This is a genomic window from Cellulomonas denverensis (genome assembly GCF_012396125.1).
In the GTDB taxonomy this organism is placed as follows: Bacteria; Actinomycetota; Actinomycetes; order Actinomycetales; family Cellulomonadaceae; genus Cellulomonas; species Cellulomonas denverensis.
In genome coordinates, this window is record NZ_JAAXOX010000004.1 from 1 (window position 1) to 408,749 (window position 408,749).

Annotated in this window: 363 protein-coding genes, 8 tRNA genes, 1 other RNA gene and 2 riboswitches; of the genes, 159 read left to right on the forward strand and 213 right to left on the reverse strand. The window is 73.6% G+C overall.

Features of this window, described 5'->3' with window-relative positions; all coding sequences use genetic code 11:
• From HGA03_RS09280 to HGA03_RS09325, 10 genes are all read right to left on the reverse strand, one after another.
• A partial coding sequence (locus tag HGA03_RS09280; protein ID WP_168629994.1) for a hypothetical protein occupies positions 1-240 on the reverse strand: 240 nt, incomplete at its 3' end.
• A complete protein-coding gene (locus HGA03_RS09285; RefSeq protein ID WP_168629995.1) occupies positions 237-977 on the reverse strand; it encodes a C40 family peptidase in 741 nt (246 codons plus the stop codon). The genes HGA03_RS09280 and HGA03_RS09285, both read right to left, overlap by 4 nt.
• Positions 974-1,414: a flagellar export protein FliJ gene (locus HGA03_RS09290; RefSeq protein WP_168629996.1), complete on the reverse strand. Its 441-nt coding sequence runs from the start codon at positions 1,412-1,414 to the stop codon at positions 974-976. The genes HGA03_RS09285 and HGA03_RS09290 overlap by 4 nt, the downstream gene beginning before the upstream one ends.
• A complete protein-coding gene (locus HGA03_RS09295) occupies positions 1,411-2,823 on the reverse strand; it encodes a FliI/YscN family ATPase (protein ID WP_168629997.1) in 1,413 nt (470 codons plus the stop codon). The genes HGA03_RS09290 and HGA03_RS09295 overlap by 4 nt, the downstream gene beginning before the upstream one ends.
• Positions 2,820-3,431, reverse strand: a complete 612-nt coding sequence (locus HGA03_RS09300; protein ID WP_168629998.1) for a FliH/SctL family protein — start codon at positions 3,429-3,431, stop codon at positions 2,820-2,822. The genes HGA03_RS09295 and HGA03_RS09300 overlap by 4 nt, the downstream gene beginning before the upstream one ends.
• Positions 3,424-4,443 (reverse strand): flagellar motor switch protein FliG, encoded by a 1,020-nt coding sequence (gene fliG / locus HGA03_RS09305; protein ID WP_239073431.1) that lies wholly within the window; start codon positions 4,441-4,443, stop codon positions 3,424-3,426. The genes HGA03_RS09300 and fliG overlap by 8 nt, the downstream gene beginning before the upstream one ends.
• Positions 4,440-6,044 (reverse strand): flagellar basal-body MS-ring/collar protein FliF, encoded by a 1,605-nt coding sequence (gene fliF, locus HGA03_RS09310; protein WP_168629999.1) that lies wholly within the window; start codon positions 6,042-6,044, stop codon positions 4,440-4,442. The genes fliG and fliF overlap by 4 nt, the downstream gene beginning before the upstream one ends.
• Positions 6,044-6,298, reverse strand: a complete 255-nt coding sequence (gene fliE / locus HGA03_RS09315) for a flagellar hook-basal body complex protein FliE (RefSeq protein ID WP_210732395.1) — start codon at positions 6,296-6,298, stop codon at positions 6,044-6,046. Before fliE ends, fliF begins: the two co-directional genes overlap by 1 nt.
• A 47-nt stretch (positions 6,299-6,345) precedes the next feature.
• Positions 6,346-6,750, reverse strand: a complete 405-nt coding sequence (locus HGA03_RS09320) for a flagellar basal body rod protein FlgC (protein WP_168630001.1) — start codon at positions 6,748-6,750, stop codon at positions 6,346-6,348.
• On the reverse strand, positions 6,750-7,091 hold the full coding sequence (locus tag HGA03_RS09325) for a flagellar basal body rod protein FlgB (RefSeq protein ID WP_168630317.1): 342 nt from the start codon (positions 7,089-7,091) through the stop codon (positions 6,750-6,752). Before HGA03_RS09325 ends, HGA03_RS09320 begins: the two co-directional genes overlap by 1 nt.
• Before the next feature lie 465 nt (positions 7,092-7,556).
• On the opposite strand from HGA03_RS09325, the gene HGA03_RS09330 reads away from it, so the two are divergent.
• A complete protein-coding gene (locus HGA03_RS09330) occupies positions 7,557-8,441 on the forward strand; it encodes a hypothetical protein (RefSeq protein ID WP_168630002.1) in 885 nt (294 codons plus the stop codon).
• 13 nt (positions 8,442-8,454) lie between these two features.
• Here the strand turns inward: HGA03_RS09330 and HGA03_RS09335 are convergent, their stop codons facing one another.
• From HGA03_RS09335 to HGA03_RS09355, 5 genes are all read right to left on the reverse strand, one after another.
• Positions 8,455-8,787 (reverse strand): hypothetical protein, encoded by a 333-nt coding sequence (locus HGA03_RS09335; protein WP_168630003.1) that lies wholly within the window; start codon positions 8,785-8,787, stop codon positions 8,455-8,457.
• Complete coding sequence (gene fliS, locus HGA03_RS09340) at positions 8,777-9,217, reverse strand: flagellar export chaperone FliS (protein ID WP_168630004.1); 441 nt, start codon at positions 9,215-9,217, stop codon at positions 8,777-8,779. The genes HGA03_RS09335 and fliS overlap by 11 nt, the downstream gene beginning before the upstream one ends.
• 14 nt (positions 9,218-9,231) lie before the next feature.
• Positions 9,232-10,587: a flagellar filament capping protein FliD gene (gene fliD, locus HGA03_RS09345; protein ID WP_168630005.1), complete on the reverse strand. Its 1,356-nt coding sequence runs from the start codon at positions 10,585-10,587 to the stop codon at positions 9,232-9,234.
• Between the two features lie 85 nt (positions 10,588-10,672).
• Complete coding sequence (locus tag HGA03_RS09350) at positions 10,673-11,878, reverse strand: flagellin N-terminal helical domain-containing protein (RefSeq protein ID WP_168630006.1); 1,206 nt, start codon at positions 11,876-11,878, stop codon at positions 10,673-10,675.
• 103 nt (positions 11,879-11,981) lie between these two features.
• The gene (locus HGA03_RS09355) at positions 11,982-12,848 is read right to left on the reverse strand and encodes a sigma-70 family RNA polymerase sigma factor (protein WP_239073430.1); all 867 of its coding nucleotides are present in this window, start codon (positions 12,846-12,848) and stop codon (positions 11,982-11,984) included.
• 297 nt (positions 12,849-13,145) lie between these two features.
• Between HGA03_RS09355 and flgN the strand changes: the two genes are divergently transcribed.
• From flgN to HGA03_RS09385, 6 genes are all read left to right on the forward strand, one after another.
• Positions 13,146-13,628, forward strand: coding sequence for a flagellar export chaperone FlgN (flgN, locus tag HGA03_RS09360; RefSeq protein ID WP_168630007.1), 483 nt, complete (start codon positions 13,146-13,148; stop codon positions 13,626-13,628).
• A 24-nt stretch (positions 13,629-13,652) separates the two neighbouring features.
• Positions 13,653-15,089 (forward strand): flagellar hook-associated protein FlgK, encoded by a 1,437-nt coding sequence (flgK, locus tag HGA03_RS09365; protein WP_168630008.1) that lies wholly within the window; start codon positions 13,653-13,655, stop codon positions 15,087-15,089.
• Positions 15,086-15,970, forward strand: a complete 885-nt coding sequence (flgL, locus tag HGA03_RS09370; protein WP_168630009.1) for a flagellar hook-associated protein FlgL — start codon at positions 15,086-15,088, stop codon at positions 15,968-15,970. Before flgK ends, flgL begins: the two co-directional genes overlap by 4 nt.
• Positions 15,967-16,377 (forward strand): flagellar assembly protein FliW, encoded by a 411-nt coding sequence (locus HGA03_RS09375; RefSeq protein ID WP_168630010.1) that lies wholly within the window; start codon positions 15,967-15,969, stop codon positions 16,375-16,377. The genes flgL and HGA03_RS09375 overlap by 4 nt, the downstream gene beginning before the upstream one ends.
• 26 nt (positions 16,378-16,403) lie before the next feature.
• A complete protein-coding gene (locus HGA03_RS09380) occupies positions 16,404-17,603 on the forward strand; it encodes an EAL and HDOD domain-containing protein (protein WP_168630011.1) in 1,200 nt (399 codons plus the stop codon).
• 104 nt (positions 17,604-17,707) lie between these two features.
• Positions 17,708-17,947 carry a DUF2530 domain-containing protein gene (locus HGA03_RS09385; RefSeq protein ID WP_168630012.1) on the forward strand — a complete coding sequence of 80 codons (240 nt, stop codon included), beginning with the start codon at positions 17,708-17,710 and terminating at the stop codon, positions 17,945-17,947.
• 2 nt (positions 17,948-17,949) lie between these two features.
• Here the strand turns inward: HGA03_RS09385 and HGA03_RS09390 are convergent, their stop codons facing one another.
• Together HGA03_RS09390 and HGA03_RS09395 are read right to left on the reverse strand one after the other, a co-directional pair.
• The gene (locus HGA03_RS09390) at positions 17,950-19,197 is read right to left on the reverse strand and encodes a glycosyltransferase family 2 protein (RefSeq protein WP_168630013.1); all 1,248 of its coding nucleotides are present in this window, start codon (positions 19,195-19,197) and stop codon (positions 17,950-17,952) included.
• A complete protein-coding gene (locus tag HGA03_RS09395) occupies positions 19,194-20,216 on the reverse strand; it encodes a glycosyltransferase family 4 protein (RefSeq protein ID WP_168630014.1) in 1,023 nt (340 codons plus the stop codon). Before HGA03_RS09395 ends, HGA03_RS09390 begins: the two co-directional genes overlap by 4 nt.
• Before the next feature lie 122 nt (positions 20,217-20,338).
• Here HGA03_RS09395 and HGA03_RS09400 point away from each other — a divergent pair, with 122 nt between their 5' ends.
• From HGA03_RS09400 to HGA03_RS09415, 4 genes are read left to right on the forward strand one after another with little or no spacing between them, the layout of a single operon-like run.
• A complete protein-coding gene (locus HGA03_RS09400; RefSeq protein WP_168630015.1) occupies positions 20,339-21,478 on the forward strand; it encodes a glycosyltransferase in 1,140 nt (379 codons plus the stop codon).
• Positions 21,475-22,587 (forward strand): glycosyltransferase, encoded by a 1,113-nt coding sequence (locus tag HGA03_RS09405; protein WP_168630016.1) that lies wholly within the window; start codon positions 21,475-21,477, stop codon positions 22,585-22,587. The genes HGA03_RS09400 and HGA03_RS09405 overlap by 4 nt, the downstream gene beginning before the upstream one ends.
• Positions 22,584-23,597 (forward strand): hypothetical protein, encoded by a 1,014-nt coding sequence (locus HGA03_RS09410; RefSeq protein WP_168630017.1) that lies wholly within the window; start codon positions 22,584-22,586, stop codon positions 23,595-23,597. Before HGA03_RS09405 ends, HGA03_RS09410 begins: the two co-directional genes overlap by 4 nt.
• Complete coding sequence (locus HGA03_RS09415) at positions 23,591-24,385, forward strand: glycosyltransferase family 2 protein (RefSeq protein WP_168630018.1); 795 nt, start codon at positions 23,591-23,593, stop codon at positions 24,383-24,385. The genes HGA03_RS09410 and HGA03_RS09415 overlap by 7 nt, the downstream gene beginning before the upstream one ends.
• 3 nt (positions 24,386-24,388) lie before the next feature.
• Here HGA03_RS09415 and HGA03_RS09420 read toward each other — a convergent pair whose 3' ends face one another.
• From HGA03_RS09420 to HGA03_RS09455, 8 genes are all read right to left on the reverse strand, one after another.
• Positions 24,389-25,567, reverse strand: coding sequence for a glycosyltransferase family 4 protein (locus HGA03_RS09420; protein ID WP_168630019.1), 1,179 nt, complete (start codon positions 25,565-25,567; stop codon positions 24,389-24,391).
• 35 nt (positions 25,568-25,602) lie between these two features.
• Complete coding sequence (locus HGA03_RS09425; RefSeq protein WP_168630020.1) at positions 25,603-26,850, reverse strand: MFS transporter; 1,248 nt, start codon at positions 26,848-26,850, stop codon at positions 25,603-25,605.
• Positions 26,847-29,891: a sacsin N-terminal ATP-binding-like domain-containing protein gene (locus HGA03_RS09430; RefSeq protein ID WP_168630021.1), complete on the reverse strand. Its 3,045-nt coding sequence runs from the start codon at positions 29,889-29,891 to the stop codon at positions 26,847-26,849. The genes HGA03_RS09425 and HGA03_RS09430 overlap by 4 nt, the downstream gene beginning before the upstream one ends.
• Positions 29,888-30,760 carry a DUF3027 domain-containing protein gene (locus HGA03_RS09435; protein ID WP_168630022.1) on the reverse strand — a complete coding sequence of 291 codons (873 nt, stop codon included), beginning with the start codon at positions 30,758-30,760 and terminating at the stop codon, positions 29,888-29,890. The genes HGA03_RS09430 and HGA03_RS09435 overlap by 4 nt, the downstream gene beginning before the upstream one ends.
• Positions 30,760-31,143, reverse strand: coding sequence for a cold-shock protein (locus HGA03_RS09440; protein WP_168630023.1), 384 nt, complete (start codon positions 31,141-31,143; stop codon positions 30,760-30,762). Before HGA03_RS09440 ends, HGA03_RS09435 begins: the two co-directional genes overlap by 1 nt.
• A gap of 65 nt (positions 31,144-31,208) precedes the next feature.
• The gene (locus HGA03_RS09445) at positions 31,209-32,510 is read right to left on the reverse strand and encodes an EAL and HDOD domain-containing protein (protein ID WP_168630024.1); all 1,302 of its coding nucleotides are present in this window, start codon (positions 32,508-32,510) and stop codon (positions 31,209-31,211) included.
• Between the two features lie 94 nt (positions 32,511-32,604).
• Positions 32,605-33,822: a M20 metallopeptidase family protein gene (locus HGA03_RS09450; protein WP_168630025.1), complete on the reverse strand. Its 1,218-nt coding sequence runs from the start codon at positions 33,820-33,822 to the stop codon at positions 32,605-32,607.
• 1 nt (position 33,823) lies between these two features.
• Entirely contained in the window at positions 33,824-35,110 is a 1,287-nt protein-coding gene (locus HGA03_RS09455; RefSeq protein WP_168630026.1) for an MFS transporter, read from the reverse strand.
• 108 nt (positions 35,111-35,218) lie between these two features.
• On the opposite strand from HGA03_RS09455, the gene HGA03_RS09460 reads away from it, so the two are divergent.
• The 4 genes from HGA03_RS09460 to HGA03_RS09475 all read left to right on the forward strand — a co-directional run bounded on the left by HGA03_RS09460 (position 35,219) and on the right by HGA03_RS09475 (position 42,149).
• Entirely contained in the window at positions 35,219-37,462 is a 2,244-nt protein-coding gene (locus HGA03_RS09460) for a helicase-associated domain-containing protein (protein ID WP_168630027.1), read from the forward strand.
• Positions 37,459-39,147, forward strand: a complete 1,689-nt coding sequence (locus tag HGA03_RS09465; protein ID WP_168630028.1) for a DNA repair helicase XPB — start codon at positions 37,459-37,461, stop codon at positions 39,145-39,147. Before HGA03_RS09460 ends, HGA03_RS09465 begins: the two co-directional genes overlap by 4 nt.
• 164 nt (positions 39,148-39,311) lie before the next feature.
• Positions 39,312-41,339, forward strand: a complete 2,028-nt coding sequence (locus HGA03_RS19335) for a TPM domain-containing protein (RefSeq protein ID WP_168630029.1) — start codon at positions 39,312-39,314, stop codon at positions 41,337-41,339.
• 72 nt (positions 41,340-41,411) lie between these two features.
• Complete coding sequence (locus tag HGA03_RS09475; protein WP_168630030.1) at positions 41,412-42,149, forward strand: PspA/IM30 family protein; 738 nt, start codon at positions 41,412-41,414, stop codon at positions 42,147-42,149.
• A 51-nt stretch (positions 42,150-42,200) separates the two neighbouring features.
• On the opposite strand, the gene HGA03_RS09480 is transcribed toward HGA03_RS09475, so the two are convergent.
• Positions 42,201-42,875, reverse strand: a complete 675-nt coding sequence (locus HGA03_RS09480; protein ID WP_239073429.1) for a type 1 glutamine amidotransferase — start codon at positions 42,873-42,875, stop codon at positions 42,201-42,203.
• A 132-nt stretch (positions 42,876-43,007) separates the two neighbouring features.
• On the opposite strand from HGA03_RS09480, the gene HGA03_RS09485 reads away from it, so the two are divergent.
• From HGA03_RS09485 to HGA03_RS09495, 3 genes are all read left to right on the forward strand, one after another.
• On the forward strand, positions 43,008-43,736 hold the full coding sequence (locus HGA03_RS09485; protein ID WP_168630032.1) for a response regulator transcription factor: 729 nt from the start codon (positions 43,008-43,010) through the stop codon (positions 43,734-43,736).
• The gene (locus HGA03_RS09490; RefSeq protein ID WP_239073428.1) at positions 43,733-45,349 is read left to right on the forward strand and encodes a sensor histidine kinase; all 1,617 of its coding nucleotides are present in this window, start codon (positions 43,733-43,735) and stop codon (positions 45,347-45,349) included. The genes HGA03_RS09485 and HGA03_RS09490 overlap by 4 nt, the downstream gene beginning before the upstream one ends.
• 78 nt (positions 45,350-45,427) lie before the next feature.
• Entirely contained in the window at positions 45,428-46,210 is a 783-nt protein-coding gene (locus tag HGA03_RS09495; RefSeq protein ID WP_239073427.1) for an HD domain-containing protein, read from the forward strand.
• A gap of 77 nt (positions 46,211-46,287) precedes the next feature.
• Here the strand turns inward: HGA03_RS09495 and groL are convergent, their stop codons facing one another.
• Positions 46,288-47,913 (reverse strand): chaperonin GroEL, encoded by a 1,626-nt coding sequence (groL, locus tag HGA03_RS09500; RefSeq protein WP_168630033.1) that lies wholly within the window; start codon positions 47,911-47,913, stop codon positions 46,288-46,290.
• Positions 47,914-48,160: 247 nt separating this feature from the next.
• On the opposite strand from groL, the gene HGA03_RS09505 reads away from it, so the two are divergent.
• Positions 48,161-49,456: a glycoside hydrolase family 15 protein gene (locus HGA03_RS09505; RefSeq protein WP_168630034.1), complete on the forward strand. Its 1,296-nt coding sequence runs from the start codon at positions 48,161-48,163 to the stop codon at positions 49,454-49,456.
• A 74-nt stretch (positions 49,457-49,530) separates the two neighbouring features.
• Here HGA03_RS09505 and HGA03_RS09510 read toward each other — a convergent pair whose 3' ends face one another.
• The 3 genes from HGA03_RS09510 to HGA03_RS09520 all read right to left on the reverse strand — a co-directional run bounded on the left by HGA03_RS09510 (position 49,531) and on the right by HGA03_RS09520 (position 50,863).
• On the reverse strand, positions 49,531-49,734 hold the full coding sequence (locus HGA03_RS09510) for a cold-shock protein (RefSeq protein ID WP_168630035.1): 204 nt from the start codon (positions 49,732-49,734) through the stop codon (positions 49,531-49,533).
• Positions 49,735-49,855: 121 nt separating this feature from the next.
• On the reverse strand, positions 49,856-50,494 hold the full coding sequence (locus HGA03_RS19590; RefSeq protein ID WP_168630036.1) for a LytR C-terminal domain-containing protein: 639 nt from the start codon (positions 50,492-50,494) through the stop codon (positions 49,856-49,858).
• 84 nt (positions 50,495-50,578) lie between these two features.
• Positions 50,579-50,863, reverse strand: a complete 285-nt coding sequence (locus HGA03_RS09520; protein WP_168630037.1) for a DUF3263 domain-containing protein — start codon at positions 50,861-50,863, stop codon at positions 50,579-50,581.
• A 121-nt stretch (positions 50,864-50,984) separates the two neighbouring features.
• Here HGA03_RS09520 and HGA03_RS09525 point away from each other — a divergent pair, with 121 nt between their 5' ends.
• Complete coding sequence (locus HGA03_RS09525; protein WP_168630038.1) at positions 50,985-51,686, forward strand: uracil-DNA glycosylase; 702 nt, start codon at positions 50,985-50,987, stop codon at positions 51,684-51,686.
• A 15-nt stretch (positions 51,687-51,701) separates the two neighbouring features.
• Positions 51,702-52,514: an SGNH/GDSL hydrolase family protein gene (locus HGA03_RS09530; protein ID WP_168630039.1), complete on the forward strand. Its 813-nt coding sequence runs from the start codon at positions 51,702-51,704 to the stop codon at positions 52,512-52,514.
• A 32-nt stretch (positions 52,515-52,546) separates the two neighbouring features.
• Here the strand turns inward: HGA03_RS09530 and HGA03_RS09535 are convergent, their stop codons facing one another.
• From HGA03_RS09535 to HGA03_RS09555, 5 genes are all read right to left on the reverse strand, one after another.
• The gene (locus HGA03_RS09535) at positions 52,547-52,942 is read right to left on the reverse strand and encodes a hypothetical protein (RefSeq protein ID WP_168630040.1); all 396 of its coding nucleotides are present in this window, start codon (positions 52,940-52,942) and stop codon (positions 52,547-52,549) included.
• Positions 52,943-53,045: 103 nt separating this feature from the next.
• Positions 53,046-54,146 carry a hypothetical protein gene (locus HGA03_RS09540; protein ID WP_168630041.1) on the reverse strand — a complete coding sequence of 367 codons (1,101 nt, stop codon included), beginning with the start codon at positions 54,144-54,146 and terminating at the stop codon, positions 53,046-53,048.
• Positions 54,143-54,691, reverse strand: a complete 549-nt coding sequence (locus tag HGA03_RS09545) for a signal peptidase I (RefSeq protein WP_168630042.1) — start codon at positions 54,689-54,691, stop codon at positions 54,143-54,145. Before HGA03_RS09545 ends, HGA03_RS09540 begins: the two co-directional genes overlap by 4 nt.
• A gap of 43 nt (positions 54,692-54,734) precedes the next feature.
• Positions 54,735-55,169, reverse strand: coding sequence for a hypothetical protein (locus tag HGA03_RS09550; RefSeq protein WP_168630043.1), 435 nt, complete (start codon positions 55,167-55,169; stop codon positions 54,735-54,737).
• A gap of 246 nt (positions 55,170-55,415) precedes the next feature.
• Positions 55,416-56,564, reverse strand: a complete 1,149-nt coding sequence (locus tag HGA03_RS09555) for a sensor histidine kinase (protein ID WP_168630044.1) — start codon at positions 56,562-56,564, stop codon at positions 55,416-55,418.
• A 76-nt stretch (positions 56,565-56,640) separates the two neighbouring features.
• On the opposite strand from HGA03_RS09555, the gene HGA03_RS09560 reads away from it, so the two are divergent.
• Positions 56,641-57,315, forward strand: a complete 675-nt coding sequence (locus HGA03_RS09560; protein WP_168630045.1) for a response regulator transcription factor — start codon at positions 56,641-56,643, stop codon at positions 57,313-57,315.
• Positions 57,316-57,453: 138 nt separating this feature from the next.
• Here the strand turns inward: HGA03_RS09560 and HGA03_RS09565 are convergent, their stop codons facing one another.
• From HGA03_RS09565 to HGA03_RS09600, 8 genes are all read right to left on the reverse strand, one after another.
• A complete protein-coding gene (locus HGA03_RS09565; RefSeq protein ID WP_168630046.1) occupies positions 57,454-57,993 on the reverse strand; it encodes an alpha/beta fold hydrolase in 540 nt (179 codons plus the stop codon).
• 127 nt (positions 57,994-58,120) lie between these two features.
• A complete protein-coding gene (locus HGA03_RS09570; RefSeq protein WP_210732391.1) occupies positions 58,121-58,861 on the reverse strand; it encodes an Ltp family lipoprotein in 741 nt (246 codons plus the stop codon).
• A 280-nt stretch (positions 58,862-59,141) separates the two neighbouring features.
• A tRNA-Thr gene (locus HGA03_RS09575) sits at positions 59,142-59,215 on the reverse strand.
• 28 nt (positions 59,216-59,243) lie between these two features.
• The gene (locus HGA03_RS09580; protein ID WP_308439726.1) at positions 59,244-60,020 is read right to left on the reverse strand and encodes a GTP pyrophosphokinase; all 777 of its coding nucleotides are present in this window, start codon (positions 60,018-60,020) and stop codon (positions 59,244-59,246) included.
• A gap of 53 nt (positions 60,021-60,073) precedes the next feature.
• Positions 60,074-61,363 (reverse strand): MFS transporter, encoded by a 1,290-nt coding sequence (locus HGA03_RS09585; protein ID WP_168630047.1) that lies wholly within the window; start codon positions 61,361-61,363, stop codon positions 60,074-60,076.
• A 68-nt stretch (positions 61,364-61,431) separates the two neighbouring features.
• The gene (locus HGA03_RS09590; protein ID WP_168630048.1) at positions 61,432-62,280 is read right to left on the reverse strand and encodes a DsbA family protein; all 849 of its coding nucleotides are present in this window, start codon (positions 62,278-62,280) and stop codon (positions 61,432-61,434) included.
• A gap of 47 nt (positions 62,281-62,327) precedes the next feature.
• Complete coding sequence (locus HGA03_RS09595; protein WP_168630049.1) at positions 62,328-62,858, reverse strand: hypothetical protein; 531 nt, start codon at positions 62,856-62,858, stop codon at positions 62,328-62,330.
• A 44-nt stretch (positions 62,859-62,902) separates the two neighbouring features.
• Positions 62,903-64,801, reverse strand: a complete 1,899-nt coding sequence (locus HGA03_RS09600; RefSeq protein WP_168630050.1) for a serine/threonine-protein kinase — start codon at positions 64,799-64,801, stop codon at positions 62,903-62,905.
• A gap of 169 nt (positions 64,802-64,970) precedes the next feature.
• On the opposite strand from HGA03_RS09600, the gene HGA03_RS09605 reads away from it, so the two are divergent.
• From HGA03_RS09605 to HGA03_RS09625, 5 genes are all read left to right on the forward strand, one after another.
• Complete coding sequence (locus HGA03_RS09605) at positions 64,971-66,374, forward strand: alpha,alpha-trehalose-phosphate synthase (UDP-forming) (protein WP_373307633.1); 1,404 nt, start codon at positions 64,971-64,973, stop codon at positions 66,372-66,374.
• Positions 66,367-67,146 (forward strand): trehalose-phosphatase, encoded by a 780-nt coding sequence (gene otsB, locus HGA03_RS09610; RefSeq protein ID WP_168630052.1) that lies wholly within the window; start codon positions 66,367-66,369, stop codon positions 67,144-67,146. Before HGA03_RS09605 ends, otsB begins: the two co-directional genes overlap by 8 nt.
• 4 nt (positions 67,147-67,150) lie before the next feature.
• Positions 67,151-68,560, forward strand: coding sequence for an outer membrane protein assembly factor BamB family protein (locus HGA03_RS09615; RefSeq protein ID WP_168630053.1), 1,410 nt, complete (start codon positions 67,151-67,153; stop codon positions 68,558-68,560).
• 166 nt (positions 68,561-68,726) lie between these two features.
• The gene (locus tag HGA03_RS09620) at positions 68,727-69,851 is read left to right on the forward strand and encodes an ABC transporter ATP-binding protein (protein WP_168630054.1); all 1,125 of its coding nucleotides are present in this window, start codon (positions 68,727-68,729) and stop codon (positions 69,849-69,851) included.
• An 85-nt stretch (positions 69,852-69,936) separates the two neighbouring features.
• A complete protein-coding gene (locus tag HGA03_RS09625) occupies positions 69,937-71,196 on the forward strand; it encodes a DUF4032 domain-containing protein (protein ID WP_168630055.1) in 1,260 nt (419 codons plus the stop codon).
• A 130-nt stretch (positions 71,197-71,326) separates the two neighbouring features.
• Here HGA03_RS09625 and HGA03_RS09630 read toward each other — a convergent pair whose 3' ends face one another.
• The 4 genes from HGA03_RS09630 to HGA03_RS09645 are packed head-to-tail and all read right to left on the reverse strand — an operon-like array spanning position 71,327 to position 75,452.
• Positions 71,327-72,124, reverse strand: coding sequence for an SDR family NAD(P)-dependent oxidoreductase (locus HGA03_RS09630; protein WP_168630056.1), 798 nt, complete (start codon positions 72,122-72,124; stop codon positions 71,327-71,329).
• A gap of 12 nt (positions 72,125-72,136) precedes the next feature.
• A complete protein-coding gene (rlmB, locus tag HGA03_RS09635) occupies positions 72,137-73,096 on the reverse strand; it encodes a 23S rRNA (guanosine(2251)-2'-O)-methyltransferase RlmB (protein ID WP_168630057.1) in 960 nt (319 codons plus the stop codon).
• Positions 73,096-74,523, reverse strand: a complete 1,428-nt coding sequence (gene cysS, locus HGA03_RS09640; protein WP_168630058.1) for a cysteine--tRNA ligase — start codon at positions 74,521-74,523, stop codon at positions 73,096-73,098. The genes rlmB and cysS overlap by 1 nt, the downstream gene beginning before the upstream one ends.
• 32 nt (positions 74,524-74,555) lie before the next feature.
• On the reverse strand, positions 74,556-75,452 hold the full coding sequence (locus HGA03_RS09645; protein WP_168630059.1) for a LysR family transcriptional regulator: 897 nt from the start codon (positions 75,450-75,452) through the stop codon (positions 74,556-74,558).
• A gap of 72 nt (positions 75,453-75,524) precedes the next feature.
• On the opposite strand from HGA03_RS09645, the gene HGA03_RS09650 reads away from it, so the two are divergent.
• The gene (locus tag HGA03_RS09650) at positions 75,525-76,421 is read left to right on the forward strand and encodes an EamA family transporter (protein ID WP_168630060.1); all 897 of its coding nucleotides are present in this window, start codon (positions 75,525-75,527) and stop codon (positions 76,419-76,421) included.
• Here the strand turns inward: HGA03_RS09650 and ispF are convergent.
• From ispF to HGA03_RS09665, 3 genes are read right to left on the reverse strand one after another with little or no spacing between them, the layout of a single operon-like run.
• The gene (ispF, locus tag HGA03_RS09655) at positions 76,418-76,906 is read right to left on the reverse strand and encodes a 2-C-methyl-D-erythritol 2,4-cyclodiphosphate synthase (RefSeq protein WP_168630061.1); all 489 of its coding nucleotides are present in this window, start codon (positions 76,904-76,906) and stop codon (positions 76,418-76,420) included. The genes HGA03_RS09650 and ispF overlap by 4 nt on opposite strands.
• Positions 76,903-77,586, reverse strand: a complete 684-nt coding sequence (ispD, locus tag HGA03_RS09660) for a 2-C-methyl-D-erythritol 4-phosphate cytidylyltransferase (RefSeq protein WP_168630062.1) — start codon at positions 77,584-77,586, stop codon at positions 76,903-76,905. The genes ispF and ispD overlap by 4 nt, the downstream gene beginning before the upstream one ends.
• 10 nt (positions 77,587-77,596) lie before the next feature.
• Positions 77,597-78,079: a CarD family transcriptional regulator gene (locus tag HGA03_RS09665; RefSeq protein ID WP_013769765.1), complete on the reverse strand. Its 483-nt coding sequence runs from the start codon at positions 78,077-78,079 to the stop codon at positions 77,597-77,599.
• Between the two features lie 329 nt (positions 78,080-78,408).
• Between HGA03_RS09665 and HGA03_RS09670 the strand changes: the two genes are divergently transcribed.
• A complete protein-coding gene (locus tag HGA03_RS09670) occupies positions 78,409-78,903 on the forward strand; it encodes a copper chaperone PCu(A)C (protein ID WP_168630063.1) in 495 nt (164 codons plus the stop codon).
• An 84-nt stretch (positions 78,904-78,987) separates the two neighbouring features.
• Here HGA03_RS09670 and HGA03_RS09675 read toward each other — a convergent pair whose 3' ends face one another.
• From HGA03_RS09675 to HGA03_RS09705, 7 genes are all read right to left on the reverse strand, one after another.
• Complete coding sequence (locus HGA03_RS09675) at positions 78,988-79,929, reverse strand: hypothetical protein (RefSeq protein ID WP_168630064.1); 942 nt, start codon at positions 79,927-79,929, stop codon at positions 78,988-78,990.
• A gap of 115 nt (positions 79,930-80,044) precedes the next feature.
• A complete protein-coding gene (gene pstB, locus HGA03_RS09680) occupies positions 80,045-80,824 on the reverse strand; it encodes a phosphate ABC transporter ATP-binding protein PstB (RefSeq protein ID WP_168630065.1) in 780 nt (259 codons plus the stop codon).
• Positions 80,825-80,861: 37 nt separating this feature from the next.
• Positions 80,862-81,809 (reverse strand): phosphate ABC transporter permease PstA, encoded by a 948-nt coding sequence (pstA, locus tag HGA03_RS09685; protein ID WP_168630066.1) that lies wholly within the window; start codon positions 81,807-81,809, stop codon positions 80,862-80,864.
• 1 nt (position 81,810) lies between these two features.
• Positions 81,811-82,818, reverse strand: a complete 1,008-nt coding sequence (gene pstC, locus HGA03_RS09690; protein WP_168630067.1) for a phosphate ABC transporter permease subunit PstC — start codon at positions 82,816-82,818, stop codon at positions 81,811-81,813.
• Positions 82,819-82,935: 117 nt separating this feature from the next.
• A complete protein-coding gene (pstS, locus tag HGA03_RS09695; RefSeq protein WP_168630068.1) occupies positions 82,936-84,048 on the reverse strand; it encodes a phosphate ABC transporter substrate-binding protein PstS in 1,113 nt (370 codons plus the stop codon).
• Between the two features lie 130 nt (positions 84,049-84,178).
• A complete protein-coding gene (locus tag HGA03_RS09700) occupies positions 84,179-84,898 on the reverse strand; it encodes a response regulator transcription factor (RefSeq protein WP_168630069.1) in 720 nt (239 codons plus the stop codon).
• The gene (locus HGA03_RS09705) at positions 84,895-86,085 is read right to left on the reverse strand and encodes a sensor histidine kinase (protein ID WP_239073426.1); all 1,191 of its coding nucleotides are present in this window, start codon (positions 86,083-86,085) and stop codon (positions 84,895-84,897) included. The genes HGA03_RS09700 and HGA03_RS09705 overlap by 4 nt, the downstream gene beginning before the upstream one ends.
• 190 nt (positions 86,086-86,275) lie before the next feature.
• On the opposite strand from HGA03_RS09705, the gene phoU reads away from it, so the two are divergent.
• A complete protein-coding gene (gene phoU, locus HGA03_RS09710) occupies positions 86,276-86,938 on the forward strand; it encodes a phosphate signaling complex protein PhoU (RefSeq protein ID WP_168630071.1) in 663 nt (220 codons plus the stop codon).
• A 54-nt stretch (positions 86,939-86,992) separates the two neighbouring features.
• Here the strand turns inward: phoU and HGA03_RS09715 are convergent, their stop codons facing one another.
• Positions 86,993-87,733 carry a phosphoglyceromutase gene (locus HGA03_RS09715; protein ID WP_168630072.1) on the reverse strand — a complete coding sequence of 247 codons (741 nt, stop codon included), beginning with the start codon at positions 87,731-87,733 and terminating at the stop codon, positions 86,993-86,995.
• 88 nt (positions 87,734-87,821) lie between these two features.
• Between HGA03_RS09715 and HGA03_RS09720 the strand changes: the two genes are divergently transcribed.
• Positions 87,822-88,262: a nitroreductase family deazaflavin-dependent oxidoreductase gene (locus HGA03_RS09720; protein WP_168630073.1), complete on the forward strand. Its 441-nt coding sequence runs from the start codon at positions 87,822-87,824 to the stop codon at positions 88,260-88,262.
• 7 nt (positions 88,263-88,269) lie between these two features.
• Here HGA03_RS09720 and mshA read toward each other — a convergent pair whose 3' ends face one another.
• From mshA to HGA03_RS09740, 4 genes are all read right to left on the reverse strand, one after another.
• Positions 88,270-89,505 (reverse strand): D-inositol-3-phosphate glycosyltransferase, encoded by a 1,236-nt coding sequence (mshA, locus tag HGA03_RS09725; protein WP_168630322.1) that lies wholly within the window; start codon positions 89,503-89,505, stop codon positions 88,270-88,272.
• A gap of 76 nt (positions 89,506-89,581) precedes the next feature.
• Positions 89,582-90,970 carry a sugar porter family MFS transporter gene (locus HGA03_RS09730; protein WP_168630074.1) on the reverse strand — a complete coding sequence of 463 codons (1,389 nt, stop codon included), beginning with the start codon at positions 90,968-90,970 and terminating at the stop codon, positions 89,582-89,584.
• Positions 90,967-92,007, reverse strand: a complete 1,041-nt coding sequence (locus HGA03_RS09735) for a lactonase family protein (protein ID WP_168630075.1) — start codon at positions 92,005-92,007, stop codon at positions 90,967-90,969. Before HGA03_RS09735 ends, HGA03_RS09730 begins: the two co-directional genes overlap by 4 nt.
• A 30-nt stretch (positions 92,008-92,037) precedes the next feature.
• Positions 92,038-93,255 carry an ROK family protein gene (locus HGA03_RS09740; protein WP_168630076.1) on the reverse strand — a complete coding sequence of 406 codons (1,218 nt, stop codon included), beginning with the start codon at positions 93,253-93,255 and terminating at the stop codon, positions 92,038-92,040.
• 76 nt (positions 93,256-93,331) lie between these two features.
• On the opposite strand from HGA03_RS09740, the gene xylA reads away from it, so the two are divergent.
• Together xylA and xylB are read left to right on the forward strand one after the other, a co-directional pair.
• Positions 93,332-94,519 carry a xylose isomerase gene (gene xylA / locus HGA03_RS09745; protein ID WP_168630077.1) on the forward strand — a complete coding sequence of 396 codons (1,188 nt, stop codon included), beginning with the start codon at positions 93,332-93,334 and terminating at the stop codon, positions 94,517-94,519.
• A 74-nt stretch (positions 94,520-94,593) separates the two neighbouring features.
• A complete protein-coding gene (gene xylB / locus HGA03_RS09750) occupies positions 94,594-95,994 on the forward strand; it encodes a xylulokinase (protein ID WP_168630078.1) in 1,401 nt (466 codons plus the stop codon).
• A gap of 64 nt (positions 95,995-96,058) precedes the next feature.
• On the opposite strand, the gene HGA03_RS09755 is transcribed toward xylB, so the two are convergent.
• The 5 genes from HGA03_RS09755 to HGA03_RS09775 form a co-directional block, all read right to left on the reverse strand.
• Positions 96,059-96,394, reverse strand: a complete 336-nt coding sequence (locus tag HGA03_RS09755; protein WP_168630079.1) for a histone-like nucleoid-structuring protein Lsr2 — start codon at positions 96,392-96,394, stop codon at positions 96,059-96,061.
• A gap of 138 nt (positions 96,395-96,532) precedes the next feature.
• Positions 96,533-96,718: a hypothetical protein gene (locus HGA03_RS09760; protein WP_168630080.1), complete on the reverse strand. Its 186-nt coding sequence runs from the start codon at positions 96,716-96,718 to the stop codon at positions 96,533-96,535.
• A 20-nt stretch (positions 96,719-96,738) separates the two neighbouring features.
• Positions 96,739-98,220: a lysine--tRNA ligase gene (gene lysS, locus HGA03_RS09765; RefSeq protein ID WP_168630323.1), complete on the reverse strand. Its 1,482-nt coding sequence runs from the start codon at positions 98,218-98,220 to the stop codon at positions 96,739-96,741.
• A gap of 136 nt (positions 98,221-98,356) precedes the next feature.
• A complete protein-coding gene (locus HGA03_RS09770) occupies positions 98,357-98,644 on the reverse strand; it encodes a hypothetical protein (protein WP_168630081.1) in 288 nt (95 codons plus the stop codon).
• Between the two features lie 169 nt (positions 98,645-98,813).
• The gene (locus HGA03_RS09775; RefSeq protein ID WP_308439725.1) at positions 98,814-100,565 is read right to left on the reverse strand and encodes a mechanosensitive ion channel family protein; all 1,752 of its coding nucleotides are present in this window, start codon (positions 100,563-100,565) and stop codon (positions 98,814-98,816) included.
• A gap of 123 nt (positions 100,566-100,688) precedes the next feature.
• On the opposite strand from HGA03_RS09775, the gene HGA03_RS09780 reads away from it, so the two are divergent.
• Complete coding sequence (locus tag HGA03_RS09780) at positions 100,689-101,681, forward strand: 1-phosphofructokinase family hexose kinase (protein WP_168630082.1); 993 nt, start codon at positions 100,689-100,691, stop codon at positions 101,679-101,681.
• A complete protein-coding gene (gene surE / locus HGA03_RS09785) occupies positions 101,671-102,429 on the forward strand; it encodes a 5'/3'-nucleotidase SurE (RefSeq protein ID WP_239073425.1) in 759 nt (252 codons plus the stop codon). Before HGA03_RS09780 ends, surE begins: the two co-directional genes overlap by 11 nt.
• Before the next feature lie 253 nt (positions 102,430-102,682).
• On the opposite strand, the gene HGA03_RS09790 is transcribed toward surE, so the two are convergent.
• The 6 genes from HGA03_RS09790 to HGA03_RS09810 are packed head-to-tail and all read right to left on the reverse strand — an operon-like array spanning position 102,683 to position 107,756.
• Complete coding sequence (locus HGA03_RS09790) at positions 102,683-103,540, reverse strand: prenyltransferase (RefSeq protein ID WP_168630084.1); 858 nt, start codon at positions 103,538-103,540, stop codon at positions 102,683-102,685.
• Complete coding sequence (locus HGA03_RS09795; RefSeq protein ID WP_168630085.1) at positions 103,537-103,851, reverse strand: lycopene cyclase domain-containing protein; 315 nt, start codon at positions 103,849-103,851, stop codon at positions 103,537-103,539. Before HGA03_RS09795 ends, HGA03_RS09790 begins: the two co-directional genes overlap by 4 nt.
• Positions 103,848-104,198 (reverse strand): lycopene cyclase domain-containing protein, encoded by a 351-nt coding sequence (locus HGA03_RS09800; protein WP_308439724.1) that lies wholly within the window; start codon positions 104,196-104,198, stop codon positions 103,848-103,850. Before HGA03_RS09800 ends, HGA03_RS09795 begins: the two co-directional genes overlap by 4 nt.
• A complete protein-coding gene (gene crtI, locus HGA03_RS09805; protein WP_239073424.1) occupies positions 104,189-105,793 on the reverse strand; it encodes a phytoene desaturase family protein in 1,605 nt (534 codons plus the stop codon). Before crtI ends, HGA03_RS09800 begins: the two co-directional genes overlap by 10 nt.
• Positions 105,790-106,680 (reverse strand): phytoene/squalene synthase family protein, encoded by an 891-nt coding sequence (locus tag HGA03_RS18880; protein WP_239073423.1) that lies wholly within the window; start codon positions 106,678-106,680, stop codon positions 105,790-105,792. The genes crtI and HGA03_RS18880 overlap by 4 nt, the downstream gene beginning before the upstream one ends.
• Positions 106,677-107,756 carry a polyprenyl synthetase family protein gene (locus HGA03_RS09810; RefSeq protein WP_168630087.1) on the reverse strand — a complete coding sequence of 360 codons (1,080 nt, stop codon included), beginning with the start codon at positions 107,754-107,756 and terminating at the stop codon, positions 106,677-106,679. The genes HGA03_RS18880 and HGA03_RS09810 overlap by 4 nt, the downstream gene beginning before the upstream one ends.
• 202 nt (positions 107,757-107,958) lie before the next feature.
• Between HGA03_RS09810 and galE the strand changes: the two genes are divergently transcribed.
• Positions 107,959-108,924: a UDP-glucose 4-epimerase GalE gene (galE, locus tag HGA03_RS09815; RefSeq protein ID WP_168630088.1), complete on the forward strand. Its 966-nt coding sequence runs from the start codon at positions 107,959-107,961 to the stop codon at positions 108,922-108,924.
• Here galE and HGA03_RS09820 read toward each other — a convergent pair.
• Together HGA03_RS09820 and HGA03_RS09825 are read right to left on the reverse strand one after the other, a co-directional pair.
• Positions 108,921-109,799 carry an LLM class flavin-dependent oxidoreductase gene (locus HGA03_RS09820; protein WP_168630089.1) on the reverse strand — a complete coding sequence of 293 codons (879 nt, stop codon included), beginning with the start codon at positions 109,797-109,799 and terminating at the stop codon, positions 108,921-108,923. The two genes, galE and HGA03_RS09820, sit on opposite strands and share 4 nt — an antisense overlap.
• Before the next feature lie 10 nt (positions 109,800-109,809).
• On the reverse strand, positions 109,810-110,154 hold the full coding sequence (locus HGA03_RS09825) for a metallopeptidase family protein (RefSeq protein ID WP_168630325.1): 345 nt from the start codon (positions 110,152-110,154) through the stop codon (positions 109,810-109,812).
• 100 nt (positions 110,155-110,254) lie between these two features.
• Here HGA03_RS09825 and HGA03_RS09830 point away from each other — a divergent pair.
• From HGA03_RS09830 to HGA03_RS09845, 4 genes are all read left to right on the forward strand, one after another.
• A tRNA-Glu gene (locus HGA03_RS09830) sits at positions 110,255-110,327 on the forward strand.
• 45 nt (positions 110,328-110,372) lie between these two features.
• Positions 110,373-110,446, forward strand: a tRNA-Asp gene (locus HGA03_RS09835).
• Positions 110,447-110,493: 47 nt separating this feature from the next.
• Positions 110,494-110,566: transfer RNA gene (locus HGA03_RS09840), tRNA-Phe, on the forward strand.
• A gap of 187 nt (positions 110,567-110,753) precedes the next feature.
• Complete coding sequence (locus HGA03_RS09845) at positions 110,754-111,092, forward strand: hypothetical protein (protein WP_168630090.1); 339 nt, start codon at positions 110,754-110,756, stop codon at positions 111,090-111,092.
• A 32-nt stretch (positions 111,093-111,124) separates the two neighbouring features.
• Here HGA03_RS09845 and HGA03_RS09850 read toward each other — a convergent pair whose 3' ends face one another.
• Complete coding sequence (locus HGA03_RS09850) at positions 111,125-111,619, reverse strand: MarR family winged helix-turn-helix transcriptional regulator (RefSeq protein WP_168630091.1); 495 nt, start codon at positions 111,617-111,619, stop codon at positions 111,125-111,127.
• Positions 111,620-111,702: 83 nt separating this feature from the next.
• On the opposite strand from HGA03_RS09850, the gene HGA03_RS09855 reads away from it, so the two are divergent.
• From HGA03_RS09855 to HGA03_RS09870, 4 genes are all read left to right on the forward strand, one after another.
• Positions 111,703-112,596 (forward strand): LLM class flavin-dependent oxidoreductase, encoded by an 894-nt coding sequence (locus tag HGA03_RS09855; protein WP_168630092.1) that lies wholly within the window; start codon positions 111,703-111,705, stop codon positions 112,594-112,596.
• Positions 112,593-114,698 (forward strand): LLM class flavin-dependent oxidoreductase, encoded by a 2,106-nt coding sequence (locus HGA03_RS09860; RefSeq protein WP_168630093.1) that lies wholly within the window; start codon positions 112,593-112,595, stop codon positions 114,696-114,698. The genes HGA03_RS09855 and HGA03_RS09860 overlap by 4 nt, the downstream gene beginning before the upstream one ends.
• A gap of 30 nt (positions 114,699-114,728) precedes the next feature.
• Positions 114,729-115,118 carry an ATP-binding protein gene (locus HGA03_RS09865; protein ID WP_168630094.1) on the forward strand — a complete coding sequence of 130 codons (390 nt, stop codon included), beginning with the start codon at positions 114,729-114,731 and terminating at the stop codon, positions 115,116-115,118.
• 85 nt (positions 115,119-115,203) lie between these two features.
• Complete coding sequence (locus HGA03_RS09870; protein WP_168630095.1) at positions 115,204-116,397, forward strand: Fic family protein; 1,194 nt, start codon at positions 115,204-115,206, stop codon at positions 116,395-116,397.
• Between the two features lie 20 nt (positions 116,398-116,417).
• Here HGA03_RS09870 and HGA03_RS09875 read toward each other — a convergent pair whose 3' ends face one another.
• On the reverse strand, positions 116,418-116,693 hold the full coding sequence (locus tag HGA03_RS09875) for a DUF2087 domain-containing protein (protein ID WP_168630096.1): 276 nt from the start codon (positions 116,691-116,693) through the stop codon (positions 116,418-116,420).
• Positions 116,694-116,831: 138 nt separating this feature from the next.
• Here HGA03_RS09875 and HGA03_RS09880 point away from each other — a divergent pair, with 138 nt between their 5' ends.
• On the forward strand, positions 116,832-119,159 hold the full coding sequence (locus tag HGA03_RS09880; protein ID WP_239073422.1) for a penicillin-binding protein: 2,328 nt from the start codon (positions 116,832-116,834) through the stop codon (positions 119,157-119,159).
• 9 nt (positions 119,160-119,168) lie between these two features.
• Here HGA03_RS09880 and HGA03_RS09885 read toward each other — a convergent pair whose 3' ends face one another.
• Positions 119,169-119,324 carry a hypothetical protein gene (locus HGA03_RS09885; protein ID WP_168630098.1) on the reverse strand — a complete coding sequence of 52 codons (156 nt, stop codon included), beginning with the start codon at positions 119,322-119,324 and terminating at the stop codon, positions 119,169-119,171.
• A gap of 123 nt (positions 119,325-119,447) precedes the next feature.
• On the opposite strand from HGA03_RS09885, the gene HGA03_RS09890 reads away from it, so the two are divergent.
• Complete coding sequence (locus HGA03_RS09890; RefSeq protein ID WP_203767041.1) at positions 119,448-119,870, forward strand: ArsR/SmtB family transcription factor; 423 nt, start codon at positions 119,448-119,450, stop codon at positions 119,868-119,870.
• Positions 119,871-119,902: 32 nt separating this feature from the next.
• Here HGA03_RS09890 and HGA03_RS09895 read toward each other — a convergent pair whose 3' ends face one another.
• Positions 119,903-120,508: a M15 family metallopeptidase gene (locus HGA03_RS09895; RefSeq protein WP_168630099.1), complete on the reverse strand. Its 606-nt coding sequence runs from the start codon at positions 120,506-120,508 to the stop codon at positions 119,903-119,905.
• Between the two features lie 175 nt (positions 120,509-120,683).
• Positions 120,684-128,234, reverse strand: a complete 7,551-nt coding sequence (locus HGA03_RS09900) for a beta strand repeat-containing protein (protein WP_168630100.1) — start codon at positions 128,232-128,234, stop codon at positions 120,684-120,686.
• A 378-nt stretch (positions 128,235-128,612) separates the two neighbouring features.
• On the opposite strand from HGA03_RS09900, the gene HGA03_RS09905 reads away from it, so the two are divergent.
• From HGA03_RS09905 to HGA03_RS09915, 3 genes are all read left to right on the forward strand, one after another.
• Positions 128,613-129,920 (forward strand): APC family permease, encoded by a 1,308-nt coding sequence (locus HGA03_RS09905; RefSeq protein ID WP_168630101.1) that lies wholly within the window; start codon positions 128,613-128,615, stop codon positions 129,918-129,920.
• Positions 129,921-129,988: 68 nt separating this feature from the next.
• Positions 129,989-131,164 (forward strand): LLM class flavin-dependent oxidoreductase, encoded by a 1,176-nt coding sequence (locus tag HGA03_RS09910; protein ID WP_168630102.1) that lies wholly within the window; start codon positions 129,989-129,991, stop codon positions 131,162-131,164.
• 14 nt (positions 131,165-131,178) lie between these two features.
• The gene (locus HGA03_RS09915; RefSeq protein WP_168630103.1) at positions 131,179-131,805 is read left to right on the forward strand and encodes an FMN reductase; all 627 of its coding nucleotides are present in this window, start codon (positions 131,179-131,181) and stop codon (positions 131,803-131,805) included.
• 692 nt (positions 131,806-132,497) lie between these two features.
• Here the strand turns inward: HGA03_RS09915 and HGA03_RS09920 are convergent.
• From HGA03_RS09920 to HGA03_RS09930, 3 genes are all read right to left on the reverse strand, one after another.
• Positions 132,498-134,789: a SpoIIE family protein phosphatase gene (locus tag HGA03_RS09920; protein WP_168630104.1), complete on the reverse strand. Its 2,292-nt coding sequence runs from the start codon at positions 134,787-134,789 to the stop codon at positions 132,498-132,500.
• A 176-nt stretch (positions 134,790-134,965) separates the two neighbouring features.
• Positions 134,966-135,349 carry a fluoride efflux transporter CrcB gene (gene crcB / locus HGA03_RS09925; protein ID WP_168630105.1) on the reverse strand — a complete coding sequence of 128 codons (384 nt, stop codon included), beginning with the start codon at positions 135,347-135,349 and terminating at the stop codon, positions 134,966-134,968.
• On the reverse strand, positions 135,346-135,780 hold the full coding sequence (locus HGA03_RS09930) for a fluoride efflux transporter FluC (RefSeq protein ID WP_168630106.1): 435 nt from the start codon (positions 135,778-135,780) through the stop codon (positions 135,346-135,348). Before HGA03_RS09930 ends, crcB begins: the two co-directional genes overlap by 4 nt.
• Positions 135,781-135,882: 102 nt before the next feature.
• Between HGA03_RS09930 and HGA03_RS09935 the strand changes: the two genes are divergently transcribed.
• Both HGA03_RS09935 and HGA03_RS09940 read left to right on the forward strand, forming a co-directional pair.
• Positions 135,883-136,329: a phage holin family protein gene (locus tag HGA03_RS09935; RefSeq protein WP_168630107.1), complete on the forward strand. Its 447-nt coding sequence runs from the start codon at positions 135,883-135,885 to the stop codon at positions 136,327-136,329.
• Positions 136,326-136,604 (forward strand): DUF3618 domain-containing protein, encoded by a 279-nt coding sequence (locus tag HGA03_RS09940; protein ID WP_168630108.1) that lies wholly within the window; start codon positions 136,326-136,328, stop codon positions 136,602-136,604. Before HGA03_RS09935 ends, HGA03_RS09940 begins: the two co-directional genes overlap by 4 nt.
• On the opposite strand, the gene HGA03_RS09945 is transcribed toward HGA03_RS09940, so the two are convergent.
• A complete protein-coding gene (locus HGA03_RS09945) occupies positions 136,591-137,118 on the reverse strand; it encodes a methylated-DNA--[protein]-cysteine S-methyltransferase (RefSeq protein ID WP_168630109.1) in 528 nt (175 codons plus the stop codon). The two genes, HGA03_RS09940 and HGA03_RS09945, sit on opposite strands and share 14 nt — an antisense overlap.
• Before the next feature lie 65 nt (positions 137,119-137,183).
• Positions 137,184-137,390, reverse strand: coding sequence for a BldC family transcriptional regulator (locus tag HGA03_RS09950; protein ID WP_168630110.1), 207 nt, complete (start codon positions 137,388-137,390; stop codon positions 137,184-137,186).
• Between the two features lie 496 nt (positions 137,391-137,886).
• Here HGA03_RS09950 and HGA03_RS09955 point away from each other — a divergent pair, with 496 nt between their 5' ends.
• Complete coding sequence (locus HGA03_RS09955; RefSeq protein WP_168630111.1) at positions 137,887-138,072, forward strand: DUF3073 domain-containing protein; 186 nt, start codon at positions 137,887-137,889, stop codon at positions 138,070-138,072.
• Between the two features lie 98 nt (positions 138,073-138,170).
• Here HGA03_RS09955 and purM read toward each other — a convergent pair whose 3' ends face one another.
• Genes purM through HGA03_RS18885 form a run of 3 tightly spaced genes read right to left on the reverse strand, consistent with a single transcriptional unit; the run spans position 138,171 to position 141,200 of the window.
• Entirely contained in the window at positions 138,171-139,280 is a 1,110-nt protein-coding gene (gene purM, locus HGA03_RS09960; protein ID WP_168630112.1) for a phosphoribosylformylglycinamidine cyclo-ligase, read from the reverse strand.
• Positions 139,277-140,821 (reverse strand): amidophosphoribosyltransferase, encoded by a 1,545-nt coding sequence (purF, locus tag HGA03_RS09965; RefSeq protein WP_168630113.1) that lies wholly within the window; start codon positions 140,819-140,821, stop codon positions 139,277-139,279. The genes purM and purF overlap by 4 nt, the downstream gene beginning before the upstream one ends.
• Before the next feature lie 31 nt (positions 140,822-140,852).
• Entirely contained in the window at positions 140,853-141,200 is a 348-nt protein-coding gene (locus tag HGA03_RS18885) for a histidine kinase (protein WP_203767039.1), read from the reverse strand.
• Between the two features lie 57 nt (positions 141,201-141,257).
• On the opposite strand from HGA03_RS18885, the gene HGA03_RS18890 reads away from it, so the two are divergent.
• Positions 141,258-141,905 (forward strand): IMPACT family protein, encoded by a 648-nt coding sequence (locus HGA03_RS18890; protein WP_203767037.1) that lies wholly within the window; start codon positions 141,258-141,260, stop codon positions 141,903-141,905.
• A gap of 1 nt (position 141,906) precedes the next feature.
• Here HGA03_RS18890 and HGA03_RS09975 read toward each other — a convergent pair whose 3' ends face one another.
• The 3 genes from HGA03_RS09975 to purL form a co-directional block, all read right to left on the reverse strand.
• Positions 141,907-142,278 (reverse strand): sterol carrier family protein, encoded by a 372-nt coding sequence (locus HGA03_RS09975; RefSeq protein ID WP_168630115.1) that lies wholly within the window; start codon positions 142,276-142,278, stop codon positions 141,907-141,909.
• A gap of 31 nt (positions 142,279-142,309) precedes the next feature.
• Positions 142,310-143,647 (reverse strand): NADP-specific glutamate dehydrogenase, encoded by a 1,338-nt coding sequence (gdhA, locus tag HGA03_RS09980; RefSeq protein WP_203767058.1) that lies wholly within the window; start codon positions 143,645-143,647, stop codon positions 142,310-142,312.
• Positions 143,648-143,821: 174 nt separating this feature from the next.
• Positions 143,822-146,185, reverse strand: coding sequence for a phosphoribosylformylglycinamidine synthase subunit PurL (gene purL / locus HGA03_RS09985; RefSeq protein WP_168630117.1), 2,364 nt, complete (start codon positions 146,183-146,185; stop codon positions 143,822-143,824).
• A gap of 117 nt (positions 146,186-146,302) precedes the next feature.
• On the opposite strand from purL, the gene HGA03_RS18455 reads away from it, so the two are divergent.
• On the forward strand, positions 146,303-147,058 hold the full coding sequence (locus tag HGA03_RS18455) for a DUF2599 domain-containing protein (RefSeq protein WP_203767035.1): 756 nt from the start codon (positions 146,303-146,305) through the stop codon (positions 147,056-147,058).
• 110 nt (positions 147,059-147,168) lie between these two features.
• Here the strand turns inward: HGA03_RS18455 and HGA03_RS09995 are convergent, their stop codons facing one another.
• On the reverse strand, positions 147,169-148,110 hold the full coding sequence (locus HGA03_RS09995; protein ID WP_168630118.1) for a glycosyltransferase family A protein: 942 nt from the start codon (positions 148,108-148,110) through the stop codon (positions 147,169-147,171).
• Positions 148,111-148,489: 379 nt separating this feature from the next.
• On the opposite strand from HGA03_RS09995, the gene HGA03_RS10000 reads away from it, so the two are divergent.
• The 5 genes from HGA03_RS10000 to HGA03_RS10020 are packed head-to-tail and all read left to right on the forward strand — an operon-like array spanning position 148,490 to position 153,363.
• Complete coding sequence (locus HGA03_RS10000) at positions 148,490-149,995, forward strand: ABC transporter substrate-binding protein (RefSeq protein WP_168630119.1); 1,506 nt, start codon at positions 148,490-148,492, stop codon at positions 149,993-149,995.
• Positions 149,992-150,945, forward strand: coding sequence for an ABC transporter permease (locus HGA03_RS10005; RefSeq protein WP_168630120.1), 954 nt, complete (start codon positions 149,992-149,994; stop codon positions 150,943-150,945). Before HGA03_RS10000 ends, HGA03_RS10005 begins: the two co-directional genes overlap by 4 nt.
• On the forward strand, positions 150,945-151,823 hold the full coding sequence (locus tag HGA03_RS10010) for an ABC transporter permease (RefSeq protein ID WP_168630121.1): 879 nt from the start codon (positions 150,945-150,947) through the stop codon (positions 151,821-151,823). Before HGA03_RS10005 ends, HGA03_RS10010 begins: the two co-directional genes overlap by 1 nt.
• On the forward strand, positions 151,820-152,614 hold the full coding sequence (locus HGA03_RS10015; protein ID WP_168630122.1) for an ATP-binding cassette domain-containing protein: 795 nt from the start codon (positions 151,820-151,822) through the stop codon (positions 152,612-152,614). The genes HGA03_RS10010 and HGA03_RS10015 overlap by 4 nt, the downstream gene beginning before the upstream one ends.
• A complete protein-coding gene (locus HGA03_RS10020; RefSeq protein WP_168630123.1) occupies positions 152,611-153,363 on the forward strand; it encodes an ABC transporter ATP-binding protein in 753 nt (250 codons plus the stop codon). The genes HGA03_RS10015 and HGA03_RS10020 overlap by 4 nt, the downstream gene beginning before the upstream one ends.
• 57 nt (positions 153,364-153,420) lie before the next feature.
• On the opposite strand, the gene HGA03_RS10025 is transcribed toward HGA03_RS10020, so the two are convergent.
• The 7 genes from HGA03_RS10025 to HGA03_RS10055 form a co-directional block, all read right to left on the reverse strand.
• Complete coding sequence (locus HGA03_RS10025) at positions 153,421-154,398, reverse strand: hypothetical protein (RefSeq protein ID WP_168630124.1); 978 nt, start codon at positions 154,396-154,398, stop codon at positions 153,421-153,423.
• Between the two features lie 95 nt (positions 154,399-154,493).
• On the reverse strand, positions 154,494-156,071 hold the full coding sequence (locus tag HGA03_RS10030; protein ID WP_168630125.1) for an AMP-binding protein: 1,578 nt from the start codon (positions 156,069-156,071) through the stop codon (positions 154,494-154,496).
• A gap of 31 nt (positions 156,072-156,102) precedes the next feature.
• On the reverse strand, positions 156,103-159,528 hold the full coding sequence (locus HGA03_RS10035; protein WP_168630126.1) for a hypothetical protein: 3,426 nt from the start codon (positions 159,526-159,528) through the stop codon (positions 156,103-156,105).
• A gap of 32 nt (positions 159,529-159,560) precedes the next feature.
• Entirely contained in the window at positions 159,561-160,979 is a 1,419-nt protein-coding gene (locus HGA03_RS10040) for a hypothetical protein (protein WP_168630127.1), read from the reverse strand.
• A 263-nt stretch (positions 160,980-161,242) separates the two neighbouring features.
• The gene (locus HGA03_RS10045; protein ID WP_168630128.1) at positions 161,243-163,816 is read right to left on the reverse strand and encodes a helix-turn-helix transcriptional regulator; all 2,574 of its coding nucleotides are present in this window, start codon (positions 163,814-163,816) and stop codon (positions 161,243-161,245) included.
• Between the two features lie 232 nt (positions 163,817-164,048).
• Complete coding sequence (locus HGA03_RS10050; RefSeq protein WP_168630129.1) at positions 164,049-166,151, reverse strand: acyl-CoA dehydrogenase family protein; 2,103 nt, start codon at positions 166,149-166,151, stop codon at positions 164,049-164,051.
• The gene (locus HGA03_RS10055; RefSeq protein WP_308439721.1) at positions 166,148-166,849 is read right to left on the reverse strand and encodes a TetR/AcrR family transcriptional regulator; all 702 of its coding nucleotides are present in this window, start codon (positions 166,847-166,849) and stop codon (positions 166,148-166,150) included. The genes HGA03_RS10050 and HGA03_RS10055 overlap by 4 nt, the downstream gene beginning before the upstream one ends.
• A gap of 112 nt (positions 166,850-166,961) precedes the next feature.
• Here HGA03_RS10055 and HGA03_RS10060 point away from each other — a divergent pair, with 112 nt between their 5' ends.
• The 4 genes from HGA03_RS10060 (at position 166,962) to HGA03_RS10075 (ending at position 171,234) form a co-directional block, all read left to right on the forward strand.
• The gene (locus tag HGA03_RS10060) at positions 166,962-168,272 is read left to right on the forward strand and encodes an acetyl-CoA C-acetyltransferase (protein ID WP_203767030.1); all 1,311 of its coding nucleotides are present in this window, start codon (positions 166,962-166,964) and stop codon (positions 168,270-168,272) included.
• Positions 168,269-169,633 carry a 3-oxoacyl-ACP reductase gene (locus HGA03_RS10065; RefSeq protein WP_168630131.1) on the forward strand — a complete coding sequence of 455 codons (1,365 nt, stop codon included), beginning with the start codon at positions 168,269-168,271 and terminating at the stop codon, positions 169,631-169,633. Before HGA03_RS10060 ends, HGA03_RS10065 begins: the two co-directional genes overlap by 4 nt.
• Positions 169,630-170,520, forward strand: coding sequence for a MaoC/PaaZ C-terminal domain-containing protein (locus tag HGA03_RS10070; protein WP_168630132.1), 891 nt, complete (start codon positions 169,630-169,632; stop codon positions 170,518-170,520). Before HGA03_RS10065 ends, HGA03_RS10070 begins: the two co-directional genes overlap by 4 nt.
• Positions 170,521-170,613: 93 nt before the next feature.
• Complete coding sequence (locus tag HGA03_RS10075) at positions 170,614-171,234, forward strand: pentapeptide repeat-containing protein (RefSeq protein WP_168630133.1); 621 nt, start codon at positions 170,614-170,616, stop codon at positions 171,232-171,234.
• 4 nt (positions 171,235-171,238) lie between these two features.
• Here HGA03_RS10075 and HGA03_RS10080 read toward each other — a convergent pair whose 3' ends face one another.
• Positions 171,239-172,600 carry an aminotransferase class V-fold PLP-dependent enzyme gene (locus tag HGA03_RS10080; RefSeq protein WP_168630134.1) on the reverse strand — a complete coding sequence of 454 codons (1,362 nt, stop codon included), beginning with the start codon at positions 172,598-172,600 and terminating at the stop codon, positions 171,239-171,241.
• Positions 172,601-172,642: 42 nt separating this feature from the next.
• A riboswitch (SAM riboswitch) is annotated at positions 172,643-172,758 on the reverse strand.
• A 97-nt stretch (positions 172,759-172,855) separates the two neighbouring features.
• A riboswitch (SAM riboswitch) is annotated at positions 172,856-172,955 on the forward strand.
• Between the two features lie 4 nt (positions 172,956-172,959).
• Here HGA03_RS10080 and HGA03_RS10085 point away from each other — a divergent pair.
• Genes HGA03_RS10085 through HGA03_RS10095 form a run of 3 tightly spaced genes read left to right on the forward strand, consistent with a single transcriptional unit; the run spans position 172,960 to position 174,793 of the window.
• The gene (locus tag HGA03_RS10085; protein ID WP_168630135.1) at positions 172,960-173,157 is read left to right on the forward strand and encodes a DUF1737 domain-containing protein; all 198 of its coding nucleotides are present in this window, start codon (positions 172,960-172,962) and stop codon (positions 173,155-173,157) included.
• Positions 173,154-173,558 (forward strand): rhodanese-like domain-containing protein, encoded by a 405-nt coding sequence (locus HGA03_RS10090; RefSeq protein WP_168630136.1) that lies wholly within the window; start codon positions 173,154-173,156, stop codon positions 173,556-173,558. Before HGA03_RS10085 ends, HGA03_RS10090 begins: the two co-directional genes overlap by 4 nt.
• Positions 173,555-174,793 (forward strand): O-succinylhomoserine sulfhydrylase, encoded by a 1,239-nt coding sequence (locus HGA03_RS10095; RefSeq protein ID WP_239073421.1) that lies wholly within the window; start codon positions 173,555-173,557, stop codon positions 174,791-174,793. The genes HGA03_RS10090 and HGA03_RS10095 overlap by 4 nt, the downstream gene beginning before the upstream one ends.
• Positions 174,794-174,835: 42 nt before the next feature.
• Here the strand turns inward: HGA03_RS10095 and HGA03_RS10100 are convergent, their stop codons facing one another.
• The 7 genes from HGA03_RS10100 to HGA03_RS10130 form a co-directional block, all read right to left on the reverse strand.
• Positions 174,836-175,363 carry an LLM class flavin-dependent oxidoreductase gene (locus HGA03_RS10100; protein WP_168630137.1) on the reverse strand — a complete coding sequence of 176 codons (528 nt, stop codon included), beginning with the start codon at positions 175,361-175,363 and terminating at the stop codon, positions 174,836-174,838.
• A 178-nt stretch (positions 175,364-175,541) separates the two neighbouring features.
• Complete coding sequence (gene purQ, locus HGA03_RS10105; protein ID WP_168630138.1) at positions 175,542-176,237, reverse strand: phosphoribosylformylglycinamidine synthase subunit PurQ; 696 nt, start codon at positions 176,235-176,237, stop codon at positions 175,542-175,544.
• On the reverse strand, positions 176,237-176,524 hold the full coding sequence (gene purS / locus HGA03_RS10110; RefSeq protein WP_168630139.1) for a phosphoribosylformylglycinamidine synthase subunit PurS: 288 nt from the start codon (positions 176,522-176,524) through the stop codon (positions 176,237-176,239). The genes purQ and purS overlap by 1 nt, the downstream gene beginning before the upstream one ends.
• Before the next feature lie 72 nt (positions 176,525-176,596).
• Positions 176,597-177,040, reverse strand: a complete 444-nt coding sequence (locus HGA03_RS10115) for a hypothetical protein (RefSeq protein ID WP_168630140.1) — start codon at positions 177,038-177,040, stop codon at positions 176,597-176,599.
• A 97-nt stretch (positions 177,041-177,137) separates the two neighbouring features.
• Positions 177,138-178,358, reverse strand: a complete 1,221-nt coding sequence (locus HGA03_RS10120) for a hypothetical protein (RefSeq protein WP_168630141.1) — start codon at positions 178,356-178,358, stop codon at positions 177,138-177,140.
• Positions 178,359-178,450: 92 nt separating this feature from the next.
• Positions 178,451-180,982: a LuxR C-terminal-related transcriptional regulator gene (locus HGA03_RS19595; RefSeq protein WP_168630142.1), complete on the reverse strand. Its 2,532-nt coding sequence runs from the start codon at positions 180,980-180,982 to the stop codon at positions 178,451-178,453.
• A 522-nt stretch (positions 180,983-181,504) separates the two neighbouring features.
• Positions 181,505-182,437 (reverse strand): phosphoribosylaminoimidazolesuccinocarboxamide synthase, encoded by a 933-nt coding sequence (locus HGA03_RS10130; protein ID WP_168630143.1) that lies wholly within the window; start codon positions 182,435-182,437, stop codon positions 181,505-181,507.
• 38 nt (positions 182,438-182,475) lie between these two features.
• Between HGA03_RS10130 and HGA03_RS10135 the strand changes: the two genes are divergently transcribed.
• The gene (locus HGA03_RS10135) at positions 182,476-182,694 is read left to right on the forward strand and encodes an SCO4848 family membrane protein (RefSeq protein ID WP_168630144.1); all 219 of its coding nucleotides are present in this window, start codon (positions 182,476-182,478) and stop codon (positions 182,692-182,694) included.
• Positions 182,695-182,865: 171 nt separating this feature from the next.
• Here the strand turns inward: HGA03_RS10135 and purD are convergent, their stop codons facing one another.
• The 3 genes from purD to HGA03_RS10150 all read right to left on the reverse strand — a co-directional run bounded on the left by purD (position 182,866) and on the right by HGA03_RS10150 (position 186,319).
• Positions 182,866-184,116, reverse strand: a complete 1,251-nt coding sequence (gene purD, locus HGA03_RS10140) for a phosphoribosylamine--glycine ligase (RefSeq protein WP_168630145.1) — start codon at positions 184,114-184,116, stop codon at positions 182,866-182,868.
• Positions 184,117-184,457: 341 nt separating this feature from the next.
• Entirely contained in the window at positions 184,458-185,744 is a 1,287-nt protein-coding gene (locus HGA03_RS10145; RefSeq protein ID WP_168630146.1) for an adenylosuccinate synthase, read from the reverse strand.
• A gap of 152 nt (positions 185,745-185,896) precedes the next feature.
• A complete protein-coding gene (locus HGA03_RS10150) occupies positions 185,897-186,319 on the reverse strand; it encodes a DUF3151 domain-containing protein (RefSeq protein ID WP_168630147.1) in 423 nt (140 codons plus the stop codon).
• Positions 186,320-186,438: 119 nt separating this feature from the next.
• Between HGA03_RS10150 and HGA03_RS10155 the strand changes: the two genes are divergently transcribed.
• Positions 186,439-186,804, forward strand: a complete 366-nt coding sequence (locus HGA03_RS10155) for an STAS domain-containing protein (protein WP_168630148.1) — start codon at positions 186,439-186,441, stop codon at positions 186,802-186,804.
• Between the two features lie 6 nt (positions 186,805-186,810).
• On the opposite strand, the gene HGA03_RS10160 is transcribed toward HGA03_RS10155, so the two are convergent.
• Complete coding sequence (locus tag HGA03_RS10160) at positions 186,811-188,934, reverse strand: ATP-binding SpoIIE family protein phosphatase (RefSeq protein ID WP_168630149.1); 2,124 nt, start codon at positions 188,932-188,934, stop codon at positions 186,811-186,813.
• A 96-nt stretch (positions 188,935-189,030) separates the two neighbouring features.
• Here HGA03_RS10160 and HGA03_RS10165 point away from each other — a divergent pair, with 96 nt between their 5' ends.
• Positions 189,031-189,441 carry an STAS domain-containing protein gene (locus tag HGA03_RS10165; RefSeq protein WP_308439720.1) on the forward strand — a complete coding sequence of 137 codons (411 nt, stop codon included), beginning with the start codon at positions 189,031-189,033 and terminating at the stop codon, positions 189,439-189,441.
• A gap of 69 nt (positions 189,442-189,510) precedes the next feature.
• Here HGA03_RS10165 and fbaA read toward each other — a convergent pair whose 3' ends face one another.
• Together fbaA and HGA03_RS10175 are read right to left on the reverse strand one after the other, a co-directional pair.
• Positions 189,511-190,533, reverse strand: a complete 1,023-nt coding sequence (gene fbaA, locus HGA03_RS10170; protein WP_168630150.1) for a class II fructose-bisphosphate aldolase — start codon at positions 190,531-190,533, stop codon at positions 189,511-189,513.
• Positions 190,534-190,644: 111 nt separating this feature from the next.
• Positions 190,645-191,256: a TrmH family RNA methyltransferase gene (locus HGA03_RS10175; protein ID WP_308439719.1), complete on the reverse strand. Its 612-nt coding sequence runs from the start codon at positions 191,254-191,256 to the stop codon at positions 190,645-190,647.
• Positions 191,257-191,344: 88 nt separating this feature from the next.
• Between HGA03_RS10175 and HGA03_RS10180 the strand changes: the two genes are divergently transcribed.
• From HGA03_RS10180 to HGA03_RS10195, 4 genes are all read left to right on the forward strand, one after another.
• Positions 191,345-192,109 (forward strand): VTT domain-containing protein, encoded by a 765-nt coding sequence (locus HGA03_RS10180; RefSeq protein WP_168630152.1) that lies wholly within the window; start codon positions 191,345-191,347, stop codon positions 192,107-192,109.
• Positions 192,110-192,141: 32 nt separating this feature from the next.
• Positions 192,142-192,903 carry an HAD-IIA family hydrolase gene (locus tag HGA03_RS10185; RefSeq protein WP_168630331.1) on the forward strand — a complete coding sequence of 254 codons (762 nt, stop codon included), beginning with the start codon at positions 192,142-192,144 and terminating at the stop codon, positions 192,901-192,903.
• 7 nt (positions 192,904-192,910) lie between these two features.
• A complete protein-coding gene (locus tag HGA03_RS10190) occupies positions 192,911-193,675 on the forward strand; it encodes a YwiC-like family protein (RefSeq protein ID WP_168630153.1) in 765 nt (254 codons plus the stop codon).
• A 94-nt stretch (positions 193,676-193,769) separates the two neighbouring features.
• Positions 193,770-194,900 (forward strand): TIGR04053 family radical SAM/SPASM domain-containing protein, encoded by a 1,131-nt coding sequence (locus HGA03_RS10195; RefSeq protein ID WP_239073419.1) that lies wholly within the window; start codon positions 193,770-193,772, stop codon positions 194,898-194,900.
• Positions 194,901-195,144: 244 nt separating this feature from the next.
• On the opposite strand, the gene pyrE is transcribed toward HGA03_RS10195, so the two are convergent.
• Both pyrE and HGA03_RS10205 read right to left on the reverse strand, forming a co-directional pair.
• The gene (gene pyrE, locus HGA03_RS10200; protein ID WP_168630333.1) at positions 195,145-195,708 is read right to left on the reverse strand and encodes an orotate phosphoribosyltransferase; all 564 of its coding nucleotides are present in this window, start codon (positions 195,706-195,708) and stop codon (positions 195,145-195,147) included.
• 29 nt (positions 195,709-195,737) lie between these two features.
• Positions 195,738-196,508 (reverse strand): SDR family NAD(P)-dependent oxidoreductase, encoded by a 771-nt coding sequence (locus HGA03_RS10205; RefSeq protein WP_168630154.1) that lies wholly within the window; start codon positions 196,506-196,508, stop codon positions 195,738-195,740.
• Positions 196,509-196,589: 81 nt separating this feature from the next.
• On the opposite strand from HGA03_RS10205, the gene HGA03_RS10210 reads away from it, so the two are divergent.
• Complete coding sequence (locus tag HGA03_RS10210; protein WP_168630155.1) at positions 196,590-197,387, forward strand: exodeoxyribonuclease III; 798 nt, start codon at positions 196,590-196,592, stop codon at positions 197,385-197,387.
• 72 nt (positions 197,388-197,459) lie between these two features.
• A complete protein-coding gene (locus HGA03_RS10215; RefSeq protein ID WP_168630156.1) occupies positions 197,460-198,563 on the forward strand; it encodes a DUF4190 domain-containing protein in 1,104 nt (367 codons plus the stop codon).
• 3 nt (positions 198,564-198,566) lie between these two features.
• Here HGA03_RS10215 and HGA03_RS10220 read toward each other — a convergent pair whose 3' ends face one another.
• Positions 198,567-199,166 carry a TetR/AcrR family transcriptional regulator gene (locus tag HGA03_RS10220; protein WP_203767027.1) on the reverse strand — a complete coding sequence of 200 codons (600 nt, stop codon included), beginning with the start codon at positions 199,164-199,166 and terminating at the stop codon, positions 198,567-198,569.
• A 141-nt stretch (positions 199,167-199,307) separates the two neighbouring features.
• Between HGA03_RS10220 and HGA03_RS10225 the strand changes: the two genes are divergently transcribed.
• The 7 genes from HGA03_RS10225 to HGA03_RS10255 all read left to right on the forward strand — a co-directional run bounded on the left by HGA03_RS10225 (position 199,308) and on the right by HGA03_RS10255 (position 208,819).
• On the forward strand, positions 199,308-201,551 hold the full coding sequence (locus HGA03_RS10225; RefSeq protein ID WP_168630158.1) for an aryl-beta-d-glycosidase: 2,244 nt from the start codon (positions 199,308-199,310) through the stop codon (positions 201,549-201,551).
• Between the two features lie 329 nt (positions 201,552-201,880).
• Positions 201,881-202,504, forward strand: a complete 624-nt coding sequence (locus tag HGA03_RS10230; RefSeq protein WP_239073418.1) for a DMSO/selenate family reductase complex B subunit — start codon at positions 201,881-201,883, stop codon at positions 202,502-202,504.
• 3 nt (positions 202,505-202,507) lie between these two features.
• Entirely contained in the window at positions 202,508-203,428 is a 921-nt protein-coding gene (locus HGA03_RS10235; RefSeq protein ID WP_168630160.1) for a dimethyl sulfoxide reductase anchor subunit family protein, read from the forward strand.
• Between the two features lie 37 nt (positions 203,429-203,465).
• Positions 203,466-205,901, forward strand: coding sequence for a DMSO/selenate family reductase complex A subunit (locus tag HGA03_RS10240; RefSeq protein ID WP_168630161.1), 2,436 nt, complete (start codon positions 203,466-203,468; stop codon positions 205,899-205,901).
• Positions 205,898-206,563 (forward strand): TorD/DmsD family molecular chaperone, encoded by a 666-nt coding sequence (locus HGA03_RS18900; protein WP_168630162.1) that lies wholly within the window; start codon positions 205,898-205,900, stop codon positions 206,561-206,563. Before HGA03_RS10240 ends, HGA03_RS18900 begins: the two co-directional genes overlap by 4 nt.
• The gene (locus tag HGA03_RS19345) at positions 206,560-207,612 is read left to right on the forward strand and encodes a 4Fe-4S dicluster domain-containing protein (protein ID WP_168630163.1); all 1,053 of its coding nucleotides are present in this window, start codon (positions 206,560-206,562) and stop codon (positions 207,610-207,612) included. The genes HGA03_RS18900 and HGA03_RS19345 overlap by 4 nt, the downstream gene beginning before the upstream one ends.
• Before the next feature lie 118 nt (positions 207,613-207,730).
• Complete coding sequence (locus HGA03_RS10255; protein ID WP_168630164.1) at positions 207,731-208,819, forward strand: FAD-dependent oxidoreductase; 1,089 nt, start codon at positions 207,731-207,733, stop codon at positions 208,817-208,819.
• On the opposite strand, the gene HGA03_RS10260 is transcribed toward HGA03_RS10255, so the two are convergent.
• Together HGA03_RS10260 and clpB are read right to left on the reverse strand one after the other, a co-directional pair.
• On the reverse strand, positions 208,810-209,493 hold the full coding sequence (locus HGA03_RS10260; RefSeq protein ID WP_168630165.1) for a DedA family protein: 684 nt from the start codon (positions 209,491-209,493) through the stop codon (positions 208,810-208,812). The two genes, HGA03_RS10255 and HGA03_RS10260, sit on opposite strands and share 10 nt — an antisense overlap.
• A 34-nt stretch (positions 209,494-209,527) precedes the next feature.
• On the reverse strand, positions 209,528-212,134 hold the full coding sequence (gene clpB, locus HGA03_RS10265; RefSeq protein ID WP_168630166.1) for an ATP-dependent chaperone ClpB: 2,607 nt from the start codon (positions 212,132-212,134) through the stop codon (positions 209,528-209,530).
• A gap of 515 nt (positions 212,135-212,649) precedes the next feature.
• Between clpB and HGA03_RS10270 the strand changes: the two genes are divergently transcribed.
• The 6 genes from HGA03_RS10270 to trmB all read left to right on the forward strand — a co-directional run bounded on the left by HGA03_RS10270 (position 212,650) and on the right by trmB (position 219,600).
• Positions 212,650-214,242: a glycosyltransferase family 2 protein gene (locus HGA03_RS10270; protein WP_168630167.1), complete on the forward strand. Its 1,593-nt coding sequence runs from the start codon at positions 212,650-212,652 to the stop codon at positions 214,240-214,242.
• Positions 214,235-215,968 (forward strand): glycoside hydrolase family 26 protein, encoded by a 1,734-nt coding sequence (locus tag HGA03_RS10275; RefSeq protein WP_168630168.1) that lies wholly within the window; start codon positions 214,235-214,237, stop codon positions 215,966-215,968. Before HGA03_RS10270 ends, HGA03_RS10275 begins: the two co-directional genes overlap by 8 nt.
• A 44-nt stretch (positions 215,969-216,012) precedes the next feature.
• Positions 216,013-217,425 (forward strand): UDP-glucose dehydrogenase family protein, encoded by a 1,413-nt coding sequence (locus HGA03_RS10280; RefSeq protein WP_168630169.1) that lies wholly within the window; start codon positions 216,013-216,015, stop codon positions 217,423-217,425.
• A gap of 112 nt (positions 217,426-217,537) precedes the next feature.
• A complete protein-coding gene (locus HGA03_RS10285) occupies positions 217,538-218,308 on the forward strand; it encodes a VOC family protein (protein WP_168630170.1) in 771 nt (256 codons plus the stop codon).
• Position 218,309: 1 nt separating this feature from the next.
• Positions 218,310-218,825 (forward strand): hypothetical protein, encoded by a 516-nt coding sequence (locus HGA03_RS10290; protein WP_168630171.1) that lies wholly within the window; start codon positions 218,310-218,312, stop codon positions 218,823-218,825.
• 22 nt (positions 218,826-218,847) lie between these two features.
• Entirely contained in the window at positions 218,848-219,600 is a 753-nt protein-coding gene (gene trmB, locus HGA03_RS10295; RefSeq protein ID WP_308439718.1) for a tRNA (guanosine(46)-N7)-methyltransferase TrmB, read from the forward strand.
• A 192-nt stretch (positions 219,601-219,792) separates the two neighbouring features.
• Here trmB and cydC read toward each other — a convergent pair whose 3' ends face one another.
• The 13 genes from cydC to HGA03_RS10360 form a co-directional block, all read right to left on the reverse strand.
• The gene (gene cydC, locus HGA03_RS10300) at positions 219,793-221,529 is read right to left on the reverse strand and encodes a thiol reductant ABC exporter subunit CydC (RefSeq protein WP_168630172.1); all 1,737 of its coding nucleotides are present in this window, start codon (positions 221,527-221,529) and stop codon (positions 219,793-219,795) included.
• Positions 221,526-223,379 (reverse strand): ABC transporter ATP-binding protein/permease, encoded by a 1,854-nt coding sequence (locus HGA03_RS10305; protein WP_168630173.1) that lies wholly within the window; start codon positions 223,377-223,379, stop codon positions 221,526-221,528. The genes cydC and HGA03_RS10305 overlap by 4 nt, the downstream gene beginning before the upstream one ends.
• A 9-nt stretch (positions 223,380-223,388) precedes the next feature.
• Complete coding sequence (locus HGA03_RS10310) at positions 223,389-224,453, reverse strand: WxL protein peptidoglycan domain-containing protein (RefSeq protein ID WP_168630174.1); 1,065 nt, start codon at positions 224,451-224,453, stop codon at positions 223,389-223,391.
• Between the two features lie 4 nt (positions 224,454-224,457).
• Positions 224,458-225,846 carry an HtaA domain-containing protein gene (locus HGA03_RS10315; protein ID WP_168630175.1) on the reverse strand — a complete coding sequence of 463 codons (1,389 nt, stop codon included), beginning with the start codon at positions 225,844-225,846 and terminating at the stop codon, positions 224,458-224,460.
• Between the two features lie 100 nt (positions 225,847-225,946).
• A complete protein-coding gene (locus HGA03_RS10320; protein WP_168630176.1) occupies positions 225,947-227,182 on the reverse strand; it encodes a hypothetical protein in 1,236 nt (411 codons plus the stop codon).
• Positions 227,179-228,270, reverse strand: a complete 1,092-nt coding sequence (locus HGA03_RS10325) for a hypothetical protein (RefSeq protein ID WP_168630177.1) — start codon at positions 228,268-228,270, stop codon at positions 227,179-227,181. Before HGA03_RS10325 ends, HGA03_RS10320 begins: the two co-directional genes overlap by 4 nt.
• The gene (locus tag HGA03_RS10330; protein WP_168630178.1) at positions 228,267-229,070 is read right to left on the reverse strand and encodes a heme ABC transporter ATP-binding protein; all 804 of its coding nucleotides are present in this window, start codon (positions 229,068-229,070) and stop codon (positions 228,267-228,269) included. The genes HGA03_RS10325 and HGA03_RS10330 overlap by 4 nt, the downstream gene beginning before the upstream one ends.
• Positions 229,067-230,155, reverse strand: a complete 1,089-nt coding sequence (locus tag HGA03_RS10335; protein ID WP_168630179.1) for a FecCD family ABC transporter permease — start codon at positions 230,153-230,155, stop codon at positions 229,067-229,069. The genes HGA03_RS10330 and HGA03_RS10335 overlap by 4 nt, the downstream gene beginning before the upstream one ends.
• Positions 230,152-231,258: a heme/hemin ABC transporter substrate-binding protein gene (locus tag HGA03_RS10340; protein WP_168630180.1), complete on the reverse strand. Its 1,107-nt coding sequence runs from the start codon at positions 231,256-231,258 to the stop codon at positions 230,152-230,154. Before HGA03_RS10340 ends, HGA03_RS10335 begins: the two co-directional genes overlap by 4 nt.
• 133 nt (positions 231,259-231,391) lie before the next feature.
• Positions 231,392-231,742 (reverse strand): DUF5997 family protein, encoded by a 351-nt coding sequence (locus HGA03_RS10345; RefSeq protein WP_168630335.1) that lies wholly within the window; start codon positions 231,740-231,742, stop codon positions 231,392-231,394.
• A 59-nt stretch (positions 231,743-231,801) separates the two neighbouring features.
• Entirely contained in the window at positions 231,802-233,088 is a 1,287-nt protein-coding gene (locus HGA03_RS10350) for an NAD(P)-binding domain-containing protein (protein ID WP_168630181.1), read from the reverse strand.
• Between the two features lie 36 nt (positions 233,089-233,124).
• A complete protein-coding gene (locus HGA03_RS10355) occupies positions 233,125-235,443 on the reverse strand; it encodes a hypothetical protein (RefSeq protein ID WP_168630182.1) in 2,319 nt (772 codons plus the stop codon).
• A gap of 176 nt (positions 235,444-235,619) precedes the next feature.
• Positions 235,620-237,608: an ATP-binding protein gene (locus HGA03_RS10360; RefSeq protein ID WP_168630183.1), complete on the reverse strand. Its 1,989-nt coding sequence runs from the start codon at positions 237,606-237,608 to the stop codon at positions 235,620-235,622.
• 220 nt (positions 237,609-237,828) lie between these two features.
• On the opposite strand from HGA03_RS10360, the gene mshD reads away from it, so the two are divergent.
• From mshD to HGA03_RS10375, 3 genes are all read left to right on the forward strand, one after another.
• Positions 237,829-238,710 (forward strand): mycothiol synthase, encoded by an 882-nt coding sequence (mshD, locus tag HGA03_RS10365; RefSeq protein ID WP_168630184.1) that lies wholly within the window; start codon positions 237,829-237,831, stop codon positions 238,708-238,710.
• A 61-nt stretch (positions 238,711-238,771) separates the two neighbouring features.
• Entirely contained in the window at positions 238,772-241,237 is a 2,466-nt protein-coding gene (locus HGA03_RS10370) for an RNA degradosome polyphosphate kinase (protein WP_239073417.1), read from the forward strand.
• Positions 241,234-242,268 (forward strand): NUDIX hydrolase, encoded by a 1,035-nt coding sequence (locus HGA03_RS10375; protein WP_168630185.1) that lies wholly within the window; start codon positions 241,234-241,236, stop codon positions 242,266-242,268. The genes HGA03_RS10370 and HGA03_RS10375 overlap by 4 nt, the downstream gene beginning before the upstream one ends.
• 25 nt (positions 242,269-242,293) lie before the next feature.
• Here the strand turns inward: HGA03_RS10375 and HGA03_RS10380 are convergent, their stop codons facing one another.
• The 5 genes from HGA03_RS10380 to HGA03_RS10400 all read right to left on the reverse strand — a co-directional run bounded on the left by HGA03_RS10380 (position 242,294) and on the right by HGA03_RS10400 (position 246,143).
• Entirely contained in the window at positions 242,294-242,791 is a 498-nt protein-coding gene (locus HGA03_RS10380) for a septum formation family protein (protein WP_168630186.1), read from the reverse strand.
• Positions 242,792-242,973: 182 nt separating this feature from the next.
• Positions 242,974-243,468 carry a septum formation family protein gene (locus tag HGA03_RS10385; protein WP_168630187.1) on the reverse strand — a complete coding sequence of 165 codons (495 nt, stop codon included), beginning with the start codon at positions 243,466-243,468 and terminating at the stop codon, positions 242,974-242,976.
• Between the two features lie 76 nt (positions 243,469-243,544).
• Positions 243,545-244,546, reverse strand: a complete 1,002-nt coding sequence (locus HGA03_RS10390; RefSeq protein ID WP_168630188.1) for an inorganic phosphate transporter — start codon at positions 244,544-244,546, stop codon at positions 243,545-243,547.
• 6 nt (positions 244,547-244,552) lie between these two features.
• Positions 244,553-245,173 carry a DUF47 domain-containing protein gene (locus HGA03_RS10395; protein ID WP_168630189.1) on the reverse strand — a complete coding sequence of 207 codons (621 nt, stop codon included), beginning with the start codon at positions 245,171-245,173 and terminating at the stop codon, positions 244,553-244,555.
• Between the two features lie 364 nt (positions 245,174-245,537).
• Positions 245,538-246,143, reverse strand: coding sequence for a hypothetical protein (locus HGA03_RS10400; protein WP_168630337.1), 606 nt, complete (start codon positions 246,141-246,143; stop codon positions 245,538-245,540).
• Between the two features lie 256 nt (positions 246,144-246,399).
• Between HGA03_RS10400 and HGA03_RS10405 the strand changes: the two genes are divergently transcribed.
• The 4 genes from HGA03_RS10405 to HGA03_RS10420 all read left to right on the forward strand — a co-directional run bounded on the left by HGA03_RS10405 (position 246,400) and on the right by HGA03_RS10420 (position 249,395).
• On the forward strand, positions 246,400-247,839 hold the full coding sequence (locus tag HGA03_RS10405; protein WP_168630190.1) for a sugar porter family MFS transporter: 1,440 nt from the start codon (positions 246,400-246,402) through the stop codon (positions 247,837-247,839).
• 142 nt (positions 247,840-247,981) lie between these two features.
• Complete coding sequence (locus HGA03_RS10410; protein ID WP_168630191.1) at positions 247,982-248,746, forward strand: ABC transporter ATP-binding protein; 765 nt, start codon at positions 247,982-247,984, stop codon at positions 248,744-248,746.
• A 59-nt stretch (positions 248,747-248,805) separates the two neighbouring features.
• Positions 248,806-249,084, forward strand: a complete 279-nt coding sequence (locus HGA03_RS10415) for a type II toxin-antitoxin system RelE/ParE family toxin (protein WP_168630192.1) — start codon at positions 248,806-248,808, stop codon at positions 249,082-249,084.
• Complete coding sequence (locus HGA03_RS10420) at positions 249,084-249,395, forward strand: HigA family addiction module antitoxin (RefSeq protein ID WP_203767024.1); 312 nt, start codon at positions 249,084-249,086, stop codon at positions 249,393-249,395. The genes HGA03_RS10415 and HGA03_RS10420 overlap by 1 nt, the downstream gene beginning before the upstream one ends.
• A 10-nt stretch (positions 249,396-249,405) precedes the next feature.
• Here HGA03_RS10420 and HGA03_RS10425 read toward each other — a convergent pair whose 3' ends face one another.
• Positions 249,406-251,067: an ATP-binding cassette domain-containing protein gene (locus HGA03_RS10425; protein ID WP_168630193.1), complete on the reverse strand. Its 1,662-nt coding sequence runs from the start codon at positions 251,065-251,067 to the stop codon at positions 249,406-249,408.
• Positions 251,064-252,092 (reverse strand): ABC transporter permease, encoded by a 1,029-nt coding sequence (locus tag HGA03_RS10430; protein WP_203767021.1) that lies wholly within the window; start codon positions 252,090-252,092, stop codon positions 251,064-251,066. Before HGA03_RS10430 ends, HGA03_RS10425 begins: the two co-directional genes overlap by 4 nt.
• Before the next feature lie 63 nt (positions 252,093-252,155).
• On the opposite strand from HGA03_RS10430, the gene HGA03_RS10435 reads away from it, so the two are divergent.
• Positions 252,156-252,782, forward strand: coding sequence for a TetR/AcrR family transcriptional regulator (locus HGA03_RS10435; RefSeq protein WP_168630194.1), 627 nt, complete (start codon positions 252,156-252,158; stop codon positions 252,780-252,782).
• A 13-nt stretch (positions 252,783-252,795) separates the two neighbouring features.
• On the opposite strand, the gene HGA03_RS10440 is transcribed toward HGA03_RS10435, so the two are convergent.
• The 5 genes from HGA03_RS10440 to HGA03_RS10460 form a co-directional block, all read right to left on the reverse strand.
• Positions 252,796-253,830 (reverse strand): LacI family DNA-binding transcriptional regulator, encoded by a 1,035-nt coding sequence (locus HGA03_RS10440; RefSeq protein ID WP_168630195.1) that lies wholly within the window; start codon positions 253,828-253,830, stop codon positions 252,796-252,798.
• 171 nt (positions 253,831-254,001) lie between these two features.
• Positions 254,002-256,584, reverse strand: a complete 2,583-nt coding sequence (locus tag HGA03_RS19350) for an ATP-dependent Clp protease ATP-binding subunit (RefSeq protein ID WP_168630196.1) — start codon at positions 256,582-256,584, stop codon at positions 254,002-254,004.
• 147 nt (positions 256,585-256,731) lie between these two features.
• Positions 256,732-257,226 carry a hypothetical protein gene (locus HGA03_RS10450; protein ID WP_168630197.1) on the reverse strand — a complete coding sequence of 165 codons (495 nt, stop codon included), beginning with the start codon at positions 257,224-257,226 and terminating at the stop codon, positions 256,732-256,734.
• 109 nt (positions 257,227-257,335) lie between these two features.
• Positions 257,336-257,605 carry an HPr family phosphocarrier protein gene (locus HGA03_RS10455; protein WP_168630198.1) on the reverse strand — a complete coding sequence of 90 codons (270 nt, stop codon included), beginning with the start codon at positions 257,603-257,605 and terminating at the stop codon, positions 257,336-257,338.
• A gap of 60 nt (positions 257,606-257,665) precedes the next feature.
• The gene (locus HGA03_RS10460; RefSeq protein ID WP_168630199.1) at positions 257,666-259,141 is read right to left on the reverse strand and encodes a hypothetical protein; all 1,476 of its coding nucleotides are present in this window, start codon (positions 259,139-259,141) and stop codon (positions 257,666-257,668) included.
• Between the two features lie 248 nt (positions 259,142-259,389).
• Between HGA03_RS10460 and nrdD the strand changes: the two genes are divergently transcribed.
• The 3 genes from nrdD to HGA03_RS10475 are packed head-to-tail and all read left to right on the forward strand — an operon-like array spanning position 259,390 to position 262,547.
• Entirely contained in the window at positions 259,390-261,591 is a 2,202-nt protein-coding gene (gene nrdD, locus HGA03_RS10465; RefSeq protein WP_203767019.1) for an anaerobic ribonucleoside-triphosphate reductase, read from the forward strand.
• Complete coding sequence (gene nrdG, locus HGA03_RS10470) at positions 261,588-262,190, forward strand: anaerobic ribonucleoside-triphosphate reductase activating protein (protein WP_168630201.1); 603 nt, start codon at positions 261,588-261,590, stop codon at positions 262,188-262,190. The genes nrdD and nrdG overlap by 4 nt, the downstream gene beginning before the upstream one ends.
• A 36-nt stretch (positions 262,191-262,226) precedes the next feature.
• Complete coding sequence (locus HGA03_RS10475; RefSeq protein ID WP_168630202.1) at positions 262,227-262,547, forward strand: PGPGW domain-containing protein; 321 nt, start codon at positions 262,227-262,229, stop codon at positions 262,545-262,547.
• A gap of 3 nt (positions 262,548-262,550) precedes the next feature.
• Here HGA03_RS10475 and HGA03_RS10480 read toward each other — a convergent pair whose 3' ends face one another.
• The 12 genes from HGA03_RS10480 to HGA03_RS10535 all read right to left on the reverse strand — a co-directional run bounded on the left by HGA03_RS10480 (position 262,551) and on the right by HGA03_RS10535 (position 275,143).
• Entirely contained in the window at positions 262,551-263,579 is a 1,029-nt protein-coding gene (locus HGA03_RS10480) for a hypothetical protein (protein ID WP_168630203.1), read from the reverse strand.
• A 110-nt stretch (positions 263,580-263,689) separates the two neighbouring features.
• On the reverse strand, positions 263,690-264,076 hold the full coding sequence (locus HGA03_RS19355; protein ID WP_168630204.1) for a hypothetical protein: 387 nt from the start codon (positions 264,074-264,076) through the stop codon (positions 263,690-263,692).
• Between the two features lie 132 nt (positions 264,077-264,208).
• A complete protein-coding gene (locus HGA03_RS10490; protein WP_168630205.1) occupies positions 264,209-265,705 on the reverse strand; it encodes a PTS fructose transporter subunit IIC in 1,497 nt (498 codons plus the stop codon).
• Positions 265,702-266,157 (reverse strand): PTS sugar transporter subunit IIA, encoded by a 456-nt coding sequence (locus HGA03_RS10495; protein WP_168630206.1) that lies wholly within the window; start codon positions 266,155-266,157, stop codon positions 265,702-265,704. The genes HGA03_RS10490 and HGA03_RS10495 overlap by 4 nt, the downstream gene beginning before the upstream one ends.
• Positions 266,154-267,110 carry a 1-phosphofructokinase family hexose kinase gene (locus HGA03_RS10500; protein ID WP_168630207.1) on the reverse strand — a complete coding sequence of 319 codons (957 nt, stop codon included), beginning with the start codon at positions 267,108-267,110 and terminating at the stop codon, positions 266,154-266,156. The genes HGA03_RS10495 and HGA03_RS10500 overlap by 4 nt, the downstream gene beginning before the upstream one ends.
• A complete protein-coding gene (locus HGA03_RS10505; protein WP_168630208.1) occupies positions 267,107-267,868 on the reverse strand; it encodes a DeoR/GlpR family DNA-binding transcription regulator in 762 nt (253 codons plus the stop codon). Before HGA03_RS10505 ends, HGA03_RS10500 begins: the two co-directional genes overlap by 4 nt.
• A 129-nt stretch (positions 267,869-267,997) precedes the next feature.
• Positions 267,998-268,981 (reverse strand): hypothetical protein, encoded by a 984-nt coding sequence (locus HGA03_RS10510; RefSeq protein WP_168630209.1) that lies wholly within the window; start codon positions 268,979-268,981, stop codon positions 267,998-268,000.
• Positions 268,981-269,742, reverse strand: a complete 762-nt coding sequence (locus HGA03_RS10515; RefSeq protein ID WP_168630210.1) for a signal peptidase I — start codon at positions 269,740-269,742, stop codon at positions 268,981-268,983. The genes HGA03_RS10510 and HGA03_RS10515 overlap by 1 nt, the downstream gene beginning before the upstream one ends.
• A gap of 79 nt (positions 269,743-269,821) precedes the next feature.
• The gene (locus tag HGA03_RS10520) at positions 269,822-270,550 is read right to left on the reverse strand and encodes an alternate-type signal peptide domain-containing protein (RefSeq protein WP_168630211.1); all 729 of its coding nucleotides are present in this window, start codon (positions 270,548-270,550) and stop codon (positions 269,822-269,824) included.
• A gap of 77 nt (positions 270,551-270,627) precedes the next feature.
• On the reverse strand, positions 270,628-271,551 hold the full coding sequence (locus HGA03_RS10525; protein ID WP_168630212.1) for a hypothetical protein: 924 nt from the start codon (positions 271,549-271,551) through the stop codon (positions 270,628-270,630).
• Positions 271,548-272,195 carry a SipW-dependent-type signal peptide-containing protein gene (locus HGA03_RS10530; protein ID WP_168630213.1) on the reverse strand — a complete coding sequence of 216 codons (648 nt, stop codon included), beginning with the start codon at positions 272,193-272,195 and terminating at the stop codon, positions 271,548-271,550. Before HGA03_RS10530 ends, HGA03_RS10525 begins: the two co-directional genes overlap by 4 nt.
• Positions 272,192-275,143: an autotransporter outer membrane beta-barrel domain-containing protein gene (locus tag HGA03_RS10535; RefSeq protein WP_168630214.1), complete on the reverse strand. Its 2,952-nt coding sequence runs from the start codon at positions 275,141-275,143 to the stop codon at positions 272,192-272,194. Before HGA03_RS10535 ends, HGA03_RS10530 begins: the two co-directional genes overlap by 4 nt.
• Positions 275,144-275,424: 281 nt before the next feature.
• On the opposite strand from HGA03_RS10535, the gene HGA03_RS10540 reads away from it, so the two are divergent.
• The 5 genes from HGA03_RS10540 (at position 275,425) to HGA03_RS10560 (ending at position 281,654) form a co-directional block, all read left to right on the forward strand.
• Positions 275,425-276,600 carry an ROK family transcriptional regulator gene (locus tag HGA03_RS10540; RefSeq protein WP_168630215.1) on the forward strand — a complete coding sequence of 392 codons (1,176 nt, stop codon included), beginning with the start codon at positions 275,425-275,427 and terminating at the stop codon, positions 276,598-276,600.
• 29 nt (positions 276,601-276,629) lie between these two features.
• Positions 276,630-277,421 carry an ATP-binding cassette domain-containing protein gene (locus HGA03_RS10545; RefSeq protein ID WP_168630340.1) on the forward strand — a complete coding sequence of 264 codons (792 nt, stop codon included), beginning with the start codon at positions 276,630-276,632 and terminating at the stop codon, positions 277,419-277,421.
• Positions 277,422-277,617: 196 nt separating this feature from the next.
• Positions 277,618-279,165 (forward strand): multiple monosaccharide ABC transporter ATP-binding protein, encoded by a 1,548-nt coding sequence (mmsA, locus tag HGA03_RS10550; protein WP_168630216.1) that lies wholly within the window; start codon positions 277,618-277,620, stop codon positions 279,163-279,165.
• A gap of 10 nt (positions 279,166-279,175) precedes the next feature.
• Entirely contained in the window at positions 279,176-280,468 is a 1,293-nt protein-coding gene (gene mmsB, locus HGA03_RS10555; RefSeq protein ID WP_168630217.1) for a multiple monosaccharide ABC transporter permease, read from the forward strand.
• A gap of 79 nt (positions 280,469-280,547) precedes the next feature.
• Positions 280,548-281,654: a substrate-binding domain-containing protein gene (locus tag HGA03_RS10560; RefSeq protein ID WP_168630218.1), complete on the forward strand. Its 1,107-nt coding sequence runs from the start codon at positions 280,548-280,550 to the stop codon at positions 281,652-281,654.
• 52 nt (positions 281,655-281,706) lie between these two features.
• Here the strand turns inward: HGA03_RS10560 and HGA03_RS10565 are convergent, their stop codons facing one another.
• The 3 genes from HGA03_RS10565 to HGA03_RS10575 all read right to left on the reverse strand — a co-directional run bounded on the left by HGA03_RS10565 (position 281,707) and on the right by HGA03_RS10575 (position 285,802).
• Positions 281,707-282,798, reverse strand: a complete 1,092-nt coding sequence (locus HGA03_RS10565) for a YihY/virulence factor BrkB family protein (RefSeq protein ID WP_168630219.1) — start codon at positions 282,796-282,798, stop codon at positions 281,707-281,709.
• Positions 282,799-282,882: 84 nt separating this feature from the next.
• Positions 282,883-283,752 (reverse strand): PRD domain-containing protein, encoded by an 870-nt coding sequence (locus HGA03_RS10570; protein ID WP_168630220.1) that lies wholly within the window; start codon positions 283,750-283,752, stop codon positions 282,883-282,885.
• A gap of 19 nt (positions 283,753-283,771) precedes the next feature.
• Positions 283,772-285,802, reverse strand: coding sequence for a glucose PTS transporter subunit IIA (locus HGA03_RS10575; protein ID WP_168630221.1), 2,031 nt, complete (start codon positions 285,800-285,802; stop codon positions 283,772-283,774).
• A gap of 281 nt (positions 285,803-286,083) precedes the next feature.
• On the opposite strand from HGA03_RS10575, the gene HGA03_RS19600 reads away from it, so the two are divergent.
• Positions 286,084-288,201 carry an Ig-like domain repeat protein gene (locus HGA03_RS19600; protein ID WP_168630222.1) on the forward strand — a complete coding sequence of 706 codons (2,118 nt, stop codon included), beginning with the start codon at positions 286,084-286,086 and terminating at the stop codon, positions 288,199-288,201.
• Positions 288,202-288,227: 26 nt separating this feature from the next.
• Here HGA03_RS19600 and HGA03_RS10585 read toward each other — a convergent pair whose 3' ends face one another.
• Positions 288,228-288,878, reverse strand: coding sequence for an isochorismatase family protein (locus HGA03_RS10585; protein ID WP_168630223.1), 651 nt, complete (start codon positions 288,876-288,878; stop codon positions 288,228-288,230).
• A gap of 89 nt (positions 288,879-288,967) precedes the next feature.
• Here HGA03_RS10585 and HGA03_RS10590 point away from each other — a divergent pair, with 89 nt between their 5' ends.
• Positions 288,968-289,942, forward strand: a complete 975-nt coding sequence (locus HGA03_RS10590) for a GlxA family transcriptional regulator (RefSeq protein WP_239073416.1) — start codon at positions 288,968-288,970, stop codon at positions 289,940-289,942.
• Positions 289,943-289,962: 20 nt separating this feature from the next.
• Here the strand turns inward: HGA03_RS10590 and HGA03_RS10595 are convergent, their stop codons facing one another.
• Entirely contained in the window at positions 289,963-290,961 is a 999-nt protein-coding gene (locus tag HGA03_RS10595) for an SDR family oxidoreductase (RefSeq protein ID WP_168630225.1), read from the reverse strand.
• A gap of 98 nt (positions 290,962-291,059) precedes the next feature.
• Between HGA03_RS10595 and HGA03_RS10600 the strand changes: the two genes are divergently transcribed.
• Both HGA03_RS10600 and HGA03_RS10605 read left to right on the forward strand, forming a co-directional pair.
• On the forward strand, positions 291,060-291,512 hold the full coding sequence (locus tag HGA03_RS10600; RefSeq protein WP_168630226.1) for a hypothetical protein: 453 nt from the start codon (positions 291,060-291,062) through the stop codon (positions 291,510-291,512).
• A gap of 49 nt (positions 291,513-291,561) precedes the next feature.
• Positions 291,562-292,242 carry a GOLPH3/VPS74 family protein gene (locus tag HGA03_RS10605; RefSeq protein ID WP_168630227.1) on the forward strand — a complete coding sequence of 227 codons (681 nt, stop codon included), beginning with the start codon at positions 291,562-291,564 and terminating at the stop codon, positions 292,240-292,242.
• 26 nt (positions 292,243-292,268) lie between these two features.
• Here HGA03_RS10605 and HGA03_RS10610 read toward each other — a convergent pair whose 3' ends face one another.
• The gene (locus HGA03_RS10610) at positions 292,269-293,009 is read right to left on the reverse strand and encodes an alpha/beta fold hydrolase (RefSeq protein ID WP_168630228.1); all 741 of its coding nucleotides are present in this window, start codon (positions 293,007-293,009) and stop codon (positions 292,269-292,271) included.
• A 68-nt stretch (positions 293,010-293,077) separates the two neighbouring features.
• Here HGA03_RS10610 and HGA03_RS19360 point away from each other — a divergent pair, with 68 nt between their 5' ends.
• Complete coding sequence (locus tag HGA03_RS19360; RefSeq protein ID WP_168630229.1) at positions 293,078-294,043, forward strand: helix-turn-helix transcriptional regulator; 966 nt, start codon at positions 293,078-293,080, stop codon at positions 294,041-294,043.
• A 24-nt stretch (positions 294,044-294,067) separates the two neighbouring features.
• On the opposite strand, the gene HGA03_RS18460 is transcribed toward HGA03_RS19360, so the two are convergent.
• Entirely contained in the window at positions 294,068-294,487 is a 420-nt protein-coding gene (locus tag HGA03_RS18460; RefSeq protein WP_239073415.1) for an Ig domain-containing protein, read from the reverse strand.
• Between the two features lie 462 nt (positions 294,488-294,949).
• Here HGA03_RS18460 and HGA03_RS10625 point away from each other — a divergent pair, with 462 nt between their 5' ends.
• Positions 294,950-296,953, forward strand: a complete 2,004-nt coding sequence (locus HGA03_RS10625) for a hypothetical protein (protein ID WP_168630231.1) — start codon at positions 294,950-294,952, stop codon at positions 296,951-296,953.
• Positions 296,954-297,295: 342 nt separating this feature from the next.
• Here HGA03_RS10625 and HGA03_RS10630 read toward each other — a convergent pair whose 3' ends face one another.
• The 4 genes from HGA03_RS10630 to HGA03_RS10645 form a co-directional block, all read right to left on the reverse strand.
• Positions 297,296-297,496, reverse strand: a complete 201-nt coding sequence (locus tag HGA03_RS10630; RefSeq protein WP_168630232.1) for a hypothetical protein — start codon at positions 297,494-297,496, stop codon at positions 297,296-297,298.
• A 662-nt stretch (positions 297,497-298,158) separates the two neighbouring features.
• A tRNA-Arg gene (locus HGA03_RS10635) sits at positions 298,159-298,231 on the reverse strand.
• Between the two features lie 79 nt (positions 298,232-298,310).
• Entirely contained in the window at positions 298,311-298,541 is a 231-nt protein-coding gene (locus HGA03_RS10640) for a hypothetical protein (protein ID WP_168630233.1), read from the reverse strand.
• A 443-nt stretch (positions 298,542-298,984) separates the two neighbouring features.
• Entirely contained in the window at positions 298,985-299,914 is a 930-nt protein-coding gene (locus HGA03_RS10645; protein WP_168630234.1) for a hypothetical protein, read from the reverse strand.
• Between the two features lie 46 nt (positions 299,915-299,960).
• Here HGA03_RS10645 and HGA03_RS10650 point away from each other — a divergent pair, with 46 nt between their 5' ends.
• Entirely contained in the window at positions 299,961-300,869 is a 909-nt protein-coding gene (locus HGA03_RS10650; protein ID WP_168630235.1) for a DUF368 domain-containing protein, read from the forward strand.
• A 219-nt stretch (positions 300,870-301,088) separates the two neighbouring features.
• On the opposite strand, the gene HGA03_RS10655 is transcribed toward HGA03_RS10650, so the two are convergent.
• From HGA03_RS10655 to HGA03_RS10680, 6 genes are all read right to left on the reverse strand, one after another.
• Positions 301,089-301,358: a hypothetical protein gene (locus tag HGA03_RS10655; RefSeq protein ID WP_168630236.1), complete on the reverse strand. Its 270-nt coding sequence runs from the start codon at positions 301,356-301,358 to the stop codon at positions 301,089-301,091.
• A 115-nt stretch (positions 301,359-301,473) separates the two neighbouring features.
• Entirely contained in the window at positions 301,474-301,998 is a 525-nt protein-coding gene (locus HGA03_RS10660) for a hypothetical protein (protein WP_168630237.1), read from the reverse strand.
• Between the two features lie 295 nt (positions 301,999-302,293).
• Complete coding sequence (locus HGA03_RS10665) at positions 302,294-302,791, reverse strand: hypothetical protein (protein ID WP_168630238.1); 498 nt, start codon at positions 302,789-302,791, stop codon at positions 302,294-302,296.
• Positions 302,792-302,901: 110 nt separating this feature from the next.
• A complete protein-coding gene (locus HGA03_RS10670; protein WP_168630239.1) occupies positions 302,902-303,468 on the reverse strand; it encodes a hypothetical protein in 567 nt (188 codons plus the stop codon).
• Between the two features lie 69 nt (positions 303,469-303,537).
• Complete coding sequence (locus HGA03_RS10675) at positions 303,538-310,263, reverse strand: DUF6531 domain-containing protein (protein WP_168630240.1); 6,726 nt, start codon at positions 310,261-310,263, stop codon at positions 303,538-303,540.
• Positions 310,264-310,373: 110 nt separating this feature from the next.
• The gene (locus tag HGA03_RS10680; RefSeq protein ID WP_168630241.1) at positions 310,374-311,000 is read right to left on the reverse strand and encodes a hypothetical protein; all 627 of its coding nucleotides are present in this window, start codon (positions 310,998-311,000) and stop codon (positions 310,374-310,376) included.
• Positions 311,001-311,711: 711 nt separating this feature from the next.
• Here HGA03_RS10680 and HGA03_RS10685 point away from each other — a divergent pair.
• Together HGA03_RS10685 and HGA03_RS10690 are read left to right on the forward strand one after the other, a co-directional pair.
• Positions 311,712-312,872 carry a TRAFAC clade GTPase domain-containing protein gene (locus HGA03_RS10685; protein WP_168630242.1) on the forward strand — a complete coding sequence of 387 codons (1,161 nt, stop codon included), beginning with the start codon at positions 311,712-311,714 and terminating at the stop codon, positions 312,870-312,872.
• Positions 312,869-313,294 carry a hypothetical protein gene (locus HGA03_RS10690; protein WP_203767013.1) on the forward strand — a complete coding sequence of 142 codons (426 nt, stop codon included), beginning with the start codon at positions 312,869-312,871 and terminating at the stop codon, positions 313,292-313,294. Before HGA03_RS10685 ends, HGA03_RS10690 begins: the two co-directional genes overlap by 4 nt.
• A 142-nt stretch (positions 313,295-313,436) precedes the next feature.
• Here the strand turns inward: HGA03_RS10690 and HGA03_RS10695 are convergent.
• A tRNA-Ser gene (locus tag HGA03_RS10695) sits at positions 313,437-313,525 on the reverse strand.
• 53 nt (positions 313,526-313,578) lie between these two features.
• Positions 313,579-314,847 (reverse strand): threonine/serine exporter family protein, encoded by a 1,269-nt coding sequence (locus HGA03_RS10700; RefSeq protein ID WP_168630243.1) that lies wholly within the window; start codon positions 314,845-314,847, stop codon positions 313,579-313,581.
• An 81-nt stretch (positions 314,848-314,928) separates the two neighbouring features.
• Between HGA03_RS10700 and HGA03_RS10705 the strand changes: the two genes are divergently transcribed.
• Complete coding sequence (locus HGA03_RS10705) at positions 314,929-315,312, forward strand: YchJ family protein (protein ID WP_203767068.1); 384 nt, start codon at positions 314,929-314,931, stop codon at positions 315,310-315,312.
• On the opposite strand, the gene dtd is transcribed toward HGA03_RS10705, so the two are convergent.
• The 7 genes from dtd to HGA03_RS10740 form a co-directional block, all read right to left on the reverse strand.
• Positions 315,300-315,743 carry a D-aminoacyl-tRNA deacylase gene (gene dtd / locus HGA03_RS10710; protein ID WP_168630244.1) on the reverse strand — a complete coding sequence of 148 codons (444 nt, stop codon included), beginning with the start codon at positions 315,741-315,743 and terminating at the stop codon, positions 315,300-315,302. The two genes, HGA03_RS10705 and dtd, sit on opposite strands and share 13 nt — an antisense overlap.
• The gene (locus HGA03_RS10715) at positions 315,743-316,831 is read right to left on the reverse strand and encodes an asparaginase (RefSeq protein ID WP_168630245.1); all 1,089 of its coding nucleotides are present in this window, start codon (positions 316,829-316,831) and stop codon (positions 315,743-315,745) included. Before HGA03_RS10715 ends, dtd begins: the two co-directional genes overlap by 1 nt.
• A 2-nt stretch (positions 316,832-316,833) precedes the next feature.
• Complete coding sequence (locus HGA03_RS10720) at positions 316,834-317,157, reverse strand: DUF2516 family protein (protein WP_308439717.1); 324 nt, start codon at positions 317,155-317,157, stop codon at positions 316,834-316,836.
• Positions 317,158-317,173: 16 nt separating this feature from the next.
• A complete protein-coding gene (locus tag HGA03_RS10725) occupies positions 317,174-318,289 on the reverse strand; it encodes an FUSC family protein (RefSeq protein WP_239073414.1) in 1,116 nt (371 codons plus the stop codon).
• Entirely contained in the window at positions 318,286-319,419 is a 1,134-nt protein-coding gene (ygfZ, locus tag HGA03_RS10730; protein WP_168630246.1) for a CAF17-like 4Fe-4S cluster assembly/insertion protein YgfZ, read from the reverse strand. The genes HGA03_RS10725 and ygfZ overlap by 4 nt, the downstream gene beginning before the upstream one ends.
• Positions 319,416-319,976, reverse strand: coding sequence for a heme-binding beta-barrel domain-containing protein (locus tag HGA03_RS10735; RefSeq protein WP_168630247.1), 561 nt, complete (start codon positions 319,974-319,976; stop codon positions 319,416-319,418). Before HGA03_RS10735 ends, ygfZ begins: the two co-directional genes overlap by 4 nt.
• Before the next feature lie 136 nt (positions 319,977-320,112).
• Positions 320,113-320,859: a hypothetical protein gene (locus HGA03_RS10740; protein ID WP_345719364.1), complete on the reverse strand. Its 747-nt coding sequence runs from the start codon at positions 320,857-320,859 to the stop codon at positions 320,113-320,115.
• A gap of 155 nt (positions 320,860-321,014) precedes the next feature.
• Between HGA03_RS10740 and HGA03_RS10745 the strand changes: the two genes are divergently transcribed.
• The 3 genes from HGA03_RS10745 to HGA03_RS10755 all read left to right on the forward strand — a co-directional run bounded on the left by HGA03_RS10745 (position 321,015) and on the right by HGA03_RS10755 (position 324,054).
• Complete coding sequence (locus tag HGA03_RS10745) at positions 321,015-321,743, forward strand: winged helix-turn-helix transcriptional regulator (RefSeq protein WP_168630249.1); 729 nt, start codon at positions 321,015-321,017, stop codon at positions 321,741-321,743.
• A 70-nt stretch (positions 321,744-321,813) separates the two neighbouring features.
• Positions 321,814-323,106, forward strand: coding sequence for a Na+/H+ antiporter NhaA (gene nhaA, locus HGA03_RS10750; RefSeq protein WP_168630250.1), 1,293 nt, complete (start codon positions 321,814-321,816; stop codon positions 323,104-323,106).
• Positions 323,107-323,130: 24 nt separating this feature from the next.
• Positions 323,131-324,054 carry an alpha/beta fold hydrolase gene (locus HGA03_RS10755; RefSeq protein WP_168630251.1) on the forward strand — a complete coding sequence of 308 codons (924 nt, stop codon included), beginning with the start codon at positions 323,131-323,133 and terminating at the stop codon, positions 324,052-324,054.
• 9 nt (positions 324,055-324,063) lie between these two features.
• Here HGA03_RS10755 and nth read toward each other — a convergent pair whose 3' ends face one another.
• Entirely contained in the window at positions 324,064-324,723 is a 660-nt protein-coding gene (nth, locus tag HGA03_RS10760; RefSeq protein WP_168630252.1) for an endonuclease III, read from the reverse strand.
• Between the two features lie 124 nt (positions 324,724-324,847).
• Here nth and HGA03_RS10765 point away from each other — a divergent pair, with 124 nt between their 5' ends.
• From HGA03_RS10765 to HGA03_RS10785, 5 genes are all read left to right on the forward strand, one after another.
• Positions 324,848-325,255, forward strand: a complete 408-nt coding sequence (locus HGA03_RS10765) for a hypothetical protein (RefSeq protein ID WP_168630253.1) — start codon at positions 324,848-324,850, stop codon at positions 325,253-325,255.
• Between the two features lie 61 nt (positions 325,256-325,316).
• A complete protein-coding gene (locus tag HGA03_RS10770) occupies positions 325,317-325,682 on the forward strand; it encodes a GntR family transcriptional regulator (protein ID WP_239073413.1) in 366 nt (121 codons plus the stop codon).
• On the forward strand, positions 325,679-326,560 hold the full coding sequence (locus tag HGA03_RS10775; protein WP_168630254.1) for an ABC transporter ATP-binding protein: 882 nt from the start codon (positions 325,679-325,681) through the stop codon (positions 326,558-326,560). Before HGA03_RS10770 ends, HGA03_RS10775 begins: the two co-directional genes overlap by 4 nt.
• On the forward strand, positions 326,557-327,267 hold the full coding sequence (locus HGA03_RS10780) for a hypothetical protein (protein WP_168630255.1): 711 nt from the start codon (positions 326,557-326,559) through the stop codon (positions 327,265-327,267). The genes HGA03_RS10775 and HGA03_RS10780 overlap by 4 nt, the downstream gene beginning before the upstream one ends.
• Positions 327,268-327,354: 87 nt before the next feature.
• Positions 327,355-328,032 (forward strand): Crp/Fnr family transcriptional regulator, encoded by a 678-nt coding sequence (locus HGA03_RS10785; RefSeq protein ID WP_168630256.1) that lies wholly within the window; start codon positions 327,355-327,357, stop codon positions 328,030-328,032.
• A 49-nt stretch (positions 328,033-328,081) separates the two neighbouring features.
• On the opposite strand, the gene HGA03_RS10790 is transcribed toward HGA03_RS10785, so the two are convergent.
• Genes HGA03_RS10790 through HGA03_RS10800 form a run of 3 tightly spaced genes read right to left on the reverse strand, consistent with a single transcriptional unit; the run spans position 328,082 to position 329,041 of the window.
• Complete coding sequence (locus HGA03_RS10790; RefSeq protein WP_168630257.1) at positions 328,082-328,552, reverse strand: RidA family protein; 471 nt, start codon at positions 328,550-328,552, stop codon at positions 328,082-328,084.
• Positions 328,549-328,710, reverse strand: coding sequence for a Sp36 family protein (gene sp36 / locus HGA03_RS10795; RefSeq protein ID WP_168630258.1), 162 nt, complete (start codon positions 328,708-328,710; stop codon positions 328,549-328,551). Before sp36 ends, HGA03_RS10790 begins: the two co-directional genes overlap by 4 nt.
• 31 nt (positions 328,711-328,741) lie before the next feature.
• Entirely contained in the window at positions 328,742-329,041 is a 300-nt protein-coding gene (locus tag HGA03_RS10800; RefSeq protein ID WP_168630259.1) for a WhiB family transcriptional regulator, read from the reverse strand.
• A 226-nt stretch (positions 329,042-329,267) separates the two neighbouring features.
• Between HGA03_RS10800 and HGA03_RS10805 the strand changes: the two genes are divergently transcribed.
• The 4 genes from HGA03_RS10805 to HGA03_RS10820 all read left to right on the forward strand — a co-directional run bounded on the left by HGA03_RS10805 (position 329,268) and on the right by HGA03_RS10820 (position 332,789).
• Complete coding sequence (locus HGA03_RS10805; protein ID WP_168630260.1) at positions 329,268-331,505, forward strand: transglycosylase domain-containing protein; 2,238 nt, start codon at positions 329,268-329,270, stop codon at positions 331,503-331,505.
• Complete coding sequence (locus HGA03_RS19605; protein ID WP_168630261.1) at positions 331,409-331,681, forward strand: PASTA domain-containing protein; 273 nt, start codon at positions 331,409-331,411, stop codon at positions 331,679-331,681. Before HGA03_RS10805 ends, HGA03_RS19605 begins: the two co-directional genes overlap by 97 nt.
• Positions 331,681-332,655, forward strand: coding sequence for a metallophosphoesterase (locus HGA03_RS10815; protein ID WP_168630262.1), 975 nt, complete (start codon positions 331,681-331,683; stop codon positions 332,653-332,655). The genes HGA03_RS19605 and HGA03_RS10815 overlap by 1 nt, the downstream gene beginning before the upstream one ends.
• Positions 332,656-332,715: 60 nt before the next feature.
• Positions 332,716-332,789, forward strand: a tRNA-Pro gene (locus HGA03_RS10820).
• Positions 332,790-333,036: 247 nt separating this feature from the next.
• Here the strand turns inward: HGA03_RS10820 and HGA03_RS10825 are convergent.
• From HGA03_RS10825 to HGA03_RS10845, 5 genes are all read right to left on the reverse strand, one after another.
• Positions 333,037-334,104: a GGDEF domain-containing protein gene (locus tag HGA03_RS10825; protein ID WP_168630263.1), complete on the reverse strand. Its 1,068-nt coding sequence runs from the start codon at positions 334,102-334,104 to the stop codon at positions 333,037-333,039.
• Between the two features lie 81 nt (positions 334,105-334,185).
• Positions 334,186-335,226, reverse strand: a complete 1,041-nt coding sequence (locus HGA03_RS10830) for an aspartate-semialdehyde dehydrogenase (RefSeq protein WP_168630264.1) — start codon at positions 335,224-335,226, stop codon at positions 334,186-334,188.
• A complete protein-coding gene (locus HGA03_RS10835) occupies positions 335,223-336,491 on the reverse strand; it encodes an aspartate kinase (protein WP_168630265.1) in 1,269 nt (422 codons plus the stop codon). Before HGA03_RS10835 ends, HGA03_RS10830 begins: the two co-directional genes overlap by 4 nt.
• 81 nt (positions 336,492-336,572) lie before the next feature.
• Positions 336,573-337,352, reverse strand: a complete 780-nt coding sequence (locus HGA03_RS10840; protein WP_168630266.1) for a TSUP family transporter — start codon at positions 337,350-337,352, stop codon at positions 336,573-336,575.
• Positions 337,349-337,978 carry a TetR/AcrR family transcriptional regulator gene (locus HGA03_RS10845; protein ID WP_168630267.1) on the reverse strand — a complete coding sequence of 210 codons (630 nt, stop codon included), beginning with the start codon at positions 337,976-337,978 and terminating at the stop codon, positions 337,349-337,351. Before HGA03_RS10845 ends, HGA03_RS10840 begins: the two co-directional genes overlap by 4 nt.
• Positions 337,979-338,076: 98 nt before the next feature.
• Here HGA03_RS10845 and HGA03_RS10850 point away from each other — a divergent pair, with 98 nt between their 5' ends.
• On the forward strand, positions 338,077-338,502 hold the full coding sequence (locus tag HGA03_RS10850; RefSeq protein WP_168630268.1) for an organic hydroperoxide resistance protein: 426 nt from the start codon (positions 338,077-338,079) through the stop codon (positions 338,500-338,502).
• A 39-nt stretch (positions 338,503-338,541) separates the two neighbouring features.
• On the opposite strand, the gene HGA03_RS10855 is transcribed toward HGA03_RS10850, so the two are convergent.
• Complete coding sequence (locus tag HGA03_RS10855; protein WP_168630269.1) at positions 338,542-339,156, reverse strand: DUF5063 domain-containing protein; 615 nt, start codon at positions 339,154-339,156, stop codon at positions 338,542-338,544.
• 45 nt (positions 339,157-339,201) lie between these two features.
• Complete coding sequence (gene recR, locus HGA03_RS10860) at positions 339,202-339,801, reverse strand: recombination mediator RecR (protein ID WP_168630270.1); 600 nt, start codon at positions 339,799-339,801, stop codon at positions 339,202-339,204.
• A gap of 108 nt (positions 339,802-339,909) precedes the next feature.
• On the opposite strand from recR, the gene HGA03_RS10865 reads away from it, so the two are divergent.
• Positions 339,910-340,383 carry a VanZ family protein gene (locus HGA03_RS10865; protein WP_168630271.1) on the forward strand — a complete coding sequence of 158 codons (474 nt, stop codon included), beginning with the start codon at positions 339,910-339,912 and terminating at the stop codon, positions 340,381-340,383.
• On the opposite strand, the gene HGA03_RS10870 is transcribed toward HGA03_RS10865, so the two are convergent.
• The gene (locus HGA03_RS10870; RefSeq protein ID WP_345719365.1) at positions 340,352-344,125 is read right to left on the reverse strand and encodes a DNA polymerase III subunit gamma and tau; all 3,774 of its coding nucleotides are present in this window, start codon (positions 344,123-344,125) and stop codon (positions 340,352-340,354) included. The genes HGA03_RS10865 and HGA03_RS10870 overlap by 32 nt on opposite strands.
• A gap of 497 nt (positions 344,126-344,622) precedes the next feature.
• On the opposite strand from HGA03_RS10870, the gene HGA03_RS10875 reads away from it, so the two are divergent.
• Genes HGA03_RS10875 through HGA03_RS10885 form a run of 3 tightly spaced genes read left to right on the forward strand, consistent with a single transcriptional unit; the run spans position 344,623 to position 347,224 of the window.
• On the forward strand, positions 344,623-345,522 hold the full coding sequence (locus HGA03_RS10875) for a MetQ/NlpA family ABC transporter substrate-binding protein (protein ID WP_168630273.1): 900 nt from the start codon (positions 344,623-344,625) through the stop codon (positions 345,520-345,522).
• Between the two features lie 5 nt (positions 345,523-345,527).
• Positions 345,528-346,574 carry a methionine ABC transporter ATP-binding protein gene (locus HGA03_RS10880; RefSeq protein WP_203767654.1) on the forward strand — a complete coding sequence of 349 codons (1,047 nt, stop codon included), beginning with the start codon at positions 345,528-345,530 and terminating at the stop codon, positions 346,572-346,574.
• Positions 346,571-347,224, forward strand: a complete 654-nt coding sequence (locus tag HGA03_RS10885) for a methionine ABC transporter permease (protein WP_168630274.1) — start codon at positions 346,571-346,573, stop codon at positions 347,222-347,224. The genes HGA03_RS10880 and HGA03_RS10885 overlap by 4 nt, the downstream gene beginning before the upstream one ends.
• Before the next feature lie 12 nt (positions 347,225-347,236).
• Here the strand turns inward: HGA03_RS10885 and HGA03_RS10890 are convergent, their stop codons facing one another.
• The 5 genes from HGA03_RS10890 to HGA03_RS10910 form a co-directional block, all read right to left on the reverse strand.
• On the reverse strand, positions 347,237-348,613 hold the full coding sequence (locus tag HGA03_RS10890) for an FAD-binding oxidoreductase (RefSeq protein ID WP_168630275.1): 1,377 nt from the start codon (positions 348,611-348,613) through the stop codon (positions 347,237-347,239).
• Positions 348,613-349,821, reverse strand: a complete 1,209-nt coding sequence (locus HGA03_RS10895; RefSeq protein WP_275407613.1) for an alpha-hydroxy acid oxidase — start codon at positions 349,819-349,821, stop codon at positions 348,613-348,615. Before HGA03_RS10895 ends, HGA03_RS10890 begins: the two co-directional genes overlap by 1 nt.
• Before the next feature lie 77 nt (positions 349,822-349,898).
• Entirely contained in the window at positions 349,899-350,837 is a 939-nt protein-coding gene (locus HGA03_RS10900) for a serine/threonine-protein kinase (RefSeq protein ID WP_168630276.1), read from the reverse strand.
• Positions 350,838-350,902: 65 nt separating this feature from the next.
• On the reverse strand, positions 350,903-352,279 hold the full coding sequence (locus HGA03_RS10905; RefSeq protein WP_168630277.1) for an FtsX-like permease family protein: 1,377 nt from the start codon (positions 352,277-352,279) through the stop codon (positions 350,903-350,905).
• Positions 352,276-353,013 (reverse strand): ABC transporter ATP-binding protein, encoded by a 738-nt coding sequence (locus HGA03_RS10910; RefSeq protein WP_168630278.1) that lies wholly within the window; start codon positions 353,011-353,013, stop codon positions 352,276-352,278. Before HGA03_RS10910 ends, HGA03_RS10905 begins: the two co-directional genes overlap by 4 nt.
• Positions 353,014-353,290: 277 nt before the next feature.
• On the opposite strand from HGA03_RS10910, the gene HGA03_RS10915 reads away from it, so the two are divergent.
• The 11 genes from HGA03_RS10915 to HGA03_RS10960 all read left to right on the forward strand — a co-directional run bounded on the left by HGA03_RS10915 (position 353,291) and on the right by HGA03_RS10960 (position 370,402).
• Entirely contained in the window at positions 353,291-354,265 is a 975-nt protein-coding gene (locus HGA03_RS10915; protein ID WP_168630279.1) for a carbohydrate ABC transporter permease, read from the forward strand.
• Complete coding sequence (locus HGA03_RS10920; RefSeq protein ID WP_168630280.1) at positions 354,265-355,224, forward strand: carbohydrate ABC transporter permease; 960 nt, start codon at positions 354,265-354,267, stop codon at positions 355,222-355,224. The genes HGA03_RS10915 and HGA03_RS10920 overlap by 1 nt, the downstream gene beginning before the upstream one ends.
• Positions 355,225-355,291: 67 nt before the next feature.
• The gene (locus HGA03_RS18465) at positions 355,292-357,946 is read left to right on the forward strand and encodes a glycoside hydrolase family 2 protein (RefSeq protein WP_203767657.1); all 2,655 of its coding nucleotides are present in this window, start codon (positions 355,292-355,294) and stop codon (positions 357,944-357,946) included.
• A complete protein-coding gene (locus HGA03_RS18470; RefSeq protein ID WP_203767660.1) occupies positions 357,943-359,334 on the forward strand; it encodes a GH1 family beta-glucosidase in 1,392 nt (463 codons plus the stop codon). Before HGA03_RS18465 ends, HGA03_RS18470 begins: the two co-directional genes overlap by 4 nt.
• 24 nt (positions 359,335-359,358) lie before the next feature.
• On the forward strand, positions 359,359-361,218 hold the full coding sequence (locus tag HGA03_RS10930; RefSeq protein ID WP_168630281.1) for a hypothetical protein: 1,860 nt from the start codon (positions 359,359-359,361) through the stop codon (positions 361,216-361,218).
• Complete coding sequence (locus HGA03_RS10935; protein ID WP_168630282.1) at positions 361,215-362,750, forward strand: FAD-dependent oxidoreductase; 1,536 nt, start codon at positions 361,215-361,217, stop codon at positions 362,748-362,750. The genes HGA03_RS10930 and HGA03_RS10935 overlap by 4 nt, the downstream gene beginning before the upstream one ends.
• A gap of 49 nt (positions 362,751-362,799) precedes the next feature.
• On the forward strand, positions 362,800-364,650 hold the full coding sequence (locus tag HGA03_RS10940) for an MBL fold metallo-hydrolase (protein ID WP_168630283.1): 1,851 nt from the start codon (positions 362,800-362,802) through the stop codon (positions 364,648-364,650).
• A 57-nt stretch (positions 364,651-364,707) separates the two neighbouring features.
• Positions 364,708-365,739 (forward strand): LacI family DNA-binding transcriptional regulator, encoded by a 1,032-nt coding sequence (locus HGA03_RS10945; protein WP_168630284.1) that lies wholly within the window; start codon positions 364,708-364,710, stop codon positions 365,737-365,739.
• A 985-nt stretch (positions 365,740-366,724) separates the two neighbouring features.
• Positions 366,725-367,780: an ROK family protein gene (locus tag HGA03_RS10950; protein ID WP_168630285.1), complete on the forward strand. Its 1,056-nt coding sequence runs from the start codon at positions 366,725-366,727 to the stop codon at positions 367,778-367,780.
• Complete coding sequence (locus HGA03_RS10955) at positions 367,773-368,357, forward strand: D-sedoheptulose-7-phosphate isomerase (RefSeq protein WP_168630286.1); 585 nt, start codon at positions 367,773-367,775, stop codon at positions 368,355-368,357. The genes HGA03_RS10950 and HGA03_RS10955 overlap by 8 nt, the downstream gene beginning before the upstream one ends.
• Positions 368,358-368,392: 35 nt before the next feature.
• Positions 368,393-370,402, forward strand: coding sequence for a YyaL domain-containing protein (locus tag HGA03_RS10960; protein ID WP_168630287.1), 2,010 nt, complete (start codon positions 368,393-368,395; stop codon positions 370,400-370,402).
• Between the two features lie 104 nt (positions 370,403-370,506).
• Here the strand turns inward: HGA03_RS10960 and HGA03_RS10965 are convergent, their stop codons facing one another.
• The 5 genes from HGA03_RS10965 to HGA03_RS10985 all read right to left on the reverse strand — a co-directional run bounded on the left by HGA03_RS10965 (position 370,507) and on the right by HGA03_RS10985 (position 375,268).
• The gene (locus HGA03_RS10965) at positions 370,507-371,217 is read right to left on the reverse strand and encodes a nucleotidyl transferase AbiEii/AbiGii toxin family protein (protein ID WP_168630288.1); all 711 of its coding nucleotides are present in this window, start codon (positions 371,215-371,217) and stop codon (positions 370,507-370,509) included.
• Positions 371,207-372,055 carry a type IV toxin-antitoxin system AbiEi family antitoxin domain-containing protein gene (locus HGA03_RS10970; RefSeq protein WP_168630289.1) on the reverse strand — a complete coding sequence of 283 codons (849 nt, stop codon included), beginning with the start codon at positions 372,053-372,055 and terminating at the stop codon, positions 371,207-371,209. Before HGA03_RS10970 ends, HGA03_RS10965 begins: the two co-directional genes overlap by 11 nt.
• 158 nt (positions 372,056-372,213) lie before the next feature.
• A complete protein-coding gene (gtfA, locus tag HGA03_RS10975; protein WP_168630290.1) occupies positions 372,214-373,698 on the reverse strand; it encodes a sucrose phosphorylase in 1,485 nt (494 codons plus the stop codon).
• An 11-nt stretch (positions 373,699-373,709) separates the two neighbouring features.
• On the reverse strand, positions 373,710-374,378 hold the full coding sequence (locus HGA03_RS10980) for an aspartate/glutamate racemase family protein (protein WP_168630291.1): 669 nt from the start codon (positions 374,376-374,378) through the stop codon (positions 373,710-373,712).
• Complete coding sequence (locus HGA03_RS10985; protein WP_239073709.1) at positions 374,375-375,268, reverse strand: hypothetical protein; 894 nt, start codon at positions 375,266-375,268, stop codon at positions 374,375-374,377. The genes HGA03_RS10980 and HGA03_RS10985 overlap by 4 nt, the downstream gene beginning before the upstream one ends.
• 110 nt (positions 375,269-375,378) lie before the next feature.
• Between HGA03_RS10985 and HGA03_RS10990 the strand changes: the two genes are divergently transcribed.
• The 5 genes from HGA03_RS10990 (at position 375,379) to HGA03_RS11010 (ending at position 381,913) form a co-directional block, all read left to right on the forward strand.
• Entirely contained in the window at positions 375,379-376,197 is an 819-nt protein-coding gene (locus HGA03_RS10990; protein ID WP_168630292.1) for a DeoR/GlpR family DNA-binding transcription regulator, read from the forward strand.
• A complete protein-coding gene (otnK, locus tag HGA03_RS10995; RefSeq protein ID WP_168630293.1) occupies positions 376,194-377,471 on the forward strand; it encodes a 3-oxo-tetronate kinase in 1,278 nt (425 codons plus the stop codon). The genes HGA03_RS10990 and otnK overlap by 4 nt, the downstream gene beginning before the upstream one ends.
• The gene (locus HGA03_RS11000) at positions 377,468-378,136 is read left to right on the forward strand and encodes a class II aldolase/adducin family protein (protein WP_168630294.1); all 669 of its coding nucleotides are present in this window, start codon (positions 377,468-377,470) and stop codon (positions 378,134-378,136) included. The genes otnK and HGA03_RS11000 overlap by 4 nt, the downstream gene beginning before the upstream one ends.
• 127 nt (positions 378,137-378,263) lie before the next feature.
• Complete coding sequence (locus tag HGA03_RS11005) at positions 378,264-381,305, forward strand: alpha-mannosidase (protein WP_168630295.1); 3,042 nt, start codon at positions 378,264-378,266, stop codon at positions 381,303-381,305.
• A gap of 125 nt (positions 381,306-381,430) precedes the next feature.
• Positions 381,431-381,913 (forward strand): helix-turn-helix domain-containing protein, encoded by a 483-nt coding sequence (locus HGA03_RS11010; protein WP_168630296.1) that lies wholly within the window; start codon positions 381,431-381,433, stop codon positions 381,911-381,913.
• Here the strand turns inward: HGA03_RS11010 and HGA03_RS11015 are convergent.
• Complete coding sequence (locus HGA03_RS11015; protein ID WP_168630297.1) at positions 381,891-383,840, reverse strand: beta-N-acetylglucosaminidase domain-containing protein; 1,950 nt, start codon at positions 383,838-383,840, stop codon at positions 381,891-381,893. The two genes, HGA03_RS11010 and HGA03_RS11015, sit on opposite strands and share 23 nt — an antisense overlap.
• Before the next feature lie 90 nt (positions 383,841-383,930).
• Between HGA03_RS11015 and HGA03_RS11020 the strand changes: the two genes are divergently transcribed.
• Complete coding sequence (locus HGA03_RS11020) at positions 383,931-386,702, forward strand: alpha-mannosidase (RefSeq protein WP_168630298.1); 2,772 nt, start codon at positions 383,931-383,933, stop codon at positions 386,700-386,702.
• Between the two features lie 48 nt (positions 386,703-386,750).
• Here HGA03_RS11020 and HGA03_RS11025 read toward each other — a convergent pair whose 3' ends face one another.
• Both HGA03_RS11025 and HGA03_RS11030 read right to left on the reverse strand, forming a co-directional pair.
• The gene (locus tag HGA03_RS11025) at positions 386,751-388,493 is read right to left on the reverse strand and encodes an ABC transporter ATP-binding protein (RefSeq protein WP_168630299.1); all 1,743 of its coding nucleotides are present in this window, start codon (positions 388,491-388,493) and stop codon (positions 386,751-386,753) included.
• A complete protein-coding gene (locus HGA03_RS11030; RefSeq protein ID WP_239073710.1) occupies positions 388,474-390,285 on the reverse strand; it encodes an ABC transporter transmembrane domain-containing protein in 1,812 nt (603 codons plus the stop codon). The genes HGA03_RS11025 and HGA03_RS11030 overlap by 20 nt, the downstream gene beginning before the upstream one ends.
• A gap of 335 nt (positions 390,286-390,620) precedes the next feature.
• On the opposite strand from HGA03_RS11030, the gene HGA03_RS11035 reads away from it, so the two are divergent.
• Both HGA03_RS11035 and HGA03_RS11040 read left to right on the forward strand, forming a co-directional pair.
• The gene (locus tag HGA03_RS11035; protein WP_168630301.1) at positions 390,621-391,991 is read left to right on the forward strand and encodes an ABC transporter substrate-binding protein; all 1,371 of its coding nucleotides are present in this window, start codon (positions 390,621-390,623) and stop codon (positions 391,989-391,991) included.
• An 85-nt stretch (positions 391,992-392,076) separates the two neighbouring features.
• Positions 392,077-393,537 (forward strand): CehA/McbA family metallohydrolase, encoded by a 1,461-nt coding sequence (locus tag HGA03_RS11040; RefSeq protein WP_168630302.1) that lies wholly within the window; start codon positions 392,077-392,079, stop codon positions 393,535-393,537.
• A 21-nt stretch (positions 393,538-393,558) separates the two neighbouring features.
• On the opposite strand, the gene ffs is transcribed toward HGA03_RS11040, so the two are convergent.
• The 3 genes from ffs to HGA03_RS11055 all read right to left on the reverse strand — a co-directional run bounded on the left by ffs (position 393,559) and on the right by HGA03_RS11055 (position 397,777).
• Positions 393,559-393,655: signal recognition particle sRNA small type (gene ffs / locus HGA03_RS11045), an RNA gene on the reverse strand.
• A gap of 40 nt (positions 393,656-393,695) precedes the next feature.
• Positions 393,696-396,302 carry a LuxR C-terminal-related transcriptional regulator gene (locus tag HGA03_RS19610; RefSeq protein WP_168630303.1) on the reverse strand — a complete coding sequence of 869 codons (2,607 nt, stop codon included), beginning with the start codon at positions 396,300-396,302 and terminating at the stop codon, positions 393,696-393,698.
• A 761-nt stretch (positions 396,303-397,063) separates the two neighbouring features.
• Positions 397,064-397,777: an AAA family ATPase gene (locus HGA03_RS11055; protein WP_168630304.1), complete on the reverse strand. Its 714-nt coding sequence runs from the start codon at positions 397,775-397,777 to the stop codon at positions 397,064-397,066.
• A gap of 69 nt (positions 397,778-397,846) precedes the next feature.
• Between HGA03_RS11055 and HGA03_RS11060 the strand changes: the two genes are divergently transcribed.
• The 3 genes from HGA03_RS11060 (at position 397,847) to HGA03_RS11070 (ending at position 399,048) form a co-directional block, all read left to right on the forward strand.
• Positions 397,847-397,931, forward strand: a tRNA-Ser gene (locus HGA03_RS11060).
• Between the two features lie 137 nt (positions 397,932-398,068).
• Positions 398,069-398,368, forward strand: coding sequence for a type II toxin-antitoxin system VapB family antitoxin (locus HGA03_RS11065; protein WP_168630305.1), 300 nt, complete (start codon positions 398,069-398,071; stop codon positions 398,366-398,368).
• On the forward strand, positions 398,368-399,048 hold the full coding sequence (locus HGA03_RS11070) for a LytR C-terminal domain-containing protein (protein WP_168630306.1): 681 nt from the start codon (positions 398,368-398,370) through the stop codon (positions 399,046-399,048). The genes HGA03_RS11065 and HGA03_RS11070 overlap by 1 nt, the downstream gene beginning before the upstream one ends.
• An 80-nt stretch (positions 399,049-399,128) precedes the next feature.
• Here the strand turns inward: HGA03_RS11070 and HGA03_RS11075 are convergent, their stop codons facing one another.
• Entirely contained in the window at positions 399,129-400,439 is a 1,311-nt protein-coding gene (locus tag HGA03_RS11075) for a uracil-xanthine permease family protein (RefSeq protein WP_168630307.1), read from the reverse strand.
• A gap of 149 nt (positions 400,440-400,588) precedes the next feature.
• Between HGA03_RS11075 and HGA03_RS11080 the strand changes: the two genes are divergently transcribed.
• Complete coding sequence (locus HGA03_RS11080) at positions 400,589-401,950, forward strand: glycosyltransferase 87 family protein (RefSeq protein WP_239073711.1); 1,362 nt, start codon at positions 400,589-400,591, stop codon at positions 401,948-401,950.
• On the opposite strand, the gene HGA03_RS11085 is transcribed toward HGA03_RS11080, so the two are convergent.
• On the reverse strand, positions 401,883-402,710 hold the full coding sequence (locus HGA03_RS11085; protein WP_168630308.1) for a DUF4870 domain-containing protein: 828 nt from the start codon (positions 402,708-402,710) through the stop codon (positions 401,883-401,885). The genes HGA03_RS11080 and HGA03_RS11085 overlap by 68 nt on opposite strands.
• A 55-nt stretch (positions 402,711-402,765) precedes the next feature.
• The gene (locus tag HGA03_RS11090; RefSeq protein ID WP_168630309.1) at positions 402,766-403,710 is read right to left on the reverse strand and encodes an LLM class F420-dependent oxidoreductase; all 945 of its coding nucleotides are present in this window, start codon (positions 403,708-403,710) and stop codon (positions 402,766-402,768) included.
• A gap of 56 nt (positions 403,711-403,766) precedes the next feature.
• Between HGA03_RS11090 and HGA03_RS11095 the strand changes: the two genes are divergently transcribed.
• The 3 genes from HGA03_RS11095 to HGA03_RS11105 are packed head-to-tail and all read left to right on the forward strand — an operon-like array spanning position 403,767 to position 405,107.
• Positions 403,767-403,958, forward strand: coding sequence for a hypothetical protein (locus HGA03_RS11095; RefSeq protein WP_168630310.1), 192 nt, complete (start codon positions 403,767-403,769; stop codon positions 403,956-403,958).
• A 31-nt stretch (positions 403,959-403,989) separates the two neighbouring features.
• Positions 403,990-404,646: a DUF1684 domain-containing protein gene (locus HGA03_RS11100; protein WP_168630311.1), complete on the forward strand. Its 657-nt coding sequence runs from the start codon at positions 403,990-403,992 to the stop codon at positions 404,644-404,646.
• Between the two features lie 20 nt (positions 404,647-404,666).
• Complete coding sequence (locus HGA03_RS11105; RefSeq protein ID WP_168630312.1) at positions 404,667-405,107, forward strand: GNAT family N-acetyltransferase; 441 nt, start codon at positions 404,667-404,669, stop codon at positions 405,105-405,107.
• 4 nt (positions 405,108-405,111) lie between these two features.
• On the opposite strand, the gene HGA03_RS11110 is transcribed toward HGA03_RS11105, so the two are convergent.
• Positions 405,112-406,065, reverse strand: a complete 954-nt coding sequence (locus HGA03_RS11110) for an Fpg/Nei family DNA glycosylase (RefSeq protein WP_168630313.1) — start codon at positions 406,063-406,065, stop codon at positions 405,112-405,114.
• Positions 406,066-406,175: 110 nt separating this feature from the next.
• Here HGA03_RS11110 and HGA03_RS11115 point away from each other — a divergent pair, with 110 nt between their 5' ends.
• Together HGA03_RS11115 and HGA03_RS11120 are read left to right on the forward strand one after the other, a co-directional pair.
• The gene (locus HGA03_RS11115; RefSeq protein WP_168630314.1) at positions 406,176-406,736 is read left to right on the forward strand and encodes a hypothetical protein; all 561 of its coding nucleotides are present in this window, start codon (positions 406,176-406,178) and stop codon (positions 406,734-406,736) included.
• A 314-nt stretch (positions 406,737-407,050) separates the two neighbouring features.
• Positions 407,051-408,749, forward strand: a 1,699-nt coding sequence (locus HGA03_RS11120; protein WP_168630315.1) for a 13E12 repeat family protein, incomplete at its 3' end; no start/stop codon positions are given.

Sequence of the window (408,749 nt, forward strand, 5' to 3'; positions counted from 1 at the left end):
CGACCACACGCTGAGCGGGTGGAACCTGACCCAGGACGGCACCGGTGAGGCGGCGGACCGCTCGGCCACCCCGGAGCCGCGGTCGGCGCTCCGCCGGGCGGCCAGTGGGTCGGCGCCGCGGTCGTCGCGCAGCGCCCCGGCAAGCACGGCGTCGAAGCCGGAGCCGGTGCCGCGCGTGGCGGTGCGGGCCTCGGCGACGATGCCGGTCCGGGTGGCCGCGGTGGTCTGGACGGTGGTCATGCGGTCACTCCCAGCAGGGCGGTCAGGTCGGTCAGGTCGCTCGACCCGGTGGCCGAGGTCCCGGTGAGCGCGGACAGCAGGCTCGCGGTGGCGGCGGAGGAGCCGGTGGCGGAGCCCGCGCCGCTGCCGGCCAGCACCGCGAGCGCGGTCTGCCCGGCCGATGCGGTGCTCGCGGCGGTGGCCGCACCCACCTCGGCTGCCGACGGCAGGATCCGGCGGATGGTGGTCGGCTCGGTGTAGACGTCCCGGATCCGCACCTGGTCGCCGGGCTTGGGGGCGTCGATCATCTGCCCGTCGCCGACGTAGATGCCGATGTGGCTGCCGCCGCCGAACACGAGCAGGTCGCCGGGCCGCGCCTGGTCCAGCGACGGCACCTCCTCGCCGAGGGTCATCTGCTCCCGGGCGGTGCGCGGGATGCCGGTGACGCCCAGGTCGGCGAGGGCGCGCTGCACCAGGCCGGAGCAGTCCAGCCCGCCCTCGTCCAGCGACTCACCGCCCCAGACGTAGGGCGTGCCCTGGTAGGCCTTGGCGGCCTCGACCAGCGACTCCCCGGTCACCGAGCCGGAGACGGTGGTGGTCGCGGTGGTGCCGGTGTCCGCGCTCGCGGTGGCGAGCGCCTGGGCGAAGGCGGTGGTGGCCTCGGTGCTGGTCGCGGTCGTGGTCGTGGTGGTCGTCGTGGGTGCCACCAGGGCGCGGATCTCGGCCATCCGGGCCTGCACCGCGGCGATGCCGGTCATGCGTCCTCCCCGGGCAGGGCCGGGCGGGTGCCACCGCGGCGGCCGGCGATCTCGTCCAGCACCAGCTGTTCGGCCCGCTGGTCCGCCTCGGCCTCGGCGGTGGCGTGCTTGTCCTCGAGCTTCTCCAGCGTGCGGGTCCGGGTCCGGGCGGCCGACCAGTCCTCGGCCCGGTCGTCCATCACCTGCTGGGCCGCGGCGGTCAACGCCCGCTGCTCCACCAGCAGGCCGCCGAGCGCGAGCCGGCTGGCGATCACGGCGCGCAGGGCGGTGGCATCGGTGCCGGCCGGCAGACCCGCGGCGCCCAACGCGTCCTCGGTGGCGGCCCGGCGGGCGGCGGCGGTGTCCCGGGCCCGGGTGGCACCGGCCAGCTCGACCGCGGCCTGCTCCTCGGCCAGGGCGCGCAGCCGCAGCAGGCCGGCCAGCCGGAAGGCGCTCATCGGATCTCCCCCATCGCGTCCACCAGGGCGGCCAGCCGGGACCAGGACTGTGCGGCGGGGGCGGCCTCGTCCATGCCCTGGCGCAGGAAGTCGTCGATCGCCCCGGCATGGGCGACCGCGGCGTCCACCAGCGGGTTGGAGCCGGCGACATAGGCGCCGACGTCCAGCAGGTCCTGGGCCTGGCGCCGGGCGGCCATCACCCGGCGGAGCTGGGTGGCGAGCTGCTTCTGCCCGCCGTCCAGCACCCGGGAGGCCACTCGGCTGATCGAGCCCAGCGCGTCCACCGACGGGAAGTGCCCGGCGACCGCCAGCTTGCGGTCCAGCACCACGTGCCCGTCCAGGATCGACCGGGCGGCGTCGGCGATCGGCTCGTTGTGGTCGTCGCCGTCCACCAGCACGGTGTACAGCCCGGTGACCGAACCGACCGGCCCGGTCCCCGCGCGCTCCAGCAACTGGGCCAGCAGGGCGAAGGTGCTCGGCGGGTAACCGCGGGTGGCCGGGGGCTCACCGACCGACAGGCCGACCTCGCGCTGGGCCATCGCCACCCGGGTCAGCGAGTCCATCATCAGCACCACGTCGTCGCCGCGGTCGCGGAACCACTCCGCGATCCGGGTCGCCACGAACGCGCTGCGCAGCCGGACCGCGGGCGGCTCGTCGGAGGTGGCGACCACCACCACCGAGCGGGCCAGGCCCTCCGGTCCCAGGTCGTCCTCCAGGAACTCGCGGACCTCACGGCCACGCTCCCCCACCAGCGCGATCACCGACACCTGGGCCTCGGTACCCCGGGCGATCATCGACAGCAGGGACGACTTGCCGACCCCGGACCCGGCGAACAGGCCCAGGCGCTGACCCCGGCCGGCGGCGACCAGCGTGTCCAGCACCCGCACCCCGAGTTCCAGCGGCTGGTCCACCCGGGCGCGCGCCAGCGGGTGCGGGGCATGGCCGGTGACCTCGACCTGGTCGATGCCGGTCAGCGGGCCCTTGCCGTCGATCGGGCGGCCCAGGCCGTCCAGCACCCGGCCGAGCAGACCCGGTCCGACCGGGGCACTCAGGGCGCGGCGGTGCGGGCGGACCCGCATCCCGGCCCGCAGACCGTGGGTGGGGCCCAGCGGCATGCAGTGTGCGGATCCGGCGCCGGTGGCGACCACCTCGGCCAGGGTCTCGGTGGCACCGGAGTCGATGCCGACCAGCTCGCCGACCGCGGCGCCGGTGCCGGCCACCTCCACGGTGAGGCCGACCACGCCGCGCACGGTGCCGGTCCGCTCGGGGGCGGCGGCGGTCAGCGCACGGTGCCAGCGCGGGGCGAGCTCGGCGGTCGGGTGGAAGGCGGGCGCGGGGCGGACCGCGGCGGCACGCGGCGATCCGGTGGTCGCGGCGTCGCGCTGGGCGGGGAGCACGGGCCCGGTCATCGCGGGTCCACCCCCAGCTCGGCCCGGGCCCGGGCGAGTGCGGTGCCGATCCGGGCGTCCAGCACGCCGTCGGGGAACTCCCCGACCGCGTCGCCGGGCGCCAGCGCCGGGTCGGCGACCAGCTCGACCCCGGCCGGCGCCGGGGCACCGGCACCCGCGGCGACCAGGGTGTCCAGATCGGCGGGGTGCAGCCGGATGGTGTGCAGCCCGGCACCGGGCATCGCGGCCAGCACCCGGGCGAGTGCGGCGCGGGCGGAGGTCTCCCGGTCCGACAGCTCCCGGCCGAGCACGGCGGCGGCCAGCTCGGTGGCGGCGGCCACCAGCGTCTGCTCGGCCTCGGCCAGCACCGGCAGCGCACGGTCGGCGGCGGCCCGGGCGGCGGCGGCCAGCGTGTCCAGCGCCGCCCGGTGCTCCGCGGCGCGGCGCGACTCGGCGGCGGCCGACTCGGCCCGCACCCGCTCGGACTCCAGCTCCGCGGCACGGGCGGCCTCCCGGGCACCAGCGGCGTAGCCCGCGGCGTACCCGGCGGCATAGCCCGCGGCGCGGGAGTCCGCAGTGTGCTGCGCCGGGACGTTCCCGGCGAAGGCGGGCGTGAAGGTCTCAGGCAACGTACTCGTCCTCGCCCTCGCGCCGGATCACGATCTGGCCGGACTCCTCCAGCCGCCGGATCACCTGCACGATGCCGGCGCGGGCCTCCTCGACCTGGGACAGCCGGACCGGGCCGAGCAGCTCGACCTCCTCCTCCAGGTTCTCCCGGGCACGCTCGGACAGGTTGCGCAGGATCTTCTCCCGCACCTCCGGCGCCGCACCCTTCAGGGCGACCGACAGCTCGTTGGTCTCCACCCCGCGCAGCACCAGCTGCATCGCCCGGTCCTCCAGCAGCACGATGTCGCCGAAGACGAACATCCGGCTGCGCACCTCGTCCGCCAGGGACTCGTCCCGGTTGGTCAGGCCCTCCAGGATCAGCTTCTCCGTGGTCGGGTCGGCCCGGTTGATGATCTCCACCAGCGGCTGCACGCCACCGATCGCGGCCATCTCGTTCGGGGTCAGCACGGTGGACGCCTTGCGCTGCAGGCTCTCCGCGATCACCTGGACCACATTCGGGGAGGCCCGCTCCATCAGCGCGATCCGGTGCGCCACCTCGGCCTGCCGCTCGGCGGGCAGCCCGGCCAGGATCGCCGAGGCGTGCTCCGGGCGCAGGTGGGCCAGCACCAGGGCGACCGCCTGCGGGTGCTCGCCGTTCAGCAGGGACAGCACCTGCCGGGCGTCGGCGTGCTGCAGGAACTCGAACGGCTGCCCGGCCATCGAGGTCTGCAGCCGCTCGATCATCCCGGCGGCCTCGTCCCGGCCCAGCGCGCCCTCCAGCAGCTGGGTGGCCGCGCCGATGCCGCCGCCCACCGCCGGACCGATCGCGGAGACCTGGTAGAACTCCTCGATCACCTCGTCGGCGACGCTCTGGTCCAGGCGCTCCAGCCGCATGATCTCCGCGGTGAGCTCCTCGATCTCGGCGGTGTCCAGCTGGGACATCACCCGCGCGGCCCGCTCCCGGCCGAGCTGCAACAGCAGCATCGCGGCCTTCTGGGTGCCGGTCAGGCCCTGAGTCATGGTCGGCGTACTCATCGCCGCCCCGCCGGGTTGCTCATCCAGCCGCGCAGCAGGTCGGCGACCTCACCCGGCTGCTCGTCGGCCAGCGCGGAGATCTCGGCCCGCTTGACCGCCAGCGACTCGGCGACCGGGTCCACCTCGGCGGGGCCGGGCAGGGCCGGCGGGATGTCCGCGGGCTCCTCCAGCTCCGGCAGGTCGGCCGGCGGCTCCATCACGGTGGTCAGCTCGCCGATGTCCAGCGCCTCGCGCTTGGCCCGGCGGGACCGGCGGGCCAACACCACCGCGACGATGATCACCAGCAGCAGCAGGCCACCGGCGATCGCGGCCTGCCGGATCAGCGACCCCCGGGCGGCGGCAGCGGCCTCGGCATCGGCGGCGGCCAGGGCGTCGGCGGCCGCGTCGGCCCCGGTGGTGTCGAAGGTCATCCGCTGCACCGAGATGGTGTCGCCGCGCTCGGCGTCGATCCCGGCGGCGGCGGACAGCATCTCGGTCAACTGGGCCATGTCGATCCCGGCGGCGGCGGTGGTGTCCACCGCGACCGCCAGCGACTGGCGGCGGACCGAGCCCGGCGCCTGCTGGGTCACCTCGGTCACCTTGTTCACCGCGTTGTTCACGTCCTCCGAGGTGCTGGTGTAGCTGCCGTCGCCGGTGCCGTCACCGCTGGGCACCGCGATGTTGTCCGGCCCGAGCACCCCGGTCGCCGTGCCGGAGCCGGTGCCGGTGTACTCCTCGGTGGTGGTCGAGGAGGCCAGCGGCGGCACGTCCTGCGCGGCGGAGAACTCCTCGGTGGTGCGCTGGGTCTGGTCGTAGTCCAGGTCGGCGGCCATCGTCACCGCGGACTTCCCGGCGCCGAGCACCTGGTCCAGCAGCGCCTGCACCGCCGAGGTGACCCGGCTCTCGTAGTCGGTGGTGGTCTGGTTGCCGGACGCCCCCGCCACACCGGTGCCGACGGCGGACAGCACCTGGCCGCTGGCGTCGATCACCGCGACGTCGGTGGCCTTCATCCCCTCGATGCCGGCCGACACCAGGTGCACGATCGCCTCGACCTGATCGGTGGACAGCGAACTGCCCGCCGTGGTCCGGATGAACACCGAGGCGGTCGGGTCCTGCTGCTCGGAGACGAACACCGAGTCGGTGGGCAGCGCGAGCTTGACGCTGGCCGAGTCGACGCCCTGCATCGCACCGATCGTCTTGGCCAGCTCGCCCTCGATCGCGCGCTGGTAGGTGGTCTGCTGCTGGAACTCGCTCGACGTCATCGACATGCCGTCCAGCAGCGAGTAGCCGTCGCCGTCCTCGTTCGCGGGCAACCCGGCCGCAGCCAGCTTCAGCCGCATCGAGTACAGCTGGTCCGCGGGCACCAGCACCGTGCTGCCACCGTCGGTCAGCTCGTACTGCACCCCCTCGGAGCTGAGCTGGTCGACCACCGCGGACGCATCCGCCGCGGACAGGCCGGAGAACAGCGGGCTCATGGTCGGCTTCGTGGCCCAGCTGGCCAGCGCGATCCCGCCGAGCACCAGGGCGGCGACCGCGATCAGCGCGAAGGTGCGCTGCGGCAGGCTGAACTGCTTCACCGCCGCGGACAGCCGCCCGAACAGGGACTTCACCTGCGCGGGCATCAGGCCTGCATCCTCATGATCTCGGTGAAGGCGTCGACCGCCTTGTTCCGGACCGCGGCGGTCAGCTCCAGCTGGAGCTTCGCCTCGGCGGCGGCGACCGTGTAGTCGTGCACGTCGTCCAGGTCACCGGTGACGGCCTTGATCGCCAGCTCGTTGCTGGTCGACTGCGCCTGGGTCAGGGAGTTCACCGCGCCGCTGAGCACGTCGGAGAAGCCGCCGTCCCCGACCGAGGTCACGGCCGAGCTCGGGTTCAGGGCGGCGAGGTAGCCGGTGCTGGTCACACCGGACACGGGCTGGATGCTCACTGGTTCCGTCCGATCTGCAGCGCGGCCTCGTAGGAGGCCTTGGCCCGGTCGACCACCGCGGCATTCGCCTGGTAGCCGCGCTGGGCCATGATCAGCTGGCCCATCTGGCTGGCCATGTCGATGTCGGGGTACTTCACGTAGCCGTCCTCGTCCGCGAGCGGGTTGTCCGGTTCGTAGACCATCCGGCCCTCCGCCGACCCGAGTGCGATCCCGGCCACCTGTGCCCCGCCACCGTTCTGGCTGGAGATCTCCGAGGCGATCACGTACTTGGCCTGGTAGGCGTCCTCGTTGGTCGCCCGGACGGTGTTCAGGTTGGACAGGTTGTCCGAGACCGCGTCGATCCACTTGCGGTACACGGTCATTCCGGTGCTGGCGATGCCGATCGCCCCGAAGGTGGTCATCAGGAAGTCCTCATGGCGGTGCGGATGGCGGAGAAGGTGCCGTCGATCGCCTGCGTGGCCAGCTGGTAGCGCAGGTTCGTGTCGACGTTGAGCAGGGTCTCGGTGTCGAGGTTGACGTTGTTGCCGTCCTCGCGGGTGGGCTCCAGGGAGCGCGCCACCGTCGCCTCGGCCGCGCCGCTGCCGTTGCCCACCGCCCGGGACAGCGCATCCTCGAAGGACACCCGCTTGGCCTGGTAGCCCGGGGTCTGGATGTTCGCGACGTTCTCGGCGATGGATCGCTGGCGCAGCGCCAGGCCGTCGAGCGCGCTGGACAGCGCGACGAAGCTCACGGAATCGAACATGCCCATCGGCCAGTGGTCCTCTTCGAGGGTGGTGCCTGGTCGGCCGATCCGTGGCCTGCTGCGCGAGCGATCCGTGCTCGACCTGCCCATCGGCCGAGGGGTCACCGGTGTGAGGCAGAACGGCGAAAATCGTGGCGCTCGTCCCGGCATTCACAGCAAGGGGTCCGAATTGCCCCGGGATGCCGGATCGCGGGGTGGTTCCGCTAGGTGGTGAAGCCGCGCCACCACCCTGTCCGCTTCGACCTTTCCACGCAGCTTCGGCAGTGTGCCACCTAGCCACAGCACGATGGTGCATGTCGGGCGGCCGGTGGCGATCCGACCGTGCGATGACGTGCGGCTAGGTAGTTCCTGTGCGACCTACGCTGCCTGAGTTCGACCCGGGATAGCCCGTGTTCCGCGAGACCTGCCGACGTCCCGCCCACCCGATGAGATTGCTCGGCCGTATCCGAACGAAAGCACCTCCAGATGACCATCGACTGCCTTCCCGCCACCGGCAACAGCACGCTCCCGCTCGTCCTTGTCTCGCTCGCGCTGATCACCCTCGGCGTGGTGGCGGTCACAGCGGCCCGCCGCTCACGGCGCGGCCCACGGACGCCGATCGCGATGACGGCGCTGGTCGCCCTGGCCCTCGGCGCCGGTTCTTGCCTCGCGATCGCCGACAGCGCGCCCGCCCGGGCGGCAACGTCGACCGAGGACGACTGCGCGGGTGGGACACCGACATCGACACCTGCCCCGAGTGACACAGCACCGGCTCCCAGCCCCAGCCCCGCGAGCCCGGACCCCACCCCCACGCCTTCCGAGCCCAGCCCGCTCGTCGACTACGCGATCGCCTTCCCCGAGCAGACCATCCCCGAACCGCCGACCGGCATCCCGAACCGCGCCGTGATCAACCTCGAGGTGCGCCCCTACGCCCAGAGCCACACGGTGGAGCTGTCGAACACGGGTGAGGTCGACGGCACCGAGCCGATCACCTTGTTCATCCCGGCCCAACCGGACGGCTACTGGACCGTGCTGGGGGTGTTCGGTCCCGGATCCCAGCCGCTGACGGACGTGACCACCATCGCGGTGGACGGCGGCACGCAGGTGGTCGTCCAGACGCCGCTCGCGATCGGCGAGTCGCGCACGTTCGAGATCAGCGTGGTCTACGACCCCGACAACTGGGACCACGTCTTCACCAGCATCGGTTCTGGCCAGCTGGGCGCGCCCAAGCGGCCCGCGTCCACGCTGGAGATCAGCATCTCGGACGCCACCACCGACGACGTGACCTCGAACGACGTGGCGGTGCTGACCATCCCGGAGTTCCTGATCACGATCCCGGATACCGTCGACCCCAATCAGCCCGAGGGCTAGCGCAGGCGCCGGATCAGCCCTCCGCGTCCAGGTACACCGGCAGCGCCGGCGCCCGGGCGGTGATCTGCTGCACCACCGAGGCCTCCCGGCGGCTCATCGCGGCGGCCGCGGCAGTGCGGCGGGCGAGGTCGAGGTGCCGGGCGAGCAGGGCCTCGGCGCGGGTCTTGAGTGCCAGCGGCAGCAGGCCCAACCCGGTGGGCGGGGTCCAGCGCGCGGCGGCGGCGACCTCGGCGGTGGACGGCAGGTGGGTGCTGGCCAGCAGGCGTTCGGCCTCGTCGGCGGCGAGTTCGAGGTCGTCCAGGGCAGTGAGCCAGGCGGCGTCCCAGTCCAGGACCTCAGCCGACACCGAGCACCCCGGTGGGAGCGCCGAGCGCGGCCTCGCGCTGGGTGGGCAGCTCGGCGGACATGCTGGCGGCGGCCTCGTGCCAGGTGTCGCGCAGCGGGGCGAGCACCCCGCGGACCCCGGCGACCCGATCGGCGTCGCCGGTCAGGCCGGCCTCGATCAGTTCGGACAGCGCGAAGGTGTACAGGGCGAGCAGCCCTTCGCCGCCGTCCCAGGCGTCGACGTCCAGGTCGGCGATCAGCTCGGCGACGATCTGCTGGGCGTGCGCGAGCTGCTGGGTGCCGTCCGGTCGCCGGCCCTCGCGGAGCGCCGACTCGGCCCGGTCCAGGTCGAGGACCAGCCGGTCGTAGAGCATGGTCAGCAGCTTCGCCGGGCCGGCGGTGGCGACCGCGTCGGCCAGGAAGCGAGAACGATAGGCGTCGATGCCGGCCATCCTGGGATCCCCCGTCAGTTCGAGTTGTTCGCGTTGAGCTGGGAGATCTGGCTGGTCAGCCAGTCGGACTGCGACTGGAGCTTCTGCAGCGAGACCTCGAGGGCCGCGTAGGTCTTCACCAGGGCGGCGCGGCGGTCGGTCAGCCGGGTGTCCCAGCTGGCGATCCGGTCGGCCAGGTCGTCGACCTCGCCCTGCCACGTGGTGATCTGGCTGGTCAGCGTGCCCTTGGTCTCGTCCGAGGCGGCGGTGGCGACCTTCTCCAGCCCGGCGGCGATCGAGGTGATCACCTGCTGGACCTTCGCCGGGTCGGCGTTCATCGCGGCGGTGAACGTCTCCTGGTCGAAGGTGAAGGTGCCGTCCTTGTTCAGCACGATGCCGACCTGGGCCGCGGAGCTGTCGCCGACCGAGGCGGAGCCCGCCCTGGCCAGTTCCTGCTGCAGCAGCCGGATGGTGGTGTTGCCGGAGAACAGGCCGCCGGTGACCACGGTGCCGCCGTCGTCGGCGGTGGAGGTGCTGGTGGCGGTGCGCGAGCTGATCTCGGACAGCACGGTGTTGAGGTTGTTCACCAGGCCGGAGGCGAGCGAGCTGAGCGCGGTGTCGTTCCGGGTGACGGTGATCGTGGTCGGTTCGGTGCCGGCCTTGACCGCGGTCACCGAGACCCCGGTGGCCAGCTTGTCGAAGGTGTTGGTCGAGGAGGTCACCACCGACTCGGCGTCGGTGCCGGGCCAGAGTGTGATCTTCGCGTCCGCGGCGGAGCGGATGGACTGGGTGGTCAGGCTCGACCCGTCCAGCGGGTTGTCCGCGGTCAGCGTGAAGGCATGGGCGGCGCCGGTCTCGGTGCCGGTGAGCTGGAGCCGGTACTGCGGCTCGGCGGCGGTGCCGACGTTCAGCGCGGAGGCCTTGACCCCGGTGCCGTCCGCGTTAAAGGCGGCCAGCACGTCGGTGATGTTGCTGCTGGCCGCGGCGATCGTCCGGGTGGTGCCGTCCGGGGCGGTCAGCGTGAAGCTGGGGGTGCCGTCGTAGTACTCGGGCAGGGTGTACATCGTGGACTGGGCGGCGGCCGTCGCGTCCACCCGGAAGGTCAGGGTGGAGGGGGTGGCGCCCTCGCCGACGGTGGCGGTGGCGGCCGCGGTGTCCGAGCTGGTGGCCTTGACCGCCTGCCAGCTGCTCGCGGCGGCGGCGCTGGTCGCGGCGGTGGCCAGCGAGGCGACCTTGGTGTTCAGCGTCTGCAGCGCGGTCACCAGGGAGGACGTCGAGGTCTTCTTGGACTTCAGCAGCGTCTGCTGGTTGGCCTCCACGGCCATCAGCTGGTCGATCAGCTCAGTGGTGTTCAGCCCACTGACGAGTCCGTCGATGCCGAGACCGGCCATGGCGGTGCGTTTCCTCTCAGACGATGCGGCGCGGGCGGTGGACCGGATGTGGGTCCGGTCCACCGCCCGTCACGAGCAGGTCAGCTCACTGCAGGAGCTGCAGCACGCTCTGCGGGATCGACTTGGCCTGCGCGAGCATGGCCGTGCCGGCCTGGGACAGGATCTGGGCCCGGGTGAACGAGACCATCTCCGACGCCATGTCGGTGTCGCGGATCCGGCTCTCCGAGGCGGTCAGGTTCTCGACCGCGACGTTGAGGTTGTTGATGGTGTGGTCGAAGCGGTTCTGGACCGCACCCAGCTGGGAACGGGTCTTCGACACGTCGGTGATCGCGGCGTCGATCAGGTCGATCGCCTCGGACGCCCCGGACTTCTGGGTGAAGGTCGGGGAGGCGGCGGCCACGGCGGAGGCGGAGGCGTCCGCCGCCGGCGCGGTGCCGGTGATGACCAGGTCGGTGCCGTCGAAGGCGGCGGTCACGTTGGCGGTGGTGCCGTCGGCCTGGGTGCCGAAGGCGGCCTTCAGCGCGTCGTTCAGCTTGCCCAGGTCGGAGGTGCCGGCCCCGGTGGCGTCAGCCTTGCTGAACTCGACCGAGGCCAGGTCCAGGGACTTCGAGCCCACCGAGACGGTGCCGTTGAGCACGCCCAGTGACACGTCGGCGCCGTAGGTGGCGTCGGCGAAGGTGACGGTGCCGGCGGTGCCCGCAACCGCGTTCACCACGTCGCCCTTGGAGGCGTCGGAGGCGACGGCGGTCACGTTGATGCCGGAGACGCCCAGGCCCTCCGAGGACAGGCCCGCGGTCCGGGTCAGGTCCACGGAGATCTTGTCCTGCGCCGAGGTGTTGGCGCCGACCTGGAAGGTGCCGGAGTACTTGCCGTCCAGCAGCTTGGTGCCGTTGAACTGCGTGGTGTCGGAGATCCGGGTCAGCTCGGTCTTGAGCTGGTCCAGCTCGTCCTGGATGTTGCCCTTGGCGGTGTCGGACAGACCACCGTCGTTGGCGGCCTGGACCGACAGGGTCCGCATCCGCTGCAGGATGGAGTGCGTCTCGGTGAGCGCGCCTTCGGCGGTCTGCACGACCGAGATGCCGTCCTGGGCGTTGCGCACGGCCTGCTGGGTGCCACCGATCTGGGCGCGCAGGCCCTCGGAGATCGCCAGACCGGCAGCGTCGTCCGCCGCGCGGTTGATGCGCAGGCCGGAGGACAGCTTCTCCAGCGAGCGGCTCAGGTCGTTCTGCGTGTTGGACAGGTTGCGGTACGAGTTGAGTGCCGCGAGGTTCTGGTTGATCGACAGACCCATGATCGTGTCCTCCGTGAGTGGGGTCGTAGGTGGCCCATCCGTGGGCTCACCCGGTCACATCGGCCGGGCGTGGACCCGGCTGAGGGATTGGGTGCGGGGAGTTTCAGACCGCGTAGGTCTGCTGCTCCGCCGGGGTGGTGGTGTGCTGGGTGGGCAGCACCGGGGCGGCGGCCGCGGACATCGCCGCGCGGCTGGCCACCGCGGCGAAGTAGGACCGGCGCCGGCGCTCGGCCACCCCGTCCGGGCGGGCGGCCACCGGCACCAGCTCCGGGTCGAGGCTGGCGTTCAGGCCGTCGCGCATCAGGCCCAGCCCCTCGGTGCGCAGCTGGCTGATCCGGGACTGGGTGACGCCCAGCTCCTCGGCGAGTTCGGCCACCGAGCGGTCCTGCAGGAACAGGCCCTCGATCACCAGCCGCAGCCGGTCGGGCAGGGTCTCGACCGCGGCACGCAGGTAGCGCAGCCGCTCGCCCATCAGGACGTTGTCCTCCGGGCCGGGCGCCTCGTCCCGGACCAGGTCGGCCACCGGGTGCACCGCGGCGTCCATCGACAGCACCCGGCGCTCGGCGTCCTGGCGGGCCTGGTCGACGGCGGCCACGTCGGTGCCCAGCTCGCCGGCCAGCTCGTCCCGGGACGGGGTGCGGCCGAGGGTGGCGGTCAGCCGGTCGTGGGCGGCACCGAGCTCGCGGGCCCGGTGCCGGGCGCCGCGGCTCGCCCAGTCCATCGATCGCAGCTCGTCGATCAGGGCGCCCCGGATCCGCAGCGCCGCGTACCGGGCGAAGGGCACGCCGGTCTCGGCGTCGTAGGCCCGGGCGGCCAGCACCAGGGCGAGGTGCCCGGCGGAGACCAGATCCTCCCGGGCGACCGTGGCGGGCACCCGGGCGAGCACCTCGCTGACGTGGTAGCCCACCAGGGGCATGTGCGCCACGACCAGGTCGTCGTGGGCGGCGTTTCCGGCGGCTGCGTTGTTCACCCCCCGGTTCTCGGCCCCGGCATCAATGCGCTTGAGCAATTCACATGAACTTCATGGCGTGTCCGATTCCTCCGTCGCCGACCGGAATTTCGGACCTTTCCGGTCGGCGAATCGGACAAGCTCCCCCATTCCACCGGGTGACACTCGACCGAGTGTGATGCAGCTCACAATCCGTCATGACCGAAGCGCCCGATCCGCCCGATTCGGACAGTCGGCCGGGAACCGTTCACATCCCGGCCCGGGTGACCGATGGACAGGGGGTACCCGCCCCACACCCCAGTGAAGGAGAACCGCGCGATGGCGCTCAGCGAGCTGTCCGACGTCCTGTGGACCGAGCGACACCTGCTCGAACTCCTGCTGTTCAAACTGGAGGAGGAGCAGCTGCTGCTGACCAGTGGGCGCACCCGCTGGCTGGCGCACGCCACCCGCGAGGTGGAGACGGTGCTGGAGCAGATCCGCGACGCCGAACTCGGGCGCTCCGCGGAGTCCGACGCGGTCGCGATCGAGCTCGGCCTGCCCGCCGGGTCGAGCCTGGCCGCGCTGGCCGAGCACGCCCCGGCGCCGTGGGACGAACTGCTGCGCGCTCACCGCGACGCCTTCGTCACCCTCACCACCGAGATCGCGCAGCTGGCCGACGGCAACCGTGAGTTGCTGGCCATGAGCCACCGCGCCACCCAGGAGACCCTGCTGTCGCTGCAGGACTCCGTGCAGACCTACGACGGCCAGGGCAACTCCGCCGCCTCGGACCGCACCGCCCAGCTGATCGACCGGTCGTTCTGACCGCCGGAGAGGACCGACACGACGATGAGCACCTTCTCCGGACTCGGCACCGCCCTCTCCTCGCTGATCGCCCAGCGGCAGGGGCTGGAGGTCTCCGGCCAGAACGTGGCCAATGCCAACACCGTGGGCTACACCCGCCAGCGCGCGACCCTGTCCTCGCTGCCGGCCAGCTCGGTGCCGTCCATGTTCGCCACCTCCAGCGGGGTCGGCCAGGGCGTGTTCACCAGCGGCTTCGAGCGGATGGGCGACATCTTCATCGACGCCCGGCTGCGGACCGAGACCTCCGGCGCGGCCTACCTCCAGCAGATCGCGACCTCCTACACCCAGCTGGAGGACGCGGTCGGCGAACCGGGTGACACCGGCCTGGCGGCGCAGCTGTCGAACATGTGGACCGCGTGGTCCGAGGCGTCCAAGTCCACCGAGGGCACCGCGTCCCGGTCGGTGCTGCTGGAGCGGTCGACCGCCGTGGTCCAGCAGATCGCCACCCTGTACAACGGCGCGCAGACCCAGTGGAACCAGACCCTGACCACCACCAACTCCCTGGTGACGCAGGTGAACACCACCGCGGCGAACCTGGCCGACCTGAACACCCGGATCCTGGCGATCACCAACGCCGGCGGCTCCGCGAACGAGCTGATGGACGCCCGCGACCAGCTGATCACCCAGCTGTCCGGCCTGGTCGGCGCCTCGGCCCGGATCCAGGAGAACGGCACCGTCGACGTGATGGTCGGCGGCAACGCGCTGGTGAACGGCTCCAAGGTGAACACCCTGGAGGTCACGGGCGCCAAGACCTTCGACCAGGCGATGGCCGGGGGCACGGTCAACATCGTCTGGTCCAAGAACGGCGCCGGTGCCGGGCTGGACGGCGGCCGGGTCGCCGGGCTGCTGACCGTGCTGGCGCCGCCGAATGCCGAGGGCTCCGGCGGGATGCTGACCGAGGCCGCCGCCGGCTACAACGCCCTGGCCACCCAGATCCACGACCAGGTGAACGCGCTGCACGGGGACGCCTACACCGAGGCGGGCTACGCCACTGGTACCCCCGCCGGTGACTTCTTCGCCCTGGACACGAGCAAGCCCGCCGCCCTCGGCCTGAGCGTGGCGATCACCGACCCGAAGGACATCGGCCTGGCCGCCGCCGGCGCCGGTGCGCTGGACGGGTCGGTCGGCGACCGGCTCGCCGCCCTGGCCACCGACCCCACCGGTCCGGACGCGAGCTGGTCCGCCAGCGTGGTCCAGCTCGGCGTGCGGGCCGCGAGCGCCGGGTCCCGGGCCTCGGTCGCCGAGGCCGCCCGGGCCACCTCCGAGGCGCAGCAGCTGGCCCAGACCTCGGTGGACACCGACGAGGAGAGCATCAACATGCTGGCCTACCAGCGCGCCTACGAGGGTGCGGCCCGGGTGCTCACCGCCATCGACGAGATGCTCGACACGCTGATCAACCGCACGGGGGTGGTGGGCCGATGACCGCGATCGGACGGGTGACGCATCTGACGGTGCGCAACTCGACGCTGGCCAACCTGCAGACCAACCTGCAGAAGATGGCCGACCTGCAGGCGCAGGCGTCCTCGGGCAAGACGATCAACCGTCCCTCGGACGACCCGGCCGGCGCCTCGGACATGCTCCGGCTGCGCGGCGAGCAGCGGATGCTGGACCAGTACTCCCGCAATGCCGCCGACGGGAACTCCTGGCTGTCCACCGTGGACAACGCCCTGACCACCTCGCTGGCCGACATGCGCCGGGTGCGGGTGCTGACCCTGCAGGGCGGTGACGCCGCCCTCGGCGAGACCTCCCGGATCGCGCTCGCCGAGGAGATCGACGGTCTCAAGGCGGACCTGCTGCGGCAGGCGAACACCACGTACCTGGGCCGCAGCGTCTTCGCCGGGACCACCGCCGCCCCGGCCTTCGAGGACGACGGCACCTTCCGCGGGGTGACCGGCGGCCAGGTGACCCGCACGGTCGGCGACGGCACCACCGTCCGGGTGGACTCCACCGGCAGTGCGGTCTTCGGCGACGGGCCGGACTCGGTCTTCGCCCGGCTCGACGCCATCTCCGCCACGCTGCGCGCCGGGGGCGACCCGACCGATCAGGTCGACGCCCTGGACGAGCACATCACCGCGATGCTCACCGAGGTCGCCTCGGTGGGTGCGCGCACCAACCAGATCGAGACGGCGCAGAGCCGGATCACCGACCAGACGCTGACCAGCAAGACGCGGCTGTCGGAGATCGAGGACATCGACCTGGCGCAGATCATCCTGGACCTGCAGACCCAGGAGGTCGCCTACAAGGGCGCCCTCGGGGCCGCCGCCAAGGTCCTCCAGCCGACTCTCCTGGACTACCTGCGATGACCACGACGCTGATCACCACTCCCCTCGTCCTGCCGACCGCCGTGCACCTGCGCACCGCGATGCCCGGGCTGGACGGCCACACCGACTTCGAGGTGTCCGCGCTGGACGACGGCGGGTCGCTGTACGCGCTGCGCTCGGCGCCGGAGGGCCTGCGGCCGGTGCGGCTGTTCGTCGTCGACCCCGAGCCCTACTTCCCGGACTACCACCCGCGGATCGGCGCCGACCTGCACGCACTGCTCGGCACCGACCGGCTGCGGGTGCTGGTGGTGGTGCGCCCGGCCCAGGGCACCCAGCCGCCGACCGCCAACCTGCTCGCCCCGCTGCTGGTGGACCCCGCCACCGGCGCCGCCGCGCAGACCGTGCTGTCCGAGGACTGGCCGCTGCGCGCGCCCCTCGGCCGCCCCTGACCCGCGTCCCAGGTCCTGGAGGACAGATGACCCTCGCCGGCACCGGCAACGTGACCGTGCTGCGCCAGCCGGTGGTGCAGCACGACCGGAGCGTCTACGGCTATGCGGTCCAGGTGCGGGTGACCGGCCCGGACGGGCAGCCGCTGCCCGACCAGGCCGCCGAGTCGCACGCGGACGCCGAGTACGCCGCCCTGGACCTGTCCGGGTTGGCTTCCGACCGGCCGGTGCTGTTGCGCGCCACCGCCGGGGTGCTGGCCGGCACCACCTCGATCTGGGGTGACCCCGAGCGCCTGGTGCTGGAGATCACCCCCACCCTGGCCCGGCACCCGGAGATCGACGCGCTCGCCGACCTGGCCCGGTCCCGTGGCTCCCGGCTGGCCCTGGCCGACTACGACGGCTCCGCGCCCCAGGACCGGCTGCTGGACCGGGTCGCCCTGGTCAAGATCGACCTGGCCCGGACCGACGACCAGCTCGCCCTGCTGGTCGACCGCGCGCACCACGCCGGCGCCACCGTGATCGCCGAGCGGGCCGACTCCACCGAGCGGGTCACCCGGGCCGGCGACCTGGGCGCGGACCTGGTGCAGGGACCGCTGTTCCAGCGCGACCAGACGCCGGTGCGGCGCAGCTTCAGCGCCGGCGAGCTGCAGTGCCTGGAGCTGCTGCGGATCCTGTCCGCGGACCAGGTCGACCAGACCGCGGTGGTCACCACGGTGGCCGCCGATCCGGAGCTGTCGATGCGGGTGCTGCACCTGGTGAACTCCTCCGCCTTCGGGCTGCGCACCGAGGTGGACTCGGTCCGGCAGGCGGTGGTCCTGGTCGGTCCCCGGCAGCTGCACGCGCTGGCGATCGCCTCGCTGATCGACGCCCGGCCGAACACCGTCGCCGCGCTGTGGACCGTGCTGACCCGGGCGCTGACCTGCCGGGCGCTGGCCGGGGACGATGCCGGGTACACCGTCGGGCTGCTGTCCGCGGTGGCCGCCCAGCAGGCGATCGCGCTCACCGATCTGGTCGAGCGCACCGGCGTCTCCGACCAGCTGTCCGCCGCGCTGCTGCGACACGAGGGGCACCACGGCCGGGCGCTGGCCGCGGTGCTCGCCCACGAGGAGAACGACCCCGAGGCGGTCGCCGCCACCGGGCTGGAGCCCTGGGACGTGGCGCACGCCTACCTGGCCGCGGTGCCGCAGGCGCTGGCCACGGCGACGTCGCTGGCGTTCGGCGGGAGCTGAGCGCGGGAGCTGAGCGCGGGAACTGAGCGCGGGAACTGGGTGGACCTCCCCGCACCGCGCCACCTACGCACAGCCGGCACCGGAACTGGCCCTAGGCTGACCCCGTGCCGTCCTTCCTGCAGCTCGCGCTGCGCCCCGAACGCCGCCGCCCCAGCCCCGAACCGGTGCCGGTGAGCCTGCGTCCGGTGTTCCGGGTCGGCATCGCGGTCTGGCTGGTCGCGCTGGTGGTCGCCCTGGTGCTCTGGCTGACCGGCACCACCGGGCCGCACGGCGCCTGGACCTGCGGCGTCGGCGCGCTGCTCGGCGTGGCCGGACTGCTCTGGGCCCGCAAGCCCGGGCGCTGAGCTCAGCCCCAACCGCCCAGATACGCCTCCAGGTCGGGTTCGCCGTCCAGCGCCTCGACCTGATCGGTGACCCGATCCGCCCGGCCGAACAGGTCGTCGCGACCCCAGCGCCGAGCACGGGCGAGGGCCCGGCGGGCGCGGATCCGCAGCAGTCGCCGGCCCTGCGGGTCGTGCAGGGCGACCTGGCCGAGCTGTTCGGCGTCCAGCTGGGCCACGGCGTCCGCGACCGCGGTGCCGCGGGCACGCAGCGGGCGGTCGAGCCGGATCTCCACCCGCACCCGGTCGAAGGCGGGCCCGTCCAGGGCGTCGGTGGCGACCGCACCGGGCAGACCGGCGCACACCGAGTCCAGGGCGAGGAAGCGCTGCGCCGGACTCGCCCCCTCCGGTGGCAGCACCGCGAGGTCGGCATGGGCGGTGGGCAGTCCGTGGCCGCGGGAGCCCGGCACCGGGATCAGGTCGGCCAGCCGCAGCGCCTCGGCGTTCTTGGCGGCCAGGGTGGAGCCGTCGCCGCGGTCGGACCACTCCGGCCCGTCGTGCCAGGCGACCGCGGCGGGCACATGTGCCAGCACCGCCCCGGCCAGCCAGGCGCGGTAGGCCCACTCCCAGTCCTCGCCGCCGTAGGACGTGAAGGACTCGGCGAAGCCGCCGGTGGCGTCGAACAGCTCGCGACTGCAGGCGGTGACCGCGCCGATCACGTGCCGGTAGGACCGGTCGTCGGCGTCCAGCAGGTCACGGCTGCGCCGGTAGGCCGCCACCAGCCACTCCGGTTCGGGCAGCTCCCGGGCCGGACCGAGTCGCTCCACCGGTGCGCCGGGCGGCGTGCCGGTGAGGTCGGCGTGCCGGCGGCGGCCGACGGTCAGCACGTCCGGGGCCAGCGCCGGCAGCCGGGTGAGCGCGCGCAGGTAGCCCGGCTCGGGTGCGGTGTCGGCGTCCAGGAACACCAGCACATCACCGGTGGCGGCCCGGGCGCCGAGGTTCCGCGCGGCGGCCAACCGGAACCCGCGGTCCTCCTGGCGGAACAGTCGGACGCCGGCAGGCACCACCGGCGGGCGCGGGGAACCGTCGTCCACCACCAGGACCTCGGTCCGCTCGGCGGGATGGTCCTGGCGGGCCAGCGCCCGCAGGGTCCGGTCGAGCTGGGCGGGCTGGTCGTAGTGCGCCACGATCACCGACACCCGGGGCGGGCGGTCGGGCCATCGCCCGTCCAGCAGGTCCCAGCGGTTGCCGGGCAACGCGGTGCCCCGGCTCATCCCCGCCACCAGTCCAGGTACGCGGCGGCCACGTCGTCCAGGGTGGGGCCCAGCCCGGTGCCCGGCGGCAGTACGGTCAGCGCCGGATCCTGGTGTGCGGTGGCCAGGGCGCCGGCCAGCCCATTCTCCGGGCACAGCTGCAGGGTGCCGGGACGCAGGGCGGCCATCTCCCGGGCGTAGCGCGAATCGGCGACCAGCGGCCGCCGGCCCTGCTCCCCCCAGTCCAGCAGCGTGCGGGAGGCGGACAGGTGCCGGTGGGCGGCCACCGGGATGCCGGGGGCGCGCAGGGCGTCGGCGTACTCCCGGTCGGGGAGCCCGCCGGTGATCCGGAACCGGACCCCGAGCTCGTCGGCCAGGGCGGTCAGCCGGCCGACCTCGTCCTGGTGCCCGGGTGAGGGCGCCCCGGCGGCGACCACGGTGCCGGCCGGCGTCCCCAGCTGCTCGGTGGCGGCGGCCACCGCCCGGATCACCTCCTCGTGCCCCTTGCCCGGGTAGACCCAGCCCGCGACCAGCGCCGTCACCCCGGGAGTCGGGGCGGCCACCACCCGCGGCACCGGACCGGGGGTCGCGCCCAGGGGGATCACGCGGACCCGCGCGGCATCGGCCACCACCCGGTGCTCGGCCAGCAGCGCCGCCTCGTGCCCGCTGTTTACCGCGACCCCGGCCACCGCCTGGCACACCCGGGTGTAGGCGGCGCCGCGGCGGAGCAGATTGCGCGGGCCGTCGGACTCCTGCGGGACGTCGTGTAGGGTGACGGTCAGCCGGGTCACCCCGGCGATCCGCGCCACCAGCTCCGCCGCCTCGGCCGGGGAGGCGGCCAGCATCCGGTCCGTGACGTGCAGGTGGCAGCGCCGGTGGCCGGCCGCCGCCCGGACCAGGTCCGCCGGGTCGGGCTCGGTGACCAGCGGGATGCCGGGCTCCCGGCGGCGGAGCGCACCGGCCAGGTCGCGGGCGTAGCGGGCGACCCCGTGCCGTGGCTCACCGGTCAGCAGCAGGGCGGGAAGATCGGGGCTGGTCATCGCGGTCATGGTCGTGGAGTCGCGGGGGGTCGGCAACCGCGCGACACTGCGAACACCGCTTGACGTGGCACGGCTCGTGACCAGGGCCGTCGATCACGCGCGGGCTCGAGTGAAGGACCTGGATGACCCCCCTGTCCCCGGTCGCGACCGGCCCCGGCCGCGCCGTGACCCCCTCGGCGACCCGCCCGGTGCGGGTGGTGTCGGTTCCCGCGGGGCACCCCTACGTCGCCCGGGTGACCGATCACCCGGAGGTCGTGGTGCTGTCCGACCCGCCGCCGCCGGGCGCCGCGCCCGGACAGTGGTGGCCGCCGGTGGTGCTCGACCCGCGCTGGATCACCGAGCACGCCGCCGAGGCGGACCTGCTGCACGTGCACTTCGGCACCGAGTCGTTCAGCCCCGAGCACCTGGCCGCCACCCTGGATGCCGCGCACGCGGTCGGCTGGCCGGTGGTGCTGACCGTGCACGACCTGCAGCACCCGCAGCTGACCGACCAGCGGGGGTACGCCGCGCAGCTCGACGTGCTGGTGCCGCGGGCGGATGCCGTGCTCACCCTGACCCCGGGCGCGGCGGCGGAGATCGCCCGGCGCTGGGACCGGGACGCCGTGGTCCTCCCCCACCCGCGACTGCTCGCCGGTGCCCCGCCGCAGGTGCCGCCGGCCACCGGTGCCCGAGTGGTGGGCCTGTACCTGAAGGACCTGCGGCCGAATGTCGACGGCCCCGCCGCCACCGCCGCCCTGCTCGCCGCGCTGAGCGACCCGGCCCTGCAGGGGTTGCCGGTCCGGGCGGAGGTCCGGCTGCACCACCAGGTGCGCGACCGCCGGGCCCGGGACGCGGTCCGGGCGCTGTGCGCGTGCTCCCCGCAGCTGGACCTGATCGAGCACGACCGGCTGGACGACGACCAGCTGGCCCGCAGCCTGGCCGCCCTGGACGCCTGCATGCTGCCCTACCGCCACGGCACCCACTCCGGCTGGCTGGAACTGTGCTGGGACCTGGGCGTCCCGGTGGCCGCACCCGAGGTCGGCCACTACCGCGACCAGCACCGGGACGGATCGGTCGCCTCCTTCGCCCGGGACCGGTCCGGTGCCGGATTGGCCGGGGCGTTGCACGCCCTGCTCACCGGCCCCGGCGCCACCCGGCCCGGCAGCCCGGAACGCGCCGCCCTGGTCGAGCGCCGGCACGCCCAGCGGCTGGCCGGGGACCGGGACACCGCGCAGCGGCACCGCGACCTGTACCGCACCCTGCTCGCCGGGCGGATCCGATGACCGCCCCGCTGCGCATCTGCGTGATCGCCCCGCTCCGGTTCCCGATCCGCCGCCCGCACGCCGGTGGGCTGGAGTCCGCGGTGTGGAACGAGGTCCGCGAGCTGCGCGCCCGCGGCCACCGGGTCTCGCTGATCGCGGTGGCCGGGTCGGACTTCCTGGACGACGGGCCGCCGGAGTTCGTGCTGCCCGCCCTGGCCTGGCCGGAGGGGATGCGGCCGACCGACTCGACCTACCCGCCGGACTACCTGACCCGCTCGGTGCCCGCCCTGGACCGGGCGCTCGACCTGGTGCGCGAGCACGCCGACCGGTTCGACGTGATCGCCAACCACTGCCTGCACGGACTGCCGCTGCGCCGGTCCGCGGAGCTCGGGGTGCCGATGGTCTGCACCCTGCACACCCCGCTGGAGCCGGAACTGGTGGACGCGGTGGCCCGGGCCGGTGCGGTGCGCTTCCTGGCGGTGAGCGAGCACACCCGCGACCAGTGGCGGGCCGCCGGGGTGGACGCCACCGTGCTGCCCAACGGGATCGCCGCGCAGGCCTGGCCGCTCGGCCCCGGCGGTGACGGCCTGGTGTGGTCCGGGCGGATCGTGCCGGAGAAGGCGCCGCACCTGGCGATCGCGGTGGCCCGGTCGCTCGGGATGCCGCTGACCCTGGCCGGCCGGATCGGTGACCGGGAGTACGCCGAGCAGGTGGTGCTGCCGCGGGTCGGCGGGCAGGTGCGCTACGCCGGGTTGCTGGATCAGCCCGCGCTGGCCGAACTGATCGGCGCCAGTGCCTGTTCCCTGAGCACCCCGGCGTGGGCGGAACCCTTCGGCCTGGTCGGCCCGGAGGCGCTGATGTGCGGCACCCCGGTCGCGGCCTTCGGCACCGGTGGGATCACCGAGATCGCCCGGCGCTCGGCCGGGATGATCGCGGTGCCCCCCGGGGACGTGGCCGCCCTGGCCGAGGCCGCCGGGCACCTGGTCGCGCACACCCGCCCGGCCGACCGGGCCCGGATCCGGTCCGCCGCGCTCGCCACCTGGTCGCTGGACGCCCGGACCGACGCCCTGGAACGGATCTTCACCGAGTTGATCACCGGCCCCCGCCCCACCGTGGAGCTGAGTGCATGACCCGGCCCGTGATCGGCTGGTACGTGCACCACCACGGTTCCGGCCACCTCGGCCGCTGGCGGGCCGCCGCCCGGCACCTGGACGCCGACCTGGTCTGCTTCAGCTCGCTGCCCGCCCCGGCACACCTGCCCGCACACTGCACCTGGATCCGGCTCGACCGGGACGACGACCGGCTGCCGGGCGGCGGCGACCCCGCCGGGGCCGATCCGACCGCGGGCGGCCTGCTGCACTGGGCGCCGCTGGGCCACCCCGGGCACGCCGGACGGCTGGCCCGGATCGCCGCCGCGGTCACCGAGTACGGCATCCGCACCCTGGTGGTGGACGTCTCGGTCGAGGTCACCCTGTTCGCCCGGCTGCTCGGGGTGGCGCCGGTGCTGATCGCCCAGCCCGGCCGCCGGGACGACGCTCCGCACGACCTCGGCCTACGGGCCGCCGCCCGGGTGATCGCGCCCTGGCCGGCCGGCCTGGTCCCCGCCCCGCACCTGGACCCGGTCCGGGAGAAGGTGGTGCACGTCGGCGGGATCAGCCGCTTCGAGGGCCGTCCGGTGCCGGAGACCGACCGGGACGGGGTGCTGCTGCTCGGCGGCCTGGGCGGCACCGAGGTCACCGGCGAGCAGATCGCGGCCGCCGGCGCCGCCACCCCGGACCGGGAGTGGACGGTGCTCGGCTCGCCGGCCTGGGTGGAGGATCCCTGGCCGGAGCTGGTCCGGGCCGAGACGGTGGTCGCCTTCGCCGGGCAGAACTCGGTGGCCGACCTGGCCGTCGCCGGTGCCCGGGCGGTGGTGGTCCCGCAGGACCGCCCGTTCGAGGAGCAGGTCACCACGGCCCGGGCGCTCGCGGTGGCCGGGCTGGCGGTGGTGACCCCGCACTGGCCGGAGCCGTCCCGGTGGCCCGCGCTACTGGACCGCGCCGCCGAGCTGGACCCGGACTGGTCCCAGTGGCGGACCGCGGGTGCGGCCGCCCGGGCCGCCGAGGTGATCGCCGACACCGCCCGGAGGCCGGGATGCTGACCGCGGTGCTCTCGCTGTGCTCGGCACCGCGGCTGGACCATCTGCGGCACCAGCTCCGGGCGCTGCGGCCGGGTCCGTTGCGGGTGGTGGCGTGGGTCGGTGCGGAGGATCCGCCGGAGCTGCCGGTGGACGCCGTGCTGCACCTGCCGCCCGGACCGGACGGCCTCCGGCTGGCCGCGGCCCGGAACGCGGCGGCCGACCGGGCGGTCGAGCTCGGCGCGGAGCTGCTGGTGTTCCTGGACGCCGACTGCGTGCCCGGGCCCGAGCTGCCGGCCCGCTACCGGGCGGCCGCCGAGCAGCACCCGGATGCCGTGCTCTGCGGCCCGGTGACCTACCTGCCGCCGGACGCGACGGTGGACGACCCCGCCGCGCTCGCCGCCGCCACCGCCCCCCATCCGGCCCGCCCGGCGCCGGAGCCCGGCCGGGTCCAGCTCGCCGGTCCGGCGGAGTACCCGCTGTTCTGGTCGCTGTCCTTCGCGCTGACCGCCGGGCGGTGGGCCGCCGGACCGCGGTTCGAGGAGTCCTACCAGGGCTACGGCGGGGAGGACACCGACTTCGCCTGTGCGCTGCGGGCCGCCGGGGTGCCGCTGGCCTGGGTCGGCGGGGCGCACGCCTACCACCAGTACCACCCAGCCAGCAGCCCGCCGTGGCAGCACCTGGACGACATCCTGCGCAACGGCGCGCGGTTCGCCGCGCGCTGGGGCTGGTGGCCGATGACCGGCTGGCTGGACGAGTTCGCCGCCGCGGGCGCGGTGCGCTGGGACGGGACGACCTGGCGCCGGGCCTGAGGCTCAGCCGCCGGCCGGCCCGAGCAGCTGGTCCGCGGCCGCCAGCAGGTCCACCGCCACCGGGTCCGGCATGAACCGGTCGGCACCGGCCCGGGCCCGGCGGCCCAGCTCCGCCGCCAGCACCGGGTCCGCCAGCAGCCGGAGCACCGCCGCGGCCAGCGCGTCCGGCCGGGCCGGTGGCACCAGCAGGCTGTCCACCCCGTCGGTGCAGAAGTCGTCGTAGCCGGAGCCGCTGGTCAACACCACCGGGCTGCCGACCGCCTTGGCCTCCAGCGCGGCATTGCCGAACCCCTCCCACCGGGACGGGCACAGGGTGACGGCCGCCGCCCGTACCCCACGGTGCAGCTCCGGCCCCGGCACGTGACCCAGCCAGGTCACCCGGTCGCGCGCCGCCACCGGCAGCATCCCCAGCAGCGCGGGGCGATCCGGCTCGAACCGGCGGTCGCCGCTCGCCCCGGCCAGCACCAGCCGGGCATCCGGCCGCCGGGCCGCCACCTCGGCGAAGGCCGCGAAGGCGTCGACCACCCCCTTGCGCCGTTCCAGCCGGCCCAGGAACAGCAGCACCGGCCCGTCGCCGCCCGGCCACCCGGCGGGCAGCTCCGCGGTCTGCGCCGCTGCCCGGACCCCGGCCACGTCCACGCAGTTGCGCACGATCCGGGCCGGCGGCAACCCACCCAGGGTCCGCTGGTTCCAATCCAGCATGGCCCGGGAGATCGCGATCAGCCCGGCCGAGCGGCGCACCTGCCGGTCCTCCCGGCGCTGCTGCAGCAGCACCCGGGCCCCGCCGCGCAGCCCGAAAGACCGCGGGGTGAAGCCGGCCACCTCGTGCGCCAGCCGGGTGCTGGTCGCCAGGTTGGTCAGCAACGGCGCGGACCGCGGCAACCGCGAGCCCAGCGCACTCCACTCCGGCAGGAACACCCGGTCGTACTCCCCCGCCCGGAACACGTCCCGTACCGCCCGGGCCCGGCGCACGCCCCCGGTCACCGCCGGCGCGGGCAACACCCGCACCCCGTCCCGCCGGTGACCGGTCACCGGCTCACCGGACAGCACCAGCAGGTCGACCTCGGCACCCGACCGGACCAGCGCCGGGAGCAGCGCGGCGTAGTGGGTGCCGATCCCGCCGGTGTAGGCGGTCAGCCCGGCGTACTCGGTGGTGGCGACCAGCCAGCGGGAGAGGGACACGGTTCATCGTCGCCCAGATCGGGCCGAACCGCAGGTCAGCAGGGGTCCGGCCCGGCCAGCCGCCGTCGCGCCGCCTCGGCCCGGGTCCGGGCGTTCGCGTGCTCGGACCACCGCGGCACCCAGCGCGCCAGGGCCGCCGCCCCGACCACACCGGCCACCCCCATCGTGGTGATGCCCGCGGCCAGCCCGGCCAGCGCGCCCACCGCGGAGACCACCAGCGGCCCGGCGGCGGTACCGGAGTCCTGGAACACCCGCCACACCCCGAGGAAGGTCGCCCGGGCCTCCGGTGGGGCGACGTCGGCGCCCAGGGTCATCAGCACCCCGGAGCTGATCCCGTTGCCGAAGCCCATCACCATCGCGGCGATCGCCAGGGTGCCGACCGATCCGGTCAGCGGCAGCAGCGCGATCGACCCGCCGAGGATCAGCATCGACGGCACCGCCACCCACAGCCGCCCGCGCCGGTCCATCAACCGGCCGCCGGGGTAGAACAGCAGCACGTCCACCGCACCGGAGAGCCCGAAGACCAGGCTGGTGGTGGCCGGGGCCAGCCCCAGGTGCTCGGACCAGAGCGGGAGCACCACCTGGCGGGTGGCCCGGACCGCACCGACCAGCACCACCGCCAGACCCAGGGTGGCGAACATCCGGCCGTGCCGGCGCAGCAGCGTCCAGGCGCCCGGCCCGGAGCCCGCCGGACGGCCGCGGGCACCCTCCCGGTCCACCTCCGGGGCGACCGCGACCACCAGCCCGGCCAGCAGCGAGAGCCCGGCGGCCAGCCAGAACACCGACCGCAGCGGCGCCAGGTGCAGCAGCCCGGCACCCAGGAACGGCCCGAGGAACGCGCCGATCCGGCTGACCCCGCCCAGGGTGGACAGCGCCCGCGCCCGCTGCCGCACCGGGATCACCTCGGTCAGGAAGGACTGCCGGGCCAGGTGGAACACCGCGGAGACCGCCCCGACCACCAGCACCCCGAGCGCGAGCAGCGGCAGCGACGGGGCCAGCGCGCACCCGGTGAGCGCCACCGCGGCCACCAGCGCGGCGATCAGCATCGCCCGGCGGTCGCCGACCCGGGCGGCCAGCGCACCGGCGGGCACGTCGCCGAGGATCAGGCCGATCCCGAGCAGCGCCACCACCAGCGCCCCCTGGCCGAGTCCGCCGCCGAGCTGCACCGCCAGCAATGGGATCACCGGGGTGATCGCGCCCAGTCCGGTCTCGAACAGCGCCGCCGGAGCATAGGCGGAGGCGATCAGCAGCCGGATCGGCGGGGTGGCGGGGACGGTGCTCACTCGGCGACCCGCTCCACCGCCAGTTCGTCCGCCCGGCCCGGCTCGGTGAGCAGCAGTTCGGCGGTGGTGCGCAGCTCCCACCGTCCGGCGGCCTGGGCCAGTCCGCGGGCCAGCCCGGCCAGGTGGGTGGCGTGCACCGTGGCGGTGGGGCCGGTGCCCTCGACCCACCAGTCCACCGGCACGCCGTCCACCCGGAGGTCCTCGTGCTCGATCCAGCTGATCGGCGCGCCGGGCAGCAGGTCGCGGACCGCCTCCGGGGTGACGGACAGGGCGCCGTCGTCCGGGTCGTCCACCAGGCCGTCGGCCAGCTCGGAGCTCAGCGGCAGGTCCAGCACGGTGGCGATCCGCTCCGGGTCGCCACCGCCGGTCACCGGGAGCTGGGCGGCCAGGTCGGTGCGCTGCCACCACATCGGCGCCGGGGCGACCGCCGCGTCCTCGGCGTGCACCAGCACCACCCGGTCGGCGGCCACCAGGGCGGGCAGCAGTTCCACCGGCACCGGGTCGTCGGCCGCCGCCAGCGCGGACCAGACCGCGGCGGACCAGCTGACCGGCAGGGTCTCCCCCACCCGGGCCACGCCGCGCAGCACCCGCTCCCAGTCCGCGGCGGGCACCTGGTCGGCCCGGTCGACGGCGCCGAGCCCGCGGAGCACCGCCGGGTCGAGTCCGGCCAGCAGGCCGGGGGCGGCGGGCAGCAACCGGCGCAACGCGGGGTCGGCCTCGGGTCCGGCGAACGGCCGGTCCAGCCCGAGCCCGGCCCGTTCGCGCAGCCACCACAGGGTGTAGCTCGGTGCGCTCCCCGGACCGTCGGCGGCCCGCACCGGGTCCAGCAGGGCGTCCCGGGTGGCACCGGGGCGGGCGAGGGCGGCGAGGGCCTCGGCCCAGCGGTCCGGGTGCACGGCATCCAGGTCGGCCACCGCCAGCAGCGGTTCCAACACCGCGCCGGTGCCCAGCGACCCGGCCAGCGCCTCCCGGTACTCCGCCCAGCCGTCCAGCTGCTCGGCCAGCAGGTCGTCCACCTCGTCCTCGGGGCCGTCCCCGGTCACCCGGTCCTCGGCCCGCAGCACGACCAGCCCGGCCCGCACCCCGGCGGCGGTCAGCACCCCGGCGCCCCAGCGGTCGAGCTGATCGCCGTCGACCTCGCCCAGCACCCGCGGGTCCAGCAGCTCGGCGGCCGGCGACCCGGGCAGCAGCAGGCCGTGCGCCGGTGCCGGTTCGCCGTCGGCGTCGCGCAGGGTCAGCACCCCGAACACCGCGCGGTCCACCGGCACCGGGCGACCGTCCCGGCCGTCCGCCCCGGCGGCCCGCAGCAGGTCGAGCACCGCCTCCGACACCCGCTCGGCGGTGTCCGCGTCCTCCTCGGCGCTGTCCAGCACCGCCTGGCGGACCGCGGGGTGGTCCAGCAGCACCTCCGGGCCGGCGGGCAGCGCGCCGAGCCGTTCCAGCACCGGGTGCGCCGCCCGCGGGTGGACCAGGCGCAGCCCCAGGCCGTCCAGCCGGTCGGTGTCCACCCCGGGCCCGGGCAGCAGCAGGCCGCGCGCGCCCCGGACCACCCGGCCGTCGGCCAGCGGCACCGGCAGGGCGGCCAGCAGCTCGCGGGTGCGCGGGTCGGTGACCGCCTCGGCCAGGGCGGCATACAGGTCGTGCCACCGGGCGGGGTCGTCGGCGGTGGCGGGCAGTTCCTCGATCAGATCGGCGGCGTCCCGCAGCTCGACGCCGAGCAGCCGGGCGGCGGCGGTACGGCCGGGTGGCACCGCGACCAGCGCGTGGAACCAGGGCGACAGGGCCGCGGCCAGGGCGGGGGCGCCGTCGCCGGTCAGCCCGACCGCCCGGACCGGGGCGATCGGCTCGGGATCCGGTCCGGCGGGCAGCAGCAGCGGGGTGTGCGCCAGCCGGTCGATCAGCAGCTCGCGCAGCTGCCGGTCCAGCTCGCTGCCGGCCAGGCCGGTGGGCGCCAGCAGCAACGGGTCCTCACCGGCGGCGGCCAGGTCGGCGGCCCACCGGGCGTACAGCTCCGCGGCCAGGGCGAGCAGGGCGTCGGTGGCCGCCCCCGGGGCGACATGTCGCCTGGTCGGGTCCAGGGGCAGGGTGGCCACCAGCAGCGCAGGCAGGTCCAACACGTCATCGGTCGGGGTCGGCGCGTGCACCACCCGGGGCCAGGACGGACCGGGCTCCGCCTCGCCGAACAGCGCGGCGACCGGGTCGTCCACCAGGGCCCGGCGGGGCACCGCCCAGGTGATCCGCCAGCCGCGGCGGCCGCGTTCCTCCACCGGTCGCCCGGCCATCGCCGCCGGGGGCAGCTCCCCGGTGGCGGTGGCCCGGTACCAGCGTTCGTCCAGCCCGGCGATCCGGCGCAGCCGCCCGGCCCGCTCGTCCTCCACCACGATCTCGGTCAGCGCGGGCAGCGCGAGCAGCAGCGGATCGCCGACCTCGGCCAGCATCGCCGACACCGCCTCGGCCGCCTGGTCGTCGCGCAGCTCCAGCACCACGGTGGTGTCGTAGCCGGGTTCCGGGCGGTCCTCGGCGGGGAACGGCAACCGCAGTGCGGGCACCGCACCCTCCCGGCGGTCCAGCTCGGCGGCCTGCTCCGGGCCCAGCGCCGCCACCGCCGCGCGGGTCCGGTCGGCGGAGAACTCCACCGCCCCGTCCGCGGAGGCGACCGTCACCCGGTCGGCCACCGCACGCACCGCCGCGAAGCCCACCCCGAACCGGCCGACCAGCGCGGCGCCGCTCGCGTCGTCCCGGGAGGTGGACACCCGCATCGCGGCCATCGAGGCCACCCCGGCGGCGTCCAGCGGCGCACCGGTGTTCGCGGCCACCAGCCGGTCACCGGTCAGCCGGAGCAGCAACCGCCCGGGCCGGCCGGAGCGGGCGGCGGCGTCCGCGGCGTTCTGGGCGAGTTCGACCACCACCCGGTCGCGGTAGTACCCGCGGGCGTGGTCCTCCTCGGTGTTGGCGTCCTCGCGCAGCCGGGCGGGGTCGGTCCGCCACGTCCCCAGCACGCGCTCCCGGACGGCGCGCGTGTCGAAGACGTCGGTGCTCACCGCGACGACTCGGTGGACCCCTCGGCGGGATCGGTCGCCGCGGCGGGCTCCCCCGCGTCGTCGGCGGCCGGGCCCTCGGCGGGCGGGTCCACGTCCACCGCAGCGGCACCGGTCCCGGCGGCGGTGACCTCCACCAGCAGCTCGTCCACCAGCGGCGCCGGGTCGGGCCACTCGGACGGCCGGTCCGGCACGTCGGTCTCGGAGTGCGCCCCGCAGCCGTGCTGCAGCGCCACCACCTTGCCGTCGTCCGGCGACCACTCGTTGGCGCACACCCCGAAGACCGCCCCGAGCGGGCCCTGCAACGGGATCAGGAAGCCGCAGGTCAGGCACGGTTCGGCGGAGGCGACCGACGCGGCGGTGGCCGGGCCCTGGCGGCCGCGGTACCAGCGGTCGGCGGCCTGGTTCAGCCCGACCGGGGACAGCACCCGCTGCCGGGCGAGCGCCAGCTCGTCGATCGCGACCTCGTCCAGTTCCGGGTCGCCGGTGGGCGTCCAGCCGGGCTCCAGCCGCGGGTCGTCCGGCTTGAACGGCAGCACGTCGCCCGGGCCGATGTCGCCGGGGCGCAGCCGCTCGTCCCAGGGCAGCCAGGCCGGGGCCAGCACCGCGTCGTCGCCGGGCAGCAGCACCGCCTCGCAGACGGTGGCCACCCGGCCGCGCGGCACCCGGGACAGCGTGACGGTCCACACCCAGCCCCGGTAGCCCTTCGCGGTGCAGGCGAAGCGGTGCGAGACCAGCCGGTCCTCGTCGATGGTGTACCCGAGGTGCTCGCCGACGTGCTCGGGCTGCTCGGCGATCTCCACCGCCGCGGCACGGGCCAGCTCCACCGCACCGGTCAGCACCGGCTCCTTGCTGCGCGCCGCGGCGGCCATCACGCCTCCAGGTCGTCGGCGACGGCCCGCAGCAGGGCGGCGACCTGGGTGGCGCGGCCCTTCTCCGGGTACCGGCCGCGGCGCAGCTCGTTGCCGACCCGGTCCAGCACCTTGATCAGGTCCTCGACGATGACGGCCATGTCATCGGCGGGCTTGCGGGTGGCCCGGACCACGGACGGCACCGGGTCCAGGATCTTGACGGAGAGCGCCTGCGGACCGCGGCGGCCGTCGGCCACGCCGAAGTCGACCCGGGTGCCGGGCTTGGGCGTGCCGATCCCCGCGGGCAGCGCGGAGGCGTGCAGGAAGACCTCGCTACCGTCCTCGGCGGCGATGAAGCCGAATCCGCGGTCGGCGTCGAACCACTTGACCTTGCCGGTGGGCACTGAGTTCCCCTGGGTGTTCGTCGGGGCCGCGACCGGCATCGCCGGGCGGCACGTACCGTCCCAGGTTACCGGTCGGGGACCTCCGGAGGGACCCGAGTGTCCGGGCTGACCGGCGGCGCGGCACGACGGGCCGCCACCACGGGCTGATAGACGGTCGCCAGGAGGGCCCGGGCCTCGCGCAGGGCGGTCAGGTAGACCATCGAGATCTGCAGTCCGGTGTACGGCGCCGGGATCACCGGCGACCGCTGCGAGCCCATCGCGTCCAGGTAGTCGTCCAGCACGTCGCAGGCCTCCACCACCGCCACACTGGGTGCCCGGCGGCGCAGCTGCGGGTCGAGTTCGGCCACCGGCACCGACAGCAGATCGCTCATCAGCCGGACCAGGGCCTCGGTGGACGCCTCCAGCGCGTCGTGCGGGGCCAGGATCTCCGCCGCCCGGGTGCGCGCCAGCGCGGTGAGCGGGATCTCGTCGTCGTGGTGCCCGGCGGTGGCCAGCACCTCCAGCACCAGCATCGCCCGCAACCGTTCCCGGCCGAGCAGCACCAGCGCCTGGTGCAGGTGCCGGACGGTGCGCCCCGCCCCGGAGACCGAGTTGACGATCCGGAACACCTGCAGCGCGATCGCCGGATCGGCCGCGGTCAGCCGGGCCAGCCGCCGGTAGGACACCTGGGGGTCGCCGAGCTGGACCAGCAGCCGCCCGGCGACCACCGCGTGGTGGGCCAGCGCGGGCCGGGTGAACACCACCGGGCGGCGGAAGTAGTAGCCCTGGAACAGCGGGAAGCCGGCGTCCTGGGCGGTGCGCAGGTCCTCCTCGGTCTCCACCCGCTCCGCCACCAGCGCCGCCAGTGGTGCCGCCGCCCGCAGCTGTGCGGCGAAGTCGGCCAGCCCGTCGCCGAGCTGCGACATGTCGACCTTCACGTAGTCCGCCAGCGGCAGCAGCGGCCAGCGCGGATCGTCCGGCGCCATGTCGTCCAGCGCGATCCCGAAGCCCCGCGCGCGCAGCGCGACGATCCCGGCCCGCACCTCGTCGTCCGGCGGGACGTGCTCCAGCACCTCCAGCACCACCCGGTGCGGGTCGAGGGCCACCGGCAGCTCGTCCACCAGGAACGACCGCGGCACGTTGACGAACAGGTCACCGTGGCCGGCCAGGTCGTCCACCCCGAACGACGTCAGGGTGGCCACGATCACCGAGGCGGTGGCCCGGTTGTCGTCGATGGTCTCCACCCCGCCCAGGCCGGAGGTCTCCGCGGTGGCCGACGGCCGGAACAACAGTTCGTGCCCGATGGTCCGGCCGAGCACGTCGTAGATGCCCTGGCGCGCGACACACACCTGGTGCGCCGGCCCGGGCAGCTGACGGGGATGCGGCATCGGTGTGGCGATCCCTCCGGACGACAGTGGTACGTCCGGTTCCATCGGCAGCCGACCGGCGTGACCTGAGGTGTCGCCCGGACCGGCCTTCAGTTCACCCCTGGGCCAGCCGGTCCAGGGCGAGCGCGGCCAGCACCGCCGGTCCGACCGCGAGCGCCTCGTCGGCGAACCGGGCCTGCGGGGAGTGGTTGTACGCCGCGGTCATCGGATCCGCCCCGGCGATCGTCGCGCCCAGCCCGAGGTAGACGCCCGGCACCTGCTCCAGCACGTAGGAGAAGTCCTCCGCCCCGGCGATCGGCTGCGGCGCCTCGTACCAGGACCGTTCGCCGAACAGCCCGGTGGTCAGCTCCCGGGCCCGGTCGGTCTCCTCCGGCCGGTTCACGGTCACCGGGTAGCCAGGCCGGTAGTCGACGGTCACGGTCAGCCCGTGCGCCGCGGCCACCCCCTCGCACACCCGGCGCAGCCGCTCCGGCACCCGGTGGTGCACCTCCTCGGAGAAGGTCCGCACCGTGGCCTCCAGCACCGCGCTGGACCCGATCACGTTGTCGGCGGTGCCCGCGGCGATCCGGCCGACCGTGACCACCACCGGGTCGAAGACGTCGAACTGCCGGGTCACCATCGCCTGCAACGCCAGCACGATCTCCGCGGCGACCGGCACCGGGTCCTGCGCCAGCTGCGGCATCGAGCCGTGACCGCCCTTGCCGTGCACCGTCACCCGCACCGAGTCGGCGGCGGCCAGCATCGTCCCGGACCGGCCGGCGACCAGCCCGGTGGGCAGCACCGCGGACATCACGTGCAGCCCGTAGGCCCCGACCACCCGATCGCCGGCGGCGTCCAGCACCCCGTCCTCGATCATCGGCTCCGCCCCGCCCGGACCCTCTTCGCCGGGCTGGAACATGAACACCACCGACCCGGCGATCCGGTCCCGGCGCGCGGCCAACAGCCTGGCGGCACCGACCAGCCCGGCGGTGTGCAGGTCGTGCCCGCAGGCGTGCATCACCCCGGCGTGCTCGCTGGCGAAGGGCTCGTCGGAGTCCTCGGTCACCGGCAGGGCGTCCATGTCCCCGCGCAGCAGCACCGCCGGGCCCGGCCGGTCGCCACGCAGCACCGCAGTCACCGAGCTCATCGACTCCCCGGTGGTCACCTCCAGGCCGAGCGGGGCCAGCGCGTCCAGCACCAGCTGCTGGGTCCGGGGCAGGTCGAGCCCGAGTTCGGGCACCCGGTGCAGCGCATGCCGCAGGGCCGCCACCTCGGGCAGCTGGGCCTGGGCGTCGGAGCGCAGGGCGGACAGGTCATCGGGGTGCAGGTACATCTCAGGGCTCCGATCCAGCAACGACGGCGGCACGGGTCCCGGCCACCGTATCGACGGGGTACAACAGCTTCTCGCCGACCAGCCACGAGCCGACGGCGGAGACGGTCAGGCCGAGCGCGGCGTACACCGGCACCAGGCCGAGCCGGTCGTGGGAGATCAGCCACTCGGCGACGAACAGGAAGGTGCCGCCGAACACCGCGATCGCCGCCCCGGCCGGCACGCCGAGCCCCACCGCCCGGACCGGCACCGGGAACAGCCGCGCCCCGGCCACCGGCGTGACGCCGAGCTGTAGGCCGACGCAGATCGTGAACAGCGGCGCGGCCACCAGGTACGGCACCACCCCGGCGGCCAGCCCGAGCATCAGCGGGATCACCAGCACCGCGGCGGCGGTGAAGCCGAGCCGGATCATCCGCAGCGGCCCGACCCGGTCGGACAGGAAGCCGGAGCCGATCATCGCCACCAGCAGGCAGATCAGCGCGACGGTGTGCTGCCCGGTGGCCTGCTCCTCGGTGTAGTACCCGGTGTGCCCGGCGAACTCCGGCAGGTACACCGAGCCGAAGTACACCCCCATCGTCGATCCGATCGTGAGCATGAACGCCAGCACCATCCGGCCCGCGTGCCGGCGCAGCAGCGCACCGGCGGGTTCGGCCCCGGCGGCCCGGGCCCGCTCGAAGATCTCCGACTCGGGCACCCCGCGCCGGATCCACAGCGCGAGCAGCCCGCACAGCCCGGCGATCAGGAACGCGATCCGCCAGCCACCGTCCCGGACCCCGTCCCCGCCCAGCACGGCCAGCAGCACCGCCAGCACCACCGTGCCGCCCAGGGTGCCGAGTGCGTCGCCGGAGTAGGCGAACGCCCCGTAGCGGTACCGGCGCCGCGGCGGGGCGACCTCCACCACATAGGTCGCGGCGGTGGCCACCTCGCCGCCCATCGCGATCCCCTGCAGCACCCGGGCGGCCACCACGATCACCGCCGCCCACGGCCCGGCCACCGCCACCGTCGGCGCGGCCGCGATCACCAGCGAGCCGATCGCGATCAGCGTCACCGAGACCAGCAGCCCGGTGCGGCGCCCCCGGGTGTCGGTGATCCGGCCCATCACGAAGGAGCCGACCGGCCGGGCGACGAACCCGGCGGCGAACACCGCGTAGGCGCCCAGCACCTTGGCCACCGGGTCGTCGCCCGGGAAGATCTGTCCGGCGAAGTACGGCGCCAGCAGCCCGTACATGGTCCAGTCCAGCGATTCGACGAAGATCCCCGCCGTGCTGGCCACCACCACCCGTCGGCGCATCGCGCGTCCCACCCCTCCGTCGGCTGACCGGTGCGCAGATGGTGCACCAGCACTCCGCCCACCGGCCCGCGGCACGCCGCAGCGGCCCGGCCACGTATCGTGGTGCGGATGTCCACGTACAGCGAGCACCTGCGCGCACGGTCGGACGAGCAGCTCGTGGACCTGCTGCTGCGCCGGCCCGATCTGGCGCACCCGTCCCCGGCCACCCTGTCCTCGCTGGCCGCCCGCGCCACCAGCCGCCCGAGCCTGGACCGCGCGCTGGCCGGCCTGGACGCCGGGGTGCTGCAGGCGATCGAGGCCGTGGTGGTGCTGGACCGGGACACCGGGTTGCGGGCCCGGGACGTGGTGGCCGCGATCGGGGGTGGCCGGGGCGACGGGGCGCTGGTCCGCGAGCGCCTGCGCACCGCCACCGAGCTGGCCCTGCTGTACCCGGTGTCCGGTGGTGCGGGCGATCCCGCGCTGCGGCCGGCGCCGGGCCTGGCGGAGGCGCTGGGCCCGGTGGTGGCGGGGCTGTCCCCCGTGCTGACCGGAGCGGTGCTGCCCGACCCGCTGCCGGAGGTCTCCCCCGCCGCCCGGGCCGTGCTGGACGCGCTGACCTGGGGACCGCCGGTGGGCCGGCGACCGACCGAGGGCCCGGGTGCGGCGGCGGCGGACGAGCTGATCGCGGCCGGACTGCTGCAGGCCGCCGACCGCGACCGGGTGGTGCTGCCCCGGGACGTCGCCCTGCGGCTGCGCGGTGGCCGGGTGCACGCCGAACCGAGCCGGCCGCCGGTGCCCGCCGCCGCACCGGTTCGCCGGGCGGACCTGGTGGCGGCCGAGTCGGTGGCCGCGGCCGAGCGGGCGGTGCGCCTGGTGGCCGGGCTGGTGGAGCTGTGGGCGACCACCCCGCCGCCGGTGCTGCGGGCCGGGGGCGCCGGGGTGCGCGACCTGCGCCGCACTGCGCAGCAGCTGGGCGTGCCGGAGCCCGAGGCGGCGCTGTGGATCGAGCTGGCCGCGATCGGTGGCCTGATCCGGGACGACGGCGAGGAGCGCCCGCACTACCGGCCGACCGCCACCGCCGACGAGTGGGCCGCCCGCGACCTGCCGGAGCGCTGGTCCGCCCTGGCCGGCTGGTGGGCGCAGACCACCCGGTGGCCGGCGTTGGTCGGCACCCGTGACGACCGGGCCCTGGTCCGGCCGCCGCTCGGCCCCGAACTGGCCCGCCCGTGGGCGCCCCGGCTGCGCCGCCAGGTGCTGGCCGCACTGGCCGACCTACCGCCGGGCAGCGCCCCGGCCGCCGACGACGTGCGCGACCTGCTCGCCTGGCAGGCGCCGCGGGCGGTGCCGCCGGCCGAGGCGATCGGTGCGGTGCTGACCGAGGCCGGGCTGCTCGGGCTGCTCGGCGCCGGGGCGCTGGCCGGCGCCGGGCGTGCGCTGCTGGCCGAGCAGGACCCGGCCGCCGCCCTGGCCACGGATCTGCCCCCGGCGGTGGACGACCTGCTGTTGCAGGGCGACCTGACCGGCGTGGTGCCCGGCCGTCCCTCCGCGGAGCTGGACCGGCTGATCGAGGCCACCGCCGTGGTGGAGTCCCGGGGCGGGGCGGTGACGATCCGGTTCACCCCGGAGTCGGTGCGCCGGGCCCTGGACGCCGGCCGCGGCGCCGACGAGCTGCTGGCCGAGCTGGCCGCGCACACCCGGGGCGGGGTGCCGCAGCCGCTGGAGTACCTGGTCCGGGATGCCGCGCGTCGGCACGGGCTGCTGCGCGGCGGGTCGGCCACCTCCTACCTGCGCACCGAGGACCCCACCCTGCTGGCCGGGCTGGCCGAGGACCCCAAGCTGGCCGGGCTGGGCCTGATCCGGCTGGCCCCGACCGTGCTGGCCGCCCAGGCGCCGCTGGCCGACCTGCTCGCCGCGCTGCGCGCCCGGGGCCTGGCGCCGGTGGCCGAGACCCCGGACGGCCGGGTGCTGCACGCCGCACCGGTGCAGCAGCGGATCCCGCCCGCCCGCCGCCGCCCGGCCGAGCGGGTGGACACCATCGACCCGGCCGAGCGCGCCGCCACCCTGGTGCAGGTGCTGCGGCGCGGGGAGTCCCCGGCGGGCGGACTGCGCACCGGTCCGCGCACCGGGGGAACAGACGACCCCGGCACGGCGTTGGCCACCCTGCGTGAGGCGGCCGCCGACCATGCCGAGGTCTGGCTGGAGCTGGTGGGCCCCCGCGGCGCCCTGGAACGGCGCCGGGTGCGGCCGCTGCGCGTCGACGGCGGGCGGGTCCGGGTCACCGACACCGCCCGGGATGCCGAGATCGTCGTCGCCGCCCACCGTGTCGCCGGGGTGACCCGGATCGAGAACCAGGCTGAAGGAGTCGCCCCGTGACCGACGGACCCCTGATCGTCCAGAGCGACAAGACCCTGCTGCTGGAGGTCGACCACGAGCGGGCGGAGGCCTGCCGCCGGGCCATCGCGCCGTTCGCCGAGCTGGAGCGCGCGCCCGAGCACGTGCACACCTACCGGCTGACCCCGCTCGGCCTGTGGAACGCCCGGGCCGCGGGCCACGACGCCGAGCAGGTGGTGGACGTGCTGCTCGAGTACTCCCGCTACCCGGTGCCGCACGCCCTCCTGGTCGACGTGGCCGAGACGATGTCCCGCTACGGGCGGCTGCAACTGGTGCAGGACCCGGCCCGCGGCCTGGTGCTGCACGCGCTGGACCCGGCGGTGCTGGCCGAGGTGCTGCGCTCCAAGCGGACCGCCGGCTTGGTCGGGCAGCGGATCGACGACACCGACGTGGTGGTGCACCCCTCCGAGCGCGGCACCCTGAAGCAGGCGCTGCTCAAGCTGGGCTGGCCCGCCGAGGATCTGGCCGGGTACGTCGACGGCGAGGCGCACGCGATCGACCTGGACGAGTCCGGCGAGTCCAACCCCGGCCCGGACGGCGCGCCCCGGCCCTGGCAGCTGCGGCCGTACCAGGCCGAGGCCGCCGACGGGTTCTGGCACGGCGGCTCCGGGGTGGTGGTGCTGCCCTGTGGCGCCGGCAAGACGCTGGTCGGCGCCGCGGCCATGGCCCGGTCCAAGACCACCACGCTGATCCTGGTGACCAACACCGTCTCCGCCCGGCAGTGGCGGGACGAGCTGATCCGCCGCACCACGCTGACCGAGGACGAGATCGGCGAGTACTCCGGTGCCCGCAAGGAGATCCGCCCGGTGACCATCGCGACCTACCAGGTGCTGACCATGCGCCGCAAGGGCGTCTACCCGCACCTGGAGCTGCTGGACGCCCGGGACTGGGGCCTGATCCTCTACGACGAGGTGCACCTGCTGCCGGCCCCGATCTTCCGGATGACCGCCGACCTGCAGGCCCGGCGCCGGCTCGGCCTGACCGCCACCCTGGTCCGGGAGGACGGCCGCGAGGACGAGGTGTTCAGCCTGATCGGGCCCAAGCGGTACGACGCGCCCTGGAAGGACATCGAGGCGCAGGGCTACATCGCCCCCGCCGACTGTGTCGAGGTGCGCCTGACCCTGCCCGACCGGGACCGGATGACCTACGCCACCGCCGAGCCGGAGGACAAGTACCGGCTGGCCGCCAGCGCCCCGGGCAAGATCCGGGTGGTCGAGCAGCTGGTCCGCCGGCACGCCGGGGAACCGACCCTGGTGATCGGGCAGTACCTGGACCAGCTGGAGGAGCTGGCCGAGGACATCGGCGCCCCGGTGATCACGGGCGCCACCACCGTCACCGAGCGGCAGCGGCTGTTCGACGCCTTCCGCGCCGGGGAGCTGACCACCCTGGTGGTGTCCAAGGTCGCCAACTTCTCGATCGACCTGCCCGAGGCGTCGGTGGCGATCCAGGTCTCCGGCTCCTTCGGCTCCCGGCAGGAGGAGGCGCAGCGGCTCGGCCGGTTGCTGCGACCGAAGGGCGACGGCCGCACCGCGCACTTCTACGCCGTGGTCGCCCGGGACACCGTGGACCAGGAGTTCGCCGCCCACCGGCAGCGCTTCCTGGCCGAGCAGGGGTACGCCTACCGGATCGTGGACGCGGAGGACCTGGATCAGGCCACTGCCGGGTGACGGCGACCCCTAGACCGGGGGTGCACGACCACCCATCACGGCGCGCCGCCCGCTAGGTTGCTGCCCGGCGGGTCCTCGGCAGCGGACGTCCCCTCGGCGCCGCGGGAACCCGCCCGGCGCCCGCCTCGTTGGGGTGGGCACCGCCGCACGAAGGGATTGCCCGCTTGCCGGTCCTGTCGCCCGTCCTCAGCCTGGCCGTCGCCGCCGGCGCCGCGCTCGGCCCCGCCGCCGCGCCCGCCGCCCTGCCGATGACCGACCCGGTCGCCCTCAGCTCGGAGATCACCGACACCTCGGGGGTGCTGAGCGGATCGCAGACCTCGCAGGTGCAGTCCGCCCTGGACCAGCTCGCCGAGGACACCGACTACCAGCTCTACGTGGTGTACGTGCCGGACTTCGGTGGGAGCACGCCCGCCGACTGGGCCGACCAGGCCGCGAGCCTGACCGGACTCGGCTCGCAGGACCTGGTGCTGGCGGTCGCCACCGACGCGCGGGTCTACACCCTGGCGCCGCTGAACGTGCCCGGCCTGTCCTCCGGGGACCTGGACTCGGTGGCCGTGGACGTCGAGGACCAACTGCGCGACAACAACTGGGCCGGTGCCGCGATCACCGCGGCGGACGGCATCCGGTCGGCGGCCACCGGTGGTGGCGGGTCCGCGCTGGGCTGGGTGTTCATCGGCGGACTGGTGCTGATCGTCGCGATCACGCTGATCGCCTGGGTCGCGTCCCGCCGGCGGGCCCGCAGCGGTGCACCGGCCGGGGTCGGTGGCCGCGGCGGGGCGGCGGCGCAGATCCCCACCGCGGAGCTGGACCGGCGTTCGGCCTCCGCGCTGGTCGGGATCGACGACGACCTGCGCACCGCCGAACAGGAGCTCGGCTTCGCCCAGGCCCAGTTCGGCCCGGAGGCGACCGGTGAGTTCGAGCGGGTGCTGGCCCAGGCCAAGGCGCAGGTGACCGAGGCGTTCCGGCTGCGCCAGACCCTGGACGACGACATCCCGGACACCGAGCCCCAGGTCCGGGAGACCGCCACCCGGATCCTGCAGATCGTCGAGCAGGTGTCGGCCGCGCTGGAGGCGCAGAACCAGGCGTTCAGCAAGCTGCGCGAGGTGGAGGAGCGTGCCGGGGCCGCCCTGCAGGAGCACGCGCGCTCCGCCGCGGACCAGCGCGCCCGGATCCCCGCCGCCCGCACCACCCTGGACACCCTGGCCGCCCGGTACCCCGCCGACGCGCTGGCCTCGGTGCGGCAGAACCCGGACCAGGCCACCGCCCTGCTGGACGAGGTGCAGACCGCGCTGGCCCAGGGCGAGCAGGCGGTGCAGGCCGGTGACCGGCGCACCGCCGCGCGCTACGCCCGGGCCGCCCAGGAGGCGCTGGGCCAGGTGCGCACCCTGCTGGACGCGGTGGACCAGGCCGGCGCCGAGCTGGCCACCATCGGCGCCCGGCTGGACGCCGGGATCGCCTCGATCTCCGCGGATCTGGACGACGCGGCCCGGATGGCCCCCCGGGACGCCACGGTGCAGACCCGGGCGGCCGAGGCGCGGGCCGCGATCGAGTCCGCCCGGACCGCCCGCACCGGCAGCGGCGACCCGCTGGCCGCGCTGCGCGGGCTCACCGCCGCGGAGGCCGCGATCGACAACGCGCTGGCCCCGATGCGGGAGGCCGCGGACCGGGCCCGGCGCGCCCAGGGCCTGCTGGACCAGGTGCTCGGCCGGGTCGCCGCCGGACTGCGCGGCACCGGCGACTTCATCGACACCCGTCGCGGCGTGGTCGGCCCGCAGGCCCGCACCCGGCTGGCGGAGGCCGACCGGCTGTACCGGACCGCGGCCGACCAGCGCGACAGCGACCCCGAGCGCGCCCTGGTGGCCGCCCAGCAGGCCGAACAGCGGGTCGCGGAGGCCCAGCGGCTGGCGCAGCAGGACGTGGAGGAGCACGACCGGCGCAACCGGCCGGGCAGTGGCGGCGGCGGCCTGGACGGGATCGGCGGCATGGTGCTCGGCGGGATCCTGATCGACTCGATCCTGCGCGGCAGCGGCGGCGGCTTCGGCGGCGGCGGGCACCGGGGCGGCGGGCACCGCGGGGGTGGCTTCGGCGGTGGCGGCTTCGGCGGCGGTGGCCGCGGGGGTGGCTTCGGCGGCGGCGGCCGTGGAGGTGGCTTCGGCGGCGGTGGCGGCGGTGGCCGCGGCGGCGGGTTCTGAGCCCGCCGATCTGGACAGTGACGACGACGGCCCGTCCCCGGGCCGGATGTTCCCCGAGAAGGAAGGCATGACATGACGGAGAAGCAGAGCATCTTCGGCCGGATCACCCAGCTGGCGCGGGCGAACATCAACGCGCTGCTGGACCAGGCCGAGGACCCGCAGAAGATGCTGGACCAGCTGGTGCGCGACTACACCGGCTCGATCCAGGACGCCGAGAAGGCCATCGCCCAGACCATCGGCAATCTCCGCCTGGCCGAGCAGGACTACGCCGAGGACGTCGCCGCGGCCCGGGAGTGGGGCAGCAAGGCGCTGGCCGCCTCCGCCCGCGCGGACCAGTACCGCAGCGCCGGCGACACCGTGAACGCGGACAAGTTCGACAACCTGGCCAAGGTCGCGATCAGCAAGCAGATCGCCGCCGAGCAGGAGGTCAAGACCGCCGAGCCGATGATCGCTTCCCAGCGGGACACCGCGGAGCGGCTGAAGTCGGGCCTGGCCCAGATGAAGGACAAGCTCACCGAGCTGAAGTCCCGCCGCGACAGCCTGGTCGCCCGGCAGAAGTCCGCCCAGGCCCAGCAGCAGGTGCAGCAGGCGATCGGCACGATCAACGTGCTGGACCCGACCAGCGAGATCTCCCGGTTCGAGGAGAAGGTCCGCCGCGAGGAGGCGCTGGCGATGGGCCAGGCCGAGATCGCCGCGTCCTCGCTGGACGCCCAGTTCGCCGAGCTGGAGTCCGCCGGCACCGAGATCGAGGTCGAGGCCCGGCTGGCCCAGCTCAAGGCCGGCCGCCCCACCCCGCAGATCGAGGGCTGAGTCCCCCGGCGCGCGGCCCGTCACCCCGGTGGGGTGGCGGGCCGTCGTGCGTCAGGCCGCCGCGCGCACCTGGGCGGCGAACGCCCGGGCCAGGGTCCGGCCGTCCCGGGCGACCCGGTCGTCCGCGGCGGTGGCCTGCTCGACCATCGCCTCCGCCTCGTCCGCGGGCAGCTGGTCCAGCTCGGCCCAGCGGCGCATCAGCTCCGGGGAGGCCTCCGGGTGGAACTGAACCCCCCAGGCGCTGCCGATCCGGAACGCCTGGTACGGGTACATCGGCGAGGCGGCCAGCCACACCCCGGCGCGCGGCAGGTCCACCACCGCGTCGGAGTGCATGGTCGGCATCAGCACGCCGCGGTCGCCGGCCAGCTCGCCGAGCACCGGGTCACCGGTCGCCTCGGGCCGCCAGTGCAGGGCCACGGCGCCGGCCTCGCGTCCGGGCGGGGCATCCACGTGCACCCGGCCACCGGTGGCCACCGCCAGCAGCTGGGCGCCCAGGCAGATGCCGAGGGTGGGCACCCCGGCGGCGACCGCGTCGGCCAGCAGGGCGCGGGCGGCGGGCACCTGGGGCAGCTGGTCGTCGTGGGCGGACATCCGGCCGCCGAGCACGATCAGCCCGTCCAGCTCGCTCGCCGGGCCGGGGTCCTCGCCCAGGTCGGCGCGCACCAGGCGCACGCGCACGCCGTCCAGCCAGTCGGCGAACCGGTCGAGGGGGACCTCGTCATCCATCCGGACGACGGTCACAACAGGGGTGGAGGGTGCCACGGTCACGAGGCAGCACGGTAGCGCCTGCCCCGCCGATCCCATGAATCCGCAGCACTCTCCCAGGAAACCCTCAGCGATCCGCGGCAGACTGGCAGCGTGAGCGCCACATCCGGACCCGAAGCCACCCTGCTGGTCGTCGACGACGAGCCGAACATCCGCGAGCTGCTCGCCACCTCGCTGCGGTTCGCCGGCTTCGACGTGCACTCCGCCGCCGACGGGGGCAGCGCCCTGCGCCTGGCCAAGCAGTTCCAGCCCGACCTGCTGGTGCTGGACGTGATGCTGCCCGACATGGACGGGTTCACCGTGACCCGGCGGCTGCGGGAGAAGGGCCAGCACGTGCCGGTGCTGTTCCTGACCGCCCGGGACGACACCCAGGACAAGATCACCGGCCTGACGGTCGGCGGCGACGACTACGTCACCAAGCCGTTCAGCCTGGAGGAGGTGGTCGCCCGGATCCGCGCGATCCTGCGCCGGACCACCGGTGCGGAGGCCGAGTCCAGCTCGGTGCTGCACTACGAGGACCTGGAGCTGGACGAGGATTCGCACGAGGTGCGCCGGGCCGGCCAGGTGGTCGACCTGTCGCCCACCGAGTTCAAGCTGCTGCGCTACCTGATGCTCAACCCCGGCCGGGTGCTGTCCAAGGCGCAGATCCTGGACCACGTCTGGCAGTACGACTGGGGCGGCGACGCGAACATCGTCGAGTCCTACATCTCCTACCTGCGCCGCAAGGTCGACCAGCTCAAGGGGCCGGACGGACCGGTGGTGCCGCTGATCCAGACCAAGCGCGGGGTCGGCTACATGCTCCGCAAGCCGAGCGGATCGTGACCGAGCCCTCCGCCACCGAGCCGGTCGATCTCAGCTCCGCGGAGGCACGGGCCCAGGGCGCCGAACCACTCCCCGAGCCGAGCCCGCCGCACCCGCTGCGCCGCGGGCTGGAGCGGGTGCGCGGGGTGTGGCGCCGGACCCCGCTCAGCGTCCGGCTGGTCGGGATCAGCACCGTGCTGCTCGCGGTCGGCCTGGCGATCGCCGGCACCGCCACCACCACCCTGTTGCAGCGCTACCTGATCGGGCAGGTGGACGAGGAGCTGGTGTCCTCCGCCAAGTCCTACGCCAGCCAGACCGCGGCGGCGTACACCCGGGACGGCAACCTGGACGGCGTCGCGGTCGGCGAGTGGGTCCAGGTGGACTTCGCCCTGGAGGCACACATCCTCACCTCCGAGGGCGCCATCGACCCGTCCCCCGCCACCACCGAGACCTTCGGCGACCCGGTGATGCCCGACCTCACCTTCGACAACGTCGAGCGCTACCTCGGCCAGCCGTTCACCATCCACTCCTCGCGCGCCGGGTCGGCCTGGCGGGCGGTGGTGGTGCCGGTCACCAGCAGCCACAGCGGCGAGCTGATCGGCTGGGTCACGGTGGCCCGGCCGATGGGCGAGGTGCAGGGCATCGTGCGCTCCGCGGCGGTGGCGCTGTGGACGTCGGCCGCCGCGATCATGATCATCGGCGCGGTGGCGGGCACCTGGGCGGTGCGCCGCTCGCTGCGCCCGCTGCGCGAGATCGAGGACACCGCGGCCACCATCGCCGCCGGCGACCTGTCCCGCCGGGTGCCCTCCGGCCCGGAGAGCACCGAGGTGGGCCGGCTGGCGGCCTCGCTGAACGGCATGCTCACCCAGATCGAGGCCGCCTTCGACGCCCGCACCGCCTCGGAGGAGCGGATGCGCCGGTTCGTCGCCGACGCCTCGCACGAGCTGCGCACGCCGCTGGCCGCGATCCGGGGCTACGGCGAGCTGTACCGGATGGGCGCGCTGACCGAGAAGGAGCAGGTCGACGACACCATGCGCCGGATCGAGCAGTCCGCCACCCGGATGGGCGGCCTGGTCGAGGACCTGCTGGCGCTGGCCCGGCTGGACGCGGACCGGCCCGGGCGGACCGATCCGGTCGACCTCGCGGTGCTGGCCACCGACGCCGCCCACGACCTGCGCGCGCTGGACCCGACCCGGGAGGTGCGGGTCGGCCCGCTGGTGCCCGGGGCGGACGACGCGCTGCCGGCCACCGTGGTGCGCGGCGACGAGTCCCGGCTGCGCCAGGTGCTGGCCAATCTGGTCGGCAACGTCGCCCGGCACACCCCCACCGGGTCCCCGGCCGAACTGCTGGTCGGCCGGGTCGGCGACCGGGTGGTGCTGGAGGTGCGCGACCACGGGCCGGGCATCCCGCCCGAGCACGCCGCCCGGGTGTTCGAGCGGTTCTACCGGATCGACGCCAGCCGGACCCGCGAGGCCACCGGCACCGGCGGCGGCGCCGGCCTGGGGATGGCGATCGTGGCGGCCATCGTCGACACCCACCTGGGCTCGGTCCGGATCGAGCCCACCCCCGGTGGCGGCACCACGGTGCGGGTGGAACTGCCGGCCCTGGACGACACCGAGCAGCAGGTGGACTGAGCCCGGGTCTCCGGTGTCGCCGCAGCGGGCTACGATGGCGCGTCCGTCAGGGTTTCCGTCTTGCGTGAGGCTTGTTCCATGGGCGTCTACGACGCACCGCAGTGGTTGTTGTCCGCATTCGTCCGCAGTGCCGTCGGCGCCGGGGCGACCGCACCGGAGGAGGAGATCCGCCGGGTCGGCAGCGACCTGGTGGACCGCTGGACCGGCACCGGCCGGACCTACCACAACCTCCGGCACCTGACCGACGTGCTGGCCCGGGTGGACGAGCTGGCCGAGGAGACCCACGAGCCCGACCTGGTCCGGCTGGCCGCCTGGTACCACGGTGCGATCTTCGACGCCGACCAGGTCGCCGCCTACGCCAACCGCGGCGGGGAGAACGAGGTCGCCTCCGCCGCCCTGGCCCGCGAGCAGCTCACCGCGCTGGGCCTGCCGGAGTCCGCGGTGGCCCGGGTGCACCAGATGGTGATCGCGCTGGTCCGGCACGCCGCCGACCCGAGCGACTTCGACTGTGCGGTGCTCTGCGACGCCGACCTGGCGATGCTGGCCGCCGAGCCGCAGCGGTACAAGGCCTACCTGCACGACGTCCGCGAGGAGTACGCCGGCATCCCGATGCCGGACTACCTGCGCGCCCGGCTGAAGATCGTGCGCAAGCTGCTGAACCGGCCGAGCCTGTTCGTCAGCCCGCTCGGCGCGGCGTGGGAGGAACCGGCCCGGCAGAACCTGGGCGCGGAGCTGCACAAGCTGGAGAAGGTGCTGGCCGAGATCGAGTCCCGGGAGGCCGGCGACGGCACCGACCGGCCGCTGGAGCAGATCCACCCCGGCGCCGAGCTCCCCGACCACCACACCCTGCCCCGCGCCTGAACCGGCGGGCACACGCCACGGGCCGGCCACCCCGCGAGGGGTGACCGGCCCGTGGTCGGGTCAGGCTGCGGCGGGACTCAGAAGTCCATGCCGCCCATGCCACCGGCGTCCGGGGCGGCCGGGGCGGCCTTCTCCGGCTTGTCGGCGACGACGGCCTCGGTGGTGAGGAACAGCGCGGCGATCGAGGACGCGTTCTGCAGCGCGGAACGGGTCACCTTCACCGGGTCGTTCACACCGGCGGCCAGCAGGTCCTCGTACTCGCCGGTGGCGGCGTTGAGGCCCTGGCCCGCGGGCAGGTTGCGGACGCGCTCGGCGACCACGCCACCCTCGAGACCGGCGTTGACGGCGATCTGCTTCAGCGGGGCGTCGATGGCGACCTTGACGATGTTCGCACCGGTCGCCTCGTCACCGGTCAGGGTCAGCGTCTCGAACGCGGTCTTGCCGGCCTGGATCAGGGCGACGCCACCACCGGCGACGATGCCCTCCTCCACGGCGGCCTTCGCGTTGCGGACGGCGTCCTCGATCCGGTGCTTGCGCTCCTTGAGCTCGACCTCGGTCGCGGCACCCGCCTTGATGACGGCGACGCCACCGGCCAGCTTGGCCAGGCGCTCCTGCAGCTTCTCGCGGTCGTAGTCCGAGTCGGAGTTGTCGATCTCGGCGCGGATCTGGTTGACCCGGCCGGCGATCTGCTCCGCGGCGCCGCCACCCTCGACGATGGTGGTCTCGTCCTTGGTCACGACGATCTTGCGGGCGGTGCCCAGCACCTCGAGGCCGACCTGGTCGAGCTTGAGACCGACGGTCTCGGAGACGACCTGGCCACCGGTGAGGATCGCCATGTCCTGCAGCATCGCCTTGCGGCGGTCGCCGAAGCCCGGGGCCTTGACGGCGACGGACTTGAAGATGCCGCGGATCCGGTTGACCACCAGGGTGGCCAGCGCCTCGGACTCGACGTCCTCGGCCACGATCAGCAGCGGCTTGCCGGTCTGGATGACCTTCTCCAGCAGCGGCAGCAGGTCCTTGACGTTGGAGACCTTGGACTCGACCAGCAGGACGTAGGCGTCCTCCAGGACGGCCTCCTGCCGCTCCGGGTCGGTGACGAAGTACGCCGACAGGAAGCCCTTGTCGAAGCGCATCCCCTCGGTCAGCTCGAGCTCCAGGCCGAGGGCGTTGGACTCCTCGACCGTGATGACGCCCTCCTTGCCGACCTTGTCCAGGGCCTCGGCGATCAGCTCGCCGATCGCCTGGTCGCCGGCGGAGATGGCGGCGGTGGCGGCGATCTCGTCCTTGGTCTCGATCTCCTTGGCCTGGGCCAGGAGCTGCTCGGTGACCGCCTCGACGGCCTTCTCGATGCCCTTCTTCAGGGCGATCGGGTTGGCGCCGGCGGCGACGTTGCGCAGACCCTCGCGCACCAGCGCCTGGGCCAGCACGGTGGCGGTGGTGGTGCCGTCACCCGCGACGTCGTCGGTCTTCTTGGCGACCTCCTTGACGAGCTCGGCCCCGATCTTCTCGTACGGGTCCTCGAGCTCGATCTCCTTGGCGATGGAGACACCGTCGTTGGTGATGGTGGGGGCGCCCCACTTCTTGTCCAGCACGACGTTGCGGCCCTTGGGGCCGAGGGTGACCTTGACGGTGTCGGCGAGGGTGTTCAGACCCCGCTCGATGCCGCGCCGGGCCTCCTCGTTGAAGGCAATGATCTTGGCCATGGGGCTATCGATCCTTCACTGATGGCTACTGGGTCGGCCGAGCGGTGCCCGCGACGGACGGCCTGCCACCCGCCGGTCATGTCCCGGCGTGCGGCGGACCTCACCGGGTCGGCCAGATGTTCTCGATTCTGTCACTCTCCACCGGAGAGTGCTAAGTCAATGGTTAGCACTCGACCCCTCTGAGTGCAAGACACCGCGGGACGTTCCGCGCCGATCCGGCGGTCTTGGTGGATTACGGTGTCTGCCCATGTCAGCCCCCTCGGTCCGGCACGGGCGCCGCGCCCTCCCGGTCGTCGTGCTCGCCGCGCTGGCCGCGGTCCTGGTCGCCTGGGGTGCGACCGGCCCGCGCAGCGCCCGGATCGCGCTGTACTCCGAGGCCGTGGTGATCGACGCCGACGGCGGGCGCAGCCTGGTCCCGGAGGGCGCCGAACCGCTGCTGCACCAGGGCACCCGGGTGGTGGACGACCCGGCGAGCACCGGCGACGACGAGCAGGCCGCCGCACAGCTGGCCTGGCTGGAGGCCGGTGAGATCCCGGGGGCGGACGGGCCCTACGCGGACCTGGTCACCGACGCCCTGCTCGACCTGCACACCCTGGTGCTGGACGACGGCGCCGCGGTCGCCGCCTGGTCGCCCTACTGGCGCTACGTGTGGCCCCGGGACGCATCCTTCGTCGCGGTGGCGCTGGCCCAGACCGGCCACCTGTCCGACGCGCTGGAGATCCTGGACTTCCTGGCCCGGGTCCAGGAGCCGGACGGCTCGTTCCAGGCCCGCTACCTGCCGGACGGTTCCGGCGACACCCCGGACGACCGCGGCGAGCAGACCGACGGTGTCGGCTGGGTGCTGTGGGCGAGCGCGCAGGTGGTCGCCGCTGCACCGGATCCGGTGGCCACCGCCACCGAGCTGCGTCCGCTGGTCGACCGGACCGCGGCGCACGCCGAACGGCTGGTCGCCGGGGACGGGCTGCCCGCAGCGTCGCCGGACTACTGGGAGGTGCCCGAGGACGAGTTGACCCTGGGCACGGTCGCACCGGTGCTGGCCGGGCTGGAGGGCGCGGTGGAGATCTACGCCGTGCTGGGCGACGAGGGGCGCGCCGACAGTGCCCGGGAGGCGGCGGCGCTCACCCGGGACGCGGTGCAGGAGGAGTTCGCGGACTACGGCCGCTACGCCGGCGGCGACCAGGCGGACGCGGCCAGCGCGTTCACCCTGCCGCCGTTCCAGCCGGTCGCCCTCGACGGCGCGCTGGAGGCGTGGCAGGACTCCGCCGGCCTGATGGCGCGACCGGCCGGCGGACTGGCCCCGGGCGCGGGCTGGCGGCAGGACGGCATCTCCTGGACGCCACAGACGTCGCTGTACGCCCTGACCGCCGCGAGCAACGGTCAGACGGACCAGGCGATCACCTGGCTGAACTGGCTCGACGACCACCGCACCGACCTCGGCGCACTGCCGGAGAAGGTGCTGGACGACGGGTCACCCGCCGCGGTCGCACCCCTGGCCTGGACCGCCGCCTGTGTCGTGCTGGCGGTGGCCGCCCTGGAGTCCTGAGCCCGCGAGAGCCCTGACCGGGACGACGACGCGGCGGGGCCGGACACCGGAGGGTGCCGGCCCCGCCGTCGACGTCAGAGCGGCCGGACCTGCTCGGCCTGCGGGCCCTTGGTGCCCTGCCCCACCTCGAACTCCACGTTCTGGCCCTCATCCAGGCTGCGGTAGCCATCGGTCTGGATCGCGCTGAAGTGCACGAACAGATCCTGAGTGCCGTCGGCCGGGGTGATGAACCCGTAGCCCTTCTCGGCGTTGAACCACTTGACGGTGCCCTGCGGCATGCGGTGCTCCTGCGACTGTGTGTTTCGGCTGACACCGCCACAGGTGCCCCGGGGGACCGACTGCGGCGTGGCGCCGAGCGTAGCCCCGCCCGGGGTGGGGCGAAAGGGGTGAATCGCCGAATCAGCCCACGAAGTCGGTCCGCAGCAACACGGCGATCCCGCTGCCCGCGTCCGCCGCGGACTCCTGCACCGTCGCGATGCCCAGGGCGTCCGCCACGGCCTGGGCGGTGGTCGCCAGCTCCGGCGAGGCGTAGAACACCGTGGTCACGTCGGCGGCGGTGGCATCGCCGTTGCCCGCGGTGACCGTGGTGAAGCCCGCCTCCTCCAGCTGGCCGGCCACGTCCGCGGCCAGCCCGTTGCGCCGGGCGGCGTTCAGCACGTCGATCGACTGGGCATAGTCCACCGCCGGGGGCTCCTCGGTGACCGGCGGGTCCTCGGCGGTCGCGTCCTCGCCGCCCTCCTGCGTCCCGTCACCGGTGTCCTCGGCCGCCGGGTCGGTCGCGGCGTCATCGCCCTCGGTGCTGGCTGGGTCGTCGGTCAGCTCCACCCCGGCCTGGTCGTCGTTGGTGCCGAGACCGTCCCAGGACGAGGTCCACAGCACGGCGCCGACGGTGAGCACCGGCACCACCACGATCACGACGACGAAGGGCCACCAGCGCGACCACCAGCTCCGGGGCGCGCGATGGACTCCGATCGGCGTGTCCGAGCCGGGTGCGGCGTCGAACTCGTCCTCGGGATAGGGGTAGTTGCCCTTCGTCACGCCGGACAGGCTAACGGCTCGGGTTGTGCGACCGCGACGAGCGGGCGGGCGACTGTGGTGGAGAAGGTGTGCAGGTGGGGCGCGTCAGTCGTCGGTGCCGAGCCGGCGGGCGGTGCGCTGGCGCTGGCGGGTGGAGCGCATCCGGCGCAGCCGCTTGACCAGCATCGGGTCGTGCGCGAGGGCCGCGGGGTTGTCGATCAGGGCGTTGAGCACCTGGTAGTACCGGGTCGCGGACATGTCGAACAGCTCGCGGATCGCCTGCTCCTTGGCCCCGGCGTACTTCCACCACTGCCGCTCGAAGGCCAGCACCTGCTCGTCCCGCTCGGACAGGCCGTCGCCGGCCCGGACCGCCTCGGTCATCGCGCTCATCGGTGCCCTCCTCGCCCGTTCGCCCAACCGCACCAGGATACGACCCGAATCACACCCATGTCATTCAGGCCGGCCACCGGTCCGGCCCCACGATCGCCACCCGCCTCGCTACCCTCGCCGGGTGACCGCGACACCGCCCGCACCGTTGTCCGACCTGATCGCCGCCGACTGGGCCGAGGCGCTCGCCCCGGTCGAGGGCCGCATCCATGAGATGGGCGCCTTCCTGCGGGCGGAGCTGGCCGCCGGCCGGCAGTACCTGCCCGCCGGGGACGCGATCCTGAACGCCTTCCGCCGCCCGCTGGCCGAGGTCCGGGTGCTGATCGTCGGCCAGGACCCCTACCCCACCCCCGGGCACCCGATGGGCCTGTCGTTCTCGGTGCAGCCCACCGTCCGGCCGCTGCCCCGGTCGCTGGCGAACATCTACCAGGAACTGGAGAACGACCTGGGCGTCCCGCGGCACGAGGACGGCGACCTATCGGTGTGGGCGGACCGGGGCGTGATGCTGCTCAACCGGGTGCTGACCGTCGAGCCCGGCGCACCGGCCTCGCACCGCGGCAAGGGCTGGGAGACCGTCACCGACCGGGCGATCGAGGCCCTGGTCGAGCGGGGCGGCCCGCTGGTGGCGATCCTGTGGGGCCGCGACGCCCAGTCGCTGCGGCCCCGGCTGGGCCAGGTGCCCGCCGTGATGAGCGCCCACCCCAGCCCGCTGTCCGCCAGCCGCGGGTTCTTCGGCTCCCGGCCGTTCTCCCGGGTGAACCAGCTGCTGGCCGAGCAGGGCGCCACACCGATCGACTGGGACCTGAGCACGGCCACCCGGGCCTGAGGCAGGATGGCTGGCATGACCACGGATCTGTCGGGCGGTGGGCAGGCGCCCCGCTGGGCCCGCTACGTCGCCGTCGGCGACTCCTTCACCGAGGGACTCTGGGACGCCCCGCACGGCCCGGACGCCCCGATGCGCGGCTGGGCCGACGTGCTGGCCGGGCACCTGTCCGACCGGCGCCGGGCCGCCGGGCTCCCCGGTCTGCAGTACGCCAACCTGGCGGTGCGCGGGAAGTTGCTGCGGCCGATCGTCACCGCACAGGTCCCCGCGGCACTGCGCCTGGAGCCCGATCTGGTCAGCCTGGTCGGCGGCGGGAACGACATCCTGCGCCCGGCCGCCGACGTGGACCGGCTGGCGCGCAACCTGGAGGCCGCGGTGGAGCGGATCCGGGCCACCGGCGCCGACGTGCTGCTGGCCACCGGGATGGACGTCAGCGGATCCGGGCTGCTGCAGGCCACCCGGCCGCGGGTGGCGATCTTCAACGCCCACCTGTGGTCGATCGCGCGGCGGCACGGCGCCTACGTGGTGGACCTGTGGGGGATGCGGCACCTGAAGGACCTGCGGATGTGGGCGCCCGACCGGATCCACCTCACCACCGAGTCGCACGCCCGGGTGGCGCAGGGTGCCCTGGCCGCCCTCGGCCTGACCCCGGACGACCCGGCGTGGGACGAGCCGCTGGCCCCGGCGCCGCCGATCTCCCGCGCCGCGCAGGCCCGGCTGGACGCCGAATGGCTGCGGCTGCATGTCTACCCCTGGGCCACCCACCGGCTGCACGGCACCAGCTCCGGCGACGGGCGCACCGCCAAACTGCCGCAGCTCACCGAGGTCTGACTCCTCAGCCCTGCCTGGCCCTGATCTGGCCCTCAGCCCTGGTCGGAGACCAGCGCCACCGACACCCCGGCCACGTCCTGGGCGGGCACCGGACCGGTCAGCGCCACCGTGGTGAGCGGCGAGCTGACCGCCGTGCGGGACTCGGCCAGCGCACGGTCCGCGGTGTCCCGCAGGGTCAGGGCGAGCTCCCGGCCGGTGCAGCCCTCCGGCACCCCGGACAGCTGGGCCGTGGTGACCGCGTAGCCGCCGAGCGCCGGGTCGTAGTCCACGTCGTAGCCGATCCGGATCGCGTCCACCACGCACTCCCCGGCGGAGACCGGGCCGAGCTGTTCCCAGCTCATCGCGCGCGCGGCGGAGACCGCCAGACCCGCGCCGCCGAGCAGCGCCAGCGTGACACCCGCGGTGCGGCGGGCACGTGTCAGCCCCATCGCCTGTCCCCTCCGTGGACTCCTCGGGGCCGATCCATCGGTCCCGATCGGCTGATCGTCCGCCCGGCGGGCCCGCTGAGCATCCGGAGCGCGGATTCACTCGTCAGGGTTGCACGCAGACCTGCACGCTCTGCGGGCTGTCGTCCCGGACGCCCCAGGTGTCCCAGGCGGTGGGGGTCACCCGGTAGACCGTGCCGCTGAGCTGCGCCAGCGTGTAGTTGCCGGGCGCGCTGAACCGCGCGCCGGCGGTGCTCATGCCCCGGTCGCGCAGGTAGTCCAGCAGCGGGCGCAGGTCGATGTCGGCCCGCCAGCCCGCGTAGAACTGCGTGGTGCCGGACACCCGGACCGTCGTGGTCATGCAGGCGTAGTTCGCGCTGCCGGTGACCGCCCCGGTGCTCTGGCTGTAGCTCAGCGCCGGGTCGTACTGCGGGGCCGGCAGGTTGTAGTGGCAGACCGTGACCGTGATCGACTGCCCGGCCGCCAGGGTGGTGTACCCGGCCCTGCCCCCGATCGACAGCACGCCGCCGGACGGCTCGCCCAGCACCTGGCCGAACCACGGGCTGTGCACCTGGAAGCCGTCGGCCGAGGTCACGCCGTTGAACGGGCGCTGGTCCAGGTGCAGATCGACCCGCCAGGTGGTGCCGGCCGCGCCGGAGACCTGCACGCTGAAGCAGGCCTGGGTGCCGGAGTTCGCCAGCTGGGACCAGGTCAGGCCGGTGAAGGTGGTGCCCGGGCCCGGGGTGACCGGCCCGGCCGGGGTGCCGGTCGGCGCGGCCCAGGTGACCGGCACCGCCCAGCCGTTCAGGGTGAGCGCGGTCCCGGCGATCCGGTCGGTGGCGTAGCTCGGCACGGTGAGGGTCAGGCTGCCGGCGACCGCGGTGCCCGTGCTGTCGGCGGTGCCGGTGGGGGTGCCGTCGGCCGCGTACATCCGCACGGCCACGGCGGCACCGGCGCAGGCGGCCGGGATGCCGCCGAGCACCAGGGTGGTCGCCTGTCCGGAGACGGTGCTGCCGGGTGCGGCGGTCAGGGTCGCGGTGGTGCACGGGGCCGCGGAGCTGAGCAGGTGACTGCCGCCGCGCAGGTCGAGCCGGGCGGCGCTGGCGGGGCGCAGGCCGCAGACCGCCAGGGCGGCGAGCAGCACGGCCAGCACGGCGAGGGCAGCTCGGCGGGTGGTGGGACGGGTGGCGGGGCGGGTCGCGGTCACCGGACCGGCTCCGGCTCCGGTGCGGACTCCGGCTCGGGCGCGGGGTCTGCCTCGGAGTCCGCCGCCGGCCGGCCGGGCCACAGCAGCACGCCGGCGGCGATCACCAGCAGCGACGCCCAGGCCCACGGGTCCAGCAGGATCGCCGCGACCCGGCCCAGCCCGGGCACGTGCAGCACCGCGATGCCGAGCACGTCCTCCTGGTGCGGCCGCCAGGGGTCGTAGAAGTCGTTGTTGTCGCCCCGGATCGCCCAGCCGTCCCGGGCGTCGCCGCCGACCACCCGGTGGATCACCCGGCCCTGGTCGACGCCGGGCGGCGTGTAGACCACCACGTCGCCGACCTCGGGCCGCCCACAGCGGGAGACCACCAGGTCGCCGGTGTAGTACGTCGGCTCCATCGAGTGACCGGAGACGATGGTCAGCGTGGTGCAGCCGCCCAGCGTGGTCGGCCAGCCGAACCAGACCAGCACGGCCACCACGGCGGCGGTGAGCAGCCACCCGGCGGCCGACCGCAGGCGCGCCGGACGGGGGTGACGCCGCTGCGCCACCCCCGTCCTGACGGCCGGCCGGCCGAACCGGGTCACCGCTGGGTCAGCCGGCGATGACGACCGCGACGCCCTTGACGTCGGAGGCCTTGACCGACGCGGTGACCGGGATGGTCACGGTGCCGCCCCCGGCCGGGACGGTGGCGGTGACGGTGCCGATCGAGGTGGCGGCGGCGGCCGGGTCGTTGTCCAGCAGGTCGACGGTGACGCCCTGGCCGGCGCAGGCGGTGGACACCCCGGACAGGGTGATCCCGGTGACCGCGTACCCCTTGGCGGTGGTGGAGAAGGTGTCGGCGAACTTCACCGCGACGCCGTCGGTGTCGCAGGAGGCCACCACCGTGGTGCCCGCGCCGAGCGCGCCGGAGGTCAGGTTGAGCTGGGCCGCGGAGGCCAGGCCCAGGCCGGTGATGCCCAGGGCGGCGATGGTGAGGGCGACCACCTTGCGGCGGGTGGTGCGACGGGGAGCGACGGCTGCGGACATGAGCGGTGACCTTCCGGGTCTACAGGGGGCGTCACCAGGGGAAATGACGCCGCCCCGGGTCTCGGCGGATCGCGCGGTCCGGGGCGCCGGAAATGTAGGGCGAGCGGTGACCTGCGCCGATGCGCCGCCTGGGTGCTGGCACCCACCCGCCGGTCCGGGTGAGCCGCTTTCACCCGCTCGGACCGGGACAATTCCGACATCCGACCCGGTACCACCAGGTTTCGGGTCACCCGTTTGCCGTGGGACCTACGACCCAGTGCGCAGCGACTCCACCGGCACCGTAGCCTCCAGCCGGGTCCCGTCGCCGGGCTCCGAGGTCAGCCGCAGTTCACCCCCGGCCAGCCGGAGCCGGTCGGACAGCCGGGCGGTGCCCGAGGCCGGCCCGGGGTTGTCCCCCAGGCCGGTGCCGTCGTCCCAGATCGACACCCGGACCGCGTCGTCCTCCCGGGACAGCCGCACGTCGATCACCCCCGCCCGGCCGTGCCGCAGCGCGTTGCTGACCGCCTCCTCGACCACCCGGACCGCCAGCAGCCGCTCGCCCTGGCTCAGCCGCGAGGCAGCCGGGTCGTCCAGCGCACGCACCTCGGCGGCCACCCCCAGCCGGGTGTTCACCGAGGTGGGGATCCGGCCCAGCAGCGCCCGGATCGCCGGCACCATGCCGACCTCGAGTTGATCGGGGTAGAGCATCCGGCTGGTGGCCCGGACATCGGCCTCGCGCACCGTCTCGACCTCGGTACGGGCCTCGGCCAGCAGCGCCAGGTCGGCGGGCTCCACCGTGCCGCGGCGCAGCCGGTCGGCGAGCCGGTCCAGCCGGGCGACCACCAGCACCAGCCGCTGCTGGACGGTGCCGTGCAGCCCCTCGGCCACCTCGCGCCGGACCCGGACCTCCTCGTGCTGCAGGGCCGCCAGCGCCAGCTCGATCTGCACCTGCCCCCGGGACGCGCTCGCCATCTCGGCGCGCAGCCGCTGCCGGGACCGCATCGTGGTGAACCCGAAGACGCTGGCGATCCAGGCCACCGCCACCGCGCTGATCAGGTCGGTGCCCAGCGCCCCCAGGTTCGACGGCCGGTACACCCCGAGCAGCACCTGCAGCCCGGAGCGGCACAGCCCGGCCAGCACACCGGTCGCGCCGGCGCCCAGGATCAGCCACCCGGTCCCCCGGGCCGACAGGGCGGCACCCCGCCAGCCGTACAGCAGCAGCACGGTCAGCACCGCGCCCAGGTTGGCCAGGATCCGGGCCCACACCGGCACCCCGGAGCCGTCCGCGACCTGGTTCTGGTAGACGTACGCGCTCTGCACCGCCGCGCCCACGGCGAACACCGCCATCACCGATCCGGTCGCGAGCAGCAGTGCGCCGCGGTCCGCCCGATCGGCGTCCTGGGGTCCGAGCCTCATCCTCACCGTCCGTGGTCGCAGTGCGTCCCGCGCGTCGTCGCACGTGAAGCGCCGGAGCCCGACGATACTGGGAGCAATGACCGAAACCGCCCCCCGTGCCATCCGCGTGGCCATCGTCGAGGACCAGCCGCTGTTCCGCTCCATGCTGGAACTCACCCTGGGTTCCGCCCCGGGCGTGCGGGTGGTCGCCTCCGTCGGCACCGTCCGCGAGGCGACCGCCGCGCTGCGACCCGGCGCCGTCGACGTGGCCGTGCTCGACATCGACCTGCCGGACGGCAACGGCATCGCGCTCGGCGTCACGGTCCGCCGTGGCCAACCGGGTCTGGGCATCCTGCTGCTGTCCGCGCACGACGCGATGGACCTGCTGCTCGACCTGCCGCCGGATGTGGCGAGCGGGTGGAGCTACCTGTCCAAGACCACCTCGACCAGCGCGGACACCCTGGTCCAGGCGATCCGGGCCGCCGCCGCCGGCCGCACCACCCTGGACCCGGTGCTGCTGGAACGGATGTCGCCGCGGGCAGGATCGGCGGTCGCCCGGCTCACCGACCGGCAGTACGCGGTGTTGCGGCTGCTCGCCCAGGGCCTGTCCAACGCCGGGATCGGCGAGGTGCTGCACATCACCGAGAAGTCGGTGCAGAACCACATCAACGGGATCTACGGCACCCTCGGCATCGACGCCGACCCGGCGCGCAACCCCCGGGTCACCGCCGCCCTGCGCCTGCTGGAGGAGACCGGCCGCAGCGGGAGCTGACCGGCCGGGGCCGTGGCCGGACTCACACCGGCTTCACCCATCTGCTCGTGACGCGGCGGCCCTCGATCGGGTAAAGTGGGCTTTGCCCTTGGTCGCCTGCCCCCTGCGCGGCCAAGGGCTTTTCCATGTCCGGAGCCCCTACCCGGCGCTGATCAGCCGGTCCAGCAGCTCGAAGCTGTCGAACGGCTGATCGACATCACCGAAGTGCCCCTCGTCCCGCACGACCAGGGTGCCGCCGGCCCGGTCCCGGATCGCCATCCCCTGCCGCCAGTCGCAGCCGTAGGGATCGGTCACCGAGTTCACCAGCACCAGATCGTCGACATGCGCCGCGATCCGCTCCCAGTCGTAGGACGCCCGCAGCACCGGCTCCGCACTGTCGTTCGGCTGCGTGCTGTACCCGGCGACCAGCACCGCCTGCGGCACGGTCACCTCGATCGCCTCCAGCACCGCCAGCAGCAGCGCCGCCCCGCCGGAGTGCCCGATCAGCACCGTGTCCTCGTCCACCGCCAACCGCTCCAGCGCGCCGGGCAGGAAGTCGTCCACGGTGGTCACGTTCAGGTCCGGGAAGTGCGGCCGGTCCACCGTCCAGCCGCGGGCGGCCAGCCGGTCGGCGAGCCAGGGGTACCAGATCACGTCCGGGTGGCCGCCGGTGCCGTGCACGATGACGGCCCGGGTCACCGGAGGTGCCTCGCTGCGCTACGGATGTCCATGGCGGACAGTGTGCGGTCGGCGGGCCGGACGCGCTCGACGGGAGCGGCAACGGAGTCCTCCGGCCCGCGTACGAAGCACTGGACCGGCGTGCTCGCTAGAGCCCTGTCGTGCTGACTCCGTACTCCGCCTGCTCCGGAGTGAACTGCTCGCCATACTCGCTCGTGAGCTGATCGAGCAGCCCCTGACGCGAGAACGCGGAGTACTCAAGGTAAGACGCGGCCGCCTCAGCCGCTTCGGCATTCCAGTCGACTCCACCCTCAGCTTCCAGCCGCGCTACTGCGAACTCGGCGTCTTCCGGCGGGTAACCCTCCCCGTACTCGCTCGTCAGCTGGCGGATAAGTCCGGCACGAGAGAACGCCGAGAAGTCGAGATAGGAGACGGCGGACCGGTAGGCGTTCTGTTGCGAGACGTTGCCGATCCGGGCGGCCTCGGCCGCGGCTGCCGCGTCCGCAGCGGCCTGCTCTTCAGCCTGGCGGGCTTCCTCGGCGGCCTGCTCTTCAGCCTGGCGGGCTTCCTCGGCGGCCTTCTCTGCCTCACGATCCACCACAGTGAGCAACACCTGGGTCCCGGGAAGCACGTCCGTTCCGCCGGACGGCGCCTGCGTCTCAACCTCGCCGGAGTCGCCAATGGTGTTGTAGGTGAGACCAGCCTTAGTGAGTGCAGCCACCGCGTCGTCGAGGCTCATTCCTACAACGTCGGGGACTTCGATGGCATCATCTCTCACCGCCAGCCCGGAGGCGGTCGAGGCAGCCTGCGGGTCATCCCCGCTATCGGAGTTTCCAGCCACGGCTCCGATCGCACCGATGAGGATCAGCACACCGACCGTCACCAGCACCCATACCCGACGGTAGAACGGTTCCTTCGGGACCGGAGTCGAGTGCGCAGGTTCAGGAGCGGAGGGAGCAGACATGGCCGCAAATTAGCGGAGCGAGGCGCACTCGCATGGGGACTTTCGTCATATCGGATATCTGGCGATGCCATTGAGGCCTCCGCCCGCGCTTTCCTGAACTCAGCCAGCTCGCGCGAGTGCGGCACACATTCCCACCTGCGCGCTCACAGCATGGCCAGTCGGCGTGCGGCGCGCGAAGATGCCGACGAGCAGCGCACGCGGTCGGAGCCCCCTGCCGGATTCGAACCGGCGACCTACTGTTTACAAGACAGTTGCTCTGGCCAGCTGAGCTAAGGAGGCGCGCACCCCGCGGGGTGCAGCGGACAGCTTACCGAGCCGCCGCCCCGGCGCCGTCGACCCCGTCCAGTCCGTTGATCTGGGCTCGCAGCTGCGCCATCCGGTCGTCCAGCTCGGCGGACAGCCGGGCGGTCTCGGTGAGCTCGGCCAGCAGGTGGGCGGGCACCTCGCGACCGTACTTGTAGTACAGCTTGTGCTCGGTGCTGGCCCAGAAGTCCATCGCGATGGTGCGCAGCTGGATCTCGACGTCGACGTGTTCGGTGCGGTCGGACAGGAACACCGGCACCCGGACGATCATGTGCAGCGACCGGTAGCCGTTCGGCTTGGGGTGGGCGATGTAGTCCTTGGTGTTCACCACCTCCAGGTCGGGCTGCTGGGCCACCATGTCGCGCACCCAGTAGGCGTCCGACACGAAGGAGCAGGTGATCCGGATGCCGGCGATGTCGTGGATCGACTCCCGGATCGCCGGGATGGACAGGTGGGTGCCGGTGCGGATCACCTTCTGCATCAGCGATTCCATCGACTTCAGCCGGTGCCGCACGTGCTCGATCGGGCTGTAGTCGTGCGCCTGCTCGAACTCCTCGCGCAGGATGGTGATCTTGGTCAGCACCTCGTCGATGCCGAATTTGTAGTACAGCCGGAACCGGACGAACTCCTGTTGCAGGGCCCGCAGCGCGCCGAGCATGTCGTCGGTCTCCAGCACGGTCCCGTCCGGGAGCATCTGGACCGCGCTCTGCCGGAGCAGGTCGACCAGGCCGCGCTCGTCGTCGGTGAGGTCGTCGGGGTGGGGCAGGTCGAGGCCGGTCATGCCGACCATTGTCCCCCGGGCCGACCGGGACCCGCGTCGGCCTCAGGTCGCACTCAGGGCTGCGGATCGCGGGCGTCGTAGTCCCAGAACGAGCGCTGGCACCACAGCGCCACCCCGAGCAGCAACACGCAGGCCAGCCCGCCGGCCAGCGCCGCCCCGCCCTCACCGAGCCGGGTGGAGACCGCGCCGAGCAGCAGTTCGCCCAGCCGGGGGCCGCCGGCCACCACCACGGTGAACACCCCCTGCAACCGGCCGCGCATCGCATCCGGGGTGGCGGTCTGCAGGATGGTCTGCCGGAACACCGCGCTGACCGCGTCCGAGGCGCCGGCCACCGCCAGGGTGACCACGGCCAGCACCAGCGCGATCCAGACCACGTGGTCCGGGCTGCCCCGGCCGACGACCACCAGCAGGGCGCCGAAGGCGGCGATCGACAACCCCCAGGAGGCGATCGCACCGATGATGATCCGGCCCTGCCAGCGCACCCGGGCCAGTCCGCCGGAGAACAGGCCGGCCACGATCCCGCCCAGGGCGATCGCCGCGGTGAGCACGCCGGTGGTGGTCTCCCCGCCACCCAGGTAGAGCAGGGCCACCGCGGGGAACAGCACCCGGGGCATCGAGGTGATCATCGCGATCAGGTCGACGATGAAGGTCATCCGCACATTGGGCCGGGTGCCCAGGTAGCGCAGCCCGTCCAGCACCGACCCGAGTCCGGCCCGGGCCCGGCGGGGCGCCGATGCGTCGGTCTCCGGGGGCATCGACGGCAGCCGGAACAGCGCGACGATGGCGAAGGTGAACAGCACCGCGTCGATCGTGTAGACCGGGCCGTAGTCGGCGACCGCGACCAGGGCGGCCCCGAGCAGCGGACCGCCGGTGAGCGCGACGTTCCAGCCGATGGTCTGCAACGCGTTGGCGGCGGGCATCAGCCGGGGTTCCAGCAGCCGCGGGATGATCGCGGATCGCGCGGGGCTGTTCACGGCGTTGGCGCCGGACTGGACCGCGGTGAGCAGGTAGAGCAGCCCGACGTGGTCGCTGCCGGCCCAGCCCTGGATCGCCAGCACCCCGGTGGCCGCCCAGCTCACCGCGGAGGCGACCAGGGCGACGGTGCGGCGGTCGGCGTGGTCGACGATCGCGCCGCCGTACAGCCCGAAGATCACCAGCGGGAACAGCGCGCACAGCCCGACCAGGCCGACCGAGAAGGTGGAGCGGGTCAGCTCGTACACCTGGAGCCCCACGGCGACCACGGTGAACTGGGTGCCGAGGTTGGCGATCGACAGTCCGAGCCAGAGCCGCCGGAATGCCGGACTCACCCGCAGCGGGGTCAGGTCGACGAGGACGGAGGGCACCGACGGAGTCTACGCAGCACGCAGGCCGCGACCCCGGGTCGTCCGGGGCCGCGGCCTGCGGGAACGGGTCAGCCCTTGGCGGCCTCGACCGCCTGGGTCAGCGCCCCGGCGGTGTACAGGTCGCCCTGGAACTGCTCGCCGTCGATCATCACGTACGGCGTGCCGACCTGGCCCATGTCCTCGCGCATCTGGTTGACGTTCGCCTGCAGCCACGGGGCGAAGGTCCGCCAGTCCTGGCCGTCGGCGGTGGCGGTGAACTGGTCGACCACGTCGTCCGGCACCCCGGCGTCCCGGGCCAGCTGGGCGATCTCCGCGTCGGACAGGCCCTTGGAACCCTCGTCCGGCTGGTCCGCGAACAGCGCGGCGAAGAAGTCGGCGAACTGCTCCGGCGCCTGGTCGGCGACCACCGCGGCCGCGTTCCCGGCCCGGGTGGAGTACTCGGCGCCGCGGGACTGCGAGTCCAGGAAGGACAGCAGGTGGTACTCGACGGTCACGCCGCCCTCCTCGCGGAGTGCCTCCAGCTCGGGGCCGTTGACCTGCTCGAACTGGCCGCAGTAGGGGCACATGAAGTCGGTGTAGACCGACACGACGACGTTGCCGTCCTCGGCCTCGCCGGCCACGCCGTCCTGGCCGACCGGGATGCCGCCGTTCTCCCCGGCGGAGGCGGGGGCGGTGGTGTCGGCCAGGGTGATGGTGTCGGCGTCGTCGGCGGTGTAGGCGATGCCGGGCTGGTTGGACTGCATCCACAGCCAGCCGCCGACACCGACCAGGGCCAGGACGGCGACCACGACGGCGCCGATGGCGATGAACTTGTTGCGCTGCTCGCGCTTGCGCTGCGCCTCGCGCATCTGGCGGGCCTGCTCACGGGCCTGATCGCGACGCTCGGCCTTGGACGGCCGGGGGGAGTTGCTGGACATGATCTGCTTCCTGCTCTGCTGACGGGACGGGTCGGGGGTGGCGGGCCTCAGGCCACGGCCACCGGCGGCCCCCGCAGCGGGTGGCGGTCCCCCGGCACACCGGAGGGCAGGGTGGGAGCACGGTGCTCGACCAGGATGCCGATCCGCTCGCGCACCTGCACCCGGAACCGGCTCAGCGCACCCAGGTCGGGCAGCACCGCCGCCAGCACGCCCAGGGCGGCGCCGGCCGCGCGGGTCAGCAGGGCGATCAGCCCGACGCCCAGCGCCCCGACCGCCGCGTGCGCCGCCAGCACCGGCAACGCCAGGGCGACCAGCAGCACCGCGGTCTGCGGCACGCCCGGCACCACCGCCAGGGTCCCCGCCGGGCAGTCCGGCACGTCGCGCAGCAGGGTCAGCCGCTGCCCGAGCTCGGCCAAGGGCCCCTCGATCGCGGCGCACTGGTGCACCAGCACCCGGGCCAGCCCGAGCCAGCCACCGGCGACGAGCGCGAGCGCCGACACCAGGCCCACCACCCCGGGCACGCCGAACCGCGCGCGCAGGACGCGCCACGGTCGCGTGGGGGCACGGTGGGCAGACATGGCCTTCAGGGTACGGGCCGAACCCGGGAAAACCCTGGGACGGCTCACGAACTCGGCACCGGCGGCGACCCGAACGGGCTGAAGTCGACCGGATCGCCGCCGAGCAGCGTCCACACCGCGAGACCGGCCACCGCGAGCGCCAGCAGGACCAGCACCGCGGCACCCCAGCGCCCCGGTGCGACCGCGCCCAGCGCCCAGCTCGCGCCCTCCCGGGTGGTGCGCGATCCCGGCCCCCACCACAGGGCGATCGACCCGATCACCGCGGTCACGGCCAGCAGCCCGGCCTCCAGCAGCGGATCGGGTTGCTCGCCACCCGCGTGCAGCAGCCACCACCCCACCCCACCGACGATCAGCACCAGCGCCACCGCCACCAGCAGCGAGGGCAGCACCCCGACCAGGGCGCGCAGCAGGTGCCAGGGCGAGGCGACCACCGCGCGCAGGCCGTCCGACCGGCGCGGCCCCACCCGGTCGCGGCGGCGCAGGGTCGCGTCGACCACCGAACCCACCGTCCGGGCGACCAGCAGCAGCGGCAGCAGCACCAGGAGCGTGACCCCGGGCCGGACCGCCGCCCCGGCCACGGTGAGCAGGCCGAGCGCCAGCAGCGAGCCCGCGCGGCGGGGCGGGGCCGGGCGGACCGGCGGTTCGGCGTAGCCGGGCCAGGCGGGGGCGGGCTCCTGGCTGGGCGGTGCCCACGGGCCGGGTCGGTCGCCGGGGCGGGCCGGGGGGTAGACCTCGGTGGACGGGCCTGCCGCGGGGTAGGTCGCGGGGTAGGCCTCGGTCGGCGGGCCCTGGGTGGCGTAGGCCTGGGTCGGCGCGCCGGTGGGATACGCCTGGGTCGCGGGTCCGCCGGTGGGATACGCCTGGGTCGGCGGGGCCCCGGCGGGATACGCCTGGGTCGGCGGGGCCCCGGCCGGGTACGCCTGGGTCGGTGGGCCGCCGGCGGGGTACGCCCGGGTCGCCGGGTCGGACGGCGCGGCGACCGTCCCGAGCCGCTCGGTGGCCGGGTAGGCCGGTGGCAGCGCCTCGGTCGCCGCCCCGGTGGCCACCTCCCGGGTGCGGGCGGGCGCGATCGCCCCGGGCAGCACGGTGGTGGCGCCGGTGGCAGGCGTGGTGACGTCCGGGTCGAAGCTCTCCCCCCGGCGTTCGGCCTCCGCCAGCGCGGCCACCACCTCCTGCGGGGTGGCCCGGTCGCCCGGCTCCGGGGCGAGCGCATCCCAGAGCGCACCGGAGGTGATCGGGCCGAGTCCGCGCAGGTCGGCGTCGCCCTCCCGGGTCCGGGCCAGCACCGCCTCCAGCGGCCGGACCCCGAACGGCGCCCGCCCGGTGGCGGCGAACACCAGCAGCCCGGCCCAGCCCCACCAGTCGGTCTCCGGGGTCGGCTCCGCCCCGCCGATCAACTCCGGCGCCAGGTAACCCGGGGTGCCGACGACGAACCCGGCCGAGGTCAGCCGGGTCTCGTCCACCGACTGCGCCACCCCGAAGTCGATCAGCACCGGACCCTGGGGGCCGAGCACGACGTTGGACGGTTTGAGGTCGCGGTGCACCACCCCTGCCTCGTGCACCGCGCGCAGCGCATCGGCCAGCCGGTCGGCCAACCGGTGCAGCGCGGCGGCGTCCAGCGGGCCGCGGCTGCGCACGTGGGCGGACAGGTCCTTGCCGGGCACCAACTCGGTGACCAGGAATGCCTCGGTGGAGTCGTCCTCGGCGTCCAGCACCGCCGCCACCCCGGGGTGCCGCAGCCGTTGCAGCGCGGCCACCTCCCGGCGCAGCCGCTCGCGGGCGGCCGGGTCGGCGCCGATGTGCGGGTGCAGCAGTTTGAGCGCGACCGTGGTCCCGCCGCCGTCGACCGCCCGGTACACGGTGCCCATGCCGCCGGAGCCGAGTGGGGCGAGAATGGTGTACCCGCCGATCTCGGCGCCCGGTTCCAGGCCCACGCGCTCCATGCAGGGCACGGTAACCGCCGTCGATCGGACCCCGGGCCAGGGCGCGCGGGATGCGCACAGGCTCCGCTCATCACCGGTTCCCCGGCGAAACATCCCAGGTCACGTTATCGTCAGGTCGAGCCCAAGGAGCTGAGAAATCGTGGCAACTGCAGGTTATGACCTCGTGATCGTGGCGAACCGCCTCCCGGTGGACGTCAGCCTGGACGACAATGGCGAACCGACCTGGACCCGCTCCCCCGGTGGCCTGGTGACCGCCCTCGAACCGGTGGTGCAGAAGTCCGACGGCGCCTGGGTCGGCTGGGGCGGATCGGCCGACCTGGAGCTGGAGCCCTTCGACGCCGACGACATGCGCCTGGTGCCGGTCGCCCTGTCCGAGGACGACCTGACCCAGTACTACGAGGGCTTCTCCAACGACACCCTGTGGCCGCTCTACCACGACGTGATCCAGCCGCCGACCTTCCACCGGCAGTGGTGGGACGCCTACCAGCGGGTCAACCGCCGGTTCGCCGATGCGGCGGCCGCCCAGGCCGCGCCGGGTGCCACGGTGTGGGTGCACGACTACCAGCTGCAACTGGTGCCCAAGTACCTGCGCGAGCAGCGCCCGGACATCCGGATCGGCTACTTCCACCACATCCCGTTCCCCCCGCTGGAGATCTTCGTCCAGCTGCCCTGGCGCAAGCAGGTGGTCGAGGGGCTGCTCGGCGCGGACCTGATCGGCTTCCAGCGCGGCGGCGACGCGGCGAACTTCGTCCGGGCGGTGCGCCGGCTGACCGAGCACACCACCCGCGGCCAGATGGTCACGCTCACCGACGCCAACGGCCGGGTGGAGCGGCACGTGCGGGCGGCGGCGTTCCCGATCTCGATCGACTCGCACGCCTTCGACACCATGGCCCGCACCCCGGAGGTGCAGCAGCGCGCCAAGGAGATCCGCACCGAACTCGGCGACCCGAAGGTGCTGCTGCTCGGCGTGGACCGGCTGGACTACACCAAGGGCATCCGGCACCGGATCAAGGCCTACGGCGAGCTGTTGGAGGACGGCCGGCTGTCGGTGGAGGACGCCACCCTGGTCCAGGTCGCCTCGCCCAGCCGGGAGAACGTCGGCGCCTACCAGCAGCTGCGGGACGACGTGGAGATCCTGGTCGGCCGGATCAACGGCGACTACTCCGAGTTCGGCCACCCGGCGATCCACTACATGCACCACTCCTATCCGATGGAGGAGATGGCCGCGCTCTACCTGGCCGCCGACGTCATGCTGGTCACCGCGCTGCGGGACGGGATGAACCTGGTCGCCAAGGAGTACATCGCCGCGCGCTCGGACGACCGTGGTGCCCTGGTGCTCAGCGAGTTCACCGGCGCCGCCGACGAGCTGGGCGGCGCCGCCATCCTGGTCAACCCGCACGACATCTCCGGGCTGAAGAACGCGATCATGCACGCGGTGAACATCGACCCGCGCGAGGCCCGCAAGCGGATGCGCCGGCTGCGCCGCCGGGTGCTGGAGAACGACGTGGCCAACTGGTCGAACACCTTCCTGTCCGTGCTCACCGCGGTGCCGGTGCGGTCCAGCCATGTCTGAGCTGGTCGCCGCCGCGCTGGACCGGATCGCCGCCCGGCCGCCGCTGCTGCTGGCGCTGGACTTCGACGGGACGCTGGCCCCGCTGCAGGACGACCCGGAGCGCTCCCGGATGTCCCCCGCCGCGGCCGGTGCCCTGGCGGAGTTGGCGGCCCGGCCCGACCTGGTGCGGGTGGCGCTGGTCTCCGGCCGGGCGCTGGCCGACCTGTACCGGCTGGCCTCGCCGCCGGAGGGCACGGTGCTGATCGGGTCGCACGGGGCCGAGCGGGCCCGGGTGTCCGGCCACGGCCTGGACCGCCAGGACATCCGGCTGGACGACGCGCAGGCCGCCCGGCTCACCGAGCTGGCCGCCCGGATGCAGGCGGTCGCCCGCGGCCGGGACGGGGTGTGGGTGGAGACCAAACCCGCCGCCGCGGTGCTGCACACCCGGCTGGCCGACTCGGCGATCCGGGCCGCGGCCGAGGCGGAGGCGCTGGAGATCGGCGCGGAGCTGGGCTCGGCGGTGCTGCACGGCAAGAACGTGGTCGAGGTGTCGGTGCTGACCGCGGACAAGGGATCGGCGATCACCGCGCTGCGTGCCGAGCTGGGTGCCGGTGCGGTGCTGTACGCCGGGGACGACGTCACCGACGAGCACGCACTGGCGGTGCTCGGCGCGGACGACCTGGGGGTGAAGGTCGGTGAGGGCGACACCGCCGCGCGGTACCGGGTGGCCGACCCCGACGCACTGACCGCCGTCCTGGTCGGCCTGGCCGAGCGGCTGCCCGGGAACGGATAGACCCGTGACCCGCGGGCGGATGGACGAGGTCGAGCTGGTCGAGGACGACTGGGTCACCGGCCGCGAGCCCGCCCCCGCCGTCCGCCCGCCGCGCGGCCCCTTGCCCTGGCGCCGGATCGCCCGCCGCTGGTGGCCCGCCCCGGTGGTGCTGGCCGCCGTCCTGGTGCTGGCCGACCTGGGCACCGGATCGGTGGAGCAGCGCGACTACCAACGACTGCAGGCCGTGCCCGGCGTGATCCGGCCGATCGGGCCGGACGTCCGGGTCGGCGGCCCCGGACCACGGCTGACCACCCTGGACCCGGGTCAGGAGGTGGGCGGGGTCCTGATCAGCCGGCTCTGGGACGCCAGCGGGATCGGGGTGTTCGTCACCGGGACGGACCCCGAGACCGGCGACCAGCTCTGGCGCACCGATCTGCCGCTGGGCACCCCGCACTCCGGCGAGTTCGCGCAGGCCGAGTGCTGGGGCGATCGCGGCGAGCTGGTCTGCTGGGGCAGCCTCGCGCACCAGGACCCGGACAACTGGTGGCTGCGCTGGGGGCGCACCACCCTGCTCCGGATCGACCCGGCCACCGGGGAGATCCGTGCCGCCACGCCACTGGCCCCGGGCAGCGCCGCCGCCGGGGCGGACGGTCTGCTGGTCACCGCCACCGACCAGGGCGACGGGCTCACCGTCGAGGCCACCGGGCCGGGCGGCACCGAGCTGTGGTCGGTGTCCGTCGAGCCGTGGGACCTGCCGGACATCACCGCCACCGACCGGTTGGCCGTCACCGTCGGGGCGGAGCTGATCGCGGTGTCCGCACCGGACGGCACCTGGCTGATCGACCGCACGGACGGCCGGGAGGTCGGTCAGGGCGCCCGGCCGCTGCCGACCCGGGCCGGCGGATTCTGGCTGCAACGCGCGGGCCGGTTGTGGCTGATCGACGACGCCGGCCGGCAGGTGGACCTCGGCACCGGCACCGTGCTGCCCCTCGGGGTGGACGACGGGTCGGCGCCGGACGTCGAGTTCATCACGCACGAGTTCGCCCAGGAGCTGCAGGCCGTCGACGCCGGCAGCGGCGACCTGCTCTGGGCCACCGAGCACAACGGCTGGCAGCCGTACTCCTCGATCCTGGTCGGCGGGGTGCTGTACGGCAGCACCTCGGACACCCTGCACGCGATCGACGCCCGGACCGGGGCCACCCTCTGGGACGCGGACGTGGTGGCCTACAACAGTTGGTCCGCCCAGCCGGTGACCGACGGGCGCCAACTCCTGCTGCTCGCCCGCGAGGACAGCGAACCGGTGCTGGTGGCGCTCGATCTGCGCACCGGCGAGCGGCTGTGGTCCGCGCCGATGCCGGCCGACGCCGAGCTGCTGGTCGCCCAGCGCCACCAGCTGTTCGTGCTGCGCGCCGACCGGTTGGCCCCGGTCACCTGACAGGTCCGGGACGTGGTCCGGGTCACACCCAACCTGTGGCAGGATGACCCTGGGAACGGGGGACCTCCACCGCCGGTGGTGGCCCCTCGGCCCGTGTCAGCGAAGACACACTGACACTCTTCACTACGGATCGTCCGGCACGTACCTGCCGGTGAAGGGAACGATGATGGCTACGGTCACTTTCGACAAGGCCACCCGGGTCTACCCGGGCACCGAGCGCCCCGCTGTGGACGCCCTGGACCTGCACATCGAGGACGGCGAGTTCCTCGTCCTCGTGGGCCCCTCCGGCTGCGGTAAGTCCACCTCGCTGCGCATGCTCGCCGGCCTGGAGGACGTCAACTCCGGCCGGATCCTGATCGGCGACCGCGACGTCACCGACGTCCAGCCGAAGGACCGGGACATCGCGATGGTGTTCCAGAACTACGCGCTGTACCCGCACATGACCGTGGCCGACAACATGGGGTTCGCGCTCAAGATCGCCGGCACCCCGAAGGCGGACATCCGCCAGCGGGTCGAGGAGGCCGCCAAGATCCTCGACCTGACCCAGTACCTGGACCGCAAGCCGAAGGCGCTCTCCGGTGGTCAGCGTCAGCGTGTGGCGATGGGCCGTGCGATCGTCCGCCAGCCGCAGGTGTTCCTGATGGACGAGCCGCTGTCGAACCTGGACGCGAAGCTGCGTGTGCAGACCCGTACCCAGATCGCCTCGCTGCAGCGCCGCCTGGGCGTCACCACGGTCTACGTCACCCACGACCAGACCGAGGCGCTCACCATGGGTGACCGGATCGCCGTGCTGAAGGACGGTCTGCTGCAGCAGGTCGGCACCCCACGCGACATGTACGACACCCCGGCCAACGTCTTCGTCGCCGGCTTCATCGGCTCCCCGGCCATGAACATCGGCACCTTCGACGTCGCGGACGGCATCGCCACCGTCGGCTCCGCGGGCATCGCGGTGCCGCGGGACGCGCTCACCCAGCTCGCCGCGGACGACAAGAACCAGATCACCATCGGGTTCCGTCCGGAGTCGCTGGACGTGGTGCCGCAGGGCACCCCGAACGCGATCCCGATCGTGGTGAACCTGGTCGAGGAGCTGGGCTCGGACGCCTACGTCTACGGCGCGCTGGCCGGCGACTCCGCCGCGGCGGAGGTCACCTCCGGCGCCGGTGACTCGCAGGTGATCGTCCGGGTCGGGCCGCGTGAGGTCCCGCTGAAGGGCGACACGATCTGGGTGACCATCCGCCCGGGCGAGGAGCACCTGTTCCACGCCGGCTCCGGTGCCCGCATCAACGCCTGACGCACACCACATCTCCACCCGGAGGGGCGGGGCTCGGCTCATGCCGGACCCCGCCCCTTCGGTCATGGATGGGAGGATGTGACCCATGGATCGACCCCGCCTGCAGATCACGGCCGCGGCCCCGGACCCGGCGCTGCTGGACCTGCCCTGGCACATCCCGCTCGCGGACTGGCCCGCCGAGCAGCTGGCCGCGCTCCCCCGCGGTATCTCCCGGCACACGGTCCGCTTCGCGCGGCTGTCCGGCCGGGTGATCGCGATCAAGGAGATCGGGGAGACGGTCGCCTACCGGGAGTACGAGCTGCTGCGCCAGCTCAGCCGGCTGGACGTGCCGAGCGTGGAGCCGGTGGCGGTGATCTCCGGCCGCACCGACGTGGACGGCGAGCCGCTGGAGCCGGTGCTGATCACCCAGCACCTGCGGTTCTCCCTGCCCTACCGCTCGCTGTTCAGCCAGGCGCTGCGCCCGGACACCGCGACCCGGCTGATCGACGCCCTGGCGGTGCTGATGGTGCGCCTGCACCTGGTCGGCTTCTACTGGGGCGACGTGTCGCTGTCCAACACCCTGTTCCGCCGGGACGCCGAGACCTTCGCCGCGTACCTGGTCGACGCGGAGACCGGCGACCTGCACGACAGCCTCACCGACGGGCAGCGCGGCTACGACCTGGAGGTCGCCCGGGTCAACATCATCGGCGAGCTGATGGACCTGCAGGCCGGTGAGTTCCTGGAGGACGAGGTCGACGCGGTGGCTATCGGCGACGCGCTGGCCGAGCGGTACCAGGAGCTGTGGGGCGCCCTGACCGAGGCCGAGTCCTTCGGCTCCGGCGACCGGTGGCGGGTGCAGGCCCGGATCGACCGGCTGAACGACCTGGGCTTCGACGTCGGCGAGCTGGACATCACCACCGACCTGGACGGCACCTCGGTCCGGATCCAGCCGAAGGTGGTCGACGCCGGGCACCACTCCCGCCGGCTGATGCGCCTGACCGGGCTGGACGTGCAGGAGAACCAGGCCCGCCGGCTGCTCAACGACCTGGACGGCTACGCCGCGGCCACCGACCGGCAGAACGACGACGAGAACTTCGTCGCGCACGACTGGCTGAACGGGGTGTTCGAGCCCGCGGTCCGGGCGGTGCCCCGCGAGCTGCGGCCCAAGCTCGAACCGGCCCAGATCTACCACGAGCTGCTCGACCACCGCTGGTTCCTGTCCGAGCAGCAGGGCCGGGACGTGCCGATGCCGGAGGCGGTGAAGTCCTACGTGAAGAACATCCTGCCGAACCGCCCGGACGAGGAGGCGATCCTCGGGGTCTCCGCCGCGGACCTGCGCGAGGAGGCCGACCCGCTGATCGGCTAGCGGATGTCTCCCCATCGGCTCAGTGAGTCAAGGCGAGCCACCCTCCTCCCCCGCCCCCGCGACATGCGGCAATCCGGGCGACATGCGCATGTGGGCGTCTGTCGCGCGAGGATCCGCATGTGTGGTGACATCACCGGGCGAGCAGTCGCTCGCTGCCGGCCCAGAGCTGCTCGACCAGGGCCGGGTCGCTCGCCCGGCGCGGCAGGCGGTCCACCCGGCCCGGGCGGCCGTAGTACTGCCCGGACCGCCAGGCGTCGCTCTCGGCGAAGAACGCCAGCCGCGCCCCGCCCTCCTCGGCCGGGATCAGGAACCGGTTCAGCGCCGTGCGGTAGAGCAGCTTCAACGGGCTGGTGGTCTTCCGGGCGAAGGCGGTGGCGACGTTGCCGGGGTGGAACGCCACCGCCCGGACCCCGCGGGCGTGCAGCCCCCGGGTGAACAGGATGTTCGCCAGCTTCGCGTTGCCGTAGGCCTTGGTCGCCCCGTAGTGCCGTGAGGTGTCCAGATCCGTCACGTCGAACCGGCTGAACAGCCGGGCGGCGATGCTGGCGGTGGTCACCACCGCGGTCTGGGGCGTGAACACCGGCCGCAGCAGCCCGGTGAGCAGGAACGGCGCCAGATGGTTCACCTGGAAGGTCAGCTCCACCCCGTCGCCGGTGATCGCCGGTCCGGCGAACGCGCCGCCGGCGTTGTTCGCCAGCACGTCGATCCGCGGGTAGCGCTCGGTGATCCGGGCGGCCAGTTCCCGCACCTGCGCCAGCTCCGCGAAGTCGGCCACGAACGCCGCGTCCGCCCCCACCCGCTCGGCCACCGCGTGGGTCTTGTCCGGGTTGCGGCCGACCAGCACCAGCCGCCGGTCCGGCCCGGCGAGCTGGGCCGCCGCGGCCGCGCCGATCCCGTCACTGGCTCCGGTGATCACGAGGGTGCGCACCCCCGCATCCGATCAGAGGCTGCGCTGGCGCGCCACCTCGTACAGCGCGATGCCGCCGGCCACCCCGGCGTTCAGGGACTCCACCTCGGAGGCGATCGGGATGGAGGCGATCACGTCACAGTGCTCGGCGACCAGGCGGGACAGGCCCTTGCCCTCGGAGCCGATCACCAGCACCAGCGGGTCGGTGGAGTAGGGCATGTCCGCGACGGTGGTGCTGCCGCCGCCGTCCAGGCCGACGATGAAGCATCCCGCCTCGTGCAGCCGCTCCAGCGCCCGGACCAGGTTGGTCGCCCGCGCGACCGGCACCCGGGCGGCCGCACCGGCGGAGACCTTCCAGGCCGAGGCGGTGACCCCGGCGGAGCGGCGCTCGGGCACCAGGACCCCGTGGGCGCCGAAGGCCCCGGCCGAGCGCAGGACCGCGCCGAGGTTGCGCGGGTCGGTCACGCCGTCCAGGGCGACGATCAGCGGCGGGCGGTCGCTGGCGGCGGCGATGTCGAGCAGGTCCTCGACGTCGGCGTAGTCGTAGGGCGGCACCTGGATCGCGACGCCCTGGTGCACGGCGCCGTCGGTCATCCGGTCCAGCTCGGGCTTGGTGACCTCCAGCAGCGGGTAGCCCTCGTCCGCGGCGGTGCGCAGGATCTCCCGGGTCCGGTCGTCCGACTCCAGCCGGGTGGCGATGTACACCGTGGAGACCGGGATGCCGGCCCGCATCGCCTCGACCACCGAGTTGCGTCCGGCGACCACCTCGGTGACCGCGCCGCGGCCCTTGCCGCTCGCCGGGCGCCGGGTGGTGGTGGACGCGCGCTTCTGGGCGGCGACCTTCTTCTTGTGCGCGGAGTGGTAGGTGCGGTCCTCGGCCTTGGGGGTCGGGCCCTTGCCCTCCAGGCCGCGACGGCGCTGACCGCCCGAACCGACGGTGGGCTTCTTGCCGCTCTTGCGGGTGGCGCCGCGGCGCTGGGAGTTGCCGGCCATCAGATGTCCTCGGAGTCGTTGCGGGCGGCGAGCGACCAGCGCGCGCCGGTGGGAGAGTCCTCGACCGCGATGCCGGCGGCGGTCAGCCGGTCCCGGATCGCATCGGCGGTGGCCCAGTCCTTGGCGGCCCGGGCGGCGGTACGGGCGTCTAGCTCGGCCCGCACCAGGGCGTCCAGGGCGGCGCCGGTCCGGTCGTCGCCGGTGCGGATGCCCCACTGCTCGCCGGCCGGGTCCAGGCCCAGCACGTCCAGCATCGCGCGCACGGCGCCCAGCTCGGCCAGCACGGCCGGGTCGTCACCGGCGGCCAGCGCGGTGTTCCCGGCCCGCAGGTGCTCGTGCACCACCGCGAGCGCGGCGGGCACGTTCAGGTCGTCGTCCAGGGCGGCGGCGAAGCCGGTGGGCAGCTCGACCGCGGCGATGTCGACCATGCCGACCCGCTCGGTCGCCCGGTCGACGAACCCGGCCAGCCGGTCCCAGGTCGCCTCGGACTCGGCCAGGGTGTCCTCGGTCCACTCCAGCATCGACCGGTACTGCACTGCGGTGAGCGCGTACCGGAGCACCGCCGGGCGGACGGTCTCCAGCAGGGCGCTGACCAGCAGCCCGTTGCCCAGCGACTTGCTCATCTTGGCGCCGGACTGGGTCACCCAGCCGTTGTGCAGCCAGTACTGCGCGAAGCCGTACCCGGCCGCCCGGGACTGGGCCTGCTCGTTCTCGTGGTGCGGGAACCGCAGGTCGAGGCCGCCGCCGTGGATGTCGAAGGTGTCGCCCAGGTACCGGCGAGCCATCGCCGAGCACTCCAGGTGCCAGCCCGGACGGCCGCGGCCGAACGGGGTGTCCCAGGAGGCGGTCTCCGGCTCACCCGGCTTGGCGGCCTTCCACAGCGCGAAGTCGTGCGGGTCGCGCTTGTCGCCCTCCGCGGCCGAGGGGTCGGGCGCCATGTCGTCCAGGCGCTGGCTGGTCAGCGAGCCGTACTCCGGCCAGGAGCGCACGTCGAAGTACACGTCACCGGGTCCGGCGGAGTAGGCGTGCCCGCGTTCGACCAGCCGCTGCATCAGCTCGACCATCGCCGGGACGTGGCCGGTGGCGCGCGGCTCGTAGGTCGGCGGCAGCACCCCCAGCGCGTCGTAGGCGGCGGTGAACGCGCGCTCGTTCTCCATTGCCCAGGCCCACCACGGCCGGCCGGCCTCGGCGGAGCGGTTCAGGATCTTGTCGTCGATGTCGGTGACGTTGCGGACCATGGTCACCCGGTGCCCGGTGCGGCGCAGCCAGCGGACCAGCACGTCGAAGGCGACCACCGACCGCACGTGCCCGATGTGCGGCGGCGCCTGCACGGTGGCACCACACAGGTAGATGCCGACCTGACCCGGGACGACGGGGACGAAGTCACGCACCTCGCGGGTGGCGGTGTCGAACAGGCGCAGGCTCACCGCACCAGGCTACCGGCCCGTCTCCCCCGGCTTCACGCGGTGATCGCGGCCGCCTCGGCCCGCAGCTCGTCCAGCACCACCCGGACCACCCGCCGGGCGGCGCGCTCCGGGGTGGTCAGCGCCTCGATCCGCCGGGCGGCGCCCACCCCGGCCAGCGGGACCAGCCGGACCCCGGGCCGCCCACCCGCGGTGTACCGGGGCAGCAGGCTGATCCCGTGCCCGGCCGCGACCAGCGCCTCCACCACCCCGAAGTCGTTGAATCGCTGCACCACCCGGGCCGGCGACCCGGCGACCGCGGCCACCCGGTCCAGCACCCCGGCGACCGGGAACCCCTCCTGTACCGCGATCCAGCGCTGCCCGGCCAGCTCCGCCGGGGTGAGCGACGCCCGGCCGGCGAGCGGGTGGTCCGCGGGCAGGGCGACGTCCAGTGGTTCGCGCAGCAGCGGGGCGACCCGCACGCCGGGCGGCCAGTCCTCGCCGGTGTCCGGGCGGTGGGCGACCACCAAGTCGAAGTCCGCGGTCAGTGCCGGGAAGTCCTGCTGGGCCACATCCCGGTCGCCCAGGTGCACCTCCACCCCGGGGTGGGCGGCGACCCGGTGCAGCAGCCCGGGGGCGAGCAGCACCGCGGCCGACTGGAAGAACGCCACCCGGACGCTCCCGGCCGGTGCGCCGCGGAACTCGTCCACCGCCGACCCGGCCCGCTCCAGCGCCACCGCCACGTCCACCGCCGCCTCCGCCAGCGCCCGGCCGGCGTCGGTCAGCCGGATGCCCCGGCCCACCCGCTCGACCAGCGGGGTGCCGACCCGCTCGGTCAGTGCGCGCAGGTGCTGGGAGACCGCGGACGGGGTCAGGTGCAGCCGGGCCGCGGCGGCGGTCACCCCGCCGGTGTCCCGGACCGCCCGCAGCGTGGCCAGGTGATGGACGTCCATGAAGCAACGCTACAGAGTCGGGTGCGAATCTTTCGATGGTGCTGGACGTTGTCCGGCGACGACGATGCCGGCATGTCCGGACGCGATCGCCTGCTGGCCCTGGTGGTGGTGGTCTGCTGGGGTCTGAACTTCCCGGCGATCCACCTGTCGCTGGAGCAGTTCCCGCCGTTCTTCCTGGTCGCGCTGCGGTTCGGGCTGCTGGCGGTGCCCACGCTGCTGTTCGTGCCGCGGCCACAGGTGCCGGTGCGCTGGCTGCTCGGCTACGGGATCGGCTTCGGCGTGCTGCAGTTCGCCTTCCTCTACCTGGCGATGGACAGCGGGATGCCGACCGGGCTGGCCTCACTGGTGCTGCAGTCCTCGGCGCCGTTCACCGTGCTGATCGCCGCGATCTGGCTGCGGGAGCGGGTCACCGGACGGCAGGCGCTGGGCATCGGCCTGGCGGTGGCCGGGCTGGCCGGGATCGCGGTGGTCCGGGCTTCCGGTGGGGCGCAGGCCGGGGTATTGCCGGTGCTGCTCACCCTGTGCGGCGGGCTCGGCTGGGCCGTCGGCAACGTGTGCAGCCGGCAGGCCCGGCCGGCGCAACCGCTGCGGTTCATGCTCTGGATGTCCGTGGTGCCGCCGCTGCCGATGTTCGCGCTGGCCTGGCTGGTCGACGGACCCGACGCGATCGGCCGGTCGCTGACCACCCTGGGCACCCCGACCGCCGCCTGGGCGCTGGCCGGACTGGCGTTCACCGTGCTGATCGCCACCGTGGTCGGCTCCGGGATCTGGACCGCGCTGCTGGCCCGGCACCCGTCGCACCTGGTGGCGCCGTTCTCCCTGCTGGTGCCGGTGGTCGGGTTCGCGGCGAGCTGGCTGGCATTCGGGGAACGACCGGTGCCGGTGGAGCTGGCGCTGGGCGTGGTGATCATCGCCGGGGTGCTGGTGGCGAGTGCGCCCCGCCGCCGGCCGGCCCCGGTGCTGGTTTAGCCGGATTCCTCGACCAGCAGCGCGGTCGCCACGGCCGCGATCCCCTCGCCCCGGCCGGTCAGGCCGAGACCGTCCGTGGTGGTCGCCGACACCGACACCGGGGCGCCGGCCGCTTCGGACAGCACCGCCTCGGCCTCCGCGCGCCGGGGTCCGATCCGGGGGCGGTTGCCGATCACCTGCACCACGACGTTGCCGATCGTGAACCCGGCCGCGCGCACCTGCCGGGCGGCCTCGGCCAGCAGGTCGACCCCCGCCGCCCCGGCCCACTCCGGCCGGTCGACGCCGAAGACCGCGCCCAGGTCGCCGAGCCCGGCGGCGGACAGCAGCGCCTCGGCGGCGGCATGGGCGGCCACGTCCGCGTCGGAGTGCCCGGCCAGCGGCGCCTCCCCCGGCCAGCTCAGCCCGGCCAGCCGCAGCTCGGCGCCCGGCTCCGGCGCGGGGTGGTAGGCGTGCACATCCACGCCCAGACCGATCCGGGGGATCATGCGCCCTCATCCAACAGCAGGCCGGCCAGCGCCAGATCACGCGCGGTGGTCACCTTCATCGCCGACTCCTCGCCCGGGACCAGCCACACCGGCTCGCCGAGCGCCTCGGCCAGCCCGGCGTCGTCGGTGGCCATGGTGCCCGAGTCCCGGCCGGCCAGGTGCGCGGCATCCAGCACCGCCCGGTCGAAGCCCTGCGGGGTCTGCACCGCACGCAGCCCGGCCCGGGGCACCGTGCCCAGCGCGGCGGTGGCGCCCTCGGCGGAGGGGTCCACCGCGGTGATGGTGTCGGTCACCGGCAGCCCCGGCACGACCGCGCGATGCCCGGCCCGGACCGCGGCGACCACCCGGGAGACCAACTCCGGGGAGGCCAGCGGCCGGGCGGCGTCGTGCACCAGCACCACGTCGGCCTCCGGGTGCAGCGCGGCCAGGGCGGCGGCCACCGACTCCTGCCGGGTCGCGCCGCCGGTGAGCACGATCGCCTCCGGCACCAGGGTGCGGAAGGCGCGCTCGTGCCCGGCGGGGGCGGTGACCACCAGGTCGTCCACCTGCCCGGACATGACGAGACGCCGTGCCGCGTGCTGCAGCAACGGCGTCCCGTGCAGTCGGACCAGGGCCTTCGGCTGCGGATGTCCGAGCCGCCGGCCACTCCCGGCTGCGGTGATGATCGCGGTGACGGTCACGGCGACCGTCTCAGGAGGCGAGGACCTCGTCCAGGATGGCCTCGGCCTTCTCCTCCTCGGTGTGCTCGGCGAGCGCGAGCTCCGAGACCAGGATCTGGCGGGCCTTGGCGAGCATCCGCTTCTCCCCGGCGGACAGGCCGCGGTCGGCGTCCCGGCGGGAGAGGTCACGGACGACCTCGGCAACCTTGATCACGTCGCCGGAGGCGAGCTTCTCCAGGTTGGCCTTGTACCGGCGCGACCAGTTGGTCGGCTCCTCGGTGTACGGCGCCCGGAGCACCTCGAACACGCGGTCCAGGCCCTCCTGGCCGACCACGTCACGCACGCCCACCAGGTCGACGTTCTCCGCCGGGACCTCGATGGTCAGATCGCCCTGGGCGACCTTCAGCTTGAGGTAGATCTTGTCCTCGCCGCGGATGGTCCTGGTCTTGATCTCCTCGATCAGCGCTGCCCCGTGGTGCGGGTAGACAACGGTCTCCCCAACAGTGAAAGTCATCTGGAGGTGTCCCCTTTCGCGGATACCCATCTTACCACGCGAAATCGGGCAGACTTCGTGAAGATTCCTGAAGGCCAGCAGCGTTTGCGCAGGTCAGGCGCCTGTGTATCGGCTGGACGTCGCGACACGCACCGGCGTACGGCCCGGAATGCCACTGTCGTGACTAGAGTCCGACCGGGGCCGTTTCGGCCACGCGGGATCGGGGCTGCGACGCTCTGACCTGCGACGACGCCGCCGCCCGCGCCAGGATTCTGACAACCGGTCACCTCGATGCCGCCGTGCGCCGTAGGCTCAGGGGGCAGACGTCGATCCACCCCCAGGGAGCCACCGTGGCCCGCAGCCGCACATCCGCCCTCCGCCGCGCCTCCGCCGTCGCGGCCGTCGCCCTCGCCGCCGCCCTGTCCGGCTGCTCGGTGACCAACCAGATCACCTCCCAGATGGAGTACGACGCCTCGGACGGCGTCGGCGCCGCGCTCGGCGACATCAGCGCGGAGAACCTGGTGCTGATCGCCGCCGCCGCCGATCAGCCCGGGGCGCTGCAGGGTGCGCTGAGCAACCGCGGCGACCAGGCCACCGTGGTCGAACTGACCGTCGGCGACGACTCGGCGACGCTGCGCATCCCGGCCGGCGAGACCGTGCTGCTCGGCGGCACCGAGGGCGAGGAGGTCATCCTGGTCACCCCGGACGCCCCCGGCGCCACCACCGAGCTCACCCTGTCCACCGCCACCGCCGGCACCGAGACCCTGCCGGTCCCGGTGCTGGACGGCACCCTGCCGGAGTACACCGACCTGGTCCCCGAGCCCGAGGACACCCTCGACTCCTGACCGCCACGCGCGACGGCCCGGCACCCGCCCTGGGTGCCGGGCCGTCGTCACGTCGCCTCGCGGGCGGCCACGGGAGCTCGGCGCTCAGGAGTCGGGACGCATGACGTCGCCGTTGGCCGCGATCAGTGCCCGTGCGTCGGCCACGGCCGCGTCGATCTGCTCCCGCCGATCCGCCAGCTCTCCGGCGAACTCGGTGATGACAGGGATGGTGGCGCGGGCCTCCAGCCGGGCCATCCGCTCGGTGAACCCCGTCTCCTCCTTGCACGCGACGACACTCGACGCGAGCTGCACCTGCTGCTCACTGATCTCGTCGACCACCGCACCGACGACCGTCCACGGCGCGTCCGGGCTCGGTTCCATCCCACGGGATGTGAAACACGCTCCGAGTTCATCGAACAGGTCCACGGCTTCGTCACTGGTGAGCAGCGCTGCCTCGGCGGCATCGAGTTGCTCGGTCCACGGCCCGTTCAGTTGGGTCGCTTCCCGGAACGTCGCACCCGCCTCGGAGGCCCCGCACTCGTCGATCGTGGCCCAGTCCTCGTCGGTCAGGTCGAGGTTGGGGTCCGGCCCCGGGTCACCCGCGGGGCTGGACGCGGCGGGTGTGCCGGTCACGCTGTTGGCCGCGAGGTCGGCGTCGGTCATCGGCGGCACGAAGGCGAAACGCTCGGCCTGAGCCACCGTCCAGGGCCCGTAGTAGGACTCGGACAGGTAGATGGCGTCGAAGGCGAGCCCGGCCGCGAGGAACGTCACTCCTCGGTCCCGCGCGCACAGCGCCAGGTCGACGCTGCTCGCGGTCGCCAGGACGTCGTTCTCCTCCCAGGTCGGTTGGAAGTGGTCCATCGGGAGAACGACGGCACCGGATGCCTCGTCCACCTGCGGCTCGAGGTCCATGCCGTCGACGGTCAACGGGGCAGACGGCGGCAGCATGCTCGGAGCGACCGCCGGCATCTGCTCCGCCCCGGTACAGCCCGTCATCAGGGCGATGGCCACGACCGTCGCCACACCGGCCGCGATCAGCTTGCGCACCAGCACCCCCTCCGACGCTCGCCCGGGCACCAGCATGCCCCTGCCGCCGGGCCCCCTCAGCGCACTAAACGGTGGCTGGGTATCGGGATGAGTGCCCGGTCGCGTCCGGGGCGGCTCAGCCGAAGCGGCCGGAGATGTAGTCCTCGGTGGCCCGCTCGCGCGGGGAGGAGAACATGGTCGCGGTGTCGTCGATCTCGATCAGCCGGCCCGGCTCCCCGGTGCCCGCGATGTTGAAGAACGCGGTCTTCTCCGACACCCGCGCCGCCTGCTGCATGTTGTGCGTGACGATCACGATCGTGTACTCGCTCTTCAGTTCGGCGATCAGGTCCTCGATCGCCAGGGTGGAGATCGGGTCCAGCGCGGAGCACGGCTCGTCCATCAGCAGCACCTGCGGCTTGACCGCGATCGCCCGGGCGATGCACAGCCGCTGCTGCTGACCGCCGGACAGGCCGGAGCCGGGGCGGTCCAGGCGGTCCTTGACCTCGTTCCACAGGTTGGCCCCGCGCAGCGACTGCTCCACCAAGTCGTTGGCGTCGGACTTGGAGATCCGGCGGTTGTTCAACCGGATGCCGGCCAGGACGTTCTCGGCGATGGACATGGTCGGGAACGGGTTCGGCCGCTGGAACACCATGCCGACCTGGCGACGCACCGCCACCGGGTCGATGTCCGAGCCGTACAGGTCCACGCCCTCCACCGCGACGGTGCCCTCGACCCGGGCGCCGGGGATCACCTCATGCATCCGGTTCAGGGTGCGCAGGTAGGTCGACTTGCCGCAGCCGGACGGGCCGATGAACGCGGTCACCGAGCGGGGCTCGATGGTCATGTTCACGTCGGCCACGGCGCGGAAGTTGCCGTAGTAGATGTTCAGGTCCTTGACGTCGATGCGCTGTGCCATCGCAGATGTCCTTCGGGAGTGTGTCGGGGCTGGCGGGTCAGCGGATCTTCGGGGCGAAGAACCGGGTCACCAGCCGGCCGATCAGGTTGAGCAGCATGACGATCAGGAACAGGGTCAGCGCGGCCGCCCAGGCCCGCTGCACCGTGATGTCGGCGACGCAGGAGGTGTCGTCCGGGCTACAGGCGACCAATCCTTGCGCGTACTGCCGGTAGACGTACACCGGCAGCGTCATCATCCGGCCGTCGAACAGGTTGAAGTTGATCGAGTCGACCACGCCGACCGTGATCAGCAGCGGCGCGGTCTCCCCGATCACGCGGGCGATGGCCAGCATGACGCCGGTGGTCAGCCCGGCGACCGAGGTGCGCAGCACCACCTTGATGATGGTCAGCCAACGGGGTACCCCGAGCGCCAGGGACGCCTCGCGCAGCTCGTTGGGCACCAGCCGGAGCATCTCCTCCGAGGAGCGGACCACCACCGGGATCATCAGCACCGACAGCGCCACCGAGCCGATCACGCCCATCTTGGCGCCCGGTCCGAGCAGCAGCGCGAACAGGGCGTAAGCGAACAGGCCGGCGACGATCGACGGGATGCCGGTCATCACGTCCACCAGGAAGGTGATCAGCTTGGACAGCGGCCGCCCGCCGCCGTACTCGACCAGGTAGATCGCGGTCAGCAGCCCGATCGGCACCGAGATCAGCGCCGCGAACAGCGTGATCTGCACCGTGCCGACGATCGCGTGGTAGATGCCGCCGGCGTCCATCCCGCCGAAGACGCCGCGCATCGAGTGCAGCAGGAAGTACCCGTCCAACCGGCCGATGCCGCGGGAGACCACGGTCCAGGTCAGCGACACCAGCGGGATCATCGTGATCACGAACGCGCTGGTGATCAGCGTCCGCATCAGGATGTCCTTGCGGCGGCGCGCCGGGTCGGTGGTGCGCAGCAGCTCCTCGAGCGTGGGCTTGGGGGTCTCGGTCACGGTCGCCATCTCAGTTCGCCCCCGAGAAGTCCTTGCGCCGCGCGACGATCGCGCGGGCGGCCATGTTCACGGCCAGGGTGATCACGAACAGCGCCAGGCCGGTGGCAATCAGCGTGGCCACCCCGGTCTGGTTCGCCTCCGGGAACTGGGCGGCGATGTTCGCGGCGATGGTCTGCTGCTTGCCGGCCACCAGGAGCTGGAACGAGTAGGTGAAGCCGGGCGACAGGATCATCAGCACCGCCATCGTCTCGCCCAGCGCCCGGCCGAGGCCGAGCATCGCGCCGGAGATGATCCCGGAGCGGGAGAACGGCAGCACCGCCATCCGGACCATCTCCCAGCGGGTGGCACCCAGGGCCAGCGCCGCCTCCTCGTGCAGCCGGGGCGTCTGCAGGAACACCTCCCGGCAGATCGCGGTGATGATCGGCAGGATCATCACCGCCAGCACCACCGCCACGGTCATCATCACCCGGCCGGTGGGCGAGACGGCGCCGCTGAACAGCGGGAACCAGCCCAGCCAGCGGCCGAGGAACTCCCACACCGGCTGGATCACCGGGCTGAGCACCAGGCCGCCCCACAGGCCGTAGACCACCGACGGGATCGCGGCCAGCAGGTCCACCACGTAGCCCAGGGCGGTCGCCAGCCGGCGGGGCGCGTAGTGCGAGATGAACAGGCCGATCCCGATCGCCAGCGGGGTCGCGATCACCAGCGCCAGGCCGGCGGCCAGCAGCGAGCCGAAGACCATCGGCCCGATGAAGCCCAGCAGGCTGGTGTCGTCCGGGAACCAGCTGATCTTGTCGGCCAGGTCGGACGGGTCGGCGGTGATCGCCGGCATCGCCCGCATCACCAGGAAGATGGTGACCGCGGCCAGGATGCCCAGGATCAGGATGCCGGCGCCGGTGGACACCCACCGGAACACGCGGCTGGCGCCCCGGTCCGATCGGGTCTGCCGCAGGCGGCGCGCGGTTCGGCCGGTGGGCGGGGCGTCGGGGGCGACGGTCCCGGACTGGGTGCTGGTCACTCGTTCTCCACTGGTGGCAGGGGCGTTCACACCGATGGCCGGTCCGCCTGCACGGGGCAGGAGGACCGGCCGGCGATGGCGGATCCGGCCCGTCGTGGCACCGGATCCGCCATGACGTCAGGAGGCCAGGGTGATCGCGTCGATCGAGGCCTGCACGTCGGTCCGCAGCGCGTCGGAGATCGGGGCCGAGCCGGCGGCGGACTCCGAGGCGGCCTGACCCTCGGCCGAGGCGACGTAGGTCAGGAAGCCCTGCACCAGGTCCACGTCGTCCTGGGAGTCGTAGGCCTGGCACGCGACCAGGTACGACACCAGGATCATCGGGTAGGCACCGGCCTCGGTGGTCTCGCGGTCGATGTCGATCACGATGTCACCGTCGGCGCGCGAGTCGTCCCGCGGGGAGGCGTCCAGCGCGGTGGCGGCACCCTCCTCGGACGGGGCCACCCAGTCGTCGCCGACCTGGATCGAGACCAGGCCCAGGTCGCCGGCCTTGGAGAAGTCCGCGTAGCCGATGGTGCCGTTGCCGCCCTGCACCGCCTGGATCAGGCCGGAGGTCTGCGCACCGGACTCGCCGCCGTCCAGCGGCCAGTCGCCGGAGGCCTCGTCGGCCCAGGCGCCACCGGACGCCTTGGCCAGGTAGTCGGTGAAGTTCTTGGTGGTGCCGGACTCGTCGGAGCGGTGCACCGGGGTGATCGCGGTGGCGGGCAGCTCGGCGTCCGGGTTCTCCGCGACGATCGCCGGGTCGTTCCAGGTGGTGATCGTGCCGTTGAAGATGTTCGCGATGGTGGCGGCGGACATGTTCAGGCTGTCCACGCCCTCCAGGTTGAACACGACCGCGATCGGGGAGACGTAGACCGGCAGGTCGACCGCGCCGGAGCCGAAGCAGCGGTCCTGCGCCTGGGTCAGCTCCTCCTCCTCCAGGGCGGAGTCGGTGCCGGCGAACTGGACCGAGCCGTCCAGGAACGCGGTGCGACCGCCGCCGGAGCCGACCGGGTCGTAGGAGACCGTCACATCCGGGTTCTGGCTCTGGAAGCCGGCACGCCAGGCCTCCATCGCCGACTCCTGGGACGAGGCACCCGAGCCGTTGAGCTCGCCGCTCAGGCTGCTGGTCTCACCCGAGCCGGAAGCGGCGGTGGTGTCCTCACCGGTGGGGTTGTCGGAGCCGCAGGCCGCCAGGGAGAGGGCCAGCACGCCGGCGAGGGCGAGCGCGCCCGTTCCGCGGTTCAGCTTCACAGTGTTCCGTCCTGTCGTGGTCCGCGCGCACCCTGATAGTGCGCGACCGAGGACGACGGTAGGAGCGTCAGGTGACCGGTCATCCGTCACCGGGTGAACCCCGGGTGAACGACGGTGCAACACTCGGGTCTCAGGCGGTGACCCGGCTGTCGTCGTTGAGCTTGTAGCCCAGCCCGCGCACGGTCAGCAGCAGCACCGGGTTGCCCGGGTCCGGCTCGATCTTGGCCCGGACCCGCTTGACGTGGACGTCCAGGGTCTTGGTGTCCCCCACGTAGTCGGTGCCCCAGACCCGGTCGATCAGCTGCGCCCGGGTCAGCACCCGGCCGGCGTTGCGCAGCAGCAGCTCCAGCAGCTCGAACTCCTTGAGCGGGAAGGCCACCGGCTGGCCGTTCACCGTGACCACGTGCCGCTCGACGTCCATCCGCACCGGCCCGGACACCAGGACGTGGTCGTCGTCGTCCTCCTCCTCACCGGCGGGGGCGGCACCGGTGACCCGGCGGCGCAGCACCGCCCGCACCCGGGCCAGCAGCTCCCGGGACGAGTACGGCTTGGTGACGTAGTCGTCGGCGCCCAGTTCCAGCCCGACCACCTTGTCGATCTCGGAGTCCTTGGCGGTCAGCATGATCACCGGCACATCCGAGCTCTGCCGGATGTGGCGGCAGACCTCGGTGCCGGAGATGCCGGGCAGCATCAGGTCGAGCAGCACCAGGTCCGCGCCCTCGGCGTCGAAGCGCTCGACCGCCTCGGTGCCGGTGGCGGCCGTGGAGACCTGGTAGCCCTCCCGGGTCAGCAGGTAGGCCAGCGGGTCGCGGTAGGACTCCTCGTCCTCGACGAGCAGGATGCGGGTCACAGGGTCAGGCCTTTCGGGTCGCTGTCGAGCGCCCGCTGGTGGGCCTCGACTTCCTCGGCGGAGGCCGCCTTGGGCAGGCGGAGGGTGAAGGTGGAACCGCGGCCGGGCTGGGACCAGACCTGGACGTCACCGCCGTGGTCGGCCGCGACGTGCTTGACGATGGACAGGCCGAGCCCGGTGCCGCCGGTCTCCCGGCTGCGGGCCGGGTCCACCCGGTAGAACCGTTCGAAGACCCGGTCCTGCTCCTCGGCCGGGATGCCGATGCCCTGGTCCACGACGGCGATCTCCACCAGCCCGTCCTGGGCGCGCACCCCGACCCCGACATGGGTGCCGGGCGGGGAGTAGGAGACCGCGTTGTCCAACAGGTTGCGCACCGCCTGGACCAGCATGGTCGGGTCGCCGAACACCTGGGCACCGCTCTGCCCGCCGACGTCCAGGTCGATCTGCTTGGCCAGTGCCCCGGTCCGGGCGCGGTCCACCGCCTCGGCGATCACCGCGTCCACGTCGATCACCTGGATCTCCTGCAGCGCACCGGCCACCTGCAACCGGGACAGTTCCAGGATCTCGTGCACCAGGGCGGACAGCCGCTGGGACTCGGCGATCATCCGGCCGGCGAACCGGCGGACCGCCTCCGGGTCGTCCGCGGCGTCCTGGACCGTCTCGGCCAGCAGCGAGATCGCGCCGACCGGGGTCTTCAGCTCGTGGGATACGTTCACCACGAAGTCGCGGCGGATCGCCTCCAGCCGGCGGGCCTGGGTGCGGTCCTCGGCCAGGACCAGCAGCTGCCCGGGGCCGAGCTGGGCGACCCGGACCTGCAACATGATCGTGCCGGGGCCGAGCGGGCCGCGGGGCAGCTCCAGTTCCTCGTCCCGGATCACCCCGGTGCGCCGGACGTCCTCGATCAGCTCCCGGATCGCGGCGTGCACGATCTGGCCGTCCCGCACCACCCCGTAGGCGTAGGCGGGCGGGCTGGCCCGGATCACCTGGTCGTCGTCGCCGAGCACCACGGCCGCCGAGCGCAGCACGGCCAGCACCCGGACCAGCCCGTCGTCCAGCACCAGCTCGGGTCGTTCGGGCACGGTGCGCTGGGCGCGCTCGCTCCACCGGAACGCCAGCGTCGCCCCCACACCGACCACGAGTCCCAGACCCCCGGCGGCGAGCATCATCAGCCCTGTCAGCCCCTCCACGCCGTCAGCGTACGGCCGCCCAGGACCGGGATCGCGCCCTCGACGCATGATCCCGGGGCGAGGACGATGAGTGTTCACCGGCGTTCACCGCGCGGCGACGTGGCGTTCACCCAGCAGTTCACCTCCGCATGGAAGCGTGGGGGCCGGTCTGCGCACGGACGTGCGCGCGCATGAAGGAGAGGACGCACGTATGCGGGAGATCTTCGACGCCGAGCTCAAGCAGCTCGGCGACGATCTGGTGGCGATGAGCCGCCGGGTGGAGCACGCCATCACCGCAGCCGGGGAGGCGCTGGCCCGCCAGGACCTGACCCTGGCCGAGTCCGTGATCGCCGACGACCTGGCGATCGACGCCCTGGAGCGCGACCTGGACGAGCGGTGCGTGCTGCTGCTGGCCCAGCAGCAGCCGGTGGCCACCGACCTGCGGGTGGTGGTCTCCGCGCTGCGGATGAGCGCCACCCTGGAGCGGATGGGCGATCTGGCCCGGCACGTGGCGCAGGTGGCCCGGCGCAGCTACCCGCACCCGGCGGTGGACCCGGCACTGGCCGCGGTGTTCGCCGAGATGAACGAGGCCGCGGTCCGGGTGGCCGCCAAGACCACCGAGGTGCTGCACAGCCACGACCTGGAGGTGGCCGCCGCGATCCTGGCGGAGGACGACCGGCTGGACCACCTGCACGAGGAGACGTTCCGGGTGCTGCTCGGCTCCGGCTGGACCGGGACCCCGCAGCAGACCGTCGACGTCACGCTGCTCGGCCGGTACTACGAGCGGTTCGGCGACCACGCGGTGTCGATCGCCAAGCGGATCACCTTCCTGGTGACCGGCGACTTCGCCGGGGACCCCAGCGCCGCGCACTGACCCCGGACATGACGAAGGCCCGGTCCGATGCGGACCGGGCCTTCGTCGTGGGTGTCAGCGACCCTGGTTGGCGACGGCCTTGATCGCCTCCGCCGCGGCCTCCGGGTCGAGGTAGGTGCCGCCCGGGTTGGTGGGCTTCAGCGTCTCCTCGTCCAGGTGGTACACCAGCGGGATGCCGGTCGGGATGTTGATCCCGGCGATGGTGTCGTCGTCCACGTCGTCCAGGTACTTCACGATGGCGCGGATCGAGTTGCCGTGCGCGGCGACCAGGACGGTCTTGCCGTCCTTGAGGTCCGGCACGATGTCGGAGTTCCAGTACGGCAGGGCACGGTCGAGCACCTGCTTGAGCGCCTCGGCGCGCGGGATCGGCTCACCGGCGTAGCGCGGGTCGGAGTCCTGGGAGAACTCGGAGCCCAGCTCGATGTCCGGCGGCGGCACGTCGTAGGACCGGCGCCAGAGCATGAACTGCTCCTCGCCGAACTCGGCCAGGGTCTGCTTCTTGTCCTTGCCCTGCAGCGCGCCGTAGTGACGCTCGTTCAGGCGCCAGGAGCGCTTGACCGGGATCCAGAGCCGGTCGGCGGTGTCCAGCGCGTAGTTCGCGGTGGTGATCGCGCGGCGCAGCAGCGAGGTGTGCACGACGTCCGGCAGCACGCCGGCATCAGTCAGCAGGGTGCCGCCGCGCTTGGCCTCGGCGACGCCCTTCTCCGACAGGGCCACGTCCACCCAGCCGGTGAACAGGTTCTTGGCGTTCCATTCGCTCTCGCCGTGGCGGAGCAGCACCAGGGTGTAGGTCATGGGTCCCATCCTGCCGCACACCGCGGCGAAGCGTCGGGGGACGTTCGACCCGCGGAACAGCCGCGGCCGGTGCGGTGTTCGCAGCGGTATGGCTATCACAGGCGAGTACGAGCCCAGCCCGCAGGCGTGGGTCCGCGACCAGGTCGAGACGATCGAGCGTTCCGGTGGCACCGAGGGCACCGAACTGCGTGGCATGCCGGTGGTCGTGGTGACCATGCTGGGCGCCAAGAGCGGCAAGGTGCGCAAGATCCCGGTGATGCGGGTGGAGCACGACGGGGTGTACGCGGTGGTCGCTTCCCTCGGCGGCGCGCCGAAGAACCCGGGCTGGTACGCCAACCTGGTCGCGCACCCGGAGATCGACCTCCAGGACGGTCCGCACAAGGCGTCCTACCGGGTCCGGGAGATCGAGGGCGACGAGCGGGCGCTGTGGTGGGAGCGGGCGGTCGCCGCCTACCCCGACTACGCGGACTACCAGACCAAGACCGACCGGGTGATCCCGGTGTTCCTGGCGGAGCCGATCCAGGACTGACGCCGGCTCAGGCCCGGCGGTGCTGGGCGGCCAGGGCGTACACCTTGAGCACCTGCTCGGCGGTGGCGTCCCAGCCGTAGCCCGCCGCCACCCGCCGGGCCGCCCGGCGCCAGTCGGTGCGCACCGCCGGGTCGGCCAGCAGCGCGGCGATCGCGTCCGCCCAGCGCGCCGGGTCGTGCCCGCGCACCTGCCGGCCGGAGATCCCGTCCGCGACCACCGAGCGCAGCCCGCCCACCGCGGTGGCCACCACCGGGGTGCCGGCCGCCTGCGCCTCCACCGCGACCAGCCCGAAGGACTCGCTGCGGGACGGCATCGCCACCAGATCGGCGGCGCCCAGCCAGCGGGCCAGCACCGGACGGGCCACCGGCGGCCGGAACCACACCTGGTCCGACACTCCGCAGGCCTCGGCCAGCGCGCGCAGGTCGCGCAGCGCGCCCGGCCGCCCGGAGGGGCCACCGAGCACCACCAGCAGCGGCACCGGCCGGCCCTGGGCCCGCAGCACGCCGAGCGCCCGGACCAGCACGTCCGGCGCCTTGAGCGGCTGCACCCGGCCGGCGAACAGCAACACGTCCCGGTCGGTGGGCAGCCCGAGCTCGCGCCGCCAGGCCATCCGCTCGGCCTCGTCCCGGGCTGGGGTGAAGGTGCGCAGGTCCACGCCGGGGGCGACCACGTGCACGGTGGCCGGGTCGGCGTCGTAGAGCTCGACCAGCTCGTGTGCCTCCTCCGCGGTGTTCGCGATCAGCGCGTCCGCGGCGGCGACCACCTGCTCCTCACCGATCTCCCGGCCGGGCGGCTCCGGGGTGTCGTCCGGGGCCAGGGTGGCGTTCTTGACCCGGGCCAGGGTGTGCATGGTCGCCACCATCGGCACGTCCCAGCGCTCGGCGGCCAGCCAGCCGACCTGGCCGGACAGCCAGTAGTGCGCGTGCACCACGTCGAACCAGCCCGCCGGGCGGTGCGCTCCGGACCGCAGCACCCCGGCGGTCATCGCGCACAGCTGACCGGGCAGGTCGTTCTTGTCCAGGCCCTCGTACGGGCCGGCCAGCACGTGGTGCACCAGCACCCGCTCGTCGTCGCCGTCCAGCGGCACGGTGTCCGGCTGGGTGGAGCTGGTGGCCCGGGTGTAGATCTCCACCGTGGCGCCCCGGCGGGCCAGTGCCCGGGACAGTTCGGCGATGTAGACGTTCATCCCGCCGGCGTCACCGGTGCCGGGCTGGTCCAGGGGCGAGGTGTGCACGCTCAGCATGGCGATGCGCTGGCGGTGCGTGGACACGGGCACTCCCTGGGACGACGACGGACGCGGGCCATTCTGCCCGGGAGGTTCAACCCGCCGTGCGGAAACTCTGTTCCAGTTCCTCCAGCGACCGGTTCCGGGTCTCCGGCAGCACGAACCGGACGAAGCACCAGGCCAGCACGTTCACCGCGGCGAATCCGGCGAAGGTGGCGGTGATCCCGGCGGCCGAGACGATCGACGGGAAGAAGCCGCTGATCAGCGCGTTCGACGTCCAGTTGAAGAACACGCACAGCCCGATCGCGAAGCCGCGCAGCCGCAGCGGGAACAGTTCGGCCAGCACCACCCAGCACAGCAGGCCGACCGACGCCTGGTTGAAGAAGACGAACAGCACCAGGAACACGGTCACCGCCACCGACCGGCCGGTGCCGTCCGGGATCAGCGCCGAGCACAGCGCCACCGCCAGGTGGCTGAACACCACCCCGGCCAGGCCGAGCATCATGATCGTGCGCCGGTCCAGCCGGTCGATGATCGCCAGCGCCACCAGCATCCCGATCACCGAGAACACGCCGTTCAGCACGTTGGTCATCAGGGCGACGTCGCCGCTGAACCCGGTGCGGCGCAGCAGCTGGGTGCCGTAGTACATCACCGCGTTGATGCCGCCGGTCTGGTTGATCACCGCGACGCCGATCCCGATCAGCACCAGGCGGCGCACCCAGCCCAGCCGCAGATCGGCCCAGCCGGCCCGCGCCTGGTGCCGCTCGGCGTCGACCAGCGCGCGGATCTCGGCCAGCTCGTTCCGGGCCCGGTCGCCCTCGCGGACCTGGCCCAGCACCGCGAGCGCCTCGTCGTCCCTGCCGCGGGCCACCAGCCAGCGCGGGGACTCGGGCATCCGCAGCATCCCGGCGAACAGCACGATCGCCGGCAGCGCCTGGATCGCCAGCATCGCCCGCCACACCCCGGCGTGTTCACCCCAGAGGGTGCCGATCACCGCATTGATCGTGAACGCGGCGAGCTGGCCGATCACGATCGCGATCTCGTTCCGCCCGGTCAGCGCGCCGCGCCGCTCGGTGGGGGCGAGCTCGGCCAGGTAGACCGGCACGGTGACCGAGGCGCCGCCGACCGCGAGGCCGAGCAGGAACCGCATCGCCAGCATGAACGCCAGGCCGGGCGCCAGCACCGACCCGACCGCCCCGGCGAAGAACAGCGTCGCCAGCACCAGCAGCGTGCGCCGGCGGCCCAGCGCGTCGGCCAGCCGCCCGGCCCCGACCGCCCCGAGCGCGGCGCCGACCAGCAGGCTGGCGGTGACCACACCCTCGGCCGAGGTGCTCAGCCCGAGGTCGGCGGACATCGGGTCCAGGGCGCCGTTGATCACGCCGGTGTCGTAGCCGAACAGCAGGCCGCCGGCGGTGGCGATCAGCGCGATCCGGCCCAGGCGCTGCTGGGCGGAGCGGGCGGTGGTGGAGCGGGCGGTGGTCATGCCGGCAGCACGCAGGCGGGGGCCGGTAGCGGGATCTGCGCGGTGGGCACGCCGTCCCGGAGCACGGTCAGGGTGCCGGAGGTCTGGTCGGCGACCACCACCAGGTCCTCGACGATCGCGAAGTGCCGGGGCCAGTCACCGGGCAGCGACACCTGGCCGGCCGGGGCGAGCAGACCGTCCGGCCCGGCGGCGAAGGTGGCCAGCCGGTCCGGGCCCCGGGTGGTGACCAGGACCCGGTGGCCGTCCCGGTCGATGTGGCTGGGGAAGGACTCGACGGTGGAGGAGCCGGACTCCTGGGCCGGCACGTGCTGGACCACGGTGCCGGTGGCCGAGGCCGGGTCCCAGGCCAGCACGGTCACCGTGTCGTCCAGCTCGCAGGCGACGTAGGCGATCCGGCCGTCGGCGGAGAACACCAGGTGCCGGGGGCCGGAGCCGGGGGCGAAGGTGGCGGCGATCCCGTCGTCGGCGAGCAGGCCGGTCTCCGGGTCCCGGCGGTAGCGGCGCAGCTGGTCGGTGCCGAGGTCACTGACCAGCAGGTGGGCGCCACCGGGGGCCAGGGCGGCGAAGTGCGCGTGCGGCCCGTCCTGCCGGTCGGCGACCGGGCCGGTGCCGCTGTGGCCGAAGATCTGGTCCGGGGCGGTGCCGGTCAGCCCGTCCGGGCCGATCCGGAACACCGCCAGGGTGCCGGAGCTGTAGTTGGTGACGTAGAGCGCGCGGCCCTGCGGGTCCACCAGCAGGTGGCAGGGGTCGGCGCCGCCGCTGGACGCGGTGCCCAGCGGCTCCAGGCCGGTGCCGGTCGGCCGGAAGGCACTGACCGTGCCCTGGCCGTCCTCCCCGACCGCGTAGAGCACCCCGGAGGCGCGGTCCAGCGCCAGGAAGGAGGGGGCGGGGGTGGCCCGGACCAGTTCGGGGGCGGTCAGGGTGCCGGTGGTGGTGTCCAGCCCCACCCGCCAGATGCCCTCGCCCCGACCCACGGGGGTCCCGGCTCCGGCGGCGGGATAGGTGCCGATCCACAGATCGCGTCGCTGCTCTGTCACGCGCAGAGCCTACGTGCGCCCGCGCGGGCCTCACGCCTCGGCGGGCAGCGGCACCCACGCGGACGGATCCTCGACCACGGTGCGCAGCACGGCCAGTGCCGCGCCGGTGAGCGCGGCGTGCGGACCCCCGGCGGCCACCTGCACCCGGGCGTCCTCCCAGGCGGCGGCCAGCACCCGGGTGCGCAGCTGGGCGATCACCGGGTCGGTCAGCCAGGGGGCCAGCGGTGCGTAGATCCCGCCGAGCACCACCCGCTCCACGTCCACCAGGTTCACGAAGTTGGCCAGCGCCACGCCGAGCGCGTCGCCACCCCGGCGCAGGGCGGTGGCGGCGGCCAGGTCGCCACCCGCGGCCGCGGCGACCAGGTCGTCCACGCTCTCGGACAGCGGCCGGCCCGCCGCGCGCAGCAGGGCGTCCTTGCCGGCGTACTGCTCCAGGCAGCCCCGGGCGCCACAGGTGCACGGCGGGCCCTCCGGCTCGACCGCGGTGTGCCCGATCTCCCCCGCCCAGCCGTGCCGTCCGGCGAAGACCTCGCCGCCGAGCACCACGGCGGCACCGATGCCGACCTCACCGGAGACGTAGACGAACGAGTCCCCGGCCTGCCCGGCCCAGGACTCGGCGCGGGCGGCCAGGTTCGCCTCGTTCGCCAACCGGACCGGCAGTCCGTCCAGCTCCGGGTGCCCGGTGAGCAGCGCGGCCACGTCCACGTCCCGCCAGCCGAGGTTCGGCGCCTGGCGCAGCGGTCCGGTCACCCGGTCCACCAGTCCGGGCAGGGCGAGGCAGACCCCGGCGGCGCGCAGGTCGGTGGGCAGGTCGGCGCGCAGCTCGCCGATCAGGACGGCCAGCCGGGCCAGCACCGCCGCGGGCTCGGAATCCCGGAAGTCGCCGTCGGCGGTCCGGTGCCCGAGCACCCGGCCGGACAGGTCGAGCGCCCGCACCCCGAGGTAGTCGACATTCACCTCGGCACCGATCCCGGCGACGGTCCCGGCGGCGGGCACCAGCGGGACGGCGGGGCGACCGGCCCGGGCGGTGGCGACCGGTGGCAGCTCGGCGATCAGCCGGGCGGAGATCAGCAGATCGACCAGCGCGGACACCGATCCGCGGGTCAGCCCGGTGGCGGTGGCCACGTCGGCACGGGACGGCGGAGCGGGGTCGGCACCGGCGGCCGCGTCCAGCACGTGCCCCAGCACCAGCCGGAGATTGTGCTCGCGCAGCGTCCCCTGGCGGGCGGGGGTGCCGGTGGCTCTCATGCGCTTGACCCTACCGTGTTCGGGCGGATAAGTTCGTTGGCACAACAAATCGTTGTCTCAACGAGGAGGAACTCCCATGGCGGCCACGCCGACCCCCGCAGACAAGTTCTCCTTCGGTCTCTGGACCGTCGGCTGGAACGCCCAGGACCAGTTCGGCAGCGCGAGCCGCCCGTGGCTCGACCCGGTGGAGTCCGTGCACAAGCTCGCCGAGCTCGGTGCCGCCCACGTGACCTTCCACGACGACGACGTGGTCCCCTTCGGCTCGGACGACGCCGAGCGCGACCGGATCCTCGCCCGGTTCAAGCAGGCGCTGGCCGACACCGGCATCACGGTGGAGATGGTCACCACCAACACCTTCAGCCACCCGATCTTCAAGGACGGCGCGTTCACCTCGAACGACCGCCGGGTGCGCCGCTACGGCTTGCGCAAGGTCATCCGCAACGTGGACCTGGCCGCCGAGCTCGGCGCCGACACCTTCGTGATGTGGGGCGGCCGCGAGGGCGCCGAGTACGACTCGGCCAAGGACCTCAACGCCGCGCACGACCGCTACGCCGAGGGCATCGACACCGTCGCGGCGTACATCAAGGAGAAGGGCTACGGCCTGCGGATCGCGATCGAGCCGAAGCCGAACGAGCCCCGCGGCGACATCCTGCTGCCGACCATCGGCCACGCGCTCGCCCTGATCGCCAAGCTGGAGCACGGCGACATCGTCGGCCTGAACCCGGAGACCGGTCACGAGCAGATGGCCGGCCTGAACTACACCCAGGGCATCGCCGAGGCGCTGTGGGCGGGCAAGCTGTTCCACATCGACCTCAACGGCCAGCGCTCGATCAAGTACGACCAGGACCTGGTGTTCGGCCACGGCGACCTGTTCAGCGCCTTCGCCACCGTCGACCTGATCGAGAACGGCTTCCCCGGCGGCGGCCCGCGCTACGACGGCCCGCGGCACTTCGACTACAAGCCGTCCCGCACCGAGGACTTCGAGGGTGTGTGGGAGTCGGCCAAGGCCAACATGGCGACCTACCTGCTGCTGAAGGAGCGGGCGCTGGCGTTCCGCGCCGACCCCGAGGTGCAGGAGGCGCTGGAGGCCTCCGGCGTGCTGGAGCTGTCGCAGCCGACCCTCGGCGAGGGTGAGACCCTGGCCGATCTGCTGGCCGACCGGTCCGCGTTCGAGGACTTCGACGTCGAGGGCGTCGCCGAGCGCGGCTTCGGCTTCGTCCGGCTGAACCAGCTCGCGCTGGAGCACGCGCTCGGCGCTCGCTGAGCCGACCGACCCGTCGGGACCCGGTGGCACCCGCCGCCGGGTCCCGACTCGCACCTGAGGAAGGGACCGAAGCGATGGCGCTGGTCGCCGGGGTGGACTCCTCCACCCAGTCCTGCAAGATCGTCGTCCGCGACGCGGAGACCGGCGCCCTGGTGCGCACCGGCCGCGCCTCGCACCCGGACGGCACCGAGGTCGCCCCGGAGCGCTGGTGGGAGGCCTTCCAGGCCGCCGCCGCGGATGCCGGTGGCCTGGACGACGTCGAGGCGCTGGCCGTCGGCGGTCAGCAGCACGGCATGGTCGCGCTGGACGCCGAGGGCCGGGTGATCCGGGACGCCCTGCTCTGGAACGACACCCGCTCCGCCCCCAGTGCCCTGGACCTGATCGACGAGCTCGGCGGTGGCCAGGCCTGGGCGGACGCGATCGGCTCGGTGCCGGTCGCCTCGCTCACCGTCACCAAGCTGCGCTGGTTGCGTGACCACGAGCCGCAGAACGCGGCCCGGGTCGCCGCGGTCGCCCTGCCGCACGACTGGCTGACCTGGCGACTGGCCGGCAGCACCGACCTGGCCGCGCTGACCACCGACCGGTCGGACGCCTCCGGCACCGGCTACTGGTCGCCGTTCACCGAGGACTACCGCCGCGACCTGCTGGAGCTGGCACTCGGACATGACGCGGTGCTGCCCACGGTGGTCGCCCCGCACGCCGTCGCCGGGCGCACCCCCGGCGGCGCCCTGCTCGGCCCCGGCGCGGGCGACAACGCCGCCGCGGCGCTCGGGCTCGGCCTGGGCACCGGTGACGTGGCGATCTCGATCGGCACCTCCGGCGTGGTCAGCGCGATCTCGGCGCGACCCACCGCGGACGGCAGCGGGATGGTCACCGGCTTCGCCGACGCCTCGGGCGCCTACCTGCCGCTGGCCTGCACGCTGAACGCCTCCCGGGTGCTCGACGCCGCGGCCCGGATGCTCGGGGTGGACCACGCCGGGCTGTCCGCGCTGGCACTGTCCGCACCCGCCGGCGCCGACGGGCTGGTGCACATCCCGTACCTGGAGGGCGAGCGCACCCCGAACCGGCCGGACGCCACCGGCGCCCTGCACGGGATGCGACTGGCGAACACCACCCCGGCCCACCTGGCCCGGGCGGCGGTGGAGGGCATGCTCTGCGCCCTCGCCGACGGGCTGGACGCGCTGCGCGTCCTGGGCGTGCCGGTGGAGCGGGTGTTCCTGATCGGCGGCGGCGCGCAGTCCGAGGCGGTGCGCCGGATCGCCCCGGCGGTGCTGGGACTCGATGTCACGGTGCCCACCCCGGGCGAGTACGTGGCCGACGGTGCCGCCCGCCAGGCCGCCTGGGTGCTCAGCGGTGCGGACACTCCCCCGGCCTGGTCGGCCGCCGGTGAGTCCGAGGTCTACACCGCCGAGCCCACCCCGCAGGTCCGGGAGCAGTACGCCGCGGTGCGGGAGCTGACCGCCAAGCGGCCCTGACCGGCCCCGGTACGACGAACGGCCCGGCCCCCACCGTGGGGAGCCGGGCCGTTCGCGTGTGGCGTCAGTGCGCGGCGGCGTAGGCCTCGCGGATCTCGGCGGAGATGCGACCCCGCTCGGAGACCTCGTAGCCGTTCTCCTTCGCCCAGGCCCGGACGTCGCCGGCGTCGCTGGACCGGCGCGGGCGCGCGGACCCGGAGGACGAACCACCCCGGCTGCCACGGCCGCTCACCTTGCGTGCGTGACCCACCCAGGTGCCGAAGGCGTTCCGCAGTTCGGCGGCGTGCTCCGCGGACAGGTCGATCTCGTACTGCACACCGTCGAGCGCGAACGTGACGGTCTCCTCCGCGGTGCCACCGTCGATGTCATCGACCAGCAGAACCTGAACCTTCTGTGCCATGTCGTCCTCCAGGATCATTCATGCGGCCGCCGACCCCCAGAAAAGCGGCAGACGATCTGTCCCGCGAAAGCATGCACGCTCCGGAGCCGCCCGTCAAAGCGTGGCGCCGAATTCTCATGACCCTTTGAGCGATTGCGATCATTCGCGGTGCGATGACGACCCGTCATCCTCTGACGTGACAGCGGCGCGCTCGGCGGCGTCCATCCGCGCCAAAGCGGCACGTTCGGTGCGGTCCGCGTTCATCAACGCGCGGATCGCCACCCAGAAGATGATCCCCACCCCGAGCGAGGGGATGATCGCGGCGAGGGCGGGCAGCAGATTCATGTCAGCAGAATATGCCTCGATCAGGACTGCGGCTTGACCAGGGGGAACAGGATGGTCTCCCGGATTCCGGCACCGGTCAGGGCCATCAGCAGGCGGTCGATGCCCATGCCCATCCCACCCGTGGGCGGCAGGGCGTACTCCATCGCGGTGAGGAAGTCCTCGTCCACCCGCATCGCCTCCTCGTCACCGGCCGCGGCCAGCAGCGCCTGCGCCTCGAACCGCCGGCGCTGGATCACCGGGTCCACCAGCTCCGAGTACGCGGTGGCCAGCTCGAAGCCGCGCACGTACAGGTCCCACTTCTCCACCACGCCGTGGATGCTGCGGTGGTCGCGGGTCAGCGGGCTGGTGTCGAGCGGGAAGTCCCGCACGAAGGTCGGCGCGTACAGGTGGTCGCCGATCAGGTGCTCGAACAGGCTCTCGACCAGCTTGCCGTGGGTGACATTCTTCGGATCCAGGGCGATCTCGAACCGGTCGGCGAATGCCTGCAACCGCTCCACGGTGGTCTCGGGCGTGATCTCCTCCCCGAGCGCCTCGGACAGCGCCGGATACATGCTGACCTGCGCCCATTCCCCGCCCAGGTCGTACTCCGTGCCGTCCGGCAGCGTGACCAGCGTGGAACCGAGGGCGTCCAGGGCGGCGGTCTGCACCAGGTCCTGGGTCAGCGCCGCCATCGTGTCGTAGCTGCCGTACGCCTCGTAGGCCTCCAGCATCGCGAACTCCGGCGAATGTGTGGAATCCGCGCCCTCATTGCGGAAGTTCCGGTTGATCTCGAACACCCGCTCCAGACCGCCGACCGCCGCCTCCTTGAGGAACAGCTCGGGGGCGATCCGCAGGTACAGATCGATGTCGAAGGCGTTCATGTGCGTGACGAACGGGCGCGCCGCCGCACCACCGGGCTGGGTCTGCAACATCGGGGTCTCCACCTCGATGAAGTCCCGGCGGTGGAAGTTCTCCCGCAGCGAGCGCACCACCTGGGCCCGGCGGCGGACCATGTCGCGGGCGGCCGGGCGGACGATCAGGTCGACGTAGCGCTGGCGGACCCGCAGTTCCTCGGACAGCTCCGGGCCGCCCTCCTCACCCTTGGCGTACAGGTTCGGCAGCGGGCGCAGCGACTTGGCGGCCAGCTGCCAGGAATCGGCCATCACCGACAGCTCGCCCCGCCGGGAGGACACCACCGTGCCGTGCACGAACAGGTGGTCGCCCAGGTCGACATCGGACTTGAACGCGGCCAGCCGCTCCTCGCCGACATTGGCCAGGCTCAGCATCGCCTGCAGCCGGTTGCCCTCGCCGTCCTGCAGGGTGGCGAAGCACAGCTTGCCGGTGTTGCGCAGGAAGACCACCCGGCCGGCCACGCCGACCACGTCCTCGGTCTCCTGGCCCGGCTCCAGGTCGGGGTGCGCGGCCCGGACCTGGGCGATGGTGTGGGTACGCGGGACGCCGACCGGATAGGCCTGCTGGCCCTCGGCGAGCAACCGGTCGCGCTTCTCGCGCCGGACCCGCATCTGCTCGGGGATGTCGGTGGCAGCGGGGGCGGCGGGCGTGTCAGTCACGCGGGCGATCCTATCGAGCGTTCGGCGCCGGACAGACGTCAGGCCCGGCACCCACGGATGGGCGCCGGGCCTGATCGGCCGGGCAGGGTCAGACCTGCTGCGGGGTGAGCGTGAAGCCCGGACCGCCGGAGACGGTCGGGTCCGCGTCCAGCTGCAGGTCGGACAGGGCGGGCGAGGTCGACTGCGACACGAACACGGTCGCGCCGCCGGCGTCGATCACGTCGTCACCCGGGGCGGCCTCGGGCACCAGGGCGAGCTCGAAGCTGCCCGCCTGCTGCTCGGACTCCGCGATGCGCAGCCCACCCGAGTCGGGCAGGCCCGCACGCTCGGTCAGGTCACGGACGGCAGTGCTGGCGTTCTCGGTCAAGGTGAGCACGGGGGCTCCTCTCGTTGCCGGGTCGGGCCGTCCCCCAGGGGGTGCGACCTTCGGACCACTCCACCGTCGCCAGGGGCCGGGGGGCGGTGCAAGCCGGTGTCCGCTGGGCAAGATCCCCGGTGTCCGCCCAGCGTCCCCCGGTCGACAGGTGGCGCGCGGTGCGGTTCGCTCAGCGTCCGCCGGTGCCGGGATCGACCGGGTTGGACCGGATCGAGCGACGGCGCGGCGGGTCCGGCGGGGTGTCCGGCTCCTGGTCAGCGGGCTGGGGCTCCGGGTCGGCGGGCACGGCGGGGAGCACCGCGGTGCCCTGGTCCGCGGCCGTGCTGGCCGGGGTCGGGGCGGAGGAGTCGTCCCAGGACTTCTTTTCCTGGCGGACCGGGGGCAGCTGCTCGGTCGGCGGCGCCGGCGGCGGGGTCGCGCCGGGGGTGGGGGCCGGTCCCGGTGCGGCGGTGTCATCGACGGCGGGGGCCTCGGCCGAGGGTTGGGACGCTCCGGGTGCGTTCGGCCCAGCGACGGTTCCGGTCTCCCCCGGGTCCGCGACGCCCAGTCGCGCGACCGGCTGCTCCGCGTCCGGCACCGGCAGCACCAGCCGGTCGGTGTCCGCGAACGACGGCACCTGGCCCGACCCGGCGGTCCGGCGCGGGGCGGTCGGCGCGGCAGCTTCCTCGACCGCCGGCTGCTCACCGGAGCGCTCCGCCACGTCCGCGGCGTGCTCCTCCCGCTCGTCGATCACGTCCTGGCCCGGCCCGGCGAAGGACCGCGAGCGCTCCATCGCCGCCACGCTGCCGGTGAACAGGCGGGCGTCCTGCGGCATCCCGGCGGTGGCCGGGTCGGGTGCGGTGACCGGGGCCGGGGTGGTGGACCGGGTGATCGTCTCCAGCCGGGTGCGCGGCAGGCCCTCCGGGGCGTGCGCCTGCAACCAGGCGACCAGCCCCTCCCGCAGGTAGCAGCGCAGGTCGAACAGGGTCGGGGCGTCCACCGCGGAGGCGAGCGCCCGCAGCCGGACCATGCCGTTCACCGCGTCGGTGACCTGCAGGATGCCGACCCGGCGGTCCCACAGGTCGGTGTCCGCCAGCAGCCGGTTCAGTTCGGCGCGCATCCCGTCCACCGGCACCTGCCAGTCCACGTCCAGCTCGACGGTGCCCAGCAGCTCGGCGGCGCGGCGGGTCCAGTTCTCGAACGGGGTCTGGGTGAAGTAGGTCGACGGCAGGATCAGCCGCCGGTCGTCCCAGACGTGCACCACCACATAGGTCAGGGTGATCTCCTCGATCCGGCCCCACTCCTCCTCGACGATCACCACGTCGTCCACCCGGATCGCGTCGGTGAAGGCCAGCTGCAACCCGGCGAAGACGTTCGCCAGCGAGCTCTGCGCGGCAAGACCGGCGACGATCGACAGCACACCGGCCGACGCCAGCAGGCTGGCCCCGAAGGCGCTCACACCGGGGAAGGTCAGCAGCACCGCGGCCACCGCGATCACCACCAGCGCCGCCACCGTGATCCGGCGCAGCAGCTGGATCTGGGTGCGCACCCGGCGGGCGTGCCGGTTGTCCCGGACATCGACCCGGTACCGGCTGAGCGCGGCGTCCTCGATCACGAAGGCGAGCGAGCCGACCAGCCAGGTCCCGGTGCCGATCAGGGCGATCAGCAGCACGTGCTGGACCGCGCCCAGCCAGTCCGAGTCCCGCCAGGTCGCGGCCGGGACCGACACCCGCAGGGCGATCCAGACCGCGATCACCACCAGCACCGCACGCAACGGGTGCCGGGCACGACGGGCCAGGTCGCCGGCGATCACCGACTTGGTGGCCAGGGTCCGCACCAGCAGTTTGACCAGCCAGGCGGCGAGCAGGGCCAGAACGACGGCGCCGGCCACCGCGAGCAGCGGGACCAGCACCTGTCCGGCGTCAGAAGTCTCTTCAGTCACCGCCCCATCCGAGCACGCGACCCGCCGGCCCTCCACCGCTGCGACAGACCTTCGCGGCATCCCCACATGCGGGTCACGGCCGCCCGGGTCACGATGAGCGCTCATCGACAGCGGAGGTCACGCATGCCGGTCAGTCGTTCCCCGCGGGTCTGCGTGATCGCGCCGACCCCGATCCTCACCCTCACGATCGAGTCCGGCTCCCAGGACCAGGACACCGAGCTGCACGTCCACCCCGGCGGCCAGGGGCTATGGGTGGCGCGGATGGCCTACTCCCTGGGCGCTGACGTGGTGCTGTGCGGCCCGTTCGGCGGCGAGACCGGCACCGTGCTGGCCCACCTGGCCGAGAAGGAGAACCTGCGGGTGCGGGCGATCGGCACCGCCGGGTCGAACGGCGCCTACCTGCACGACCGGCGCGGCGGCGAGCGGCAGGAGCTGGCGTTCATGCCACCGTCCCGGCTGGACCGGCACGAGATCGACGACCTGTACGGCACCGCGCTGGTGGAGGCGTTGGACGCCGACGTCTGCGTGATCACCGGGGCGTTCCCGGCGCGGGTGCTGCCCGGGTCGTTCTTCGGGCGGCTGGTCGGCGACCTGCGCGCCGCCGGGATCAAGACCGTGGCCGATCTGTCCGGTGATGCCGCCCGGGAGGCGGTGAACGCCGGGGTGGACGTGCTCAAGATGTCGCACTCCGAGCTGGTGGAGGCCAAGCTGGCCGAGGACGACTCGGTGCCGGCGCTGCGGGACGGTGCCCGGCGGCTGATCCACCCCCGCGGCGACGCCCAGGGGGTGCGTGCGGTGATGGTGTCCCGGGCGGCCGACCCGGCGCTGCTGGTGACCGCCGCGCACGTCCGGGAGGTGGTCGCCCCGGTGGTGACCACGGTGGACCACCGCGGGGCCGGGGACTCGATGACCGCCGGGATCGCGGTGGCGGTCGGCCGGGGCCTGGCGATGACCGAGGCCGCCCGGCTGGGTGCGGCGGCAGGGGCGCTGAACGTGACCCGGCGCGGGCTGGGCACCGGGCACCGGGAGCAGATCGAGCGGTTCGCCGAGCAGATCAGCGTCAACGACGTGGACGAGGACGGGAGGGACACCGGTGCGGATTCTGGTGACCAATGACGACGGGATCGAGGCCGAGGGGCTGGCCGTGCTGGCCCGGGTGGGACTGGCGGTGGGCGCCGAGGTGATGGTGGCCGCGCCCGCCCGGGACTCCTCGGGTGCCGCGGCCTCCCTGCTGGGCGCCGAACAGGACGGCCGGCTGGTGGTGGACCGGCACGACGCGCCCGGGCTGCCGGAGGGGGTGCCGTCCTTCGCGGTGCGGGCCGCCCCGGCGATGATCGCCTTCGTCGCCGCCCACGGTGGCTTCGGCCCGAAGCCGGACTTCGTGCTGTCCGGGGTGAACCGGGGCGCCAACACCGGGCATGCGGTGCTGCACTCCGGCACCGTCGGCGCCGCGCTGTCCGCCAACACCCACGGCATCCGCGGGCTCGCGGTCTCCCTGGCCGACGCCCGCCCGCAGCACTGGGCCACCGCCGAGCTCTACACCGAGCACGTGCTGCGCTGGCTGCTGGACCGCGAACGGCTGCCGAACCACGTGGTCAACCTCAACGTGCCGGACCTGCCGCCGGAGCGGGTCCGCGGGCTGCGCAAGGCCCCGCTGGCGTCCTTCGGTGCAGTGCAGGCCCGGATCCGGGAGGTCGAGCACGGCAATCTGATGCTGACCTACCAGGAGAACTCCGCCACCCAGGAGCCGGACACCGACGCCGGCCTGCTGGCCCGCGGCTGGGCGACCGTGACCCTGCTGCACGCCCCGGCGTTCGAGGCCGGGGCCGAACTCCCGGAACTGGCTGACCCGCTGCCGGGCTGACCGCCCGAGCTCAGCCCTTCGCGCCCCGCGCCGTCCGCCGCGCACACCGCTCGCGACCCGCACTCGTACTCGGACCCGCACGCCGAGAGTGCACGAATGCACGCTTCAGGCCATGTGAGGCGTGCATTCGTGCACTCTCGACGACGCAGGCGCAGGAAGGCGGGCGCGGGCGGGCGGGCGCGGTCGGGCGAGCCGGCGCAGACAGCGCGGGCGGGCGGGCGCAGACAGCGCGAGCCCGCGCAGCCTCCCGGCGTCAGGTCAGGGCGATGGCGATCAGCAGCATCGTGACCGCGAAGCCCACCACCAGGTTCAGCCAGAGGAAGGTCCGCCAGCCCGCGTTGGCCCGTTCGCAGTCGTCGTCATCGACCCGCCAGAACCGGGCGGTGCTGACCGCGTAGGGCAGCGGCAGCAGGGCGGCGAGCACCCCGGGCCAGGGCTGCACCAGCAGGACGGCGGCGGCGAGCAGGTAGCCGGTGGTGGCGGCCACCACGGTGCGGTGCGCGCCCAGGACGGTGGCAACCGAGCCGATCCCGCCCGCCCGGTCGGCGCGCACGTCCTGCACCGCTCCGAAGGCGTGCGAGCTCATCCCCCACAGCACGAAGGCGACCAGCACCGGCCAGGTGGTGCGGGCGGTCAGCGGGGCGCCGGCCAGCACCAGGGCGTACAGCAGCGGCCCGGCGAAGTGCAGCGCGGAGGTCGCCGAGTCCAGCACCGGGCGCTCCTTGAACCGCAGCACCGGGGCCGAGTACGCGACCACCAGGAAGACCACCAGCGCCAGCACCAGCCCGGCGGCGAGCGACCCCAGCGCCAGCAGCACCGCGATGAACGGCACCGTCCCGGCCACCGCGGCCCACAGGATCCGCGGGTGCGCACTCCGGTCGGCCAGCGCACCCTCGATGCCGCCCTTGCGCGGGTTCGCCAGGTCGGAGGCGTAGTCGAAGACGTCGTTCACGCCGTACATCAGCAGGTTGTACGGGATCAGGAAGAACAGCGTGCCGACGATCAGCGCCGCGTCGATCCGGCCGCCGGTGGCCATCAGGTACCCGGCGGCGAACGGGTAGGCGGTGTTGATCCAGGAGAACGGCCGGGAGGCGGCCAGGACGTCCTTCACGCGGCGGTCTCCGATCGGCGGCGGTCGTCGCGGGCGGCCAGCACGGTCCACAGCACCGGCATCGCCAGGGCGGCGGCGATCGCGTAGGCGAAGTCCTCCAGCGGTGCGCCCCACAGGTACACGCCGAGGATCTTGCCCGGGTCGAAGACGTACAGGTCGGCGGCGATCATCAGGGTGTCGAAGATCATCGTGAGCAGGCACAGGTGGAAGGCGGTCCACACCAGCGCCCCGGCCCGCCGCCGGCGCAGCACCCGCCAGGACACCGCGACCAGCACCGCCAGCACCAGCAGGTTCAGCACGATGTTGGTCATCGGTCCTCCTCCTGCCGGTACCGCTCCCGCAGGGCGGCCTGCCGGTCGAACCAGCGCCAGGCCAGCAGCGCCACGTAGCAGAGCAGGGTGAGGAACACCGCCTCCTCGACCGGCAGGTCCGGGGCGAGCAGCAGCCCGGTCATGTGCGGGCTCTCCCCACGGGCGAAGATGCCGAGCAATAGTCCGGCCACGTCCCAGAGCAGGAACCCGGCCACGCCGATGACCAGGCAGATCGCGGTGCGCCGCGGGTGCGCCCAGAACGCCAGCCGGAACCGGCGGTCGATCAGGGCCAGGCCGCCGAGTGAGACCAGCAGCGCGCCGAGGTAGGCCAGGCCGGTCAGGTCCACTGCCACACACCCCGCGGCCGGGCGGCATCCAGGTAACCGGGGCGCAGTGGGGTGGGCAGCGGGGTCGGCGAGGTCTCGCCCAGCAGTCGCTTGGCAACCAGCTCGGCGCTGATCAGGCACATCGGCAGACCGACGCCCGGCACGGTCCCGGCCCCGGTGTAGAGCAGGTTCGGCACGGTGGGCGACAGGTTGCCCGGCCGGAACATCGCGCTCTGCGCCAGGGTGTGCTCCATGCCGAGGGCGGTGCCGCGCCAGGCGGAGAAGTCCCGGGCGAAGTCCGCCGGCCCGACCACCCGCCGGGTCACCACCCGCGAGCGCAGTCCGTCGATGCCCGCCCAGTCGCCCACCTGGTCAAGGAACCGGTCCGCGTAGCCGTCCAGGTCGGTCAGCCCGGGGTCGGCGGGGAACGGCACCAGCACGAACACCGTCTCGTGCCCGGGCGGGGCGGCGTTCGGGTCGGTGGCGGTGGTCCGGGACACGTACAGCGAGGCCGGCTCCGGCACCCGCAGCTCCGGCCCGAGGATCGCGTCGAAGTTGCCCGGCCAGTCCCGGGTGAAGAACAGCGAGTGGTGCGCCAGCTCCGGCAGCGGACCGCGGACGCCGGCCATGATCAGCAGCGCCGAGATCCCCGGTCCCCGGTCGGTCCACCACGATTCCGGGCGGGCGCTGTGCTCGGCGGGCAGCAGCGCGGTCTCGGTGTGGAAGACATCGGCGGCGGAGACCACCAGGTCCGCTGGCAGCAGCTCGCCGGAGGCCAGCCGGACGCCGCGGGCGGTGCCGGTCCGCCGCGGGTGGCGCAGGTCGCGGGGGGCCGGATCGACCTCGATGCCGGTCACATCGGCGCCGGTGCGGATCTGCACGCCCTGGGCCCGGGCGATCCGTTCGATCGCCTCGATCAGGGTGTACATCCCACGGCGCGGGTAGAGCACGCCGTCGACCAGGTCCAGATGGCTCATCAGCGAATACAGCGCCGGTACCCGGTAGGGCGAACTGCCCAGGAAGACCGCGTGGTACCCGAGCATCTGCCGGATCACCGGGTGGTCGGTGGTGCGGGCGATCCGGTCGGCCAGCGTCCGGCTGAGCAGGCCGGCCAGGGTGCCGGAGCGGCGCAGCACGTCGGCCGACAACGCGCGGTCCGGCCGGGCGAAGGTGGTGTACAGGAAGTGGTCCAGCGCGGTGCGGTACGCCGCCGAGGACTGCGCCGCATACTCGCGCACCGCTGCCCCAGCACCCGGTTCCATCGACTCGAACAGCGCCCAGGCCTGCTCCGGGTCGGCGGGCAGCTCCACCGGTCGTGCCGGCCCGGGGCCGTCGGGCTCGGAGAACAGCCGGTAGGCCGGGTCGAGCCGCACCAGGTCCAGATGGTCGGCGGTGCGCTCGCCGAACAGCGCGAAGAAGTGGTCGAAGACCTCGGGCATGAAGTAGAACGACGGCCCGGTGTCGAAGCGGAAGCCGTCCTGTTCCCAGGTCCCGGCCCGGCCGCCCACCCGGTCCTGGCGTTCCAGCAGCGTCACCTCGGCGCCGCCGCGGGCCAGCAGGGCGGCGGTCGCCAGGCCACCGATGCCGCCGCCGATCACGATCACCCGGCCGCTCACCGGCCACCTCCGCTCAGTTCGCCGGCCAGGGTCCGGCCGAGCACGATCAGTTTGCGTGGCGTACTCACCCGTACCCGCCGCTCCCGGACCTGTTCCGGCGGCAGCTCGGCCAGCTGGGTGAGCAGCCGGTCGTACAGCCCGAGGGTCACCGCCACCGCGGCGCGCGGCCGGGCGGGCAGTGCGGGCAGCGAGCGCCGGGCCCGGTCCACATCCGCGGTGATGTCGGCCAGGATCGCAGCGTACTGCTGCTGGTCGGGGCCCCGGTCGCCCACCCCGGGGAAGTACCGGCGGCCCAGCTCGTCGGTGTCGGCGGCCAGGTCGCGCAGGAAGTTCACCTTCTGGAACGCGGCGCCGAGGGCCCGGGCACCGGCCACCGTGTCCGGGTCGGCGGTGCGCAGCGGGTCGCCGGGGCGACGGTCGGCGTTGAGGAACACCGCCAGGCACATCAGCCCGACCACCTCCGCGGAGCCGTAGATGTACCGGCGGTAGGAGTCCTCGTCGTGCACCCGGATCGTCAGGTCGGCCCGCATCGAGGCGAAGAACGGGTCGATCAGCTCCGCGCCGATCCCGACCCGGCGGGCGGTCCGGGCGAAGGCGTGCACCACCAGGTTGGTCGACCAGCCGGTGACCAGGGCCCGGGCGACCTGCCCCGCCAGCTCGTCCAGCGCCTGCGCCGCGTCCGCACCGCCCCGGGTGTCCACCACCTCGTCCGCGATCCGGACCAGCGCGTACACCGCCTCGATGTCCCGGCGCTGGCGCACGGGCAGCACCCGGGAGCCCAGCCCGAAGGAGGTCGAGTACCCGGCGAGCACCTCGTGACAGGACCGCGCGGCCGTGCGGTGGTACAGCGCGAGGGCACGGGCCCGGGCGGAGTCGTCTGCGGTCACGCTGCCAGCATCCGGGTCAGACCGGTCAGATAGTCGGCCAACTCGCCGGGCAGCCCGGCACTCACCGCGGTCCGGGCCCGGTCGATCGCCGCCGCGCGCACCTGCTGGGCCTGGTGCAGCGCCCCGCAGTCCCGGATCACCGCGCGCAGCCGGGCGGCTCCCGCCTCGTCCAGGTCCGGGCGACCGAGGTGCCGGTCCAGCACCCGGCGTCCGGCCGGATCGGCGCGCAGGAAGGTCAGCCGCAGCAGCTCGGTGCGCTTGCCCTCGCGCAGGTCGCTCAGCGTCGACTTGCCGGTCAGCGCCGGGTCGCCGAACACCCCGAGCTCGTCGTCCAGCAGCTGGAAGGCCACCCCGAAGGCGGTGCCGAACCGGTCCAGCACCCCGATGGTCCCGTCGTCCGCCCCGGCCAGGATCGCGCCCACCGCCAGCGGCGTGCAGCAGGAGTAGACCGCGGTCTTGAGCTCGGCCACCCGCAGCGCATCCACCTCGGCCGGGCCGGACAGCGCCCCGGTGACGTCCAGCAGTTCTCCGGCGACCGTGGTGTCCACCGACTCGGTCATCGTGCGCAGCACCCGCAGGGCAACCTCGGGGGCGATCGGGGCGGTGGTGACCAGCCCGAGGGCGGCGACCAGCGCCACGTCCCCGCCGAGCACGCCGACCGCGAGCACCTGGTCGTCGGCGGCCCGGCCGGTGATCCCGGCGCCCGCCAGCCGGTGCCGGGCGGTGCCGGTGACATTCGGGCGGCCGCGACGGGTCTCGTCGTGGTCGAGCAGGTCGTCGTGCACCAGCATCGCGGTGTGCAGCAGCTCCTGGGCGGCGGCCACGGGTGCGGCGGCGGCCGGGTCCGCTCCGCCGAGACCGAGGTAGGCGGCCAGGGTGAACCGGGGGCGCATCAGCCGCCCGCCGATCTGCTCGCCGAGTGCCCGCCAGAGTGCGGCGTGCACCGGCGCGAGGTCACGGGCCCGGCTGCGGCGGAGGTCGACCTGCTCGGCGAGGCCGGCGCGGACCAGCTCCATCCCCTGCTCGACCCGGCGCCCGAACGGGACCACCAGGTCGCTGGGGAGCCGCGTGCCCACGGGGGGTGTCTCGGTGCGGTGCATCGGGGCCCTCCTGCGGTCGCGGCAGATCCTCAGCATACTGAGCACCTGCCGACCCGCCACTGCACGACGGGTGCACGCACTCTCCCTCACCGTCGGCGATCCCACGACCGGAATCCGGAAACTCACACAAACCACCGTGTTCGAACACGAACCACCATCTGTGCGCTAGGCTGGCGACATGACGTGGATGGTGACGGGTGGTGCCGGGTACATCGGGTCGCACGTGGTGCGGGCATTCCGCGAGGTGGGCATCCCCGCCGTCGTGCTGGACGACCTGTCCTCCGGTCACCCCGAGTTCGTCCCGGCGGACGTGCCCTTCGTCCGCGGCTCGATCCTGGACACCGCACTGGTCACCGAGGCCCTGACCCAGCACGGCGTCACCGGCGTGGTACACCTGGCCGGGTTCAAGTACGCCGGGGTCTCGGTCCAGCGCCCGCTGCACACCTACGAGCAGAACGTCACCGGCACCGTGCACCTGCTGGCCGCGATGGCCGAGGCCGGGGTCGACCGGATGGTCTTCTCCTCCTCCGCCGCGGTCTACGGCACCCCGGACGTCGACCTGGTCACCGAGGACACCCCGACCGCGCCGGAGTCGCCCTATGGCGAGTCCAAGCTGATCGGCGAATGGCTGCTGCGCGACCAGGCCCGCGCCACCACGCTGCACCACACCTCGCTGCGCTACTTCAACGTGGTCGGCTCCGGGTCCCCGGACCTGGCCGACACCAGCCCGCACAACCTGTTCCCGCTGGTGCTGGACGCGCTGGCCGAGGGCCGGACGCCGCGGATCAACGGCGACGACTACGCCACCCCGGACGGCACCTGCGTGCGCGACTACGTGCACGTGGCCGACCTGGCGACCTCGCACGTCGCGGCCGCCCGGGCGCTGACCGAGGGCCGCGAGCTGCGCCCGGTGTACAACCTGGGCTCCGGCGACGGCGTCTCGGTCCGGGAGATCATGTCCGCGATGGCGGCCGGCACCGGGATCGACTTCACCCCCGAGATCGCCCCGCGGCGCGCCGGTGACCCGGCCCGGATCGTGGCCTCCGGCGAGGCGGCGGCCCGCGACCTGGACTGGCAGATGCGGCACAGCCTGACCGAGATGGTCTCCAGCGCCTGGCAAGCCCGCCAGGCCCGCGGGAACTAGCGGCCCAGCCGGGACAGCGCCTCGGCCATCACGTCCTCGGAGCCGGCGTAGATCCCGTGCTCGCGCGGCCAGTGCACCACCACGTCGCTGAATCCGAGCTCGGCGGCCCGCTGCACGCCCTCGACCAGCAGCTCCGGCGACTCCAGGGAGTACCGCGGCGCACCGTCCAGGCTGAGGTACATCGGCGGCACCGGCCCGATCGGCTCGGCCACCTCGCGGAACTGCTCGACCAGCTCCGCCAGCCCGGCCCACCACGCCTCCTGGTCGCCCTCCCCCGCGGCGAACGCCGGGCCGAAGGTCGCCCAGCCCTGGCCGTACCGGGCGGCGACCGCCATCGCCCGCGGACCGTTGGCCGCCACCACGAACGGCGTGCGCGGCCGGGCCAGGGTGCCCGGGATCATCCGGGCCTGGTGCGCGGTGTAGAACTCACCCTGGTGCTCGGTCACCGGCTGGCTCAGCAGGGCGTCCAGCAGCGGCACGAACTCCTCGAACCGCCGGGTCCGCTCCCCCCGGGTCGGCGCCTCGCCCAGCACCGACGCGTCCACCCCGGTGCCGCCGGCGCCCAGGCCGAGCAGGAACCGGCCGCCGGAGATGTCGTCCAGCCCCATCACGTCCTTGGCGAACGGCACCGGATGCCGGAAGTTCGGCGACGCCACCCAGGTGCCCAGGCCGATCCGCTCGGTGACCGCGGCCGCGGCGGCCAGCAGCGGGACGGTGGCGAACCACGGCTCGTCGGCCAGCGAGCGCCAGGCCAGGTGGTCGTAGGTCCACGCATGGTCGAAGCCGTACTCCTCGGCTCGCTGCCAGAGCGCGCGGGACTGCGACCAGCGCTGCTGCGGGAGGATGACGACGCCGAGGCGGGTGCGGGTGCTCATGGGGTCGAGGCTACGACCAGCCCAGGTCGTGCAGGCGCTGGTCGTCGATGCCGAAGTGGTGGGCGATCTCGTGCACGACGGTGATCGCCACCTCCTCCACCACGTCCTCCCGGGTCTCGCAGATCGCCAGGGTCGGGTTGCGGAAGATGGTGATCCGGTCCGGCAGCGATCCGGCGGCCCAGAACCCGTCCCGCTCGGTCAGCGGGGTGCCCTCGTACAGCCCGAGCAGCTCCGGGTCCTCGGGCGGCGCGTCGTCCTCCACCAGCACCACGACGTTGTCCATCTGGGCGGTGAGCGACTCGGGCACCAGGTCCAGCCCATCGCTCACGGCCAGCTCGAACTCGGCCCGGGACATCTCCACCACCCGGCCATTGTGGCCGATTTTGGAGTTCGGCCCGACAGCACGTAAGCTTCATCTCGGTCTGAAGACGCCTCGACGTCAGGGGCGGCTCTGCGCCCCCATCGTCTAGCGGCCTAGGACCCCGCCCTTTCACGGCGGTAGCACGGGTTCGAATCCCGTTGGGGGTACGGCTCGTGTGTGTGGAAGTATGGAGTACGAAGGTCTCTTCACGAGGCCCCGTGGCGCAGTTGGTTAGCGCGCCGCCCTGTCACGGCGGAGGTCGCGGGTTCAAGTCCCGTCGGGGTCGCTCGGCATCGCCGGTCGTTACATGTGACGACCGGCGTCGTCGTTCGAGGCTCTGTAGCTCAGTTGGTAGAGCGTTCGACTGAAAATCGAAAGGTCACCGGATCGACGCCGGTCGGAGCCACCGCACGAAGCCCCGCACCCCAGGTGCGGGGCTTCGTCGTTGCCGGGGTGTACCACCCAATCGGCGCCCCCTCGACACTCACCCCACCTGCGATTCCCCGTGCACGTCGGCGGCCGGGCATAGCCTCTGATCACCTCCGTGCATCAGGCGGAACCGGACAGAACACCTTCACTCGACAGGGGCCGAGATGACGCAGCAGAGCCAGCACGGTCGTCGGCGTGCGGTCGGAGGCCTGCGCCCCGACGACGTGACCTCGACCGGCGCGATCCCCGCCGTGTTCGCGGTCACCGCCAAGCAGGCGGCCGCCGTGCGGGACTCGCTGGCCGAGCGCGCGATCGCCGCCCGGGCCGCGGTGGACGCCGGGCACACCGACGCCGCCCTGCTGGCCGGTCAGGCCGAGGAGGCACTGCGCGAGGTCGAGCGGTACGTGGACCACGGCGGCGGTCTGTCCGACGGGCTGGTCGAGCTGCTGGCCGAGCTGGACATCGTCCTGGTGCCGCTGCGGCCGGCGATGCGGACCGCCTGACCCCGAGGCACCTGCCCCCGGGACCGGCCGGCTCAGCCCAGCGCGGCCACCGCGTCCTCGACCACCCGGCACGGATCGCGGTCCGCGCCCAGGTCACGGGCACCCTGGGCCGCCCGCCGCAGCAGCGCACACAGCTCGGCCCGCTCCTGCTCGCCCAGCGCGGCCAGGGCGTGGTCCTCGGCCCCACCCACCACGGCCTCGCACTCGGCCAGTCGCCGCGCGCCGTCCTCGGTGAGCACCACCCGGCGCTGCCGCCGGTCCTGCGGGTTCGGGCGCCGCTCCACCAGTCCGGCCGCCGCCAGGTCGTCGATCAGGTAGGTCATCACCGTGCGGTCGATGCCCAGGTCGGCGGCGAGCGCGAGCTGGCTGTCGTGCCGGCCGGTGGACACCGCGTGCAGCACCTGGAAGCCCCGGAACCCGTGCGGGAGGCTGTCCAGCGCGGAGCCGAGCGCCACCTGGTACCCGCGCAGCAGCACCCCGAGCGACCAGCCGAGGTCCGTGCGGCGGTCGGATGTCTGCGGGTCCATCCTGGAATCGTAGGCAGCACCCGCCGGTTGAGCCAATCGTCTGCAATGCATACGATCGGCGACACCGCCTACCTGGAGACCTGATGACCGACTACGGACACGACCTGCTGTTCGGCACCTTCCTGACCCCGAGCGCCGCCGCCCCGGAGCGGGTGGTCGCCCTCGCACAGCAGACCGAGCGGGCCGGCCTCGACCTGGTCACCTTCCAGGACCACCCCTACCAGCCGGGCTTCCTGGACACCTGGACCCTGCTGAGCTGGGTCGGCGCGGTCACCTCCCGGGTCACACTGGCCCCGAATGTGGCCAACCTGCCGCTGCGACCGCCCGCCGTGCTGGCCCGCGCGGTGGCCAGCCTGGACCGGCTCACCGGCGGCCGGGTCGAGCTCGGTCTCGGCTCCGGCGCGTTCTGGGACGCGATCGCCGCGATGGGCGGGCCGCGCCGCACCGCCGGGCAGGGCGTCGACGCACTGACCGAGGCGATCACGGTGATCCGCGCACTCTGGGACACCGAGCAGACCGGCCGGCTCGACCTGCCCGGCGACTACTACCCGGTCGCCGGCGCCAAGCGCGGACCCGCCCCGGCCCACCCGGTCGGGATCTGGCTCGGCGCGTACAAGCCCCGGATGCTGCGCCTGACCGGCACCGCCGCGGACGGCTGGCTGCCCTCGCTCGGCTACCTGTCCAGCCTGGACGATCTGGCCGAGGGCAACCGCCGGATCGACGACGCCGCGCAGGCCGCCGGGCGACCGGTCACCGCGGTCCGCCGGCTGCTCAACCTCAACGGCCAGCTCACCGCGCGGGCCAGTGACCGGTTGCTGGTCGGTCCGCCGGAGCAGTGGGTGGAGCAGCTCGCCACGCTGGCGGTGCAGTACGGGATCAGCGGCTTCATCCTGGCCGCCGACGACCCGGCGCTGATCGACCCCTACGGCCAGGAGATCGCCCCCGCCGTGCGCGAGCTGGTGGCGGCGGCCCGATGACCGATCGCGGACTGCCGCTGCAGCTCGGCCTGCTGCTGGACGCCGACGCCGGCATCGACCCCGCCGCCCGCGCCGTGGCCGCCGAACGCGACGGACTGGACCTGGTCGCCGTGGCCGGCGGGCCGGACGACCCGTGGACGGTCGCCGCCTGGGTGGCCGCCCGGACCGGCACGCTGCGGCTGCTGGTGGAGGTCGACGCCGCCCGCCCGGCCACCGTCACCGCGCGGGCCCTGGCCGGCCTCGACCACCTGGCCGGTGGCCGGGTCGATCTGGTGCTCGCCGGGCAGGACCAGGACGAGCTCGCCGAGGCGATCGCCGTGATGCGCGGGATGTGGGCCACCGCCGACCCGACCCCGCTGCACCTGGACGGCCACCACCACCGGGCCGACGGTGCCCAGCGCGGACCGGCACCCGCCCACACCCCGGTGCTCGGCGTGCACTCCCCCGGCGCCCAGGTGCTAGCCGGACGGCAGGCGGATCTGTGGTGGGCCGACGACGACCAGACCCCGGAGGCGGCGGCCCGGGCGGCCGGACGCGACCCGGCGGAGCTGCGGATCGTCCGGACCGTCGACGCCGCCACCGGCTCCGAGGAGCTGGCCGAGCTGATCCTGGACGGGCGCGCCGACACCCTGCTGCTGCGCGGCGACCACCCGCAGTGGGCGAGCACCGTCGCACCCCGGGTCCGGGAGCTGGTCGCCGCGGCCCGCAAGCGCGCCGGCACCCGGGTCCGGCAGCCGCGCAGCTCCGCGATCCGCGCCGCCCGGCGACCCGGCATCGACTACGACGGCATCCCGGCCGCCCTGCTGGCCGACGCGGTCGAGCCCGGCGACGCCGGCTACGCCTCGGTCCGCTCGGGGTACATGCGCGGCGGGAACCCCGGGCTGGTGCTGCGGCCCGCCGACACCGCCGGGGTGGTCGCCGCGCTGCGCTGGGCCCGCACCCAGCCGGTGCCGCTGGCGGTCCGCTCCGGTGGGCACGGGATCAGCGGCCGCTCCACCAACGACGGCGGCATCGTGATCGACCTCGGCCGGCTGAACCGGATCGAGGTGCTGGACCCCGGCACCCGCTCGGTGCGGATCGGCCCCGGCGCCCGGTGGGGCGAGGTCGCCCAGGCGCTCGCACCCCACGGCTGGGCCCTGACCTCCGGCGACTCCGGTGGGGTCGGCGTCGGTGGACTGGCCACCGCCGGTGGGATCGGCTTCCTGGTCCGCGAGTACGGGCTGACCCTGGACCACCTGCGCGCGGTGGAGATCGTGCTGGCCGACGGCTCGGTGCTGCGCGCCTCCGGCACCGAGAACCCGGACCTGTTCTGGGGCGTGCGGGGCGCCGGGGCGAACCTCGGCATCGTCACCGCCTTCGAGTTCGTCGCCGACCCGGTGACCGACGTCGGCTTCGCCCAGCTGGTCTTCGACGCCACCGACCTGGAGGAGTTCCTGGTCGACTACGGAGCCCTGGTCGAGGACGCCCCGCGGGACGTCACCCCGTTCCTGCTGATGGGCCGCCCGCAGAACGGCCGGATCTACGCCCAGGTGATGGCGATGGTGGACAGCACCGACCCGGACACCGTGATCGACCGGCTGCAACCCTTCGCCCGGCTCGCACCCCTGGTCCAGCAGCAGGTGCAGCTGCTGCCGTACAGCGCCGTGGTGGTCGCCCCGGACGAGCAGCACCAGGGCGAGGGCGAGCCGGTCAGCCGCTCCGGGATGATCGAGCACCTGACCCCCGGCTTCGCCGCCGACGCCGCCGCGCTGATCCGCAGCGGGCACACCTACTTCTTCCAGATCCGGGCCGCCGGGGGCGCGGTCGCCGACGTCCCCGCCGCGAACACCGCCTACGCGCACCGGACCGCCAACTTCTCGGTGGTCGCCTTCGGCGCCAGCCGGCAACGGCTGGACCAGATCTGGGACGCGATGGCCGGCCACTTCAGCGGCATCTACTCCAGCTTCGAGACCGACCGGCGACCCGAGCGGCTGGCCGAGGTCTTCCCCGAACCCGCCCTGTCCCGCCTGCGCGAGCTCAAACGCCGCTACGACCCGCAGGACGTGTTCCGGCACAACTTCTCGGTCGCGGACCCCGCTGCGACCGCGGAGCTGCCCGGCTAACCTGTCCGGCGACCCGCCAGGGGAGGTCCGATGGAGCACGCCGCCACCGCGCGCTGGACCGTGCCCGCCGAACTCACCGCCGTCGCCACCGCCCGCGGCTGGGCCGCCCGGTTCCTGTCCGGCCACGACCTGCCCGACGACCTGGTGCACCTCGCCGAGCTGCTGGTCAGCGAGCTGGTCACCAACGCGGTCCGGCACGCCCACACCCGGGCGGTCAGCGTGACGATCACCGTCGAGCCCGAGCGGGTCCGGGTCGAGGTCCGCGACGACGACCCGCTGCCGCCCAGCCTGGTGACCGCCCGGCCCGGCGACCTCGGCGGGCGCGGCATCGGCATGCTCGCCCGGATCGGCGCGGACTGGGGCGTGACCGACCACGGGCCGGCGGGCAAGAGCGTGTGGGCGGTGCTGGCGCGGGGCTAGCCCGGACAACCGAGAACGACCGCGATCTTGTTCTCGGTTAGCCCGGTAACCGAGAATAGTGGCGTCCTCACGTCGGGAGTCGCCCATGTCTCAGCCCCACGACCCCACCGCCGGCCCGCCCGCGGTGCCGCCGCACGGCAGCGAGGTCCTCCCGTGGGCACCTAGGTCCGGCCGGCGTTCCGAGATCGTGGAGTACGCCGCCTCGATCCCGCCGCTGATCGCGGACCTGCCCCTGGTCGCCAGCGCCGACCTCCTCGCGGCCAGCCGCGCCGCGCAGATCGACATCGCCGTGCTGGAACGGACGTATGCCGGGCAGATCGCCACCCTGGAGCCGTTCCTGCTGCGCACCGAGGCGATCGCCTCGTCCCGCATCGAGGAGGAACTCACCACCGTCGACCAGCTGGCCCGCGCCCAGTACGGGATCAGCGCACCGAGGACCGCCCGCACGGTCAAGGGCGCGATCGACGGCCTCACCCTGCTGGTCGACCGCTCGACGGACGGCGTCGGCCTCGATGACATCCTCGCCGCGCACCGCCCGCTGATGGCCGACGACGCCGAGGACCGGTGGTACGCCGGACGGCTGCGGGAGATGCAGAACTGGATCGGCGGTTCGAACCGCTCGCCGGCAGGCGCAGTGCACGTCCCGCCCGAACCCGGGCGCGTTCCCGGACTGATGGCGGACCTGGTGGCCTTCATGCGGCGGACCGACATCGACCCGGTCCTGCACGCCGCGGTGGCGCACTCCCAGTTCGAGTCGATCCACCCGTTCACCGACGGCAACGGCCGCGTCGGGCGCTCGCTCATCAACGGTGTGTGGCGCTACCGCGGCGTCACGACCCGCATGGCCGTCCCGGTCGCCTCGGCGATCGTCGCCGACCGGGAGCACTACTTCGGCCTCGTCAACGACTACCGCAGCGGCGAGATCGAGCCCTTCGCCCTCTATCTCGCCCACGCCACGATCCGCGCCGCCGAGGAGGCAGCCGTATCGGCGGAACGGCTCGTGACACTGCCCGAGCGGTGGCGCGAGCAAGTCCGGCCGCGCGGGGGGTCGGCGGTCGCCGCGCTGCTGCCGATGTTGACCAGCACACCGATCGTGGACGCCCACGACGTGGCCCGGATGACCGGGGCGTCCCCGGCCCGTGCCTACGCGGCGATCGAGCGGCTGGTCGACGCGGAGGTGTTGCGCCCGATCACCCAGTCCCGGCGGGACATGGCCTGGGCGGCGGGGGACGTCCTGGACGAGGCCGACCTGATGGTGGAACGGCTCCGGCTGCGCTGACACCACGCAGCAGGTGGCGATCAGAACGGATCGAACTCCGTCACCCGGGTGCGCCAGTACTCCGCGCCGTCCCGGGTCCGGGTGAGCAGACCCGCCTCGATCAGGTCGCGGCGGATACCTACCGGGTCCTGCACGATCGCGGCGAGGCGCTCGGTCAGCTCCGGTTCGGTGAGCGGTTCCTCCAGCTCGCTCACCCGCGGGGCCAGCCAGCGCAGCACCAGGCCGCGATCCGCCTGGCGACGGGGCAACCGCTCCAGCCGGCCCTTGACCAGGAAGCGCTCCGGATCCTGCACCATCGCCGTCCTCCTCCGCCGGGTCCGGCCACGAGCCTGCCACTACTCGGTTCCGAATTGTGACCGGATGGCCGCGCTGGGTGTGCGCTCCTCCCCTAGCGTGGGCCCATGGTCAGGCCGCCGCGCAGCTCCCGACGCCGGATGTCCGTGTTCACCGCACTCGCTCTGGTGCTCGCGCTGGTGGGCACCTCGGCGCTCGGTGGCGTGCTCGCAGCCGGGCTGGTCGCCCCGGCGGTGGCGATGGCCGACGGCACCACCGACATGGCGGTCCAGGCGTTCCAGGACCTGCCCACCGAGCTGGAACGCCAGCCGCTGTCGGAGAAGTCGGTGATGCTCGCCTCGGACGGCACCACCGAGCTGGCCGAGTTCTGGGCCGAGAACCGGATCGTGGTGCCGCTGGCCGCGGTGAGCGAGCCGATGCAGAACGCGGTGATCGCCACCGAGGACAAGCGGTTCTACCAGCACGGCGGGATCGACCCGACCGGCATGCTCCGGGCCGCGGTGCGCAACCTCACCAACCCCGGCCGGACCGAGGGCGCCTCGACGCTGACCCAGCAGTACATCAAGAACGTGCTGATCGAGGCCGCGGTCCGCCAGGACGATCTGGCGGCGGTGGATGCCGCGCGGGAGGCCGACGGCGCGGAGGGGTACCTGCGCAAGCTGCGGGAGGCGAAGCTCGCGATCGCGCTGGAGAAGGAGATGACCAAGGACGAGATCCTGGAGTCGTACCTCAATATCGCGCAGTTCGGTGTGAACACCTACGGGGTGGAGGCCGCGGCGCAGCGGTTCTTCAGCACCTCCGCCGCCGAGCTGAACTACCTGCAGGCCGCCACCATCGCCGGGATCACCCAGAGCCCGACCGCCTTCGACCCGGTGCGCAACCCGGAGGGCTCCCAGGAGCGCCGCGACCGGGTGCTGCGCCTGATGCGCGAACAGGACTACATCACCGCCGAGGAGCTCACCGCCGGGCTGGCCACCCCGCTGGCCGACACCCTGGTGGTCAGCGAACCGCGGGTGGGCTGCATGGCCGCCGAACAGACCGTGCGCGGCGCCGGGTACTTCTGCGACTACGTCACCAAGGTGATCCGCAACGACCCGGCCTTCGGCGAGACCCCCGAGGAACGGGTGGACAAGCTCTACCGCGGCGGGCTGACCATCACCACCACCCTGGACGTGCGCGAGCAGACCATCGCCGACGAGGAGGTGAAGAACGGCATCCCGGTGGCGGACCCCTCGGGTGTCGCGTCCTCGATCGTCACGGTGGAGCCCGGCAGCGGGAAGATCACCTCGATGGCCCAGAACCGGGTCTACAACAACACCGAGCAGCACGGTGACCGCGAGACCGCGGTGAACTACAACACCGACTTCGACTACGGCGGCGGCAGCGGGTTCCCGCCCGGATCGACCTTCAAGCCGTTCACCCTCACCCAGTGGTTCAAGGAGGGGCACAACCTGAGCCAGGTGGTGAACGGCACCCGGTTCTCCTACCGGTTCAGCGAGTTCAACGCCCCGTGCACCGGCCTGAACGGCTCCACCGAGTACCGGTTCTCCAACGCCGAGGGCCCGCGCTCCGGCGGCATGATGACCGTGCAGCAGGCCACCTCCGGGTCGGTGAACTCCGGGTACCTGGCGATGGCCTCCCAGCTGAACCTGTGCGGGATCATCGACACCGCGACCTCGCTCGGCATCCACCGCGCGGGCGGGCCGTCCGGCGACGGGCCGTTCCAGGTGCTGCCGGCCAACGTGCTGGGCTCCGAGTCGGTCGCCCCGGTCACCATGGCCGCCGCCTTCGCCGCCTTCGCCGCGGGCGGCACGTTCTGCTCCCCGATCGCGATCCTCGCGGTCGCCGACGCGGACGGGAACCCGCTGCCGGTGCCGGACGCCGGCTGCCACCAGGCGCTGGACCCGCAGATCGCCAACGCGGTCGCCTACGCGCTCAGCGGGGTGTGGAACGGCACCGCCAGCACCAGCCCGCCGCCGTTCACCGCGGCCGGCAAGACCGGCACCACGTCCCGGAACGAGCACACCTGGTTCGTCGGGTTCACCCCGCTGCGCGCCACCGCGGTCTGGGTCGGCCACGCGGAGGCGATGGTGCCGATGCAGCGGATCACGATCAACGGCAGCTACTACCGGAACGTCTTCGGTTCCTCGGTGGCGGTGCCGACCTGGAAGCGGTTCATGGAACGGACGCTGGAGGGGGTCGGGGTGCCGCCGTTCGGGGCGCCCAACCCGGATCAGGTGGTGGGGAAGCAGGTCGGCGTGCCCTCGGTGGTCGGCCAGAACCAGACCGCGGCGATCAGCACGTTGGCCGAGGCCGGTTTCCCGGCCCGGGTGGTCGGGTCCACGCCGCACGAGTCGGCCGCCGGGACCGTGGTGCAGCAGTCGCCCTCCGGGTCAGCGCCGCCCGGGACCACGATCGGGCTGGTGCTGTCGACCGGGAGCCCCGCGGCGCCGCCACCGGCGGGCTGACCCGGCGGCTCAGGCGGTCTGGCGCAGTTCCTCGGGCTCCACGTCCAGCGCGACCAGCACGGCCTCGCCGTCGGCGTCCTCCCGGATCCAGACCGCCACGCTGCCGCACTCGCACAGCAGCTCGACGCCGTTCCCGTCATCGAAGTAGAGGCAGTGGTGTGTCATGTCTCCGACGGTAGAACCGACCACCGACATCCCCCGCCTCATCGGGCGGTGTGTCGCTTCTGCGCCGCAGGTTGTGCAACCGGCGGGTTGATCATCACCGCGCCGGGATGGTGCAATCGCCCGGTGGATGCGCTGACCGCCGTGCTCGCGGCCCTGGCCGACCCGACCCGGCGGGACATCGTCGGCCGCCTCGCCGGGGGTGACGCCACCGCCGGTGAGCTGGCGGCGCCCTATGCGATCACCCCGCAGGCGGTGTCCAAGCACCTGCGGGTGCTGGAGGAGGCCGGGCTGGTCAGCCGCCGCCGCGAGGCCCAGCGGCGGCCGGTGCACCTGGAGGTGGAGCGGCTCGACCTGCTGACGATGTGGATCGAGCGGCAGCGGCGGACGGCGGTGCTGCGCGCGGCGGAGGGGGCGGCCGAGGACGCTCCGGACATCACGCCGGCCGAGGCGGAGGCGGATCGCACCCGCTCCACCCTGCACGGCGGGGCGGACCGGGTGTTCCAGCCCTGGGACCTCGGCGCCAGGCGGGTGCCGCCGGACGCCTGATCTCGCTCACCGACCTGCGACCGGCGTGGCCGTCAGGCGGTGTACGCCCAGTGCCAGGGCTCGCGCGGGGTGTCCTCGACGAAGCCGTAGCGGCCGCCGTTGGCCCGCATCCAGGCCTGCGCGGTGGAGTCCAGGTCCAGGTCGACGGCCATCCCCCAGCCGTGGTCGCTGGTGCCGGGCACCGCGGCCAGCCCGCCCTCGGAGTACAGGCCCTTGCGTGCGGCGACGTCGACCTGGGACTCGTACGACCGGTAGGAGTCGGTGATGCCGATGGTGACGCCCTGGGCCTTGGCGTCGGCGATCAGCCGGGTCAGGGACTCGGCGGCGGGCGCCCAGAGCCGGTGGCCGGTGTCGCCGACCTGCTGCAGGGCGGTGGTGGGGATCCGGCCGTTGCCGTAGTCCGCGAGCGCGGTGGGCACGCCGTCGGCGTTCCGGGTGGTGTCCACGGCGGGGGTCGCGGCGGCGGTTCCGGTGGTCGTCGCGGTGCCGGTCGTGGCGCCGAGCTGGCCGGCCAGGGCCTGCGCGAAGCTGGTGGTCGTCGTGCCCGTCGCGGGGCCGGTGACCCGGCTGCTGAGGTCGGCCAGGTCGGCCTGGATGGCGGCGATCCGGGATGTGATGCCGGCGATGCCCTCGGTCATGCGGTCTGGTCCTTCCCTGTCCCGGTTCCCATCGGCGGGCGGTCCGGGGAGTTGAGGGAGCATGCCCGGTTCCCGGCCGGGCAAGCCACTGCCCCGTCCCGGGTGCGGTCGGGAACGGGGCAGTGGCGGTCGGGGTGGGGCCCCGCCGTCGGCGGGTGGGCGGGGCCCCGGTCGGTCAGCGGATCGGGATCGCCGACCGAGCTCGGCGGCGGACGACGGCCCGCCGGATGACCAGCAACCCGGCCCCGGCGACCACCAGGAGCAGGGCCGCCCAGGGCGTGCCGCCGGTCGGGGCACCGGTGGTCGCGAGCCGCCACGGGTTCAGCCCGTCGACGGAGCGGGCGACCGCCCAGGCGGCGTCACCGACGTAGGTCAGGGTGACCGCGGTGGTGCCGCCGGGGGTGATGACGATCGCGGTCTGCGCCCCGGTGCTGCAGGGCGGGGCCGTGAAGGTCAGCACGGTGCCGTCGCCGGAGACCGTGACCTGGTCGGCCGGGATCAGCTGCCCGCACAGGTAGACCGAGGTCGCACCGGGCACGAAGCCGGAGCCGCCCAGGGTCACCGCGATCCCCCCGCTGCTCGGGATCGTGCCCGGGTCGGACCCGGTGACCACCGGCGGGCCGGGCAGGGCGGCGTCGGCCACGTACTGGTAGCTCAGCGTCGCGGACTGCTGCACCCCGGCGGTGACCACCAGAGGCACGGTGCCGACCGGGTTCGCCGGCGTGACCGCGAGGAGCACGTCGGCGTCCAGCACCGTCACCGCGGCCGACACCCCGTTGAACGTGACCACGGTGTCGCCGGGCACGAACCCGGTGCCGGTGATCGTCACGGTCTGGCCACCCGAGGCCGGTCCGACCCGCGGGGTGTACGCGGTCACGGTGAGCGGGTCCTCGGTGCCGCCGGGCCCGGTCGCGTCGTCGTAGCTGAACGCGCCGGGCAGCACCGTGGTGCCGTCCTGGTTGGTGAACGCCACGTCCACCGGGCCCACGTCGTGCGCCGGTGTGCTGACCACGGCGGTGTCCGGGCTCGCGCTGAGGATGGTCGCGTCCAGCCCGTCGAAGGTGACGGAGCTGAGCGTGTCCAGCCCGGTCCCGGTCAGGGTGACCTCGGTGCCGCCGGTGGTCGGCCCGGTGCCGGGGTCGATCGCCTCGACGGTCGGCCCGTCGTCGGCCAGGTACCCGTATCCGTCGGCCAGCACGGCGTCCTGGCCGGGCAGCTCGACCGTGACCTCGACCAGTCCGGGCTCGTGCTCCGGTGCCACCACGGTCAGCGTGCTCGGCACGGCGAACAGCACCGGGCCCTGCGGGGAGGTCACCTGTGGCGCGGTGCCCGGCACGCCGTCGAACAGCACCCGGGTGGCCGGGCCGAGGTTCCCGCCGTCGATGGTGACGGTGGTGCCACCCTCGTCCGGGCCCTGCGGCGGGGTGACCGAGGTGATCGACGGCGGCTCGTAGCCGAGCTGACCGGCGGACACCGTGCCGGCCGGGAAGGTCAGCAGTACCGGGACCGCGCCGTCCAGCTCGGAGGGCGGCACGGTGACCGTCACCGAGCTGCCGTCCCCGGCGACCGTCAGGCCGGTGGCCTCGATGTCGTTGATCCGGACCCCGGTGACGTTGTCCAGCCCGCTGCCGGAGATCACCAGCTGGTCGCCGCCGTGGGTGGGCACCAGCGCCGGGGTCAGCGAGCCGACGGTGGCCTGCGACCCGTCGTCGGCGTAGGTCAGGTCACCGGCGGGCAGGGCCCCGGCCGGGAACACCACCTCGACCGTGGCGGTGCCCGGGTCGGTGCCGGCCGGGGCGGTGAAGGTGAGGCCGGTGCCGTCCTCGGCGACCACCACGTCCTCGGCCGCCACCCCGTCCACGGTGACCCCGGTGGCGCCGGACAGCCCGGTGCCGGTCAGGGTCACGGTGACACCACCGGACAGCGGGACCTGATCCGGGTCGATCGCGTCGACCGTGGCCCCGGAGCCGTCGTCCAGGTAGGTGAAGGCGCCGTCGAGCGTCACGTCCAGCCCCGGCTGGACCAGCACCACCGTCACCGTGCCCACGGCGTGCGCCGGGGTGGTGAAGGTGACCGTGCCGCCGGTGGCGTCGACGTCGGTGGCGGGCAGTCCGTCCACCTGCACCGCGGTGACCGCGCCCAGGTCGGTGCCGGTGACGGTGACCTCGGTGCCGCCGCCGGCCGGGCCCTGCTCCGGCGCCAGACCGGTGACGGTGGAACCGGTGTAGGTCAGGCCGCCGGCCAGCACGTCGCCGCCCGGGGTGGTCAGCAGCACCGGCAGCTCACCGGTGACCTCGCTCGCCGGGATGGTGACGGTCAGGGTGTCGCCGTCGACCGTCAGACCGGTCGCCTCGACCCCGCCGATCGTGACGGTGGTGACCGCGTCCAGGCCGGAGCCGGTCACGGTGAGGGTGCCGCCACCGGCGACCGGGCTGGTCGCCGGGCTGAGGCCGTCCACCACCACGCCGGTGCCGTCGGCCAGGTACTCGTAGCCGCCGGTCACGGTCACATCCGCCCCCGGCAGCTCGACCACCACGTCCACCACTCCGGCGGCGCTCGACGGGGTGCGCACGGTCAGCTCGGAGTCCGAGACCACGGTCAGGCCGATCCCGGCCGCGCCGCCGAAGCTCACCCCGGTGGCGCCGGACAGTCCGGTGCCGGTGATCGTCACCAGCGTGTCCCCGCCGGTCGGCCCCTCGGCCGGGCTGACCCCGGTGACCGCCGGGGCGACGTAGGTGAGCGTCCCGGCGTCCAGGGTGCCGGCCGGGAACTCGATCACCACGGCGACCGGCCCTGCGGCGTCGGCGGCCGGGATGGTCACCGTGATCGTGCTGCCGTCCCCGGCCACCGTGAGGTCCTGCGCCGCGACGCCGCCGACGGTGACACCGGTGGCGCCGGACAGCCCGGTGCCGGTGACGGTCAGCGTCCCGCCTCCGGCGGTGCTCGTGGTGGCCGGGGCGAGCCCGGTCACGGTGGCGCCGGAGCCGTCCTCCAGGTACTCGAAGCCGTCGGCGGCGGTGGCGTCCGCACCCGGCAGGGCGATCACGACGTCCACCGTGCCCGGCGCGTGGGCCGGGGTGGGGGCGGTGATCTCGGTGTCGGAGGCGACGGTGAACGTCGCCGGGACGCCGCCGATGCTCACCTCGGTGGCACCGGTGAACCCGGTGCCGGTCAGGGTGAGGCCGGTGCCACCCGCTGCGGGGCCCTGCGCCGGGCTGATGTCGGTCAGGGTGGGCGCGACGTAGGTCAGCTCCCCGGCGTCCAGGGTGCCGGCCGGCAGCACCAGCACCACCGGCGCGCTCCCGGCGGTCTCACTGGCGGGGATGGTCACGGTCAGTTCGGTGCCGTCGCCGTCGACCGCCAGATCGGTCGCCTCGGTGCCGCCGATCGTGACCGCGGTGACCGCGTCCAGCCCGGTGCCGGTGACGGTCAGCGTGCCGCCGCCCCCGGTCGAGCTGGTCGCCGGGGCCAGGTCGGTGACCTCGACCCCGGAGCCGTCCTCCAGGTAGGTGAACCCACCGGCCGCGGTGGCGTCCGCGCCGTCGAGCTCGACCACCAGGTCGGCCGGACCCGCGGTGCCGGCCGGGGTGGTGATCCGCAGGGTGGTGCCGGTGTTCGCCAGCACCGTGGCGGGGTCGCCACCGATCCGCACCGCGGTGGCCCCGGTGAGGCCGGTGCCCTCGATCGTGACCTCGGTGCCGCCCGACGCCGGACCCTCGGCCGGGGTGATCGCGGTGATCTCCGGCCCCAGGTAGGCGAGCTGGCCGGCCACCTGCGCGCCGGCCGGGAACCAGACGCTCACGGTGGCGGGGCCGGCGACCTCGGCGGACGGGACCGTGAAGGTGATCGCGGTGCCCTCGTCGTTCACCTGGACGTCGGTGGCGGCGCGACCGCCGACCGTGACCCCGAAGGCGTTCTGCAGGCCGGTGCCGGTGACCGTGACCGGCACGCCGCCGGAGGTGGGCACCTGCTCCGGGGCGATCCCGGTGAAGGTGGCCCCGGTGCCGTCGTCCAGGTAGGTGTACGACAGCGGCAGTGCGGCATCCGCGCCCGGGAACTGCACCACCACGTCCACCACACCGGGCTGGTGCGCCGGGGCGGTGACCGTGAGCTCGGTGTCCGAGGCGGTCAGCACGGTGGCGGACTCGCCGCCGACCAGCACGGCCTCGGCCCCGGTGAGCCCGCTGCCGGACAGGGTCAGCGTGTTGCCGCCGGAGGTGATGCCGAAGGACGGGGACACCGCGGTCAGCTCCGGGGCGACCAGGGTGAGCTCCCCCGCGGCGACCGTGCCGGCCGGGAACACCACCTCGACCGCCTGCGCACCGCCGGTCTCGCCGGGCGGCAGGGTGCCGGTGATCGCGGTGTCCGAGACGGTCAGGCCGGTCAGCGTGACTCCGCCGACGGTGACCGCGGTGGCGCCGCCGAGTCCGGTGCCGGTGACCGTGACCGTGCCGCCCGCGGTGGGCAGGGTGTCCGGGCTGAGCCCGGTGACCTCGGCGCCCGACCCGTCGTCCAGGTAGGTGAAGGCGTCCGCGAGCGCCGCGTCGGCTCCGGGCAGCTCGACCAGCACGTCCACCGTCCCGGCGGGCAGCGCCGGGGTGGCCACCGTGATCGCCCCCGGACCGGTGACGGTCAGGCCGGTGGCGGCGGTCCCGGCGAAGGTCACGCCGGTGGCGCGCTCCAGGCCGGTGCCGGTCAGGGTGACGGTGGTGCCGCCGGAGACCGGGCCCTGCGCGGGGTCGAGGGCGTCCAGCGTGGGCGCCAGGTACTCCAGGTCACCGGCCGCGGCGTCACCCAGCGGGAACTGGATCACCACCGGGGCGGCCCCCGGGGTCTCGGTGGCCGGTGCGGTGAAGGTGAGGCTCGACCCGTCGGCGGCGACCACGACGTCGGCGGCCGGTTCGCCGCCGACCAGGATCCCGGTGGCGCCGGACAGGCCGGAGCCGGTGATCGTCACCGTGGTGCCGCCTGCGGTCGGGACCTGGGCCGGGGTGAGCGAGTCGACACTCGCCGCGGTGCCGTCGGCCAGGTAGGTGAAGCCGCCCGGGACCCAGGAGTCGCCGCCCTCGTTGGTCAGGGTCAGCGTGACCGGCCCGGGGGCCGGGTGCGCCGGGCTGGTGACGGTGAGCGACCCGGCGGTGGGCGTGCCGACGATCGTGGCCGGCACGCCGTCGAACAGCACCTCGGTCACCGAGCCCAGGTTCGCGCCGGTCACGGTGACGGTGGTGCCGCCGGAGGTCGGGCCCTCGGCGGGGGTCACCGCGTCGACGGCCGCCACCCCCTCCAGCAGGAAGGCGAAGCCGCCGGCCGCGGTGACGTCCAGGCCGGGCAGCACCACGGTCAGGTCGACCAGGCCGGCCGCGTGCGCCGGGGTGGTGAAGGTCAGCTCGGTGTCCGAGGCCACGGTGAACGGGATCGACTCGCCGTCGAGCAGCAGGTCGGTCGCCCCGGTGAAGCCGGTGCCGGTCAGGGTGACGTCGGTGCCGCCCTCGTCCGGCCCCTGCGACGGGGTGACCGCCGTGATCGCCGGGGCGGCGTAGACCAGGGTGCCCGCGTCGAGCGTGCCCGCCGGGAAGACCAGTTGCACCGGGGCGGCCCCGGCGGTCTCGGTGGCGGGGACGGTCGCGGTCACCGTGGTGCCGTCCGGTGCGACGACCAGGTCGGTGGCGGTCTGCCCGCCGATGGTGAGTGCCGTGACCCCGTCCAGGCCGGAGCCGGTGACCGTGAGCGTGCCGCCGCCCGAGGTCGGGCTGGTCGCCGGGTCGATCCCGGTGACCGTGGCGCCGGTGCCGTCGGCCAGGTAGGTGAAGGCGTCCGGTGCGGTGGCGTCGGCGCCGGGCAGGACGGCGACCACGTCCACGGTGGCCGGGGCGTGCGCCGCGGTGGTGACCGTGAGGGTGGTGTCCGCCGGGGTGCCGACCACGGTGGCCGGGGCGCCGCCGATGGTGACCTCGGTGACCGGGGCCAGGCCGGTGCCGGTCAGGGTGAGCGTGGTGCCGCCGGCGGCCGGTCCGCTGTCCGGGTCGACCGCGGTGATCGCCGGGGTGGTGTAGTCGATCGTGCCCGCGCTGCGCTCACCTGCCGGGAACTGGACCTGGACGGTCACCGGGCCCGCGGTCTCGGACGCCGGGGCGGTGGCGACCACGCTGTCCGCCGCCACGGACACCAGGGTCGCGGGGACCCCGTTCACGGTGACGCCGGTCGCCCCGGCCAGACCGGTGCCGGAGATGGTCAGCTCGGTCCCGCCGCTGGTCGGCACCGTGTCGGGGCTGATCCCGGTGATCGTGGCCTGCGACCCGTCGTCCAGGTAGGTGTACTGCCCGGGGGCGGTGGTGGTGCCGCCGGTGCCGGAGAGCACCACGTCGACCGGGCCCGGGGCGTGTGCCAGGGTGGTCACGGTGAGCGACGTCGCGGTCGGGGTGCCGACGATCGTCGCGGCCGTGCCGCCGAAGGTCACCGCGGTCACCGCTGCCAGGTTGCTGCCGGCGAACGTGACCGTGGTGCCACCGGCCGCCACACCCTGCGCCGGGGTGAAGCCGGTGATGATCGGCGCGGTCGGGGTGACGTAGGTGAAGCCGTCGGCGATCGTCGCGTCCGCGCCGGGCAGCACGGCGGTCACCGCCACCGCTCCGGCCGGGCGGGCGGGGGTGGTCACGGTGATCGAGGTGTCGGTGGGCGCGCCGACGATCGTCCCGGCCGTGCCGCCGAAGCTGACCCCGGTGGCGCCGAGCAGTCCGGTGCCGGTCAGCGTGACCTGCGTGCCGCCGGCGGTGCTGCCCTGCGGCGGGCTGACCGCGGTGATCGCCGGGGCGACGTAGGTGAAGGTCCCCGCGGTCAGGTTGCCGGTCGGGCGCAGCACGCTGACCGGGACGGCGCCGGTGGTCTCGGAGGCCGGGGCGATCGCGGTGACCGAGCTGCCGTCGGCGGCGGCGGTGACCCCGGTGGCCGGGACGCCGCCGAAGGTGACGCCGGTGGTGTTCTGCAGCCCGGCGCCGGTGATGGTCACGGTGGTGCCACCGCGGGTCGGGCCGGAGGACGGGCTCAGGCTGCTCGCGGCGGCGTTCGGGGCGGTGCAGCTCGCGCTGGCGAGCTGGACGGTGCCGAGGTTCAGGGTGGTGGGCAGGCCGACCGTGGCGGTCAGGGTCAGGGAGACCAGCACCGCGGTGGCGGTCGCACCGGTGGCGGTGGTGGTGGTGATCTGCTGGGCGGTGGCGGCCAGGCGCGCACCGACCAGCCCGGCGACGTTGACCGCCGCCGAGACGCTGACCGTCGGCGTGGCGGCGTTCAGCGTGACCGCCTGGCCGAGCAGGACCAGGTTGGTCACCGAGGCGCTGGAGGTCGGGGTACCGCCGGCCGGGCAGATCGCCTGCGCCCGGACCACCCCGGTCTGCACGGCGTTGATGCCGAGCACCCCGATGGTCACCCCGGCGATCTCGGCGGAGGCCGAGGACTGGGTGGCGGTCCGGGTCGCGGTGATGTCGGTCACCGTGCCGCCCGCGGTCACGCCGATGCCGGTGCCGAGCACGGCGCCCACGTCCAGGATGCCGGTGCTGCTGGTGCCGCCCGCCGCCGGGGCGACCGCGGTGCCGACCGTGCCGGAGAGGTTGACCAGCGGCACACCCAGCAGGTTCGCGTTCAGGCCGAGCGTGACGCCACTGGCGTTCGCGTCGCCGGGCGCCGCCCTGGACGGTTGTGGGGTCAGCACGACCCACACGAATGCCAGCACTACCGCAACCGCCGCGGAAAGCGCCTTCCAGGCGCGCGACGACGTCACACCCACCATGTCCGTACCCCCTGCGAAGCGACATCGATCGCTACGGATTGATCAGTGGACGCATTGGACACATGGCCGCCGACACGCCGCCATCCGTGCCCACAGCACGAACAGCCCGTTTGCGGACGAATCGGACATCGGACTATTCGGACCGGCTGAGTGGGTATGAGTGTTACTGCTGGTCACCGCCACTCACCCGAGAGAGGTCACGATTCAGTCACGGATCGTCCGACCTGTCCGGAATGCGCGGTCCCGCCTGAGCCGGACGGGTGATCCGCCGGCCCTCGCCTCGCCGTGCGGAACCACCGGGCCGCCCGAATACTGCCTGACATGTCCGAGAGCACCACCGGCCTGCGCCGCGCCGTCACCGGCCCCCTGCTGTTCCTGTTCATCCTGGGCGATGTCCTGGGCGCCGGCGTCTACGCCCTGGTCGGCGAGCTGGCCGTCGAGGCGGGCGGGGCGGTCTGGCTGCCGCTGATCGTCGCGCTGCTGATGGCGCTGCTCACCGCGGCCTCCTACGCCGAGCTGGTGACCAAGTACCCGCAGGCCGGCGGCTCGGCGGTGTTCGCCCAGCGCGCCTTCGGCAGCCCGCTGGTGTCGTTCCTGGTCGGCTTCTGCATGCTCGCGGCCGGGGTCACCTCCGCCGCGGGGCTGTCGCTGGCGTTCGCCGGGGACTACCTCGGCGCGTTCTGGGACGTGCCGGCGGTGCCCGCGGCCCTGGTGTTCCTGGCCCTGATCGCCGCCCTGAACGCCCGGGGAATCAAGGAGTCACTGGGCGCGAACGTCGTGATGACCGTGATCGAGGTCAGCGGTCTGCTGCTGGTGGTGGTGCTCGGCGCGATCGTGATGGGCCGCGGCGAGGGCGACCTCGGCCGGTTGGCCGAGCTGCCCGCGGAGACCTCCTGGGGGATGGCCGCACTGGGCGGTGCGCTGATCGCGTTCTACTCCTTCGTCGGCTTCGAGACCTCGGCGAACCTGGCCGAGGAGGTCACCGACGTCCGCCGGGTCTACCCGCGCGCACTGTTCGGCGCCCTGATCGCCGCCGGGGTGATCTACGTCCTGGTCGGCATCGTCGCACCGGCGGTGGTCTCCCCCGAGACACTCTCCGGGTCGAGCGGACCGCTGCTGGAGGTGGTCCGCGCGGCCGGGGGCGTGCCGCTGCAGCTGTTCTCGGTGATCGCGCTGATCGCGGTCGCCAATGGCGCGCTGCTCACCATGATCATGGCCAGCCGGCTCGCCTACGGGATGGCCCGCGAGGGTCTGCTGCCCGCCGCCCTGGGCCGGGTGCTCCCGCACCGCCGCACGCCGTGGGTGGCGATCGTCGTCACCACCGCGGTCGCGATGCTGCTCGCGGCGACCGGCTCGCTGGTCGACCTGGCCTCGACCGTGGTGCTGCTCCTGTTGTTCGTCTTCCTCAGCACGAATGTCGCGGTGCTGGTGCTGCGCCGGGACCCGGTGGACCGGCCGCACTTCCGGGTGTGGACGCCGGTCCCGGTGCTGGCCGCGGCGACCTGCCTCGGGCTGCTGACCCAGCAGGAGGCGCGACACTGGGCACTGGCCGGGGTATTGATGGCCGTGGGTCTGGTGCTGTACCTGGTGACCCGGCGGTTCTCCCGGCCGGTGCCGTCTGGGGAATAAGTCCTAGACCGGCCTCGTTGGAGCGCAAGTACATGCAAACGCATCGACTTTGATCCCAGGAGTAGGCCATGCAGTTCGGAGTCTTCACGGTCAGCGACATCACCCCTGACCCCCACACCGGCCGGACCCCCGACGACACCGAGCGGGTCCGCAACATCCTGGCGATCGCCGAGCACGCGGACGAGGTCGGCCTGGACGTCTTCGCCACCGGCGAGCACCACAACCCGCCGTTCGTCGCGTCCTCCCCCACCACGATGCTCGGCTACCTGGCCGCCCGGACCAAGCACATCACCCTGTCCACCGCGACCACGCTGATCACCACCAACGACCCGGTCCGCCTGGCCGAGGAGTACGCCATGCTCCAGGTGATCTCCGACGGACGGATGGACCTGATGATGGGCCGCGGCAACACCGGCCCGGTGTACCCCTGGTTCGGCCAGGACATCCGCCAGGGCATCCCGCTGGCGATCGAGAACTACGCGCTGCTGCGCCGGCTGTGGACCGAGGACGTCGTCAACTGGGAGGGCAAGTTCCGCACCCCACTGCAGGGCTTCACCTCGACGCCCCGCCCGCTGGACGGTGTCCCGCCGTTCGTGTGGCACGGCTCGATCCGCTCCCCCGAGATCGCCGAGCAGGCCGCGTTCTACGGCGACGGCTTCTTCCACAACAACATCTTCTGGCCGATGAGCCACACCAAGCAGATGGTCCAGTTCTACCGCCAGCGCTTCGAGCACTACGGCCACGGCCGGGCGGACCAGGCGATCGTCGGGCTCGGCGGCCAGGTGTTCATGCGCAAGAACTCCCAGGACGCGGTGAACGAGTTCCGGCCCTACTTCGACGTCGCACCGGTCTACGGCCACGGGCCCTCGCTGGAGGAGTTCGCCGACCAGACCCCGCTGACCGTCGGCTCGCCGCAGCAGGTGATCGACCGCTACGCCGCCATGCGGCACGAGGTCGGGCACTACCAGCGCCAGCTGTTCCTGATCGACCACGCCGGCCTGCCGCTGAAGACCGTGTTCGAGCAGATGGACATCCTGGCCGGAGAGGTCGTGCCGGTGCTGCGCAAGGAGATGGAGTCCGACCGCCCGGCCGACGTGCCCTCCGACCCGCCGAGCCACGCCGACCGCGTCGCCGCCGCCCGGGCCGCCGGACAGGTGCGCGAGCAGCAGGCCGCGGCCGCCGACCACTGGACCGGCAAGACCGCCGAGAACGACATGGACGCCGCTGACGCGGTGACCCGCTGAGGAGAATCACCACCATGACCGCACGCCGCATCGTCGCCATCTCGGCCGGGTTGTCCCAGCCGTCCTCCACCCGCCTGCTCGCCGACCGCCTGGCCGAGTCCACCCGCGCCGCGCTGGCCGGGCAGGGGGTCGAGGCCGAGGTCCAGGTGATCGAACTCCGAGACGTCGCGCACGACATCATCAACGCCATGCTCACCGGCGGGGTGGCCAGCACCGCCCTCACCGAGGTGATCGACGCGGTGACCGGCGCGGACGGCCTGATCGCCGTCACCCCGCTGTTCACCACCACGTACTCCGGGCTGTTCAAGAGCTTCATCGACATCCTGGACAAGGACGCGATCACCGGGCTGCCCGTCCTGCTCGGTGCGACCGGCGGCACCCCCCGGCACTCGCTCGCCCTGGAGTACTCGGTCCGCCCGCTGTTCACCTACCTGCGGGCCGACGTCGCCACCACCAGCGTGTTCGCCGCCACCGACGACTGGGCCGCCGGCAGCACCGCGGGCGAGCCCAGCCCGCTGCCCACCCGGATCGAGCGCGCCGGTGCGGAACTCGCCCGCACCGTCGCCGCCCGCGCACCCCGGACCACCACCGACCCGTTCGCCGGCACGCCCGACTTCGCCAGCCTCCTCGGCGGCAACTGACCGCGGGCCGGGCGGCCGGCTCACCGGGCCGCCCCGCGCGGCCCCGCCGCGTCAAGCCCACACACGACTGCTCACCCCGGTCCCAGCGGCCACCGAGGGCGCAGTTCCCGTTGCCCGGACCACCCCCGGACCAACCCGAACTGCGCCCTCGGCGCTGCCCGGGGCTGGCTCGGCCCGCTCCCGCGCCCACGAACGCGGAGAAGCTGCCGCCCGAATCGCCCGAACCGCAGCAACTTCTTCGCACTCGTCAGGCAGGCGGGTGGGCTGACGCCGGGGCACAAGCGACCAGGGCCTCGCGGGCCGGCGCCGTGCCCCCGGCCCGGGCCCGGGCCCGTCAGTCGCGGGCCAGGCGCAGCCTCGCCCCGCGTCCGGCCGAAACCCAGCCCCAGCGCGCCCTCGCGAACGCCCCACTGCCCCCACCCGCGCGCGAGGGCGCAGTTCCCGTTGCCCAAATCACCCCCGGGACCAACGCGAACTGCGCCCTCGGCGCTGTCCAGAACCGACCCGGCCCGCTCCCGCGCCCACGAATGCGGAGAAACTGCCGCCCTAATCGCCCGAACCGCAGCAACTTCTTCGCACTCGACGCACAGCCGCGCGGGCTGGCCCCGGGGCACACGCCGCGACCAGGGCCCGGCCGGCCGGCGCTGTCGCGGGCCGGCGCCGGGCGCCCGGCTGGGCCCGGCCCGGGCCCGTCAGTCGCGGGCGATGAGCACCAGGGTCGCGTCGTCGTCGGAGTCGGGGTCGCGCAGGTCGCGCACGACCGCGTCCAGGCCGTCGGGGCGCAGGCCGGCGGTGGCGGCGGCGGCGCGGTCCATCGCGATCCGGAGCGACTCGCCGCGGCGCTCGATCACGCCGTCGGACAGCAGGACCATCCGCTCGCCGGGGGCCAGGACGCCGGACTCCTGGGCGGGCGCGCCGTCCAGCAGCCCGATCAGCGGGGAGCCGAGCACCCGGAGCCAGTGCGCGCCGCCGGAGTCGATCAGCAGCGGCGGCAGGTGACCGGCGGAGGCGTAGTCGTAGCGGCCGGTCGCCGGGTCGATCACGACCAGCACCAGGGTGGCCATCTGCCCGGGCAAGGTCCACCGGGCGAGGCCGGCCAGCCGGTGCAGCACCCGGGACGGCGACGCGGAGTCGAGCATGTAGGCGCGCATGGCGTTGCGGAACTGACCCATCGCGCCCACGGCGGCCAGCCCGTGGCCGGTGACGTCGCCGACCGCCACCGCCATCCGGCCGTCCTGCAGCCGCAGCACGTCGAACCAGTCGCCGCCGACCCGGGCACCGTCGGCGGGCCGGTAGTGCGCGGCCACCTGCCAGCCGTCGAGGGCGGGCATCCGTGCGGGCAGCAGGGCACGCTGGACCGCCTGGGCGGCCCGGACCTCGCGCCGGCCGCGGCGGAACAGTGCCTCGACCAGGTGTCCGCGCAGGTCCTCGGCGGCGCTGACCTCGGCGTCCTCCCAGGGCATCGAGCGCCCGCCGACCTGCTCGCGCCACAGCTCGAAGGAGCGGCGCGGGCTGAGCCGGAACCGGTCGCCGTCCTGGACCAGCTCCTTGCCGGTGGGGTCGCCGCCCCAGTCGACGGTGCGCACCACCTCGTCGCGGAGCCAGACGACCGCGCCGCCGTCCGGCAGTGCGAGCGCGAGCAGCCCGGCGACCCCGGGGGTGTGCGGGGCGTCCGCGGGCAGCTCGTCGAGCACCAGCAGGCCGGCGACCTGGCCACCCTCGGGGCCGGCCGGTCCACCGGGGATCAGCCCGGCACCGGCGCTGGACGCTCCCGCGGCGGTCTCGGCGGCCCAGGCGACCAGCCGGTCCGGCTCCGCGGGCACCCGGCCGCGTCCGGCGAGCTCGCCGTCGGCGCAGACCAGCACCCCGTCGGCGGGCACCAGGTCGAGCAGCGCGTCGTCGGCGGTGAGCGCGTCGGCCAGCGGGCGTTCCTCGTCGCGGGAGGCGGCGACCAGCCGGGCCAGGATCACCGACGAGGCCCGGGACGCGTCGAGGGCATCCTGGTCGACCTGGGCGATCAGCCGCAGGGACAGTGCCACGCCCAGGAACTCCGCCGCGGCCCGCACCCCGTAGGACGGCGCGTGCGGCCCGGCGTAGTGGTGGCAGGCGATCATGCCCCAGAGCTTCCCGTCCCGGAGCAGGGAGATCGACATCGAGGCCCGCACGCCCATGTTCCGCAGGTACTCGCAGTGGATCGGCGACACCGAGCGCAGGCTGGCGTAGGTCAGGTCGAGCGGCTCGGGCAGTGCGGGGACCACCGGGACCGGGACGTAGTCGACGTCGGAGATCAACCGGATCCAGGACTTCTCGTACAGCGCGCGGGCCTGCGGCGGGATGTCGGAGGCCGGGTAGTGCAGGCCGAGGAACGGTTCCAGGTCCCCGCGCTTGGCCTCGGCGACCACCTCGCCGTTGTAGTCGGCGTCGAAGCGGTAGACCATCACCCGGTCGAAGCCGGTCAGCCGGCGCACGTGCCGGGCGGCCAGGTCGTAGAGCCCGGACAGCGTGGTGCCGCGGTTGAGCTCGGCGATCGCGTCCCGGACGCCCTCGTAGGTGGTGCCGTAGGTCAGCGGTCGCACCCCGTCGGCGGGTTCGAGCTCCAGCACGAACACCCCGGCCTCGCCCGGCGGGCGGTGCACCACCACGTCCATGTCGACCGGGCGGCCGCCGACGTCGACCCGGACCAGCCCGGGGTTGCGGACCCGGGTGTCGGGCACGTCGTCGAGTTGGTCGCGCACGGTGGCATCGGCCGCGGTGCCCAGCACCTCGGTCAGGGTGTGCCCGATCACCTGGTCGACCGGGCGGCCGAGCAGCTCGCGGACGTTCTCGGAGGCCTGGCGGATCCGGCCGTCTGCCTCGTGGACCACCAGCAGCAGTCCGCGCGGCTGGACCGAGCCGGGGATGTGGATGGGCTCGCGGGCGCAGTTGTCCAGGTCGATCGGGACGTCGGGTGCGACGAACCAGGTCCGGTCGAGCGCGTCGGTCATGGCGGCGGTACCGCCTTTCCGCCCCGGGATCGCCGGGGTTGTACGAGGGACGCCCACTCACGGTCGACGCCGGGGCCGCCACGGTCTCGAGCGGTCCGGGGTGCACGGTTTCACGCGGCCCGCCCGCTGTCCAGCACGCCGGCCCAGCGCCCGGGCAGCGCCCGGTCCGCGCCCGATCAGTTCCCGATCAGCGCCATCAGCCCGAGTCCGGCGGCCGCCGCGGCGACGGTGAGCACCACCGTGCCCAGGGCGTTCAGCACCGCCCGGACCCGCTCGCGCTCCTCGGCCAGCCGGACCGTCTCCACCGCAGCGGTGGAGAACGTGGTGTAGCCGCCGCAGAACCCGGTGGCCAGCACCGTCTGCCAGCCGGATCCCAGCCCCAGGTACAGGTGCGCCCCGGCGATCAGGCCGATCAGCAGCGACCCCGACACGTTGATCGCGATGGTCGCCACCGGGAGCACGGTGCGCCACCGCCGGCGGATCTCCCCGTCCAGCCAGAACCGGCACGCGGCGCCCACTCCGCCGGCCAGCGCCAGCAGCACCGCCAGGGCCGGGCTCATCCGCGCACCCCGATCGACAGCCGCCGGCCGATCCCGATCCCGGCCCAGGCCAACAGCACCCCACCGGCCATCGTGCCGAGCACATAGCCGGTGGCCTGCCCGATCGCGCCGGCGGCCAGCAGCCGCTCGGTCTCCAGCGCCAGCGCACTGAAGGTGGTGTACCCGCCCAGGAACCCGGTGCCCACCGCGATCCGGACCCGCAGCGCCGTACGGTGCCAGGGCCCGAAGCGCGCGCACGCCTCCAGTACGACGCCGAGCGCCAGCGCCCCGGTCAGGTTCGCGATCAGCGTGCTGACCGGCCAGCCGTGGGCCGGCGGCAACGCGACGCCGATCAGCGCTCGGCTGAGCGCGCCCAGGGCCCCGGTGGCCGCGACCAACGCGAGCAACAGGGGGTGGTGGTGTGCGGGGCGGCTGTCCGGGACCGGGGTCACTTCCCCATCGTCGCACCGTGGCTAGGCTGACCAGCACCCTGACCTGCGCCGCGCGCCGGAACGGGACAGACTGGGATCCGGCACACCGACGAAGGAGAAGGCATGACGTTCGCATCGGGCCCGTCCGGACCCTCCCCCGTCACCGATCCGCCGGCTCAGCCGTCGCTGGGTCACCTGGTCAGCCAGATGTCCGAGCAGACCGCGCGGCTGGTCCGGGCCGAGATCGATCTGGCCAAGGCCGAGCTGACCGAGAAGGCCAAGGCCGCCGGGATCGGGATCGGCCTGCTGGCCGCAGCCGGGTTCCTCGGGTTCTTCGCCTTCGGGGTGGCGATCACCGTGGTGATCCTCGCCCTGGCCGTGGTCTGGCCGGCCTGGCTGGCGGCCCTGGTCGTGCTGGTGGCGATGCTGCTGGTGATCGGCGTGCTCGCCCTGATCGGGGTCAAGAAGCTCAAGCAGGGCGTCCCGCCGACCCCGGAGAAGGCGATCGAGGGCGTGAAGCAGGACGCGGACGCGGTCTCCACCGCCGTGAAGGAAGGGTTCCAGCGATGAGCGACAACGCCCCGAAGCTGACCGTGGCGGACTACGAGGCCGAGGTCGCGCGCTCGCGTGCCGACCTGGCGGCGACCGCCGATGCGCTGGCCGCGAAGCTCGATCCGCGCACCCAGGTCGCCGAGGCGAAGGAGTCCGCCACCCGGCTGGTCCGGGACGCGGTGGGCACCGATCCGGCCGCCGACCCGGCGAACCGCAACCGGGCGCGGGCGATCCTGGCAGGCGGCGTGGCCGCGGTGGCCGGCCTGGTGGTGCTGGCGATCAAGCGGCGCTGAGCAGCCCGGACTCGTGGGCGAGCAGTGCTCGCTTCACGTCCAGCCCGTAGTAGTACCCGCCCATCGCCCCGCCGGTGCGCAGCACCCGGTGGCAGGGCACGAACGGGGCGATCAGGTTGCGCGCGCAGGCCGACCCCGCCGCCCGGACGGCGGTGGGGCTGCCTGCTGCCTGGGCCAGTTCGGCGTAGGTCAGGGTCTCGCCCGGGGCGATCTCGCGCATGACCTGCCAGGCGCGCTGGGTGAACGGGCCGCCGGGCTGGGACACCGGCACCTCGGCCAGCGCGTCCAGGTCGCCCGCGGCGTAGCGCGCCACGGCGTCGGCGATCGGGCCGGTCGCGGCGACCTGCTGCACCCCTCGGGTGCGGAGCCGTGCGTCCAGCCGGGCGGTCATGTCCGCCACCGGTGCGAAGCCGGCGGCGCGCACCACGCCGTCCTCCGGGGTGAGCAGCACGGCCAACGGGCCGGCGGGCGTGGGCAGCACCAGCGCGGACAGCGGGGCGGTGGAGGTCGTCATGACCCCATCCTCGCCCCGCCAGCCATGGGGCGCTGGCGGTTTTCGGACAGCGTGGCGCTGTCGGGTCAGCCGTCCTCGCGCTGATCGGGGATGCCGCCGAGCAGCTCGCGCACCTCGGTCTCGCGGTACCGGCGGTGCCCGCCGAGGGTGCGGATGGACGACAGCTTGCCCGCCTTCGCCCAGCGCGTGACCGTCTTCGGGTCGACGCGGAACAACGTGGCCACCTCCGAGGGCGTCAGGAGCACCTCGTTCTCGGTGTGGGGAGCGGACATCGATACCTCCGTGGCATGGGGGGTGCCGGTGCGGCTGACAACCCCGTGTACTGGGCGCCCACGGCCCTGACGGACCGTCGGCGTCGCGTTGCGTGTTCCTCTGCGTGGCCCCCCGGAACGCACCCAGCCTGTCATGCCGGAAGGCCCCGAAGTGGGACCAACATCCCATCCCGGACAACCATCACTAATGCGGACAGGATAGGTCGTATCGGCCGGATCGGCTCGGCGGGCAGGTCACGCCGGTCCCGGACGTGTCGCCGCCGCACCGCGCACGGCTCCCCACCCCCGGCGATGTGAGCAACCTCACCGGATTCGACCCCTGCAGGCCCCGGTTTCGTGGCAGGTAGCGGCCTTCCGTCGTGATTCGGCCGACCGGCGAGTGGCCGGATCGCCGACCGGGCATGTACCGTTGCCAATCGAACAGATATTCCAGCATCCCGGGGCCGCACGTGTGAGCACGGAGCCGCCCCGCTTCCACGTTGAGGGGGTCGGTGCCATGGGGCGCGGCCGTCAGAAGGCTAAGCAGACCAAGGTGGCTCGGGAGCTGAAGTACTTCAGCCCTGAGCCGGACTACCGGGTCCTCGAGCGCGAGCTCACGGAAACCCGGAGCAACCTGGTCACGGACAGCCGACAGGACTCCGACGACGAGGACGACTACTCCCGCTGGGCGGACGAGCGCTGACCTCGCCGGACTGACACGGTCGCCCGCGGCGGAGGTCATTCCCCGCCGCGGGCGCGGTGTGTCCCGGTCAGCGCTCGGCCCCGAGTAGGCCCGGCAGCTCAGACGCGGTAGCCGTTCCGCAGCCGCACCGCTCCGCCGTGCACACCCTTGGTCCCGGCCACCAGGTCCGGGCTCTCGGTGTCCCGCGCCGGATCCAGGTCCCGCACCGCGCCGAGCGTCCACGCGGCCAGGCCCAGGTGCTCGGCCCGGGCCCGCAGGGCGTCCGCCCGGTCCGCGTCCACGATCGCGACCATCCCGACCCCCAGGTTGAGGGTGCGCTCCAGGTCGTGCCACGGCACCTGGCCCAGCTGCTGCAGCACGGAGAACACCGGCGGCAGCTGCCAGCCGGCGCGGTCGATGTCGGCCACCAGCCCGGCGGGCAGCACCCGCGCGACATTTGCGGCCAGCCCGCCACCGGTGATGTGGCTGAAGGCGTGCACCCCACCGGCGGCGATCAGCTCCAGGCAGTCGGCCGCGTACACCCGGGTCGGCTCCAGCAGCTCGGCGCCCAGCGTGCGGCCGAACTCCGGCACCTCCCGGTCCAGCGACCAGCCGGCGACCTCGATCACCCGGCGCACCAGCGAGTAGCCGTTGGAGTGCAGCCCGGACGAGCCCAGCGCCAGCAGCACGTCACCGGCCCGCACCCGGTCCGGACCGAGTAGTTCGTCGGCCTCCACCACGCCGGTGGCGGCGCCGGCCACGTCGTACTCCTCCGGGCCCAGCAGCCCGGGGTGCTCGGCGGTCTCCCCGCCGACCAGGGCGGTGCCGGCGACCTGGCAGGCGGCGGCGATCCCGCGCACCACATCCGCGATCCGCTCCGGCACGACCTTGCCGCAGGCGATGTAGTCGGTCATGAACAGCGGGCGGGCGCCGACCACGACGATGTCGTCGACCACCATCCCGACCAGGTCGAAGCCGATGGTGTCGTGCACGTCCATCGCCTGCGCGATCGCGACCTTGGTGCCCACGCCATCGGTGGAGGTGGCCAGCAGCGGCCGCCGGTACCGGGTCAGCTCGGAGACGTCGAACAGCCCGGCGAAGCCGCCGACCCCGCCGACCACCTGCGGCCCGTGGGTGGCGCGCACGGCGTCCTTCATCAGCTCGACGGCCTTGTCGCCCGCCTCGGTGTCGACCCCGGCGGCGGCGTAGGTCACGGGACTGGTGTTCACGGGTGCTCCAGGGCGGTCGATCCGCCGGTCGAGGGGACGATGGCGGACAGCCCGTCCGGGCCCAGCGGCAGCTCGCTCTGCTCCAGCAGGTGCTTGCCCAGCCGGTCCGAGGGCGGCAACTCGATCGGGTACTTGCCGGTGAAGCAGGCGGTGCAGAGCTGGTTCGCCGGCTGCTCGGTGGCGGCGATCATGCCCTCCATCGAGATGTAGCCCAGCGAGTCCGCCCCGAGCGACGCGCCGATGTCGTCCACCGACAGGCCGTTGGCGATCAGCTCGGCGCGGGAGGCGAAGTCGATGCCGTAGAAGCAGGGCCACTTCACCGGCGGCGAGCTGATCCGGACGTGCACCTCTGCGGCCCCGGCCTCCCGGAGCATCCGGATCAGGGCGCGCTGGGTGTTGCCGCGCACGATCGAGTCGTCGACCACCACCAGCCGCTTGCCGCGGATCACCTCGCGCAGCGGGTTGAGCTTGAGCCGGATGCCGAGCTGGCGCAGGGTCTGCGACGGCTGGATGAACGTCCGGCCGACGTAGGCGTTCTTGGTCAGCCCCTGGCCGAACGGGATCCCACTGGCCTGGGCGTAGCCGACCGCCGCCGGGGTGCCGGACTCGGGCACCGGGATCACCAGATCGGCGTCCACCGGGTGCTCCTTGGCCAGCCGGCGGCCCATCTCCACCCGGGCGGCATGCACCGAACGACCGGAGATCGAGGTGTCCGGCCGGGCCAGGTACACGTACTCGAACACACAGCCGGCCGGCTGCTGCCGCTCGGTGAACCGCCGGCTGCGCAGCCCGTCGGCGTCGATCGCGATCAGTTCGCCCGGCTCGATCTCCCGGACGAAGGAGGCGCCGACGATGTCCAGCGCCGGGGTCTCCGAGGCGACCACCCAGCCGCGCTCCAGGCGGCCCAGCACCAGCGGCCGGACGCCCTGCGGATCCCGGGCGGCGTACAGGGTGTGCTCGTCCATCCAGACCAGGCTGAACGCGCCGCGCAGCCGGGGCAGCACCTCGGCGGCGGTCACCTCCAGCGTCCGGTCCGGGTCCCCGGCGAACAGCGCGGTGATCAGTGCGGTGTCGGTGGTGTTGCCCCGGGCCAGCTCGCCGCGGCGCTGGTTGCCGTAGCGCTCGGCGACCAGGTCGACCAGCTCGGCGGTGTTGGTCAGGTTGCCGTTGTGCGCCAGGGCGACCGTCCCACCGGCGGTCGGACCGAGCGTCGGCTGCGCGTTCTCCCAGGTGGAGCCACCGGTGGTGGAGTACCGCGCGTGCCCGACGGCGATGTGCCCGTGCAGCGCGTTCAGCGCGGTCTCGTCGAAGACCTGGGACACCAGCCCCATGTCCTTGTAGACCAGCAGCTGCTCACCGTTGGAGGTGGCGATGCCCGCGGACTCCTGTCCGCGGTGCTGCAGGGCGTAGAGCCCGAAGTAGGCGAGTTTGGCGACCTCTTCACCGGGTGCCCAGACCCCGAAGACGCCACAAGCGTCCTGAGGTCCCTTCTCACCCGGCATCAGGTCGTGGTTGAGGAGTCCGTCTCCGCGGGGGGCCACAAGTCCTATGGTGACACACCGCACTGCGGGTTCAGTCCGGGCGGTGGCTCCGGCGGACACTGCGCCGGTCGGCCCAGACCGCGGCGGCCGCGCCCAGCAGCCCGCCGAGCACCGCACCCGCGGCGGCGGACAGGAACCGGATCGCGCCCTCGCCCTCGAAGGCGCTGATGAAGGCCTGCCCCTGCTCCGCGGCCAGCTGCCCGGAGTCCGCCCTGGCGAACACCAGGGCCAGCACCACGCCGATCACCAGCCCGAGGAACGCCCCGGCGGTGATGAAGGCCCGGAACTTCGGCGCACGGCGCACGGTCGCGTCCGCCGCCACCCGCTCGAGCTCCTGCTCGGTGGGCAGCTCGCCCTCGTCCTGCGTCCCGTCGACCACCCGGCGATCCTAGGCGCTGCGACCGGGTGCCACCGGCCCGGCCCTACCCTCGGGGGTGTGATCTCCGCCTACCCCGCCACCGTCGCCGCCCCGGTGGAGCACGAGCTGGTGGAGAAGAAGTCCCGGTTCCTGACCCGGATCGAGCCGGTGTCCACCGTGGCCGAGGCCGACGCCGTGGTCGCCGCCCGCCGCAAGCAGTTCTGGGACGCCCGGCACCACTGCGTGGCCCTGACCGTCGGCCTGACCGCCGACCAGCAGCGCTCCAACGACGACGGCGAACCCTCCGGCACCGCGGGCATCCCGATGCTGGAGGTGCTGCGCCGCCGGGAACTGACCGACCTGGTCGCGGTGGTCACCCGGTACTTCGGTGGCGTGAAGCTCGGTGCCGGCGGCCTGGTCCGGGCGTACTCCACCGCGGTCTCCGAGACCCTGGACCGGGCGAGGCTGCTGCGCCGGCTGCCCGCCACGGTGGTCACGATCCCGGTGCCGCACACCGAGGCCGGCCGGTTGCACGGGGTGCTGGCCGCCTGGGCCGACGGTCACGACGCCGAGGTGCGGGAGGTGGACTACGGCGGCGAGCACGCGGTGTTCACCCTGGTGGTGCCACCCGCCGGGCTGGACGACCTGGACGCGGTGCTGGCGGCCGCGTCGGCGGGGGCGCTGCGGGCGATCCGGGGCGAGACCGTGGTGCTCAGCCGGGCCTGACTCAGCGCCGCCGAGTCGCCTGCAACGGCAGCAGCGCGGAGATGTCCGCCCGCTCCCCCGAGGCGGACACCCGCCCGTCGGCCACCGCATCCGCCCAGTCCAGCGCGCCGGTGGCCAGCTCCAGCCAGGTCTGCGGATCGGTCTCGACCACATTCGGCGGGGTGCCGCGGGTGTGCCGGGGCCCCTCGACGGCCTGCACTGCACCGTCCGGCGGCACCCGGACCTCCACGGTGTGGCCCGGGGCGACGTCGGCGAGCTCCTCCAGGGTGAACCGGACGGCGGTGCGGCGGGCGGTCAGGTCCTCCGGGTGGTCGCGCCAGGTGGTGACGGCGGCGCGGCCCACGGCGGGGTCGGTGCGACGACGGGGTGGCATGAGGCCATTGTCCCCGTCGCCGCGACCGGGGTCAGATCACGCCCAGGGCGAGCATCGCGTCGGCGACCCGGGTGAACCCGGCGATGTTGGCCCCGACCACGTAGTCGCCCGGCGCGCCGAACTCCTCCGCGGTGGCGGCGCAGCGGTCGTGGATGCCGCGCATGATGTCGGCCAGCCGCTGCTCGGTGTAGTCGAAGGTCCAGGCGTCCCGGCTGGCGTTCTGCTGCATCTCCAGCGCGGAGGTGGCCACACCGCCGGCGTTGGCGGCCTTGCCCGGGGCGAACAGCACCCGCTCGTTCTGGAACAGCTCGACGGCGTCCGGGGTGGTGGGCATGTTCGCGCCCTCGGCGACCGCCAGCACACCGGCGGCGATCAGCGACTTGGCGTCGGCGGCGGTGAGCTCGTTCTGGGTGGCACAGGGCAGCGCGACCTCGGCCGGCACGTCCCACACCCGGGCGTCCGGGGAGTAGCGGGCGTTCGGGCGGCGCTCGGCGTAGGCACGCACCGGCAGCCGCTCGGCCAGCCGCACCTGCTTGAGCAGATCCAGGTCCAGGCCGTCCTCGTCCAGCACGGCACCGTGCGAGTCCGAGCAGGCGACCACGTGCGCACCGAGCTGCTGGGCCTTCTCCACCGCGTGCAGCGCGACGTTCCCGGAGCCGGAGACCACCACGCGCAGGCCGGCCATCGACCGGTCGCGGGTGTGCAGCATCTCCTCGGCGAACAGCACGGTGCCGTAGCCGGTGGCCTCGGTGCGGACCAGCGACCCGCCCCACTCCACGCCCTTGCCGGTCAGCGCGCCGGACTCGTAGCGGTTGGTGATCCGCTTGTACTGGCCGAACAGGTAGCCGATCTCCCGGGTGCCCACACCGATGTCACCGGCCGGCACGTCGGTGTACTCGCCGATGTGCCGGGCCAGCTCGGTCATGAACGACTGGCAGAACCGCATCACCTCGGCGTCGGAACGCCCGCGCGGGTCGAAGTCGGACCCGCCCTTGCCACCGCCGAGCGGCATGCCGGTCAGCGCGTTCTTGAACACCTGCTCGAAGCCGAGGAACTTCACGATCCCGAGGTAGACCGACGGGTGGAACCGCAGCCCGCCCTTGTACGGCCCGAGCACCGAGGAGTACTCCACCCGGAAGCCGCGGTTGACCCGGATCACCCCGGAGTCGTCCACCCACGGCACCCGGAAGATGATCTGCCGTTCCGGCTCGCACAGCCGCTCCAGCACGGCGGCGTCCGCGTACTCCGGGCGGGCGTCGATCACCGGGCCGAGGCTGTCCACCACCTCTCGCACGGCCTGGTGGAACTCCGTCTCACCGGGGTTCCGGCGCAGGACTTCCTCGAACACGGCGGTGAGGCGGGGATGCACGGTCATGACTCCTCGTGGTCGGTGACAGGCTGCGGCACAGGGTAGGGGCGGGCGAGCGCCTCTCGATGGGACCTGCGGGCGGCCGATGACCACAAGGTCGTGCTGTGCGGACTGCCATCGTGCACCCAATGCCCGAATGGCATGCGCCGGCGTCTCAACCGGCGGGACACCCGCTCAGCCGAAGTAGCGCGGCAGCGTCCCCTCGAATGCCTCCCGGGCCTCGGACAGCGGCAGGGTGAACAGCCCCTGCACCTCCACCGCGGCGGCGTGCACGTGGTCGGCGGGCAGCTCGTCCACCGGCGCACCGGCACCCGGGGTGCAGGTCTCGGCGGTCTCCCCGATCTTGAGCACCGGCACGCCCTGCGCGGTGCACAGGTCCTCCAGCCGGACCTCCTCGCCGCGCGGCACCGCGACCAGGGCGCGGGCGGTCGACTCGGAGAACAGCAGCTCGAACGGGGTCAGCCCGCTGCGCTCGGCCAGCGGCCCGAGATCGACCTGCACGCCGACGCCGTAGCGCAGGCTGGACTCGACCAGCGCCTGGGCCAGACCGCCCTCGGACAGGTCGTGCGCCGCGTCGGCCACCCCGTCCCGGGCGGCCCGGATCAGCACCTCGGCCAGCCGGCGCTCGGCGTCCAGGTCCACCTGCGGCGGCACGCCACCGAGGTGCTGGTGCGCGACCTCGGCCCAGGCGGAGCCGTCCAGCTCGGCGCGGGTGACGCCCAGCAGGTAGACCGACTGCCCGGGCTCGGTCCAGCCGGAGCGGACCGCCTTGGCCACGTCGTCCAGCACGCCGAGCACGCCGACCACCGGGGTCGGGTGGATCGCGGAGTCGATCTTGCCGGGCTCGCCGGTGCCGTTGTACAGCGAGACGTTGCCGCCGGTCACCGGCACGGACAGCGCCTGGCAGGCCTCCGCCAGACCCTCGATCGCCCGGACCAGCTGCCACATCGACGCCGGGTCCTCCGGGCTGCCGAAGTTCAGGCAGTCGGTGACCGCCAGCGGCCGGGCGCCGGAGGTCGCCACGTTCCGGTACGCCTCCGCGAGCGCCAGCTGCGCCCCGGTGTACGGGTCGAGCTTGGCGTAGCGGCCGTTCGCGTCGGTGGCCAGGGCGACACCCAGGCCGGTGGACTCGTCCACCCGGATCACCCCGGCGTCGTCCGGCTGCGCGGCGGCGGTGTTGCCCTGCACGAACCGGTCGTACTGGTCGGTGACCCACGCCTTGGATGCCAGGTTGGGCGAGGCCAGCAGGTCCAGCACGGTCCGGCGCAGCTCCGCACCGGTGGCCGGCCGGGCCAGCCCCGCGGTGGTGTCCGCGTTCAGGCCGCCCTGCCAGGTCGGCACCGAGTACGGCCGGTCGTACACCGGGCCCTCGTGCGCGACGGTCTTCGGGTCGACGTCCACGATCCGGCGGCCGTGGTGGTCGATGGTCAGCCGCCCGGTGCCGGTGACCTCGCCGATCACCGCGGTCTCGACGTCCCACTTGGCGGTGATCGCCAGGAAGGCGTCCAGCTGGTCCGGGCGGACCACGGCCATCATCCGCTCCTGGGACTCGGACATCAGGATCTCGCCCGCGGTCAGCGTCGGGTCGCGCAGCAGCACGTTCTCCAGGTCGACGTGCATGCCGCCGTCACCGTTGGAGGCCAGCTCACTGGTCGCGCAGGAGATCCCGGCGGCGCCCAGGTCCTGGATGCCCTCCACCACGTGGGCGGCGAACAGCTCCAGGCAGCACTCGATCAGCACCTTCTCCATGAAGGGGTCGCCGACCTGCACGCTGGGCCGCTTGGACGGCTTGGTGTCGTCGAAGGTCTCCGACGCCAGGATCGACGCCCCGCCGATCCCGTCACCGCCGGTCCGCGCCCCGAACAGCACCACCTTGTTGCCGACCCCGGAGGCGTTGGCCAGGTGGATGTCCTCGTGCCGGAGCACGCCCAGGCACAGCGCGTTCACCAGCGGGTTGCCCTGGTAGGAGGCGTCGAAGACCAGCTCGCCGCCGATGTTCGGCAGGCCGAGGCTGTTGCCGTACCCGCCGACCCCGGAGACCACGCCGTGCACCACGCGGGCGGTGTCCGGGTGGTCGATCGCGCCGAACCGCAGCTGGTCCATCACCGCCACCGGCCGGGCGCCCATCGAGATGATGTCCCGCACGATCCCGCCGACCCCGGTGGCCGCACCCTGGTACGGCTCGACGTAGGACGGGTGGTTGTGCGACTCGACCTTGAACGTGACCGCCCAGCCGTCACCGATGTCCACCACACCGGCGTTCTCCCCGATCCCGACCAGCAGGTGCTCGCGCATCGCGTCGGTGGTCTTCGCCCCGAAGGTGCTCAGGTGCTTCTTGCTGGACTTGTACGAGCAGTGCTCCGACCACATCACCGAGTACATCGCCAGCTCGGCGGCGGTGGGGCGGCGGCCCAGGATGTCCCGGATCCGCTTGTACTCCTCCGGCTTGAGCCCCAGCTCCGCGAAGGGCTGCTCCTGGTCCGGCGTCTGCGCCGCGTGCTCGACGGTGTCCGTGGTGTCGGTGGTGGACGTGGTCATCGGATCCCTTGCGGATGGTGCCCGGGCGGCCCGGGGCGGGACGGCGTCGGGGCACAGGCTACCCGCGGATCGACACCGGCACGGGCGGCGCGGGCGGGGCCTACAGTCGTCCGCATCATGACCCGCCTCGCCCTCGCCCTGTTCGCCGGGCTGCTGATCCTCACCGCCTGCACCGCCGCCCCGGACGATCCGGCCCCCACCGCCGAGCCGACCGCCCCGGCGACCACGGCCGCCGCGCAGGACGTCACGGCGGCGGAGCTGCGCGGCACCGGCACCGCGCTGACCGTCGGCGGCCTGACCGTGCAGTACCGGGTGACCGACGGTGCGGTGCCGGGGCAGACCAGTGACGAGGACGGTGCGACCACGCTGGAGCTGTCCACCGACTCCGGCGAGGATCTGGTGCTGCTGGCCGCCCCGGAGGGCTGGACCGCCGAGGCACTGTCCGACGGCGGGGTGCTGCTGCGGGACCCCGCGGGGCTGGCGGCGGCCGGGATCGACGCGGACGGGGCGCAGGCGACCGTGGCGCCGGACGGCCTGATCGGGTTCCGGGCGACCGTGCCACCGGCGACCGTCCGGCTGACCCTGGCCACGGTCGCGGTGCGCTCGGCGACCTGGGCGGACCTGGACGACGAGGGTGGCCGGTCGCTGGCGGTGGTGCCGAGCACCTGGGCGCGCGGCGGCGGACTGGTGGTGGACGCGCTGCTCTGGGCCCAGCTGGTGGCCGCACAGCCGGAGGCGGACAGCCAGGGCATGCACGACCAGCTGACCTGCCACCAGGTCGGCGCCCCGGACAAGGAGAGCTGGAACCTAGAACCGTGGCGCCCGGACGTCGGCCTGGTCCAGACCATGCTGGCCCGCTGCAACCCGTCCTGACCGCCGACGCTCCCCACGGCCCCGCTTCCTCCTCGAGAGTGCACGAATGCACGCTTCCCGGGCCGGGAGGCGTGCATTCGTGCACTCTCGGCGAGACGGGGACGGGCCGGTCAGCGCAGGTGCGCCCGGCGGGCGGTCCAGCGCATCAGCCACCGGGCGCGGCGGCGCGGTGGGACGGTGAGCAGCAGCAGGGCGAGCTGGTCGGCGGTGCGCAGCGGGCTGCGGGGCAGGGCGAACAACAGGTGGTCGACGTACTCGGACTCGACCTGGGTGTCCGGCCCGGTGCGGCCCAGCCGCAGCGCCGCCAGGGTGGACAGGTACGGCCCGGCCAGCGGGGAGACCGTGGTGGTCGACTCCGGGTGCACCCGGTAGAACAGGTCGCCGCTGTCCACCCGGGGGATGCTGCCGATCAGCCGGGCCACCGAGTGCAGCAGCACGTAGTCGTCCAGCGCCCGGGCGTGCGGTGCGCAGCCGCCGGCGCTGATCGCCAGGGTCCGGTCGTAGAGCACGGCGGTGGTGACGGTGACCGGGCCGCGGCGGATCCGGTCGAAGTCCAGGTGTTCGACCCGGCCCGAGCCGTCCAGCGTCCGGGTGTCGACCAGCTCGGGTTCGGCGCCGGCGTCGATCCAGTGGTCCGCCCAGTCCTCCCGGCCGTCGGCGAGCGCGTGCAGGGCGGCCCGGTCCTGGTGCAGCGCGAACGCGCGCTCGGTGCCGGCCACCGCCGGGGAGCCGGTGTCCTCGGCCAGCGCGAGCAGGGTGCTCAGCCGGCTGCGGTGCCACAGGTCGTCCTGGTCCAGGAAGCCCACCCACTGCCCGGCCGCCTCGGCCAGCCCGCGATTCCGGGCGACGGCCACGCCACGGTTCGGTTGCCGGACCACCCGGGACACCGCCGGGTGTGCCTCGGCCAGGTCGTCGCTGCCGTCGGTGGACCCGTCGTCGACCACCAGCACTTCCAGGTCGGGGTGGTCCTGGGCGGCCAGCGAGTCCAGGGTCGGCCGCAGATGCCGCGACCCGTTGTAGGTCGGCACCACGACCGTCACCAGTGCACCCATGCCCCGTGTCTACCGGACAAATCACACTGAAAGCGGCAGATCATCCGAAAGCACCCGGATGGCCGAGTCGCCGTGATCGGGGAACAATTCGCGCGCTGCTAGTGTCATGACCACCATGCGCCACCTCACCGACACCCCCCGCACCCGCTGCTGTCGACCCCTGTCGACCGCCGCGTGCTGTTGTCGCTGACCTGACGCACCCGGCGCCGTCCCCGCGAGCGCCCCGACCGCCCACGGCACGGGCCGCGGCGAGGACCCACCCGCGGTCACCCCGCACCCCCTCCCCCTGCGCGCCGTTCCCGGCCCACCCGTACGCTCGACGGACGGCGCATCCCTCCTGCTCAGCCTGTCCTGGGCACTCCGCAAAGGAATCCCGCACGTGCGACTCCGTCACCGCGCCGGTCTCGGCGCCTCCCTCACTCTGGTCACGGCCCTCGCCCTGGCCGCCTGCGGTTCGGGCGGTTCCGGCTCCGGGGCCACCGACTCGGCCGACGACGCCGAGATCGTGATCGGTTCCACCAACGAGCCCACCGGCCTGGTCCGCAACGTCGGCGGATCCTCCGGCATCTCCCAGACCATGACCCGGAACGTCTACGAGGGCCTGACCAGCGTGGACGTCGACGGGCAGGTGATCCCCACCCTCGCCGAGTCCTGGGACGTGTCCGAGGACGGGCTGACCTACACCTTCCACCTGCAGACCGAGGCCGCCTTCCACGACGGCACCGACCTGACCGCGGACGACGTGGTGTGGTCGATCACCGAGGCGATCGGCCCGGACTCCAAGGCCGCCCGCAAGAGTGACCTGCAGACCATCGAGCAGGTCACCGCGGTGGACGACGACACCGTCGAGCTGGACCTGTCCCGCCCGTCGCAGGGCCTGACGTTCTACCTGGCCTCGATCACCATCGTGCAGGACGGCGACACCGAGCTGACCGCCGACAACGGCACCGGCCCCTACCGGTTCGTCGAGTGGGTGCAGGGCGACCACCTCACCATCGAGCGCAATGACGACTACTGGGGCGAGCCGGCCAAGAACTCCGGTGTGACGTTCCGGTTCTTCCAGGACACCACGGCGCTGAACAACGCCCTGCTCACCGGCGACCTGGACCTGGTCATCGCCGAGGACTCGCCGGACCAGCTGGTGCAGTTCCGGGACAACCCGGACTTCACGATCACCGAGGGCACCAGCACCACCAAGCAGCTCTGGGCGTTCAACGACCGGCAGGCGCCCTTCGACGACGTCCGGGTCCGGCAGGCGCTGTACCGGGCGATCGACCGCGAGGCGATCCTGTCGGCGGTGTGGGACGGCTACGGCCAGGTGATCGGCTCGATGGTCCCGCCGACCGACCCCTGGTACGTCGACCTGTCCGAGCAGAACGCCTACGACCCGGCCGGTGCCCAGGCGCTGCTGGCCGAGGCCGGGGTCAGCGACCTGACCGTGTCGGTGGACTACATCCCGGACGACACCACCGAGGCGATCCTGGCGCTGCTGACCAAGAACCTGGCCGCGGTCGGCGTCACCCTGACCCCGAACCCGATCGACGACGCCACCTGGTACCAGAAGGTGTACACCGACCACGACTTCGACACCACGCTGATGGGCCACGTCAACCCGCGTGACGTGCTCTGGTACGCCAACCCCGACTTCTACTGGGGCTACGACAACCCCGAGGTGCAGGAGTGGGTGGCCCAGGCCGACCAGGCGGCGACCGAGGACGAGCAGGTCGAGCTGCTGACCCGGGTGAACGAGACCATCGGCGAGGAGGCGGCGTCCGCCTGGCTGTACCTCGACCCGCAGATCCGGGTGGCGCGCGCGGAGATCACCGGCTTCCCGGAGAACCAGGTGACCGAGTCGTTCTACGTCGCGGACATCACGCGGTCATGAGGGCGGTACTGCTCCGGATCGGCGCCCTGCTGGTCTCGCTGGTGCTGGCCAGCGTGGTGGTCTTCGCGGTGCTCCGGCTGCTGCCGGGCGACGCGGCGGGCGCCTCGCTCGGGGTCGGCACCACCACCGACCAGTTGGAGTCGTTGCGCAGCGAGCTGGGCACCGATCAGCCGGTGCCGGTGCAGTACGCCCAGTGGGTGGGCGACCTGGTCCGCGGCGATCTGGGGGACTCGTTCACGTCCCGCCAGCCCGTCGCGGACCTGGTCGCCGCCAAACTCCCGATCACGGTGCCGCTCAGCCTGGCCGCCTTCGTGCTGGCCGTGCTGATCTCGGTGCCGCTCGGGGTGATCGCCGCGGTGTACCGCCGCGGGCCGGTCGGGGTCGCGGTCTCCGCGGTCAGCCAGCTCGGCGTCGCCGTCCCGGTGTTCTGGGTCGGTGTGCTGCTGGTGCTGGTCTTCGCACTGAAGCTCGGCTGGCTGCCCTCCGGCGGGTTCCCGCGCCAGGGCTGGGACGACCCGGCCGGCGCGATCCGGTCGCTCACCCTGCCGGTGATCACGGTCGCGATCGCGATGTCCGCGGTGATGGTGCGCTACGTGCGCTCGGCCACCCTGGACGTGCTGGACCAGGACTACCTGCGCACCGCCCGCTCGCTCGGCTACTCCCGCTGGCAGGCGCTGCGGCGGCACGGGCTGCGCAACGCCGCGGTGCCGGTGGTGTCCATCCTCGGGATCGAGCTGGCCACCTCGCTGCTCGGCGCGGTCGTGATCGAGAACGTCTTCGCGCTGCCCGGCCTGGGCACGCTGCTGCTCACCTCGGTCACCGGCCGCGACCTGCCGGTGGTGCAGACCCTGGTGCTGGCCCTGACCGCGGTGGTGCTGGTGATGAACGCCCTGGTGGACGTGGTGCAGCGGGTCATCGATCCCCGGCTGCGACTGGCGGGGGTGGCCTGATGAGCGTCGACCTCACCGCCCCGGTCGACACCGACGCCCCGGCGACCGTCCGCCGCCGGCCCCGCCGCTGGTCGCCCTCCCTGATCGCCGGTCTGGTGCTGGTCGGGCTGGTCGCCGTGGTCGGACTGGTCTCCCTGGTCTGGACCCCGTACGCGCTGGACGACACCGGTTCCGGCGAACGCCTCGGCGGGCCCAGCGCCGCGCACTGGGCGGGCACCGACCGGCTCGGCCGCGACCTGTTCAGCCAGATCATGGTCGGCGCCGGCAACGCCCTGGTGGTCGCCGCCGCGTCGATGCTGGTCGCCGGGGTGCTGGGCATGCTGATCGGTGTGCTGGCCGGCGCCACCCGCAAGTGGGTGGACGTCACACTGCTGTCCGCGGTCGACCTGCTGATCGCCTTCCCCACCCTGCTGCTGGCCATGCTGATCGTGACCGTGCGCGGCGCCTCGCTGTCCTCGGCGATCTGGGCGATCGGCATCGCGGGCTCGGCGGTGATCGCACGGGTGACCCGGGTGAATGTCGCCCGGGTGCTGCGCGAGGACTACATCACCGCCGCGCACGCCGCCGGCACCGGCTGGTGGGGCACCATCACCCGGCACGTGATCCCGAACATCGCCCCCACCCTGCTGGTGCAGCTGATGCTGCTCGGCGGCTCCGCGGTGCTGGCCGAGGCCTCACTGTCCTACCTCGGCCTGGGCGCCCCGCCGCCGAACGCCTCCTGGGGCCGGTTGCTGCACGAGGCGCAGTCCACGATGACCGTCCAGCCCTGGGGCGCGATCCTGCCCGGCCTGGCGATCGTGATCACGGTGCTCGGCCTGAACCTGCTCGGCGACGGGATCCGCGAGCGCACCGACCCGAGCCTGCGGGGGGACCGATGAGCCTGCTCACCCTGGACGGCCTGACCGTCACCACCTCCACCGGCCGCACCCTGCTGGACCGGGTGTCCTGGTCCCTGGCCCCCGGTGGGCGGCTGGGCGTGGTCGGCGAGTCCGGCTCCGGCAAGTCGCTGACCGCCGCCGCGATCCTCGGCCTGCTGCCGGACGGGATGACCGCCACCGGCCGGGTGCTGCTGGACGGCACCGACCTGCTCACCCTGCCCGAACGGCGGCTGCGCTCGATCCGGGGCGGCCAGATCGCGATGGTCTTCCAGGAGCCGCTGACCGCCCTCGACCCGCTGATGACCGTCGGCCGCCAGATCACCGGCCCGCTGCGCCTGCACCGCGGACTGCGCGGAACCGCCGCCCGGGCCGAGGCCGCCCGGCTGGCCGGACTGGTCCGGCTGGACGACACCGAGCGCATCCTCGGCTCCTACCCGTGGCAACTGTCCGGCGGGCAGCGGCAACGGGTCGCCCTGGCGATGGCCCTGGCCTGCGAGCCGCGGATCCTGATCGCCGACGAGCCGACCACCGCGCTGGACGTCACGGTGCAGGCCGAGATCCTGGACCTGCTGGACGACCTGGTGGACCGCACCGGCGTCGGCCTGGTCTTCGTCTCGCACGATCTGCCGGTGGTGGCCCGGGTCGCCCGCGACCTGGCGGTGATGCGCGACGGCCGGGTGGTCGAACTCGGCCCGGTCGCCGACGCGCTGGCCGGTGCCGAGCACCCCTACACCCGCGAACTGGTCGCCGCCGCCCGCGCCGGGCAGCTGCCGCCGATGGAGGAACGATGACCACGCCCGTGCTGGCCGCCGAGCAGGTCACCCGCGTGTTCGGCAGCACCCGCGCCCTGGACGGCGTCGACCTGGCGGTGCACGCCGGGGGCTCGGTCGGCATCGTCGGCGAGTCCGGCTCCGGCAAGTCCACCCTGCTCCGGCTGCTGCTCGGCCTGGACTCGCCGACCTCCGGCACCGTCCGGTTCCGCGGCGAGACCCTGAACCGCCGCGACCGCGGGCTGCTGCGCCGACTGCGCCAGGACGTGCAGGTGGTGTTCCAGGACCCGCGCTCCTCCCTCGACCCCCGGATGTCGGTCGGGGCCGCGGTCGCCGAACCCCTGCGTTCGCTCCGGGTCCCCGGCGACCACCGGGCCCGGGTCGCGGAGGTGCTGCTCGCGGTCGGCCTCGACCCGGAGGTCGCCGGGCGGTACCCGGCCCAGTTCTCCGGCGGGCAGCGGCAGCGGATTGCGATCGCCCGGGCACTGGCCCCCTCCCCCAGCGTGCTGATCGCCGACGAGCCGGTCAGCGCCCTGGACGTGTCGGTCCGGGCCCAGGTGGTCGGGCTGCTGGACCAGCTCCGGATCGACCAGGGCCTCACCCTGGTGCTGGTCAGTCACGACATCGGCATCGTCGGCCGGCTGTGCGAGCAGACCGTGGTGCTGCACCACGGCCGGGTGGTCGAACAGGGCGGCACCGCCCAGGTCCTCGCGCAGCCCGCACAGGCCTACACCCGGCGACTGCTGGCGGCGGTGCCCCGACTCGGATAGTCACCCGGGCGTCGGTGCGGCCCGCCCGGACCGCACGCTCAATGGGGAACGGGCCGGTCAGGACCGGCGACGGCGGCGCACCAGCACCGCCAGTGCCGCAGTCCCCGCCAACCCGGCCGCCAGGGCGATCGGCCACCGCGTCGCCGAGTCCCGGCGCGCGATCCCACCGGTCGCCACCTCGGGGCCGCGCGGCGACGTCGTCGTCGCCACCGCCGCCGGGTCGGTGTGCACGGCGGTGCCGTCCGGGGTGATCGCCACCGCGGCAACCGTGCCGGTCAGCCCGCCGGAGGCGTCCGGGCCGATCGAGCAGGTGGTGGTGCCGCCCGGTGGGATGTCGCCGGTGGAGCAGCTGGTCGCCGGTGCGTCCCCGTCGCCCGCGTCCACCACGAGCCCCGGGTCGGACAGGGTCAGGTCGCCGGTGTTGGTCAGTTCGACCACCGCACCGGTGGCGGTCTCGGACACCTCGCCCACGGACAGCCCGGCCGTCCCGGCGCCGTGCACCACGACCCGGGCGCGTTCCAGCCGGCCGGTCGCCGCGGTGGCCTCCACGGTCAGTTCCGCCCAGCCCCGGTCCACGTCGTCCTGGGTCAGGGCGTAGCGGACCGCGACGCACTGCGCGGTGCTGGTGCTCTGCGTGCCCGCTCCCGCGGCGCTGGCCCCGGTCGAGCTGATCCCGGTCGAGCCGGACCCTGCCGAGCCGGACCCGTCGGTGCTGGTCCTGGTCGAGCTCGCCCCGCCGGTGGTGGTCCCGCCGGTGCACTCGGCGCCGCTGCGTGACCCGTCGGGCATGGTGACCGCGAGCGTGTCGCCGGGGGTCACGCCGGCCCGGATCGTGAGCACGTCACCGGCCCGGGTGTAGGAGCCGGAGCGCGGCATGCCCTCCGCGTCCCGGACCGCGGTGGACACGGACAGCGCCGGGGTGTGCGCCCGGGCGGGCAGGGACAGGCCGGGGACGGACAACACGGTGCCCACCGCGCCCAGCGCCGCCACCAGCCCCAGCCCGGCCAGTCGCCGCCGAGGTGCCCGCCCGGTCACGGCGACCGGTCCGCGCCGGTCATGCCGGTTCCGGGAACGCCGACACGGCGCCGGGCACCGGGCCCGACGCCGTGACGACGCTCAGCGATGACGACTCAGAGGCCGACATTGCCGTACTGCTCGCGGAGCTGGCGCTTGAGCACCTTGCCGGTGCCGTTCTTCGGCAGCGCCTCGACCACGAAGATGTGGCGCGGCACCTTGAAGCTGGCCAGGATCCGGCGGGCGAAGGTCTGCAGCGCCTTCGGGTCCACCGCGGCACCCGGACGCGGCACCACGACCGCGATCACGGCCTCGATGTAGACCGGGTCGGCCACACCGAAGACCGCGCACTCGTGCACGTCCTCGTGCGAGGTGATCGCGTTCTCCACCTCGACCGTGCTGACCTTCTCGCCGCCGATGTTGATCGTGTCCCGCATCCGGTCCACGAAGTACAGCCGGCCGGTCGGCGCCCGGTAGCCCAGGTCACCGCTGTGCAGCCAACCGCCGCGGAACAGGTGCCGGGTCGCGGCCTCGTCCCGGTAGTAGCCCAGCGCGGTGTGCGGCGAGCGGAAGCAGACCTCACCGACCACGCCATCGGCCAGCGGCTTGTTCTCCTCGTCCAGGATCGCCATCTCGACGTTCAGGGCGGGACGGCCGGCCGACCCGGCGAACGCGATCTGCTCCTCCGGGGTCAGCACGGTCGCGATCGGCGACATCTCGGTCTGGCCGTAGTAGTTCCACAGCCGGACGTGCGGCAGCTGCTCGTGCAGGCGGCGCAGCACCTGCACCGGCATCGCCGAGGCACCGTAGTAGCCCTTGCGCACCGAGGCGAAGGACTCGGCGTTGAAGTCCGGGCTGGCCAGGATCTCGATCCACTTGGTCGGCGTGGCGAACATCTTGGTCACCTGGTGCGCCTTGAGCATCCGCATGATCTCGGTCGGCGTGCCGTTGCGCACGATCACCGAGGTCGCACCGACGTACAGGTCCGGGCCGAGGAACGCGTCCATCTGACCGGTGTGGTACATCGGCATGAAGTGCAGCTCGACGTCGTCGGCCACGTACTCGCCGTCCGCGACCACCGAGGCGTACTGCCACATCAGTGCGCGGGAGCTGAGCATGACCGCCTTCGGCAGGGACTCGCTGCCCGAGGTGAACATCAGGCGCACCGGGTCGCTGTCGTCGACGTCCACCCGGTTCGGGGTGCCCTCGAAGCTCGCCCAGTCGCCGAAGTCGCCCCAGCCCAGCTCGGTCGCCTTCGAGGACGGCTCGATCACCAGGCGGGTGACGTCGCTGCGACCGGCCATCTCCAGGGCCTCGGTCGCGACCTCGACGCAGTGCCGGTCCACGATGAACGCCCGCGGGTCGACCAGCGTGATCAGCTTGGAGACCTCGTCGGCGGTCAGGAAAGTGTTCACCGGGGCGAGCACGGCGCCGGCCCGGGCGATCGACCACGGCAGGACGGCCAGCTGCCAGCAGTTGCGCGACATCACCATGACGACGTCGCCCTTGGCCAGGCCGGCGGACTGAGCGGCGGCGGCGACCCGGTCGCACACCCCGTCGAGCTCGGCGTAGGTGAAGCGGGTGTCACCGTCGATGATCGCGGTGGAGGAGGGGTTGCGGACAGCACTGCGACGCGGAATGTCACCGATCGACTGGCTGCGCACGGTCAGGGGTGCGGTGTTGTTCTTGGCCATGATTCCTTCTGTCGGTTGTGTCGAGAGGTATTCAGTTGTCGACCGTGACGTCGAGGAACTCGACGCTCGACGGTTCCGGCTCGCCGAGCAGGCCGAACGCGGTCCGCACCACGACCTGTCCGATCAGGGCAGTGACCTTGCCGTCGCCGCCCCACCATTGGGAGTCCCAGTCACTTCCGGTCGCGACCAGCGCGGGGGATCCCCCGGCGCCCACGAACCGGACCGTGACCGCGAAGGTGCCGTCGCCCCGGGGCTCCACCACGCTGCGTGCCTCCACGGTGGAGACCCAGGCGAGGCTGTCCAGGGAGGCCAGGCGCTGACCCCAGTCGGCGTCCGAGTCGCGGACCAGCACCGCCTCTGGCTTGGGGTCGGCCACCGACTCGCCCACGGAACGCCGGGCGAGCTGCTCGGCCCGGACCCGGGCGAGCGACACCGCGGCGTCCTTCGCCCGTGGCGACTGGTTCGGGTGCGCCCCGTCGAACACCAGGTAGGGGTGCAGACCCTCGATCTCCACGTGCCGCTCGGCCGGAGCCGGCACGGGTGCGACGGGTGCCGGGGCCGCCACGGTCGCGGAGTCCGGAATGCCCAGGCCGTGCGTGGTCACCTGCGGGGCCTCGGTCTGCTGCGGCGCGGGCACCACCACCGGCTGGGCGGGGATCACCACCGGCACCGGAGCGGGGGCGGCCACCGGGGCCGGGACGACGACCGGGGCCGGGGCGGGTGCCGCCACTGGGGCAGGCGCGGGCGTCGCGACCGGGGCGGGCGGTGTGGCAGCCGCCGGGGTGGCGACCGCGGCGGGGCTCACCACCGGCGGGTTCGGCGCCGGGATCACCACCGGCACCGGCGCGGGCTCGGGCGCCGCCGCGGACACCTGCAGCGGATCGACGGAGCCCGGAGTCGGGGCAAGGTGGTGCACGACCTCCACCGGGGGCGCGGGCTCCGCGACGACGACCGGGGCGGGCGCCGGGACCACCACGGGTGCGGGGGCGGGCTGCGACACCACCGGGGCGGGAGCGGGCTGGGCGGGAGCGGTCGCGGCCGGCACGGTCTCCGCGTGGACGGCCCCGGGATGGGTCGTCTCGGTCGGGGCGGGCGCTGTCGCCACGGGGGCGGGCTCGGCGATCGCCGCCGCGGTCGGGGCGGGCTCGGGTGCCACCGGTGCGGGCTGAGCGCTCACCGCGGCGGGGGCCGGCTCGGGCGCGACCGGGACAGGCTCCGGCAGCACAGGGGTCGGCTCCGGCTCGACCTGGGCCGGCTCGGGCAGGGACTTGATCGGTTCGACGACCGCGGCGGGCTGTTCCGCAGCGACGACCGGGGCGGGCACCGCGTCGGGCGTACCCGGCAGCGGGGACCCGGCAGCCTCGGTGGCTCTCGGTACGTCGGGGATCGGGGTGCTCGTCGGTGAGGTCATCTCCAGCTCCGATGCGGGCTCGGTTGAGGTCGGGAAGGTGGTCATGGGCGCGTCCTGCTCCGGCAGCACCGGGGATGACAGCGGGGACGCGGGCCCCGCGGTCAGCCACGACGGCACCGGGGTGGTGGCCGGCGGTACCTCGTCGTCCAGTCGCTCCGCCGGGCTGCGCGGGATCGCGGTGGCAGCCGGGGCGACCAGCCAGGACGGCGGGCTGACCGGCTCGGGGTCCGGAAGCACGTCGGCACCGGCCTCGACCCGCTCCGGCGTGCTCGCATCCAGCTCCGGCGCGCGGCTGTCCGGGCCGGTCGTGATGGGCTGCTGAGCCGGGGCGGGCTGCTGCTCGGCCGCAACGGGGAGGTCCGGCTCCCCGGTGGCAGCGGCGTCGACCGCGTCGCCTTCGGCGTTCGGCAGGTCGTCGGTGTCGGCGAGCGCGGTGTCGGCCGCGTCCGCCGCCTCGGTGTCAGCGAGCGCCTGAGCGTCCGCGGAGCCGGGGGCGCCGTCGACGTCAGTGGTGTCGGCCGGCGCGTCCAGACCATCGACGGCCGAGTCCGTGGCCTCGGGCGCCTCGGTGTCCGGTCCGCCGGTCGAGTCGGCGTCCGTGGCCGGCGCGACGGAGTCGTGCGCCTCCGCGTCCGGGGCGTCATCCTGGCGCGCCGCGTCGTCCCGCAGGTCTGTGCCCTGTGCCGAGCCGTGCAGATCGGTGGCGCGCCCACCGTCCTCCAGGTCGATGCGCTCTGCGGTGTCGTCCTGGTGCTCGGCCGTGACGGCCTCGGCGTGCGGCTCGGACGAGTCGTGTTCGGGGCCGGCGGGCACGTCGCCGACCGCCTCCGGGGCCTCGGCCGTGGTGGGCTCCGGCGACTCGGCCGGGGTGGGCGCGTCCGCGGGCGGGTTCGGCGCCTCGTCGCGGGCGAGGGGGGTGTGGTCGGGCGCCTCGACCGTCTCGGTGTCCGCCGAGGGGTCCTCCGGCGCCTGGGGCGTGCCGGCCGTCAGCGGCGGCCAGCTGTGCTGGACCTGCGGGGCGTCCTCGAGGCTGCTGCTGCGGCGGCCGAAGGTGGGGCCGATCTCCAGGCGGCGGCTGCGCAGCTCGTCGAGTGCGCGCCACATCGACCGGGAGGAACCCGACCGCTGCGGCTCGGCGGTGTCGGGGCCGGCGCCCTCGGCCACGGCTGCGCGGTCCGCGGGCTCGTCGGCGCGCTCGGGGGCGGGCTGCACACCGGTGTCCGCGGCACGGTCATCGGCGGAGGCGGGTGCCTCGTCGGCGGCGGCGATCGGCTCGACGGTCGTGGCGGGGGCCTCGTCCTCGGCGAACCAGGAGTCGGCGACGCCGGGGCCGAGGGCCATCGCCACCAGGAAGCGGGGGTAGCCGGCCCGGAACACCTCGATGTCGGCGTGGATGGCGGCGCAGCGCTCACACTCGGACAGGTGGGTCGCCAGGGTGAGGCGGTCGGGCTCGGGCAGTGCACCCTCGGTGGCCTCGCGGACCAGGAGTGCGACCTGGGCGCGGCAGCGCGACAGGTTCTTCTCCGCGGCGAGCCGGGTCTTGAGCCAGCCGGTGACCAGGGCGCGGCGGCCCTGCTCGTAGCGCGCGCCGAGCTCGTCGGAATCGATCCCGAGGTGCTGGGCGGCGGAGTCCTCGGTGAGGCGCTCGATGTCGCCGAACCACAGTCCCTCGCGGGCGGAACCGGGCAGCTTCACGAACAGGCGCTCGGCGAGCTGTCCGCCCGGGCGGGGCGCAGGCTCATCGGCTTCCTCCCGCACCGGTCCGCGCTGGGCGCGCAGTTGGGTGTAGAGGAACAGGCGCAGATCGTGGCCGGAGGGGCCACCACCGTCGGTGAGCTTCTGGGCGAGCGAGGCGCCGATCGACTCCAGGTCCGGCTCACCGGTCTCGCCGGCGGCGTGCCAGGCGCGACGCAGCGCGGGAACGGTGCGCTCCCAGAGCCAGGCCAGCGCGAGGGTGTCCCCCTGCTTGGCCTTGCTGACCAACTCGGCGTCGCCCGGTGCACGCAGGACGTCGCCATGTGTCGGACGGGGGTTGCCTTCAGCCACGTCTACTTCCTTCCTCGGGTCGCTCACGTCGGTCAGGTGGTGCTCCGGCCGCCCTGGTCGGGGGCCAACAGGTCGTCGAGCCAGTCGAGGCCCTCGTCGTCGCCCGGCGCGGACGGTTCGTCCTCGTCGGAGTCGTCGCCGAACAGGGCGTCGAGCCAGTCGTCGCCGTCCTCGTCGGTGTCGGCGTCGTCGGTCGCGTCCCCGCCCAGCAGGTCGGCGAGCCAGTCCGTGTCCTCGTCCTCGTCCGGCTGGGCCGCGGGCACTGTCTGCACCGCGTCGTCCGGCTCGGGCTCGGCCGCCTGCTCGGTGGCCGCGACCGATGCCGTGACCTCCGCCGGCGCCTCGATCGGCTCCGGTTCCGGCATCGGGAACGGGTCGAACATGTCGTCGGCCTCGTCCAGCTCGTCCAGCTCGGTCCCGCCGGACACCTCGTCCGGCTCGGCCATGCCCGCGGGCACCTCCTCCGGCTCGACCGCAGGACCAGCCAGCTCGGCCGTGCCGTCGACCTGCTCGCCGACCACCGGGTCCGCGTCGGACAGCTCGTCCAGCTCGGCGGGCAGTTCGTCCCGCTCGTCGATCCCCGGCACCTGCTCGTCGGTGCCGGACACCTCGTCCAGCTCGGCCGCCTGCCCCGGCTCCGGCGCCTCGTCCAGCTCCGGTGCCCCGCCCAGCTCCGGTGCCCCGTCGGACACCTCCGCCTCCGCGACCTCGACCGGCTCGACCGCCTCCACGTCGGTGGCCGGCTCGGCCACCTCGTCGGCCACTGCCTCGGCCGACCCGACCGCCTCGCCTCCGTCCGGCTCCGGGCCGTCGCCGGTCCCGGCCGACAGCCCCTCGATCTCGGCGACCGGCACGTCCCCGGCGCTCTCCAGCTCCCCGGCCACCGGCACGCCCGCACCCGTCTCCGGCGTCCCGGCGACCAGCACCTCCGCACCCGTCTCCAGCTCCCCGGCCACCGGCAGGTCCGCCGACTCCCCGCGCCGCCGCAGCCGGACCAGCTCGCGGATCGCGAACCCGCCCGCGGTGACCAGGACCAGAGCCGACGCCCCGAAGGCGACGAACCGCCAGACCTCGACCGTGCCGCCCTCCTCGGCCACCTCGGTGACCGTGACCGAGCCGATCAGGCAGCGGATCGGCGCGACGTCGGTGGCATAGGACAGCTCCCAGGCGGTGGCGCCGGCGGGTGCGACCACCCACTCCCGGCCGACCACCACCCCGTCCGCCCCGGCGAAGAAGACCTCCAGCCGGTGCTCGGCGGATGCGGTGTCCGGGTCGGTGATCCGGCCCTGCGCGAGCCAGGTGCCGCCCTGGTCGGTGCAGCTGTCCAGGGTGGCGAGGGGACCGGCGTCGGTCGCGCTGAGCGGGGGCGCCCCGACGGCGTCGGTGGCCGGACCGAAGACCCAGACACCTGCGATCGCCATCGCCAGGACAGCCGCAGGTGCTGGCTTCACACCGACTGCCTTCCTCTCGTCCGTCGTGGGAGCGGCGGGGTGCGGCCCGCCCCGTGCGAGACGCGGGCCGCACCGCCTGCCCCTCACGGGGCCCGGTCCGGGCACGCCACCCCGACCGGAGTGGATCGCCGACGTGCGAGTCGACAACCTGGCCATCCTGGGTGGGTGACCGTGGGCGCACGGACCGGCCGCGGTGATTCGTGGTGGATCGAGCCGCGGGCGCGGACGTCGATCCGGTCGATCGTGGTGGTGCGGGGCGAAGGTCAGTCCTCCCCTGCGCCCAACCAGGTCGAGGCCGCCCGGGCGAGCCGGTCCCGGCCTTCCACCCCGACCTTCTTGTAGAGGGCGAAGACGTGGTTCTCGACCGTGCGCGGGCTGATCTCGACCAGCGCCGAGATCTGTTGCAGGTCCATTCCGCGGCCGAGGAGCTTGGCGCTCTCGATCTCCCGGGGCGACAGTTCCAGCGTGGCGACCAGGCGGGCGAACAGCCCCCGGGGCACCGGTCCGCGCGCGGCGGCCGCGGTCCAGATCAGGTCGACCGCATCGGCGGCCCCGGCCCGGTCGCCGCGGTCGCGCAGCGCCATGGCCCGGGTGATACCGGCGCGCATGGCGTGCAGCCGGCAGCCCGCGGTCTCCAGGGCGGTGGCGGCCTCGGCCAGCTGGTCAGGGTCACCGGCGCCGACGGCCGCGACGTACTGCACCAGGGCGGTGAGCACCGGGCCCTGCACGCCGTCGCAGGCCTGCACCAGCCGGTCGATCCGGGCGGTGTCGGGGTCCATCTCGGCGGCCGGGATCGCCAGGAAGATCGCGGCGGCGAGCTCACCGCGGTCGAGCATCCGGCCGACCTCGGTCCACACCTCCTCGCCGCCGTCCTGACGCCCGCCGACCAGCGTGCACAACAGGCTCGGCACCATGCCGGGCAGCGGTCCGCGGTCGGCGTGGAACACCTCGGCCTGCTGCGCGATCGGCTGGGCGAAGGCCCGGTCGCCGCGCCAGCTGGCGGCCAGTGCCGCCCAGATCTGCAGGCTGGCCCGGAAGTGGCGGCTGAGCAGCGGGGTGGTGGTGCCGGTCATCACCGCGTCGAACAGCTTCTGCAGTTGATCGAAGTCGCCGTTCAGCACCAGTCCGAGCACCGCGACGTAGGCGTGCGACTGGAGGCCGGCCGGGTCGAGGGAGTCCTGCGCCGCAGCGAAGTGATCCATCGCAAACTCCAGTCCGCGCTCGGTCTGCCCGGACATCACCCAGGCCAGGCCGCGGAACAGGTCGGCGTCCAGGCCGAGCAGCGGCTCGTCGTGACCGGTGCGCTCCAGCACCTCGATCGCGTCCAGCACCCGGCCCGCGACCAGCAGGCGCTCGGCCTCGGCGACCGCGAGCAGGGCGGTCGACGGGCGGACCGGCTCCTGGGGGTCCACGCCGTGCCGGAGCGTGCGCAGGTGCAGGGCGGTGGCGGCCAGGGTGCGGTCGGCGTCGTCGGTGCCGGCGCAGATCGTGAGGTCGGCCGCCTCGTCGTCGCCGAGCGCGATGCCCTGGTACAGCGCGGACCAGGCGCGGGCGGTCGGCGACGGACCCGCGGCCAGGACCTCGGTCACCACCGGGTCGATCGTGGTGCGCGGGCTGGCCGTGACGTCGAGGGCGCGCAGCAGCGGCAGGGTGTCGTCGCCGACCGGGTCGTCCCGCCAGCGCCGGTGCAGCAGGCCGAGCTCCAGCTCCCAGTGCTCGGAGATGTGCCGGCTCACCACGGCGGTGCCCGGGCCGGACAGCACCGGGGCGGAGCCGATGCCGAGCAGTTCACCCGAACCGTGCCGGGCGGCGAACTCGTCGGCGGCCAGCCGGCTGGCGTAGGAGCCGGTGTTGCGCAGGTACTCGGCGACCAGCGGCGGGAACACCCCGACCACCGGGCCGCCGTCGGAGCCGACCACCTGGAGCAGGCCGCTGCGGTCCAGCACGTCGAACTGCTCCAGCGCGATCAGCCCGGCGATCTCGGCCATCGGCGCGGCGCCGACCATCGCGACCCGGGCCAGCGCGTCGAGCTCCTCGGGCGTCAGGTCGCCGACCAGCGGCTCCACGGCGGCGGCCAGTGCGTCGTCCCAGAGCGGGCCGGTGGCGCGCCACATCCCGCCGCGGCGGGTCAGCTTGCCGGACCGGCGGGCGGTGTCGACCAGCGCGCGGACCAGGGCGGGCACCCCACCGGTCTTGGTGGCGATCCGGGCGAAGGTCGCCGGGTCGACGGTGCCGGGCAGCAGGGTCGACAGCAGCTGGTGCAGCGGGCCGAAGCCGAGCGGCGCCACGGTCAGCAGCACACCGGGCTGGAAGTGGGAGGTGAGGGTGCGCACCGCGGCGCTGGGTGCGCCCGCGCGGCGGGAGACCACCATCGTGGTGAAGGCGTGCCGGCCACGGGCGGCGACCACGGCACCGGCGCTGACCATGTCGAGGTCGTCGGCGTCGTCGATCACCAGCACCGAGCCGCGCTTGGCGACCATCCCGCCCAGCGCCACCGCGGCACCGGCGATCGCGGCCGCACCGCCGACTCCGGGCACCGAGACCCCGGCCACGGCCAGGGCGGTCAGCGGCCGGTCGCGCAGGGCGGCGACCCCGTTGATCTGCACCACGGTGTGGCCGGCCTCGGCCAGCTCGGCGATGACATGGCGGACCACGTGGCTGCGGCCGGTGCCGCGCAGGCCGGTCAGGTTCACGTGCACGCCCGACCGGAGGTAGTCCACTGCCTCGGCCACCACCCCGGTCGAGGGCACCGCCGGGATCACCGACGGTTCGGCACTCGGCCTCGGCGCAGGTAGCCGTGCCGCACTGGTCGCCACGTTTCTGGCGCGCTCGCTCATGGGACACTCCCGACAGTCCGGATCCAGACCACCGGCGGCTCACGGGCCCCTCCGGTGGCGGGGGCTCGGTGCCCCAGCTCCGTGGCACACATCGTGGTTCTCACGCAGTCCACTCCGTGGAGATGCGGGAAATCACTCCCGTACCGGGTGGAGCGGATGCGTCAGTTAGGTGCTTGACGCCGGGGGTACTCAACCGCTGTGGGGGCAACTCGATGAGTGGCGGCCCCACCACCTACCGACGGGGCTTGGGCTCCGGGACCGGTGCCTGGCCGGAGGCACGCTGGGCGCGCTGCCACTCCCGGGCCTCACCCTGGCGACGGGCCTCGGCACCGGAGGCGATCTCGGCCCGCACGTGCTCGTCCCGGTAACCGAAGGCGTCGACCAGGTCCTGGGCGTGCGGGCGCAGCCGGAGCAGCAGCCGCTCGATGTAGGAGGTGACGGTCCGGGCGCGACCGGCGGACAGCCGGCCGTTGAGCAGGTACCAGGCCAGGTGCCGCTCGATGACCGTCAGGCCGAACAGGTCGCGCAGCCAGGTGAGCACCTGCCGGGTGCCGGAGTCGGCGACCTGGTCCAGGCCACGGGTGAACGCCTCCCACTGCAGCAGCTCGGCATGGGCGCGGGCGGCCTCGATCATCTCGTGCTGGTGGGCGTCGAACAGCGCCGCGGCGACCTCCGGGGCGGCGCGGCGGGCCGGGCGCAGGGCCTGGGCGAGCTCGGCGACCATGGTGTGCGCCCGGTCGGCCAGCAGTGCGCGCTGGGTGTCGGCCTCGCGGAGCTGTCCGGCGCTGCGCCGGGCGTCCCCGGCGTCGACCAGGGTCTGCACCGCCCGGGCCAGCGGCATCCGGTGCAGCGCGGCGTCGGTGACCTTCTCCGCCATCAGCCGGGCCATCACGGCCGGGTCGCCGCCGACGGTGTGCGCGTAGTTGGTCAGCAACCGCTTGGCGACCAGCTGGTACAGCACCGTGTTGTCGCCCTCGAAGGTGACGTACACGTCCAGGTCGGCGCGCAGCGAGGTGAGCCGGTTCTGGGTGAGGAAGCCGGCGCCGCCGCACGCCTCGCGGCAGGTCTGCAGGGTGTCCAGCGCGTGCCAGGTCGAGGTGGGCTTGAGCGCGGCGGCCAGCGTCTCCAGCTCCTCGCGGCCCTCCTCGGTGTCGGCCCGGCCGGAGAACACGTCGTCGAAGGCGGCCAGCAGGTGCTCGTGCGCGAAGCCGGAGGCGTAGGTCTCGGCCAGCAGCGGCAGCAACCGGCGGCGGTGCTGGCCGTAGTCGAGCAGCACCACCTCGTCGGTGGGGTCGGCGCCCGGGAACTGCCGGCGCTGGTTGGCGTAGGTGACCGCGATCTGCAGGCCGATCCGGGCGGCGTTCACCGCGGCGCCGTCCAGCGACACCCGGCCCTGCACCAGGGTGCCGAGCATGGTGAAGAACCGGCGCCCGGGGCTGGCGATCGGGGAGGTGTAGCTGCCGTCCGCGGCGACGTCGCCGTAGCGGTTCAGCAGGTCGGCGCGCGGCACCCGGACGTGGTCGAACCAGAGCCGGCCGTTGTCGATCCCGTTCAGGCCGCCCTTGAGCCCGTCGTCCTCGCCGCCGACCCCGGGCAGGAACTCGCCGGTGGCCGCGTCCCGGATCGGCACGTGGAAGGCGTGCACGCCGTGGTTGACCGGCGCCGGGTCGCCCGGGCCCTGGGTGATCAGCTGGGCGAAGACCACCGCGGCGGTGCCGTGCTGGCCGGCGTTGCCCAGGTAGTCCTTCCAGGCGGCCCGGAACGGGGTGTGCAGCACGAAGTGCTCGGTGGCCGGGTCGTAGGTGGCGGTGGTGGCGACGCTGGCGACATCGGAGCCGTGGCCGGTCTCGGTCATGGCGAAGGCGCCGGGCACGTCGACGCTGAGCGCGTCCGGCAGCAGGCGGTCGTGGTGGGCGGTGGTGCCCAGGTGCAGGATCGCCGAGGCGTACAGCCCCCACTGCACGCCGGCCTTGATCTGCAGCGAGGGGTCGGCGGTGACCAGCTCCTCGAATCGGGCCAGCGACCCACCGTGGTCGTCCGCGCCGCCGAACCGGACCGGGAACGCCCGGTGCACGTTGCCCTCCGCGGCCAGGGTGCGCAGCTGGTCCAGCACCCGGGCGCGGTGGTCGGCGACCGGCTGGCCCTCGATCCGCCAGAACCGCTCCTGGGTGAGCAGCTCGCGGGCGTCCCGCCGCAGGTCGCCGTACCGGCCGAGCAGCACGCCGGTCAGCGCCGGCACGTCCACCCGGGTCCCGTCCGGCTCGGCGTGCTGGCCGGTGCCGGTGGGGCGGATGGTGCGGGCCGGGTCGGTGGGCACCGGTGCGGTGGTGGTCATGGCTGCTCCCCTGGATCTGGCGTCGTCGTTGGCGCGTGCTGAGGGTGGTGCTCCCGGCCGAGCTGCGCGACCGGTCCGGTCCACAGCCAGCGGGTGATCTGGTCGGTGAGCTCGTCCCGGTCCTGGCGGGGGGTGGTGCGCAGCCACAGTTCGGCGGTGCCGCGCACGAAGCCGACCGCCCCGGCGGCCCAGAGCAGCAGCTGCGGGTCGTCGAAGGGTGCCGCGATCAGCTCGGTGATCGAGTCGACCACGTGCTCCACCGACCCGTCCCGGGTGACGAAGGTGTAGACCGCCGGCGAGGACTCGATCATCGCCAGGTAGGTGCCGACCATCGCCCGGAGCGCGTCGCGCGGCCCGTCGGCGGTCTGGGCGGCTTCCACCAGGGCGGCCCGGATGTCGGCCACCACCTCCTCGGCGACGGCCAGTTGCACCCCGGTCTTGTCGGTGAAGTAGCGGTACACGATCGACTTGGAGGTGCCCGCGGCGGCGGCCAGGTCGTCCATCGACACGTCCGGGCCCTGGTGGTGCACCAGCTTGCGGGCGGCGCGGGCGAGGTCGGCCCGGCGGGCCAGGCGGTGGTCGTCCCAGCGGGTGGAGCGGCCGTCGGCGGTGGGCGCGACCGGCTCCGGCCCGGCCACCGTGGCGGCCGCGCCCTCCTGGTCCGTCTCCGTCGACGGTTCCCGTGTGATCGGGCTCACAGAACGGACAGTATCAGGTACTGTGAGTTTCGGACATCGGATGCACAAGGGACGGAAGTCCCGACTTTTCCGATCCGGTCAGGCACATCGACGACGATGCGGAGCACCTCCCATGCCAGTGACTTCCCCGACCGCCCGGGCCCTGGTGCTCGGCGGCAACCGGATCCCCTTCGCCCGGGCCGGCGGCGCCTACGCCCGGTGCAGCAACCAGGACATGTTCACCGCCGCGCTCAACGGGCTGGTCGCCCGGTTCGGCCTGCAGGGCGAACGGCTCGGCGAGGTGGTCGCCGGGGCGGTGATCAAGCACAGCCGCGACTTCAACCTCACCCGCGAGTCGGTGCTCGGCTCGCCGCTGTCCGCCCAGACCCCCGCGTACGACCTGCAGCAGGCCTGCGCCACCGGGCTGGAGGCCGTGATCGGGGTGTCCAACAAGATCCGGCTCGGCCAGATCGGCTCCGCGATCGCCGGCGGCGTCGACTCCGCCTCCGACGTGCCGGTCACGGTCAGCGAGGGCCTGCGGCACACCCTGCTCGCGATCAACCGGGCCAAGAGCGTCCAGCAGCGGCTCAAGGCCGCCGCGCAGTTCCGGCCCGGCGACCTGGCCCCGGCCTTCCCCGGCGTCGACGAGCCGCGCACCGGCCTGTCGATGGGCGAGCACCAGGCGCTGACCACCGCCCAGTGGGGGATCAGCCGCCAGGAGCAGGACGAGATCGCCCTGGCCAGCCACCAGCGCCTGGCCGCCGCCTGGGACGCCGGGTTCTTCGACGACCTGGTCACCGGCTACCGCGGCCTGCAGCGCGACCAGAACCTGCGACCGGACACCTCGCTGGAGAAGCTCGGCGCACTCAAGCCGGTGTTCGGCACCCGGCTGGACACCCCGGCGACCATGACCGCCGGCAACTCCACCCCGCTGACCGACGGCGCCTCCACCGTGCTGCTGGGCAACGACGAGTGGGCCGACGCCCACGGCCTGACCCCGCTGGCCGTGGTGGTCGACGCCGAGACCGCCGCGGTGGACTTCGTGCACGGCGACGACGGCCTGCTGATGGCCCCGGCCTACGCCGTCCCCCGGCTGCTGGCCCGGCAGGGACTCTCCCTGGCCGACCTGGACCTGATCGAGATCCACGAGGCCTTCGCCGCCACCGTCGCCACCACGCTCGCGGCCTGGTCCGACAAGGAGTTCTGCGTGAACCGGCTCGGCCTGGACGACGTGCTCGGCACCGTCGACCGGGCGAAGCTCAACGTGCATGGGTCGTCGCTGGCCGCCGGGCACCCGTTCGCGGCCACCGGCGGGCGGGTCGTCGCCACGGTCGCCAAGGAGCTGGCCCGGCGCAAGGCCGAGACCGGCCGGACCGCGCGGGCGCTGATCTCGGTCTGCGCCGCCGGTGGCCTGGGCGTCGCGGCGATCCTGGAGTCGGCATGAGCACCGACACCTACCTCGACCTGGTCAACGGCGGGCTGACCGGGACACTGGCCAAGAAGCTCGGGCTGCCCCGCCCCACCCCGCTGCGCCGGTACCGCCCCGGCAGCCCGCTGGTGGACGGCCCGGTGCTGGTGCTCGGCACCGGCAAGGACGCCGACACCCTGGCCGGGTTCCTGTCCGGCACCGACGGCCGGACCGGCGGCTGGGACCTGGACGTGCGGCGGCACGCCGGCGACGGCACTCGGTTCGCTGCCGCGGTGCTGGTGCTGACCGAGGTCGAACGCCCGCAGGACCTGTCCGAGCCGGTGCTCGCCCTGGCCCCGGTGCTCAAGACCCTGGCCCGGCACGGCCGGGTGGTGACCGTGTCCCGGCCCGCGCTCGACGACCAGGCACCCGCGCTGGCCGCCGCCCGGCAGGGCATCGACGGGGTGCTGCGCTCGCTGGCCAAGGAACTGCGCGGCGGGGCGACCGGCAACGGCGTGGTGGTGGCCGACGACGTGCCGGTGACCGCTCCGGCGGTGCTCGGCGCGCTGCGGTTCTTCCTGTCCAGCCGGTCGGCCTACGTCGACGGGCAACTGATCGAGGTCGGCTCCGAGGCCGGCACCCTGCCCGCCGACTGGGAGCAGCCGCTGGCCGGACGGGTCGCGGTGGTGACCGGCGCAGCCCGCGGGATCGGCGAGTCGATCGCGCACACCCTGGCCCGGGACGGCGCCACCGTGATCGCGGTGGACGTGCCCGCCGCCGGGGAGGCCCTGACCACGGTGGCGAACGCGGTCCGCGGCACCGCCCTGCAACTGGACGTGACCGCCGACGACGCCGGGGACCGGATCCTGCGGCACGCCCTGGACCGGCACGGCCGGCTGGACATCGTGGTGCACAACGCCGGGATCACCCGGGACAAGTTGCTGGCCAACATGACCCCGGACCGGTGGGACGCGGTGCTGGCGGTGAACATCGCCGCCCAGCTGCGGATCAACGAGGCCCTGCTCACCAGCGGCGACCTGACCGACGCGCCGCGGATCGTGTCGCTGGCCTCGACCTCCGGGATCGCCGGGAACCGCGGCCAGACCAACTACGCGGCGTCCAAGGGCGGGGTGATCGGCATGGTCCGGGCCACCGCGCCGCTGCTCACGGCGTTCGGCGGCACCGCGAACGCGGTCGCGCCGGGCTTCATCGAGACCGAGATGACCGCGAAGATGCCGCCGCTGACCCGTCAGGTCGCCCGGCGGCTGTCCTCGCTGCAACAGGGCGGGCTGCCGGTGGACGTGGCCGAGGCGGTCGCCTTCCTGGCCTCGCCGCCCGCCGGTGGGATCGTCGGCCAGGTGCTGCGGGTCTGCGGTCAGGCGATGGTCGGCCGATGACCGCCCCCGCCGGACTGCGCGAGGTGGTGCTGCCGGCCGTCCCCGCGCTCGGTGGCCTGTACCTGCGCGCCGGGGCGGCCAGGCTGCGGGCCCGCGGCGGGCCGTCGCGGTCCACGCTGCCGGCGGTCAGGCTGCGGGTGGACGGGGTCCGGGCCGACCCGGCACGGCTCACCGCCTACCAGCACCTGCTGGGCGAGACCGCGGACGACCGGCTGCCGGCCGGCTTCGTGCACGTGCTCGCGTTCCCGGTGGCCACCGCGCTGATGTCCCGGCCGGACTTCCCGCTGACCCTGCTCGGCATGGTGCACCTGGCCAACCGGGTGACCCAGCACCGGCCGCTGCTGCTCGGCCAGGAGCTCGGGGTGCACGCCTGGGCCGAGGACCTGCGCCCGCACCACCGGGGCGCCCAGGTCGATCTGGTCACCAGCGTGCACGGCCCGGACGGTGCGGAGGCCTGGCGCGGGGTGTCCACCTACCTCGCCCCCGGCGTCCGGCTGCCCGGCACCGAGCGGCCGGAGCGCACCGACCGGGAGGAGTTCCGTCCGCCGCTGCCCACCGCGCGGTGGCGGTACGACGCCGACCGGGGACGGCGGTACGCCGCGGTCTCCGGCGACGCCAACCCGATCCACCTGTCCGCGCTCAGCGCCAAGGCCTTCGGCTTCCCGCGGGCGATCGCGCACGGCATGGACACCGCCGCCCGGGCACTCGCCGGTGTCGGCGCCCAGCGCGGTGACCGCTTCACCTGGACCGCCGAGTTCGCCGCCCCCGTCATGCTGCCCGCGACCCCCAGCGTCCGGGTCGCCCGGGACGGGGCCGGCTTCGGCTACACGGTCTGGGACGGCCGGCGGCACAAGCTCCACCTGCACGGGCGGGTGGACCCGATCTGAGCACCACCCGGTGACCCAGACGGTCGCGGGCCGGTCCGATACTGAGGGGTTCGGACCGGCCCGTCTGTCTGTCCCCCGTGCCACAGTGAGGCCATGCCCCTCCCCCTGGACGACCTGGAACCGTGGCACGGCTCGCTCACGCCGGAAGTCGACCTGGACCGGCTGCTGCTGGACGGCGCCGACCTGACCGGTGCGGACGGCGAGGGCGCCCGGGTGCTGGAGTGCCTGCTGCGCGGCTGCGACCTGGACCAGACCGTGCTGGACCACGCGCACCTGCTGGACTCCACCCTGGCCGAGTGCCGGGCCGGGACGCTGCGCGCGCGGAGCAGCACCTGGCGGGACGTGACCGTGGACGGCTGCCGGTTCGGCGCGCTGGAGGTGTTCGGCTCCGGCTGGGACCGGGTCACCATCCGCGGCGGCAAGATCGACTACCTCAACCTCCGGGACGCGAAGGTGCACGACCTGCGGCTGGTCGACTGCACCATCGGCGACCTGGACCTGGCGGGCTGTGCCGTCCGCCGGCTGCGCACCGAGGGCTGCCAGGTGCGCCGGCTGGACGTGAGCCGGGCCCAGCTCAAGGACGCCGACCTGCGCGGGATGGAGCTGCGCGGGATCGACGGCACCGCCGGGCTGCGTGGCGCGACGATCAGCTCCGACCAGCTCTACGACCTGGCCGGTGCGCTGGCCGACCACCTGGGCGTGCGGGTGGACTGACCCCTCAGTCGTCCAGCACCGGCCCGCACCCGGCCGCCGCGGTCGCCGCGAGCGCATCGATGCCGTGCACGGCCGGCCGCGGGTCGTCCACCACCGCCCAGCAACCGTCGACCACCGCGTAGCGGGCAGCCGGGCCGTCGGTGGTCCAGGCGTGCAGCGCCTCGATCAGCCGGTCGACCGCCTCCGCCGGGGTGCCGACCCCGACCGACGCCCGCAGCGCCCCGCCGGTGACCCCGAGCCGGGCGAGCAGCGGGTGGGCGCAGAACCGGCCGTCCCGCACCCCGATCCCCCACTCGGCAGACAGGTACGCGGCGACCAGCCCCGGGTCGTCCTCGCCCACGCTGAACGACACCACCCCGACCGGGTCGGCGGAGTCCGGCCACAGCCGCAGCACCCGGACCCCCGGCACCCCGGCCAGCCCGGCGACCAGCCGCTCGCGCAGTTCCTGCTCGTGGGCGACCAGCGCGCCGGCCGGCAGCGCGGCCAGCTCCTCGCAGGCGGCGGCCAGCGCCACCGCACCGAGGACATTCGGCGACCCGGCCTCGTGCCGGGCGGGGGCGGGCTGCCACAGGGTGCGGTCGGTGCGGACATCCCGGACCGCCCCACCCCCGGCCAGGTACGGCGTGCCCTGGTCCAGCCAGTCCCGGCGGCCGACCAGCGCGCCGGCGCCGAACGGGGCGTAGGTCTTGTGGCCGGAGAACGCGACGTAGTCCACCCCGGTGCCGGCCAGCGAGAACGGCCGGTGCGGCACCAACTGGGCGCCGTCGATCAGCAGCCGGGCGCCCGCGTCGTGCGCGATCCGCACCAGGTCGTCGATCGGCAGGCTCTCCCCGGTGACGTTGGAGGCGCCGGTGACGGTGACCAGGGCGTACGGGCCGCGGGTCAGCTCCTCGCGCAGCAGGTCGAGGGTGGCGGCGGCGGTCGGCCCGCTGGCCAGCACGGTGGTCCGGCGGTTGTCCTCGCCGGTACTGTGCACCCAGGGCAGCAGGTTCGCGTGGTGCTCGCAGTCCAGCACCAGCACCGCGCCGGGCACGCAGCCGGCCAGCAGGTTCAGCGCGTCGGTGGTGTTGCGGACGATCACGGCCACGTCGTCCGGCCGGGCGCCGACGAATCGGGCGATGGTCTGCCGGGAGTTCTCGTACAGGGCGGTGGACACCTGGGACAGGTACCCGGCGCCGCGGTGCACCGAGGCGTACAGCGGCAGCACTTCGCTCACCCGGGCGGCCACCGCGTCCAGTGCGGGGGCCGAGGCGGCATAGTCGAGGTTGGCGTAGCGGACGGTGCGGCCGTCGACCAGCGGCACCGGGGTGTCCGCCCCGACGACGGGCAGCAGGGCGTCGGTGCGGCTGAGGGTGGATGCGGACATGCCAAGGACCTCCGGACGGGAGGGCAGCCCGGCGACCCGGGCGACCCGCGCTTGCCCACCACCGGTCGGCGGTGGGCCAGGTCGTCACCCGGGGCACCCCGCCGCGGAGGGAGGGTTGCCGGCCAGCAAGCCGGGGCTACGCGCTGGCACTCATGACCTCCGCCCAGGGTGAACCGGCCCGCGGCGGATCGTCAAGACGTGCCCACACTCCGGGCGGTCCTGGCGGAACGGCCGATCCGGTGTCTAGGGTCGGGGCCACCATCCAGAGCGGCCGAGAGATCTGGCTCGACGACGCCGCAGCAGCCCAGGCAGGGTCCACCACTGCCCAGGGTGCTACCGCCAGGACCGATGGAGGAGCGATGAGCGAGACCCCCCTGCCCTACCGGTTGCTGACCGGACCGGACGACCGGTCGTTCTGCGAGCGGGTGAGCGCCGCCCTGGCCGAGGGCTACCGGCTGTACGGCAGCCCGGCCGCGACCTTCGACGGGGAGCGGGTGATCGTCGCACAGGCGGTGATCCTCCCCGGCGCGGGCGAGCCGACGGTGCGACCGCTGTGAGCGGCTACGCCGGGGACCTGACCCCGCAGCAGGCCTGGCGAACCCTGGCCGACGACCCCTCGGTGCTGCTGGTCGACGTCCGCACCGAGGGCGAGTGGCGCACGATCGGGGTGCCCGACCTGCCGGAGCGGGTCGGCTTCGTCGAATGGGTGGACGGCCTCGGCCGGCCCAACCCGCGGTTCGTCGAGCAGCTGACCGAGCTGGGCGCGGGCGACGGCCGCCCGGTGCTGTTCCTGTGCCGGTCCGGCGTGCGCTCGATCGCCGCCGCGACCGCTGCCACCGCCGCCGGGATCGGCCCGTCGTACAACATCCTCACCGGCTTCGAGGGCGACGTCGGCCCGGACGGCGAGCGCGGGCACGCCGGCTGGCGCGCCGAGGGCCTGCCCTGGCGGGCGCTGTGACGGCCGCCGGACCCGGCGACTGGCAGGACGGGCTGCTCCCCCGCGACGAGCTGCGGCCGGACACCCTCGCGGTGCGCGGCGGCACGGTCCGGACCGGGTTCCAGGAGACCTCCGAGGCGCTGTTCCTGACCCAGGGCTACGTCTACGACCGGGCCGCCGACGCCGAGGCGGCCTTCGCCGGGGAGTCCGACCGGTTCCTGTACTCCCGCTACGGCAACCCCACGGTCAGCACCTTCGAGGAGCGGCTGCGGCTGCTGGAGGGCGCCGAGGCCTGCTACGCCACCGCCTCCGGGATGAGCGCCGTGTTCACCGCCCTCGCCGCGCTGGTCGGCAGCGGGTCGCGGATCGTCGCCGCCCGGGCCCTGTTCGGGTCCTCGGTGGTGATCTTCGACGAGATCCTCGCCAAGTGGGGGGTGCGCACCGACTACGTGGACGGCCACGTGCCGGAGCAGTGGGAACAGGCCCTGGCGACCCCCGCCGACGTGGTGTTCTTCGAGACCCCGTCGAACCCGATGCAGGACCTGGTGGACATCGCCCGGGTCAGCGAGCTGGCCCACGCCGCGGGAGCCGTGGTGGTGGTCGACAACGTCTTCGCCACCCCGGTGCTGTCCCGGCCGCTGCTGTTCGGCGCCGACGTGGTGGTCTACTCGGCCACCAAGCACATCGACGGGCAGGGCCGGGTGCTGGGCGGGGCGATCCTCGGCCCGGAGGACTTCGTGCACGGGCCGGTGCAGACCCTGATCCGGAACACCGGTCCCTCGCTCAGCCCGTTCAACGCCTGGGTGCTGCTCAAGGGCCTGGAGACCCTCTCGCTGCGGGTCCGGCACCAGACCGCGTCCGCGCTGACCGTGGCCGGCTGGCTGGAACGGCACCCGGCGGTCGCGGAGGTCCGGTACCCGTACCTGCCCTCGCACCCGCAGCACGACCTGGCACTGCGCCAGCAGGACGGCGGCGGCACGGTGGCGACCTTCACCCTGCGCACCCCGGAGGGCGCCACCCCGGAGCTGGCCAAGAAGCTGACCTTCGACGTGCTGGACCGGCTCCGGGTGATCGACATCTCGAACAACCTGGGCGACGCCAAGTCGATGGTCACCCATCCGGCGACCACCACCCACCGCAAGCTCGGCCCGGCCGGTCGCGCCGCAGTGGGGATCGCCGAGTCGACCATCCGGTTGTCGGTCGGGCTGGAGGACCCGCGCGACCTGATCGCCGACCTGGACCGCGCCTTCGGCTGACTCGGCACGGCGGCACCCGGTCGCCGGCGCGGACCGGCCGGCTCAGCCCAGCAGCCGGGCCAGCTCCCGGTCGTCCCCGCCGAGCGGGTGCAGCACCAGGCCGTCCACCCCGGTCCGGTCGGCCAGCTCGCGCAGTTCGGCGAGTAGCAGGCCGGTGGTGGTGACCACCCGGGTGGCGGCGGGCGACCAGGTCAGGCCGCTGAGCGCGTCCAGGAACTCCAGTTCGGCACGCTTGCGGCGGGCGGCCCGGTCGTCCGGGGCCAGCACGACGTCCAGGTCGAGCAGCACGGTCACCTGGTGCCGGGCGCGGCCGGCGGCGGCGATCGCCTCGGCGGCCAGGGCCGCCCGGTCGGCCAGGTCCGCGACCGCGGGCAGCTCGGCGGAGAATGCCAGCCGGATCACGTCCGCCCGGGCGGCGGCGACCAGGAGATCGGTGCTGGTGGCGGGCCGGTGCTCGACCCCCGGGAGGTCCGGGTCACGCAGCCACAGCGCGGGCGCCGGAGCGGGAACGACCGACAGGACGGGACGAGCGGGGTCGACCGCGGGGCGGTCCAGGGTGGGCTGAGCCATGGGGGTGTCCTCGGGTGAGGCGGGTGCACGCGAGGGCCGTCCGGCCGCGGGCGCGCGGGGTCGTCAGCTCAGCGACAACACACCCGGCTCAGGAACACCCGGGAACGGTAACCACGCCACCGGGGCGGGCACCAGCGGGCGTCCACATCCCGGACCCCGGCGCGGCCACCCCCAGGGGTCAGGAGACCAGCGCCCGCATCACCGAGGTGAAGAACCGCAGCCCGTCCGTGCCGGAGCGGGGCCCGCGAGCACCGTCGGGGCCGAAGCCGGGCTCCACCGCGTGCTCGGGGTGCGGCATCAGGCCGACCACGTTGCCCGCGGCGTTGGTGATGCCGGCGATCCCGCGGCGGGAACCGTTCGGGTTCCAGCCCTGGTAGCGGAACACCACCCGGCCCTCGCCCTCCAGCTCGTCCAGGGTGCGCTCGTCGGCGACGTACTGGCCGTCCTGGTTCTTGAGCGGGATGGTGATCCGCTCACCGGCGGTGTAGTCGCCGGTCCAGGCGGTGCCGGCGTTCTCGACGCTGAGCACCTGCTCCCGGCAGACGAAGTGCAGGTGGTCGTTCTTCACCATCGAGCCGGGCAGCAGGTGCGCCTCGGTGAGGACCTGGAACCCGTTGCAGATGCCGAGCACCGGCATCCCCTTGCCCGCGGCGTCGACGATCTCGCCCATCACCGGCGCGAACCGGCTGATCGCCCCGGCGCGCAGGTAGTCGCCGTAGGAGAAGCCGCCGGGCAGGACCACGGCGTCCACCTGGTGCAGGTCGGCGTCGGCGTGCCAGAGCGCGACCGGCTCGGCCCCGGCCAGGCGCACCGCGCGGGCGGCGTCCCGGTCGTCCAGGGTGCCGGGGAAGGTGACGACCCCGATCCGGGTCATCAGGCCAGACCCTCGGAGACGATGGTGCCCGCTGCATCCGCCTCGTAGTCGGCGACGCGGACCACGTCCTCGATCACCGGGTTGGACAGCACCTGCTCGGCGGCCTCGGCCGCGGCGGCGAGCACCTCGGGGGTGACGGGGCCGTCGACCTCCAGCTCGAACCGCTTTCCCTGGCGGACGGAGGTGAACTGCCCGAAGCCCAGACGGGGCAGCGCTCCGGCGACCGCCTTGCCCTGGGGGTCGAGGATCTCCGGCTTGGGCATCACATCGACGACGACTCGTCCCACAGGTGCTCCCTGGTTGTCGGGCGGTGGTGGTGGCGTCGACAGGATACCGACCCGCGCGGGCGCTCCGGTGCGTCAGGGTTCCCGGGGCAGCCGGACCAGCCCCAGCCCGGCCGATGTGCCGCCGGTGAGGTACCGCAGCAGCACGTCGTTCCCGGGCCGGGCGAGCTCCCGCGACCAGCCGGCGATCACCAGCAACCAGCCACGGTCCTGCGCGGCCTGCCACCACAGGTCGTCGTGGTCGGCGACCGACAGCACCTCCGCCGCGCTCCACAGGGTGGCCTCGCCGGCGACGGCGGTGACCGTGGCGCGGCTGGGGTCGAGCTGCGGCACCGCGCCGGATTCGTCCAGGCCGAGCTCGGCGATCGCCCGGGACAGATCGGCCACCGCCCAGGCCTCCGTCCCGGCGGGGTGCAGCACCCAGACCGCGACGGGTCGACCGTCGCGGGGGTGGAAGCCGGCCACGGTCCGCCCGGGTACGAGCCGGGCGGGTGGCCGGTCGCAGCCGTTGCGCAGCACAGTGCTGCCGACGCTAGGCCGTCGCGCAGGGGGCCCGTGGGTGCCAGCACCCAGCGACGGGGTCAGGCCACCCGATCGGCGCAGAGCGGCCGGACGGTCAGCGGCGCTCCGGCCGCGTCCGCCGGATCAGCACCACCGTCACGCCGAGGCCGATCAGCAGCACCCCGACCGCCGCACCGATCGCCAGGTCCGCACCGGTGACCGCCAGACCGCCCGCGGTGATCGTGACCGGGGCCTCGGGCGCCGGGGCCGGAGCGGCTCCGGTGGTGGGCGGGTCGGCCGGGGAGGTGGTCGCCGGGGGCGCGGTGGTCGGCGATGCCGTGGCCGGCGGCGTCGTGGTCGGCGACCCGGTCGGCGGCTGGGTGGGCACGACACCCACCCCGGTCACGGTGAGCTGGTAGGGCGCCCCGACCACGGATGCGGTCCAGTGCGAGGTCTGCCCCGGCGCCTCGTAGGGGCTGGTGTAGCTGACCTCCGGCGCCTCCAGCGGGATCACGGTGCCGATCGGCAGCCCGTCGCGCACGGCGATCGGCACCGCGAAGGTGGTGAGGCTCCCGGCGCGGGCGTCGGACCAGGTGCAAGTCAGGGTGGGGCTGGCGAAGGAGCAGTTCGGCGGGGTCCAGCGCAGGTACAGCTCGTCCGGCACGGTCCAGGTCCCCCGGATGCCGTCGACGTCGCTCCAGCCGCCGTTGGTGATGATCCAGTGCACATCCCGGTCCTCGGGGCTGTCGACCTGGTAGGAGCCGTCGGACGGCACCGAGGGCCGGTCGGCGATCGGCGCGTCGGCCGCCACCACCGTGATCGCGGTCTGCATGGCCAGGTTGGTCCGCACGACCGGCGCCCAGGTCGCCGGGGTGGCGCTCCGGGCGTCCAGGGCCGCGGACTCGGCGACGGCGGTCATCGCCAGCGGCACCTGCCCGTGGGTGAGCAGGTAGTCCGCGGGCGGCCGGATCGCGATGTTGTGGGTGTACGTCCCCCCGGCGGGCACCTGGTACGGCCCGCAGACGATGTCGGTCCCCGGGCCACCGGGTTGGCTGCAGGTGGGGTCGTAGTAGATCGAACTGTCGGAGGAGGTGGCCGGGGTGATGCCCGACCCGGCGACCTCGGAGTGGTGGCGCAGGTAGACGTCGTCGGCGTCCACTGCCCCGGTGTTCCGGATCGTCACCCCCCAGGTGCCGAGCATGCCGGCCCCCGCCTCCAGGCTGTGGGCGGTGGTGCTGACGGTGAGCACCTGGCCGTCCACCGCCCAGGCGGCGGGCAGCGGGACGAGGATCATGAGCAGGGCGCTGGCGAGCAGCACCGCAAGACGGCGGGGCATCGGACTCCTGGATGTACGGCTGAGAACAGCAGGGTCACCCGCCCCGGGACGGCACTCAGTGCCGGCCGCCCCGGGCGGGTAGGTGCAACGGGTCAGACGAAGTTCCAATTGCGCAGGCCATCGCGGCCGTCCAGCCCGAGCTTGCGCAGCACCGCGGCCATGTGGTTCTCCACCGTGCGCACACTCAGCCGCAGTCGCCGGGCGATCTCCCGGTTGCTCAGGCCACGGCGGGCCATCATCGCCACCTCCCGCTCGCGGGCGGTGAGCCGGTCCAGCCGGTCGTCGTGGTGCACCCGGTCGCGGGGCAGCGACGCCTGGTCGAACAGCGCATCGGGGTCGGTGCCCGAGGCGCGCAGCAGTTCGGCGGCGGCGGTGACCATCCCGGGCGAGACCGCCGGGGAGATCAGCGGCAGGGCGGCGGCCAGCTCCTCGGTGTCCTGCTCGGCGATGGCCCGGCCCACCCGCAGGTAGGGCTCCATCAGCGGCAGGTGCACCCGGGCGGAGAGACTGTCGATCCGCTCCACCAGCTCCGGGGTCGGCAGCCGGTCCTGAGCGAGCCAGTAGGTCAGCGCACAGGCGTCCATCCCCTGTTCCGCGGCCAGGTCGCCGGCCTCCGCGAGCTCGGTGGCCGCGGCGACCGGGTCACCGGCGGCGCGCAGCACGGCGGCCCGGGCGAGCGGGCTGAGCGGGCAGAGCACCTGGGTGGTGTTCCAGGGCGTGCCCAGCTCCCGGGCGAGCACGTCGACGATGTCGTCGTGGCCACCGGCCGCCAGGATCGCCGCGCCGACACTCAGTCCACGGCGGTAGAAGGAGTTGTCCGCCGGGCCCGGGGTGCCGAGGGTGAGGGCCATGTTGAGGACCCGCCACGCCTCGTCGGTGCGACCGGCGTGGAACAGCACCTCGGTCAGCGCCGCGGAGTGCACCCGGATACCGGTGATCGACCGGGCGTCGTACGCGGACTCCAGCAGGTGCCGGGCCCAGCGCTCGGCCGCGGGGGTGTTGCCGCTCATCAGCAGGGCCAGCACCCGGATGCCGTCGGCGTAGTGCGCGGCGTCGGGGGCGACCGTCTCCGGCACCAGCTCGGCGTGCGCCAGGGCGAGATCCGGGCGGCCGGCGTCCAGCAGCGCCCCGGCGACCAGGACCGTCTGCCAGGCGTCCACCCAGGGCATCCCGCTCGGGGTCACCGGCAGGGCGCTGTCCAGATCGTCCAGCACCCGGCTGCGCAGGCCCATCAGCGACTCGATCGCGGCCTGCACCTGGGGGTGGTCGGCGCCGGGCAGCTCGGCCAGCTCCTCGGACTCCATCCCGGCCCAGCGACCCCAGCGCACCCGCTGCAGGCAGAACCGGACCAGATCCTCCGGGTCCTCCTCGCCGGTGATCGGGGTGGTGGTGAACACCGCGGACAGCCGCTCGCGTGCGGGGCGGCGCTGCAACCGGTCCAGGTAGGTATTGGCAGTGGCGACCGTGGGCGTGAGTAGCCACTCGCGCCGGGCAGCCGACTCCTCCGCCGCCGCGTCGGCCAGCACCAGGTCGGCGGCCTCGACGCTCCAGCGCAGGTAGTCCTCCTCGCCACGGCGGTGCCGGGCGGACAGCAGGACCGCGAGGTCGTCGTCGTGCTGGAAGGGCAGCACGATCCCGGTGCCACACCGCTCGGTGACATGGCGGGACAGCTCCCGGGCCCGGTCCGCGGAGATCGAGCCACGCAGCGCGGCACCCAGGGCGGGCGGGGCGACCGCGAGCTCCGCCGACGCCCCACCGGGACGGGCGTGCTCGATCACCCGGTGCGCAGCGATCAGGTCGTGCACCATGTCCCGGCCGAGCAGTTGCTCACAGGTCTCCCGGTCCACCGGGCCGATCCAGCACAGCAGCTCCAGGGCGAACACCTGCTCCGGGGTGGCCCGGGCCAGCAGCGCGTGCACCACCGCATCGGCGGGTGCGTCGTCGAACTGCCCGACCTTCTGCCAGACCCCGTCCCGGCGGTCGATCACCCGGGCATGCCGGGCGCCGTCGACCAGGGCGAGCGCCACCCGCGGGTTCCCGGCCGAGCGGGACAGCACCGCGGAGGTCAGCGGCACGTCCACCGGGCCGTCCAGCGCGCCGGCGATCAACCGGACCATCGCGCGGAAGCCCATCGGGGTGAGGGTCTCCCGGGCCGGGGCGCGCTCGGCGACCAGACGGGCGGCGGCGGGCGGCAGCTGGCCGGAGCCGGAGTTGACGGTCGCCACCAGGGTCACCCGGCGGGTCCGCAGCACCCGGAGCAGCACGGTGCAGGAGGCCTCGTCCATCTGGTCCAAGTCGTCGACCAGCAGCGTGCCACGGCGGCCGCCGAGCTCGCCGAGCAGCCAGGTCGCCACCTCGGCAGCGCGGCCCGGCGAGGCGGTCTGCGGGAAGGACGGATGGGTGAGGAAGGCCGACAGCGGCGCGTCACCGGCCGCGCGCAGCAGCACGCAGCCGGTGCCCTGCCGCGAGGCCTGGGCGAAGAGCTGGCGCAGCACCAGCGTGCGCCCGGAACCGGTGTCACCGGCTACCAGGACATCACGCCCGAGCGCGATCCAGCGGCGGACATCGGCAAAGGTCTGGTCCGCGACACCCAGGAGCGGCGGGCCGTCGAGTCGTGCGTTCACCCACACACCATCTGAGGGCGCGGAACACACTCAGCACCGTTGTCGCCGCGCCTACGCACGCAATCCAGGCGATCCGTGCGTTTCCCGGCCGCACTGGGAGGGCGAATGATCCGATTCTAGGTACCTACTGGCGCTCACCCGTGAGGGGCCTAATTGTCCCGGATCACTACCTAACCGAGTGCGATCCAGCTCGGATTCACCCGCCCGAGGTGGCCCTGATCACGGCTGCGACCACCACTGACATGTCAGGGTCTGGGCATGCAGGTCCCGGCCCCCGCCCCCACCTCGGCACACCCGTGCGTGGCCCGCCCGTACGCCGGGTGGGTGCACCGCGACGGGCCGTGCCGTTGCTTCGTGGGTGGTCCGGCGCCGGAGCGGGAGCCCGAGCAGGCGGTCGGCGTCGCGTCCTGAACCGGCGCGCCGGCCTCGAAGCCGCCGCTCTCCCCCGGCGGTCGGCCTCAGAGCCGCGGCTGTTGCCCGGCAGCCGGCATCAGAGCCGCGGCTGTTCCTCGGCGGCCGGCCTCAGAGCTGCAGTTCTCCCCCGGTGATCCGCCGGTAGGCGTCCAGGTAGCGATCCCGGGTCCGGGCCACCACATCCGCGGGCAGCTCCGGCGGCGCGGCATCCCCGGTCCGGTCCCAGCCGGACGCGGCCGAGGTCAGCCAGTCCCGGACGAACTGCTTGTCGAAGCTCGGCTGGGCACGGCCGGGCTGCCACTGGTCGGCGGGCCAGAACCGGGAGGAATCCGGGGTCAGCACCTCGTCGCCGAGGGTCACCTGCCCGGTCACCGGGTCGATGCCGAACTCGAACTTGGTGTCGGCCAGGATCACGCCCCGCTCCCGGGCGATCGACTCCGCCCGGGCGTAGACCGCCAGGGTCAGGTCCCGCAGCTGCGCGGCCCGCTCCGTGCCGATCAGCTCGCCGACCCGGGCCAGGGTGACGTTCTCATCGTGGTCGCCCAGCTCCGCCTTGGTCGCCGGGGTGAAGATCGGTTCCGGCAGCCGTGAGCCGTCCACCAGGCCCGCGGGCAGCGGGATGCCGGTGACCTGGCCACCGGCGACGTACTCGGCCAGGCCGGAGCCGGTCAGGTAGCCGCGGGCGACGCACTCCACCGGGAACATGTCCAGCCGACGGCAGACCATCGCCCGGCCCAGCACCTCGGCCGGGACGTCCGGCGCCTCGGCGCTGACCACGTGGTGCGGCACCAGGTCCGCGAGCCGGTCGAACCACCACAGGCTGAGCTGGGTCAGCACCACGCCCTTGCCGGGGATGCCCGGGCTCAGCACGTGGTCGTAGGCGCTCACCCGGTCCGAGGCGACCACCAGCACCACGTCACCGTGCGCCGCGGTGACCGCCGCACCGGCCTCCTGGGTGGTGTCCGGCACGTACAGATCGCGGACCTTGCCGGAGTAGGTGTGCGTCCAGCCGGGCAGTGTGGGGGCCGTCATATCGCCCATCCTGCCGCAGGCCGGCGGGCCCGTGCGATGCTCACCCGATGGACCTCCCCCTCGCCTGGTCGTTGCTGGTACTGGTCGCCGGCCTGTGGAACCTGATCGTCTGGCCCCGGTTCGGGCAACGAATCGCCAAGGACCCGCGCTCCCGGGACGCCGAGGGCCGCGCCACCCGGTTCCTCACCGTGCACCTGGTGCTGATCGGGATCTCGCTGGTCCTGGGCGCGCTGCTGGTGGTGCTGGGCGTGCTCACCCTGCTCTGACCGCACCGGCACCCCGTCCCCGGACCCGGCCCTCCGACCCCGGACCCTCCCCGACCCCCGGCGCCGAGTTCGTGACTCCGGCGCCGACTTCGTCACCTGCGCTACCGACGTCGGCGCGGAAGTGACGAACTGGGCGGGGCCGCAACCCCGGGCGACTCAGCCCCGGGCGGGTCAGACCCGGGCGGCGATGTCCGAGCGGTGGTGCGAGCCGGCCAGCCCGATCCGCTCCACCCCGGCGTAGGCCGCCGACCGCGCGGCGGCCAGGTCGTCGCCCACCCCGACCACGGACAGCACCCGGCCCCCGGCGGACAGCACCGCACCGTCCTGCGCGCGGGTCCCGGCGTGCAGCACGTGCACCCCGGGCAGCGCGTCGGCCTCGGCCAGGCCGGTGATCGGGTCGCCGGTGCGCGGTGCCGCCGGGTAGCCCTCCGAGGCGACCACCACGGTCACCGCCGCCTCCGGGCGCCACTGCAGCGCGGGCAGGGTGTCCAGCGATCCGGTGGCGGCGGCGGACAGCACCGCGGCCGGCGGGGTGGCCAGCCGGGCCAGCACGACCTGGGTCTCCGGGTCGCCGAACCGGGCGTTGAACTCCACCACCCGGGTGCCCTTCGAGGTCAGCGCGAGCCCGCAGTACAGCACCCCGACGAACGGCGTGCCGCGCCGGGCCATCTCGTCCACGGTGGGCTGCGCCACGTGGTTGACGACCTCCTCGACCAGTCCCGCCGGGGCCCACGGCAGCGGGCTGTAGGCGCCCATCCCACCGGTGTTCGGCCCGGTGTCGCCGTCGCCGGCCCGCTTGAAGTCCTGCGCCGGCACCAGCGGCACCACCCGGGTCCCGTCGCTCAGCACGAACAGCGACACCTCCGGACCGTCCAGGTAGTCCTCGACCACCACCCGGCCACCGGGCTTGGCCAGGCACTCCGCGGCGTGCGCGGCGGCGACCGCACGGTCCTCGGTCACCACCACCCCCTTGCCGGCGGCCAGCCCGTCGTCCTTGACCACGTAGGGCGCCCCGAACGCATCCAGCGCGGCGTCGATCTGTGCGGGCTCGGTCACCACCCGCGGTTCGGCGGTCGGCACCCCCGCGGCGGCCATCACGTCCTTGGCGAACGCCTTGGACCCCTCCAGCCGGGCGGCGGCGGCACTCGGCCCGAACACCGCGATCCCGGCCGCCCGCACCGCGTCGGCCACCCCGGCGACCAGCGGCGCCTCCGGCCCGACCACGACCAGGTCCACTCCCAGCCCGGTCGCCAGCGCGGCCACCGCGGACCCGTCGAGCTGGTCCACCTCGTGCAGCGTGGCGACCTCGCCGATGCCCGGATTGCCCGGGGCTGCGTGCAGCTCGGTGACGGCGGGGTCCTGGGACAGCGACCGGGCCAGCGCGTGCTCCCGCGCCCCGGTGCCGACGATGAGGATCTTCACGCCGGTGACCCTACCCAGCGCGGGGCCGGTCCCGGCGCCCGGTCTCACACCCGGCGGGCGGGTGGCGTGCCCGTTGCGCGCCCGGACCCCGCCACGCCGGCCCACAACCCGCGCAGCCCGCACAGCCCGCACGTCCCGGGCAGCCCGCACGGCCCGCACAACCCGCACGCCGCGCCGAGAGTGCACGAATGCACGCTTCCCGGCCTGGGAGACCTGCATACGTGCACTCTCGGCGCCTGGCGAGGCGGTGGAGCGAGCGCGCAGGTGAGTCGGGACAGCGAGCGCGCCGGGCGCAGGCGGAACAGCGAGCGCGCCGGGCGCGGGCCGGGTCCGGGTCCGGGTCAGCCCAGCAGGTCGTACCGGGTGACGGTGGCCTCGCGGCCCGGGCCGACGCCGATCGCGGAGATCCGGCAGCCGGACAGGTCCTCCAGCCGCTCGAGGTAGCGCTGGGCGTTGCGGGGTAGGTCGTCGAACTCGCGGGCACCGGTGATGTCCTCGGTCCAGCCGTCCAGGTACTCGTAGACCGGCGTGGCGTGGTGGAAGTCGCTCTGGTCGTCGGGCATCTCGTCCACCCGGCGGCCATCGACGTCGTAGGCCACGGCGACCGGGATCCGGTCCCGGCCGGTCAGCACGTCCAGCTTGGTCAGCACGATGTCGGTCAGCCCGTTGATCCGCGAGGAGTACCGGGCGACCACCGAGTCGTACCAGCCGGTGCGCCGGGGGCGGCCGGTGGTGGTGCCGAACTCACCGCCGGTCTGGCGCAGCCACTCGCCATCGGCGTCGAACAGCTCGGTCGGGTACGGGCCCTCGCCGACCCGGGTGGTGTACGCCTTGGCCACGCCGACCACCCGGTCGATCCGGGTCGGCCCGATGCCGGAACCGGTGCAGGCACCACCGGCGGTCGCCGACGACGACGTGACGAACGGGTAGGTGCCGTGGTCGATGTCCAGCATGGTGGCCTGGCCGGCCTCGAACACCAGGGTCTTGCCGTCGTCCAGCGCGCGGTTGAGCACCAGGGGGGTGTCGGCGACGTAGGGCCGCAGCCGCTCGGCGAACCGCAGCAGGTCCTCGACGGTCTCGTCCACGGTGATCGCGCGCCGGTTGTAGACCTTGAGCAGCAGGTGGTTCTTCTGGTCCAGGGAGCCCTCGACCTTCTGCCGGAGGATCTTCTCGTCGAAGAGGTCCTGGATCCGGATGCCCACCCGGTTGATCTTGTCGGCGTAGGCCGGGCCGATGCCGCGCCCCGTGGTGCCGATCCTGCGCTTACCGAGGAAGCGCTCGGTGACCTTGTCGATGGTGCGGTGGTACGGGGCGATGATGTGCGCCGCCGACGACACCAGCAGCCGCTCGGCGCTGACCCCGCGGGCCTCCAGCGCGTCGATCTCCTGGAACAGCACCTCGAGGTCGACGACGACGCCGTTGCCGATCACCGGGACCACGCCCGGGGACAGGATGCCGCTGGGCAGCAGGTGCAGGGCGTACTTCTCCCCGCCGACCACCACGGTGTGCCCGGCGTTGTTGCCGCCGTTGAACTTCACCACGTAGTCGATGCGCGACCCGAGCTGGTCGGTGGCCTTCCCCTTGCCCTCGTCGCCCCACTGGGTTCCGAGCACCACGACTGCCGGCATGTCCTCACCACTCCCACCCGCTCCAGCGGCGGGTCCCGCGCAGACTTCCCGGCCAGCGGGCGGGCGCGGACGACCCGGGCGCAGGGCAGCAGGCAGCCACGCACCGTTGTCAGAGCGTACCGGGCGGGGCCCCGCCCGGTCAGCCCGCTCGGTCAGCGCAGCCCGGCGACCTCGGCGGCGGAGGTGCCCGAGTCCAGCAGGAACTGGCTGCACCGCTCCGCCTCCTCGTCCTCCTCGATCGCCTCGGCGGCCTCCGCCAGTGCCAACAGCGCGCGCAGGAAGCCCTGGTTTGGCAGGTGGTCGGCCGGGATCGGCCCCTGGCCCCGCCAGCCGGCCCGGCGCAGCGCATCCAGTCCGCGGTGGTACCCGGTCCGGGCGTAGGCGTAGGCCGCGACCGGGTCGCCCTCGTCGCCGAGTGCCCGTTCGGCCAGCAGCGCCCAGGCGAGCGACGACGCGGGAACCTGGCGCGCGGCGTCCCGCGGATCGCCGCCGGCGTCCAGCACGGCGCGGGCATCCCCGTCCGCCCCGTCCGGGAGCAGGGTCGGCTCGGGCTGCAGCAGATTCGGTCCGGTCATCGGGTCAGTGTGTCACCCCTCCGGCGGACCGGCGTGCACTCCGGTCGGCGCCTGATTACCCTCGAACGCGCGCGTGCCGCGGACCCCTCCCCCTGCCCCGCCCGCGCCGGAGGCTCCCCATGATCGAGATCGCCACCTCGGCCACCACGACCACGCTCGCCATCGCCGGCGATCTGGACCTGGCCGAGCGGGATCAGTTCCCCGAGATCGCCGCCCGGGTGGTCGGTCTGCGCCGCCAGCTGCTGGTGATCGACATGTGCGACGTGACCTTCATGGACTCCACCGGCGCGGCGTTCCTGATCTCGCTCGCGGACTCCTCGCGCAAGCGGGGCGGGGCGACCGTGCTGCGCGGCGCCGACCCGCGCGACCTGTTCGTGCTGGAGGTCTGTGGAGCACTGGAGCTGTTCCGGCTGGACAACGACCACCACTGTCCGAAGCGGCGGGACGAGCGCGCCGAGACCACCGGGGCCGGCACCAGCGCCTGACCGGCACTACGACGCCGCGGGACCCTCCGGCCGCACCCGGGCCCAGACCACCTTCCCGGCGCGCGAGGGCCGCCAGCCCCAGTCGGCCAGCCGTTCCACGATCCGCATCCCGAAGCCACCGATCCGGCCCGGGTGCCCCTCGGTCGCCACCGGCGGCACCGGGTTGGAGTCCTCGACCTCGATCCGCAGGCCCTCGCCGGTGTCGTGCAGCCGCAGCGTCACCCGGCCCCAGCCGTGCAGCACGGCATTGGCGACCAGTTCGGAGACCACCAGCTCGGCGTTCGAGGGGTCGCCCAGCTCCCAGGCGGCGCAGGTGCGGACCACCGCGTGCCGGGCCCGGGCGATCGAGGCCGCCTCACCGGGCAGCTGCCAGCGCCGGCTGCGGACATTGCCCGCGATCCCGGCACCGTCGGCCAGATCCGGCACCCGGACCACCACCACCGCGACGTCGTCCTCCGGCCCGTCCGCCAGCCGGGACAGCAGTTCCTCGCCGATCCCGGCGGCGTCCACCGCGGTGGCACCGGCGGCCACCTGGTGCAGCGCGGCCAGCCCGTCCCGCAGCGACCGGTTGCGGCGCTCGATCAGGCCGTCGGTGTAGAACACCAGCACATCGCCGGGCTCCAGGCCGACCTCGGCGGTCTGCCGTGGGCCGTGACCGAAGCCGATCAGCGGGCCGCCGGCGCCGTCCAGCGAGGTCACCTCGCCCGCCCGGACCAGCAGCGCCGGCAGGTGCCCGGCCCGCGAGTAGGCCAGCCGCCAGACCGGGCAGCCGGAGTCCTCGGCTCGGGTGCGGGTCAGGGTGGTCAGCACCAGGCCGGCCGACCGCGGGATCCGCATCCCGCCGACCAGGGTGTCCACCCGCTCCAGCACCGGCCCGGGCTCGGTCACCTCGAAGGCGTAGGCCCGGACGATCGAGCGCAGCTGGCCCATCGCCGCCGCGGCCTCCACGTCGTGCCCGACCACGTCGCCGATCACCACACCGACCACGTCCGGCTGGATCTGCACCACGTCGTACCAGTCGCCGCCGACCTGCGCGTAGACCACGTTCGGCGCGTAGTACGACCACACGTCCAGCCCGTCGACCTCGGCCTGCTCGGGCAGCATCGCCCGCTGCAGGGTCTCGGCCACCCGGTGTTCGCGGGCGTACAGCCGCACGTTCTCGGCCGCCAGGCCCACCCGGCGCGCGGTCAGGGTGAGCACGGTGCGGGTCTCGGGCAGGCTGGGCTCCTCGGTGGGACGGGTCACCACCACCAGCAGGCCGAGCACCCGGTGCCGGCCCGGCACCGGCAGCACCAGCACCTGGTCGGCCCCGTCGACCAGCTCCTGCGGCATCCGCAGCCGCAGGTCGGCGGCCAGCCAGCCGGAGGCGGTGCCCGGCACGGCGGTGCTCAGGTCCAGCAGCGCGGGGTCGCCCGGCTCGTCCAGCAGCCGCTGCACCGGGTCGGTGCACGGGTCGGCGAACCTCCGCGGGTGCCCACCGGACGGCCCGGGCGAGACCGGCCGGCGGCCGCCGGGGCGGTCCGGGGCGACGCCGTCGGCGTGGTACAGCCCGCCGTCGTCCAGGTAGAACGCGGCCCAGCGCACCACGCTGGCGCTCAGCAGGTCCGCGATGTCGCGCAGGCCACCGGGGTCGTCCAGGTCCATGATCAGGTCGGACACCCGGGCGACCAGCCCCAGGGCGGCACTCTCCCGGCGGGCGCCCTCGACCTCGGCGGACAGTGCCGCGTCCCGCTCGACCTCGGCGGTGACGTCCACCATCACGGCGATCCAGTGCGTGATCACCCGGTCGTCGTCCGGGACCGGGGTCAGCACGCTGCGCGCCCACAACCGGCCGCCGTCCACCCGGGGCAGCTGCAGCAGCACACTGGCCGGCCGGCCCTCGGTCAGCGCGGACCGGACCGCGTCGATCGCCTGCTGCCCACCCGCCTGGCGCAGTCGCGGACCCGGGTCGGTCAGGTCGTCCAGGGTGAGACCGGTCAGCTCGGTGAACGCCGGGTTCACGTAGACCACGGGCCAGTCGGGCGGCTGGGCGGCGGCGACCAGCACCGGCAACCCGGTCAGGTGGGAGGCGCCATCCAGCAGCGCGTCCAGGCGTCCGGCGGCGGTGGCGCGCTCGGCAGAGTTGACCATCACCACCTCCGATCGTCTAGCGTTCCCGGCAGGCACGTGCCAGGGGCAGAATGACGGGTCAGTCATCCGGCCAGAGCACCGGACGAGAGGAGCACCGTGCGCGACGGTAACAGCACCCCGGCGGGCGGACCCACCACGGGTCACCGCGCGGACGAGCCCGGCTCGGCGACCACCACCACCGCCCAGGACGCCGGCGAGCCCGGTTCGGTGCACGTGATCCGCACCGAGGACCGCACCCGGATCGTGCTGTCCGGCGAGGTGGACGCGGATCTCGGCGCCGATCTGGCCCAGGCGGGCGACGACGCGGAGGCCGCCGGGCTCCCGATCGACATCGACGCCCACCACGTCACGTTCATGGACTCCTCGGGCGTGGCGTTCCTCGCCCGGATGGCCCAGCGCACCGAGCACCGGATCCGGCTGATCAACGTCCCGCCGACCGTGCAGTTCCTGCTGGAGATCACCCGGATCGGCGAGCTGCTGGACGTGGTGGAGGATCCGCAGGCCTGAGCGCCCCGGACACGGCACGAGGCCCCGCCCACCAACCGGTGAGCGGGGCCTCGTCGTGTCGAGCGGTGATCAGCGCATGCGCTGACCGGCCGAGCGCAGCTGCTGGCTGGCCTCGACGATGCGGGCGGCCATGCCGGCCTCGGCCAGCTTGCCCCAGGCGCGCGGGTCGTAGGCCTTCTTGTTGCCCACCTCGCCGTCGACCTTCAGCACGCCGTCGTAGTTGGAGAACATGTGGCCGACCACCGGGCGGGTGAAGGCGTACTGGGTGTCGGTGTCGATGTTCATCTTGATCACACCGTTGTCGACCGCCTCGGCGATCTCCTCCGCGGTGGAACCGGAGCCACCGTGGAAGACCAGGTCGAAGGGCGACTCCTTGCCCAGCTCCGCACCGACGGCCTTCTGGATGTCGGCCAGGATCGACGGGCGCAGCTTGACCGCACCCGGCTTGTACACGCCGTGCACGTTGCCGAAGGTCAGGGCGGTCAGGTAGCGGCCCTTCTCACCGGAGCCCAGCGCACGCACGGTGGCCAGGCCGTCCTCGGCGGTGGTGTAGAGCTTCTCGTTGATCTCCGCCTCGTGGCCGTCCTCCTCGCCACCGACCACGCCGACCTCGATCTCGAGGATGGTGCGGGCGGCCTGCGAGAGCTCGAGCAGCTCGGCGGCGATCACCAGGTTCTCGTCCAGCGGGATGTCCGACCCGTCGAACATGTGCGACTGGAAGGTCGGGTTCTCGCCGCGCTTGACCTGCTCGGCCTCCAGGGCCAGCAGCGGGCGGACCCAGGAGTCCAGGTTCTTCTTCACGCAGTGGTCGGTGTGCAGGGCGACGGTGATCCCGTAGCCCTTCGCGACCTCCTGGGCGTAGGCGGCCAGCGCCAGGGTGCCGGAGACGCGGTCCTTGACGGTGGAACCGGAGGCGTACTCCGCGCCACCGACCGACACCTGGAGGATGCCGTCGGACTCGGCCTCGGCGAAGCCCTGCAGCGCCGCGGTGACAGTCTGGGAGGAGGTGACGTTCACGGCCGGGTAGGCGAACTTGCCCGCCTTGGCCCGGTCGATCATCTCGGCGTACACCTCGGGGGTTGCGATGGGCATCGCGGCAGCTCCTGTCGGAAGGTTTCGCTATCGGTCAAAGTCTGGCACGTCTTGCGCGCTGGGGTGCCGGGACCCTCGGCCCGCGGACACCGGGTGGGCCGTCCGGGCAGTTCAGGCGTGTCGCAGCGCCCAGGAATGCAGGGCGATCGCCGCGGCCGCACCGGCGTTGATCGACCGGGTGGAGCCGTACTGGGTGATGTGCAGCACCGCCTCGGCGGCCCGCTGCGCCTCCTCGGTCAGCCCGGTGGACTCCTGGCCGAACAGCAGGACGCACGCGCGCGGCAGCGGATAGCCCTCGATCGGCACCGACCCGGGCACGTTGTCGATCCCGATCACCGGCAGCCCCTGGGCGCGGGCCCAGCCGAGCAGGTCCGCCGCGTCCGGGTGGTGCTGCACGTGCAGGTAGCGGTCGGTGACCATCGCCCCGCGGCGGTTCCAGCGCCGGCGGCCGACGATGTGCACCCCGGCGGCGTTGAACGCGTTGGCGGTGCGGACCACGGAGCCGATGTTCAGGTCGTGCGACCAGTTCTCGATCGCGACGTGGAACGGGTGCCGCCGGGTGTCCAGCTCGGCGACGATCGCCTCCACCGTCCAGTACCGGAACCGGTCCTCGACATTGCGCCGGTCACCGTGGGCCAGCAGCTCCGGGTCGTAGCGAGGGTCGTCGGGCAGCGGCCCGGTCCAGGGGCCCACCCCCACCTCGCGATCGTCCTCATCGGTCACCGGGACATCCTGACAGTCCAGGATCGGCACAGGGCCCACACAACCGGTCCCGGCGACCGGCTGCGCCCACGGCCGTACCCTGGTGGCCATGTCTGTTGCGACAGCGCTGGCCGCTGTGTCCTCGACGCTCCCGATGATCGGCCCCCGGCCGGCCCTGGGCCCGGACTGGCTCAACGCCGACCACCTGATCGAGTCCTTCGGCACCTACGCGCTGATCGGCATCGTGGTCGTGGTCTTCATCGAGACCGGCCTGCTGTTCCCGCTGCTGCCCGGCGACTCGCTGCTGTTCACCGCGGGGGCGCTGGTGGCCCAGCAGTCGCTGGACTTCCCGCTCTGGCTGCTGTGCCTGCTGATCTTCGCCGCCGCGTTCACCGGCGACCAGCTGGCCTACTTCATCGGGGCCAAGGCCGGGCGGAAACTGTTCTCCCGGCCGGACTCGCGCATCTTCAAGCAGAAGTACATCGACGAGACCTACAAGTACTTCGACAAGTACGGCGGCCGGACGATCATCATCGCCCGGTTCGTGCCGATCGTGCGGACCTACGCCCCGGTCGCCGCCGGGGTCGGCCGGATGAGCTACCGGCACTTCGTCTCCTTCAACGTGCTCGGCGCGCTGTTCTGGGGCGTGGGCGTGACGCTGCTCGGCTACGCGCTCGGCAACATCCAGTTCGTCAAGGACAACATCGAGGCGCTGATCGTCCTGATCGTGCTGGTGTCGGTGATCCCGATGGGGGTGGAGATCCTGCGCGCCCGCCGGGACGCCAAGCGAGAGGCCGCCGCCGGGACCCCCGCGGTCACCACCGCCGAGGCCGGCGACCGCGACGACATCGAGCGCAAGGCCTTCGGCCAGTGACCGCGCGGCCGATCTCCTCCTGGCTGTCCGACATGGACGGCGTGCTGGTGCACGAGGGGGTCGCGCTGCCCGGAGCACCCGAGTTCGTCCGCGCGCTGCGGGACGCGCAGTTGCCGTTCCTGGTGCTGACCAACAACTCGATCTTCACCCCGCGCGACCTGCGCGCCCGGCTGGCCGGGTCCGGGATCGACATCGAGGAGTCCTCGCTGTGGACCTCGGCGCTGGCCACCGCCCAGTTCCTCACCGACCAGATGCCGAACGGGTCGGCCTACGTGATCGGCGAGGCGGGGCTGACCACCGCGCTGTACGAGGCCGGGTACACCCTGACCTCCGCCGACCCGGACTTCGTGGTGCTGGGCGAGACCCGGACCTACTCCTTCGAGGCGATCACCCGGGCGATCCGGCTGATCCAGGGCGGGGCCCGGTTCATCGCCACCAACCCGGATGTGACCGGCCCCAGCCAGGAGGGCGACCTGCCCGCCACCGGCGCGGTCGCCGCGATGATCTCCGCCGCCACCGGCCGCCAGCCGTACTTCGTCGGCAAGCCGAACCCGATGATGATCCGCTCCGCCCTGAACCGGATCGACGCCCACTCCGAGACCACCGCGATGGTCGGCGACCGGATGGACACCGACGTGGTCGCCGGGATCGAGGCCGGGCTGCGGACCTTCCTGGTGCTGACCGGTTCCACCCGGCCGGAGGACGTCGCCCGCTACCCGTTCCGGCCGACCCAGGTCGTCGACTCGATCGCGGACCTGGCCGAGCGGGTGCCGGACTGGGCCGCCGCGGGCTGAGCCGCCGATGAGCAGCGCCCCGCGACGCCGCCTGCCCAAGGGCTGGATCCCGGACCAGCACGGCGCCTGGGCGATGCTGGCCGCACCCCCGCTGGTCGGCGCGCTGGTCGGCCGGCCGAACTGGTGGCACCTGCTGCTCACGGCGGCCTGGCTGTCCGCGTACTGCGCCTACTTCGCCACCGCCCGCTGGCTGCGCTCCGGCCGCAAGGCCCGGTACCGGGCGCCGGTGCTCGGCCACGGCGCCGCGCTGTTGGTGCTGGGCGGGGCCCTGCTGGTCACCCACCCCGGTCTGCTGCGCTGGGCACCGGTGTACGCGGTGCTGCTGACGGTGTCGCTGGTCTGCTCGGCCCGGCGGCGGGACAGGTCCTGGCTGAACGACACGGTGACCGTGCTCGCGGCCTGCCTGATGACGGTGGTGGCCGCCGGGCTGGGCCGGGCGGAGTGGGCCGGTGACGCCCGGGCGTGGACGGCGGCCGGGCTGCTGTTCGCCTACTTCCTCGGCACCGTGCCCTACGTCAAGACGATGATCCGGGACCGCGGCAAGGCCGGCACCTACCGGATCTCGGTCGGGTATCACGCGATGCTGCTGGCCGGGGCGCTCGGGGCTTCCTGGACGGCGTCCCGGTGCTGGTGGCTGGTGCCGGTCGCGGCGGCACTGCTGCTGCGCGCGGTCCTGCTGCCCCGGGCCGGCCGGCTGCGACCGGCCGTGGTGGGCGCGGGCGAGGTGGTGGCGACCGTGGCGGTGGTCGCGGTGACCCTGGTGGTGGTCTGAGCCGCTGCGGCGGACGGGACCTAGGCCCGGGCGGGTGCCGGACCGGCGGGGTTAGCGTCGGGCCGGTCCCGCAGCCGCCAGCCGAGGAGCCCCCGTGTCCCACCCGTCCGCCGCCGGCGCACCCCGCTCGAAGGTCGACTTCGCCCAGCGCCCGATGCTGGTGTTCTGGGAGGCCACCCGCGCCTGCGGCGTCGCCTGCCGGCACTGCCGGGCCAGCGCCCTGACCGAACCGCTGCCCGGTGAGCTCGACCCGGCCGAGGGACTGGCGCTGATCGACCAGATCGCCGGCTTCGGCCGTCCGCACCCGATCCTGGTGATCACCGGCGGCGACTGCCTGACCCGGCCCGACCTGTTCGAGCTGGTCGAGCACGCGGTGGACCTGGGCATCCCGACCGCGCTGGCCCCCGCCGTGACCCCGCGGCTCACCCCGGCCGTCGTGGACCGGATCGCCGCCAGCGGGGTGCGGGCGGTGTCGGTGAGCCTGGACGGGGCGACCGCGGCCACCCACGAGGGCGTCCGGGCGGTGCCCCGGCACTACGCGGACACCGTGGCGGCGATCGAGGCGTTCGTGGCCGCCGGGCTGGACGTCCAGATCAACACCGTGGTGATGCGATCCAACCTGCACGAGCTCGCGGATGTCGCCGAGGTGGTGGCCCGCACCGGCGCCAGGATCTGGGAGGTGTTCTTCCTGGTGGAGACCGGCCGCGGCACCAGCGCCGGCTCGATCACCCCGGCCGAGCACCTGGACGCCTGCCACCTGCTGCACGACGCCTCGCACTACGGGTTCATCGTGCGCACGGTGGAGGCGCCGTTCTTCCGCCGGGTGGTCGCGGAGCGCCGGGCCGGGGGACCGGTGCCAGAGTCCGCGACCTATCGGCGGCTGTCGGACCGGCTGGTCGAGCTGCTCGGCCCGCCCCGCGAGCGGTCGTCGGCGCACACCGCGGCGACCCGGGACGGCAAGGGGATCGTGTTCGTCGCGCACGACGGCGAGGTGAACCCGGCCGGCTTCCTGCCGCTCGCCCTGGGAAACGTGCGCGAGCGAGCGCTGGCCGAGATCTACCGGGACGATCCGCTGCTGCGCCGGATCCGGGCCGCCGAGTTCACCGGCCGATGCGGGAGCTGCGGCTACGCCGACCTGTGCGGCGGATCGCGAGCCCGGGCCTACGCGGCCACCGGCGACCCGCTGGGCGAGGACACCGCCTGCCCGTTCGACTCGGTCGCCTGACCCTCGCGCCGAACGCGCCCGAGTCCTCCCAACCGACTCCGCCGCGCGTCCCCGCTTCGCCTCGCCCCGTCTCGCCTCTCCTCGCCCCGTCTCGTCTCACCCCGCCTCGTCTCGTCTCGCCTCGCCTCTCCTCGCCGAGAGTGCACGAATGCACGCCTCCCGGGCTGGGAAGCGTGCATTCGTGCACTCTCGATGAGGACGGCGGTCCCGAGCGAGGGTCGTGGCGGGTGGAGCGCCCGGCCGATCAGGCCAGGCCGAGGTCCGCCAGGCTGAACAGGTAGTGGTACGGCACGCCGTAGGCCTCGATCTTCTGCTGCGCGCCGGTGTCCCGGTCCACGATCACGGCCACTCCGCGGACGTCGGCCCCGGCCTCCCGGGCGGCCTCCAGCGCGGTGATCGGCGACCCGCCGGTGGTCGAGGTGTCCTCCAGGATCACCACCGGGCGGCCGGCGATGTCCGGGCCCTCGATGCGGCGCTGCATCCCGTGCGCCTTGGCCTCCTTGCGCACCACGAAGGCGTCCAGGTCCTGGCCGCGGGAGGCGGCGGCGTGCAGCAGGGCGGTGGCGACCGGGTCGGCGCCCAGGGTCAGGCCGCCGACCGCCTCGATGTCGGCGGTGCCCAGCCCGGCCTCCTCCAGGTGGTCCAGCAGCACGTGGCCGACCAGCGGGGCGGCCCGGTGGTGCAGGGTGATCCGGCGCAGGTCGACGTAGTAGTCGGCCTCCTTGCCGGAGGAGAGCGTGACCTTGCCGCGGACGACGGCCAGCTCGGTGATCAGGTCGCGCAGCTGCTCGCGCGGGGTCGGGGACATCGCGGTATTCACGACCGCCAGGGTACGGGTCAGTCGCCGAACCCGAGCACCCGGCGGGGCTCGTCCAGCCGCCGCACCGCCGACCGCGGCAGCACCCGCAGCAGCGCGGAGGCCGCCCGGTAGCGCAGGCTCGGGGTGGAGATCACCGCGCCGCGGCGGACGTCGGCCAGTGCGGTCGACACGACCCGCTCGGCGCTCAGCCAGGCGATCTCCGGCACCTTCTGGTCGATCCCGGCGCGCTCGTGGAACTCGGTGTGGGTCAGTCCCGGGCAGAGCGCGGTGGCGGTCACCCCGGTGCCGTGCAGCTCGGCGGCCAGCCCCTCGGTGAAGGTCCGGACCCAGGCCTTGTGCGCGGAGTAGGTGCCGCCGGCGGTCAGTGCGGCCACCGACGCGACGTTGAGGATCGCGCCCCGGCCGCGGCGGACCATCGGCTCGGCGGCCGCACGGGACAACACCAGCACCGCCCGGACCATCAGGTCCAGCGCCGCCTCCTCCCGGGCCAGGTCACCGGTCACGAACCGCTGGTGCAGCCCCAGTCCGGCGTTGTTCACCAGCAGCCCCACCGGGCGCTCCTCGGCCCGCAGCCGGTCGGCCACCCGCTCCACTTGGTCGCGGTCGGTCAGGTCGGCCGGCAGGACCTCGACCTGGATCCCGGCGGCGGCCCGGAGTTGGGCGGCCAGGCGCTCCAGCTTCTCGGCGTCCCGGGCGACCAGGACGACGTCATGACGGGCGGTGGCCAGCTGCCAGGCGAACTCCAGGCCCAGCCCGGCCGAGGCGCCGGTGACGAGTGCGGTTCCCATCCCGCCAGCCTACGCAGGGCTGCCGTGCCCGGCTGTCCGGGCGGCGGCGCGCTGTGGGTCCGGCCGGGTAGCGTGCCGGTCATGCGCCTCGCCACCTGGAACGTGAACTCGATCCGTGCCCGCGTCGACCGCGTGATCGACTTCCTGGAGCGGTCGGGCACCGACGTGCTCGCGATGCAGGAGACCAAGTGCAAGGACGAGCAGTTCCCGCGCGAAGCCTTCGAGCAGGCCGGGTACGAGGTGGTCACCAGCGGGTTCAGCCAGTGGAACGGCGTGGCGATCGCCTCCCGGGTCGGCATCACGGATGTGGAGCGGGCCTTCGCCGGGCAGCCCGGCTGGGGCGAGGACCCGGTGACCGAGGCCCGGGCACTGGGCGCCTCCTGCGGCGGGGTCCGGGTGTGGAGCCTGTACATCCCCAACGGCCGGGAGATCGACGACCCGCACTTCGACTACAAGCTGCGCTGGCTGGAGGCGCTGCGCGCCGAGTCCGCCCGCTGGCTGACCGAGGACCCGGCCCGGCCGGTGGCGCTGGTCGGCGACTGGAACGTGGCGCCGCTGGACACCGACGTGTGGGACATCGACGTCTTCGCCGGGCGGACCCACGTCACCCCGGCCGAGCGGGAGGCATTCGCCGCCTTCGCCGAGGCCGGGTACACCGAGGTCTCCCGCCAGCACCTGCCGGCCGAGCACACGTACACGTACTGGGACTACCAGCAGCTGCGGTTCCCGAAGAACCAGGGCATGCGGATCGACTTCACCTGGGCCTCCCCCACTCTGGCGGTCCGGGTCACCGATGTGTCGATCGAGCGCAACGAGCGCAAGGGCAAGGGCGCCTCCGACCACGTGCCGGTGGTGCTGGATATCGCCGAAGCCGCCTGAACCGCTCGGGCATCCGGATGACGCTCGCCGACCAGTGCCGCAGTGGCGGGCCGCTGAGCTAGGTTGCCCGCTATGACCAGCGACGAGCCGAGCGTGCCCGAGCGCCGCTCGCCCTACGGCCCGGCAGCCGAGACCACGCCCGCGCAGGACGACCCCGGAGCGAGCACCGCGGCGCCGGACGCACCCGGCACGCCGGAGGCCGAGCTGCCCGGGTACCAGCCGCCGCCGGCCCCGACCGGGTTCGGGGTGACGCCGGGCGGGTGGACGCCTGCGGCCGGTGAGCCCGGCGCGGGTGTCGGCCGGCCCGGGTTCGCCGCGCCGGGGACCGCCCCGGCCACTTCGTCGTCCGGCACCGCCCAGACCGGTTTCGGCTCCGGCTCGGGCTCCGGCTCAGCCCAGCCCGGCTTCGGCTCCGGCACCGCCCAGACCGGCTTCGGCTCAGCCCAGCCCGGTTTCGGCTCCGGCACCGCCCAGGCCGGCTCCGGTTTCGGCTCCGGCACCGCCCAGGCCGGCTCCGGTTTCGGCTCCGGCTCCGCCCAGCCCGGTTTCGGCTCCGGCTCCGGCTCCGGCGCACACCAGCCCAGCCCGGTCCCGCCGCCGCCGTCGCGGTTCGCGCCGGAGAGCACCCCAGCCGGCCCAGCCCTCACCTCACCCGGCGCCGTGGTCCCGGTTGCACCCGCCACTCCGCCCGCACCGGCATACCCCGGCCAGACGTACCCGGGCCAGAGCTATCCGGGCCAGAGCTACCCGGGCCAGGCGCACCCCGAACCGGGATACCCGAGCCAGGCATACCCGGGTCAGGCCTACCCCGGACAGAGCTACCCCGGCCAGGGTCACCCCTACCCCGGCCAGGCCTACCCCGCGCAGGCCTACCCCGGCCAGGCCTACCCCGCCGCCTGGCCCCAGTCCCGCCCCTACGACGGCCTGGCGATCGCCTCGATCTCCACCAGCGGCGCCGCCCTGGTGCTGGCGCTGCTGTTCGGCCCGTTGCTGCTCGCCGCCCCGGTGGGTCTCGGGCTGGGGATCTGGTCGCTGTCCCGGATCCGGCGCACCGGCGCGGAGGGCAAGGGCCTGGCGATCACCGGTGTGGTGCTCGGCGGGGTGGGGACGCTGGGCCTGGTGCTGCTGGCGCTGCTGTTCGGGTTCCTGTTCTGGGCGTTCAGCACCGGGTGGTGAGGGTCAGAGCGGGACGGTGAGGTTCGCCTGCACCAGGGCCCGGACCGGCTCGACCATGTCGATCGCGCCGTCGGACAGCAGCCACTGCACCTGCAGGCCGTCCATCACGGCGATCAGCTGGCGCCCGGCGTTAATCGGGTCGACGCCGGCGAGCAACTGCCCGTCCTCCTGGGCCTCGCGGTAGGCGGCGGCGGTGACGTCCACACTGCGGTCGTAGCGCGCGACGAAGTACTCGTGGGCCGGGTGGTCGGGGGCGGTCGCCTCGGCCGAGACCACGGCGAACAGCTCGACGATGCCGCGCCGCTCGCTGTTCACCCGGACCAGGTCGACGGTGCGGCGCAGGGTGTCGACACCGCGGGAGCCGGCGCCGGACATCCGGGCCTGATCGGCCTCGTCCCGCTGTTCCAGCACCGCGAGCAGCAGCGCCTCCTTGGTCGGGAAGTGGTGCAGCAGGCCGGGGTGGGAGATGCCGCACCGGGCGGCGATGTCACGCAGGCTGGCCCCTCGGTAGCCGGACTCGCCGAAGATGGCCACCGCCTGTGCCAGGATCTCCGCCTTCTTGGCCCGCCCCTTGGCGTAGCCGGGCAATGCCTCGGTGCTCACTCGCCCGTCCCTCTCCGTTGCCGTCGGCCCCGATTGTGGCATCCGCGTGCGCCCCGGGCTGGGCACAAACCCGACCGAGCGGTAGGTTAGTCCCACCCGCCCGGCGACCGACCCCCGGGCCGATCGCACGCGGAGGTGCACATGACCGACGTCTTCGATGTCGAGCGCGTTCTGGCCGAGCTCACCCTGGAGGAGAAGGCGGCGCTGACCTCCGGCTCCGACTTCTGGCACACCGACTCCGCACAGCGGCTCGGCGTGCCGGCAGTGATGGTGACCGACGGCCCGCACGGGCTGCGCAAGCAGGCCACCTCCGCCGACCACCTGGGGCTGGGCGACTCGGTGCCGGCCACCTGCTTCCCGCCGGCCGCGGCGCTCGGTTCGACCTGGGACGCCGATCTGCTCCGCCGGGTCGGTGCCGCACTGGGCCGGGAGACCCGCGCCAACGACGTGGCCGTGCTGCTCGGCCCCGGCATCAACATGAAGCGCTCCCCGCTCTGCGGCCGAAACTTCGAGTACCTGGCCGAGGACCCGGCGCTGGCCGGTGAGCTCGGCGCGGCCCTGGTCGCCGGGGTGCAGAGCGAGGGGGTGGGCACCTCGCTGAAGCACTTCGCGGTGAACAACCAGGAGTCCGACCGGATGCGGGTCTCCGCCGAGGTCGACGAGCGCACGCTGCGGGAGATCTACTTCCCGGCCTTCGAGCGGGTGGTGACGGAGGCGCAGCCGTGGACGGTGATGTGCTCCTACAACCGGATCAACGGCACCTACGCCTCGCAGAACCACTGGTTGCTGACCGAGGTCCTGCGGGACGAGTGGGGCTTCGAGGGCCTGGTGGTCTCCGACTGGGGCGCCGTCTTCGACCGGGTCGCCGCGCTGGCTGCCGGCCTGGACCTGGAGATGCCGGCCACCGGCGGGCGGACCGACGCCGAGGTGGTCGCCGCCGTCCGGACCGGTGAGCTGGACGAGGCCGTGCTGGACGTGGCCGTGCGCCGGGTGCTGACCATGATCGCCCGCGCGCTGCCCGCCCTGGCCGAGCCGGGCGAGATCGATCACCCGGCCCACCACGAGCTGGCCCGCGAGGCCGCCGCGGCCGGGTCGGTGCTGCTGAAGAACGACGGCATGCTCCCGCTCGCCGCCGAGGACGCCGCACGGGCGGTGGTGATCGGTGAGTTCGCCCGTACCCCGCGCTACCAGGGCGCCGGATCCTCGCAGGTGAACCCGACCCGGTTGGACGACGCGCTGACCGCCCTGCGCACCGCCACCGGCACCGAGCTGCCGTTCGCCGCCGGGTTCTCGGTCGCCGGGGTCGCCGGGTCGCAGGACGCGGACGACGACGCGCTGCTGGCCGAGGCGGTCGAGGTGGCCCGGAACGCGGGCACCGTGCTGCTGTTCCTGGGCCTGCCCGCACCGGACGAGTCCGAGGGCTACGACCGCACCCACCTGGGGCTGCCCGCCAACCAGATCGCCGTGCTGCGCGCGGTCGCCGCGGTCAACCCGCGGGTGGCGGTGGTGCTGTCCAACGGGTCGGCGGTCACCGTGGAGTGGCAGGACGACGCCGCCGCGGTGCTGGAGTGCTGGCTCGGCGGCCAGGCCGGTGGCTCGGCGGTGGCCGACCTGCTGCTCGGCGTGCGCAACCCGTCCGGCCGGCTGGCGGAGACCATCCCGCACCGGATCGAGGACACCCCGGCCTTCGGCAACTTCCCGGGCGAGGCCGGCCAGGTCCGCTACGGCGAGGGCCTGCTGATCGGCTACCGCTGGTACGACACCCGCCTGGTCGACGTCGCCTACCCGTTCGGCCACGGACTGTCCTACACCAGCTTCGGCTACGACGACCTGACCGCCGAGGTCACCGGCACCGGCGCGGACAGCTCGATCCGGGTGTCGGTCACGGTGACCAACACCGGGCAGCGGGCGGGGGCCGAGGTCGTGCAGGTCTATGTCGGCGACCCGGAGGCGGCGGTGCTGCGGCCGGTGCGCGAGCTCAAGGGCTTCGCCAAGGTCGAGCTGGCGCCGGGTGAGTCCACCCGGGTGCAGATCGAGCTGACCGGGCGGGACCTGTCCTACTGGCACCCGGCGCTGCGGCGCTGGGTGGTCGGCGGCGGGCGGACCGTGATCGAGGCCGGCGCGTCCTCCCGGGACATCCGCGCCGTGGCCGAGGTCCAGGTCGCCGGGGAGGAGATCGTCCTCCCGCTGGACACCGAGTCCACCTTCAACGAGTGGCTGGCCCACCCCGCCGGGGCGCCGGTGCTGACCGCCCTGCTGCCGGAGGGGATGGCCGACTCGGAGATGGGCGCGATGCTCGGGGACGCGCCGCTGCGGTCGCTGATCGGCTTCGGGATGATCGACCCCGGCCCGGACGGGCTGCCCGGACTGCTCGCCCGGCTCTGATCGACCCGGCAACGGGCCCGTCGCGGATCACCGCGGCGGGCCCGTTCGCTTTTTGCGCCGTGACCATTCTCTATTTCAAAAGCGTATCGATCTGCGCTTGTTCGAGCCTCCGACCTGCGGTTTTCCCCGTCACGACCTCACAGGGGACCTTGGGCCCCCGTCGCCGGGCACCGTTCTTCCCAGACTGGTCCCGACCCCGTGGATCCGCCGGCGCCCCCGCGTCAGGTGGCCCGAGCGGGGGATGCCGGCCGCTGATGTCCGGCATCCCCCGCCGGTGTCGGGCCCGGGGGGCGCCCGGCCACATCACCCGCGCGCCGGAGGTATCGACCGTGGCGAAGCAACTGGGCTTCTACATCGACCAGGAGTACTGCACCGGCTGCAAGGCCTGCACCATCGCCTGCAAGGACAAGAACGACCTGCCGGTGGGCGTCACCTGGCGGCGGGTGGTCGAGTACACCGGCGGTGCCTGGTCCACCGACCCCGAGCGGGGCACCTTCACCCCGAACGTGTTCAGCTACTACACCTCGATCTCCTGCAACCACTGCGAGGACCCGATCTGCGTGCGGGTCTGCCCGACCACCGCGATGCACAAGGGCGAGGACGGCATCGTCTCGGTCGACCCGGACAAGTGCGTGGGCTGCCGGTTCTGCGAGTGGGCCTGCCCCTACTCGGCACCCCAGTTCAACGCCGAGACCGGCCGGATGAGCAAGTGTGACTTCTGCGCCGACTACCTGGCCGAGGGCAAGGACCCGGCGTGCGTGGCGGCCTGCCCGTCCCGGGTACTGCAGTTCGGGGAGATCGAGGACCTGCGGGCGCGGTACGGCGACCGGGCGGATGTCGCGCCGCTGCCCGATCCGTCGATCACCCGGCCGAACCTGGTGATCACCCCGCACCGGCACGCCGAACCCTCCGACGCCGCGACCGGCGCGATCGCGGACCCCGAGGAGATCTGACCCGTGAACGTCCACGAGCTGCCCCTGATCCTGTTCACCCTGCTCAGCCAGATGGCGGTCGGCGCGTTCGTCGTGCTCGGCGTGGTCCAGGTGGTCGCCCGCCGCCGGCACGACGCCGCCACCGTCGACCGGCTCACCACCCCGGCGCTGTACGCGATCGGCCCGGTGATGGTCGCCGCGCTGCTGGTCTCGATGATCCACCTGGGCAATCCGATCAACGCCCTGAACGTGCTCAACCACCTGGGGTCGTCCTGGTTGTCCCGGGAGATCCTCACCGGCTGCGCCTTCACCGGCCTCGGTGCCGCGTTCGCGATCTGCCAGTGGCGCGGCTGGTTCGGCCCGGTGCTGCGCCAGGTGCTGGCCGCGGTGACCGCCCTGGTCGGCCTGGTCTTCCTGTGGGCGACCGCGAACGTCTACCTGATCCCGACCGTCCCGGCCTGGAACTCCTGGACCACACCGGTGACGTTCTTCGCCACCAGCTTCCTGCTCGGGTCGCTGGCGATCGGCACCGCCTTCGTCTGCACCCAGGCGGTGCGCCGGCGCCGCGGCGGGGACCCCGACGTGGTGGTGGCCGGCCTGATCCGCGGGACGCTGCGCGGCATCGGGGTGGCCTGCATCGTGCTGCTCGGCGTGGAGGCGATCGCGGTCCCGGCCTGGATCGCCCAGGTGGCCACGGACGGCTCCCCCGCGGCGGCCGGGTCGATGGCGACCATCGCCACCGCCGGGGGTGCCTGGCTGATCCTGCGGCTGGCGCTGGGCGTGCTCGGTGCCGGGGTGCTCGGCATCTTCCTGTACCGGGTGGCCGCCCGGGGCGCCGACCGCTTGCTGCTGATCGCCGCGAGCAGCGCCTTCGTCCTGGTGCTGGCCGCCGAGGTGCTGGGCCGGGTCCTGTTCTTCAGCTCCTACGGCCGGATCGGGATCTGACCGTGTCCGCCGCCCCGCTCGGTGAAGGAGAGAACCGATGACCGACACCCCTGTCCTGGCCGCCCCGGTCACCCGCCGCAGCTTCGTGAAGTGGAGTGCCGCCGCCGGTGGTGCGGTCGCCGTCGCCGGTGGCGCCGCACACTACGGACTGCTGCCGATCAGCGAGGCCGGTGCGACTCCCCGGGCCGCCTCGGACGGCAGCCGGCAGGTGTGGAGCGCCTGCATGGTCAACTGCGGCTCGCGCTGCCCGTTGCTGCTCACCGTGCAGGACGGCCGGGTGACCCGGGTGGACGCCGACCCCACCGGCGACGACGCGGTCGGCACCCAGCAGATCCGGGCCTGTGTGCGCGGGCGCGCGGTCCGGCAGCGGATCTACGCCACCGACCGGTTGCGGTACCCGATGCGCCGGGTTGGGCCGCGGGGCTCGGGCGAGTTCGAGCGGATCAGCTGGGAGGAGGCCTTCCAGGAGGTCGCCGAGCGGCTGACCGCGACGCTGGACACCTACGGCAACGAGGCGGTCTACCTGAACTACGGCACCGGGGTGCTCGGCGCCACGGTCGCCTGCTCCTGGCCGCCGGCCAGCACCGGTGTCGCGCGGCTGATGAACCTGATGGGCGGCTACCTCAACCACTACTCCGACTACTCCACCGCCCAGATCACCTCCGCCTACCCGTTCCACTACGGCGGCTGGACCGACGGCAACAGCTTCGACGACCTGGTCAACACCAAACTGTTCGTGATGTTCGGCAACAACCCGCACGAGACCCGGATGAGCGGTGGCGGCGACCTGTTCACCAGCCAGACCGCCCGGCGCGAGGCCGGGATCCGCACCATCGTGATCGACCCGCGCTACACCGACACCGCGGTCACCATGGGCGACGAGTGGGTGCCGATCCGGCCGAACACCGACGCCGCCCTGGTCGCCGGGCTGGCCCACGTCATGATCGACGAGGACCTGCACGACCAGGAGTTCCTGGACCGCTACTGCGTCGGCTTCGACGAGGACCACCTGCCCGCCGAGGCGGCACCGGGTTCCTCCTACCGGGCCTACGTGCTGGGCGAGGGACCGGACGGGGTGGCGAAGACCCCGCAGTGGGCCGCCGGGGTCACCGGCATCCCGGCGGACACCATCGTCCGGCTGGCGCGGGAGATCGCCCTGACCAAGCCGTGCTGCATCAACCAGGGCTGGGGCCCGCAGCGGCACCACAACGGGGAGAACTCGGCCCGCGCGGTGTTCACCCTGGCGGCGATGATCGGCCAGATCGGCATCCCGGGCGGTGGCACCGGCGGACGCGAGGGCTTCACCTCGATGGCGACCGCCGCCTTCCCCACCCTGGAGAACCCGGTCGAGACCTCGGTGTCCAACTTCAACTGGACCGACGCGATCTACCGCTGGACCGAGATGACTGCCACCTCCGACGGCATCCGGGGCGCCGACCGCCTGACCGCGCCGATCCGGTTCATCTGGCAGTACGCCGGCAACGCCCTGGTGAATCAGCACGGGGACATCAACCGGACCGGGGAGATCCTGGCCGAGCCGGACGACCTGCACATCGTGGTGATCGAGTCGCACATGACGGTCTCGGCCCGGTACGCCGACATCCTGCTGCCGGACGCGATGACCGCGGAGCAGGTCGACCTGGGCCAGCAGCAGCGGGCCGGGAACCTGGGCTACCTGATCTTCGCGGACCGGGCGATCGACCCGCCGTGGGAGTGCCGCCCGGTGTACGAGATCCTGACCGGCATCGCCGCCGAGCTCGGTGTCGAGGACGACTTCACCGAGGGCAAGTCCCAGGAGGACTGGGTCCGGGAGATCGTCGCCGAGACCCGGGAGCTAAGCCCCGGCGTGCCCGCCTTCGACGAGTTCCGCCGGCAGGGGATCTACAAGGAGACCAACCCGGACGGTCCGCTGATCCCGTTGCGGGACTTCCGCGAAGACCCGGAGGCGAACCCGCTGGACACCCCGTCGGGCAAGATCGAGATCTACTCCCAGCAATTGCAGGAGATCGCCGAGACCTGGACCCTGCCGGACGGCGACCGGATCACCGCCCTGCCGGAGTACGTCGAGTCCCGGGAGGGCCCGGAGGACCCGCTGCGGGAGGTCTACCCGTTGCAGATGATCGGCCACCACTACAAGTCGCGCACCCACTCCAGCTACGGCAACGTCCCGTGGCTGCAGGAGGCGCACCCACAGCAGATGTGGATGCACCCCACCGACGCCGACGCCCGCGGGATCGGCAACGGGGACACCACCGAGGTGTTCAACGACCGCGGCCGGATCCGGATCCGGGTGCGGGTCACCCCGAGGATCGCCCCGGGTGTGGTGTCGGTGCCGCAGGGTGCCTGGTTCGACCCGGATGCGGACGGCGTGGACGTGGGCGGCAGCACCAACACCCTGACCAGTCTGCACCCCTCGCCGCTGGCCAAGGGCAATGCCCAGCACACCAACCTGGTCCAGGTGGAGCGGGTGTGACCGGGGTCGACACCGGCCGGGGTGCCCTGGCGGAACGGCTGGACGTGCTGGCCGGGTGCTACGCCTTCACCTCCCGGCTGCTGCTGGCCCCACCGGACCCGGACCTGATCGCCCGGCTGCGCGAGCCCGGGCTGCTGGCCGGCTGGCCGCTGCGGGACGACCGCTCCGCCGAGGGAGTGCGCCTGCTGCTCGACGGCACCCGGGCCCCGGCGCTCGATCTGGGACGGGACTTCCAGCGACTGTTCGTCGGTCCCGGTCACCCGCTGGCCCCGCCGTACGAGTCGGTGCACCGGACCGCCGACCACCTGGTCTTCGACGAGCAGACCGCGCAGGTGCGGGAGGTCTACCGGCGACTCGGCCGGGTCGCCCCGGCGCTGAACCGAGAACCGGACGATCACCTGGGCCTGGAGCTGGACTTCCTCAGCCTACTGAGCGTGCGGGCGCTGGACGCGATCGATGCCGGGGACGTCGGCCTGCTAGACGCCCTGCTCGCCACCCAGCAGACCTTCCTGACCGAGCACGTGCTGTGCTGGGCCGGCGACGTCACCGCCCTGATCGCCGAGCATGCCCGGACCGACTTCTACCGCGGGACGGCCGCGCTGGTCGACGGCGTGCTCGCCGAGGCCACCCGGACCCTGGTGCCCGACAAGCCGGACCGATGACCGACGGCCCCTCCCCCCGGGCGGCGGAGGCACTGCGGGCGGCCACCGGGGCGCCCACCGGGGCGGAGGTCGCCTCCGACCGGCTCGCGCCGCTGCTGCGCTGGCTGGCCCTGCGCCCGGAGCCGGCCGATCTGGTGCTGGCCTGCTGCGCGGCGACCGGCGCCGAACCGGTGACCGTCCCGCATCCCGGCGTGGTGGTGATCGCGCTGCCGGTCTGCGCGGCCACGCTGCCGGTGTCCGGCTGGCTGGAACTCGCCCTGGCCGGCGCCCGGGCGGTGTCGGTCCCGGCCCACCCGGGGTTGCCCGCCCTGGACCGGGCGCGCGCCCTGCTGTCCGGTGCACCCCGGCCGCCCGGCGTCGACGCGCTGGCCCCCCGGGCAATGGTCCGGCGACGGCGGTGGGGCCGGGTGTGGCGGGCGCCGGTGCTGGGCGTCGAGCGGCTCGACCTGCCCCGGCGCGGGGTGATCGCCCCGCTGTCCCGCACCCGCCGGCCCGGCGCCTACGGGCGGCCGGTCACCGAGCGGGGGCGGCTGCTGGCGACGCTGGCGGCGCTGGGGCTGGACCCGGGGCGGGTGGCGGGGCCGAGGTCGGCGCCGCCCCCGGCCACCCCCTCGGAGCCCATCGGCACCGCTTCCCCGGCCCTCGACGTGCTCCCCGCCGCCGAGCTGGTCGCCGACGACTGCACCGCCTGCGGGGTGTGCGCCCGCAGCTGCCCGGAGCACGCCCTGGCCCTGGTGGTGGACCCGGATGGCGGCCCGGCCCGGCTGCACCAGGCGCCCCTGTCCTGCACCGACTGCGGGATCTGCGTCGCGATCTGCCCGGCGGGCGCACTCCACCGGGCCGGGGTACTGGCACCCGGCGACCGCACCGGCACCCGGGAGCTGGCGGTGCTGCCGGTGACCACCTGCCGCCGGTGCCGGGCCGCGGTGGCGGTGTCGGTGGTGTCCGGCGACGGGCTGTGCCCGGTGTGCGCCGAGCGGCGGCGGAACCCGTTCGGGTCGACGCTGCACAACCTGGGCCCAGCCGGGGCGGTCCGCGGGACCCGCTGAGCCCGGCGTGTGGGACCCGTCACGCCCGCGGTGGGGCGCTGGTCCCTGCGCCGGGGCCGGGGACGATGAGAGGCTGACCGTGGCGGGTGCGCGGGCACCCGGGGACGAGGGGTGCGAGATGGCACGGGTCGTGGTGGTCGGCGGCGGTTACGGGGGCGCGCGGGTCGCGTCGCTGCTGGACGGTGATGCCGACGTGACGCTGATCGAACCGAAGGACGCCTTCGTGCACGCCTCCGCGGCGCTGCGGGCGGCGGTCGACCCGGCGTGGGAGGAGCGGGTGTTCATCCCCTACGACCGGCTGCTGGAGCGCGGCACGGTGCTGCACCAGCGGGTGGAGCGCGCGGTGCCCGACCGGGTGCAGCTCGCGGACGGCCGCACGGTCGAGGCGGACTACCTGGTGCTGGCGACCGGCACCGCCTACCCGTTCCCCGCCAAGTTCATCGAGTCCGAGACCGGGGTCGCCCGGGCCCGGCTGGCCCGGATGCGCGAGGGCCTGGCCGCCGCCGAGCGGGTGCTGGTGGTCGGCGCCGGACCGGTCGGCCTGGAACTGGTCGGCGAGCTGCGCGAGCGCTACCCCGACCTGGCGATCACCGTGGTCGACAAGGAGCCGGACGCGCTCAGCACCGGGGAGTACCTGCCGGAGCTGCGCACCGCGATCCGCGAGCAGCTGACCGGGGTGGACTTCGTGCTCGGCTCCCGGCTGGGCTACCTGCCGCCGGTGGATGTCGGTGTCTACGGGCCGTTCGCGGTGGACACCCAGGACGGGGTGCGGATCGAGGCCCAGATGTGGTTCCGCTGCTACGGCAACCAGGCCGACAGCGGCTACTTCGCCGGGGACCTGGCCGATCGCCGCGACGGGCTGGGCCAGCTGCGGGTGGAGCCGACGTTGCAGGTGCGCGGGCTGCCGACGGTGTTCGCGGTCGGGGACGTCACCGACGTGCCGGAGTCCAAGCGCGCCTCGGCCGCCCGGGCGCACGCCGACGTCGTCGCGGTCAACATCCGGTCGCTGATCGCCGGTGAGCCGGCGGTCGCCACCCACGAGCCGGAGCCGGAGCGGATCGTGCTGCCGCTGGGCACCCGTGGTGGTGCCTCGCAGATCGTCGACGCCGAGGGCCGGCACCGGATCCTGGGCGCCGAGGAGACCAGCCGGATCAAGGGCCAGGACCTGTTCAGCACCGATGTCGCGGAGCTGTTCGGTCAGCTCTGAGGGCGACGGCGGCGCAGGCGGCCGATCACGAACTTCGCCACCAGGATCACGATCACCGCGTACACGGTGTAGTTGATCCAGTCCGAGTAGTGCCCGACGTCCTCCCACTGGGCGCCGAGCACGTACCCGGCGGTGACCAGCGCACTGTTCCAGACCGCCGAGCCGATCGTGGTGTACAGCAGGAACTTCGGCAGCGGCATCTTTTCCAGGCCCGCCGGGATCGACACCAGCGACCGGACCACCGGCACGCAGCGGCCGATCAGCACCGCCTGGCCGCCGTGCCGCTCGAACCAGCTCTCCGCCCGGTCCAGGTCCTCGACCTCCATCAGCGGCATCCGGTCCAGCCAGCGCCGCAACCGCTCGCGGCCGAACCAGGCACCGAGCAGGTAGAGCGCCAGTGCCCCGGTCACCGCACCCAGGGTGGCGCCGGTGATCGCCCAGAACAGCGACATGTGCCCCTGGGAGGCCACGTAGCCGGCCACCGGGAGCACCACCTCGGACGGGATGGGCGGGAACAGGTTCTCCAGGGCGACCAGCAGGCCGACACCCAGTGGGCCGAGGGCCTCGACGACGCTCACCACCCACCCGGCCAGACCGGTGAGCTCGGCACCGCCGCTCGCGGCAGCGGACAGGGACACGGCTGGGCCACCGGCCAGGGTGAGGGTCGGGTTCATCACCCCGATACTCACATGGCCGGTGGCCGAGCACTCAGTCGTTCACTGGCTCCACACGGGTCAGTTCCAGCCCGGACACCTCGCCGACCGGGCGGTCCACCCGCACGGTGTCGCCGTCGTGCACCTGTCCGGCGAGCAGCAGCCGGGCCAGCCGGTCGCCGATCTCGCGCTGGACCAGCCGGCGCAGCGGCCGGGCACCGTAGGCCGGGTCGAAGCCCTCGATCGCCAGCCACTCCCGGGCGGCCGGGGTGACCTCCAGGTGCAGCCGACGGTCCTTGAGCCGGGCGGCCAGCGAGGCCACCTGCAGGTCGACGATCTCGGTGATCTCGGCCAGGGTCAGCGGCTGGAACATCACCACGTCGTCGAGCCGGTTGAGGAACTCCGGCTTGAACTGCTGCCGGACCACCCCCATCACGGCGTCCTCCTTGGCGGACTGCTCCATCAGCGGGTCGGCCAGGAACTGCGAACCGAGGTTGGAGGTGAGGATCAGGATCACGTTCCGGAAGTCGACCGTGCGGCCCTGGCCGTCGGTCAGCCGGCCGTCGTCCAGCACCTGCAACAGGATGTCGAAGACCTCCGGGTGCGCCTTCTCCACCTCGTCCAGCAGCAGCACCGAGTAGGGCCGGCGCCGCACCGCCTCGGTGAGCTGACCACCTTCCTCGTAGCCGACGTACCCCGGCGGGGCACCGATCAGCCGGGCCACCGCGTGCCGCTCGGCGTACTCCGACATGTCGATCCGGACCATCGCCCGCTCGTCGTCGAAGAGGAAGTCGGCCAGGGCCTTGGCGAGCTCGGTCTTGCCGACGCCGGTGGGGCCGAGGAACAGGAAGGAGCCGGTCGGACGGTCCGGGTCGGAGATGCCCGCCCGGGCCCGGCGCACGGCGTCCGACACCGCGGCCACGGCGGTCTTCTGGCCGATCAGGCGCTCGCCGAGCACCTCCTCCATCCGCAGCAGCTTGGCGGTCTCGCCCTCCAGCAGCCGGCCGGCCGGGATGCCGGTCCAGGCGGCGACCACCTCGGCGATCTCGTCCGGGCCGACCTTGTCCGCGATCATCGGCGCCTCGGGCTGCGGGGCCTGCTCGGCCTGCTCCGCCTCCGCGATCTGCTTCTCGATCGCCGGGATCTCGCCGTACAACAGCCGGCCGGCCGCGGCCAGATCACCCTCGCGCTGGGCCCGGTCGGCGGCCGACCGCAGCTCGTCCAGCTTCGCCTTGAGGTCGCCGACCTGGTTGTGGCTGGCCTTCTCGGACTCCCAGCGGGCGGTCAGCCCGGCGAGCTCCTCGCGGCGGTCGGCCAGGTCGGCGCGCAGCTTCTCCAGCCGCTCCCGGCTGGCCGGGTCGTCGGCCTCGGAGAGCACGACCTCCTCCATCTCCAGCCGGGTGACCGCACGCTGCAGCTCGTCGATCTCCACCGGGGAGGAGTCCAGCTCCATCCGGAGCCGGGACGCGGCCTCGTCCACCAGGTCGATCGCCTTGTCCGGGAGCTGGCGGCCGGTGATGTACCGGTCGGACAACCCGGCGGCGGCGACCAGGGCGGCGTCGGAGATGGTCACCTTGTGGTGCGCCTCGTACCGCTCCTTCAGTCCGCGCAGGATCGCGACGGTGTCCTCCACCGACGGCTCGCCGACGAACACCTGCTGGAACCGGCGCTCCAGGGCGGGGTCCTTCTCGATCCGCTCCCGGTACTCATCCAGGGTGGTGGCGCCGACCAGCCGCAGCTCGCCGCGGGCCAGCATCGGCTTGAGCATGTTGCCGGCGTCCATCGCGCCCTCGCCGCCGGCCCCGGCACCGACCACGGTGTGCAGCTCGTCGATGAAGGTGACGACCTCGCCCTCGGAGGAGGTGATCTCCTCCAGGACGGCCTTCAACCGCTCCTCGAACTCGCCGCGGTACTTCGCCCCGGCGACCATCGCCGCCAGGTCGAGGGAGATCAGGCGCTTGCCGCGCAGTGACTCGGGCACGTCACCGGCCACGATCCGCTGGGCCAGGCCCTCGACCACGGCGGTCTTGCCCACGCCGGGCTCGCCGATCAGCACCGGGTTGTTCTTGGTCCGGCGGGACAGCACCTGGATCACCCGGCGGATCTCGGAGTCACGGCCGATCACCGGGTCCAGCTTGCCGTCGGCGGCGCGCTGGGTGAGGTCGACGCCGTACTGCTCCAGTGCCTTGAAGGTGCCCTCCGGGTTCGGGCTGCTGACCTTGCCGGTGCCGCGCACCGAGGGCAGGGCGGCGAGCAGCGCGTCCCGGGAGGCGCCCTGGCCACGCAGCGCGTCGGCGACGCCGGTCTGCCCGGCGGCCAGCGCGATCAGCAGGTGCTCGGTGGAGACGTAGTCGTCCCCGAGCGAGCGGGCCTCGTCCGAGGCGGTGTCCAGCACCGTGGCGAGCGCGCGCGAGGCGGTGGGCGGGGTGGCGGTGGAGCCGGTGGCGCTGGGCAGGCCGACCAGGACGGCGCGCACCGAGCGGCCGAGCAGCTGGCGGTCGGCGCCGACCGCGTCCAGCAGCCCGTTCGCCACGCCGCCGTCCTGCTGGAGCAGGGCGTTCAGCAGGTGGGCGGGCTCGATCTGGGGGTTGCCCGCGGCGGTCGCCTGCTGGATGGCGTCGCCGATGGCCTCCTGCGACTTGGTGGTGAACTTGGCGTCCAACTGTGTCCCTCCGTGCGTGTGGTTCCTGCTGGCCGGGCCACCGGGCTCGGCACGTCTGAGGGGTTCAACCCGAGCGAAGTTGAGTCTATTCCGCTCAACCTTGCTCCGCGAGCCGAGCGGGTGACAACGGCGACATGACTGTTGTCACGGCCGCCCGTGACGCCCTGGACGCCCGCCCGTCACCTGCCTGACACATCCCCGCGCCGGGCTTATGTCGGATTTCGTCGATTCCAGATCGGGACATAACGGGACAATCGTGGCATCTGGATGTGACTCATCTCACATCCGGCATGGATCGGATTGCCAGCCACCCGGAACCGGTCACAGTCTGGGTTGCACCCACCGGGCGACCCCGGCCGGGCGAATCACCCGCCTCCCCGTCCCGTCTCGTTCACCCGTACGAGTGACCCTCCGACGCAAGCCAGTCACAGCACGCTCCCCGCCCATCGCCGCGTCAACGTCGCCGACGGCATCCCGAGCCCCTCCGCTCCCGAGCAGCCGACGAGGTGACGTCCGTGTTCATCTTCATCCTGCAGATCCGGCACATGCTGGACGCCCAGGCCGAGCTCTACCTGTTCGCCGTGTTCTCCGGCCTGGTCTGGGCTCTCTGGCTGATCAAGGTCGGCCTGTCCCGCCGCTACCGGCCCTACCTGGAGGACCACCACGAGTCCACCAGCGTGGTCGTCCCGGTGGTGGACGAACCGCTCGACCTGTTCCGCGACGTGCTGCACCGGGTGACCGAGCAGCAGCCGGACGAGGTCATCGTCGTGATCAACGGCAAGCCCAACCCGGGACTGGTCGAGGTGTGCGAGGAGTTCGCACCCCTGGTCCGCTGGGTGCACACCCCGATCCCGGGCAAGCGCAACGCGGTCAAGATCGGCACCGAGCTGTCCCGGTACGACATCACCGTCCTGGTCGACTCGGACACGGTCTGGACCCCCGGCACCCTGCGCGAGCTGGTCAAACCCTTCGCCGACCCGAAGATCGGCGGCGTCACCACCCGGCAGCGGATCCTGGAGCCCACCCGGTCCTGGATCACCCGCTGGGCGGACTGGCTGGAGAACTCCCGTTCGCTGTACTCGATGCCGGCCCAGTCGGTGCTCGGCCAGGTCGGCTGCCTGCCCGGGCGGACCATCGCCTTCCGCCGCACGATCCTGACCCGGGTGATGGACGACTTCATGACCCAGCGGTTCATGGGCGTCTTCCTGGAGGTCTCCGACGACCGCACGCTGACCAATCTCACGCTGAAGGCCGGGTACCGCACGGTCTACCAGCACACCTCGTTGGTCTACACCGACGCCCCGTTGGAGGTCCGCAAGCTGTTCAAGCAGCAGCTGCGCTGGGCCCGCGGCAGCCAGTACAACACCCTGCGGATGCTGCCCTGGATGCTCGGGCACGCGCCGATCCTGGCGGTGTTCTTCTTGGCGGACATCGTGCTGCCGTTCCTGCTGGTCGGCACGATCGTCGGCTGGGTCTACCGGGCGGTCAGCGGCACCGGGGTGAACCTGTACCAGGCGGTGCTGGAGGCCTACGGCGCGCACGCCGGCTGGTTCTGGGTGATCGCGCTGATGGTGACCTCCTCGGTGCTGTCGATGGCGATCCGGCAGATCCGGCACCTGCAGGAGGTGCCCGGCGACTTCTTCCGGTTGCCGGTGTTCATCGTGGTGTCGACGTTCTTCCTGATGCCGGTCCGGCTGCTCGGCTTCCTGCGGATGGCGCACGCCTCCGGCTGGGGCACCCGGGCCGGTGCCTACGCCGGTGGTGATCCCGGTGCCCCGGCGGACGACCAGGGGCTGCTGGCCGAGCTGGAGCTGATGAGCCGGCCCGCGCCGGTGGACGTGGTCGACCGGGACGAGTCCCCGGCCGGGCCCGGGTCCGTCTCGCCCTGGCCGCCGGTCACGGCCGCGAGCGCCCCCGGCACCGGGACGGCGACCGGGACCCTGACCACCAGCACCGCGACCTCGACCCGCCGGGCCGCCCGCTCGGCCTCCGCGCCGGTCCCGGTTGCCACCCCGGCCCCGCCCCGCCGCCGGCTCAACCCGCTCGCCGCCATCCCGTACGTCATCGCGACCGGGATCTTCGCCCTGGAGGCGCTGCTCTATGTCTGACGCCCCGATCAAGCTGACCGGCCCCGGCACCGTCCCGGGCAAGGCCTGGTGGGCGCCCACCATGGGCCGGATGACCGCCCGTGCCCGGCTCGCCACCACCGCGATCGCCGCCGCCCTGCTGGTGATCACGCTGGTGGTGTGGAACCTGCCCACCGTGTCCCAGATCGTCACCGGGGACAGCGAACCGGCCCTGACCGCCCGGGAAGAGGAGCTGCTGGCCGAGAACCAGCGGCTGCAGGACGAGCTGGATGTCTCCCGCTCCCAGTCCGCAGCCCTGCGCGGGGTGGTCGCCGACGAGCAGGCCGCCCGCAAGAAGGGGGAGGACGCCCACGCCCAGGCGCAGGCCGAGCGCGAGGCCGCCGGGTCGTCGGGTTCGGGTTCGGGTTCGGGTTCGTCACGGTCTTCCGGGTCGGGCTCAGGTTCGGGTTCGTCCGCCGCCCGGAGCGGGTCCACCGGCACGGGCACGGCCGCCGCGAGCGCCCCGGCACCCGGTACCGAACAGGGCGCCGCCAACCCGCAGGCGCCCCAGCCCGCCGACCCGGCCGCGCCCGGTCCGCAGACCCCGCCCACCGCACCGGCCAAGGCCGAGCTGCTCGACCCGGACACCCGGTACTTCGGGATGTACACCGAGCAGGCGCCGTTCAACTGGGCCACCTTCGACGACGCCGCCCAGCAGGTCGAGCACCGGCAGAACATGGTCGGCTACTTCGGCGGCTGGGACCAGGACTTCCGGGCGAATGCCGTCACCCGGTCCTGGGAGCGCGGGCTGCTGCCGATGCTGACCTGGGAGTCCCGGCCGATCAACGCCCAGAATGATGTGGTCGAGGAGCCGGACTACACCCTGCCCAAGATCATCGACGGGGAGTTCGACGCCTATCTGACCCAGTACGCCCGCGACATCGTCGCCACCGGCCTGCCGCTCGCCATCCGGCTCGATCACGAGATGAACGGCACCTGGTACCCGTGGTCGGAGACCACCGCCTCCGGCGGGTCGATCAACGGCAACCGGCCCGGCGACTACGTGCGGATGTGGCAGCACGTGCACGACATCTTCGAGGCCAACGGCGCGAACGAGTACGTGATCTGGGTCTGGGCGCCGAACATCATCAACAACCTGCCCGCCTCGCAGCAGGGGCTGGACACCCTGCAGGGCCTCTACCCCGGCGACGACTACGTGGACTGGGTCGGGGTGTCCGGCTACCAGCGCCCGCCGATCCGCGACGGCAACGACTCGACCTTCGCGTACACCTTCGACCGGACGCTGAACCAGCTCCGGCAGCTCACCGACAAGAAGATCCTGCTGGCCGAGGTCGGCGCCTCCGAGACCGGCGGCACCAAACCGGCCTGGATCCGGTCGTTCTTCCAGGGCTTCGACCCCGGGCGCAACGACGACGTGATCGGCTTCACCTGGTTCAACCTGGCGGTGACCACCTACGTCAGTGGCCAGCTGTCCACCAACGACTGGCGGGTCGGCTCCCGGGCCAACAGCAAGGCGGCCTTCGCCGACGGGATCGCCGACCCGGCCCGCAACTTCGGCGGTGAGTCGCTACGCGCCGCCGAGGAACCCTCGACCGCGCAGGCCCAGCTCACGGCGCCCACGGCCCCGGCCGCGACCGCCGCACCCTCCCCCACCGCCACCCCGGAACCAGCTCCCACCGCGACGGCCACACCCGATCCCACCCCCGCACCGACCCCGTCACCCAGCACCACTGGCGGCACCCCGTGAACCGCCGCCGCACCCGCCGCCGCCCCACCGCCGAGGAGTCCGCCATGAACGACCCGTTCCTGTCCGCCGCCGAACTGTCCGCCGGCACCGACCCCGGACCCGCCCTCACCGATCCGTCCACCGCGCCGGTCCGGATCGCCGTCTTCGGCACCGGCTACCTGGGCGCCACCCACGCCGTCGCGATGGCCGAACTCGGCTTCGAGGTCTGGGGCGCCGACACCGATCAGGCCAAGGTCGACGCCCTGGCCGCCGGGAAGGTGCCGTTCTACGAGCCCGGCCTGGACCCGCTGCTGGCCACCCACCTGGACAGCGGCCGGATCCGGTTCAGCACCGACCTGGCCGCCGCGGCCGCCTGGGGGGATGTGCACTTCATCTGCGTCGGCACTCCCCAGCAGAAGACTTCACACGCCGCGAACCTGTCCTACGTGGAGTCCGCGGCCACCACCATCGCCCGGAATCTGACCAAGGACGCCCTGATCGTCGGCAAGTCCACCGTGCCGGTCGGCACCGCGGCGCGGCTGCGCGAGCTGGTCGCGGCCGAGGCGCCCGCCGGGGTCCGGGTCGAGCTGGTCTGGAACCCGGAGTTCCTGCGCGAGGGAAAAGCGGTGGCCGACACCCTGCACCCGGACCGGATCGTGATCGGCGGCGCGGGGCCCAGCGCCGAGGCGACGCTGCGTGAGGTCTACGCCGGGCCGATCGCCGAGGGCACCCCGGTAGTGGTGACCGACCTGCCGACCGCCGAGCTGGTCAAGGTGTCGGCCAATGCGTTCCTGGCGACCAAGATCAGCTTCATCAACGCGATCGCCGGGGTGTGCGAGGCGGCCGGGGCGGATGTCACCGTGCTGGCCGACGCCCTGGGCCACGACAGCCGGATCGGCCGCCAGTTCCTGGACGCCGGGCTGGGCTTCGGCGGCGGCTGCCTGCCCAAGGACATCCGCGCGCTGATGCACCGGGCGAACGAGCTCGGCGCGCACCGGGCCTCGGCGCTGCTGCAGCAGGTGGACGAGATCAACATGGGCCAGCGCGAGCGGGTGCTGGACCTGGCGGTGCGGGCCTGCGGCGGGTCGGTGCTGAACCGGCGGATCGGCGTGCTCGGTGCCGCGTTCAAGCCGCACACCGACGACGTCCGGGACTCCCCGGCACTGAACGTCGCCGCGGCTCTGCACCTGCGCGGCGCCCAGGTCACGGTGTTCGACCCGCAGGCCGGGGACACCGCCCGCCGGTCCTTCCCGACCCTGTCCTACGCGACCAGCGTCGAGGAGGCGGTGGAGGGCACCGACGTGGTCCTGGTGCTCACCGAGTGGGAGCAGTTCACCGCCGCCGATCCGGCCGCCCTGGCATCGCTGACCGCCGCGCCGCGGGTGATCGATGCCCGGGGCAAGCTCGACCCGGCCGCCTGGCGCGGGGCGGGCTGGGAGTTCGCCGGCCTGGGACGTAGTGCCCCCGTGGCGGCCTGATCAGGACCGGCGCACGCATCGAGGGTGCCGGGTTGCCCCCGAACGGGTGACCCAGCACCCTCGATGCTGACAGGGTGATCAGTCCTGTTGCCCGCCGTCGAAGGAGACCGCCATGACCGTGCGCGACCTGCCCTGGCCGGAGGGCACCCCGTCCTCCGTCGAACTCAGTGCCCCGGACCTGGCGGCGGCGGAGGCGTTCTACGGCCCGCTGTTCGGCTGGACCTTCGACCGGGCGCCGGCCGAGATGAACCACTACACCACCGCCCTGCTGCACGGCCGGCCCGCCGCGGCGTTCAACCCGCCGATCCCGGGCACGCACACCGCGCCCGGCTGGCTGACCCACCTGTCCACCCAGGACGCCGCCGCCGCGGTCGAGCGGGCCACCGCCGCCGGTGCCCAGGTGCTGCTGGCCCCGCTGCCGGTGATGGAGTTCGGCACCCTGGCGGTGCTGGCCGACCCACTGGGCGCGGTGTTCGCGCTCTGGCAGCCGGGGACGCAGATCGGCGCCGGGATCGTCAACGAGCCGGGCGCGATGATCTGGAACGAGCACTTCTCCCGGGACCTCCCCGCCGCCCAGGAGTTCTACCGCGCGCTGTTCGGGTACCACTACACCGCGCTACCCGGTGAGATGGAGTACGCCACCTTCGACACCGGTGAGCGCGAGCTCGGCGGCATGGGCGGCGTCGACCAGGACGCCGGGTGGATGGCCACCTTCGCCGTGGCGGACACCGATGCGGCCGTGGCCACCGTCCTCGCCCGGGGCGGGTCGCTGTTCCTGGAAGCGGAGGACAGCCCGTTCGGCCGGGTCGCCGGGGTGATCGGGCCGTTCGGCGAACGGTTCTACCTGATCTCCACCGACGAGCCCAGCACCCCGGAGGCCTGAGATGCGTGCACCCCTGATCGCGGCCGGAGCCGTCCTGGCCCTGCTGCTGACCGCCTGCGGTGGCGGGACCGACGCCGGCGACGACACCACCGCCGGTAGCGACGACACCGGCAGCACCGCCGTCGCCACCCCCGACCCCTCGGAGTCCGCGCCGACCCTGGACCTGACCGCCGGGGCGACCATCGTCGGTCTGCCGGCCGAGCTGGGCACCCCACCCACCGGAGCCGCCGCGGGCGCCGCCCGGACCAGCGACGACGGACTGATCACGGTGGTCACCTTCGGCTCCTCCACCTGCCCCCAGGTGCCGGACCCGCAGGCCACCGGCGCCGACGGGACGGTGACGGTCAGCTTCCCGGAGCCGACCGACGGCCCGTGCACCCTGGACTACGTGCCGGCCAGCAGCGTGGTGGCCCTGCCCGAGTCGCCGGGGGACGGTGACCTGACGGTCACGATCGGCGACTGGGGCACCGTCACGCTGCCCGCCGGTTCCACCGAGGCGGTCTGGGTCACCGACTGAGGGCGGCACTACCCTCGACGCCGTGATCCCTCCCGACCAGCGACCCGGCAGCGACTTCCATCCCGCGCCCCAGCTGCCGGGCGGCCGGATCCGCACGTTCCACCCCCGGCGTGCCCCGCTCGGCGTGCGCCGGACCGAGGCGCTGGAACGACTGTGGCCGCGGTACGGGGTCTCGGTGCACGACCCGGAGCTCGGCCTGCCGCCGCTGACCGAGGCCGGGACGCTGGACACGGTCGCGCTGTTCGGGCGCTCCGCCCCGCTGGTGGTGGAGATCGGCTCCGGGATGGGCGACGCCACCGCCGCGATGGCCGCCGCCGACCCCGACCGGGACTACCTCGCGGTGGAGGTGCACCTGCCGGGGATCGCGCACCTGCTGACCCTGATCGAGCAGGGCGGGCTGACCAACGTCCGGCTGGCGCACGGTGACGCCCTGGACCTGTTGCGGACCCGGATCGCGCCGGACTCGCTGGATGCGGTGCACGTGTTCTTCCCCGACCCCTGGCCGAAGGCCCGGCACCACAAGCGCCGGATCATCATCCCGGAGCACGTGGCGCTGATCCGGTCCCGGCTGCGGCCCGGCGGCACCCTGGTCTGCGCCACCGACTGGGAGCCCTACGCCGAGCAGATGCGCGAGGTGCTGGACGCCGACCCCGGGCTGACCAACCCCCACGGCGGCTGGGCACCCCGGCAGGCGGCCCGGCCGGTGACCCGGTTCGAGCAGCGCGGGGTGGACGCGGGCCGGGTGATCCGGGACCTGGTCGCGGTCCGGGTGTAGCCGGTCGGGTCTGGGCCTAGCCGATCGGGCCCGGGTCTAGCCCGCTCCCTCATCGAGAGTGCACGAATGCACGCCTCCGGGGCCGGGAGGCGTGCATTTGTGCACTCTCGGCGAGACGGGGACGGGCAGCGGGCCGCACGCACCACCCTCGGTCAGGTCCGGGTGGCTGGTCCGGGCCCACGATGCGGCCGGTCACGCCGGGGATTGCCCGGTGAGCTCCCCGATCCGGACCACCCGGTCCGCGGTCCGCACCGCACCGGGTCGGTGCGCGATCACCAGCACCGTCCGGCCCCGGCACACCTCGGCCAGCGCGTCCTGGATCTCCGCCTCGGTCGCCACGTCCAGCTGGCTGGTCGCCTCGTCCAGGACCAGCACCGGTGCGTCCAGCAGCAGCGCCCGCGCGATGGCCAGGCGCTGGCGCTGCCCGCCGGACAACCGCTCGCCCAGCTCCCCGACCCGGGTGTCGTACCCGTCCGGCATCGCCATGATCGCCTCGTGCAGCGCGGCCCGGCGGCAGGCCTGTTCCAGCTCCGCGTCGGTGGCGTCCGGGGCGGCCAGCCGCAGGTTCGCGGCCAGGGTGTCGTTGAACAGGTAGGTGCTCTGCCCGACCACCGCCACGTGCCGGCGCAGATCGGCCAGCGCCACCTCGCGCAGGTCCACCCCGCCGAGCAGCACCCGGCCGCCCTGCGGGTCCCAGGCCCGGGTGAGCAGGTTGACCAGGGTCGACTTGCCCGAGCCGGAGGGACCGACCACCGCGGTGGTGGTGCCGGCCGGGATGGTCAGGCTCACCCCGTCCAGCACCGGACCGGCGGCGCGGGCCCGGGTGGGCAGCGCGTCGTCCGGGTCGAGGGCCGGTGCCGGGTAACCGAAGGTCACGTCCTCGAACCGGATGTCCAGCGGCCCGTCCGGCAATCGGACCGGGTCGGCCGGGTCGGCGGTGGCCGGGGCGGCGTCGGTGATCCGCCAGATCCGGCGCGCGGCGGCGAAGGCCTGCTCCAGATCCGGGGCGACGTCCTCCACCGCGAGCACCGGGGTGAACACCGCGAGTGCGACCACCACCGCCAGCACCAGCTCCGGCCAGTCCAGCACCCCCGCCGACACCCGGGCGGCGCCGGCCAGCGCGACCGTGACCACCGCGGCGAGCACCAGCACCGCGTTGGCGGCCCGGCGGCGGGCGGTCCAGACCGCCAGCACGTCCAGCCCGGCGGCGGCGCCCCGGCCCAGCTCGGCGGCCTGCTCCCGGCGGCGCCCGGCCGCCCCGAAGGCCAGCACCTCGCGCACGCCCTGCACGGACTCGGTGACCGCCTGGGCCAGCCGGCCGCGCTCGCCCCGCACCCGGGCGGCGGCGTCCGCGCTCGGTCCGCGGCCCCAGGCGGGCACCACCGCACCGACCAGCAGCAGGAACGGCGCCAGCACCAGGGCGAGCAGCGGGTCGGTGGCGATGGCCAACGCGACCAGCGTCCCGACCGGCACCAGCACCGCACTGATCGCCGGCACCAGGGTGTGCGCGAAGAACACCTCCACCTTGTCCACATCCTTGGTGGCGCGGTTGACCAGGTCGCCGGTGCGGCGGGACAGCACCCCGGCCGGCGACTGCGGCGCGAGCCGGTCGTAGAAGTCCACCCGCAGCATGGCCAGCGCGCGGAAGGCGACCGCGTGCCCGGCGAACTGCTCCAGGTAGCGCAGCACCCCCTTGACCAGGGACAGCACCACCAGGGTCCAGACCGTCGGGGCGATGGCCGCCTCCGGGTCGGTCGCGACCCGGGCCACCCCGGCGGCGGCCACCGCGAGCAGCGCGATCCCGAGCGACTGGCCGATCACCCGGCAGACCAGGGACAGCCCGAGCGGGGGGAGGACCGGGCGGCCGAACCGGATCAGCCGGCGGGAGATCTGGGCCCGGGTCAGCTCCGGGGCGATGGTGGTGCTCATCGGTTCTCCCCTCCGATCCCGGACAGGTCCAGCGCGCGGGCGTAGTACGAGTCGATGCTGCCGAGCTGGTCCGGTGGGCCCTGTTCGACGATCCGGCCCTCGGCCAGCACCAGCACCTGGTCGGCGCCGCGGACCGTGCTCAACCGGTGCGCGACCAGCAGCACGGTGCGGCCCTGCCCGGCACGGTCCAGCGCCTCGATCAGCGCCGACTCCGAGGCGGCGTCCACCTGGCTGGTCGGCTCGTCCAGCACCAGGATCGGCGCGTCCTTCAGCAGGGCCCGGGCGACCGCCAGTCGCTGGGCCTGCCCGCCGGACAGCGACAAGCCACGTTCGCCGACCCGGGTCGCCAGCCCGTCCGGGAACCGGCGCACGTCATCGGCCAGGTTCGCCTCGGCCAGCACGTGCCAGAGCAGGTCGTCGCCGGCGTCCGGGTCGGCCAGCCGGAGGTTGTCCGCCAGGCTGCCGGTGAACAGATAGGTGCTCTGCGCGACGACGGCGGTCTGCGCCCGCACCCAGTCGGTCGGCACCGTGGTGGCGTCGTGCCCGGCCACCCGCACCATCCCGGCGGTCGGCCGCAGCTGGGCCTGCACCAGCGCGGCCACCGTGCTCTTGCCGGAGCCGGAGGGTCCGATCAGGGCGACCCGGCCGCCGACCGGCACGGTGAAGCTGACCTGGTGCAGCACCGGGGCGCCGCCGGGGTAGGCGAAGTCCACCCGGTCCAGCGCCAGTGCCTCGTCCGGGTCGGCACCGGCCGGCACCCGCACCCCGGGGGCGTCCTCGACCGCCGCATGCTGGGCGAGCACGGTGTCGATCTCCCGGACCGCGGCCCGGCCGCCCATCCCGATGTAGAAGAACTGCCCCACCCGGTCCAGCGGCTCCAGCAGCACGGTGGAGATCAGCACGACGGCGACCGCCTGGCCCGGGGTGATCGCGCCGTCCCGCAGCCGGACCATCGCCAGCCCCGCGGCGGAGGTGACCATCAGCAGCGAGAACGAGGAGTCGATCACCAGCAGCACCAGCTGGTTGCCGGCCAGCAGCCGCATCACCTGGCGGCGCAGCTCCTCGGCGGAGCGGGCCAGCTCGGCGCCCTTGGCGCGGGCCCGGCCGAAGGCGGTGGCGGTGGGCAGGCCCTGGATCGCGTCCAGGTACTGCGCGGCGAACCGGCGCGAGGTCACCCGGTACCGGCCGGACACGCCGCGGAACAGCTTCTGGAACCCGCCGACCAGCAGCGGGATCCCGGGCAACGCCACCGCCAGCCACAGGGCGATCACCGGGTCGACGGCCACCCCAAGGCCGACCAACGCCACCACCGGCACGGTCATCGACGCCAGGATCGGCCACCGGAAGGTCGCCTCGTAGTTCGCCGCCCGCTCGACCCCGTCGGTGGCGGTGCTGACGAACCGGCCCGAGCGCTCCTGGGTCCGGTAGGCCACGCCCAGGCGGAACAGCTGGTCCAGCAGCACGTCCCGGCGCTCGTCCTCGCGGGGCCCGACCGCGCCCAGGCTCAGCCGCGGACCGGCGTAGGCGCTGAGCGCGAGGCCGAGGGCGGCGACCACCAGCACCACCAGCGCGGCGGCGGACGGGGTGGTGCCGAGCCGGGCGGACTCCAGCACCGCACCGAGCGCCAGGTAGGCGGCGGTGGTGCAGGCGGCGACCAGCCAGGTCAGCACGGCGGGCAGTACGACCACCCGGCGGGGCAGCGGCGGGGTGGGGACCACCGGCGGGCCGGCCGGGGCGGCCGGACGGCCGGGATCACCGGGGGTGGCGGAGGTGCCTGCGGGGTGACCGGGGCGGCGGGGGTGGCCCGGTGCGGCACCGGGGTGACCGGCGGGCGGCGGGGCGGAGCTCATCGGGGGTCCTCAGGGGGTCGTGCGCAGCGGTGCGGCGGGGGTGGTGGCTGCAGTTCCGGGGGCCACCCTGCCACGGGCGGCGGCGGAACGGCGGCGCAGCAGCAGGACCAGGGCGGTCGCCGCCCCGGCCACCAGCAGCAGGGTGGACAACGCGGCCCAGGGCACTGCGATCACGGAGGTCTCGGCGCCGGCGGTGACCGTCGCGCCGTTGCCCGTCCCGACCGTGCTGCCCTGCGCCTGGACCCGGATGTCGGCCCGGCCCCAGGTGTGCACGCCGGTCACGGTGACCTCTCGGTCCAGCGCGGAGCCGGCCAGCACCTCGACCGGTTCGGTGCCGGACACGTCGACCACCCGGGCGTCGCCGATCAGGCCGGAGACCGCGACCGCGTCGGTGGGCAGCAGCCGGGTGTTGCCGGTGTTGGTCAGCCGGTAGCGGATCACCAGGGTGTCCCCGGCCAGCGGGTTCAGGGCGGGGTGCCGTTCCACGGTCAGGCCGGTGACGGTCAGCCCGGGGGCCAGTTCCCCGGTGACCCGGATGTGCATCCGCAGGGCCAGGCGGCGGTCCAGGCGGACGGTGCCGTCGTCGCCGGTGGCGGCGGACAGTGAGGTGAGGATGCCGCCGGAGTGGTCGCCGGGGGTGGCGTCGGCCGGGACGGTGACGGTGAACGGCACCGCGACGGTCTGCCCGGCCGGGACGTCGATCTCCGCCGTGTCCGGGACGATCCAGGTGCCGAGGTCCATCGAGGGCTGGTCGGCGGGCAGCAGGTCGAGCTGGCCGGAGGTGGTGGTCAGCCCGTCCGCGCCGTAGACGGCCAGGTGCAGGTCGGTGCCGCCGCGGTTGGTCACCTCCAGCACGTCGTGCAGCACCGCGCCGGGGTCGAGCTGGTAGGCGTAGTTCGCCCGGTCGGTGCCGTGTTCGGTGTCGCCGGGGGCCACCCCCCAGGTCACCGACGCACCGTCGGCCGTGGGGGCGGCCGACGCCGTCGCCGTCGCGGTGGGCAGCAGGGCGAGCAGCAGCCCGGCCAGCAATGCCGCACCGCGCAGGCGGCGGGTGAACGGAACGGGGGCGTCCACGGCCTCAGCCCACCACCGTGAGGGTCAGCACCCCGGTGTAGTCGCCGGCGGCGGTGTCCCGCGGCACGGACAGCTGCAGTGCGGCGTCCACCGAGACGCTGCCGGCGGCGTGCCCGGCCGGTGCGGACACCAGGGTGCTGGCGGCGGACAGGCCGGAGCCCGAGCCCGCGGTCACGGCCGGACCGGCCACGGCGCCGACGGTGTTGTCGACCAGCGCCGGGGTCCAGCCCAGGGCCGAGCCGGCGAAGCTGGCGCTGCCGGAGCTGAAGGTCCCGGCCGAGCCGTTCACGGTCCAGGCACCCGCGGAGCTGCGGGTGTCGGAGACGGTGACCCGGTTCAGGGTGCCGGTGGCCACGAAGGCGTCCGTGGTGGCCTGGGCGGTGCCGAGGTTGACCCGGGTGTCCGGGTTCTGCACGGTCCAGGTCAGCTCGCCCTCGCCGGGGGTGCCCGGGTCGGTGTCCTCGGGGATGGTCACCCCGAGGTCGAGGTCCTGGTCCGTGCCCGGGGTGGTGCCGGGGCCGGTGCCGTCCTCGGCGGTCCAGGACACCGACAGCGGCGTGGCGACCTTGCGCGGGTCCGCGGAGCTGCCGGAGGAGTACCAGTAGGACGACTGGCCGGTCTTGGCCTGGAAGTCGACGAACGACTGCGGGAAGGCGCCCCAGGAGTCGCCGGTGCGGGCCTGCGTGCCGGAGGCCGGGGTGACCTCCACGCCCAGGTAGTCCGGGGTGACGACGAAGCCGTCGGCGTCCACGGTCACGTCGCTGAGGTCCGCCAGCACCACCTGCTCGGGCGCCAGCTCGACCCACTGCGACTGGTCGTCCATCGAGGTGCCGTACCCGGAGGCGGTGGCGGTGAGCTGCCCGGTGCCGCCGGAGACGGTGAGCACCGGGTCGGACAGCGTCCAGTAGGTCATCCCGCCGTAGAACGCGACGGTCAGGTCGCCGTCCCAGGCGATCGAGGCGGTGCCCGCCGCGGTGTCGACCGTGCCGGTGCCGGCGGTGAACACCCCGACCGAACCGGTGCTGCCGCCGACCGCGACGGCCGCGCCGGTGGCGGTCTGGCACTTGGTGGCCCAGGTGGCGACCGCAGTGCCGTCGGGGGTGTCCTTGACCACCGAGACGTTCCCGGCCTGGCCGGCGTAGAACCCGTCGGCCTCGGTCCAGGTGCGCGAGGAGCCGGTGTTCCCGGCCTTGCCCGCGGACAGGAAGTTGCAGCCACCGAAGTAGGCGCCGGAGTTCGCCTCGGTGTTCAGGCCCCAGCGCAGCTCGACGCCGTCGACGCTGGTGGCGGCCTGGGCGGGCAGCGCGGTGGCCACGGCCACCCCGAGCCCGAGGGTGACCGTGCCGAGCACCGCCGACCAGCGGTGCCGGGCCCGATTCTCCCGAAGAGCCATCGTCAGTTCCTCTCGTCTGCCGGTCCGGGTGGACCGGCGCCGACCGCGCGCCCCACAGCGCACGGTTCTCCGGTGAGGCACCCGAGGGCGCCCCGCCGGACTACCGCCAGGGCAGGACCAGCCAGCCCCTGCGGAAGCCGAAGACCGCCCCCGATCCGGCGAGCATCAGGCCGGCGGCGCCCCAGACCGCGGCCTGCCCGGCCGGGGTGGCGACCGCCGCCGGGATCAGGTCGGCCCGGGCCTGGCCGGCGGTCAGCGTGGTCACCGCCGGGATGGTGAGCGGGTCCGGGTCCACCGCGGCGGCGGCCCGACCCGAGCTGCGTGCCGTGCCGGCGGCCTGCCCGCCACCGCCGCCGGTGCCGCCCTGGGCCGAGGTGTCCTGTGCCGCGGGCCGTTCCTCGGCCGGCACCAGGGCGGATGCCGCGTCGTAGCTGACGTACAGCGTGGTCGCCGGTTTGCGCGCGTCGGCCGCACCGCCCGAGGAGTACCAGTACGCGGCCTGGCCGGTCCGGCCCTGGAAGTCGATGAAGTCCTGCGGGAACGAGCCCCAGTCGTCGCCCTCCCGCAGCTGGGCGGCGGCACCGGCGGGGGTGGACACCGCCACGCCGCGGTAGTCGGGCCGGGCCGAGATGCCCTGGTCGGTGAGCCGGACCCCGGACATCGTGGCCAGGGTGACGGTGGTGGCGGGCAGCCTGCTCCACTGCGAGGTGTCGGTCATCGAGGTCGCGTAGCCCCCGGCGGTGGCGGTGAGCCGGGCGGTGCCGTCGGCGTTGACCGTGAGCACCGGGTCGCTGGTCCACCAGTAGGTCATCCCGCCGTAGAACACCACGGTGAAGCTGCCGGACCAGCGGATCTGCGCGGTGCCGGCCGCCGGGTCGGCGGTGCCCACGCCGCCGTCCATCACCACCTGCTGCTCGGTGACCCGGTTGTTGCCGGTGGTCACGGTGACGCCGTCCCGGTCGGTGCACCGGGTGGCCCAGTCCGCGGTGGTGCGGCTGCCGTCCGCGGTGGGCCGGTCGATCCGGACCGTGCCGGAGGTGGCCCGGTACAGCCCGTCGCCCTCGGTCCACACCCGGGCGCCACCGGCGTCGCCGTCCGTGCCGGGCAGCCCGGCCATCAGGAAGTTGCAGCCGCCGAAGTAGGCACCGGCACCGGTCTCGGCGTTCAGCGACCACCGCAGTTGCCCGTTGCCGACCGACACCACCTGGTCGCCCAGGTCCGGGATGGTCACACCGACCTCGATCGAGCCGTCCGGGTCGTCGGCGGCCAGCGCCACCGGGGCGGCGGCGAGCAGCAGGGCGCCGGTCAGGGCGGCGGCGGCCAGCAGGCGCTTCATCGCCGGACCTCCTCGGGGGTGGCGGACGGTTCGGGCATTCGGCGCCGGCGTCGCGCGGTCACGAAGGACACCAGCACGGTGATCAGCAGCAGACCGCCGGCCGCGACCAGGGCGATCTCGGCCGCGGTCCACCGGTGCCCGGCCGGGTCGGCCTCGGCGGCGATCAGATCGGCGGCGGTGGCGGTGGCCGGGTCGGCGGTGACGGTGAACTCCAGCTCGGTGCTCAGCCCGGACCCGGCGGCGCTCACCCGGAGCAGGTGGGTGCCGGTGCGCAGGTCACCGGGCAGTTGCAGGGTGCCGGCGATCTCGCCCTGTGCCCCGGCGGCCAGCGGCCCGAGCGACACCAGCCCGTCGTCCAGCGTCACGGTGAGCTGTTCGCCCGGGTCGAAGCCCTGTCCGGCGAAGGTGAGCGCCCGGCCGACCACCGCGGTGGCCTGGTCGACGCCGACGGTGGGCGCGGCCCGGTCGGCGGTGGCCCCGGACCCGGCCTCCTCGCTCTCCGCCGCAGCGGAGTCGGTGTCCCCACCCGCCACGAAGCTGACCGGCGTGAAGCTCTCGTTGCTGGGGTTGACCACGCCGTGCGCGCCGATGGTGATCACCCCGCACTGCACCCGGGTGCAGTCCACCGGGGTCCCGGTGCCGTCGCGGCCCTTCGCGGTGAACGACGGGCCGGGCACGGTCAGCGTGGTCGACCAGCTGCCGTCCGCCGCCACCGTGCCACCGTTCGCCGAGGCCTCGGTGTCCGACCCGGGGAAGGCGACGAACCGGATGTAGCCCTGGTTGTCCGCGGTCTCGGCGTCCGGGATGTAGTCGTAGTCGGTGCCGGTGGTCCCGCCCTGGCTGGGCCGCCAGCTGCCGCCCGCCGGGTCGTCCACCCAGCCGAAGACCACGTAGATCCCGCCGAAGCCGCCGGGGATCGACTGGAAGCCGGTGCCGGTCAGCCGCAGGGTGGTCGGGCCGTCCAGCGCGGCCTCGGCCCGGCCGCCGATCCCGGACACCCCGACCGTGGGCGCGGCGGACGCTCCCGGGGCGGCCAGCGGCAGCATGACCAGCGCGAGCAGGACGGCCAGGACGGTACGGCGGGTCATCGCAGGGCCTCCGAGGGGGCGGGGACGGCGGGGGTCGCGGAGCGGTCGGGCAGCACCACCAGGTCGGCGCCGCGCCGGAACACGTCCACCGGGACCTGGTAGAGCGCGCTGAGCGGTCCGGGGCGCAGCACCTGATCGGGGGTGCCCAGGCCGTGCACCCGGCCGCCGCCGAGCAGCAGCACCCGGTCGGCGTAGGCGGCGGCCAGCGACAGGTCGTGCAGCACGGCCAGCACCGCGTCGCCGGCCCGGGCCCGGGCGCGGGCGTGACCGAGCACCTGCTCCTGGTGCCGCAGGTCCAGGGCGGCGGTCGGCTCGTCCAGCAGCAGCACGCCGGTGGCCTGGGCGCGGGCCCGGGCGAAGGAGGTCCGTGCCTTCTCCCCGCCGGACAGTGTGGGGAACCGGCGCGGGCCCAGGTGCCGGATGTCCGCGGTGTCCACCGCCTCGGCCACCGCCCGGTCGTCCTCGGCCTCCTCCGGCCGGCCACGCCAGGGCGCCCGGCCCATCCGGACCACCTCGGCCACGGTGAACGGGAAGCTCAGCCGGTGCTCCTGCAGCAGCACGGCACGCCGCCGGGCCAGCTCCGCGGCGGGCAGCCGGTGGGCGTCCTGCCCGGCGTAGCGCACCGTGCCCGACGACGGGCGCAGATCCCCGGCCAGCAGACCGAGCAGGGTGGACTTCCCGGCGCCGTTCGGCCCGACCACCACCAGCAGTTCGCCGTGCTGCAGGTCCAGGTCCACGCCGGTCAGCAGCGCGGTGCCCTCGACGGTGTAGCCCAGGTCCCGGGCCTCGACGGCGGTCATGCCCAGCCCCCGGCGGTGCGGCGGGTGCGGCGGATCAGCCAGAAGAAGAACGGGCCGCCGACCAGCGCGGTGAGCATCCCGATCGGCAGGTCGGCGTAGGCCACCGCGGTGCGGGCGACCAGATCGGCACCGGTGAGCAGCACCGCCCCGCCGAGCGCGGACAGCGGCACCAGCACCCGGTGGCCGGGGCCGAGCAGCATCCGGATCAGGTGCGGCACCACCAGCCCGACGAAGGCGATGATCCCGCAGAACGCGACCGCCGCGGCGGTGAGCAGCGCCACCACCACGATGCTGACGATCCGCAGCCGCTCCACGTCCACCCCGACGTGCCGGGCCGCCCGTTCACCGAGCGCCAGCAGGTCCAGTCGCCGGGCCAGCAGCACCGCCGCCAGCACCCCGGCCAGCACCAGGGGCGCGACCACGCCGACATAGGCCCACCGGGTGCCGTTCAGCGACCCGAGCTGCCAGAACACGATCTGCTCCCGGGACTGGGTGTCGCCCAGGAAGGTGAGGAAGGCGATCCCCGCGCCGCCGACCGCGTTCACCGCGACCCCGGTCAGCACCAGGGTGACCACCTCGGTCCGGCCGCCCGACCGGGCCAGCAGGTACACCAGGAAGGTCGCGGCCAGGCCCCCGCCGAAGGCCAGCACCGCGGTGGTGTACGCCCCGGCGAAGCTCAGTCCCCAGACGATGCCGGCACAGGCGGCCAACGCCGCACCGGAGGACACCCCGACCACCCCGGGATCGGCCAGCGGGTTGCCGAACACGCCCTGCATCACCGCACCGGCGGTGGCCAGCGCCGCACCCACCAGCATCGCCATCGCCACCCGCGGGAACCGGATGCTCCACAGCGCCGCGTCGCCGTTCGGGTGGCTGGGCAGCGGGAGCCAGTCCAGCCCGATCCGGTGCAGCACCGACCCGAGCACCTGCTCCGGCGGCACCCCGAGCTGCCCGGTGCCCGCACTGAGCACCCCGAGCACCAGCAGGGCCAGTACCAGGGCGGCGGTGACCGGGATCAGCCGGGACGGCCGGGTCCGAGGCAGCTCCGCGGCCGCGGTCGCCGGGCGGTCCAGGGTGGCGGTCATGCCGACTCCGGCGCGTAGAACGCCCGGGCCAGCGCGTCCAGGGTGTCCGCGGTCGCCGGGCCGAAGCCGAGCAGCTGGGTGTCGGCCATGTCGACGATCCGGCGGTGTTCCCCGGCCGGGGTCTGGGCCACCGCCGGCACCTGCTCCAGCAGTCCGTCCACCCCGCCCACCGACTCCAGGCCGTGGGTCATCACCAGGATCAGGTCGGGTGCGGCGGCGATCAGGCCCTCGTCGGTGATCGGGCGCATCCCCTGCCAGCCGATCTCGGTGGCGACGTCGACCGCACCCAGCGAGGTGATCAGCGAATCGGCGCCGGAGCCGGTGCCGAACATGTAATAGACCCCGGCGGTGCCGCGCAGGTAGAGGAAGACCACCCGCAGCCGGTCGGCCGGGTCGCTCGGGGCGAGCCGGCCGATCTGCTCGGTGACCCGGTCGATCTCGGCCTGGGTCCGGCTGATCAGCTCGGCACCGGCCTCCGGCAGGCCGACGGCGGCGGCGACCTGCTCGATCAGAGTGGCCACGGTGTCCAGGCTGCGGTGGGAGTCGACCACCACCACCGGGATCCCGGCGTCGCGCATCTGCAGCACGACGTCCCAGGGACCGAGGGTGGTGTCGGTGATGATCAGGGTCGGCGCCAGGTCGAGGATCGCCTCGCCGGTCAGCTCGTGGCCGTTGCTGGTGACCAGCGGCTTGTCCGCGATCTCCGGGAAGTCCGAGGAGGTGTCCCGGCCCACCACGCTGTCGCCCAGCCCGAGCTCGTAGACGATCCGGGAGGTGGAGCCGTACAGGTCGAGGGCCAGGATCCGGCTGGTGTCGGTGACGGTGACCTCGGTGCCCTGGGCGTCGGTGACGGTGGCGGGCAGGGCGGGTGCGGGGTCGGCGGTGACCGGCCGGACCGGGTCGGCCGCCGAGACCGCGGTGGTCGGCCCGGTGTACTCCCGGGGGTGGTCCAGCGGGGTGAGGCTGTCCAGGGCGGGCCGGTCGGCGGCGGCCACCGGGTCGGCGCTGCCGGCGGTGCCGGTGAGCGAGCACCCCGCGAGCGCCAGGGACAGGGTCAGGACGACCGGTGCCAGGGCGCGACGGAACCACGTGAAACGGGACATAGGTGGACGAACTCCTGAGTGAGGAAGGCACGCCTAACCTAAGTGAGGGCACCCTTAGAAACAAGGGTGAACCGGTCACGGAACGACGACGGCCCGCCGGGAGGACTCCCCGGCGGGCCGTACCGACACCGTCTCAGCGCTGCTGGTCGCGCTCCTTGAGCCGCTGCTCCTCGCGCTTGACCTCGGCGAAGCTGGCCCGCTCCCGGTGCAGCCACTCCGGCGCCTCGGCGATGATCGCGTCGATCTGCTCGGTGGTCAGCGGGTCGGTCAGCCCGGCCCTGGCCAGCCCGGACATCGACACCCGCAGCCGGGCGGCGACCACCTGGCGCGGGTGCGGCCCGGTCCGGCGCAGCTCGGTCAGCCACTGCGGCGGGTTCTGCTGCCACTCGTCGAGCTGGTCGCGGGACACCGGCCCGGCCTGGAACTCCGCCGGGGTGGCGGGCAGGTACACGCCGAGCTTGGCCGCGGCGGTGGCGGGCTTCATGGTCTGGGTCGCGCGGGCACGACGGGGCTGCGAGGTCACCCGCCCAGGATACGGACACCTCAGGCGCCGAGCAGCCGCCGCACCTCCCGGGCCGCCGCCCGCCCGGCCCGGTTCGCCCCGACCGTGCTGGCACTCGGGCCGTAGCCGACCAGCTGGACCCGCGGATCGGCCACCGCCCGGGTGCCGGCCAGTTCGATCCCGCCGTTGCGGTGCCGCAGCCGCAGCGGCGCCAGGTGATCGACCGCCGGGCGGAACCCGGTCGCCCACAGCACCACGTCGGCCCGCACGTGCTCGGGCCCGTCGATCCAGCCCTCGGCGACCGGCCCCGGCGCCCAGCGTGCACCGTCAGGCACCAGCCGCTCGAACACCGGCCGGGCCAGCAGCACGCCGGCGTCGATCCCGGCCCGGTACTCCGGGGTCAGCGACAGGCCGGTGGCGGACACGATGCTGGCCGGCGGCCGGCCTTCCCGGGTCCGCTGCTCCACCCGCGCCACCGCCTCGCGGCCCAGCTCCGGGGAGAACGCCGCGTCCACCCACTCCGGTGGCCGCCGGGTGACCCAGGTGGTGGAGCGGGCGACCGGGTGGATCGCCAGCAGGTGCTGCACCGCCGAGGTCCCACCGCCGACCACGATCACGTCCCGGCCGGTGAAGTCCTCCGGCCTGCGGTAGTCCCGGGTGTGCAGCTGGGTCCCGGCGAAGTCGCGCTGCCCCGGGTAGACCGGCCAGAACGGCCGGGTCCAGGTGCCGGTGGCATTCACCAGCGCCCGGGTCAGCCAGGTCCGGCGCACCCGGCGCGGTGCGGTCGGCACCGCGGGCAGCGCCGGGGTCGCGGCGCGCGGCGACCGGACCCGACCCGTCCCGGCACCCCAGCCCAGCGGATCGCCCGGCTCCGGCACCGGCACTCCGGCCGCCGGCGCGGACACCGGACCGACCGGGGTGCCGGAGCGGTCCACGGTCTCGACGGCGAGCCGGCCGCCATCCACCTCGCGCACCGTGCGCACCTGCACCGGCCGCCGCACCCGCAGCCCTTCCTCGGCCTCGAACTCGCCGAAGTAGCCGGGCAGCGCCTCGGCGGCCGGCTGGTCCGGTGCGAAGGCGGGCATCGGGCGGTTGGGCAGCTCGTACACGCTGTGCACGGTGCGCATGGTCAGGGTCGGCCACCGCTCCCGCCAGGCACCGCCCGGACCGTCGGCGGCATCCAGCACCACGAAGGTCGGCGCACCCGGCGCCGGGTCGTCCACCGGACTGAAGCCGGAGCGGCGCAGGTGGGCGGCGGCGGACAGTCCGGCCTGCCCGGCCCCGATGACCACCACATCCACGGAGCGCAGGTCGTCGTCAGGTGCCATGTCCGGTGAACGCCGCGGATCGGCGGGGCGTTCCCGTCAGCACACCATCGTGGGGGACGGCACATCCGCGGCCAGCACGTCCCGGGCGGTCGCGGCCAGGCTCGACCCGGCGGGCAGGGTGCGGAGGGCGTCCCGGATCGCGTCCCGGTCGCCGGCGGCCAGCGCGCGGTGCATCCGGTACCAGGGCAGCAGCACCGGCGCGACCGCGCGGCCGAACTGCTCCTCGACCACCACCCAGTCCTCGGGCGGGTGGACCCGGGACTGCATCAGCCAGCACTCCAGCGCGGTGCTGAGCTGGCCGAGCTCGACCAGGCGCATGCCCTCCCGCCACAGTGCCCGGTCCGCCGCCCGGCTCTCCTCCGGATCGCGGCGGTGGGCGACGGCGGCCTCGGCCAGCGGCATCAGCGCGCCGATCGCCGGATCGAACCGGGGCGGCATGGACCGCAGCTCGGCCAGCAGCTCACCCGCCGTGTCCAGGTCGCCGAGCTGGGCCCGGATCGGCACCGCCAGGGACAGCGCCCGCCGGTAGAACGGGTCCTCGACCGCCCCGGACACCCCGAACCGCAGCACGGTGGACGCCGCGATCCACGCCTGGTCCAGCCGCCCGGAGACGTACAGCACCTCGGTCAGCACGCTCCCGTGCACCCGGATCCCGGCCGGATCCAGGTCCGAGCACGCCTCGGCCATCAGCTCGCGGGACCGGCGCTCGACCCCGGCCAGGTCGCCCATCCGCAGCAGGGCGATCGAGTGCAGCCCGGCCAGCCACCGGCCCAGCGTCCCGCCGTATCCGGCCTCGGCACCCCGCCGGACCAGCGGCAGCGCCAGGTCCGGGCGGCCGACATCCAGCAGGGCGCCGATCAGGGCGGTCAGCAGCAAGCCCGAGTGCCGCCCCTCGCCCCGGGGGGTGGCGGCCCGCAGATACGGTTCGAGCGGCCGGCCGGTGCTGACCAGCTGCCACACCCGGTCCCGCACCGACGACAGTTCCACCACCGGCCGCAGGTCGGCCTCGTGCCGCTGTTCCTCGGCGGCGGCCCCGGCCAGGTCCCCGGCGGACCGGAGCCAGCGCAGGTGCTGCAGCCGGAACAGGGCCCGGTCCAACGGGGCGTCGCCGTCCGACAGCACGGTCCGGGCGAACACCTCGGCGACCTCCGGGCCGGCCGGGCGGCGGCTGAGCAGTGGCAGGTAGCACAGCGCCAGCGGGACCGACGGCTCCGCGCGCCACGCGGCGGCCAGCGCGGACTCCTCGGCGACCTCCTGCTCGGTGATCCGGGCAGCCACCGCGGCGATCCAGCGGGCACCCAGTCCCCCGTCGTGCGACCGCGGGTCCAGCAGCGCGTCCAGGCCCGGGCGCTGGTGCACGTCCGGGTGTGCGGCCCGGATCCCGGCGGCCCGCGCACGGTCCACGATCGCCGCCCGCCGGGCCTCGTCGAGCCCCAGGCGCAGTGCCGAGGCGAGCGCCGGCGGCGAGACGGTGAACAGCACCTCCCCGTCGGGCTCCGGTGAGCTGATCACCCGGCCGCGGTCCACCAGGCCGAGCAGCACCTCGGTGGGCACCACCCGGCACCCGGCGTCCCGCTCCACCGGACCGATCGCGGCCAGCACCTCCAAGGCGTCGAGCTCCGCCGGGGTGTGCCGGGGCACGAACACGGCGGCGACCAGGTCCGGCGGCACCGCGTCCAGTGCCGCGGTGATCCGCCAGCGGCCGTCGTCCAGCCCGATCGCACCGGCGTGCCGCGCCGCGTCCAGCACGGCGGCGGCCGCCCGCGGGTTGCCTGCCGCCCGGGCGGAGACCGCCGCGAGCAGCGGGACGTCCGCCGGTGCGCCGAGGACGGCGTGGGCCAGCTGGGACATCGAGGTGAAGCCCAGCGGGCGCAGCTCCACCTCGGCCGGCACCCGGTCGGCGAGCAGGGCGCCGACCGCCGCCGCCCCGGCGCCCAGCACCCGGCGCCCACCCGCCGTGGCCACCAGGGCCGCGGACCCGGCCGCCAGGGCATCGCGCACGACCACCGCGCTGCCCGGGTCGAGCAGGTGCAGGTCGTCCACCAGCAGGAAGGAGCGCGGGTCGGCCAGTGCGCCGGCGAGCCACCCGGCGAGCTCGGGGCGGGAGGCGTCGCGCAGCACGGGCGGCAGCTCGGGGTGCGCGACCAGGGCGGACCGGTCCTCGGCACCGCTCGCCCGCAGGACCAGCACCGGGTGCCCCTGCGCGGTGAGCCGGTCGGCCAGCGCCGCCAGGACGGTGCTGCGCCCGGAACCGTCGTCGCCGCGGATCAGCACGTCCCGGCCGAGCCCGAGCCAGGAGTCGATCGCGGCGAGTGTCCGATCGGCGTCACGGAGCAGATCACGATCACGGCGCATGGGCATCCTCAGGGGTACGGCGGCGAGCAGGGGCGGCCACAGTACGGAGGCGCGGCGGGATCCGGCCGCCGAGATCTAGGACTAAGGGCCCTTGACAGTCTGATTGAGCAGTCAATGAACCCGATGAGGGGTCAGCCGGGGCTGCGATAGGGGTCGCGGCACCGGCCGCTGAGTGGTCAGGCCGACAGCTCCGCAGCACCGGCCAGGTCCGCCGCCGAGGGCAGCAGATCCGCCGCCACCGGGACCGGCGCCAGCGCGTCGTCGGCGACCGGCAGCGACCGCAGCTCGGCCACCAGTTCCGAGGCACCCACCGGGTCGCCGATCCGGGACCGGGCGGCGGCGGCCAGGGACAGCGACCGCCGGTGGAACGGCTCCGCCGCGACTCCACGGCTGCCCAGGTGCAGGGCGGCGCCGGCCGCGGCCCACGCCTCCTCGGCCCGCCCCTGGCGCAGCAACGACTCGGCCAGCACACTGGCCTGCACCCGGATCCCGACGGCGTCCAGCCCCTCGCAGGCGGCGGACAACAGCTCCCGGGACCGCGCGCCGGCCTCCTCCACCTCACCCAGCTGCACCAGCGCGAGCCCGTACAGCCCGGACAGCTGGTGACCGAACACCCGCGAGATCGCGCCCGGCCGGTCCGACTCGGCGAACACCACCGCCTCCTCCGGGCGGCCCGCCTCGACCAGCGCACCGACCAGCGACACCACCGTCAGCACGGCACCGAGGCCCTGCTCCAATGGCGGGACCCGGTCCAGCACCTCGTCCACCGAACACCCGGCGACCAGCCGCTCGCGCTGCCGCCGCAGCTCCACCAGCGGCGCCAGGTCGGCCGCGTGCCGCCGGGCGAGCTCGTCGGCGACGGCGGTGGACCGCTCGGTGGCCCGGGACCAGGCCAACTGGTCCGCCCGGAACAGCGCGCGCTCGGCCGGGTCGTCGGCCTCGGTCACCGGCGTGCAGCGGAACACCTGCGCCAGGTCATCATCGGCCGGCCGGCGGGTCAGCAGGTCCAGATACGGCCGGGCGGTGTGCACCGACGGGTCGGTCAGCCAGGCCGCACGCCGCGCCGCCACCCGGGCGATCTCGTGCTCCTCGATCTGCGCGGCCAGTCCGGCCAGCCACTCCGCACCTGCCTCGGTGTGCTCGGGCCCGGAGACGAACAGCGCCTCCAGCGGGGCCGGCCGGCCGAGGTCGGTCCGGCGCAGCCGCGGGTCGACCGCCCCGGCACGCTCGGCCAGCTCCGCCCGGCGCTGCTCGCTCAGCCCGGTGCGCAGCGCGGTGGCCAGCGCCGGGGGCGAGACCACCAGGCAGCGGGTGCCGTGGGCGTCCCGGGACCGGACCACCCGGCCACGTTCGGCCAGGTCGTGCAGCACCTCGGGTGTCAGCAGCCGCTCGGCGGCGTCCAGCGGCAGCGGGCCCGCGGCGGACAGCAGTTCCAGCGCATCGACCTCGGCGGCGGTCATCCGGGGCACGAAGGCGTTCACCACCGGGTCCAGCGGCACCTGCTCCACCGCACCGACGCTGCGCCAGCGCCCGCCCTCGGACTCGATCGCACCGGTGTACCGGGCACCGTCCACCAGCGCCGCGGCCACCCGCGGGTTGCCGGCCGACCGGGCAGCCACCGAGGCGACCAGCGGCAGGTCACCGGGCCCGCCCAGGGCGTCACCGACCAACCGGGCGAGGGAGGCCAGGCCCAGCGGGCGGATCCGGACGTCGGCGGGTGCCCGCTCGGCAACCACCGCGGCGATGAAGCAGTCGCCCTCCGGCTCCACCCGGCGGCCCGCGGCGCTGAGCACCAGGCCGGCGCCGGTCCGGGTCAACGCCTGGCGCACGGTCTCGGCGCTGCCCCGGTCCAGCCGGTCGGCGTCGTCGATCACCAGCGTGGCGCCCGGCCCGGAGAGCTCCTCGACCAACCAGTTCACCTGCTCCAGGCAGGAGGCGGTGGCCAGCGTGGGCGGGAACGACGGGTGGGCCAGCAGGGTGGCGTTCTCCCGGGGCCCGGCGGCCCGGAGCGTCACCACCCGGGCCCCACGATCGGTCATCCGGTCGGCCACGGCACGCAGCACCGTGCTGCGGCCGGAGCCGTCGTCACCGCGGACGACGACGTCCCGGCCCAGGGTTCGCCAGGACTCGACAGCATCGACAACGAGTTCGAGATCTCGGAGCACGCGGGGCACCTCAGTCGGGCGGACAGGGGCGATCGCCCGGTGGACGAGCGATCCGCACCACCCTAGGAAGCGGCCGGCGATCGTGCCGGTCACCGGTACCGCCCGGCGCCCGCCCGAGTACGCCCTCGCCGCCAACCCCGCACCATCGGCCCGGAACTGAGTACGTCCTGTCCTGATTTCAGCGATATGCACCCCTGACCGCACCTGATAGGCATGTGCCATGACCCCCGACCACCGCACCGGACCGCTGACCAGCGACCAGGCCGACGCCGTGCGGGACCTGGCCCGGACCGCCGCCGAGGCCGACGGCGTCCCACCGCTGTCCGAACAACCGCTGCTTTGGCTGACCGGCGCAGGCCCCCAGGTGCACCACCTGGTGCTCGGCAACCGGCAGGACGTGGTCGGCTACGCCCAGCTCGACCGCCGCGATCCGGCCCGGGCCACCGCCGAGCTGGTCGTGCACCCCGCCCACCGCCGCCGCGGCCTGGGCAGCGCGTTGCTGGACGCCCTGGCCGCACTGAACGACGGCGTGGACCTGTGGGCGCACGGCGACCTGGCACCCGCCCGGGCGCTGGCCACGCGCCGCGGCCTGCCGGTGGTGCGCGAGCTGTGGCAGATGCGGCTGGACCCACTGGTGCTGCCCGACCCGGTCGACCCGTCGCCCGGGGTGCGGCTGCGGACCTTCGAGCCCGGCCGGGACGAGGACGCCTGGCTGGCGCTGAACTCGGCCGCCTTCGCGAGCCACCCGGAACAGGGCCGGCTCACCCTGGACGATCTGCGCGCCCGCCAGGCCGAACCCTGGTTCGACCCCAACGGCTTCCTGCTCGCCGAGTCGGCCGACGGCGGACGGCTGCTCGCGGCCGGTTGGACCAAGATCCCGCCGGGCGAGGACGAGGGCGAGATCTACGTGCTCGGCGTGCACCCGGACGCCCAGGGCCGCGGACTGGGCCGGCTGCTCACCGAGCGGATGCTGCGCCACCTGGCCGGCCGGGGACTGCGGGCGGTGGTGCTCTACACCGAGGGCGACAACACCGCGGCGATCGCCACCTACCGGCGGGCCGGCTTCGACCGCAGCGCCGTGGACGTGGTCTACCGGCTCTGACCCGGCACCCGGTCCCGCGCTCGGTCACCCACCGGACACCTTCGGGTGCCACCATGGGGCGATGAGCGACAACCCGGACCAGCCTCCCCGCGGTCGCACCCGCCGGACCGGCACCGCCGCGGCCACCAGCGGGCGTCAGACGGCCAACGGCCGCAGCAGCACCGCGAGCACCCGCCGCCGGTCGCCCGCCCGCGGTGCCGCCGCCGCGAGCACCGCCCCGGAACCCGCCGCCGACGCCGGGCAGGCCGGGGACGGGCGCGCCCGCAACCCGCGCCCGCTCGCACCGGAGCTGGCCGCGCACATCGCCGAGCACATCGCGCCCACCGACGGTGAGCCCGCGCCGCCGGTGGTGGCCGACCCGCTGCCGGACGACCGGTTCCTGGACCGGGAGATCTCCTGGCTGGCGTTCAACCAGCGAGTGCTGGAGATGGCCGAGGACGACGGTCAGCCGCTGCTGGAGCGGGTGCGCTACCTGGCGATCTTCGCCTCCAACCTGGACGAGTTCTTCATGGTCCGGGTGGCCGGCCTCAAGCGCCGGATCGCCGCCGGGCTGGCGGTGACCGCGGCCTCGGGGCTGAGCCCGCGGCAGGTGCTGGAGTCGATCTCCGAGCGCGCGCACGAGCTGATGGACCGGCACGCCGCGGTGTTCACCGAGCAGGTCCAGCCCGCGCTGGCCGCCGAGGGGATCACGCTGGTGCGCTGGGAGGAGTTGGGCGACGCCGAGCAGGACCGGCTGCGCAAGTTCTTCCGCAAGCAGATCTTCCCGGTGCTGACCCCGCTGGCGGTCGACCCCGCGCACCCGTTCCCGTACATCTCCGGCCTGTCGCTCAACCTGGCCGTCGTGGTGAGCAACCCGACCACCGGCAAGGAGCACTTCGCCCGGGTCAAGGTCCCGCCGCTGCTGCCCCGCTACATCGCGGTGGACGCCAAGGGCCGGCCGAGCGCCACCGCCGGGCAGGCGCCGATGGACAAGCGGCCGATGTCCTTCGTCCCGATCGAGGACGTGATCGCCCAGCACCTGGACTACCTGTTCCCGGGGATGGAGATCCGCGAGCACCACACCTTCCGGGTCACCCGGAACGAGGACGTGGAGGTCGAGGAGGACGATGCCGAGAACCTGCTGCAGGCGCTGGAGAAGGAGCTGCTGCGCCGCCGGTTCGGCCCGCCGGTCCGGCTGGAGGTGGCCCGGTCGATCAGCCCGCGGATCCGCCAGCTGCTGATCCGCGAGCTCGGGGTGGTCGAGGAGGAGGTGTACCAGCTGCCCGCGCCGCTGGACCACACCGGCCTGAACCTGATCGCCGACCTGGACCGCCCGGACCTGCAGTACCCGAAGTTCGTGCCGACCACGCACCGGTTCCTGGCCGAGGTGGAGTCCGCCACCCCGAGCGACGTCTTCGCCGCGATCCGGGCCCGGGACATCCTGCTGCACCACCCCTACGACTCGTTCAGCACCTCGGTGCAGACCTTCCTGGAGCAGGCCGCCGCCGATCCGAAGGTGCTGGCGATCAAGCAGACGCTCTACCGCACCTCCGGTGACTCGCCGATCGTGGACGCCCTGATCGACGCCGCCGAGGCCGGCAAGCAGGTGCTGGCGCTGGTCGAGATCAAGGCCCGGTTCGACGAGCAGGCCAACATCGGCTGGGCACGCAAGCTGGAGCAGGCCGGGGTGCACGTGGTCTACGGCATCGTCGGGCTGAAGACGCACGCCAAGCTCTCGCTGGTGGTCCGGCAGGAGTCGGACGGCCTGCGCCGCTACTGCCACGTCGGCACCGGGAACTACAACCCGAAGACCGCGCGCCTGTACACCGACCTGGGCCTGCTCACCTGCGACCCGGATGTCGGCCAGGACCTGACCCGGCTGTTCAACCAGTTGTCCGGCTACGCGCCCAAGTCCCGGTTCCACCGGCTGCTGGTCGCGCCGCGCTCGGTGCGCTCCGGCCTGATCGAGCGGATCGACCGCGAGGCGCAGGCGGCCCGCGAGGGACGGCCGAGCTGGATCAAGATCAAGGTCAACTCGATGGTGGACGAGGAGACCATCGACGCGCTGTACCGGGCCTCCCGGGCCGGCGTGCCGATCGACCTGGTGGTGCGCGGGATCTGCGCGATGCGGCCCGGGGTGCCCGGCCTGTCCGAGACCGTCCGGGTGCGGTCCATCCTGGGCCGGTTCCTGGAGCACTCGCGGGTGTTCGCCTTCTGCGCCGACGGCGGGATGCGCAAGGACCTGGTCGACGGCGGCAAGGAGTCCGACGTGCTGATCCCGGGCCCGGAGGTGTTCATCGGCTCCGCGGACCTGATGCACCGCAACCTGGACCGCCGGGTGGAGGCCCTGGTCCGGATCGCCGAGCCGGAGCAGATCGCCGAGCTGGTCGACCTGATGGACGAGTCGATGTCGGATGCGACCTCCACCTGGCACCTCGGGCCGGACGGGGTGTGGACCCGGCACGCCTTCGGTGAGGAGGGGCGGCTGCGCGACCTGCAGTCGGCGCTGATCTACCGGCAGCGCCGTCGGCTGGGCGCGGGTCGATGAGCCCGGGCACCACCGTCGCCGACGCGGCCCGTGCCGCCCGCACCGCCCGGGAGGCCAAGCGTCCCCAGCTGGTCGAGGCGGCCGGGGCCCTGGTGTGGCGGGTGCGGCAGGGCCGGTTGCAGGTCGCCCTGGTGCACCGGCCGCGCTACCGGGACTGGTCCTGGCCCAAGGGCAAGGTCGAACCCGAGGAGCACGTCACCGTCGCCGCGATCCGGGAGGTCGAGGAGGAGACCGGCCTGCCGATCGTGCTCGGCCGCCCGCTGCCCGGCCTGGAGTACGCGCTGTCCGACGGCCGGCACAAGCGGGTGCACTACTGGGCGGCCCAGGTCGCCGGTCGCCCCGAGGGCCCGGCGCTGCACGCCCGGCCGCCGTTCGCGCACGCCGAGGCCAGCGAGATCGACCGGGTGGCCTGGATGGACGCCACGGTCGCCCGGCGCAAGCTGACCCGGCGGGCGGACACCGAACCGCTGGACACCCTGGTGAAGGCGCACCAGCGCGGCCGCCTGGACACCCGGGCGTTCGTGGTGGTGCGGCACGGCCGGGCCCGCAGCCGGGCGGCGCACGACGGCGCGGAGCAGACCCGTCCGCTGACCCCGGTGGGTCGCCGGCAGGCGGAGGGCCTGGTGCCGCTGCTGTCCGCCTTCGGGGTGGCCGAGCTGGTCAGCAGCCCGTGGGCGCGCTGCCGGGGCACCGTCGAGCCCTATGCCACCGCGGCGGGGCTGCCGGTGACCGAGCTGGCCCCGCTGACCGAACACGCCCACCGCGACGATCCGGCCGGCACCGCCGCCGCGGTCGAGGCGCTGATCACCGAGCGGGCCGGTGTGGTGGACCTGGCGCTGTGCACGCACCGGCCGGTGCTGCCCACCGTGGTCGGGGTGATCGCCGACCGGGCGCGCGGCAAGGCCCGGGCGGCACTGCCCACCGCCGACCCGTGGCTGCGGCCCGGGGAGATGCTGGTGGCGCACGTCGCCACCGCCCCGGACCAGCAGGGCCGGCTGCGGGTGCAGGCGGTGGAGCGGCACCTGCCCTGACCCGGCGGGCGCCGCTCCGTGCGGATCAGATGCCGGAGTCGCGCAGGGTGCCGGTCACGTCGGACGGGGAGACCAGCAGGCACTGGATGATCCGGTCGTCGGCGCCCTCCCAACCGTCCTGCTGCGGCTGGAGCGGCATGAAGTCGAGCCCCGACTCCTCGTAGGACAGGCCGACGAACCCGGCGAACTCGTCGTAGCAGAACTGGGAGGCCTGCTCGTCGATGGCGTCCTCACCCGGGAAGTCGCCCTCGGGGAGCTCGAGCTCGGCGTAGATCTCCACGTCGTGGGCCTCATCGCACGGGATGGTGCCCGCGGTGGAGATGTCGCCGCTGCCGAGCGAGGCGTAGTCGAGGCAGTCCCCGACCCGCAGGGAGAACACGCTCGCGTCGGAGGCCTCGGTGATCTCACCGGTGGACTCGTCGCGCTCGGCGTCGTCGGAGCTGCAGGCGGCCAGCATCGTGACGGTCAGGAGGGCCGCGGCGACCACTGCGGCACGCCGGACCGGGGTTGAGAAGAGGGACATGGCCGGAAGTACAGCAACCCCCAGATGCCGGCACCGCGGGACCCGGGTGGTGTCCCGGGGCCCGGTGAGGGCGCTCGGCCCACGCGCTGAGCGGACCACTCAGACCCGATCCGCACGACGCCGCCATGACGAACGGCGCGACCCCCGTAGGGGCCGCGCCGTCTGAGTGGTGTGCCGGATCGTCAGACCCCGGAGCCCTCCAGGGTCCCGGTGATCCGCTCCGGGCTCATCAGGATGCACTGAATGGTGCGGTCGTCGACCTGCTCCCAGCCCTCCTGCAGCGGGGTCATCGGCTGGACCTCCAGCGAGGACTCCTCGTAGGACAGCCCGACGAAGCCGGCGAACTCGTCGTAGCAGAACTGGGCGGCCTGCTCCTCGATGTCGGCCGGGAAGTCGCCCTCCGGGAGGACCTTCTCGGCGTAGATCTCGGAGTCGTGCTCGTCGGAGCAGGGCACGGTCGGCAGCGAGGAGACCTCCTCCTCCAGCGCACCGGCGGACAGGTCCAGGCAGTCGCCGACTGCGACGCTGAACACGTCCGCGTCGGCGGAGGCGGTGATCTCACCGGAGGACTCGTCGCGCTGGGCCTCCGGCGCGGAGGTGGAACAACCAGAGAGGGCGAGGGTGGCCACAGCCAGGCCACCGAGGACATAGGTGAGGTTCAGCTTCCGCACAGACATGCCCCGCAGTGAACCGGACATCGAAGCGATTCGTCCACTTCGGGTGATTCGAGCGATTAGTCCGAACGGGTGACGGTCAGCCCAGAATGGCGTGCAACACCATGTAGACCACACCGGCCACCAACGCCGCCGCCGGGATGGTCAGCACCCAGGCCGCGCCGATGCTCTTGGCCACGCCCCAGCGCACCGCCGACAGCCGCTTGGTGGCGCCGACACCCATGATCGCGGAGGTGATCGTGTGCGTGGTCGACACCGGCGCGTGCAGCCAGTAGGCGTTCACGTACAGCACGATCGCGGACACCGACTCGGCCACGAAGCCGCGGGCCGGGTCCAGCTCGATGATCTTGCGGCCCAGGGTGCGCATGATCCGCCAGCCACCCGAATAGGTGCCCAGCGAGATCGCACCCGCGGCGGCCAGCTTCACCCACAGCGGGATCGAGTCGCCGTCGTGGAAGCCACCGGCCACCAGGGCCAGCACGATCACGCCCATCGTCTTCTGCGCGTCCTGCAGACCGTGACCGAGCGCCATCGCGGCGGCCGAGGCGGTCTGCGCGATCCGGAACCGGCGCTGGGCCGGCGCCGGGGACGCCCGGCGCACCAGCCACAGCACGCCGACCATCACCGCGAACGCGAGCGCGAAGCCGATCAGCGGGGAGACCACCATCGGGATGACGACCTTGTCCAGGATCGCCGACCAGTGCACCGTGATCCCGGACGCGACGCCCACCCCGGCCAGGCCGCCGATCAGCGCGTGCGTGGACGACGACGGCAGGCCGAGCCACCAGGTGATCAGGTTCCAGGTGATCGCCCCGACCAGCGCGGACAGCACGATCACCAGACCGGAATGGGGTGCGACGTCGTCGATGCTGACGATGTCGTGCGCGATGGTGGTCGCCACGTGGGTGCCCAGCAGCGCACCGACCAGGTTGAACACCGCCGCCATCAGCAGCGCCGCCCGCGGGGTCAGTGCCCGGGTGGACACCGAGGTCGCGATGGCATTCGCCGCGTCGTGGAAGCCGTTGGTGTAGTCGAAGCCGAGCGCGAACGCGACGACCACGACGACGAGCGCGATCTCCACGGGAGCTCAGGACTCCTTGAGCGCGATGGTCTCGACGGTGTTCGCGACCTTCTCGAAGGCGTCGGCCGCGTCCTCCAGCTTCTCGACGACCTCCTTCAGCTTCATCAGCAGGATCGGGTCGGCGATCTCGTCGAACATCTGGGCGAGCAGCTTGCGGTGCGACTTGTCCGCCTGGTTCTCCAGCCGGTTCACCTCGACCCAGTACTCGCCGAGGGAGTCCATCGAGCGCAGCCGCGGCATCGCGTCGGCGGTCAGCTCGGCGCACCGCTGCAGGACCTGCACCTGGTCCGACACCCGCTTGGGCAGCTCATCCAGCTTGTAGAGGACGATCAGGTCGGCCGCCTCGTCCATGAAGTCCATGCAGTCGTCCAGCGCGGAGGCCAGGCCGTAGATGTCGTCCCGGTCGAACGGGGTGACGAAGGTCTGGTTCAGCCGCCGCATGATCGAGTGGGTGGCCTCGTCGGCCAGGTGCTCGACCTCGTTGATCTGCTTGGCGATCGACTTGCGGGTCGACCGGTCCGCCCCGAGCAGCTCGGCGAGCAGATTCGCGCCGGTGACGAGGTGGGACGCCGAGGCGGCGAGGAGGTCGAAGAACGAGGTGTCGCGCGGAGTGAGGCGCAGGCGCACGGGGGGCTCCCAGTGAGAGGGCTCTGGTCAGGCACAGGCTAGGGCAGCCAACGGGTGAACACGCAACCCTCAAGATGAACGCCGGGTGAACGACGGATGCCTCCCCGCTGATCAGCGCGGGCGGTGTGACCGAGGTCCCGGCAGCGGTGTGAGCTTCGTCGCTCACGACACGCGCAGTCGGGGAGATCGGAACGGATGAGCGACGCCGGACCGGGAAGCGCCTCTCGGCGCGTGGCCGCTCGAAGCGGCTGATATTGGAGCCCGGGGCTTACCGCGGCCCGACGTCGATGTCCATTTTACTCGCCACGGCCCGGACGTCACCCGGCGGGGGCGTGAGACATCCCACCCGCCGCATGGGAATGCGTCATTCCAGCAGGTCGGCCCGCCACAGCCCGGCGGCGTGCTCCAGCTCCTCGGCGGTGCGCAACAGTCCGTCGGCGCCCCGGGTCAGCCGGCCCGCCGCGTCGGCATCCGCGAAGTCCAGGTGGTCGGCGTCGAAGGCGGCGCCGGTGGCCAGCACCCGGCAGAACGCCGCCCCGCGCTCCAGGGCCACCGCCAGGTCGCCGGTGTAGACCCCGGACAGCACCGCGTCCAGCACCTGGCGCAGTTCGTCCGGCCCGGGCGGGGACACCACTCCGGCGACCGCGTGCGACACCTGCGCCGCGTCCAGGCCGAGCCGGTACCGCTCGGCCAGGGTGCCCGGGTCGCGCCGCACCCACTCCCGCAGCACGTACAGCCGCCAGAGCGTGCCCGGCAGGGTGGTCGCCGGGCAGTCCGCCCACAGCGCCGCCAGGGTGTCCAGACCCTCGGACTCCACCAGGTGCACCAGGCGATCGAGCAGTGCCGGGTCCTCCTCCGCACCGGCCCGTCCGCCGTGCACCAGCGCCGCCGCCGTGGTGTACGCCACCCGCGAGCGCAGCGCCGGATCGATCCCACCGGGGATCTGGTCCGCGGACTGCGGGTCGAGCATGGCCGGTCGGCGGAAACGGGGGCGGGGCTGGTCGGCACTCATCACCGGCAATTGTCCGCCGCACCGCCACCCGTGGCCAACGCCGGAGCACTCACATCCCGCCCCTCGCCGCGCGCATCGCGCTGACCGGCGCTAACGTCCCGGGAGGCCGTTCCGGGTGCGGGACGTGCCGACCTGGTCAAAGGTGGGAGAGCCCTCGACCGGCGCCCAACGATGTGCACCGGCCGTCGGTCCCGCGCGTCGGAAGGATGTCGTCATGACAGGCAGTACACCCGCGCAGGGCCGGCACCCCGCGCACAACAAGGCGATCGGACTCGCGATCGCCGCCGCGGTGGGCGGATTCCTGTTCGGCTTCGACAGCTCCGTGATCAACGGCGCGGTGGACGCGATCCAGGGCCAGTTCGACCTGGGGTCCACCCTGACCGGGTTCGCGGTGGCCGTCGCGCTGCTGGGCTGTGCACTCGGCGCCTGGGCCGGTGGCCGGCTGGCCGACCACTGGGGCCGCACCAAGGTGATGGTGCTCGGCGCGGTGCTGTTCTTCATCTCCTCGATCCTGTCCGCGCTGGCGTTCAGCGTCTGGGACCTGATCCTGTGGCGGGTGCTGGCCGGTGTCGGCATCGGCATCGCCTCGGTGATCGCCCCGGCCTACATCGCGGAGATCGCCCCCGCAGCGCTGCGTGGCCGGCTCGGCTCGCTGCAGCAGCTCGCGATCACGCTGGGTATCTTCGCGGCACTGCTGTCCGACCAGTTGCTGCAGGAGGCCGCCGGTGGCGCCTCCGAGGTGCTCTGGCTGGGCTGGGAGGCGTGGCGGTGGATGTTCCTGGTCGCGGTGATCCCGGCCGCGATCTACGGCATCCTCGCGCTGCGGATCCCGGAGTCCCCGCGGTACCTGGTGGCCCAGGGCCGGCACGACGACGCGGTCAAGGTCCTGGAGGGCGTGCTCGGCGCCGACGAGGACCCCGCCGAGCGGGTGGCGCAGATCGAGCAGTCGATCAAGAAGGACCAGGAGAACGCGCAGAAGGCGACCCTGCGCGGCCCGCGGTTCGGCCTGCTGCCGGTGGTGTGGACCGGCATCCTGCTGTCGGTCTTCCAGCAGTTCGTCGGGATCAACGTGATCTTCTACTACTCGACGACACTGTGGCAGGCGGTCGGCTTCGACGAGAGCCAGTCGTTCCTGGTCTCCACCATCACCTCGGTCACCAATGTGGCGGTCACCTTCATCGCGATCGCCCTGATCGACAAGGTCGGCCGCCGCCCGATCCTGCTCACCGGGTCCGCGGGCATGACCATCTCCCTGGCGGTGATGGCGCTGGCCTTCACCCAGTCCTCCGGCTCCGGCGACGACGTGTCGCTGCCCGGCGCCTGGGGTCCGGTGGCGCTGGTCGCGGCCAATGCCTTCGTGGTGTTCTTCGGCGCGTCCTGGGGCCCGCTGGTCTGGGTGCTGCTGGGCGAGATGTTCCCGAACCGGATCCGCGCCGCCGCCCTCGGGGTGGCCGCCGCCGCGCAGTGGATCGCGAACTTCCTGATCACCGTGACCTTCCCGCCGCTGCTGGACCAGTTCGGCGCCACCGGTCCGTACCTGATGTACGCGATCTTCGCCGGGCTGTCCTTCGTCTTCGTGCTGGGCAAGGTGCCGGAGACCAAGGGCGTCGAGCTGGAGGACATGGAGAACCTGCCCCCGGCCCGCCGCCGCTGAACGACCACTCACGCACGGCCCGGTCCGCCTGAGTGGGCGGCCGGGCCGTCGTGGTGTGGAACCCTGGAGGCCGCCGGCTCGTTCACCCCGCGATGGAAAGGAAGATCGTGCCCAGCTGCCTCCCCTCCCCGCAGGTCCGTCGATGACCGGCACTCCCCTGGTCGCCCAGCAGGTGTGGGCCGGCTACGGCGGCGCCCCAGTGCTGACCGGCGTCGACCTCACCCTCGCCCCCGGTGACACCATCGGCCTGATCGGCAGCTCCGGCGCCGGCAAGTCCACCCTGATCCGGGTGCTGCTCGGGCTGAACAAGCCCACCCAGGGCCGCGCGACCTACGGCGGGCGCACCGTCTCCCGGCTGTCCCGCAAGGAGAAGAAGCACTTCCGCACCACCGTGCGGGCCGTGCACCAGGAGGGCCTGTCCGGCGCCGACCCGCGGACGAGCGTGGAGCGGCTGCTGCTGAACACCCTCAACGACGCCCGCAAGGCGGGTCTGGCCACCGGTCAGCAGCCCGCGGACGTGCTGGCCACCGTCGGCATGGAACCGCGCTTCCTGGCCCGCACCCTGCAGTCGCTGTCCGGCGGCGAGCGGCAGCGGGTGGTGCTGGCCAACGCCCTGGCCACCCGGCCGGAGATCCTGATCCTGGACGAGCCCGCCACCGCCCTGGACCCCGCGCTGCGCGACACCGTCACCGACCGGATCGCCGAGCTCACCGCGGCCGGGGTCGGCCTGCTGGTGGTCTCGCACGACCTGCGGATGGTCGACCGGCTGACCTCGGTCACCCACGTGCTGGCCGAGGGCCGGATCGTGGAGAGCGGGCCGGTGCGCCGGCTGATGACCGAGCCGCAGCACGAGGAGACCCGGGCGCTGGCCGAGGCACTGCCGGAGGCGATCGGCGGGCTGCGCTAGCCGGTATCGGATGCGCGTCGGCTCTTGTCGCGCGTTGCGCAACGCGCTACGTTTGCTCGGTGATCAAGTCGTTCCAGCACAAGGGGCTCCGGCTGTTCTTCGAGACGGGCTCCAAGGCCGGGGTCATCCCGGCGCATGCTGGGCGGCTACGGATGCAGCTCGCCGCGCTGAACACGGCGAGCCGGATCGAGGATATGGACCTGCCCGGCTATCGGCTGCACGAACTGAAAGGCGACCAGGCCGGACGGTGGTCCATCACCGTGCAGGCGAACTGGCGGATGACGTTCGAGTTCGCCCAGGGCGACGCGTACGTCGTGAGCTACGAGGACTACCACTGATGAGCGACGAGAACCTGACGGCCATGGCGAACCCGCCCCACCCGGGCGAGTTCATCGAGGCGACCTACCTGACGCCGCTGAACCTGAGCGCCCGCCAGCTCGCGGGCGCGCTCGGGGTGGCGCCCACCTCGGTGACGCGCGTGCTCGCCGGCACCGCACGGGTGACCCCGGAGATGGCGGTGCGACTGGAGAAGGTGCTGGGCCGCTCGGCGGAGTCGTGGCTGTCCATGCAGGACGCCTATGACCTCGCCCGGGCCCGCAGCGCCGGCACCGGCGCGGACCTGCGCCCCCTGCCGGACCTGGTGGCGTGATCCGACCGGGTCAGCCGGCCAGCACCATCACCTCGTCCAGCCGGGCCGGGACTTCGCGCAGCTCGGCGTCCGGCAGCACGGCGCGCACCCGGTCCAGCGGGACCCCGGCGACCCGGAGCGCCCGGCCGTCCACCGCCACCGGCAACCCGGCGGCGGACAGCGTGCGCACCGTGCCGGACCAGTCCGCGGTGACCACCTGCACCGCGGGCACCCCGGCGGTCAGCGAGGCGGGGGTGCCCTGCCGGACCACCCGGCCGCGCGCCATCAGCACCACCTCGTCGCACTGCTCGGCCTCCTGCATGTAGTGCGTGGTGACCAGCACCGCGGCACCGGCCTCCGCGGCCGCCCGGACGCTGTCCCACAGCGCCGCCCGGGCCAGCGGGTCCACCCCGGAGGTCGGCTCGTCCAGCACCAGCAGTTCCGGGCCGTGGCCGAGCGCCGCGGCGAAGGCGGTCCGCCGCTGCACGCCCAGCCCCAGCCGCCCGACCAGCCGGTCGCGGACGTCCGCCAGCTCGGCGGGCACCACCGGCTCCGCACCGAACACCTCCGCCACGAAGCCCAGGTTCTCCGCCACGGTCAGGTCGGTGGCCAGCCCGAGGCCCTGCGGCACGTAGCCGATCCGGCGCCGCACCTGCCGGGTGACCGGACCGCCCAGCACCCGGATCTCGCCACCGTCCGGGGCGAGCAGGCCGAGCACGGTGCGGATCAGGGTGGTCTTGCCGGCCCCGTTCGCGCCGAGCAGGCCGAGCACCTGGCCCGGGCGCAGGGTGAGCGAGACGTCATCCACCGCCCGCTGGTCGCCGAAGGCGGTGACCAGGTGGCGGACCTCGACGGCGGAGCCCTGCGACATGGTCCCGGGACCGCTCGGGGCGGGCTCGGCGGACGGACCCGTGGCCTCCGGGCCCCGGTGCTCCAGGGTCAGCCCGATCACGGTGTCCTCCAGGTCCGGCGCCTCCCCCGTGCCCGGTCCGCCGACCAGCTCGCGCCGCACCCGCCCGCGCCGCCAGCTCGGTCCGGTGGCCTCCCCCTCGACCGTGCGGATGCTGCCGTGCAGGGCGGTCCAGGCCCGACCCGGATCGCCGGTGTACAGCGCCGAGCCGCGGTCCAGCACCAGCACCTGCCCAGCCCGTTCCGCCTCGTCCAGATAGGTCGTGGTGAACAGGACCGTGGTGCCGTCGGCGGCGGCCTCGGTCATCATCCGCCACAGCTCGGTGCGGCTGACCGGGTCGACACCGGTGGACGGTTCGTCCAGCACCACCAGCTCGGGGGCGTGCAGCAGCGCCAGGCAGAAGCCGAGTTTCTGCCGCATCCCGCCGGAGAGCTGCCGACCCAGGCGAGCGGTGAACCGGTCCAGGTCCGCACCGGCCAGCAGCCGCCGCACCCGGTCGTCGTCGGCACGCAGGCCGTGGGTGCGGGCCACCAGGTCGACGTTCTCCGCCACCGACAGATCGCCCCATACCCCGGAGCTGGACGGCATGAAGCCCAGTGCGTCCCGACCCGGCACCCGGACCGTCCCGGCGGCCGGCAGGTCCAGCCCGACCACCAGCCGGGCCAGCGAGGTCTTGCCGGCGCCGTCGCCCCCGACCACCGCGGTGACCGATCCGGCCGGCAGCTCCAGGTCCAGCGGATCGCCCCCCGGTCGCAGGGTGACGCCGGTCAGGGCCCAGCTCATCGGGCCACCGCCCGGCGCGGGGTGATCGAGGCCCGGAACCGCCAGACCGCGAGCCCGAACACCGCCACCGCCATCCCGGCGAGCACCACCAGCGGCAGCCACAGCGAGTCGATCCCGGCCCCGCGCACCATCACGCCCTGGGCCAGCTCGATGAAGTAGGTCAGCGGCAGGCAGTAGCCGATCCAGCGCACCCCGCCCGGCATCGCGTCCAGCGGGAACAGCATCCCGGACAGCAGGATCTGCGGCAGCAGCACCAGGATCGCGGTCTGGATCGCCTGCCCTGCGTTCTGCGACACGGTCGAGATCAGCACGCCGATCCCGAGCACCAGGAACAGGAAGATCGCCCCGGCCAGTACGAACAGCCACACACTGCCCCGGAACGGCACCCCGAACAGTGCCCGGCCGACCACGGTGATCAGCACCATGTCCAGCGCGGCCAGCAGGAAGTAGGGCGCGATCTTGCCGACGATCACGTCCACCGGCCGCAGCGGCATCACCGCCAGCTGTTCCAGCGTCCCGGCGGCGCGCTCCTTGACCATCCCGATGCTGGTGATGATCGTGCCGATGAAGGTGAGGATCAGGCCGATCAGCGCCGGGACCATCACCCAGGAGGTGTCCAGGTCCGGGTTGAACAGCACCTCGCCCTGGACCCGGTCGCCGAGCTGGGCCACCAGCACCTTCGCGCTCTGCGCGGCGAAGATGTTGCTGCCGTCGATCAGCACCTCGGGCACCTCGCCGCCGGTGACCACCGCGATGTCGGCCCGGTTGGCGGCCAGGTCGGCGACGGCGTCGGCCCGGTCGGCATCGGGGCGGACGTCGTCGATCCGGAGCAGGTCCTGGCCGGCCAGCATGGTCGAGGCCTGCTCGGCCTGCGGTCCGACCACCAGGGTGTCCAGGTGGTCGACCGTGAAGTTGGCGGCGTAGCCGAAGATCGTCAGCAGCAGCAGCGGCAGCACGACCAGCATCGCCACGGTCCTGCGGTCACGCCGCAGCTCGCGGAACTCCTTGAGGATCATCGCTCGCATGGCCCGACCCTACACCCGAACCGGAACTTCCGGTTCCGGTTAATCTCCCGTAACCTGGCCGGCGTGAGAGCAGACGCCGCGCGCAACCGGCAGGCCGTGCTGGACGCCGCCCGCGGTCTGTTCACCCGGGACGGGCTGGACACCTCGATGGAGGCGGTCGCCCGGGCCGCCGGGGTGGGCGTCGGCACCGTCTACCGGCACTTCCCCGACCGCGGTGCCCTGGTCCGCGCGGTGATCGCCGACCGGATCGCCCGGGTCGGCGAGCTGGTGGCGCAGGCCCGGGCCCGGATGGACGACGACCCGGCCGCCGCCTGGTGGGACCTGTTCGACGGCATCGTCGACTCCGGGCTACCGCTGCTGGTCCCGCTGCTGGTCCCCCGGTCCGCGGACGAGGAGGTCTTCCCGGACGAGCTGCTCGCCGCCCGGGCCGCCACCGCCGCCGCCGCCGAGCAGGTGCTGCGCGCCGCCCAGGAGCACGGCGTGGTCCGCCCCGACCTGGGCGCCGCGGAGATCATGCTGCTGCTCGCCGGGGCACTGCGCCGGATGCCGGGCCTGCCGCCGGCGATCGAGGACATCCTGCTTGCCCGCCGGCTGCCCCTGGTCCGCGCCGCCCTGCGACCCGACGGCACCACCCTGCCCGGCGACCGGCTCCCGTTGCCGATGGTGCTGGACGCGCTCGGGCGGCCCTAGGCCCCGCCCGGCCTCAGCCCAGCGCCGGCGTCGAGTCCCGCACGATCAGTTCCCCGTCCAGCACCACCGTCCGGCCGGCCTCCCCGGCCAGCGCCAGCTCGACCGCCTCCCGCCCGGCCTCCACCAGCGGCAACCGGACCGTGGTCAGCGACGGGGTCACCTCGGCCGCACCGGGACCGTCGTCGAAGCCGGCCAGCGCCACGTCCTCGGGTACCCGCATCCCGGCGTCCCGCAGCGCCACCATCGCCCCGAACGCCGCCTGGTCCGCGATGGCGAACACCAGCGGCACCCCGGCACCCCGGTCGGCCAGCACCCCGGCGGCGATCAGCTCGGCCATCGCCCGCTGTCCGGCCTCCCGGGTCACCCGCGGCAGCCGGTGCACCAGCGGCGGTTCGGCGCCCAGCATCCGCAGCGTCGACTGGAACCCGTTCAGCCGGTCCGTGCCGTGCCCCGGCACATCCGGCGCCGCCAGCACCACGAACCGCCGGTACCCCCGGTCGTGCAGCTCGCGGGCCAGCCGGGAGGCGCTGCGGTGATCGGCGACGTCCACCCCGCTGGTGCCGGGCATACTCGCCCCGATCAGCGCCGCACTGCCCCCGGCGTCCAGGTACGACTCCAGCGACCGCATCGCGGCCAGATCCGCCTCGCCGTTGCCGGTGGGCCCGCCGACCAGCACCATCGCCCGCACCCGCTGCCGGGCCAGCGCGTCGATCACGCTTGCCTCCCGGCCCGGCACCTCCCGGGTGCTGGCCAGGGTCACGCTCAGGCCCGCGTCGTCCGCCGCACCGGTCACCCCGGCGGTCACCGCGCCGAACATCGGGTCGGTGACATCCCGCACCACCAGCCCGATCGCATTCGTGCGGCCCCGGGCCATCGCCTGCGCCACCCCGTCCGGTGCGTACCGCAGCTTCTCGGCCGCCGCGTGCACCCGGCGGGCCAGCTCCGGTCCGACGGTGCGGGTGGCACTGCCGTTGAGCGCGCGGGAGGCGGTCGCCAACGAGACACCGGCCTCCCGTGCCACGTCGCTGAGGGTCACCGGGCGCGTCATACCCCCGACGGTAGGCGCTCGTGGCCCCGGGGCGACAGCACCACCGGGGGTGTCAGCACCCGGATGAGTCGCCAGTCACATCAGTAGCACCGGCCTGGCCGGGCACTGAACACACCGGAGGCCGGGACGCGGCGTGCGTCCCGGCCTCCGGCGCTGTCGTGCTGGTCGTGCTCAAGCGGGCATCAGCCCGGTGCCACCGTCGCCCGAGGAGGCGATCGGCGGGGCCGGCGGCACGTCGGTGCCGGAGGCCGGGTTGCCCGAGGAGCTCGCGCCCACCGACACCGGCTCCTTGGCCCGCGGGCCACGGTCGTCGCCGCGGAAGGTGAACTCGCCGAGCAGGCCCTCGCCCTCGGCGTCCACGATCACCTGCTGGCCCGAGTGCAGCTCGCCGAACAGGATCTTCTCGGACAGCACGTCCTCGATCTCCCGCTGCAGCGCGCGGCGCAGCGGCCGGGCGCCGAGCACCGGGTCGTAGCCCTTCTCGCTCAGCAGCTTCTTGGCCGCCTCGGTCAGCTCGATGCCCATGTCCTTGTCCCGCAGGCGGGCGTCCAGCTTCGCGACCATCAGGTCGACGATCTGGAAGATCTCCTCCTGGGACAGCTGCGGGAAGACCACCACGTCGTCGACGCGGTTCAGGAACTCCGGGCGGAAGTGGGTCTTCAGCTCGTCGTTCACCTTCGCCTTCATCCGCTCGTAGGACGTCGACAGGTCGCCACCGGCCTGGAAACCGGTCTGCACGCCCTTGGCGATGTCCCGGGTCCCGAGGTTGGTGGTCATGATGATCACGGTGTTCTTGAAGTCGACCACCCGGCCCTGGGAGTCGGTCAGGCGACCGTCCTCCAGGATCTGCAGCAGCGAGTTGAAGATGTCCGGGTGTGCCTTCTCGACCTCGTCGAACAGCACCACCGAGAACGGCCGGCGACGGACCTTCTCGGTCAGCTGGCCACCCTCGTCGTAACCGACGTACCCGGGCGGGGAACCGAACAGCCGGGACACGGTGTGCTTCTCCGAGAACTCGGACATGTCGAGCTGGATCAGCGCGTCCTCGTCCCCGAACAGGAACTCGGCCAGCGCCTTGGCCAGCTCGGTCTTCCCGACACCGGTCGGCCCGGCGAAGATGAACGACCCACCCGGCCGCTTCGGGTCCTTCAGGCCCGCACGGGTCCGGCGGATCGCCTGCGACAGCGCCTTGATCGCGGCGTTCTGCCCGACCACGCGCTTGTGCAACTCGTCCTCCATCTTGAGCAGCCGGCTGGACTCCTCCTCGGTCAGCTTGAACACCGGGATCCCGGTGGCCAGCGCCAGGACCTCGGCGATCAGCTCCTCGTCCACCTCGGCCACGGCGTCCAGGTCACCGGACTTCCAGGCCTTCTCCTTCTCCTGGCGCTTGAGCCCGAGCTGCTTCTCCTCGTCGCGCAGCCGCGCGGCCTTCTCGAAGTCCTGCTCGTCGATCGCCGACTCCTTGTCGCGGCGGGTCTCGGCGATCTGCTCGTCGAGCTCGCGCAGCTCCGGCGGGGCGGTCATCCGGCGGATCCGCAGCCGGGCACCGGCCTCGTCCACCAGGTCGATCGCCTTGTCCGGCAGGAACCGGTCGTTCACGTAGCGGTCGGCCAGGGTCGCGGCCGCCACCAGGGCACCGTCGGTGATCGACACCCGGTGGTGCGCCTCGTACCGGTCGCGCAGGCCCTTGAGGATCTCGATCGCGTGCGCCAGCGACGGCTCGGCGACCTGGATCGGCTGGAACCGGCGCTCCAGCGCGGCGTCCTTCTCGATGTACTTGCGGTACTCGTCCAGCGTGGTCGCACCGATGGTCTGCAGCTCACCGCGGGCCAGCATCGGCTTGAGGATGCTGGCGGCGTCGATCGCGCCCTCGGCGGCACCCGCACCCACCAGGGTGTGGATCTCGTCGATGAACAGGATGATGTCGCCGCGGGTGCGGATCTCCTTGAGCACCTTCTTCAGGCGCTCCTCGAAGTCACCGCGGTACCGGGACCCGGCCACCAGGGCGCCCAGGTCCAGCGTGTACAGCTGCTTGTCCTTCAGCGTCTCCGGCACGTCGCCCCGGACGATGTCCTGGGCCAGGCCCTCGACCACGGCCGTCTTGCCGACACCGGGCTCACCGATCAGCACCGGGTTGTTCTTGGTGCGGCGGGACAGCACCTGCATGACCCGCTCGATCTCCTTCTCGCGCCCGATCACCGGGTCGAGCTTGCCCTCACGGGCGGCCTGGGTCAGATTGCGGCCGAACTGGTCCAGCACCGCCGACCCGGACGGCTGCCCCTCCTGCGGGCCGCCGGCCGACACCGGCTCCTTGCCCTGGTAACCGGACAGCAGCTGGATGACCTGCTGGCGCACCCGGTTCAGGTCGGCGCCGAGCTTGGTCAGCACCTGGGCGGCGACGCCCTCACCCTCGCGGATCAGGCCGAGCAGGATGTGCTCGGTGCCGATGTAGTTGTGGCCGAGCTGCAGGGCCTCGCGCAGCGACAGCTCCAGCACCTTCTTGGCGCGGGGCGTGAACGGGATGTGCCCGCTCGGCGCCTGCTGGCCCTCGCCGATGATCTCCTGCACCTGCGCGCGCACGGCGTCCAGCGAGATGTTGAGGGACTCCAGCGCCTTGGCTGCGACGCCCTCCCCCTCGTGGATCAGGCCCAGGAGGATGTGCTCGGTCCCGATGTAGTTGTGGTTGAGCATCCGCGCCTCTTCCTGGGCGAGGACGACCACCCGACGGGCACGGTCGGTGAATCTCTCGAACATGTGCACTCCTCACGAGCGGCGTCCCCGGAGGCCGGACAGGTCCTGGCCGGACACACCGAGGGCTGGCGTTGTTCGATGCTAACGGCGGGGGTGGGGCTGGGCGTCCCGTGTTCGCCGCTGGCGTGACGACCCCCGCCCCCGCCCCACCTACCGCCCGTCCCGCTTCGCCTGCCGCCGCGCCCCCTGCGCCAGGCTGTCCGCGTCCCGCTTCACCCCACCGGTGGTCTTCACGTGCTCCCGCACCCGCCCGGTGTCCACCTCGTCCGACGGCTCGGCCCCCACGTGCGGCCCGGGCGACCGTCCGGCGCGGGCCTGGGCGATCCGCTCGTCGCGCAGGTCCTCGGCGGCCTGGTGGGCGACCTCGGCGAGCCGGGCGGAGACGACCGACAGGGCCTCCTCGAAGGCGGCGAGCCGGATCCGGTGTTTCTCGTTCAGGGGGGCGGACTCGCCGCGGGCGCCGATCTCGTCGATCTGGTCGGCGGCGGTGCGGCGGTAGATCGAGATCTTCTTGTTGCGGGCCTTGCGGATCCGGCGGTGCAGGTTGAGCAGCTCGTCCTCGTCGAGCTCGGCCATCCGGTCGGGTTCGACCTCGCGGATCAGGTCCATCTCGCGGCGCTTGAGCACCCACAGGTAGTCGTCCATGGCACCTCCATGTGCGGACCGGCGGGCCTCGTTGCCCGCGGTGTGTCCGCGTCAGGGTGTCAGGCGGTCGCGCTCCCAGGGGAATGGGTTTCCCCTGGGAGCGCGATGGTCACTCGGCGTCGAGGTCGCGGGAGAGCAGGGCGACCAGGTCGTCCAGCACGGCGTTGGCGCCGTCGGCGTCGGAGCTGAGCTCGACGGTCTCACCGTTCTTGACGCCGAGGCCCATGACCATGAGCAGGCTGGTGGCGTCGACCGGGGCGCCGCCCTCCTTGGCGATGGTGACCGGGATGCCGTGGCCCTGGACCGCGCGGGTGAACAGGGAGGCGGGGCGGGCGTGCAGCCCGACCGCGGAGGCGACGGCGACCTGACGAGTGGCCATGGGGAGTGTCCTTCCAACGGGAGTGCGAGGTCTCGAGTGTGCCTCATCCCGGCGCTGCGCTCAGAGGTACCCACCGGTGGTGGTGTCGGGGGCGGGTACGGCGGGCTCGGGGACGGTGCCGGGCAGCAGGATGCTCCGGCCCCGGTCGCCGCCGGGGACGAGCAGCCAGCGGCGGTGGGTGTCCGGGCATTCGCGGACGCCGGCCGGGAGGGTGCCGCCGAGGTCGAGTCCGGCGGCGGCGGTCGGGTCGGAGCGAACCAGGTGCTGATCGGCGTAGCCGTCGGCGTCGGACCCGCGGATCGCACCGGCGTTCCAGCAGACACACCGGCCGAGGTCGACGGCCTCCCGGGCGCGGCCGGCGGCGCGCTTGCGGCGGGCCAGCCGCGCGGAGGAGCGGCGCCGGAGGGAGAGCAGGAGCTGCGGGCCGCAGAGCAGGCCGGCGACCACGGCGAGGCCGAGGGCCAGGTCGGCGGCGGTGGAGTCGCCGGAATCCGCATTGGGATCGATGGCGGTCAGGACCAGGACGACGACGATCAGGGCGAGGATCGCGCCGCAGACCGAACCGAGCAGGCCGAGGGCGACCGTCAGGGCCCGTGAACTGCCGCCGGAGCGGATCCGGCGCAGCGCGGCGTTGTCGGCGGGGCCGAGCTGGGGGTAGAGGGTCGGCCAGCCCTTCCAGCCGGTCACCACCAGCGCGGGCCCCGACCCGGCGATCAGCGCACTCGGCCAGCCGAACTGGTCCACCCCGACGCAGACCACGACGAAGGCGGCGACCAGGGCCGCCAGGAACCAGGTCGACCGCCAGTGCCCAGGACGCATCGCCCGGTCGCGCAGCAGTGCCTCGATGGCCGGGCTGCCGGGCCGCAGCCGGTCCAGGGCGGTCAGCAGCAGGGTGGGGCCCTCCCGGTCGCCCCGGCGGGCCAGGTCGTCGAGCACCTCGGTCAGGACACCGGGGTCCTCGTCGGCGGGCGGCTGGGCCTCGACCAGGGCGGTGGCGCAGTCGGTGACGGTGTCGGCGATCCGGTACGGGTCCTGACGGGGGCGCTGGGCCAGCACGGCGGTGACCCGGCGGCGGAGTCGGCCGGGGGTGCAGCCGGGTCGCAGCCGGCGGGCGGCGTCGTCGGCCAGCGCCAGGTCACCGGTCTGGGCGCCGATGGTGGCCAGCAGGTCGGCGAGCTGGTCGCCGTGGGCGCTGCCGGCGTCGGCACCCCAGCGCATCAGGGCGCCGCGGGCCTCGTCGTCGCCCTGGGCGGCCAGGCAGGCGAGGGCGATCACGTCGTTCCAGTCCCGGGGACGCTCGGCGATCAGCTCGCCGGGGTCCTGGCGGGGCAGCAGGGCGAGCGCCTCGGTGGGGCGGCCGAGCCGGAGCAGCAGCCGGGCATGCGCCACCGGGGTGAGGGCGTCGCCGTCGAGGCCGCGGATCCCGGCGACCAGGCGTTCGGCGAGCGGGTAGGCCTCCTCCTCGTCCGCCGCCTGGGCCCAGCCGGTCCAGAGCCGGGCACGATCGTCGAGGTCGGCGGGTGTGGTCGAGGTCACCGGTGCAGTGTGCTGGCCGGCCCGGGATCCGGTGGTCACACACCGCCGAAATCGCCCGGTCGGCCCAACCCTCGATCCGACACGCCGAAGGCCGGGAAATCGATCCGCGGTCGCCACCGGGCACGTCGTGGCTCGCCAGGACCTTGGTCCCTGAACACCCCCCATGTTGTGTTGCGAGTCTTGCTCAGCCACTACATCTAGTGGTAGTACCACAAACCCGGCGAAAGGGATGACTCGGGATGACCGCGATGGAGATCGACCGTCCGCAGGTGGCCGAGGCTGCCACTCTGACCGTGCGCAAGCGGGACGGCCGGGTTCTCCCCTATGACGGTTCCCGGATCCAGGGCGCGCTGCGCAAGGCCTTCGTCGAGGTCTACGGCGAGATCTCCCCGCTGCACCAGTTGATGCTGACCGACCTGGTCGACCAGGCGCACACCGAGCTGGCCGCACGCTTCACCGGCGAGGTGAAGATCTACGAGATCCAGAACGTGGTCGAGCACATCCTGCTGGAGTCGCACGAGTACGAGGTGGCGCAGGCGTACATCGACTACCGAGTGCAGCGTGACCTGGCCCGCAGCCGGGCGCTGGACGTCAACCACTCGGTCGGCCAGCTGATCGGCAAGGACCAGACGGTCGTCAACGAGAACGCCAACAAGGACAGCGACGTCTTCAACACCCAGCGCGACCTGACCGCCGGCGCGGTGGGCAAGGCGATCGGCCTGCGGATGCTGCCGCCGCACGTGGCGAATGCGCACGCCAAGGGCGATCTGCACTACCACGACCTGGATTACCACCCCTATGCGCCGATGACGAACTGCTGCCTGATCGACTTCCGGACCATGCTCGCCGACGGGTTCCGGATCGGGAACGCACAGGTCGACCCGCCGCGGTCGATCCAGACCGCCACCGCCCAGATCTCGCAGATCATCGCGAACGTCTCCTCCAGCCAGTACGGCGGCTGCTCGGTGAACCGGATCGACGAGCTGCTGGCGCCCTACGCGGAGAAGAACTTCGCCAAGCACATGGCGGACGCCGAGCGCTGGATCGAGGACCCGAGCCGGCGGGAGGAGTACGCGCGGGAGAAGACCCGCAAGGACATCTACGACGCGATGCAGTCGTTGGAGTACGAGATCAACACCCTGTTCACCTCGAACGGGCAGACCCCGTTCACCTCGGTGGGCTTCGGACTGGGCACCGGCTGGTTCGAGCGGGAGATCCAGCGGGCGATCCTGCAGATCCGGATCCTCGGACTGGGCAAGGAGCGCCGGACCGCGATCTTCCCGAAGCTGATCTTCACCCTGCGCCGCGGCGTCAATCTGGAGGCCGCCGACCCGAACTACGACCTCAAGCAGCTCGCGGTCGAGTGCGCCACCAAGCGGATGTACCCGGACATCCTCAGCTACGACAAGATCGTCGAGATCACCGGCTCGTTCAAGGTCCCGATGGGCTGCCGCTCGTTCCTGCAGGGCTGGACGGACGAGAACGGCGAGGACGTGGTCGAGGGCCGGATGAACCTGGGCGTGGTCACGCTCAACATCCCGCGGATCGCGCTGGAGACCCGCGGCGACCTGGACGCGTTCTGGACCCTGCTGGAGCAGCGGCTGTCCACCGTGCACGACGCCCTGCTGTTCCGGGTCGAGCGGTGCAAGGAGGCGGTGCCGGAGAACGCGCCGATCCTGTACGTGCACGGCGCCTTCGGCCAGCGGCTGTCCCCCGGTGACGACGTCGACGCGCTGTTCCGCAACGGCCGGGCCACGGTGTCCCTGGGCTACATCGGGCTGTACGAGGCGGCGGCGGCGTTCTACGGCGGCGAGTGGGAGAACGACCCGGAGGCCAAGGCCTTCACCCTGCGCGTGCTGCGCACCCTGAACGCCCGGGCCAAGGCGTGGACCGCCGAGCACGGCTACCAGTTCAGCGTCTACTCCACCCCGTCCGAGTCGCTGACCGACCGGTTCTGCCGCCTGGACAAGAAGAAGTTCGGCTCGGTGCCCGACATCACCGACAAGGACTACTACACCAACTCCTTCCACTACGACGTGCGCAAGTCGCCGACCCCGTTCGAGAAGCTCGACTTCGAGGCGGAGTACCCGCAGTACGCCTCCGGCGGGTTCATCCACTACTGCGAGTACCCGGTGCTGCAGCAGAACCCGAAGGCGTTGGAGGCGGTCTGGGACTACGCCTACGACCGGGTCGGCTACCTGGGGACCAACACCCCGATCGACCACTGCCTGGAGTGCGACTTCTCCGGCGACTTCACCCCGACCGAACGCGGCTTCGCCTGCCCGGCATGCGGCAACACCGACCCGCGGACCTGCGACGTGGTCAAGCGCACCTGCGGCTACCTGGGCAACCCCCAGCAGCGCCCGATGGTGCACGGCCGGCACGTGGAGATCTCCTCCCGGGTCAAGCACATGGAAGGCAGCACCGGTTCGCTCCCGAGCGGGTCATGACCAGGGACCCGCGCCCGGACTGGACCGCCGAGCGGCTCAGCCAGCGCCGGGTCGCCGACTACAAGCCGTTCGTGATGGTCGACGGCGAGGGGGTGCGCTGCTCGCTGTACGTCAGCGGCTGCCCCTTCGCCTGCGACGGCTGCTTCAACGAGGCCGCCTGGTCCTTCCGCTACGGCACCCCCTTCGACGACGAGCTGGCCGACCGGATCGCCGCCGACCTCCGGCACCCCGCGGTCCAAGGGCTGTCCCTGCTCGGCGGCGAGCCGTTCCTCAACACCCAGGTCTGCCTGGAGGTGGTCCGGCGGCTGCGGGCCGAGCACGGCCGGGCCAAGGACGTGTGGTGCTGGACCGGCTACACCCTCGAGGAACTGCTGGTCGAGGGCGGCGACAAGCTGGCGCTGCTGGCCGAGGTGGACGTGCTGGTCGACGGCCGGTTCGAGCTGGCCAGCAAGGATCTGTCGCTGGCGTTCCGGGGCAGCCGCAACCAGCGGGTGCTGGACGTGCCGGCGTCACTGGCGGCCGGGGTCGCGGTGCCGTGGGCCGGTGGGCTGCGGGAGGCCGAGGGCGCCGAGCAGGTGGACCGGCGCGCGATGATCTGACCGGAACCCCCCGCCACCCCCGCTCGTTCACCCCGCATGACCCAGCCCGATGGCCTCGCCGCCGAGCTCGACGCCGCCGAGCGGTCGCCGCTGTTGCGCCGCTTGGCCGCCGTGCGCGAGCGACTGCATCGCCGGCGCAGCACCCGGTGGGTGTACCGGACGGCGGTGACCACGGTGGGGGTGGCCGTGCTGGGCACCGGGGTGCTGCTGCTGGTGCTGCCGGGGCCGGGTTGGTTGTTGATCTTCCTGGGCCTGGGGGTGCTGGGCACCGAGTATCCGGCGGTGCGGCGGCTGACCGACCGGTTCAAGGCCCGGGTGCTCGGGATCTGGTGGCGCTGGCGGGCGCGGCGGGCCTGAGGCTCAGACCGCGACCGGCACCCGGTCGGCGCGCGGACCGTCCACGGCCCGGAGCAGCCGGGTCAGGCCCTCGACGCTGCCGGTGAGCCGGCGTGCCTCGTGGCAGCCGCCGCGGGCGATCGCGGTGGGCAGGTCGCCGCGGACCGGTCGCAGCTCGGTGCGGTGACCGGCGATGGGGGACGCACCCGCGGTGACGGCGTCGCACAGGCCGGACCAGAACGCCCGGTCGTGCGCCGGGCGCCCGGCGACCAGGACGGCATCGGGGTCGACCAGGCGGCAGAAGGTGGCAACGGCGTGCCCGACGTGCCGGCCGGCGGCGAGCTGGACCACCGGGCGATCGGGGGCCGACCGGGCGACCGCCAGCACCTCGTCCAGGCTGCGGTGGCAGGCCGGTCCGAGCGCGGGCTCCCGGGTGGGCAGCACCAGTCCGCCGATCCGGCCGGCCACTCCCCCGGCACCGGCGACCATCCGGCCGTCCAGCAGGGTGGCGGCCCGCAGGTCGCCGTCGAGGTCCAGGCACAGCACGGTCCCGGTGGCTCCCTGACCGGCCAGCGCCAGCTCCGCCCACGGCCGCACCTGCACCCGGGCGGGCAGATCGTCGGCGAGCTGGGCGGCATCCACCCGGGCGGCGCCGGGGCCGGTGAGCAGGACAGTGAGCAGCGGGGCGCCGGGCAGGAACGTGGCGGCGGCCCGGGACAGCCCCGGCGCCAGCAGGTCGGCGGCGACGGTGCACCGGCCGCGCACCCGCCCGGCCAGGTCGGCGACGGTCAGCCGTGCCCGCTCGCCCTCGGCCTGCACCACCGCGACCGCCCCGGCGGCGGGGTTGAGCCGGAATCGTTCACTGGGCCGGCCGGTGGCGGCGGGGTCCTTCCCGGCGGCGAGGATCAGCCGGTGCCGGACGAGCAGGTCGAGGTGCTTGGTCACGGTGTTGCGCGCCCGGCCGGTGACCCGGTGCAGCTCGGCACGGGTGTGCGGGCGGGTGTCCCAGAACACCGCCAGGGTCTCGGTGACGTCGGCGTAGAACGCGGCCATGCGGACCTTCCACTCGTCGTGGCCGGTTCGCACGCCCGTGGGCGAGTCGGCAGTTCCGCTGAGCAGTCAAGACCCGGTGCGGCCGGTGCGGCCGGGACGTTCGGCCCCGGTCAGCGCGGCAGGTAGGCGTGCAGCCGGGCCGGGTCGTCGGGTTGCTCGGCGGTCAGCGCGTCGTAGGTCGAGGACTCGTGACCGGCGCTGCCGTACAGCGGCGTGTCGTAGACGTGGGTGTCATAGACGGCGGTGGCAGGCGGCGGCGTGGGGGACGTGTCGACCCAGGCGGCGACCCGGGGCAGCCCGGCACGGTCCAGGTCGGCCGGCACCCATCCGGCCGCCTCGGCGGACTCCCGGGCCCGGCGGTAGGCACGCTCGGCCTCCTCGAGTTCCCCCTGCGCATGGGCCAGGCGGACCGCGGCACGGCAGAGGTCCTCGGCCGAGACCATCCGGTCTCCCTGGGTGGCCAGCAGGGCGGAGAGGAACTGGTCGGCGTCGGGCATGAGCCGCATGGTGGCAGTCCCGGACGTACCCAGCTCGGTGGACGAACCGGATATAGGTGGCGAACCAGGTGGAACCACGCGGATACGACAGCACCCCCGGTGACGACCACCGGGGGTGCTGTCGCGGAACGCTCAGGCGGCGACGGCCACCGGCTGCTCCGAGCCGGCCTGCTCGGGCAGCTTGCGGGTCGACTTGAGTGCCACCACGAGCGCGGCGGACACCAGCGTCCCGATCAGCACCGCCAGGATGAAGCCGGCGAAGTTGCTGATCAGCGGCAGCACCCAGATGCCACCGTGCGGCGCCTGCAACCCGGAGCCGAAGGCCATCACCAGCGCACCGGTCACCCCGGAGCCGACCACCGAGGACACGATCACCCGCCACGGGTCGGCGGCGGCGAACGGGATCGCCCCCTCGGAGATGAAGGACAGGCCGAGCAGCACCGCCGCCTTGCCGTTCTCCCGCTCCGCCTCGGTGAACAGCTGCTTGCGGACGAAGGTGGCGACCGCGAGCGCCAGCGGGGCGACCATGCCGGCGGCCATCACCGCGGCCATGATCCGGTACTGCACCGCGTCCTGGCCAAGGCCGGGAGTGGCCAGCCCGGTCACCGCGAAGGTGTACGCCACCTTGTTGACCGGTCCGCCGAGGTCGAAGCCCATCATCACGCCGAGCAGGGCGCCCATCAGGATCAGGTTCGACCCGGACAGCCCGTTCAGCCAGTTGGTCAGGCCCTCCATCAGCGCGGCGATCGGCCGGCCGATCAGGACGAACATCAGGAAGCCGGTGATCAGCGAGGACAGCAGCGGGGTGACCACCACCGGCATCACGCCGCGCACACCCTTGGGTACCCGCCAGTTGCTGATCCACAGTGCGAGGAACCCGGCGACGAAGCCGGTGACCAGTCCGCCGAGGAACCCGGCGCCGATCGTCACCGACACCGCCCCGCCGACGAAGCCGGGCACCAGACCCGGCCGGTTGGCGATGCCGTAGGCGATGAACCCGGACAGCACCGGCACCAGGAAGGCGAAGGCGGCCGACCCGGTCTGGTACAGCAGCACCGCCCAGTCCTGGCCGGAGAACAGGTTGAAGTTCTCGATCAGGGTCTGCACCGAGACCCCGGTGACCTCGACCGCGCCGGTCTCGCCCCAGGCGGCCTGCGCCACCATGAAGCCGAGCGCGATCAGGATCCCGCCCGCGGCGACGAACGGGATCATGTAGGAGACCCCGGTCATCAGCCACTGCCGGATCCGGGCCCCGACCGAGGCGTTCGGCTCGACCTTGGTGGCGGGTGCGGCCGTGGCGGCGGGCGCGTCGGTGACCGGCCCGGCCTCGACCGCGGCGACCGCCTGGGCCACCACCCCGGGGGCGTCGTGCACGGCCTTCTTCACGCCGACGTCGACGGTGGGCTTGCCGGCGAAGCGCTCGCGGCCCTGGACCTCCAGGTCGGCGGCGTAGATCACCCCGTCGGCGGCGGCGATCACGGCCGGGTCGATCGGGGAGGAACCGGCGGCACCCTGGGTCTCCACGACGACCTCGTGCCCGGCCGCCTTGCCGGCCTGCTCGAGGGCCTCCGCGGCCATGTAGGTGTGCGCGATGCCGGTGGGGCAGGAGGTGACGGCGACGAACTTCATGACGGCACGACCTCTCGGGTGATGATGTCGGCCACGGTGGCGGCATCGGGGGCGTCCAGCAGGGACTGGCGGAAGGACTCGTGCACCAGGCGGCGGGCCAGGGCGGCGAGGATCTTCAGGTGGTCGGAGTCGCCACCGGCGGGGGCGGCGATCAGGAACACCAGGCGCGCCGGACCGTCCTCGGCGCCCCAGTCCACGCCCTGGCGCAGCTTGCCGATCGCCAGGCTCGGGGCGGTGACGTGCTCGGAGCGGGCGTGCGGCAGGCCGACCCCGCCGGGCATCCCGGTGGGCATCTGCGCCTCCCGGGCCCGGACGTCGGCGGCGAAGCCCTCCGGATCGGTGACCCGGCCGGCCGCGTGCAGCACCGCGATCAGCTGCGCGGTGGCGTCTTCGCGGTCGGTGGCGGCCAGGTCGGTGAGCACCAGGTCCGGGGTGGTGAGCAACTGACTCATGACGACAGCTCCTTCAGGGCGGTGGCGGGGTCGGGGTCGGCCACGACGGCGACCTCGGTCGGGTGGATGTCGGTGGGGGCGGGCACGGCGCTGCCCGGGAGCAGGACCGCCGCACGGCCCCAGGCGACGGCGCGGGCGAGCCGGGCGCCGGGGTCGGGGTCGTCGGCGGCCAGATACCCGGCCAGGGTGCAGTCCCCCGCGCCGACGGTGGACAGCGGGACCAGGGCCGGGCCGCCGGCCCACCAGCTGCGGTCGGCCTGCACCAGCAGCGCGCCGTGGCCGCCGAGCGAGACCAGGACGGTGTCCAGGCCACCGGCGATCAGTCCCCGGGCAGCGGCCAGGACGTCCCCGACCGTGTCCAACCGGGCGCCGGTCAGCTCGGCCAGCTCCTCGTCGTTGGGCTTGATCAGCGACAGGCCACCGTGGGCGACCGCGGCGGCCAGCGGGGCACCGGAGGTGTCCACCACCACCGGGACCCGGGCCTCGGCGGCCAGATCGATCGCACGGGTCAGCAGCTCCATCGACTGCCCGGCGGCCAGCGACCCGGCGATCACCAGCGCCCGCGCGTCCGGGAGCAGCTCGCCCTGCACCGCGGCCAGCAGTGCGTCGGTCTCGGCCGCGGACAGGGCCACGCCGGGGCTGTTCACCTTGGTGGTCCGCCCGGTGACCTCGGCCAGGGTCAGGTTGGTGCGGGTGTGCCCGGCAACCCGGACCGGGTGTGCGGCGACCTGCTGGTCGGCCAGCAGGGCGACCATCCGGTCACCGTCCGGCCCGCCCACCGGCAGCACGGCCCGGGATGCCACCCCGTTCGCGGTCAGCGCGCGGGTCACGTTCAGGCCCTTGCCGCCGGGGTGCAGGTGCTCCGCGAGCGCCCGGTTCACGCCGCCGGGCTCCAGCCGCGGCAGGTCGAGCGCCCGGTCCAGACTCGGGTTCGGGGTCAGCGTGACGATCATGCCCGCACCACCCGGACGCCGGCGGCCTCGATCTCCTCGGCCAGCTCGGGCGGGACCCCGGAGTCGGTCACCAGGGCGTCGATGTCGGACAGGGGCGCGACGTGCGCGAAGTCCTCCCGGCCCAGTTTGGTGTGGTCGGCCAGCACCACCGTGCGGCGGCCGGCCCGGACCAGGGCGGCCTTCACCGCGGCCTCGGCCAGGTCCGGGGTGGTCAGCCCGTGCTCCACGCTCAGCCCGTTGGTGCCGAGGAAGGTCACGTCCACCCGGATCTCGGCCAGCTCGCGCAGCGCCCAGCTCCCCACCGCGGCCAGGGTCCGGCCGCGCACGGTGCCCCCCACCAGGTGCAGGGTGATCATCGGCCGGGTGGCCAGCACGGTCGCCACCGGCAGCGCGTGGGTGACGACGGTCAGCTCCCGGTCGGTGGGCAGCAGCTCGGCCAGCCGGACGGTGGTGGTGCCGGCGTCCAGCAGCACCGAGCCGCCGTCGGGCAGCTCGTCCAGTGCGGCCTTCGCGATCCGCTCCTTCTCCGCGGACAGCAGCCCCTCGCGCTGGGCCAATCCGGGCTCGAAGCCCAGGCGCTCGACCGGGATCGCGCCACCATGCACCCGGCGGACCAGGCCGTGCCGCTCCAGGACGGTCAGGTCGCGGCGGACGGTCTCGGTGGTGACGTCGAGGTCGGCGGCCAGGGAGGCGACATCCGCGCGACCGTCCCGCCGGGCCACGGCGAGGATCTGCTGCTGGCGCTCCGTTGCGTACACGTCGACTCCATCGTGAGGTGCGGCCGGATCATCCCGGCCCCACCAGTGTGAAGCCGGTCACCTCCCGAAGTCAACCTAAAACAACAAACTCGGGTCCAAAACCACACCCGAACGGGCAGAGTGCGCGGGTCAGCCGGTGCGCACCGGGTCCCGTTCGGTGGCGAGGGTGCAGTCCGCACACCGCAGCTGCCGGACGCCGTCCACCCGCCGCGCCGTCCAGTCCTCACCCCGGCGGACCCGGGCACCACAGTCGTCGCAGCGCCGGCGGCGGGCCAGCGCGAGCAACAGCCACCCCATCAGCAGCAGCCCGAGCACCAGGGCCACCAACCCGAGCACCTGCGAACCGGTGATCGCCAGCTGCGGCAGTTCGGTGGCGGCGGTCTCGCCCTGCAACCGCGCCTGCACCTGGAAGTGCAGCACCGTGCCGTCCGCTCCGGTGGCGCGGTGGTCGCTCACCTCGGCAGGCATCATGAACCCGACGGTGACCTCGGTGGTCGCGCCACGGGGCACCTGCACCTGCGCCACGGTCGGGTTGCCGTCGGCGAGCAGGGTGGCGAAGGACTGCTGCCCGGACACGCCACCGACCGTCCAGAACAGGTCGATCGCCTCGGCCAGCTCCGGGTTCGGGCTGTCGGCCGGCAGGTCCTGGCCCAGCACCAGACTGACGGACATCACGCCGTCGGCCGGGCCGTCGTTCCGCAGCGTGAGGGTGCGCTCGACCCGATCTCCGGGGGACGCCACCCGGTCGCCGACGAAGTCCGCCTCGACCGTGGCGTACTGCCGCCCGGTCCAGTCCAGGTGCACGGTGGGCCCGTTCCACTCCGCGGCGATGGCCCCGGCGACGACGGTGCCGGTCTGGTCCGCGCCGGCACTCCCCGCGCCGGCGGCGGACCCGGCGGCCGGATCGGCGGCGGTCCCGGCAGCGCCGTCCCGCGCGCCGGAGATCGGACCGGCCCCGGTCGCGGCAAGAGTGCTACCGCCGATCAGCAACAGCGCCACCGCGATCAGCCAGGCCACCAGCCGGCCCCGCGGCGACAGGGCACCGTCGCCGACCCGCCACACCTGCTGGGGGGTGCCCGGACCTGCCGGGATCACCACGGTTCGGGTCGCCATCACGCCTCGTTCCGGTCGAAGGGGGTCGGGTGGTCAGTGGAGACGGCCACCTGCCGCTGGGAGAGGGCGAGCTCCCGCTTCCGCAGGTCGAGCTCGCGTTCACGCAGCGACAGCTCCCGCTCCCACAACTCGGCCTCGGTCGGCGTACCTGCTCCCGGGTCAGCGGCCGGTGCGGGTCCGCCGGCGGAGGCCGTGGCGGGGATCGCCAGCACCCGGGTTCGTCCCCGGCCGAACCCGCCGCTCAGGCCGATCCCGATCAGCACCACCGCGGCCACCAGGATCACGGCCTGCAGGTGGTCTCCCACCCACTGCCGGACCCAGCCCAGCCGGGGGATGCCGTACAGGAAGGTCCCGCGGACCTGCTCCGGGGAGATCGGGTCGTCCGCTGCCGTGTTGGCGTCACCCTGCGTGATCAACCGGCACCGGGTGCCGTCGTCGAAGGTGCCGATCGTCTTGCCGACCACCCGGTGGCTGATCAACGTCGGGTCGTTCGGGGTGGGGAAGTACGTGACGATGTCACCGACCCCGACCGTGGCGCAGACGTCGTCGACGCCGCGGACCACGATCACGTCGCCGGGGGCGAAGGTCGGTTCCATCGATCCGGTCAGGACGGTGAGCGACGCCCCGCCGGTCAGCCGGGGCACCAGCACCAGAGCGGTCAGCGCCGCGACCAGCACCACCGCGAGCGCGGTGGTCAGTGCCTGACCGGCGATCCGCCACGGCGAGTCGTACCAGGGACGAGCGACTGCCCGGCTCGGCATGACGGACCTCCGGTGTGGCGGGTGGGGTGCGGGGGCGGCGTCAGGGGGCTGGCACCGCCCCCGCACGTGCGGCGGCGGCTCAGGAGAACTGGGCGCCGGTGTCGCGGACCTGGGTCAGGGTGAGGGTCAGGTCGGCGAGGGTGTCGGAGACGGCGACCTGATCCCGGTCGGCCGTGTCCGCGTCGAAGGAGCCGTAGACGACCACGGTGAAGTCCTCCGTGGTCTGCGCCATCTGCCAGACATTCACGCCGTCGGCGTCCTCCAGGCCCGCGTTCTGGCCGGCGGCCGGGGCGGAGAGGTACAGCAGGCCGGCGTCGGCGGCGGTGGGCAGCGCGGTCTCGGCGACCAGCAGCACACCGTCCTGGTAGATCTCGTACGTGTAGACCATGCCGGTGTTGGCCAGCGCGTTCTCCTCCGCGCCGTCCAGGCTCAGGCGGCCGACCAGGTTGTCGCCCTCCAGGGTCACGTCCGCGGAGAACGCCGCCGCGACCCGGTCGCCCGGCACGATCCGCCACTCGTCGATCGCGGTGATGACGTGGCCCAGCTGGGAGCCGTCGGTGCCGGTCACCGTCTCGGTGGCGTCCTCGCGGTCTGCGGAGACGTCCCAGAACGTGGTGTCGGCACTCTGCACGACGTTCAGGTCACCGGCGGTGATGGTGCCGCCGCCGAAGCTGTCGGAGGCCGACCACAGGGCGAAGGTCGAGCCACCGAGCAGCAGCGCGGCGCCACCGGCGACCCAGATCAGGCCCTTACGGCGCTTCTTCTCCTCGGTCACGACCAGGACCGGGGCATTGGGGGTGGTGTTCATCGGACTACTTCCTCTCGATCTGCCCCGGTTGGGGCCGGCTGTCGCCACCCACCACGTGGGTCGGCGGGGGTGGAACATCAGGGGGTGGCGGAGTACGACGGTTGGTCGCCGGTCGCCACGGAGGGGTTGAGGTTCGTGACCGCCGGGTCGAGCGTGATCACCACGCTGGGTTCGGCGGACGGATCCGGGAACAGGACCGCGTGCCAGCCGTCCTCGTCCCGGGGTCTGCTGCCGTCGGCCCCGGTGCCGATCACCGACGCCTCGTTCACGTAGTCGCCGCTGGTGTGCAGCGAGCGGGGGAAGGCGACCACGGCGGACCAGTCGGCGATCGCGGTGCTGACCTCGCCGTTCATCCCGACGGCGGTCGCCTGCACCTGGTTGGCGTAGACGCCGTCCGGGTCGTCGATCCAGTCCATCGCCACACACCACTCCTGGGTGCGGGTGCTGCCGCCCGCGTTGGTGCCGGCCGCCTGGAGCTGGTATCCGTCGCCGTCGTAGATCACGACATTGCGGTCCTCCTGGCCCGCCGGGGTCACGGGAACCGCCGAGCAGTCGCCGCCGGCCGCCGCCGGGTAGACCTTGACCACCGATCCGCCGAGCACGGTGCTCGGGGAGGCGGTGCCCGCACTGATGTCGGTGACCGTCCCGTCCCGGTCCACGGTGCTGTCCAGGCGGACATCGACTGCCAGGCCGGTGATGCCCAGCGCGGCGCCACTCATGGTGAACCGCCAGAACACCGGGTCCGGGTCAGGTCCGGTTTGGTCCAGCACTCGGATGATCTCGCTGCCCGGCAGGGTGAGGGTGACCGGCCCGCCGTCCGTGGAGACCACCGGGGTCGTCGCGTCCGCGGCCTGGGCCGCGAAGCTGACCGCCCCGGTCGGCATGGTGGTCGAGGCACCGTCGTCCCGGTCGGACCACAGCGCCTGGGCGGTGAGCGATCCGGCGCACAGGGCCAGCACCGCCACCGGGGCCACCCGGTAGAGACGGTCGCGGCGGTTCATGCCGCACCCCCGGTGGCGTAGCCCTCGCCCTCGCGCACCTGCTCCAGCCCGACCCGGATCTCACCCAGCGTCCAGGCGCCGGTCGCGTCGGTCACCGGTTCACCGGTCCAGACGTACTCGCCGCGCACCTCGACCCGGACCACGACCGTCCAGTCCTGGGGTGCGGCGTCCTCGCTGCCGGTCAGTCCGGGAACCACCACGGTGGTGCCCAGCTCGGCGGCGCCGTTCTGCGGGGCGACGGTGTTGCCGCCGTCGTCCCGCACGGAGAAGGTCACCACGATCCGGCCGGCCTCGACGTCCCCGGCGGCGCCCTCGGCCACCGCGACCGAGAAGCCCCCGGCGATGTTCTCGCCCACCAGGGTGGTGGTCACCGGCTGGCTGATCTCGATCACGTCGCCGGGCATCGTGTGGAAGTCCGCGGGCAGCCCGTCGTCGTAGCGGCCGGAGGCCAGGTTTGTCACTCCCGGCGTGACCTGCGCCCAGGTCGCCTCGGTCAGCTCCAGGCTCAGGTCGCCCGAGGTGATGGTGCCTCCGGCGAAGCCGGTCCGGGCCGACCACAGGGCGAACGTCCCGCCGATCAGGAGCACGGCGGCGACCACCGCGGACAGGCCGAACAGGACCCCGCGGCGACGGCCGGCGGTCATGATCCCGCGGCCGTCGTGTCGCGAGGGATCAGCACCGCACAGGCGGACAACTGCTGGGACTCGCCGATGCCCAGGACCGGGATGGTGCCGATCACCCCGCCGTTGCCCAGCCGGGTGTCGGTGTCGGTGATGACCGCGTCGGTGAGCACCGTGGCCCAGTCGTCGGCCGAGATGTTGGTGACGGTGTAGACCCAGCAGACGGCCTGGCCGTCGATCAGGCGGGAGCCGGCCAGCGACTCGGTGCCGGTCGCGGCGATGCTCGCCGGGGAGGAGGTGTCCGCCACCTCGACATAGGCCCGCTTGGTGATCTCGATCACCGGGTCGGTGGCGAACAGCCGCAGGTCCAGCGCTGCGACCACCAGCCCGTCGTAGTTGCTGTCGGCCGAGGTCAGGGTGTGCGCGATCGTCACCGGGGTGTCCGCGGCGACGTCGCCCGCCGGCGCGGTGATGGTGAGCGCACCCGACCCGGTGGCTCCGGCGGCGATCAGGGGGGCCGGGGTGGCCAGCGTGACGCCGTGCGCCTCGCCCACCGCGTCCATCCCGGTGCTGAACACCAGGTCGGCGGAGGGGGTGGGGGCGCCGGCCCGCAGGTCGATGGCGTAGTCGCGTCCCTCGGCCTTGCCGATCACCAGGGCCAGCATCGCCGGGCTGACCACCACCGGGTTGGTGAAGGTGATCTGGTTGTCCGTGCTGGTCGCCGGGGACAGGTTGGCCAGGCCGATGGTCGAGGTCACCGTGTTCGCGGCGATCGACGCGGTCACGGTCGCAGAGTCGTCCACCCGGACGATCACCACGAACTCCGTGTCCTGCGACCCCTCGACGGCGGTCACCGAGACCACGCGCGGGTTGAGCCGGGTGGCGTCGATGGTGTCCGCGGTCGGCTCCGCGGCCAGCGTGATGTCCTCGGCGCCCAGGGTGGCCGGGTCCAGCGGCACCGAGGAGGTCACCGTGAAGTGCAGGTCACGGGCCAGGGTCGGGTCGTTCTGGTCCTCGGCCTGGTCGATGGTGAGCACCGGCTGGCACGTGCCGTCGATGGCCGCCACCCGGGAGAACTGGGAGGACGCGGTGGTGTCCCCGGCGTTCGGGTCCTGGGTCTGCACCCGCAGCCCACCGGAGACGTCACCGGTGGTCGCGCTGACCGGCAGCGTCGCACCGTCCGGCAGATGCGCGAGCCGCTCGTCGCCGGGCAGTGGCAGCTCGACGGTCAGGGTGGTGCGCTCCTCGGTGGTCAGCGTGACCGACTCGAGGTACACCTCCGCGGTGTTCCCGGCAGTCCAGTACAGGTCCAGGGTGGTCGGCGTGACCGGATAGCGCGCGGCCGCCAGATCGACGGTGTTGTCGGCGTCGCTGGGTGGGGCGACCTCCAGCTCGATGGTGCACTGCTGGGCGCTCAGCGCGGCGGCCTGGGCGTTGGCCGACGTGCGGGCGGTCGGGTACCAGGTGTTGAGCTTGCCGTTGGCGCCGAGCGTCTGGTTGTTCACCATGGTCAGCACGGTCGAGCCGCTGGACAGGCCCTCCTCGGTGACGGTGTTGGTCTGGGTGCCGGTGCTCGTGCCGAAGGTGTTGCGGGCCACGGTCACCGCGCCGGTGCGATGCAGCCGGATCGTGGACCGGGCGGAGGTGGAGCCCCACCCGTCGAAGTGGTTGTCCTCGATCCGCACCCCGGAGGAGCTGACGTTCTGGGTGTCGGAGTACGGGCCGAACCAGTAGATCGCCTGCATCGATCCGGTGGCGGCGCCGAAGCTGTTCCGGGCGATCAGGCCGGTGCCGGAAATCGCCTTGCCGTAGGGCAGCCGGATCATCCCGTTGGTGGCCTCACTGGCGGCGGTCACGGTGGTGAACACGTTGTCCGTGATCGAGAAGTCGGTGACCGTCGCCGCGGTGGACGACGCACTGCCGAAGTCGATCAGTGCCTCGCCGGAGTAGATCCGGGGGTTGGTGATCGTGTTGTGGCTGAAGACGAAGTTGTTCAGCGTGGCCGATCGCGCGTCGACCAGCCGGGTGTTGTTGTCCGCGGCACGGTTGAGGTTGACCACGGTGTTGTTGGTGAACACCAGGTCGTTGACGTGCTGCTGGTAGACCGAGATCGGCGTGGAGGAGCACCCGGTGGCGCTGCTGCCGTTGCAGCTGCCGCTGAGGTTGGCCAGGAACTGGACGTTGTCGAAGGTCAGCCCGTTCACCGGAGCGGACGCCGACGTGCCGTCCACCCAGCCCCAGCCCCAGTTGCTGCTCGCCGAGGAGGCGTAGCCGGTGATGGAGTAGTTGGACACCGTGATGTTGCTGGCCCCGCCGCGCACCACGATGAACCGCTCCGGGTAGTAGTTCGCGGTGACGTTGGAGCCGTTGGTGATCAGGACGTTCGAGGCGTTCGGCCCGACGTAGAACGTGGTCTCCCCGGCGAACACCTGGTTCATCCGGGTCAGGGTGATGTCCGGACCGTTGAGGTGGAACACGGCGACGCCGCGGTCGGCGGTGGTGTTGATCGTGATCTTGTACTCGAGGTCGATGGTGACCGGCGCCGTCACCTCGAACATCGCGCCGGAGTCGCCGGTGATCGAGCCACCGCCGGCGGAGAGGTTGCCGGTCTGCATCAGCGCCGAGTTGGTGGTGACCACCTCGATGTTGCCGCCCGCGAAGTCCGGGTGGACCCCGATCCCGATCTCCCCCGGGGCGCCGTTGAGGGCATTGGACTCCTCGATCGCCGCGCGCAGGGTGCAGACACCGGCCGCGGTGGCGCACACCCCGTCACCGGGGTTGGCGTCGGCGGTGGTCGCCAGGGAGTCGACCAGGAACACCCGGTCGGCGGTCAGGCTCTGGGCAGCGGTCATCCCGCCCGCGACCAGCGCGACGGTCGCCACCACCGCGGCGATCGTCCGGTTCCGGCGGCGACCGGTGCGCAGGGGTCGCCGTGCACGGTGCCGGGGGGTGGGCGTGGAGACAGGGGCCACGTCGAACTCCTCGATTCGAGCGCGTCAGGGGGAACGCGCATCGGGATGACGTCATCCAGGCTCCGAGGCGGCCACGGGGATCCCGCACCACTGCGTGCTGTTCGCGCCCGGACTAGGGGGCAGTTGGAGTGGTGCACGGTTGCTACTACGTGGTAACACCGGCATCTGGTGCGTGCCAGGTCGGAACGGGCCCGCGTGCCGTCGGGGAGTGGCCCAGCGGCGGCCCGGAGTACCCTCCTCCCGGCAGGGCATCGGCGCGCGAGGACGGGAGGCTGCCCACCATGGCCGGCTCCCAGACCGCGCTGCGCGAGGCGAACCGCGCCACCGTCGTGGAGACGATCCGGCGGTACGGCGGGCTGACCCAGGTCGAGCTGGCGGCGGCCACCGGGCTGTCCGCGGCGACGGTGTCGAACATCGTGCGCGAGCTACAGGCCGCCGGGGACGTGGACGTGAAGGCCACCGTCTACAACGGCCGGCGGGCGGCGCTGGTGACGATGGTGCACCGGACCGGGATCGCCGCGGGCATCCACATCGGCATCCGGCACATGGCGATCTCGTTGGCGGACACCGCGCAGCAGACGCTGGTAGAGCAGTCGCTGCCGCTGCCGCACGAGCACCGGGCCGACACCAGCCTGGACCGGGCGGCGCTGCTGGTGGTGGAGCTGCTGGAGCGGGTGGGGTCGTCGCTGGACGAGCTGCTGGGGATCGGGATCGGGGTGCCGGCGCCGGTGGATGCGGCGACCGGGACGGTGTCGGTGCCGGGGATCCTGCGCGGCTGGGACGACGCACCGGTGGCGCAGGTGATGTCCAAGCGGCTGGGCGTGCCGGTGTTCGTGGACAACGACGCGAACCTCGGCGCGCTGGCGGAGAGCCGGCTGGGCGCGGCGCGGCAGTACCAGGACTCGGTGTACGTGCGGGTGTCGCACGGCACCGGCGCCGGGGTGTCGCTGGCCGGCCGGTTGCACCGCGGGTTCGCCGGCACCGCGGGCGAGATCGGGCACGTGCAGGTGGACGCCGGCGGGGTGGTCTGCCTGTGCGGCAGCCGCGGCTGCCTGAACACGGTGGCGGGTGCGCCGGCGCTGATCGACGTGCTGCGGGCCAGCCGGGGGGCGCTGACCCTGAGGGACATCGTCGCGCTGGCCAATGACGGCGACCCGGGGTGTCGCCAGGTGGTCGAGGACGCCGGGGCGACGATCGGGGCGGTGGTGGCCGGGCTGGCGATCGCGGTGAACCCGCAGTGCGTGGTGGTCGGCGGGGAACTGGCCGAGACCGGTGAGCTGCTGATCGCCCCGATGCGGGAGGCGATCCGTCGCCGGGTCCCGCTGAATCATCTGGCACCGCTGGAGGTGGTCGCCGCCGAGCTCGGGTCCCGGGCCGAGGTGACCGGCGCGGTGCTGCTCGCCCTGGAAAACACCCGCGCGACGACGCGCTGGAACACTCGCCCGGACGGAGACTAGGACTCGTGGCACTCAGCGTGGAGGCAGCGATGACCGGGGCGGCGGACGGGTCGGCGAACCGCTCGCCGGTGCTGTCCGTCCGGCGGGTGACCAAGCGGTTCGGCGCGGTGGAGGCACTGACCGAGGTCGACCTGGAGATCCGCCCGCACGAGGTGGTCGCCCTGGTCGGCGACAACGGTGCGGGCAAGTCGACCCTGGCCAAGATCATCTCCGGGGTGCTCCAGCCGGACTCCGGGGTGGTCGAGATCGCCGGCGAGCAGGTGTCGATCCCGAACCCGGCCGCCGGTCACGCCCTGGGCATCTCGACGGTGTTCCAGGACTTGGCGCTGTGCGAGAACCTCAGCGTGGCGGCGAACATCTTCCTGGGCCGGGAGTTGCGGGCGTCCCGGCACAGCCCGATGGACATCGACGGGATGGAGCTGGCCGCGGCGAACATCCTGCGCGACCTGACGATCACGGTGCCGTCGGTGCGGGTGCCGGTGCGCGAGCTGTCCGGCGGGCAGCGGCAGGCGGTGGCGATCGCCAGGACCCTGACCACCCGGCCGCGGATCCTGGTGCTGGACGAGCCAACCGCCGCACTGTCGGTGGTGCAGACCGCCGAGGTGCTGACCCTGGTGGAGCGACTGCGGGCGATGGGGCTGGCGGTGCTGATCATCAGCCACAACCTGGCGGACCTGCGCGCGGTGTCGGACCGGATCGAGGTGCTGCGGCACGGCCGGAACAACGGCTCCTTCGACGCGGGGACCTCGGCGCCGGAGGAGATCATCGGCGCGATCGCCGGCGCGACCCGCCCGAACCGACCGCACTGGGCGAACATCTAAGTTTGCCTTCAGTAGTTGTCGGCAAACCCGCAGTGAGCTGGGACCTACGTCCCGTTGGTTGCGATTCGGTCACTCCAGGATGAGGTTTGCCTTCAGAGGTTGACGCGTAGCCACTCCCGTCCCTACTGTCCTCGACGAGTCGACGACAGACCGGCAGCGACGCCGGTCGCGCAGCGAGGCGCAGAGAGCAGGAACGATGACGGACACCCCCGTCGTCCTCGAGATGAGGTCGATCACCAAGACCTTCCCCGGGGTGCGCGCCCTGGACCAGGTCCGCATGTCCGTGCGTGCGGGCGAGATCCACGCCATCTGCGGGGAGAACGGCGCCGGCAAGTCGACGCTGATGAAGATCCTGTCCGGGGTGTACCCCTACGGGACGTACCAGGGCCAGATCGTCTACCAGGGCGAGGAGGTCCGGTTCAAGGACATCAAGTCCAGCGAGCGCGCCGGGATCGTGATCATCCACCAGGAGCTGGCGCTGATCCCCGAGCTGTCGATCGCGGAGAACATCTTCCTCGGCAACGAGAACTCCGGCCCGTTCGGCATCGACTGGGACACCACCCGCGAGCGCGCCGCCGAGCTGCTGGCCCGGGTCGGCCTGGACACCTCCCCGGACGAGCTGGTCAAGAACATCGGCGTCGGCCAGGCCCAGCTGGTCGAGATCGCCCGCGCACTGTCCAAGGACGTCAAGCTGCTGATCCTGGACGAGCCGACCTCGGCACTGAACGAGGAGGACTCCGAGCACCTGCTGGACCTGCTGCGCGGACTGCGGGCCAAGGGCCTGACCAGCATCATGATCAGCCACAAGCTCAACGAGATCGCCGCCATCGCCGACTCGATCACCATCATCCGCGACGGGCGGACGGTCGAGACCCTGGACGCCGCCGCCGGCGAGGTGGACGAGGACCGGATCATCCGCGGCATGGTCGGCCGCTCGCTGGACCACCGGTTCCCGGAGCACACCCCGCAGATCGGCGAGGTCTTCTTCGAGGTACGGGACTGGACCGTCGAGCACCCCCAGGTCGCCGACCGGCTGGTCTGCAAGGGCTCCACCTTCCACGTCCGGCACGGTGAGATCGTCGGCTTCGCCGGGATCATGGGCGCCGGCCGCACCGAGCTGGCCCGCTCGATCTTCGGCCGGTCCTACGGGCGCTGGCGCGGCGGGCAGATCCTGATCGACGGCAAGCCGGTGGAGCTGACCACGGTGCAGCAGGCGATCGACCACGGCATCGCCTACGTCCCGGAGGACCGCAAGATCCAGGGTTTGAACCTGCTGGACAGCATCCTGGACACCATCGTCTCGGCCGACCTGAAGCGGATCACCAAGCACCGGGTGCTGGACACCGACCTGGCGACCATCGCCTCCGAGCACTACCGCACCTCGCTGAACATCAAGACCCCGTCGGTCCGGGAGGGCGTGGTCAAGCTCTCCGGCGGCAACCAGCAGAAGGTGCTGCTCGGCAAGTGGATGTTCCCCGAGCCCGGGCTGCTGATCCTGGACGAGCCGACCCGCGGCGTGGACGTCGGCGCCAAGTACGAGATCTACGGCCTGGTGCAGCGCCTGGCCGACGAGGGCAAGGGCGTGGTGGTCATCTCCTCGGAGCTGCCCGAACTCCTCGGCCTGTGCGACCGCATCTACACCATCTTCGAGGGCCGGATCACCGGTGTCCTCGACCGGGAGCAGGCCAACCAGGAGGACCTGATGCGCCTGATGACCGGTTCCAGCCCAGCAGTCACCCACTGAAGGACAGACGATGACGTCACTCAAGCAGCTGTTCGGCGGCGGGGCCCGTCAGTTCGGCATGGTGTTCGCCCTGATCGCGCTGGTGCTCATCTTCCAGTTCGCCACCGGCGGCAAGGTGCTCACCCCGACCAACGCGCAGAACATCATCAACGGCAACTCCTACGTGCTGATCCTGGCGATCGGGATGGTGCTGGTGATCATCGCCGGGCACATCGACCTGTCGGTCGGGTCGGTGGCCGCCGTGGTCGGCATCATCGTGGCGCTGGCGATCCGGGACTGGGGCATCCCGTGGTGGCTGGGCATCCTGCTCGGCCTGGCGGTCGGCGCGGTGATCGGCGCCTGGCAGGGGTTCTGGGTCGCCTACGTCGGCATCCCGGGCTTCATCACCACGCTGGCCGGGATGATGTTCTTCCGCGGCGCCAACCAGTACATCGGCAAGTCCAACACCGTCCCGGTGCCGAAGGAGATCCAGTTCCTCGGCGCGGGCTACCTGCCGGAATGGGGCCCGGACACCGGGCTGAACAACTCCACTCTGCTGCTCGGCATCCTGGCGATCGCCGCGCTGATCTGGGGTGAGACCCGTCGCCGCCGGTCCGCCCGCCGGCTGGGCGGCGCCCCGATCCCGACCTGGGCGTCCGTGGTGCGGGTGGCGCTGCTGGCCGCGGTGATCGCCGGGGCGACCTGGCTGTTCGGCTCCGGGCGGTACGGCACCTCGTTCCCGATCTCCGGGGTGATCCTGGTGGTGCTGGTGCTGGTCTACGCCTTCATCTCCAACCGGACCATCACCGGCCGGCACGTCTACGCGGTGGGCGGCAACCGGATCGCGGCCTCGCTGTCCGGGGTCAACATCCGGCGGACCAACTTCTTCGTGATGATGAACATGTCGATCCTCGCCGCGCTGGCCGGGATCATCTTCATCGGCCGGTCCACCGCCTCCGGGCCGTTCGACGGCACCAACTGGGAGCTGGACGCGATCGCCGCGGTGTTCATCGGCGGGGCGGCGGTCTCCGGCGGGGTCGGCACCGTGGTCGGCTCGCTGATCGGTGGCCTGGTGATGGCCGTGCTGAACAACGGGTTGCAGCTGATGGGCGTCGGCTCCGACTCCACCCAGATGATCAAGGGCCTGGTGCTGCTCGCCGCGGTCGCCTTCGACGTCTACAACAAGATCCAGGGCCGCCCCTCCATCGTCGGACTGCTGCTCAAGGGCGTCCGCCGCGGCCCGGTCAACCCCGAGGGCGACGACAGCGGCCTCGGCACCGGCGCCAACCCGGTCTCCCAGGCCGAGACGCTCGCCCGGAACTGAACTCCCGGGCCGGACTCCCGGCCCGGCGCTCGACCGCATCCGATGACGGGTGCCCAACCGAGGAAGAGTGACACCACCCATGAAGAAGCTGACCGCGGCGCTGGTCGCCGCCGGGGCCGCCGGAGCCCTCCTGCTCACCGGCTGCTCCTCCTCCGATCGCGGCGGATCCACCGACGAATCCTCCGGCTCGGCCACCGAGGCGAGCGGTTTCGCCGCCGATGCCACCATCGGGGTGGCCCTGCCGCAGAAGACCTCCGAGAACTGGGTGCTCGCCGAGCAGCTGTTCAAGGACGGCCTGACCGAGGCCGGGTTCAACCCGATCGTCCAGTTCGCCAACTCCGGCGTCACCGAGCAGCAGAACCAGATCCAGGCCATGACCGAGCAGGGCGCCAGCGTGATCGTGGTCGGCGCCATCGACGGCTCGCAGCTGGGCTCCCAGCTGGAGGACGCCAAGGACAACGGCGCCTACGTGATCGCCTACGACCGTCTGGTGAAGAACACTGACGCGGTGGACATGTACGTCGCCTTCGACAACTACCAGGTCGGCGTGCTGCAGGGTCAGGCGCTGCTGGACGGCCTGGCCGAGCGCAAAGGCGACGGCCCGTACAACATCGAGCTGATCGCCGGCTCCCCGGACGACGCCAACTCCACGCCGTTCTTCGAGGGGGCGATGAGCATCCTGCAGCCGAAGATCGACGACGGGACGCTCACCGTGGTCTCCGGTCAGACCTCCTTCGAGCAGGTCGCCACCCAGGGCTGGAAGGCGGAGAACGCGCAGAAGCGGATGGACACCATCCTGTCCGGCTCCTACGCCTCCACCGAGCTGGACGGCATCCTGTCGCCGAACGACACCCTGGCCCGCGCCGCCCTGACCTCGGTCGCCCAGGCCGGCAAGGACACCCCGGTGATCACCGGCCAGGACTCCGAGGTGGAGTCGGTGAAGTCGATCATGGCCGGCGAGCAGTACTCGACCATCTACAAGGACACCCGCGAGCTGGTCGCCCAGACCATCAAGCAGATCGAGGCGCTGCAGAAGGGTGAGGAGCCGGAGATCAACGACACCGAGTCCTACGACAACGGCGTCAAGGTGGTCCCGTCCTTCCTGCTCACCCCGGTGATCGTGACCAAGGAGAACGCCGCCGAGGTCTACGCGAACGACGACACGCTGGCGCCGCTGACCAAGTGACGCCCGCACCGCGGCCCCCGTCCGGCAGTCCGCCGGGCGGGGGTCGCCGGTGTTATCGGTCCGTGTGGTCGGCGCGGTCCGTGCGGTCGGTGCGGGACTCGCGCAACGCCCGGCCCCGGCGCACATCCGCCTCCAGCTTGGCCTGCTTCTTGTCGCTGGCCCGGGTGTCCCGCGGCGGCAGCTGGATGCTCCGCTCGGCCTCGATCCCGCCCTGCAGCTCCCGGCCGCGCTCCACCTCGGCGTCCAGCTCCGCGCCGAACAGCAGCGCCAGGTTCGTGATCCACAGCCACAGCAGCAGGATGATCACCCCGGCCAGCGACCCGTAGGTGCTGCCGTAGGAGCCGAAGTTCGCCACGTAGAACCCGAAGCCGACCGACGCCACGATCCAGACCAGCACCGCGACCAGCGCCCCGACGCTCATCCAGCGGAACTTCGGCTGCCGGACGTTCGGGGCCCAGTAGTACAGGATCGCCACCGCCAGGATCACCAGCGCCAGCACCACCGGCCACTTGGCGATGTTCCACACCGTCACGGCGGCCGAGCTCAGCCCGATCGTCTCCCCGACCTGCTCGGCGATCGAGCCGGACAGCACCACGGCGACCACGATCAGCACCGCGAACAGCACCAGCACCAGGGTCACCACCAGCAGCACCGGGCGCAGCTTCCAGATCGGCCGGCCCTCGTCGATCTCGTAGATCCGGTTCATCCCGCGGCTGAACGCGGCGACGTACCCGGAGGCCGACCACAGCGCCAGCAGCAGCGACAGCACGAAGGCCAGACCGGCGCCCGGCGAGGTGGTGATGTTCTCCAGGATCGGCTTCAGGGTCTCCTGCGCGCTGTCCTCCCCGACGATCCCGGTCGCGGTCGCCACCAGGTTCTCCACCAGCTGCCGCCCGTCGCCGACCAGGCCCAGGATCGACACCACCGCCAGCAACCCCGGCGCGATCGCCAGCACCGCGTAGTAGGTCAGGGCGGCGGCCAGGTCCGTGCACTGGTCGCGCTGGAACTCCCGGATCGTGGTGCGCAGCACGTAGGACCAGGACCGCCTGGTCAGGTCATCGGGTGAGTCCGGCTTGCGGGGGTCGTCCGGCGCCGGGGCGGCGGCGCGCTCGGTACTGGTGCTGTCCTCGTCGGTGGGGGCCACGGGTTCCTCCTGTGGTGCGGCTGTTCTCTGCCGCCAGCCTCACCCGGGGCCGCGGGGTCTGCCACAGGAGCGCCGGTGCCGGGGTCACTCCGTGACGGCCGGTGCCGTCCCGGTCCCGCGGGCCTCGCCCACCACCCGGGCCACGTGCAGGGTGAGGTAGGCGGCCTCGTTCGGGCTGAGCGGGGTCCGGACCCGCAGCTCCACGATCTGGGCGAGCCGGTCGGCCAGGATCGCCTCCTCCGGGTACGCGGACCGGATCGCCTCCCCGACCCCGGACAGCGCCACGTCGTCCACCTGCTCGCCCCGGTGCACCCGGATGAACAGGTAGCGCAGGTGGGTGATGAACCGGCCGACCGAGACGCTGCCCGGCACCAGGGTCACCCCGGCGGAGGCGGCCACCACGTCCAGCAACTGCTGGATCAGCCCGGTCATCAGGTAGCTCGCGGACAGGTCGCCGGTGGCGAAGCCCGCGTTGACCAGGTGCAGGGCCAGGCCGACCGCCTCGGTGTCGGGCAGCGGTACCTCCACCCGGCGGTTGATCGCCCCGAGCAGGGCGGTGGCCTGGGCGTACTCCTCCGGGTAGAGGCTGGTGACCTCCGCCAGCAGCGGGTACTCCACCACCTGGCCGCGCTCGGCCCGGGTCAGGGCGGAGGCCACGTGATCGGCGAGCGCCACCAGCAGGGCCGCCCGGCCGGCGATGGTGTCCAGGCCGACCTCGGTCAGCGCCTCCGCCACCAGGTGCACCGATTCCGGCGGGATGTCCGCCAGCAGGGCGGCGAGGTGGTCCGGGTCCCGGCCGTCATCCGGCCGGAACACCCGGACCACCCGCTCGTCGTCGACCTGGTCGCCGGGCTTCGCCTGGAACCCGAGCCCTCGCCCGGTCAGGATCACCTCGGCGCCCTGGGCCTCGCGCGCGAGGATCAGGTTGTTGTTGAACACCCGCAGCACGTGCACGAGGCCCCCGCCTACCGGTTCAGCGCTCGATGTCGAGCAGGACGTCCCCGGCCCGGACCGTGCCACCGCCGTGCGCGGTGACGCCCGGAAGGCTCTGGCTGTTGGTGACGGTGACCAGGGTGGTGGTCGGCAGGCCGGCAGCCTGCACGGACACCAGGTCCACGGTACCGAGCCGGTCGCCGGCGGTCACCCGCTGGCCCCGGCTGACGTCGACGGTGAAGCCCTCGCCGCCGAGCCGGACGGTGTCCACCCCGACGTGCACCAGCACCTCGACGCCGTCGTCCGTCCGCAGGCCGAAGGCGTGGCCGGTGTCGGCGACGGTGACCAGCTCACCGGTGACCGGCGCCAGGATCGTGCCGTCGGTGGGGACGATCCCGAGCCCGGCACCCAGCGCCCCGGAGGCGAACACCGGGTCACCGGCCTCCTCCAGGGCGACGGTCTCGCCGCTGACCGGGGCCAGCACGGCGGTGGTCGGCGCAGCGGGCTCCTCGGCGGCGGGGGTGGCTTCGGCGGCCGGGGTGGCCTCGGTGACGGTCGCGGCCGGGGCGGGGGCCTGCGCGAGGTCACCGCGGGCGGCCAGCGCCTCGGCCCGCTGCTCCGGGGTGCGGTAGTCGGAGATGATCACCAGCACCATCGACACCACGAAGGCCGCGGTGATCGCGATCACGTACACCGGGATCGGGTCGAACACCGGGATGGTCAGCAGCGAGGTGAAGGCGAAGGCCTGGGTGTCGACGCCGCCCATCAGGCCGATCAGCAGACCGCCGACCAGGCAGCCGACCAGCATCCGCGGGTAGATCCGCTTGAACCGCAGGTGGATGCCGTACAGCGACGGCTCGGAGATGCCACCGAGCAGACCGGCGGCCAGCGCACCGGTGGCGGTCTGGCGCATCTGGGCGTCCTTGTCCCGGATCGAGAGCACCAGCACACCGGCGGTGGCACCGAAGCAGGCGAAGTTCCAGGCACCCATCGGGCCCTGGATGAAGTCGTAGCCCAGGGTGTTCAGGTTGACCAGCATCAGCGCGTTCAGCGGCCAGTGCAGGCCCAGCGGGACCAGGAACGGGTAGAGCAGCGGGATCACGATCGCGAACACCAGCGGCGCGTTGCCGTTCAGCCAGGCCAGGCCGTCACCCAGGCCGGAGCCCAGCCAGACGCCGAGCGGGCCGAGCAGGAAGGCGGTCACCGGGATCATCACCAGCATCGACAGGAACGGCACGAAGACCATCTGCACGTTCTCCGGGAAGATCCGCTTCAACCCGCGGTACAGCGGCGCCAGCACGGCCACCATGATCAACGGCACGAACACCTGCCCGCCGTACTCGTTCAGCTGCATCGGCAGGCCGAAGATGTCGGCGACGCAGGAGGTGGTGCCCAGCGTGTCGTTGGTGGTGCACACGGTGCTGGCGGCGTTGGTCAGCGCCATGAAGTCGGGGGTCATCACGGCGGCCATCACCGTGGCGCCGACCCAGGGGTCGACGTTCAGCTTCTTCGCGGCGTTGTACGCCACCATGATCGGCAGGAAGTAGAACACCGCCCGCCACATCGCATCGACGAACACCCAGGTCGCGGGCTTGTCGTCCGCCCGGAAGTCCACCACGCCGAGCGCGTCCAGCACGGCGGCGAACGCGATGATCAGCGAGGCGCCGAGCAGCACGCCCAGCAGCGGCCGGAACGAGTCGGACAGGTACTCGAACACCCCGTCCAGCCAGGAGAACCTGCCCCGGCCCTTCGCACGAGCGGCGGCCTTGACCTCGGCATCGGTCTGCGGTCGCTTGCCGCCACCCACGCCGGCCATCGACGGCAGCGCCATGATGTCGGAGAACACGGTCTGCACCGCCCCGCCGATCACCACCTGGAACCGGTCACCGGACTGGGGCACCGCGCCGAGCACCCCGGGCACCTGCTCCACGGTCGCCACATCGACCTTCGAGGCGTCCTGCAGCTCGAATCGCAGCCGGGTGGCGCAGTGGGTCAGGCTCGTCACGTTCGACGGCCCCCCGACCGCGGCAATGATCGCCTCGGCCCTCTCACGTGTCGTCGCCGACGTCATCGTCTCTCCTTCGTTGGGCGGACACCGACGTCAGGGCACAAAAAAAGACCCGAGGCGCATCGCTGCGGCTCAGGTCTTGCCCCGCGACGGTGGCGGGTAACAATCCTTCGGGCGAACTCTCGGGTTCAAGGGGAAGATAGCGCCAGCCGGGACGACGATCCAAGTCCAAGGTCCTAGACCGCCCGAATCGCCCCTAGTCGGATCGCCGGCAGAGTGGCAGCATCGTCGTCGTGACGATCCGGGGGCGTTTGTCCGCAATTGTCCTGACCGCCGGGCTCCTCGTGAGCACCGGGATCTCCACCGCGGCCGCGGCGACGGTGGCGGACTACGGCGCGCTCGCCACCGCCTTCTCCGACCCGGCAGGCGGCGGCGGGCAGGCCACCCTGACCGCGGACATCGCCCAGGGATCGGCCGCCGGCCTCCGGCTGGCCGCGGGCGGGACGCTCACCCTCGACCTGTCTGGCTTCGACCTGACCACCGGCTCGATCGTGCTGGGCGCCGGCTCCACACTGACCATCACGGACACCTCGGCCGGGACCCCCGGCACCCTGACCGCCAGCTACGACCGCACCCCCAGCGGCTCCCGGCAGGACTCGGTGATCGAGACCAACGACGCGACCCTGATGATCGAGGGCCGAGCGCAGGTGAGCACCGACGACGCCAACATCACCTTCATCACCGTGGCGGGGATCGGCGCGACCACCGGCACCGGCACCCTGCTGATCCGAGGGGACGCGGTGGTCACCTCGGACTGCCTCGGACCGGCGATCGCGGTCGGCGGGGCCTCGGTGAACGACGCCACCCTGCCGGTGAGCTCCGCGACCATCGGCGGGAACGCCCAGGTCACCGCGACGTCGCAGTACGGCGGCGGGATCGGCGGCCGCCCCGGCCAGGACGGCGGCAACCTGACCATCACCGACAATGCCGTGGTCGAGGCCACCAGCACCCAGGGCGCCGGGATCGGCGGTGGGGTGAACGGCGGCAACGGCGGCACGGTCGTGATCGACGGCGACGCCCAGGTCACCGCGATCAGCCAGGCCAGCGCCTCCGGCGGCAGCCTGGCGCTCGGCGCCGGGATCGGCGGCGGCCTGGCGGCCCAGCGTGACGCCGGGGCCCGGTTCGAGGGCGGCAACGGCGGCGACGTGACGATCGGCGGGAACGCCGTGGTCACGGCCACCTCGGAGCGGCTCGGCGCGGGGATCGGCGCCGGCGACAACGGGATGCGCGGCGGCTCGCTGCACGTACTGGACAACGCCACCGTGACCGCCACCTCCGGGCTGGCCGGCGCCGGGATCGGTGGCGGCACCGGCGACGGTGCCTGGCCCGAGGACGGCAACGGCGCGGACGTGATCCTGGACGGCGGCACCACCACCGCGATCAACGCCGCGCAGCCGTACCAGACCTCGGCGGTCGGGGTCGGCACCGGTGGCACGGACTTCGGGTCGCTGGAGATCAACTCGCCCGCGGTGCTGGTCATCCCGGCCGGCGCGGTGCTGCGGATCCCGGACGGGATCACCGTCCCCGGCGACGGGCAGCTGCGCGGCGACGGCACCGTGGTCAACGACGGCGCGGTCCAGCTCGCCACCGACCAGGTCGACTGGCCGGTGCTCCGGCTCGACCCGCACGACTACCTGACCACCTTCGACGCGAACGGCGGCACCGGCACCGCCGCGGTGCGCACCTTCGCCACCACCTTCACCGCCGGGGCGCGGGAGCTGCCGCCGCCGCCCACCCGGCCCGGGTACGAGTTCCTCGGCTGTGCGGACTCACCGCTGGGCCTGGTCGCGGCGGCCTCCGGGCGGGCGGTGGCACCACGCGCGGTGGTCGACTTCACCGAGGACACCCTGCTCACCGGCGACCGCACGCTCTACGCCCAGTGGGCGGCCAGCACCACCACCGCGGCGGCGACCGCGGCCGCACCCGCGATCGGCCAGGACCTGGCGGTGACCGTGACCGTGGCCGCCGTCGACCCGGTGGCCGGGGTCCCGGTCGGCACCGTGCAGCTATTCGTGGACGGCAGCCCGGTCGGATCGCCGGTCCCGGTGGACGCCGCGGGGGCCGCCACGCTCACCTACCCGGCGGTCACCGCCGGGACGCACACCCTGCGCGTCGACTTCACCCCGACCGATGTGGTGTGGGGCAGCTCCGCCAGTGCGCCGCTCCAGTTCATCCTGACCGAACCGGTGGTTCCGGCGGCCCCGATCCCGGCAGCCCCGGCCCCGGCAGCCCCCGGGCCGCCGGCCGACGCGGCGCCGCCGACCACGGTCCTCACCGTGCCGCTGGCCACCACCGGCAGCCCGGAGCCGATGCCCTGGCTGGGCGCGGCGGCCCTGCTGATCGTGGCCGGTGCCTGGCTGGCACGACTGGCCCGGCACCGCTGGACCGCCCGGACCCGCTGAGTCCCGGCCCGCCTGCACCGGCCCCGTCAGCCCGCGACCGCAGCCCGGGCCCGTTCCGCACCGGCCGTCGCCGAGGCGCCGAGGTTGCTGCCCGGCAGTGCGGCCCCGGCGGACACCGCGCCGACCCAGGCATCGGTCGTGGCCACCGCGGCCAGGTTGGAGTGCAGCACGGTCATCAGCGTGGTGTGCACGGTCCGCGCATCGGCGAAGCCCTGCTCGTTCGCCAGGTGGATCGCCCCGGTGGCGTCGGAGAGCACCTCGGCCCGCAGCCCGTGGGTCTCCGCCTCCGCGGCGGACGCCAGGATGCAGTTGTTGGTCATGTAGCCGACCAGGGTGACGGTGTCCACGCCCCACTCCCGCAGCTGCGCCACGATGCCGGTGCCGGCGAACACGGTGCCGAACTGCTTGACCACCCCGACCCAGTCGCCGGTGCGGCGGCGCTCGACCTCGGGGTGCAGCCGGAAGCCGGGCAGCGTGGGGTTGAACACCGGGGCATCCTCGCCCGAGGTGTGCTGCACGGCGATCACCGGGATCCCGGCGGCGGTGGCGGCGTCGATCGCCCGGGTGATCCGCGGCAGCGAGTCGGCGTGCGGCGGGTACTGGATCTCCAGCGGGCCACCGTCGAAGTAGTCCAGCTGGATGTCGACCAGGATCAGGGCACGGCGGGGGGATGTCATCGTCAGCTCCTTGAGGGGGGTGTGTCTCCACTGTCCGCCCGGCCGCGGGGCCCACGCCATTGGCACGTGTGCACCCTTACGATGACTTCGTGCCAACCCCTGCCGACACCGTCCGGGTCGCGATCTACGCCTTCGACGGGGTGACGATGTTCCACCTCGCCGTGCCCCAGATGGTCTTCGGCGAGGTCACCCGCCAGGGCCTCGGCCAGTGGGAGACCGTGTTGGTGGACGACCGGCCCGGCAGCGTCCACACCGCCGAGGGCCACTCCATCGGCGGCGTGCTCGGCCTGGCCGCCGCCGACGACGCCGACCTGGTGGTCGTGCCCTCCTGGTACCTCGACGGCCGCGACCCCACCCCGGAGCTCCTCCGCACCCTGACCAGCGCCCACCACCGCGGCGCCGCGATCGCCGGTCTCTGCCTGGGCGCGATCGCGGTCGCCGACACCGGGCTGCTGTCCGGGCGCAGCGCGGTCACCCACTGGCACGCCGTCGACCTGCTCGCTGCCCGGCACCCGGACGTCACCGTCGACGGCGGCGTGCTCTACGTCGACCACGGCGACATCCTGACCTCGGCCGGGACCGCCTCCGCCCTGGACGCCTGCCTGCACGTGGTGCGCAGCCGGCTCGGCGCCACCGCCGCCAACCGGGTCGCCCGCAGCCTGGTGGTCGCCCCGCACCGCGACGGTGGCCAGGCGCAGTACGTCGAGCGCCCTCTGCCGGAGCGCGCCAGCGGCGACCCGGTCTCCGAGGTGATCACCTGGGCGCTGGCCCACCTGGGCGAACCGCTCACCGTCGACCGGCTCGCCGCCCGGGCCCACCTCAGCCGGCGCACCTTCATCCGCGCGTTCCAGGCCGCCACCGGTGCCACCCCCGCCGCCTGGGTCCGCACCCAGCGCCTGGAGGAGGCCCGCCGGCTGCTGGAGTCCACCGGCCTGTCCGTCGAGCAGATCGCCGCGACGTGCGGCTTCGGCAATGCGGTCACCCTGCGGCAGAACTTCGCCGCGTGCTTCGCCACCACCCCGTCGGCCTACCGGCACCGGTTCGGCGGCACACCGGCCCACTGAGGCGCCGCGGCGTCAGGTGCTCACTCCGCGTGGACGGCGAACCGCTCGGCCAACCGGTCCATCAGCGCGTCCAGCCGGGGATCGACCTGCCGGCGCCCCGGGTCGGCGTCATGCCACTCGATGATCTGCTCCGCCCCCTGCGCGAACGGGATCGTGCCGGTGAAGTCCGGCACCAGCCCGCGCAGCTTGGTCAGGTCGAAGAACATCGAGTGCGCCTTGTCCCCGAGCAGCCCCGCACCCCAGGCCGGGTCGGCGGCCGCGATCACGTCGGAGGGCACGTGCACGATCTCCGCCTCGACCCCCGCGGCCCCCGCCAGGGTGTGCACGATCTGGTCCCAGGTCAGGATCTCGTCCGAGGTGATGTGGAACGCCTCCCCGAGGGTGCGGGCGTCGCCCAGCAGCGGGACGAACCCGCGGGCGAAGTCCTCGTGGTGGGTCAGCGTCCACAGCGACGTGCCATCGCCGTGCACCACCACCGGCCGGCCCTGCCGCATCCGCTCGATCGCGGTCCAGCCGCCGTCCAGCGGCACGCTGGTGCGGTCGTAGGTGTGCGACGGCCGGACGATCGTTACCGGGAACCCGGCGTCGTGGTGCGCGGCGAGCAGGAGGTCCTCGCAGGCGATCTTGTCCCGCGAGTACTGCCAGAACGGGTTGTCCAACGGCGTGGTCTCGGTGACCGGCCAGTGCCGGGGCGGCGTCTGATAGGCGGACGCCGAACTGATGAACACGTACTGCCCGGTCCGGCCGGTGAACAGGTCGATGTCCGTCCGCACGTGATCGGGGGTGAAGGCCACCCAGTCGACCACGGCGTCGAACTCCCGCCCGCCCAGCGCCGCACGCACCGAGTCCGGATCGCGCAGATCGGCGTGCAGTTCCTCCACCCCGCCGGGCAACGGCCGGCTGTGGGCGGACCCGCGGTTCAGGACCGTGACGTCGTACCCCTGTTCCAGCGCGACCGCCGTGACGGCGGAACTGATCACCCCGGTGCCACCCAGGAGCAGGACACGTGTCGACGTCATTGTTTCCACCTATCTGGAGTCATTCTGTCTGAGGTTTTCAGCAGCGACCCTTGAATGCTAGTGGCTGGCGACCCCGCGCCCGCGGCTAGCCTGGCCGGATGCAGCTCGCCTGGTCGTGGCCCGGGGCGGCACTGGTCGCCGCGCTCCTGGTCCCCACCCTGATCTGGGCCCGGAGCGGCCCGGTGCCGCCGGACCTGGCACCCCGGTGGCTGGCCGGGATCGAGGGCGTCTCCCGGGTGCTGTTCCTGCTGGCCGCGATCCTCACCGGCGGGTCGGCCACCTGGTCCGGCTGGACGACCGGCGTGCTGCTCGCGATGGCCGGGTACTGGGCGTGCTGGCTGCGGTTCGCCCGCGGGCCGCGCACCGTGGCCGAGCTGTACCGCCCGGCACTGGGCATCCCGGTGCCGATGGCGGTGCTGCCACCGGTGGCCGGCCTGCTGCTGGCCGGGCACGGCCGGTCCTGGCCGCTGCTGGCCGCGTCGGTGGTGTTCGGGGTGGCGCATGTCGCGGTGGCCCTGCTGCATGCGGCCGCGACCCGGGGCTCTAGGTAGCCGCGGGGGCGCGCCTGGCCGAACCCCCCGCGCGGCTAGCGTCGCCGGCATGATCATCGCCGAGGACCTGCTCCTGCTCACCTACGACGACGAGTCCGGTTCCCCCGACCCGTCGATCGACAACCTCGACTACCGCCTGGCCGGTGCGCTGCTGGTCGAACTCGCGCTGACCGGCCGGGTCGAGCCCGCGGACGAGCACACCGTCGACGCCCATGGCAAGACCGTCCGCCGCGGCCGGCTGATCATCCGGGACCCCTCCCCGACCGGGCACCCTGCTCTGGACACCGCACTGCTGGCGATCAAGGCGCGGCCGCGCAAGCCCGACGACCTGATCCCGTCGCTGTCCCGCGGCGTGCGCGGCCGGCTGCTCACGGGACTCGCCGAGCGCGGCGTCCTCGAGCAGCGGGAGAACCGCGTCCTGGGCATCTTCCCGGCGTCGCGCTGGCCCGCCGCCGACTCGGCACACGAGACCGAGCTGCGCGCCCGCCTGAGGGCCGTGCTGCTCGACGGTGCCACGCCCACCCCGCACGAGGCGGCGCTGCTCGCCCTGGCGAAGGGCACCCGGCTGGTGCGCGGACTGGTGCCCAAGGACCGCCGCGCCGAGGCCGAGGCCCGGGTGAAGCAGCTCACCGACCAGGACTGGGCCTCGGCCGCCACGACGCGGGCGATCCAGGACGCGATGGCGGTGGTGTTCGTGGCGATCATGATGCCGGCGATCGTCTCGTCCTGAATCGCCCGCGACCGCGCCGCCGCGGGCTACCGCCCCGCCGCCTCCAGCACCTCGGCCAGCTCCGCCGGGCGGCTGACCATCGGCCAGTGCCAGGTCGGCAGCTCGGTGTACGTCCAGTCGCCCTGGACCATGGGCGCGAACAGCGGCACGAGCGGCGCCATCTGCTGCACCTGCTCCACGGTGAAGCTGCACAGCACGCCCGTCCGGGGCAGCGGCTCCCAGGCACCGGTCAGCGCCACCGGCTGGGTGGCCGTCGCCCAGGGCTGCGGCCGCGACTGCTCGGTCAGCGCCGCGATCGCCTGGTCGTCGACCCCCTCGACCCCGGCCGCGAGCGCCGCCCAGTCCGGAGCCGGCAGCTGCCAGCCCTCGCCGGTGGCCTGCACCAGCTGCTCATTGGCCGCCCGGGCGTCCGGTCCGTCGAAGTCGGCCTGCGCCACCCCGTCCGGCAGCGGGCCGGTGTCGACGTAGACCAGGCGCTTCACCCGTTCCGGCAGCCGGTCCGCCGCGCCGGTGGTCACCAGCGCGCCGTAGCTGTGGCCGACCAGGACGACGTCGTGCAGGTCGTTCTCCTCGATCACCCGCACCACGTCGTCGATGTGCTGGGTCAGGTCGGTCGAGGGTGTGGCCAGGTGGGCGCGGTCGCCCATCCCGGTCAGATCGACGGCGTGCACGGCGTGGCCGCGGGCACGCAACAGGTCGGCGACCGGCTGCCACACCTGGGCGCCGAGCCAGAAACCGGGGACGAGGACGTACGTGGTGGTGTTCATGTCCTCGACGCTAGACTCGAATCCGGACAGGATCCGCCCGGTAAGAAAACTCGTTTCAGGACACGCCGATGACACGCCCGACCGCTCGCGTGCTGGCCCTGCTGGAGCTGCTGCAGACCGGCCGGCAGTACCCCGTCGGGGACCTGGCGACCCGGCTCGGCGTCGACGAGCGCACCGTCCGCCGGTACGCCGAGCACCTGGCCGACCTGGGCATCCCGGTCCGGGCCCAGCGCGGCCGGTACGGCGGCTACCGCCTGGCCCCCGGCTACAAGCTCCCGCCGCTGATGTTCACCGACGACGAGGCGGTCGCCGTCGTCCTCGGCCTGCGCACCGCCGAACGTGCCGGGCTGGCCACCACCGACCACGCCGCCACCGCCAGCGCCCTGGCCAAGGTCTCCCGCGCCCTCCCCCGCACCCTCGGCCGCCGGCTGGACAGCCTGCTGTCGGCCGCGCAGTTCACCGCACCCGTCCGCCCGGCCGCACCCGCCGGCGCCGGCACCCTGCTCGGCCTCGCCACCGCCGCCCAGGATCGGCGCACCGTGGTGATCGCCTACACCGGCTGGGACGGGCAGCACTCCCGCCGCACCCTCGACGTCTACGGCCTGGTCTTCCACTCCGGCCGCTGGTACGCCACCGGCCACGACCACGACCGCGCCGACCTGCGCACCTTCCGCCTGGACCGGATCACCGCCGTCGAACCGACCGACGGCAGCTACGACGTCCCCGACGACTTCGACGCCCGCACCCAGGTCACCACCGGCATCGCCGCCGTCCGCTGGGCACACCAGGTGTCGGTCGTCCTGCACACCACCCCCACCGAGGCGCGGGCCCAGATCCCGACCAGCATGGGCCGGCTGACCGAACACCCCGGTGGCGTGCTGTGGGAGACCCGGGCCGAGCGGCTGGACGGGATGGCCCGGGTGATCGCCGGGCTGGGCTGGGGGTTCGAGGTGCTGGCGCCGGCGGAGCTGCGGGGGAAGCTGGTGGCGCTGGCGGAGCGGGTGCGGGGGTGTGCGCTCGGAGACGCCGGATAGCGGGCCGGCGCCGGGACGGGCGCCTCAGCGGCGCTCGGACCGCACTCGCCGGACCCCGCACACGAGGGCGGTCCCGAGGCCGGCCAGAAGCATGGCCGCTGCCGCCGGCCAGGAGAACGACCCTCCGGTGCGGGCCAGCAAGGCGGGCTCCGCCTGCACGATGGCCCCGGTGTCCTCGCTGCTCGCGGGGAGCACCGTGATGACCCGGGTCAGCGCGGCGGACCCGGCCGCGTTCGTCGCGGTCACCGTGACCGAGAAGTCGCCGGCGCCGGTCGGCCTGCCGGTGATCCGGCCTGCGGCGTCGAGCGTGAGGCCGGGTGGCAACGCCCCACCGGTGACGCGCACGCCCGGGACCGGCGAACCACCCACCGTGAGGCGGGCGTCGTAGTCCACCCCGACCTGCCCGTGCGGGGGGGTGCCGGTGATCGCGCCGCCCGGGACCACCCACGGAGTGCCCGGCGCGGGGGCCCCGAAACCCGGCCGGACAACGTCGAAGGCCCAGCACCATCGGTGCTGGGCCTTCCTCCGTCCTGTGCGCCTGGAGGGACTCGAACCCCCAACCTTCTTCGCCGGAGTCGCGAGCGCTGAGTGCACCGTCGCCCGTTAGGTGGAGGCTCTCATTCCATCGAGGATGAGGGCCGCGGTTGCACCGAGAAGTTTCCCGACGATGTGCGTGAGCGTGCGGTCCTGTTCGTGCGGGACGCGAAGAAGGACCTGGTGACACTTTCGACGGCGGGTCGGCGGGTCGGTGAACAGCTTGGGACGAATCCCCAGCTGCTGAGAGCCGAGCCTCCGCTGGACCGGGGGCCGTTCACTCCTCACGAGCGGCCCTGCACCCCCCGCTAGCCTGCTGTGGGTGAGGCGCGCCTTCAAGCAACCGCGGGACGGAACAAGGGGTTGTAAGCGGTGACCCGGAGCGGGAAACCGAACGGGTCGATTCCCTCGGAGCGCAGGCGCGACGCGGCACGGGTCGCTGCGGACGCACTCGAGCGGCGTGAGCGTTTGCCCCTCGGCGCGATTCCGATCGATGACGATGCCTGGGCTCATTTCGTCGAGCGCCTGGTCTGGCTGACTCCTGCGATCGCCGGGATCGACCGGGACGTGCGACGTGCGGCCGAGCGTGGCGACTTTGGTTCGCTCCGTCGCGCAGGCGAATCGGTCGCCGCGCTGCTTGAGCGCGTTGACGAGACCCTTCGTCCTGCGGCGATGTTCGTGCACACCCGACGTCCGGAGCTTGAGAGACTGCACGTCCTCATCGGATCGCGGTGCGAGCACTGGACGCGGCAACTGATCGGTGAGGCCGACGCACGAGCAGGACGACTGACGGACGTCGACGACGCTCTGGCCGCCCTCAGCGGACCGGAGCGGGACCCGATCGACCCGTGGCACGCCGCCCTGGGTGTGCCGCGATCCCAGATCGCCGATCCCCGCGGGATCGTGTCGCTGCCGCTCGTCCTGGCGGCGTTCCACGGTCGTCTGGACGTGCTCCGGCAGCTCGTCGCACGCCTCTACAGGCCGTTCGGGGTCACGTCCCTGGAGCACCTCCGGGCCGTTGACTACACGCGCACTCTCCTCGAAGCAGCCGACCCGATCGAAGTAGCGCAGACGGCGATTCACGTGCGTCGGCTGATCGCAACACAGTTCGCGGAGGACCCCGAGGCGACCGCGGCCGCGTTCTGCGACCTGCTCGAGGGCGTCGAACGCAGCCACTCCAGTATCGAGATGATCCTGGAGAACCAGAAGCGCATCGCTGAGACCAACCGGGCGCACACCCGGGCCTCGCTGCGTCTGGACAACTACCGTCGCATGGTGGAGAGCCAGGTCCGGCCCTGGGCGTGGGTCATCGTGCGACTCCACACGAGAGCGTCAGGCTCCGCACCGATGCTGTCGCAGCTCCTCGATCGCCTGCGCGCAACGCACGACTCACTGGCGGCACGCTTCGCCGAGTGCATCGAAGTCGAGGCGCGCAACGCTGCGGCACACGAGGACAACCGCTGGGACGCGCGCCGCCAGGCGCTGGTCGGCCCCAACGCAGACATCGACGTCGCGATGCTGACCGCGCTGACACGTCGCGCACAGGGGCTCATGTCGGGAGCCGAGCTCGGGTGGGCTCTCGCTTGCGGGGACCTTCCCGAGCTGACCGAGCTGAGTCACCGTCAGGTCTCCATCCCACGACCGATGATCCTGCAGATGAACGCCGCTCTGTCCAGGTTCGCCACCAATGACCTGCAGGTGGACGAATGGTCGTACGACGTCGACACGCTGACCGTGACGATCCGGGACCTGCCGTTCAGAAAGTTCAACCCGGGCGCACAGGCAGTTCTCGAAGCCAGCATGGAGTTGCGCGATGTCGAACGATTCGAGGTCCGAGTCAGGGGTCACGAACAGGCCGCACTGGTGGCGACGCGGGCCACGCTCGCGCGAGCGACCTCGTTGTGGTTGACAGCCTTGGCGGACTTCACGATCATGCCCTCGGCCGTGTTCCTGCCGTTGCTGGTGGAGTCCCGGCTCGAAGTGGAGGCCCCGGACGTCGCGGCACGAGCTGCAGCGTGGCTCGCTCTGAACGAGGCAGTGCAGTGCCTCGACGACGTGCCATGGGTTCTGCTCAGCGCAGGGACGGCACCCCGAGAAGCGCTGCGCCTGCCCGCGTGCGAGCTTGCGCTCACAGCGGCCGCGCTCAGCCAGGCAATGACCGTGACGACGGGCGCGGACGAGACCGTGGTCGCGCGTGCCCAACGGGCCATCCACGGTGCCGCTGTCTACGCGAGCCAGGCCCTGGCAGGTCCACCAGATCAGACGGCCGAGTCCGTTCACCTTCTCGCACGGCTCGACGGACGAATTCGGAACCTCTGGGCAGCGTTGCCGGCGTGCGCCCCACTGCCCACGGTGGACCGCGAACCTCTCGCCTGACCGCTCACCGCTGGCGGACCGGACCCAAGGACCACCCCGGCTGCGGGTGGACGATGCCAGGGCCGCGCCGCGCGCTCCGAACGAAGCCGTCCTGGTCGGCCTGAGCCAGGACCGCAACGTTGCAGACCGGTGATAGCGGCCGCGACCGAGCCGGATGATGCTGGCCCGCCCGTCCGGTGGCAGGAACAGCAGGGTGTGCTGCTGGGTGATCGTGATGATCTGCCAGACCCCGGTCTCGTTCTGGGTGATCAGTTCCACGTCCATGCCTACCTCCGCGGGCTCGTGTGGGCTGCACGGTGCTCGACCCGGCCGGTGTGTCCCGGGGAGAGTGCGGGGGCGGACTCAGGTGGCGGGCCCGGCGCGGTGCACGTCGTCGGCCCGGCGGATGTGGGTGGCGATCCGCTGGAGCCACCACCGGTACGGCTCGGGTGTGCCGGGCTTGGGGTCCAGCGTGTACGGGTGTCGCCGGCCCACCGTGATGATGTTCGGGTGCTCGAGGTCGACGGTGAGGATGTCGTCGTCGTTCACCACGTAGGAGTGCACGTCGAACAGCGCGACCCAGGCGTCGTCGCCGGCCGCCCGGCCGGATCGAGAGGTCGGTGCGACGGAAGTGGGGGCGGCCGTCCACGAGGACGTGCGGCGGCAGCAGCTCGGGGTGGTGCTGGGCGCGGTAGATCAGCAGCGTCTTGGGGCGGTCCAGGGCGCGGGCCGCGACCATGACGTCCACGTACCCGGCAGGCACGGGCAGCACGGCGGCGCTCTGCGCGGCCGGGCGCCGAGCGCGCGGCGCGACGGGGCGGTACCGGGTGGGGTGGATGCCAGCCAGCAGCGGGGCTGGCGGGCATCGGATCCAAGAGCCGGCCTCGGTGGGTGCGGATGGTGATGTTCGGTGGCGGCAGTCGCGGCAGGCACCGGACCGGTCCGAGGTCCGGCGCTCGCGGCAATCGCCGCACACCACGCTCACGCGCACCCGGTCTGGAGGCGTGCGGGCGCCCGGCGGGGTGTGTCCCGGTGTGCGCGGACGTGTGTCCGGGCGACGGGACGCAGGAGGGCGCAACGGCGTCGAGAGCCGCGACCGACAAGCCCTCGGTCTCGCGGGCTTCCAGGGCGGTCGACCGCGTCGATCTGCGGGAACGCACCCGCTGGCGGAATGACGAAGGCCCAGCACCATGGCGGTGCTGGGCCTCGCTCTCACTCTCGCACTGTGCGCCTGGAGGGACTCGAACCCCCAACCTTCTGATCCGTAGTCAGATGCTCTATCCATTGAGCTACAGGCGCGCCACCCCGAAGGGCCGCAGATGAGACTACAGGTTCGGGCCCTCCAACCCAAACCGGTTGTCACGTCATGCGGGTCACATCAGCCGAGGCCGACGCGGCACCACACCCGGCGGCCACCGGTGGGTGGCCACTCGATTCCCCACTCGCCGCCCAGCCGTGCGACGAGTTCGGTGCGGTGACTGACCTGCTGCATCCGGCTGGGATCGCGGACCCCGACCAGCGCGCCCTCCGCACGCAGGTCGAGCTCCACCAGCAGACGGTCATCGGAGTGGGTACAGGTGACGGCCTCGCGGATCAGCTCGGTCGCCACCAGGCGGATTCGGGACCGCTGCGATGCCGGGACGCCCTCCAACGCCAGGCACCGGTCGACCCACTGCCGGCCGGACGCCGCGGCGCGAGGGCCGGCGGCGATCTCGATGGCACGCCGGGGATGGCGGCCGGCCGCACGCTCGGGTGCGGTCAGCGGCGGGACGACAACAACAGCGGACATGGTGTGAGTCCGGTCAGGCGGCGGCCTGGTGGTCGCGCCACAGCTTGCGCGCGACGACGACCACGAGTCCGGTCGCCGCGATCGCGGCCACGAGCTTGCCCATGTGTGTGCTCCGATCCCTCCGGTGACGCCCCGATGGCGTCGATGAGACGAGTCTTCCCGGCGGGGCGGGGTCGGCGGATCAGCCTGGGGGATCGTTCTGGGGTCGTCCTTCAGTCGTACCCGCGGGCGACGGGGCTGCATCGGACGACGGATACGGGGACTCAGCCGAGGTACGGGCTCCCGGCGGTCTCGCGGGCCGCGGCGTCGAACACCCCGTGCGCGGGCGACCCCTCGGGGACCGGGATGTCGATCACCGCCTGCCCGGTCCGGAGCCGGCCGACCCACACCCCGGCCCAGCGGTCGTGCCGGTGCACGGTGACCGCGTCGATCGCCTCGAACGGCACCATCAGCCGTCCGGAGGAGTGCACCGGTTGCCGCCCGGTCAGCAGCCACCGGTGCCGGCCGAGCACCTCCAGCACCTCGCCGTCCTCGGCCAGCACCGTGGCCTGCAGGGTGATCGGCGACAGCCCGCCCCGCACCCGGCGCCGGCCGTGCCCGACCCACGGCCGCAGCTGCGGGCGGTGCCGGGCCAGGTCGCGCAGGTCGCCGAGCAGCCCTTGGTCCTCCCGGCCGATCACGATCGCCGCGGGCCCCTGCGCCAGGAACCGCCCGGCCCGGATCAGCGCAGCGCCGGCCCGGCTCGGCCCCGCACCGGACACCCCGGCCAGCAGCACGTCGATCAGCCGCTGCAGCTGGTCCCGGCCCGACCCGTTGTACGGCAGCGTCAGACTCGACCCGTCCCGGGCGGTCACCGTCAGCTCCCCGGCCAGCAGGTTCACCGTGTCGTGCACGGCGGCGACCCGGTCGACCGGGATCTCCTGGATCGTGAACCCCGGCGCCACGGTCGCCCCGTCCGGGCCGGCACAGCGGGACAGCACCCGCAGCCGCCGCCCGGCGAGGACCAGCAGGTGGTCGTACAGGTCCATCCCGGGGGTGACGTCGCGGCGGGGGATGTCGCGCGGCACCTTGAGCACCAGCTCGGCCGCGGCCGGGTTCGGCACGGCGGCGCGGAACAGTGCGGGCACGTCCCCGGCGGACGTGACCTGGTCGATCCAGGGGCCGAAGCTGTCGAGTTCGGACGTCGTCGTCACCGGGTCAGCGTAGATCCGAGGCCCACGTACCGCGTACCGTCGACGGATGCCTGACGACGTTCTCGCCGCCACGCCCAGTCCCGCCTCGACCGCCTGGTCCGCGACGCGGGGCGCCCTCGTCGGAGCCGCGGAAGCGCTGCCCGGCATCAGCGGCGGCACCGTCGCCCTGATCACCGGCGTCTACGAGACCGCGGTCACCGGCGCGGGCCACACGATCACCGCACTGCGCCTGGCCGCCACGGACCGCGAACGCGCCCGCGCGGAACTCCGGAAGGTGCGCTGGTCGGTCATCGTGCCGCTGCTCGTCGGCATGGTGCCGGGGTTGCTGATCACCGTGCGGTTCCTGGCGCCGCTGCTGGATGAGCACCCGGTCCCGTTGTACGGACTGTTCCTCGGAATGACGACCGCGGCGCTGGTGGTTCCGGTGCGGATGGCCGGCGGGCGGTGGTCGGCCGGCGAGGTGGCGCGTGCGCTGGCCGTCGCGGCGGCGGTGTTCGTGCTCGTCGGGCTGCCGCCGCAGCACCTGAGCCCGACCTACCCGGTGGTGCTGGTCGCCGCGGCAGTGGCAGCGTGCGCCCTCGCGCTGCCCGGGACATCGGGGTCGTTCCTGCTGCTGACGTTCGGGCTGTACCAGCCGACGCTCGCCGCGGTGAACGACCGCGACTGGGGCTACATCGCGGTGTTCGTGGCGGGAATCGTGCTGGGGCTGGGGTCCTTCGTCAAGGCCCTGCAGTGGCTGCTGGAACACCGGCGCAGGCCGACGCTCGTGCTGCTCTCCGGCGTGATGGCCGGAGCCCTCCGCGCACTCTGGCCGTGGCAGACCGACGACCGCACCCTGCTGGTGCCCGGCGAGCAGCTGGCGCCCACGGCGGCGGCGTTCATCCTGGGCGGCGCGGTCGTGCTGCTGCTGGTCGCCGCCGAGCGACGGTCTCTCGCACGCCGGCGCGACCGCTGACGGTCCTCCCGGAGTCTGCCGATCAGGGCGCCGGCTCCGCGCCGCTCGCATCCTGGTCGACGGCGTCGGCGACCGCAGGGAGAGCGTCGGTTCCGGTTCGTCGCCGAGCCACGGGAGCGCCGCCTCATCCAACTGCCCATCCCCAGCACGACGATCGCGACGAGCAAGAGCGGCCACCCGGCGGAACAGCGCGCGCACGTCCTCGGCCCGGACTGCAGATCAGTCGAGGTTCGGAGCAGGATCGATCCTCTCGGCGTACTCACGACCTCGTTCCGTGAGGCGCAACCAGAAACAATCGAGTGTCGGCTCCCACCCGCGCTCGACCAGCTCATGTTCAGCGCGCTGGAGCCAGATCTCAGGTCCGCCCGGCCAGTCCTCGAAGCCGGCACCTCCGACTGCACCCGGACGCATGAGGTCATGGTCGAACATCCAGCGGAGCACCCGCATCACGTCGTTCTCACCCGCCGCGGTCACGTGTCCGCGCGTCACCCGCACAATCGAGGTGGTTCGGTCAGGCAATCAGTGACTACTCGGACCTGCACACAGGTCCTGTTCTCAGCCTTCGACACACCCGGCACGTCGGCCTCCGACACCGGCGACCGCCCTACCCGTCTTCGGGCCAGTAATTGACGAAGCGAACCAAGGCTGGATAGGGCCCCTCGTTGAGGGCGGCCGATATCAGGGCGGCTTCCGCCCTCCACATTACTTCCCACTGCTCCCGGTACCCGTTGGGGTGCACATAGTGGCCAACAGCCGGCCGCTGGAAGTTGACGTTTCGCCTGGGACCAGCCCCCAACTCCCATCTCAGCGAAGGGAATCGGTGGATCTTGGCTTCGCCGAGGAATAGGCCGAAGTCCCAGGCCAATGACAGTGACATCGGGTCCAGGATGAGCGGCTCGGTGTTGAGCCACGGGTCGCCCGTCGTCGCCGCGACAAGATCGATCGACGAGTCCAACGTGACGATTCCAGCCAGCCACTGATAGACCGCATCGACGTCTGCGTCCTCGTACCCGGTCGACACACCAAAGGAGCGTGCGTATCTGGCGAAGATCGCTAGTCGCTCATCCTTGACGGCCACGTCATGCGCGAACGCCTTCCTCGCGCGCGCCGGGGTCAGGGCATTGCGCACAAGTCCGAACTCTGGCTCATACGGCTCATACTCAGCAAACACGGAACCTCGGCCTGTCACAGTGCCTCCACTCTGGAACTAGATCATGCTGCACGAAAGATGGCCTCCGGTTTGCGCGCTCCGGTAAAACACCCACGTGGCCGAGTCCAGCTGACCTCTGTTCAGGAGTTCGGCGTCCTTCATGACTTGCTGGCGGATACTGGACGTCAGTAGCCAGCTCCGGCGGACGCTCCGCCGATGAGCTCTCGCTGGCCCGTGGCGCGGGCTGCTCCTCGTCAGGTCAGGCGACTGGTCGCTACCCGAACTCCGTTGGCTGCTGAGGCGTGGGCCCGACTCGACGGCGCGCTCCCGCTCGTTCGAACGCCGTTGCGGATCGTGCCCTGCAGACCTTCGACTCATGGCGACCGTTCACCCGATGCGCTGGTACTGGCGGGGGATCCGAGACGAGGCCGAACCACCAGGGGGCGACGGTGGTCGCTGAGTTTCCCTGACCTGATGCCTCGAGGACATAGCCATCCGAGAAGTCCACGCGTAGATCACCACTCGCAGCGATGTGTGCACGCTCGATCGCACAGTTGAGGACCTTCCCAAGCGCCGCCAGCAGTCCGGCGTCTTCTTGGCTGAAGCCCCCACCACCTTCGCCCTCAACACGCATGTCCGTGTCAAAGTAAAGTCGAACTTCCCTCTCACCTCGCTGATCGATGAGCGCTAAGAACGGCCACGCCTGCCGGCAGCCGACCTCGATCACGGCGAGGCCTGCAAGCAGAGAGACGTCCAGTTCTTCCGGCAGCACGCACACACCTTTCTCAGACAGTCAACTGGAAATGGGTCACACTGCGGACATAACTCCTGCCTCAGCCTTCGACACACCCGGTACATCGGCCTCCGACGCGGACGACTGCCCTACCCACCCTCGGGCCAGTAATTGATGAAGCCCACTAGCGCCGTGTCAGGCCCCTCGTTGAGGGCGGCCGATACCAGGGTGGCTTCTGCCCTCCACATCACATCCCATTGCTTTCGGTACCCGTTGGGATAGACGTAGTGGCCAACAGCCGGGCGTTGGAAGTTGACGTTCCGCCTGGGGCCAGCCCCCAGCTCCCACTCCAACGAAGGGAACCGGTGGATCTTGGCTTCACCGAGGAACAGCCCGAAATCCCAGGCTAAGGACAGTGACATTGGGTCCAGGATCAGCGGCTCGGTGTTGAGCCACGGATCCCCCGTCGTCGCGGCGACAAGATCGACCGACTCGTCGAACGTGACGATCCCAGCCAGCCACTGGTACACCACATCAATGTCTTCGTCCGCATAACCGATAGACACACCGAACGAGCGCGCGTATCTGGTGAAGATGGCGAGCCGCTCGTCCTTGACGGCCATGTCATGCGCGAACGCCTTCCTCGCACGCGCGGGAGTGAGAGCGTTGCGCACGAGACCGAACTCGGGCTCATACGGCTCATACTCAGCAAACACGGAACCTCGACCTGTCACAGTGCCTCCACTCTGGAACAAGATCATGCTGCACGAAAGATGGACTCGCGCCTACACCGCCCGCTGCACACCGCCAGCAGCACCACGCACACCCGTGGACGCGCGGATGACGACCGTGATCCCGCTGCGCTCCAGCAGGGCACGAAGCGGGGCGGTCGGACCTATCTGGCCAGTTTGCGCGCTCCGGTAGAACACCCAGGTCACAGAGGTGACCTCCTGGCTCTGCAGCAGTTGTGCATCTTTCATGACTTGCTGGCGGATGCTGGACGTGAGCGAGATACGACCGGTCTTGATCTCGAAGGCTTGGGTGCCTCGCAGGATGTCGTAGAACCTGCCGCCGAGCGAGGTGGACCGGTACTGCTCGGTCTGTCCGCCAATGTACGTGTTGGCCCGGTCGCGTGCGTTGTTGCCCTGGCTGCGGTTCTGCTGGACGCGTGACGACGGACGGGCGCTCGTCGAGTTGCGCTGTGCCGTGGCCATCCGGTGCGCTTGCGTCAGCCTGTTCCCGAGCGACCTGAAGGCGCTGGTGACCCCGTACCCGACGCCACCAGTCACTGCCCCTGCGACAGTCCCGATGCCGACCTGGGTGCCGAAACCGCTCCAGGAGTAGGAGCCATGCCCGTCGTCGCCGGTGAAGGCGTAGGCCGCGGCCGCACCACCGGCACCTGCCGCAGCGCCACCGATGATCGCCGTCGCCGCGCCGGCGACCACACCGGCGCACAGTCCGGCCGTCGCCGCGACGCATGCGGCGACGCCCACACCGATCGCGATGCCGGCAGCAACACCAGCAGCCGTGCCCGCGACGGTGCGCCAGTTGTCCTTGGTCCAGTCGACGGCCTTGTCCAACCATCCGGGCCAGTACCCAAGCACGTCCACGGTGGTGAGCGGGTCGGCCAGGACGTAGGTGTAGGCGTTCAGGGTGCCGGGGGCGGTCAGGAGCCCTTCCCACGCGTCTTGGGTGGTGAAGGTCCCGGTGCCCGGGTCGTAGGTGCGGGCGTAGAACCACACCTCACCCAGACCGAGGTCGGCGACCTGGGAGGTGTACCCGTGGTCGGCGTCCCACCCCGCGGTGGCGGTGGTGGCGTTGCCCCAGGGGTCGTAGGCGGCGACCTGGGTGATCGTGTCCCCGTCCGCTTGGGCGATCACGGACCCGAGGGCGTCGGTCAGTTCCCACACCGTCCCGGAGGTCACGCCGCCGGGCAGGAGGGTCGGGTCGTTGTTCCCCACCCCGCCACTGGCCGCGGCGGTCGCGGTGCGGGCCGAGGTTTGGACCGCCAGGCTCCCGGTCACGTCCCGGGTGTAGGTCGTGGTCCCGAACTGTTCGTCCGAAGTCGCGACCTGGGTCAGCCCGTCCCACGTCGCCGCAGCGGCGTGCGTCACGAACTCGGTCGAGGTCGTCGTGGTTGCGGTGCGGCCCAGCCCGTCGCGGGTGAACGTCACGGTCCGGTCCGGGTCGAGGACCTGGGTCAGGCGCCCGTCGGCCCCGTAGGCGTACTCACGCACCGACGCACCCGCCGCCAGCAGGGTCCCGCCGGTGGGGGTCGTGGCCTGCTGGGTGCGGTTGCCCGCACGGTCGTAGGCGTACTCGGTCACCGACCCGGACCCGGTGCCCTGCAGCCCGGACAGCACGGTGACGCCCTCGCCCCGCGGGGCGGTGGTGGTGTCGGTGGTGCGGGTGAGCCGGTTCGCGTCGTCGAACGTCGCGGTCTGCGTGCGGGTGGTCCCGTCCGGGCCGGCGATCGTGGCGGTGGTGCGGTTGCCGGCCGCGTCGTAGCCATACGCCAGGAGCGTGGCCGAGGACTCGGGATCAGTCTCGTCCGGCCCAGCGCCGGGTTGTGCGGGCGCGGTCGCGGCGGTCGGGGCGGGCACCGTGAGAACCGGGACCGTTCCCGGGTCCTGCGTGTCCGTCTCGTCCGTCTCCTCAGCGGGGTCGGGGAGGTGGTCGGTTTCAGTGCCGCCGGTCAACCGCCCCAAGGGGTCGTAGGTGTACGCCCCGGCCAGGGCCACACCACCGGCGTCGATGCGGGTGCGGGTGGCGACGTGCCCGGTGGGGGTGTAGGTCTGGTCGATGGCGACGTCCCAGACGCCGGACCCGGTGGTGCCGGTCCCGGGCAGGGTCCGCCCGGCCAGGTAGTCCGCCCCCGGCAGGCACGTGTCACATGTCAACGCCACGTCACCCGGCTCGGGCACGGCGAACGGCTCGACCTCGGTGACCTGGTGACGCACCTGTGTGGTGCGCCCGGCCGGGTCGTAGGCGAACACGCTCAGCGGACCGGGCGTGCCGTCGGTGTTCGTGCGGGTGACCTGCGTGACCTGGTCGGCCGGGTCGTAGGTGTAGGCCATGACCCCGGCCGGCGTGCCCTGCTCGGCTACGCGCCCGGCGGTGTCGTAGGCCCAGGTCTGGGTGGTCCCGTCCGGGGTGGTCTGGGCGGTGCGCCGGCCGGCGGGACTGTAGGTGGTGGCCAACGTCCCGGTCGTGGTGCGTTGGGCGGTTTGGCGGCCTTCGGCGTCGTAGGTCCACCCGGTCACCCCGGTCGGGTCGCTCATCGCGATCGCGTTACCGACCGCGTCGTACTCCAACTCCACCCGCACCTCATCGGTGCTCGCCGCCCGGGCGCGGGTGGCCGCGGACGCCGGGCCCTGCGTGTACTGCACGGCCCTGACCCGGCCGGCCTCGTCGTAGTCGTAGGTGACCGTGCGGGAGTCGGGGTCGACCTCGGACGCGAGGCGCCCGGCGTCGTCGTAGGTGTAGGCCCAGGTGTTGTCCAGCGGGTCGGTCTCGGCGGTGACCCGCCCACCGGGGGTGTACTCGTACCCGGTGATCGCCCCGGTCGGGCCAGTGACCTGCTCGAGGTTCCCGACCGGGGTGTAGGCGTAGGTGGTGGTGACGTTCTCGGACTCGGTTCGCTCGCCGGTGTCGGTGGCGTTCTGCACCACCCGGGTCAGCTGCCCAGCCGGGTCGTACCCGTAGGCGGTGACGACACCGTCGGCATCGGTGGTCGTGGTCTGCCGGCCCGCGCCGTCGTAGGCGAACGTGGTGACCGCACCGGTCGGGTCGGCGACCTCCACCAGCTGCCCGGCCCGGTCGTAGGAGTAGGCGGTGACCGCGCCGAGCGCGTTGGTCTCGGTGATGACCCGTCCTGCGGGGTCGTACGCGTACTGCCACACCGCGCCGGTCTCGGTCCCGACGGTCAGGACCTGCCCGGCCGAGTCGAGGGTCCAGGCCTCGCGCACACCATCGGCGTCGGTGGCCGCGACCTGGTTGCCGTCCACGTCGTAGACGAACGTGGTGGTGACACCGGTCCGGTCGGTCTGCGAGACCAGCTGCCCGGCCGCGTCGAAGACCGCCTCGGTGGTGTTGCCCGCCGGGTCGGTGGTCGCCGTGAGCTGACCGACCGGGTCGTAGGTGAACGTGGTCGTCCCGCCCGGCCCGGTCTGCGCCGTGACGCGCCCGGCGGCGTCGTAGGTGAACGACGTGGTCGCGCCGGCCGAGTCGCGGGTCTCGATCAGCTGCCCGTTCGCGGCGTAGGCGTGGGCGGTCACGACCCCGTCCGGGTCGCTCTGGGCGATCAGCCGCCCCGCGGCGTCGTACTCCCAGGAGCTCACCCCGCCTGCGGGGTCGGTCTGGGCGACCACGTTGCCCGACTCATCCAGGGTCCGCTCCCACACCCCACCGTTCGGGTCCGTGACCGCGACGACCCGGTGTGCGGCGTCCAGGGTGTAGGTGGTGACCGCACCGGTGGGGTCGGTCTCGGACACCAGGATGTCCTCGGCGCTGTACGCGTACCGGGTAACCGAGCCGTTCGGGTCGGTTACCCGGGTCAGGCGCCGCCCGGTGTCCCACACCTGACCGGTCATCGCGCCGGTCGGGTCGGTGATGGTGGTGAGGTTGTCGTTGCCGTCGTACCCGTAACCGGTGACCGCACCGTTCGGGTCGGTCTCGGCGATCAGCCGCCCCGCGGTGTCGTAGGCGTAAGTCCACGTGGCCCCGGACGGCAGGGTCCGGGAGGTCAACCGGTTGCCCGCGTCGTAGGCGAAGGCCGTGGTCCGCCCGAGCGGGTCCGTGGCCGAGATCTGGTTCCCGCGGGCATCGAACGTCGCCGTCCACCGCTGCCCCGCGGCGTCGACGAACACGACCGGGTTGCCCGCCCCGTCGTACTCGGTGACCTCGACCGCCCCGTCCGGGTACTGCACCTCGGTGGGGCGGCCCGCACTGTCGCGGGAGACGCTGGTGGTCAGTGTGCTGCCGTCCTCGGCACCGGGTTCGGTGACCTGCGTGATACGCCCGAGGTCGTCCAGGACCAGGTCAGTCTCGCCGTCCCCAGCCGCGTCGATGCTCGTGGGCCTGCCCTTGGCGTCGAGGTCGTAGTCGGTGCGGGCCCCGTCCGGGCCGACCACACCAGTCGGCGCGTCCAGACCGGCGTACTCGATCGTGGTGGTGCGCCCGAGGGGGTCGGTGAGTCCCGTGACCCGGGACCGGGCATCGACCTCGTACTGCCACACGGACCCGGCCGCATCGGTGTAGTCCACCCCACCAGCCCGGTAAGCGAACGTCCTGGTTCCACCGACCCCGTCACCCTGCGACACAACCCGCCCCGCGGCGTCGTAGGTGTTCGTCAGGTACACCGCCCCAGTCGCGTCCCGCGCGACAGTGAGCCGGTGGGCGGCGTCGTAATCGAACCCGCGCACCCGCCCGTCGGGCAGAGTGATCGTGCGCAGGTCCAGGTTCGCGTCGTACCCCAGCTGCCAGACCCGCCCGTCCGGCGCGGTCAACGCGGTCACGATCCCCCGCGCGTCCGAGGTCACGGTGATCCGCTGGTCACCGGGCAGGACCACCGCGGTCAACGGCCGGAACATCGGGTCACCACTGATCGGCGCGTACTCGAACCGGGTCACAGCCCCGGTCGCCTCACGCTTCTCGATGACATCCCCGACGCCTTCGGGATGGGAGGCATCGAACCGCCACGTGGTCCCGTCATCGACGGTCAACACCAGGTGCCCGCCACCAGCCTCAGTCAACGTGGCCCCAGCGTTCAGGTCCGTGGAGTATCCACCGGCACCGTTGGAGGTGAAGGTGAACGACGCACCGTCACCCCGCACGACCATCACCGACCCGTCGGTGAACCGCTGCGCCCGCGCGCCCAGGTCACTGGTCCACCCGGTCCCGAACCGGGACACCCGCCCGTCCTGGGAGTTGTAGACCAACGCGACCTGCGTGTCCGAACCGCCAGGCCCGGTGACGTGGAACAGGTCCTCCAGCTCGACCAGGTTCCCGGTGGCGAAGTTCACCGGGTCGCCGCCGTAGGCGGCGTAGTTCTTGAACCCCAGCTGCATCCACGCCGCGATCTGCGCCATCGACGGCGGGGACGGCCACCCACCACCCCGGTTCGGGTCCGAGCAGTCGAACCCCTGGTTCTCCAGCTGCATCCCCAGGGAGGTGAAGACCCCGTCGACGATGAAGGAGAACCCGTTGTCGATCACCGGCCGGTCGAAGTTGTGGTCCAGGAACAAGGTCTCGAGGTGAATCAGCGCGCCCGGCAAGCCGGCGTACTCGGGGTAGGTCAGGTTCGCCCGGGACTTCGGGTTCGCCGGGCGCCCGGTGTACACAGGCAGGACGTTCAGCGTCGTGGCCCGGGCCTGCTCGTCCAGCCCGCCGCCGCGCGAGTACACCTCCGACCCGCCGTTGCCGATGTTGCCCCAGGCTTCGCCGTCATTGCCGTTGAACCCGAAGGTGACGGTCAGGTCCGGGTTGTGCGCGTAGGCCATCCCCGCCCGGACGTCCCTGCCCAGGTCCGGGATCGGGGTCGTGCGAGTCACCACCACATCGGCGTTGCAGGCCTGGGTGAGCCGGGCTGCGACCTGGTTCGCGAGCTCGACGTTGTAGCCGACCTCGGTCACCCGGGGGCCGGGGCTGTTGGCGAACGCCCGGTCGTTGTCCGGGTCCAGCACCACCCGCGGACGCGGGTCCCCGACGTCCTTGCCGCCGATCACGACGAACTGCGACAGGTGGTCCAGCACCCCGACCACCACCGACCGGTCGGTGTCGAGGTAGGACGGGACGACCGACCAGGGGTCGGCGTCGGTCTCCCGGGTCATGAGCCGCACCGACCCGGGCCGGATGCCGTCCAGCGCGGCCGGGTCGACCTGCACCTCCACGCGGACGCCGGGGACGGAGTCGCCGTCGTCCCCGGCCATGGACTCGCCGAGCTCGGCATCGAGGTTCGCCGCCTGCGGGTGCGGTGCCTGGCCCACGGGGAGCCCCCCGATGAGCGCTGACCCGTTCTCGGCCTCGGTCACCGGCAACGACCCGCCCGACTTGCGGGCGGCAGCGCTCGCGGCGGGTCCGGGTGCGTCGGGAGCGTCGTTCGGGAACGCGGTGACCTGCTCGCCGGCCGGGTCGAGCGCCGTCACGTCGAACCCGGGCGCCAGGACGACGACGGACTCCCCGCCAGCGGCGGTCGCGGCGGCCGCCTCGTCGAGGGCGGTGAGCGTGACGTCGACCGGGTCCGCCAGGTCGTGGCCGGAGAACTCCACCGACACCTGCCCACCGGTGACCTGCCCACCGGCGTCCGGGGTGACCGTCCCAGTACCCCACACCGGCGCGGCCACCTCATCGACCGGCTCGGGCGCGGTCTGCGGCTGCGGCTGCGGCACAGCAGGGTCGGACGGGTCTGCGGGGTTGGTCGCGACCGCGGCGTTCGCCCGCGCCCACGCCAACACCTCCGCCGCGGCCTGAGCCTGCTGGTGCGCCGCGGACGGCTCGGCCGGAACCAGCATCACCGCGACCAACGCACCCGAGGCGGTCGCTGCGACCAGGCCGCGCCCTGCCCACCGGGCGAGTGCCGCCTCGATACCGCGTCCGGACCCTGTGCTCGTGCGGGTGGTGTTCACGCCGCCACCCCCTTCGACGACGTACCCGTTCGCTCCACACGCAAGTCCCGCCACCCGGCCAGCACCAAGCCCGCCCCACCGGCCGCGCACGCGGCAGCCAGCAGCCACCACACCTCGGCACCGGTGGTGGCCAACCGGCCGGCGACCTTCAAGCACTCCATCAGCGCGGCGGCGTCGGCGATGCCGTCACCGTCGAGGTCCTCGCGTCCCGTGGCGCCGGTCGCGTTCCCGGCGATCAACGCCTCGACCCAGTTCTCCACCCCGTCACCATCGACATCACCGCGCAACGTCCCGGCCGGGCACCCTGCCTGCCCGCACAGCAGCACGCCCACAAAGTCCGGGATCCGGTCAGCGTCCGCGTCGACCGAGGGGTCCGCGCACCCCGCTGCCCCGCAGACCAGGACGTCAACCGCATCGGCGACACCGTCACCGTCGATGTCGGCCCACGGCACCGCACACGCCGCCGACCCGCACAGCGCCTCCTCGACCCGGTCCGCGACCCCGTCGGCGTCGACGTCCGCCCACCCGGTCCGGTCGACCAGACCCGTCCCGACCAGCGACACGACAGCCTGAGGTGTCGGGGCCAGGCTGGTGCGGTCCAGACCGGTCAGCACCTGACGCACAGGGCGCCCACCCGGGGTGCTCGGGCCCCCCGCCGTGGCGGCCACCGCGGCAACGACACCGAGGACCAGGAGCAGGAGGCCCGCGGCCACCATGGCCCTCGCCCGAGACATCACCCGCACCACCGGTGCGGCGCCGACCGCTGCTCGTGGGCCTTCAGGAACGGACAGCAGACGACGAGACGGACGCACGCGATCGGGCCTTCCCCTGGAGGCGAGCAGCGATCCGGGCCCGGACCGCCAGCGTCAACAAGCTAGGGAAAACCAACCGGTCCGTCAGCGCCGCCGCACGACACTCAGGTGGGCCACAGCATCAGATGCGTAGTACAGAACGGGCGACCGCGTACTGGGACGGGCTAGATGCGAGTGCCGCAACCCTGACCTGGGCGAACACCTACCCCACCCCGACCCGCGTCCTGCCGCCTCCTGTTCGGGCGCCGGCCTGCTCCTCAGCGATCCCCGGGCGTCAACGCTCGTCGCCCTGCGCCGCACCCACCGACGACGCACACCACCGGGCGACGTCTTGTGGGACCGCCTCACCCCGGCAGCGTGCGCCAGCGCGTCGATCACGAAGTGTGCGCTGCGCTCGTCGACGCTGACCACGTCCGCGACGTCGACCGGCGGGTTCGGTGGGTCGCCGGGGCCGGCGACGGGGGCTGCTGGTCGCTCATACCCCGGACAGTCGCGGTGCGGCCGGTGGCCTATCGTGCCCGCATGAGGCTGAGCAAGGTTCTCGAGCAGCACATCGCGGTGTTCGGCGAGAGCGGCAGCGGGAAGACGGTCATGCTCTCCTCGTTCTACGGGGCCACACAGGAGGCGGATTTCCGCCGGCAGAGCCTGTACTCCGTGAGCGCGGACGACATCGGCCAGGGTCACCGGCTGCAGAGCAACTACCTCGGCATGAAGAAGTCGGCCCGGGTTCCCGGGACGGACCACTTCGCCGCCACCTCGTACTCCTTCTCCGTCAGGCTGCGGGACGGGAACCCCCGGGCCGCGCGGACCAAGCCCTTCGACAGCCTCCGGCTCGTGTGGCACGACTACCCCGGTGAGTGGTTCGAGCAGGACGTCAGCGGGCCCGAGGAAGCCCGGCGCCGGGTCGAGGCCTTCCGGTCGCTGCTCGCCTCGGACGTCGCGCTGCTGCTCGTGGACGGGCAGCGGCTCTTGGACAACGCGGGGCACGAGGAGCGCTACCTGAGGTCGCTGTTCCACGACTTCCGCGCCGTCCTGGAGAAGCTGGAGGGCGAGCTCCTGTCGGACGGCAGGCTCGCGGAGTTCCCGCGCATCTGGATCCTCGCGCTGTCCAAGGCCGACCTGCTGCCGGAGCTCGACGCCTACGAGTTCCGGGACCTCCTCATCGAGAAGGCGAGCGACGACCTGGCCCAGCTGCGCGAGGTGCTGGGCCGCTTCGTCGAGTCGAGCGCCGCGATGTCCGTGGGCGAGGACTTCCTGGTGCTGTCGTCCGCCCGGTTCGCGGACGACAGGATCGAGGTGGCCACGCGCGTCGGCCTCGACCTGGTCCTGCCCGTGGCGGCCCTGGTCCCCCTCGAGCGGTACGTGCAGTGGGCCGAGGCGAAGACCATCGGCGGGAAGGCGGCGGACGCGCTCCTGGCCCAGGCCGGCCCGCTCGCGACCGCGCTGATCGGCAAGGCCGCCGACCGGCTCCCCGCGCCGATCGGGGCCGTCGCGAACCTGGTCCTGTCCGCGATCGGGCCGCAGACCCTCAGCGACGCCGCTCGGCTCGGCGGCGACAAGCTGCGGCAGGCCAACTCCGCCGCTCTGTCCCGGCAGGACGTGGTCGCGGCCGTCCTCACCCGGTTCAAGATGGACCTCGACCAGGGCGAGGCCGACAAGACCCTGCTCCGGAGGCTGGCGTGAGCGACGCCCCGGGCGCGACCGAACCGCCGGCCGGCCCAACGGCCCGGCTGATCTGGGCGACGCGTGGCCGGAGCTGGGGCTTCCGGTTCCTGCGGGACGGCGGCTTCCCGGACCCGCTCCCGGTCTACGACGCCGTGTTCGCGGCGGCCGACCCGGGGCCGAGCGCGCTGCGCCGTGCGGACGGCCGCGCGGCGCTGTCGCAACCGGGGGTCGCCGGGGCACTCGCCCTGCGCTTCCCCGACCCCGAGGGGCGGCGGGACCGCGCGGGGCGGGTCATCCCGCACGAGTTCGTGGTGTTCCCGCCGCTCGCTGACGCCATCGGCTCGGTCGATGAGGGGGCGGTGCTCGTGTGGCCCGCGGTGGCGCAGGAGTACGCCCGGGTCTGGGACGCACCCGCGGGGCCGAGCGCGTCGGCGTACTGAACCTAGCCGCCCGTCCGCAGGGGGCGGGCGGGTGCTCGCTCCGCCGGGGTCGTGACTCACCACTTCTTCGGTACACATTGAGGAGGCCCGCCGCCTCCGACCGGCGTTCGTGCTGGTCAGGAGGCTGACGGGCCTCATCACGCGGAGACGGTGGGATTTGAACCCACGGAAGGGTTGCCCCTTCACGACCTTAGCAGGGTCGCGCACTAGACCTGACTATGCGACGTCTCCAAGCTGGGCCAGCGTACCTGGCGCCCGCGCCGACCGGCAAAGCCATCGGTGGCTCAGCGCTCGAAGGCCCACTCGCGGTCGCTGACCATCCGGGCCACGGCGAGGCCGATGCACAGGGCGATCACCACCAGTCCGGCCTGGACGCCGTAGGCGAGGGCCTCGGTGGTGTCGCCGTTGGACAGGAAGAAGATCGCCCGGTAGGCGGCGGCGCCGGGGACCATGATGACGACCGCGGGGACGGAGACCGTGATCCGCGGGATGCCCATCCTGGGCGCGATCACGGCGGCCAGCACGCCGACCAGGAGGGCGGCCCCGGCGGCGGCGGCCTGGGCGGGGACGTTGATGTCAACCAGGATCAGGCGGGCGGTGTTGGCGATCATGCCGACGACGGCGGCGGCCAGGGCCATCCGGCCGGGACTGTTGAACATCAGCGCGAAGCCGAGCACGCCGACGAAGCTGGCGACCAGGCGCAGCACCATGAGCACGACCGGGCCGAAGCCGGGTGGGCCGGTGGGGTCCGGGGAGAGCCCGGCGATCATCGACACGCCCCAGACCGCGAGCGCCGCCGAGGTGAGGACGACCAGGGCGTAGGACAGCCGGGCCACACCGGCGGAGAAGTCGAGTTTGGCCAGGTCGAGGCCGCCGGTGACCATCGGGAAGCCAGGGATCAGGAACAGCACGGCGGAGATGTAGCCGGCGGCGTGCCGGGTCTCGGTGGCGCCGAGCTGGTGCACCAGGGTGACGACCCCCAGGTAGGCCAGACAGGCGACCGCGGCGGCGACCATGGTGATGCCGAACTGGTTCAGTCCGCGGTGCACCAGCTCCCGCCGGACCAGTTGGCCGAGCCAGGCGCCGACGAACACCGCGCCCATCTCCACCGGTCCGCCGTTGTTGAGGAAGGCGAAGGCGGCGCAGGCGATCGCGGCCCAGAGTGCGTTGACCGCGGGGCGGTACAGCAGCGGCTTGGACTCGATCCGGTCCAGGTCGGCGGAGACCTCCTCGACGGTGGCGCGGCGACCGGAGTGGGCCAGCGACCCGGCGAGGCGTTCGAGTTCGGCGAGCCGGTCGGCGTTGATCCCGACGCTGCGGACCTCGGTGACCTCGGTGCGGAAGGAGTTGCCGCGGTAGGAGGTCGTGGTGATCTCGGTCAGGGTGACGTGCGCCTGGTGCCGGTCGATGCCGAGCGCCCGCGCGATCCGGGCCATCGACGACTTGACCCGGTAGGAGCCGGTGCCGGCGGACAGGCTGAGCCGGCCGACGCGCAGGGCGACGCCGGACTGACGGATCAGTTCGAGTTCGTCATCGGTGGGCTGGGTGGGCACCGCACCATGATGGCGGTCCGGCGGCCCTCCGCGCGCCACCGTCCAGTTCACCGGGTCCACCGGCGCGGGGATAATCCGAGGGTGAGCGTGACCCGGTGCCCGTGTCTGAGCGGGCTGGCCTATGACGACTGCTGTGGCCGGTTCCATCGCGGGGAGGCGGCCGCCCCGACCGCGGAGCAGTTGATGCGGTCCCGGTTCAGTGCGTTCGCGGTGGGCGACGCCGACTACCTGCTGGCGACCTGGCATCCGCGCACCCGCCCGGCGGCCGTGGAGCTGGACCCGGCGGACCGCTGGTACCGGCTGGACGTGCACACCACCGACCGTGGTGGCCCGTTCGACGAGGCGGGGCTGGTGGAGTTCACCGCCTACCACCGCGGGCCGTCCGGGTCCGGGACGCTGCACGAGGTCAGCCGGTTCGTCCGCGAGCAGGGTCGCTGGTTCTACCTGGACGGTCAGGTGTCCTGACCGCTGCCGGTCTCGATCAGCAGCGTGGTCGGTCCGTCGTTGACCAGGGACACCTGCATGTCGGCGCCGAACACCCCGGTCTCCACCCGCAGGCCGCGCCCGCGCAGGTCCTCGACCACGGCGTCCACCAGCGGCTCGGCGACCGGGCCGGGGGCGGCGGCGTTCCAGGTCGGTCGCCGGCCCTTGCGGGCGTCGCCGTACAGGGTGAACTGGCTGATCACCAGCACCGGGGCGCCGGCCTCGGTGATCGAGCGCTCACCGCGCAGCAGTCGCAGGTCGGCGATCTTGCGGGCGATGAACGCCGCCTGCGCCGGGCCGTCGTCATGGGTGACGCCGATCAGGGCGACCAGCCCCTCCCCGTCGAACGCACCGACCACCACACCGTCCACGCTCACCGAGGCACCGGCGGCGCGCTGGACCACCGCCCGCATCAGAATGCCGCCAGCACCGCGCCGACCGGTTCGCCGTGCCCGAGCACCGGCACCCGGCCCAGCTCCTCGACCAGCGCGGGGTCGACCCCGGCCGCCTGGAGCGCCGCGGCCAGCACCACCGGACGCGGCCGGAACCCGCCGTCGACAATCTTGAACGCCAGCGCCGACCCGTCGGGCAGCCCGGCGGCGTACACCCCGTCGGCGCCGTCCTTGGCGATCAGCCCGGGCACCGCCCGCATCGCGGCGGTCACATCCCGGCCGGTGCCGCCGATCAGCGCGGGGTGTTCGTGCATGGCCTGGGCCACCTGGGCCTCGGGCAGGGCGGCGACGTCGACCCCGTCGCGGGCGTCGAAGGCGGCACCGGCCCGGGCGATCCGGCCGAACGCGCGGGCCAGGCCGGTCAGGGAGGTGGAGAACAGCGGCGCGCCACAGCCGTCGATGGTGGTGTGCTCGACCGGGGTGCCGGTCAGCTCCTCGATCGCGGCGCGCAGCGCGATCTGCAACGGGTGCTCCGGCTCCCAGTAGGAGTCGGTGTCCCAGCCGAACTCCCCGGCGTGCGCGGCGCAGGTGGCGAGCATGGCGGCGTGCTTGCCGGAGCAGTTCTGGGTGATCGACGCCGGGCCGTGTCCCTCGGTGCGCCAGGCGAAGGCGGCCTCCGGGTCCAGCGGCATGTCCGGGGTGTTCGCCAGGTCGTCCTCGGTCAGCCCGGCGGCGTCCAGCATCCCGCGGACCACCCGCAGGTGCTCGGGTTCGCCGTTGTGCGAGGCGCAGGCCAGCGCGAGCTGCTCGGCCCCGGGGTGCACGCTGGCCCACCCGGCACGCAGCATCCCGACCGTCTGCAACGGCTTGAGCGAGGACCGGGCCAGCACGGTGACCCGGGGGTCGCCCAGGGCGAGGGTGACCTGCCCCTGCGGGTCCAGCACCACCAGGTGGCCGCTGTGCACCGATTCGACCAGGTCGCCGCGGACCACCCGGGCCAGCGGGACGGCGTCGGTGGCGATGTCGCGCGCCCCGGCGGCGGTGACCACGGCGGCGGCTGCCTGCAGGTGCTCGGCGAACTGCGGTCCGCCCGGACGGATGCCCGGCATGCTCACCACCCGCCCCGGGTCGATCCGCCGCGCCGCCCACCGGAGTGGCCGCCGATCGCCGGCCGTACATCCACCAGGTAGACCACGGCGGCGACCGCGGCGAGCAGCGCCAGGAACCGCAGCGCCCCGAGCGGGGGCAGCGCGATCAGCGACACCCCGGTCGCCACGCCGAGCACGATCAGCCAGAACTGCTTGGTCCGCTTGCCCGCGGCGACGAATGCGCCGGCCGAGTGCCGGGCGGCGTCGATCAGCGCCCAGACGCACAGGCCGAAGATCGCGAAGTAGAACAGGGCGAAGAGCGCCACTTGCACGTTGCCGAAGATCACGGGACGAGAGTACGGGTCAGATCTCCGGCAGCGCCTCGCGAGCCTGCGCCGAGTCGACACCGCTGGCCTCCAGTAGGTCCACCACCAGCGACCGGATCAGCAGCACCAGCGACTGCACCTGCCAGTCGTTGGGTGCCAGCCGGAACGGGTCCAGCTCCTCGGCCAGCACCAGCAGGGTGGTGGCGGACCGGACCGGTTCGGAGCCGGAGCCGAGCGCGGCGGCCAGGTCCTCGGCGGCCAGGGCGGTGCGCTGCACGATGTCGGCGACCGCGGCCAGGTCGTGGCCGTGCTCCGGGGTGCCGAGGGTGGCCAGCGCACGACGGGCCAGCACCCGGGCGTTGCGCACGGCACGGTCGGTGCGGACCGCGGACCGGTTCAGCCACTGCAGCTCGGTGCGGTGCCGGCGGGCGGCCGGTGACACCCGGGCCAGGTCGCGGGCCGCAGCGCAGGCGTCCTCCCACTCGGCCAGCGCCGGTTCGGTGGCCCGGCCCCGCATCAGCGCATCCTCCAGGTCACCGGGGTTGTGGGTGCGCATCCCCTTGGCCAGCACCCCGAGCATCGCGGCCAGTTCCTGCACCGCGGTGCTGCCCTGCGCCCGGGGCCGGCGGCGCACGTCCCGCGGGATCAGCGCCGCCACCGCCAGGGCGACCAGGCCGCCGACCACCGCGTCGGTCCACCGCCCGACCGGACCGCCGGAGGCCGCCACGGTGGGCAGCCCGACGATCACGATCGCCTGCACCCCGGCCTGGGTGGTGAGCATCGGCCCGCGGTCGATGAACCGGGCGGTCAGCGCGGCGACCGCCAGCACGAACGCCACCTGCCAGGCGCCGGTGCCGATCACGTGCACCAGCAGGTCGCCGAGCCCGACGCCGAGGGCGACCCCGACCGCGAGTTCGGCCACCCGGCGCAGGTCACGGTCGGCGTTGAAGCCCAGCGCCACCCAGGCGCTCACCGGCGCGAAGAACGGCGCCGCGTGCCCGAGCACCTCCCCGGCGATCAGGTAGGCCACCCCGGCGGCGACCACTGCCTGCATCACCGGCCAGAACGCCGACCTGACCCGCGACCAGCCCTGGCGGACCCGGGCCTCGGCCGCGATCCGGGCGGCGACCGATCGCCGCGGCGGGGTGCTCACAGCATCGGGTGGCCGCCCAGACCGCGGGTCAGCGGTCCGTGCGCCGCCGGACGGTCCACCGACACGCCCTCACCCGGCACGATCTCCTCCTGCCCGGCGGACACCGCGCCGCCGTCGCAGTCCACCAGCAGCTCGGCGTCCACCGGGGTGGAGCGCTTCACCACGGCCAGCGCGACCGGACCCAGCTCGTGGTGCCGGGCCAGGCTGGTGACCCGGCCGACCTCTCGCCCGGGCTCGCCACCGGTGCGTGCGTCCCCGACCAGGCGCACCGCGGCGCCCTCCTCCGGCAGCAGGTGCCCCGAACCGTCCAGGTGCAGCAGCACGATCCGGCGCGGCGGGCGGCCCAGGTTGTGCACCCGGGCGATCGTCTCCTGCCCGCGGTAGCAGCCCTTGTGCAGGTGCACGGCGGTGCGCAGCCAGTCCAGCTCGTGCGGGATGGTGCGGTGGTCGACCTCGCGGCCGAAGCGGGGGCGCAGTGCCTCGACCCGCACCGCCTCGGCGGCCCAGGTGCCGACCAGCGGCCAGCCCGCGGCTTCCCGGGCGGCGACCTCCTCGGCCAGCCGGTCGCGGGGCACCAGTACCAGCCGCCACCGGCGGTCCAGTCCCGGGTGCACGTCGTCGGCGGGTCCGTACCGGGTGCCACCGGGGGCGGTGACCGGCCACGGGTCGCGCCAGGTCACCGGCTCGCCCTCCGCGCCCTCGGCGTTCACCGGTTCGGCGATCGCGGCCCAGTCGGCGGTGACGTCGGCGACCTCGACCCGGAGCATGAACCGCATCCGGTCCAGCCAGGCGGCCAGCTCCGGGGCGGTCTCCGAGATCAGCCAGGTCGCCGTGCCGTCGTCCACCACGGCCGCGGCATGCTCGATGTGCCCCTGCGGGCTGAGCACCAGCAGCTCGGTGCTGGTGCGCGGCGGCAGGTCCTCCAGCTGCTGGGAGGTGATCGAGTGCAGCCAGCTCAGCCGGTCCGGCCCGGTCACCCGGACCACGCCCAGGTGCGACTGGTCGACCACCGCGCCGCCGCGGGTCAGCGCGCGCTGCTCGGCGGTCGGGTCGCCGTAGTGCCAGGCCACGCCGGCATCCGGCCCGGTCGCCGGGACCGCGCCGTGCCGCCCGAGCAGCGGACTGCTCACGCGGACCCCTCGGGCACCCGGCTCAGTCGCGCCGAGGCATAGGACTGCATCGGCTGCCCGAAGGCCGCCATGTCGTGCGCCCACATCAGGTCGCCCTCGACCAGGCCGAGCAGGCGCTTGCCGGCGGTGACCTCCGCGCCGGTCTCGGTCCGGGCGATCAGGTCGCTGACCAGGTCGATCCGCCCGTTGCCGGTGGCGCCGACGTAGACGTCGACGTGTCCGGCCGGGTCGGCCAGCAGCAGCTCGACCGGGAACAGCTCCGAGCCCAGGCCCTCCGGGCGGGCCGGCGGGATCCGCCAGTAGCCGGACTCGGTGGACCACACCGGCGCCGGCTGCTCGTCCTCGAGCGCCGAGACGTCGTCCGGGGCGGTCACCAGCCGGATCACCGACCGGTAGGACAGGTACAGACCACCGTCGTGGTCGATCTCGATCTCCTGGGTGAAGGCGGTCTCCTCCACGCCGGGGTAGCCGAGCACGCCCTCGCCCGACCACCGGCCGACCAGCCAGGCCAGCGGGTACAGCTCGGGGGCCAGGCCCTCGGGGATGGTGAAGGACATCAGCGCTGACCGGTGAACAGGCGGTACACGACGTACCCCGCGAACCACGCGATCGCGACGGCGGACGCGACCAGCAGGCCGATGAAGACGAGTTCCAGAGGCTCCATGGACCGATCCTAACGACGGCCCCGGGCAGTCACCCGATCAGGACCCGCCCAGCGAGATAGACCAGGATCCCGGTGACCGCGACCGGCAGCGCCGCCACCGACCACACCGCGCCCCGGCTCCACGCCCGGCTGTCGTCGTCCAGCAGGCCGAACAGCTCGGTGGCGGCGGCGACCAGGATGCCCACCGCCAGGCCGAGCAGCACCCCGGACAGCAGGCCGATCTCGGACAGGGACACCCCGACCACCGCACCGGCGGCGGTCGCGCCGACGATCACGGCGCCGACCCGGAGCCAGCCGCACAGCGGGAACGCACTCACCGCGGAGCCCACCGCGAGCGCCACCGCCCCGGCGACCACCACCGCGTCCCCGGCCACGGTCCGCTCGGCGGCCAGCCAGCCGACCGAGCACACCGGGACCAGCGCACCGGCGATGGTGCCCGCCACCGACTCGACCAGGCGCTCCCGGCCGTCGCGGCGGACCAGCTCGGCGATGAACGCGGCCAGCACCACCCCGGCGAACACCGCGGGGACCTGGTTCAGCATGGCCTGTTCCCGGGAGAGCCAGACCGCCAGCACCGCCGCGGCACCACCCAGCGCGATCACCACGGTGGAGTGCAGGCGGGCGGGCAGTCCGGCGACCTCGGGCCAGCCGAGGGCGAAGACGACGCCCAGCAGCACCAGCAGTCCGGCGAGCACCGGCCCGCTGTGTCCGGCGACGCTGAGGTCGCCCACGACACCGGCGACCGCCACCAGGGTCGCCAGCACCGCCGAGGTCACGGCACGATTCGACGCCTGCACGCCGCCATCCTGACAGACTCGCCGGGCCACGCCGCGCAGGAGCTTCGTGTCCGGGACGTGACATCCCGGTCAATTGCAGGCAACACGCGGGGGGTACCGTGTCCCCCACTTCGCCACAGTGAGGGAGTTTGCCAGTGGCCGATCTGCTCCTGCTCACCCCCGCGCCCGGCGGGTCCGCACAGGTCCTCCCGGCGCTCGGGCTGCTGTCCCACCGGGTGCGGGTCCTGCCCGTGGAGCCCTCCGCCCTGGTGGACGCCCCGGATGCCGACATCGTGGTGCTGGACGCCCGCCGCGACCTGGTCACCGCCCGCACCACCTGCCGTCTACTGCGGGCCACCGGCCTGACCGTTCCGCTGGTGCTGGTGCTCACCGAGGGCGGCCTGACCGTGGTCACCGCCGAGTGGGGCGCGGACGACATCGTGCTGGAGAACGCCACCCCGGCCGAGGTGGAGACCCGGTTCCGGCTGGTGATGGAGCGGGCCGCGAACGCCTCGCCGGACGACGGCCCGCAGGAGATCGCCTCCGGTGACCTGATGATCGACGCCGGTGGGTACACCGCCCGGCTGCGCGGCCGCCCGCTCGACCTGACCTACAAGGAGTTCGAGCTGCTGAAGTACCTGGTGCAGCACCCGGGCCGGGTGTTCACCCGCGCGCAGCTGCTCCAGGAGGTGTGGGGCTACGACTACTACGGCGGCACCCGCACGGTGGACGTGCACGTGCGGCGGCTGCGGGCCAAGCTCGGACCCGAGCACGAGCAGTTGATCGGCACGGTCCGCAACGTGGGGTACCGCTTCGATCCGCCCAAGGACCGCCGGGCGGCCGACGCGGCCGAAGCACAGGCCGAGGTGCCCGCGGACGCCTAAGCTGTCCCGCGGTGTGCCGGGAAGTCTGGTCGGCGAGCAACTCTGTCGACCCCGGAAAGGCCGCATTCCGATGACCTCCCCCGCACCCGAGACCCCGGGCCGCAGCCGGCTGTTCGCCGCCCTCACCCCCGGTGGCGAACGCAACCTGCTGGACACCCTGCGCGCCGAGCGCACCGGCGGCGTCCTGCTGCTGATCGGCGCGGTCGCCGCCCTGGTCTGGGCGAACTCCCCCTGGGCCGAGTCCTACCGGACGGTCTCGGACACCGTGCTCGGCCCGAGCGCCCTGCATCTGGACCTGTCGATCGCCGACTGGGCGAAGGACGGCCTGCTGGCGATCTTCTTCTTCGTGGTGGGGGTGGAGCTCAAGCGGGAGATCGTCGACGGCGAGCTGCGCCACCTGCGCACTGCCATCGTGCCGGTGGTGGCCGCGGTCGGCGGGATGCTCGCCCCGGCCGCGCTGTACCTGGTGGTGAACCTGACCGCGACCGGCGGCGCACCGGAGGGCTGGGCGGTGCCCACCGCGACCGACATCGCCTTCGCGGTGGCGGTGCTGTCGGTGGTGGGCCGGAGCCTGCCGGCCTCGCTGCGCGCCTTCCTGCTGACCCTGGCGGTGGTGGACGACCTGCTCGGCATCATCGTGATCGCCACCGTGTACACCGAGTCGCTGCACCTGATCTGGCTGGTCGCCTCGGTGGCCGTGATCGCGCTGTTCGGCTGGCTGGTCCGCACCCGGTTCGCCCGGAGCGTGCTCGGCGGGCTGGTGCTGATCGTGCTGGCGGTGACCGCCTGGGCGCTGATGCACGCCTCCGGGGTGCACGCGACCATCGCCGGGGTGGCGCTCGGCATGACTGCCCCGGCGCTGGCCCGGCCCGGGGAGTCGCACAGCGTGGCCGAGCGGCTGGAACACCGGTGGCGGCCGGTGTCGGCCGGGGTGGCGGTGCCGGTGTTCGCGCTGTTCGCCGCCGGTGTCACCCTCAACGGTGAGGTGATCGGCGACGCCCTGTCCGACCCGGTCGCCCAGGGGGTGGCGCTCGGCCTGGTGCTGGGCAAGCCGATCGGCATCCTGACCGCGACCTGGCTGGTGGCCCGGTTCACCCGGGCCCGGCTGGCCGAGGACCTGCACTGGCGGGACATCCTGGCGGTGGGCGCGCTGGCCGGGATGGGCTTCACGGTGTCGCTGCTGATCGGGGCGCTCGCCTTCGGGGCCGGCAGTGCGCACGACGAGCACCTGACGGTGTCGATCCTGTTCGCCTCGCTGGCCGCCGCCGTGATCGGTGGCGCCGGGCTGGCGCACCGGGACCGGCAGCACCGGGCGATGCGGGCCGCCGCGCGGATCGACCCCGCGGTCCCACCCATCGGATGACCCGGAGGGGTAGGTTCGCCTCCGATGACCGTCGACTCCTCCGCCCTGCTGCTGGACGGCCCGTGGCGGCACCAGTTCGTCCCGGCCAACGGCGGGCGCTTCCACGTCGCCACCGCCGGGCCCGAGGACCGGGACGCTCCGCTGGTGCTCCTGCTGCACGGGCTGCCCGAGCTGTGGTGGGCGTGGCGGCACCAGATCCCCGCGCTGGCCGAGGCCGGCTACCGGGTCGCGGCGATGGACCTGCGCGGCATCGGTGGGTCGGACAAGCCACCGATCGGCTACGACATGCCGACCCTGACCCAGGACGTGGCCGGGGTGGTGCGCTCGCTGGGCTGCGAGCGCGCGGTGATCGTCGGCCAGGGGGTCGGCGGCGGTGACGTGGCCTGGGCGATGCCCGCCTACCACCCCGAGGTGACCACCGCACTGGCGGTGCTGTCCTCCCCGCACCCGCTGCACCGGCTCGGCGATCCGCGGCGCGGACTGCGGTCCCGGGCGCTGCGACGGATGGCGGCCTTCCAGGTGCCCCTGCTGCCTGAGCGCTCGCTGGCCCACGGCGATCTGGTGGCCCGGCTGCTCCGCGAGTGGGGTGGCTCGCGCTGGCCGGACCCGGCGGCACTGGCGGTGTACCGGCGCGGGGCGCAGATCCCGTTCGCCGCCCACTCGGCGATGGAGCAGGTGCACTGGCTGTACCGGTCCTGGTTCCGGGCCGACGGCCGGCGGCACGCCCAGGCGCTGCGCGAGGCCCCGACCGTCCCCACCCTGCAGCTGCACGGCGGCTCCGACGGGTGCTACGCGGTGTCCCGGGCGGTCGCCACCGGCCGGGTCGCCCAGCGGCTGGGCGCGGGCTACCGGTTCGAGATGCTGGGCGGGACCGGGCACTTCCTGGCCGAGGAGCAGCCGGCCCGGGTCAGTGCCCTGCTGGTCGACTGGCTGGCCGGGCTCGGCTGAGTCCGGCCCTCAGACCAGGGACGAGGGGCAGTCCCGGGTGACCGGGCAGTTCGCGCAGTCCGGTCGCCGGGCCAGGCAGCAGCGCCGGCCGTGGAAGATCAACCGGTGGCTGACCAGGGTCCACTCCGCCCGCGGGATCAGCGCACCGATCTCCCGTTCCACCCGGACCGGGTCCTCCTCGGTGGTCCAGCCCAGTCGCCGCGCCAGCCGGCCGACATGGGTGTCCACCGTGATCCCCGGGATGCCGAAGGCGTCGCCGAGCACCACGTTCGCGGTCTTGCGGCCGACCCCGGGCAGGGTGACCAGGTCGGCCAGCCGCGGCGGCACCTGCCCATCGAACCGTTCCAGCAGCGCCTGGCCCAGCCCCTGCACCGACCGCGCCTTGGCCCGGTAGAACCCGAGCGGGCGCAGGATCTCCTCCAGCTCCTCCCGGTCCGCACCGGCGTAGGCGGCGGCGTCCGGGTAGCGGGCGAACAGCACCGGGGTGACCGAGTTGACCCGCACATCGGTGGTCTGCGCGGACAGCACCGTGGCGACCAGCAGCTCCAGCGGGGTGCGGAAGTCCAGCTCGCACCGGGCGTCCGGGTACCGCTCGGCCAGCGCCCGGTTGACCCGCCGGGCGCGGCGCACCAGGGCCAGGGGTGGGCCGGGCGAGTCAAGGCTGCTCATCCGGGCAGCCTAGATCGAGTCGCCCCCGCGAGTGATGCTGACCACGTCCGGGCCGGCACCGCTCAAGTCCGCCGCCCGCGGGGTCGACACACCTGCCAGCACCCCACGACCCGAGGACGGCGACATGTCGGCACCCGCGCAGCAGCCCGGCCTGGCCGAACTGCACCGGCGTCGCCGCGCCCTGCGCCTGGAGCACCAGCACGTGCGCCGGTGGCGGCTGCTGCTGCGGGACCGGATCGAGCTGGCGGTGGCCGCGGCCGCCCCGCCCCGGGTGCCCGGTGAGGACCCGGACGTCCGGGACCTGCTGACCGGGCCGGACACCGGTGCCGGTTCGCTGCCGGGCGCCGCGGAGCTGGCCGCCGCGGTCCGGGGTGCGCTGCCGCTGGCCGAGATCGAGCAGCTGCCCCGGCTGCGGGCGCTGGACGGCCGGCTGGCCGACTACCAGGACCGGCTCGGCGCCGCGCTGGACCAGCTCACCGAGCTGTACATCACCGAACTCGCCCGCGATCCGGGGGTCCGCGCCCTGGTCTGATTGCGCCACCGGACACCGGTGTGTAGGTTACCTAGTCAACTAGATGACCTAGACACCGGAGGTGAGCGTGCTCGACGGCAAGGGGCCGATCTTCGTCCAGATCGCCGACCGGATCGCCGACGACATCGTCGCCGGGGTGTACCCCGAGCACGGGGCGATCCCGAGCATCAACGACTTCTCGGTGTTCTTCCGGACCGCCCCGATGACCGTCGGCAAGGCGATCACCCAGCTGGTCGACCAGGGCGTGCTCTACAAGAAGCGCGGGATCGGGATGTTCGTCGCCGAGGGCGCGCCCGCCCTGCTCCGCGAACGCCGCGCCCAGGCCCTGCGCACCGAGTTCATCGCCCCGCTGCTGCGCGAGGCCGACCTGATCGGCGTCGACCTGCCCACGCTCCACCAGCTCATCGACCAGGAGGCCAGCTCATGACCACCGCCATCGACGTGCGGGCCGTCAGCCGATCCTTCGGCCGGACCGCCGTGCTGCACGACCTCGACTTCCAGGTGCCCCGGCATGCCATCCTCGGCCTGCTCGGCCGCAACGGCGCCGGCAAGACCACCATCATGTCGATCATCGCCGGGCAGGACCGGCCCAGCTCCGGCGAGGTGCTGGTCGAGGGCCACACGCCCTTCGAGCACGCGCCGACGCTGAACACCATCCGGTACATCCGGGACAGCCAGCGCTACCCCGACGACTACTACCTGCGGCACGTGCTCCGGATCGCCCCGGCCTTCGCCCCGCAGTGGGATGCCGAGCTGGCCGCCTTCCTGGTGGACAGCTTCGCGCTGCCGGCCAAGGTCCAGGTCAAGAAGTACTCCCGCGGGCAGCTGTCCGCACTCGGCATCGTGCTCGGCCTGGCCTCCCGGACCCCGATCACCCTGCTGGACGAGCCCTACCTGGGGCTGGACGTCACCGCCCGCCGGGTGTTCTACGACGCGCTGCTGCGCGACCTGGCCGACCACCCCCGCACCGTGGTGCTGTCCACCCACCTGGTCGCCGAGTCCGAGTCGCTGTTCGACCGGGTGGTGATCCTGGACCACGGCCGGGTGGCGACCGCCGGCGACCGGGACGAGGTGGTCGGCGGGCTGGTGCAGCTGTCCGGCAGCACCGGCGCGGTCGGCGAGCTGATCGCCGGCTTCGACGTGCTGCGCAAGGACGTGATCGGCGGGCTGTGCTCCGCGCTGGTCCGCACCGACAACGACCTCACCACCGCCGCACACCGCCTGGGTATCCAGGTCTCCGGCGGCTCCCTGCAGGACCTGGTCGCCTCCTACGGCGGCACCGACCCCGAGGACGTCGCAGCATGAACCGCGTCCTGGCCACCACCCGGCTGCACCTGAACAAGCGGGAGATGACCTTCCTGGTCCCGCTCTACATCACCGCCGTGGTCGCGGTGATCTCGATCCTGATCATGGTGCTGCTGATCCGCGCCGGACAGACCCCGGGCACCCCGGACTGGATCAAGGGCGCCCGGTCCAACGGCGGCATGGTGTACAGCCTGTGCGGCTTCCTGACCTACATGGGCGTGCAGTCGGTCGCCACCACGTTCCCGTTCGGCCTGACCCTGGGCGCGACCCGGCCGCACTTCGTGCTCGGCACCGTGCTCTGGTGGGCGGTGACCGCGGCCTACCTGGCGGCGATCTTCACCACGCTGCTGGCGATCGAGCTGCTCACCGACCACTGGTTCTCCGACATGTACATCTTCGACGTGTACCTGCTGGGCTCCGGGTCGCTGTGGCGGATGGCGCTGACCGTCTTCCTCGGCACGTTGAGCATCTTCAGCCTCGGCGGGGTGTTCGCCGCGTCCTGGGTCCGGTTCCGCAACCGCGGCCCGGTGGTGCTCGGCGCGGGGCTCGGGCTGCTGCTCCTGGTGGCGCTGATCGTGGCGGTGCCGTCGTTCCGGGAGATCATCGACGCGTTCCAGGCCTGGTGGCTGATCCTGGCCGCCGCGGTGGTGATCGGGGGGTCGGCGACCGGTACCTGGGCCTTCCTGCGCGGGAGCTCGGTGCGCTGACCTGCCGCTTCCCCGCTCCGGTCACCTCCAACGGGCCGGATGGGGCAGACTGAGGGCATCGCAATTCCCGGTGAGAAAGGTTCCACAGTGGAGGACGACGTCGTACTTTCGGCGCCCCTGTTCGCGGGGATGGACCCCGAGGCGTCCCGCGCGCTGATCGCTTCCATGCAGCCCGTGCACGTCACCCGGGGTGAGGTGCTCTTCCACGAGGGCGAGCCGGGTGACCGGCTCTATGTGATCCGCACCGGGAAGATCAAGCTCGGCCGCCGGTCCAGTGACGGGCGGGAGAACCTGCTCGCGGTGCTCGGCCCCGGGGAGATGTTCGGCGAGCTGTCGCTGTTCGACCTCGGCCCGCGCACCGCCACCGCCACCGGTGTCGCGGACGCCGTGGTGATGGAGCTCGGCCACGAGGAGCTGGTCGGCTGGCTGGAGAAGAACCCCGGCGTGGCCAAGCACCTACTCGCCGCCCTCGGCCGCCGGCTGCGCCGCACCAACGAGGCGCTGGCGGACCTGGTGTTCGCCGACGTGCCCGGCCGGGTCGCCAAGGCCCTGCTCGACCTGTCCACCCGGTTCGGCCAGCAGACCGACGAGGGCATCCGGGTCGCACACGACCTCACGCAGGAGGAGCTGGCCCAGCTGGTCGGCGCCTCCCGGGAGACGGTGAACAAGGCGCTCGCCGACTTCGCCGCCCGCAAGTGGGTCCGCCGCGAGGGCCGCGCGATCGTGCTGCTCGACCTGGACCGGCTGGAACGCCGCGCCCGCTGATCCACCCGACCACGAGCCCCGGTGCACACGCGCCGGGGCTCGTGGCGTGTCAGTCCGCGATCTCGGCGACGATCTCCAGTTCCACCGGCGAGTCCAGCGGCAGCACCGCCACCCCCACCGCGGACCGGGCGTGCACCCCGGCCTCGCCGAAGATCTCGCCCAGCAGGGTGCTGGCGCCGTTGATCACGCCCGGCTGCCCGGTGAACGACGGGTCGCTGGCGACGAAGCCGACCACCTTGACGATCCGGACCACCCGGTCCAGGTCGCCGTCCAGCAGCGCGGCGACCGCGGCCACGGCGTTCAGCGCACAGGTCGCGGCGAGCTCCTGCGCGGTCTCGGCCGACACCTGGGCGCCGACCTTCCCGGTCAGCGGGAGCTCGCCGCCGACGAACGGCAGCTGGCCCGAGGTGTGGATCAGGTTGCCGGTCCGGACCGCCGGGACGTAGGCGGCCACCGGGGCGGCGACCTGCGGCAGCTCCAGGCCGAGCGCCGTCAGCCGGTCGGCGACCCGGCCGGTCACTTCTCGCCCGTCGGGCGCTTGAGGTAGGCGACGAGCCCGGTCTCGGACTGCAGGACGGTGACCAGTTCCCAGCCGTCCGATCCCCACTGGTCGAGGATCGCCTTGGTGGCGTGGACGATGAGCGGGACGGTCGCGTACTCCCAGGTGGTGGTGGCCATGGGCGTCACCCTAACCACCACGGTGCCCGGCTCACAGAGCGGGGACGTCTCCCAAGGTCAGCAGCTCGTCCTTCCAGGACTCGACCTCCGGGTGGCGGCGCAGCAGTGCCCGGCGCTCCCGCTCGGTCATGCCACCCCACACGCCGAAGTTCGCCCGGCAGTCCAGCGCGTCGGCCAGGCACTCCAGCCGCACCTCGCACTGCTGGCACACGATGCGCGCGTCACGCTGGGCCTTGCCCTCGACGAACAGGTCGTCGGGCTCCACCCGCTCGACCCCGGCGGCGGACCCACACGCCGCATAGGCCGTCCAATGACCGTCCGGTACGGACATGCCATCCCCCTCGGTACCACGTGTCCCCTGTGGAGACGCCCGACCGGGTGCGGCTGACCGGCGGTGTCCCCCTGCTCCGCCAGACCGTACCGTCCGAGTCGTCCCACGTCACCACCTGTTCGGCTCAACGACGGCCCACAGCGCGGTGTGCAGGTCCGGTGCAGGTCCCGATCACGGGCCGGATCGCCGTGGAAGGGGCCGGAATCGCTCCCGTACCCTGACAGGTATGCCTTCTCCCTCCTCGCCCCGCGGTCGGCAGATGACCGCCGGCCAGGCGCTGGCGCTGTTCCTGGCCTTCCTGATGGCCTCCGGGATCGGTGGTCTGCTCGCCGCCGGCCTCGCCCTGCCCACGGTCGCGGTCGCCAACGGCGCCACCGAGCTGACCGTGCAGGCGTTCGAGGACCTGCCCGGTGAGCTGGAGCAGAAGCCGCTGGCGGAGAAGTCCGTGCTGCTGGCCGCGGACGGCACGCAGCTCGCCGAGTTCTGGTCCGAGAACCGCGAGGTGGTCACCCAGGACCAGATCTCCGAGCAGATGCAGAACGCGGTGATCGCCACCGAGGACCGCCGGTTCTACAGCCACGGCGGCATCGACCCCACCGGCACCCTGCGCGCCGCGGTCTCCAACTTCACCGGCGGGTCGACCCAGGGTGGTTCCACGCTGACCCAGCAGTACGTGAAGAACGTGCTGATCGAGGCCGCGATCCGGGAGGGCGACTACGCCAAGGCGGAGCAGGCGCGCGAGGCGGACGGCACCGAGGGCTACGCCCGCAAGCTCCGGGAGGCGAAGCTGGCCATCGCCCTGGAGAAGGAGATGACCAAGGACGAGATCCTCACCGCGTACCTGAACATCGCGCAGTTCGGCGTCTCGATCTACGGCGTGGAGGCCGCGGCGCAGCGGTTCTTCAGCAAGTCCGCCGCCGACCTGACCTACCTGGAGGCCGCCACGATCGCCGGCGTCACCAACAGCCCCACGCTGTACGACCCGATCAAGAACCCGGAGACCTCCGAGGGCCGCCGCAACACCGTGCTGTTCCTGATGCACGACCAGGGCTACATCACCGACGAGGAGTACGAGACCGGGCGGAACACCCCGCTGGCCGACACCCTGGTCCCCTCCGAGGCGAAGTCCGGCTGCATGGCCGCCGAGACCGTGGTCGGTGGCTCCGGCTACTTCTGCGACTACGTGACCAACGTGATCAAGAACGACCCGGCGTTCGGCGAGACCCCGGAGGAGCGCGAGGACCTGCTCTACCGCGGTGGCCTGACCATCACCACCACCCTGGACCCGCGGGTGCAGACCGTCGCGAACGACGCGGTCAAGAACAGCGTCCCGGTCGCCGACCCCTCGGGTGTCGGCGAGGCGATGACGATGGTCGAGCCGGGCACCGGCCAGATCAAGGCGATGGCGCAGAACCGCGACTTCAACAACACCTCCGAGGCCGGCGACCGGCAGACCTCGGTGAACTACAACACGAGCTTCGAGTACGGCGGCTCCACCGGCTTCCCGCCCGGCTCGACGTTCAAGGCGTTCACGCTGCTGCAGTGGCTCAAGGACGGGCACTCGCTCAGCGAGCGGGTCAACGGCACCGCCCGGACCCTGAACACCAACCAGTTCACCGCCTGCGGGTCGCGGCTGGGCAACAAGAGCTACCCGGTCGGCAACGCCGAGGGCGGTTCCGGCGTGATGACGGTCGCCAACGCCACCCGGAACTCGGTGAACCTGGCGTTCCTGTCGATGGCGATGCAGCTCGACCTGTGCGACATCATGAACGGCGCCGCCGAGCTGGGCGTGGTCCAGGCCGGCAACGGTGAGCCCTTCGACGCGGTGCCCGGCAACGTGCTCGGCTCGCAGTCCACCACCCCGCTGGCGATGGCCGCCGCCTACGCCACCTTCGCCTCCGGCGGCGTGTACTGCTCCCCGATCGCGATCACCCGGGTCCAGGACGCCTCCGGGGCCGACCTGCCGATCCCGGACGCCGGCTGCCACCAGGCGATCACCACCGAGGTCGCCAACGCGATGGCCTACGCGATGAGCGACGTGTGGAGCGGCACCGGTAAGGGCATCGGCACCCCGAGCTACCCGGCGGCCGGCAAGACCGGTACCACCACCCGCAACGAGCACACCTGGTTCGCCGGCTACACCCCCCGCCTGGCCACCGCCGTGTGGGTCGGTCACCCGGACTCGATGACCCCGATGCAGCGGATCACCATCAACGGCACGTACTACCGCAACGTCTTCGGCGCCTCGGTGGCCGGGAAGGCGTGGAAGGCCGCGATGGACGGCGCCCTGTTGGACGGTTCGGAGAATCCGGGCTTCGGCGCGGCCAACTCCAACGAGATCTACGGTGCCCGGTCAGCGTGCCCTCCGTGGTCGGCCAGACCGTCGACGCGGCGAACCAGGCGCTCACCGAGGCCGGGTTCCAGGTCCAGACCGGCACCCCGGAGTACTCCGAGCTGCCGGTGAACACCGTGATCCGGCAGGACCCCTCCGGCAGTGCCACCCCCGGCTCGATCATCACGCTGATCCTGTCCCAGGGCCCGGACCCGGCGTCCCAGCAGCCCGGGAACTCCAACAACCAGGGGCAACAGGGCCAGGGCGAGAATCAGGGTCAGGGCAACGGCGGCGGGAACGACCGCTAGTGGCGACCCGGCTCAACCGCGGCCTGGGCGCCGCGGCACTCGCCGGCGCCGGGGCACTGGCCTGGTCGGTGATCGAGGCGCAGCTGTACACCCTGCGCGAGTTCACCGTCCCGGTGCTCGCCCCCGGGTCGGCGCCGCTGCGCATCCTGCACCTGTCCGACCTGCACCTGACCCCCGGTCAGCAGCGCAAGATCGGCTGGGTGCGGGACCTGGCCTCGCTGCGCCCGGACCTGGTGGTGGACACCGGGGACAACTGGGCGGACCTGCACGCGATGCCCGCGCTGCTGCACGCCCTGGAGCCGCACCTGGACACCCCCGGCGCCTTCGTCTGGGGCTCGAACGACTTCTTCGCCCCGTCGCCCAAGAACCCCGCGCGCTACCTGCTCCGGGACGCCCGGGTGCAGCGCGATGTCCCGCCCGCCGAGTTGCCCTGGCGTGAGCTCGGCAAGCACCTGACCTCGGCCGGCTGGATCGACCTGGACAACCGCCGGGACGCCCTGGACGTCGCCGGCCACCGGATCAGCCTGGTCGGCACCAACGACGCGCACCTGGACCTGGACCGGTTCCCCGGCCCCGAGGGCGACATCCGGCCCGCCGCGCACCAGGACGGCCCCGCCGCCCCCGCCCGGGTCACCGGCGACCTGCCGGACCTGCACCTCGGTGTGACGCACGCGCCCTACCGGCGGGTGCTGAACGCCATGCACGCCGACGGCGCCGACCTGATCCTGGCCGGGCACACCCACGGCGGACAGCTCGCCCTGCCCGGCTACGGCGCCCTGGTCACCAACTGCGACCTCGACCGCGGCCGCGCCAAGGGCCTGCACGGCTGGCCCGGTGCCCGCCCGGACGCCCCGCACGGCGCCGACAGCACCTGGCTGCACGTCTGCGGCGGACTGGGCACCTCGCCCTACGCCCCGGTGCGCTTCGCCTGCCGCCCCGAGGCCGCACTGCTCACGTTGACCGCCGCGAGCTGACCCACCGGGCGGACGGATTACCGAGCACCCCTCGGCGTCCGCTATGCTGACTCGGCACCACGGGGTGTGGCGCAGCTTGGTAGCGCGCCTCGTTCGGGACGAGGAGGTCGTGGGTTCAAATCCCGCCACCCCGACGTGGATGACGAAGGGCCGGCACCGGAAGGTGCCGGCCCTTCGTGCATGTCCGGGCCCTTCGTGCATGTCCGGGCCCTTCGTGCATGTCCTGGCCGGCCGTGCATGTCCTGGCCGGTCGCGCGCGCCCGTTCGGCCCGCCCGAGCGGAGACCCGTCCGCGGCGCACGAGTGCGGAGAAACTGCGACGACTCGGGCGGTTCGGGCGACAGCTTCTCCGCACTCGTGACGGCGCAGGGGCCCGAGCGGGTCAGCGCGGGGTCTCGACCGGCTCGCGGCTGGGGCCGCGGTGGTCGGTGGCGATCCGGAACCGGTCGCGGCCGGCCGCCTTGGCGCGGTACAGGGCGACGTCGGCGGCGGCCAGGGCGGTGCCGGGTGGGACGCCGGGGCAGACCGTGGCGATGCCGGCGGAGAAGGTCACCTCGGTGCCGACCTCCGCCCACTCCGTGCGCAGGGCGCGGAGCATGTTCATCGCCTGGACCGCCTCGGTGCGGGGCAGCACCAGGACGAACTCCTCGCCGCCGTAGCGTGCGGCGTAGTCCCGGCGGCGCAGGTGCTGGTCCAGCAGATGACCGAAGCCGGTGAGCACGGCGTCGCCGGCGGAGTGGCCGAGGGTGTCGTTGACCTGCTTGAAGTGGTCCAGGTCGATCACCACCAGGGTGTCCCCGCCCTGCACGCCGGCCAGGTGCTCCTCCAGGTCGCGGCGGTTGCCCAGGGCGGTGAGGACGTCGGTGCGGGCGTCCCGGCGCAGGCGGTTGAGCGCGTCGCGCTGGTAGGCGGTGGTCAGGGCCAGGATCTGTGCGATCCCCCACCAGATCAGCCCGTAGATGATCAGCCGGACCCCGGCCCGCGGGTCGAACACCGGCACCATCACCGTGTACGCGGCCAGCGCCACCGGGACCACGCCCACCGCCACCCGCCCGGGGTGGAACAGCCCGAGGTACACGAAGCACAGCGGGATCAGGCCGACGTAGGCCCGCGCGGCGTGCTCGGTGGCCATCCCGATCACGGTCAGGGCGACCAGCACCAGCAGCGGGAACAGCACGGTCAGCCGGGACCCGTGCTGCCAGTCGACCAGGAAGCTACCCGCCGCGCCGAGCATCAGCACGCCGATCATGATCCCGATCGCGGCCAGCTCAGCGGGTCGTAGCCCGAGCAGCCCCATGGTCAGGGCGATCACCGTGGCGCAGAACACCAGCAGCAGCCGGCCCACCGCCGCGGCGTTGCCGCCCACCCGCAGCCAGGACGGCATGTGGGTGAGCAGCCGGATCACCGTGGGGGTGGCCTGCGCAGACGACGCGGCCCGCAGCGAGGTCATGCCTGGTCCATCGGCACCCGCATGCGCGCGCTGAACACTCCGGGGAGACACCTGCACCGAATCCCCGCCAAGTCCTGAGCTTCAGCGGGCGGCGACCAGCTCCGCGATCTGCACCGCGTTCAGGGCGGCACCCTTGCGCAGGTTGTCGCTCGAGATGAACAGCACCAGGCCGCGTCCCTCGGGGGCGGACGCGTCCTGCCGGATCCGGCCCACCAGGGTCGGGTCCTCCCCGGTCGCCTGCAGCGGGGTCGGCACGTCGACCAGCCGGACGCCCGGGGCGGTGGCCAGCAGCTCCTCGGCGCGCTCCGGGCTGATCGGCCGCGCGAACTCGGCGTGCACGGACAGCGAGTGCCCGGTGTACACCGGCACCCGGACACAGGTCCCGGCGACCAGCAGGTCGGGCAAGTGCAGGATCTTGCGCGACTCGTTGCGCAGCTTCTGCTCCTCGTCGGTCTCCCGGCTGCCGTCGTCGACCAGGTTGCCGGCCAGCGGCAGCACGTTGAACGCGATCGGTGCGGCGTACTTCACCGGCTCCGGGAGCGTCACGGCGGTGCCGTCGTGCACCAGGTCGAGGGTGCGCTGCGGCACGGCCGCCCGGACCTGGTCCTCGAGCTCCTGCGCCCCGGCCAGACCCGACCCCGAGGTCGCCTGGTAGGTCGCCACGATCAGCCGTTGCAGCCCCGCCTCGCCGTCCAGCACCTTGAGCGCCGGCATCGCGGCCATGGTGGTGCAGTTCGGGTTGGCGATGATGCCCTTGACGGCGGCGCCGACGTCACCGGGGTTGACCTCGGAGACGATCAGCGGGACATCGGGGTCCATCCGCCAGGCGGAGGAGTTGTCGATCACGATGGCCCCCGCGGCGGCGAACCGCGGCGCCTGCACCTTGCTGGTCGCGCCACCCGCGGAGAACAGCGCGATGTCCAGGCCGCTCGGGTCGGCGGTGGCGGCGTCCTCGACCACGATCTGCTCGCCGCGCCACGGCAGGGTGGTCCCCGCCGACCGCGCGGAGGCGAAGAACCGGATGCTCGCGACCGGGAAGTCCCGCTCGTCCAGCAGCCGCCGCATCACCGCGCCGACCTGACCGGTCGCGCCGACAACTCCGACGTGCAGTCCCGCGCTCATCGTCCCGTCCCTCCGTACACCACGGCCTGGTCCTCGTCGCTGTCCAGCTCGAAGGCGGTGTGCACCACCCGTACCGCGTCGTCGAGCTGGTCGGCGCGGGTGACCACGGAGATCCGGATCTCCGAGGTCGAGATCATCTCGATGTTGATCCCGGCGTTCGACAGCGCGGCGAACAGGCGGGCCGACACCCCAGGGTGCGACTTCATCCCGGCACCGATCAGCGACAGCTTGCCGATGGTGTCGTCGTACTGCAGCGAGGTGTAGCCGATGTCCGGCTGGTGCTCGGTCAGCGCGGCGATCGCGATCGAGCCGTCGTCGGCGGGCAGGGTGAAGGAGATGTCGGTGCGGCCGGTCGCGGCGACCGACACGTTCTGCACGATCATGTCCAGGTTGGCACCCGAGGCGGCGACCACCTCGAAGATCCGGGCCGCCTTGCCGGGGACGTCGGGCACGTCGACGATCGTGATCTTCGCCTCGCTGCGGTCGTGCGCGACGCCGGAGATGATCGGCTGCTCCATCACTGCTGCTCCTTCGGGGTCCATGACCAGGGTGCCGGTGTGGCTGGAGAACGACGAGCGCACGTGCACCGGCACCCGGTAGCGGCGGGCGTACTCGACGCAGCGCAGCATCAGCACCTTCGCGCCGCTGGCCGCCATCTCCAGCATCTCGTCGTAGCTGATCCGGTCGATCTTGCGGGCGGAGGGCACGATCCGGGGGTCGGCGGTGAACACCCCGTCCACGTCGGTGTAGATCTCGCAGACGTCGGCGCCCAGGGCCGCGGCCAGTGCGACCGCGGTGGTGTCCGAGCCGCCCCGGCCGAGGGTCGTGACGTCGTTGGTGTGCTGGGTGACGCCCTGGAAGCCGGCCACGATCGCGACCGCCCCGGCGTCCAGTGCGGCGCGGATCCGGGACGGGCTGACGTCGATGATCCGGGCCTTGCCGTGCACCTCGTCGGTGATCACGCCGGCCTGCTGCCCGGTGAAGGACTGCGCCTCGACGCCCAGGTTGCTGATCGCCATCGCCAGCAGCGACATCGAGATCCGCTCGCCGGCGGTCAGCAGGATGTCCATCTCCCGCGACGGCGGCAGCGGGGTGACCTGCTGCGCGAGGTCGATCAGCTCATCAGTGGTGTCGCCCATCGCGGAGACCACGACCGCCACGTCGTCGCCGGCCCGCTTGGCCTCGGCGATCCGCTTCGCGACGCGCTTGATGGAGTCGGCGTCGGCAACCGACGAACCGCCGTACTTCTGCACGATGAGAGCCACGTCAGGACTTTCCTGCTCGGATCGGGTGGGCGCGTGAACGCCACGAGTCTAGGGGCTGGTCGCAGGGCGAGATGAGCCGTCTCACCACAGCTCGCTGCCCAGTTTGACCACCAGCACCCCGACCACGACCAGGAACACCACCCGGACGAACCCGCTCCCCCGGGCCACCGCCGTCCGCGCACCCAGGTACGCCCCGGCGATATTGGCGACTCCGACCATCAGGCCGAGCAGCCACAGCGGGGCGCCCTGCAGGGTGAACACGATCAGTGCGCCCAGGTTGGTCGCCGCGTTCACGATCTTCGCCTGCGCGGAGGCCGGTAGGAACGCGTAGCCCAGCACCCCGACCAGCGCGATCACCAGGAACGACCCGGTGCCGGGCCCGAGCAGCCCGTCGTAGGCGCCGATCCCGAAGCCGAGGCCGAGGGCGACCAGCAGGTGCGTGCGGCCCTGCCAGCGCAGCTCGGTGGCCCGGCCGACCGACGGGCGGGCGACCGTGTAGGCGGCGACGGCGACCAGCGCGACCAGGATCACCGGGATGAACACGTCCTCCGGCAGCGAGGACGCCAGCAGCGCACCACCCCCGGCCCCGACCAGCGCCGACAGCGCCATCGGCCCGGCCGTGCGGAGATCCGGTTGCACCCGCCGGTAGAACGTCACGGCGCTCACCGAGGTGCCCATGATCCCGGCCAGCTTGTTGGTGGCCAGCGCCTGGACCGGGCTGATGCCGGGGATCAGCAGCAGGGCGGGCAGCTGGATCAACCCGCCACCACCGACCACCGCGTCCACCCAGCCGGCGGCGAAGCCCGCGAGCACGAGCAGGACGACGGTGGTGACCGACAGGTCGAGACCGGAGATCGTCATGCCGCGGCAACGCCGTGCGCGGCCAGCACCGCCCGGCCCGCCCGGCGCAGCGCCGCACCGGCATCCGCACTGCCCGCGTACCCGGCGACCATCGCCCCGTCCCGCAGCAGCACCAGGTCCAGCGCGGCAGGTCCGGGGTCCGGCGACCCGGCATCGGCGACCAGCTCGGCGGCCGCGGCGGTCAGCCAGCGGCGGTGCTCGGCGACCACGGCGCGCACCGGGTGCTCCGGGTCGGCGTACTCGGCGGCGGCGTTGATGAACGGGCAGCCGCGGAAGCCCGGCCGGCAGGACTGGTCGCCGAGCGCGTCGGCGTACTCCCGCAGCACGGTGATCGGGTCGCCGGGGTGCGCGGCCCGGGCCTGCTCGACCGCGGCGCGCTCGCTCGCCGCGACCGCGGTCAGATAGGCGACCACCAGGTCGTCCTTGGTGCCGAAGTGCCGGTAGAAGGTCACCTTGCTGACCCCGGCGGCGGCGATCACCCGGTCCGCGGACACCGCCCGGATGCCCTCGGCGTAGAACAGGTGCGCGGCGGCGGCCAGGATGCGCGTGCCCACCGGGGAGGCCGGCAGCACCTCGGCCGGCGGTGGCGCCAGCGGGGCCCAGGGGTCGGCGTCGACGGTGGTCATCTCGGCACTCCTCGGGTCGGGGCTGACAGGAAGTCTTGCACGGGCTGCTTCCACCATGATCTAGTAGACGTACTAGTTCGTCTACCCGAGGAGTCGTCATGAGCGCCATCTACACCGCCACCGCCACCTCCACCGGCGAGGGCCGTCGCGGGGGCCAGGTCGCCAGCAACGACGGCAACCTCGACCTCACGCTCGCGGTCCCGGCGGAGATGGGCGGCACCGGCGGCGGCACCAACCCCGAGCAGCTGTTCGCCGCCGGGTGGGCCGCCTGCTTCCACTCCGCGCTGAAGTCGGTCGCTGCCGCGCAGAAGACCCCGATCGAGGACTCCGCGGTGGTCGCCGACATCACCCTGCTGCCGAACGGCGACGGCGGGTTCACCCTCGGTGCCGCGCTGCACGTCGAGGTCGGCGGCCTGGAGCAGTCCGCCGCCGAGGCACTGGTCGCCCAGGCACACCAGGTCTGCCCCTACTCGAACGCCACCCGCGGCAACATCGACGTCACCGTCGAGACCACCGTCGCCTGACCCGGCACGCGGGGGGTCGCCGGCCCGGCGGTCCCCCGCTCAGGGCTGCAGCGCGTCGTACTCCGCCTCGGCCGCGACATCGTCCTCGACGTCCAGCCGCAGGTGCCCCAGCACGCTCTGCAACGCCCGCAGCGCACTCGACGCCCGGTCACCCCACACCGACAGGTAGGAGAACTGCCACCACCACAGCGCCTCCAGGGTCCCGCCGGCCTCCGCGTGCCGCAGACCCTGGACCAGCGGCTGGGCGATCGCCACCAAGTCGCCGGACAGGGTGGAAGTGGTCAGCTCCGCGCCGATCAGCGGGTCGACCACCTCGGCGTACTCGTCGATCCCGTCCAGCACCTGCGCCAGCGCGGCCCGCAACGGCTCGACATCCGGGTCCGGGCCGACATCCGGCTCGAAGCGTTCCGCGGGGACCACATCGACGATCGCGCCCAACCGGGCCCCGACCGCCAGCAGATCCGACACCGCGAGCAGCAGCAGCGGGATCGCCGCCTCCGGGTTCGTGCCCGCGCCGACCTCGGTCACCGTGCTGAGGAAGCTCCGGGCCTCCGCCTCGGTACCGCTCGCCAACGCCGCCAGATCCGCAGCATCCTCCGGGCCCGCGACCTGCGGGATCTCGGTCGGGCGGTGCGGATCGGTGGCTCCGGTCATGACGCCATCGTGCCCTGTCGCGGGCGGTCGCGCAGCCGTGTCGGCTCAGGCAGAGATCCGGCGACGACCCTCGAACGCCCGGCCGAGCGTCACCTCGTCGGCGTACTCCAGGTCACCGCCCACCGGCAGACCGGAGGCCAGCCGGCTGATCGTCAGGCCCATCGGCACCAGCAGCCGGGCCAGATAGGTCGCGGTCGCCTCGCCCTCGACGTTCGGGTCGGTCGCCAGGATCACCTCGGTGACGGTGCCGTCGGCCAGCCGGGTCATCAGGTCCTTGATCCGCAGATCGTCCGGCCCGACCCCCGCGATCGGATTGATCGCCCCGCCGAGCACGTGGTACTTCCCGCGGAACTCCCGGGTGCGCTCGATCGCCACCACGTCCTTGGGCTCTTCGACCACGCAGATCACCGCCGGCGACCGGCGCGGGTCCTGGCAGATCCGGCACAGCTCGGACTCGGAAACGTTGCCGCAGACCGCGCAGAACTTGACCCGGGCCTTCACCTCGGTCAGCGCGTCGACCAGCCGCTTCACGTCCTCACCGTCCAAGGCCAGGATGTGGAAGGCGATGCGCTGCGCGCTCTTCGGCCCGACACCGGGCAACCGGCCGAGCTCGTCGATCAGATCCTGGACGGCACCCTCATACACCCGCACAGCCTACGGCCCGCCGCCCACATCCGACCGCCGACGCGGCTACGCTCCTCCGAGCCGCTGCCGGGCACCCGGTACCCCCGTCCCCGCGACCCGGAGCCCTGCGTGACCCGCCTCGTCTACCCGCTGTTCGCCCTGCTGCTCGTGGCCCTGACCGTGCTCCCCCTGGCCTGGCGGACGCGCCACACCGGCGCGCGACCGCGCTGGGCGCTGCCCGCCCTCGCCGTCTGGCTGGTGGCCACCGCCGTCATGACGCTCCGCCCCGGCGCGGCCGGCTGGCGGGTCAACCTGGTGCCGCTGGCGTTCCGGCACGGCGGCGGCTCCGACCTGCTGCTCAACATCGGCGTGTTCGTGCCGCTCGGCATCCTGCTGGCCCTCGCCGGGCTGCGACCCGCACTGGTGGTGCTCACCGGGTTCGCGGTCAGCCTCGGCATCGAGGTCACCCAGTTCCTGGTCGCCTCCGGCCGGGTCAGCGACGTCAACGACCTGATCTCCAACACCGCCGGGGCGGCGCTGGGCGTGCTGCTGATCCGGCTGGCCGACCGGGTCAGGGCGCGTCGTCGATCTGCTCCTCGATGATCACGCCGCCGAGCGCCTGCACCACCAGCGGGATGCCGACCATGCCGGACGCGCTGATGTCCGGATCGTCCATCGACGGCTCGTCATCCGCCCAGTCCGGGGTGCTCGGGGTCGGCCGGGACGCCTGACGCCCGGCGTCCCGTGCCATCGCCGCGCGCACCCGGGCGGCACCGGTCAGCGGGACGGCGGGCGCTGCGGGGGCACCCGCCGGGCCGGAGCCGGTGGCCGATCCGCGCGATCCGGCGGGACCGTGGGCCGAGCCGGCACCGACAGCCGATCCTCCGCGCGCGGCGGAGTCGGGGCGGGTGGAGGCGGAGCGCGGGGCTGCCCACGGGTCCTCCGGCGGTTCCGGGGCGCCGGGGTCCTCGGGGTCGTCCCACGGCGGCGGGGGCTCGTCGCCGAACGGCGGCTCGTCGGCGGCCGAAGGGCGCGCGGAGGCGGAGGGCGACGGACTCGGGGAGGCGGAGGGCGAGGCGGCGGCGCCGGACGAGGGCGCGCCCGCGGACGACTGAGCGCCGGGCGAGCCAGCGCCGGGCGAGCCGGCGCCGCGCGAGCCAGCGTCGCGTGAGCCAGCGCCGGGCGACGATCCCGGCGCGCGGTACTCGGCGTCCGAGTCGCCCGCGGAACCGGGGCTCGCAGCGGTCCAAGGCCCGCCGCCGGGCGAGCTGTCCGCGCCGGGTGTCGAGGCGCCTGCGGCTGCGGGAGTGCCCGCAGCGCCGGGAGTGCCCGCGTCGGAGGCCGACTCGCTGGCCGAAGAACCCGGGCCGTCCGACCCCGGGCCCGCCGCAGTGGAGGCGGCGCTCGGCGCATCGACAGTGCTGGACGGCGTGCGCGACGCGACCGGCCCGCTGCCGGGCTGACCGGAGGACGGACGGGTCGACCCGGCCGGGGCGGATCGGCCGGTGGCATCCGAGCCCGCCCCGGAGCCGTCGGTCACCGCTCCGGGCGCACCGGTGGCGGCGTGCGCCGACCCGTCGGCGGCGGAATCGGACGACGAGCCGGGAATGACGGCCACCGCCGGCCACTCGACGGGCCCCGACGCGGCATCTGCGGGGCCGGAGGCGGACGCTCCACCGTGGGACGGCGCCGCGCTGGACCCGCCCGCGCCCGGAGACCCGTCGGACCCGGCGGAGTCGGAGGAACCCGGGATGGGCGCCACCTCCGGCCACTCCGTGCTGCCCGCGGCCTCCTGCTCACCGGGGGTGTGACTCGGACCGCGGCCCGCGGGGACCTGCGACTCCGCCGTGCGCTCCGCGCCGCGATCCGGGCCGGTCTGCGCGTCGAGCGTGCCGCCGGTCCGGCGGTCCACGCCGTCCCGGGGGCCGACCGGCTCGGCGGGGGTCGCCTGGGCCCAGGGGTCGGCCGGTGCCTCGTCGTCATCGGCTGCGCTGTCGGGGGCGGCAGCGGGGGCGCTGTCGTGTTCGCGGGCGGCGGCGTCCGGCGTGGTGGAACCGGCCGGCGCGGCGTTGCTGGCCGGCCCGGCGTTGCTGGACAGCCCGGCGTTGCTGGCCGGCCCGGCGTTGCTGGACGGCCCGGCGTTGCTGGACGGCCCGGCGTTGCTGGACAGCCCGGCGTTGCTGGCCGGCCCGGCGTTGCTGGACGGCCCGGCGTTGCTGGACGGCCCGGCGTTGCTGGCCGGCCCGGAGGACCCGGACGGGGCGGGAGCGCCGGGACGGACGGTGGCGACCGGGGCGGTGGGGGTGTCCCCGGCGAGCACGCCCTCGACCCGGACGTCGAAGCCGAGCGTCTCACGGACCGCCTGGTGCACCAGTTCGGCGTGCTGGCCCCCACGGAAGGCGGTGGCCAGGCCGGGGGCGGTGAAGCCGAGCGTGAGGGTGGTCGCGTCGAGTTCGATCACCTGGGCGTTCTGGCTGATCAGCACCCAGGTGGTCTTCTTGAGGCCGGCCAGGGTCTCCAAAACCTCCGGCCAGCGGCGGCGCAGCATCTCGGTGTCCTGGCCGGCACCGGTGCGGGCGGTGGCCGGGCCCGGGTCGGCTGGCGCACCCCCGGCCGGGACGGAGGCGGTGGCCTCGGGCTGAGGCTCGGGCTCGGGCTCCTGCGGCACCGGCGCCACGTCCGTGCGCGCGGAGCCGGCGGCCCGCTCCGAGGCATCGCCCTGGTGGTCCGGCACCGAGCGGTCCGGCGCCACGGCGGAACGAACCTCGTCGCCGCCCGCCCGGTCCGTGGCGGCCTCCGACCGACCCGCGTCACCGTCCCGATCGCCCGTAGTGCCATCCGCGGCTCCCGAGTCACCGTCCGGACCCGCCTCAGCACCGTCCGGACCCGCCGCAGCACCCTCCAGGCCCGGCACCGCGCCGTCCGCGCCCGCAGCAGAACCGTCCGGCAGACCCGCGGCCGACCCGGCCGCGACCGCCTGCTCGGCACCCCGGTCGCCGGCCACCGCCGATCCCGCGGTCTCCTGCCCCCCGCCCCGGCCTGCCGCCGCCATCGCCGCACGGGCCAGCGCCGCCCCGCTCGCGGTGGTCTCGGTGGTCGGCACCGGCCCGGTCACCACGGCGACCCGCTCGACGGGGGTCACGGGATTCACCGCCGGCGCCTGCCCGGTGGCCGCCGGACCCGCGGGCACGCCGGTGCGCTCGAGCCGGTCGACCCGGGCGCCGAGGCCGGCGGCGGAGTCGTCCATCGCGGGCAGCAGCAGCCGGGCCATCAGCAGTTCGAGGTGCAGCCGTGGGGAGGTGGCGCCGGACATCTCGGTGAGCGCGGCGTTGGCGAGGTCGGCGGAGCGGGACAGCTCGGAGGCGCCGAGGTGCTGGGCCTGGGTGCGCATCCGGGCGAGCTGGTCGCCGGGGATGTCCCGCAGCACGGCGTCGGCGGCCTCGCCGGAGGCCTGGAGCACGATCAGGTCGCGGAGTCGTTCGAGCAGGTCCTCGACGAAGCGGCGGGGCTCGTGGCCGGTGGAGATGACCCGCTCGACCACCCGGAACGCGCTGGCGCCATCGCGGGCGGCGATCGCCTCGACCAGGTCGTCGAGCAGGGAGGCGTGGGTGTAGCCGAGCAGGGCGACCGCGTCCTCGTAGACCAGGCCGTCGGGGCCGGAGCCGGCGATCAGCTGGTCGAGCACGGACAGCGAGTCGCGGACCGAGCCGCCACCGGCCCGGACGACCAGCGGCAGGACGCCGGAGCCGACGGTGATGCCCTCGGTGCCGCAGATCTGGCCGAGGTAGTCGGTCATGGTCTCCGGCGGGACCAGCCGGAACGGGTAGTGGTGGGTGCGGGACCGGATGGTGCCGATCACCTTGTCCGGCTCGGTGGTCGCGAAGATGAACTTCACGTGCTCCGGCGGCTCCTCGACGATCTTGAGCAGCGCGTTGAAGCCCTGGGGGGACACCATGTGCGCCTCGTCCAGGATGAACACCTTGAACCGGTCGCGCGCCGGGGCGAAGGTGGCGCGTTCGCGCAGGTCACGGGCGTCGTCGACCCCACCGTGACTGGCGGCGTCGATCTCCACCACGTCCAGGCTGCCGGGGCCGCCGCGGGCCAGCTCGACGCAGGACGGGCAGACACCGCACGGGGTGTCGGTGGGCCCCTCGGCGCAGTTCAGGCAGCGGGCCAGGATGCGGGCGGAGGTGGTCTTGCCGCAGCCGCGCGGGCCGGAGAACAGGTAGGCGTGGTTGATCTGCCCACTGCGCAGCGCCTGGCGCAGCGGCCCGGTGACGTGGTCCTGCCCGACGACCTCGGCGAAGGTCTCGGGCCGATAGCGGCGGTACAGGGCGGTCGTCACCCCGTGAACTGTAGTTGCCCCGACCCACACCGACCGAGCCGCGGTGGCAGGACTCCCGACGGTACGAGACGGTATCGACCCGGGGGGTGAGACGAGCATGACCGAAGGACGAGACCGCTGCTATGGTCCAGGCCGTCCGCCCCCGAACGGGACCAGGAGTCGAGCACGTGAACAGCCACACCGCTTCCCAGCGCCGCACGCAGTCGATGCGTGCCATGGCCGGGACGATGTGCGGCTGCATGTGCTCCTGTCAGCGAATGTGCTGACGCTGCTGACGCAGCAGCCGGGCCCCGCGCCGGCGGATCCGTGCCCGGCGCCGACCTCGATCGGCGCCCACGGGCAACCGTCCTGACCTGAACAGGACGGGGAACGCCGGAGCACCGGGCCACCCGCCGGTTCGCCCTTCGGCGCCCTTCCGGCACCCCTCGTTCCCGCAGACCTCCGGCACGTCCGCCGTCCGGCCGACGACCGATGCCGGTCCCACCAGGAAGGCCATCATGAAGCGCACCCTGACCGCCGCACTCACCGCCGTCACCCTCGCGGTGCTGGCGGCCTGCTCCTCCGGTTCGCCGGAGGCGGTGCCCACCGAGGCGAGCACCGACGACCCGGTGACCGTCACGATCGGCGTCACGGACATCAACAAGGAGTACTGGACCACCTTCACCGAGCTGGCCGCGGAGGAGGGCATCACGGTCGAGCTGAAGAACTTCACCGACTACCAGCAGCCGAACCCGGCGCTGAGCAACGGGCAGCTCGACCTGAACCAGTTCCAGCACCTGCTGTTCCTGGCGAACTACAACGAGAACTCGGGCGACGACCTGGTCGCGATCGGCAGCACGGTGATCTACCAGCTGGGCCTGTACACAGACAAGGACTACGCCACCCCGGACGACATCCCGGACGGCGCGCAGATCGCGATCCCGAACGACGCCACCAACCAGGCCCGGGCGCTGCTGGTGCTGCAGTCCGCCGGGCTGATCACGCTCAAGGACGGCGGCAACGCGCTGTCCACCCCGGCCGACGTGGTGACCGAGCAGTCCCGGGTGCAGGTGGTCCCGGTGGACGCGAACCAGACCGCGGTGCAGCTGCGCAGCCTGGACGCCGCGGTGATCAACAACAACTTCGCCGCCGACGCCCAGCTGGACCCGACCTCGGCGATCTACTCCGACCTGGACGACACCGACACCGCCCGGCCGTACGTGAACATCTTCGCCGCGCGGGCCGAGGACGCCGACAACCCGCTGTTCGCCACCCTGGTCGAGATCTACCACCGGCCCGAGGTGATCGACCAGGTGCTGGAGTCCAACGAGGGCACCGCGGTGGAGCAGGACCTGACCGCGGACGAGCTGGCGACCAGCCTGACCGAGCTGCAGGACCTGGTCCGCGACGCGGGCTGATCACGATGACGACGATGGTCTCCCTGCAGGACGTGACGAAGGTGTTCGCCGCGTCCTCATCCAAGGCCGAACCGGTCCGCGCGGTGGACGGGGTCACCCTCGACATCGAGCGGGGCGAGGTCTTCGGCGTGATCGGCTGGTCGGGTGCGGGCAAGAGCACCCTGGTCCGGCTGATCAACGCGCTGGAACGGCCGACCTCCGGGCGGGTGGTGGTCGACGGCGTCGACCTGACCGAGCTGTCCGAGCGCGGGCTGCGACCGGCGCGGGCCGGGATCGGCTTCATCTTCCAGCAGTTCAATCTGCTGCGGTCGCGCACGGTCGCCGGGAACATCGCCTACCCGCTGAAGGTCGCCGGCTGGCCGAAGGAGAAGCGGGCCGCCCGGGTGGCCGAGCTGCTGGAGTTCGTCGGGCTGTCGGACAAGGCGCGGCAGTACCCGGACCAGCTCTCCGGCGGGCAGAAGCAGCGGGTCGGCATCGCCCGGGCGCTGGCGACCAACCCGGCGCTGCTGCTGGCCGACGAGGCGACCAGTGCGCTGGACCCGGAGACCACCAAGGACGTCCTGGACCTGCTGCGCCGGGTGAACCAGGAGCTCGGGGTGACCATCGTCGTGATCACGCACGAGATGTCGGTCGTCGCCTACCTCTGTCACCGGGTCGCGGTGATGGAGCACGGCCGGGTGGTGGAGGAAGGGCCGGTCTACGACGTCTTCGCCCGGCCGGAGCAGGCGATCACCCGCCGGTTCATCGGCTCCGCACTGCATGACCGGCCGCGGCCGGACGTGATCGCCCGGCTCCGGGAGCGGCACCCGGGCCGGATCGTCACCGTGGCGATCCGGGAGGCCGAGGGCGACCCGGGCATCTCGCTGACCGAACGCCTGCGCGCGCACGGGGTGGACGGTGCGGTGGTCTACGGCGGGATCACCGAGGTCGGGTCGCGGCCGCTCGGGTCGCTCACCTTCGCGCTCACCGGTGACCAGGGGCGGATCGACGCCCTGCTGGCCGACCTGCGCACGCACACCGAGGTCGTCGAGCACACGGAGGTGACGGCATGACCGCCGATCTGTGGCCGGTGCTCTGGACCGCCGTCGGCCAGACCCTGCAAATGGCGGGGGCCGCGCTGGGGATCGGCGGGCTGGCCGGCCTGCTGCTCGGCGTCGCGCTGTACGTGACCCGGCCGGGCAACCTGCTGTCCAACCGCCCGGTGTTCTACGTGCTGAACGTGCTGGTGAACATCGTCCGGCCGATCCCGTTCATCATCTTCATCACCGCGATCCAGCCGCTGACCCTGGCGATCACCGGGGTATCGATCGGGATCGGGGCGGCCATCCCGGCGCTGGCGATCATGACCACCTTCGGCACCAGCCGGATCGTGGAGCAGAACCTGGTCGCGATGGACCCGGGCGTGATCGAGGCGGCCCGGGCGATGGGCGCCGGCCCGCTGCGGATCATCGCGACCGTGATCGTGCCGGAGACCCTGGGGCCGCTGATCCTGGGCTACACCTTCCTGTTCGTCGCGATCATCGACATGACCGCGATGGCCGGGGCGATCAGCGCCGGCGGTCTGGGCGACTTCGCGCTGGTGTACGGCTACCAGCGCTACCAGCCGGCCGTGACCTGGACCGCGGTCGCGGTGATCGTGGTGCTGGTGCAGGTGGCGCAGTTCGCGGGCAACTGGCTGGCCCGGCGCGTGCTGCGCCGGTGACCGGCCGGAGGGTCAGAGCTTCTTGCCCGGGTTGAGGATGCCCAGCGGGTCCAGCACGTCCTTGATCCCGCGCTGGATGTCCAGCACCCGGGCGCTGAGTTCGCCGGGCAGTGCCCCGCGCTTCTCCACCCCGATCCCGTGCTCGCCGGTCACCGTGCCGCCGAGCTCGACCGCCAGGCCCAGGATCCGGTCGTGCGCCTCGTGCGCGGCGGCCACCTGGGCCTGGTCGGCGGGGTCGTAGGCGATCACCGGGTGCAGGTTGCCGTCGCCGACGTGCCCGCCGGTGCCGATCGGCAGGCCGGACTGGGCGGCGATGTCGGCGATCCGGTCCAGCAGCTCGGGCAGCCGGGTGCGCGGGACCGCGACGTCCTCGTTGATCGAGCCGCCGCGGATCGCCCGCATCGCCGGGTTGAGCGCCCGGCGGGCGCGCATCAGCTGGTGCAGCCGCTCCGGGTCGTGGGCGACGTCCACCGCGAGCGCCCCGTGCTCCTCGGCGATCCGGCGGTAGGCGGCGACGTCGGCCAGTCCGGCGTCACCGGGGACGTCGGTGATCGCGATCAGCATCGCCTGCGCGCCGACCGGCAGGCCGGCCTCCGGGTCGTGGGCGGCCAGCGCGGTCAGCACCACCCCGTCGATGAACTCCAGGGTGGAGGGCCGGTGCGCCCCGGCGATCAGGGCGTTGGAGGCCTCCAGCGCGGCGGTGATCGAGTCGAAGGTGGCGGCGACCCCACGGTCCGGCCCGGGGGCGGGCAGCAGGCCGAGGGTGGCCTCGGTGACCACGCCCAGGGTGCCCTCGGAGCCGATCATCAGTCCGGTCAGGTCCAGACCGGCCACCGCCTTGACCGTGCCGGGCGCGGTCCGGATCACCGTGCCGTCGGCGAGCACCACCTCCAGCGCCCGGACGAAGTCGCGGGTCACGCCGTACTTCACGCAGCGCATCCCGCCGGCGTTGGTGGCGATGTTCCCGCCGATGGTGCTGATCGCATAGGACGCCGGGTCCGGCGGGTAGAACAGGCCCTCGGCGGCGACCGCGTCCACCAGGTCCTTGGTGACCACCCCGGGCTGGACCACGGCCACCTGGTCGACGTGATCGATCCGGTGGATCGCGGTCATCCGCTCGGTGGACAGCAGGATCGCCCCGGGCACCGCGTTCGCGCCGCCGGCCAGGCCGGACAGCAGGCCCTGCGGCACCACCGGCACCCGGTGCGCGTGCGCGATCCGGAGCACGGCGGAGACCTCGGCGGTGCCGGCGGGCAGCACCAGGGCCAGGGGGTCGCCGCTGGGCGGGGTGGCCGAACCGTCCTGGGCGCGGGCGGTCAGGCGGTCGGGGTCGGTGACGACGGCGTCGGCGGGCAGCGCTGCCCGCAGGTCGTCGAGGGCGGTGCTCATCAGGGCAGTCTCACATGGTCGGGGGTCAACTGGTCCACGGACCGCACGCCCAGCAGGCGCAGCGTCCGTGCTATCTCGGTGGTGAGGATCTGGCCGGCCCGGTTCACGCCGCGCTCGCCGCCGGCCATCAGGCCGTACAGGTAGGCCCGGCCGAGCATCACGGCCTTGGCGCCCAGGGCGAGTGCGGCGACGATGTCCGCCCCGGAGCCGAAGCCGGTGTCGACGTAGACCTCGGCCCGGTCGCCGACCGCGGCGACCGTCTCCGGCACCAGGGTGAGCGGCACCGGCGCCCGGTCCAGCTGGCGGCCGCCGTGGTTGGACAGCACGACGGCGTCCGCCCCGGCACCGACCACCCGCTCGGCGTCGGCCACGGTCTGCACGCCCTTGACCACCAGCGGCCCGTCCCAGTGCGCGCGGACCCAGGCCAGGTCGTCCAGCTCGACCGTGGGGTCGAACATGTGCGACGCCAGTTCCTCGATGGTGCCCTGCCAGGAGTCCAGGGTGGCGAACCGCAGCGGCTCGGTGGTGAGGAAGTTCAGCCACCAGCTCGGGTGCAGCGCGCCGTCCAGGATCGTCCGGGCGGTCAGGGTCGGCGGGATGGAGAAGCCGTTGCGGTTGTCCCGCAGCCGCGCCCCGCCGACCGGCACGTCGACCGTGATCACCAGCGCCTCGTACCCGGCGGCGCGGGCCCGGTCCATCAGCTCCTCGGCGGCGGCACGGTCCTTCCACACGTACAGGCCGAACCAGTTCCGGCCCTCCGGTGCGGCGGCGGCCAGGTCCTCGATCGAGGTGGTGCCCATGGTGGACAGCGTGTACGGGACACCGGTGCGGGCGGCGGAGCGGGCCACGGCGGACTCGCCCTCGTGCTGCATCATCCGGGTGAAGCCGGTGGGCGCGTAGAGGAACGGCGCCTGCGCCCGGCGGCCGAGCAGGTCGGTGCCGAGGTCGACGGTGCCGACGTCCCGCAGCACGCTGGGCCGGAACTCCACGTCCCGCAGCACCCGGCGGGCCCGGCGGATCGAGATCTCGGCCTCCGCCGCGCCGTCCACGTAGTCGAAGATCGAGCGCGGCGTGCGCCCCCGGGCGATCCGGCGCAGGTCGCCGATCGTGTACGCGCGGGACAGCCGCCGGGCCACCGGGTCGAGTTCCACCGGCCGCATCCGCAGCAGCGGCCTGAGCTCCAACCAGGTCTGCAACCGACGCGACACCAGGACACCTCCGCGGGAACCGGACGACAGGGTTCCTCGCACCGTAGCGCCGGGTCCGGTTGCCGGACCGGGACGTCTCAGAGGTCGGCCAGCTCCTGTTCCACCCGGGCGGCGGACGGCCGGGCGGTCGGTTCCAGGGCGGTCATCGCGGACAGCAGCCCGCGCCACCGCTCCGGCAGCGCGGCGGGGATCGCCGGCGCGCGCCGGGTGCGGGCATAGGCCTGCTGCACCGGGGTCCCGGTGAACGCCCGCTCGCCGGACAGCGACTCCAGCAGCACCAGGCCCAGGGCGTAGACGTCCGAGGGCGGCGCGAGCGGGGCACCCATCGCCTGCTCCGGACTCAGGTAGCCGGGGGTGCCGCGGTGGTCGACGGTGCTGGCCGGGTGGTCCCGGGTGGACCGGGCGATGCCGAAGTCGGCCAGCCGGGCGCTCGGGGCGGTCAGCGGGTCACCGGGGGCGCCGGGCTCGTCCAGGATGCCGGGCGGCAGCAGGATGTTGGCCGGTTTCACGTCCCGGTGCACCACCCCCGCCTCGTGCACGAAGGCCAGTGCCCCGGCGATGTCGGCGCCGATCCGGGCCACCAGCGGTGCGGTCAGCGGGCCCGAGCGCAGGGTCTGGGCCAGGGTCGCGCCGGGCACCAGCTCCAGCACCAGGTAGTGCCGGCCGGCGCCCGGGCCCTCCTGCACCGCGCCGGCGTCGTAGACCGCGACCAGCGCAGGGTGGCTGAACCGGGCCAGCAGCCGCATCTCCCGCTGCCGGCCGGCGTGGTTCTCCCGGGTGCCGCGGAACACCTTGAGCGCGACCTCCCGGTCCAGCAGGGTGTCGTGCGCCCGGTGCACGTCGGACATCCCTCCGCTGCCCAGCAGCGGTCCGACCCGGTAGCGCCCGTCCAGCAGCCCGCCCTCCGGCAGCGGCTCCGGCTGGACCGGCACCACCTGGTCCAACCCGCCGGAGAGCACACGGAGGCCCGCGTCGACCGTGGCGGTCAAGGGGTCGTGCGGTTGCGCAGCGGTCACCGGTGCCTCCTTCAGGACTGACACCAGCATCCCCGGCTCCGACCGGTCGCGCGCGCGGAAGAGGGTCAGTCCGGCCGGACCTGCGTCTGCGCCAGCACCGAGCGCAGCAGCGGGCGGCTGGTCTCGGTCACCGCCATCACCAGCGCGCAGCCACCGGCCAGGCAGCCGACCAGCAGCAGCAGCCCGCGCGGGTCGCTCAGCCCGGCCAGGCCGAACAGCGGGGACATCATCACCAGGGCCGCCGCGGCCGACCCGACGCCGACCAGCAGCATCGGCACCAGCACCTCCCGGCGCCGCACCCGGTCCAGCAGGTCCACCGGCGTGCCGGCCAGGACCTGCAGCGCGTACTCCCGCCGCCGGTCCAGCACCGTCGCGGCCTGGCCGATCCCGGCTGCGGCCGCCGCCACCAGGAAGGCAATCACCAGGGTGAGCATCGCGCCGCGCATCAGGTCGCCGGTGAAGGTCGCCACCGAGGTCGGGTCGCCCTTGACGATCGGTTCGTCCGAGGTGCCCGCGGTCAGCACCGGCACCACCGCGAGCGCCCCGGCGACGAACCCGGCCAGCCCGAGCCCGCCGACCACCCGCCAGGCAGCGCGCGGGTCGTCCGCCAGTCGCCGGGCCGCCAGCAGCTGGGCCGGCGTGCGTGCCCACCGGGCCTGCAACCGGCCGACCAGCCCGAGCGTCCACGGCCCGATCAGGTTCATCGTGGCGAAGCCGATCCCGAGGGTGCCGATCAGCAAGATCATCAGCGCGACCATCGGCAGCCCGCTGACCATGGTCGCGACCATGAACGACCCCATCGCCGCGACGGTCACCAGCACCCGGATCGCCCGCAGCCCGGGCGGGGTCTGGCGCCGGGCCACCCCCAGCGGCGAGACCACCACCCGGCGCAGCGACACCATCCCGCTGATCGCGGCGAGCACCGGCACCCCCAGCACCGCGGCGATCACCACCCAGGGGCCCACCCAGAGCTCACCCATGCTCAGCGGTTCACCCATGAACGGGATCCGGCTCCACACCGGCAGCAGGGCCAGGTAGCCCAGCACCCCGGCGAGCGCCCCGAGCAGGCCCTGCCAGGCGGTCTCCAGCACGGTCAGCACCACGACCTCGCGCGGCGTCACACCGAGCAGGCGCAGGGTGGCCAGCCGGGCGTCCCGCCGGGAGACGCCCAGCCGTGCTGCCGACCCGGCCAGGGTCACCAGCGGCACCATCAGCAGCACGACCGCCACCCAGGCGAAGATCACGTAGCTGGCCGACAGTTCCTCCTGGTAGGCGCCGACCGGGTTGCGGTCCCGCGCCATGAAGCCCATCAGCCCGCCGATCACGGACAGGGTCAGCGCCGTGGTCACCGCGAAGGCCGCCACCGCCAGCGCCGTGGTCAACCGGTCGTCCCGCCCGCCCGCGCTGCGCAGTCGCGGGGCGAGCGCCAGCACGGCGTTCATGCCGCCCGCCGCTCGTCGGCGACCACGCGGCCGTCCCGAACCTCGATCCGCCGGTCGCACCAGGCGGCGACCTGCGCGTCATGGGTGACCACCACCAGAGTGGCCCCGGCCAGCCGGCAGGTGGAGGTGAGTACCCGCATCACGTCGTGACCGGTCGCCTGGTCCAGTGCGCCGGTCGGCTCGTCGGCGAACACCACCTGCGGGCCGGTGATCAGGGCCCGGGCGACCGCCACCCGCTGCGCCTGCCCGCCGGACAGCTCGCCGGGACGGCGGCCCTCCATCCCGGTCAGGCCGAGTGAGGCCAGCCACTGCGCGGCCAGCGCCATCGCCTCCTTGCGCGGGGCGCCGTTCAGCATCGGCGCCAGGGCGACGTTCTCCACCGCGGGCAGCTCGGACAGCAGCTGGCCGAACTGGAACACGAAGCCGAACCGCTGCCGGCGCAGCATCGACCGCTCGCGCTCGTTCATCGCGTGCACGCCCTGGCCCTCCAGCAGCACCGCGCCGCTGTCCGGCACCAGGATCCCGGCCAGGCAGTGCAGCAGGGTCGACTTGCCGGAGCCGGAGGGGCCCATCACCGCGATCGACTCGCCCGCGCCGACGTCCAGGTCGACCCCGGCCAGGGCGACGGTGGGGCCGAACCGCTTGACCAGCCCACGGGCGGACAACCGCGCACCGGGCGGGACGGGAGCAGCGGGTGCCGGCTGCTGCGGCATCGGGGACATCGACTGAGTCATGTCGTCCAGCGTCGTCGCGGCACCCACCCGGTCGCGTCGCCTCCCGGTCGGGTCGTGGCATGCGACCACGGTCGGACCCGGGGGCGCGGGATGCCTCCGGGGCAGGACGGGCCGGTCAGCACCACGACGGACCTAGCACCCCGGCCGGACGGCGATCAAGGGCTTGCCCGAGTGAATCCCGGCACCTATAGTCCGGGATGTGGCATCGTTGCCACATCCGGTTCAGAGCGCGACAGCGGGCCCTGACGACCGGCACCGACGGCCAAGGGAGGCCCCGATGACGCAGCCGAGAGCAGACACCGCTCTGGCCGCCCCCCGCGCCCGATTCCGGCGCAGGCGACGGACCAAGGTGCCGTACAACAAGCGCGAGGCGCTCACCGGCTACTTGTTCATCTCGCCGTGGATCGTCGGGTTCCTGATCTTCACGGCCGGCGCGATGATCTACAGCCTGGTCATCTCGTTCAGCCACTACAACCTGGCGACCAACACCGCCACGCCGGCCGGGCTGGACAACTACGCGCAGCTGTTCAGCGACCCGCGGGTGGCGACCGCCCTGGGCAACACGCTGTTCTACGCGGTGCTCGCGGTACCGCTGGAGATCACGGTCGCCCTGTCGCTGGCCGCCCTGCTCAACCAGGCCGGGCGCGGCGCCGGGTTCTTCCGGACCATCTACTACCTGCCGAAGATGACCCCGGCGGTGGCCACCGCGGCGGTGTTCTTCCTGCTGCTGAACGGAAACACCGGCGCGATCAACCGGTTCCTGCGGATCTTCGGGATCGAGGGCCCGCAGTGGCTGGTGGACCCGTCCTGGATCAAACCGTCGATCGTGCTGATGACCCTGTGGGGCGTCTCCGGCACGATGGTGATCTTCCTGGCCGCACTCAAGAACGTGCCCAGGGAGTTGTACGAGGTCGCCGAGCTGGACGGGGCCGGGCCGATCCGCCGGTTCCGCAACATCACGCTCCCGATGATCTCCTCCGCGATCTTCTTCAACGTCATCGTGCTGTCGATCGCAGCGTTCCAGGTGTTCGACCAGGCCTACCTGCTGTTCTGGCGGGACCAGTCGAACTCGTCGCCGGAAGCCTCGCTGTTCTACGCGATCTACCTGTTCCAGCAGGCGTTCCGGCAGTTCAACTTCGGATTCGCCGCCGCGATGGCCTGGTTGCTGTTCGTGATCATCATGATCATCACCGCCATCCAGATGAAGTTCGGCAACCGATTCGTCTACTACGAGGGCGGGGACAAGAACTGATGGCTGCCACCACGCCCGTCCGCCCGGTCCCCGGACCGCCTCCGGACGACACCCAGCACGGCGAGGGCCCCACCGATCCGGGCAACCGCCGACCGACCCGTCGCCGCTCCGGGGGCACCGGTCGCCGCATCCGCCGCGGCCTGGTCGTCGCCGCGCTGATCGCGATGTGCTTCGTCTTCCTGTACCCGTTCGCCTGGCTGCTCGCCGCCAGCTTCAAGGGCCGCGGACAGGTCTTCGACAACTCGCTGTGGCCCAGCACCTTCAACTGGCAGAACTACGTCCAGGTCTGGGACGAGCTCCCGCTCGGCAACTGGATGATCAACAGCGTGTGCATCGCGACGCTGGCCGCGGTGACGGTCGCGGTGTCCAGCTCGCTGGTCGCCTGGGGCTTCGCGCATTTCCGGTTCCCGGGCCGCGGGCCGCTGTTCGGCCTGGTGCTCGCGACGATGATGCTGCCCGGCGCGGTCACGATGATCCCGATCTACCTGATCTGGAAGGAGCTCGGGTTCCTCGGCACCTGGGTCCCGCTGTTCGGCGCCAACCTGTTCGGCTCGGCGTTCTACATCTTCCTGCAGCGGCAGTTCTACCTGGGTCTGCCCCGTGAGCTGTTCGAGGCGGCCCGGATCGACGGGGCCAACCACTGGCGGATGTACTGGCGGATCGTGTTCCCGCTGTCCCTGCCGTCGTTCATCATCGTGCTGCTGTTCGAGTTCCAGGCCTCCTGGAACAACCTGCAGTCCGCGCTGATCTACCTGAACGCCGGCGGTCCGGAGGGCTACACCGCTCCACTCGGTATCGCCTATGCCATGACCAAGTACAGCCCGACCGCGGGCGGGCAGGGCGACTACCAGTTCGTGATGGTGGCATCCCTGCTGGTCACGCTGCCGATGCTGGCGCTGTTCGCCTTCGGCCAGCGGTACTTCATCGAGGGTGTCGCCACCCAGGGCCGCAAGGGCTGATCGGCGCCCCACCGTTGTCCGCCTGACCCTGCCGGAATGTGGCATCGTTGCCAGATCGGGTGATCCTGTGACCTCCCAGACCACCGCCGTCCCCCGCCGTGCGTCCGTCCTTCCCCTCGACGGCGGGGGATGGCTGGTGCGCGAGGCGCTCGGCGACACCTGGCAGTGGTACGTGGAACGGTCGCCCCAGGCCGGGAACAACGCCGCCGACGCCGCGCGGGTGGCCGCCGCGACGCCCGGATGGTGGCCGGCCACCGTGCCCGGTTCGGCGGTGACCGCCCTGGCCGCCGCCGGCGAACTCCCCGACCCCTACCGGGGCCGCAACAGCCGGGCTGCCGAGTGGACCGGCAGCCGGTCCTGGGTGTTCGCCCGGGGGGTCGACCTGCCGCCGACCGCGCCCGGCGAGCGCGTCGTGCTGGAACTGGACGGCATCGACCCCTCCGGCACCGTGTTCTGGGACGGGCGGCGGATCGGCCGGGTGGACGGTCTCTACCACTCGCTGCGGATCGAGCTGCCCGACCCCACCCCCGGACCGCACCGGCTGGCCGTGGTGGTCGACCCGCTGCCCGAGTCGCAGCCCCAGGTCGGCCGGACCGAACGGGTCCGGGTGCACCGGCCCCGGGTCACCGAGGGCTGGGACTTCTGCCCCCGGCTGCCGCACCAAGGGCTGTGGCGCTCGGCCCGGATCGTGATCGACCGGGTGCAGCTGGCGGAGCTGACCGTGCGCACCGAGCTGGACCCCGCGGGCGACGGGACGGTCCGGCTGGCCGGGGCGATCGAGGTCGGCGACGACGGCCCCGCCGCGATCGAGGTCGCGGTGCTGGACCGGGACGGCCGCGAGGTCGCGCACACCGTGGTCGAGCCGGCCGCGAATGGACCCGTCCGGGCCCTGCATCCGACGGTGCCGGTCCCCTCCCCCGCGCTCTGGTGGCCCCGCGGCCTCGGCGACCCGGTCACCTACACCGTCCGGGTCCGCGCGACCGGCGGCACCCGCGACCTGTGGCGCGGCACCGTCGGCTTCCGCACCGCCCGGCTGGTGGCCAACACCGGCGCGCCGGACGGCGCCCTCGGGTACACCGCCGAGGTGAACGGCCGGCGACTGCCGCTGGTGGGCTGGAACTGGGCCCCGGCGGATGCGCAGTACGGCGCCCTCCGGCCGGAGCGGGTCCGGCACCTGGTGCAGCTCGCCGCGGACTCGGGCGCCCGGCTGCTGCGGGTCTGGGGCGGCGGGCTGGTCGAGACCGAGGAGTTCTACCAGGCCTGCGACCGGGCCGGGCTGCTGGTCTGGCAGGAGTTCTCCCAGTCGTCCTCCGGAATGCAGAGCGCCCCGGCGACCGACCCGGAGTTCGTGGCGATGCTGCGCCGGGAGGCCCGGGCCGTTGTGCCGCCGCGCACCCACCACCCGAGCCTGCTGCTCTGGGGCGGCGGCAACGAGCTGGACCTGGACGGCATCCCGCTGGACGAGGACCGGTCGCCGGCGCTGGCCGCGCTGCGCGAGGAGGTGGCCCGGCTGGACCCGGGACGCTCCTGGCTGCCGACCTCGCCCACCGGCCCCGCGTTCCATCACCGGGCGGATGTGATCGCCGCCGCCCCGGAGGACCAGCACGACGTGCACGGCCCGTGGGAGCACCAGGGCCTGACCGGGCAGCAGGCGCTGGCCGACTCCGGCACCTGCCTGGCGCACACCGAGTTCGGGGTCGAGGGGATGGCCAACCGGCGGCTGATGGACCACCTGGTCCCGGCCGAGGACGTGTGGCCGCTGGACCGGTCCAACCCGGTGCACCGGCACCTGGGCGAGTGGTGGGACAACGCCCCGCTGGTCGCCGAGTGCTTCGGCGGCCGGCTGACCGGGGTGGAGGCGTACCGCCGGGCGAGCCAGCACCTGCAGGCCACCGGCCTGGCCTACGCGGTGGAGGCGGACCGGCGGCGCTGGCCCCGGTGCTCGATGGTGCTGCCCTGGCAGCTCGCCGAGTCGTACCCGAACACCTGGTGCACCGCCGTCGTCGACCACCTGGGCGATCCGAAACCCGCATACCACGCCGTCGCCCGCGCCTTCGCCCCGGTGCGCGCCACCCTGCGCACCGCCACCACCGCCTGGGACGGTCGTGCGGCGGCGGAGGCCGAGGTCTGGCTCTGGTCGCAGGAGCCGGTGGCGCCGGGATCGACCGTGCTGGCCCGGCTGCGCACCGCGGACGGCGATCTGCTCGCCGAGCGGCGCTGGACCGTGCCGGAGACCGTGACCGACCCCCGCCCGGCCGGCTCCCTGCGCTGCCCGGCCGCCGACCTGCCCCCGGCCACCGTGCTGCTCTGGGAGGTGGACTGGACCGCCGCCGACGGCACCCCGCTGGACCACGAGCTGGTGGTCGCCAGCTCCGCGCCGGACCTGACCCCGCTGCTCGACCTTCCGCCGGCCACCGTGCGGGTGCGGACGCAGGCCACCGGCCCGGACGCCGCGACCGTCACCATGCAGCACCTGACCGGGCCCGCGGTGGTCGGGCTGACGCTGCTGGACACCCGGCCGGCCGGCGCGCCGGGCTGGACCGTGATCGACGGCGACCCGCGGCCCCTGCTGCCCGGCGAACTGCGGCGGCTCGCGGTGCGGTGGACCGACACCGACCCCACTGCCCCACGCTCCCTGGCCGTCGAGGCGTGGAACCTCCCGCCGCAGCCCGTGGATCTGCCCGACACCGACCGCCCCCACCCCGAGGAGCCCCGACCGTGACCCGATCCTTCCCGCCCGACTTCCTGTGGGGTGCCGCCACCTCCGCCTACCAGATCGAGGGCAGCCTGGACGCCGACGGCCGCGGCCGGTCGGTCTGGGAGGAGTTCGCCGCCCGCCCGGGCGCGGTCGAGGGCGGTGGCGACGGGTCGTGGGCCTGCGACTCCTACCGCCGGTGGCGCGAGGACGTGGACCTGATCGACGAGCTCGGACTCGGCGCGTACCGGTTCTCGGTGAGCTGGTCCCGGGTGGTGCCGGACGGGCACGGCCCGGTGGAGAGCCGAGGGCTGGACCACTACGAGCGGTTCGTGGACGCGCTGCTGGACCGCGGCGTCGAGCCGGTGCTGACCCTGAACCACTGGGACATGCCGCAGGCGCTGATGGCCGACGGCGGCTGGGTGGGACGGCGCAGCGTGGACGCCTTCGCGCACTACGCCGACGCGGTCGCCGCCCGGCTGGGCGACCGCGTGACCTGGTGGGTGACCCAGAACGAGCCGTGGATCATCTCGCTGCTCGGCTACCAGCTCGGGCTGCACGCCCCCGGGGTGGCCGACCTGGGCGCCTCGGTGGCGGCCGGGCACCACGTGCTGCTGGGCCACGGCGCCGCGGCGGACGCGATCCACGCCCACGCCCCCGCCGCCCGGACCGGCTGCGCGCTCAGCCTGTTCCCCTGCGACCCGGCGACCGAGTCGGTGGCGGACGCCGCGGCGGCGGACGGCTCGGACGGCTACGTGAACCGCTGGTACCTGGACCCGCTGGCCGGCCGTGGCTACCCGGACGACATGCGCGCGCACTACGAGCGGGCGCTCGGCCGGTCCCTGGACGACGTGATCCGGCCCGGCGACACCGAGGCGATCGGCGGGCGGCAGGACTGGATCGGCGTGAACTACTACACCCGCCGGGTGATGGCCGCCGGGCCGATCGACGCCGCCCACCCGTTCCCGTGGCGGGTGGTCGGACCGTCGGGCGACGTGCCGCGCACCGACGAGGGCTGGGAGATCGTGCCGGACTCGCTGCGCGACCTGCTGCTGCGCCTGCACCGCGACTACCCCGGCACGCCGCTGATGATCACCGAGAACGGCGGGGTGTTCGGCGACGGGCCCACCCATGACGGCCGGGTGCACGACGTGCGGCGCACCGATCTGCTGCTCGGCCACCTGCGGGCGGTGCACCAGGCGATCGAGGCGGGCGCGCCGGTGGCCGGGTACCTGCACTGGTCGCTGCTGGACAACTTCGAGTGGTCGCTCGGCTACCGGCCGCGGTTCGGGCTGGTGCACGTCGACTACCCCACCGGCCGGCGCACGGTGAAGGACTCCGGGCACGTCTACGCCGGCATCGCCCGGACCGGCGCGCTGCCCGACCACCTGCCCGAGATCGCCCCGTTCGGCTGACCCCGCCACCGACCCGAGGACACCATGCGCATCACCACCGATCCCCGCCGGCCCGGCGTGCAGACGATCACCGCCGCCGGCTACCGCGTCGAGCTGCACAGCGACCCGCCCAGCGCGGTGCTGTCCGACCCGGACGGCCGGGTCTGGTCCCGGCTCAGCCTGCTCGCCTCGGTGGACCGGGTGGGGGCGGTGGACGAGTCGGCCGAGGTCGGCGCGCCCACCGTGCACCCGCTCGACCCCTCGGCGGACCCCACCGATCCCGGCCGGGTCGCCGCGGTGGAGATCCGGTCGGCCGCCACCAGCACCGCGTGGCGGCGGCGGGAGACCCGGTTGCGCTGCCTGCCCGACCGGCTGGAGCTGACCGTCGAGGTCGAGGGCGAGGGGCTGCTCACCGACGTGCGGCTGCTGGGCGGCCGGGCGTTGCTCGCCTCCGGCGCCTGCGGGATGTTCCGCTCCTCGATCGACCACGCCTCGGTGTTCGTGCCCACCCCGACCGAGCCGGTGGACCTGGTCCGGCCCGCCGCGAGCCCGGCCACGCTCGGCGTGCTGGGCGACGCCGCACCCGGCCGGCTGCACGCGGTGTTCTCGCCGCCGCCGCTGTGCCTGGTGCTCGGCCGGGAGCGTGCCGGGTCGGCGCTGGACGTCCCGGCCGGTGACTGGCTGGCGCTCGGGCTGGCCGCCCCGGTGGACCAGCTCCGGCTGGTCGAGCTGCGCTACCAGCCGATGGACAGCGGGTTCCTGCTGGAGCTGGACCACGACGCGCACACCCGGGTGGCCGGGACCTGGCGCAGCCCGGCGCTGGTGCTCCGCCCGGCGGCCGACCCGTGGCAGGCGCTGGCCGACCACCGCGCGGATCTGCTGCGCGCGGGTGCCCCGGCCGGACCGGCCGCCCCGGTGGCCGACTGGTGGTCGGAGCCGATCTTCTGCGGCTGGGGCGCCCAGTGCGCCCGGGCCGCCCACTCGGCCCTCGACGGGGACCCCGCCGGACCGGAGAGCCAGACCGCCGGACCGCCGACCGCCGCCGATCTGGCCCGGCAGGACGTGTACGACGAGCTGCTCGGCCACCTGGCGGCGCACCAGGTGGTCCCCGGCACCGTGGTGATCGACGACAAGTGGCAGCTCGCCTACGGCACCGGCGAACCCGACCAGGCGCGCTGGCCCGATCTGCGCGCCTGGATCGCCGCCCGGCACGCCGCCGGCCAGCGGGTGCTGCTGTGGTGGAAGGCCTGGGACGCCGAAGGGCTGCCGCCCGAGGAGTGCCTGGTCACCCCGGACGGCCGCCCGGTCAGCGCCGACCCCGCCGGCCCGGCCTACCGGGACCGGGTCCGCCGGGTGGTGCACCACCTGCTCGGCCCGGACGGGCTGGACGCCGACGGATTCAAGGTCGACTTCACCCAGCGCGGGCCCGCCGGTCACGCCCTGCGCCCGGGCGACGGCACCGACCCGTGCGCCGGCCCGTGGGGGGTGGCGGCCGTGCACGCCCTGCTGGCCGACCTCTACCGCGCCGCCAAGGACGCCAAGCCGGACGCCCTGGTGGTCACGCACACCCCGCACCCGGCCTTCGCCGACGTGTGCGACATGGTGCGGCTGAACGACGTGCTGGAGCGCGACACCCGGGGCGTCCTGGTGCCGCTGGCCGACCAGATGCGGGTCCGCCGCCGGATCGCCGGGGCGATGCTGCCCGGACACCTGATCGACACCGACCAGTGGCCGATGACCGACCTGGCGCAGTGGCGGGAGTACGTCGGGGCACAGGCCGAGGGTGGGGTGCCCGCGCTGTACTACGCGGAGCGGATGGACCGATCCGACGAGCAGCTGACCGCCGACGACCTGGCCCTGGTCGCCCAGCTGTGGCAGGAGTACCGCGCCGGGGACCGGTCATGACCGGCACCGAGGTGGTCGTGGTCGGCGCCACCTCCGCCGGGGTGTGCGCCGCGGTCGCCGCCGCCGAGGCCGGTGCCCGGGTGGTGCTGCTGGAACCCGGACAGCACGTCGGCGGGATGACCTCCGGCGGGCTGGGTTACACCGATGTCGGGGACGTCCGGGTGCTCGGCGGGATGGCGGCCCGGTTCCGCGCCGAGGTCGCCGCGCACTACGGCGTGCCGGTCGGGGCCTATGCCGGGCCGGAGCCGCATGTCGCCGAGCTGATCTTCCGCCGCTGGCTGGACCACCCGGGGATCGAGGTGCGGCACGGGGCGACCGTCGAGTCCGCGGAGGTGGTCGACGGGGTGATCCGGTCGGTGCGGACCACGGACGGCCGGACGGTCGCCGGTGGGGTGTTCGTGGACGCGAGCTACGAGGGCGATCTGCTGGCGCTCGCCGGGGTGCCGTTCGCGGTCGGGCGGGAGGACCGGTCGCTGTACGGCGAGGAGTTCGCCGGCCGCCGGGAGCCGGTGCCCGGCCGGCACGCCTTCCCGGGCTGGGTGTCCCCCTTCGCCGCCGACCCCACCGGTGAGCAGGCCGGTCCGGTGCTGCCGCAACTGCGGGACGTCCCACTCGCCCCGGTCGGCTCCGGTGACGGCGGCGTGATGTCCTACGGCTACCGGCTGTGCCTGACCACCGCGGCGGACCGGCTGCCGATCACGCCCAGCGCCGGCTACGACGAGGGCTACTGGGAGCTGGGCCGGCGGCTGTTCCGGCACTGGTCCCGCACCGGGTACGAGCCGCCCGCCGGACACCTGCTCGGCCTGGAGCCGAACCTGCCCGGCGGCAAGGCGGACGGCAACTCGCTCGGGCCGTTCTCGCTCAGCGTGCTGGACGGGTCGGCGTGGGAGTACCCGACCGCCGATCGGCAGCGCCGCGAGGAGATCCGGCTGCACCACCTCCGGCACGCCCAGGACCTGCTCTGGTTCCTCGGTCACGACCCGGCCGTACCCGCCTCGGTCCGGGCCGAGCTGTCCCGGTGGGGACTGCCGCGGGACGAGTTCGCCGACACCGGCCACCTGCCGCACCAGCTCTACGTCCGGGAGGCGCGGCGGATGATCGGCGAGCTGGTGCTGACCGAGCACGACCTGCGCCGCCCGGCCCGCTGGCACGACGTGGTCGCGATGGGGTCGTACCACCTGGACATCCGGGAGGTGCAGCGGACCTGGCGCTGGGTGCACGAACATCCCCGGCCGGTGGCGATGGTGGTCACCGAGGGCTACCTGTCGGTGCCGGTGCCCGCCTACCCGATCCCGTACCGCGCGCTGGTGCCCCGGTGGGAGGACTGCGCCAACCTGATCGTGCCGGTCTGCCTATCCGCCTCGCACGTGGCGTTCTCCTCGGTGCGGATGGAACCGCAGTACCAGATGCTCGGGCAGGTGGCGGGGCTGGCCGCGGCGCGGGCGGTCGCCACCGGCCGGGCGGTGCAGGCGGTGGACGTGACGGACCTGCAGGACCGGCTGCGGGCGGCGGGACAGGTGCTGGCGCGCTGACCCGGCCGGACCCCGTGACTCCGCCGCCTGGGATCGATACCATTCCGGGATGAGCCCCGTCACAGAGATCGCCCCCGGGGTGTTCCGGATCGCGGACACCTGCCAGGTCTACCTCGTGCGGGCGGAGCAGCCCGCGCCGGACGGCAGCCGCACCGCGGTGGCCATCGACTTCGGCTCCGGCCTGGTGCTCGACCACCTGGCCGAGCTCGGTGTCGACCGGATCACCGACGTCCTGATGACCCACCACCACCGCGACCAGGGTCAGGGCCTGCCGCGTGCGGTGCAGGCCGGTATCGCGATCCACGTCCCGCCGGTCGAGCGCGAGCTGTTCGAGGACGTGGGCGAGATGTGGCGCACCCGGCGGGTGATCAACGACTACAACCTGCGCCAGGACCGGTTCTCCCTGCTGGACCCGGTGCCGATCGCCGGCGTGGTCCCGGAGTACCGCACCGGCCACTACGGCGGCATCGACGTCCAGGTGGTGCCCACCCCCGGCCACACCACCGGCTCGGTGACCTACATCGTCGAGCGCGCCGGGAGCCGGATCGCCTTCACCGGCGACCTGATCTACGCCCCCGGCAAGGTGTGGTCGCTGGCCGCCACCCAGTGGTCGTACACCGAGAACGAGGGCCCGGGCATGACGGTGATGTCCTGCTACCTGCTGCTGGACGAGCGGCTCGACCTGCTCGCCCCCTCGCACGGCGAACCGATGACCGACCCCACCCACGCGCTCGGCCTGCTGGCCCGCCGGATGAACGACTACGTCGACTCCCGCCGCCCGCGCCCCTGGGATCTGCGCAAGCGACTCGACGAGCCGTTCCGCCGGCTCACCGACCACCTGCTGATGAACGTGTCCAGCAACTCGTGCTCGTACGTGCTGCTCTCCGACGACGGCGCGGCGCTGTTCATGGACTACGGCTACGACATGACCACCGGGCTGCCCTCCGGCGGCGACCGCGCCTCCCGCCGCCCGTGGCTCGCCTCGCTGCCCGCGCTGCGCCGCGACTTCGGGGTCGACCGGGTGGAGGTGGTGCTGCCCACGCACTACCACGACGACCACGTCGCCGGGATCAACCTGCTGCGCGAGGCCGAGGGCACCGAGGTCTGGGCACCGGCGAATGTCGCCCCGGTGCTCACCGACCCCGGTCGGGAGGACCTGCCCTGCCTCTGGTACGACCCGATCCCGGTGGACCGCTCGCTGCCGCTCGGCGAGACGTTCAGCTGGCACGAGCACCGGATCACCGTGCACGAGCTGCCCGGCCACACGCTGTACGCCGCGGCCTTCGAGTTCGAGGTCGACGGGGTGCGGGTGCTGGTCACCGGCGACCAGCAGACCGGCACCAGCATCCCGGGCGAGGAACGCGAGATCCTCAACTACCAGTACCGCAACCTGTTCCGGATCACCGACTACCAGGACAGCGCCGCGCTCTACCACCGGGTCGCCCCCGGCCTGATCATCACCGGGCACTGGCAGCCGCGCTGGGTGGACCAGGCGTACCTGCAGATGCTGACCGAGGAGGGCGACGAGCTGGTCCGGCTGCACCACGACCTGCTGCCGCTGGACGAGCTCGACCTCGGCGCGGACGGGCAACTGGCCCGGATCGCGCCGTACACCTCGGCCCTGCCCGCCGACCGGCCGGCGCCGTTCACCGTCACGGTGCGTAACCCGTACGCCGAGGGGCGGACGGCCACCGTTCACCCGGTGCTCCCGCTAGGCTGGCGCGCGTACCCCGACCGGGCCACCGTCGACCTGCCGCCATCCGGCCAGGCGACCGTCGACCTCGAGGTGGTACCCACGGGTCCCGCGGCTCGACGCCGGCGTTGGGCGGTCGACGTGAGCATCGGCGACCTGCACCTCGGCCAGCATGCCGAAGCGCTCGTGGACATTCGGCAGGGCTGACGAGACGGGGCGGGAAGCAGCAGTGGTGGAGCAGTGAGGGACGCGGTCACTCCGGGGATGAAGACCGAGGCCGCGACCGCGGGCCGTCGCCCCACCATCAAGGACGTGGCCGAGGCCGCGGAGGTCTCCCGCTCGACGGCGTCCCGCGCCCTGACCGGCCGCGGTTACGTCGCCCCGGCGGTCCGCGAACGGGTGCGCCGCACCGCCCAGACCCTCGGCTACGTGCCGGACGTGCTGGCCCGCAACCTGCGCCAGCAGGTCTCGCGCTCGATCGGCGTCCTGGTCTCCGACCTGCGCAACTCGTTCTACGCCGACCTGGCCAGCGGGATCAGCCGGCAGTCCCGGCAGCGCGGCTACGCCATGATGCTCGCCGACGACCACGGCTCGGTGGCCGCCGAGCTGGAGGCCGCCGAGACCTTCGTCGCCCTGCGGGTGGCCGGGGTGATCCTGACCCCGCTGTCCGCCGAGGTCTCCGAGTACCTGGGCCGGCACCAGATCCCGGTGATCGAGGTCGACCGGCAGTTCGCCGAGGGCAAGCAGGACGCGGTGGTCGTCGACAACCGGGCCGCCGCCGAACGGGTGACCTCCCGGCTGCTCGGGACCGGTCACCGGCGGGTGGCGCTGCTCATCGACGAGATGGACTGGACCACCGGCCGCGACCGCCTGGTCGGCTACCGGTCCGCGTTCCACGCCGCCGGCATCCCCGCCGACGACGCCCTGGTGATCCGCTCCGGCTGGGACGTCGGCGCCGCCCAGGAGGTCGCCCGCGGACTGCTGTCCACCCCCGACCGGCCCACCGCGGTCTTCGCCGCCAACAACGTGCTCGCCGAGGGCGTGTGGCGCGCGGCTCAGGACCTCGGGCTGCGCATCCCGGAGGACATCAGCCTGGTCTCCTTCGACGACGCACCCTGGATGACCATGGTCCGGCCCGGGGTCACCGCGGTCGCCCAGGACGCGGTGGCGCTGGGTGAGGCGGCCGTCGCGCAGATGTTCCACCGGATCGAGAACCCGGCCTCCCCGGCCCGCACCGTGATGCTGTCGGTGTCCGTGGAGCAGCGCGGCTCGACCGCCCCGCCCGCCACCGCCTGACGCGGGGGGGCCGGGCCTTCTCGCCCCGCCGCACCGGCTCCCACCGGCTGCGCCGCGCTGCCATCCCCCGCCGGGGCGTTCCCACGGCCATCCCCTTCGCCACCCGGAGCCGCCCCGCGCCAGTCCCCATCTCCACCCGCCGGGCTGCCCTGCCGCCACCTCCGGAGGCACCCACCCGCGGGGCTGCCCTGCTGCCACCCCCGGACGCGCCCACCCGCGGGGCTGCCCTGCTGCCACCCCCGGACGCGCCCACCCGCCGCCCCCGCTCGGCGAACCCCACACCCGCCTCCCCCGCCCCGGCCTTCGGGCCGCGAGGGTGAGGGTGTGTGCGCAGCCGGATCCACGGTTGTGGTAGCCACACTCCAGATACCCGGATCCGGCGGCCCCGCACCCCGCCCGCCGGCGCTCGTGGCCCGAGTGGAGGTCGGCGCCACGAGGTGAACTCCCACCCGGTCCGCGCCCCGATCCGACTGTGAGGGTGGCGTCGTCGCGGGTGCGCGAACCTCCCGCGGCGCCTGCCCCCGGACGGCCCGTCCGAACCGTCCGCCCAGCCCTGCCGCCCCCAGCCCTGCCGCGCCCAACCCTGCCGCGCCCAACCCTGCCGCGCCCAGCCCTGCCGCGCCCAGCCCTGCCGCGCCCGACCCAGCCCCGCCCAACCGTGCCGCGCCCGACCGCCCGGCCGTCCCCATCTCGCCGAGGTTGCACGAATGCACGCCTCCCGCCCTCTGAGGCGTGCATCCGTGCACTCTCGGCGTCGAAGCAGAAACACCCGCGCCCTGCACTCGATCCCAGGTCGGGTGCAGCTCCGCGCCCGCGGCGCGACTCCCCTACCTACGCCGACACCCGGCTGGTCAGCCCCGATCACTTGACGCTCCCTTGGGCCGACTCGTACTCTGATCTGGAATCGATCCCAGATACGGCCTCACATCGCCCGGGATCGTCGACGTGCAGCTCCCCGCACGCCACAGGGGTCAGGAGGACGTACATGACGACCGACGCATCGCCCGCCCACGGCGTGCGCGCTGAGCGGGGCGGTGAGTCGGTTCCCGGCGCGCCCGTGCTCGCCCTCGACATCGGCGGCACCAAACTCGCGGTGGCCGTGGTCACCCCCGACGGCGAGGTGCACGGCCTCCAGATCCGGCCCACCCACCGCGATCAGGGACCGCAGGACGTGATCGCGCGGCTGTTCGCGATGGGGCACGACGCGATCGCCGCCGCCGGGCTGGGACCGGTCGCCGCGGTCGGCATCGCCTGCGGCGGCCCGCTCGATCCGCCCTCCGGACTGCTGCAGTGCCCGCCGCACCTGCCCGGCTGGGTGGACGTGCCGATCGGCCCGATGGCGGCCGAGGAGTTCGGCGTCCCGTTCGCCCTGGAGAACGATGCCTCCACCGCCGCGCTCGCCGAGCACCGGTACGGCGTGGGCCGCGGCGTCGATCACCTGGTGTACCTGACCATCTCCACCGGGGTCGGCGGCGGCGTCATCCTGGACGGCCGGCTGCACCGCGGTGCGGCGGGCAACGGCGGCGAACTCGGCCACATCACGGTCCGCCCGGGCGGTCGGCAGTGCTCCTGCCGGCGCCGGGGCTGCCTGGAGGCCTACGCCTCGGGCTCCTCGATCGCCGCCCGGGCCGCCGACGCACTGGCCGACCACCCCGAGTCGGCACTGGCCGCGCTCCCGGCGGTGACCGCCGCCGACGTCAGCACGGCCGCGGCCGCCGGCGACCCGCTCGCCCGCCGGCTGTGGGACGAGACCACCGAGCTGCTCGGCAGCGCGGTCACCGACCTGGTCAACGTGCTCGAACCCGACCTGGTGGTGCTGGGCGGCGGGGTGACCCGCTCCGGCGCCATGCTGCTCGACCCGATCCGCGCCATCGTCGCCGACCAGGCGATGGGCCCGGCCGCCCGCGCCGCGACCGTGACCCTGGCCGGCCTCGGCGACGTGGTGTGCGTCGTCGGTGCCGGGGTGATCGCCCTCGACCTGCTGGCCGCGCACCCCTCCGATCCCACCCCGACTCCCCCGACGGAGACCGCCCATGTCTGAGGACTGGCTGCACGCCCAGCTCACCGCCCACCGCGACCTCGCCGAGTCGATGACCGGCCTGTCCGAGCAGGTCCGCGCCGCCGCGGTGCTGGTCCGGGACACCTTCGCCGGTGGCGGGACCGTCTACACCTTCGGCAACGGGGGCAGCGCCGCGGACGCCCAGCACCTGACCGGCGAGCTGATCGGGCACTACAAGCGCGACCGCCGGCCGCTGCCCACCGTCACGCTGAGCACCGACCCGACGACGATGACCTGCATCGCCAACGACTACGACTACGACGACGTCTTCGCCCGGCAGGTGCAGGCACTGGCCAAGCCCGGTGACCTGGTGGTGGCCTTCACCACCAGCGGCCGGTCGCCGAACGTGGTGCGCGCCCTCGCCGCCGCCCGGGCCGCCGGGGCGACCACCCTGCTGCTCGCCGGGTCCGGTGGCGGCCCCGCCCGGGAGCACGCCGACCACCTGCTGCTGGTCCCGTCGGACGCCACCGCCCGGATCCAGGAGATGCACACCTTGGTGTTGCATGTGATCAGCGAGATGGTGGACGCCTGGGCCGCCGACGAGGTGCCGACCGCCTGACCGCCCACCCGCACCAGCGAGAGACGGGACCGCGCATGGACAACGGAGTACTGCTGCGCCCGGCCGGGTCGCCGGCGCCCGGACCGGTGGTCGGCGCCGTGCCGCACGTCGTGCAGATCGTGCACCGGGACGGCCGGGTCGAGCCGGTGACCGGATCGCCGGCCGGTCCGGGGACGTTCGCCGGTGCGGCCGGGGGGTTCCACGCCACCGCGACCTGGGCCGAACCGGACCCCACCGGCCGGATCGAGGTGCGGCTGGACCTCGAGCACCGCGGCACCGCCGGCACCGAGGCGTCGATCCGGGTGCAGGTCCTGCTGCCCGCTGCCGATCAGGCGCCGTGGTGGCTGCTGCCCGGGCTGTTCTACGGCGAGAACCGGCCCGAGGACTGCGACCGGCGGTTCCCCCGGTTCGAGGTCGGCGCCCGCGACCCGGAGGGCATGGTGAGCGACCACTGGGAGTTCCGCGCCGACCGCGCCGCGACCCCGGCCGTGTTCGCCTGGGCCGGTCCGGGCGGGGTGGCGCTGATCGGCCCGGAGACCACCCCGCTGGGGATGACCGGACTCGGCTTCGCGCACGACGCGGCGACCGGGGTGGGCAGCGTGCACCTGACGTTCCCGTTCCGGGAGGACCCGGTCTCCTACACCGGCTCCGGCACCCCCGCCCCGGCGGAGACGACCACCCACCGGTGGGACGCCGGAGAGCGGGTCACGCTGCGGTTCTCCGTGCACGCCCTGGGCCCGGACCGGCACGGCTACGCCCCGGTGCTGCGTGCCGAACACCTCCGCACCCGCGCCGGGTCGCCGCTCGCGCCCTGGGTGGACATCGAGCAGGCGGCGGAGCTGGCGGCCGAGGGGCTGCACCGCTGGCACTACGCCGAGCCCGGCGTGCTGCTGGAGACGGTCGGCTTCGACCGCGAGGTCAGCGGCCAGGACGGCCGGAGCGTCGACCGGCAGGCGATGCACGTCGGCTGGGTCAGCGGCATCCCGTGGGCGCACGCGATGCTGGTGCACGGCCGCCGCCGGGCCAAGCCCGAGGTCGCCGACGCCGGCGCCCGGGTGATCGACTTCATCTGCGACCACCTGTCGCCCTCCGGCACGTTCTGGGGCGTCTGGTACCGGGAGCACGGCTGGTCGCAGAGCTGGTCGCCGACCCGGGATCTGCTGCACTCGCGCACCCTGGCCGAGGCCAGCCTGTTCCTGCTCCGCTCGCTCGAACTGGGCGCCGACGTCCGGGCCGCCCACCCCGGCTGGGTCAGCGCGCTGCGGTCGAACCTGGACGTGGTGGTCGCCCGGCAGCGCGCCGACGGCAATCTGGGCTCGGGCCACCACGCGGTGACCGGCGAGGTGCTGTCCTGGCGGGGCGCCGCCGGCCTGACCTGGGTCGCCGCACTGGCCGAGGCGGAGCGCTGGGACGGGCCGGGCGGTGCGGACGGCGCCTACCTGGCCGCCGCGATCCGGGCCGGCGAGCACTACGCGCAGTTCGTCGACCGGGAGTTCATCCACGGCGCGCCGGAGGACGTCGACCTGGCGCCCACCTCGGAGGACGGCTACCTCGCGGTGATGTCCTACCTGGCGCTGCACCGCCGCACCGGGGAGCCGCGCTGGCTGGACCTGGCCCGGCGTGCGGCGGACTGGATGTTCACCTTCCGCTACAGCTACAACACCCGGTTCGCCGAGGGCACGATGCTGGAGCGCTACCGGTTCGCCACCCGCGGCGCCGACACCGCCTCCCCCTCCAACCAGCACCTGCACGCCTACGGGCTGATCTGCACCCAGGAGCTCGGCGAGCTGTCCGCCGCCACCGGCGACCCGTACTACGCCGAGCGCGCGGTGGAGGCGCTGGCCTGCTTCCGGCAGATGGTCGCCCGGTTCGACGGCGACATGAACGCCTACCGGGGGATGGTCAGCGAGCGGTACTACCAGACCGCCTGCTTCCAGCCGAAGGGCATGCTGCTCACGCTGTCGCACGCCTGGTCGGTGGGGGTGCTGCTGCTCGGCTGCGAGCAGGCCCTGCGCCAGCCGGTGCTGCTGGCCGACCCGGTCTAGCCGTACTGACCAGGACCGTCGCTGACATCAAGACGCCCGGCTGGCCCGTGCCGGCAGGCTCAGGATGCTCCAGCGCGTCGCCGCTGACCGTCCGATCGCGCGCGTCACCGCCAACGAGTCTCCTGGGGATCCCAGCGCTTCCCGTCCACCAGTGAAGCCATCGCCGGTTCCACGAACGCAGCGACGAGGTCGACCAGGTCGCGCACTCGACTGGAAGGGCCGGAGGCGTAGACCGTCTCGGTGGCGGCGATCTTGTCGGCAATGTGGTCGACGATCGGGTAGAGGCGGACCTGGGCCGGTGCCAGCCCGTCGATGTCGATGCCGGACAAGCGCGCGGCGATCTCCGGCTCGACGGTCATCATCGAGCCGGTGATCAGGTCGATGTGGAACTGCTCGACCTTCTTGACCCCGCAGTACACGAGCACCGGGACCCGGGATCCGGTCACCTCCGGCTGCCCTTCGGAGGCTGAGGTTCGCTTCGGCCGTCCCAGCTCGAAGCGCAGATGATCCCCGAGGTCGATACTGAGACGAGCCGACAGGTCGGCATGCGCCGCATCAGGATCGTTGATCTCGTGGAGCAGGTCGACGTCCTTGCTGTAGCGGGCGCGGTGCACCCGGATCAGCAGTGCGGTACCGCCCTTGAGTACCCAGTGACCGTCCGGGCCATGAAAGACCCTGGCGAGCAGCCGGTCGTAGACGAACCTCCGGAGGATCTCGGCTTTCTTCGCGCCGGTCTGTCGCGCCTCGCGCCCCGCCCGGACTCCGACGCTGGCCCAGAACGCGCGATCCGAGGGGTAGCTGACGTCACTGGCCATCGCCATCCACCCTCCGCTGGAGATCCTGGGCCAGCTCCGCAGCTCGCAGCGCCTCTACCGAGGACGCGTACGCCGTCGTCACGCGCTCCAGTTCCGAGATCAGCTTCTTGATCTGCAGTGCCCCCATAGGTGGCAAGTTCAGCTCCGAGAGCACCTCCAGGCCACGGAGGTGGTCCAGGATCTGCCCCGCGAAGTCGGGGGCCGGAGTGGACTGATGGGCCATCGCACTGGAGAGCCACACATCGGCGACCGCCGGGGACATCCCATGGGGCCGCCGCTCGACGAGCACCCGCAGGCGCTCCGGGTCGAGGTCCGAACGCGCAGCCGCCGCATCAACGAGGTCGCGCACATGCGAGGGGTCGTGCCTCCGGGTCAGGATCAGGTCGGCGATCGTCCGCGTCGGGGTCGTCATCGGTAGCCCCGCAAGGAAGACGAGATCCTGCGCCGGGACCGTGCCGCGGTGAACGCGAAGGCCCTCGCGTGAGGCCTGGTAGCGGCGCGGGAGTGTGAACTCGTGAACATCGGCCGGCAGATCCCCGAGCTGGAGTAGCTCGGCCGCACTGGTGTGGCTCACCACGCCGGCTTCGGTGGGCTCCCGTAGGCGCTCGGCAGCCATCCGGGTCGGCTCCAAACTCAGCCATGACGCCCTGATCGGTGTGTACTCGTCGACGGCGGCCGAGACCGCGTAGACCCCGTGCGTCGGTCGTTCGAGCAGTCCGTCGTCGACCATCCGGGTCAGGCGCGCGCGAGGGATCCTGCGCTGAACGGCCTGGGCAGTGGTGAACATCCCCCACTGCTCGGCGGCCAGCTCCAGGACGTCCGCGACAGACCTAGGCATGCTGTGAACGTTACACCCCGAGTGAAACATCCGCAGCATGACCGCGGTGTCCCCGCGGTCACGGCTCGGTCGACCAGGAAGGTCGGATGGCGTCCATCGTTACCCACAGCAGTGCCCTGGGGGGACCGCTCAGCGAGCCGCACGCACAACCCTCACGGTCAGGCCAGCGCCGCCAGCTCGGCCACCGAGTCGTACCGGCGCACCGAGCCGTCGGCGTCCTGCACCTGCACCGTGAACGCCGGCACCGCCACGTCGACGGTCAGCACCGCCGTGTCGGCCCCGTTCCGCCAGGTCAGCTCCAGCTGCGACGGGCCGGTCTGCCGGGCGGCGAACTCCCCGGCGAACGCCGGGTGCCGCGACCGGAGGCCGACCAGCCCGAGCTGGGCCCGGGTGACCTCGCCGTCGAGCGCCGCGGCCAGCTCGGCCGGGTCGTAGACGTGCCGGTTCACCTCGCGGCCCTGACCGGTGGCGGCGTACCGGGCCATGTCGTTGGTCCCGGCGAGCAGGCCGACGTAGTAGAGCTGCGGCCGCCCGGGCACGAACAGCTGCACGCACCGGGCCAGCAGGTAGGCGGTGGCGTCCTCGCCGAGCACGGAGAAGAACGTCGAGTTGATCTGGTGCGGCAGGGCGGCCCAGGCCACCTGCGCCGACGCCTGTGCCGACTGTCCGCCGGTCAGCTGCGCGGCCCGGTCGAAGATCGCGGCCATCTCGGCCTGGTCCAGCAGCCCCGGCCGCTGCCCGGACGGGCCCGCGTCGATCACGCCGATCCCGTCGTGGGTGTCGAGCACGGTCACGGCGTTCGCCGGCCGGATGTCCAGCCAGTGTGCGAGCCGGCCGGCCTCGCCGGTGTCCAGCGCGTGCAGCAGCAGCGGCGGCAGGGCGAAGTCGTAGACCAGGTCGACCAGCGGGGCGATCGCGGCCTGCTGGGTGTGGTGGGCGTGCACCTCCACCAGGACGGTCAGCCCTTCGGCCCGGGCCAGCGCGGTGATCTCCCGCACGAACTCCAGGGTGTGCTCGGTCATGAACGAGTCGGTGCCCGGCGTCTTCACCGCGTAGCCGACCGCGTCCAGCCGCACGGTGGACACCCCGCCCTCGTGCAGGGTGCGCAGGATGCGGCGCAGGTAGTCCTGGGCGGCCGGGTGGTGCACGTCCAGGTCGATCTGGGACGGCATGAACGTGGTCCACACCAGCCGCCGCTCGCCGTCGGCCCGCTGGTAGGGGGTGAACGGCAGGCCGAGCCGCGGCCGGTAGAAGGAGGTGATGTCCGCCTCGCGGGCCCCATCCGGGAACACGGTGTCGAAAGTGAGGAACATCCCGTCCGACGGCGACTCGGCGCCCCGGGCCAGCCAGTCGGTGAACTCGGCCGAGTCGGCGGAGACGTGGTTGACGATCAGGTCCGCGGTGACCTGCACCCCCGCGTCCGCAAGCGCCCGGATGTCCGCCCAACTGCCCAGGCGGGGGTCCACCGTGGCGTGGTCCACCGGGTCGAAGCCGGCGTCGGCCCCATCGAAGGGCACGAAGAACGGCAGCAGGTGGATCCCGCTGAACACCGACAGCGGACCGTCGGCGAGCAGCTCGCGGATCCCGGCCAGGTCGCCGCCCAGTCGCTCGGTGTAGGCCAGCAGATGCACTCCCTGGTCCATGCCCGTCCTCCTCATGCTCCGCCCCGCACCGTTCGTACCAGATCCGCCACCCCACCGGCCGGCGAGGTCAGTACCGGCACCGCCGACTCCGCCAGACCCGCGGCCTCCGCCATCGACGCCTGGGCCAGCACCACCACATCCGCCTCGGCGGCGGCCCGGGTCACCGCCGCCGCGACCAGCCGGTCCGCCAGCGCGGTGTCCCCGGCGGCGCGGGCCTGCGCGGCACCCTCCACCACCTCGGCCAGCACCTGCGGCGGGTGCGCGCCCACCGTCCGGCCGATCAGCCGCCCGGTGGGTCCCAGGGTCGACGCCAGCGTGGCCAGCACGGCGATCCGGCCGCGGGCGCCGGGTGCGGTGGCGAGCGCGACCGCCTCCCGGGCCATCGCCTCGTCCACCCGGATCACCGGCACCGGCACGGACCCGGCGGCGGCGTCGGTGGCGTCGCCGAGCGAGGAGCAGGTCACCAGCACAGCGTCCGCCCCGGCCTCGACCAGGTGCCGCAGGTGCCCGGCCACCCCCGCCTCGATCCGCGCCTGCTCACCCCCGGCGATCGCCGCCTCCAGCAGCCAGCCGTCCACCACGTGCAGCCGCCGCAGCCCGGGCGCCGCGGCCGCGAGATCGGCGTCGAACCGGGCGGCCAGCGCCGGGACGGTGTGCAGCAGCCCGACGGTCCCGGTCACGCCGCGGTCCACGGCCTGGCCTCGGCGTCCACCACGTCGACCAGCCGCTGCAACCGGGGCACGGACACCTCGGCCAGCGCGGCGGGCACATCGGGCCGGCCGACCACGTCGCTCCACAGCGCCCGCCCGGCCAGGAACCCGCTGGCCCCGCCCCGGCAGGCCGCCCGGACCGCACCGAGGAAGTCCTCCGGCTGCACGCCCTGGGACAGCACCACCCACGGGCCGGTGATCGCCTCGCCCAGCCGCGCGCACTCCCGCTCCAGCTCGGCCGCGGGTGCCCGGCCGCCGAGTGGCACCTGCACCTTGTACAGGTCTGGCCCGATCGGCGACAGTTCGCGGGCGGCCTCGATGATCGCCTCCTCCTGGTTCCAGGTCCCGGCGGCCAGCTCGGCCTCGGTGGCGCGGACCACGGGCTCCAGCACGGAGAGCACCCCGCGCTCGGCGGCGGTGCGGATGAACTCCCGGGCCAGTTCGACCCGCTGTGCGCGGCGCTCGTCCCGGCGCCAGATCACCAGCAGCTTGATCGCGACCGCACCGTGCAGGTCGCCGTCGGGCGCGACGACCGCCTGGTCCAGCCCGGTCTCCTGCACCGGGCCGCCCGGCTCCTGCTCCAGGTCGTCCGCGGCCAGGATCAGACCGCAGGACGGCGGCAGCAGCGCGGCGGCGGCATCGACGCCGTACACATGGTCGATCAGGAAGCCGGAGGCCAGCGGGCTGAGCGCCCGGGCCACGTCCAGCTTGAAGGCGATCATCGTTTCATCGGGGACCCGGCCGGCACCGGCCTGGTCGAACATGGTGCGCAGGCTCTCCCGCTGGTCCATCGCCACCATGGCGAGTGCACCGGAGGGCCGGGCGATGGCGTCCAGGGTGGGTCGGGCGGAGCTGGTCACGGGGGGCCTCCAGGTCTGGGTGTGCGACGCTGCCGGACTCAGTTTGTCCGATGTCGAACATTCTGGTCAATCATGTTCGACGATTGACAACCGGAGGCGGTGACCGTTGGATGGCTCCCGTGCGTTACTCCTCCGCCCCGCAGCGCCGCGACGAGCTGCTGCGCCGCCTGCGGGAGGCCGGGTACGTCTCGTCCAGCACCGCGGCGGCCGAGCTCGGCGTCTCCGAGATGACGATCCGCCGCGACCTCGGCCAGCTCGCCGCCGAAGGGCTGGCCCGGCGGGTGGTCGGCGGCGCGAGCCTGGTGGACGCCGGCACCGCCCCACCCTTCGACCTGCGCCGGGGCGAGGCCACCCGGGAGAAGGACGCGATCGCCCGTGCCGCCCTGCCGCTGCTGGCCGGCGCCGAGGTGGTCGCCCTGGACGCCGGCACCACGGTCGCCGCACTGGCCCGGCTGCTACCGGACGGCCTGACCGTGATCACGCACTCGCTGCCGGTGCTCGCCGCCTGCACCGAGCGGCCCGATCTGGAGGTGGTCGGCCTCGGCGGCACCTACCACCGGGCCACCCGGTCCTTCGCCGGACCCAGCACCCGCGCCGCCCTCGCCGACCTGGCGATCGGCACCGCGGTACTGTCCGCCACCGCCGCCGGGCCGTCCGGCGTCTGCTCCGCGGACGAGTGGGACGCCGACACCAAGCGCGCCATGGTGGCCGTCGCGGACCGGATCGTGCTGCTGCTCGACCACCGCAAGCTGGCCGCCCGGGCACCGCTGCGGGTGCTCGGCCTGGACCAGGCGGACGCGGTGGTGGTGGACGATCAGGCCACCGACGACCAGCTCGCCATGCTGCGCGACCACTGCCCCCGGGTGGTGGTGGCCGGCACCGGCGACCGGGCCGCCCCGCAGCCGGCGACCGCGAGCGCACGGTCATGACCGGTCCCCGGCTGGGCGTGATCGCGGACGACCTGACCGGCGCCTGCGACCTGGCCGATGCCGTGCGCGATGCCGGCGGACGCGCGGTGGTGATGCTCGGCGTCCCGGAACCCGGCCTGCGCCTGCCGCCCTGCGACTGTGCCGTCGTCGCCCTGCGCACCCGCACCGCCCCGGCCGACATCGCGGTCGCGGAGTCGGTCGCGGCCGCCCGGCACCTGCTGGCCGCCGGGGCGGGCACGCTCTACCAGAAGTACTGCTCCACCTTCGACTCCACCGATGACGGCACGATCGGACCGGTCGCCGACGCGCTGCGCACCCTGGTCGGCGACGGCAGCCCGGCACCGTCGATCGGCACCCCCGCCACCCCGCGGGCCGGGCGCACGCAGTACCAGGGCCACCTGTTCGTCGGCGACCGGCTGCTGTCCGAGTCCCCGCTCCGGCACCACCCGCTCACCCCGATGCACGACCCCGACCTGATCCGGGTGCTCGGCCGCCAGACCGCCCACCCGGTGGCACTGCTGCCCTGGGCCGTGCTGCACACCGCCGACCCGGCCCGGGCGCTCGCCGACCTACTGGACACCGGCGCGGCCCACGTCCTGGCGGACGCGCTCACCGATGACGACCTGGACCGCCTCGCCGCCGCCCTGCCCACCGACCGGCCCGTCCTGCTCGGCGGCGCCGCCGGATTCGCCGCCGCCCTGGCCCGCCGGTGGACGCCGGACCGGACCAACGAGCCGCCGACCCACGCCGCCGACCCCGGCACCAGCCGCGCGCTGATCATCTCCGGCAGCTGTTCGGCCCGGACCCGGGAGCAGATTGCCCACTTCGACGGACCACGCCTGGACTTGGACGCCGTGGCCCTGGCCGAGGGACGTCTCACCGTCGACGACCTGGTCGATCGGTTGGCCGACCACTACCGGCACGGCACCGGCCCGGTCCTGGTGTCCTCCTCCGCCGACCCGGACACTGTGCGCGGCACCCAGGACCGGCTCGGCCGTGACCGCGCCGCCCAGCTCCTCGAACGGGCCGCCGGGCAGCTCGCCGCCCGCGCCGTGCAGGACCTCGGCGTCCGGCGGCTGCTGGTCGCCGGTGGCGAGACCTCCGGTGCGGTGGTCGGTGCCCTCGGCCTCGGCGTGCTCCAGGTCGGGCCCGCTGCCGCGCCCGGCGTGCCGTGGATGATCCCGGCCGAGGGCCCGCCGATCCGCCTGCTGCTCAAGTCCGGCAACTTCGGCGACCCGGAGCTGTTCCGCACCGCCTGGGAGGTGTGCCCATGACCGGCCCCGCCGAACCCCCGGCCGTGACCGCGGCACGACTCGCCGTGGTCGACGCCTGCCGGCACCTCGCGGATCGCGGCCTGTCCCCCGGCGGCTCCGGCAACCTCAGCCTGCGCGTCGGCGACTGGCTGCTGGTCACGCCCACCGGGTCCAGCCTCAGCCGGGTCCGGCCGGAGGAGCTCGCGCTGGTCCCGGTCGAGGCGGGCGCCCCCAGCCCGGCGTCGGCACCCGTGCCCTCCAAGGAGGTGCCGCTGCACCGCGCCGTCCTCGCCGCCCGCCCGACGGCCACCGCCGTGGTGCACCTGCACTCCCCCGCCGCCGTCGCCGCCTCCTGCCTGGACCCTGCCCGGCTGCCGCAGGAGACCGCGACCGGCCCGCTGCCCGCGATCACGCCCTACCAGGTGATGCGGCTCGGCGAACTCCCGGTCGCCCCGTTCGCCCTGCCCGGCTCCGACGACCTGGCCGAGTCCGTCCGCTCGCTCGCCACCACCGCGCCCGCGCTGCTGCTGGCCAACCACGGCTCGGTGGTCGCCGGGACCAGCCTGGCCGCCGCGGTGGACCTGGCGGAGGAACTGGAGGCCGCCGCCCAGGTCGTGCTCCTGCTCGCCGGACTGCCACACCGCCGCCTGACTGCCGCCCAGGTCGCCGCGCTCCGCGCCCGCTGACCCCCGGCCCGATCCGGGCCTGCCGGGGGATGGTGCCCGGCGGGGAGCAGTCGGTAATGTGGCAACGTTCCTACATCCCGCCCACAGTCGTGCGGAGGGTGCCATCCGCGCCCGCCGGAGGAGAGCCGTGCATCGTCACCTGACCGACCTGACCGCCCGGATCGACCGGACCCTGCGCGAGCGCATCCTGCCGGCGGTGCACACGCACCGGACGCCGGTGGAGGTGACCGTCGCGCACCTGCCGGGTGAGCCGGTGCCGTTCGCCGAGGCGGTCCGGCTGCCGTTCGTGCCGACCGCGGTGGGCGAGCCCTGGGGCCGGGCGTGGTCCACCAGCTGGTTCCGGATGCGGGCAACCGTCCCGCCGGAGCTGGCCGGTCGCCGGGTGGAGCTGCTGGTCGACCTGGGGTTCCGCACCGGCGGCCCAGGGTTCGAGGCCGAAGGGCTGGTGTACACCCCGGACGGCGTCCCGCTGAAGGGGATCGAGCCGCGCAACCTGTACGTGCCGATCACCGCGAGCGCGACCGGCGGCGAGCAGGTGGACCTGTACGTCGAGGCCGCCGCCAACCCGACCATCGGCGGCAGCCCGACCACCGACCTCGGCGACCTGGCCACCGTCCCGGACACGCCGCTGTACCGGCTGGCCCGGGCCGAGATCGCCGTGCTGGAGGAGGAGGTGCAGGCGCTGGCGATCGACACCCAGGTGCTGCACGAGCTCGCGCTCCAGCTGCCGGAGAACGACCCGCGCCGCGAGCAGATCCGGGTCGCCCTGGAGCGGATGGTCGACGACCTGGACGTGCGGGACATCCCGGGCTGCGCCGCCCGCGCCCGCGCCCTGCTCGCTCCGCTGCTGGCCGCCCCAGCGGTGACCGGAGCGCACCGGATCTCGGCGGTCGGGCACGCGCACATCGACTCGGCGTGGCTGTGGCCGGTGCGGGAGACCATCCGCAAGTGCGCGCGGACGTTCGCCAATGTGACCGCCCTCGCCGAGGACTACCCGGAGCTGCGGTTCGCCTGCTCGTCGGCGCAGCAGTACGCCTGGACCCAGCAGCACCACCCGCAGGTCTTCGACCGGATCCGCCAGAAGGTCGCGAGCGGCCAGTTCGTGCCGGTCGGAGGGATGTGGGTGGAGTCGGACACCAACCTGCCCGGCGGTGAGGCGCTGGTCCGGCAGTTCGTGCAGGGCAAGCGGTTCTTCGCCCGGGAGTTCGGCGTCGAGCCGCGCGAGGTGTGGCTGCCGGACTCGTTCGGCTACACCGGTGCGCTGCCGCAGTTGGCCCGGCTGGCCGGCTTCCGCTGGTTCCTGTCGCAGAAGATGTCCTGGAACACCACCAACCGGTTCCCGCACCACACGTTCTGGTGGGAGGGGATCGACGGCAGCCGGGTGTTCACCCACTTCCCGCCGGCGGAGACCTACAGCGCCAAACTGTCCGGCGAGCAACTGGCCTTCGGGGTGGCGAACTTCGCCGACGCGGGACCGGCCAACCGCAGCCTGCTCCCGTTCGGCTACGGCGACGGGGGCGGCGGCCCGACCCGGGAGATGCTGGAGACCGCCCGGCGGGTGGCCGACCTGGCCGGTTCGCCGCGGGTGGCGATCGAGACCCCGGCCGAGTTTTTCGCCGCCGCGCAGGAGGAGTACCCGCAGGCGCCGGTGTGGTCCGGGGAGATGTACCTGGAGTTCCACCGCGGCACCTACACCAGTCAGCTCGCGATGAAGCAGGGCAATCGCCGCACCGAACACCTGCTGCGCGAGGCCGAGCTGTGGACCGCGACCGCCGCCGTCCGGGCCGGATCGGGATTCGACTACCCCTACCAGCAGCTGGACCGGATCTGGCAGGAGATGCTGCTGCTGCAGTTCCACGACATCCTGCCCGGCTCGTCGATCGCCTGGGTGCACCGGGAGGCCCGGGAGACCTACGCCCGGCTGGCGGCCGAGCTGGAGGAACTGATCGCCACCGCGCTGGCCGCCGCGGCCGGCACCGGCGACCGCGAGCTGGTCGCCAACGCCACCCCGCACGAGGTGGACGGCGCTCCGGCACTGACCATCGCGGCCGACGCCGGGCCGGTCGCCGCACCGGTCACGGTGTCCCACCAGGACGGCGCCGTGGTCCTGGACAACGGGCTGCTGCGGGTCCGGATCGACGCGGACGGCACGCTCGGCGCGGTGCACGACCTGGTCGCCGACCGGGAGGTGCTGGCGCCCGGGTCGAGCGCGAACCTGCTGCAGCTGCACCCCGACCTGCCGGTGCGCTTCGACGCCTGGGATGTGGACGAGTTCTACCGGCACCGGGTGCGGGACCTGCGCTCGGTGCAGGACCTGACCGTCGACACCGTCGATCCGGCCCGGCCGGTGGTCCGGGTGACCCGGGTGGACGGCGACTCGACCTACCGGCAGTCGATCACGCTGGCGGCCGGCGAGCGGCGGGTGGACCTGACCCTGGACGTCGACTGGCACGAGCGCGAGACGCTGTGCAAGGTCGCCTTCCCGCTGGCCCTGCACGCCGACCGGTCCAGCGCGGAGACCCAGTTCGGTCACGTGCACCGGGCCACCCACACCAACACCTCCTGGGACGCCGCCCGGTTCGAGATCTGCGCGCACCGCTGGCTGCACGTCGCCGAACCCGGCTACGGCGTCGCGGTGGTGAACGACTCCACCTACGGCCACGACGTCACCCGGCCCGGCCCCGGCGATGCCCGTGCGGCCGGGGCGACCACGGTGCGGCTGTCGCTGGTCCGGGCGCCGCGCTACCCCGACCCGGAGACCGACCAGGGCCGGCACACGATGCGCTACGCCCTGGTGTGCGGGGCGGGCATCGACGACGCGGTGCGCGAGGGCTACCGGATCAACCTGCCCCGCCGCCGGCTGCACGGCGACGGCCCGGTCCAGCCGCTGGTGTCCGTGGACGGTGGCGGCGCGGTGGTCGAGGCGGTCAAGCTGGCCGACGACCGGTCCGGCGATGTGGTGGTCCGGCTGTACGAGTCGCTCGGCGGTCGCGGCCGGGCCCGGGTCCGCCCCGGGTTCACGGTCGCCGGTGCCGACGTGGTGGACCTGCTGGAGCGGCCCGACCCGGAGATCGCCGCCCTCGCCCCGTGCGTCACGGCCGAGGACGCGTCCGTCCTGGTGGACCTGTCGCCGTTCCAGGTGGTCACGCTCCGCCTGCGCCGCGCCTGACGCCCCGCCCGCCCGCCACGTCCGTGCAGGTCAGCGAACGTGGCGGGCCGGTGGCGGGTCGGTGGCGGGTACCTGGCGACCCGGTGGCGTGGGGCCGCGGGGCGATCCCGCCTACCGTCCTCGGCATGAACACCACCCGCATCGCCGAACTCCGCCGGGCCCGGGGTTGGACCCAGGAGCGGCTCGCCGCGACCAGCACCGTGGCCGTCCGCACCATCCAGCGCCTGGAGGCCGGTGCCGACGCGTCCCTGGAGACCCTGTCCCTGCTCGCCGACGCCCTGGGCGTCACGGTGTCCGAGCTGTTCGACTCGGTCGAGGACGAGCGGTTCGCGGACTCGGTGCGCGACCTGGACGAGCGCACCGCCGGGCAGCGGGCCGCCCGCAAGCGGGTCGAGGACGGCTGGGAGCACCTGTTCAACGGGGTCGGCGTGATCATCTCGATCGTCGCGACGATCCTGCTGGTCACCCGGGTGACCGGCTGGGCGGTGCTGCTGGTGCCCGGGATCTACTGGGCCGGCATCCGGATGCTGTTCGAGTCCGCCAAGGCGACCTGGCTCGACCCGCGCCTGGATGCCCGGTTCCCGCTCACCGCCCCGCGTCTGGGCTGAGCCGCCCGGCCAGCACCCGGTCCAGCGCCTCATCCAGCAGCCGCCACCCCTCGGGCCCGACCAGCCAGCGTGCCGCACCGTGCGAGCCCAGGAACACCGTCGTCCGTGCCGCCGGTGCCGGGCTGCCGTCCGCGACCGCCGCACCGGCCGCCAGTTCGCACAGCACCGGGTGCATGGTCGGCTCCGGCGCGCGGGCCAGCACCCGGGCGTCCGGCACCGGCTGGCACCAAGTCATCGCGCCCGGCCCACGGTGCACCACCGGCGCCGACCCGTCGTCGAGCGTGAGCCGTTCCAGCCCGAGCAGCACCCCGCTGTCGGTCGCCACCCCGAGGGTCAGCAACCGTCCGTAGGCCAGCACCGGCACCGCGGCCTGCGCCACCGCTGCCGCCGCCTCGGCCGTCGCGGTCGGGGTCAGCACCACCAGATCGGCGGCGTGCTCGTCGCCCGGCGTCCAGGTCGCGCAGAGCCGGACGGCCAGGCCGCGCCCGCGCAGCCACTCGGCGGTGGCGCGATCGCCGTCGGTCGGCTGGTCGCCGGCGATCAGCACCGCCCGGCGGCGGGTGCGCTCCTCATCCAGCGCAGCGTCGTCGCCAGGGTCGCCCTCGCGCACGCTCAGCACCGCCCGCACGAACGCCGTCACCTCGCTCCGGAACACATCCGGGTAGTCCAGCTCCACCACGCCCAGCGCCGCCGCGGCCGCAGCCCGCAGCGCCGGGTCCTCGGGCCGTTCCAGCACCCGGCAGGCCGCCAGCCCCGCGACCCCGGCGTGCACCCCGGCGGCCAGCAGCGGTCGTAGCCCGTCCACCAGCGGGTGCCGGACCGCCCCGGCCTCCCCGGCGGCCAGCCCACGCATCCGCTCCGTGACGGCCGCCCGGGCGTCCGGGTCGCCGGCCAGCGCCCGGTCCATCGCGGCGGAGAGCTCCGGGTCACGCGGCGCGGACGGCGGCCAGGACGAGCAGGCCCGGACCACCGGCGCCACCAACCCCGCATGCTCCCCCGCGACGGTGGCCAGAGCCTCGGCGGCCGCCTGTGCCGGGTCGTAGCCGGCAGGGTCGTGCGCCCACCGGCCGACGCTCGCCAGCGCCAGCCGGGTGGGCACCGCCTCGATCATCCCGTTGGCCACGATCGCGTCCAGCGGCAGATCGGCGACGGTGCCCGGACGTCCGAGCAGCGGGCCGAGGAACAACCGGGTCCGGTCGAAGTCGTTGACCGGGAAGTTGTCCCACAGCACCAGCCGGCGACCGTAGGACTCGGCGGCGCTGAGCACGTCCTCGCGGGTGATGTCGCCGACCACGACGTCCCGGCCGGTCCAGATCACCCGGGCGTCCGCGGGCAGCGTGCGCGCCAGTCCGTCGCGGTAGTCGGAGCGCTCACAACCGGCGTAGTCGGTGGGGCAGACGGTCATCGGGTGGGTCAGGCCGTGCGGGGTGAGGAAGTCGTCCCGGAACCTGCGCGCCACCTCGCCGTGGGCGCGCCCGGCACCGCGCGGCCCGTCGCCGAACACCGCGGCGTCGGCCGGGTCGGACAGCCGGTCCGGGATGTCATCGAACAGCAGCCAGACGTCGGCGACCCCGGCGGTCCACACCTGCTCGGCCTTCTGGACCAGGCTGGCGTACTCGGCGTCGTCGGCGTAGCGCATCGACAACCCGGGCGCGATGGACCAGACGAAGCGCACCCCGCGGTCGGCGGCCCGGGCGGCCAGCTCGGCCAGCCGGGCCAGCGCGTCCGCCGGGTACGGCTCCCGCCAGCGTTCCCGGTGCCAGGGGTCGTCCTTCGGGGCGTAGAGGTAGGTGTCCAACCCGAGACCGGGGAAGGCGTCGAGCAGGGACAACCGCTCCTCGTGACTCCAGGGCGGGCCGTAGAAGCCCTCGACGACTCCGGCGGACAGGGCTGACGACGCGGACTGCGGCACGGCGGTGTGCGACATGGATCGATCTCCCGGGCTCGATATGGGATCGATTGCAGAGTAGCATCGGCCGAGCCAGACCGACCCGCGCGATGATGCACGAGGAGCAGCATGAGCAGGCCACGACCCACCACCGGCGCACCGATGTCGAACGCCCCGGCCGGCACCCAGCCCCGGGACCTCCCCGCGACCCCCCGCCCGCACGCCACCCCGGACCGGACCATCCACATGATCGGGAACTCGCACATCGACCTCGTCTGGCTCTGGCCCTGGCAGGAGGCGTACCAGGAGGCCCGCGCGACGTTCTGGTCCGCCATCCACCGGATGGACGAGTACCCGGACTTCGTGTTCACCTGCGACCAGATGGCACTGCTGGACTGGGTCGAGGAGCAGGACCCGGAGCTGTTCGCCCGGATCACCGCGCGGGTCGCGGAGGGCCGCTGGGTGAACGTCGGCGGCTGGTGGTGCGAGCCGGACTGCAACATGCCGATGGGCGAGTCCTTCGCCCGCCAGGGCCTGTACGGCCAGCGCTACCTGATCTCCCGGTTCGGCACCCCCGCCACCGTCGGGATGAACGCCGACCCGTTCGGGCACGCGGCCAGCCTGCCGACCGTGCTGCGCGGCCACGGCCTGGACTCCTACCTGTTCCTGCGCCCCGGCCCGCACGAGAGCGAACTGGAGCAGAAGACGCTGTTCCGCTGGCGCGCCCCGGACGGCTCGGAGGTGCTCGGCTACCGGATCCCGTTCGAGTACTGCTCGCCGTCGGGGTCGGTGGACGGCCAGGTGGACAAGGCGCTCGGCACCCTGGACCGGACCCTGGGCGACGTGATGGTGCTCTACGGCGTCGGCAACCACGGTGGCGGCCCGACGATCGCGAACATCGAGTCGATCCACCGCTACGACCGGATGGGCTCCTTCGGCCGGCTGCAGATGTCCTCGCCGCGGGCCTACATCGACTCGGTGCACGCCCGCGGGCCGGAGTTCCTGGAGTCCCTGAACGTCTGGACCGACGACCTGCAGCACCACGCCCCCGGCTGCTACTCCGCGCACTCCGGCATCAAGTCCTGGGAGCAGCGCGCGCAGTACGCCCTGCTGTCCGCCGAGCGCTGGGCCGCGGTGGCCGCGATGCACGACGGTGCGGCCTACCCGCGCGAGGACCTGGAGCGCGCCTGGAAGCAGGTGCTGCTGAACCAGTTCCACGACGTGCTGCCCGGCTCGGCGATCGAGCACGCCTACGACGACGCCCGCGACCAGCTGGGCGAGGCGACCGCGGTGGCCAAGCGGATCATCACCCGGGCGCACAACGTGCTCGCCCGGCAGATCGACATCCCGACCGAGACCGGCAGCCAGCCGATGGTGGTGTTCAACCCGCACCCCTGGCCGGTGTCCACCGACGTGGAGATGCACTACGGCTCGCACCCGGGCGAGGTGCACGTGGTCGACGACGAGGGCCGGGTGGTGGTCAGCCAGCCCACCCAGTCCCGGGCCACCACCAACCAGACCGGCCGCGGGGCGATCGTGTTCCGGGCCGAGGTCCCGGCGCTGGGCTACCGGGTCTACCGGGTGCGGATGGCCACCCAGCCGGTCCGCCCGGAGTGGAGCAGCCACGCGCCCGGCCCGCTGACCGTCTCCGAGACCGTGCTGGAGAACGACCTGGTCCGGATCGAGCTCGACCCGCGCACCGGGTGGATCCGGTCCTACCGGGACAAGCGCACCGGGCTGGACGTGATGCACGGGGTGGACGGCTCGACGCACACCCAGGTCTGCGACGACCCGACCGACACCTGGGGCCACCGGGTGGTGTCCTACGCCTGGCCCGGCGACCCGATGACCACCACCCGGATCGTGGTCCGCGAGTCCGGCCCGCTGCGCGCCCGGGTCCGGGTCGAGCGTGAGTGGGGCGCCTCCCGGATGGTGGAGGAGCTGCTGCTCGACCACGACAGCCCGGTGCTGCGGGTCGACGTCACCCTGGACTGGCGCGAGCCGGCCCGGCTGCTCAAGCTCCGGTTCCCGACCGCGCTGGCCGACCCGCGGGCGACCTACCAGATCCCCTACGCCGAGCTGGAACGCCCGGTGGACGGCGCCGAGGAGCCCGGCCAGGGCTGGGTCGACCTGACCGGCACCGTCGACGGCCGCCCGGCGGGCCTGACCGTGGTGGTGACCGACAAGCACGGCTACGACGTCTCCCCCGGCGACCAGCCGAGCATCGGGGTGACCGCGGTGCGCAGCCCGGTGTACGCCTGGCACGACCCGCGGCTGCTGGACGGCGACGACGTGTACTCCTACCAGGACCAGGGCGTGCAGCGGTTCTCCTACGAGCTGGTGGTGCACGACGGCGACCGGCACGCCGCCGACCCCACCCGCCGGGCGGCCCTGCTCGGCTCGCGGGTCCGGGCGATGCTGGAGTCCTTCCACGCCGGTGACCTGCCGCGCACCGGCTCCTTCGCCTCCGACCAGGCCGGTCCGGTCATGGTCACCGCGATCAAGGGCACCGAGGACGCCACCGACGGCACCAGCGGCACCGACCTGGTGGTGCGGGCGGTCGAGACCCGCGGCGCACCGGGCACCGCCCGGATCGACCTGCCGCTGGTCGGCCGCACGGTGCAGGCGGAGTTCGGGCCGTACCAGCTGCGGACCTTCGTGGTCCCGGCCGACCCCGCCGCCCCGGTGCGCGAGGTCGACCTGGTGGAGCGCCCGCTGCCGGAGGAGCCGGCCGACCTGCGCAGCACCCCGGCTGCCCCGGAGATCCCGGCAGCCGCGGACGGCGAGCAGAGCGACGGGGAGCCCGCACCGTCGGCGCTCACGCCCACCCAGGCCACCCCGCCCGCCGCCACCGGCCGGCCCCGGCCGACCGCGGCGCCCTCGGCGGACGACCCGGCCTGACCGGCACCACAGAGGGGGACGTCCCGGGCGGGACGTCCCCCTCCGTCGTCAGTGCGGGTCGCCGTGCCAGGAGTGCCAGAGCGCGGCGTACTGCCCACCGGCGGCGACCAGCTCGTCGTGCGAGCCCTGCTCCACGATCCGACCGGCCTCGACCAGCACCACCCGGTCCGCGTCGTGCGCGGTGTGCAGCCGGTGCGCCACCGCCACCACGGTGCGGCCTGCCAGCATGGCGGACAGCGCGTCCTCCAGGTCGCGGGCGGCGCCGGGATCCAGCAGCGAGGTGGCCTCGTCCAGCACCACGGTGTGCGGGTCGAGCAGCACCAGCCGGGCCAGCGCGAGCTGCTGGGCCTGCGCCGGGGTCAGCACCACCCCGCCGGAGCCGACCACCGTGCCCAGCCCGTCCGGCATCGCGTCCACCCAGCCGAGCGCCCCGACCACCCGCAGCGCGGACCGCAGCGCCGAGTCGGTGGCGTCGCCGGCCGCCAGCCGCAGGTTCTCCGCGAGCGTCCCGACGAAGACGTGGTGCTCCTGGGTGACCAGGGCGACGTGCCGGCGCAGCTCGGGCAGTTCCAGGTCCACCAGCGGCACCCCGCCGACGGTCACCGCCCCGGCGGTCGGCCCGTTGATCCCGGCCAGCAACCGGCCCAGGGTCGACTTGCCCGACCCGGAGGGCCCGACCACCGCCAGCCGCTCGCCGTCCCGCAGCCGCAGCGACACATCCCGCAGCACGTCCACCCCGGGCCGGTAGGCGTAGCGCACCCGGTCCACCACCAGGTCCTCGGAGTCCGGGACGGCGCCGGTCGGCACCCGGTCCGAGGGCACCGCGGCCACCCCGATGATCCGGGACAACGCCGTCGTGCCGACCTGGATCTCGTCCATCCAGCCGATCAGTTCGTCCACCGGGCTGGTCAGCTGCATGGCGTACAGCGCGATCGCGGCGACCGCGCCGGGGGTGGCCCGGCCGGAGGCGACCAGCCAGGCGCCCCAGCCGACCACGGTCACCACCGGCAACAGGAAGCCGAGCGTGGTGCACGGGAACCACCAGGACCGCAGCCGCAGGGTGTACCGCTCGGAGTCCCGACGTTCGGCCAGCGCCGCGTCGATGGTCCGGCGCTGGGCCCGGGCCAGGTTCAGCGCCTCGATGGTCCGGGCACCCTCGACCGTCTCGGCGATCACCCCGGACAGCAGCGCGTAGGACGCCAGCCGCCGCCGGTAGCCGGGCCCGGCCTTGCGCAGGTACAGCCGGGTGCTCACCGCGATCAGCGGCACCCCGACCGCCAGTGCGCAGGCCAGCAGCGGGTCGGTCAGCACCGCGGCGACCACGGTCAGCAGCACGGTCATCCCGGCCACCAGGATCCGCGGCACCCCGAACCGCACCGTGCGGGCCACCGACTCGATGTCGTTGGTGGTGCGGGCCAGCAGGTCGCCGGTCCCGGCGCTCTCCACCGTGGACAGCGGCAGCCGCCCCACCGTGCGCAGGAACTCCTCGCGCAGCGCGGCGAACACGGTCTCGCCCAGCACCATCGCGGCGCGCTGGGCGTACCGGGTGGTCACCGCCTGCACCGCGAGCGCGGCCAGCAGCACGGCGGCGGTCCGGTCCACCGCGCCGGTGTCGATGGTGCCGTCGGTGGCGGCGTCCACCAGGCGGCCGAGCAGCCAGGGCCCGGCCAGCCCGCACACCGCCGCCGCACCGTGCAGCAGCAGCACCGCGGCCAGTTCCCGGGCGTGGGCGCGGATCAGGCGGGCGCCGGTGCGCCGGACCGTGGCCCCGTCAGCGATCGGTAGCAGCATCGCGGTCCTCCTGGTCGTGTTCCCACAGCGCATCCACCCCGCCGGCCTCCGCATCACTGGGGTCGGTGCCGGGGTCCGGCTCGGCGTCGGAGGTGGTGCGGGCGACCACCGACCGGTACAGCTCGCCGACCTCGTCGTCCCGGCGCATCAGCTCGCCGTGCGTGCCGGCGCCGACCAGCCGGCCGTGGTCCAGCACCGCCACGTCGTCCACCCGGTCCAGCAGCAGCGGGCTGGCGGTGACCACCACCGTGGTCCGCCCGTCCCGGGCCCGGCGGACCCCGGAGGCGATCAGCGACTCGGTGTGCGCGTCCACCGCGCTGGTCGGCTCGATCAGCACCAGCACCTCGGCATCGGTGAGCAGCGCCCGCGCCAGGCTGAGTCGTTGCCGTTGCCCGCCGGAGAACGTCCGGCCGCGCTCGGCCACCGACTCCGCCAGTCCGGCCGGTAGCGCGTCCACGGTCTCCCGGGCGGCGGCCGCCTGCAGTGCGGCGTCCACCCGGTGGCGCCGGGGGTGGGCCCGGGCCCGGTCCGGCTCCCGCACGGCCAGCACGTCCAGCCCGTCCACCAGCGGCCCGGCGAACAGGTGCGGCGTGGAGTCGGAGACCACGATCCGGCGCCGCACCTCGCGCACCCGGACCGACCGGTGATCGACCCCGCCCCAGAGCACCGGCGCGTCCCGCAGCACCGCATCGTCGAACCGGCCGAGCCGGGTGGCGACCGCGGCCGCGGCGTCCGGGTCCGGGTCGACCACCGCGGTGAACCGTCCCGGCCGGACCACCAGCCCGGAGGCGACGTCCTCCAGCGGGGAACCGTGCGGCGGTGGCTCGACCGGGTCGCCGGGGTCCTGCACCGCGGGCCGGATCCGCAGCACCGCCAGCACCCGGCGGGTGGCGACCACGCCCCGGGTGAACACCTGCGCGGCCTCCGCCCCGGTGCGCAGCGGGATGACCAGGAAGGTGGCATAGCCATAGACGGTGACCAGCTCGCCGGCGGTCAGCACCCCCTGAGCGACCAGCCGGGCGCCGGCCCAGACCAGCGCGGCGACCAGGATCCCGGGCAGCAGCACCTGCATCCCGTCCAGCCAGGACTGGGTGCGGGCCACCTCCACCGCGGCCACCCGGGCGCGCTGGGACTGCCGGGCGTACCGGTCGACGAAGGCGTCCTCGCCGCCGATCCCGCGCAGCACCCGCAGACCGGACACGGTGTCCGCGCCGAGGGTGGTGAGCAGGCCGGTCTCCTGTCGGTAGTCCTGCTGGCGGCGTTGCAGCGGTCCGATCAGCACGGTCAGCGCGGCGGCCAGCACCGGCACGCCGACCAGCACCAGGACGCCGAGCAGCGTGGAGCGCAGCAGCACCACCACCGCCACGCACAGGTAGGCGACCACCCCGCCGACCAGCCGGGCGACCACGTCGAACATCTCGCCCAGCCGCAGCGCGTCGCCGGAGACGGTCGCCACGATCTCGCCCTGTGCGGTGGTCGCGGTGATCGCGTGCCCGGTGTCCGCGGAGTGGTGCCCGATCAGCCGGGCCACCCCGAGCGAGGACCGCAGCCAGTTGGTGACCGCCATCCGGTGCCGGAGCGTGGTGGTCGCCGCCTGGACACAGGCCACCGCCAGCAGGGCCGCACACCAGCGCACCACGTCGCCGGCCCGCCCGGTCACGCCCTCGTCGACCGCGCGGCCGAGCAGGTACGGCCAGGCCACCTGACACAGCATCCACACCACGCCGAACAGCACGCCGCCGGCCAGGGTCCAGGGCTGCCGGCCCGCCTGCCAGAGCAGGAACCGGGGCACTGAGCCCAGCGGTGGGGCCCCGGGTGCCCGGCGCCGGCCGAGGGGCGTACCCAATTCGGCCGAGTTGACCGCCTGATCCACCACAGGCATACCCAATCCCTCACTTTTGTGGCATCGTTGCCACATCAGCCTAGCCATCGTCACGGCGCCGAGTCCATGCAGAGAAGCGGGAGAACATGCGTAATCACACCGTGACCGTTGCGATCTTGTTCCGCCACGGCGGGCGCGACTAACGTCCAATGTGGGAAGGTTTGCAGACCATCGGTCTCGTACCGGGGTCACCCGGCAGGGTGGTAACGACGCCGCCCCGCCGCCCGACGAAGGGATAGAGGTTCATGACCAAGAGTCGTCGCACCGTGGTCGCGCTGCTGCCGATCACCGCGCTTGCCCTGGCTGCCTGTAGCAGCGGTGGCGGGGACGGGGGCAACACCTCCGAGCCGACCAGCTTCGGCACCGAGGCCACCGGCACCCTGAGCGCCTGGGGCTTCGAGAACGCCGACGATGTCGGCCAGTCCCGGCTGGACTTCGCCGCCGAAGAGCTCTCCGACCTCGACATCGAGCTGGACGCCACCGCCTTCGACGCCCAGAAGTTCACCACCCGGCTCGCCAGCGGCGACGTCCCGGACGTCGTGCAGATGGACCGCCGGTTCGTCACCACCTACGCCGCGCAGGACCTGATCCTCCCGTTGAACGCCTGCTACGAGGCGCACGACGTCGTCCCGGAGGAGCAGTACTACCCGTCGGTGGTCGACGACATGCGGTACGAGGACGAGGTCTGGGGGGTGCCGCAGTTCTACCAGCCCCCGGCGATCATCCTGAACACCCGCGTGATGGAGGCCGCCGGCGTCACCGCCGACCAGATCGACACCTCCCAGCCCGAGGTCCTGATCGACGCGATCTCCAAGATGTACCAGGAGAGCGGCGGCAACCCGTCCGTGCTCGGCCTCGACCCGCAGGCCAACGGCCAGGCCGAGCTCTGGGTGCTCGGCATGGGCGGCCAGCTCAACGACGCCGACGGCGTGCCCACGCTGGACGACCCGTCCAACATCGCGGGCATCGAGCTGCTCAAGCAGGTCGTCGACGCCCAGGGCGGTTACGCCAAGGTCCGGTCGTTCACCGACTCCTTCGACACCTTCGGGGAGAACAACCAGTTCGTCGCCGACCAGGTCGGCGCCCAGGTGAACGCCCAGTGGTACCCGAACGTGCTGGGCGACTACGTGGGCCAGGTCGAGATCGGTGCCGTGCCGTTCCGCGACCAGAACGGTGAGCCGTTCTCGGTGGCGAGCGGGCAGGCCTTCGTCATCCCGGCCGCGGCCGAGAACAAGGACGCGGCCTGCGCCTGGATGCTGAGCCTGACCTCGCACGACGCCTGGCTCGCCGCCGGTGAGGCCCGCGGTGAAACGGTCGCCGAGAACGACTCGATCAACACCGGCCTGTTCACCGGTTCGCCGCAGGCCGACCAGGAGCTGCGCGAGCTCTGGGTCGAGCCGACCGGCGACGAGGGCTTCGACCAGACCATCGCCACCTACTACGAGGTGGTCGAGTACGGGCAGACCTTCGGGTCCTCCCCCGCCGGTCAGGAGATCCAGAACGAGTTGAGGAACGCCGTCACCAACGTGCTGCTCGGTGACAAGACCGCGGAGGACGCTCTGGCCGAGGCGCAGACCGCGGCCATGCGGGCCTACGACAACATCACCGGCGGCTGATCACCGCCATGACCAAGTACCGCGAGGGGCTCGCCGGGACCACCGGCGGGCCCCTCGCGGCGTCCCGGGCCACCGAGGAGGACCCGTGCCGACCCTGACCATCGACACCGGCGGCCCGGCCCGGCTCAGCGTGCAGGCCGGCGACGGCACCTGGTGCCTGCCGGACCACGCCGTGCGCGACCGGACCGCCGCCGAGCGGCCCGGCGCGATGGACCTGGACCTGGACGCCACCGACCGCTCCGGCTCGGTGCCCGGCTACACCCGGCACCTGGTCAGCGACGGCGTGGTGGAGGTGCCCGTCCCGCGCGGCGCCTGCACGGTGATCGCCGAGCGCGGCCCCGAGCACCACCGGGTGGAACGCCGGATCGACGCCGGCCCGGGCACCACCCACGTCAGCGCGGTGCCCGAGCGCTGGACCGACCTGGCCGCCGAGGGCTGGTGGTCCGGCGACCTGCACGTGCACCGCCCGCTCGCCGACGCCGGCCTGCTGCTGCGCGCGGAGGACCTGCACCTGGCCGCCGTCGTCACCCGGTGGACCGGGCAGCCGGCCGCCGACGACCTGGCCGGACCGCCCCGGGCGGCCACGACCGTGGACGGCGACCGGCACGTGGTCGCCCCGGTGACCGAGGACGAGCGCGGCGGCGGCGCCTGGCTGCTGCACGGCGCCTCGGTGGCCGACCTGCCCGGCACCGACGCCCGCTCCTGGTGGTACCCGCCGGGCCGTGACCTGGTGGACCGGGCACGGGCGCGGGGCGCCTGGTTCGACTGCGAGAAGCTCACCTGGTGGGAGACCCCGGTGATGATGGCCACCGGCGCCCCGGACAGCGTCGGGGTCCTGAACAACCACTTCCTGCCCGGCGGGTTCCTGGCGAACGAGGCCTGGGGCCGCCCCCGGGACCGCAGCCGGTACCCCGGCGCCGCCGGCACCAGCCGGTACCACCTGGACCTCTACTACCGGTACCTGCGCTGCGGTCTGCGGGTGCCTGCCTCCGCGGGGTCCGCCTCCGGGGTGATGCCCGCCCCGCCCGGTTACAACCGGGTCTACGTCCAGGCCCCCGGTCCGCTCACCGTCGCCGGGTTCTACGACGCGCTGCGGGCCGGCCGCTCGATGGTCACCAACGGCCCGCTGCTGACCTGCACCGTCGACGGACAGGGCCCCGGCGCCACCGTGCCGGCCGGACCGGCGCGGGTCCGGGCGTCCGTGCGGTGGACCGGCCCACACAGCACGATCGAGGTGGTCGCCGACGGCCGGGTGGTCGCCCGCACCGACGGGCCGGAGCTGGACACCACCGTCGACCTGACCCGGTGCGGCTGGCTGGCGGTCCGCGCGTGGGTGCCGGACCCGGTCACGGTCCGCCTGGCGCACACCAGCCCGGTCTACGTCGACCGCGACGCACCGCCGGACCCGGACGACCGGGCGTTCTTCGCCCACTGGGTCGATGAGCTGACCGCGGCAGCCCGGGCCGACCGCACCCGGTTCGCGGGCGCGGCGCACCGGGACCAGGTGCTGGACCTGTACGACCGCGCCGCCCGGTTCTACCGCTGACGTGCTCGGCGGGTCCGGGCATAACAGGACCCCCCGCACACCCGCCAGAGCTCACCTGCCCTTGCTGCCTTCCGGCCCTGGGGGGGTTCAGCGAGATGACGCCGCACGAGGGGTCGAGCACCAGGGTAACCCAGTCCGGGGCCCTGCTCCGACTCGGGTCAGCCCGCGATCGCCCCCGCAGGCCCGTACCGGTCCAGGTTGCCGACCGCGGCCCGGCTGGCAGCACCGGTCTTGCGCCGGATGCTGTAGATGTGGCTCTCGACCGTGCGCCGGCTGAGGAAGAGCTTCTCGGCGATGTCGCCGTTCGGCCAGCCCCGGGCGACCAGGTGCACCACCTCCCACTCCCGGTCGGTGAGGTGCTCGATCCCGGCCTGCCGGGCGGGCTGCAGGTGCCGTTCCTGTTGCAGGGCCCGGGCGGCCGCGCGGGCGGCGTTCGCGGCGTCGAAGTCGTTCCGGTCGGCGAACATCCCCGCCGCGGTGAGGTAGCTGGTCACCGCCTGCGCTGAGCCGGACTCCTTGAGGGTCGCCGCCACGGCGGACAGCGCCTCCGGGTCCTGGTCGACCATGGCGCGCTTGGCCTGCAGGTAGCTCACGTACAGGGGGCCGCCGATCCGGCGGGCCGACTCGGTGAACGCCTCGGCTCGCCGCGCGTCGTACCGCAACAGCAGCCGGTTCATCTCGGTCGTGTCGGCGGCCAGAGCGTAGCCTCTCTCCCGGAGCTGCCGGATCGTCCCGTCCAGCAGCTCGGCGCATTCATCGAGTCTGCCGTGCGCGTACAGCTCCAACGCCGCGACCCAGGTGCGGCTGGCGAAGGGCATCGCCTCGCCGCACCCGTTGTCGCCTGCGGCCAGATCGACCAACCCGGAGGACACCGACCGGTGCTGGACGTAGATCGACAGGCTGGCGAGCAGCACCGGGATGGATCGGTCCGGCGGCAGCACCAGCGTTCCGGCCATCGCACCCGAGGACAGCACCGGGAGCAACTGACTGCGCGCGGCGCCGAGTTCGAGGCGGGCCCCCAGGTCGAAGGCGGAGACGACGCAGGCTGCGACGTAGAGCGGGCGGGACAACCGCGCGGTGGCCCGCTCGGCCATGCCTCGCCCGAGCGCGAAGCCCTCGGTGAAGTCACCCCGGGCGTACAGGGCCAGTCCGGTCAGCCAGTCGGCGCTGTCGACGAGGAAGCGCGGCCAGTCAGCCCGGTCCACGTCCAGTATCGCGTGCGCCTCGTCCGCCCGGCCCGCGACGACATGGCAGGCGGCCAGTGCGACCCGGGCCGCGGCGGCATCCAGTCCGTCGCCCGCACAGCGTGGCGCGAGCACCCGGGCGTAGTCGCCCGGCAACCGGTCGAACTCGACGTGCAGTGTGTACAGCAGGCTGGACAGCGCCTCGCGGTAGACGATCCCGTCCGGCAGGGTCGCCGTCAGCTGCGCCTCCATCTGCTCCGCGCTCAGCCCTTCACCCAGCAACCACCGTGCGCGGTAGTAGGCGAACTCGACGTAGTCGAAGGAGTCCACGTCGCTGTTCACGTCGGTCTCCGCGAACACCCGGTGGATGGCGAGCCGGTCCCGGGTCCCCGACAACAGCACCCGCAGGAGCGGTACCGCCGTCCGCACCTGCCGGTCGGCCCGCCAGTGCACGGTCGCCGCCGCCACGTCGGCGTCGAAGGTCTGGGCGAAGATCCCGCCGATGTACTCCGGCCCTTCAGGCGGTTGCCGACCCGGGTAAGTCGCCAAGTCGGTGCCTTCGCTCAGCCGGCCCTTCATCCGGGCGATCAGCCGGGTGGTGTCCTCGTCCATCGTCCACGGCCCGGTGAGCACCCGGCCGATCGCCTCGGTCAGCAACCGGCGCTGCCGGCCGGTCATCCGCTTGCGGTCCACGTAGTCGGCGAGCCCGGGCGGGTCGAGCGCGATCAGGTAGTCGGGGCCGGCCGGCACCGCCTGCACCAGCTCCGCTGCGTTCAGCTCATCCAGCAGGTCCGCGCCGACCAGCGCCGTGGCAAGTCCGGAGGGCACCGCCCCGGCGGCCGCGAGGATCTCGACCGCCTCCCGGACCTCGGGTCGGTAACCCGCCAGGTAGGTCGCGTACACGCCCTGGACTTCGGGTGACCAGACGCTGTCGCCGGTCCAGGTGTCGCCGACCATCCGGATCGCCCCATGCCCGATCGCGCCGTCCAGGATGGCCAGCGCCAGCCCGGGCACCCCGGCCGAGTCACTGTGGATCCGGGCGGCGACCTGCGGCGACACAGGCCCGTCCGCACGCTGGGAGAGGAGTTGGTGGGTCTCCTCCAGCCCGAGCCCACCCAGGTGGAGCTGCACCAGCGGGTGGGAGGTGCTGGCCAGCCAAGCGCCGCCGTCGTCCTCGCTCCGGGCGGGCAGGGTCGTCGCGATGATGGCCGTCCCGAGGTGCTTGTGCAGCAGGGTGATCACCCCGCGCGAGGCCTCGTCCAGCACGTCTGCGTCGTCCAGCAGCACCACGCGCTCGTCGCCGGTCAGGTAGTCCCGCAGCACGGTGTAGACCTCGGAGAAAGCCGGTGGCCCAGCGTCCAGCAGTCCGGACACCCGTGGCGGCAGACTCATCCGCAACGACTCGAACGCCGGCACGCCGGGGGTGCAACTGACGTGGTAGGTCTCACGGCCGGCCTCGGACAGCGCCCGGTGGACCGCTCGCAGCGTCGTCGTGCGCCCCGTCCATCTGCCGCCGACCACCCGCACGCTGCGGCGGCGCAGTGCCAGGTCGACGATCCGGTGCACCTCGGCATTCCGCACGGACGACTCCTTCGCCGCACCTGGCCGTCCGGTCACGGGGTCGCCGATCCTCCACTCTCGGTCGAGGAAGATCACGACGACCACGGCTCCGCGACCGGGCGGGCGCCTCGCTGATCGCCGCCAGTCGAGCACCCCGGTACCGGACCTGCAACTCGCAGCGCGTGCCGGCGCCTGGTGTCCAGGTGCCGGCCGGGGCGATGGTGTCGACGGCTCATGCGGTCACCTCTCAGCCGGGAACGCATGACGCCCCGGCGGCTCGCGGGCAGGGGTCCCGGGCCACCTCGCGACCTGACAGTCGCATTCGGCGCGGAAATCCGGTGGGGGTACGCAAGATGGGGGCCGCACACCCCCACCGGGGTCAGGGAGTTCGCTCGTCCGGCACCAGAGCCGGCGGGGAACAGGCACGGTGCGACGACCGGGTGGTTTGGCTTCGGCGGAGTCCGGGTCGGCCGCCGAACACGTTGCCGTGTGGCGGCCGCGGTGGTGCCGTTCGATCCCTCGCCTCGTCGCCCGTGACATCCAGGCCGTCGGCCCGCGTCAGTGACGTAGACGAGGAGGCCACTACGGAGAGAGTCCAGTTCAGGCTCTTTCGGAACGGCCACTGATAACGCTAGGGCCCTGAGCTGCGGAAACCGTGTGTTTTCACCATCTCTCCGCGAATCGTCGCCGGAAGCCAGCGTGCGCACGGCATCATGTCAGTGCGTTCGGCCAGAACACTGAGGACCTACGACCCGGTAACACCGTGGGCTCCGCGAGCCGGATCACCCCAGATGCCGCAGGTACCGCTCCGGCGCCGCGAGGAACCCCTGCCAGCCCTGCACCAACTCCAGCTCGTCCCACGCCGACCGCCGCAACCCCCACGGGCCGGCCTCCCAGATCGTCGCCCCCGGCAGCGCCGCCAACACCGGCGAGTGCGTGGCCAGCAGCACCTGACCGCCGCCGTCCGCCAGGTCCCGCAGCTGCGCCAGCAGCGCCAGACTGCTGGTGAACGACAGCGCCGACTCCGGCTCGTCCAGCACGTACAGGCCGGGCCGGGTCATCCGGGTACCGATCAGCTCCAGGAACGACTCCCCGTGCGACATCTCGTGCAGCGCCGCCCCGGGCGACCCGATCTGCTCCAGGTAACTGGCGAAGCCGTGCACGGTCTCCGCGCGCAGGAAGAACCCGGTCCGCGCCGCCCCCGCACCGCGCTCCAGCAGCAGGTGCCGCCACAGCCCGGACTCCGACGGCCGGGTCACGTTCCGGGCATCGGCGGACCCACCCTCGGCGCCCAGCCCGAAGGCCATCGCCACCGCCTCCACCAGGGTCGACTTCCCCGAGCCGTTCTCCCCCACCAGCACGGTCACCCGATCCAGGTCCCAGCCCTCGGCCAGCACCTGGGCCACGGCGGGCACCCGGGCGAACCACTCACCGTCCGGCGTGGGGCGGTCGTCGCGGCGGACCCGGCGCACCGGGCGGGAGTCGAAGGCGGTCACGGGTCACAGTCCAGCACGTGGCACCGACCACCGTCCGGGGTCCTGTACCCTGGTATCCGCGTACTGCCAGGAGGATTCGCCTAGTGGCCTATGGCGCACGCTTGGAAAGCGTGTTGGGTGCAAGCCCTCGGGGGTTCGAATCCCCCATCCTCCGCCGATCGAGGCCCCGTCACCGTGCCGGTGCGGGGCCTCGGTGCTGTCCGGCCCCGGATCCGGTCGTTACCGTTCCGGCACCGATGCTCCGCGAGCCACGCCCCCGTGGGCACACCGCTCTCACCTACACTCGCCGCTGTGATCTTCAAGGCGGTGGGTGAGGGGCGTCCGTACCCCGACCACGGTCTCGTCACGCCCAAGCAGTGGGCCGAGGTCGCACCGCGCCAGGTCCGCCTGGACGAGCTGGTCACCACCAAGCGCACGCTGAACCTGGACAATCTGCTGTCCGAGGATTCGACGTTCTACGGCGACCTGTTCGCGCACGTGGTGCAGTTCCGCGGCACGCTCTACCTGGAGGACGGCCTGCACCGGGCGGTCCGAGCTGCCCTGCAGCAACGTCCTGTCCTGCACGCCCGCGTCCTGGTGATCGATGAGTGATGAGCACTGACCCCCGCCCCGACCTCGCCCGCCAGCGCCGGCGCCGCCGCGTCCGAGAGCGCCAGGCGGTGATCTTCGGCGTGATGCTCGGCGCGATGGCGGTCGCCGCCTTCGGTGCCGCGGCCGTCTACACCGGCAACCTCAGCCTGCCGTTCCTGTCCCAGGACATCGCCTCACCGGCGCCGACCGGACTGGCCGCGGCGAACTCGCCCTGCCCGCCCGAGGGTGCGCTGCCGGTGCCCTACAGCGAGATCACGGTGAACGTCTACAACGGCACCAACCGCGCAGGACTCGCCGGTGAGACCTCGACCTCGCTGGCCGGGCGCGGCTTCGTGATCGGCGTGCAGGGCAACGCCAGCGACGTCGGCTTCTCCGGCACCCAGGACGGCACCGCACTGATCCAGTTCGGCGCCCAGGGTGCCGCGCAGGCATACACGGTCGCCGCCCAGTTCGACTCCCCGCGCCTGGTGCTGGACAACCGGGAGGACGCCAGCGTCGACGTGATCGTCGGCACCTCCTACAACGCGCTGGTCGCCGCCGGTGACGTGGTGCTGGCCGCCGACCAGCCGTTCGTCGCGCCGGAGGGCTGCATCCCGATGGACCAGGTCGAGCCGGTCGCCCAGCCGCAGCCGACCGCCGCTGCCGAGCCCGAGGGCGAGGAGCCCCCGGCCGAGGGCTGAGGCACCCACCCACGACGAACGGGCCCGCCGGACCACCTGGTCCGACGGGCCCGCTGTCAGTTCCGGCTCAGTGCCGCAGCTCAGTGCTCCAGCTCGGTGCCACCCGGCACCGAGGCGGGCGAGGCCGGCTCCTGGCCGGTGCCCCGCCACCGGGCCACCCCGCGCATCACGTGGTAGACCACGATCGCCGCCGCCGACCCGAGCGCGATCCCCTCGAAGCTCGCGTCGCCGAGCACCCAGGTGAAGTTCGCGATCCCGATCACCAGGGCCACCGCGGCGGTGGTGAGGTTCACCGGGTCGGAGAAGTCGACCTTGTTCTGCACCCAGATCCGGGCGCCCAGGATGCCGATCATCCCGTAGAGCACCGTGGTCGCCCCGCCGAGCACCCCGACCGGGATGGTGTTGATCAGCGCACCGAACTTGGGCACCAGGCTCAGCACCAGCGCGGTGCCCGCCGCCACCCAGTACGCGGCGGTGGAGTACACCCGGGTCGCCGCCATCACGCCGATGTTCTCGGCGTAGGTGGTGGTACCGGACCCGCCGCCGATCCCGGCGAAGGTGGTGGCCACACCGTCGGCGAACAGCGCCCGGCCGGTCAGGTGGTCCAGGTTCCGGCCGGTCATCGCGGCGACCGACTTCACGTGGCCGACGTTCTCGGCGATCAGCACGAACACCACCGGCAGGAACAACCCGAGCAACTTGGGCTCGAAGGTCGGCGTCACGAAGTCCGGCAGCCCGAACCAGGCGGCCTCCTTCACCGCGGTGAAGTCGACCTCACCACGGATCACCGCGACCAGGTAACCGATCAGCACGCCGACCAGGATGGACAGCCGGCCGAGCAGACCGCGGAACAGCACCGCGACCAGGACGATCCCGGCCAGCGTGACCACCGCGGTCACCGGCGCCAGCTGGAAGTTGTTCCACGCCGCCGGCGCCAGGTTGAACCCGATCAGCGCCACGATCGTGCCGGTGACGATCGGCGGCATCACCAGATCGATCCAGCGCGCCCCGGCAAAGTGCACCACGGCCCCGACGGTCGCCAGCAGCAGACCGGTGACCAGGATGCCGCCCATCGCGGCGGACTGGCCGGAGCTCGCAGTGGCGGCGCCGATCGGGGCGATGAACGCGAAGCTCGACCCCAGGTAGGACGGCAGCCGGTTGCCGGTGATGATCAGGAACAGCGCGGTGCCGATCGCGCTGAACAGCAGCGTGGTCGCCGGGGAGAACCCGGTCAGCAGCGGCACGAGGAAGGTCGCACCGAACATCGCGACCACGTGCTGCATACCGATGCCGATGGTCCGCGGCCAGGACAGCCGCTCGTCCGGGGCGACCACCGCACCGGTGCCGATGTGCCGGCCGTCGCCGTGGACCTGCCAGCCGAAGATGCTCACCGGATCTGCCTCCTAGGCGGCCCGGGAACTGGCCGGGCCCGTGGTCGGGGGGACGGTCGCTGCTGCGCCGTCGAGGCCGTGCGGGGCCCGGAAGGCAAGCGTAGCGGTGCGACCCGCCGACCCGGCCCCGCACACTCCGGCCGCGTAGGGTGTGGCGCGCCACGCCCGACCGCTGGAGGTGCGAGATCACCGGCACGACCACCCTCCCGCCCTGGTCGCGTGCGCTGCGCTCCCGTGCCGCGCTGGTGACCGCCTTCGCCGCCGTGCACCTGTGGATCGGCGTGGTCGGCACCGTGCTGATCCCGACCCGGGCGTTCTGGGACGTCGACCTGTACCGCTGGTGGATGTGGCAGGGCCTGCATCAGGGCACCTGGCCGGTGCTGGACGGCGACTGGGTCTACCCGGCCGGGGCGATCGTGCCGATGCTGCTGCCCGGCCTGGTCGACACCTGGGACACCCGCGCCTACGCGATCGCCTGGACCGTGCTGATCACCGCACTGAACGCGCTCGCCGCCTGGACGCTGCTCCGGGTGACCCGCCCGGCGTCCCGCACCGGTACCGGGCCGGTGCTCGGCGTGTGGTGGTGGCTCGCGTTCATCCTGCTGCTCGGGCCGGTGGCGATCGGCCGGCTGGACGCGGTGGTCGCCCCGATCGTGGTCACCGCCCTGGCGCTGGCCCTGCGGCACCCGGCGGTCGCCTCCGCACTGCTGACCTTCGGCGCCTGGGTCAAGGTCGCCCCCGGTGCCCTGCTGCTGCCGCTGGTGATGATCGCCCGCCGGGCCTGGCGCACCGTGGTGCTGCCCGCCGCCGCGGTGTGCGTGCTGGTCGCCGGGCTGGTTGCGGCCGGGGGCGGGTTGTCCCACCTGTTCAGCTTCCTCGGCGAACAGGGCGAGCGCGGGCTGCAACTGGAGTCGGTGGCGGCGACCGGCTGGGTGCTGCGCGGCCTGGTCGACGACGGCATCCGGATCTGGATGAACGACGAGATCATCACCTGGGAGATCACCGGCCCCGGCACCGCCACCATGGCCGCCGCCCTCAGTCTCGCCCTGCCGGTCGCCCTGGCCGCCGCGTCCGCCCTGCTGCTCTGGGTCCGGCTGCGCGCCGGCGCCGGGCTCGACCACGCGGCGTTCCTGGCCCGCGGAGCGCTGCTGATCGCCCTGGTGCTGATCGTGGCGAACAAGGTCGGCTCGCCGCAGTTCATCGGCTGGCTGGCCGGACCGGTGGTGGTCGGCCTGGCCAGGCCCGGACGCGAGTCGGCCCGGGCCTGGCGACCGGTCACCGTGCTGGTGCTGGCGATCGCCGGGCTGACCCAGTGGGTGTTCCCGATCGCCTACGACCCGATCACCGCCGGCGTCGCCGGGCCCACCCTGCTGCTGGTCGCCCGGAACGTGCTGCTGGTGGTGACCCTGGCCGTGGTCGCCCGGGACCTGTGGCGGACCGGGATCAGCGGAAGATCGGCAGCCCGGTCACGGACACCCGGCGCCCCTGGGACGCCTGCACCAGCCCGATGATGCTGAACACCACGTGCAGCACGCTGACCGCCGCCCAGGTCAGGATGATCAACCCGAACGGGAAGAAGTGCGACGAGGTGTACCCGACGAACAGCGAGCTGAAGTGCGCCCCGAGCAGCACCAGGGTGGCGATCAGGTAGGTCAGCCCCCAGTTGCCCGCCCGGTTCGCGTTCTCCCGCGCGGACGGCACCTGCTGCGCCGCCGTGCGGGCGGACAGGATCATCGCCAGCGACGCCGCGATCGAGGACACGAACGGGATCGGCACGAAGATCAGCAGGCCCAGTCCCCACGGCAGAGCGCCGGTCGAGGCCGGACGCACCGGGGCGTAGGGATAGCCGGGCGGCGGAGGGTAGCCCGGAGCGCCGGCGTAGCCGGGCGGCGGGACATAGCCGGGGCCAGCCGGCTGACCGTAGCCGGGCGGCGAGGCGTAGCCGGGGCCAGCGGGCTGACCGTAGCGGGGCGGCGGGGCGTAGCCGGGGCCGGCGGGCTGCCCGTAGCCGGGGGCCGTGGGGCCGGGCTGGCCGTACCCGGGCGCGCCGTGGCCGGGCGTCCCGTACCCGACCGGGGTGCCCTGGGACTGATCGCGACCGGCCCCCTCCGGTCCGCCGGGCTGCCCGTACCCGGGCGTCCCGTCACCAGCCGGATCAGCACCGGACCCGCCGTACCCCGCCGGCTGCGCGTACCCCGGCGGCGGCCCCCACCCGCCGTCCGGCTGCCCGCCCCCGCCGTCCGGCTCACTTGCCTTCTGCGACTCGCTCACGTGCTCTCCTCCTGCTGCGTCCGGTCCCACCCCCGCTGCGCCCTCGGGCGCCCGGTCACCCCACCTGCGGCATGACCTGCGAGGCCACCAGCTCCAGGTGGTCCAGGTCGTGCAGGTCGAGCACCTGCAGGTAGACCCGGCTGATCCCGAGCTCGGCCAGGCTGCCCAGCCGGTCGACGATCGCGGTGGGCGTGCCGGCGATGCCCACCCCGCGCACCTCCTGCGGGTCGCGCCCGATCGCCGCGGCACGACGGTCGACCTCGGCGTCGTCCCGGCCGGCAACCAGCACCAGCGCGGTGGACATCGTGATCGACTCCGGGTCGCGGCCGATCTCCCGGCAGGCGTCGCGCACGCCGTCCAGCTTCTCCCCGATCTGGTCCAGCGGCGGGAAGGACAGGTTGAACTCGGCGGCGAACCCGGCCGCGAGCGCGGGGGTCTTCTTGGGGCCGAGGCCGCCGACGATCACCGGGACACCGGCCTTCGACGGGTCGAGCGGGGAGGTCTGCACCGGCTTGGGCAGCGCGGGGCTGTTCGCCAGCGTGTAGTGCTCGCCGTCATAGCTGAACCGCTCACCGACCGGCGCGGCCCACAGGCCGGTGATCACCTCCAGCTGCTCGGTCAACGGCCCGAAGCGCTTGGCCGGGAACGGGATGCCGTAGGCCGCGTGCTCCTCGGCGAACCAGCCGGCGCCGAGGCCGAGCTCGACCCGCCCGCCGGACATCTGGTCGACCTGGGCGACCTGGATCGCCAGCACCCCCGGGTGCCGGAAGGTCGCCGAGGTGACCAGGGTGCCGAGCTTGATCCGGCTGGTCTCCCGGGCCAGTCCGGCCAGCGTGGTCCAGGCGTCGGTGGGGCCGGGCAGTCCGTCGCCGCCCATCGCCAGGTAGTGGTCGGAGCGGAAGAAGGCGTCGAATCCCAGGTCCTCGGTGGCCTTGGCGACGGTGAGCAGGTCGTCGTAGCTCGCGCCCTGCTGCGGTTCGGTGAAGATCCTCAGGTCCATGCGCCGAGCCTTTCACGCCCTGGGCGGTACCGGCGCGCGGGGGTTACCGTCGGCGGATGCGCAGCCGCATCCGATGGTCCAGCCTCGCCGTGGTGGTCGGGGCCGGGCTGTTGACCCTGCTCTGCCTGGGCGCGGTGCTGCGCGGCCGGGCCTGGGCGTGGGTCCCGGCACTGATCTGCGCGGCGGTGGCGGTCCGGGAACTGCGGGCGCTGCGGCGGCTGGATCGTCGATCGGGCGGGTCCGGGTGAATCGCGCTGCGGGACGTGACAGGGTGAGGTCATGAACCCGCTCGGCCAGGCCCTGGACGCCCTCGCCGTGGCGGACTGGCGGCGGCGGGTCGCGCAGATGTACGCCCGGGTGCGGGACATCGCCGTGGAGGACCCGGCGGCCGCGCACGCGCACTGGATCCTGGAGCGGGACAACCTGTTCGCCGACCATGCCGCCTCCCCGCTGCGGCCGGCCGCCAAGGCGGTGTTCACCGGACTCGCGGTGGCGCCCTACGACCCGGCGTACCGGTTCGAGGTGCGGGTCCGGGCGACACTGCCGCAGCGGATGGAGGTCGCCACCGGCACCGACGGGATCGTGCCCTTCGACCGGGTGGGCAAGGTCGACCTCGGCGACCTGGGCACCCTGGCGGTGTGGGCGCTGCGCACCTACGGCGGCGGGATCTTCCTGCCGGTCAAGGACGCCACCAGCAACCGGAGCAGCTACGGCGGCGGCCGGTACCTGCTGGACACGGTCAAGGGCGCCGACCTGGGGCGGGCCACCGACGGCGGCCTGATCCTGGACTTCAACTTCGCCTACAACCCGTCCTGCGCCTACGACCCGGCGTGGGCCTGCCCGCTGCCGAGCCGGGGCAATGTGCTGTCCATGCCGCTCCCGGTGGGCGAACTGCAGGTCGATCCGCTGTTGGTCACCGAGGTCGAGCTGGGCTGACTGCGGCCTAAGCTGCCCCGGTGAGCCTGCGCACCGTCGTCCGCCGTTCCGACCAGATCACCGCCGCGGAGCTCTACCCGCTGCTCCGGCTCCGGGTGGACGTCTTCGTCGTCGAGCAGACTTGTCCCTACCCCGACCTGGACGGCCTCGACCTGCTGCCGGACACCCTGCAGGTGTGGGCCGAGGAGGACGGTGAGGTCCTGGGCTGCATCCGGGTGCTGCGGCACGGGTCGGACACCCCGGCGATCGGCCGGGTGGCCACCGCCCCGGCGGCGCGCGGTCGCGGCGTCGCTGGTGGACTGCTGGAGCGCGGCATCGAGCTGTGCGGCCCGGCGGCGGCGATCCACCTGCACGCCCAGGAGCATCTGGAGCACTGGTACGGCCGATACGGCTTCGTCCGGGACGGCGCGACCTACGACGAGGACGGCATCCCGCACGTGCCGATGATCCGCCGGCCCTGACCGGTCAGCGCTGGCACACCGGGCAGTAGTACAGCTTGCGCCCGGCCATCTCCTCGACCACGACCGGGGTGCGACAGACCCGGCACGGCTCGCCCGCCCGGCCGTACACCCAGTGCCGCACCGACTGGTCGAGCAGCGCCGCGGCCCGGCCCTCGTCGTCCAGGTCCTCGCGGGTGAGCATCACCCCGGTCCGGATGCCGTCCTCCAGCAGCACCGCCCAGTCGTCCCACAGCGCCCGGGCCACCTCGGCCGGGACCGCCCGGCCCGGGGTGTGCGGGTCCAGCCGGGCCCGGAACAACAGCTCCGCCCGGTAGATGTTGCCGATCCCGGCGACCACCGCCTGATCCATCAGCAGCTGGCCGACCGGCGTGCGGCGAGCGGTGATCGCCCGCACCACCTGGGCGCCGGGTTCGCTGGTGGAGGTCCGGCCGAAGCCGGCCAGCACGTCGGCCTCCAGCGCCGGGTCGGGGCCCAGCCGGTCGAGCACCGCCGCGGCCGCCGCCGGGTCCAGCACCTCGCAGGCGGTCGGCCCGCGCAGGTCGGCGACCGTGAGGTCGGTGGCCAGCCGGACCCGGACCTGCCCGACCGGTGCCGGCGGGAAGTCCTCCGCGGCCAGCTCGGCGGCCAGCTCGGCGGCCAGCTCGCCCTCGCCCATCCGGCGCCGGACCCGCGGAGCGCCCAGCGTCGCCACCGCACCAGCCCCCTCATCCAGCGGCGACACCGCGCCCAAGAAGTCCCAGGCGCCGTACAGCCCCAGGTGCACCCGGAGCACCTGCCCACCGTCGAAGCCCAGGAACAGCTGCTTGCCCACCGCCGCGGAGCTGAGCACCTCCCGCCCGTCCAGCAGCGCGGCACCCGCGGCGAACCGGCCCTGCGGCGAGCTGACCGCCGGCCTGCGCCCGACGAAGTCGCGGGCGAACTGACGGGCGATGCGGTGGACGGTGTGACCCTCGGGCATGGGCCCAGGGTAGGGGCGGCCACCCACGCGCGAGGGCGGGACCAGCACTGTCAGGCGGCGTTCAGCTGCTGTCAGGTTCCGTTCAGCGGCCACCCGGCATGGTCCTGCCCATGACCAACGACACGAACCTCCCCCAGCCCGGCGACACTCCGCCGCCCGCCCCGCGGTACGCCGCCCCCGCCCCGCAGCCGGTCCGCCGTTCGCGCGCACCGTGGATCATCGGTGGCGCGGTGGCCGGTGTGCTGGTGCTCGGCGGCGCCGTCGGTGCTGGCGTGCTGATCGGGCGCTCCGACGACGACATCACGGTTCAGCGCGTCACCGCGGCCGACACCACCGGCCAGAACGACACCGGCAGCACCACCGGCACCGGCACCGGGACCGGGAACGACTCCGCCACGGCCGCACCGGCCGACCGGTCCGGCGCCGACGCCATCACCGACCCCGCCATCGCGTACTCCGACGACATCGAGCTGACCGGCGACACCCTGACCCGGGCCGCGATCGCCGCCCTGCAGGCCGCCGGGGACGACGGTGTGGTCACCGCGGCCGAGTACAGCGACGACCCGACCCACCGCTACGAGGTGGAGGTGACCCGCGCCGACGGCTGGGAGACGGACGTGTACCTGGACGAGAACTTCCAGCTCGTCGCCGTCCAGCCCTGGCACAGCTGACCCGAGGCATCCACGACGCCCGGGCGACCAGGCCGAACGAGAGGCCGGGGAGTGCACACTCCCCGGCCCCTCGCGCTGCTGCCGGCTCGGGCGGCTCCAGTCCCGCGCTCGCGACGATGCGGGGATTCCGGGTCGCGGGTTGCCGGTTCGCGGGTTCGCGGGTTCGCGGGTTCGCCGGTTCGCCGGTTCGCCGGTTCGCCGGTTCGCCGGTTCGCCGGTTCGCCGGTTCGCCGGTTCGCCGGTTCGCCGGTTCGCCGGTTCGCCGGTTCGCCGGTTCGCGGAGGAGTGTCAGTGGTGGGGTCTAGTGTCGTGACATGGGACCTGACCTGCGCGAACACGACCCGGACACCACGTCCGGTGTGGTCGCCTTGCCCGGGTCCGCACGCGTGGCCGCCGAGCCCGATCAGGCCGTATGGGACCTGCTACTCGCCCCACCCACCCCACCCCACGACGCCCCCGAACGTGGCGACGGGGTCACCGCGTGGGCGCGCACACTCGCGACCGTGGCCCCCGGCCCGTCGCTGGCGACCCTGCTCGACACGGTCCCGGCGGACTCCTTGACCGACGACGAAGCGGTCGAGATGGTCGCCGCAGCCCGCCGGATGGCCGCCTGGGCCGAGGCGAAGGCCGCCGCGTGGGCCGCAACGCTGGCTCACCGGGACTCGATGCGCCCGACCGGGTCGCCGAGCACCCGGATGCAGGACGGGTGCGTGGCCGCTGATGAGTTGGCGATGCGGTTGGCCGAATCCAGACAGACCACCGCGGCGCTGGTGGCCTCGGGGGTGGCGTTCGAAGGGATCCTGCACCCGGTGGGTGAGGCGTTGGCGGGCGGGCAGGTCGATGCCCGCCGGGCCCGGGTCCTGGTCGACCGGCTGCACGGCATGGACGCCGAAGTCATGATCGAGGTCCAAGAACGCGTGTTGCCCGAGGCTGGGCGGCGCACGGTGACCCAGCTGCGCCGGGACGTGGACCGGGTGTTGGTCGAGGTCGGTGGGGCCTACGCGGGCGATCAGCACCGCCGCGCCCGCCGCACCCGCCGCGTCACCCACCCGATGCTGCTCGCCGACGGGATGGCCGGGATGTGGTGGGTGCTACCCGCCGTGGACGCCGCGCGGGTCGATGGGCTGCTGTACACCGCGGCCCGGACCGCCCGCGCGAGCGGTGACCCCCGCACCCTGGACCAACTACGCGCCGACGGGCTACGCGACCTGGTCCTGGGACCACCACCGTGGACCGCCGACTTCGACGACCCGGTCGACCGGGTGAGCGGGCCCGGACCCGACAGCGCGGACGCGGTCGAGAGCAGGGCCACAGGCGCGGGCGGCACGCATGCGAGCTCCGCGGACTATGACCACACCCGAAGCGACGCCTTCGGCTTGACCGGTACCCACGGCACCGACAACCCGCCAGGTCGCGGACATGCCCTGGTCGGCACCCACGGCACCGACAACCCGCCAGGTTGCGCGCATGCCCTGGTCGGCACCCGCGACACCGGCCACCCCCGAGCCACCAACGCCGACGTGGCCGCTGGCCCCGGCGGGCGCGTGGTGACCGGCACCGGGGACGCTGGCGCGCCCGGGAGCGGTACCGGTGCGGTGGTGGCCATGGGCACGGGTTCCGATGCGGGCACCGGCACCCAGGACGTGGGCGCGCCCACCCACCGACCGGCCACCGCGGGTACCTGCACCCGCCCGCACGGTGCGACCACGGTGCATGTCACGGTCGCGTTGACCACCCTGCTCGGGCTGGACGAGCTCCCCGGCGACCTGCACGGCATCGGACCGGTGGACGCCGACCAGGCACGCCAGGCCGCGTTCGCTGCCGGGGCGACCTGGCGGCGGCTGGTCACCGACCCCCAGACCGGGGCCGTCCTGGACGTCGGGCGGCGCCGCTACCGGCCACCAGACCCCCTGGCCGCCCACGTGCGAGCACGCGACCGGCGCTGCGCACGACCCGGATGCGACGTCCCCGCAACCAGATGCGACCTGGACCACACCATCGAGTTCAACGGCC

Bases quoted from the DNA above. Each gene is read 5' to 3' on its own strand.
- HGA03_RS09285 (WP_168629995.1), bottom strand. From the start codon at position 977: ATGACCGGCATCGCCGCGGTGCAGGCCCGGATGGCCGAGATCCGCGCC.
- HGA03_RS09290 (WP_168629996.1), bottom strand. From the start codon at position 1,414: ATGAGCGCCTTCCGGCTGGCCGGCCTGCTGCGGCTGCGCGCCCTGGCC.
- HGA03_RS09295 (WP_168629997.1), bottom strand. From the start codon at position 2,823: ATGACCGGGCCCGTGCTCCCCGCCCAGCGCGACGCCGCGACCACCGGA.
- fliG (WP_239073431.1), bottom strand. From the start codon at position 4,443: ATGAGTACGCCGACCATGACTCAGGGCCTGACCGGCACCCAGAAGGCC.
- fliF (WP_168629999.1), bottom strand. From the start codon at position 6,044: ATGCCCGCGCAGGTGAAGTCCCTGTTCGGGCGGCTGTCCGCGGCGGTG.
- HGA03_RS09320 (WP_168630001.1), bottom strand. From the start codon at position 6,750: ATGACCACCTTCGGGGCGATCGGCATCGCCAGCACCGGAATGACCGTG.
- HGA03_RS09325 (WP_168630317.1), bottom strand. From the start codon at position 7,091: ATGTTCGATTCCGTGAGCTTCGTCGCGCTGTCCAGCGCGCTCGACGGC.
- HGA03_RS09330 (WP_168630002.1), top strand. From the start codon at position 7,557: ATGACCATCGACTGCCTTCCCGCCACCGGCAACAGCACGCTCCCGCTC.
- fliS (WP_168630004.1), bottom strand. From the start codon at position 9,217: ATGGCCGGCATCGACGCCTATCGTTCTCGCTTCCTGGCCGACGCGGTC.
- fliD (WP_168630005.1), bottom strand. From the start codon at position 10,587: ATGGCCGGTCTCGGCATCGACGGACTCGTCAGTGGGCTGAACACCACT.
- HGA03_RS09350 (WP_168630006.1), bottom strand. From the start codon at position 11,878: ATGGGTCTGTCGATCAACCAGAACCTCGCGGCACTCAACTCGTACCGC.
- flgN (WP_168630007.1), top strand. From the start codon at position 13,146: ATGGCGCTCAGCGAGCTGTCCGACGTCCTGTGGACCGAGCGACACCTG.
- flgK (WP_168630008.1), top strand. From the start codon at position 13,653: ATGAGCACCTTCTCCGGACTCGGCACCGCCCTCTCCTCGCTGATCGCC.
- flgL (WP_168630009.1), top strand. From the start codon at position 15,086: ATGACCGCGATCGGACGGGTGACGCATCTGACGGTGCGCAACTCGACG.
- HGA03_RS09375 (WP_168630010.1), top strand. From the start codon at position 15,967: ATGACCACGACGCTGATCACCACTCCCCTCGTCCTGCCGACCGCCGTG.
- HGA03_RS09380 (WP_168630011.1), top strand. From the start codon at position 16,404: ATGACCCTCGCCGGCACCGGCAACGTGACCGTGCTGCGCCAGCCGGTG.
- HGA03_RS09390 (WP_168630013.1), bottom strand. From the start codon at position 19,197: ATGAGCCGGGGCACCGCGTTGCCCGGCAACCGCTGGGACCTGCTGGAC.
- HGA03_RS09395 (WP_168630014.1), bottom strand. From the start codon at position 20,216: ATGACCAGCCCCGATCTTCCCGCCCTGCTGCTGACCGGTGAGCCACGG.
- HGA03_RS09400 (WP_168630015.1), top strand. From the start codon at position 20,339: ATGACCCCCCTGTCCCCGGTCGCGACCGGCCCCGGCCGCGCCGTGACC.
- HGA03_RS09405 (WP_168630016.1), top strand. From the start codon at position 21,475: ATGACCGCCCCGCTGCGCATCTGCGTGATCGCCCCGCTCCGGTTCCCG.
- HGA03_RS09410 (WP_168630017.1), top strand. From the start codon at position 22,584: ATGACCCGGCCCGTGATCGGCTGGTACGTGCACCACCACGGTTCCGGC.
- HGA03_RS09415 (WP_168630018.1), top strand. From the start codon at position 23,591: ATGCTGACCGCGGTGCTCTCGCTGTGCTCGGCACCGCGGCTGGACCAT.
- HGA03_RS09435 (WP_168630022.1), bottom strand. From the start codon at position 30,760: ATGGCCGCCGCGGCGCGCAGCAAGGAGCCGGTGCTGACCGGTGCGGTG.
- HGA03_RS09445 (WP_168630024.1), bottom strand. From the start codon at position 32,510: ATGCCGCATCCCCGTCAGCTGCCCGGGCCGGCGCACCAGGTGTGTGTC.
- HGA03_RS09450 (WP_168630025.1), bottom strand. From the start codon at position 33,822: ATGTACCTGCACCCCGATGACCTGTCCGCCCTGCGCTCCGACGCCCAG.
- HGA03_RS09455 (WP_168630026.1), bottom strand. From the start codon at position 35,110: ATGCGCCGACGGGTGGTGGTGGCCAGCACGGCGGGGATCTTCGTCGAA.
- HGA03_RS09460 (WP_168630027.1), top strand. From the start codon at position 35,219: ATGTCCACGTACAGCGAGCACCTGCGCGCACGGTCGGACGAGCAGCTC.
- HGA03_RS09475 (WP_168630030.1), top strand. From the start codon at position 41,412: ATGACGGAGAAGCAGAGCATCTTCGGCCGGATCACCCAGCTGGCGCGG.
- HGA03_RS09480 (WP_239073429.1), bottom strand. From the start codon at position 42,875: ATGGATGACGAGGTCCCCCTCGACCGGTTCGCCGACTGGCTGGACGGC.
- HGA03_RS09495 (WP_239073427.1), top strand. From the start codon at position 45,428: ATGGGCGTCTACGACGCACCGCAGTGGTTGTTGTCCGCATTCGTCCGC.
- groL (WP_168630033.1), bottom strand. From the start codon at position 47,913: ATGGCCAAGATCATTGCCTTCAACGAGGAGGCCCGGCGCGGCATCGAG.
- HGA03_RS09505 (WP_168630034.1), top strand. From the start codon at position 48,161: ATGTCAGCCCCCTCGGTCCGGCACGGGCGCCGCGCCCTCCCGGTCGTC.
- HGA03_RS09510 (WP_168630035.1), bottom strand. From the start codon at position 49,734: ATGCCGCAGGGCACCGTCAAGTGGTTCAACGCCGAGAAGGGCTACGGG.
- HGA03_RS09520 (WP_168630037.1), bottom strand. From the start codon at position 50,863: ATGAGCGCGATGACCGAGGCGGTCCGGGCCGGCGACGGCCTGTCCGAG.
- HGA03_RS09530 (WP_168630039.1), top strand. From the start codon at position 51,702: ATGACCACGGATCTGTCGGGCGGTGGGCAGGCGCCCCGCTGGGCCCGC.
- HGA03_RS09535 (WP_168630040.1), bottom strand. From the start codon at position 52,942: ATGGGGCTGACACGTGCCCGCCGCACCGCGGGTGTCACGCTGGCGCTG.
- HGA03_RS09550 (WP_168630043.1), bottom strand. From the start codon at position 55,169: ATGTCCGCAGCCGTCGCTCCCCGTCGCACCACCCGCCGCAAGGTGGTC.
- HGA03_RS09555 (WP_168630044.1), bottom strand. From the start codon at position 56,564: ATGAGGCTCGGACCCCAGGACGCCGATCGGGCGGACCGCGGCGCACTG.
- HGA03_RS09560 (WP_168630045.1), top strand. From the start codon at position 56,641: ATGACCGAAACCGCCCCCCGTGCCATCCGCGTGGCCATCGTCGAGGAC.
- HGA03_RS09580 (WP_308439726.1), bottom strand. From the start codon at position 60,020: ATGACCGGCCTCGACCTGCCCCACCCCGACGACCTCACCGACGACGAG.
- HGA03_RS09590 (WP_168630048.1), bottom strand. From the start codon at position 62,280: ATGTCCAGCAACTCCCCCCGGCCGTCCAAGGCCGAGCGTCGCGATCAG.
- HGA03_RS09595 (WP_168630049.1), bottom strand. From the start codon at position 62,858: ATGTCTGCCCACCGTGCCCCCACGCGACCGTGGCGCGTCCTGCGCGCG.
- HGA03_RS09600 (WP_168630050.1), bottom strand. From the start codon at position 64,801: ATGGAGCGCGTGGGCCTGGAACCGGGCGCCGAGATCGGCGGGTACACC.
- otsB (WP_168630052.1), top strand. From the start codon at position 66,367: ATGTCTGAGCTGGTCGCCGCCGCGCTGGACCGGATCGCCGCCCGGCCG.
- HGA03_RS09620 (WP_168630054.1), top strand. From the start codon at position 68,727: ATGGCTACGGTCACTTTCGACAAGGCCACCCGGGTCTACCCGGGCACC.
- HGA03_RS09625 (WP_168630055.1), top strand. From the start codon at position 69,937: ATGGATCGACCCCGCCTGCAGATCACGGCCGCGGCCCCGGACCCGGCG.
- rlmB (WP_168630057.1), bottom strand. From the start codon at position 73,096: ATGGCCGGCAACTCCCAGCGCCGCGGCGCCACCCGCAAGAGCGGCAAG.
- HGA03_RS09645 (WP_168630059.1), bottom strand. From the start codon at position 75,452: ATGGACGTCCATCACCTGGCCACGCTGCGGGCGGTCCGGGACACCGGC.
- HGA03_RS09650 (WP_168630060.1), top strand. From the start codon at position 75,525: ATGTCCGGACGCGATCGCCTGCTGGCCCTGGTGGTGGTGGTCTGCTGG.
- ispF (WP_168630061.1), bottom strand. From the start codon at position 76,906: ATGATCCCCCGGATCGGTCTGGGCGTGGATGTGCACGCCTACCACCCC.
- HGA03_RS09665 (WP_013769765.1), bottom strand. From the start codon at position 78,079: ATGACTTTCACTGTTGGGGAGACCGTTGTCTACCCGCACCACGGGGCA.
- pstB (WP_168630065.1), bottom strand. From the start codon at position 80,824: ATGGCACAGCGCATCGACGTCAAGGACCTGAACATCTACTACGGCAAC.
- pstA (WP_168630066.1), bottom strand. From the start codon at position 81,809: ATGGCGACCGTGACCGAGACCCCCAAGCCCACGCTCGAGGAGCTGCTG.
- phoU (WP_168630071.1), top strand. From the start codon at position 86,276: ATGCGGGAGATCTTCGACGCCGAGCTCAAGCAGCTCGGCGACGATCTG.
- HGA03_RS09715 (WP_168630072.1), bottom strand. From the start codon at position 87,733: ATGACCTACACCCTGGTGCTGCTCCGCCACGGCGAGAGCGAATGGAAC.
- HGA03_RS09720 (WP_168630073.1), top strand. From the start codon at position 87,822: ATGGCTATCACAGGCGAGTACGAGCCCAGCCCGCAGGCGTGGGTCCGC.
- mshA (WP_168630322.1), bottom strand. From the start codon at position 89,505: ATGCTGAGCGTGCACACCTCGCCCCTGGACCAGCCCGGCACCGGTGAC.
- HGA03_RS09730 (WP_168630074.1), bottom strand. From the start codon at position 90,970: ATGACCACCGCCCGCTCCACCACCGCCCGCTCCGCCCAGCAGCGCCTG.
- HGA03_RS09740 (WP_168630076.1), bottom strand. From the start codon at position 93,255: ATGAGAGCCACCGGCACCCCCGCCCGCCAGGGGACGCTGCGCGAGCAC.
- xylA (WP_168630077.1), top strand. From the start codon at position 93,332: ATGGCGGCCACGCCGACCCCCGCAGACAAGTTCTCCTTCGGTCTCTGG.
- xylB (WP_168630078.1), top strand. From the start codon at position 94,594: ATGGCGCTGGTCGCCGGGGTGGACTCCTCCACCCAGTCCTGCAAGATC.
- HGA03_RS09755 (WP_168630079.1), bottom strand. From the start codon at position 96,394: ATGGCACAGAAGGTTCAGGTTCTGCTGGTCGATGACATCGACGGTGGC.
- HGA03_RS09760 (WP_168630080.1), bottom strand. From the start codon at position 96,718: ATGAATCTGCTGCCCGCCCTCGCCGCGATCATCCCCTCGCTCGGGGTG.
- lysS (WP_168630323.1), bottom strand. From the start codon at position 98,220: ATGCGGGTCCGGCGCGAGAAGCGCGACCGGTTGCTCGCCGAGGGCCAG.
- HGA03_RS09780 (WP_168630082.1), top strand. From the start codon at position 100,689: ATGCCGGTCAGTCGTTCCCCGCGGGTCTGCGTGATCGCGCCGACCCCG.
- HGA03_RS09795 (WP_168630085.1), bottom strand. From the start codon at position 103,851: ATGACCAACATCGTGCTGAACCTGCTGGTGCTGGCGGTGCTGGTCGCG.
- galE (WP_168630088.1), top strand. From the start codon at position 107,959: ATGACGTGGATGGTGACGGGTGGTGCCGGGTACATCGGGTCGCACGTG.
- HGA03_RS09820 (WP_168630089.1), bottom strand. From the start codon at position 109,799: ATGAGCACCCGCACCCGCCTCGGCGTCGTCATCCTCCCGCAGCAGCGC.
- HGA03_RS09825 (WP_168630325.1), bottom strand. From the start codon at position 110,154: ATGTCCCGGGCCGAGTTCGAGCTGGCCGTGAGCGATGGGCTGGACCTG.
- HGA03_RS09845 (WP_168630090.1), top strand. From the start codon at position 110,754: ATGACGCAGCAGAGCCAGCACGGTCGTCGGCGTGCGGTCGGAGGCCTG.
- HGA03_RS09850 (WP_168630091.1), bottom strand. From the start codon at position 111,619: ATGGACCCGCAGACATCCGACCGCCGCACGGACCTCGGCTGGTCGCTC.
- HGA03_RS09855 (WP_168630092.1), top strand. From the start codon at position 111,703: ATGACCGACTACGGACACGACCTGCTGTTCGGCACCTTCCTGACCCCG.
- HGA03_RS09860 (WP_168630093.1), top strand. From the start codon at position 112,593: ATGACCGATCGCGGACTGCCGCTGCAGCTCGGCCTGCTGCTGGACGCC.
- HGA03_RS09865 (WP_168630094.1), top strand. From the start codon at position 114,729: ATGGAGCACGCCGCCACCGCGCGCTGGACCGTGCCCGCCGAACTCACC.
- HGA03_RS09870 (WP_168630095.1), top strand. From the start codon at position 115,204: ATGTCTCAGCCCCACGACCCCACCGCCGGCCCGCCCGCGGTGCCGCCG.
- HGA03_RS09875 (WP_168630096.1), bottom strand. From the start codon at position 116,693: ATGGTGCAGGATCCGGAGCGCTTCCTGGTCAAGGGCCGGCTGGAGCGG.
- HGA03_RS09880 (WP_239073422.1), top strand. From the start codon at position 116,832: ATGTCCGTGTTCACCGCACTCGCTCTGGTGCTCGCGCTGGTGGGCACC.
- HGA03_RS09885 (WP_168630098.1), bottom strand. From the start codon at position 119,324: ATGACACACCACTGCCTCTACTTCGATGACGGGAACGGCGTCGAGCTG.
- HGA03_RS09895 (WP_168630099.1), bottom strand. From the start codon at position 120,508: ATGACCGAGGGCATCGCCGGCATCACATCCCGGATCGCCGCCATCCAG.
- HGA03_RS09905 (WP_168630101.1), top strand. From the start codon at position 128,613: ATGTCCGAGAGCACCACCGGCCTGCGCCGCGCCGTCACCGGCCCCCTG.
- HGA03_RS09910 (WP_168630102.1), top strand. From the start codon at position 129,989: ATGCAGTTCGGAGTCTTCACGGTCAGCGACATCACCCCTGACCCCCAC.
- HGA03_RS09915 (WP_168630103.1), top strand. From the start codon at position 131,179: ATGACCGCACGCCGCATCGTCGCCATCTCGGCCGGGTTGTCCCAGCCG.
- HGA03_RS09920 (WP_168630104.1), bottom strand. From the start codon at position 134,789: ATGACCGACGCGCTCGACCGGACCTGGTTCGTCGCACCCGACGTCCCG.
- crcB (WP_168630105.1), bottom strand. From the start codon at position 135,349: ATGAGCCCGGCCCTGGCGGTGCTGCTGGCGCTGGCCGGCGGAGTGGGC.
- HGA03_RS09935 (WP_168630107.1), top strand. From the start codon at position 135,883: ATGACGTTCGCATCGGGCCCGTCCGGACCCTCCCCCGTCACCGATCCG.
- HGA03_RS09940 (WP_168630108.1), top strand. From the start codon at position 136,326: ATGAGCGACAACGCCCCGAAGCTGACCGTGGCGGACTACGAGGCCGAG.
- HGA03_RS09945 (WP_168630109.1), bottom strand. From the start codon at position 137,118: ATGACGACCTCCACCGCCCCGCTGTCCGCGCTGGTGCTGCCCACGCCC.
- HGA03_RS09950 (WP_168630110.1), bottom strand. From the start codon at position 137,390: ATGTCCGCTCCCCACACCGAGAACGAGGTGCTCCTGACGCCCTCGGAG.
- HGA03_RS09955 (WP_168630111.1), top strand. From the start codon at position 137,887: ATGGGGCGCGGCCGTCAGAAGGCTAAGCAGACCAAGGTGGCTCGGGAG.
- HGA03_RS09975 (WP_168630115.1), bottom strand. From the start codon at position 142,278: ATGCCACCCCGTCGTCGCACCGACCCCGCCGTGGGCCGCGCCGCCGTC.
- purL (WP_168630117.1), bottom strand. From the start codon at position 146,185: ATGACCACGTCCACCACCGACACCACGGACACCGTCGAGCACGCGGCG.
- HGA03_RS18455 (WP_203767035.1), top strand. From the start codon at position 146,303: ATGACCCGCCTCGCCCTCGCCCTGTTCGCCGGGCTGCTGATCCTCACC.
- HGA03_RS09995 (WP_168630118.1), bottom strand. From the start codon at position 148,110: ATGGGTGCACTGGTGACGGTCGTGGTGCCGACCTACAACGGGTCGCGG.
- HGA03_RS10005 (WP_168630120.1), top strand. From the start codon at position 149,992: ATGAGGGCGGTACTGCTCCGGATCGGCGCCCTGCTGGTCTCGCTGGTG.
- HGA03_RS10010 (WP_168630121.1), top strand. From the start codon at position 150,945: ATGAGCGTCGACCTCACCGCCCCGGTCGACACCGACGCCCCGGCGACC.
- HGA03_RS10015 (WP_168630122.1), top strand. From the start codon at position 151,820: ATGAGCCTGCTCACCCTGGACGGCCTGACCGTCACCACCTCCACCGGC.
- HGA03_RS10020 (WP_168630123.1), top strand. From the start codon at position 152,611: ATGACCACGCCCGTGCTGGCCGCCGAGCAGGTCACCCGCGTGTTCGGC.
- HGA03_RS10030 (WP_168630125.1), bottom strand. From the start codon at position 156,071: ATGGCCAAGAACAACACCGCACCCCTGACCGTGCGCAGCCAGTCGATC.
- HGA03_RS10045 (WP_168630128.1), bottom strand. From the start codon at position 163,816: ATGAGCGAGCGCGCCAGAAACGTGGCGACCAGTGCGGCACGGCTACCT.
- HGA03_RS10050 (WP_168630129.1), bottom strand. From the start codon at position 166,151: ATGACCACCACCGCACCGGTGCCCACCGACCCGGCCCGCACCATCCGC.
- HGA03_RS10060 (WP_203767030.1), top strand. From the start codon at position 166,962: ATGCCAGTGACTTCCCCGACCGCCCGGGCCCTGGTGCTCGGCGGCAAC.
- HGA03_RS10065 (WP_168630131.1), top strand. From the start codon at position 168,269: ATGAGCACCGACACCTACCTCGACCTGGTCAACGGCGGGCTGACCGGG.
- HGA03_RS10070 (WP_168630132.1), top strand. From the start codon at position 169,630: ATGACCGCCCCCGCCGGACTGCGCGAGGTGGTGCTGCCGGCCGTCCCC.
- HGA03_RS10075 (WP_168630133.1), top strand. From the start codon at position 170,614: ATGCCCCTCCCCCTGGACGACCTGGAACCGTGGCACGGCTCGCTCACG.
- HGA03_RS10080 (WP_168630134.1), bottom strand. From the start codon at position 172,600: ATGTCCGCATCCACCCTCAGCCGCACCGACGCCCTGCTGCCCGTCGTC.
- HGA03_RS10085 (WP_168630135.1), top strand. From the start codon at position 172,960: ATGAGCGAGACCCCCCTGCCCTACCGGTTGCTGACCGGACCGGACGAC.
- HGA03_RS10100 (WP_168630137.1), bottom strand. From the start codon at position 175,363: ATGGCTCAGCCCACCCTGGACCGCCCCGCGGTCGACCCCGCTCGTCCC.
- purQ (WP_168630138.1), bottom strand. From the start codon at position 176,237: ATGACCCGGATCGGGGTCGTCACCTTCCCCGGCACCCTGGACGACCGG.
- HGA03_RS10120 (WP_168630141.1), bottom strand. From the start codon at position 178,358: ATGCCCCGCCGTCTTGCGGTGCTGCTCGCCAGCGCCCTGCTCATGATC.
- HGA03_RS10130 (WP_168630143.1), bottom strand. From the start codon at position 182,437: ATGGGCGATATGACGGCCCCCACACTGCCCGGCTGGACGCACACCTAC.
- HGA03_RS10135 (WP_168630144.1), top strand. From the start codon at position 182,476: ATGGACCTCCCCCTCGCCTGGTCGTTGCTGGTACTGGTCGCCGGCCTG.
- HGA03_RS10145 (WP_168630146.1), bottom strand. From the start codon at position 185,744: ATGCCGGCAGTCGTGGTGCTCGGAACCCAGTGGGGCGACGAGGGCAAG.
- HGA03_RS10150 (WP_168630147.1), bottom strand. From the start codon at position 186,319: ATGACCGGACCGAATCTGCTGCAGCCCGAGCCGACCCTGCTCCCGGAC.
- HGA03_RS10155 (WP_168630148.1), top strand. From the start codon at position 186,439: ATGATCGAGATCGCCACCTCGGCCACCACGACCACGCTCGCCATCGCC.
- HGA03_RS10160 (WP_168630149.1), bottom strand. From the start codon at position 188,934: ATGGTCAACTCTGCCGAGCGCGCCACCGCCGCCGGACGCCTGGACGCG.
- fbaA (WP_168630150.1), bottom strand. From the start codon at position 190,533: ATGCCCATCGCAACCCCCGAGGTGTACGCCGAGATGATCGACCGGGCC.
- HGA03_RS10180 (WP_168630152.1), top strand. From the start codon at position 191,345: ATGTCTGTTGCGACAGCGCTGGCCGCTGTGTCCTCGACGCTCCCGATG.
- HGA03_RS10185 (WP_168630331.1), top strand. From the start codon at position 192,142: ATGGACGGCGTGCTGGTGCACGAGGGGGTCGCGCTGCCCGGAGCACCC.
- HGA03_RS10190 (WP_168630153.1), top strand. From the start codon at position 192,911: ATGAGCAGCGCCCCGCGACGCCGCCTGCCCAAGGGCTGGATCCCGGAC.
- pyrE (WP_168630333.1), bottom strand. From the start codon at position 195,708: ATGTCCCCGACCCCGCGCGAGCAGCTGCGCGACCTGATCACCGAGCTG.
- HGA03_RS10205 (WP_168630154.1), bottom strand. From the start codon at position 196,508: ATGGGAACCGCACTCGTCACCGGCGCCTCGGCCGGGCTGGGCCTGGAG.
- HGA03_RS10210 (WP_168630155.1), top strand. From the start codon at position 196,590: ATGCGCCTCGCCACCTGGAACGTGAACTCGATCCGTGCCCGCGTCGAC.
- HGA03_RS10215 (WP_168630156.1), top strand. From the start codon at position 197,460: ATGACCAGCGACGAGCCGAGCGTGCCCGAGCGCCGCTCGCCCTACGGC.
- HGA03_RS10225 (WP_168630158.1), top strand. From the start codon at position 199,308: ATGACCGACGTCTTCGATGTCGAGCGCGTTCTGGCCGAGCTCACCCTG.
- HGA03_RS10240 (WP_168630161.1), top strand. From the start codon at position 203,466: ATGACCGACACCCCTGTCCTGGCCGCCCCGGTCACCCGCCGCAGCTTC.
- HGA03_RS19345 (WP_168630163.1), top strand. From the start codon at position 206,560: ATGACCGACGGCCCCTCCCCCCGGGCGGCGGAGGCACTGCGGGCGGCC.
- HGA03_RS10255 (WP_168630164.1), top strand. From the start codon at position 207,731: ATGGCACGGGTCGTGGTGGTCGGCGGCGGTTACGGGGGCGCGCGGGTC.
- HGA03_RS10260 (WP_168630165.1), bottom strand. From the start codon at position 209,493: ATGAACCCGACCCTCACCCTGGCCGGTGGCCCAGCCGTGTCCCTGTCC.
- HGA03_RS10275 (WP_168630168.1), top strand. From the start codon at position 214,235: ATGTCTGACGCCCCGATCAAGCTGACCGGCCCCGGCACCGTCCCGGGC.
- HGA03_RS10280 (WP_168630169.1), top strand. From the start codon at position 216,013: ATGAACGACCCGTTCCTGTCCGCCGCCGAACTGTCCGCCGGCACCGAC.
- HGA03_RS10285 (WP_168630170.1), top strand. From the start codon at position 217,538: ATGACCGTGCGCGACCTGCCCTGGCCGGAGGGCACCCCGTCCTCCGTC.
- HGA03_RS10290 (WP_168630171.1), top strand. From the start codon at position 218,310: ATGCGTGCACCCCTGATCGCGGCCGGAGCCGTCCTGGCCCTGCTGCTG.
- cydC (WP_168630172.1), bottom strand. From the start codon at position 221,529: ATGAGCACCACCATCGCCCCGGAGCTGACCCGGGCCCAGATCTCCCGC.
- HGA03_RS10305 (WP_168630173.1), bottom strand. From the start codon at position 223,379: ATGAGCTCCGCCCCGCCGCCCGCCGGTCACCCCGGTGCCGCACCGGGC.
- HGA03_RS10315 (WP_168630175.1), bottom strand. From the start codon at position 225,846: ATGGCTCTTCGGGAGAATCGGGCCCGGCACCGCTGGTCGGCGGTGCTC.
- HGA03_RS10320 (WP_168630176.1), bottom strand. From the start codon at position 227,182: ATGAAGCGCCTGCTGGCCGCCGCCGCCCTGACCGGCGCCCTGCTGCTC.
- HGA03_RS10325 (WP_168630177.1), bottom strand. From the start codon at position 228,270: ATGACCCGCCGTACCGTCCTGGCCGTCCTGCTCGCGCTGGTCATGCTG.
- HGA03_RS10330 (WP_168630178.1), bottom strand. From the start codon at position 229,070: ATGACCGCCGTCGAGGCCCGGGACCTGGGCTACACCGTCGAGGGCACC.
- HGA03_RS10335 (WP_168630179.1), bottom strand. From the start codon at position 230,155: ATGACCGCCACCCTGGACCGCCCGGCGACCGCGGCCGCGGAGCTGCCT.
- HGA03_RS10340 (WP_168630180.1), bottom strand. From the start codon at position 231,258: ATGTCCCGTTTCACGTGGTTCCGTCGCGCCCTGGCACCGGTCGTCCTG.
- HGA03_RS10345 (WP_168630335.1), bottom strand. From the start codon at position 231,742: ATGAAGCCCGCCACCGCCGCGGCCAAGCTCGGCGTGTACCTGCCCGCC.
- HGA03_RS10350 (WP_168630181.1), bottom strand. From the start codon at position 233,088: ATGGCACCTGACGACGACCTGCGCTCCGTGGATGTGGTGGTCATCGGG.
- HGA03_RS10355 (WP_168630182.1), bottom strand. From the start codon at position 235,443: ATGCGCCGTGATCGTGATCTGCTCCGTGACGCCGATCGGACACTCGCC.
- mshD (WP_168630184.1), top strand. From the start codon at position 237,829: ATGACCCCCGACCACCGCACCGGACCGCTGACCAGCGACCAGGCCGAC.
- HGA03_RS10370 (WP_239073417.1), top strand. From the start codon at position 238,772: ATGAGCGACAACCCGGACCAGCCTCCCCGCGGTCGCACCCGCCGGACC.
- HGA03_RS10375 (WP_168630185.1), top strand. From the start codon at position 241,234: ATGAGCCCGGGCACCACCGTCGCCGACGCGGCCCGTGCCGCCCGCACC.
- HGA03_RS10380 (WP_168630186.1), bottom strand. From the start codon at position 242,791: ATGTCCCTCTTCTCAACCCCGGTCCGGCGTGCCGCAGTGGTCGCCGCG.
- HGA03_RS10385 (WP_168630187.1), bottom strand. From the start codon at position 243,468: ATGTCTGTGCGGAAGCTGAACCTCACCTATGTCCTCGGTGGCCTGGCT.
- HGA03_RS10400 (WP_168630337.1), bottom strand. From the start codon at position 246,143: ATGCTCGACCCGCAGTCCGCGGACCAGATCCCCGGTGGGATCGATCCG.
- HGA03_RS10405 (WP_168630190.1), top strand. From the start codon at position 246,400: ATGACAGGCAGTACACCCGCGCAGGGCCGGCACCCCGCGCACAACAAG.
- HGA03_RS10410 (WP_168630191.1), top strand. From the start codon at position 247,982: ATGACCGGCACTCCCCTGGTCGCCCAGCAGGTGTGGGCCGGCTACGGC.
- HGA03_RS10420 (WP_203767024.1), top strand. From the start codon at position 249,084: ATGAGCGACGAGAACCTGACGGCCATGGCGAACCCGCCCCACCCGGGC.
- HGA03_RS10425 (WP_168630193.1), bottom strand. From the start codon at position 251,067: ATGAGCTGGGCCCTGACCGGCGTCACCCTGCGACCGGGGGGCGATCCG.
- HGA03_RS10430 (WP_203767021.1), bottom strand. From the start codon at position 252,092: ATGCGAGCGATGATCCTCAAGGAGTTCCGCGAGCTGCGGCGTGACCGC.
- HGA03_RS10440 (WP_168630195.1), bottom strand. From the start codon at position 253,830: ATGACGCGCCCGGTGACCCTCAGCGACGTGGCACGGGAGGCCGGTGTC.
- HGA03_RS19350 (WP_168630196.1), bottom strand. From the start codon at position 256,584: ATGTTCGAGAGATTCACCGACCGTGCCCGTCGGGTGGTCGTCCTCGCC.
- HGA03_RS10450 (WP_168630197.1), bottom strand. From the start codon at position 257,226: ATGGACGACTACCTGTGGGTGCTCAAGCGCCGCGAGATGGACCTGATC.
- HGA03_RS10455 (WP_168630198.1), bottom strand. From the start codon at position 257,605: ATGGCCACTCGTCAGGTCGCCGTCGCCTCCGCGGTCGGGCTGCACGCC.
- nrdD (WP_203767019.1), top strand. From the start codon at position 259,390: ATGGAGATCGACCGTCCGCAGGTGGCCGAGGCTGCCACTCTGACCGTG.
- nrdG (WP_168630201.1), top strand. From the start codon at position 261,588: ATGACCAGGGACCCGCGCCCGGACTGGACCGCCGAGCGGCTCAGCCAG.
- HGA03_RS10475 (WP_168630202.1), top strand. From the start codon at position 262,227: ATGACCCAGCCCGATGGCCTCGCCGCCGAGCTCGACGCCGCCGAGCGG.
- HGA03_RS10480 (WP_168630203.1), bottom strand. From the start codon at position 263,579: ATGGCCGCGTTCTACGCCGACGTCACCGAGACCCTGGCGGTGTTCTGG.
- HGA03_RS19355 (WP_168630204.1), bottom strand. From the start codon at position 264,076: ATGCCCGACGCCGACCAGTTCCTCTCCGCCCTGCTGGCCACCCAGGGA.
- HGA03_RS10490 (WP_168630205.1), bottom strand. From the start codon at position 265,705: ATGAAGTTCGTCGCCGTCACCTCCTGCCCCACCGGCATCGCGCACACC.
- HGA03_RS10495 (WP_168630206.1), bottom strand. From the start codon at position 266,157: ATGAGTCAGTTGCTCACCACCCCGGACCTGGTGCTCACCGACCTGGCC.
- HGA03_RS10500 (WP_168630207.1), bottom strand. From the start codon at position 267,110: ATGATCGTCACGCTGACCCCGAACCCGAGTCTGGACCGGGCGCTCGAC.
- HGA03_RS10510 (WP_168630209.1), bottom strand. From the start codon at position 268,981: ATGGCGACCCGAACCGTGGTGATCCCGGCAGGTCCGGGCACCCCCCAG.
- HGA03_RS10515 (WP_168630210.1), bottom strand. From the start codon at position 269,742: ATGCCGAGCCGGGCAGTCGCTCGTCCCTGGTACGACTCGCCGTGGCGG.
- HGA03_RS10520 (WP_168630211.1), bottom strand. From the start codon at position 270,550: ATGAACACCACCCCCAATGCCCCGGTCCTGGTCGTGACCGAGGAGAAG.
- HGA03_RS10525 (WP_168630212.1), bottom strand. From the start codon at position 271,551: ATGAACCGCCGCGACCGTCTCTACCGGGTGGCCCCGGTGGCGGTGCTG.
- HGA03_RS10530 (WP_168630213.1), bottom strand. From the start codon at position 272,195: ATGACCGCCGGCCGTCGCCGCGGGGTCCTGTTCGGCCTGTCCGCGGTG.
- HGA03_RS10540 (WP_168630215.1), top strand. From the start codon at position 275,425: ATGGCCGGCTCCCAGACCGCGCTGCGCGAGGCGAACCGCGCCACCGTC.
- HGA03_RS10545 (WP_168630340.1), top strand. From the start codon at position 276,630: ATGACCGGGGCGGCGGACGGGTCGGCGAACCGCTCGCCGGTGCTGTCC.
- mmsA (WP_168630216.1), top strand. From the start codon at position 277,618: ATGACGGACACCCCCGTCGTCCTCGAGATGAGGTCGATCACCAAGACC.
- mmsB (WP_168630217.1), top strand. From the start codon at position 279,176: ATGACGTCACTCAAGCAGCTGTTCGGCGGCGGGGCCCGTCAGTTCGGC.
- HGA03_RS10560 (WP_168630218.1), top strand. From the start codon at position 280,548: ATGAAGAAGCTGACCGCGGCGCTGGTCGCCGCCGGGGCCGCCGGAGCC.
- HGA03_RS10575 (WP_168630221.1), bottom strand. From the start codon at position 285,802: ATGACGTCGGCGACGACACGTGAGAGGGCCGAGGCGATCATTGCCGCG.
- HGA03_RS10585 (WP_168630223.1), bottom strand. From the start codon at position 288,878: ATGACATCCCCCCGCCGTGCCCTGATCCTGGTCGACATCCAGCTGGAC.
- HGA03_RS10595 (WP_168630225.1), bottom strand. From the start codon at position 290,961: ATGACGTCGACACGTGTCCTGCTCCTGGGTGGCACCGGGGTGATCAGT.
- HGA03_RS10600 (WP_168630226.1), top strand. From the start codon at position 291,060: ATGCAGCTCGCCTGGTCGTGGCCCGGGGCGGCACTGGTCGCCGCGCTC.
- HGA03_RS10605 (WP_168630227.1), top strand. From the start codon at position 291,562: ATGATCATCGCCGAGGACCTGCTCCTGCTCACCTACGACGACGAGTCC.
- HGA03_RS10610 (WP_168630228.1), bottom strand. From the start codon at position 293,009: ATGAACACCACCACGTACGTCCTCGTCCCCGGTTTCTGGCTCGGCGCC.
- HGA03_RS19360 (WP_168630229.1), top strand. From the start codon at position 293,078: ATGACACGCCCGACCGCTCGCGTGCTGGCCCTGCTGGAGCTGCTGCAG.
- HGA03_RS10650 (WP_168630235.1), top strand. From the start codon at position 299,961: ATGCCTGACGACGTTCTCGCCGCCACGCCCAGTCCCGCCTCGACCGCC.
- HGA03_RS10675 (WP_168630240.1), bottom strand. From the start codon at position 310,263: ATGCTGGTTCCGGCCGAGCCGTCCGCGGCGCACCAGCAGGCTCAGGCC.
- HGA03_RS10685 (WP_168630242.1), top strand. From the start codon at position 311,712: ATGAGGCTGAGCAAGGTTCTCGAGCAGCACATCGCGGTGTTCGGCGAG.
- dtd (WP_168630244.1), bottom strand. From the start codon at position 315,743: ATGCGGGCGGTGGTCCAGCGCGCCGCCGGTGCCTCGGTGAGCGTGGAC.
- HGA03_RS10715 (WP_168630245.1), bottom strand. From the start codon at position 316,831: ATGCCGGGCATCCGTCCGGGCGGACCGCAGTTCGCCGAGCACCTGCAG.
- HGA03_RS10735 (WP_168630247.1), bottom strand. From the start codon at position 319,976: ATGTCCTTCACCATCCCCGAGGGCCTGGCCCCCGAGCTGTACCCGCTG.
- nhaA (WP_168630250.1), top strand. From the start codon at position 321,814: ATGACCTCCCCCGCACCCGAGACCCCGGGCCGCAGCCGGCTGTTCGCC.
- HGA03_RS10755 (WP_168630251.1), top strand. From the start codon at position 323,131: ATGACCGTCGACTCCTCCGCCCTGCTGCTGGACGGCCCGTGGCGGCAC.
- nth (WP_168630252.1), bottom strand. From the start codon at position 324,723: ATGAGCAGCCTTGACTCGCCCGGCCCACCCCTGGCCCTGGTGCGCCGC.
- HGA03_RS10765 (WP_168630253.1), top strand. From the start codon at position 324,848: ATGTCGGCACCCGCGCAGCAGCCCGGCCTGGCCGAACTGCACCGGCGT.
- HGA03_RS10775 (WP_168630254.1), top strand. From the start codon at position 325,679: ATGACCACCGCCATCGACGTGCGGGCCGTCAGCCGATCCTTCGGCCGG.
- HGA03_RS10780 (WP_168630255.1), top strand. From the start codon at position 326,557: ATGAACCGCGTCCTGGCCACCACCCGGCTGCACCTGAACAAGCGGGAG.
- sp36 (WP_168630258.1), bottom strand. From the start codon at position 328,710: ATGGCCACCACCACCTGGGAGTACGCGACCGTCCCGCTCATCGTCCAC.
- HGA03_RS10800 (WP_168630259.1), bottom strand. From the start codon at position 329,041: ATGTCCGTACCGGACGGTCATTGGACGGCCTATGCGGCGTGTGGGTCC.
- HGA03_RS10805 (WP_168630260.1), top strand. From the start codon at position 329,268: ATGCCTTCTCCCTCCTCGCCCCGCGGTCGGCAGATGACCGCCGGCCAG.
- HGA03_RS10825 (WP_168630263.1), bottom strand. From the start codon at position 334,104: ATGACCTCGCTGCGGGCCGCGTCGTCTGCGCAGGCCACCCCCACGGTG.
- HGA03_RS10830 (WP_168630264.1), bottom strand. From the start codon at position 335,226: ATGAGCGCGGGACTGCACGTCGGAGTTGTCGGCGCGACCGGTCAGGTC.
- HGA03_RS10840 (WP_168630266.1), bottom strand. From the start codon at position 337,352: ATGACGATCTCCGGTCTCGACCTGTCGGTCACCACCGTCGTCCTGCTC.
- HGA03_RS10845 (WP_168630267.1), bottom strand. From the start codon at position 337,978: ATGACCACCGTCGACGCCGACCCCTGGGCCCCGCTGGCGCCACCGCCG.
- HGA03_RS10850 (WP_168630268.1), top strand. From the start codon at position 338,077: ATGAGCGCCATCTACACCGCCACCGCCACCTCCACCGGCGAGGGCCGT.
- HGA03_RS10855 (WP_168630269.1), bottom strand. From the start codon at position 339,156: ATGACCGGAGCCACCGATCCGCACCGCCCGACCGAGATCCCGCAGGTC.
- HGA03_RS10875 (WP_168630273.1), top strand. From the start codon at position 344,623: ATGAAGCGCACCCTGACCGCCGCACTCACCGCCGTCACCCTCGCGGTG.
- HGA03_RS10880 (WP_203767654.1), top strand. From the start codon at position 345,528: ATGACGACGATGGTCTCCCTGCAGGACGTGACGAAGGTGTTCGCCGCG.
- HGA03_RS10885 (WP_168630274.1), top strand. From the start codon at position 346,571: ATGACCGCCGATCTGTGGCCGGTGCTCTGGACCGCCGTCGGCCAGACC.
- HGA03_RS10890 (WP_168630275.1), bottom strand. From the start codon at position 348,613: ATGAGCACCGCCCTCGACGACCTGCGGGCAGCGCTGCCCGCCGACGCC.
- HGA03_RS10905 (WP_168630277.1), bottom strand. From the start codon at position 352,279: ATGAACGCCGTGCTGGCGCTCGCCCCGCGACTGCGCAGCGCGGGCGGG.
- HGA03_RS10910 (WP_168630278.1), bottom strand. From the start codon at position 353,013: ATGACTCAGTCGATGTCCCCGATGCCGCAGCAGCCGGCACCCGCTGCT.
- HGA03_RS10915 (WP_168630279.1), top strand. From the start codon at position 353,291: ATGACGCAGCCGAGAGCAGACACCGCTCTGGCCGCCCCCCGCGCCCGA.
- HGA03_RS10920 (WP_168630280.1), top strand. From the start codon at position 354,265: ATGGCTGCCACCACGCCCGTCCGCCCGGTCCCCGGACCGCCTCCGGAC.
- HGA03_RS10930 (WP_168630281.1), top strand. From the start codon at position 359,359: ATGCGCATCACCACCGATCCCCGCCGGCCCGGCGTGCAGACGATCACC.
- HGA03_RS10935 (WP_168630282.1), top strand. From the start codon at position 361,215: ATGACCGGCACCGAGGTGGTCGTGGTCGGCGCCACCTCCGCCGGGGTG.
- HGA03_RS10940 (WP_168630283.1), top strand. From the start codon at position 362,800: ATGAGCCCCGTCACAGAGATCGCCCCCGGGGTGTTCCGGATCGCGGAC.
- HGA03_RS10945 (WP_168630284.1), top strand. From the start codon at position 364,708: ATGAAGACCGAGGCCGCGACCGCGGGCCGTCGCCCCACCATCAAGGAC.
- HGA03_RS10950 (WP_168630285.1), top strand. From the start codon at position 366,725: ATGACGACCGACGCATCGCCCGCCCACGGCGTGCGCGCTGAGCGGGGC.
- HGA03_RS10955 (WP_168630286.1), top strand. From the start codon at position 367,773: ATGTCTGAGGACTGGCTGCACGCCCAGCTCACCGCCCACCGCGACCTC.
- HGA03_RS10960 (WP_168630287.1), top strand. From the start codon at position 368,393: ATGGACAACGGAGTACTGCTGCGCCCGGCCGGGTCGCCGGCGCCCGGA.
- HGA03_RS10965 (WP_168630288.1), bottom strand. From the start codon at position 371,217: ATGGCCAGTGACGTCAGCTACCCCTCGGATCGCGCGTTCTGGGCCAGC.
- HGA03_RS10970 (WP_168630289.1), bottom strand. From the start codon at position 372,055: ATGCCTAGGTCTGTCGCGGACGTCCTGGAGCTGGCCGCCGAGCAGTGG.
- gtfA (WP_168630290.1), bottom strand. From the start codon at position 373,698: ATGGACCAGGGAGTGCATCTGCTGGCCTACACCGAGCGACTGGGCGGC.
- HGA03_RS10990 (WP_168630292.1), top strand. From the start codon at position 375,379: ATGGCTCCCGTGCGTTACTCCTCCGCCCCGCAGCGCCGCGACGAGCTG.
- otnK (WP_168630293.1), top strand. From the start codon at position 376,194: ATGACCGGTCCCCGGCTGGGCGTGATCGCGGACGACCTGACCGGCGCC.
- HGA03_RS11000 (WP_168630294.1), top strand. From the start codon at position 377,468: ATGACCGGCCCCGCCGAACCCCCGGCCGTGACCGCGGCACGACTCGCC.
- HGA03_RS11010 (WP_168630296.1), top strand. From the start codon at position 381,431: ATGAACACCACCCGCATCGCCGAACTCCGCCGGGCCCGGGGTTGGACC.
- HGA03_RS11015 (WP_168630297.1), bottom strand. From the start codon at position 383,840: ATGTCGCACACCGCCGTGCCGCAGTCCGCGTCGTCAGCCCTGTCCGCC.
- HGA03_RS11020 (WP_168630298.1), top strand. From the start codon at position 383,931: ATGAGCAGGCCACGACCCACCACCGGCGCACCGATGTCGAACGCCCCG.
- HGA03_RS11025 (WP_168630299.1), bottom strand. From the start codon at position 388,493: ATGCTGCTACCGATCGCTGACGGGGCCACGGTCCGGCGCACCGGCGCC.
- HGA03_RS11035 (WP_168630301.1), top strand. From the start codon at position 390,621: ATGACCAAGAGTCGTCGCACCGTGGTCGCGCTGCTGCCGATCACCGCG.
- HGA03_RS11070 (WP_168630306.1), top strand. From the start codon at position 398,368: ATGAGCACTGACCCCCGCCCCGACCTCGCCCGCCAGCGCCGGCGCCGC.
- HGA03_RS11090 (WP_168630309.1), bottom strand. From the start codon at position 403,710: ATGGACCTGAGGATCTTCACCGAACCGCAGCAGGGCGCGAGCTACGAC.
- HGA03_RS11095 (WP_168630310.1), top strand. From the start codon at position 403,767: ATGCGCAGCCGCATCCGATGGTCCAGCCTCGCCGTGGTGGTCGGGGCC.
- HGA03_RS11100 (WP_168630311.1), top strand. From the start codon at position 403,990: ATGAACCCGCTCGGCCAGGCCCTGGACGCCCTCGCCGTGGCGGACTGG.
- HGA03_RS11110 (WP_168630313.1), bottom strand. From the start codon at position 406,065: ATGCCCGAGGGTCACACCGTCCACCGCATCGCCCGTCAGTTCGCCCGC.
- HGA03_RS11115 (WP_168630314.1), top strand. From the start codon at position 406,176: ATGACCAACGACACGAACCTCCCCCAGCCCGGCGACACTCCGCCGCCC.